A 451,151-nucleotide genomic window follows, 5' to 3' on the forward strand; every position below is an offset into this window, starting at 1 on the left:
TTGCCCGCCGGCACATTCCGCGCCTGCATGCAACTTGCAGTCTCCGTCCGGGGCCGGGAGAATGCAATGCCGCGGCCCCTAAGCCATGGCTTATGCTCCCCTCGTTCCCACAGGCGAGAAGCCCTGTTCTTGACGCCGAACTGTAAGTAAGATCAACCCGAAAGGGACAAGAGGTGTCCTGAGAAATTCAGGTGCAGGGATGCTGGATGCTACTCCCAATGTCCTGATCATCGATGACGATGCGGAGTTTCGCGACTCGGTGGGGCGGCTGTTGCGCACCGTCGGACTGAAGACGCAGCAATTTTCATGTGTATCTGATTTCCTGAGTGCCGATCACATTTCGGACGTCCCGACCTGCCTCCTGGTCGATGTGAGAATGCCGGGGCGAAGCGGCCTCGATCTTCAAAGTGAGCTTGCCGCAGCTCACAGAAATCTCCCGATCATCTTCATCACCGCGCATGGCGACATTCCGATGACGGTGCGCGCGATGAAGGGGGGAGCCATTGAGTTTCTGACAAAGCCGTTTCGTGACCAGGATCTTCTCGATGCTATAGCGGCGGGGCTCGCGCGCGATCGAGCGCGTCGGGAGAGTGAGAAGGCTCTCGAAGAACTTAAACGACGTTTCGAGACGCTCAGTCCACGCGAACGCGAGATCATGATTCAGGCAACGGCCGGGCGCCTCAACAAGCAGATTGCCAACGATGTCGGCATCGCCGAATCGACGGTAAAGGTGCATCGGACCAATCTGATGCGAAAAATGAAAGCGCGCTCCCTTCCCGAGCTCAGCCGAATGGCGGATGCGCTCGGGCTTGCGCCGGGGAAGCCGCAGCACTCCTGACGAACCGTCGAATTACCAGCTTTTGAACCTTGTTTGCCAGCTCGGGCCGCGCCTTCATCCGGCCCAGTGGAAGCTCCCCTCGCCTCCATCTTCCTAAGCGTTGGCTTAGCTCGGCCAACCCACAAGCGAACCTGGCGCCACTTCGGTCCAATGGACCGCCGCGCCAGCCCCCGCGATGCTGGCGGGGTGCACTGCTTGCGCTTGGCACTTGACTGCGAGCAGCTCGAACAATTCACCCTAGAGGAGCCGTCCGACCATGACATTCAGATACAGGTCTGGCTTGTTCTTTGCGGCGGTCGTGCTGGTTTGCAGCACGAGCGTCTTCGCGCAGCAAAATCAGGGTACGGCCGACCAGCAGGGGGCCTGCGCGCCCGATGCCTTTCGACTGTGCAGCAACTACATTCCCGACCCGACTAACGTCGCAAGCTGCCTGCGGCAGCGGCGCTCTGAGCTGAGCGGTGCCTGCGGAGCGGTCTTCGATCAGGCTGACCGCACGGCTGAAACCAGGGTCAGATCAAGACGAAGCAGAGAGTATTGACCGATTGCGATGGGTCGAGCGAGCGCAAACCACGTTGCCATCGGCGGGGAGTTGCGTGCGTGGGAGGCGAACAAGGAAAGCCTGGGTTGGCTCGTCCATCCTTCGTGTGAGGCTGCATATGAGAGTCAAGCTCTGCGCCCGCTGCCCCTATTCGCCGCAAGATTTGGCGGACTTCTACGACGCGAGCTCCAGCTTTCATCTCTGCGTTCGGTGCGACGGTAAAGCAGCGGCAGCAGAGCTCACCATTCTCATGACGTCCAATGGAGAGGCACAATGTGCAACAGCGACGAACGCCCTGAACACCGTGAGCCAAGCAAGGCCTGCGCTCTCTGCGGCGGAAAGTTTGGCCTGATCCGGTATTATTCCTGCCGGACCGCTCTCTGTTCCAAGCAATGCCTCGCGCGCTCGATAGCGCGTCGCGAACGCGACCGGCAGTGGTTGTTTCGCGCATATGCCGCAGCAAGCGTGGACGCATCGAGCATGGGCCCGCAACAATTCTGATGCGGTAGGTTGCGCCTTGAAGCGTCCTTGCAGAGGTCTCTTATCAAATCACCTTTGCGCGCCGCCGCCAGCCCTCTCTCCGGCCGATACAGCCTACTGCTTCGCATTGGGAGGCGCGACATGAGGTTCGTCCTGGTCAATGGCAGAACTCCGCTCCGCACGACGTTCTGCCTGCAATGCTGTGAAAAGATCAGCGGCAGCTATCTGCGTGAGCTGAGGCTGCGCCTGCCCTACTGCGACTATGAATGCTATGCGCGCCATCGCGAACTCGAAGCCCGGACAATGGGCGCGCGCGACGGCAGCTTTGCGGTCGCGGTCACTCACCCCGGCGTTTCTGTCGGCGCACGCGTTGATGACCTAACAAGGAGGTGATAGCCAGCCCGTCGACCGAAACCGCGTGGCGGCCGCGCTCACCGTGGCCTGGAAGCGCAAACCTGCCCCCGAGCCGCTCCCGGGATGCGGGGGGCCGCGGCCGCCACGTCGGCCAGCCTTGTGTCCAGCATCACCATCCGCTCACGCCCCTCTGCCGCGACCTAGCGGTAGCGCGGCTGATTCCAGCGATGGCCGATCAGGGCAAGGATGATGATGACGCCATCGAAGAACTGGACGTAGAAGCCCGAGAGCCCGGCACCGACCACTCCGGTTTGAATGAAAGAGACGATCAGGGCACCGATCGCCCCGCCGGCAACCGTGCCGACCCCGCCCCAGGTCGGGGTGCCGCCGACGAACACCGAGGCAAGCACCGGCAGAAAATAACCTTCGCCTGCGGTCGGCCACCAGGTGAAATTGATGAGGGTTGAGAAAATTCCTGCGAGCGCTGCCCCCAGACCGACGAAGATGAAGGTCTTGACCCTGACCCAATCAACGTCGATCCCCATTTGTCGGGCGCTGTCCGGATTGTCGCCGACGATCTTCACCTGGACGCCGAAGCGGTGCCGGTTGAAGAGCAGCGCAGCGAAGATAACGAAGCCGAGCGCCCAGACCGCCTGCGCCGGTATGCCGAAGACGATGCTGGAAAACATTCTCCTGAGCGAGCTCTCGCTCAGTGACGTCAACGCGATTGGCATGCCCTCGTTGGCAATCTGGACCAAGCCCCGCAGCACGAAATTCATGCCCAGCGTGGCGACGAGCGAGGACAGGTTGAAGTACACCACGATCGACCCCACGATGAGCCCAAGCATCATGCCGGCGGCGATCCCGACTGCGACGCCGAGATAGGGCGTAAATCCGGCGTGGACGACTAGCGCGAATATCCAGGCAGCAAAACCCATCGTCGCTGGAAACGAGAGGTCGATTTCTCCGGCCGTCACGACGAACACGAGCGGCACGACGAGAAACAGCGCGACCGGCAGCGTCGTCAGCACCGAACGGTAGATGTTCCACTCGGAAAAGACCCGCGGGTTCGCAGCAAGGAAGACGGTCATCATCACGACGAAGACTGCAAATGTTCCGAGTGGCGCGCGATTGGCGTCGATGAAGCGCCGTATTGGATGATTGAGGATGGCGGCGGCTGCGCTTGCCTCGCCCGTATGGGGGCCGAGCAGTTCGGTCACCGGTTCGCCCCCGCGTCGGCCACGGACTGAGCCATGGCGGTCGGCGGCCGCGCCACGTCCTCCATGAAGGCGACGAGCGCGTCGGCCGAAGGCAACGTGGCCCGGTCGGCTTCGAGCACGACCGTGCCGCGATCGAGAACAATGAACCTGTCCGCAACATCGTAGACGTGGTGGATGTTGTGTCCGATGAAAAGGACCGAGCGTCCTGAGGCTTTGACCTGATGCACGAAGCGGAGCACCTTGGCGGTCTCAACGAGCGACAGCGCGGCTGTCGGCTCGTCGAGGATGATCAACTCGGCCTGATTGTAGATGGCACGGGCCATGGCAACACCTTGCCGCTCTCCGCCGGAAAGCTGCCCGACGATCGAGCGCGGCGAGAGCAGGCTCGAGGTGAATCCGATCTCCCGCATCAACCACTCGGCCTCGCGGATCTCCTTGCCGAGTTTCAACCACCCGAAACGACCGGTCAGCTCGCGCCCCATGAAGATGTTGCGGACGACCGACTGCTGCATGGCGAGGGCGCGATCCTGGAACACGGTCTCGATGCCGGCTTGACGTGACCGTAACGCGCTCCAGCCGGCCGCCAATCGTCCGCGAAGCAGGATTTCGCCCGAGGTCGGCTCAACGACGCCGGCGAGGATCTTGATCAAGGTGGACTTTCCTGCACCGTTGTCCCCGACGAGGCCAACCACCTCGCCCTTGCCGATGCGGATATTCACGCCGCTCAACGCGCAGATCCGTCCGAAGAACTTGCTGACGTTCCGAAGCTCCACGAGCCGTTCGGTCATATTGCCTTCCTCACCGCACACCTTCGGTGGCGAGCTTGGCTATCTCCTTGTAATTGTCGGGAGTTACGAATCCGGCGCCCGTATCCACGCTGATCGGCGTGAAACGGTAAACGATCTGCTGGCAAAGGCTGAGGATCGGCAAATAGCCCTGCAGGAAGGGCTGCTGATCGGCGGCAAGCTGCACCCAACCGCCCTTAAAGCCTTCCACCACCTGCGGGCTCGTATCGACGCCGAAATTGAACACCTCGCCGGGCTTCTTGCCCGCGGCCTGCATGAAAGCAGGCACATTGCCGAGCATCTGGCCGCCCCCATAGCCGACCGCCTTGACCTCGGGGTACCTGGCGAGGGCAGCGGTGATTACCGGCAGCGCAAGATTCGGATCGGCCGCCCACCCCGGGTACGAATTGATCTTGATGACCTTGACACCCGCCTCCTCCATCGCCGCGATGGTCGCGCGTTCGCGCGCGCCGCGGTTCTCGTTCTCGAACGGACCTTGCATAAACGCGACATCGCCGGCCTTCAGCCCTGCGCGCTTGACCACCTCCGCGCCAAGCGCGCGCCCGAGTTGCGCCACCTGGGCGCCGACATATCCGCCGCCGAACCTGGCGATGACCTTCGGCACGGGCACGTTCTGATACATCATCTTGATGCCAGCGCTCGCGGCCTCCTCGGCAAGAGGCATGATGGCGGCGTCGCCGGGGTGGCCCATCATGGCGATGCCGTCAGGCTTGACCGCGACCGCCTCACGCAACTGCTGGATCATCCGCTCGACATCCCAGCCGGAGAAAATGTAGTCGACCGTCGGCCCAAGGTCACGTTCGGCCTGTTTGGCACCCTTGTAGACGACAGTGCCGAACGAGTCCCCTTCTGCACCGCCGACGAAGAAACGAAGATGCACGCCTTTGCACCATTTGTCGCGCACCTCGGCGCGCGCCGGCGCCGCCGGCCAGACCAGCGTGAATGCGCTCGCCGCGGCAAGGAACACGACGGCGAATGCGGAGACTACTCGACCATTCTGTCCAATTTTCATCCTGTTCATTATAACTCTCCCAATCACTTCAAAGCCGACGGTTCTTGTGTTGCCGACTTGAGGCCAGGGTTCCTGCTATCCGAACCTTCGGCTTCGCGGGCAGCTGGCGTCATCTGGACCGTTTCAAAGCATGTTGAGCTAGGAATCTCTGTGCTTTCATTGACTGCCGGGAGGGTGAACTGAAACACAGCGCCTCGCGGTCGATTAGCCTCCGTCCACAGACGGCCGCCATGGGCATCAACGATGGATCGGCAGATCGAGAGTCCCATACCGATTCCGCCGGATTTGGTCGTGTAGAAGGGTTCGAAAATTTGATCGAGATGTTCGGATTCAATTCCATATCCTGAATCGCGAACCCCTACGAGGATGCCGCCCGTCTGACTTGGCTCGGTGCTAATCGATAACTCTCGCATTCCCTCCTTATCCGAGCTCATCGCCTCCACAGCGTTCAGGATCAAGTTCAGCATGACCTGTTGAAGTTGAACGCGGTCGCCCCGAACGGACGCCATATGGGCCATAAGTCCAGTGTGGACCGACACTTTGTTCCTGTGCAGTGCCGTTCGCACCATCACAATCACCTCATGAATCGCTTCGTTGAGGTCAAATACGTCCCTTTGCGGAGGCGCTTTCCTGATGTGATCGCGAACGCGGCCGACGACGTCCTTGGCCCGGTCGGCGTCCCTGACGACGCAGCCGAGCGCTTCCTTGACTTCGCTCAGATTTGGCGGGCTCATTTCCAGCAAGCGCATCCCCGCGCGCGCGTTGTTGCGCGCGGTGCCGATCGGATGCAGGATCTCGTGCGCCAGCGACGCCGTCAACTCTCCCATGATACTCAAACGATTCATGTGCGCCAGATCCGACTCGAGCTGGAGCAGTCGCTCGGCTTGCGCCTGCGCGCGCCTGCGTTCGGTGACATCGACATGTGTCGTGACGATCTGGTCGATATCGCCATGCGCGGAAAGCAATGGATGGGAGGTCGCTTCGATGTGCTTGACTGTCCCACAACACACGATTCTGAACTCGATCGAATGCTCCCCCTTTTCGCGCAGCGCTTTCCGAATCTCCTTGCGCACTCTGTCGCGATCGTCCGAATGGATCCGTTGCAAAACACTTTCCGCATCAGGCAAGCCTTGCAAAGGGTCAAAGTCCCAAAGGCGGTAGCATTCTTCCGACCAGTAGAGATTCCCTCCGGCGCCATAGACCGACGTGCCGGTGTGGCTAAGCCTCTGCGCTTCAGCCAGATAGGCTTCGCTGCGCTGGAGCGCCTCCTCCGCCCGCTTGCGCGCGGTGACGTCACGTACCAGGCTCAAATACCGGCGGCCGCCTTGCTCGATCAGGCCGCCGCGAACCTCCACCGGGAAGGACGTGCCGTCCTTGCGCTTGTGGCGGGTCTCGAAAGTGACCGTCTCGCCCGAGAGCATTCGCTGTCTCAGGCGCTCGATCGCCTCCTCGTCAAGGGCAAGGTCAAAATCGCGTGGATGTTTCCCGATCAGTTCTTCGCGGCTGTACCCTAAGCTCTCGCAGGCGTGGCGATTAACGTCGAGAACCATGGCATGATCATCGAACAGGAAAAAACCGTCAGCTGCATAGTCCACGAAGGTGCGGAATCGCCGCTCGCTCGCGCGGAGCTCCTGCTCGGTACTTCTCAGCTCCGTGATGTCGTGCAGGACGCCAAACTGCCGTAGCGGCCTCCCCGTCTCGTCCCAAGTGACATCGCCGTGGCTGCGGATGACTCGCCCCGCTCCGTCAGGACGTATGACCCGATATTCCAATTCGTAGCGTGGCCCGCCGGGATGTAGGGCAGCCGAGGCGGCTTCGGCTGCCGTCGCCCGGTCTTCCGGATGGATCAATTCCAGCCATCGCCCATGCCAGTCCGGCAAATCGACCGGCTTAACGCCGAAAATCCGCGAAACCTCATCCGAAAGAGTCACGTGGTTGGTGGTGAAGTCTCGTTCCCACCATCCAAAATGCGCGACCCGCTCCGCCTTCTCCCACTTCGCTTGCACTCCGCGGAGTTCGTCCGCCGCGCGCCCGAGTCTTGTCGTGAGCGCGGTTACGACCAACGACGTCGTCAAGAACACCGCGGTTCTCTCAAGATCATGCGGAAGATCGATGCTGAGCTGAAACAGTGGAGGCGCGAAGAAGTAATTGAGGCAGGCTGCGGCGAGGATCGACAGAACCACGGAGGCGCCGAAGCTGCCGAAAAGCGAAACGAGAGCGAGCAAGATCACATAGGCAAAGCCGGTGCGCGCAAGCCCAAAGCCGAGCTGAACACAGACCAGGGCGATCAATATCAGCCCGACGATGCCAAGCGCGAACTGGGCAGCAACCGCGGGCAGCCGGGCCCTGCGGTTGCGCGCGGTGTTGATGCGAAGCAGATCCTGGACGATGCTCACGACGGCTCCCTCATGGACTACGCCGGGTGAAGGTTACTCATGGGCTGTCCGGCCCGGCGAGCAGAGTGAACTGAAAAATTGCACCCCGGGGTCGATTGGCCTCGGCCCACAAGCGGCCACCATGAGCTGCAATGATGGACTGACAGATCGAGAGCCCCATCCCCATTCCGCTGGGCTTGGTGGTATGGAACGGCTTGAAGACTTGGTCGAGATGCTGCGGATCGATGCCCGGCCCGGAATCGGCAACTGCGACGAGGATGCCGCCGCGGTCGCCTGGCCCGGTGCTGATCGAGAGTTCGCGCGGCCCCTCCCCTGCAGCGCTCATGGCCTCCACGGCGTTCAGGATCAGATTGAGCACGACCTGCTGCAGTTGAACACGATCGCCGTCAACGGACATCAGACCTTCCTTCAGGCGGGTGTGGACTGCAACGCTGTTTCTATCGATTGCATGCCGCACCATCACGATCACCTCATCGATGGCCTCGTTGAGATCGAATGTCTCTTTTCTCGGAGGTGATTTCTTGATGTGATCCCGGATGCGGCCGACAATGTCTTTGGCTCGGTCGGCATCCCGCACCACGCATGCCAGCGCCTCCATGACCTCGCCAAGGTTTGGCCGCTTCATTTCCAGGAAGCGCATGCCGGCACGAGCGTTATTCCGCGCAGTGGCAATCGGATGAAGAATCTCGTGCGCCAGAGAGGCGGTCAGCTCTCCCATGACACCCAGCCGGTTGAGATGCGCGAGGTCCGTTTCGAGCTGCCGTACCCGCTCCCGCTCAGCTTCAGCCCGTTTGCGTTCCGTTATGTCGATTGTCGTACCGACAACTTCAATGAGTTCTCCTGCCGCCGAGTACGAGGGGTGACCGATCGACCGCAGATGCTTGATCGTGCCGTCCGGTAGGACGATCCTGTAGTCGATCGCATATCCGCCGTTCTGGCGCGATCCCCCCTGGTGCTTTTCCAGGAATCTATTGCGATCATCCGGGTGAAGCCGTTGCTGCCAGATTTCGCGGCTTGGAATGCCCTGCAGCGGGTCAAATCCCCAGATCCGATAAAGCTCTTCGGACCAATACAGCGACCCCGTTGCGTTGAAAGAATACGCGCCGGTATTGCTCAGCCTCTGCGCTTCGGCAAGATAAGCTTCGCTGCGCCGAAGCGCCTCTTCCGCTCTTTTGCGCTCGGTGATGTCCCGCCCGACACCCCGGTAACCGATAAAGTGTCCGGTCTCGTCAAATGCCGGCAGCCCGGAGACGGATATGCAACGTTTGACGCCGCCCGGCGTCAGCCGCGCCACCTCGAAGTCTCGGACGGGCAGGCGGGCATCGAGTGCTTCACGGAGCTTGCGCCAGGCCTCGGCGTCAGGCTCGAGGTAAGGCGTTTCCCACGGCATCGTGCCGATCGGCGGCTGCTCGCCAGCGACGCCCTCGGGAAACTCCCGACGGACATAGCGATACTGCGCGTCGATCTCCCAGTAGATGTCGAAAGAGAACCGAACGAGTGTGCGAAAGCGCTCCTCACTGGCCCGCAATTCGTGCTCCTTCCGCTTGCGCTCGGTCAGGTCGACGACGAAGGCGACGCCCTCGGTTCTTGTAGCGTCGAAAGACGCGGCGCCGATCAGCACCGGCACACGGCTTCCGTCCTTGCGGAAGTATTCTTTCTCAAACGGTCGGCAAACGCCGAATTGGCGCAATTCGGCCAGCGTCTGCGTGTCTCTCTCGCGCCACTCAGGCGGGGTCAGCCCGTATCGCCGCATGCGGCCCGACACGAACTCGTCCCGGTCATATCCGAGCATCTGGAGGAATGCGTCATTGGCCTCAAGAAGAAAGTCCTGCGAATCCTGCTGCGGAAGACGCCAGGTGAAGATGCCGATGATGTTCGCGTCGACCAGCCGCCTGATCTTCGCTTCGCGTTGCTCGAGATCGCGATACAGAACGGCATTTTCCAAGGCGATCGCGGCCTGAGATGCCAACAGCTTCAGCACGGCCGTGTGCCTGGGCGAAAAGACACCAGGGCTGAGGTTGTTCTCGAGATAGAGCACACCAGTGAAGCTGGCCCTGTTGAGCAGGGGCACGCACAGGATAGATCGTGCCCGGCGCTCCACGATATAGGGATCGGCAGAAAACGGCGCCTCTCTCTCTGCGTCATCCAGAACGATGAACTCCGAGGTTCGCACCACGTGATTGAGCATCGAGAGCGGCAGCATGGAAGCGCTGACCGGTTCCTCACGTTGCTCAACGATGATCGAATGGCCGATTGTTCTGGCCGATGCCTTTAGCTGCGGTCCATCCTGTTGCGAAAAAATGAGCAGGCCCCGCTCCGCGCCCGCCTGTTCAATAGCGGTCCGCAACAGCGTATCGATGAGCCTTTCCAGATTCATCTCGCCTGAGACGGCCTGCGACACCTTCGTGATAGTCGCAAGATCGAGCTGTTCGACCCGCGTTCCGATCGTGCTTGTCGGCCCCGGTGCCCTCTCCTGCTCGCTGAGCTGCGGGTGCATATCGTCGAGCTGCCTGGCTTTGCCTTCGGCGCCCCAACGCAAATAGCAGGAGCGGGCTTTGCGCAGATACAGATGCGCGATGTCCCCGAAGTCGCGTGCCGCATAGAAGCGCGCGGCCCGTTCGTACGCGAGCGCTTCTTCTTGCACGAGGTCATTGATACGAGCCGAACGTATGGCCTGTTCGAACAAGCGTTCGGCTTCGATTTCCCGGTCCTGCAAATGTGCGATCTCGGCATCGAGCAGTGCGGCGCGGCTCGCAAAATTTTCCGGGCAATGCTCGGCCCAGACCCGGAGCTGGCGCTGGTGAGCAGCCAGCTTCTCCCGATAATGGCTACGTTGGTCGACAGATGCGAAGTCCCACAGCCCGATCAGTGCCAGCGCAGCAAATAAGTGGTAGTCGGCCCGCTCGAAGATCACCGGCGACATCCACAGTAGTCGTTCCGCGCTTGTCGCGGCAGCAAGTGCGATCGCATCATCGTTGGCAAGGACACGTGCCTGCAGCTTGCGGATCCAGTACGTGCAAGCTGCTATCCCGCGACTTGGCTGAGCCTCTAGCTGCGACTCAAACTGCCGCTCGTCGAACCCATTCTCGTTGAAGCAGCCGAACGAGGACGACAGACCGCGTAGAGTCCGGATGAACCGGATCTGTGCCGTAATGAGAGCCTCGACAAGACCGAACCCAGCGCCACGGGCAAATTTGAGCCCGGCCTCGGCCTCACGCTCCACATCAGAGAGGGGAGCGCCGGCAGCGAGAAGCTGGGTCACGAGATTGTTCCGGCTAATCACAGCATAGGTGACGTCGCCGGCCTGCTGCGCGGCCTCGAAGGTATACTGGGCAACGGGGCACCCGTTCCGAAAGTGGCGCGGGGACGGTTTGGCGAGATTGCTGAAGGCCAGGTAGACGCGGGCCCTCAGCCGTTCCATTCCAGGCGACGCCGCCAGCTCCACACCGAGCTCACCGAATCGGAATCCCAGCTCGTAATTGCCGAAATAGAGGCTCACGACGTTGCCGACGGCGGCGTAAACATAGCAGGAGGCGTCGCTATTGCCGTGCGTCAGACAAAGATTTCCCATGCGACAGATGATCCGGCACCGCAGCTTCTCGTCCGTGAACAGGGCTGGAGTTACGAGCGAGGTGAGGACATCGATCGCCGCGCATGCGATCGGATCCGCCATGCTGGGCAAATTGAGCAGTGCTTCGACCGGGCGGCCCCCGAGCTGCCGGCTCAACTCCGAATATTCATCCTCTACGTCCTTTATCGTCGGATGCGCCGACCAGCCGATGCCGAAACGTCGCAGGCACTCGAGCCCGACCGCAATGGCGCGATCGCTTTGGTCAAGCGTCATGAACAGGTCGACGCGCAAACGCGTAACGGTTGCGAGCTCAGGTGGGCTAGCGGCCCGGTCTGCCAGTCCGGCGAGGCGCGCTTCCGCTTCAGCCAGCGCACCCGTGAGAAACTCGCATTCGGCTCGTTGCACCTCCAAAGCGAAGGCGAGATCATGCCGGCGCCGCCATGCATCTGCCGGCAGCAGCGCCGTGCCGGCGACAAGATAAGTCAGGGCGGAAGAATAGGCCGTTGAGAACTTTGCGCGCTGGCCCGCAATCAGGTTCAGCCCGGCGAGCCGCTCGCGCTCATCGTCCGCGTTGATCAAGTTGCTTCCGCGGTTGAGCTGTCCGACAATCTCGAAAATGCCGTCCTCAACCGATGTCGGCAGCCCGTCAGCGAGGAGTCGTCGGCCAATAGCGAGGTGGACGGCCTGGCGCTCGCCGTCGGGGATCAACGCATAGGCCGCTTCCCGAACACGATCATGCAGAAATCGATAGGCGCCGCCTTCCCGAAACAGAATTCTCGCCCGGATCGCCGGCCCGACCGTCGCGTTCACCGCATCCTCGGTATCACCGCGCACCAGCGCGAAGGTCGCAACGGGCGTGGCGCTGCCAAGACAGGCGAGTTGCTGGAGAGCCGTACGGGTCGCGACCGGTAGGCGGCGCAGCTTGCGCAACATGAAGTCCGCGACGTTGTCGGTATAGTCCTTGGCACGTATCTGCTTGAGGTCCCATCGCCAGGACGCAGTGCCGCGATCAAAGGCCAGCAGCCCCTCCTCGGCGAGGGCCGTCAGAAACTGGATGGCGAAGAACGGATTCCCGGCAGTCTTTGCATGTACCAGCCGGGCCAGGGCCTGGATGGGGCGTGAACGTAGCGCGTCGGCAACCATCCGGCTCACGTCCTCGAGCCCGAGCGGCTTCAACGTGATCTCCCGCACGCGTCCGCCGGCTCCGCCGATCGCCGCCAGTCGTCGCATCAGAGGATGCGCAGGCGTGACCTCGTCATCGCGATAAGCGCCAACAACAAGCAGGTGCTGCAGTTCCGGCTGGGTCAAGAGATCCTCAAGAACATCGAGCGTGGCTGCATCAAGCCATTGCAGGTCGTCGAGGAAGAGCGCCAGCGGGTGCTCCGGTCGGGCGAACGCAGCGAGCAGACGACGCAGCGCAAGTTGAAAACGGCGCTGGGCATCTTTCGGCGACAGCTCCGGCGCCGGCGGCTGCGGACCGATGAGGATTTCGAGTTCGGGTACGAGTGTCGCCATCAGTGCGCCGTTAGGACCAAGCGCTGCGACCAGCGCCGCGCGCCACGGGGCGAGATCGGCTTCGCTTTTCCCCAACAGAGGCCGGATCAGGCCCTGAAGCGCTTGCGCCAGACTGGCATAGGGGATGTCACGCTTGAGCTGATCGAATTTGCCGGACGCAAACAGGCCGCGTGAGGGCACCAGCGCGCGGTGCAGTTCGGCCACCAGCACCGACTTGCCCACGCCGCCCTGACCGGCGACCACGACGAGCTCAGGCCCTCCACCCGCGACAACGCGATCGAAGGCGCCAAGCAGGCTTTCGACCTCGTGCTCTCGGCCATACAGCTTCTCGGGGATCAACAGCCGATCCGGCGCGTCACGCTCACCGAGCAAAAAACGCGCGATGTGGCTCTGCCGTATCCATTCGTTGAGGCAATGCCTGAGATCGTGACCGAGACCGGCAGCTGTCTGGTATCGCTCCTCCGCCGTCTTGGCGAGGAGTTTTGCCACGATGTCGGAGACCGGCACCGGAATGCTTGCGCATCGCTCGCTCGCCGCGACCGGCTTTCGCGCGATATGACAGTGGACCCATTCCATCGGGTCGGCAGCGTTGAACGGCAGCACGCCTGTCAACATTCGATAGAACGACACGCCAAGCGCGTAGAGATCGGCGCGGGAATCGATCGACCGGTTCATTCGCCCGGTTTGTTCGGGCGCCATATAGGCGAGTGTGCCCGCGATGATGTCTGGCGGCTCGGGCGTGCGCCGTTCGCGCGGCAGTCTCGATGCCAGCCCAAATCCCGCCAACCGCACCGGCCCGTTCGCGCAGTTCACAAAGATATTGGCGGGCTTGACGTCCTTGTGGATCAGACCGAGCGAATGAGTCTTCGACAGGACCTTGGCGATATCGATTGCGAGGCGCAGGAAAGCCTCGATGTCCATGGGCTCGCCGATCAGCTGCTCGAGCGGCTCGCCACCGGGATCATCCAGAAGGAGCAAGGTCCGGCCGCCTTGGCGCACGAGATCGAGCGGCCGGACAGCCCAGGTCGCATCAAGCTCATCCTTTAGACCGTATTCGTGGACGAGACGGTCGAGGATAGCAGGCGAGGCCTGCTCCGCGGCGGGGACGGCAATCAGAACCGACTCCAGGCTGGTGCCGCCTTGCTTGAGGCGCCGCCCACGGTAGAGGGCATACTGGGAGTCCTCCCACAAGACCTGGAGATCAGCTATCTCACCAGCGTCGTGTTGAAAGCGTAGGTTCAAACGCCGGACTCCTCGCGGCAACGTGAGATTATGCCGTGCAGCAATAGGTGGCGCAACCTAAGCCAAAGTACCGGTCCGGCGGCATGTTTGAAGGCGCTGGGCTGCAAGCCGGTGAGAACCCCAAGGTACCCCCTCCGCCACGCGAGGTATACCTAAATACCGCTACCCGCGAAAAGATGTGTTCGCGGGCCGAGTATGATCACCAGTGAGTACGATCGCCATAAGGGGGCGGTCGTTCGGCTGGCCCGAAAGTTCACATCAGAAAGTTGCCGCGAGAGCCTTTTCATCTCCTGCGCTCCACTGGATGTTCGTGCCGCGGCGTACCGCTCTGGTTGCCCGCAATGAGCTTTCGCTTACTTCTCCGCCACGCGCATTTCAGCTACAGGTCTGCCGTGGTGAAGACCTGGCTCAATCGAGATTGCGCTCGCAGAAGCAGTCGCGACAAGCCCTGTGCAATGCCGTTCGACCCGACGATTTCAGGGAAATCGCGGCCATCCGAAGCGATAATTTGCTGGAACTTCCGAGCGGGACAATTGGCGAACTCGTAGCCATGTCTCGGTCTTGGCGCAGGACGCGTCGTCGCGCTCGAAGCCCAGTGTTCGAAGCGCCAAACAAAGCTTGATGTCTCGGCTTGACAGATCCGACGGTTCACGATTTATATGTACTATACGGTGTAGTTTATTTCGGAGAACGACAATGTCAGCCCTGTTGCTATCGCTCGCGAGGGAAAACCCGTGGCCGGCGCTTGCGCTCGCCTCGCTCAACCTTGTCGTGGCCCTGTCTCTCGTGGGCGTCGGATTGGTGCTCGGCGTCACGGTTTCGCTGCTCGCCTGGCTCCACGCACTCGTCGACAGAGAGGCGGTGCCGGCCGGACCTCGAACCGGCAGGAGCGCCGCCCGATGACCCTGGCTCGCCTCCGATTGCATCACCGACGTCATCGTGCTGAACGCCTGACCAACATGGCAAGAGACCTGACATGCTGAACTTGATCGAAGTATTCGACGCGATGCGCTTGGATCTGCCTACCGGACACGTCGTGTGGACCGGTCTCACGGGCACGCGAACAGCTCTCAAGCGCGACGGGTTCGAGATCGATCCGAAGCGGCCGGCATATTGCCCAGGCGAATGGCTCGACGAGCGCGGCTATCTCGACAGTGAACTCGCGCGCGCGCATCCGCGCCCTTGGGGCATCTGACGATGAGACGAAATGATTTCATTCTCAGGAGCCGGGTGCCGTGAGCAGGAACTCCGCTCTATCAATGCGCGCGAGCAGCTTGGTCGAATCTGCAATTCCCCTGCGCGGCTATTTTGTGTCAGTCGGGGGAGCGTTGCTCTTGCTGCTGTTCGCCGCCGACTGGGTGCTGCCCGCGCCTGCGCCAGTCCGATCTGATGAATCGCACTCTGTGCGCCCGCCGATCCGGATCCTGTCCGAGATGAAGCGGCCGGAAATGGTTATCATCGACACCAACCGGGCCGCCCCGTCCCTGACGCCGGACGAGATCGCCTTGACCACCTCGCAGCTGACCAGCTCCGATGTGGCAAGTGCTGCGCATCAGCCGCGTCCGGTCTCGGAGCAACTCGATGAGAGTGAGAGCAGCCTCGTAACATCGCCTCTGACCCTCTCCCCTGCTCGCGAGAGCTTGGCACAGCTTGAACCGGTCGTTCGCGATCAAACCGGTCCGGCCAAAAGCCGCCGCGTGGCCAAGTCTGAACCGCAGCGCAAGTTCGCTCGGGCCCGGAGCTGGAAGTGGTGCGATTCCTCGCGCCGCCAGCAGAGTTCTTGTCGATACGCGTTTGTGCCGTCCCGGCGAACGAAGCTCCCCTTCAGAGAAGCGCAGGATTAACCCGATGACGAAGAAGATGCGACTATTTGCCATCATGCTTTGCTCCGCCACGCTTGCTGCCGCCGAGGTCGCTGCCGCCACTCCGCCGCCTTTGGACGCCGCAAGTCGAGGCGCAGCCGAACAGCGTGATGCCGAGGATGCCGCGCTTCGGCGCATGCTCGAGCAATTTCGCGCCATACAGATATCGCTGACCGAGGCGATGGCCGCTGCCGAACGTCTACACGACGGTTCTCGCACTGCGGATATCAGCTTCGAGACCTCGGGCCCGCCCGTCTATCGCGTACGGACGGTGAAGAATGAACGAATCTGGGAAAACGTCATCGATGCGAACACCGGGCGCATGATTCAGAAAGAAATGACGTCGTCGCTGAAGGAGCTCGATCGAGAAGACCTGGCCAACATCATCGCCCTGAAATGGATCAAGCAACGATTGTCTGATGCAGTGCGCGTTGCCGAGAAGGCCGCGGCGGGAAGCGCGCTTGCCGGCGGTCTGATGAAGCAGGACGGCAAACTCAATTTCGTGGTCGTTATCGCCAACGGCGACCGCTTGAAAGAGGTCATGTTCGAGCCGCCCAAGCTCGCCACTGAGGAGACGATCCATCACTAGCCGGCCTCACTGTCGCTGGCTCGGGGGCACGATCTTGTGAGTTGCGTGACCATGCGGACTTCCATAGATCAAAACTACACTGATTAGTTTCTTTAATGGACAAGCGATGACTGCCCGTCGATATGGACTCAGACCCGAGCCGCGGATCGCATGCATCACTTTCGTGCTGGCGGCTGCGCTCGCCGGTGTGAGCTTGCTTCCGGGCACGAGCCACGGCCATGGGCTGCACGGCCTCACCGCTCACCGCACGCATCATGGCAATCCTAGTCGCAACTCGGTGGTTCGGCAGCCGCAGCATCACAGCAGAGCAGCGGATAGCGCAGACGGCAAAAAGCAGCCGCAGAGCGCGGCGCCGCACGCGGTGACTCGCACCAATCTGGTCGACGGGCGCCGTCCGCTCTCGCTTCGCTCGACAGGCCATCCACCCTCTACGCGCCGATCAGCCTAGAACATCCGTCTCAAGTCACCGCAATCCAACAGCAGGCCAACTCATGAACTTCCAGCCTCGACCAGACCTCAGCACCGCGCAACGACGGCTACCATTCGATTGCATCGCCTTGCTCCTGCAGGGCGGTGGCGCACTGGGCGCTTACCAGGCCGGCGTCTACCAGGCTCTGGCCGAAGCCGACATTCATCCGGATTGGGTCGCCGGCATCTCGATCGGCGCGATCAACGCGGCCATCATCGCAGGCAATCCGCCTGAGGCGCGGGTCGACCGGCTGCGGGATTTTTGGAGCGAGGTGACCTCGAACGGGCCGTGGCATTGGCCCGGCGCTTCCCTGCTGGATTCGGTTCAAGGCGACGAGACCCGCAATTTCCTCAACCAGCTCAGCGCGGGCTTCGCGCTAGCCTACGGCGCAACCGGATTTTTCTCGGTACGCCCGACGCTGCCCTGGCTGCAAGCTGGCGGCAAGATCGAGGCCACCAGCTTCTACGACACCCGCGCGTTGAAGAGCACGCTGGAGCGTCTGGTCGATTTCGATCGCCTTAACGCCGGCATGACGCGATTCAGCGCGGGTGCGGTCAATGTGAGAACCGGCAATTTCGTCTATTTCGACAATACCACGCACAGGATCCAGCCGGAGCATGTCATGGCGAGCGGCGCGCTGCCGCCGGGCTTTGCCGCCGTGGAGATCGACGGCGAGTACTACTGGGACGGCGGCCTAGTGTCCAATACGCCGCTCCAGTGGGTGCTCGAGGGGGGGACTCCCCAGGACATGCTCGCGTTTCAGGTCGACCTCTGGAATGCGCGCGGTCAGCTTCCGCGCAACATCGCCGAGGTCGCAACGCGCCAAAAGGAGATCCAATTTTCGAGCCGCACGCGCGCAAATACCGATCAGTTCAAGCACGTCCAGCGTCTGCGTCATGCGCTCGCCGCTCTGCTCAACCGTCTCCCCGAAGACCTCAGCCAGCATGAAGATGTGAAGCTCCTGACCACGGCCGCTTCTCACAGCACCTATAATATCGTTCAGCTGATTTATCGCGCTAGCAGCCACGAAGGTCCCTCAAAGGACTACGAATTTTCTCGTCCCTCGATGCAGGACCACTGGCGGGCCGGCTATCACGATGCCCTGCGCACGCTGCGCCACCCCGAGGTGCTCGCTCGCCCCACCACGCCGGACGGCGTCTTCACGTTCGATCTTGAACAGGATGGTCGCGAGTGACCAGGCACATGATTGCGGACCGGATGGAGAAGGCGAATGCGTGAGAGTGACGTCGTCAAGCAGGCGTTTGCAATGCCGCTTACCAGCCCGGCCTATCCGCCGGGACCGTATCGGTTCGTGAACCGCGAGTATCTGATCATCACGTATCGCACCGATCCGGCAAAGCTGCGCGCCGTGGTGCCTGAACCGCTGGAGATCGACGAGCGCGAGGCATTCGTGAAGTACGAATTCATTCGCATGCCGGACTCCAGTGGCTTTGGCGACTACACCGAGAGCGGCCAGGTCATCCCGGTGACCTTCCACGGCCGCCGGGGCGGCTACAACCACTGCATGTTCCTTAACGACGACGGGCCCATTGCCGGCGGCCGCGAGCTCTGGGGCTTCCCGAAAAAGTTCGGTCAGCCGGCATTGCGAACCGAGATCGACACGCTCATCGGCACTCTTGATTACGGTCCGCTGCGGGTTGCAACGGGCACGATGGGCTACAAGCACCGCGAGGCCGACCTCGGAGAGGTCGATGCTGCTCTCAAGGAACCGAACTTCCTGCTCAAGATCATTCCGCACGTCGATGGGAGTCCGCGGATCTGCGAGCTGGTCGAATACCGCCTCGAGGACATCGTGCTGAAGGGCGCGTGGAGCGGACCCGCGGCACTGTCCTTAACCCCCCACGCCTTGGCGCCCGTCGCCGAGCTGCCGGTTCTGGAGATTGTCTCCGCGATCCATATCCGGACAGACCTGACGCTCGGTCTCGGCCGGGTGGTCCACGACTATCTGCAACAGCCGCTCAGACGTTCGCTCAGGGCCACCGAGAGAACCCTGGTGACGTGATCGATCTCGTACGTGAGAAATCAAACAGGTGAACATAATGGGTATTTTGAACGGTAAGACGGCCGTCGTAACCGGCTCGACCAGCGGCATAGGCCTTGCGTGTGCGCGTGCGTTTGCGGGCGCAGGCGCCAACATCGTGCTCAACGGAATGGGTGCGCCGGGGGAAGTCGAAAACGAGCGCGCCTCGATCGAGAGCGACTTCGGCGTGAAGGCCGTCTACTCGCCCGCCGATATGGCCAAGCCGAACGAAATTGCCGAGCTCATCGCACTCGGCGAGAAGACCTTCAGCAGCGTCGACGTCCTCGTCAACAACGCCGGCATCCAGCACGTGTCGCCAATCGAGGAATTCCCGGTCGAGAAATGGGATGCGATCATCGCGATCAACCTCTCCTCCGCCTTCCATGCCATTCGTGCGGCCGCGCCTGGCATGAAGCGACGCGGCTGGGGCCGAATCATCATGACAGCCTCGGCGCATTCCCTGGTCGCCTCCCCGTTCAAATCGGCCTACGTTGCAGCCAAGCACGGCATTGCGGGCCTCACCAAGACGGTGGCGTTGGAATTCGCCAGGTCGAAGATCACCTGCAACTGCATCAGCCCGGGCTACGTCTGGACGCCGCTGGTGGAGAAGCAGATCCCGAATACGATGGCAGCGCGGCACATGAGGCGGGATCAGGTCATCAGCGAGGTCCTGCTCGCGGCCCAGCCCACCAAGGAGTTCGTCACCTCGGAGCAGGTGGCCGCGCTCGCACTGTTCCTGTGCAGTGACGATGCCGCGCAGATCACCGGCGCCAATCTCCCGATCGACGGAGGCTGGACGGCGGCTTAGGCGCGGTCGCTCTCAGGTCTTTCTTGCGCCGGAAGGTGGAATCATCGCAGGGGCTCACAACACGGATTGCATATCATGTCGTTCATCGAAACCTCTTCCGACCGCCGGAGTGCCGGCCTTGGCGAGCACGGTCGTGCGCCGCGCGGGTCTGCGGCAAAGCCGCTCGATCTCGGCGGAGACCAAAACCTAGCCAACGCTCTGCGCCGGTGCGAGGACACGTTCAACGAGGATGTGTTGCCGCGCGACGCCCGCCTGCGTGAGCCGCGCGAGTTCTACTCCGCGCCAGACATGGGCTGCCCGCCGCGCAGTCGAAAGCAGACGCAGTCGAGGCAAGACCCTCCCGTCGCGACGTCAACGTCCCATGCACATGCCGCCGCTTGAGCGGCCGCTACTGCGGAGGCTTGGTATAGGCTCCTTTCCTTGCGGCCTAAGCTCCCCTTTTGTCCTGGCTGCCGAGCACGCAGCGCCAGGCTGCGAGGCGCTCGGCCGGATGTTGCTTCATCCAATCGGCGAGTTGGGGTGCTCCCATCAGGCAGGACTGCATCGAAATATCGGCGAAGTCCGAGGTGGTGACGATCTGCTCGTGGCAGTTCTTCGGAGAGGCGAGATTGCACAGAACGGCAATGATCTTGATCATGACCACAGGCCCTTTGTTTGCGATTCAAGCCTCAGCCTCAAATTGGTTGAAGGTCGCATCGGCAATAAGCAGTTCGCGACCGCCCGGCGACGCAAGTTTCCTCAGCCTCACTCGGATGAGAGGATGAATCGCCGGTCCCGGCTCTGTACTGGACGAGCGTTCATCGGGTACAGCTTCGCGAAGCGTGCAATATCGCGTTGGTCCACCTCGACCGGATCCCTAAGTACGATCCAGTCCACAGTCTCACTGCACGGCGGCGTCGTTAGCGATCCCTTGTAATGATAAAACGCGCGCCTAGCCGGCATTAGGCGTAGGGGATCAATCGCAGGATCAATTGCGATTGGGGAACCTTTTTCCAGCGGCATCGTCGAGACGATTTTCGTGAAAGTATCGTTTGCCTTACCGGGAACTAGGAGCACCCCGATCACGGCGAGCCCGTCGCTACCGGCATGAACGAAATGCGCTTCCATGGCAAACCGCTTGCCGTCGACGAGATGCTCGCTTGGATGATGAAAGTGGAGCTGCTTCAGCGCGTATTCGTCGTCGCCCAGGTGAAGCGTGTCGCCTGCCGTGTAGTTGAGCTGAATGGTGTGGCCGTTATTGACGATCGCGACGGGCCGCTGGCTCCAGCTGATCTTCAATGATTCCTTTCGGCTCATGACCGGAGCGATAATATCAATGGGAGACTGCTGGTCGCCAGCCGAGCACACCGCAGACGCCGGGTCGAGGCCGCCCCATTTCCCGGGGCCTGTTGCTTCTTCGTAGCTCCAACTACTTTCCGCCGCGAACCCGGTGGTGGCACACAGCGGACACAACGCCAGGCCGGTCAACAGCTTGAGTGCCTGACGACGCGGCATGGTCGCACTCGCATCGCGTTCGTGGTCCTCGCTCGTCTGCATCCCGACTGCTCCTGCGGCCTTGAGATCGTGTCGATTGCGCGCATCAGCGCTTGTGAGACTGTAGCGGAGTTGCCGGCGAAACAAATGCCACCGCCGACGCGCCGCACTAAGCCAACGCTTAGAACGCTCTCCCCCGCAGCTATTGCGTCGCACGCTCGCTCAATGGATTCTCGCAGTGAATGATTTGAGGGTGCTGGATGTTTGCTCAGGCGGACGCACGTTTCATCGGGCTTGCCAGTTCATGAGCGCGCACGAATCAATTCCGAGATCGACGTGGATATTTCCCGCGCTTGCTGCCCTGCTCTACGCAGCGATCGTCGCCACGCATTATGAATATGCGGCATCCTCGATCGCCATTCTGTTCGCGCTGGTGCTCCTGGTCATCCTGTTCGGAACCGTGTTCGCCGCCGTGCACCACGCGGAAGTGATCGCGCACCGGATTGGCGAACCCTACGGCACGCTTCTGCTCACGCTGGCGGTGACCATCATCGAGGTGGCACTGATCGCAAACATGATGCTGGGACATCGTGAAGTGCCGACGCTGGCGCGCGATACCGTGTTTGCCGTGGTGATGATCGTTTGCAACGGCTTGGTCGGCCTCTGCATCTTCGTTGGCGGCCTGCACTATAAGGAACAGGACGTCCAGGTCTCCGGCGCCAGTCTCTATCTCAGCGTGCTGTTCACGATCGCGACGATCACGCTCATTCTGCCGAATTACACACTGACCGCGCCGGGTCCAGTCTTTTCAGAGGCTCAGCTCGAATTCGCGAGCGTGGTCACCCTTCTGCTTTATGGCGTCTTCGTCTACACCCAGACCGTCCGGCATCGGGACTACTTCGTGAACAGAGCCGATGGAGGCGTTGACAGTGCATCGCTTTCGAGCGGTATGCTGGCGTTGAGCGGTGCGCTTCTGCTGGTGTCTCTCCTCGCCGTCGTGCTGCTGTCCAAAAAGTTCTCACTCGTGGTCGAGGCGACCAGTGCCGCGATCGGCGCCCCGCCGGCATTCGCCGGCGTGGCCGTCGCGCTGCTGATTCTGCTTCCCGAAAGCGTCGCGGCGATATCGGCAGCCCGCAAGGATAATCTGCAGAAGAGCATTAATCTCGCGCTGGGCTCCTCGCTCGCAACCATCGGATTGACCGTTCCTGCGGTCGCGATCGCGGCCTGCGTACTCGACAAGCAGCTTATCCTCGGACTGCCGCAGCAGAACATCGTGGAGCTGGTTCTGACTTTTGCGCTGAGCGCACTGACCTTCGGTACGGGGCGAACCAACATCCTGTTTGGGCTGGTTCACATGATGGTCTTTGCTGTGTTTCTGTTCCTGGTTTTCGTCCCGTAAGTGGCGACGAACGCCGCTGCGCCTGGGGTTATAGGGGCAACCCGGCCGAGAAGCTATCCGACCGGGATCGTTCAGGGGATCATCCCGCAGTCAAACATCTTGTTGGCGACCGGGGCCGCAACCTTGTTGATGAACTTGACTCGCAGGGAAGGATTGCTCCTCAGGAAGCCGACCGCTGCGGCAACGATCTCCGCCGGCGGCTCGCCCTTTTTTGCCTTCAGGTCATCGCAGCCGGACGATTTGTATTTTTGGATGACCATTCCAGCAACCATCTCCAGCATGGGTCCGTCTGGAGGCATGTCCGGCGGCATTTGAGCCACGGCTGGCGGAATAGACATCAACGACATCATAGCTACCGCAATCAGGCCTTTCATTGTCATCTCACACACCCGAAAATGAGACGAGATTGATGATTGATGCGCGGTCATTCTTGATCCGATGAGCCAGTTCATCACGAAGCATTCGTGCATTTGGCGCGGGTGCACCGGGGATGGAATCCATTACTGCGATCTCCTCTTCAACGATACTACACCGTATAGTATATTTTTATGCACTCTTGCCGACAGCGTGTCAAGCTTGGAGTATAGCGACGCCGGAGTGATCACACGATCGTAGGCGTGTGGATGAAACTAATGTCCTGGGGCAAGGATTCGAGAAGCATCGCGGCGGGACGCCAACGCAGGACCAGATCGGCCGACCACCTCGCACAGGCTCGGTGCAACGCATCGCGGACCTGTGATCTCCGCACGCAATGGTCGGGCGTGCTCGCATGACTGCCTAAACACTAACAAGTTGATGAAGGCGAATGTCCGATGCAGTCGTCGTATGCCGAGATTCAGCCGCTACCGACATTGATGCGAGCAGGCCGACATGGACCTAAAATTCATGGCGATGCCCCTCGAAGAACCATCGCGCACGCTTACCATTGATGGTTTTTTCTTGATCTCTCGGTGCATACGTCGTGCACACGCCGACTTCTAACGCATTGAAAGACTTTAACTCTCGTTCCAATCCATCATGGGGAAGGTTGAGCTAGCATCGAACAACACGATCAACGCCGATCAACTATAGTCCGCTTTGCGCCAAGAGGCAGAGGCGCCTTACCGGCCAAATCGCATTTTTGCTCCTCTAACAGTGATATGGGGCGCTGGTCGAGCCCTTAAAGGGTCGAGCCTCCGTTCGCTTGAACCGAACAACCTATCAAAAGCGTAACTCTCTCGATCGAGTTCATCACGCGGAAACCACTGTCCGGCACACACGGCGGCCGCAGGAACAGGTCTGCTTGCCGACATCGGATTGGACCACCGATGCCTCAGGTCGAACCGCGGCAGATAACGCATCAGTCACGCGCTTGTCAAAAGCGGTGGCATCCACGGGCGTCACTTGTCGCGCTCAGGCGCGCTGTAAACCGTCTGAAGCCGTATCCACGATCGCGAGCCGCAAGGTGAAATGCGCGGAAGCCGGCATCTCTCCAGCAGATGCCCTCCGGCGTCACCAGGCTGCTGCACTGCCCGATCGGATGTCGGGCAGCCTGAGATTGATGCAAAACAGGAGAATGTCGTGAAGAACATCGTGCACTTCAAAGACCTTGAGGGCCGGATCCACCTGTCCGAGCCAGTTCATCGAACGGCCAACGAGCGTGCCGCTCCGATCAACTTTGCTTCCTTCGCGGCGCGAGCGAGGCATGCCGTTCTGCTGACGTCGCTGAGCGCCTGCGCGGGACTCGGTGGATTGCCAACTGCGCGCGCGGAAGAAGCGGTCAAGCCGGCAATCAGCGAGGATGCCGGCGCCGCTATCGCGCAGATGGACAAGTCTCTGTCGGCTCCGGAATCATCGTTCACCGCAAGAACCGAAAGGGTCTACCTGGACGAAACCGGCCAGCCGCTTCACATCTTCCAAACGATGAATGTCGTCATGCATCGCCCTGACCGGCTCAAGATCGAAGTTGCCGGAGATGACGGCTCTCACGACCTCTTCTACGACGGAAAGTCGGTTTCGATCTTCTCGTCCGACAGCAATTCGTACGCGGTGCTTGCCGCACCGGGAGGAATCGCGTCGGCGGCCAACGAGGTCATGGACAAGCTCAACATCGACTTTCCATTGGTCAACTTCTTTGCCGTTTCAACCGACCAATCGCTCCTGCAAGGAGTCGTCGGCGGCTGGCAAGTCGGAACGTCCAGGATTGACGGCGTCGAGTGCCGGCATCTGTTTTTCTACAAGCGCGGCGGCATCGATTTGGAACTGTGGGTCGAGAACAATGGCTCGGCGATCCCCCATCGCTTGATCGTCACCTACCGTCTGCTGCCCGGTCAACCGAATTTCACGGCGGAATTCACCGACTGGGACAGCCGTGCTCATCCGTCCGACTCGGTATTCGCTTTCCAGGCGCCCGCGGCGGCGAAACAGATCGATCTGGCCCCGGCCAGCGCGCCGGCACAGCAAGGGAGGCCGTAATGAAGCGTCTCGCACTAACTTTCGCGACAGTACTTGCCGTAACCGCCGCTGCCTCGGATGCGGCCAACGCATTCGGTCCGCCGCCGATGGGCGGCTTGCCGCATCCGCCGATGGGCGGCATGCCACATCTGCCGATGGGCGGCATGCCGCATCTGCCGATGGGGGGCATGCCGCGGCTGCCGATGGGCCGCTTCGCAGGAGGACCACCGATGGGTGGCCGCCCGCCCGGCTTCCGCGGCGGTGGAATGCGTGCTCCCGCAGGACTGGCAAATGTCTCGACTCGTGGCCCTCTCGGAAACGGGAACGTCATCGGCTCCGGCAACGTCGCCGTTAACCGCGGCGGCAACACCTATGCGGGCGCTTACTACGGCGGCGGGGGTGGCGGGTACGGTGGCTATGGCTCCGGCTACGGCGGCTATGGCTCCGGATACGGCTACTTGGGAGCGTACGCGGCTGGCGCGACGACCGGCGCGGCCGTCGCATCGAGCGGTTCGAATTCGAGTGGTTACTACGACTCCGGCTCCGACTCTGGCTACTCCTATCCCTACAGTCAGGGTTACTCATACTCGAGCGGTGGTGGCAGCGGCCGGCGCTACTCGTACTCGACGAACGGTTGCTCTCAATGACGCGTGAAAGCGATCGTGCATGTTTCGGTCTGCCAGCGACCGACTGAGGCTTGCGACCCTGCACCACCCCGGTTCTCCCATAACCGGGGTGGTGCTTGCACCCAGCCGGATCCCTCCGAAGCCAGCTTGTTTCGACGCAATTCGCGCACCCTCAGTGCTGATCGCAAACGGCAGTGCGGGTGACCACGGACATACCGAAGCGGACAACCATCGATGAAGACAGACTCCTCTCTCCGCAGCTCCATGTTGGCTGCAGCACCGGCCTTGCGTGCATTCGCCCTGTCGCTCTGCGGCAATGCTGATCGAGCGAACGATCTGGTGCAGGAGACGTACGTTCGAGCGCTCGCAAACCTGGATAAATTTCGACCAGGTACCAATATGGCGGCGTGGCTCACCGTCATTCTGCGAAACCGGTACTATAGCGAGTGCCGAAAGCGCGCGAGAGAGGTGGAGGATGTGGACGGAGCTTACGCCAGCGCACTTGCATGTGAGGCAGATCAATCGGTGCGCCTGGAAAACGAAGGGCTGTGGAAGGCCGTGTCGGAGCTCCCGAGCGATATCCGACACGCCGTCATTCTCGTTGGTGCGAGCGGCGCCACTTACGAGGAGGCCGCCGCCGCCTGTCGTTGCGCCGTCGGAACAATCAAGAGTCGCATGCATCGCGCACGGTTGCGGCTCGCCATGCAGCTTGCGCCTTGATCGTGCTTTGTCAAAGACGCAACGGCAGTTCCAAGCGTTCGCATGGACATTGATGTCTTCATCGACTCAGGTGCGGCCTGCCAGCCACAAACAAAATGTCAGCTCTGAGTTATGGCGCCACCCTGACCGAGATTTGCGCGATAGGTCCGAGGGCATACACCGAACTCCTCCTTGAATAGCCGGCTGAAATGGGATGTACTGTTGAAGCCCCAGGAGAGGCAGATTTCTGTAATTCGATGACACGCGTCCTTGTCATCCAGAAGAGCGTCTGCGCAACGCCTGACGCGCCGCTCCCAGATGTATCGTGACACCGAGCCCGCCGGATCCGACGCGAAGGCGCGATGAATGCTGCGCACAGAGACCCCGCAAGCGTCGGCAATCCCTGCGATCGCAAGGCATGGATCACCAAGATGAGCTTCGATGTACGTCTTGACTCGGGAGCACAGCACATCGCGGCTGATCAGAGTGGCAACAGGTCCCGTCAACTGCTCGCGCAAAGCGTCCCAGGCCATTGTCGTGACCGCCGCGCACAAAGCATTTCCGCTTGTTGGCGAGATGCGATTCAGCTGATCAAAGATTTCGAGCAGATTTCTTTGCAATATCCGCGAAACGCCAATCTTCCCGTCGAAGCGAATAGCAGTCCCCTCCCTCAAAAGGCGCTGCAACTCGAGATCAGTGGGACGCGCGAGCGTGACAGACAGGATCTCGATCGATCTGGTCATCGCCCAGGATTCGACCGGCATCATCGTATCCCAGAAGCACCAATCACCGGGATGAAGAATGTCCGACCTGTCGCTGTGACGGACGCGCGCACTGCCGGCCGACTGAAATGCCAGCACGATCGGGGACGGGAGCTTCGCATTCGGGCTGCGAAGCGAACGCGCATAATAGTGCGGCGTAGCTGACGCCTTGAAGAGAATCGCATCGCCCAAAGCGCCATATTCGAGCCTCGCTCGAAAGGTTTGCCCGGCGATCGGAACACATTGCGAGATCTCCTGATCGCGGAGATCCGGCGAAATCCCGCCAATGTACCTGCTCAGCGCGGCATCCCATTGCGGCACAGGACCGCTGGGATCGTCGACCTCAACGGAAACGACATCTCGCGACACTTGAGAACTCCTTTGAATGAGGAATACGGCTTGCTGCTTCATCAGCGTCCGCTCTGAGCGCTACTGCGTAAGCAAGGGCCAGGGTTGCAAATGCAACCCTGGCCAAAGGAAAACGAGCCCAGGCCGCTCAGGGGATCATGCCGCAATCAAACATCTTGTTCGCGACCGAGGGGGCGACCTTGTTGATGAACTTGACCCGCAAGGGAGGGTTGCTCCTCAAGAAACCAACTGCTGCTGCGACGATCTCTGCCGGTGGCTCTCCCTTCTTTGCTTTCAGATCCTCGCAGCTTGACGATTTGTATTTTTGGATGACCATTCCCGTGACCATATCCAGCATGGCTCCGTCCGGAGGAGGCATTTCCGGGGGCATTTGAGCGCTAGCTGGGACGGTAGATATCATTGCTATCATAGCCGCCCCGATCAGACCTTTCATTGTCATCTCACACAGCCAGGAAAGAGACCGGGTGGATGACTGGGGTGAACCCGCTTGCTGATCCGATGACAGACGGGTTCGTTCATTCAGCGCGAGCGGACGGGGGACGGAATGCATCACAGTGATCTCCTGTTCGACTAGACTTTATTTTGCACGCACTTGACGTGATGCCTGGGGATTCGACGATTGGGTTGGTTCTGGTGCCGGTCGTTGCTCATTCCATTAGCAGCTCGACCCGCCAGCTTGCGGCCGAGACCGTTGGTTCGAGGCTGAGACGTCCAACGACCTGTTCGAGAACTGCGTCGCTCTTCGAGTGGGCGTTCAGGTGGGCATCGACCTTGACGCGACCGTTGCCTTCGATATCGGTGCTTTCCAATTGACGAAGACTCAATTGTCCGCTGTTGGTGCCCTGCAACAGTAGAGCTCGGACATGTGCCTCTTCAGGGCTGCGGCAAACGACGCAAACGTGGTAGTGGAAGTCGCTTTCAGTATGGGCGATCGGCTGTTGATTGATCAGCCTTACCAACGGCCGCAGCAGCAGATTGATCAGGATGACAAAGCTGGCTGCCACGACGGCATGCAGCGGATGACCCGAGCCAGCCAGCAACCCCACCGCCGCCGAACACCACAGGGTCGCCGCGGTGTTGAGCCCGCTGACCTGCAGGCCCTCGCGAAAGATGATCCCGGCGCCCAGAAACCCGATCCCCGAGACCACCTGCGCGGCAACGCGGGTTGGGCTCCCCTCCCCCGGAATGAGACTTGCGAAGATCACAAAACTGGCTGCTCCGATCGCCACGAGCGTATTGGTGCGCAAGCCGGCCATTCGCTGACGCCATTGTCGTTCGAAGCCGATGCCCGCTCCCAACAAGGCCGCAAAACTCAAATTGATGGCTGTCTGATCAATCGATGCGATCATTGAAGTTTTCCCTGCTCTTGGAGCCATCCGTTGGCGTCTCATCATTGGCCGGGATTAGCCACCGGCATTCGAGCCGGCTTTCGACCAGGTACCAATGACTGGCGAGCAGCGGCGTCAGACACCGACGCCGGCAGCTTGCGCGAAATCCTTGCAGATTGTCATTGAGAGGGACCGGCGGTGGCGACCCTGGCGCAGCACGCCAAGCGTGACGTAGCAGGTCGATGTGTATCAGACGACCGCCAGGCGCAGCGACCCAAGCCGTAGCATTTGGTTCCGACGTCATGGGGCGTTGCCTTCGGAGCCGGGAGTAACCGACATCTGCTTCAACGAGCCATCGGCGGTGACAAGGACCACCAGGAAGATCAGTCTCCCTTCGTCTTCCTCCAATCCCGCGCTGACCGCCTTGCCTTTTCCGAATCTCTCGGCGATTGACAAGACGTCGTAGAGATTGACTCCTGCCGTTCTAAAGCCGGCAAGTTCGTCCTTGTCCTTGGCGTCCAGCGTTGAAACGGATGTTACGACTTCCTCGCCGAAAATTTTTCCTGTCGACGCATCGATGGTGCCTTGCCATAGCTCATCATTCCGCCAGGTCTTCACTCTGTAAGCCAATCGATCGGCCTGACCATCGAAGCTGACGTCCACGGCCCTGGCGCCGTGCGAGCGGGTTTCCGCGATTTCAATCGCGTCGCGAACAGAAATCTTCGCGTTCGCAAAAACCTTGATCTCCCGGAGGATCGCGGCCCATTCCTGGTCGCTGAAGGTCGGCGCCGAGTTGGGACTGCCGGTGTCGATCGAGGCTCGAGCCGGCGTCGACGCTGGAATGGCCGCGAGCGCCAGCAACAGAAGAAATCCTGCACATCTCGTGGTAAACATTTTTATCTCCTGACTAAATAAACGTTCAATTTCTCCGCGACCCTTCGGAATGAAGGTTCGTGCGACCCACCGAATCAGAACGTGCTCGCGTCATCGCTGAACGCGAGGTCGGCTGTTCCGCCGCGATCCGCGCATCGCTCGGGGGTGCTGTCATGCGCGGGCTCCTTGATCCGGAACCAAGCCACGTAAAGCGCGGGCAAGAACAGAAGCGTGAGCACCGTGCCGACGATGATGCCGCCCATCATCGCGTAGGCCATCGGGCCCCAGAACACCTCGCGCGCGATCGGAATCAGCGCAAGGCTCGCGGCCGCCGCCGTCAACATGATCGGACGCATGCGATGCTCGGTTGCTTCGACGACGGCGTCCCACGCCGGGCGGCCTTCACTCTTCAGCTGTTCGATCTGCACGATCAGAATCACCGAATTGCGGATCAGAATGCCGATCAATGCCAGCACGCCGAGAATGGCGACGAAACCGAGCGGTGCGCCGCTTGGCAGCAGCGCTGCGACGACACCGATCACGGCAAGCGGCGCGACCGCGAATACCAGGAAGAGCCGATGGAAGCTTTGCAACTGGATCATCAGGATCGTCGCCATGATGAACAGCATCAGCGGCACCACGGCAGCGATCGGCGCCTGACCTTTGGCGCTTTCCTCCACACTGCCGCCGATCGCCAGCGAATAGCCCGGGGGCAGCTTTTCCGAAAATTTCCTCACCTCCGGAGCGAGTTGATCCACTACGGTCTTCGGCTGCGTGGCATCCACAATGCCCGCCTGGAGCGTGATGGTGGGGAGCCGCGAGCGGCGCCATATCGTCGGTTGCTCGATTTGGTAGCGCAGCGTGGCGACGGCAGCCAACGGTACCGCCTGGCCGCCAGAACCAGTCAGTTGCAGATCTCTCAATGTCTCGATTGATCCGCGCTCGGCAGCAGTCGCACGTCCAAGCACCTTGATGAGATAGATATCGTCGCGCACCTGGGTTACGTTTGTGCCGTTGAGCACCCCATTCAGGGTAGTCGCAATGTCCTCGGAGGAAACTCCGAGTTCGCGCGCTTTGTCCTGAAGCACATCGACTTTGACGACGCGCGCGGGCTCCATCCAGTTGAAGACGACGCCTCCGAGGTGTGGATTGGCGCGCAGCACGCTGGCAAGCTGCTGCGAAAGGTCCCGGACGTCGGCGATGACGGGGCCGCTCAGGCGATACTGAACCGGCCGTCCGACGGGGGGGCCGACCTCGAGGAGCTTGACGTAGGTGTCTGTGCCCGGAAAGGTCTTTTTAAGATAAGCTTCCAGCTCGGCCTTGACGCGATCGCGCACCCCGATTCCCTTGGTGACGATAACGGTCTGACCGAATGAGGCGTTCGGGGTTTGCACATCGAAGGACAAGATGAAACGGGGAGCCCCGGTCCCGACATAGGTCGACCAGTGATCGATGCCGTCATTCCCCCGCAGCGCCTCCTGCTCGAAGCGCGCCATCTGTGCGTTGGTTTCCGCAATCGAGCCGTTCTGCGGCAAATTCCAGTCGACGACCAATTCGTTGCGATCCGACGATGGAAAGAACTGCTGTTGCACGAACGTCATGCCGAATATCGCAAGCGCGAAAGCAGCCGCCGTCACTCCGATCGTGATCCAGCGCCGGCGCATGCAGATGGCAAGTGCGCGAGAAAAAACCTTCGCCAACCGGCCCTTCTCCCCGTGGTGCGCTTTCATGGTCGCGGGCAGTATGGTCACGCCAAGCAAAGGCGTGAACAACACCGCAACGATCCACGACACCAGCAGGGAGACTGCAATGACGACGAACAATGTATAGGTGTATTCGCCGGCGCTGCTGCTGTTGAGCCCGACCGGAATGAAGCCGGAAACGGTGACCAGCGTTCCCGTCAGCATGGGAAAGGCCGTCGAAGTATAGACGAAGGTTGCCGCCTTATGCAACGCATCTCCCATCTCCAGGCGCGCCACCATCATCTCCACTGCGATCATCGCGTCGTCGACCAGAAGACCGAGAGCGATGATCAGAGCACCGAGTGAAATGCGTTGCAGCGTAACGCCGGTGTAGGCCATCACGACGAAAGTGATCGCCAGCACCAGCGGAATTGCGATCGCAACCACGAGCCCGGCGCGAAGACCGAGGCTGATAAAGCTGATCGCGAGCACAATCACGACCGCCTCGAACAATGCCTCGGTGAAGCCCGACACGGCATGGTCGACGATCGCGGGCTGATCCGATACGAGGTGGACGCCCACGCCGATCGGCAGGTCGTCCGTAATATCGGACATCTTCTGCTTCAAGGCTTCGCCAAATTTCAAAAGGTTGGCCCCGCTTTTCATCCCGATAGCGACCGCAATCGCCGGCTGGCCGTCGACACGGAACAGCGTGGTAGGCGGATCGGTATAGCCGCGCGTGATGGTCGCGACGTCCGTCAGGGGGAAAAAGCGGTTATTGACGCGGAGATTGACCGCCCGCAGGCTGGCCTCGGACGCAAACTGGCCACTCACACGCACGCTGACCTGCTCAGGCCCGGCTTGAAGCTCGCCTGACGGAGTGACCGCGTTTTGCTTCTCCAAGGAATCGATGATCGAATTGGTATCTAGACCGAGCGCGGCAATTTTCCGGGTGGAGAACTCCAGGTAAATTACTTCGTCCTGTGCGCCGAGAATGTCGACCTTGCCGACATCGGGCACGGTCAAGATCCTGGCCCTGGCGGTCTCGACCCGATCGCGCAGCTGGCGCTGACTTAGTCCGTCGCTGGTGAACGCGTAGATATTGCCGAAGACATCCCCGAAGCGATCATTAAAGGCTGGTCCGACCACCCCTTGCGGAAAGTCCTGCTGAATGTCGGCGATCATGTTGCGAACCCGGACCCAGGTGGGGGCCACATCGCGGGCCTTTGTGGTGTCCCGGAGGTTTACAAAGATCGTGGTTTGTCCGTCGACCGTGAGGCTCTTGGTGTAGTCGAGCGACTCGAGCTCTTCGAGCTTCTTCTCGATCCGGTCGGTGACTTGACGTGTGACCTCCTCTGCGGAGGCACCCGGCCATTGCGCCTGGATCACCATCGTCTTGATGGTGAAGGCGGGATCTTCTTCGCGCCCGAGCTGCAGGTAGGAGAACAGGCCCGCTGCCGCAAATGCGATCATGAAGTACCAGACGAGCGAGCGATGCGCCAACGCCCAGTCGGAAAGATTGAAGGACTTCATCGCGTCGTCTCCCGTTCGATACGGACCTGCTGTCCATCCTTGAGACTATGGACACCGGCAGTCACGACCCTGGCTCCGGCGCCGAGGCCACCCGTCACGCGGATGCCCCCCTCGTCGTGGGCAATCTCGATGCGGTGCAGTGAGACCATGCTGGTGGAAGGATCTACGATCCAAACAAACGTTTTGCCGTTCTCGGTGAGGATCGCCGACGCAGGCAGGCGCAGGACTGCGTTCTCGCCGGCGGCAAGCCTTGCCGTCACAGTGCTCCCAAGCCGGAAGGTTTCGGGCGGGTTGTTCAAGGTGATGCGGACGCGACGGCTGCGCGTTGCCGAATCGGCTTCCGGCGCGACCTCACGGATCTGGCCCTCGACGTGGATCGCGGGATTGAGCAGCAGACTGACCGTAAATGGCAGGCCGGTCCGCAGCGGCACCGGGAAATCGGGGCCGAGATCGAGCACCGCCTCCCTGATATCGGGACGCGCGACGGTGACGACACTCTGGCCGGCGGACACCACCTGACCCACTTCAGCGCCCACGGCTGTGACAACGCCCGCGAACTCCGCCTTCAGCTGCGCGTAGCCAAGTTGTTCGTGCGCCTTGGCGAGATCGGCCTGCATGCTGGCCACCGTGGCTTCTGCGGCGGCACGTGTCCCTTCGGCGTTTTCGAGGTTTGCCTTGGTGGTGTCATCGGTCGCGATGAGCGTCCGCTGCCTTTGCTCCGCTGCGCTTGCGTTCGTGAGTTGAGCCTGACTTTTTGAAACGTCGGCGATGGCGGAGTTGAGGTCCAGTTCGAGAGTCGCCGGGTCGATTGCGGCAACCATTTGCCCGGCCGCGACGAGGTCTCCGACCTTGGCCGGGCGCGCCGTGAGACGTCCCAAGACCCTGAAGCCAAGATCCGTCTGGTATCGCGGTTCTATCGTGCCGCTGGCAGTGGTATTGCCCGACTGCGTCGGTTCGAGCACCGTTGACAGGACCGGCCGCAATCGCTTCAGGACCTGCGCTTTTTCCGTGCAGCCGGCGGTCGCAGCGCATGCCGCCACGAGAGCGCCAAGTGTGATCCAGCGGTTCGTCATGACGCACCCCCTTCGTATGAGACGGACTGGCCAACGCTGAGCAGCTTGCCGCCATCGATGACGACGCGTTCGCCAGGCTGCAGCCCGTCATGGACGACGACGACGCCGGTTTCATAGGTGTCGACCGTCACTGGCTTCAACGACACGGTTCTGGTTTGGGGATCGACGACCCAGACCGCGGGCGTCGCACCTGTCGCCATCAAAGCGTTCCATGGCACGACGATCTGGTTCATCGGCTTCCACCGGGCGGTGCCCGCAATGGCGCTGCCGAGCGTCATCGCTGCCGGCGGATTTTCGATCGCAACCTTGACCCGCACCGTCGAGCTCTTCGCGTCGATGGCAGGCGACACCTCGCGCACGCGGCCGACAGCCGTCACGTCGCGATTCGAAAGCAGCGTGATAGTGATCTTGTCTTCCGGCTCTCGAAAGAAGACCGATTCGGACACGTCGAAAACGGCGTCCCGATCTCCGTCTTGCGCCAGGGTAAAGGCCGACTGGGCCGGCTGCATGACCTGGCCGACCTCGACATTGCGCGCGGTGACCACCCCGGCGGCGCTGGCCCGCAATACGGTGTCGGCCAATGCCTCTTTCGATCTGCCAAGCCGCGCTTTTGCGGAGTCGAGCGAACCTTCCGCGGTTCGTAATCCTTCTTCGGCCGTATCGAACGCCACACGCGTCGTGAAGCCGTTGGCTATGAGCGTCTTTTGACGTTGGAATGTCGATGCGGCGACCTGCAGTTGCAGCTCCGCCGCCGCCAAATTGGCCGTCGCGGCATCGAAATCGGCCTGCTGCTGTTTTGGATCAAGCCGCGCCAGCACGTCACCGGCATCAACATGCGCGCCGACATCCGCCAGCCGGACGACCACGCGGCCGCTGACGCGGAACGACAACTCGGTCTGAATCCGAGCCTCGACGTCGCCGGTCAGCGTTGCAGAACTCCCTCGGTCTTGCAGCCGCACGATCTCGGTGCGCACGAACGCCGGCGGCTTGACCGCCTTCGTCGCGCGATCGTCGCAGCCGCCGAGAACCGTGAGCACCAGAAGCATAATCGGCACCGGTGCGCGGGCACGGAGCAGCATGGGTATGTCGAGGCGAATATCCGAAAAATCCCAAATGCGACGCATCGCCAGAGCTTCCTTGAATTGAGCTTTATCTTTGTCTCACCGGCATCTGACCTTCCAATTGGTCAAAACGACGAAAACGTCAATATGAATTTATGATCAATTACGGATGGACGGAACACAGGCACAACAGCGGCGGGTGAATGGCGGTAAAAACTTTTCCGTGCTTTCAAGCGGATGGAGCGAAAGCGCTCGGGAAAGCGGCGGCTGGCGCTACTCGGATCACTCATCGGTGAGCGCGACTTGATCGCATGGGAAAGCCGCTTGATGACAGATCAGCGACCGGCCAAGCGCCGCATTGATGCGATCAAGGATTCTGCCGGTGGGACGGCACCCGACCAACTTCAGTCGCAAGGCGGAAACAAAGGCGATAGATGTCGGCGACGCGATCATCGCATCGTCGCGTAGTTCACTGCCGATGTCGGGATTAGGTGGCGCTGCCGGTCGAAGGATGCCGGCGCGCAGTTTTGGCGCGCGCGAGGGTGCGTGCGCCGTTCTTGGAAGCTGGCAGACGCGCAATGACGGATTTAATCTGCTCTGCAGCGAGGCCGATCGCACGGAGGATGGCCGCGACCGCGTCCTCGCGGTGCCGCCGCGACAGCCGCCCCTCACTGAAAGCGCTCAGTAATTGCAGCATCATTCCAACAACGATCTCCAGGCTGACCTCCAGAGAGACACCTCCCTGCGGCAAGCCCCTCGAAAACCGTCTCATGTCCTCGAGAAAGTGGCCGCGCACAGCTGCGAGGCCGTTTGGGGCCGCCGTCGCCATCCGCGCCACAACCCGGGCCCAGTGCGGGTCATCAAGAGCCTTGTCGAGTAAACGACTGCAGCCCAACGCGATGCGCAGTTCCGGTTCGCTGATGGAGAGCCGTGCCGGCTGCAGCAACTCGTCAAATGACCGCACCAGATCCTGGGCGACGGCGACAGCGAGAGCCTGAAGATCCTGGAAATGGACGTAGAACGTACCTTTCGCGACCCCCGCCTCCTTGACCACGTCGTCAACGGTGACTGACTCCACGGCTTGCCCGGCGAATAGCGAGTTCGCGGCGACAACCAGCTGGGCGCGGGTCCTCGCCCGCTTCTCGCGTCCGATTTCGGCGCGACGAATTGGATCAATCTTGGCCATGAGAACTTTGTAGTCATAAATGACTAAAAAGTCAAGATGAGAGCCATAGATGCGAAATAGATGAATTGTTATCGTAACGATGCAACGTCATATTGACGTTTAAGTCACTTTCATATCGCTCGGGAAGACGGGACGCATCCCGCGGAGCTGCCGAATAGTTATCGGTCTCGCGAGACGACGACATCAGCCCCCTTTGCCGGCCGACGTCCGTCGTCTCGGCTTCGGACTCTTGCCAGGCGCGAGAGCAAGCGCGGCGTCCTTCGATGGCGGCAGACGGCCAAGCACGGATTTAATCTGCTTTGCATCGAGCCCGATCGCACGCAGGATGGCCGCGAGCGCGTCTTCGCGGTGCCGCCGCGACAGCCGCCCCTCGCCAAACGCGGACAGCAGTTGCAGCAGCATTCCACTTACGATTTCCAGGCTGAGCTCGGGAGGGACACCGCCCTGCGGCACGCCCTTGGAAAACCGCCTCATGTCTTCCAGAAAGCGGCTGCGCGCCGCCTCAAGACCGCTCGGGCTCGCCGTGGCCATTCGCGCCACAACACGAGCCCAGGCCGGGTCACTGAGAGCCTTGTCGATAAAGCAGCTGCAACCAAATGCCATGCGCAGCTCCGGTTCGCTGATCGCAAGCCGCCCAGGCTGAAGCAACTCGTCAAAAGACTGGACGAGATCTAAAGCCACGGCGGCACCGAGAGCACGAAGGTCCTCGAAATGGACGTAGAAGGTCCCCTTCGCGACCCCCGCCTCCTTGACGACATCGTCGACGGTGACCGATTCCACCGCCTGCCTGGCGAACAGCGAACCGGCTGCGGCAACGAGCTGGGCGCGGGTTCTCGCTCGCTTCTCGCGTCCGATTTCGGCGCGACGGACTGAATTGACGTTGGCCATGGGTGAGATTCCACAATAACTTACAAAGCATTAAGTCAATTTGACAAAGACGTCTAGGTGGCAATGCCGTGACAAAAGCTCTTGTCGTTGCAGGTCCCCTAGCAGCAAGCCCATCCGCTGCAAGGCAATAGGCGTAAGCTCATCCGATCCGACTTCAATTGACGCCCACGCAGCTCTCGGCTGAGGCCCGGCCAGACAGGCGCCGGCGCTAACCGCCGCCCCCAGGGCTCAATGCTGCATCAAACTCCTGTGATTTATGTTGACCACAAAGTCGTAATGACTATTTGGTCATCATCAGTGCAACGGGCTTCGCCTTGCGCGCTGAGAAACTTGTGGGCGGCCGGAAACCGCACAGTGGATCACACCCTTCCGGCATCACCTGAAGAAACGACCCGCAGTCGTTTCACGCCTGGAAATGGAGCTTGTCATGCTGCGTAAATCAATCCTCGTACTGGCGACCACCACTGCCGTCTGCAGTGGTGCACTTTTGACGTCCGCATTCGCGTTCGGGCCGCCGCTTCCCCACGGCGGTCCGCCAGCTCCCCATGGTGGGCTCCCGCACCTCGGCGGCGGCTTGCCCTCCCCCCATGGCGGCCTGCCTCACTTCGCCGGCGGTCCGCCCATGCCCCACGGCGGCTTGCCCAACTTTGCCGGCGGCGCGCCTTTCCACGGCGCCCCGAACTCGGCCGAGCCCCATCCAGGCAACCTTGCCGCGGTTCACCCGGGCGGTCCTGGGGTCGAGCCGGCCAATCTGGGTGCTGCTCAAGCTACCCCCGGCTCTGCCGGAGCTATAGCCGCCGAGGGCGCGAACGGCGCGGCGGCCAGTGGAGCCGCGGCAACCGCCAACGGCGCAGCGACGAGCTACGCCAATGGCGCCAGTGGCATTGCGGCCGGTGCTTACGGTGGCGGCTCCACGGATGGCGGTTACGGCAACGGTGCCGCGGCCGCCGGCTACGCCTACGGCACCGCGGCTGGTTACGCAGCCGGCGCCAGCAGCTCCGGAAGTAGCGGTTACAGCTCCGGAACGAGTGGATCCTCGGACAGCGGCTACACCTATCAGTATCCGACCGCCAGCTACGGCTCTACGACCAATGACTGCAATAGCAACAACAGCTGCCAGTCTTCTGGTGGCTACAGCTCCGGCTATCAGACCGGAAACGGCGTTGTCGTTCAGGGGAGTGGCGGCGCTGTCGAGGGCGCTGGCGGCACCGTTGGAGCAGTCGGCGCCGTTGGTGGACGTGGCGGAGTCGTAGGAAGCGCAGGCGGCGTAGGTGCTGCGGGCGGACTCCGCGGGGCTGCCTTGGCCGGGCGTGGCTTCGGGGGAGGCCCGCGCGGCGTTGAAGGCGGCCCGCCTCACCTGCGGTAAGTAGCGCCGGGGGGATCGGAGTCTCTCCCGATCCCCCACGCCCTTGCTCGGAGCGCGGAGCAAGCCCCGCAGAAACAGCGCAACGCTGCTACTGGCAGGAGTTCTCGGCGATACGATCGTTGAAGGCCTCAATTTCAGCGTCGAGAACCTCAAGCGTGCGTCGACGCGCGACGCCATCCTGGCAAGACGCCGCATCTTTGCGAGCCGTCACCGCCTCGACGAACTGTTTGATGTAGACGCGGCAAGTGTCGCCGCCTCCCGCAACATCGAGCCTGCTCTGCTGCGGATGACGTGGCTCGCGACCGAAAGAGGAAACGCTTGCCGACGCATAGGCGCATCGCGACTCAGCCATTGCGGCTGTACCGGACAACAGCAAGAGGACAGGGCTTACCGCCAATACAATTCGCCTCACGACTGCACCCTTGTCTGCCATGGCGCCTCGGCGCTTGTTCGCTGGGAACCTGCGGGGCTTCATCTGATTGATGCAAGAAGAGCGGCCGTCCTTTGGGGGAAGGACGGCCGCAACGAGCCTGGCATTGGGGGCTGATCAACACCAGGCGCGACCAGGTTGGCGAATGGGTCTGACGGAGTGCCCAACCTAGCGTTTCGAACCCTCGATATCTTGACGACAGATTTCACCGAAGGGCCGGAGGGGGTCGGCGACACCTGCGGCGACCTCCTCGCGAATTTCTCGAAAGCTCCTGTTCGGAGCCGCATACGCGTCCACCACCGCAACCATGACAACTTCGGCTGCTGAAATCACCTCCGGCGGCGAAATGAGACGCATGCGAGAGACGAGCGCGAATAGCGGGACCACCATCGATGGGTTGTCTTCCTGGCAGGATTGCGCGTGTGCAAATGCCCGCGACGCTTCGTCGATGAACTTGTCGTACAGGGCTTCGCGCTTGGCGATCTCGGTGGCGGAGCGACCACCATTCAAATGAACCCAGTGCGTGGTCCAGTTCGCCGCAAATGACGACAGCGCCCCGGCGGCAGAGCCAATCAGGGCTGCCAGTGCGGGCAAGGTAGTTGCTTCCATGTTTTCTTCTCCATTGACCACGACTTGGACGCAGAGTGGTGGTGAGCGATAGCGGATTGAGCGAACCGTCCGCGCCGGTCGGCTCTAATGCAGACCCGACCACGTCGTCGATTGCGATCAGCACCGTTAGAGTGCTTGCGCTTCCGCCGCGAACTGATGTTGAAACAACAGTGCTGTACTAGCGGGGATACCGCGTCGGTTCGGGATAAGTTCCGGACGTGGCAGAACGCGGCGGACTGAACACGCTCGCACAGGTATCACTGAGCTCTTGCTGCCGCGAGACGAGGCAGGCAGTAATGCGGTCCGGGTCTGGAATGAACTCGCTGCAAAGCCTGAACACATCGGGCGTGCATGCGGCACGCTGTTGTGCCGTTCCCTGCGCCGACGCCGGCGCCGCAAAACCAGGTGCGAGGACCAAAATTGCGATCGCGACACGCTTGCTGAGCTTCATTGTCTTGTCTCCAGCGGTGATCGTCGCGCGGCTTCCAACCAGGCGACAGGTTTTGTGCGCGAAGGGTCTCGCGCCAATTCTGATCACGTAGGTCATTCCGACTATTTGGTCAATATGGTATCACGGGGGTTTGATGGCTGATGCCCGTCAGTGAGTGCGGCCTCGGTTTGCGTCAAAGTGCGCCGGCCTGCATTCTGCCGATCACTGCGGAGCGCGCGATCAGTTCCTCAACTTGCGGCTCGTTGCTCTTAAGTGCTGTCGAATGGCTTTTGATGCCGCCACGATAAAATCACCGAATGGATCTTGACGCTGCACCGAGTGGTGGCGGACAGCTCCCGCACTCGTCTCAATGAACGAGGCGGCCAAGGCCCGGGCGGCCGTGTCCGCTTTACAATTTATTTGCAGACGTTCTACCACCGCCACCAAAAGGCTGGGCTTGCGGCTATGCCGATAATGCATCCTTCTGAATTTCGTAACCGCTCAGGATGTAAACGAATCCAAAGCAGCCTCGCGCACAAGTAAAGTGCAGTAGGCGGAGCTCAGAGACTCGAGCTGACGATTGCATGCGGTAAATCGAGAACGCGAGGGTGTGGGCCGCGACGGCAGAGAAAAAGCGAGACCGCGAAATTGCTCGCCTGTGCCTCTTCAAAATCGGTCGGTACAGCATTTGGTACAGCACGACATATAGCGACCAGGCTTGAGTGCTGATTGCGCTTAGCTTTTTGAGATGCCCCGGTCTAATCCATCATGGGCGCAATCCTGAAACTTTCGCAGAAGCAATTCTCGCGAACGCCAGTGACGCAGGGTAATGCGACCCTTCTGTTCGGGTTCGCAACGACGGCTGGTCTCTCCCTGGGGCCGGCCGTCCCTCTTTTGTCGGCTGCAGATTTTTGACAGGAAGCGATCGCCGGTCGCGACGTTGCATGATCAGCTCGCGCACTGGATCGCAGCAAATCGTAGGTTGGCGGACAAAATCGTACGATTGGTAGCGGGAGACCGCTACATTGCTAAACCCACTATTTCGGAGGCCCTGTTTTCTTATCGGCGCGCAGCGTAACTGGCCTAGCGGCACTTTGATAGGGCCGCCAAATGCCGCCTGTTGTGCGCGATTTAACTACGGCTTCGGGAGCTACCGAGCAGGTCCAAATCCTGGACCTGCAACCATCTCAGATTGCTATTCGAGGCGGCCGCGTAGCGTTGCCCTCCGAAGGCAAAGGTCACACGTTCGAATCGTGTCGGGTGCGCCAAAATTTACTTTTTCAACGCGATATGCGCCCGCGGGCCGAACTCCGGCTCTGTCGGGCAAGAGGCAGTCGGGAGGAAGTCTTTCAGCTCCGCTGGGCGGTCCAGTACCCTGAGCAACGTGCGCCTCCCGAATAGCCGCTCCATGTTCCGCGACCGGAATTGCTCGCGAGTCGACCTGAGCCGGACGCATGTTTGTCCGGAACGGTCACCGAGGCGCGGACGACGCCCGAGCGCGCTACATGGCCCGTGAACTTCACAAGGTTGGGATGCGTGACGATGCCGTTAGTAATGTTGACGGAGAAATTATAGGTCGGATCGCACGCGCCTCTTTGGGTCACGAAGAGCAGCTCCCAAGATCCGTCGTACGGCGAGCGGGCTTGTGCGACCGATGCGCAGGCAGCCAGGCAACTCGCGGCTATGGCACATGTGAGAAGTTTTTTCATTGTGTGCTTCCAAAAGGTTTTGGTCATTCGCTTCGTTGAAAATGTGCCGGCATGCATTGCTGATCACTCTGCCGCGACCGCGTGATGTTGGAGCGGCAATTTGACTCGGCCCCATACATTGACCAGCGCTTCGGCGAGCCCGTCAATCAGTTCGTCATCGTGATAGGGCGTCGGCGTGATGCGCAGCCGCTCGGTGCCGCGCGGGACGGTCGGATAGTTGATCGGCTGGACATAGATGCCGTGCTTGGCGAGCAGGAGATCGCTCGCTTGCTTGCATGTCTCGGGATTACCCACCATCAAGGGCACAATATGGGTCTCACTGGACATGACCGGCAGGCCTGCTGCATTGAGCACGGACTTGACCCGAGCCGCCCGCTCCTGATGGCGGTCGCGCTCCCATTGCGAAGACTTGAGGTGCCGGATCGCCGCGGTAGCGGCGGCGCAGACAGCCGGCGGCAGCGCGGTGGTGAAGATAAATCCCGGCGCGTAAGAGCGCACCGCATCGATGATATCGGCATTCGCCGCGATGTAGCCGCCTAGGCAGCCGAATGCCTTCGCCAGCGTGCCCTCGACGACGTCGATCCGGTGCAACGCACCTTCCCGCGCGGCGATGCCGGCACCGCGCCGACCATACATGCCGGCCGAATGGACCTCGTCGATGTAGGTCATGGCGCCGTAGCGCTCGGCGAGGTCGCAGATGCGGTTCACCGGCGCGACGTCGCCGTCCATCGAGTAGAGCGCCTCGAATACGATCAGTTTCGGCCGCTCGGGAGCCTCCGCCGCCAGCAATTCCTCGAGGTGACCGACGTCGTTATGATGCCAGATCTTCTTTTCCACGCCGGCGCGCCGCACGCCCGAAATCATCGAATTGTGGTTCCAGGCATCGGAGAAGATCACGCAGTTCGGCAGCAGATTCGCGATAGTCGCGATGCCGGCGTCGTTGGACACGTATCCTGAGGTGAACACCAGCGCGGCCTCCTTGCCGTGCAGGTCTGCGAGCTCGCGCTCCAACTCGACCAGCGGATGGTTGGTCCCAGAAATGTTACGGGTGCCTCCCGCGCCAGCGCCCATGCGGGTCGCGGTCTCGACCATGGCGCCGATCACCTTTGGATGCTGGCCCATGCCAAGATAGTCGTTCGAGCACCAGATCACGACCGGCCGTGGGCCGCTTGGGGAATGCCATATTGCGTGCGGGAAACGTCCCGCGATGCGCTCGAGATCCGCAAACATACGGTAGCGCTGTTCGGCGTGCAGGCGAGCAAGCGCCGCGGAAAAGTAGTGATCATAAGTCATCGCAAAAGCTCCACCCGGATTATGCTTAACGATTGGGAGTTCGCCGATCCAAAGAGCCGCCGAGCCCATCCGATTCCGCGCCGTCGCCCGTCGGGCTCCAAAGGGGGCGGCCAGTCCTCGGGGAATGGACCCGCCGCAGGCGATGCACGGCGGAGGGACCGAGCGCCGGGCGCCGAGCACTTGCAAAGGTGTCTGCCTCCGCGAGGCAAACTGGTATTCGACAAGCAATCTCGGGGCGAGTGAAGCAGTCCAAATCCCGGAAAATCGTAGCTAATGCGTATCCCAGCGCATTGAGCGCAGTGGCTATGCGACCTTGCCTGCGAGCAGCCCAGCAGCAGGCGAAGTAGCTGATGTCGACCGACACTCTCATCAATGCGACCTGCCGAGTACGAACGTGAAGGGCACGATGAAGAGTTCATCGCCCCGATCGTCGCTGACGTGCAAGGCCCAGTCACGCCAGTCCTCGAGGCTGCGCTCGTTGGTGAAGGATTGCACGAGGCGGGTCGCATGATCGCGCGCCTCAGCGAGGTCGTTCACCACGGCGCCCCGGTAATCGAGGAACACCTTCTTCGTGTTGGAGCAGTGGAAAAATACCTGGGTCATTTTCAACCTCCTTCAAACGGAACAAGACGCAGCGCGTGATGCTGGCGTGGCAGACGTTCGCGAGGGGACAGTGCGACAGCTGGAAGCGGTGATGCAGTGAGGATTTGGCACCACAACCAGGTTGCCATGAGAGGTAAGAGGATCATCTGCGCGCCTTGTGGATCGTCACTGTCGTCAGGCTCAACCGCCGCACTTTGACGCCAACAGATCGTTGAAGGCGTTGATCTCGGAATCGAGCGTAACCTGAGCCCTTTCGCCGTCGATGCATTTTGCCGCGGCGTGCCGCAATGTCACCGATTCGTAGAACGACGCGGCATAGGCGCGACACATCTTCTCCTTATCGGCTGCTTTGTCAGGTTGGCTGCGCAGCGTCTCCCAACGCGAGCGAGAGGCATCGAGGTTTTTGATCGACGTACACTCGGCGGCGAGCGCAGGAATCGTGGACGCGTTGATCGCAGCAGAAGCGATGAAAACGAGTATTCTCCTCATGATCGAACTCCACAGAGCGAGTTGTTTCGAGGAGAGTTACAGTTTGCGGGTTCTATCTTCTATTGCACGCGAGTTGTTCTGAATGCAGCTGTCGTTGCGGCAACATAAACCTTGTTAGAAGCGACGAGCGACGGTCTCGTATGCTGCATTGGGGCCACACCTCTTACCGCGCGGCGGGTACAAACTCAGTCGACAGGGAAGCTGTGGCCTGCACTTTCAGCGAATAACCGCTTCTCACGAAGGGCTGGGAATGCAGCCTGGCCGGGCCGAAGTTTTGCCGATCAGTCCGAAGAAGCTCGTCTCGAGTTCGGATCGAACGTTTTGCAAAAGCGTTCCGCTCTCGCCGCCCCTGCCGTTCCGGATCGTGACGGTTGCTGTCAAACCCGACACCAGAGGCACGCCGGCTGGTACATCGTCGATCGCAATCCGGACCGGCACTCGCTGCGCTAAACGTACCCAGGTGTAAACCGGATCGACGTTAGGCAACCCTTGCGTGGAAGCCGCTGCGTTGGACACGCTGATACCGCGCGTCACTGTTGCGATATGCCCCGTGATAGGCGCCGAGTAGCCCATCAGTTTTGCCTCGACGCGGTCACCCACGCACAGCCTCGCCAGTTTCGTTTCCTCGAAGTAGCCATCGACCCAATAGCTATCTGTGTCGATGATCGACACGTTGGTGGCACCTTGATGCGCGTAGTCTCCCTCTCGCAGCAAGACGTTGGTAACGATCCCATTCACCGTGCTACGCACCTCGGTGCGCTGCAGGTTGACCTCAGCCTGTGCCACTTGCTCGCGAGCCGCGTCTACGGCGGCTTTCGCCTGCAGCGCATTTCCCTCATAGACTTGCTTCTGTTCGACGGACGTAGATAACTCGGACAAGCGGTTGCGTCGATCGGACTGCAATTCCTTCACATTCAGATCGGCAATCTTTTGTTGCAGAGCCGCCTTATGCGCACGCAGCGCGACGTCGAAATCGAAGGGATCGATCACGTACAAAATGTCGCCCTTGTGGACGAACTGATTGTCGACAATGCGCAGCTCCTTGATTTGACCAGAAATCTGTGGCGCCACACTAGCGACCTGAACTCGCACGCGCCCGTTTCGTGTCCAGGGCCCGGCGTTGTACCGGTCCCAGGTCACGAGAGAGACCAGCACCGCAACGGCTGCAATCCCGGCTGTCGCTACCTTGCGCAGCAGAAACCGCGCCGTTCGCAACGCCCCGCCTCGCCTCCGCGCGATGGACTTTCCGGAGGCCGAGACGGACAGTTTGGTGCCCGGATGAGCTTCCGATAACCTTCGCCCAATGTCGTCGAGCTCACTGGCTTGGCGAGCCGAAGCGTCACCGATGCTCGGCGACGGGCGCGTGACTGACGCCTGCATTTTGTCTTGCTGAATAGCCTCATCATGAACGGCCGCATCCATAACCACCTCCTCTAGAATAACAGCATCAATAAGCCCAGAACAGTCACGTACAGACTGAGCTCGGCAACTGGGGCGTGACTGAACATGTTCGCGAAGCCGATGACATGCAGAAGCGGTCGGAGGATAATGATGACGACGAGAACCATCATCAAATAGGTTACAAACGGCGCCAACAGGACACCCCCGACGACCAGCTCTGGGAAGATGTGTGCCATCAATGTGCCTCCCCGGGGGACCCGACGCCGCTGCCCCGGGCAACGACGTTGCTTGTCATGGTCAGGCACGCAGCAGCATCGCCTTCAATCGAGTCTTGCTGCGGAGTCCGCTCACTCAACCTGTGTGCAATGGCGCGCAGCGTGAACGTATCTCGCTTGGCGATCGCCTCGCGTGCCTCGTCTGCTAATGCTTCAAGAGACCCATCAGTGAATTGCATCAGCTTCGCATCGCAAATCCGAAGTATTGCCGACTGATCGAAGCATGAGAGCATATCAGCGAGAGCACGACTGTCCTGGGCCCCGCCGGCAGCAAGAAATTTCCCGATACGCGATGCGTCCCGGAACATCGCCTCCTCGGGAGCTTCCCGATTCGTCTGGTCCAGTTCCTGCAGCCCGCCACGAGCCTCTGCGAGCAGCCGCATCCTGCGCTTCTCGTCGGAGACTGGCGGAATCAGCGTCTGTGCCGCAAAGAGGAGCGCCGCTGCCGCGATGATGAATAGGCAGGTGAAGAGAAAGGCCTGTGGATTGTAGGTCTGCGGATTACTCGGCGCCAGCATGAGCAGGGGAAAACTCAGATTGACGCGGCCCAGTGACGACCACAGAAGATTTTTGGAGGTCGCGAGGAGTGCTGAGCCGACCACAAAAGGACCAAGGCCGATGGCCAGCAGAGGAAAGGCGTCGGCGCCATTGAGGACGACGAACTCGAGTATGCCGGTCAGGACAGCTGCGATCGGCGCAGCAACAAGGGCGATAGCGGTGAAGGCACGCGGATTCGGAGTTGTGGCTCCCAATGCGGCAATGAGCGCCACGAAAGACAGCGAAATGCTCGCGGCGGGCCACCCCGCCCAAATGTAGAACATCGAGGCGATTGCAAACCATGCGGCGGCACGGACACCACTTTCGGCAGCCGTTTTCCACGATCGGTGCAAGGGCGCCCGCCAACCCCGCAGTGGCCACCTCGCCGACCTCAGGTCCGACAGATCCTGACGAACCTCCTCATCCCGGCGCAGCAACTCTCTGGCTGCCCATGCCGAAGCCCCGCTCGCAGGATCACTTTTGGTCCGCCCAGCCTGCAACTCGCTGACCAGCGCGACCGCAGCGCTGCGAGCGGCAGTGCTCCTGACTGAGCCGCTGCTCGACTCCAAGGCCACGCTTGCGATATCTGGCCGCAGCGCCACGATTTCCTGCAGTAGCGTCAGGAATGTGGTCAGATTGTCCGGTTCGCCGCGGCAGGCTGCGCTTGCATAGTCGCGAACGCGGCGATGGATCGCCGTCAGCTGCGTGAGCAGGCGCGGTTGACGGTCAGGAGCGAACATCAAACTGTTGACCACTAACATCGATAGAATGCCGACGGTGATCGCGGCTCCGCGCGCCATACCGAATTCAAACACGCGCTGTGGGTTGTCGATCTGCTGTGTCGCAATCAATGCGACGGTGTAGCCGGACAGCACCGCTGCATAGGCCCGGTAGCCGTCCAGGAGCTTCGCCGCAAAGACGCAAATACCGAGCCACACCGCGAACGCCGCCAACACGAGATCTCTCGCCTGGGAGAAGAACCCGGTGATTGCGATTGATGCTACCACGCCCACAACAGTGGCGAGCAGTCGAAACCCCGCCTTGTCTAGCGCCTGACCGCGGGTCGATTCGGCAAGAACTCCAATCGTGAGCGCTGCCGTCGTCGGAGATTCCAGCTGCAACCAAAAGCTTATGAACAGCGCAAGGACTGTAGCCAGCCAGATGCGAATGGCGAAGCTCCAGGAAGCGATGGGAATCTTCGCTACGGTGAACGGCTGCTCTGCTGTTGTCGCGAACACGTCGGATCCCTCACCAAATTGTAGATGCCTTGCCACTCGTGTTCAGTTTCCGTGTCGAGAGACATCGACTGAGGCGACGAAGCAGTAGCCCCGTCCGGGGATATTGACGATGAATCGATTCCCGTCGCGTCCGTCACGCAGCGCGCGACGCAATGCAGACATATGGACCGTGAGGTTGGCGGCCCCTACATGGACATTGGGCCAAACCCGAGCCATCAGGTCCTGCTTGCTGACGAGCTCACCGCGCCGCTCAAGCAAAACGGTCAGGATTTCCAGCGCCCGGCTTCCGATCCCTACGGGCTTATCGCCTTCCAGCAGAAGAAACTGCGTCGCAAGCAAGCGAAACGGTCCGAACGAAACGTCGGCTGGAGCGACGCCGGCCGATGCCGTTTGCTTCTCGAAGATAGGTCTGACCACATGTCGACTCTCAACGGCGTGTCCGACATCGAGGCTCGGTTCGGGGTGAAATTGCTCCAGGCGTCCGAAAGCTAAAGTCGATCGCATTGTGACCTCGCGTGCTTTGGCAGGGATTATTCCCCGTAAACATTCCAGTGACACGCAGTCTGAGGATTTGGAGTGCCGCCAGCTATTCCACGCTGGGGGCGCGCAATGACAGATTTGTTTGCGCTCCCTAAACCTAGATTTACAAGCGCCATTCCGGCGTACGATAGAAGCAGCCGCCTCTCCGCGGTAACTTCAGCCCATGCGGATCGCTAAGTGCACAGTGACCTGCTCTTCGTTTGCTCCGGCACGCAGTGCCGAGAAACGCAGCGGAACCGGACCCGCGAGCCGGCAGCTGCAAGACAAGGCCGGCGGCGTAACGCCCGCCGGCCTTTCTCTTGGTCAGCTTGGAATTGCGCAACTGGATACTCGGAGTCGGCGACTAGTTGCGGCTCTGAAATCGCCAGGGCTTTTGATAAGGCCAGCTATCACACACGAGCGGCGTGCAATGACCGCTCCAGCCGCGTCATCGTAACCCAGATTTGGACGTGACGGATTCCCCGGGGGCCAATGCTCGGCGAGTGCAACGACGGAGCAGCCTGACCGATCTGACAGCGCGAATAGAACGTCACGCAAGGTGGGCAGCCTAGGAACGTCGCGGCGGGTCGAGCACCAGCTTGAGCTTGTCGGCTATTCGGCCCAGCTCGGGAAGCGAACCGGCCTGCATCTTTTGCATCGCCCTGCTACGATGCACCTTCACTGTAGCCTCGGCGATCCCGATATCGTGGGCAATCTGTTTGCTCAGGCGGCCGCGAGCGACCTGAATCACAATCTCGCGCTCCCTGGGGCTCAACGACCCGAAGCGCTCCCTGAGAGCGGCTAGATCCTTGTCATTTTCGCGCCTTGCACGATCGCGAGACAGCCCGAGTTGGATGGCGTCGAGGAGATCCTGATCGCGGAACGGCTTGGTCAGGAACTCGATCGCGCCCCTTTTCATGGCCTGAACGGACATCGGTATGTCACCGTGTCCCGTGATAAAGATGATAGGGATCTCGCTGTTGGCCGCAGCGAGCTCATGCTGAAGGTCGAGGCCGCTTTGGCCCGGCATTCTAATATCGAGCACCAGGCAGGTGGGGCAGTCCGGTGGATCGGACTTGAGAAACTCGGAAATGGACGCAAATAGCTGAACATTGATGCCGAGCGATCGCAGCAGACGTCCGACAGATGCGCGGACGTCCGGATCGTCGTCGATGACCAGCACGGTCGGGGTTGCGTCAGACATCGCTGCTACTCGGAAGAAATCGCCAAATTAGCTTGTGTCTCGGCTTGCAGCTCGGCAAGACCATACATTTCTAGGCCGAATTCCGGAACCTGAACAGCCCATTTTCCGGAGGTTGGGGGCGGGTACACCAAAGTTTACGCACGCTGGCACCGCCCGCCCCTCAGTGGGGCTGGTCGACTTTCGGTTGAAGTTCCATCCGCGGACTCGCTCGATCGCCGCCGAATACTACTGGTCAGCTCATGCACTCAACTCGCGTTCAATTTTAGCAACCGATCGAGCAAATGCCTTGGCCGCATCATCGCGCGAAGCCTTCTCGGCTCGCCGTTCGTAGTCGTTGGCAAGGGCTTTGAGTTGACCCGCAACCGCTCGGTCGCTCATGGTTTTGGCGGCAGAGAACAAAGTCTGCGCCGTCTTCAAATATTGCTTGCCTCGTTGCGAGATCTGAAACGTCATGAAACCCTCGCGCGATTCTCTGGCAGCTGGTCGACGGGGATTTGGAACCAATTCAGCCAAATGCGGTCACTTTGGCGGCGAGTCCGGAAGCGATTGACGCACTTCTTAGAACAAAGCGGCGTCCGCCACGAATAGTGCCTGACCAGGCCAAATTTGCCGTCACAGATTGCGCATCGCGTCGTTTTGCCTAGACCGTCAGAGCTGTGGGGCACGGTTGCCTCCTTGTGACTTATCGTAGCTGCTCGTTGGCTCACGTGAGCGTGAGAATTCCGATGCGTGCATCAAAGACGATCGCGATCACCGGCTCAATGGAGCGCAGGTCGACGTCTAGCATCCAAAAGGTGCGTGCAGATGATAAGAAAGTTTATAGCGCCCCGGCACCTAGTGCCTGAGGTCGGCTGGCAATGATCCACTGTCTGCGTTTCGTGGCGGTCAAAGCTGAGGCTCGGAGAGCGGGAAACTGCCGATCGATATAAGCCAAAATTTACGGGGCACAGGTGGCGCAGCGGTGGCATTCTCGTTCAATTGAGCAATTCCAGGCGGTGCGTCGGCATAGGCTGTCCGCACGGGTCCTGCTAATGGCCATAGGCGGGCATGATGAAAAAGTTACTGGTTTCGGTCGTCGATGATGATCGGTTCTTTCGTGAGTCCATGTGCAGGCTCATGAGATCGCTGGGCTACACGGCCGACATTTTCCCGTCTGCAGCCGATTTTCTTGCCTCGCCGCGACTTGCCGAAACCGCCTGCCTGATCACCGATGTCCAAATGCCTGCCATGACCGGATACGAACTTCACCGACGGCTTATCGATACGGACCAGGCGATTCCGACAATCCTTGTGACTGCCTTTCCCAATGACATCGATCGGGCTCGCGCCTTAAACGATGGAGTCGTGTGCTACCTGCGGAAGCCCGTGGATGAGGCGCATCTCACGCAATGTGTGCGCGATGCTCTCAAGTCGGCGGGTTCGCCCGAAGAGGAGTCGTGAACTCTGCTTCGACCGCGGGCAAGGTGAAGTGAAAGACAGCGCCGTGAGGCTCATTGGCTTCCGCCCACAGCTTGCCGCCATGAGCATCGATGATCGAGCGGCAGATCGACAGCCCCATGCCGGTTCCACTGGACTTCGTTGTGTAGAAGGCGTCGAAGACCCGATCGAGCTTCGCCGAATCAATGCCAGGACCAGTATCGCGCACGGTCACGCGCACGCCCGCCTGGTCTTGCTCGGTGCTGATCAACAGATCTCTCGCGCCGTCCTCAACCAAACTCATTGCCTCGGCCGCGTTCAGGATAAGGTTCAGCAAGACTTGTTGCAACTGAACGCGATCTCCCAGAACCGGAGCCAGTCGATCCGACAGCCGGGTCTGGACAGAAACGCCATTCCGGTTGGTCAGGCTTCGCGCCAACACGATGACCTCATGGATTGCCGCGCTAAGGTCGAAATGCTCCTTTCGCGGCGGCGCTTTTTTAATGTGATCACGAATGCGGTCGATGATATCTCGGGCCCGGTCGGTATCGCCGACGACGCAGGCGAGCGCCTCCCTCACCTCGTCCAAATCCGGCGGCTGCATTTGCATGAAGTTCTGGGCCGCCCGAGCGTTGTTGCGCGCGCTGGCGATCGGTTGCGTGATCTCGTGCGACAGCGAGGCGGCCAATTCTCCCATGACGCTCACACGGTTCATGCGGGCGAAATCCGCCTGCATCTGCTGCAATCGTGCCAACGCCTGGTTGCGATCTTCAATGTCCGTCAGCAGCACGTACCAGCGGACGATAAGCCCGGAGTCGTCGCGAACCGGGATGCCGCGGTTGTCGAACCACCGATACTGGCCGTCGAAGCGACGCAGGCGCTGCTCGATCCGGTAAGGAATCCCGGAAACGATCGATTTCGTGAATACTTCGGCGACGTGTGGAAGGTCTTCATGATGGACCGTTCCATTGGTACCCCAGTTCCTCAGCTCTTCCAGCGACTGCCCGCAATACTCGAGAATTTGGCGATTAACGGCCTCGACTTCGCCGTTCGGGGCCAAGACTCCAACGAGACCAGGTATCCCGTCGATGGCCGAGCGCAAACGGAGCTCACTTTCACGCAGCGCGTCCTGCGCGCGAATGATTGCTGTCGCGTCCGTACCGACGCCGCGATAGCCGAGGAATTCGCCGTCGGCGCCAAACACCGGTTTGCCATTGGCCCTCACATACATCGGGGAACCGTCAAAGCCAGCGGCGAGATAAACGAAGTCGCGGAACGGCTCGTGTGAATCCATCGTGGCCTGGATCTTCAGCCACTTCTCCGGTTCGGTTTCAAGATCGAGCGCGCGCTCCCAGGCTGCGGTGCCAAGCCGAGCCGAAGGGCTGGAGCCGAATGCATTCGGGCTCAGCATCGTCAATTTGTGGTCCGGCCCCATCTCCCAAAGCCAGTCGGACGCGGCCTCGGCGAAGTCGCGGAACCGTTCCTCGCTCTGGCGCAATGCGTTCTCGGCGCGCTTGCGCTCGGTGATGTCAATGATGCCGGCAAGGCCCCTGGTCTTGTCTTCGGTTGCATACCGCAGCGTGACCTGCGCATCGAAGAGGGTGCCATCGAGCCTGCGCACGCGTGTCTCGGTCGAGAACTTATCGTTGCGCTCAACGGTAGCTACGACCGCTTCTACATAATCATCGAGGCTTTCGTCCGGCCAGAACACCCCGACGCTCGTGAGCAATTCCTCCTTGTTTCCTCTCCCGAACAACGCGACCGCCTGGTCATTGACATCGACGATACGCGTCGCGCGCTTGATCTCACGGGCCAGATGTGGGTTTTCCTTGAGGTGGGCCCTGAAATCGTGGACTCCCGCATCTCTCAACGCGCGCAATATTTGCCTGCCGTCGGTGTAATCTAGTTCGAAGAACGACACCGCCATCGCTTGGAAAAGATTCTGATAGCGCGTCTCACTTTGCTTGAGCGCTCGTACGGCTTGCGTATTCTCCAGCGAAATCGCCGCCTGCGACGCCAGCACCTTCATCACCGTAACGCGATCAGGCGTAAAGGCGTGCGTTGTCAGGCTATTTTCAAGATAGAGAATGCCGATGAGCCTTCCTTGATTGATCAATGGCAGACACAAGATGGAACGGACGCGGCGCGCCATGATGTAGGGGTCGGCAGAAAACGGGTTCTGGGCCATTGCATCAGCGAGCACCACGGGATCTCGCGTACGTATTGAGTAGCGAATGAGTGAATCAGGCAATGCTACTGCATCGCACGCAGGATGCTGTCGCAGTTGCACGGTTACGTCGTCCCCGAGCACGACTGCCTCCGCGGAAGTTCGCAGCTCCTCACCTTGTACGGTAACCAAGAGGGCTCGCTCGGCGCCGGCCTGCTCGATGGCCGCTCGCATAAATCGGTCGATGAGCTTCTCCACGACGATCTCGCCGGAGAGTGCTTGGGAAACTTCGATGACCGCCGCGAGATCGAGATGTTCGACCGGGGCTTCGATCGTGCCCATTGCAGTAGCCGCACGCTCACCTTGCCTTAGCCACGGGTGGAGTTGTTCCAGCTGCCATACCTTTCCGTCAGCTCCCCATCGTGAATAGCGATCTCTTGCGTTCTCGAGATACAGACCCCCTACTTCGTCGAAGCCGCGCGCGGCGTAAAAACGAGCAGCCAGTTCGTAGGCGAGCGCTTCGTTGTGAATAAAGCCGTTTACCCTTGCCGAGGCGATTGCGCGCTCGTAGAGATCCATAGCTTCGAGCGGGTGTCCCTCGATACGGGCAATCTCGGCGCCGACCAGCGCCGCTCGGTCCTCGAAATTCTGCGGACAATTCGCGACCCTAGCCCGAAGGTATCGCTCGTGACCAGCAAGGGTATCTCGAACCGTGGCGTACGACTGCGAGCCCGAAGGCTCGTACGCCGCGGCGCGAGCCAGTGCGGCATAGAAGTGGTACTCCTCCTCTTCTAACATGAAGAGCGACAGCGACGGGGAGGTCGCGTACCATGTCGCAACCTTGTCGGCGGCGTCGATCGCAGACGTGAAATCGCCCGCGAAGAAGCGGGCCTGAAGCTTTCGGAGCCAGTAATAACATTCAAGGAAGGCTTTAACGGGCTGACCTGTCGCGCGCTCCTCGAAACCGCGCTCGGCGAACTGGCCATCGTCGAGGGAGCCGAACTTCGCGGTCCTTCCTCGCAACATGCGAACAAGCGCAAGCGGCGCAGAGACCCTGTCCAGAAACAAGCCGAAGGGACGCAAGAACTCCAAGGCATCGTCGGCCTCGATCTCGACCTGATCGAGCGGACGACCCGAGGCAAGAAGAATAGAAGTCACTGTTCGGGAAGCGAGTGCGGAAATTGTCGGGTCGCCGTGCCCTTTCGCCATCTCGAAGGCGCGACGGGCCGAATCGATCCCTTCGATGACCGGTCGTGTCCACGGGACTATGGTCGCGAAGCCGAAATACGTGCCGGCCCCGAAGTGAGTCCATCTGCGACGTTCGAGAAGATCGCACGCCATCTCCCCGAATCGATAGCCCTTCTCGTGGTCACCGTAGCGAGCGCTGGCTATTAGGGCCAGTGATTGATAGTTCCCCGGAGCTGTCTCGGTGTTGCCAAGTTGTAGGCTGAGACTGGCGGCCCTGCAGACGCCAAGTGCGGCCAGATTGGTGTCCGTGTACAGGGCTGGTATCATTAGGTCTGCAAGCAAGTCCATAGTCGCCCGCGCCTCTGGATCGTGCATCAACGGCATCTCAACGAGACTCTCGATCGCGCGATCACCGAGCAGCGACCAGATGCGCTCGTACTCGCCGCGCGCCACCACCTCGCTGGGATGCGCTGGCCAATCGATGCCCACGCGTCGCAAGCATTCGAGCGCCACCGCAATCGCGCGCTCGCCCTGCCCGAGCATCGTGTACAGGCCCAACCGCCGACGGGCCACAAAGCATTGCTGGACTGTGCCGATGGTGCGCGCCGCGAGCGCTGCCAACCTCTCCTCAGCGGCCTGCAAAGCACCCGTACACGCTTCACATTCGGCGGTGTGCAGTTCCAGCTCGAAGGCCAGTTCCTGCCGGCGGTCCCACGTGTTTTCCGGCAACAGCGCGGCTCCGGTGGCGAAATAGGTGAGCGCGGAGACATGGGCCGACGACCCTTTCGCACGCGTACCAGCCGCCAGGTTCAGCTCAGCAAGCTGCTCGCGTTCCTCCTGTGACGTGATCAACGGCACGGCGCGGTTGAACTGGTTGACGATTTCGAAGATCGCTTCGTTGCGCGTTTCTAGAGGCGTCTCTGCCACGAGCCGCCGGCCGATCCTCAAATGCGCCTCGGCGCGCGACGCTTCCGTATTCAGCGCGTAAGCCGCTTCCTGCACCTGGTCGTGAACGAACTTGTAGGAGCGCCCGATACGGACGATCAATTGCTGATCCAGGGCATCCACCAATTCGGCGTGCGCCTGATCTTCCCGCATTTCAAGAACTAGCGCGAGGATTGCGACGTCCGTCACACTGCCGAGGCAAGCGAGCTGTCGCAATGCGTTTTGCGTTCCGACCGGTAACCGCGTCAACCTTCCAGCCAGCAGTTCCACGACGTTGTCTGTGTATCGTTTGGCGTGGATACCTGCCATATCCCAGGACCACCGAGCCCGCACATAGTCGAAGATCAGCAGACCTTCTTCGGCGAGCACCCGAAGAAATTGAATCACGAAGAACGGATTGCCGCCCGTCTTCGTGTGCACCAACGCTGCGAGCGGCTCGACCTGCCCTGCGTCGCAGCGGAGCGTGTCCGCTACAAGATTTCCGATGTCAGTGGTCGTCAAGGGCGCCAGCTTGACGTCCTGCACCCTTCCGGTTGAGCGCATCGCCTCCAGCCTGCGCCTGAGGGGATGAGCTGACGTGACCTCGTTGTCGCGGAAGGCACCGATGAGGAGGAGATTGCGGAGTTCGGACCGGTCGAACAGGTCTTCCAAAAAGTCGAGTGTTGCCGCGTCGAGCCATTGCAAGTCATCGAGGAACAGCGCTAGGGGATGTTCCGCGCGAGCAAAGACCCCGATCAACTGCCGAAGCGTCATTTGGAAGCGCCGTTGGGCGTCCTGCGGTGGAACCTCAACGACCGGCGGGGGCTCGCCGATGAGAAGCTTCAGTTCGGGAACGAGCTCCACCATCAGCCCTGCATTTGATGCCAGGGCCTCCTGCAAGGCGCCGCGCCATGGCGCAAGCTCGGCGTCGTTCTTGCCGAGCAGCGGCCGCATTAGGCTGCGAAGCGCCTGCGCGAGCGTCGCGTAGGGAATATCGCGTTTGAGTTGATCGAATTTGCCGGAAGCGAACAGGCCGCGCCCCAGCATCGGCTGCAACTCATCGACAACCGACGATTTTCCAACACCGGAATAGCCGTAAATGAGTACCAGTTCCGGGGCGCCGCCATTCACGACGCGATCGAAGGCGGCGAGCAAGGTCTCAATCTCGCGTTGCCGCCCGTAGAGTTTCTCGGGAATCACGAGCCAGTCGGGCCTGTCGTGTTCACCGAGTGGAAAATCGTCAATCCGGCCTTGCGCCTCCCATTCGATCAAGCAGCTACCAAGGTCGTGTTCGAGGCCACGCGCTGTTTGATAGCGGTCTTCCGCCCTCTTCGCGAGCAGCTTCATGGTGATTGCCGATACCGCGCGGGGAATTTCCGTGAGCCGCTCGCTAGGTGCCACTGGTCGCCTGGCTAGATGGCAGTGCACCCACTCCATCGGCTCCGTGGCCGAGAATGGCAAAGCACCGGTCAGCATTTGGTAGAACGTGACGCCGAGCGCGTAGAGATCGCTTCGGGAATCGATTGACCTATTGATTCGCCCGGTCTGCTCCGGCGCCATGTAGGCTAACGTGCCGGCGATCATTTCGGGAGGATGAGGTGACTGGCGTTCGCGCGACAAACGTGAGGCGATGCCGAACCCGGTCAGACGCACCTCGCCGGTTGTCCCATTGAGCAGGATGTTGGCCGGCTTGATGTCCTTATGGATGATCCCACGCTCGTGAAGGCTTCCAAGAGCGATGGCAACATCGATGGCGATGTGCAGGAATTGTCCCATCTCCATCGGCGCGCCGAGCAGGCCTTCGATCGGCTCGCCGCCCTCATCGTCGAGCACCAGCATCGTCCGACCGGTGTCGCGAACGAGTTCCAGCGGTCGCGCCGCCCAGGCCGCGTCCAGCTCGTCCTTGAGCTCGTATTCGTGAGCAAAGCGATCGAGGCATTCACGGGATGGGTGGTGGTCGGCAGGAGCAACGAGCAGCACGGCGCGTCGCTTGCCTTCATCGTCCACTCGCCAGCCGCGGCGAAAGGTGCGTTCGCCATCCTGCCACAAGGCATGAGATTCGCCGTCCGAGTACGCAACGTTCGGCGAATGCAACACCATTTACGAGCCTCCAGCATTCAAGCTCCAAATTGAGCTCGACTAGCCAAGCCTGACGTGCGCCTTGAGCGCGGCCTCCTTTTGGCCGCCCCAAAACCGTACCCGATCGGCCAAGAAATGCCAGCCGGCTCGCTTCTATTCGCGTCAATTTGGCGCGATTCGCCGGGCTTCACTGGCGTCGGAAATCCATACGGGCCAACTAGAAGCCGATCGCGGGCAAGACATCCCACGATCGCAACTCAACCCGTAGCCGTGCGTCAATCGGCCGGTCAGGCCAGCAGTATTTCCGGAACGCACGAACCGAACAGCATCGAAAGGACAATACAACCATGGCAACCCAAACACTGACACCGCCGAAACAGAACCAGACCGTCGAAGACAAGATCCAGCAGCTACGGCAGCTTTACACCGACGCGCCGCAGTTCGCACAAACGGCCCTCGAGAACACGCTCAAGGACTTGGCCGCGACGGCGTCGCAGCCGCGATCGCGGATGGAAAGCGCCGGCCGGACCGGCGTGCGCCAGGGCACGGTCTCGGAGTTGACCGTGATCGCTCCCTTCGCGAGTGGCGGCGCCGCGCGACTGCGCGCCTTGCTGCAGTTGCGCAACGGCAACTTCGACGACACGGACCGGGTTGGTACCGTCCACGACATGCGTTTCGTGTTTCTGGACAACGACACCAAGCTGCTCTTCGCCACTGCCTACGACGGCGACTGGGACGTCTACATTGAGGACTTCGTGGCGAAGATTCCCAACGAGATGGACGTCCTCTTTTCGTGCTGGGAAGGCTGGCCGGGCATTCACAACCCGAAGGTGAAAGACTTTATCGCCGATCACCAAATCACGGCAGAGGGCTGGTACGTCGCCCATCCCGATCTGACGGTACGGGACGTCCAACGCGTGAAGCGCGTCGGCAAGGCCGCTGAGGAATTCCTCGACAAGATCGGTTGAGGCGAACCGCAACACCAAACCAAACACACGAAAAGGAGAACTGATATGGCTACGCAAACACTGAGCAAACCGCAACAGGACCAGACCGTCGACCAGAAGATTCAAACGCTCCGGCAGCTTTACGCCGACTCTCCGGTGGGGAAAGCCGCGCTGGAGAACTCGATCTCAACGCTGAGGGTGCAGTTAGCGGGGGGATTGCGATATGAGAGCGCCGGCCGGGTCGGCCTTCGTCAGGGTAAGGTCTCGGAGCTCACCCTGATCTTTAAGTTCGTGCCAGGCGGAGCGAAGCGACTTCGCGGCCTGCTGCAGGCGCTGCAAGCCAACTTCAGCGCGGAGAAGGTACCCACCGTCCACGATATGCGTTATGTGTTCCTGGACAATGACACCAAGCTGCTCTTCGCCACCGCCTACGATGGCGATTCGTGGGACGCCTATCTCGACGAGTTCGCAGCCAAGATTCCCGACGAGCTGGATCTGCTGTTCTCCGAACTCGAGGAGTTTCCCGGGTTTCGCGACCCCTCCGTGAAAGACTGGATCGCTAAGTACCAGATTCCCGCAGAGGCCTGGTACGTCGCCCATCCGGATCTGACGGTACGGGACGTCCACCGCGTGAAGCGCGTTGGCAAGGCCGCTGAAGAATTCCTCGACAAGATTGGATAGCCGACGCTCGGCGATTGCTCGGGGGCCGGTCCGGAATGGACCCGGCCCCCCAGATAAGGATGTTCACATGTTGTCCATCGAGAAACCTGTCGGCGACACGGTTTCGACGCCCTCGCCGGCGCTCGAAACGAGCGACATACAGGCAACCGTCCTGCGCCCGCGCCCCAAACCTTACTGCGGAGAATACGTCATTCTCCGCATCGGCGACCCAGAGCAAGGAAGGGAAATGCTGCGCCGCATCCTTCCCCACGTCGCGCCGGCTGACGAATGGTGGGTGCCATCCCTGCCCGGCTGGCTGGGGATTGCGTTCACCTTCGAGGGTATGAAGGCGCTGGGCGTACCGCAGGCGTCGTTAGACAGTTTTCCGATCGAATTCCGACAGGGCATGGCGGCGCGCGCCGAGACCCTGCATGATTTCGGTGTCAACGCGCCGGCCAACTGGGAGCATCCGTTCGGCACACCGGACGCGCACGTCGCCCTGGCGATATATGCCAAAAGCGATCAAGACCTGGAGAAGGTCCTGGATCTCGCGCGCAAGAGCCATCACGACCTCCAGCAAATTTCGGTCGTGTACCGTATGCAGTTCGGCGAACTGCCGGAAGGACGCAATCCGTTCGGCTTCAGGGACGGCCTGCACAATCCTCTCGTCGAAGGAAGCGGTCCAGCGCGAGCCGGCGCGGAAACATCGATCAAGGCCGGCGAGTTCGTCATGGGCTATGCCGACGAGCGGGGGGAAACCGCCGATGTCCCGATTCCCTTGGAGCTGCGCCGCAACGGCACGTTCGTCGCGATCCGCAAATTTCACACGGATGTTGCCGCGTTCCGTCGATACCTGCGGGCCCAGGCGTCGACGCCGGAGGAAGAGGAGCTGATTGCCGCAAAAATGGTGGGCCGATGGCGCAGCGGCGCGCCCCTGGTGCTGGCACCGGACCGCGACGATCCGGCGCTGGGCGCGGACGGAAATCGCAACAATGATTTCGGCTACACAGACGACATGAAGGGGTTGAAATGCCCGTTCAGCGCGCACATCCGTCGCGTCAATCCGCGCGATGCCCTGAAGGACGAGGTTGTCGCTGTCAATCTCCACCACTTCCTGCGCCGGGGCACCAACTACGGACAACCTTTGCCGGAGGGCGTGCTGGACGATGACGGCGCCGAGCGTGGCGGCGTCTTCCTGCTGATCGGCGCGCATCTGCATCGGCAGTTCGAGTTCATCCAGTCGCAGTGGGTGACCGACGGCAATTTTATCAGCCACGGAACCGAGCAGGATCCGATCATCGGCAACAACGATGGCGATGGCGTCTTCACGATTCCGAGAACTCCCGTTCGGCGGCGCCTACACGGATTGCCAAGCTTCGTTTCCGTCCGTGGCGGCGAATACTGCTTCATGCCGGGACTACGTGCGCTGCGATGGATCGCAAACTTGAGCCAGTGAAGGAGGCTAACGATGTCCGATCACGTTGACGGTCCGCGGTCGATCGGCGACCCTGCTGCCGACCTCACCGACCTCTTTGTGTTTACCAGTCCGGAGAATCCGGCGCGCACCGTCCTCGCCGCGAACGTCTTCCCCTCCGCCGGCGAGGACGCAATGTTCTCCAACATCATCACCTACTCGATCGCGGTGCGCCACGTGAGCGTTGCAGGTATTGGCAACAGCGCGAAGTTTCAACCCGCTGACGACGAGATCCGCTTCAGTTTCCGGTTCGACGTCCTGATACCGGATGCCGCAGGGAAAGCGATCCAGCGCGGCGTCTGCACGCTACCCGACGGTCGCGCGCTGTCTCTCACTGTGAACGATGAGACAGGGGCGTCGACACCGGAAGGTGATATCCGCGTGTTCGCCGGGCTGCGCTCCGACCCTTTCTACCTCGCCTGGGATATCGCCATACTCAAGACGCTTCCGAATCTGCTGCAACACACTAACGTGCTCAGCATTGTCGTCGAGTGCGATACGCGCCGCGTCCTCGATCTCGCGAAAGGCTCATTGTTCGGCGCTATCGCCGAGACCGTTCCTCCGCAACAGCGGGGCCTTCTTGGTCCTGCAATCGCCCGCATCGACTGGATCGGACGCCCCGAGCAGACAAACATGCGGCTCAACAACCCGGCGATGTCGGCAATCGACGATTTGCGCGACCTGTGGAATCAGCAGGCGCCCTTTGCGATCTCGAAGCAGTTGCAGCCACTTTTTCTTCAGCGACTGAAGGACAGCATCGCCACCTGGGACATGCTCGACGGCAACGCGGATTGGACACCGGAAGCGATTGCCGCCACCGCCAATGTCTTTCTCGATGATTTTCTATTGTTCGATGCGGCCAAGCCGATCACCGACCAAAGTCATCTCGAAATCGAGAAGAGCACGCTTTCCGGTCGCCCTTACCAGACGGGAGGAGGTCGCACGGTCGACGCGAATTCGATCGATATCCTGCTCACCTGGCTCGTCAATCGCGATCGCGAGTTCCTGCTGGGCGGTGCAACCGGGGCGACGAAGCCTGGCCTGAGCATTTTTCCATACTTCGCGACGCCCAACACGGAACTGCAGACCGTTGCTGAATCCGTTGAGCTCGCCGCGGCGCCCGCCGACGTATGGTCGCTGATCGGACAGTTCGGCGGCACGTGGCATCCCCTGACCGCAAGAGTCAACTTGACCGGCGCGGGCATCGGCCAGCTCCGCACCATCCAGACGCTCGATGGCCAGCAAACTATCGAACGGCTCGAGGCGATCGACGACGCCACGCGGTTGCTCCGCTATACGAACATCGCCGGGATGGCCGTCTCCCACTATACGGGCACACTTGAGGTGAAGCCGAAGGGCAGCGGCAGCATAGTCGATTGGCGCGCGCAATTCGTAGCCGCCAATGCCACCGACAGGGCCATGAAGGTCAAGGTGTCGACCTTGCTCAAGACCGGCCTCGAAAGCCTGAAGTCACGTTTCGGAGCTGCCAAATGACCGCGTTGGAGGAGCTTGACCATCTCGTTCCACCGGCAACCGACGGAGACATCGCCGCGATCAACCTGGAGAGTGCGCGCCGTGGTGCATGGGCACGTTTTGCGCAGGATCCGCGCCTGCCGGGCGTGGCCGAAGCAATTGTCGATACTGAGCGGCTGGCACTGCAAATTTTGGGCGATCCGGATGTGCTCGATCGTCTGGATGCGCTTGCCGTGCAATTCGTCCGTGCGGACGACTCGTCTCGCGCGCCCCTCGTTCAAGCCGAGGTCGCTTCGACAGCGCATCGCTTCGACGATGCTCGCGGCCACCTCGCGCGTGCCGCGCAGATGGGCGCCCCTCGCGGGGCGATCGAACGCCAGGCCCTGGCGATCGATCAGGCCTGTGGCGTGAAGCCTAATGCGGTACTCGCGGCCCGCCGCGGGTTCGCCACGGCGAGCAACCGGCTCGAAGACCTCGTACCTCTCGGCGCCGTGCTTGCCGATCTCGAGCGCTTCACCGAAGCCGACGCCGTCTATCGGCAGGCAATCTCCTCGTATGATGATGTTTCACCATACCCACTGGCGTGGACCTGCTTTCAGCTTGGCATGCTATGGGGGGAGCTCGCGCCCTTACCGGACCCGAAGTTAGCGGCGCTCTGGTATCGACGCGCGATAGCTTACTTGCCGGGCTACGTGAAGGCGCGCGTTCACTTAGCGGAGATCTACGCGAGCGAGGGCCGCGCCGGCGACGCAGAGGCTTTGCTCTTGCCAGCGCTTTCGAGCCGCGATCCGGAGGTCCGTTGGCGTCTTGCTGATGTGCTGATTGCGCAAGGCAGGCGCGAAGAGGCCGAAAGGCAGCTCGATGCCGCTCGCTATGGCTTCGATCAGCTTCTTGGCAAGCACCTACTCGCCTTCGCCGACCATGCCGCGGAGTTCTATGCCGGCAGCGGCAACAATTGCCGGCGAGCGCTCGAACTCGTGCGTATCAATGTAGCCAATCGTCCCACACGCCGTGCTGTCAAGCAGGCGCATGCCATCGCGGCGATGGCCGATGGAGCCGCATCCGCAAGCAGTCTTGACGACGCGTCCGGCGCGGCAATGCCGACCTAACAATTGGTCGCAAGCCATCCCTTGCGTTGGCGCGGGTCCGTGTCGCTTCGCATCGATTTGCTGGTCTTTTGAAGTCTTCACTCACGCAATAGACGCAGCTCGTGTCATCACTCATCCCGCGATGATGCGTCAGTCGCAGGCGAGTTGCACAACCGTGCACCACGACGTTACCGCATCACAATTTGCAGGAGGAAGCATTGATCAAGGTCAGCGTGATGTATTCATACAAACCGAATGTGCGGTTCGACCACGACTATTACCGCACGAAGCACCTGCCGCTCATCAAGAGCAGGATGGGCGCCACCTTGAAGTACTACGCCATCGACAAGGGGCTCGCGGACAGGAATGGGAAATCTCCGGGCGAATATGTCGCCATGTGCCATCTGCTGTGTGACTCGCTCGACGAGTACAAGTCGGCGTTTGCACCGCATGCCCAAGAGATCGACGGGGACATACGCAATTTCACCGACGTGACGCCGATCATCCAGATCAGCGAGGTGGTGGTCGAGAACTCCGCTGGGCGAGCGCCCTGAACGCTGGAAGGCCCTGGGAGGTCGTCGTGCTGAAGAAGCTGCTGATCGCGATCGTTGCACTCGGATGTCTCGGGCTTGCGGGATTTGGCGCGTTGGCGTGGCGGCCGGCCATTGCTCCGGTCGCGCGGCCGGCTGCGAGCAGCTTTGCACCGGAACTGATCGCCAGGGGCGAAGCCCTTGCAGGCGGAGGCTATTGCGCGGCGTGTCACACCGCAAAAGGCGGCGAGAAATTCGCCGGCGGCTATGCGATGGAAACGCCGTTCGGAGCAATCTATTCGACCAACATCACACCCGATCCGGAGACCGGCATCGGCAGCTGGTCGGAAGCGGCCTTCAGACGCGCCATGCATGAAGGCGTCTCGCGCGACGGCTCGCATCTCCTTCCAGTGTTCTCCTACGACCATTTCACAAAACTCACCGACGATGATGTGCATGCTCTCTACGCTTACTTCATGACCCGACCTTTGGTTCATGCCGCGCGGAAGGCGAACGGCATCCCGTTTCCGTTCAACATTCGCTACATGCAGGCCGGATGGAAATTGCTGTTCTTCAGGCCGGGCCGTTTCGAGCCGGATGCCCAGAAGAGCGCAGAGTGGAATCGCGGCGCCTACCTCGCGCTCGGCTTAAGCCACTGCGGCGCCTGCCATACACCGCGCAACCTGCTGGGAGCAGAGATATCCAGCAACGCTTACGGTGGCGCTGTGATCGACAACTGGGTCGCGCCGCCGTTAACGGCGGCCAATCCCGCACCGGCACCCTGGACACACGAAGAACTCTACAACTATCTGCGCACGGGCACGAGCAAACTGCATGGAACCGCCGCCGGACCGATGTTCCCCGTTGTACGGGGGCTCGGGGCGCTGCCGGACTCTGACATCCGCGCGCTCGCCACTTATTTCGCGGATCTCGACAAGGCGACGGATCGACTCCCATACGTCTCCGGCGCGGTGAGCCTTGCGATGTCCAGCGCATTGGTCAAGCAGGGCGCGCGGTTCGATCCCGACGCGCGGCTTTACACCGCGGCTTGCGCGTCCTGTCACTACAACGCATCCAACGCACCGCTCGCCGCGCGGCCCGATCTGGGGCTCAACAGCGCCGCGCATCTTTCCGACCCAAGCAATCTGATCCAGGTGATCCTGCAAGGCATCAGCTCCGAAGCGGGAACTCCAGGTGTCGTCATGCCTGCTTTCGCCGGCGCACTCAGCGATGCCGACATTGCCCGCATCGCCGCCTACCTGCGACGGACGCGCACGAGCTTGCCGCCTTGGCCGGATCTCGCGACGAAAATCGCAGAGATCCGTCGTCACAACAGCGCAGCCAATTAATCCATGGGAGATCGAACATGACCGCATTTCACATCAATGGCCGCGCGGTGACGATCGACGCCGAGGAGGACACGCCCTTGTTGTGGGTGATCCGCGACGACATCGGTCTCACCGGCACGAAGTTCGGCTGCGGAATTGGGATGTGCGGCGCCTGCACGGTCCATGTCGGCGGCCGGCCCACGCGCTCGTGCATCACGCCGCTTGCCAGCGTCGCCGGCGCCGAGGTCACCACCATTGAAGGCCTCGATCCCGAGAGCCGGCATCCAGTGCAAGAGGCGTGGGCCGACCTTCAGGTACCTCAATGCGGTTACTGCCAGTCGGGCCAAATCATGCAGGCGGCGTCGCTCATCAAAGACTTTCCGTCTCCGACCGATCAGGACATCGATGCGGTCATGGCCGGGAACCTGTGCCGGTGCATGACCTATGTCCGCATCCGCGACGCGGTCAAACAGGCCGCCGCTCAATCACGGAAGGTTGCCAGAGATGACTAAGCCAGACAATCAGAGCGCGCTTTCGCGACGCATGTTTTTGATCGGCCTGGCCGGCACGGCCGCCACCTTCGCTTTCGCGTCGCAAAAAGCGACGGCGCTCGAGTCCGCCCCGTTCGAGCCCACCATTTGGTACAGCATCGACCGCGATGGCATCGTGATCGTGAACATCACCCGCGCCGAAATGGGCCAGCATATCGGCACGGCCATCGCGCGCATCCTCGCCGACGAACTCGAGGTCGAATGGAGCAACGTGCGCATCTCGATGGTCGACGCCGATCCGAAGTGGGGCGTCATGGTTACGGGCGGCAGCAACTCGGTGTGGCTCGATTTCCCGGTCTACAGCCGCGCGGGCGCCGCGGGCCGCACTGCTCTTGTTGAAGCCGGCGCAAAGCTGCTTGGAGTGAGCCCACCGCAATGCGTAGCGCGCCAGGGCGTGGTGTTCGCCGCAAATCGATCCATCTCCTACGGCGAGATCATTAGCCGCGGCGAGCCGACGCGCAAATTCACGCCGGAAGAACTCGCGAAGTTGCCGATCAAGCCGGCCTCGAAGCGGGAGCTGATCGGGAAAAAGGCCGATGCGCTGGACATCCCGGCGAAGGTCAATGGCACGGCGCGTTACGGCATTGACGCTGCGGTCGCGGGCATGGTCTATGCCCGGCCGAAAATTCCACCGACGCGGTACGGTTCAGTGGTCCGCGCCGTCGACGACTCAGCGGCGAAGCGAATCAAGGGATATCTGACGAGCCTGGTGCTGGAGGATCCCTCCAACACGGTGCCCGGTTGGGTTGTCGTGTGCGCAACGTCCTATCCGGCGGCGATCCGCGCCGCCGACCTTGTCAAGGTCAACTGGACCGCCGGCGATGCTGGACATGTGTCGGAACAAGACATCCTCGACTACGGCGCAAAGCAGATCGCTGCGCCACAAGGGGGAGCGCTTGTGGTTGACGACCCTGGGGTCGATTCGGCCTTTCGCGCCGCCGCGTCCACGCTCGAGCGGACATACACAACCAGCAGCGTTCTTCATGCCCAGCTCGAACCGGTGAACGCTCTCGCCTTCGAGAAGGACGGCCGATTCGAGATCCACACCGGCAGTCAAGCGCAGAGCACGATACTGCCCGTACTCGCGCAGGCGCTCGACCTGCCACAGGAGCGCATTATCATGCGCACCTATCCGATGGGCGGAGCGTTCGGGCGAAGGCTCAATACCGATTATGCGGTCCCCGCTGCGCTTGCCGCCAAGATACTTGGCAAGCCCGTAAAGCTGGTGCTGACACGTCCGGACGACATGCGCTTCGATTCGTTTCGATCGCCGTCGATCCAGAAATTGCGGCTGGCATTCGATACACAGGGCAAAGTGGCGGCGATGGAGCATCATGCGTCAGCCGGCTGGCCGACCGGCGTCTACATGGCGCCAGCCAACATGCCGAAGACAGCTGACGGAACCCCCTACGATCCATTTGCCATCGACGGCGCCAACCATTGGTATAGCGTAGGCGCGCAACGCGTCCGCGCGCTGTCGAATGATCTCGCCAACAGCGCGTTTCGTCCCGGCTATCTGCGAGCGGTGAGCCCTGGATGGACCAACTGGGCGATCGAGAGCTTCATGGATGAGGCGGCGCGGATGGCTGGCGTCGACGCTGTCGCGTTCCGCATCGGATTATTGGACGGCGCCGGCCGCAATGCCGGGACGGCGCCCAGCGCAACAGGCGGAGCGAAGCGTCAGGCAGCGGTACTCAGGCGGGCGGCTGAAAAGGCCGGATGGGGCGCTGCCATGCCCGTCGGCACCGGGCTTGGCGTCTCCACCACGTTTGGTCAGGCACGTGCGATGCCGACATGGACCGCCTGCGTCGCGCGCGTTCGTGTCGATCGCAGCAACGGCGCTGTTTCGGTCGAGAAGCTCACCATCGTCGTCGATGCGGGCACACTCATTCATCCAGACGGTGCGCTCGCGCAGGTCGAAGGCAGCGCTCTGTGGGGCCTGAGCATGGCGCTTCATGAGGGAACCGAATTCCACAAAGGCCAAGTGAAGGACACGAATTTCCACAGCTACACGCCGCTGCGAATTGGTGACGTGCCGGAGCTCGACATCGAATTCATCGAGAGCACCGAGGCTCCGGTCGGCCTCGGCGAGCCGGGCACGACGGTCGTGGCGCCCGCCATCGGCAATGCCATTTTTGCCGCCGCTGGGATTCGCTTGCGCGATCTTCCAATTCGGCCAGCTGCCGTGCTCGCGGCACTCGCGTCGAAAAAGTGAGTGACGTTGCCAGCCTCATATTGAGGAAGCTCATGACATGAATGCCGCCTACCTTCCTGCGATCGCGGCGTTGGCAGGGTCAGCGATTGGCGGCCTAACGTCGTTCGCATCAGCTTGGCTCACCCAGTACCATCAGGACCGTGCCAATCGGCTATCGGGGGAAAAGGCCAGGCGGCAAGAGTTATACAAGCAATTCATCGACGAGGCATCGAAGCTCTACGCCGACGCGTTGGTCCACGACAAGGCGGAAATCTCCGCACTGGTCAGCGTCTACGCTCTCGTCAGCCGGATGCGTGTCGTATCGAGTCCTGCTGTGATCGAGAAAGCCGAGGCCGTCATCCTTTTGATCCTCGATACCTATTCCATACCCAACAAGACCTTTTCGGATTTACGCGATCTGATGAGCAGCCACGCCGACAATCCACTGCGGGCGTTCGGCGAGGAATGCCGAGTCGAGTTGCATGCCCTGAACGACCGCTGAACGTGTGCTCAACGGAGTCGATTGGCGGCCTTTGAAGAATTTGCCGGGATTTGACAGCGTTTACTGATGGCTCTGACCTGCACGGGCTATCTTCAAAGAAGCCTGCATTAGCTTTGCAGACGGTTTTGAGGGCCCCTTTTGGTTCTCTCTCTACATTATCGAAACACAAGAGGTTCAGCGATGCACTTCGATCCAGTCCTGTTATCACGCATCCAGTTCGCCTGGGTCATCGCCTGGCACATCCTGATGCCTGCGTTCACCGTCGGCGCTGCGTCCTTCATCGCGGTCGTCGAAGGCATGAGCCTCGCGACGGGACGCCGCGTCTATGTCCGCATCTCGACATTCTGGACCAAGATCTTCGCCATCGCATTCGGCATGGGTGTCGTCACGGGTCTAATCATGCCATTCCAGTTAGGCACCAACTGGAGCCGCTACGCGTCCGCAGCCGGTAACGTCCTCTCGCCGCTATTTGCATATGAGGGTCTTACGGCTTTCTTCCTGGAAGCCGGCTTCCTTGGTGTCTTGCTATTCGGTCGCAAGCTGGTGCCGCCATGGGCGCACTTCTTCGCCGCCCTGATGGTAGCAGTTGGAACGCTATTTTCTACGTTCTGGATCTTGTCAGCCAACAGCTGGATGCAGACGCCGGCCGGCTACGAGATCGTCAATGGCCAGTTCATTCCGAAAGACTGGATCGAGGTGATTTTCAATCCGTCCTTTCCCTATCGACTGGCGCACACGACGGTCGCATTTTTTACGACGACCGGCTTCGTGGTTCTCGGTGTTGGCGCTTACCTGTTGCGGCGCAATCGATCTCCGCAAGAAGCGCGCGTGATGATGTCGATGGCCCTATGGCTGCTGACGTTTTTGGTGCCTCTGCAGATGGTGATTGGCGACATGCACGGCCTCAACACCCGCAAATATCAGCCTGCAAAACTGGCAGCCATTGAGTCGCGTTGGGATACCGCCAAGGGTGTGCCGCTAACGGTTTTTGCGATCCCGGATGACAAGGCCGAGCAAAACAAGTTTGCTATCGAAATTCCCTGGCTTGGCAGCTTGATCCTCACGCACAGTCTCCAAGGAGAAGTGAAGGGTCTGAAGGACTTTCCCGCCGATCAGCGTCCGCCGGTCGCAATCCCCTTCTTTGCCTTCCGCGCAATGGTCGGATGCGCGGGGCTGATGCTGGCACTCGTGCTTTTGGGCGGGTGGTTGCGATGGCGTGGCCAGCTCTACAACACGCGGCTCTACCTACTGGCGTGTCAGTGTGCGACTCCCATTGGCTTTATCGCAGTCGTCGCCGGATGGTTCGTGACCGAAGTCGGCCGGCAGCCCTGGACGGTCTACGGACTGTTGCGCACGGCAGCCTCGGTTACGCCGTCTCTGACAAGCCAAGACGTTACACTCTCGCTTCTGGCCTACATGGCTGCCTATCTGCTGATCTATCCCTCGGGCCTTATCCTTCTGTTTCGGCTCGTTCGCAAAGGTCCACTCGAGATCAGCGAATCGGTTGCGACAATCGAAGCTGGCAGATCCGCTGCGCCCATTCTCGCCTCTGCAATCAACGTCGTGGAGAAGTGAAATGACCCAAGTGCTCGATTTGGTTCCGATCTGGACGGTGATCCTGGCACTGGCAGTGTTCTTCTACGTGCTGCTTGATGGCTTCGATCTCGGGGTCGGCATGCTCTACGGGTTTGCACCGGACGCGCGCTCGCGTAATACCATCATGAACTCGATTGCCCCGATTTGGGATGGCAACGAAACCTGGCTGGTACTTGGCAGCCTTGGCCTACTCGCGGCCTTCCCGACCGCCTTCGCCGTGATCATTCCGGCGGTGTATTTCCCTATCATGGTCATGCTGCTTGGGCTGGTGTTCCGGGGCGTTGCCTTCGAATTCCGATTTCGCGACGCTGAAAATAAGTCGTTCTGGGATCATGCGTTCTGTCTCGGATCGGCCATAGCTACGTTCGCGCAAGGCGTCGTGCTTGGCGCATTCGTTCAGGGCTTCCCGGTCCGCGATGGCCAGTTCGCGGGAACGTCCTTTGCGTTCCTCACGCCCTTCTCCGTTCTGACCGGTATCGCATTGATGTTCGGCTACGGCCTTCTTGGGGCCGGCTGGCTCATTCTGAAAACCGATGGTGAGATTCAGACCGCGGCACGTCGCCTGGGCCGCATCTGCCTCATCGGCGTCGTCGCCGCTATCGCGGTCGTGAGCATCTGGACACCGATCATGAGCTCCGCAGTGGCAGCGCGCTGGTTTGCCTGGCCCAACTTCGCGCTGTTCGTGCCCGTACCCGTGCTGTCCGGCGCGATTGCACTGTGGACTTGGCGCTCGCTCGGCAGCAAGGCCGACGCGACGCCCTTCTTTGGTGCCGTTGTACTCTTCGTTCTGACCTACATCGGTATGGCCATTAGCCTGTATCCGATGATCGTGCCTTACCAGCTGACACTGTGGGAGGCCGCCTCGTCACCGCGCACCCAGTCGTTCCTCCTGGTCGGAACATTATTCCTGCTCCCTGTTATCCTGACCTATTCCAGCTGGTCGTATTGGGTGTTCCGCGGCAAGGTCCGTTCAGAAGCGGGATATGAGTGATCGTGTTTAGCGGCGGGGACTGCAAGGCCCCGGCTCTCAGTCTGGAAAGGCAATACTTCGATTAATTCGCGTGTTCAGTTAGACGATCGGGTCCAGCAGTCAAGGAAGGAGCACGTAGTGTCATTCACCGCCGACGTGAAGCAGCAAAGGCGATCCTCGCAAGATGTCGAGAGAGATCGGCTGACGGCACTCGCGGAGCGGCAAGTGTTGACCCGAGCGACGCCTTGCGTCGGCTATTGGGCCGCGTGCTACATCAACCGCGATGGGGGCTGGAGCGTCGCATGCGACGCGCTTGGCCGCATCATCCGGTGTGAGACCGAGAAGCTGGCGCTCTCGGTCGCGCGCTATCGCCGCCGTCGTCTCCAGCCCTTGCGACGGCAAAATCCTAGCCTAGCGCGTAATAAAAAGCGCTACGGCGCTGGTGGTGCCAGTCCCACTCATTTATCCGAGGAAATTCGAGGGCTTCCGTCTTTGCTCCCCGCTTCCGGATTGGCCTACTCGGTCTTCGTTCCAAACACAGCGTCGTGAAAATCTAGGAAGTAGACCCCCGGCATGATGCACAAAATAACCAAAAGCCTGATTCCCTGATGTCCCGGGCCACTCCCCTATTGGACATGCGCGACGCCCTCTCCTCCTATGGTGCAGGCAAGGTCAAATATTGGTTGGCCACCTCTTGTAAAGGCCCGTTTCAAAAATCGGATGCTCAAACGGTGTCCCGCGCCAATTCATTGATATGGTGGGCGCACCAGGGGCTCGAACCTGGGACCCGCTGATTGAGAGTCAGTTGGCCCGACCCAAGACGCCGCGTCGTTGATCGAATAAGTCGCAGGTGGAACCACGCGGATGCGCGCCGAAGAAGTGGCGCTTTCGGCGACCAACCCGCGCTTAAGAAAACTTGCTCACGTCGGCTGTCGCAAGATTTTTCTTGATCTCCGGTGCACACACTGCGCACACCGCCTTCTAACCGCTTGAAACAATGGAACTCTCGCTCCAATCCATCATCGGCGCAATCCTGAAACTCTCGCGGAAGCAATTCTCGCAAAAGCCAGTGACGCAGAACCATCTGTTCGGGTTCGCAACGACGGCTGGTCTCTCCCTGGGGCCGGCCGTCCCTCTTTTTGTCGGCTGCAGATTTTCGACAGGAAGCGATCGCCGGTCGCGACGCTGCATGATCAGCTCGCGCGCTGGATCGCAGCAAATCGTAGGTTGGCGTACAAAATCGTACGATTGGCAGCGGGAGAGCGCTACCAACCCACACCGCAGGAGCTTTTCGTTCTCAGTCGGATCAGCGGTGCTGCGCCCGACAACTGAGACTAGTCGTCAGGTACTCGCCCGTCTTCCCTGCCCTCGAGATTTTGGTGCGCACGTACGCCCGGAGGCAGCTCCATCCCTCTTCAAAAGGCTCGCTCACATTGGCTGTCGCAAGATTATTCTTGATCTCTCGGTGCACACATCGCGCACACGTCGCCTTCTAACGCATTGAAAAACTTGAATTCTCGCTCCAATCCATCACTGGACCAAAAATGCGCCGCCCCCGATCGGGGCGTCGCGGCTCTCCGGCCTCCGCTCGAAGAAGATCTGGTTTGCCGCTTTCGTTCAACGAGGAACCCAACATGCCTCTCAAGCTCAAGCACGCGCTACCGCGCTTGGTCGTTTTTTCTCAGCCGCTGGGTCCGCGCAAACGCGCGCGCGCGACCTCGTCCCCTTGGGGGTGGAGGGCGCCCACTGTGCCCGTTGATGGTTTGGGGAGCGCGCTTAAAACGCCTTGCAAAACAATGATCGAATAATTCCCCAAACTTCGGGGCAACGATCTGATTTTGCTTACTTCTGCCCCTTCGCTAGGGAGCGCCATCAAGACGGCTGCCTGTCATTGCTCGCCCTGGAAGCTGTTGCGCACCTTCGCGCAGGCAATCCCGACCGTGTAGACGTGGATGTCCTCAATCAGGCAATGGTCCGGATTGAGCGCCAGCAATCCGATCGCCTTGTCCTCGTCGAGCTCCCATGGTGCGCGGACGATGATGCAGGGATATGCGGCTGCGAGCCTGGCATAGCTCGAGGGGCGAAAATTGTCCTTCAGGATGTGCGTGTAGGTGTTGTGGTCCAACAGCGGAACCGCGAAGACGCCAGCATAGGCCTGCGAAAACCGTTCCCTCATGGCCTGGTCGCCCCAGAGCTGGAGGGTCATGTCCCAGCCATGGTTCTTGTCGTTCTCCGGCGCGCGCACGAACATGCCGGAGACGTTGGCGCAGGCGGGACCGGCATCGACGACGGCCTTCGACAGCCTGGCCCCGATTGCATTCGAGGCAGACTGCGCCAGTGCGGCACGCCGCGCATCGACCAGCGTTTTCGCGCTCACGACGGCGCACAGGCTGCCTGCAACCAGCGCCAGCGTGGTTGCGGGAATGGAAGGCGCAAGACGTCGTATCTGGATCACGACAAGGACGAGGACGCCGCCGGCAATGACCCACGGCGCCATCATGTAATGAAGCGCGAAATGCTTCGACGTCGCCACGAGGTGGGCCGCGAAAATCGATGCGGCCGCGCCGAGCGTCAGGTTGACCGGATCGCGCCAGCTGCGGTTGCTGATGCACCAGACCAGCGCCGCGCCGGCGGCTGCGACGTAGATCGCCAGCACGAACGGCTCGGCTGCAACGATCTCGCCCATGTTGGACCAGAACGAGCCGAAGTCGATGAACCCGGACTCGCCCTCGCCGTAATGCCCCTTGTGCGTGGCGATACTCACAAGCCATCCAAAGCCGCGCGTGATCGTGCCCGGATTGAAGATCAGATTGAAGGCGGCGAAGGCACCCACGCCGACCGCCAGCGCGGCGACAAAAGCCTGCCTGTTCCTGAGCAGACACACCGCAAACAGAGCCTGCGGCAAATAGAGGTATTTCGTCGAGAACCCGAGCGCGAAGATCAATCCGGAGACGACGCCCAGGCGCGTCGTCGGCGGCTCCTCGCCGAGCGCGGCCTTGATCACGATCGCCATGCCGAACAGGCCGATCGAGGCCATCAGGCTTTCCGGCGCCAGCACCGTCTGAAAGTGAAACGCATCGGGATGAACGAATGCGCCGGCCTGAAACAGCATCGCGGCGATGGCACTGCGCGTGGCCCGGCCGACGATGATCCCGCCGACAGCCAGCGCGCCGGTCAGCACCAGCGCCTCGCAGGTCCGCGCCGCGATCGTGATCGTATCATAATGCCGCAGCCCGAACGCGACGATATCCGCCGGCCGGGCAAACGCGGCCCAGCCCCGGATGATCAGCTCGACAAGGAGCGTCGTCGTCGTTCCCGGATGGTCGAATTTCAGCGACCCATATCCGGCCGCAGCGACCAGTCCGTTCATCGTGTAGGCCGATTCAGGATCGACCTGGAGGCCCCAGACGGCCTGGTGGGCCGAATAGAGCAAAGTCGCCGCCAGATACAGTGAAGGGACGAGAAGGATCAGGAGGCTTCTCACCCTCCCGCTCAGGCGTGCGTCAGGAAAGCAGGAATCGTCTGATCTCATCGTCGTCGAACCGTGGCCGCAACGCCAGAGCAAGGCGCTCGCACCTAGATCGCCTTGATCTTGAGGAAGGCGAAAGCCACCATCTTCAGCAGCATCCAGCCGTGGCGGAAGCGGGAGATCTGCGTCTCGCCATAGGTGCGCGCAGCGTAGCGGATCGGAAGATCCACCGATTTCAGATTGAGCTTCGACGCCCCGAAGATCAGATCGAAATCGCCGAACGGATCGAAATCGCCGAAATAGGCCTTGCCGGCCTTCAGGCGCTGATAGTCACTGCGCCGCAGCACCTTGGTGCCGCACAGCGTGTCGGTGTAGCGCTGATTGAGCAGCCAGGAGAACAGATAGGAGAAGATCTTGTTGGCGATCAGGTTCAGGAAGCGCATGGCGCCGTCGTCCATGGGATAGACGAGACGCGATCCGTTGACGAACTCGCCCTTGCCCGACGAGAGCGCCTCGGCGAATTTCGGAATCTGCTCCGGCGGCATGGTCAGGTCGGCATCCAGGATGATCAGGACATCGCCGCGCGCCGCGTCGAACGCCGTGAACACGGCGTCCGCCTTGCCCTTGCCGGGCTGGCGCATCACCTTGATGTCCTTTTGGGGATGCGCCTGCCTGACCCGCTCCATCTCCTCGAAGGTGCCGTCCCTGCTATGGCCTTCGATGAAGATGATCTCGATGTCGTTGCAGAAGTCGGGAATTCTCAGCACGGCCTGCTCGATATTACCGCGCTCGTTGCGGGCCGGAACGACAACCGTGGCCGAGGAAAACTCTTCGCTCGCCCTGCGGCTGGAACGTGCGACCAGATAGTGCCGGAGCGACAGCTGACGGATTCCGGGCAGCACGCTGACGAAGCGATTGAGAAAACGCCCGAGCCCGAACATCCGGACCGGTGAAAGTACGCGCTGCTCCGATTTCACGGGATCGAAATCCGCAAGCTCGGCAAGGCTGCGAAGGTCGGACGGCGACAGCACGTTCTGATCCGGTTGCGGCATCCGCAGGCCCACGAGCTCGGCCAGCTTCAGCACCGGATACCAGAGATGCGAGAAATAGCCGATCACCACCCGCGTATCCCGCGTGCACAGCGGATGAAGCTGGGCAATGAACTTCTGGCAATCCTCCAGCGAGCCGATCGTATCGAGCACGAGGATGAAATCGAACGGGCCTTGCAGCGCGCCAAGCGTTGCGGGGTCTTCGGCATCGCCCTCGACGAACGCGAGATCGGGGTGGCGTTGCCGCGCGATCGCGATTTGCCTGCTGCAAAAATCGATCCCGACGCCATGGGACGGGGCGAGGCTTGCGAGCGTATCGCCGACGCCGCATCCGATATCGAGGACGCGGCTCCCGGGCGGGATCAAAAACCGGAGATAGCGTTCATCCTCGTGGTGGAAAAAACCGTTCTTCTCGCGCCAGGCCACGCGATCGGCAGCGGCCCGGTCGACGTGATCGAGGATGCCTGCCTTCCGCGGGGACAGGCAACCCGAATTGGCAATCAGGTCCATGACCCGGTACGGGCTCTGCCTTGCCCGCTCGCATGAAAACGTACCGAGATATCAAACGCGACGGCGTGAGGCGCCGCAGACACAAAAACACACATAAAAACAGTCCCCCCAGACCGCAGACTACTCAAGCGCAAGTGACGGGCGAGATCAACAAAAACATCCCTTGGCGAGGGACCAAGCACCGACGTTCAGATTTGGAATGGCGATTTCCTGCATGAACCTGACAGCCCCTCACCTTCGACCAATGTCCGAAGGAAACCGCGACGCGCGTGAAGGACCAAGTCCATGGCCATCGAGCACAGCAAATCGGACGGCCAGCTCGGCATCTCCTCGGCCGCAACGGCACCCCCACCCTGGATACGCCGTACGACGCCGTATGCGCCGGACCGGCGCGCCAGGATGCTGGAGCATATGGCGCGCGCCAGATCCCAGCCGCAGTCCCAGGCCGCGACGTCGCCGTCAGAGCCGGCGGACAAGAGCGTCATGGAATATGTGGTCGACTTCGCCTTCCGCATGATCCTGTTCGGCCTCATCGGCCTCGTCTTCCAGTCACGCTTCCCGCTGTGCCTCGGGCTGTTTTTCTTCTTCACCGACGGCGAATTCATTGAATGGGTGCTGCGGAAAAGCGGTATCCGGTTCGAACCCGACGCAATCGGCCCCGACATCGTCAGATGCTTCGTCTCCTGGTTCGGATGGGGCACCCTGCTCGCGTCCTGGAAATCCTCCGCGCCTCAATGGCTGATGTCGTGGATGCCGCCGGGCACGTCCTGGTCGTTCATCGCCGTCAGCTCTCTCCTGCTCGCCATTGTCGACGCCGTCGCGGCGACGATCATGCGGCGCGCATTGCCCTGGTTCGGGCTCAAGATCGGGCGGGACAGCCTGGCATGGACACCGATCCAGTTCCTCGTTTTCGTGGGCCTCCTCGCTCCCCTGATCCTTTTCGATTATTCGACGTCCACGATCACGCGCTGGCTCGCAGGTCTTTGAACCGAAGCACTGTCAGGTCTCCGCGCTGACTCTTAATGACGCGGTTGTGAATTGCACAGGTGACAATCGGGACTTTTTGCCGCTCACTCCGGCTTACTACCGGCCCCCGCGTTTACCGGAAATTTACCCCTGCTCATGAGCGCCGGTATCATTTGCTTAGAATTTGATTGCTACCGTGGAATTACGGAAATCATCCGAAACCACGATTGGCGCCCATGTCCGTCGCAGAATTCCTCAGGCAACGTGCAGTGGAAGTCACTGTGAACGGCAGCTACTCGCTGCCGCGCTGGTACGATTGCGAGGGCAAGCTCCGGACCTTCGCCTGCCGCACCAAGCGCGTCTCGCCCTTCCGCATGATCGTGGACGTGCCGGTCGTCGGCAAGGTCGGCGAACGCGTGACCTCCTATTTCCAGGATTTCGGCGAATTCCAGTGCACGATCAGCGCGACGTTGAAGTCAGGCTTCCTGATGGAACTCGACATGACCCGGGCGCGGCGCGCCTGGATGTCGGAAAAGCTGACTTGGCTCGAGAAAAAGCAGAGAGACGCCAGCATCCAGGAGCTGCGGCGCGACGCCCGTTTCGTGCCGCAGGCCTCGCATACCTTCCTGACGCTCGCCGACGGCAGCATCCATCCCTGCTTCATTATCGATGTGTCTACGGCAGGTGTCGCGATCTCCTGCGAATACGACCCGCCGGTCGGAACGCCGCTTGCGGTCGGCGCCTGCGTCGGACGCGTCATCCGGAAGTTCGACAACGGCTTTGCGGTGAAATTCGCCGAAAAGCAGCAGCGGGATGACCTCGTCCGGCTGATCGTCCGCTCGCCGTTGCAGCAGTCGGCCTGATCAGGCCGCCCTGCCTCCGCACCCCGCCCTATCTCGGCCCCATTGCGGGATCAGCGTTTGAAGTCTGTGCCTCGTGCCGGACGTCATTTGCAGACTTGCGATCGGGGGACCGAATGGCAGTCGACAAGATCAGGGTTGATAAGATCACTTGGGACCGAGTTGGCCGGGTCACCGAGCCCGGACGCTACATGTACACGTTCGGCTGGCTCACCATCACCGCCGGCGATCTCGCGATCTGGCAACAATATCCGCAGGCCGCATTCACGTTGCTCGGACAGTACGCCGAGCCCCATGAGGCCGTAGGCAAGGAATTCCATCTCGGCGCCTTCGACGTCGCGCCCGACGGACGGCCGCCCTTCACCACCCATTGAGCGCACTCGCCGATTCGAGTCGAGGCAACGCGTGTTTTCCGTAAGGACCGATTGCGCAGGGCGCAGAACCGCGCGGGAACGCATGGCACGGGCGTTGCTTAGTCAACCGCATGACCCATCTCGCTCCTGTCGACCAAGCCTTCCTGCTGCTGGTGATCGTCTTCTGCCTGGGCTCGTGCCTGATCCGCGCCTTCTGGGAGCTGGAACAGGCCCGCGCCCGGCGCCGCGCCCCTTGGCCTGGCCGGCAGACAACGAAGCGTGACTAGGCCGGTCTCGCAGCCCGCGGATTGTCATTGTACCGTCTCTTGCGGCCACTGGACTTGGCCGCAAGAGACGTGCATCGTGAATCGAAGAAACCTTCTTATTCCTTTGATCTAGCTCATCAATCGCGACCTGATATGGGGCACGCGATTGCCTGCCATTGATATCGAACAGGTCCTGTCATGCGATTGACTGCATTCATAGTTCTGGCCTCCGCCATGAACGGGGGCGCGTTGGCCCAACCTCTGGACTGCCGGACGATCGCCGAGCCCGCGGCGCGGCTCGCCTGTTATGATAAGGCCAACCCGCCGCTTGCCGCGGCGACGTCACCGAAGTCGGCCCCCGCGCCGAAGTCGCAGGCCGATTCCGATAAGGACACGAATCCGCTGGGTGCCGAGGATGCCCTGGTGACGGCGCGGATGAACGGAATCTGTCGCGGGTGTTAAGCGAGCCGACGGCCGACGCATGACACATGGTCGCATTGGCGGAAGTGGATAAGCAGGCCCAGGGAACCTATTTTCGACGCCGATGTACCTGATTGAAGCGTTACCCACTGTGATCGGAACGGCCGCAATCGCGCCGGCGCTGCTGATGCTGTGGCTCGTCATTGCGGCCGAGGAGCGTCCTGGCCCCCCGGCCCAGGTCTGGACCGCGTTCCTGCTCGGCGCGGCCAGCATTTCGCTTCTGGGCCTTGCCCGCGCGCCCTTCGCCAAGATGGTTGCGGCACCCGACAATCCCTGGGCGGCGCTTGCCATGCATTCGATCTTCGGGGTCGCGCTGCCCGAGGAAGCCGTGAAGGTGATCGCCATCGTCCTGGTCTCCTCGACCAAGCGGCGGACCTTCGCCAATCCGATGGACACCGTGGTCTATGGTGCCGCGGTCGGCCTCGGCTTCGCGGCTTACGAAAACCTCGCTTATCTGGTCCAGCATGCCGAGATGTGGCGCTCGCTGGCCGCCTTGCGCAGCGTGCTCACCGTGCCATTCCACGGTGCGCTCGGCATCATCGCCGGCGCTTATCTCACAATCGCGCGCGCGGGCACGGCGCTGGGTGCGAACCGCCATCATCGCGACTGGTCCCGCCTGTCCAGCCGCCTGCTGATGCTGGCCGGCCCGCTGGCGCTGCATTCGGCGTTCGACTTCCCGCTGCTTACGCTTCAGCGTATGCCCGATCTCGATCCGACCATTCGGATGTGGCTGGGAGCCGCGAGCCTTCTAATCGGCTTCAGCTCGATTGCCTTCGCGATGCGTCTGGTGCGGCGTGTCGCGCGCCATCATGCACCGCGGACCGATATCGCACGGGAACGGCTCAGCCAGCTGCGCCGGATGTGGGCGCTGTGGCTCGCAGGCGGCGGCGTCGGCTTCCTCGGCCTCGCCTTCGTGCTGACCTCGATCCATCATTGGCTGATCAATCCCGAGCGCAATCTGACGCTGGCGCTGATCCCGATCGGCCTCACCTCGATCCTGCTCGGCATCGCGCTTCTGATCGTCACGACCGCGATCTACGTTCTCGGCCGCAACCGGATCCGCACCAGCGGCGAAGGTTTTTCGTCAGCGCACGGCGGCGGTTGAGCCGCGGGATAGCAACCGCGGCTTGTGCGTATTAGATTAAGCCGCATCAATCTCCGCGACGTGAGAGGCCATCATGACATCGCCCGAAGACTTTTCACGGCTGCAATCCGTCATGGGCCAGGCGGTGAAGGCGCACTGGAAGGCATTTCTGTTCGAAGGCATCCTGCTCGCCGTTCTCGGCATTGCCGCGCTGATCCTGCCGCCGCTGGCGAGCCTTGCGATCGCGATCTTCCTCGGCTGGATGTTCCTGATCAGCGGCATCGGCGGATTGATCGTGACCTATTGGGCGCGCGCCACGCCAGGCTTCTGGTGGTCGCTGATCTCGGCGGCGCTGGCCGTGCTTGCCGGGATGCTGCTGCTGGCGCGGCCAATGCAAGCCGTGCTGACGCTGACCATCGTGCTCGGCGCCTATTTCCTCGCCGAGGGCGTCACCACCATCATGTACGCGCTGGAGCACCGCCGCGAGCTGAGCGGCCGCTGGTCGTGGCTCCTGATCTCCGGCCTTGTCGATATCGCCATCGCGTTCATGGTGATCACGGGGCTGCCGAGCTCGGCCGAGTGGGCCATCGGCGTCCTTGTCGGCATCAACCTCTTGTTCGGCGGCGCCACCTTGATTGGCATGGCGCTGGCGGCACGCAACAGCAACACCTGAGGGGTCTCGTCGCCTGCCAAGCCCGATGGGGGGGGTGACAACGCACCAAGGGCGCGCTATATGGCCCCGATGATCACCGTCGCCACCAGCTATTTTTGGTACTTTAGCTACGACAGCTCGCTGGCGGCAGGAGGATCGCGCTCAATCTGAATATTGAAGCAAACGTCCGAACAGCCGCCAGACCTGGCGGCTTTTTTATTGGCCGGCAGGTTCTGAAACAAACAGGAGCCCGCCGTGCTGAGCACGACCGACGATCTTCGAATCCGCGAACTGAAAGAGCTGAGCACGCCGGAAGAGGTGATGCGGGAAGTCCCGCGCACGCTCACGGCAACCCGTGTGGTCATGGCATCGCGCAACGCCATCCATGCCATCCTCAACGGCCAGGACGACCGCCTGCTGGTCGTGGTCGGCCCCTGCTCGGTGCATGATCCCAAGGCCGCGCTTGACTATGCCGAGCGTCTTGCCGCCTTGCGCGAGGACCTCGCCGACCAGCTTGAGATCGTGATGCGGGTCTATTTCGAGAAACCGCGCACCACGGTGGGCTGGAAGGGCCTGATCAACGATCCCGATCTCGACGGCAGCTTCGACATCAACAAGGGCCTGCGCCTGGCGCGCAACGTGCTCTCCGCCGTGAGCAATCTCGGCTTGCCCGCCGGCGCCGAATTCCTCGACATGACAACGCCGCAATATATCGCCGACCTGGTGTCGTGGGCTGCAATCGGCGCACGCACGACCGAAAGCCAGATCCATCGCGAGCTGGCTTCGGGACTATCGTGCCCGGTCGGCTTCAAGAACGGTACCGACGGCAATGTTCGCATCGCGGCGGACGCCGTGAAGTCGGCCTCGCATCCGCACCATTTCATGGCGGTGACCAAGCGCGGCCGCTCGGCGATCGCGTCCACCGCGGGCAACGACGATTGCCACATCATCCTGCGCGGCGGCAGCAAGCCGAATTACGACGCCGCGAGCGTCGCGGCGGCCTGCAACGAGCTGGCAAAGTCCGGCGTCGCGCCGCTGGTGATGGTCGATGCGAGCCACGCCAATTCGAGCAAGAAGCCGGAAAACCAGCCGCTGGTCACGGCCGACATTGCCGGCCAGATCTCCGGCGGCGAGAACCGCATCATGGGCGTGATGATCGAGAGCAATCTCGTTGCCGGTCGCCAGGACGTGGTGCCGGGCAAGCCGTTGACGTACGGTCAGAGCATCACCGACGGATGCATTGATTGGGCGACCACGGCGACCGTGCTCGAGCAGCTTGCCGATGCGGTCGAAATCCGCCGCAACACCGCGCGCGCCGGACTGCACGAGCGCTCCGCGTAAGCCAGCCAAAGGCGGGCCGGGCGATGCTGTTCGCGCCCTGCCCGCTACCTCGCAGTGGCGCCTAGCAGCCGCGGCAGATGCTCTTGATCTTCTTGTCGAGCAGAGCGTCTTCCTTGTTCACGGGATTGTTCGGATCGTTCAAATTCTTCTCGTTCGGCACGTCGCCGGCGCGCGGCTGGCGATGACCGACCGGCGCCTGCGGCACCGAGCCGGAGGCGCCGCCGCCCGATGTCGATCCCTTGGTTCCGGTCTGCGCGACCGCAGCACCGCCGAGCAAGACCACGAGCGACACGGCCACGATGATCTTCTTCATGTCGTTCCTCCACTCCTCAAGCCGGCGTCTCTTCTGGCCCCACTTCACGTCTCGGGCGGATAGAGATGAACGTCGCCGCAATAATCCACGATACGATAGCGCGTTTCCAATTCCGCATCACCCGCATCCGGTGCGGTATTTTGCGCCGCCAACACATAATTCGGTCCCACCGGCGACTTGCCGGCGCCGCCGGGAATATCGATGACATAGTCAGGCTGACACAATCCTGACACCCGCCCCCGCAGCTCCCGCATCAAGGCCTGGCCGTCCGCCAAGGTCGTGCGCAGATGCGCCGTGCCTGGCGCTAGATCGCCGTGGTGCAGGTAATAAGGCTTGATCCGGCATTCGACGAAAGCTCGCATCAAATCCGACAAAGCGGTGATGTTGTCATTGACGCCGCGCAAAAGCACGGACTGGCTGACCATGGGAATCCCGGCATCGACGAGCCGCGCGCAGGCCGCGCGCGCCGGTCCCGTCAGCTCGCGCGCATGGTTGGCGTGCAGCGCCACCCAGGTGGTTGCGCCCTCGGCCCTCAGCGCGGCGACCATCTCGTCGGTGATGCGCGCAGGGTCCGCTACGGGCACGCGGGTGTGAAGCCGGATGATCTTGACGTGATCAATGCCAGCGAGATCAGCCATGATCTCGCTCATGCGTCGCGGCGACAGCATCAGCGGATCGCCGCCGGTCAGGATCACCTCCCAGATTTCGCTGTGCGAACGGATGTAATCGATCGCCGCGCGATAGCCGCTGTCGGACAGCGCGTTCTCCTTGCCGGGGCCGACCATCTCGCGGCGAAAGCAGAACCGGCAATAGACCGCACAGACGTGAACGAGCTTGAACAGCACGCGATCGGGATAGCGATGCACGATTCCGGGGACCGGCGAATACGGATGATCGCCGATCGGATCGGCGCTCTCGCCCGGCTGCATCTCGAGCTCCGCAGCTGTGGGAACGAACTGGCGCCCGATCGGATCATCGGGATCGGCGGCGTCGATCAGCTCGACCAGCGCCGGCGTGATCGCAACCGCATAGCGGGCGGCGACGCGCTCGAGCGCGGGCAGCGAAGCGGCCGGCGCAAGGCCCTCGGCAACGAGCTCGGCCGGTTCGCGCAATGTGCGTGCAAGGTTGGTCTTCGTCATGTCTCAGTTCATGGTTCACCCGCAGGCGGCGTCCACACCACCTGGTCAATCCGTGTTGCGCCGCTCGCCAGCATCACCAGCCGGTCGAAGCCGAGCGCGACGCCGCTCGCCTCCGGCATTTGAGCGACCGCGGCAAGAAAATCGTCGTCCAGCGGGTAGGCTTCGCCGTAACGGCGCTGCTTTTCCGCCATCGAGTCCGTGAAGCGGCGGCGCTGCTCCTCGGCGTCGGTCAATTCGCCAAAGCCGTTGGCGAGCTCGACGCCGCAGGCATAGACCTCGAAGCGCTCCGCGACCCTGGGGTCGTCCGCCTTCACCCGCGCCAGCGCCGCCTCTGGAGATGGGTACTCGAACAGGATGGTCAAACGCCCCTGACCGAGATGCGGCTCGACATGCTCGACCAGGACCTTGCTGAAGATGTCCGACCAGGTGTCGTCCCCGGCCACACGAACCTTGCCGGCGGCTGCTTCGGCGAGCGCGGCACGATTACCCTCGCCGCCCGCGATTGTCGACAGCAGATCGATGCCGGCGAACCGGTCGAAGGCGCCTGCGACCGTCAGGAGCTCGGGCTCGGCAAAGGGATCGGCAGTGAGGCCGCGGAAGGTGAACGTGCTGATGCCGGTCGCCCGGGCCGCGCTGGCGACGACGACGATGGTGTCGGCCATGATGGCGTCATAGGGCGCACTGGCGCGGTACCATTCCAGCATGGTGAATTCGGGCAGATGCAGGTCGCCACGCTCGCGGTCGCGGAACACCCGGGCAAACTCGAAGATTCGCGTCTCGCCGGCCGCCAAAAGCTTCTTGCAGGCGAATTCGGGGGAGGTCCGTAAGTAGCGGCTGGCCCGGCTGCCGTCGGGCCGCGTGATCTCGGTCCGCGGGGCGTGCAAATGGGTCTCATTGCCCGGCGACACCTGAAGGACGGAGGTTTCGACCTCGACGAAGCCCTGCTCGGCGAAAAAGCCCCGTAAAGCCCCGGTAATGGCCCCCCTGGCCTGGAGGAAAGGCCGCCGGTCGAGGTGCCGTCCCGGCGACCAGAACGGCGAAATCGGCTTGTCCCCAGCCATCAGCCAAACGCCCCGCGGGTCAGCAAAAAGCTGGCATCCAACGGCAAAATCAGTATGTTGCGGCCCGAAACGGGCGCCGAGGTCCGATTTGCGGCCCCCAGTCCCCCATCATTTTGACCACGTCCTGGCCTGAGCCGGGCCAAGCAAGCAGGAAATACAGCTTTGAGAGTCATCGCCAGTTCTATTCGCAAGGGCAACGTGATCGAGCAAGACGGCAAGCTCTATGTCGTCGTGAGCGCCGAGAACATCCATCCCGGCAAGGGCACCCCGGTCAGCCAGATCGAGATGCGCCGAATCTCGGACGGGGTAAAGATCTCCGAGCGCTACAAGACCACTGACCAGGTCGAAAAGGCCACGATCGAAGAGCGCAACTTCACGTTCCTGTATGAAGATGGCGACGGCTTTCACTTCATGAACCCCGAGACCTATGATCAGGTCCAGGTCTCCAAGGACGTCGTCGGCGACGCGGCCGCGTATCTTCAACCGGACATGACTGTCAAACTGTCGACCCACGACGTCAACGTGGTCTCGCTCGCGCTGCCGCAGCGCGTGACGCTGGAAGTGGTCGAGACCGAGCCGGTGACCAAGGGTCAGACCGCCTCTTCCTCCTACAAGCCGGCAGTGCTCTCCAACGGCATCCGCACCACGGTGCCGCCGCACATCTCGGTCGGCACCCGCATCGTGGTGATGACCGAGGACGGCTCTTACTCCGAGCGCGCCAAGGACTAAGCGAGGGATCAGGGACAGGTGCCGCCGGGGGGCGAGACAGTGGCCAGGAAGAGTTTCCGCTTCGTCTCGCTTCTTCTGGCGTCGCTGTCGCTCCCCTTCGCAACGCCGCTGGCCGCCGACGAATTCCGCAGCCCCTCACTCACAGCCCTGCGCATCGATTGGCGCGCAGCGCTCGACCAGCTTCGCACCGAGATCAATAGCCGCCCGCAGGTCGCCGGCGATTTCATCTTCGTGCCGCGCCGCTCGGTGCCGCGCTACGATGCGCGCGCCACGCCGGCGCTGGTACAGCTCAACGCAGTTTCCTCGCAATTCTTCACCGGCATTGCCCGAAGCGCGGTGCCCGTGCTGCTGCCATTCGACGCCGCGGCCTATCTCGACGCGCAGCGGAGCGGCGCACCGTCCAGCCTGTCACTGTCGCGCTACCAGGCCGATTTCAATCCGGTCGACATGTTCGATGCCGGTCCCGCCGGCTACAGCGCGAGCTTTTCGCTTGAGCCCGGCGCCGGCGACGGCATGCCGTCACGTACCTTCGCAAGGCCGGTCGAGGTGCAGATCACAGGCTCGGCGCTGGTCTACGACATCGCCGATCCCGCCGGCGGCAAGGGCGAGCCGGTCAAGCCGCTCGCAGCCATCTATCCGGATCTGCGCAAATTCATTCGCGAAGGCTACGTGCGCTACGCCTTCTCCCGTTTCGGCGTCGCCTATGTCGTCTCCATCCAGTGCCTGGACAGCGTCGCAAAGCCGCGCCGGCTTGCCTGCAAGGAGGCCTATCCTGTCGCCGAGCGCTTCCTGAAGGCGCTACGCATCGCCGGCGGCCATCGCATGCGGCCGTTGATGGAGATCGCCTCCGACGTGATTGATCGTCCCGCCGCACGCTCGGCGGATTTCAGCTACCGGCCGAGCGGTGACATCATCCCGAACACCGGGTACCGCAAGCAGGGCGGCCATCCCGACGTGATGGCCTATGCGCAGATCCGCTTTCCGCTGGAAAAGGTGCCCGCCTTCGTGCGCTCGCAATCCTACGCCAAGCGCGACAATGAACGTCCGACCGCTTATCCCTGGCGCGATAATTTCTGCGAGTCCCGCAGCTTTGAAGTCTGGCAATGCAGCGGCGGCTACGGCCACCAGGGTGAGGACATCCGCGCCGCCGACTGCCCGCCGCCGGGCGAGGCGCGCGAACCCTGCGACCCCAAGCAGCGCAGCGTCGTTGCCGTGCGCGACGCCATAGTGATCCGTGGCTCCAAGGACCAGGCCGCGACGCTCGAGGTCAACAGCCGCACCGAGCACATCCGCTTCCGCTACATGCATATGAACCCGCAAGCCATGAACGCCGACGGTTTGCTCAACGGCCGCCTCGTCGCCGAGGGCGAGAAGATTGGCATGGTCTCCAACTATCTCGACCATCCCGCCGGCACATCCATGCACCTGCATTTCGACGTCCAGGTGTTCACCCGCGACGGGTGGATCTGGGTCAGCCCCTACACCACGCTGGTCTCGGCCTATGAACGCCTGATCCGGGCCCGCGGCCGCGAGACCGGCCCCGAGGTCGCGGGCGCCGCGCAGCCGGTCGCCCACGCGCTGCCTGAGGATGTGGTCAAGCCCGACCTCCGCGAGGGATCGAGCAGCGAGGAGAACTGAGGCTGCTCAGGCCTCACCTGGCGATGCACGTCGATGACAATCCCATGACGGGCTCCCCGCCGCGCGAGGCCCGATCGGGTCGCTCCAGACTTTCCCTACGACCTATCCCTCTCTGGCCCCAGAATTGCTTGGCTCTCGGCAGGCAAACAGGATGAAGGGAAGCATATGCGTTGTCTCACCACGGTAGCCGTTCTGGCCGTTGCGTTCGCCGTGCCGGCTCATGCGGATGAATTGACCGGGACGTTGAAGAAGATCAAGGAGACCGGTGCGATCACGCTCGGGGTGCGCGACAGTTCAGTGCCCTTCAGCTATATCGACGAGAAGCAGAAGACCGTCGGCTACGCCATCGACATCTGCATGAAGATCGTCGAGGAGATCAAGGCCGAGCTCAAGATGGACAAGCTCGAGGTCAATGAGAACCTCGTCACCTCGTCCAACCGCATTCCGCTGATGGCCAACGGCACGGTCGATCTCGAATGCGGCTCGACGACCAACAACGCCGAACGCCAGAAGCAGGTGTGGTTCACCAACACCCATTTCCTCACGGCCAGCCGCTTTGTATCCAAGAAGGCGCTGAAACTTGATCAGGTCGACGACCTCAAGGGCAAGGCCGTCGTCTCGGTCTCGGGCACGACCAACATCACCCAGCTCAACAAGGCCAATGCTGCTCACTCGCTCGGCATCAACGTGATGAATGCCAAGGACGTCCCAGAGGCGTTCCTGATGGTCGAGACCGACCGGGCTGTGGCATTCGTCATGGACGACATCCAGCTTGCCTCGATGATCGCCTCCTCCAAGGATCCGTCGCTCTACGCGATCAGCACTGGCGCATTTTCCGATCCGGAGCCCTATGGCATCATGCTGCGCAAGGACGACGCGCCATTCAAGGCTGTGGTCGATCGGGCGACCGCAAAGCTCTACAAGAGCCCGGAGATCGAGAAGATCTACAACAAATGGTTCATGGAGCCAGTGCCGCCGCGCGGGCTGAACTTCCGCGTGCCGATGCCGGCCGCGCTGAAGAAGTCGTTCGAGCATCCGTCGGACAATCCTGATCCTGCGTCTTACGGGGGCTGAGGACAGCCCGTAGCCCCGGACCAGCAACGCGACATCCGGGATTCCAACGACAACCGTCCCCGGGTGTTCGTTCGCTCACCCGGGCGCGTACTCGAACTGGAGGAAACGCCTGGTGACGGGACTGGACGGCAGGGCCGAAGCCACTATCCGCCGCTGGCTCGCCGACGTTGCGATCGATCTCCAGGACGAGGCCTAGTCGCCTCCTCCGTCGCCGCCATCGCCCCCGTCGCCATCCCCGAAGTCGCCGAAAAAGCCGAAGTCGCCGTCACCCTGGATGCCGCGGCCGAAGTTCTCCGCGATGATCATCATGATCACGACCAGCAGTCCTGCACCGAACGGCCAGGGATTGGCGCTGATAATGTGGAACAGCTCTCGCATGCGCGTAGTCTGCGCTTGGAGGAACGAACCGACCGTAAAGCCGTCGCATCAAATTCAGGATTGTTGCTGTGCAAGCGACGCGCTAGTCGCCCTTCAATACTTTCTTAACCTCGCCGGCAGGCCAGCTCTCCCCCGCTGCAATCACCCGCACGCGGGTTCGGTCTGCGGCGTTGACCAGCACGTGCGAACTCACCCGGTCGCCGCTCGGCTCCAGGTGCAAATCCGTCTCGGGTTTCCAGCTCAGTGTCGCCGCGAGATCGCCTGGAAAAATCTGCCAGTGCGATCCGTCGTCCAGCTCGACGATATGGCTTTCCGCATGTGCGCGTATCTTCATTCCACCCCAAAGTCTTCGAAGCAAGCGGGCCCCGGCGGTTCGGCCGGGGCCCTGTGCCGTCAGTCGTTGTCGTGATGGATCACGGTCTTGCTGCGATTGCCGTATTCATCTTCCTTCTTGATCACCGTGGTGCGGTCGGCGGGCGCACGCTCCTTGATCACCGTGGTACGATCACGATCGCGATCGCGGTCGCGATATTCGTGGGACTCGCCGACCGTCACGCCGGCGCCGACCGGACCGACGTGAACACCAACCTCGTCCGCGAACGCAGGGGCCGCGATGGCCGTGACCATGGCGGCGGCAAACAGAACTTTCCGCATGTTGTCCTCCTCAATTGTGTGCGGAGGGAATGCGGGAGTGCGACACTTAGTTCCTGGGAACGCAGGGGTGATGGACTGTTCCCCTGTTCCAGGAACCGACTCACAGGGGCCGCGTTTCCCGCTACAATGCGTCGATGAAACCAGCTGATTCCTCGGCCCGTTACACCCGCCGCGCCCTGCTCCGGTCGGCGCTTGGCGCAGCGACCCTGCTGGCATATCCAGCGCGCGTTCTCGCCTCGCCTCCGGGCTTCGACGAATGGCGTGAGGGTTTTCGCGCACGCGCCATGGCCAAGGGCATTTCGGCGGCGACCTGGCAGCGCGCGATGGCGCGGGTCGAGCCGGACATGAGCGTATTCAAGGAAATCCGCAACCAGCCGGAATTCCACGAGCAGGTCTGGCAATACATCAACCGCCGGGTCTCCGACTGGCGCATCATCAACGGCAAGATCGCGCTGAAGAACAACGAGGCGCTGTTCGCGCGCATCGAGCGCGATTTCGGCGTCGAGCGCGGCACGCTGCTGGCGCTGTGGGGCGTGGAGTCCGCTTACGGCGATCCCCTGGTGCAGCAGAACCACATGACGCCAGTGTTTCCCTCGCTCGCCGCGCTCGCCTGGAACGAGCCGCGCCGCAAGGCCTATTGGGAAGCCGAGCTGATCAATGCGCTGCGCATCGTCGACAAGGGCTGGAGCACGCCCGAGCAGATGCAGGGATCCTGGGCCGGCGCGATGGGACATTCGCAATGGATGCCGGAGGTCTGGCTCAATGTCGGCATCGACTATGACGGCGACGGCAAGGTCTCGCCGTTCGGCAAGCCCGACGACGCGCTGGGGTCGACCGCAAAATATCTCGTCAATCGCGGCAAATGGCATCGCGGCGAGCATTGGGGCTATGAGGTGCGCAGCCCCGGCGAGATGAGCGGGAGCCGCAGCTACGCCGCCTGGCAATCGGCCGGCGTCACCCGCGCCGACGGCCAGCCGTTTCCGCAACCGAACGCATCCGCGCAGATGTGGACGCCGGTTGCAGGCGGACCAACATTTCTCCTGGGACCGAATTTCTACGCGGTGAAGAGCTACAATCCCTCGATGAATTATGCGCTGGCGATCTGCCATCTCGGCGATCGCTGCCTTGGTGCGCCGCCCTTCATCCAGCCGTTCCCGGGCTCCGAGCGCGCGCTGACACTCGCCGAGGTGCAGGAGATGCAGACGCGTCTGACCAAGGCCGGTTTCGACACCGGCGGCACCGACGGCCGCGTCGGCAACGACACGATGAAGGCGATCAAGGATTTTCAGCAGCGCGCCGGGATCACGCCTGCGGACGGCTATGGCGGCCTGAAGGTGCTGGCAAAGCTGCGGCAGAGGTCGTAGCTCGGGCCGCCCTTCTGCAAAAATTGAAAAACAACCCCATGCACAGTAGAAACGCGACGGCTGGCCGGCACGAGCCCCGCTCCGTCAAACCATTGCCGCGTCGAGCAAATCAGAAGCAAACAGGCAAGCACCGCAGCGTCTGCGGCGCGGGGTGGTCGTCGCGGCCAGACGTGCCGTCAGCCGGGCGCGCTTCAAGGCCTGCACGAATTTCGAATTTTACGAATAGCATTTGATTCGTCGGGCAAAACAGTGGCACTATGGCATGCTGGCTATCCGAAAGCGGCGACAGCCAATCGCGGCGCGCGGAAGCCCTGCTGATATCCAACCTCCGGGCAAGTGCGGTAGGCAACTGCACTGTCACGGGAATTGCCGTGTCTCACTTCAGGGGCGCAGTCCAGTGCATTTAACTGCTGCAACACGTCATCCCCTCTGCATCAATCCGCTAAACCGGCCTTCGCTCTCCGAGCTACGGCGGACAAGTCGCTCCATCCGGGCTACGCGGCCCTCGCTAATGCCTGTACTGCGGCTCTTCGGCATCGAGCTGGCGGCGGATCGCGGCGAGATGGAGTCGGGCGGATTCGGAATCGCCTTCGCGCATCTGCCTGTAGGTTTCGGCCGCGATGGCCGGATCGACCGGCAGGACTTTTCGTCCCGTCGACATCGCCAGCACCTGCACCTCGGCGGCACGCTCGAGGTAATAGAGATCGTCCCAGGCTTCCGCAATCGTCGGCGCCAGCACCATCACGCCGTGATGCTTCATGAAGACGATGTCGGCATCGCCGACGGCCGACGCAATGCGGGCGCCTTCGCGATTGTCCAGCGCAAGGCCGTTGTAGTCGCGGTCGACCACGGTGCGGCCGTAGAATTTCAGCGCGGTCTGGCCGGCCCAGATCAGGGGCTCGCCCTCGGTCATCGACAGCGCTGTGGCGTACGGCATATGGGTGTGGAAGGCGACCTTGGCGCGCGGCAGGCGCTTGTGCATCTCGGCATGGATGTAGAACGCGGTCGCCTCGGGCACGCCCTCGCCGTCGAGCACGTTGCCGTGGAAGTCGCAGATCAGCAGCTTCGAGGCGGTCAATTCGCGGAAGGCGTAGCCATAGGGGTTGACGAGGAAGAGATCGTCATGGCCCGGCACCACGGCGGAGAAATGGTTGCAGATGCCCTCCTCAAAGCCATTGCGCGCGGCCATGCGGAAGCAGGCGGCGAGATCCTCGCGCGCGGTGCGGATCGCGTCGGTGGCGAGGTCCGGCCGGTTCGAGCGGAACGGCGTCGGCGATGAAGACTGAAGGCTGTGCGCCATGGCGACGGAGACCTCTTTCGGGCAGGAGACATCGGCGTTCTACAGGGCCGACGCCGCTGCGTCAGCCCCTGCTGCCGCCACCCTGCCCTGCGCGTCTCACGCCCGCCGCGGCACCCCGCCTGCGTTCATGCCGCCGTCGATGACGAGCTCGCTGCCGGTGACGTAACGCGAGGCATCTGACGCCAGATACAGCACGCCGGAGGCAATCTCCGAGGCCTGGCCGGCGCGGGCGAGCGGGGTCGCGACCCTGGCGCGCTCCTCCGGATCGATCGGCGCGTTGCCCTGATTGCCGGTCGCGCCCGTCGGAATCTTGCCCCAAATCGGCGTATCGATGATGCCGGGATGGACGGAGTTGACGCGGATGCCGTCGCCGGCCGCCGCACATTCCATCGCGATCGATTTCGCAAACAGCCGCACGCCGCCCTTGGTCGCCGAATAGGCCGAGAGCCCAGGCGCGCCGCGCAGGCCCGCCAGCGAGGACATCATGACGATCGAGCCGCCGCCGGTCTTGCGCATCAGCGGCAGACAATGCTTGACCGAGAGAAACACGCCGTCGAGATTGATCGCGTTCTGCTTGCGCCAGTCGCCGAGCGTCATGTCGGTGATCGAGGGCACGGCAATGCCGATGCCGGCATTCGAGACCATGATATCGAGCCGGCCGTAGCGCTTCGCAACGTCGGCCACGACCTCGATCCAGCGCTCCTCGCTGGTGACGTCCTGCTCCAGGAAGATCGCGTTGCCGCCGGCTTTCGTGACTCGCTTGGCGAGCTCGGGTCCGCGCAGCTCGTCGATGTCCGAGATGACGACGGTCGCGCCTTCGCGCGCGAACAGCTCGACGATCGCTTCCCCAATGCCCGACGCGCCGCCCGTCACCAGCGCGACCTTGCCCTCAACCTGCCCTGTCATGTTTACTCCCTTTCTTTTTGTTGTTTGACGTTTGTTGTTCGAAGCCGTCTATTTTTGCGCATGATCTTGTCGGAAAACCGCTTCGCACTTTTCCGGATCATGCGTCACCTAATCACGGATGGCCCCTGGTCCGGTAGCGCCACGTCGATGACGCGAAACTGCACGCGCTCGGCGCCTTGATAGCGATCGACCGACAGCGAACCCGCAACATGCAATTGCTGGCCGCGGTTGGCGACAAGCACGTTGCCGAGCTTTTGGCCGACCGAACGGAATGCGATGGCGTTGACGATCGCGCCGTCGCCAGACTTGAAGCGTAGCCTTAAGTGCGCCTGCCCGACCTCGTCGGCAAAGATGAGCTGATGCGCCGGCAGCGCCAGCACGGCTTCGGGATTGCCGCTGCCGAAGGGGCCGGCGCGGTTGAGCGTGGTCGCGAGCTCAGGCGTCACGGCGCGCGCGGAGACCGCGCCGTCGATATAGAGCTCGTTGACATGGCGCGCCTCGGCGACGTCACGCGCCAGCGCGTTTTCGAGATAGGCGCGGAATTCCGCGAGCTTTTCCTTCCGCAGCGTCACGCCCGCGGCCATGGCGTGGCCGCCGCCTTTCAGCAAAATGCCATCAGTGACCGCCTGCCGCACCGCCTTGCCGAGATCGACGCCGGCGATCGAGCGGCCCGAGCCGGTGCCGATGCCGCCGGGCTCGAGCGCGATGGCAAAGGCCGGCCGCGAGAACTTCTCCTTGAGGCGGGAGGCGACGAGGCCGACCACGCCGGGATGCCAGCCTTCGGAGGCCGTGACGATGACGCCGAGCTTGTCCTCGAGCCCGATCGAGGCCAGCGCCTCGGCTTCAGCCTGCGCTTCGGCGGCCTGCTCGATGACGCGACGCTCGCTGTTGAGGCGGTCGAGCTCGGCGGCGATCCGCGCGGCCTCGACGCTGTCGCCTTCGAGCAGCAGCCGCACGCCGAGATCGGCGCGGCCGATGCGGCCGCCGGCATTGACGCGCGGCCCGAGCATGAAGCCGAGATGCCAGGCCTCCGGCGGGCCGTTGAGCCGCGCCACGTCCATCAGCGCGGTGTGGCCGACATGGTCGCGCCGCCGCATCGCGATCAGCCCCTTGGCAACGAAGGCGCGGTTCAGCCCGATCAACGGCGCGACGTCGGCGACAGTGCCGAGCGCGACATGATGCAGCATGCCGAGCAGATCGGGCTCGGGCATTTCGTTCGTCCAGAAGCCGCGCTGGCGCAGCTCGCGATTGACCGCGACCAGCGTCACCAGCACGAGACCGACGGCGGCGAGATGGCCGAGGCCGGAGAGATCGTCGAGCCGGTTCGGATTGACCAGCGCATCGACTTCCGGAAGCACTTCGCCGGCCTGGTGATGGTCGATCACGACCACGGACATGCCAAGCCGTTTGGCCTCGGCGAGCGGCTCGATGCTGGTGGTGCCGCAATCGACGGTGACGAGCAGGGTGGCGCCCTTGGCGGCCAGAGCCCGGACCGCTTCGGTGTTGGGGCCATAGCCCTCAAAGATCCGGTCGGGAATGTGGATCAGCGGGTCGAGCCCGCAATGGCGCAGATGCCAGGCGAGCAGTGCCGCCGAGGTCGCGCCGTCGACGTCATAGTCGCCGAAAATCGCGACCTGCTCGCCCGTCACGGCGGCATCCGCGATCCGCTTCGATGCCGCCTCCATCTCCGTCACGGTGAAGGGGTCGGGCAGCAATTTTCGGATGGTGGGATCGAGAAAGTCGGGAACCGCGTCGATGTCGATGCCGCGACCGGCCAGCACACGCGCCAGCAGTTCCGGCAATTGGTGGCGCTGCACGATGGCAAGCGCCTTGGCCGCCCCGCGCCCGTCAAGCCGGTCGCGCCAGAGCTTGTCAGTCAGCGAACGCGCGACCCCCAGGAAGGCCTGGGGCGCTTCGACGGGTAACGCGGTGGCGGGCGGCGTCATGATGCGAGGCTGGCTGCTGGGAACACGAGGACCCGTACGATCACGGACACCCGTCACTTGTCTCGAAGGATTGGCCGGCAATCCCGCGGGATTTGCAACGGCCGGACCGCACAAAGCGGTGGATGGCTGCCTAACCGGCGGGAGTGACTATCATTTGGGCATTCCTCCGAACAGCAAATTAAGCAGGCGTTAGGTTGAATCCTAGAAAAAGACTCGTATTCGATCTGTCAGCGATTGTTCCGGGTTCACTACAGATCAGGCCTCATTGCCAAGGGAAGTCCCCGATGTCTGCTGCGCTGGGTCTGAAAGCCAAGCCGATTGCCGCCGAACCCGCCGATGATGATTCCGACATCTCCGCGCTGATCAATCGCCTCACCGCCGAGGTCAACCAGATCGCGGTCGACAAGACCAAGTCGATCCAGCAGATCACCAATCAGATGAAGATGCTGGCGCTGAACGCGCTGATCGAGAGCTCGCGCGCCGGCGCGCAAGGCGCGGGCTTCGCCGTGGTGGCGCAGGAGGTGCGCGGCGTCGGCCAGCAGGTCGAGACCATCGCCCGCGAGCTGGAGACGCAACTGACGAAACGCACCGGCGATCTGGTCGCCTCGATCGATCGCATGAGCCAGCGCTCGCGCGGCGAGCGGATGATGGATCTGTCGCTCAACGCCATCGAGCTGATCGACCGCAACCTCTATGAGCGCACCTGCGACGTACGCTGGTGGGCAACAGACTCCGCCGTGGTCGATTGCGCCGCCTCTCCTGCTCCGGCGGCGGTGACCTACGCCTCGCAGCGCCTTGGCGTCATCCTCGGCGCCTACACCGTCTATCTCGACCTCTGGCTCTGCGATCTCGACGGCAACGTCATCGCCAACGGCCGCGCCGACCGCTTCCGCGCCGTCGGCCAGAACGTCGCCCACACCAAATGGTTCCGCGAGGCACGGACCTTGCGCTCCGGCGACGACTATGTCGCCGGCGACATCGAGAGCCAGCCCCTGCTCGGCAACGCGCAGGTCGCGACCTACTGCGCCAGCGTGCGCGCCGGCGGCCAGGCCAACGGTGCGCCGATCGGCGTGCTCGCCATCCATTTCGACTGGGAGCCGCAGGCCCGTGCCATCGTGCAGGGCGTGCGCGTCGGCGACAGCGACAAGGCCCGCGTGCTGCTGGTCGACTCCAATTTCCGGGTCATCGCCGCCTCCGACGGCCAGGGCATTTTGAGCGAGCGCGTGCCGCTCTCCCACAACGGCCAGCGCTCCGGCTTCTATCAGGACCGCTCGGGCGGAGTCACTGCGTTCCACGCCACGCCCGGCTACGAGACCTATCGCGGCCTCGGCTGGTACGGCGTGATCGTCTGCGGGGCGTAAGCCGGGCTAGCGCCTCCCCGAACAAAAGTCGAGAAAAAACCCCATGCTCAGCAGCGGGGGGATTGAAGGCACGAGCTTTTTTCGTCCGGCCTGATCATTTGACTCGGTCGGGCAAAACACTGGCAATCTGCCATCATCGCGCAGGCTCGCACCGGAGCGCTCCCCCCTCCTCCCGCACATCGAAACTCGAAGCAGAGACCCTGCGGCGAGCAGGCGAATGCTTGAGACACAAGGGAATGATCCCTGACCGATTGTTGTCCTATCGCGACGACACGTCTTGAGCACTTTCCGGCAAGGCAGGCCGGCTTCAGGCAAGAGGCTGCCGCATTGCTCCGGTATAACGCCGCCCACATCGGACGAGCGCGGGCATCATCCTGCTTCAATCATCCCCCGCTCGCAAACATGCGAAGGAGCCATGCCATGAAGATCGTCGTGATCGGCGGGACCGGATTGATCGGATCCAAGCTCGTGACGAAGCTTGGGGAACGCGGCCATAAGGCCGTGGCGGCCTCGCCGAAATCAGGCGTGAACGCCGTGACCGGGGAAGGCCTCACAGCCGTGCTGGCCGGCGCGGATGTCGTCGTCGACGTCGCCAACGCGCCGTCCTGGGAACCGGTCGCCGTGCTCGATTTCTTCCGGCGTTCGAGCACAAATCTTGTCGCAGCGGAGGCCGCCGCCGGCGTGAAGCATCATGTGGCGCTGTCGATCGTGGGGACCGAACGGTCGCCCGACATCTCGTATTTTCGTGCCAAGCTCGCGCAGGAGACCGTCATCAAGTCCTCCTCGGTCCCCTACTCGATCGTCCGCGCCACCCAGTTCTTTGAATTCCTCGGCGCCATTGCCGAGATGGGCGCGACTGAGGGCAAGATCGTCGTTTCGTCGGCGCAGTTCCAGCCGATGGCGGCCGAAGACGTGGCTGATCGCCTCGCGGAGGTCGCAATGGGCCGGCCGCTCAACGGCACGATCGATATCGCAGGACCTGAGAAGGCCCCCTTCAACGAATTCGTCGCGCGACGCGTGAAGGCGTCGGGCGACACCCGTCCAGTGGTCGGAGACCCGAAGGCGCCCTATTACGGCGCGCCCATTGACGACAAATCTCTGGTCCCGCTCGGCGAGGCGCGGCTCGGGACAACGCCGCTCGCAACGTGGCTCGCGAACCTCTGAGCCTTCGCGATGGCGTTGCCGTATTTGGGGCCGCAACATCCCTGCTCCCGCGACCATCACCTGAACTTGACAAGGTCCTGAAAGATCAGCGGCGCCCAAATTCGGCCTCGCGCCTGCACGAGCAAGCCGCCCTCCGCAAGCTTACCCAGCCCGACTGGCGCGAAGCCGAGCGCTTCGGCCAGGGCTGCCACCTGCGTGGTCGCGCTCTCGTCATCGCTCGCCAGGAACACGACACGCCGCCCGCCTTTGGCGTTCGGATCGGCGCCAAGGACTCCCGCGGGCAGATGGTTGAAGGCTTTCACCAAACGCGCTCCGCTCAAGGCGCGGGAAATCACGACCGAGGACGGAAGGTCGCCCAGATCCCCGGGTGAAACACCGAACGCGTTGGTCGCATCAATCACGATCTTGCCCTGCCAGCTCGCCGCTACCTTCGCGACGTCGCGGTGCGCCCAGAACGGGACGGCCAAAATCACGATCTCGGCAGCAAGCGCGTCCTGCAACGATCTCGGGATGATCGAAGGTCCGATCGCCTTCGCAAGCGGTGCGAGCGCTTCGGGCGGCCGTGTCCCTGCAACCGCGACTTCCATACCCTGACGCTCAAAGGCGCGCGCGAGGGCCTGGCCAACGGCCCCGAAACCTACAATTGCGTAACTCATCGATCCCGTCCTTCTCGTTCAGGTGCATCCGGTCGCAGCCGCCGGCTCTGCTCTTGCGGGAGAACTAGGATCGCGCACATGAGGACGGGATTGGCGATTTTTCGACAACGGTTGTGCGCCAGCGCACCGCTCAATCGCCGGACGGAGACAACCCCGCGAGAAGCGATGCGTGAGCGGCGAGCCTGCGCGTGAGTGCAATCCTGCACCGCGGAGGTGCGTTTTCTGAAGTCGCACCCTTACCACCCTGCGGAAATGCGCTCAAACCGGTCATCCGCGCCGAGCTGGCCCCATCCGACATCGGCCGCCAAACCGGATCGTCTGCGCACCAGCGGTGTGCGAACTTTCGCACTGAACAGCCTGTGGGCGCGAACTATTTGACAGTTCCCGAATGAGCGGGAGTGCAAATTGAAGGACGTGTCATGTCGAGATTGAAAGGCAAGGTCGCCGTTGTCAGTGGCGGCAACAGCGGCATCGGGCTGGCGATCGCCCAGCGGTTCGCGCGCGAGGGGGCGCATGTGTTCATCTTCGGCCGACGTCAGGACGCGCTCGACGAGGCGGCGCAATCCATTGGCGCCAACGTCACCACGATCCGGGCGGATGCGTCCAGGCTCGACGACCTCGATCGTGTCGCCGCCGCCGTTCGCAAGGCGGAGGGTAAGGTGGACGTGATCGTGTCCAACGCCGGCTTCACCGAAAAGATGCCGTTGCGCGAGATCACGGAGGAGCACTACGACCGCACGTTCAACCTGATGGCCAAGGGGCCGCTGTTCCTCGTGCAGAAGATGCTGCCGATGATGGGGCGTGGAGGATCAATCATCCTGGTGTCCTCGGCCATGCACACGATGGGCCTTGCGAACCACTCGACCTATGCCGCCACCAAGGCGGCGGTGCGTTCCTACGTCCGGACCTGGGCGGCCGAGTTCGGGGATAGCGGCATCCGCGCGAACCTGCTCAGCCCCGGCCCGGTCGATACGCCGATCATGGACTCCCAGGCGAGCACGCCGGAGGAAGCCACCGCCATTCGCAAGATGTACGCCAACTACGTGCCCATGCTGAGATTAGGCCGTCCGGAAGAGCTGGCGGCGGCCGCCGTCTTCCTTGCCTCGGACGAGAGCTCGTTCATGACGGGCTCCGACATGCTCGTCGACGGCGGCGTCAGCAACGTCTGACGCGGACCCTGCGAAGTGCCGGCGTCGGCCCGACAAAATCGACGCCGGCCTGCAAGCGAACGTCTTCGATCTGCTCAGGCGAGATAACCGGACACACCGTCCCACAACAGCTTCAGCGCGGTGACGACCAGCAGGCCGTAACAGGCCCGGTAGATCTGCTGCTGGTCGAGCTTGCCATGCAGCCGCCAGCCGAGCCAGACGCCTGCGGGAATGGCGAGCAGGCACGCGGCCATCACGATGCAGACATTGCCGGCCGGCCGCACCAGCAATAGCCACGGCACCGCCTTGGTGGCGTTGCCGACGGTGAAGAACAGGCTCGTCGTTCCCGCATAGACCTCCTTGCTGAGACCGAGCGGCAAGAGATACATCGCGAGCGGCGGTCCGCCCGAATGCGCGACCATGGTGGTGACGCCCGAGGCGAGGCCGGCCGCGACCGCCTTCGGCGTCGACCGCGGACGGATGGTGATCTTGGGGTCGCTGAAAAACCACAGGCCGACGAAGACCAGGGTGACGACGGCCATCACGATCGCGACGGCGCGATGGTCGAGCACGCGGAACAGGACATAGCCGAGACCGATACCGACCACGAGCCCGGGCAGCAGCAGCACGAGGTCCGGCTTCGACCAGGTCGAGGGCTTCCAGTAGCGCAGCGCGAACAGGTCCATCGCGATGAACAGCGGCGCGAGCAGGCCGCCGGCCGTGACCGGATCCATCACGAACGACAGCAGCGGAATGCCGACGATGGAGAAGCCGCCGCCGAACGCGCCCTTCATGAAGCAGATCAGGAACACGCCGGCGAAGGCGACGAGGATCGTTGTGGCTGTCAGGTCCATGGCCCGTCTCCGATCAATGTCCTCACATTGCTCCTACATATATCTCGGATCAATCGAAACATTGATCTCGGTGCAATGCGATCGGGCAGACGGCTGGCGCCGATTTCAGTTCGCGATCGCGCTCGTGTTGCGGATGAGCACGGTGTCGCCATTCCGGCTGATCTCGATCGCGTTCGCATGCGTCGGCGTCGAGAGCACCACGCGCTGACCGGGCGCAAGCACCGACACGAAGCGGATCGGGTTGCCCGACGCACCTTGCGCAAGCGTGGTGACGACGCGGAAGCCGCCGGGCTCGACGGTGTAATAGGCGACGCCGGAGACATCGCCGAGGTCGATGCTTTGCGCCGCGATCGGCCGCAGGCCGTTGGCATGGGCCACTCCAAACGAGGCGATGGTGAAGACGGCGGCGAGAAGCGTGTTGCGGATCGACATGTGACCCTCCGTTGACTTGGGCGGCGGGCGGAACGCCCGTCTGCTCCCTTGCCGCAGCACATGGTCAGGCCCACATCATCGATCAAACAGATGGGGTCGATAATGAATATCGATACTGTCAATCTCGCTCGTATCGACCTGAATTTGCTCGTACATCTCGGCGCGCTTCTCACCGAACGAAGCGTGACGCGGGCCGCCGCCCGGGTCGGTATTGGCCAGTCGGCGATGAGTCATAACCTGGCGCGGCTGCGGGAGCTGTTCCGCGACGAGCTCCTGACGCGGGGCCCCGCCGGGATGCGTCTCACGCCACGTGCGGTGACTTTGCTCGAGCCGGTGCAGGCCATGCTGGCGCAGGTCGAGGCGCTGGTCTCGCGGGACCAACCTTTCGATCCGGCAACGGCGGTGCGGACGTTCCGGTTCGGATTGCCGGACAGCATGGAAATCCTGTTCATGCCGGCGCTGCTTGCGCGCATGCGCGAGGTGGCGCCCGGCATTCATCTCAGGCTCTACAATTTCGATGCGTCGCGACTGCTCGAGGATCTCGATTCCGACGAGATGGATATCGCCATCGGCTACGACGCCTTCCAGCAAGGGCAAGTCCATCACAAGCGCCGCAAGCTGTTCGACGAGAGCTATCTCTGCATGTTCAATGCCGAGATGACGGGAATAACGGCGCCGATCTCGCTTGAAGACTATGTTCGGATGCCCCACGTGCTGACCAGCCTGAGGCCCGGGCGCAGCATCCGCGGCATTGTCGACGAAGCGCTCGACAAGCTCGGGCTGACGCGCTCGATCGCGCTCACCACGCCGCGCTTCCTCACCGTTCCGTCGCTGGTCGCGCGCGCCCCGGTGATCGTCACCATACAGTCGCGGCTGGCCCGGCGCTTCGCCGCCGAGCTCGGGCTCAGCCTCAGCCCGTTGCCGATCGAGCTGCGCGAGGTCACGGTGTCATTGCTGTGGCATGCGTCCTACGATCACGATCCGGCACACGCCTGGCTGCGCGAGCAGGTGACGCAGCTTGCTGCCGAATTGTGATGGCGGGCCCGTTCGCCCTCGCCCGCTAGAGCATGATCCGGAAAAGTGCGTAGCGGTTTTCCGAAAAGATCATGCGCAAACAACAACCTAAAGCGCGATGACGATTCATCCCAATCTCATCGCGCTTTAGGCGCGGTTGCCGAACAAAGCGAGCGTGATCGATCGCAGCCAGCGATGAGCGGGGTCGCGGTGGTAACGCTCGTGCCAATATTGCGCGATCTCGATGCGCGGCAGCGCGACCGGCGTCTTGAACACGGTCATACCGAGCGGCTCGGCGACGATGGCGGCGAGATTGGCGGGCAAGGTTGCGACGCCATCGGTCTGCGAGGCCACGATCGCGCCGGCGATGAAGCTCGGCACCTGCAACATGATATTGGCGCGGGCGATCGCGCGGGTCAGCACGCGCTGCGTCTCGAGATGGGCCGCATGCCCGGTCTCGGACGCGGTGATCAGGATGTGCTGCTCGTCGAGAAACCCCCGGCGCGTGCGCGCGTGCGCCGGCCGCGGATGGCCGCGCCGCACCACGCTGGCATAGCCGTCGGAATAGAGCCGCTGCGAGCGAAGATGTCCCGCCGCCCGCGGCAAGGCGCCGAGCGCAAGGTCCGCCTCTCCCGATTCCAGCTTGAGCGCAAAGTGCCGGGAATCGAGCGGCATCGCGCGCACCTGGATGCGCGGCGCGAGCTCGGCGAGCCGCGCGACCAGAGGCGGCAGGAACCGCACCATGCCGACGTCGGTCAGGAGCAGGCTGAAGGTCTTCTCGGATTGGCGCGGATCGAACGGCAGCCGCTCCTGCCACAGTGTGTCGGCCATCTCGAGCAGGGCGCGGACCTGCGAGGCCATCTCGACCGCCCGCGCCGTCGGCTGCACGCCGCTGCCACGTCGCACGAACAGGGGATCGTCGAAGCGCAGGCGCAATCGCGCCAGCAGCTTGCTGATGGCCGGCTGCGTGGTGTCGAGACTTGCGGCCGCTCGCGTGATGCTGCCCTCTCGCAGCAGCGCGTCGAGCACCCGCAGATCGCGGAAATCGATTTCGGAAGATTCCATTCTGGACATATGAAACATTCCCCTGGAGCCATGGACCGAACATCGCCTTTTGCTATCCTGCGGTCAAAGGCAAATCGAACAGCCAAACAGCGGACAGGAGGAAGCCATGACCAAATTCGTGATCGAATCGCATTTTCGCCTGCAGGAATGGGTGGCCGAGGAGAAGAGCTACTTCCGCGACGAAGGGCTCGACTACGAGTTCCGCGAGCTGATCCGCTCGACCGAGGGCCAGCACCACAACAAGGTCAACGAAGGCGCCTTCCAGAGCATCGAGAAGGGACGCCAGGCCGACGTCAGCTGCGCCTGCCACTGGACCGTCAACGTCGCGGCCTCGAACGGCCACGCCAAGCTCTACGCCGACGTCTATTCGGTCGCCCCTTCCGGCATCTTCGTCCCGGCCGATTCCAGGATTCGCACCCCGTCCGACCTCGCCGGCATCCCGATTTCGGTCGGCTTCCAGTCCGGCAGTCACTATTCGACCATCCAGGCACTCGAGCCTTATCTGGCGGCCGATCAGATCAACCTGACCTTCGAGGACGGCATGCTGTTCCGCCGGATGGAGCTGCTGTTCGAGGGCAAGAGCGAGGCGGCCGCGCTGTTCAATGGCCCCTATTATTTCGCCGAGCAGCTCGGCTACCGCAAGATCATCGACACCACCTTCATGATCGCGTCGATGATCAACGGCGATCCGGCGCCCGACGACGTCAAGCACTACTTCCGCGCGCTGAAGAAAGCCCAGCGCGACATCGACCTGCGCCCCGAGCTCTACACCCGCTATTACAAGAACGAGTTTCCCGAGCGCTTCCACGCCGCAATGGATACGCGGCGCTGGGGACCGGGCGAGCGGATCGTGTTCGAGCCCTATTCGCGCGAGGTCTACGAGCAGTCGTTCGACTGGATCGAGAAGCGCGGCATCTTCAAGGACGGCACAATGGGCGACGGCAGCTACGACAGGGCCACGGTCGCATTCGGCAGGATATGAGCTGCGGGCGCCTGCTGGCGCCCGAGCTTCCGTCACATTTTCACTTTCGCCCGATTTTCGTTGCGGCTCTCTGTCGGCAGAATCGACGGCGCGTTAGAGGTGAAGCCCCTCGGGCAGCCTCACGCGCCGCGGGCAAATTCGGTCGCTCTTGCGCAACCAACGGAGATCAACATGACCAAACCCGGCATCGTTTTCGCGCACGGTCTGTGGGCTGACGGATCGTGCTTCGGCAAGCTGATCCCGACGCTCCAGGCCGAGGGTCATGAGGTGATGTCCAGTCAGCATGGCCTCGACTCGCTCGCAACGGACATTGCCGCCGTGAAGGCGTGCCTTGCGCGCGTTCCCGGACCTGTGGTCCTGGTCGGCCACTCCTACGGCGGGACGCTCATCACGCACGCAGGAACCGATCCGCGCGTGGCCGCGCTTGTCTACATCGCGGCGCTCGCGCCGGATTCCGACGAAACCTCTCAAAGCCACCTTGCCAAATTTCCAACCACGCCCGTGTTCGGCCATCTCGATGTGCCGGAGGGCCGCATCTGGCTCAAGCCAAGCGGCGTCAAGCACTTCGCAGGCGATCTGCCCGAAGCTGAGCAAAAACTGGTGTATGCGACGCAGGGGGCACCGGTGGCAGATCTCTTCAACCAAAAAGCCGAGGGCACGGCATGGAAATCCAAGCCGAGCTGGTATGTTCTCGCCACCCAAGACCAGACGGTTCCCCCGGAGCTGCAACACTTCGTCTCGAAGCGCATGAACGCCACCACGACCGAAGTCGCGTCGTCGCATGTCCCCATGCTGTCGAATCCGGCTGTTGTGCTGGACGTCATCCGAAAGGCTGCGAGCGCGGTCTCGGCGCGCTGACATCAGTCGGCGCAGCCTACAAGCGGAGACCGGCGCGACCGGTCTCCACTGGTCAGAGGACGCTGCTGACGTCTTTCAGGTCGTCATTGCGGCGGCCCCACCATGGCGCTTCATGCCGTCGTCACGGTTGCCCCGATCAACGGCAATCGTCGTCGTCGCGATCGCACGCGCCGCCCTCATGGTCGTCCGCGTCACGACCAAGCCCGGTCTCCGGCGTGAACGAAACGCCCCGGAGCGCTTCGGCGAAGCGCGCCGTGCGCACGGTGGTGAACGTCTCGCTCGCCGGCAGCGCAGTCGCGACAAGCTTGTCCTTGATCATGACGAGCTTGTTCGGATCAGCGCCCTGGTCGCCGCCGCCACTCACAGTGGAGGTGATCGCCCAGATCGATGCCGTGCCGTCGGAATTGACGCGTCCGATGATGTTACGGAGTCCGTCGGTCGCGGGCGACCACGGCAGGCCGGTCGCAGCATTGTTGCCGGTCGGGTAGTCCCGCACGGTATAGGGTACGCCGAGACCAAGTCCGGCCTGGAGCGTGTAGCTCAGCTTCCAGGTCTTGGCCGTGTCGTCGAACACCCATTTCTGCAAGCCTGCTCCGGTCTGGGCTGCGGCGGCTGTGTAGGTGTTGGTCGCAGCGCTGAACGTATTGGTGCCGTCGCCCTCGTCGGCCACATAGAGCGTCTTGGCGTCCGCGAACCAAACGCCGAACGGGAACGAGGTCGCTGTCTTGGCGAGATTGATCGGAAACCCCTTGAGCACGCACATGTTGTAGGGCGTGACGCCGAGCGTCTGAAGCTTTGATGCATCATAGAAGATCGGCGTCGTCGGCAGCTTTGCCGATGCGCTGGGCAGACCGACGCCATTGGGGCACGCCAGCGGCTTGCCGTTGGCATCGAAGCCCGAGGTGTCGATGAAGTACACCGTGTTGATGCCGTTGCCGCCGCTGCCCTTCGTCACATAGATCACGTCGTTGAACACGGTCAGGCCGCGGAAGTTGGTGTCCTTGCCAATCTTGTCCGCCTTCAGGCTCAACTGGGTGACATTGAAGCTGCCGACCGGCGTCGGCAGGCCCGGATCAGGTTGGTCGACGAGCGCAGCCTTCGCAGCTGTCATGATCTGCGCGCCGGCGCCAATGATCACGCCATTCGGCTGAGGATTGCTGCCATTACCGGCATTGCCGGTGGCATAGAACACGTTGGCGCCGGGCCGGTCGTTCAGAACAGCGGCGCGCCCGTTGTTGCCGCTATAGGCGTTGGTCTTGGTGAAGCGGAAGCGGCCGTGCTCGTCGACCGTCGCGATCACACGCGAGAACTTGGAAGTGACCGGGTTGGTCGAATCAACGACATCAGGCGTATTGGAGTTGGAGACGTCGACCGCGTCGACCGGAGCGAGGTAGCCCATGAACGATACGCTGTGGCGATCGATCGAAAGGTTCAACCCGATCTCGGACTTTGACGGGAAGCTCGTGACCATCTGGTCCCTGTCCGAGTTGACGCCGCGCTGGCCACTGTTCGGCACCTCCAGCGACTGGACGCGATGGCCGTTCAGCCGCAGCTCGTCGAGCACGATCTTGGACGTGATGCCAAAAGAGCTGTCGACCAGATCGTTGCTGAATACCATCGGATAAGTGCCGTCGGTGGTCGCCGCGGCGCAATTGGGCGCCACACAGTTCGGCGGCAATTGGGTGACGCCGGCCGTGATGTTCGAAGCCTTGTTGTCATAGACCGCCTTGCTCAAGAGCAGGTGGCCCGGGCGGAAATGAAAATCGTCCTGATCGGCCAGCGCCGGCATACTGACGAGCGCGGTAGAGGCGAGCAAGCCAGACACAAACAAGGTCCGCGGAAGCCCCGCGAACGCGCGCGATCCTTTGACAGCCATTGGCGTTTTCCTAATTTTATGATTTTCGCAGGACGGACGGCCGGCCCACAGCGGCTCGGTGCGCACGCAGTCTGCGAGCGGACTGTTACAGGAATGCGAATGAGATGCGACGCGCCTCAGCTTCCGTCAAGGCGCGCGAACGCTCAACGGCAAAGCGCAAAGAGGAGGCTCGTGAAATGCTGCGGTGCCTGACCTAGCGCGATGAGATTGGATGAACCGTCATCGCGCTTCAGGTTATTGTTTGCGCATGATCTTTTCGGAAAACCGCTTCGCACTTTTCCGGATCATGCTTCAGCAGCCGAGCTTGTCGGCGACGCCGCCAAAATCCTTGGCGACAATGTCCCAATTGCCGGTGGCCTCGAAGTCGATCTTCTGATGCGGGCCGTACTCGGTTGGCCGCGCCACGAACGCAGTCTTCAGCCCGTATTTCTGCGCGGCCTTGAGGTCGTAATTGTGGGCGGCCACCATCATCACCTCCTCCGGCTTGAGGCAGAGCAGCCGCGCGGCGCCGAGATAGGTTTCGGGATCGGGCTTGTAGTGCTCGAACAGCTCGGCCGACATGATGAGGTCCCACGGCAGGCCGGCAAACTTCGCCATGTTGGTGAGCAGCGCGACATTGCCGTTCGACAGCGGCGAGATCACGAATTTGGTCTTCAGCCGGGTCAGGCCGGCGACGCTGTCGGGCCAGGGATTGAGGCGGTGCCAGCCCTTGGTGAGATGATCGAGATCCGCGTCGGTGAGGCCCTTGATCGCGAACTGCTCGACCAGCTTTTCAAGCGAGCGGCGGTGCAGATCGTCGAGCATGACATAGCCGCGCTCGGGGTGCTTGCGCACGTCGTCCATCGAGGCCGAGTACACGGCGCGCCAGCCGTCCACCAAGGCGGTCCAGTCGGCGCTGATGCCGCGTTGTTTGCCCCACCACATGAAGTCGGTGATCAGGCTGGTGCGCCAGTCGACGACGGTGCCGAACACGTCGAAGACCAGGGCTTTGACGGCGGAAAGATCGGACATGGGCGCGCTTCCTTCTTGTTGTTCTTGTCGTTGTCATTCCGGGGCGCGCGGAGCGCGAACCCGGAATCCATTCTGCCTCGCTCTCTGCTGCCCGATGGATTCCGGGCTCTCGGGCCGCGCGCTTTGCGCGGTCCCGTCGCCCCGGAATGACGGAGAACATTAGTCGAGGTGGAACTTCGCCAGCTCGCGATGCTCGGCCTTGATGTAGCGCACGGTGCCGGTGACGGAGCGCATCACGACCGTCTCGGTCTCGATCACGCCGTCCTTGCGGAATTTGACGCCCGACAGCAGTGAACCGGTGGTAACGCCGGTGGCGGCAAACAGGCAGTCGCCGCGCGCCATGTCCTCGATGCCGTAGATCATCTTGGGATCGTTGACGCCCATCTTGGCGGCGCGCTCGATCTTCTCGCCGGAATCGAGGATCAGGCGGCACTGCATCTGGCCGCCGATGCAGCGCAGCGCCACGGCCGCGAGCACGCCTTCCGGCGCGCCGCCGGTGCCGAGATACATGTCGACGCCGGTATTGTCAGGGTCGGCGCAATGGATCACGCCGGCAACGTCGCCGTCGGTGATCAGGCGCACGGCCGCGCCGGTCGAGCGCACGCTCTCGATGATGCTGGCATGGCGGGGACGGTCGAGCACGAGCACGGTGATTCCATCCGGCCCAACGCCCTTGGCCTTGGCGAGACGGCGGACGTTGTCGGCCGGCGTTGCGTCGAGCTCGACGACGCCCTTGGCATAGCCGGGACCGATCGCGAGCTTCTGCATGTAGACGTCGGGCGCATGCAGCAGCGTGCCGCCGTCGGCCATCGCCATGGTGGCAATCGAACCCGGCATGTTCTTGGCGCACAGCGTGGTGCCTTCGAGCGGGTCGACTGCGATATCGACTTCCGGACCGGCGTTCATGCCGACCTTCTCGCCAATGAAGAGCATCGGCGCCTCGTCGCGCTCGCCCTCGCCGATCACGATGGTGCCCTGGATCGGCAGCTTGTTGAGCTCGCGGCGCATCGCGTCGACGGCGGCCTGATCGGCCGGCTTTTCCTGCCCGTGCCCGCGCAGACGCGCCGAGGACACCGCCGCCCGTTCCGTCACGCGCACGATCTCCAGCGTGAGAATGCGCTCGAGCAACGCTTGCGGCGGCACTGAAATATGGGTCGACATCGGCTCACTCCTTCAAGCAGTTTAGGACAGAAGCTTCTGCCCACATCAATTCGCAACGCCTACGGTTCGTTCAAACCGCGCTCTCTCTTTTGCGCACGCATTTATCGGAAAACCGCTTCACACTTTTCCGGATCATGCGCTAGTTCTTCTCAATCCGTATGACCTGCGGCCGACCGCTGATCACCTTGTCCTTCTGCACGGCGGCGAGCGCGCGGCGCACCGCGTCCTCGTGCGTGGCGTAGGTGATCAGGATGACGGGCACGGGCACCGCCTTGCCGTTGCTGGGCGCAGCGCCGCCATTGGGATGACGCTGCACGATCGACTCGATTGAAATCTTCTGCTCTGCGAGCCGGGTCGCGATCGCAGCCGCGGTGCCCGGGAAGTCGCGTGCCAACAGGCGGATGTAATAGCCGCCCTCGTGTCGCTCCATCGGCGCCTTCTTGGTGTCGCGCAGCTGCGCAATCGGGCGGCCGAACGGATTGGCGCGGATGCCGCGCGCAACGTCCGCAATATCGGCGACGACGGCGGATGCGGTGGCAGCGCCGCCCGCGCCCGGGCCGACCAGCGTGATCGGCGGAATGCCCTCGCCATCGATCGTGACCGCGTTGGTGACACCCATCACCTGCGCGATCGAGGAGGATTTTGGAACCATGGTCGGATGCACGCGCTGCTCGATGCCCTTGGCAGTGCGAACGGCAACACCGAGCAGCTTGACGCGGTAGCCAAGATCGGCGGCCGCGCGAAGATCTTCCGGCGCGATGGAGGAGATACCTTCGACATACACCGCGCTTTGAGCAACTTTCGTGCCGAAGGCGAGGCTGGCGAGAATGGCAAGCTTTTGCGCGGTATCGTGGCCATCCACATCGAAGGACGGATTGGCCTCGGCATAGCCGAGCCGCTGCGCGTCCTTGAGACATTCAGCGAACGACAGGCCCTCCTGCTCCATCCGCGTCAGGATGTAATTGCAGGTGCCGTTGAGAATGCCGTAGACGCGATTGATGCCGGTTCCCGCAAGACCTTCGCGCAACGTCTTGATGACGGGGATCGCAGCGCCAACCGCTGCCTCGAAATTCAGCGCACCGCCATGCTTTTCGGCGGCCTTTGCCAGCTTGATACCATGCTTGGCGAGCAGTGCCTTGTTGGCCGTGACGACAGATTTTCCCGCAGTCAGGGCCGCCTCGACCGCCGACATCGCGGGATCGCCGGCGCCGCCCATCAGCTCGACGAAACAGTCAATCTCGGGATGCGTGGCGAGCGCCATCGGATCCTTCGCCCATTCGACGTCGCGCAGATCGACGCCGCGCTTCTTCGCCTTCGAGCGCGCGGTGACGGCGACGACCCGAATGCCACGGCCGCTGCGGCCCGCCAGCGCGCGGGCCTGGGATTCGATCAAACGCACAACTTCGGCGCCCACGGTGCCGAGCCCCGCTATGCCCACTTTCAGGGGTGCAACCATGATGCCTAGGAAAACCTGCAGAAGAGAAACTTGAAGAGAACTTAGCGCCGGTTGGCGAGCGGAACGACGTTGTGCAACGTTTCGATGCCGCTTTCAAGGAAGCGGCGCACACCGCGCGCGGCCTGCCTGATCCGTTGCTCGTTTTCCACCATGGCGATGCGAACATAGCCTTCGCCATGCTCGCCGAAGCCGACGCCGGGCGAGACCACCACGCCGGATTTCTCCACCATCAAGGTTGCGAACTGCATGCTGCCGACGCCGCGGAACGCTTCCGGCAGCGGGGCCCAGGCGAACATCGAGGCGTCCGGCGGCGGGATCTCCCAGCCGGCGCGGCCGAACGCCTCCACCAGCGCATCGCGGCGCTTGCGGTAGGTGTCGCGCATCTCCTTGATGCAATCGTCGGGGCCGTTCAGCGCGGCGGTCGCGGCGACCTGCACCGGCGTGAACGCGCCGTAGTCGAGATAGGATTTGACGCGGGCAAGTGCGGCGATGACGCGGTCATTGCCGACCGCAAAGCCCATGCGCCAGCCGGCCATCGAATAGGTCTTCGACATCGAGGTGAATTCGACGGTGACGTCGATCGCGCCGGGCACCTGGAGCACCGAGGGCGGCGGATTGCTGTCGTCGAAATAGACCTCGGCGTAAGCGAGATCGGACAGGATCAGGATCTCGTGCTTCTTCGCGAACGCGACGAGGTCCTTGTAGAAGTCGAGGCTCGCGACATAGGCGGTCGGGTTCGAGGGATAGCAGACGACGAGCGCGAGCGGCTTCGGGATCGAATGCACGATCGCCCGCTCAACCGCCTCGAAGAATTCCGGGGTCGGCTCCGAGGGCACCGAGCGGATCACGCCGCCCGCCATCAAAAAGCCGAAGGCGTGAATCGGGTAGCTCGGGTTCGGGCAGAGGATGACGTCGCCCGGCGCGGTGATCGCCTGGGCCACGTTGGCAAAGCCCTCTTTCGAGCCGAGCGTCGCCACGACCTGGCTGTCGGGGTTGAGCTTCACGCCGAAGCGGCGCTCGTAATAGGCGGCCTGGGCCCGGCGCAGGCCGGGAATGCCGCGGGAGGCGGAGTAGCGGTCGGTGCGAGGCTTGCCCAGAGTCTCCTTGAGCTTCTCCAGCACATGCGGCGGCGCCGGCAGATCCGGGTTGCCCATACCGAGGTCGATGATGTCGGCGCCGGCATTCCGCGCGGCCGCCTTGGCCCGGTTGACCTGCTCGAACACGTAAGGCGGAAGGCGGCGGATGCGGTAAAAATCGTCCATGGCTCTCTGGGCTCCGGGCAACCGGTCAGGACAGAATCGAGGGGCGATAAATACCCTTCGAGGAGATCTCGCCCCGCGCACAAAAATCACTCGAAATCAAATACTTGGAGTGACTTTCAGCGACGAGGACTGAACTCTTTCGCCCTGACTCTCGGCTGAACTGACGTCTTTTTAGCACGGAGTGGCGGGGGCGCCAGCGATTACGTCGCACCGCTTCTATTTGGCGTCCTTTGCAGCAACGGATTGGCGGTCGCGCGCAGCGGCCAGTTCGGCTTCGATCTTGGCGCGCTGGTCCGGCGGGATGATCGCCTGATCACGCTCCGGCGGCAGATCGTGGACCGGGAGGTAGGCGCCGGGCTCCCTGGGATGGGCCTGCGCATCGGTGGGCGTGTAGTCAGCCAACTGGCTCGAGCAGCCGCCCAGGGCGAGCGCCGCAATCAGCAGCGCGCCGCACATTGGCAGCGTCTTTTGCAGGTCCCTCAACGCCAACACTTGGGAAATCCCTTACTCGTCCCAATGCAGGGCTGGCGGAGACTAACCCGACAACCTGCCCAAGCTCAAACCATTGCTGCCCACAAATGGTTCGAGCGAGAAAACATCCAAGGCCCACGCTGCGAGGGGTGCACCCCGATTGTGACAAAAGCAAGAAGCCTTGTCGCAGTGCAGCACATCTTCGCGCGCGTTTGGCGCCAAACCAGCGAGCTTCGCGGTGACGAGGACGGAATGAATCGTTACTGTCATCGTCATGAGTACCGCCACGACCGACACGCCCAAATCCGGGACAAAGTTTGAAACGAAGTTCGATGCGGAGGCCTTCGCGATGAATGTCGCGCGGGCCTTGGAAAGCGGCGGCAAGGCGCTCGCCGCCTATCTCAAGCCGCGCGAAAGCGGCGAGGTGCAGGATCGCCCGCCGGCCGAGCTCGCCGAGGTCGTCAAGACCTTCACGTCGGTCGCCGAATATTGGCTCTCGGACCAATCGCGCGCGTCGGATGTGCAGACCAAGCTCGCCAAGGACTATCTCGACCTCTGGGGCTCGGCGTCGCGGCGCATGGCCGGCCAGGATGCCCCGCCGGCGATTTCGCCCTCGCCGCGCGACAAGCGCTTTGCCGATCCGGAATGGAAGTCGAACCAGTTCTTCGACTTCATGATGCAGCTCTATCTGCTGACCAGCAAATGGGCGCAGGAGCTGGTGCAGGACGCCGACGGGCTCGATCCGTCGACGCGCCGCAAGGCCGAGTTCTACGTGCAGCAGGTCACCAACGCGATCTCGCCGTCGAACTTCGTTCTGACCAATCCGGAGGTGCTGCGCGAGACGGTGGCCTCAAGCGGCGAAAATCTCGCGCGCGGCCTGACGATGCTGGCAGAGGACATCGCCGCCGGCAAAGGCATGCTGAAGATCCGTCAGTCCAACCCGGACAATCTCGTGGTCGGCGTCAACATGGCGACGACGCCGGGCAAGGTGATCTACCAGAACGAGATGATGCAGCTGATCCAGTATTCTCCGACCACGGAGAATGTGCTGCGCACGCCGCTCTTGATCATTCCGCCCTGGATCAACAAGTTCTACATCCTCGATCTCAAGCCGGAGAAATCCTACATCAAGTGGTGCGTCGACCAGGGCATCACCGTGTTCGTGATCTCATGGGTCAATCCGGACAAGCGGCTCGGCACCAAGAGCTGGGAAGATTACATGAAGGAAGGCCCGCTCACGGCGATGGACGTGATCGAGAAGGCCACCGGCGAGATGAAGGTGCACACCGCCGGCTATTGCGTCGGCGGCACCATGCTCGCGACCACGCTGGCCTGGCTCGCCGAGAAGCGGCGCCAGCGCGTGACCTCGGCGACGTTCTTTGCGGCGCAGGTCGACTTCACCCATGCCGGCGATCTGCTGGTGTTCGTCGACGAGGAGCAGATCGCAGCGCTCGAGCAGGACATGAAGGCGTCCGGCGTGCTCGAAGGCTCGAAGATGGCGATGGCCTTCAACATGCTGCGCTCGAACGATTTGATCTGGTCCTACGTCGTCAGCAACTATCTGAAGGGCCAGCAGCCGAGCGCGTTCGACCTGCTGCACTGGAATTCGGACGCGACGCGCATGACCGCGGCGAACCATTCCTATTATTTGCGCAACTGCTATCTTGAGAACCGGCTGTCGGCGGGCTCGATGGTGCTCGACAACACCCTGCTCGACCTCTCCAAGGTCAAGGTGCCCGTCTACAACCTCGCCACGCGCGAGGACCACATCGCGCCGGCGGAATCGGTGCTGTACGGCTCGCAGTTCTTCGGCGGCCCGGTGAAATATGTGCTGTCCGGCTCCGGCCACATCGCCGGCGTCGTCAATCCGCCCGCCTCGAACAAGTACCAATACTGGACCAACGACACCATCAAGGACGTCAACGTCGCCCAATGGCTGAAAGGTGCAGTCGAGCACAAGGGTTCATGGTGGCCGGACTGGCGCGAGTGGCTGGGCGCGCTCGACCCGGAGGAGGTCCCGGCGCGCAGCGTCGGCAGCGAGGCGCTGCCCCCGCTCGAGGACGCGCCCGGTAGCTATGTCAGGGTCCGCGCATAGCGGAAGCTTCCTTGCGCATGGCGCAATCTTGCGCGCTTGTATAAGCTCGCTTTCGCCACCGCGATGAATGAGGGGACCGGGTTATGACGCGTGAATTGTTCTGGCTGACTTGGACGGTGATCCTGACCGGCATTCTCTGGATCCCCTACGTGCTCAACCGCTGCCAGGTGCGCGGCCTCGGCGGCGCGATGGCCAATCCCGCGCGCGGCGACAAGCCGCACGCCGAATGGGCGAACCGGCTGATGTTCGCGCATGACAACGCGGTCGAGAACCTCGTGATCTTCGCGCCGCTGGTCCTGATCCTCAACGCGATCGACTATTCCTCGAAATGGACCGTGCTCGCCTGCGTTGTCTATTTCTGGTCGCGCGTCGCCCATCTGATCGTCTACGCGCTCGGCATCCCGGTATTCCGCACGCTGGCCTTCACCGTCGGCTTCCTGGCCCAGGCGGTGCTGGCGCTGGCGATCTTCAAGGTGTTTTGAGGGGACCACGAGCACGAATGAGGCTGTTCCCCCTTGCGGCCCGAAGGTATCTTCCGGTGCGGGGGCAACCACAATGAGGAGCTGCGATGCGGATCCTTTTGCCAATCGTCGCGACGATCGCCCTCGCCGGCCTTTGCGGCAGCGCCTGCGCGCAGGCCCAATGCCCTGAACTGACCCGCCTGCGCAGCGAGGCGACGGAATCATCCAAGCCAAAGATGCGCGGTTTGATGATCGGCCGCTGCGAAGACCATATTCGCGCATCGCAGGCCTGGAGCGCTGTCCTCGACTACGCAAGGGAGCATCAGGACGTCTGCGATGTTTCAAGCCAGTCGCTCAGCGCACTCGAGGCCTCCCGCCGCGCGGCAGTGACGGTCCGCGACAACGTCTGTGCCGGCCGGCCTGCTCGGCCGTTTCCCGCGGATATCATTCAGCAGTAAAGAACACCGTGCCGCGCGCGACACGACGACGCGCGCAGCAGCGATGGGCTGGCTCTGCGACGCATCACCGAAGACGTGCTGCGCTGCGCCCGGAGCGCGTCCTGCCCCTACTCTTCCGGCAGGCCCAGCATCAGCCGCATGTTCTGCACGGCTGCGCCCGAGGCGCCCTTGCCGAGATTGTCGAGCCGGGCGACCAGCAGCGCCTGGTGATATTTGTCGCTGGCGAAGACATAGAGCTCGAGCCTATTGGTCTCGTTGAGCGCTTCCGGCTCGAGCTTACCGCCCTCTTTCTGAAGCGGCATCACCGAGACGTATTTCGAGCCGGCGTAGCGCTTGGCCATCGCGGCCTGGAGATCGGCGCCGTCAGGTTTGCCCGGCAGCGTGTCGAGTTGGAGCGGGATCGAGACCAGCATGCCCTGCCGGTAGTTGCCGACCGACGGAATGAAGATCGGCCGCCGCGTCAGATTGGAATAGAGCTGCAACTCCGGCAGATGCTTGTGCTCGAAGCCGAGGCCGTAGAGCTCGAAGGACGGCGCGCTGCCGTCCTCAAAACTCGCGATCATCGACTTGCCGCCGCCGGAATAGCCGCTCACCGCGTTGACGGTGACGGGATAGTCCGAAGGCAACAAACCGGCGTCGACGATCGGCCGCAACAGCGCGATGCCGCCGGTCGGATAGCAGCCGGGGTTGGAGACCTTCTTCGCGGCCTTGATCTTGGCGGCCTGGTCCGGCGTCAGCTCGGGAAAGCCATAGGCCCAGTCAGGCGCGACGCGATAGGCGGTCGAGGCGTCCAGTACCTTCGGCGCCGCGGCGCCCATGCTGTCGACCAGTGCGACGGTTTCCTTGGCGGCATCGTCGGGCAGGCAGAGAATGACGAGATCGACCTCCTCCATCAGCGCCTTCTTGGCCGCAGGGTCCTTGCGCTTGTCGTCGGCAATCGTCTTCATCACGACGTCGCTCTGGAGCTTCAACCGCTCGTTGATGCCGAGTCCGGTGGTGCCGGAGCCGCCATCGACGAAGACGGTCGCGGGCTTCTTGGCCGCGCCGGTGGTCGGGGCTTTGGTGGTCTCAGCGAGGCTCATGGAAGGCTCCTTTCGAGCTTGTCGGTTTCGTTCGCGAAGGCTTCGGGCCTCACGTCCTGCATCAAGTGCGCGATCTCCTTTGCGTCAGCGGCGGGCTGCGCGCCGAGCGCATTGGCAATCGCCGTATAGTCGGCGTCGGACTTTTGCTGGTTGAGCTTGAAGCTGCCTTCGACCTCTTCAACCGTCATGACCAGGCCCACGATCCCCTTCTTCATCGCTTCCAGCCGGCCCGCCGTCATCTTGCCCGACGTCCACGGCTTCTTCGGCGAGAGCCAGTTCTCGAACTTGTCGCTGAGCGTATCGACCTGCACCGACAGCTCGTCGTCCGACAGCAGCCGCACCGGCCCGCTCAAATGCACCGACTGGTAGAGCCAGGTCGGCACCTGATCCGGCGAGACGTACCAGTCCGGCGACACATAAGCATCGGGGCCGTTGACCGCGAGCAGCCAGGACGTCGCGTCATCCGCCAACCTTATCAGCGGATTGTGACGGGCAACGTGAAAGGCGGCGCGCGGCGTGCCGTCATCGGCGTAGGTCAGGTAGAACGGCAGCTGCGAGGCGATCGGCCTCTTGCCGTCGAAAGCGCACATGGTGCCGAAGCCGCGCGCGTCGGCGAATTTCAGGCTCGCGGCGCGGTCCTGCTTGAAATGGGGTGGCGTATACATCGTGGTCTCCTGCTGGGCCTCCTCGGGGAGCCGCCGGATCAGATCGCGCTGACAGGAGAGAGAATGCCGCGGATCGGGTCCAGCGGCAAAGACGATGATCTCAAACGCGATCGACCGCCCAAACCGCAAGAGTGCGGCGGCGGCGACGGGCGAACAGAATGGTCGCGGCGTTGATCATGGCGGGGGGCTATAAGGCCAGTTGTGGTTCTCGTCAAGATTCGAGACGTCACACCACCCGCCAGATCCATTCCATGATCTTCGCAATGACGTCGCCGAACAGCAGCAGCGCCGCCGACCAGACCAGGGCCGAGACGAAATTGGCGGCCTGAAAACTCCAATAGGGCATCTCGAAAATGCCGGCAGCAAGCGGCACGGAAGCACGCAGCGGCCCGAAGAAGCGGCCGATGAAGATGCTGGGGACGCCCCAGCTGCGCACGAAAGCCTCGCCCCTTGGCAGGATATCCGGATAGCGCGACAGCGGCCACATCTGCGCGACCTGTTCCTTGTAGCGGTAGCCGAACCAGTAGGAGACCCAGTCTCCGAGCGCTGCCCCAATCGCGCCGGCAATCCAGACGGGATAGAAGCTGATGCCGCTGACCCCGATCAGGGCGCCGATGGCGACCAGGGCACCCCAGGCAGGCAACAGCAGCGAGATGAAGGCGAGCGATTCCCCGAACGCCAGCAGGAACACGATCGGAGCAGCCCAGGCCTGGTGAAGGCGCACGAAATCGGCCAGTGCGTGCGCAAACTGCTCCATTCCAGATTAGCCTTCCCGCCCCGCCTTGAGGTCCTGCTCAATGAAAAGCACTGGTAAGCCAGGGACTTGTGTGACATCAAGTCACAAAGCCGGGCACGGACCGGCGTCAGGCGTCAATTTGCCGGGACTTGGTTAGCTTGCGGCGTAAAATCGCCGGTATTAGCTCCCACCCACGGCGCCCTGCCTGCCCTGCGGTAACCTTTCAAGACTAGCCGTGGCATAGTCAGACCAACCGATTCGCCGCTTGCGCGGCCCTCAAAACGCATCAAGACATATGTCCAAGCAATTGAAAACCAAAGCAAAAGACGACTTGTTCGGCGCCGAAGAGCCGAAGCCCCGCGCGCCCGCCAAGGCGGCGGCGCGTGGCAGCGGCGGCGAAGCCGATTACACGGCTGCCGACATCGAGGTGCTCGAAGGCCTGGAACCGGTCCGGCGCCGGCCCGGCATGTATATCGGCGGCACCGACGAGAAGGCGCTGCATCACCTGTTCGCCGAAGTCATCGACAACTCGATGGACGAGGCGCTGGCGGGGCATGCGACCTTCATCGAGGTCGATCTCAGCGCCGACGGGTTCCTCACCGTCACCGACAACGGCCGCGGCATTCCGATCGATCCGCATCCAAAGTTCCCGAAGAAGTCGGCGCTCGAAGTCATCATGTGCACGCTGCATTCGGGCGGCAAGTTCGACAGCAAGGTGTACGAGACATCGGGCGGCCTGCACGGCGTCGGCATCTCCGTCGTGAACGCGCTGTCCTCGCGTCTCGAGGTCGAGGTCGCGCGCGGCCAGAAGCTGCATCGCATGATCTTCGAGCGCGGCCACCCCAAGGGCAAGCTCGAGGATCTCGGCAAGGTCAACAACCGCCGCGGCACCCGCGTGCGCTTCAAGCCCGACACCGACATCTTCGGCGCCAAGGCCGCGTTCAAGCCGCAGCGCCTGTTCAAGATGACGCGCTCGAAGGCCTACCTGTTCGGCGGTGTCGAAATCCGCTGGAATTGCGCGCCCGAGCTGCTCAAGGGCGTCGAGGACGTGCCGGCCGAGGCGACGTTCCACTTCCCTGGCGGCCTGAAGGATTATCTCGCCGCCGCCATCCATGCCGACACGCTGGTGCATCCGGATATCTTCTCCGGCAAGTCGGGCCGCAATGGCGCCCATGGCGCCTGCGAATGGGCGGTGGCCTGGACCGCGGACGCCGACGGCTTCCTGTCCTCCTACACCAACACCGTGCCGACGCCCGATGGCGGTACGCATGAATCGGGCCTGCGCAGCGCGCTGCTGCGCGGCCTGAAGGACCACGCCGAACGCGTCGGCCAGGGCAAGCGCGCCTCGACCATCACCTCGGAAGACGTGATGGTGGGCGCTGCCGTGATGCTCTCGGTGTTCGTGCGCGAGCCTGAATTTCAGGGCCAGACCAAGGATCGTCTCGCCACCGCCGAAGCGCAGCGCATCGTCGAACAGGCGATGAAGGATCCGTTCGACCATTGGCTGTCCGGCAATCCCAACATGGCCAACCGGCTGCTCGACTTCGTGATCGATCGCGCCGAGGAGCGGCTGCGCCGACGTCAGGAAAAAGAGACCGCGCGGAAAACCGCGGGCAAGAAGCTGCGCCTGCCCGGCAAGCTCGCCGACTGCACCGACGCCGGCACCGACGGCTCCGAGCTCTTCATCGTCGAGGGCGACTCGGCCGGCGGCAGCGCCAAGCAGGCGCGCGATCGCAAGACCCAGGCCGTTCTGCCGCTGCGGGGCAAGATCCTCAACGTCGCCTCCGCCGGCAAGGACAAGCTCACGGCGAACGCACAGCTCTCGGATCTCGTGCAGGCGATCGGCTGCGGCCAGCTCCTGCACTATCGCGAAGAGGATCTGCGCTACCAGCGCATCATCATCATGACCGACGCCGACGTCGACGGCGCGCACATCGCTTCGCTGCTGATCACCTTCTTCTACCGGCAGATGCCGCGACTGATCGACGAAGGCCACCTCTTCCTCGCGGTGCCGCCGCTCTACAAGCTGACCCACGGCCAGAAATCGGTCTACGCGCGCGACGACAAGCACAAGGAAGAGCTGATCAAGAGCGCGTTCAACGCCAACGCCAAGGTCGAGGTCAACCGCTTCAAAGGCCTCGGCGAAATGATGCCGGCGCAGCTCAAGGAAACCACCATGGATCCGAGCAAGCGGACGCTGCTCAAGGTGGTGTTGCTCGCCGACGACCGCGACACCACGGCGGATTCGGTCGAGCGCCTGATGGGCACCAAGGCCGAAGCGCGCTTCGCCTTCATCTCCGACAAGGCCGAGTTCGCCAGCGAAGAGCTGCTCGACGTCTGACGCGGAGATTTCCCGTCAAAAAGCCCCGGCTCAAGGCCGGGGCTTTTTCATTCGTGGCAACGATAGCGCCCTGCTCCAATGATTCCCACGGGGGCGATTCCCCCGCTGCCGCCCCGACTCGGCCAACGAGTCACTGCCGCCATGGCGGAGGCAGGATTGCCTCCATTTCGGACAAAGCCGGTTTCCTAACGAAAACTTACCCGAGACCGAGATTCGAAAATTCGTTCAACTATATGATATTATTTGTCTTTTTAAGTATCAACGGGTTGCGCCTCAAAACCGGTCCGGCGGGCGTTTTCCGGCAACTGTGCCTGTCCGGCAACAGCATTTCGGCGGGAAACGTCTATAGTTCGGGCATCAGATGACACGAACTCCAGTGCGCTCGCGCCTGCTACAGACCAAAGTTGGGGATTTTATCATGAAGAAGATTTTGCTGGCTCTGACCGCGGTTGCGGCGATGACCGGTTCGGCCTCGGCGGCTGACCTTGCGGCTCGTCCCTATGTGAAAGCCCCGATGGTTGCTCCGGTTGCCAACTGGACTGGCTTCTACATCTTCGGTGGCGCCGGCGGCGGCCTCTCGAACTCCGACCAGACCATCCTCGCGACGCCGACTGGCACGCCGCTGACGATCGCGCAGCGCCAGGGCGGTTCGGGCTGGTTCGGCACCGTCGGTCTCGGCTACGACTGGCAGTTCAACAGCACTTGGGTCGCCGGCGTGTTCGCCGACGGTCAGTTCGGCAGCCTGCGCGCCACCGTGCAGGATCCGGTCCTCGGCATCACCGGCAACCAGAAGCTGGAAGACTCCTGGGCCGCTGGTGTGCGCCTCGGCTGGCTGGTTGCCCCGAACGTGCTCTCCTATGTCAACGGCGGTTACTCCGGCGCCCACTTCGGCAGCACCAACTTCCTGACGCTGGCGGGCGCTCCGGCCGGTGTCCACCTCAACGGCTACAACCGCAACGGCTTCTTCATCGGTGGTGGCGTCGAGAACAACCTGAACATCTTCGGCATCAGCGCGCCCGGCTGGTTCATGAAGACCGAATATCGCTCGGCCTTCTACAACGCCAAGACCAAGGATGAAATCTCCAACGTCACCAACCTGCCGACCGGTGTCGACAGCATCCGTGCCAACAGCTGGAACCAGACGATCTCGACCTCGCTGGTCTACCGCTTCAACTGGACCGGTCCGGTCGTCGCCAAGTACTGAGCTGAACTTCACTTCAGACGTCAAAGCCCCGGCATTGCCGGGGCTTTTTCGTTGCGACCTCCGCTGTCGACCGCGCTCGCTTTCGGCCAATCGCCATCTCGCGATGAGCCATCGCCCCGGCCCTCGCGATCTCGCGTACGGACATGTGTCCTCCCCACGGCTCTGCGTCCGCAGCCATTGTGTCCGAACCGAAGCTACGGCTAGTCTGGCGGGAAGTTTTCGTGACCCGCAGCGATCCTTATGCCGGGGGGCGCGACAGAATCAGACCGAGGGGAGGAATGCATGCGCAGATTTCTGCTGATCGCAGGCCTGTTTGCTCTCGCTGTCGGCCTGCTCTGGATCGGACAAGGCACGGGTACCGTCGCCTGGCCGCGATCGAGCTTCATGATCAACCAGCTGCAATGGGCCGGCTATGGCGCCGCCATGGCCGGCTTCGGGCTGGTGCTGATCTGGCAGAGCAACCAATAGAAGAAACGAAGGCAAGAAAAGGTAGTGAAAGCATGACATCCAGCCGGTTCGATCTTCGCGGCAAGGTCGCGATCGTCACGGGAGGCAATGGCGGCATCGGGCTCGGCCTCGCCCACGGTCTTGCCGACGCCGGCGCCGACATCGCCGTGGTCGGACGCAACGAAGCCAAGTCCGCAGCAGCCGTCGCCGATCTCAAGCAGCGCGGCGTGAAGGCAATCGCGGTCACCACCGACGTCACCGACAAGGCAGCCGTCGCTGCGATGATCGAGCGTGTCGTGAAAGATCTCGGCCGCATCGACATCCTCATCAACAATGCCGGCATGAGCATCCGCAAGCCGCCGCACGAGCTCGAGCTCGACGAATGGAACAAGGTGATCGACACCAACCTGACCAGCGCGTTCGTCTGCTCGAAGCTGGCCTATCCGGCGTTGAAGGCATCTGGCAACGGCAAGGTGATCAATATCGGCTCGATGATGTCGATCTTCGGCGCGAGCTTCGCGACCGCTTATGCTGCGAGCAAAGGCGGCATCGTGCAGTACACGCGCGCCTGCGCCAATGCCTGGGCGCCCGACAACATCCAGGTCAACGCCATCCTGCCCGGCTGGATCGACACCGACCTCACCCGTGGCGCGCGGCAACAGGTGTCGGGACTGCACGAGCGCGTGCTGGCGCGCACGCCTGCGGGGCGTTGGGGCGATATCGACGATTTCGCCGGCATCGCGGTGTTCCTCGCCTCACGCGCATCGAACTTCGTCACGGGCACCGCGATCCCCGTTGACGGTGGCTTCTCCGTAATGGCGTGAGACGCCTGCAGCAAACGAAAAGAGCCCCGGCACGCCGGGGCTCTTGAGGTCTGAATGGTGAAGCGATCAGTATTTCGCGACGACCGGCCTCGGCCAGTTGAAACGATAGTTGATGCCGGCGCGCACGATGTTGTCGGTGAGATGCGTCGACTGGAACGTACAACATCCTGTCGTCGTGGTCTGGAAGAAGCCTTTGCTGCCCAAATCCATGTAGAGGTATTCGAACTTTGCCGACCAATTTGGATAAAAGCCCCATTCCACACCCGCGCCTGCGGTCCAGCCTGCGTACGAATGCGTCTCAGTCGCCCCGATAGCAGCCGCCGAACCGGCGGCAGCGGTGGGATCGAACTCATGGATCCGCAAATCCGCGAAAGCGCCGCCAGCGGTGCCGTAGAGCAGCACGGTTGGCACGACAGCGAAGCCGATACGGCCACGGATCGTTGCAATGTAGCTTTGCGACACGTCCTCCTTGAAGGTCGTCACAAACGGCGGCACCAGGTTGGAGCTACCTTTTTCGCCCGACCACGAGCCGTCGCCCTCGATGCCGAACACCCACTGGTTCCACTGATAATTGCAGCCAAGGGTGCCGCCGACCAAGCCTCCGCTAATGTCACCCGCAGTCTTGAGCACCCCGGCCGACCCATTGGCCACGCCGTTGTTCGTGCCGTTGCTGATCGCCCGATCCCGGCCCCACGATCCGCCGCCCTCGATCCCCACGTAGCAGCCGGTCCAGCTATAGGGAACGACCGCGGGCGGAGGCGGAGCCTTGACGGCCATATCCGCCGCGGAAGCTACACCCGAAAATGTCGTCAAGAGCAGCGAAGTGGCGGCGAGCGCCCACCCAAAACGTCTCATCATGACCAATCCCCAATGCACCGAAATATTCAGTAACGAAATCTAGCGAGGTGGTGGAGACCTGACCACGCGCAACCGCTGTCCCCATGGATATCGGCTTACTTTCTCTGCCCGAGTTGCGCGCATGCCACAGAAATGGGCAAAGGGCGCTGACCTATTCGGACCGATAATGGGCGCTAGGATGCGCATTTCGTTCCGAAACTGAAACCGGACGGGTTCCTGTGCCAGCAGCGAATGGAGAAATCGAGAAAGCCTCGGGGGAATCGCTCGGAGCTTCGCTCGCCGATTTGCCGAGGGCCAGGAGCGCAAGATCAGCGGGCGCGTGACTGTCGGGCGCAAAAAGAAGCCCCGGTCGAGACCGGGGCTTTTGAATTTTTGGCAGCGATCGTTTCTTGCTGGTCGTTCGTTGCGTCGAACTTCAGTAGCGCGCGATGACCGGCGCGTCGAACTTGTAGCTCGCGCGCACGACGGCCCACTGGATGTCGCGCGGCTTGGCATCGAAGGTGTAGCTCGTCGTGGTGCCACCGAGCTGATAGGTCTGGCTGCCGAAGGCCGCGTAATTATACTCGAGGCCGACGATCCAGTTGCGGGTGACGCCGTATTCCCAGCCGGCGCCGACGGTCCAGCCGTTGGCCCAGTGGGTCTGACCGCCGGAACCGGTGAACGGGCCGACCGTGTCGGAAACCGAGAGACGGTTGTTCACGCCAGCGTAGCCGCCCTTGATGTAGAAGAGGTTGTTCTGCACGGCGAAGCCGGCGCGACCGACGACGGTCGCAAGCACATTGGCACGCCATGAGAACACGTCGTCACCCGCACCGAACGCGGTGTTCGTGAACGAGCCCTTGTTGTCGAGGCCGGAGATCGTGCCTTCCATGCCGAACACGTAGTTGTTGGCCTGCCAGTTGTAGCCGATCTGAGCGCCGCCCATGACGCCGGCACCGCGCTGGCGATAGCCCTGCCCCGGCACCAGATCGCCGAAGCCGCCGCTGTTGCCATTGTTGATGAACTGCTCGTTGGTCCAGGCGCCACCGATGTGGCCGCCGACATAGAAGCCGGTCCAGTTGAACAGCGGCTCGATATAGGCGGGCGCCTTGGTGTAGGGACGCGCGGCGAGATCGGCGGCGGAAGCAGCGCCGGTCGAAACCAGAGCGGTCGTGCAGGCGAAGGCAGCAATCAATTTGTTACGCATGGTACACCCCGTGTCCTTTGATGGGCGCACGCTCACACGCAGTTCTTACTCAAATTTGAATCAAGAGAGTTAAAGCGCCGGATTGGGGCGTGGCCGACTTTGAATCCGCATGCGCTGTTGCACGCACGCAACGCAAAGCGCGCAATTTAACGCCGCGTTATCCCTACCAAATCCCTGCGCTATGGCGCAGATGCGGCCTTCGACTGCACGTGCTCGGGCCGCACACCGAGCGCGAGAAAGCGCGCCGGAATACCCTGCAGCCACGGCCAGGCGGTGATGAGGCGAACGATCAGCGGCACCTTCAGCGGCCGGTCGCCGCCCTTCAGCGCGCCGCTGATGATGTTGTTCTGCACGACCACCTGCATCGCTTGCGTCATCTTCACCGGGAACACGCGGCGGCGACGCACGGCATCGAGCTCGTCCTCTGATGGACAGCCGGTCTTGAGCCGCTCCGCCAGCAGGTTTGCGGTCGCAACCGCATCCTGCACGGCGAGATTGACGCCGACGCCGCCGACCGGCGACATCGCATGCGCGGCATCGCCGATGAGAAGCAGGCCAGGCCTGGTCCAGCGCGTCAGGCGGTTGATCGCGACGGTGAGGAGCTTGACGTCGTCAAAGCTCTTGACGTCGGCAATCCCGCGCCTGAGCACCGGCGCCATGCGGACGACGTCGTCGAGCAGCGCCTGCAATCCCCTCGCCTTCATCGCATCGTATTGTCCTTTGGCGATGACATAGGCGCATTGCCAATAGTCACCGCGGTCGAAGGTGATCATCATCTTGCCGGGTTCGACGCGAGCGAACAGATTTTCTGTCTCATCCGGCGTCCGGCCGGCACGGAACCACAGCACGTCCATCGGTGCGCCGATCTCCTCGACGGCAAGGCCCGCACGCTCGCGCACGGTCGAGTGACGGCCGTCGCAGGCGATGGTGAGATCGGCTGCGATGTCGACGACGCCGTCCGGCGTCCTGGCGCGCACGCCGGCGATGGTTTCACCGCTGCGGATCAGATCGACCGCCTCCGTGTTCATCATCACCTTGAGCGAGGCGAAGCGCTGGCCTTCCTGACGCAGGAAATTCAGAAAATCCCATTGCGGCATGAAGGCGATGAAGGGATATTTTGTGTCGAGCCGGCTGAGGTCCGCGATCCGCACCCGGGTGCCACCGAACAGACCGTCCATCGTCTGCAAGCGCTGATGCGGCAGCTTCAGGAATCCGTCGATCAGGCCGAGCTCGTCCATCACCTGGAGCGTCGAGGGATGCACGGTGTCGCCGCGAAAATCGCGGAAGAAATCTGCATGCTTCTCCAGAACCACGACATCGATGCCGGCGCGCCCCAGCAGATAGCCGAGCATCATGCCGGCCGGCCCGCCGCCGACGATGCAGCAGCGGACTTTTATCGCGCGCGAAGCGGGCTGTGGGTCCGTAGTCGTCGCATCCATGATCCGGCTCCGCTGATGCTTTGATCGCGTGCGGAGTGTAGCGCGGAGTTGATGACGCCGTCATGCCCCGCGAAGGCAGGGCATCCAGTACGCAGAAGCTCAAGACGAGCTCAATTGTTGCTGCGGTTGGCCGTGCGGAAGGTCTTGATCTCCGAGACGCTGCCGTCGCGATAGGTCAATTCGACCGACATGAACTGCGTCGTCGGCGGAAGCTTCTGGTAGAGCTGCATGCCGGCGGAGATTGCGGAGGGATCCCTGAGATCGCAGGGCGGCAGCTTCAGCACCTTGTCCGGCACCGCCGTGTCGATGCCGATGCGGGCCTCGCGGATCGCGCAGCGATACGACAGGAGGTGCGAATAGTAGACCAGGAGCCCGTTGAACTCGCGGAATGACAGCCAGCTCGTCGCGGTCATGTCGAGGATCTTGCGCTGGTCGCGGATCAGCGCCGCTTCAGGGTCGAACTTGATCGGGAACGGGCCCTGCATGTCGCCGGATTGATCGACATAGCGGACCTCGATCGTTCCGGCGGCCGCGTCCGGCGGCAATTCGATCGACGGGTTCGGCAATCGCTTGCGGGTACGCGGATCGAGCGTGTCGATGAAGCCGGTCTCGCGGAAATCGCCGTTGCCGGCCATCCGCCAGGAAATTCCGAGCGTCGGATCGGCGAAGGAGAAGGTCACGCTCCAGCCACCGTTATGGCGCGAGAAGCTCGCGATCGGCGCGTTGGTGCTCTCCTCCTTCGGCACGCGCGGCACCGACACCGGCGGCAGCGCCGCGACCTTCTGCGGTGGCGGATCGACCGGCCGCGCGGCTGCGGCCGCCGCATCCTTGGCCGCGCCGCTGAGGAAGACATCGTCGACCATCTGGTCGAAATAGACCGGCACCTGCTTGTGCTTGACGGTATCGGCCATCTCGCTGACCAGACGGCGGGTGTGCTGCGCCACCTGCACGAGGTTCTCGCCGGGCTGGAGCAGCTCTCTCGCGAAAGTGCGCGTGAACACCGAATTGGGATTGGCATCGTCGTTGGACAGACGATCGAGCGCGGTCTGGCGGGGACCTGCCGAGAACACCGAGAAAACGCCTTCGGGCAGCTGCGTCATCGGCGCGAGCCCGCCGCCGCCAGCGACTGCGCGCGTGCCGGCACGCTCGAACGGGTTGTTGCGGCAGGCATCGAACACCAGGATCGAGGTCCGCGCCTTCTTGTTCTGGAGACGCTCGACGATGCGGTCGGCGAGAATGGAGGCGTCGCGCACCAGCTCTTCCTGGCCTTCGGTCGCCGCCGGCACGTCGGTCGGCAGCAGATAGTTCTGGCCGGCGATCTCGAAGCCGTGACCGGCGTAGAAGAAGAACGCGGTGTCACCGGGCTCGATCGCCCGGTCGAAGGCGAGCAGCGTCTCTGAAAATTGCTGGCGGTTCTGATTTTCGGCAACCATCACCGAGAAGCCGAGCTGCTTCAGGGTATCGCCCATGGTGCGGGCGTCGTTGACGGCCTTGAGCAGCTTCGGCACGTTCTTGTAGTCATTGTTGCCGACGACGAGCGCGACGCGCTTTTCGGCGTGCGCAGGCATCGCAAAGCCGCACAGGCTCATCGCAAGCCCAAGCACTGCCAGAATTCTGAAAAGCCGAGACGTCATCGAAAGCTTCCCCTGCACGGCGACCGATATCGGTTCCCTTCGAAATGTTCGTTGGGAACCTCGCGCCGCTGATGTCATAGTCGGTCCAGCCGTAACGAGGGTTCAACCGGCCCGGGCTGCCGTCTCAACCCTCTGGCCTATAGCAGGATCAACCGGAATCTGCTTTTTCTTGGGGCAAATTCCGTTCGGGACAAGGGGCTACCGTGTATCGCTGGTGCACCGACGAGGTCGAGCCGCACGACCGCTTCGACTATTGGCGCGAGGTGCGCGCCAAGGGGCTGTTCGGGGTTACGGCGGAGCTCGAGCGCGAACGACGCGCGGACTTCTTCGGCGAATTCTCGCTGAGCCAGGTCGGCAATGGCGCCCTGGTCGAGCTGAAGGCGTCGGCCTACGCGGTCGAACGGAGCCAGACCGACATCGCCGACGCGCCAGGTGACAGCATCTGCGTCTATCAGCAGCTTGGCGGCGGCGGCTGGTTCGGCGGCATGCGTTCAGGCGATTTTGCGATCGCCAATGGCAGCTTCGCCACCAGCCATACCGACCTGCCCTACCGCACCGCCCCGCTGGGCGCGGCCGGCTTTCACCTGCGCATCCTTAAGATCCCCGTCAGCGGTCTTGCACCGCAAGACAAGCGCATGCGCGAGCTGTCGCCCAAGCCGTTCGACGATCCCACCCTGGCGCCGCTGCTGGATGCCTGTTTCGCCGATCTCGGCGAGGCGGCTACCGACAAATGTTCATTGGCGGCCCTGCCGCTGGTGCAGGCGCTGGGCCATCTTGCGCTGATCGAGCGCGGCGTCGTCAGGCCGGGCAGCCGACGCGGACAGGGTGCGCTCCGGACCGCCCGCCTGTCGCTGGCGCGGCGCTTGATCGCGCACCACCTGAAAGACCCGGATCTGGCGCCGACGCGGGTGGCCGACCTGTTGGGCGTCTCCGTGCGCCATTTGCACATGCTGTTCGAGGACGCCGAGCGCAGCTTCTCGCAGACCGTGACGGACGAACGGCTGAAGCAGAGCCGCCGCCTGATGCAGGAAGCCCCGGAGCGGCTGATTGCCGATGTCGCCTCCGCCTGCGGTTTCGAGAGCCTCGCGACCTATTACCGGGTGTTCAACGCGGCCTATGGAATGGCGCCCGGCGACTTCCGGGCCCAGGCGTCGGCGGCGCGCTAGCGCCCGTCGACCGCCAAGGGCGAAAAGCCAAGCCGCGCCCGCTATTTGAGCAAAAACCTTAAGGTTTTTAGGGCCTTCCCGCGCCTGCTCCATTGACTTTGGCCGATTCCGCCCTATGTTCCGGGTCGACGCGGCTCGGTATCGAAGAGCGATTCCTGAGCCTTGCGCTTTGTTCGCGTGAGTCAGCACCCCCAGCTTCTTCGAGAGCGCGCCGTTTCGGGGTGGAACGCGACAGCCTTATTACCCTCGATTCCGAACGGCGGTTTCGACCAGAGGCTCAATGTCCTTTTCCAATCTCGGACTATCCGAAAAAGTCCTCGCCGCAGTGGCGGCCACCGGTTACACCACCCCCACCCCCATCCAGGAACAGGCGATCCCCCACGTCCTCGCACGCAAGGACGTGCTCGGCATCGCCCAGACCGGCACCGGCAAGACCGCAGCGTTCGTGCTGCCGATGCTCACCATCCTCGAAAAGGGTCGCGCCCGCGCGCGCATGCCGCGTACGCTGATCCTCGAGCCGACCCGCGAGCTGGCGGCCCAGGTCAAAGAAAACTTTGATCGCTACGGCGCCGGCCAGAAACTCAACGTCGCGCTGCTGATCGGCGGCGTTTCGTTCGGCGACCAGGATGCCAAGCTGACGCGTGGCGTCGACGTGCTGATCGCGACCCCGGGCCGGCTGCTCGACCACACCGAGCGCGGCGGTCTGCTGCTCACCGGCGTGGAGCTGCTCGTCATCGACGAAGCCGACCGCATGCTGGACATGGGCTTCATTCCCGACATCGAGCGCATCTGCAAGCTCGTCCCCTTCACGCGGCAAACCCTGTTCTTCACCGCGACCATGCCGCCGGAAATCCGGCGCATCACCGAGACCTTCCTGCACAATCCGCAGAAGATCGAGGTTTCCAAGCCCGCCACCACCGCCGTGACCGTCACGCAGTCCCAGGTGCCCGCGGGGCGCGAGGCGCACGAGAAGCGCGAGCTGCTTCGCCGCCTGCTGCGCGAGGCCAAGGACCTCAAGAACGCGATCATCTTCTGCAATCGCAAGCGCGAGGTCGCGATCGTTCACAAATCGCTCCAGAAGCACGGCTTCAGCGTCGGCGCACTGCATGGCGATATGGACCAGCCGGCCCGCATGGCGGCGCTCGAACAGTTCCGCAAGGGTGAGCTGCCGCTGCTGGTGGCCTCCGACGTCGCCGCCCGTGGCCTCGACATTCCCGAGGTCAGCCACGTCTTCAATTTCGATGTCCCCCACCATCCCGACGACTACGTCCATCGCGTCGGCCGCACCGGCCGCGCCGGCCGCACCGGCACCGCGATCTCGATCGTCACGCCGCTCGACCAGAAGTCGATGGTTGCGATCGAGAAGCTGATCGGCCAGAGCATTCCGCGCGCCGAAGGCGATTACGAGGTCCAGGCCGACAGCGGTGAGCAGAGCGAACGTCCGCGCGAGGGGCGCGGCCGGGATCGCGAACGCTCCCGCGGCGGACGCGGCAAGCCGCAACGAGGCCGCGGTCACGACCGGGAGCGCAGCCACGAGCCACGCGGCGAAAGACCCGCAGCCGAAACGCGGCCCGCAGCCGAAGCGAAGCCGGCACGCGAGGCAAGGCCTCCGCGCAACGGCAGGCCGTCGTCTGAACCGCGCCACGGCGCGCGTCAGCAAGCCAACGATTCGCATGTGCCGTCGATCGGCCGCCCCGAGCCGCGCCGCCAGCGCGAGGCCGACACGGAGCCCGGCGATCATTCGCATCTTCCGGCGTTTCTATTGCGGCCAGTGCGCTCGCCCGCCGGCGCCTGAAACGCAATCTCCCCACGCGTTGCGTTTCAACGTTTCCAGATGATGCTCCAGCAACGACCGTTTACCGGTCGTTCACGATCGTCCTTTAGCCTGCGAACATAATTTAAGCATTGCAGCGATCGGCCGCGCACCGTTCGCCGTGGGGAATGTTCCGTGGTCAAGGTGCTCGACGAACACGAACGCACGATGGCGTTCGCCGAGGTTGCGCTCGGTCAGATTCGATCGCTCAAGCAAACTGCAATTCCCCGCAATTACGAGATCTGGTACGTCTACGCCACCGGCTACAACGCGCCGCTCAACAAGATCATCAACGAGACGCTGGCGCGCAACGGCAAGCTGACCGAAGCCGATCTCGAGCAGATCTACGATACCTATCTCTCCCACATCAAGACGACCGACCGAATCGACAAGGTCGGCGCGCGCGTCATCGGCGAAATCGACGACGTGATGACGGTCCTGAGCGATGCGCTCGGCATGACCGGCGCCTACGATGCGAGCCTGTCGGGCGCGACCGAAAAGCTCAACTCGGCCAAGACCCGCGAGCAGATCAAGGCGATCGTCGAGACGCTGCTGCGCTCGACCGGCGAGATGCACGAGACCAACAAGGTGCTGGAGAACCGGCTGACCCTGTCGAAAAACGAGATCAGCAATCTCCAGCAGAGCCTCGAGGCGATCCGCGCAGAAAGCCTGACCGATCCGCTGACGGGCCTGGGCAACCGCAAATATTTCGACCGCATGATCGGCATGGCGGTGCAGAGCGCGCTCGCCTCGGGCGAGCCGCTGTCGCTGCTCTTGTTCGACATCGACCATTTCAAGTCGTTCAACGATTCCTACGGTCACCTCACCGGTGACCAGGTGCTGCGCCTGGTCGGCCTGTCCTTGAAGCAGACCATCAAGGGCCAGGACATCACCGCGCGCTACGGCGGCGAGGAGTTCGCGGTGGTGCTGCCCAACACGGCGCTGCGCCAGGCCCTTACCGTGGCCGATCACATCCGCCGCGCCGTGATGGCGAAGGAATTGAAGAAGAAGTCGACCGGCGAGATCCTCGGCCGGGTCACCATCTCCGTCGGCGTCTCCCTGCTCAAGCCCGGCGACGACACCGACGCGCTAATCGAGCGCGCGGACGCCTGCCTCTACGCTGCCAAGCGCAACGGCCGCAACCGTGTCATCTGCGAAGTCGACCCGGAGTACGCGGTCGAGACCCACAACCGGGTGGCGTGAGACGCAGGCAACGCGGCGGACAGCTGCCGCGCTTGACATTCCAATCTGGCGAACGACATCTTCCTCGCCGCCTCACCGCGCGTATCCGGAGGACTTGTCGTCTTGCCCAATCCTCACGATTTTCACACCCCGCAACCGTCTTACACCAAGGACGAGCTGCTGCGATCGAGCGAAGGCGGCTATTTCGGCCCCGGCAATGCGCAATTGCCGGCGCCGCCCATGCTCATGATGGACCGCATCACCGAGATCAGCGTGGACGGCGGCGAGTTCGGCAAGGGTCATATCGTCGGCGAGTTGGATATCGCGCCGGGCCGCTGGTTCTTCGATTGCCACTTTCGCGGTGATGCGGTCATGCCGCCCTCTCTCGGGTTGGACGCGATGTGGCAGATGATCGGCTACTGGCTCGGCTGGTCGGGATCACCGGGCAAGGGCCGCGCAATTGGTGTCGGCGAGGTGGAGTGCACGGGCGAGATCACCCCGGATGCGCAACGCGTGCGCTACGAGGTCGCCATGCGCATGGTCCGGCGCGGCAAGCTGGTGCTCGGAATTGCCGACGGCCGCGTGCTCGCCGACGGCACTTGCGTCTTCAAGGCCAAGGACATGCGCGTTGGCCTGACCAAGACCGCAGATTGAACTCTTGTCGGGTGGGCAAAGGCGCGCTTGCGCCGTACCTACCATGTCGCAAGACTATTGCCCTAACGGTGGGCACGCTTCGCTTTACCCACCCTACGCAGCGGCTTCTTGGCTGCTTTCTTGGCCGGCCGCTTCCTGGCGACCGCCTTCTTCGCTGCCGCCCTTTTCGCCGCCGCCTTCTTCCCCTTTGGCCGCTTCTTCACCTTGGCGCGCTGGGCGGCGGCGAGTGCTGCCCTCGCCCATTGCGCAAGCTCCGCGGAATCGTCGAACAGGCGCGCGGGCAGCTCCCAATAGGAGTTCACCACCACGGTCTTGGCGCGGGTCGAATACTGGAACGGCTTTGAGCCTTCCGCCTGATAGTCCGGGATCGTCACCTCGTCGGCACGGAAAAACAGGCCGGCGCGCAGCGACAGCGCGAAATTGACGCCGTCGGCGGAGATGCCGTGGCCCGAGAACATCTTCCGGATGGCGACGGGGCCGAAATCGGCGAACAGGTCGATCAGGAATTCGCGGTCCATTGGAGGCTTCCCCGGGCGAGCAGGCCAGCCTTCATACCACCGCCGTCGTTGCGAGCGAAGCGAAGCAATCCAGACCGTCCCCGCGGAGACGGTCTGGATTGCTTCGTCGCTTCGCTCCTCGCAATGACGGAGAAACTACCCGTCGATCTTCGCCGGGCGCAGCTCGACCGACTCGCCGCAACCGCAGGCGGAGATCTGGTTGGGATTGTTGAAGACGAACTGGGCCTGCATCTTGTCGGCCTTGTAGTCCATCTCGGTGCCGAGCAGGAACAGCACGGCCTTGGGATCGACCAGGATCTTGACGCCCTTGTCCTCGACGACCTCGTCGGTCGGGCGGACATCGTGGGCATATTCGACCGTATAGGACTGGCCGGCGCAACCGCCGTTCTTCACGCCGACGCGCAAGCCCACAATCTCGGAATCGGCGCGCTGGGTCAGCTCGCTGATACGCTGGGCGGCGGCATCGGTCAGCCGCATGACCTGCGGGCGAGGCCGCCGGGGCTTTGGTGTCGAAGCTGGAGTTGCCTGGGTCATGTTCTTTATGTGGTCCGTTGCGGAACGAATTCAATGCGAGCTGTGAGCGTCACCACATGTTGAGCACGAGGCGGGCCTCGTCGCTCATGCGTTCCGGCGACCACGGCGGCTCCCAGACGACCTTGACGTCGACGACGCCGACGCCGGGGACGCTGGCGACCGCGTTCTCGACCATGGTCGGCAGCTCGCCGGCGGCCGGGCAGTTCGGTGTCGTCAGCGTCATTTGGACGTCGACCGAGCGGTCGTCCTTGATCTCGACCTTGTAGATCAGGCCGAGCTCGTAGATGTCGGCCGGGATTTCCGGGTCGAACACCGTCTTGAGCCCGGCGATGATCTCGGTGGTGAGACGCTCGGTCTCCTCCGGCGGCAACGCCGAATGCGTCTCCATTGGATTGGCTTTGATTTCGGCCGTGTCACTCATGCGAACAAATCCCGCGCCTTCAACAGCGCCTGTGCCAGATGATCGACTTCTTCCCGCGTATTATACATGCCGAACGAGGCCCGGCACGTGGCGGTCACGTTGAACCGCTCTAAAAGCGGCATCACGCAATGGGTGCCGGCACGCACCGCGATGCCCTGGCGGTCGATCACGGTGGCGACGTCATGGGCATGCGCGCCCTTGAGCTCGAACGAGATCACCGGGCCCTTGCCTCGGGCCGTGCCGATCAGCCGCAGCGAGTTGATCTCGCGCAGCTTCTCCTGGGCGTAAGCCGTGAGATCGTGCTCGTGCGCTGCAATGCGCTCCTTGCCGATCGAATTGACGTAATCGATGGCGGCGCCAAGGCCGACCGCCTCGATGATCGCAGGCGTGCCCGCCTCGAATTTGTGCGGGGGATCGCCGTAGGTGACGACATCGCGCGAGACCTCGCGGATCATCTCGCCGCCACCATTATAGGGGCGCATCGCGACGAGGTGGTCATACTTGGCCCAGAGCACGCCGATGCCGGTCGGCCCATACACCTTGTGGCCGGTGAAGACGTAGAAGTCGCAACCGATGTCCTGGACGTCGACCGGCAGATGCACCGCGCTCTGGCTGCCGTCGACCAGCACCGGGATGCCGCGCGCGTGGGCGATCTTCACGACGTCCTTGACCGGGACGATGGTGCCGAGCGCATTCGACATCTGCGTGATCGCAACCAGCTTGGTCTTGGCCGTCAGCAGCTTCTCGAATTCGTCAATGAGGAAATTGCCCTCGTCGTCGACCGGCGCCCACTTGATCACCGCGCCCTGGCGCTCCCTCAGGAAATGCCACGGCACGATGTTGGAGTGGTGCTCCATGATCGAGATGACGATCTCGTCGCCTTCTTTGATATTCGGCCCACCCCAGGACGAGGCGACGAGGTTAATCGCCTCCGTCGCGTTGCGGGTGAAGATCACTTCCTCAGGTCGCTGCGCGTTGATAAACTGCGCGACCTTGGCGCGGCCGCCCTCATAGGCTTCCGTCGCGGCGTTGGCGAGGTAATGCAGGCCGCGATGCACGTTGGCGTATTCGGATGTATAGGCCTGCGTCATGCGGTCGAGCACGGCACTTGGCTTCTGCGCGGACGCGGCGTTGTCGAGATAGACCAGCGGCTTGCCATAGACCTGCATGGCGAGCGCCGGAAAATCCTGGCGCACGCGTGCGACGTCATAGGTGCCGTTCTTGACTGCGGGATGCGTGCTCATGACCGCCGCTCCAGCCAGCGCTCGGCAATGCCGATCACATGCTCGCGCAAGACATCATCGGCGATCTGCTCGATCGCCTCGCCGACAAAAGCCTGGATCAGCAGCGCCTGCGCCTGCTTCTCGGGCAGGCCGCGGGCCTTCAGGTAGAACAGCAGGCTCTCGTCCAGCGCGCCGGCGGTGGCGCCGTGGCCGCAGGAGACGTCGTCGGCAAAGATTTCCAGCTCGGGCTTGTTGTCGGCTTCGGCTTCGTCCGAGAGCAGCAGCGCGCGGGTCATCATCTTGCCGTCGGTCTTCTGCGCGTCGGGACGGACGATAATGCGGCCCTGGAACACCGAATGGGCGCGGTCGTCAATCACGGCGCGGAAGACTTCGCGGCTGACGCAGTTCGGCACTGCGTGGTCGACCACCAGCGTGGTGTCGCCATGCTCGGTCTTCTTCAACAGGTTGACGCCGTTGATCGAGAGCTCGCTGCCTTCGCCGGCCAGCGTGATGAAGCCTTGCAAGCGGCTGACCGCAGCGCCAGTGGTCATGTTGAAGACATTGAGCTTCACATTCGCGCCGACCGTGACGAACTGCGAGGTGATGTTTGCCGCATCAGGAGCATCGTCCATCAGGCGGATATGCGCAACGTCGGCGTTGTCGCCGATCGTGACGATGACGGCGTCATTGACCTGGTAGGCCTTCGCACCGGCCGCGACGAACGTCTCGATGATCGTCGCATGAGCGCCCTTGCCGACCGCGACTTGCGATCGGGTGAAGGCCGACGCCGACGCGGCGGTCGCCACGTGAATGATCTGGATCGGCGCAGAGAGCTGCGTGCCATCCGCAATCGACAGCACGACACCATCGGTCGCCATCGCAGCGTTCAGCGCGATCACGGCATCGGTGGACGCAGTCTTCAGGAGACCGGCGTCCTTCTCGAGAATCTCCCGCGAGGTCTTGAAGCCGACCTCGGAGCCGAGCGCCTTGACGTCGGACAGATCGGCCGCGAACACGCCATCGACCAGCACCAGCATGCAGGCACCGGCGATTGCCCGCGCCTTCACCGCTTCTGCCGCACGTTTCAGTGCGACCGCATCGGGCGCGGCTGCCAGCGGCAACACCTCGCCGACCAGCGCACGCAGATCAGTGTACTTCCATTCCTCGATCCGGCGGTGCGGCAGGCCGAGACGCTCATAGGTCTCGAACGCCTCCCGGCGCACCGCGATTACCGCCGGCGAACCCGGCAGCCGGCCTTCCGCGTTGGCGAAGAGATCGCTCACCGCGCGGCCGTTTCCGGTCTTTGCCACAGCAACGTTCATCTCCAAAATTCCTTACGCGGCGTCCTCGAACTGGGCATAGCCGGAGGCTTCCAGCTCCAGCGCCAGTTCCTTGCCGCCGCTCTTCACGACACGGCCCTTCGACATCACGTGCACCACGTCGGGCACGATGTAGTTGAGCAGCCGCTGATAGTGGGTGATGACGACCATCGCGCGCTTCGGCGAGCGCAGCGCGTTGACGCCGTCGGCTGCGATCCGCAGCGCGTCGATGTCGAGGCCCGAATCCATCTCGTCGAGGATGCACAGGCTCGGCTCGAACAGCGCCATCTGGAGCACCTCGTTGCGCTTCTTCTCACCGCCGGAGAAGCCGACATTGACGCCGCGCTTGAGCATGTCCTGCGGGATGTTCAGCGACTTCGAAACCTCGCGGACCTTCTTCAGGAACTCCGGCACCATCAGCTCGCTCTCGCCGCGCGCCTTGCGCTGCGCGTTCAGCGCGGTCCGGAGGAAATTCATCGTGGTCACACCGGGAATCTCGACCGGATACTGGAACGCCAGGAACACGCCCTTGGCGGCCCGCTCCTCGGGAGCCATCTCCAGGAGATCCTCGCCCTTGAACAGGATCTGACCGTCGGTGACCTCGTAGCCGGGCTTGCCGGCGATGACGTGGGAGAGCGTCGACTTGCCGGAGCCGTTCGGCCCCATGATGGCGTGCACCTCGCCCTCGTTCACGGTCAGTGTCAGCCCGTGGAGGATCTCACGCTCCTCGACACGAACCTTGAGGTCTTTCACTTCAAGCAAAACCATAATGTTTTTCCATCTATCCCCTCATCCTGAGGAGCGCCGAAGGCGCGTCTCGAAGGATTGAGGCCACCAATCTTTCCGGTATTCATCCTTCGAGACGGCCGCTGACGCGGCCTCCTCGGGATGAGGCCGGAGCTAGCCGACCGACCCTTCAAGCGAGATCGAGATCAGCTTCTGCGCTTCGACCGCGAATTCCATCGGCAGCTGCTGAAGCACGTCCTTGACGAAGCCGTTGACGACGAGGCCGATGGCTTCTTCCTGCGAAAGGCCGCGCTGAATGCAGTAGAACAGCACGTCCTCGGAGATCTTTGAGGTCGTCGCCTCGTGCTCGAACGTCGCCGACGAGTTCTTCGCCTCAATGTACGGCACGGTGTGCGCGCCGCATTTGTCGCCGATCAGCAGGGAATCGCACGCCGTAAAGTTGCGCGCGCCGGTCGCCTTGCGGTGGGCGGTGACGAGGCCGCGATAGGTGTTCTGCGACTTGCCGGCGGCAATGCCCTTGGAGATGATCCGGCTCGACGTGTTCTTGCCGAGGTGGATCATCTTGGTGCCCGAGTCGACCTGCTGGAAGCCGTTCGAGATCGCGATCGAGTAGAACTCGCCGCTGGAATTGTCGCCGCGGAGAATGCAGCTCGGATATTTCCAGGTGATGGCGGAGCCGGTCTCGACCTGGGTCCAGGAAATCTTGGAGTTGTTGCCGCGGCAATCGCCACGCTTGGTGACGAAATTGTAGATGCCGCCCTTGCCTTCCGAATTGCCGGGATACCAGTTCTGCACCGTCGAATATTTGATCTCGGCGTCGTCGAGCGCGACGAGTTCGACCACGGCGGCATGCAGCTGGTTCTCGTCGCGCTGCGGCGCGGTGCAGCCTTCGAGATAGGAGACGTAGGAGCCCTTGTCGGCGATGATCAGGGTGCGCTCGAACTGGCCGGTGTTGCGCTCGTTGATGCGGAAATAGGTCGACAGCTCCATCGGGCAGCGCACGCCGGGCGGCACGTAGACGAACGAGCCGTCGGAGAACACCGCCGAGTTCAGCGTCGCGTAGAAATTGTCCGAGGTCGGCACGACCGAACCCAGATACTTCTGCACCAGCTCAGGGTGCTCGCGGATCGCCTCCGAGATCGGCATGAAGATCACGCCGGCCTTCTTCAGCTCCGCCTTGAAGGTGGTCGCAACCGAGACCGAATCGAAGACTGCATCGACCGCGATCTTGCGGCGCGCGGGATCTTCCTCGCCCACCTTGGGCTCGACGCCTTCGAGCATGGCGACTTCCCGCAAGGGGATGCCAAGCTTTTCGTAGGTCTTCAGGATCTCCGGATCGATCTCGTCGAGCGAGGAGACCGTCTTCTTCGGTTTCGGCGCTGCGTAATAATAGAGATCCTGGAAGTCGATCTTGGGATAGTCGACGCGGGCCCAGGTCGGCTCGGTCATGGTCAGCCAGCGCCGATAGGCCTCAAGCCGCCACTGGAGCATCCAGGCGGGCTCGTTCTTCTTCTCGGAGATGAACTTGACGGTCTCTTCCGACAACCCCTTGGGGGCCTTGTCGGACTCGATCAGGGTCTCAAACCCATAACGATACTGATCGACGTCGATGCGCTTCACGCGCTCGACCGTCTCTTGCACGGCTGGCATTCTATCCTCCGCTCGCGGTTTCAAGGACCGCGGTGGATCAAACTCGGACGAGTATTACGATGTTTCTCTGCGGAAAGCACGGGCTTAGAACCGTTCAAGCCGTGTTTCGTCGCTTAGGCTCTAAGTAGGGTATTACCGAGCTTTCGCCAAGCCTCTAACACCCTATTGATGTCATCTGGTTCCGTGGACCAGCCCAGACTGAGGCGCACCGCTCCCTGGGCCACGGCGGGGTTGAACCCCATGGCCGAGAGCACGTGGGACGGCTGGACCTTGCCGGAGGAACAGGCCGAACCGGAGGATACGGCGATGCCTTCGAGGTCGAATCCGATGACAGCGGTCTCTGCCTTCAGGCCGGGCGCCGTAAACAGAACGGTATTTGGCAACCTCTTCACATCTTCCGAGAAGACCATGGCCCCAGCAGTGGCACGGATGCCATTTTCCAAGCGATCTCTGAGTGTTGTCATCCGCTCCGCATCCTTCGGCAGAGCCTGAAGCGCCACCTTCAGCGCCGCGCCGAAGCCGGCGATGCCCGCGACATTCTCGGTCCCCGCCCGGCGATTAAGCTCCTGCCCGCCGCCTTTCAAAACGGGTTCCAATCCCGCAACCCCCTCCGCCACGACCAGCGCGCCGATACCCTTGGGGCCACCGACCTTGTGCGCAGAAAAGGTCGCAAGGTCCGCGCCTACCGCGTTAATATTGAAAGCAATTTTGCCGAGCGCCTGAATCGCATCGACATGCAGCAGGCCGCCGGCCTCTTGAACGATCTTTGCGGCGTCCGCGATCGGCTGGAGCGCGCCGGTCTCGTTGTTGGCGGCCATGATCGAGACCAGCGCCGGCGGGCCGTCGCTGAGCAGCGCCTTCAGGTGGTGGAGATCAATGATGCCGGACCGGGTGACCCGGATCTGGCTGATGCGATCGGCGGGGAATCGGCCGCCTGCCAGCACCGAGGGATGCTCGATCGCGGAGACCAAGAGCCGCTGCACCGGCCCACTCGACGGGCCGCGCGTGCCGGGCGACAGCGCCAGCGCATTGGCCTCAGTTCCGGCGGAGGTGAAGACGACGTTCCGTGGCAACGCGCCCACGGCCGCCGCAAGCACCCCACGCGCGTCCTCGACCAGCCGCCGCGCCTCGCGCCCCTCGGCATGGACCGAGGATGGATTGCCGACCAGATCATAGGCCGCGACCATCGCCGCCCGCGCCTCGGCGCGCAGCGGCGTGGTCGCATTCCAGTCGAGATAGACGCGGCTTGGCATGACGCCCTCTTAGCACCTTTTGTCCTCGCGCCAATCGGGCGCCGCCGCACATCAGGCCGGCTGCTGCTGCGCGATCCTGGCCGGGGATCGGGGCTCCATCCGGAGGCCAAACAGCGGCCGCAGCCAGGCGATCCGCCGTGCGACCTCGTAGGTGACGAGACAGGTGAGCGCGGTGCCTGAGATCACGATGGCAGCTTCGCTGCCGGCTGACAGACCGCTACCCTGTAACCCGTGGGCGATCATGATGATCGCGGTCTGATGCACGATGTAATAGGGAAAGATCGCATCGGTCAGATAGCGGCGCACGGGGCCATCGGCCGCCGTCAGATGGCGTCGGGCAAAGCCGAGCACCGCGGCCATCGCGAGCCATTGGTAGCAGGCATAGACGGAGTTCGCGAACCATCGCAGCATCGGTGACCGCTCGAACAAGCCGGCATAAACGAGGATGAAGGCGATGAAGCAAGCGGCCGCAACCGCCAGAGCCACCCATCGTTGCCGTTCGATGTCGCGCCAGATGCCATCCTGGCGGGCGAGCAGGAAGCCGAGCAGGAACGTGGTCGCGAAATCCGCGTGGTTGTACCAGTCGCCGAACAGTGCATGCGTCGACGGGAAGACCGGGAACAGAAACAGCCGCCAGGCCGCAAACAGCAGGCACGGCAACACCAGCAGCCACGGGCCGCCGAGCACGGCCGCCAACCTTTCACCGATCCAATCGGCAGCAGCCGGCCACAGCGCCAGCACGCCAACCAGGGCCATCGTGTAGACCCAGAGATAGACCACGAACCAGAGATGGTTCCAGGTCGGCTGCACGATGCAGGGGTTCGGGCAGAACTGCGAGCCGAACGCCAGGTAGTGGTGGACGTAGAAATCAACGAAACCCTGGGGATAGCCGAGCGCCTCGATGATCTGGAGATAGGATTGCGGCGGCACGATCACGAGCATGCCGAAGATCAACGGAATCAGCAGGCGTGCCGACCGCGCGCGGGCGAAGGCGGCGAGGCTGTACTTTCCCAGCATGAAGCGGGTGGCGACGCCGGAGACCAGGAACAACAACGACAGCCGCCAGGGATTGAGCACCAGCATCACCGGCTCGAGCCACGTCAGCCGGTGCACGCTCTTGATGTGAAATCCCCAGGACACGTAGAGCATGCCGACATGGTAGAAGATCAACAGCCCGAAGGCTAAAATCCGCACCCAATCCAGATCGATGCGTCGTTCCGGGTTTGATGCTTGCTGCGGTGCTGACATGGTTTTGTGCTCCTTGAGCGGACGACAGACGCGGTTTTCGGGCCATGGCTGACGGCCAAAATGCGCCGGAAACGGAGCGCGTCGAGACGGTTTGGGATCAAGACCGGACGCGAGGGGACGAGGCGTCGCCGGCTGGGACGAGCGGATGGCGCGGCGGGATCAGTCGCGGCGACTGGACCATGTTCGGCGCGATCGCAGCCGTCTCGCTCGCCATCGGGGTAGTCAATGCACTCTCCGGCGCGCAGGACGCGGCCTGGCGCGGCGACAGTTACGATGTCGGCCGGCGGCTGTTCTGGGAGATGTCGAGCGTCATCGTCATCATGCTGCTGGTACCGATCCTGGTCCTCGCCGTCAGGCGCATACGGCGGACACCAAGCCTGGCGGCGCGGGCCGGAATCGGCGCGGTCGCCTTGATCGGTTTCTCGACCCTGCACATCGCCGGCATGGTGGGAATCCGGAAATTCGCGCTGTGGCTCGCCGGAAGCACCTACGACTTCCATTTCTCGATCGCCACCGTCCTGTACGAGTTCCGCAAGGATGCGGTGGCCGCTTTCCTGATCGGGGCAACGCTGTGGCTGATCGAGAGCAGGCGCGAGCTGAGGAAAGCCGCGCTCGCCGCCGTCTCCCCGCAGGCCGCTCCTCTGGAGCAACCATCCCCCGATCTGATCTGGCTTCGGGACGGCACCAGCCGCATTCGCGTCGCGCCGCGCGACATCCTGTGGGTCGCCTCCGCCGGAAATTACATCGAATACAGTCTCGCCAACGGCGCCCGGCATCTGATCCGGGGCACGCTGGCCGCGACCGAAAGCGAGCTCGCCCGCTTCGCCATCGTGCGCGTCCACCGGACCAGGCTTGCCAATCTCGACCGGGTCAGCGGCGTGGACTTCAAGCCGTCGGGCGATTTCGAGCTCACCTTCGACAATGGACAGACGCTTGGGGGCAGCCGCCGCTATCGGCCGGTGGTCGCTGGGCTCGGAGGCCGCATTGCGCCGGCGTGAATCAGCTCGCGGATCGTCCGACAACCGATAAACAATCGTGATTCCAATTGGTTGCTGCCGCAATGTCGGTCCTGGTCAATCCCAGCTGCTGTTGGCGTGACATCGGGATGACCGGCTAAGCTCTTGAGTGCATTGAGAGATGTCGAAGATGCTTGCTTTTTGCCCCGCAGCCTATGTTAGAACGCGGGCCGTCAAGTCACCGCGCGCCAAATTGCGCATCACCGCGAGGCGCACGCCTTCTCATCCCTCATTCGCGCTTTCGTCGGCATGACTGCCGATGAAGCCACAATCGGTTGATTGCTGAGGATCGTCTCCAGGAAATCAATCAAGAGATCATCCATGCCTGAAGTTATTTTCGCCGGCCCTGCTGGCCGTCTCGAGGGCCGCTATCACCCGGCCAAGCAGAAGAACGCGCCGATCGCGATGATCCTGCATCCGCATCCGCAGTTTCACGGCACGATGAACCATCAGATCGTGTATCAGTGCTACTACGCGTTTGCGCATCGCGGCTTCTCGGTGCTGCGCTTCAACTTCCGCGGCGTCGGCCGAAGCCAGGGCTCGTTCGACCACGGCACCGGCGAATTGTCGGATGCGGCCGCAGCCCTCGACTGGGCACAGACCATCAATCCCGAAGCGCGCGCCTGCTGGGTCGCGGGCTTCTCCTTCGGCGCCTGGATCGGCATGCAGCTGCTGATGCGCCGCCCGGAGGTCGAAGGCTTTATTTCAATCGCGCCGCCCGCGAACCTCTACGACTTCTCGTTCCTCGCGCCCTGCCCGTCCTCCGGGCTGATCGTGCATGGCGAGAAAGACGCGGTGGTGCCGCCGAAGGACGTCAACACGCTGGTCGAGAAGCTGAAGACGCAGAAGGGCATCGTGATCGACCAGCAGGTCATCCCCGGCGCCAACCACTTCTTCGACGCCAAGCTCGAGCCGCTGATGGAGACCATCACGGCCTATCTCGACATGCGTCTTGCCAACGTGCGCTAAGACATTCGGCCTGAGCGCACTGCGCTCAGGCCGCAAGCTTCAAGAGATGCGCGTCGTGCCGCACCAGGAAGGCGCGCAGCAATTGCGGATAGTCCGCGCCGACCGCTGAGCGCACGCTCGGACGCTTTGCAAGCTCATCTCGCCAGGCGCAGACCTTCGGTAGATCACTGAAGATGCCGAGCTCAGTTAGCTCGTCGAACACATCGAAATAGCGGAAGATCGGTGCGAACACCGCATCGACCAAGCCGAACCGCTCGCTGGCGAAATAAGGCCCCGCTCCGAGTGCAGCCTCGACACGCGAAAATTTCGCCGCAAGCGCCTGACGCTTGCTTTCGAACGTCGCCGGATCCGTCGTCGTCTCCAGTCCCCAGAGATCGCCTAGGATCGCCGAGCCGAACTCCATCCAGGCGCGGTGCTCGGCGCGCTTCAGGGCATCGGCTGGATGCAGCTTCGCGCCCGCTTGCGTCTCCTCAATGTATTCGCAGATCACGTTGCTCTCGAACAGCGCGACCTCGCCCTCCTCGGTCGTCACCACCAGCACCGGCACCTTGCCGAGCGGCGACAGTTTCAGGAACCAGTCGGGCTTGTTGGCGAGATCGATGTCGATCCGTTCGAACGGTACGCCCTTCTCCTTGAGCGCGATCACCGCGCGCTGCACGTAGGGGCAAAGCTTGTGGCTGATCAGTTTGAGCGAAACGGCCATGGCGACGATCCCGGCAGTTAGATGCAACTGCATCCAATATAGATGCATCCGCATACATCCGTCAAGATCGATGCATCTGCCTCCACCATCACCAACCTCAAGGCCTGGCGATCACCCCGCCCGTCATCGGCATCGGCACACCCGTGGTGGCCGGGTAGGACAGCGGCAGGCCCTTGAGCCCGCGCGCGGCGAGGAAGCCGAAGGCCTGCGCCTCGATTGCGTCGGAGGCCCAGCCCAGCGTCTCGGCGGCCTCGACAGTCGCCGAGCCCACCCGCTCCCGCAGCATGCGCAGCATGGTGAGGTTGCGCGCGCCGCCGCCACAGACGATCCAGCTGCGCGGCCGCCGCGGCAGCAAGGGAATGATGCGCGCGATCGCGGCGGCCGTGAAAGCGGTGAGCGTCGCAGCGCCGTCGGCCGGCGGCACATCGCCCAGCCTCAGCGCAGCAAAATCGTTGCGGTCGAGCGATTTCGGTGGCGGCGATGCAAAGAACGGCAGCTCCAGCGCCTGCGCGATCCACGCCTCATCGACCTTGCCGAGGGCTGCGAACTTGCCCTCCGCATCGAAGGCCTGGTTCATGGTGCGGTACATGAAATCATCAAGCAGCGCGTTGCCGGGCCCGGTGTCGCAGGCGATCAGGGTGTCGTTGCCGTCGACATAGGTGATGTTGGAGACACCGCCGATATTGACCACGCAGATCGGCCCTTCGCGCTCCAGCGCTTGCGTCAGCGCGCGGTGGTAGACCGGAACGAACGGCGCGCCCTGGCCGCCGGCGGCGACGTCAGCGGCGCGAAAATCGTGCATCACGGGAATATGGATCGCCCTGGCGAGTGCCGGCGCATCGCCGATCTGGACCGTCAGCCGCCGCTCGGGGCGATGCAGCACGGTCTGGCCATGGAAACCGACGATGTCGATCTCTTCTGGCTTCATGCGGTTCTGGGCGACGAAGGCGGCCACCGCCTCGGCATGGGCCAGCGTCACCGCGCGCTCGGCCTCGGCCAAAATGCCCGGCCGTGCATCGCGTTGCGGCAGGTGCACGGCTTCGCTCAGCGCCTGGCGCAGCAGACTGCGCTCGGCCGGGCTATAGGGCCGGTAGCCGGACGGGCCGAACGCCTTCACCTGCTTTCCGTCGGTTTCGATCAGCGCGACATCGACCCCGTCAAGCGAGGTGCCGCTCATCAAACCGAGTGCCGTCAACATCATCTCAAGCTGGCCCCGACGCCCGACTTGTATCAAACAAGTACATCTTATAATGCCACAGCGCGCTTTTTTGCGGCAGCCCGGCAGGCGCCGGTTCCGCAACTTGCCGCAATGAACGTAAAATAAGAATGGTCAGGCCCGCCTACAGATGACTGCATTTAAATCGGATTTCCTCAATACCTTGCAGGAACGTGGTTTCGTCCACCAGTGCTCCGATTTCGAGGGGCTGGACGCGCTTGCCGCCAAGGGCGAGGCAACCGCCTATGTCGGCTACGATTGCACCGCGCCCTCGCTGCACATCGGCAACTACCTGACCATGATGATGCTGCACTGGCTCCAAGAGTCCGGCAACAAGCCGATCACGCTGATGGGCGGCGGCACCACCATGGTCGGCGATCCCTCCGGCAAGGACGAGACGCGCGCGATCCGCACTGTCGCCGAGATCGAGGCCAACAAGGAATCGATCCGCGGCGTGTTTTCGAAAGTGCTGCGCTATGGCGACGGCAAGAGCGACGCCATCATGCTCGACAACGCGGAGTGGCTGACCAGGCTCAACTGGATCGAGATGCTGCGCGACGTCGGCCGGCATTTCTCGGTCAACCGCATGCTGACCATGGACTCCGTGCGGCTGCGTCTCGAGCGCGAACAGGAGATGAGCTTCATCGAGTTCAACTACATGGTCTGCCAGGCCTACGACTTCGTCGAGCTCGCCAAGCGCGCCGGCTGCAAATTGCAGATGGGCGGCTCGGACCAGTGGGGCAACATCATCATGGGCGTCGATCTCGGCCGCCGCATGGGCACGCATCAGCTGTACGCGCTGACGACGCCGCTGCTGACCACCGCCTCGGGCGCCAAGATGGGCAAGACCGCGCAAGGCGCGGTCTGGCTCAACGCGGACCAGTTCAGCGCTTACGATTTCTGGCAGTACTGGCGCAACACCGAGGATGCCGACGTCGGCAAATTCCTGAAGCTGTTCACGACGCTGCCGATGAGCGAGATCCGGAAGCTCGAGGCGCTCGCAGGCTCAGAGATCAACGAGGCCAAGAAGGTGCTCGCCACCGAGGCGACAGCGCTGCTTCACGGCCGCGATGCCGCGGACGCGGCGGCGGAAACCGCACGACGCACGTTCGAGGAAGGCGCGCTCGCCGAGAGCCTGCCGACCGTGGAAATTCCGCGTGGCGAACTCGATGCCGGCATCGGCGTGCTCAACGCCTTCGTCAAGGCGGGCCTCGTCGCCTCCAATGGCGAGGCGCGGCGCCAGATCAAGGGCGGCGGCCTGCGCGTCAATGACGAGCCCGTCACCGACGAGAAGATGACGCTCTCGGCGGCCAATCTGACGCCGGAAGGCGTGATCAAGCTGTCCTTCGGCAAGAAGAAGCACGTCCTCATCAAGCCTGCATAGGCGTATGAGCTTTTGATGCTTGTCAGGGCGCGCTGGTGCGCGCTCCCTGACGGGCAATGGATCAGAACACGCCCAGGGAACAGATCGGCAGCACGCAGCAAGGTGCCGTACGCACCGCGCTCGTCGTGCTCGCGCTGTGTTTCACGCTGGCTGTGCTCGGGCGCGGCCTGAGCGAAAGTTTTACGGTTTTCCTCAAACCGATCTCGGAAAATTTCGGCTGGGATCGTGCGCAGGTCGTCTCGATCTACTCGCTGACCTGGCTCATCAGCGGACTGACCGCACCTTTGGTCGGGCGCCTGTTCGATCATTCCGGACCGCGCATCGTCTACGCGCTCGGGCTGCTCCTGCTCGGCTCGGCCTTCCTGATTGCTGCGCATGCGCAATCGCTCTGGCAATTCCAGCTCTCGATCGGCATCTGCGTCGGCATCGGCGTTGCCTTCATCGGCAATGTGCCGAACTCGATCCTGCTCGGCCGCTGGTTCGGGCCGCGGCTGCCGACCGCAATGGCTGTGGTCTATTCGGCAATGGGCGGCGGCGTGCTGGCGCTGCTGCCGGCCTCGCAACTGCTGATCGATCATCTCGGCTGGCGCGAGACCTATCAGCTGTTCGGGTTCGCCGCATTGGGCCTGCTGGTGCCGCTGATGCTGTTGCCATGGCGGCGGTTCGCGGCGGGCTCGCCGCACGTCGCCAAGAAGACCGATCCGGATTTCATCGACGACGGCTGGACGCTTGTGAGCGCGATCCGCCACCACGCGTTCTGGGCGCTGTTCTCGACCTTCTTCTTCACCGCCGTCGGCATGTATGCGATCGCCGCGCAAATCGTTGCCTACCTGATCGACGCGGGCTTCCCGCCGCTCCAGGCCGCGACGGCCTGGGGCTTTTCCGGCGTCGTACTGGTGTTCGGCATGTTGGGGGTGTCCGCGCTCGACGGGCTGATCGGGCGGAGGCCTTCGGTGCTGCTGAGCTACGCGATCTCGATCCTGGGCATCTTCCTGCTCTGGCTGTTGCAGTATGATCCGAACGTCATCCTGCTAATCGGCTTCGTCGTCTGTTTCGGCAGCATGATGGGCTCGCGCGGACCGCTGATCACCGCAACCGCAATGAAGATTTTTCGGGGCAAGCGGGTCGGCACCATCTACGGCACCATCTCGATCGGCAGCGGGTTCGGCTCGGCATTCGGTTCCTGGAGCGGCGGCCTGATCCACGATACGACGCACGGCTACAACGCGTTGCTTGTCTTCGCACTTGCGAGCGTGGTGCTCGGGATGATCCCGTTTCTGATCGTGCCCGCCTTGCGGCGCTAGGCGCTCCTACAGGTAACCTTCGTGTAACCGGGGAACTACGGGCGCGCGTGACCCGACCAGGTGTAAAAAAATGCGGACGACGCACGGCTCAAACCCCGGCCTGCGGTGTTTTGTCGACATGACAAAAATGTCAGCGCGAATTGATCCGGCGCGACTTGCGGGCTGGAACCGGATGCGATCCAAGTCGCAGCATTGGATGGAGGGCATAAACCAATGGACTTTCCCTATCTCTCTCGCTTTCAACCGGTTCTCTTGAGCCTGTTCCGCTTCATCACCGGACTGCTGCTGTTCCAGTATGGCGTCGCAAAACTTTTCAAGTTTCCGGTGCTTCCCTACTTCGCCGACATTCCGCCGCTGATCTACGCAGCCGGCACGCTCGAGCTGGTGCTCGGCGCGACGTTGATGCTCGGCCTGTTCACCCGGCTCTCGGCCTTCATCCTCGCAGGTGAAATGGCCTTCGCCTACTTCATGGGCCACATGTTGAAGACCGGCACGCCGGTGTTCCTGCCGCTGCTCAATGGCGGCACCGCAGCGATCCTGTTCTGCTTCGCCTGCCTCTATCTCTCGGCCGCGGGCGGCGGCTTGGTCAGCGTCGACGCGCTGATGGGCAAGGAGAGCGCCGCGCCGGGCGGCGCCTTCGCGCGGCGCTGATCGCGCGGCATTGACGAGACAAGGCGGCGCCCGCGGCATCGCGGGCGCCGCTTTCCTTTATCGCGGGCCCAGCACGTTCCAGATCACGGCCAGCACCGCCATGAGCAATCCGAACATGACAATGCGGTGGACTAGTCTGCTCACTACCGCCGCACCAGGCTGCAGCCGCTCGACAGCGGCCTTGCCGATCCCGTCTGGCTGTCGCCTGACTGCGCCGACGGCAGCTCGTCGATCGGCGTGTTCTGCTTGCCGGTATTGAATTCGAAGATCTTGCGAAACAGGCCCGGCGCCATCGCCGAGATCGGATTGACGCGCATCACCGGTGCGGCCGGCGTGCCGACGACCTCATAGGTGACGCCGATCAATCCCTCGTTGTTGCCGCCGCCGAGGAAGATGCCGAACAACGGGATCTGACCAAAGATGTTGTTCACGCCGTACATCGGCACGAAGGTGCCGCTCATGCAAACCTGGTTGCCGGGATAGTCGATCGAGCCTTCGATGGTGGCGCCGATCATTGGTCCCTTGACGACGCCATCGCGGATCGTGAGCGCGCCGTTCTGGCGGGTGAACTCTGCGCGCAGCGCGTTGAAGGTGACGCCCCCGGGGGTGCCGTTCGGAGCGCCCGCGGCGACGCGCTCGAGCTGCGCCTCGCCCTTCACCGTGAAGTCGCGCACGTTGATGAGACCCTCGCGGGACGTGTTCGGCTCGGATGTCGGCGGCTCCATCGCCACCACCATCTGGCCGCCCTGGGCCTTGGTGTAGGTGTCGGTGAAGCGCAGCAATGCGCCCGCATCGTTGGTCTGGAGGTAGATCACCTCGCGGCTGCCCTGCGCGCGTCCGCCGCGCAAATCCGCCGCCACCGGCGTGTCTTTGCCGATCCTGCCGCTCAGCGAGAAGGCCCTGATGGCGCCACTACGCTTCGACATCTTGGCATCGACGCTGCGCATCGCCTCGCCGTTGAAGCCAGCGACCGCGCCGAGCTTCACGTCGACGTCGAAATCGACATTCTTCAGCTTGCTCTTGGAATCGTCCTTGGAATTGCCTGAGATCGCCGACTTCAGGAAGCCGCGACCGTCGAACACGTCGCCACGCATGGTACCCCTCACCACGCCATCCTGGCCACGTTCCACCTTCAACGACGCCTTGTCGCCATCGGACGGCGAGTAGGTCGGGAAGTTCGCATTCATGAGGTCGCCGTTCGGGTCGACTTCCAGCGAGCCCCTGATCGAGGCGCCGCCGCCTTCGACGACGATGTCCTCGAGCCGCGTCGATTGTGCCGTCGGCACCACCTTGAACGTGGCCTTGCTGGACTTGCCGGGCAGCTTGACCCAGCCGGGAAGGATGTTGTCGAGCTTGACCGAGGTGAGGTCGGCCTCGATGCCGAGTTTCGTGGTCTGGTCAGGACCGCCGGCAATCTTGCCCGACACCTTGACCGGTACCGAGCCGCTGACCGCCGGGCTCAGGTCGAAGCCCAGGCGCGCACGGCTGGCATCGTCCAGCGTCGTCTGCAATTTGACGTCGGCATCGCCCTCGGTCGGCTTGCGATAGTCGAGCGAGGCCGCCTGCCCGTTGATCTTGACGTCGCCCTTGACCTGATAACCCTGGTTGCTGGCGACGATCTTGAGATTGTTGGCCTCGAGCTTCTGGTTCATCACCAGCTTGTCGGCCGCAAAGCCGTTGAGGTCCGCGGTCACGGCGTAAGTGGTGTCGGCCTTGGTCAGCTCGCCCTTGACCGGCAGGCCAAGCTGGATGTTGGCCGAGAACGTGCCTTTGCTGGTGTTGGGATCGACCACGGTCGCCGACAGATCGCTCAGGCGATCATTGGCGAGCATTTCTGCCGCCGCCGGCACGGGCCCGTCGACTCGGAATCTGGTCCGCGACGGCGATGGTTTCGGTGCCATGTCCGGCACCTCGAAGATGAAATCGGAGATCGTGACCTTGCGGCCCGCGGGCGTGTCGGCAATGCCTTGCCCGATATTCACGGTCGCCGTGCGCCCGGTCACGTGCGCCTTGAGGTCGGCATCGTGCACCACGGGCATGCCGTCGACGGGACGGACCGCGACACCGCTCGCGACGATGTTGACGGACAGACCGTCGTCGGGAATCGGCGGCCCCTTGCGGGGAAGGTTACGCGTCGGCGAATTGACGCCGACCTCGATGCGCTGAAGCGTGCCGCGCTCGATCCGCTCGATCACCCATTGGCGAAGCTCCGGCACGATCAGCGTCGGCCACATCCGCTTCAGCGCGGACGCCGACATCGGCGTTCCCGCAAAGCCGAGCGTCAGGCGCGGCTCGCCCGAATAGTCGATCGCGCCGGTGCCGGCGACACCGATCTCGCCGTTGGAGATGTCGGCTTGCGTCAGCAGCAGCCGCTTGTGGTCGGTGTCGAAGCGGAATCCGATCGCGATGCGGTTGAAGACGAGCGGCGGCTCGTTGTCGATGCCGCCGAGCAGGATCGAGCCGCCGCTGAAGCCGAGCTGCCAGTCGTTGGTGGTGCCGTTCGGCGGCTCGAGATGGGCCAGCAGCGTCAGGCGGTTGGCGCCGGAAAGGATCTTGAACGGCGCCACCAAGACGCGACGGCTTGCGTCCCACTCGACATTGATCTCGGCCGAGTCGATCGCCATCGGATAGTCGGGCGTATCGGTGTCGGTGATGTTGCCCGCACCGATCGTGACCTTGCCGCGGAAAAATGTCGGCACGCCGTCGCGTCCGAGCTCGCCCTTGAGCTCGCCGGTCAGCGGCAGATCGGCAGTGTAAGTCAGATCCTTCACCCGCAGTGCCAGCAGGATGTTGGACGTCGAGACCTTGTCGGCACGGATATCGACGGAACGCACGCCATACTCGGCTGGTCCGATCGTGGCGCGCAGCGACCACGGATGCGCGCCTTCTTCGCCGACGCTGAGCGCGACACCGCCATGGCTTGGCCGGCGCAGGCTGAGCGTGATGTTCTCAAACGCCCATTTGCTGCCGCGCTGCTGATCGTCGACGATCAGATTGCCGTTCTTGAGACCGATCTCGTTGAGGTTCTGGCCGTCGAGACCGGTCATGCTCAGGCTGTCGAGCCAGTCGAGGCCCTGAAGAATACCGTTCTGCGCGATGGCTTGAGGTGCAGCCTGGGACGCGTCGGGGCTCGCAGGCGCTGTCGCGACAGGAGGCGGCGCAACTCCGTTGCGCGGGAAAGTCGGCGGCAAGCCCGCTTCCCTCTTGGAGGCGACGCCGGTTGCTAGCGGTTTCGCGGTGTCGCCCGCCGACACCGTGACGGTCCCGTCGGGGGCGATCCGGATCGCAAGCTCCGCATCGACGAGATTGAGGCTTTCGGCGCGCAGCTGCCCCGTCAGCAGCGCCGCACCCGACAGCCTCACCTCGGCCTTTGGCGCGCTGGCAACGATGGCACGGTCGTGATCGCGCACGATGATGTCGCGGATACGCACGGCAATGCGAATCCGCCCGGCCCGCTCGATCTGGGTGCCGCCGACCTCGACCGTGTTGCCGTGGCCGATGTTGTCCTCAATGGCGGCGGCGAGCCACGGCGTCGCCATATCGAGGTTGATGGGGCCGGCGCCAAGACGCCACCACAGCGCACCAAAACAGCCGACGAAGATGACGATGAGCGTGCCGAGCACGACGGCGAGCCGGCGAAGCCAGCGTCCGCTCGGCAGCAACCGCCAAAACCACGAGAAACTGTCACCGACACGGAAGCGCGAACTGGAACGCGACAATAGGCGGCGCGCGCGATGGCCCGCCTCCTCCTCCTGATCGGGATCCCAGTCGGCTTCGTCCCATTCCGGCGGCTCCTGGTGGCCGCCGCGCCGATCGAAATCGCGAGTGTGATCCTGGGGCGACGTATTCCTTGCCATTGCCTCTCGATACAGGCGCCCGTCGTAGGATTGAGCGCCGCCGGGTCCGCCGCCATCGACGGGGATCGAAGCTCCCCGCCCCGGCATTGCCGCCATATCTCGGATGTTCCTGCTGTTCGTCATTTCGCCCCGGGAGCGCGTTCAACGAGCAGTGGGGTGGTGCGTGGAATTCCTTGTAACCATACTCCTGCGCCGCCAAACTTGCCCAGCCGAGGGCGCGAATCCGGCATGCCGGACGAGAGCTGCAATACCGCTTTGGTTGACCCGCCGAAAGCGACGAAAGGAAGGCGTATGTCCAAGAAATCCCGAAAGAAATCGTCCAAAACGTCCTCCGGCAGTCCGACAGCTAAAAAGAAGGCCGCGAAAACGCGGGCATCTGCTCAAACACGTCCCGCGAAGACAAAGCGGGCGACAACCAGCAAATCAACCAAGCCAACAGCAAAAGCAGCATCGCATAAGGCCGCATCGAAACGGTTAAAATCCTCTGAAAAGCCCTCTAAGCCCGCCGCCTCCAAACCTGTCTCTTCCACGCCCGCCCTGGCCGAAGGTCAGAAGGCCCCCACCTTCCATCTGCCCCGCGATGGCGGCAGCGTGGTGACGCTCGCCGATTATGCCGGCCAAAAGCTTGTCCTGTTCTTCTATCCCCGCGCCGACACGCCGGGCTGTACCCGCGAGGCGATCGACTTCACGCGGCTCAAGGACGCCTTCGCCAAGGCGGGCACGTCCGTGCTCGGCATCTCCGCCGATCCGTTAAAGGCCCAGGAGAAGTTCCGCGACAAGCACAGCCTCGACATTCCCCTGATCTCGGACGAGCAGCACGAGATGCTGGAGGCCTATGGCGCCTGGGGCGAAAAATCCATGTATGGCAAGAGCTTCCTCGGGATTCTTCGCACCACGGTGCTGATCGGATCCGACGGCAATGTGGCCAGGGTCTGGCGCAACGTCCGCGTCGATGGCCATGCGGACGAGGTGCTGGCGGCGGCAACAAGTCTTTAACCAGCCCGTTAAATTCGAGCGCTCCCGTTTCCGGAAAATTAACCATGACCGGCCCAGATTGCTGCGGCAATTGAGCCGCAAGGAACCGTTCCGACCGGCGCGGGAGTGCCGATGTCGAAAAGTTCTGCCCAATATTCGCAGTACCCCCAGCATCATCCCCACGACCACGGACGGGCCTTCAATCGTCGTCCGGCCGCCGCAGTTGCCGCCGCCATTCCCCTGCCCGCGACCGACGATGCCTACACTATCGTGCATCACGGCAAGCAGGTTCGCCTGGGGCCCGTGGTGTTCTGGATCGTGGTCGGCACCGTCGTTCTGCTCGGAGTATGGTCGGCAGCGACGGCTACCTATTTCGCGTTCCGCGACGATGTCCTGACCCGACTGATCGCCCGCCAGGCCGAGATGCAATATGCCTATGAGGACCGCATCGCCGAGCTGCGTGCCAAGGTCGACCGCACGACCAGCCGTCAGCTGCTCGACCAGGAGCAGTTCGACCAGAAGCTCGACCAGATCATGAAGCGCCAGACGGCGCTGGAGTCCCGGGCCACGGCGCTCGGCGCCATGCCTGACGTCACCGGATCGATCCCCCGCTCGACGCCGCAGCGTGGCGATGCGCCCCAGACGACGACGCAAGGCACGCCAAAACCGTCGCCAATCAGCGACACCGTGATTTTCGTGGCGCCGCCCGATCGCGAAGCCCGACTCGAATCGCGCGCGCCAACCGTGGTCGCGCCAACAGTCAGTCAATTCGCCAACAACCAGGGGTTTGACAACGTCCTGGTCCGACTGACGAGCTCGCTTGACCAGGTCGAGCGCCGCCAGATCGCGGCGCTCAGCGCTGTCGAGGAAGGCATGGATGCCCGCATGCGGCGGATGCGCGGCGTGGTCAGCGACCTCGGTTTGAACATGGCCAGCCTCGAGGCCGCCGTGCCACGGACCGCGATGGGCGGACCTTTTGTCCCCGTCAAACTCAATGCCAATGCGGGGCCGTTCGAGAAGCAGCTCTATCGTATCAACCTCACCCGCGCCGACATGGACCGGCTCAACCGCACACTGGCGCTCGTGCCCTATCGCAAACCCGTCATCGGCGAGGTCGAGTTCACCTCCGGTTTCGGCGTGCGCAGCGATCCCTTCCTCGGCCGCCCCGCGATGCACACCGGTCTCGACTTCCGCGCCTCGACCGGCGATCCCGTACGCGTCACTGCGAACGGCAAGGTGGTCTCGGCCGGCTGGTCCGGCGGCTATGGCCGTATGGTCGAGGTCGACCACGGCAACGGGCTCTCGACCCGCTATGGCCATCTCTCCGAGATCAGCGTCAAGGTCGGCGAGGTCGTGAAGATCGGCCAAGTTGTCGGCCTCGTCGGCTCGACCGGCCGTTCGACCGGCCCGCATCTGCATTACGAAACCCGCATCGACGGCGAAGCGGTCGATCCGCAGAAATTTTTGCGCGCCGGTGTGCGCCTGAGCGCGGGCTAGGCCCGCGTCGCTCTGTTGCGGCGGACACGGCCTTTAGCGCCGGCCGCCGCCCATCCCGCCTCCGGGACCACCAAAGCCGCCACCACCCATTCCACCGCCGGGGCCCATCGGCCCGCCGCCGGGCGTGCCAAATCCGCCGGGGCCTGACGGGCCACTCGGGCCCGGCGGCGCGGAGCCGGGATTTGCACCCGGGCCCGATCCCGGCGCAGGTGCGCCAGTCGGACCGGGCTGAGTGCCGCTCGGCGCGGGCGTGGTGCGGTTCGGATGCAGGATGGAGCCGCCGCCGGGCGACCGGTTGGGATTGCTGCCGCCGCCCGGCGCCTGCGATCCCGGCACCTGGCTGATGGCCTGCGCCGAATCGATCTGAAGGCCGCGCGAACGATCGAACATGCCATTGACCACCATGCGTGCTTCGCCCGCCGCCGGCCCGAATCGCGAGCTGTCATGAGCGATCAGTCCGGAACCGAGCTGAAGGCTCGAGCCCGCACGCTGCACATAGGCCTCGATCGAGAGCCGGCTGGCGCCGACGAGATCCGAGAAATCGTCGATGCGCGTGCGCGCGGCCTGCATCGCGCCCTGGCTTGCGCTGCCTTCGATCTGGACGCGCTGGCCCGCGAGCAAGGGATCCACGCCGTTCAATTTCAGCCCGCCGATATGCAGGCCGTTCGGCCCGCGCTCGACGAGACCCGTGACGCGTTCGGCGGCGTTCTGGCGTTGCTCGACCAGGCTTGCGACGATGACGCCATCGGTGCGGCGCAGGCCAAAGACCGCAACTTGCGTGCCCGCGCGCAGCTTGCTCTCCTTGCCGCTCGCAACGACCTTCTGGCCGAGCACCGTGAGCTCGTTGCCCTTCACCGATTCGATCGGCCCCGAGACCTCGCTCGCGATCGCGATGTTGCGGGTGACGAGCGTGCCGTCGGCCTGCCGCATCGCGACCACGCGCGCGAGCTGGCCGATGCGCAGGGCCTTGGGCGTTGCCGCCTCGCCGTCGATTCGGACCGGCACGTCGCTCGCATAGGTCACGCGCTCGCCGTTGACGTAGATGCTGCCGAACCGCTGGATCACGCCGACGATGCCGGTGCCGCCGATGCCGTGATCATCGCCGCGCGTGATCCCGGTGCCGCCGATGCCCTGGTCGGTGCCGCGCTTGACCTGCGCCCGCGCAATGGCGGTTCCGGCGAGCCAGAATCCAGTTAGCAGCAGACGGCGCGAGATCAGCGGCGGCCGGCTCATGCGGAACCGCCCTCTTTGCCGCCGTCCTTCCTGCCCTCCTTGGCTCCTTCCTTGCCGTCACCGTCCTCGTCGGCATCTTCGCTGTAGATGTAGATACCGAAATTCCAGCGGGCGTCTCCGCCCTTGTCCTTGGCGAGCGCGCGATTCGCCTCGCGGTTGGCGGTCTTGAGCGCGTCCATCGCGAGCTCGCGCGAGCGCGCCTCGAGGCGCTTGGCAAGCTTCGGCGAGATGTTGTTGTAATGCACCGCGCGTTCGAGGAAACGCGGTGCCGGCCCCGAGACATTCTCGGCGGCCGCGGCGATGTGGTCGTGCAGATTGCGGCCGAGATAGTGCCATTTGCTGTCGTCCGCACCGCTTGGAACGAAGGCCGCCTCCACCAGCTCGATTTCGTCGGCCGCGTTGATGGTGACGAGCTTGCGGTCGACCCATTCGTCGAGCACCGCGCGCGGGCGCACGTCCTTGGTCACAGAGGCGACGAGCTGCTCGAACGACGGCGCATCGCCCTCGGCGGTGCGCGGGAGCGCCAGCGGCTCGCCCTTCGAATCGGTGAATTCGGGTGCCGCGAGCCAGCGCGCGATCACGGCGCTCGTCAGCGAGACCGCCGCAGGCGCCTCGTGCACGGGCGCGCCGGCACCGCGCAGCCGCGCCACCTCCTTGCGATGGATGCCGGTGAGCAGGCTGACCCGGCTGTCGGTCTGCTCCTTGTCTTCGAGCGCGAAATCATGCTCGGCGACGTTGACGAAGAGCTCGCGGAGCAATTGCGCCAGCGCCGGGAACGTCATGCCGCTGCGGATGCACAGCCGGACCAACGGGCGCAGCAGCCGCGCCAGCGGCGCGTGCAGCTTTGCGGCGGCATTCGGCTCTGGCGCCGCCGCTTTGGGCCCGGACTTGGCATTCATGTCTGAATTGTAGCGATGCATCGCGTGGGACACAATCCCACTTTTTCCCATTTGGCGATTGACGTGGTAAATTTTCCCACATATACGGGACGGCACTGAGGGCGCGATTTGAAGGGACATTGACCATGGCCAACCGCTTGGCCCGCATCTCCAGTTCGCCGCGTGCGATGCCAATGCGCGACCGGAGCCGTCACGGCCTGGTCGAGCCGATGCTGCCGGCGCTCGTGCGCGGCGTGATCTTCATCTCGGTGCTGGCCGCGCCGTTCGTCGCCGCTCTTCTCGCAGGTTGATCGCCACCATGAATACTGCCAGCGATTCCCCGCGCCGCCCGTCGGTGCTGCACGTCTTCAAGATCTACTATCCCGACCTGTTCGGCGGCACGCTGACGGTGATCCGCAACATCTGCGCCAGTCTGAAAGAGAGCTTCGCATCTGCGGTGCTGGTCTGCTCGGACAAGGGCGAGAGCCGCGGGGCCGTTGACGAGGCCGAGGTCGAACGCGTCCGCTCGTTCGGCAATGTGCTGTCGCTGCCGGCCGCTCCCGCCTATCCCTTGCGGCTGTGGCAGAGGATCGCCGAGCACGACCTGATCGCGCTGCACGCGCCCTTCCCGCTCGCCGACCTCGTGTTCGCCCTCGGGTTCGGCCGCAAGCGGCCGCTGGTCGTGCACTGGCACGCCGATATCGTCACCCATGCCGGCCTGCGCTGGTTCATCCAACCGCTGATGCGGCGAACGCTGCGGCTTGCCAAAGCGATCATCGTCTCCGACGGCGTGCTCATCGAAGAGACGCCGCTGCTGCGGGAATTCGAAGAGAAATGCCACGTCGTGCCGTTCGGCATCGACACCACGGTTTACGACTGGCCGAAGATCGAGCCGCATCATGTCAACGATCGCGGCCGGCTCGTGCTCGCCTGCGGCCGGCTCGTGCCCTACAAAGGCTTCGACGTGCTGATCCGCGCCGCCGTCAACCGTGCGTTCGAGGTCTGGATCATCGGCGAAGGCGCCGAGCGGCCCCGGCTCGAGCAGCTGATCCGTGAGCTCGGCCTTGGCGACCGCGTCCGCCTGCTCGGCTCCGTCAACGATTGCGAGCGCATCAAGCTGATGTGTCTCGCCGACGTCTTCGTGATGCCGTCCGTTACCAACGCCGAGACGTTTGGCCTTGTTCAGCTCGAGGCCATGGCCGCCGGTCGCCCCGTCGTAAACACTGCGCTCGACACCGCAGTGCCGCGCGTCGCGCGTCATGGGATGGAAGCGATCACCGTGCCGCCGGGCGATGCCGAGAAGCTCGGCGAGGCCATCGAGACGTTGATCCGCGATCCCGAGCGCCGCCGCCGCATGGGGCTCTCGGCCCGGACCCGCGCCGTGACCCGCTATTCCGCCACGGCCTTCAGGGAGGGCATGGAGAGCATCTATCGCGCAGCCGTCGCCGCTCCTTCCGACCAGAGGGCCGTCGTCGGCGAGCCGCCGCAAGCGACCGGCTGGTTCGACAGCGTCCGGATCGCCGCCACGCTGGCGTGGTCGGACATGCGCCACCGCTATGTGCGCTCGCTGCTCGGTCCGTTCTGGATGTCGCTCCAGATGGCGATCGTGGTCGCCGTGCTCGGCTCGGTGATCGGCCAGTTGTCGAATGCCGACATGCTGGCGCGCCTGCCCATGCTCGCGCTGTCGATGACGGCCTGGACCTTCCTCAACAGCGTCGTGCTCGATGCCACAACCGCGCTCCAGAACTCCGCAAGCCTGATCCGCGATCGCGCGCTGCCGCCCGTGATCTTCCTCCTGCAATGCACGTTCCGCCAGGGATTGTTCGCGCTGCATAATGCCTGCGTGCCGCTGCTGCTCTGGCTCGTGCTCACGCCGCACGACCTCTCTGGCGCGCTTGCCGCCCTGCCCGGTCTGCTGCTGTTCGTGACCTGCACTTTCGCCCTCAGCCTCGTCCTCGGCGCGCTCGCGACGCGTTATCGCGACCTCAAGCCGATCATCGAATCGACGCTGATGCTCGCCTTCCTCGCCTCGCCCGTGATCTGGTCTGCCGAGATGATCAATCACCGCTCGACCGTGATGCGGCTCAATCCGCTGACCCATCTGTTCGCGGTGTGGCGCGAGCCGCTCGCTGGCGGCCATGTCGATACGACCAGCATCGTCTACGTCCTGGTGGCGCTGGCGCTCCTGATCGGCGCGAGCGTGCTGACGCTGGTCCATCTGCGCAAAGCGGCGTTCTGGATCTGACCAATGGCCTCGATCAGCCTGCGCAACGTCTGCCTCGACTATCCCCTCTATGGCGCCTACGACTTCTCACTGAAGCGGCGGCTGCTCGGCCATCTCATCCGCGAGCAGGGCGAGATGCGGATCATCCGCGCCGTCGATCATGTCACGATCGAGGCCGAGGCCGGTGCCCGCATTGGCCTCGCCGGCCCCAACGGCTCCGGCAAGTCGACCCTGCTGCGGCTGATTGCCGGGGTCTATCCGCCGAGCAGCGGCCGCGTCGCGATCAGGGGCAATGTCGTTCCCCTGCTCGGCCTGAACGCCGGGGTGAACCTCGACTTCATCGCCGAGGACAATATTGCGCTATTGCTGCGGATCGGCGGACGCAAGCCGACACAGGCCGTGATCGACGAGATCTGGGCCTTCACCGAGCTCGAGACGCGCATGCAGCGGCTGCCCTTGCGGATGTTCTCCTCTGGCATGCTGATGCGCGTGCTGTTCGCGACCGCCACCGCCTTTCCGGCCGACATCCTGCTGCTCGACGAATGGCTGAGCGTGGTCGACGAGCACTTCGCCGAGAAGGCCGAGCAGCGGCTGCAAAACCTGGTCTCGCAGGCCGCGATCGTGATCATCGCCTCGCACGACCAGCCGCTGCTCCGCCGCACCTGCACCAGCATCATCAATCTCGATCACGGCCGCATCGCCTCGACCGTCACGGTCGATCAGCCGTCGACACTCCCTTTCGAGCTCCGTGAGAAACGCGCATGAAACAGAACATTCTCGTCGTATCGGAGGCGCTGGGCGAGCCCAACCACAAGCGCGGCATCTTCCACTTCACGCGCGAATTGATGCGCTCGCTCGCGGCCGAAGGCCACGAGCTCACGCTGCTGGTCGAGACCTCGCGGCGCTATCGCAAGCTGCGCGGGCACGAACGGCGCACAAAGCTGTTCCCGACGGAGTCGCGAAACATCGAGCTGCTGGCGCTCTACCGCTTCCTCGACGAGATCAACATGAGCGAGCCGGTGACGCGCAACGGCCTGCGGCGCACGCTCGACTGGCTCCGCCACAAGGCCGCCATGTCGGTGTCGTGGGACTATATCGCCTGCTTCCTGCGCGCGATCCGCCTGCGCGGCCTGTCCGCGCGACTGATCGAGAACAGCACCGCGGCGCTGGAATACATTCCGCCGGATCTGCGCCACCTCAAGCTGTTTCGCGACTTCCAGCTCGAGCCGGGGTTCTACAGCTATCAGGATTCATCGGCCTTCTTCCTGCTGCCGCCGCCGCGGATCGACGCGCGCGATTATGACGTCATCGTCGTGGACACGCCGACGCGGGTCGCGGTCAAGCGCAGGCCGAACGCCAAGGTGATCTGCGTCGTGCACGATCTCTTGCCGCTCACCGACCTCAAGCTCAGCGACGTCGCCACGCGGCTGTTCCTGTCGCGGCTCCTGACCAGCCTGCGTCAGGCCGACGAGCTCGCCTTTGTTTCAAACTATAGCATGATGCGGTTCAGGGAACTGTTGCCGCAATTTGCGCACCTGCCGGCACGGGTCGTGTACCCCCGCGCCCGGTTCGACGCCCCGGATGTCCTGCACCTCCCAGCCCCGTCGGGGCGTCCGGGGCGGCCGAGCTTCGTGGTCATCGTGTCGAACGAGCCGCGCAAGAACGTCGCCGCCGTCATTCGCGCTTTTCGCAACGTCCCCCAGGCCGATCTCGTGGTGATCGGCTATGCCGGCAAAATCAGCCGGATGCGCAATCCGCCACCGAACGTCCGCTTTGTCGGTTATGTCGACGAGCACGAGAAGGCGGCGCTGATCGCGGACGCGCACGGCCTGATCATGCCGAGTTTCGCCGAGGGCTTTGGCATCCCGATCATCGAGGCGCTGGCGGCGAACACGCCGGTGCTTTGCTCGGATATCGCCGTGTTCCGCGAGGTCGCAGGCGAGCTCGCCGACTATTTCGATCCGTTCGCGATCGAGTCGATCGTGGCGTCCATCACCCGGGTGCTGGCGCGGCAGGAAGAGTGCCGCGGCAGGATCCGAGCGCGACGGCACGAGCTTGCCGAGCGGTTCGGCTACCAGACCCAGGCCCGCGACTTCCTCGGGCAGCATGTGCCAGCAGAATGCCTGGTCGCCGCGCAACAGGCATCATGACATGACCGCAGAGCCGGTCGCTTTGGCCGGTCCCACCGCTGCACAGGGCCGATGGGAGGCTTGGCGGAGTTCGGCCGCGCTGTTCCGGACCGCCGACGTGCTCGCCGCATTGATCGCGGCGTCGCTGCCCTGGTCGACCACGGCGCCGTCGATCTTCGTGGGGTTCTGGCTGCTCGCGGTGACGCCGACCATCGACTGGCGCGACTATGCGCGTCGCATTGCCGAGCCTGCGCTCGCCCTGCCCTTTGCCTTCCTGTTGCTCGCGCTCCTGGGCATGCTGTGGTCGGACGGCGCGTGGACGGACCGGCTGCATGCCATCAAGCCCGGCGCCAAGCTCGTGCTGATTCCCCCGCTGCTCTATCATTTCAGCCGTTCCGAGCGCGGCTTCCAGGTGTGCCTTGCCTTCCTCGCCTCCTGTGCGCTGCTCGCGGTGTACTCCTGGATCGTGCTGCTCGACCCTGACTGGAAGCTGACGGCGACCGCATCGGCCGGCGTTCCCGTCAAGAACTACATCGACCAGAGCCAGGAATTCACGCTGTGCGCCCTCGCGTTGGCGCTCCCGGCACTCTCCTTCTGGCGCGGCCGAAGCGTGATTGCGACGACCGCCTGCGTGGCGCTGATCCTGCTGTTCGTGACAAACATGGTGTTCGTCGCCTCAGCCCGCACTGCGCTGCTCTGCATCGCGGTGCTGCTAGGGCTGTTCGCCTGGCGGCACCTGAGCCGTCGCGCGGCCCTGCTGCTGCTGGCGGGCGCCATTGCCGCCAGCGCGTTGGCGTGGGCGACATCGCCCTATTTGCGCCAACGCATCACCGACGTCGCCGTCGAATACCAGCACGGTCGTGAGGACATCAGCCGCGCCTCGGCAGCCCAGCGCCTGACCTATTGGCGCAAGGCGCTGCACGCCTTTGCCGAGGCGCCGCTGGTCGGCCACGGCACCGGCTCGATCAAGCGCCAGTTCGAGCGTGCGGCGACCAACGAGAGCGGCCTCGATGCGGAGATCGTCGCCAATCCGCACAACCAGACCCTCCACGCCGCCGTCCAGTGGGGCCTGCTCGGCGTCGTCCTGCTCTACGCGATGTGGATCGCCCATCTCCGCTTGTTCACCGGCGACGGCCTTGCTGCATGGATCGGCCTCGTCGTCGTCGCGCAGAACATCGCGAGCTCGCTCCTGAACTCGCACCTGATTGATTTCCACGAAGGCTGGATCTATGTGCTGGGCGTCGGCGTTGCCGGCGGCATGGTCATGAAGGCGAAGGCCGGCCGCCTACGCTGTCTACTGGCTCCGCTCGTGGCCGACTTCGCCGGTGATGACGTCGCCGAACAGCTCCCAGGCCTGCCCGTTGAAGCGCATCAGCTGCATCTGCTCGATCGGAAAATAATCGTCCGGTGAGGTATTGACCATGATGCCGGGCAACATCAGCTCGGTGTGGAAATTCTTCAGGTTCGCCGCCTGCTTCATGACGTTGTCGCGGGTGAGATTGTCGCCGCACTGCTTCAACACCTGCACCATCGCCTCAGCCTGCACATAGCCGTAGACGTTATTGGAATTGGTCTTGTCGCCATCAGGATAATATTTGTCCATGAATTCGCGCCATTTGATCACCGCCGGGTCCTTGTCCCAGGTCGGATCGGTCGGGTCCTTCAGATAGATGGTCGAAATGATGTCTTTCGAATACTCGAGCCCGGCGGGCTTCAGCACTGAGGCGACCGAGGTCGCGGTGTTGGCTAAAAAGAACTTCGGCTTCCAGCCGAGCTCGCCGACCTTGCGGATTGCCTGCGCCGAACCTTTCGGCGCCGCCCAAGAGAAGAAGATGTCGGCGCCGGAGTCATGCAGCGCGACGATCTGCGAGTCGATCGAGGGATCGCTGACCTCATAGGATTTGTCGGCGATGATCATGTTGACCTTGTCGCCCAGCCCGTCCTTCAAACCCTTGAACTGGTCCTTGCCGGCATCGTCGTTCTGCCAGAACACCGCGATCTTGCCGTTCGGGAAATTGTCGCGGATGTATTTTGCGTAGATCCGCCCCTCGCTCTGGTAGTTCGGCTGGAAGCCCATGGTCCACGGAAAGTTCTTGGGGTCGCCGAATTTTGTGCCACCGGAAGCGACGAACAGCTGCGGCACCTTCTTGGCGTTCATGTATTTCATGATCGCGGAATTCGAGGGCGTGCCGAGCGCCTGGAAGATCAACAGCACCTCGTCGCTTTCGACCAGCTTGCGCGCCTGCTCGATCGCCTTTGGCGGCGAATAGGCGTCGTCATAGCTGATGAAATTGATCTTGCGCCCGTTGATGCCGCCCTGATCGTTGATCATCCGGAAGAAGGCGACCTCGGTCTTGCCGATCACACCATAGGACGACGCCGGCCCGCTATAGGGCATGATGTTGCCGATCTTGATTTCAGTGTCGCTGGCGCCGGGATCGTATTTTTTCTGCGCCAGGGTCGGCGTCGTGGCCAGCACGCCGGCAGCAAGCATGGCGAGGGCAGCAAGGTTGTTGCGACGACCCGGCATTGGTCTCTCCCCTATATAGTCTTGTTTTGAGAAGAGTGTCGCAAGCAGGCCCGCTGCTGGCAAGCGGCAGGATTTTCCGCAGCACGAAACGCAGGACAGGAACCTATGCGGTGCGCCGCAGCAACAAACTCAGCACGCGACCGTCAATGACGAGCAGCGCGCTGCCGATCACCAGCGCGCCCGCGATCTCGCGCCGAGATATCGCCTCACCAAGCACCAGCCACCCCAGAAGAATCGCGGTGACAGGAATGAGCAACGTCACAAGCATGACGTTGGTCGCGCCGGAGCGCCGCACGATCTGGAAAAAGACGATATAGGCCAGCGCCGTCGAGAGCGCGGCGAGACCGATCACGGCAAGCCAGGTTGCCATCCCCGGCATCGGCAGAGTCCAAGGCTGTTCCATGACGCCCGCGACGATCGCCATCATCAGTGTGGACGCCATGAGCTGGAACGTCGCTGTCCCGAGCGGCGGCGAATCTTTCAGCAGCCGCCGCGCCGCCAGCGCCGCAAGGCCGTAGCTGAAGGCGCCAGCCAGGCAGAGCAGAATGCCGACACCCTGCCCCGTCCGCGACTCCACGCCCCATCCCTTCAGGATGATCACGCCGGCGAGCCCCAGCGCCACGCCGGCCACGCGCCGCACCTGCAACCTCTCCTCGCCGGCCGCCGCCATCACGAGCACGGTAAACAGTGGCGTGGTGGCGTTCAGGATGGAAGCCAGGCCACTCGGAATGAAGGTCTGGCCGATCACAATCAGCGAGAACGGAATGACGTTGTTGAGCAGCCCGATTGCGAAGAATTTTTTCCAGCCCGCGACGTCCGTCGGGAAAGGAATTTTCTGAGCACGGAGGAGCGGCAGAAGAATAGCAGCGCCTAGGCCAACGCGAAGCAGCACCAACGTCAACGGAGGCAATTCCCGCAGCGCCGCCCCGTTGAAGAAGAACGAGCCGCCCCAGAGGACCGAGAGCACGGCAAGCAGCGACCAGTCGCGTGCGTCGATCCGGCTATCGTTCGGAGACATGGTCTCTCACACATCGGCGGTGGGACCTGCCGCGTAGTACGGCTCGCCCAGGATTGCCACCCGATTTCCGACAAGAAGTGCGCGCATCAAGATCTCTCGCGCTTCCGCGCATCCCCGGTAATGTCGGCAACGACGGCGCCGATTACCAGAGCCCCGCCAATGAGCGCATGAACCGCCGGCACTTCGCGGAAAGCCACCCAGATCCAAAATGCCATCAACGGCGTTTCCAGCGTCGCGATCAGGGAGGCCTGCCCCGAGGGCAGCAGGCGCGAGCCGAGCATGTAGAAGGTCAGGCCGAGCGCGACCTGGAGGCAGCCGAACATTGCGAGGATCGCGAGATTGTGGCCGCCGACATGGGTGATGTCATGAGCTAGCGGCAGGCTGACGAGGCTGCCGATGAAATTCGAGAGCGCAGCCGCAGCCACCATCGAGGTCTCGCGATGGCGCCGCACCACGACCGTCATCGCCGAGATCGCGAGCACCATCAGGCAGCTCAGGGCCACGCCGCCGATATCGGCACCGGCTCGGATGCCACCGACGGTGACGACCATGCCGGCAAACGCGACGAGGCTTGCGATCAGCGTGCGCCATCTCACGGCTTCGCCGAGCCAGAGCCACGCCAGCGCCGCCGCGACGAACGGTTGCGTCGCGATCAGCACGGCGACGTTCATCACCTTGGTCATCTGAAGCGCGGGGATGAACGACACCATGCCGAGCGTGGACAACGAGGCGACGAGCAAGCCGCCGCGCCCCGGCGCCACCAATTGCCGCAGCGCGCCGCGCCCTTCCATCAGGACAAGAAATACGGTGATCAGGCCGCCGCCGAACAGGCCGCGCCAAAACAGGATGGTCCAGGGATCGAACGGCAACAGCCGCGTGAAGAACGGCGCCGTGCTCCAGGCAGTCGCAGCTGCGATAATGAGGGCTATGCCGAGACCGCGTTCCGAACGAGGCTGCCCCATGTGATCTTGCCCGGCTTAAGATGGCTTCTTCGGCTGCGAGACCAGTTCAATCATCTTGCCTTCGTCGTCATCAGGCATCGCGGCCTTCGCCTGCGCGTAGGCCTCGACTGCAGCGCGCGAAACCAGCGGCTTGTTGGCCAGCAGGCTCTCGGCGAGCTTCACCGCGTAGGCGGCATCCTTGTGCCGCAGCGCTGCCGTGAAGGTCGCGCCGCTGAAGTCGCGAGCGACCATGCGCTTCGAATGACGCTGCACCTGCGGGCTGGCGGCGACGCCGGCCTGGATCGAATCCAGCACCAGCTTCATGTCGAGCCCGGCCTGCTCCGCGATCGCAAGGCCCTCGGCCAGGCCGGCTATCTGGATTGCGCCCATCAGGTTGTTGATCAGCTTGTAGACCGTGCCGGAGCCGACCGCGCCGAAATGGCGGATCGTCGAGCCGATCGGCGTGAGATAAGGCCGCGCGCGCTCGAGATCGGCCGCGTCGGCGCCGACGAGCAAGGTCAGCTTTCCGGCCGCAGCCGCATCGGGCAATCCCGTCACGGGGCAATCGATGTAGATGAGTCCGCGTGCTTTGAGCTCGCGGCCCATCTCGCGCGCATGATCATAGGAGACGGTGGAGCACTCGATCGCGATCGTGCCGGCCTTCGCCGTCTTGGCCGCGCCCTTCGGCCCGAGCCAGACCGCGCGCGAGGCTTCGTCATCGGCCACCATGGTCACCACGGCGTCCGCGTCGATCCCGGCATCCTCCGGCGAAGTCGCCCACAACGCGCCGCGCGCGATCAGGTCTTCAGCCTTGGCCTTGCTGCGATTCCACAGCGTCACCGTAAAACCGGCATCGAGATAGCGGCCGGCCATACCGTGACCCATTCGCCCCAATCCGATGAAGGCGACGCGGGTCATGATCAGTCCACGTCCTCGATGTCAGCGCCGGTGGTGCCGAAGGCGCGCTGCGCCAGCGTTGCCGCCATGAAGTCGTCGAGCTCGCCGTTGAGCACGCCCGACGTATCGGAGGTCTGCACGCCCGTGCGCAGATCCTTCACCATCTGGTAGGGCTGGAGCACGTAGGAGCGGATCTGGTGGCCCCAGCCGATATCGGTCTTGGCGGCCTGGTCGGCAGCAGCCTTCTCCTCGCGCTTCTTCAGCTCGATCTCGTAAAGACGCGCGCGCAGCATGTCCCAGGCCTGCGCCCGGTTCTTGTGCTGGGAGCGACCGGCCTGGCAGACCACCGCGACCCCGGTCGGAATGTGCGTCAGGCGCACCGCGGATTCGGTCTTGTTGACGTGCTGACCACCGGCGCCACCCGACCGCATGGTGTCGGTGCGGACGTCGGATTCCTTGATGTCGATCTTGATGCTGTCGTCGATGACCGGAAACACCTGCACGCTCGAGAACGACGTATGCCGCCGCGCGTTGGAATCGAACGGCGAGATACGCACTAGCCGGTGCACGCCGGCTTCCGTCTTCAGCCAGCCATAGGCGTTGTGACCGGAGACCTGGATGGTCGCGGACTTGATGCCGGCCTCTTCGCCCTCGGACTCTTCGAGGAACTCGACCTTGAAGCCGTGCGTTTCGGCCCAGCGCGTATACATGCGCAAGAGCATCTGCGCCCAGTCCTGGCTCTCGGTGCCACCGGCGCCGGCATGAACTTCGAGATAGGAATCGAAGCGGTCGGCCTCGCCCGAGAGCAGCGCCTCGAGCTCGCGCCGCGCCACTTCCTTCTTGAGGTTCTTGAGCGCAGTTTCGGCCTCAGCCACGACACCCGCATCGCCCTCGGCCTCGCCGAGCTCGATCATGCCGATGTCGTCCTCGAGCTCCTGCTCGACCTTGCCGATGCCAGACAGCGAGTCCTCAAGCGAGGTTCGCTCCTGCATCAGCTTCTGGGCTTTCTGGGGATCGTTCCAGAGATTGGGATCTTCTGCGAGCTTGTTCAGCTCAGCGAGGCGCGCCGTCGATTTCTCGACGTCAAAGATGCCTCCTCAGCAGCCCGACTGACTGCTTGATCTCTTCTACCAACCGTTCGATTTCGGCGCGCATGTCGTTCTCTGGTCAGGCGCATGATCCGGGAAAGTGTGCAGCGGTTTCCCGAAAAGATCATGCGCAAAACAAATTCTACAACGCGATGACTCATCATCGCGCTGTGGGGATGTAGCGGCGGCGGCTGCAAAGCGCAACCGCCAGCCCCCTCAATCGTCGACGTTATCCGCTAGTACAGCCCGCCGGTGCCTGGCCGCATGAAGAAGCCGGAATCCGGCTGCTGCTGTTGCGACGCCGGCACGCCGCCGCGGCCGTCAGCATCAGCAACGCCGATAACCGAATAATTGTCCGGCGGTGCGGTGCCCGGCTTGAAGGCTTCTAAAATGGTTCCACCGGTCTCGCCGGGGCCGGCACGCATGCCGGTTTTGGCGACGACGCGGATCAGCTTGATGCCGGCCGGCACCTTGAAGGGAACCGCGGGCTTGTCGGCGAGCGCGAGCTTGAGGAAATCGCGCGCGATGGGGGCAGCCAGATGGCCACCGGTCGCGGCGTTGCCTTTACCGAGCGGACGCGGCTTGTCGTAGCCCATGTAGATCGCCACCGCGACATCAGGCGAGAAGCCGACGAACCAGGCGTCCTTGGCTTCGTTGGTCGTACCGGTCTTGCCGGCGATCGGCTTGCCGACTTCCCTGACGACGGTTGCAGTGCCAGCCTGGACCACGCCTTCCAGCAGCTCGGTGATCTGATAGGCGGTCATGGAGTCCAGCACCTGCTCGCGGCGGTCGATCAGCTGCGGCTCGTTCTGGTTCTTCCAGCCGCCCGGCGCGTCGCAGCCGCGGCATTCGCGCTGGTCGTGCTTGAAGATGGTGTGGCCGTAGCGATCCTGGATACGGTCGATCAAGGTCGGCTTCACCCGGCGGCCGCCGTTGGCGAGCATCGAATAGGCCGTGACCATGCGCATCGCCGTGGTCTCGCCGGCACCGAGCGCATAGGACAGGTAGTTCGGCAGCTCGTCATAGACACCGAAGCGGCGCGCATATTCGCCGATCAAGGGCATGCCGATGTCCTGTGCGAGACGCACCGTCACGGTGTTGAGCGATTGCCGCAGCGCGTTCCGCAGCGTCACCGGCCCCTGATATTTGTTCGCCGAGAAGTTTTCAGGCCGCCAGACGCCGGCGCCCTGGCCCTGGTCGATTTCGATCGGCGCATCGAGCACGACCGTCGAGGGCGTATAGCCGTTGTCGAGTGCGGCCGAATAGACGATCGGCTTGAACGACGAGCCGGGCTGGCGATAGGCCTGCGTGGCGCGGTTGAACTGGCTCTGGTCGAACGAGAAGCCGCCGACCATCGCGAGCACGCGGCCGGTCCAGGGATCCATCACCACCATCGCGCCCGACACTTCGGGGATCTGGCGCAGCCTGTACTGGCCCTCGACGGGCTGCCCGTCCTTGTAGAGCGGATCGGCATAGATCACGTCGCCGGGCTGGAGCACCTGCGACACACCCGTGGCAGCCCTGCCCTTCGCGGCTCCCGAAGCCGCCTTCGCCCATTTGACGCCATCGATCGTGATGAGCCCGGTCTCGCGCTGCTTGCTGACGGCGCCACCGAGCTCGCGGTTCGGCTGGAAGCCAATGCGCGCCGACTGATCGCTGGTTTCGAGCACCACCGCCATGCGCCACGGCGAAATGTCGGAGAGCGACTTGATCTCGGCGAGCTTCACGCCCCAGTCACCCGAAATATCGAGCTTGCTCATCGCACCGCGATAGCCCTGCTGCTCGTCATAGTTCACGAGGCCGGCGACCATGGTCTTGCGCGCCATGACCTGGATCTTCGGATCGAGCGTGGTGCGGACCGAGAGACCGCCCTCATACAGCTTCTTCTCGCCATAACGCTCGAAGATGTCGCGGCGGACTTCCTCGGCGAAATATTCGCCGGCAAACGTGTGGGCACCGTTGGAACGGTTGGTGACGGCCAAGGGCTCCTTGCGCGCCTTGTCGGCGTCGGCCTGCTTGATCCAGCCGTTCTCCTGGAGGCGGTCGATCACGTAGTTGCGGCGCTCGATGGCGCGATCGCGGTTACGCACCGGGTGCAGCGTCGCCGGCATCTTCGGCAGCGCCGCGAGATAGGCCGCTTCCGCCACGGTGAGCTCGTTCACCGACTTGTCGAAATAGACCAGCGAGGCGGCCGCGATGCCGTAGGCGCCGAGGCCGAGATAGATTTCGTTGAGATAGAGCTCGAGGATCTTGTCCTTCGAATAGGTCTTCTCGATCCGCATCGCCAGCAAGGCTTCCTTGATCTTGCGGGCGAACGAGACCTCGTTGGTCAGCAGGAAGTTCTTGGCGACCTGCTGGGTGATCGTGGAGGCACCCTGCGGACGGCGGTTGGAGCCGTAGTTCTGAAGATAAAGCAGGCCCGCGCGCGCCATGCCGGTGTAGTCGATGCCGCCATGCTCGTAGAAATTCTTGTCTTCGGCGGCGAGGAACGCGTTGATCACGAGCTTCGGCACCGCCTGGATCGGCAGGTACAGCCGCCGCTCCTTGGCGTATTCGCCCAGCAGTGAGCCGTCGACCGCGTGCACGCGGGTCATTACCGGCGGCTCGTAATCCTGAAGCTGAGAGTAATCGGGCAAGTCCTTGGAGAAATGCCAGATCAGGCCTGCCACGGCGCCGACACCGACAAGGAACATCACCGTTCCCGCAGCGAACAGGAAGCCCATGAACCGCACAAGCAAGCGCATTATGTGTTTATCCGTTCAAACCTTGGACCAGCCCTAGGCGCCAATAATGGGCGCCATCCTCACGTCGCGAATTCACCGGCCTAACCCAATTACATCAATGCCGGCTCGAAAGACGCTTGCCGAACGGGATTCTCTCCGATTCCGGAACCCGCTGCACCGTTTTTATAAAGGGTCCGCTGTGGCCAAACTAGGGCTTAACAGCGGAACCGGTATTCCCTCATCAATTACTCGATCCGGCTGTCGCCAACCGCTTGGCCAGGAAGGCGTCGATTGCCTGGGCCATTGAGCCGACGGCGCGCGACCGCCAGCCCTCGGATACGAGGTGTCCGAGGTCGTCCTTGTTGGAGACATAGCCGATCTCGACCAGCACCGAGGGCACGTCGGGCGCCTTCAGCACGCGGAACCCGGCCGACTTCAGGGGATGCTTGTGCATCCGCACTGTCGATTTCATCTCACCCATCAATACATGCGCAAAACGATTTGAAAATGTGCGGGTTTCCCGCTGCGTGAGGTCGATCAGGATGTCGGCGACGTCGGTCGGCTCCTCGGCGAGATTGAAGCCCGCGATCGCGTCCGCCCGGTTTTCGGCGTCGGCCAGCCGCTGGGCCTCGGCGTCGGAGGCCTTGTCGGACAGCGTGTAGATGGTGGCGCCTTGCGCATCCCCCTCCGCGCGCGGCAGCGCGTCGGCATGGATCGAGACGAACAGCGCTGCCTTGAGGTTCCGGGCGATTTTGGTGCGGTCATTGAGCGGAATGAAGGTATCGTCGTCCCGCGTCATCACCACACGGTATTTGCCGGCCTTTTCCAGCCGGTCGCGCAGCGCGAGCCCGAAGGCGAGCACGAGGTTCTTCTCGCTCTCGCCGCTCGACTGCGTGCCATTGTCGATGCCGCCATGGCCGGGGTCGATCACGACGATCGGTCGCCCGTCCGCGGGCGCCCCCGGCTTTTGTTGCGCGGGCTCGGGCGACGCTGAGGGAACAGCGGCCGGCGGCGCAGCGGCAATCGTCGGCCGCAACTCGGGCCGGCTCTCCGGGGCCGGCGATTGCACGTAAGCTGTGCGATCAACCTCCTCCAGCTCAAGCACGAGCCGGGCCGGCTGACCATTGGCCGCCTCCAGCACATAGGAATTGGCGATCTTGGCGGGTCCGGTCAGGTCGAACACGATTCGGGAGCCGCCGGGCATCACGAGCCCGTAGCGGAAGGCCTTGACCAGCCCCCGCCCCGCAGTCCCGGTGCCCGGAGCCAGCTGAAAATTGACCTGGGGAACGTCGACCACCACCCGATAGGGATCGGGAAGCGTGGTGGCGCGAAAGCTGATGGTCTGATCGAGGTCTAGAATGAAGCGGGTCTGCTTACCGTCACCGGCCAGCCGGGCAGCCGAGGCGATTGGAAAATTCGCTACTGCAACAGAGGGTTGCGGCTGACTCTCCGCCGCGCTCAGACGCGAGGAATCGGCACATGGCAATGCTGCGGCGCAAAGCAGCGCAAGGCCCAGCAAAACCCGTTGATTTGTGCGGCTCGCCACCGATTCCGTGCCTCCGAGCAGCCCTTTTAACGCAATAGAACCACAGGGTTAATCAGTCCTTAATGACAGGGGAGCGAAACTCGGTGACTGTGACCGTCGTGCGACGCTCCCTTGCACCGATGGCCCATTCCTCGTATGTACGAGGGGCTGAAGGCCAATAATTTCCGGTTGTGTCGCATTCAGCCTCCCGGTGCAGCGCCGGAACTCTCAAGATTTGGGAATTCCTGCGTTTTCCGTTCCCCTCTAAGACCAGCGCGGTGCGCGGCAGCGAGGTGGAGCGGGGCAAGCCCCGGCGGCAGACGGTCCCCGGTTACCTCTCGGGACAGTTTGACAGCGACGTAGCCCGTTACCCGGTCCCTTAATCCTAGGGGAGCGGTTCGCGATCCCAGGGCGAGCGCGCTCGCGCCATGCCTGGCCAGCAGCAACTGATTAAGGGGCGGCCCCGCCGCCCAATGTTTCATACGGGCCGACGCTTGATGCGCCAGACTGTGCCGACGAATTCTGAAGGACCATTCGCGACGCTGCGGAATGACATTCCCGCGCGCCGTCTTGGTCCTGAAGCTTCCGGTTCGGCATGGCGCGAGAGACGGCGTTTCGGCCTTTCCCTCACCCCCGAATCAGGTGGACCGTCGCGTCACCCGGCAGCGCACATCGCGCCCACGGTGAGTCGCGCCCGCCGCCGCCAAGAGTTAAGACATGCCCAACAAGATGTTGATCGATGCCACCCACCCGGAAGAGACCCGGGTTGTCGTGGTCCGCGGCAATCGCGTCGAAGAGTTTGATTTCGAGACCGCGCAACGCAAGCAACTGCGCGGGAATATCTACCTCGCCAAGGTCACAAGGGTCGAACCCTCGCTCCAGGCCGCCTTCGTCGAATATGGCGGTAACCGCCACGGCTTCCTCGCCTTCAGCGAAATCCATCCCGACTACTATCAGATACCGGTCGCCGACCGGCAGGCGCTGATCGAGGCCGAGGAGCAGGCGCATCGCGAAGCCGAGGAAGAGAGCGAGAACCGCTCTCACGGCCGCCGCCGCTCGCGCCACCGCAACGCCCGCCGCCGCGGTCATGGCGAACGCGTCCGCAGCGACATCGTCGAGAGCCTCGACGCCGGTGCCGATCCCGCCACCCAGCCGGTCGAAGGCCAGGCTCTGCCCGAGCACGCCGAGGGCGCTCTGCATGAGGGCGAGCACTTGCAAGCCGACGCGGACCATCACGGCGAGCACGACGGCCACGATCATCACGACCACGATCATCATGACCATGATCATGACGAACATGGCCATGACGATCATCATCACGCCCATGATGACGAGCATGCTCACGATCATGACGACCATGGTCATGACGGCGAGCACGACCATTACGACCATGATCATGCCGACGCGACACCCGCGCCTGTGGCGGCCTTTGGTGCCGAACCCGCAGTCGCAAGCGAGGTTGTTGCCGAGCCTCACGAAGTCTCCGCGACGGAAGCCCATGCCGAGGCTCTCGCCGAAGCCGTGACGTCCGTTACCGAACCGGCCGATGCCGTCTACGCCGCTGGCGAGACCGCCGAGGCGCCGCATCAGGAGGCCGAAGCGGCGACTGACGAGGACGACGACGAGGAGGACGAAGACGGCGAGGAAGCCGAAGAAGAACACGTCGAATCCGTCGGCGGTGACGACGTGCTCGAGGAAGTGCCGGAGCGCACCTTCCGTCCGCGCCGCCAGTACAAGATCCAGGAAGTCATCAAGCGCCGCCAGGTCATGCTGGTGCAGGTGGTCAAGGAAGAGCGCGGCAACAAGGGCGCGGCGCTGACGACCTATCTGTCGCTTGCCGGCCGCTATGCCGTGTTGATGCCGAACACCGCCCGCGGCGGCGGCATCAGCCGCAAGATCACCTCGGCCCAGGACCGTTCGCGCCTGAAGGAAGTGGTGCAGGATCTCGACGTGCCCGAGGGCATGGGCATCATCCTGCGCACCGCAGGCGCGGCCCGCACCAAGCCCGAAATCAAACGCGATTTCGAATACCTGATCCGGATGTGGGAGACGGTGCGCGATCTGACGCTGAAGTCGCAGGCCCCGACGCTGGTCTATGAGGAAGGCTCGCTGATCAAGCGCTCGCTGCGCGACCTCTACAACAAGGAGATCGACGAGATTCAGGTGGCCGGTGAAGCCGGCTACCGCGAAGCGCGCGACTTCATGAAGATGCTGATGCCCGCCAATGTCAGCGCGGTGAAGCAGTATCGCGACGGCCAGCCGCTGTTCTCGCGGATGGGTGTCGAAAGCCAGTTGGACGCGATGTTCTCGCCGACCGTGCAACTGCGTTCCGGCGGCTATGTCGTGATCAACCAGACCGAAGCGCTGGTCTCGATCGACGTCAACTCCGGCCGTTCGACGCGCGAGCACCATATCGAGGACACCGCGCTCAAGACCAATCTGGAAGCGGCCGAAGAGGTCGCCCGCCAGCTTCGCCTGCGCGACCTCGCCGGCCTGATCGTCATCGACTTCATCGACATGGACGAGAAGCGCAACAACCGCGCGGTCGAGCGCAAGCTGTCCGATTGCCTCAGGCAGGATCGCGCGCGCATCCAGGTCGGCCGCATCTCGCATTTCGGCCTCTTGGAGATGTCGCGCCAGCGCATCCGCGCCAGCGTGCTCGAGAGCTCCACCGATCCCTGCCCGCATTGCGGCGGCACCGGCCACGTCCGTTCGGTTTCCTCGGTCGCGCTCCAGCTCTTGCGCGGGCTCGAAGAGATCCTGATGAAGGGCGCGACCCACAATCTCGTGGTCCGCACCCGCACCGACGTTGCGCTCTATGTGCTGAACCACAAGCGCGGCCATCTGCGCGATCTCGAAAACGGCTTCAAGGTCACGCTGTCGGTCATCGCCGACCCCAGCGTCAGCGGACCGCAGGCTTATCTGATCGACCGCGGCGAGCAGGTGCATACGCTCGAGGCCGCCAAGGCGCTGCTTGCAGCGCAGGCCGCTACAACCCCACCGCCCATGGCCGAAGAGACCTATGACGACGAGGAGTTCGATCCGGAACTGGAATCCGAGATCGAGACCGAAGAGACCGAAGGTCTTGCCGAGGAGCAGGCCGCAGGCGATGCCGCGCCCGAAGGGGATGGCCAGCGCCGCAGGCGCCGTCGCCGCCGCCGCGGCCGGGGTGGTCAGCGCGATGGCGAGCTTCGCGAGGATAGCGCGCCCACACTTCCCGAGGCGGCGGCCGTGCCTGCTGGTGAAGGTGACGAGGATGCCGACACCGAGCAGGATGGCGAGGAAGCCGAGGAACAGGCCGCCCGCGGCGAGCAGCAGGGCGGCAGCGAACGTCGTCGCCGGCGCGGTCGTCGCGGTGGACGTCGTCGGCGCGGTGGCGGCGAGGACGGTCTCGCCGGATCGATCGGCGACGAGCTCGGCGGCAATCAGCCGTCGGAAGCAACCGATGCTGTCGCCGATTTCGACAGCTCCGGAGGCGAGACTGCGCCCTCGATTGCGCAGTCCGAACACATCGCCCCGGTCGAACCACAAGTCTCCGAGCCGGAGCCCCGCGCCGAGGTCCAGGCTGAAGCGCCAGCCCGGCCCGCACCGGTCTCCGCTGTCGCCGAGGAAGAGCCCGCGGTCGACGAAAAGGCTGCCCGCCGCCGCTCGACCGTTCGCGAGAAGGTGAGCTTCCTGTCGAGCTCGCCGAGCGAGCCCGCAGCGCCAATTGCTTCTGCGCCCGAACCCGTTGCTGCGCCGGCGACGGCGCCAGAGGCGGCACCGGAAGCGGCAACCGAAACGCCGGCCGCTCCGCGTCGCGCCGGCTGGTGGTCACGCCGCTTCGGCGGTGGCGAATAGAACGAACACAAAAACGCCCGGCCTGGCCGGGCGTTTTTCGTTTCAGGACTCGCCAAAAACGCTACGGCGGCAGCTCGTCATCACCGAGTGGCGCCACGTCGCGCGATGCGATCTGGCGAAGCTGGTCGTAGAGATCGGGCGCCTCGCTGGTGCAGAGACAAACGCCTGTTGCGGACGGTGCTTGGCCGGCGTTGAGGTAGGCATGGCCCATGGTGCTGTCGAGATAGATGCCGTCGCCCTCGCCGAGGATCTCCGGCGCGTAGAACTCGGTGTGAACGGCGACGCGTCCGCTCGTCACCACAAAATACTCTTCGCCGGCGTGGCGCAGCAGCGGGCCGAACTCGTCCAGCGAGCGCGCGCGCACCTCGGCCACGATCGGCACCATGCGTTTGCCGATCAGGTCGGTGCATTGATAGGTGTAGGTGTAGAATTTCGTGGTGATCAGCTGACCCTGCCCGGCCCGGCTGATGCTCCGACGTGCCGTGACCGGCCGGCCCTGCGCAGGCGCTGCGATCGCCGGATTGAACAGCTCCGCAATCTCCATTTTCAGGCCTGAGGTGAGCTGGAGCAGCTTGTCGTAGGTGAGCGACATCAGCCCGTTCTCGACCTTGGACAGCGTCGACAGCGCCATGCCGGTCCGCTCCGCCACCTGCTTGAGCGTCAGGCCGCGTACCTGGCGGGCGGCCTTGAGGCATTGGCCGAGCTGGGAATTGGCACCTTCGGGCGTCGTGATCTCGCTCATGCAGCAATCCTACCACGCCGTCTGAAAAATTGTTGGTCGATCCGACTAATCTTTTCGACGCATTCCGTCTCATAATACCTTCTATGGTGGCTTCTGAGCACCGGATCCAGGATTTGCGCACGAAATGGCTGGTTTTGATGAATATTGATGCATGGAACACACTTTCCGATATGCTAAATCGTTTTCACAATCTGAAAGGCATCGGCATTGTCAGAACCGTGCGACACGAGCGCTGTTGAGCTGCGCCGCCTGCTGGCGGCGCGGGAGATCTCGCCGGTCGAGCTGCTCGACTCCTGCCTGTCGCGCATTGCCAGCACCAATGCGGCCGTCAACGCCGTCGTCACGCTCGACGAGCCGCGCGCACGCATCGCCGCCAAGAACGCCGAGGCCGCGATCCTGCGCGGCGAGGATGGTGGTGCGCTGCACGGGCTCCCGGTCCTGATCAAGGATACGCAGGACACCGCCGGGATGCGCTCCACCTATGGCAGCCCGCTATTGCGCGACAATGTGCCGGTCGCCGACCAAGGCTCGGTTGCGCGTCTGCGCGCGGCCGGGGCCATCATCTTCGGCAAGACCAACACGCCGGAATGGGCGGCGGGCGGCAACACCCGCAATCCCGTGTTCGGCGCGACCGGCAATCCCTTCGATCCCATGCGCTCGGCGGCCGGCTCCTCCGGCGGCTCTGCGGTTGCGCTCGCCTGCGGCATGGCGCCGCTCGCCTCGGGCTCCGACACCGGCGGATCCCTGCGCAATCCGGCAGGTTTCTCCGGCATCGTCGGCATGCGTCCCTCCTATGGCCTCGTGGCGAGCGAAAAGCGCGCCTTCGGCTGGTCCAATCTGTCGACCGACGGATCGATGGCGCGCGACGTCGCCGACACCGCGCTGATGCTGTCGGTGATGGCAAGCGATGATGCGCGCGATCCGCTCGCCTATACGCTGCCCGGCGAGCCCTTGCGCGGACGCGCCGACCGAGCAGGCCATCCGCCGCGTATTCCGCGATCGCGTGAAGAAACTCGCGCCGCTGTTCGCCGAATGCCGCGAGGCCACGCCCGACTGCACCGGCGCCGACGAGGCCTTTGCCGTGCTGCGCGCCGGCCTGTTCCTGGCGATGCACGGCAAGAACTACAAAGAGCGCCCCGAGATGCTCGGCCCCAATGTCCGCGCCAATGTCAGGGAAGGCCTGAGCTACACACTCGAAGACCACGGGCGCGCCGCCACGACGCAGACGCGGATCTATCGCGCCTACCAGACCTTCTTTGCAAGCTGCGACGTGCTGATCAGCCCGACTATCACGCTCAGTCCGCGGCCGTGGTCGGAGCTCTATCCCGCCGAGATCGACGGCGTGCCGACGAAATCCTATTTCCACTGGCTCGCGCTCGCCTATGCCGTGACGCTTCCCGGTCACCCCGCAATCAGCATTCCCCTCGGCCTCGACGAAGCCGGTCTGCCCTTCGGCCTCCAGATCGTCGGCCCGCGTGGCGGCGACGCCATTGTGCTCGCGGTCGCAGCAGCCATCGAGGCGGCGTTCGCGGGCGATCCGCAATTGTGCCGGCCGGTCCCCGACCTGGCGCGACTTGCGGCTGCGCCGCCGTTGTCGTCCGCGCCGGGCTTCCTCACCTGGGAATAGGCCAAGCCGGCAGGACCGCCGGGTTGCCGGCAAATCGGAGATCAGCGTGACCGAATTGTCGACCCGCAAGACCAGCATTGTCGCCTTCGTCCTGCTCTATGTCGCCTACTGCATCTCCTACGTCGACCGCGCGGCGATTTCGCTCGCGCTGGCGCAGATCGGCAAGGACTTCAATCTCCAGGCCTCCGATCTCGGCATCGTCATCAGCGCGTTCTTCCTTGGTTATGCCGCGATGCAGGTGCCGGGCGGATGGCTCTCGGACCGCTTCGGCTCGAAATATGTGGTGATCGTCACCATCGTGATGTGGTCGCTGTTCACGGCGTTCACGAGTGTCGCCTGGTCACTGACCTCGCTGATCGCGATCCGCTTCATCTTCGGCATCGCCGAGGGCGGCTTTCCGCCGGCGAGCATCCGCGCCATCGCCGAAGTGTTCAAGAAGGACAGCCGGCCGAAGATGTCGGCGCTGCTGTTGTCGTCGAACTATGCCGGCAGCATGATGGCGCCGCTGATCATGGCGCCGCTGATCGTCTGGCTCGGCTGGCGCCACGCCTTCAACACGATCGGCATCGCCGGCATCGTGTTTGCGGTGATCTATTTCGTCTTCGTCCCGTATCTCGGACGCACCGACGCAGCCGCGACGGCGGCGAAGGCGGAAAGCCGCACGCCGATGCGCGAGCTCATGAGAAATCCGCTGCTGTGGCAGCTGATGCTGGTGTGGTTCGGCCTCAGCTGCGTCAACAAGGGCCTGGATTCCTGGATGCCTCTCTATCTGCTCCAGCAGCGCGGGCTCGACCTCAAGACCGTCGGCGTCGTGGCGCCGATCCCGTTCGTGATGGCGACATTCGCGACCGCGATCGGCGGTTGGGTCATGACGACATACTTTGCCGAGCGCGAAAAATATCTACTGATCGGCAGCTCTGCGTTGACCGGCATCTTCCTCTACGCCATGTACAAGGCGGAGACGATCCCGGTTCTGATCGTCTACCAGTCGCTGGTCTACTTCTTCAAATCCTTCGTGCTGGCCTCGGTGATTGCGCTTCCGACCAAACTGCTCCGCGACGACCAGATCGGGTCGGGTGTCGGCATGGTCAATCTCGGTGGTCAGAGCGCGGGCTTCGTCGCACCGGCCATCATGGGCTTCATCGTGACCGGAACCGGATCGTTCGACACAGCCTTCGGCTTCCTGGTGGCCATGACCGCGCTGTCCGTCGTCGTCGCCGCGACCATCAACACGGCGCAGCCAAGGCTCGCGCCGAAGCCGGCCTGACAGGAGAGTTCTGCCAATGCAAAGCGTAATCGTTCTCGGCGGCGGCATGGTGGGCGTGGGCGCCGCGCTGCACCTCCAGAAGCGCGGCTGGACGGTCACACTGGTCGACCGCAGGGAGCCCGGCCGCGAGACCAGCTACGGCAATGCCGGGATGATCCAGGCCGAAGCGGTGCGGCCCTATCCGATGCCGCGCGACGTTGCCTCGCTCGTGAAGATCGCAACCGGCCGTACCAACGACGTGCGCTACAACCTCTCGTCGCTTCATCGTCATGTGGAGCCCCTGCTCCGTTACTGGTGGCATTCGGCGCCGAAGCGGCATCGTGAAGCCAGCGAGGCCTGGGCGCGCCTGATCGCCTACGCGACGCCCGAGCACGACATCCTGATCCGCGAAGCCCATGCCGACAATCTGATCCGCCGCGCCGGCTATCGCGCGCTATATCGCCATCCCGCCGCATTGGACCTCTCGGTCAAGGCAGCGGAGGAAGACCACCGCGAATTCGGCGTGAATTTTCGCGTGCTCTCGGGCAGCGAGCTCACCAAGGCCGAGCCGATCCTGCGCAACGATCTGCCCGGCGCGATTCATTGGCTCGATACCTGGACCGTGTCCGATCCTGGCGGACTGGTGACGGCCTATGCCGAGCTGTTTCAGCGCCTCGGCGGCACGATCGTGCTCGGCGATGCCCAGACCTTGCAGGAAACTGCCAGTGGCTGGTCTGTCGACACGGACCAGGGGCGCATCGACGCCGCTGCGGCCGTCGTGACGCTCGGGCCGTGGTCGCCCGATCTCTTGCACAAATTCGGCTATCGCATTCCGCTGGTGCGCAAGCGCGGCTACCACATGCATTACACCGGCGGGGCGACGCTCGACCTGCCGCTGGTCGACAAGGGCAGCGGCTACGCGATGGGGCCGATGGCCAAGGGCATCCGCATCACCACCGGCGCAGAATTGACGGGACCGGACGCGCTGGCGACGCCGGTGCAGCTCGCAAGCGCCGAAGCCTCGGCCCGCGAGCTGATCGATCTCGGCAAGCGCGCCGAGCCGGAGCCGTGGTTCGGCACCCGCCCCTGCACACCCGACATGGTGCCGGTGCTCGGCCCTGCCCCGCGTCATCGCGGCCTCTGGATGAATTTCGGCCATGGCCACCAAGGCTTTACGCTCGGCCCCGCAACCGGACGCCTGCTCGCGGAGATGATGAGCGGCGAGACGCCGTCGATTGACCCCGCGCCATACCGACCTGAGCGGTTCTAGCCCTCGTCTTTCGCGGCGAGGATCGCAAGCGCGGCCGACAGCCGCATCAGCGGATCGTCCCATTGGCGCGGCTTAAGCTGACGGAACAGCCGCATGGTCGGATACCACGGGCTGTCCTCGCGATCGCGCAGCCAGCGCCAGTCGAGCGCGTATGGCGTGAGCATCCACACCGGACGGCCGAGCGCGCCGGCCAGATGCGCGACCGACGTATCGACGGCGATGACGAGATCGAGCGCCGCGACCGCAGCCGCCGTATCGGCAAAACTGCCGAGCGCCGGCGCAAGATCAATGACGTCGTCGCCCAATGCTGCGAGCACGTCGCCGTCCTCCGGGCGCGGCTCCTTTTGCAGGCTGTACAGCTGCACGCCCGGCATCACCAAACGCGGCAGCACGGCCGCAGCCGACAGCGACCGCTGGCGATCACCCTTGTGCCTGGGATTGCCGGCCCAGACCACGCCGACCTTGAGCCGTGTCTCGCGACCGAGCGCGGCACGCCAGCGCGAGAGTTTCTCCCGATCCGGATGCAGATACGGAACGTCCGCGGGCAGATTGTCGAGCGTGGTGCCAAAAATGCGCGGCAGGCTCATCAGCGGCACTTGCAGGTCGAACGCCGGCAAGACCTCACCGCGCGCGATCACGGTCACATCGGTCAGCTGTCGCAGCAGTTCCTCAAGCGCGGGCTGCACTTGCAGGATGATCCTCCCGCCCAACGCTGTTACCATCGGCAGATAGCGAACGAAATGCAGGGCATCGCCGAGGCCGTATTCGGCGAACACCAGCAATGTGCGGCCCTCGAGCGGCTCGCCCTGCCATTCCGGCCCGCTGAAGGTCGGATCGCCATCCGACAGAATCTTGCATTTGCGACGCCATCGATAGGCTTCGAACCCGTTGGCAAAATCGCCGTTCATCAGCAGGAAATGCGCATGGTTGTATTGCGCAAGCGGCTGCTCCGGATCGAGCGCGACCGCGCGATGCGATACTTCGAGCGCCTCGTCGATCTCGCCGGCATTGCGCAGCGCGACCGCGAGATTGGCGTGGCCCTTGGCATAGGACGGGTCGACTGCGACCGCGCAGCGATGCGCGGCCACCGCCTCCGTGACGTGTTCCTGCTTCTCGAAGATGATGCCGAGATTGGTCCAGGCCGGCGCGTGATCGGGCTTGAGAAGCAGCGCGTGCTCGCAGGCCGCAACGGCGTCGTCGAGTTGGCCGAGATCGGAGAGAGAGGCGCCGAGATTGGTGGCGATCATGTGATCGGCCGGATCGAGCGCGAAGGTTCGCCGGTAGATCGCGGCGGCCTCATGCAGATGGCGGGCTTCGTGCAGGACCAGGCCAAGCAGACGGAGCGCCGCGATATTGTCGGGCGCAAGCGCGATGGCGCGGCGGTAATGGACGATGGCGTCTTCGAGCAATCCTTGCCGATAGAGCACGCCACCGAGATTGCACAGCAATCCGTGGTCATCCGGATCGATACCGAGGCCGCGACGATAGGCAGAAACGGCCTCGCCGAGCCTGTCTTGGTCCGCCAGGACATTGCCGAGATTGAGCCAGACGCCGCGATAGATCGGTTCACGCGCGATCACGGCGCGATAGGCGTCCTCCGCTTCGGCCAACCGTCCCTGCTCTGCGAGCACTATAGCGAGATTGAAACATGCCCGCGTCAGCTGTGCATCGAGCGCGATGGCGCGGCGGTAGGCATTCTCGGCTTCGTCGAAGCGCGAGAGCTCGCCCAGTGCCACACCGAGCTTGTTGTGCACGCCGGCATCGTCCGGCCGTCGGCGCAGTGCGCGCTGGAATGCCGCTGCCGCGCCCTCGTGCTCGCCCTTCACCGCGAGTGCGTCGCCGAGCGTCACCAGCGCCGGCGGATGGCCGGGATCTATGTCGAAGACACGGTTGAGCAGCGCGGCGCCGTCGGCCGCGCGGTCGGTGACGAAGGCGGCCACCGCAGCCAGATGCAGCGCCGGCACATGATGCGGCTCGGCTTTCAGCACCTCTGCACAGAGCGCGTCCGCCTGGTCCGGCCGTCCTGCCGCAAAATGCTCCGCCGCCTCCTGCACAATCCGATTGAGAGCCGCATTGCCCACGATATCGCCCGCCCCTTCGACGTCAGAGATGCGGGTTAAACGGGCGAGGCCGTCAATTCCGTCAGTCGTTATGCTTGGCCAGCACGTCCCTGATGCGCGCGGCATCCACAGGCGTGGCCGGATTGTAGACGACCATGCCGAGATCGGGCCGACCATCGACGGCAAAGGCCGAATATTCGAACGCGATCGGGCCCAGCACGGGATGGCGCAGATGCTTGACGCCTTCACCGTAACTGCGGACGTCATTGTCGGCCCAGAGCCGCGCGAAGTCGGGACTGAGCCGGCACATCTCGTCGACGAAATCGGCGACATGCGAGACCGCCCCTGCCCGGGCCGCATCCGCCCGGAAAGCAGCGACCACGAAGCGGGCCACGCTCTCCCAATCATATTGCGCGGCGCGTACCCGCGGCTCCGAGAAGATCAGGCGGAGGATGTTGCGCTGCACGGGCGCCAGCTTTGAATAGTCGGTCAGCACGATCGTCGCCGCACGATTCCAGGCGACGACATCCCAGGTCATCGTCCTGATGATGGAGGGACTCGTTTCCAACGCGTCGAGCACGCGCTGAAGTCGCGGCGAGACGCCTTCGCTTGCCTGGTAGCGCACCTCGGGCGGACGGCCGAGGCCGATCAGGAACAGGTGCTCGCGCTCGACATCGGTCAGCATCAGCGCGCGGGCGATGCGGTCGAGCACGTCGGCCGAAGGTGCGCCGCCGCGGCCCTGCTCCAGCCACGTGTACCAGGTCGGGCTGATATTGGCGCGCTGCGCCACCTCCTCGCGCCGCAGCCCCGGGGTGCGCCGGCGGCTGCCGCCAAAGCCGAACGCCGCCGCATCGAGCCGGATGCGGCGATCCCTGAGATAGGTCCCGAGCAGGTTCTCGTTGGCGGTCTCGCTCATCCTGTTAGCTATTATCCCCTGATAATATCACTACTTTACCCGGATAATCCTAGCGCAGATGCTCGTCTCCACCAACTCTGGAGATTGCTCATGCGTGTATTCGTCACTGGCGCCACCGGCTTCGTCGGCTCCGCCGTCGTTGCCGACCTGATCGCTGCCGGCCACAGCGTGCTCGGCCTCGCCCGCTCCGATGCAGGCGCCGCATCGCTTGCTGCGATGGGCGCCGAGGTCCATCGCGGCTCGCTGGAGGACCATGCCTCCTTGCGCAGCGGCGCGGCCGGCTCCGACGGCGTGCTGCATCTCGGCTTCAACCACGACTTCTCGAAATTCTTGGACAATTGCGAGCTCGACCGCCGCGCGATCCTCGCGCTCGGCGAGGAGCTGAAGGGCACCGAGCGCCCTCTCATCGTCACCTCGGGCGTCGCATTGCTCGCGCCCGGCCGCCTCGCGACCGAGGACGATGCGTCGGCGCACCGCTTTCCGCGCGTCTCGGAATCAACCGCGCTGTCGCTGGAGGGCGTCCGCTCCGCCGTGGTTCGTCTGCCCCCGACGACCCATGGTGAAGGTGACCACGGTTTTGTACCGATCCTAATCAACCTCGCGCGCCAGAAAGGCGTGGCAGCCTATATCGGCGACGGGATGAACCGTTGGCCAGCCGGGCATCGCTTCGACGCGGCGCGGGTCTATCGGCTCGCTCTGGAGCAAGGCGCAACCGCCAAGCGCTATCACGCGATCGCCGAGGAAGGCATTCCGTTCAAGGCGATTGCGGAGGTGATCGGCAAGAGGCTCGGCGTGCCCGTGGTCTCGAAGTCGGCCGAGGAAGCGGCCGAGCATTTCGGCTGGTTCGCGCAATTCGCCGGCATCGACGTCCCGACCTCGAGCGCGAAGACGCGCGCTTTGCTCGGCTGGGCGCCGAAAGAGAAGGGGCTGATCGAGGATCTCGACCAGCCCTATTACTTCAAGGCCTGACGGCGCGTTGCGCCGCTGAACACAGCTAGCAGATCAGTCCGTCGTGACGGCGGTTTCCATGTCGGTCGGATCGATCCGCTGGCTCAGCCGCGCGGTGAGCTTATCGCGATCAAGCTCGCCCTCCCACCAAGCGACGATCACGCAGGCCACGCCGTTGCCGCACAGATTGGTCAGCGCGCGGCACTCGCTCATGAACTTGTCGATGCCGAGCACGATCGCCATGCCCGGCACGAGGCGCGGATCGACCACGGCGAGCGTTGCCGCGAGCGTGATGAAGCCCGCACCGGTGATGCCGGAGGCGCCCTTCGAGGTCAGCATCGCCACGACCAGGATCGTGAGCTGCTGGCCGAAGGTGAGATCGAACCCGAGCGCCTGGGCGATGAACAACGTCGCCAGCGTCATGTAGATGTTGGTGCCGTCGAGATTGAACGAATAGCCCGTGGGCACCACGAGGCCGACCACCGACTTCGAGCAGCCGAGCCGTTCCAGCTTCTCCATCAAGGACGGCAGCGCGCTTTCGGACGACGAGGTGCCGAGCACGATCAGCAGTTCGTCCTTGATGTAGGCCAGGAACTTGAAGATCGAGAAGCCTGCGAACCGCGCGATGATACCGAGCACGATGAACACGAACAGCGCGGCGGTCAGGTAGAACGTGGCAATCAGGCCCATCAGATTGAGGATCGCGCCTGTGCCGAACTTGCCGATGGTGAAGGCCATCGCGCCGAACGCACCGAGCGGCGCGGCGCGCATCACGATGGAGATGACGCCGAACACGGCGTGCGCGGCATCGTCGATGAAGCCGCGGATCACATGGCCGCGTTCGCCGAGGCCCATGATGGCGAAGCCGAACAGCACCGAGAACAGCAGCACCTGGAGGATCTCGCCCTGCGCGAAGGCGCCGACCACGGTGTCGGGAATGATGTGCAGGATGAAGTCGACCGACTTCTGCGCTTCCGCCTGCTTGGCGAAATTGGCAACCGCATTCGCGTTCGCGGCCGCACTGCCGAAGCCTGCGCCCGGCTTGATGACGTTGCCGACGATCAGACCGATGATGAGTGCGAAAGTGGAGACGATCTCGAAATAGACCAGCGCCTTGACGCCGATGCGCCCGACCTTCTTTGCGTCCTGGATATGGGCGATGCCGGAAACCACGGTGCAGAAGATGATCGGCGCGATCACCATCTTGATCAGCTTGATGAAGCCGTCGCCGAGTGCCTTGATCCAGTCGTTTGTCGCAAGCGACGGCCAGAGCCAGCCGACGATGGCGCCGAGCACGATGGCGATCAGAACCTGAACATAGAGAATCTTGTACCACGGCTTGGCCGCGCTCGGTGCGGCCGGCGCGCCGGCCATCGTTGTCGTTGTCATTGTTTTACTCCCCCCTCAAAACTCAGAGCCAGCCAAGATCAACTTGGCCGGCTCTGTCAATTGGAACATTCCGTATGGTGAAATCTAGCCGCGGCGGTCGACGATCCGGCGCGCCGCCGGCATCAGCGCAGCACCCAGCGCGTTCTTGACCAGCGATGCCGCAATGAACGGCGCGACGCCGACCTGCCAGGCCTTGGCGGCGCCAAGGCCGAGCGCCAGCCAGCCGAACCCGCCCACGAAAATGACGACATGGCCGACCGCCATTGCGGCGAACAGCAGGACCACGCTGCGATCCCAGCCGCGCTCGGCGAGCCAGCCGGTGACGAAGGCGGCTGCGACGAAGCCGTAGAGATAGCCGGCAGTCGGGCCGACCAGCGGCGCAAGTCCGCCGACCGGACCAGCAAACACCGGAAGCCCCATCGCGCCCTCGGCGAGATAGGCGATCATGGTTGCGCTGCCAAGGCGCCAGCCATAGGCCGCGCCGATCATCAGGACGACCAGGCTCTGCAACGTCATGGGCACGTAAGGCAGCGGCAGGTTCACCTTGGCCGACAGCGCCATCAGCGCACTGCCGAGCGCAACCAGGACGACGGCGCGCAAGTGCCCTACGGCTTCACCCGGCCGGGTCGGCCACATCACTGCGGCAAGAGGAGAATGCGTGGCTGCGGACTGGACGGTTCGGTCAGACAAAGTTGAACTCCGGAAGGCTGTTCGAAAACTGGCGGCTATTTAAGCCAGTGAGCGATCCGGTCAACTGCTTCGCGCATCTCCGCGGCCGAGCGCGCATAGGACAATCGTATGAACGAGCGGCCATGGATGGGATCGAAATCGAGGCCTGGCGTAGCCGCAACGTGGGCCTGTTCCAGCATCCGCTTGGCGAAGTCGAAACTGTCGGAGGTAAAATCCGAGACGTCGGCATAGAGGTAGAAGGCGCCGTCCGCGGGCAGGAAGCGCGTCAGGCCGGCCTTGGGCAAACCCTCGATCAGAATTCGGCGATTTTCCTGATAGCCGTGCTTGATCTCCTCCATCTCGGCCGCGCCGTCGAAGGCAGCTTCGGCCGCGATCTGCGACAGCGCAGGCACCGAGATCGAGAGGTTCTGCTGGAGCCGTTCGATTGGCCGCACCAGGATGTCGGGCACGACCATCCAGCCGACGCGCCAGCCCGTCATGCAAAAATACTTCGAGAACGAGTTGATCACGAGTGCGTGCTCGGACAGCGCTGCTGCCGTCACCGCCGGAAACGCATAGTCCAGCCCGTGATAGATCTCGTCCGAGATGAAGCGGATGCCGGCATCTTCCGCAGCAGCAATCAGACCCGACAACGCCTCTTTCGACATCATCGTCCCGGTCGGATTGGCGGGGCTGCCGACCAGCACGCCCTTGAGCGGCGCCTTGCGATGGGCGGCGAGCAGCGCCTCGCCGGTGAGCGCATGGCGCGTCTCGTTGGTGGTCTCGATCAGCACCGGCTCGCAACCCAGTGCAGTGAGGATGTGGCGGTACGGCGGATAACCCGGCACAGTCACCGCGACGCGATCGCCGGGCTCGAACATCGACAAAAACGCCAGGATGAAGCCGCCGGAGGAGCCCGTGGTCACGACGATTCGCTCGGGGCTGACAGTGCAGCCATAGGCGTCCCTGTAATGCCGCGCGATGCGCTCGCGGAGCGAGGGGATGCCGAGCGCCGCAGTATAGTCGATCCGCCCCGCTTCGAGCGCCGCATGCGCGGCGGCAATGGCGGTCCTCGGCGCGGACGCCGCGGGCTGGCCGACCTCCATGTGGATGACATGGCCGCCCGCTGCCTCGATCCGGGCCGCCGCGGCCATCACGTCCATCACCATGAACGGGGGAACGTCGCTGCGGCGGGACGGCTCGAGCCACTGCCCCATCCGGTTCCTCAATGTCGCATCGTGCATCGATTTCTGCTATTTCGCTGGCGGACCGGTCCGTTCGGTCCGAAAAACAGGGCGCTTGCGCCCCAGACTGGCCGCATTATACGGCTCATAAGGGCATATCGCGTATCCGGTCCGCCGCCAATCGCCAAAACCAATCACGAAACTGCTTTAGACCGCTCGATGTTGCTTCAAATCCTATTGCGCAAGAAGGCCGCCGCGCTGACCGCCCTCGTGACCGCGGCGGCAATCGTTTTGTCGCCATTTGCAGCACTTGCGCAGGAAGGCCGCGGGCCGCCGCCGGTCCTGCGCGACACCGAGACCGAGCAGCTGCTGCGCGAATATACGCGCCCGATCCTGCGCGTCGCCGGTCTGGAGAAGCAGAACATCCAGATGGTCATCCTCAACGACGCCTCGTTCAACGCGTTCGTCGCCGATGGCCGCCGCATCTTCGTCAATTACGGCGCGATCCTCCAGTCGGAGACGCCGAACCAGCTGATCGGCGTGCTCGCGCACGAGACCGGCCATCTGGCCGGCGGCCATCTGTCCAAGCTGCGCGAGCAGCTCGCCAACGCGCAGACCCAGATGATCATCGCCATGCTGCTTGGCGCCGGCGCTCTCGTCGCAGGCGCAAGCCGCGGCTCCAACAGCGCCGGCAATAACGGACTTGCCAACGCGGGCGCGGCCGCGATCGCCGGACCGGGCGAGATGATCCGTCGCTCGCTGCTGTCCTACCAGCGCCAGCAGGAGGAGAATGCCGACCGCGCCGGGGTAAAATTCCTGACCGCGACCCAGCAGTCGCCGAAGGGCATGTACGAGACCTTCAAGCGCTTCACCAGCGAAAGCCTGTTCGCCGCGCGCGGCGCCGATCCCTACCTCCAGTCGCATCCGATGCCGACCGAGCGCGTCGCGGCACTCCAGGAGTTCGCCAGCACCAGCCCCTATTGGGACAAGAAGGACGATCCCGCGCTCCAGCTCCGCCATGACATGGTGCGCGCCAAGATCTCCGCCTTCATGGAGCGGCCCGAGACGGTGTACCGCCGCTATCCCCAGACCAACGACAGCCTGCCGGCGCGCTATGCCCGCGCCATCAGCACCTATCTGCACGGCGATTTGCGTAGCGCGCTTGCCCAGATCGACGCGCTGATCCAGGTCCAGCCGAGCAACCCGTATTTCTACGAGGTGCGCGGCCAGGCCCTTTTGGAGAGCGGCAAGCCCGCCGACGCCATCGCCCCCCTGCGCAAGGCGGTACAGCTGTCGAACAACGCGCCCCTCATCGAGATGTTACTTGGGCAGGCTCTGGTTGGAACCGATAATAAGGCCTACACGGACGACGCCGTTCGGATTCTCCGCGCCGCAGTGGCTCGGGAGCCTGAAGCACCGCTCGGCTACATGCAGCTCGCGATGGCCTATGGCCGGAAGGGCGACTATGCCGAGGCGGATCTCGCATCGGCCCAGGCCGCCTATTTGCGCGGCGACAACAAGACCGCCCGCGAGCTTGCCACGCGCGCGAAAACCCGTTTCGCCGTCGGGACGCCCGGTTGGGTCAAGGCCGACGACATCGTGGCGTCGAAACCGCCGCGCAACTAGAACGACGCCTGATCACGACATCTGCCGCTTTAGACCTGCCACCTTGACGTCACGACACTGCGTTTAAGTCCGCCGGGACGTTTTTCGAAACCTGCTCTGGATAAGAGGATTTGCCAATGCCTTCGCTGCGCCTGCTCGCCCCCGCGCTGTTTGCGCTCGCCATCTTCGGCGCAACGGGACCGGCTTCGGCCGATGGCTTCTCCGATGCCCAGCGCACCGACATCGAGGCCATCATCAAGAACTACCTCGTCACCCATCCCGAGGTGCTCGAGGAGGCCATGACCGAGCTCAGCAAGCGCCAGGCGGCTGCCGAGACCGAGAAGCACGAAGCCTCGATCGCCCAGAACTCCGATGCGATCTTCAACTCGCCGCGCCAGGTCGTGCTCGGCAACAAGGACGGCGACGTCACCTTCGTCGAGTTCTTCGACTACAATTGCGGCTACTGCAAGCGCGCGATGAGCGACATGCTCGATCTCATGAAGAGCGATCCGAAGCTCAAGGTCGTGCTGAAGGAGTTTCCGGTGCTGAGCCAGGGCTCGGTCGAAGCCGCACAAGTCGCGGTCGCCGTGCGCATGCAGGATCCCTCCGGCAAGAAATATCTCGACTTCCACCAGAAGCTGCTCGGCGGCCGCGGCGCCGCCGACAAGGCGCGCGCGATGCAGGCGGCCAAGGAAGCCGGCCTCGACACCGCTAGAATCGAGAAGGACATCGCGAGCCCCGAGGTGCGCACCACCATTGAGGAGAACTTCAAGCTCGCCGAAGCGATGGGCATGAACGGCACGCCGAGCTACGTGATCGGCAAGCAGATCGTGGTCGGCGCCGTCGGCCTCGACGGCCTCAAGGAAAAGATCGGCGTCGCCCGCTGCGGCAAGGCGACCTGCTAGGACGGCGACCCTGCTGATCGCGTCTTTCACAGCATCACGCATGCGGCGAGGCCGGCTGAAAAGCCGGCCTTTTTGCTGCGTCGAATTTGGCGAGATCGGGCGCAGCCATTCATCAGGCGTTCAACAAACAAATGCCGCGGAACCGCAGATGTTCCGGAACAAGTGACATCTCCTCCCGTTGTCGGCGCGGGCAATGCGCAAATAAACACGTGAGGAGAAATTCAATGTCGAACCGCTTTATGATCTCGGTTGCCGCGCTCGCACTGATTGCCGGCGCCGGTCTGGCGAACGCACAAGGGACGATGAAGAACGAGAGCGGCGCCGGCGCGCAGCCGATGCAGCACTCGCAGCCCGCCGGCGGCGCCGCCGAGCGCGGTGGCGCGACGGGCAAGGAAGCGGCTCCCGAGAAGGGCACTGTCGGTCAGGCTGGCGGCTCCAGCACCATGAAGTCCGGCGGCGCGGCCGAAGAGAAGTCCTCTGGTGCGACCAAGGACGAGCACTCTGGCCGTGAGATGAACAAGAACGCGGCCGAGGATAAGTCCGGCGCCACCAAGAGCCAGCGCACTGACGAGCACGCGCAGGGTCAGCAGGACAAGTCCAAGAGCATGAGCCAGGACACCAGCAAGTCCGGCGCCACCAGCAAGTCCGGCGCCAAGGATCAGAAGGACATGAAGGCCGAGGACAGCAAGTCTGGCGCGGCGAGCAAGAGCAACGCCGAGAACCGTCCGGCCTCCGGCACCTCGACCGACATGAAGGCCGAGGGCAAGAGCTCGACCTCGTCCTCGACGACCGTCGGTCAGGCCGGCGCCGGTGCCAAGCTTTCGACCGAGCAGCGGACCCAGATCACGTCTGTGATCCGCGAGGAGCGCGTGGCGCCTGTGACCAACGTGAACTTCTCGATCTCGGTCGGCACCCGCGTACCGCGCGAGGGCATCGAACTGCACGCCCTGCCCTCCCGGGTCGTGACAATCTATCCGGAGTGGCGCAACTACCGCTACGTCTTGGTCCGCGAGCAGATCGTGATCATCGATCCCAACACCTACGAGATCGTCGCCATTCTCGACGTGTAAGGCTTCAGGCTCTGGGGGCGGGCAGCGATGCCCGCCCCCTTTTTGCGTTCGGCCGGTCACCATGCTTTGGACTGGTTAACAAGTAATTTCCGTAGCTTCCGCACAGGTTTTTGCACACTGGATGAGGCGGTTAAGACGGCCTCCGAGCCCCTTCAAGGCTTCCCCTCACGCGCTTTGTTACCTATAACCCCCGCCACGCCGAAACACCTCTGCCAGGACCGGAATGGCCGAACCAGCAACCGACACGATCCTCGTTCTCAACGGGCCGAACCTCAACATGTTGGGGACGCGCGAGCCCGAGAAGTATGGCCATGCCACGCTGGCCGACGTCGAGACCTTGTGCCGGGAGACCGCGGCCGCATTCGGCCTCAAGGCCGACTGCCGGCAGTCCAACCGCGAAGGCGAGCTGATCGACTTCATCCACGAAGCGCATGCGGGCAGGATGAAAGGCATCATCATCAATGCCGGCGGCTATTCGCACACCTCGATCGCGCTGCACGACGCGCTGCTCGCGGTGCAGATTCCGACGGTCGAAGTCCACGTGACCAACATCCACGCCCGCGAGAGTTTCCGTCACCACTCCTACACCGCGCGCGCGGCTTTCGCATCGCTCTGCGGTTTCGGCATCGAGGGCTACCGCCTCGCCATCCAGGGCCTTGCCGCCAAGCTCGGCATCAAGCCCAAAGCCTGACGCTCCCTCCTCACACAGAACATTCGGATCAAAGAAACATGGCGCGCCAGCCAGACGACAAAGCAGCCGCAAAGTTTTCCAGCGAGGATTCCGCGCTCGTCCGCGAGCTCGCGCTTCTGCTCGACGAGACCAGCCTCACCGAGATCGAGATCGAACGTGCCGGTCTGCGCCTGCGTGTCGCCCGTAACATCAGCGTTGCCGCGACCATGCCGATGCCGGTTGCGGCCGCGGCCCCCGCCCTCGTCGCAGCTCCTGCCGCCGCAGCACTCGCTCCTGCCGCGGCCGACATGTCGAAGCATCCGGGTGCGGTGACCTCGCCGATGGTCGGCACCGCCTATTGGGCGCCGGAGCCCGGCGCCAAGCCGTTCATCGAAGTCGGCAGCAAGGTCTCGGTCGGCCAGAACCTGCTGATCATCGAAGCCATGAAGACCATGAACCAGATCCCGTCGCCGCGGGCCGGCACGGTGACGCAGATCCTGGTCGAGGACGGCCAGCCGGTCGAGTTCGGCGAAGCGCTGGTCATCATTGAGTGAGGGAGTGGCGAATAGCGAGTAGCGAATAGTTGCTCTCCCTATTCGCCATTCGCTATTCCCCCTTCGCCCCCTGAGGCACCATGTTCGACAAGATCCTCATAGCCAATCGCGGCGAGATCGCCCTTCGCATCCTGCGGGCCTGCAAGGAGCTCGGCATCGCGACCGTCGCCGTGCACTCCACCGCCGATGCCGACGCCATGCATGTGCGCCTGTCGGACGAGAGCGTCTGCATCGGACCGCCGCCGTCGAAGGACAGCTATCTGAACGTGCCCGCACTGCTCGCGGCCTGTGAGATCACGGGTGCGGACGCCGTCCATCCCGGCTACGGCTTCCTCTCGGAGAACGCGCGCTTCGCGGAGATCCTCTCCGACCACAATCTGCATTTCATCGGCCCCAAAGCCGAGCACATCCGCCTGATGGGCGACAAGATCGAGGCCAAGAAGACCGCCAAGCGCCTCGGCATCCCCGTGGTGCCGGGCTCCGACGGCGCGGTCGGCCCCAACGACGACGCGATGGCGATCGCCAAGAAGATCGGTTTCCCGTTGCTGGTCAAGGCGGCGGCCGGCGGCGGCGGCCGCGGCATGAAGGTCGCCCAGAGCGAGGCCGATCTGCAATTGGCGCTGTCGACGGCGGCCAACGAGGCCAAATCCGCCTTCGGCGACGCGTCCGTTTATCTCGAGAAATACCTCCAGAAGCCGCGCCACATCGAAATCCAGATCCTCGGCGACGGCCGCGGCGGCGCGATCCATCTCGGAGAACGCGACTGCTCGCTCCAGCGCCGCCACCAGAAGGTCTGGGAGGAAGGCCCCTCGCCCGTGTTGGCTGCAGCCGCGCGCGCCAAGATCGGCGAGACGTGTGCCAAAGCGATGCGCGAGATGAAATATCTCGGAGTCGGCACCATCGAGTTCCTCTACGAGGACGGCGAGTTCTACTTCATCGAGATGAACACCCGCATCCAGGTCGAGCATCCCGTCACCGAGAGCATCACCGACATCGATCTCGTGCTGGAGCAGATCCGCATCGCCGCCGGCGGCGAGCTGCCGGCCAAGCAGAGCGAGGTCCAGATCATCGGCCACGCCATCGAGTGCCGCATCAATGCGGAGAACCCGCAGACCTTCCGTCCCTCACCGGGCCGGATCTCGCAATACCACCCGCCGGGCGGGCTCGGCGTCCGCATCGATTCTGCGGTCTATCAGGGCTACACCATCCCGCCCTATTACGATTCCCTCGTCGGCAAGCTGATCGTGCACGGCAAGACCCGCGCCGAATGCCTGATGCGCCTGCGCCGGGCGCTGGACGAGATGGTGGTCGACGGGATCGAGACCACGCTGCCGCTGTTCCGCGACCTGGTGCGCCAGCCCGCCATCATCGACGGCGACTACCACATCCATTGGCTCGAACAGTATCTGGCCGGCCAGACGGAGCCCGCCGCGAAATAATCCTGGGCCCCCGGGAACCCTTTGCCCTCACGATCGTTTTGAGCGGTTGGGACCGCTCGAAGGGGGCTCTTTGAACTCCATTGTCTTGTGTCAAGCGAGACCGTCGTGACGGCTGAGGCAGAGCGACGGCGTGCATTTTGGCAAATCCTGTTGTTCGCGGCAGGGCTCCTCGTGCTGACCGCGATCAGTGCAGGCTCCGTCCACCTCGTCAACAAGGCGCGCGACGACAACAAATGGGTGGTGCACACCATCGAGGTGGAAAACCAGGTCAACGCGCTGCTGCTCGAGGTCCGGCGCGCCGAGAGCGGCGCGCGCGGCTATATCCTGACACAAGGACCCGACTTCCTCGCCGACCATGAGCAGGCCGTCGTAGCGATCATTCCCGCACTCGACAGGCTCACGCGCCTGATCGGCGACAATCCTGCGCAACGCGACAGCATCGAGAAGCTCAGCGCCGCGATCGAGACCCGGCTCGGCCAGTTCACGCGCGAGATCGATTTCGTCAGGCAGGGCCAGCCGGAGAAGGCGACGGCGCTGACCCGCGAAGCCGCCGCCGGCGGCACCACGACCACGATCGGCAGCGTCGCTGGCACGATGATCGCCGAGGAGGAGCGCCTGTTTCGGCTCCGCTCGGCGAACGCCGACCGCAGCCAGACACTGGCTGCGTCGCTTACCGGCATCGGCTCCGGCCTCGTCGTCGTGCTCGCTTTGATCGCGATCTGGCTGGTGCGGCGTTCGGCGCGCGCCCGCGACGAGGCCGAGGCGCGCCTGCGCGATGCCAATCTCAACCTCGAGGCGACCGTGGACGAGCGCACGGCGGACCTGAGCGAAGCCAACAACGAGATCCAGCGCTTTGCCTATATCGTCAGCCACGATTTGCGCTCGCCGCTGGTCAACATCATGGGCTTCACCAGCGAGCTCGAAGAACTGGGCAAGGACATCTTTCGACGGATCGGCGGGCTCACCGGGGCGCCGGCGGGCGGCCCGCCGGTCGATGTCGGCGACATCCCGCTCGACGGCTCCGACAAGCAGCTTTCCACGGACTTTTCCGAAGCGCTCGGTTTCATCAAGTCCTCGATCGCGCGGATGGACCGGCTGATCTCGGCGATCCTCAACCTCACCCGGGAGGGCCGGCGCGAATTCCAGCCGGAGAAGATCAATACGCGCGAGCTCGTCGAGGCGATCGTGTCGACGCTGGCGCATCAAGCGGTCGAAGCACAGGCCGAGATCCACGTCGAACCGCTGCCAAATCTCGTCAGCGACCGTCTTGCACTGGAGCAGATCTTCTCCAATCTGATCGACAATGCGATCAAGTATCTCAAACAAGGGGTTCCCGGCGAGATCAGAATCCGCGGGCGGACCAAGCTCGGCTACGCTATCTACGAAATCAGCGATAACGGCCGCGGCATCGATCCGAAGGATCATCAGCGGATTTTCGACCTGTTCCGCCGTGCGGGAACCCAGGACAAGCCCGGCCAGGGCATAGGTCTTGCACATGTGCGTGCACTTGTGCGTCGCCTCGGCGGCACGATGTCGGTATCGTCTGAACTGAACGGGGGCAGTACCTTCACGATCACCCTGCCCATCACCTGGAATGCGAGCAACCGGAACGCCGACAAATGACCCAACCTGTGACCATCATCATGATCGAGGACGACGAGGGACACGCGCGGCTGATCGAGCGCAACATCCGCCGCTCCGGGGTCAACAACGAGATCGTGTCGTTTGCCAATGGCACCGACGCCGTGAAGCATCTGTTCGGCGCCGACGGCAGCGGGCTTGCCCAGAAGGGCAACGCACTTCTGATCCTGCTCGACCTCAACCTGCCTGACATGAGCGGGATCGACATCCTGAAGCGGATCAAGGAAAACAAATATCTCAAGGCCTCGCCCGTGGTGGTGCTGACCACCACCGACGACAGCCAGGAGATCAAGCGCTGCTACGAGTTCGGCTGCAACGTCTACATCACCAAGCCCGTCAACTACGAGAATTTCGCCAACGCCATCCGGCAGCTCGGTCTGTTCTTCTCGGTCATCCAGGTCCCGCCCGCCGCCCCATGACCCAGCGCACGCCAACACTGCTCTATATCGATGACGACGCAGCGCTGGCGCGGCTGGTCGATCGCGGCCTCACGCGGCGCGGCTACGATGTCATTCATGCCGCAAGCGGCGAGGAAGGCCTGGAGCTCATCCGCCGCGCAAGCAGCGACGGCGGCATCGACGTGGTGGCGCTCGACCAGTACATGCCGGGCCTTGATGGGCTGGAGACGCTCGAGCAGATCATGGCGATCCCGGATGCTCCACCCGTGGTGTTCGTGACGGCGTCGCAGGATTCCAGCATCGCGGTGACCGCGCTGAAAGCGGGTGCGGCCGATTACTTGGTCAAGGACGTCAAGGGCGACTTCATCCCGCTGCTGCATGTCGCGGCCGAGGGCGCGCTGCGGCAGGCCGAATTGCAGCGGGCGCGCGAGGAAGCCGAAGCCGAGATCCATGCCTCGCGCGACCGCTACGCGGCGCTTGCCGCCGAGCGCGAGATGCTGCTGCGCGAGGTCAACCACCGCGTCGGCAATTCACTCCAGATCATCGCCTCGCTGCTGCACTTGCAGGCGAACTCGGCTACGCAGGACGAGGTCAAGGCAGCGCTGACCAACGCGATGGGCCGCGTCGCCGCGGTCGCGCAGGTGCACCGACGCCTCTACACCTCGCAGGATCTGAAGAGCGTGGTGCTGAACCAGTATCTGGACTCGCTGCTCGAGGATCTCCGCCGCTCGGCCGAAGGCAACCGGATGTCGCGCCTGACGGTGAAGGCCGAGCCGGTCGAGATCGATCCGGACCGCGCGGTCGCCGTCGGAATCATCGTCAACGAGCTGGTGATGAATGCAGTGAAATACGCCTATCCCGACGGCGCCGGCCCGATCCATGTCGAGCTGACCTCGGATGGCGACGAGCTCCTGCTATCGATCACCGACGACGGCGTCGGCGACAAGGTCAAGGCCGACCCGCGCTCGACCGGCATGGGCCAGCGCATCGTCACGGCGATGGCCGCCAAGCTCGACGCCACCGTCGAGCGCGATCCGGCGCATTCCGGGACCCGCGTCATCCTGCGGTTCCGCCGCGAGCCCATCGCCCCCAGCAAGGCGAACAGCGCCGCGGCGAGTTGATCCCTGCTCTGGGGGCCCCCCATCGCACCCGCCGCGCGATCCTGCTATTATTCCTTCCCATGACTTCGCGCGACTCCGCCTCGTCTGAAATCACGCCGGCCGTGCTGCTGCGCGCCTATGCCTGCGGCATCTTTCCGATGGCCGAAAGCGCCGACGATCCGACCTTGTTCTGGGTCGAGCCGGAGATGCGCGGCGTGATCCCGCTCGACGGTTTTCGCGTCGCCTCACGGCTGGCCCGCACCGTGCGCTCGGATGCGTTTCGCGTCACCGTCAACACCGCGTTCAAAGCGACGATCGCCGGCTGCGCCGCGCCGAAGGCCGGCCGCGAGGACACCTGGATCAACAAGCGCATCCGCGACCTCTATGGCGGTCTCTACGAGCTCGGCCATTGCCACAGCGTCGAGGCCTGGCAGGGCGACGATCTCGTCGGCGGCCTCTATGGCGTGAGCCTGGGGCGTGCCTTCTTCGGCGAGAGCATGTTTCACACCACGCGCGACGCCTCGAAGGTCGCGCTGGTGCATCTCGTCGCGCGGCTGATCCATGGCGGGTTCGAGCTGCTCGACACGCAATATGTCACCGAGCATCTGAAGAGCTTTGGCGCGGCCGAGATTTCGCGGCGGCGCTACACCGGCCTGCTCGACAAGGCGCTCGCCGGCGAGCCCGGCGATTTCCTGAGGCTGACGACCGAACAGCCGGTCCCGGGCGTGCGGGCGCTCGATATCATCGCTTCACGGCAATAAAAGCTAGCGGCCGAAGCCGGGGAAATTGAACAGACCCGGCTGCTGCCGTGGTGGCGGAGGCGGCGGGTCCGGTTGCTGCTGCGGTTGCGGCAAGGGCTGCGGCGGACGCTGCTGCACCGCCTGCTTGGGCGCGGCCTTCTTCTGCGCCGGAGGCGGCGGGGGCGGCGCGGGCTTGGTCGCGGGATCGGGTGCGGCGGTTGCGATGGTCTGCTGCGGCTCTTTGCAGTCGGTCAGCCAGATGTCGTAGATCGGGTGCTCGACGCCGTGCAGGCCGGGGCTCGCGGCATACATCCAGCCGGAGAAGATCCGCTTCACCTCACCCTGCAAGGTGATCTCGTCGACCTCGACGAACGCATCGGTATTGGCGGCTTCGGTCGCGGGCCGCGTGTAGCAGGCGTCGGTCTTCACCCGCAGCGCGCCGAACTGCACGGTCTCGCCGATATCCTCGTCGAAATTGATGATGCGCCCGGTGATCTTGTCCAGGCCGGAGAAGGTCGCCTTCTTGTTGACGATCTTCTGCGCCGGCGGCTCGGTGACGACCTCGTCGCCCGGCTGGAGGCTGGCGGGGGCCTGCGGCACGGCACCCTGCTGCGTCCCACCCTTCTGCTGAGGCTGGCGCTGACCAGGAGCTGCGCCCGGCTGGGGAGGCGCGCCTGGCGGTGCCACCGCGACCGCCGGCGGCTGGTTCTGCGGGGCGACGGTCGTGCCCGGCGGCGGCGCCAGCGGCTGGCTCTCGACCGGCCCGGGCATGACATTACCCTGACGGCTCGACGGCGGCAGCGGGCGCGACGGCAGCACGCGGCCCTGCGGCGGCAGCTCCGGCACCTCTTCGTCGTCGTCGGGGGTCGGCATTGGTTGCGGCTGCCCACCACGGGGAATGCTGCCCGGCGGCCGCAGCGGCGGCGGATCGGAAAAGATCGTGCCGATCTGCGCCTGGGCGGGCGTCGCCACCGTCAGCACGGTGGTCGCCAGCAGCGCCGCAAGGCCTGTCAGGGTAAAGGTTTTGAACATCTCGCGCGGCTTCAACAGCGAATCGGGCTTGTCGGACATTCTACAGGGGTACCGCCGCTCGCAGGTCATCCGGTTAACACGGCGAATACGGCGGGGAAAGGGCGGCATTCCTACCCTGCCCGCCACCTGCTGGCCAGGCCGGCCGGGGGATGGGATAGTCGGACGGCCTCTCCCCGGGGGGCCGAGGCGGGCATTGCCGTCCGGAAACGACGTCCAACGATAACCAGAACCCCCAAGGACCCTTCCCCATGCCCGTCGTGCTCGATCCCGATGCCGCCGCCGTCTACAAGGCCTTCCAGGACGCGGCCCGTCCTCCCTACGAAACCCTGACCGTGCCGGAGGCGCGCGCATCTTTTTCGCAAGCGCGTTTCGCCACCGATCCGGAACCGCCGCAGCTTGAGCGCGTCGCGCAGCTGTCGATCCCGGCCCAGCACGGCACGATCCCGGCGCGCATCTACGTCCCGCGGAAACTGCGCGGGCCTGCCGGATCTGCGCCGGCGCTGATGTTCTTCCATGGCGGCGGCTGGGTGGTCGGCGATCTCGACTCCCACGACGTCGTCTGCCGCAAGCTCGCCGACGAGGGCGAGCTCGTCGTGGTCTCCGTCGACTACCGACTCGCGCCCGAGCACAAGTTTCCGGCCGCCGTCGATGACGCTATCGCTGCCACCACGTGGGTCGCGGCGAACGCCAACGCACTCGGCATCGATGCGTCACACCTCAGTGTCGGCGGCGACAGTGCCGGCGGCAATCTCGCAGCCGTCGTCGCGCTCGCCGCGCGCGACGGCAATGGCCCTGCGATCGCAGGCCAGGTGCTGATCTATCCGGCCGTCGACTTCGCGACGACGCACGGCTCGCACAGCGAGCCTGAAACCAGCGTGCTGTTGACGCATTCCATAGTCCGCTGGTTTCGCAACCATTATCTCAATGGCCCAGCCGACGCGGACGACTGGCGTGCCTCGCCGGCGCGCGCGACGACGCTTGCCGGCCTGCCGCCGGCCTATGTGCTGACGGCCGGCGCCGATCCGCTACGCGACGAAGGCGACGAATATGCCGCGCGGATGAAGCAGGCCGGCGTTCCCGTCGCCACCAAGCACCTCCCCGGCCAGTTCCACGGCTTCTTCACCATGGGCAAGCTGCTGCGAGAGGCCAATGTCGCCGCGAGCGAGATCGGCGCATGGCTGAAGGGGTTGGGCTGACGTACGGTGCCTATGCCTTCCGGTCTTCGAACTCTCTTCGCCATCCCCGTCCGCGGCCTCACCTGGCTCGGCAGCCAGGGCACGCGCGCAGTGGCAGCCGTCGTGTTCATCGCACTGGCGGTGCCGCCGCTCGGTGCGCTGTTGCGGCCCTACGTCACCGAGGCGATCCTCGGCCTGCTCTGCATCTCCTTCATGCGGGTCGATCTTGCCGCGCTCTACAGCCATCTGCGCCGTCCGGCGCTGGTGGCGACTGCCACGGCCTGGACCACGATCGGCGTGCCGCTGATCGTCGGGCTGATCGCGCATGTGACCGGGCTTACTGACCGCGCGCCCGGCCTGTCGCTCGCGCTGATGCTCCAGAGCATGGCCTCGCCGATGATGGCAGCACCTGCGCTCGCGGCGCTGATGGGCCTCGACGCCACGCTCGTGCTGGTCACGCTGGTGACGGCAACCGCGGTCGTGCCCTTCACCGCGTCGCTGTTCGCGAGCCTCTTCCTTAACGGCATGCTCAGCATCTCGCCGCTGACGCTCGGACTAAAACTGCTCGGCATCCTGGCAGTATCGCTGCTTGCGGCAACCACCATCCGCTGGCTGTTCGGGGCCGACGCAATCCAGCGCCACAAGCCGCCGATCGACGGCTTCAACATCATCATCCTCTTCATCTTCGCGTCCGCTATCATGGGCGACGTCGCGCACGATTTCGTCGCCGATCCCGGCTTCGCGATCGGCATCGCGGCGCTCGCCTTTGCGGTCTATTTCACGCTGCTTGCGGTGACGACGCTGCTGTTCCGCCGCATCGGCTATGAGCGCGCGCTGGCGCTCGGGCTGATGGTGTCACAGCGCAATCTCGGCCTGATGCTGGCCGCAACCGCCGGCGCGCTGCCCCCGACCACCTGGCTCTATTTCGCGCTGACGCAGTTTCCGATCCACCTTGCGCCCTACATGCTGACGCCGATCGCGCGGCGGCTGACGGCGCGGGCGGATGCGACCAGCGCGGTGGCTACACCTGGGACGGGTTGACGAACGATATCGGCGTTGACGGAATTATGAGGTATTTCTGTCGTGCGCAAAGCGCTCGACAAGCTCAGACCAGAACGGAATGTATTTGATCTGCGCGGGCCAAGGCCTGCTGTTCCCGCCGGTGAACTCTCTTTCGAAATAATCGTTTAGATTGGCACCGTAGTAGATTGTATCGATGCCATAGATGGAAAAGACGGGATTGCCTGCCTCGTGCGGCTGCTCCGGCAAATAGCGGTGAGCAATCAACGGAATTAGTTTCGGCGCCCGGGAAATTATCTCTCGAAGCTTCTCTTCCCGGGCTCGTGCAGTGGAAGGCCACTGTCCCCATTCCGACCACCACAGCCGTCCGTCCTCCATAGAGTGACGAAGACCTTCAAAGGGCCAGTCCAGGGCTCGTCTTATCGCGCGCTCGTCTGTCCAATCGTGTCCTTGCACCGGCCGCTTTCGCCTCAGGAGCGCAACTAAGTCGGGAGGAAACACCAAGCCAAATCGACGTTGCGCCTTGTCCAGCTCAGACTGCGAATAGCCCTTGGTCCAACGAACCGTGTCGTTGCCTGACACTCCTACTCCCCCTATCTCTCCCGCTCACAAATGAGGCCACGTCTTCAAACGTCAAATGCAGTGCTCAGAAGACATGATTTCGGGCTTCAACCCGATTTCATAATGCAGCACCTTCTGATCTCGAGTCTGGAATATGATCGCACGCTTGTGGTCGGGATTCTCCACCACGATCCAATACTGTGGAGGGGGTTCCGGTTCAGTGACGCCCCGCTTGGCACGCTCTTTTGCCATTTCCGCTAGTTCCTCTTTGCTGAAGCGGAAATCAGGCGCCAGCTCCTTGCGGACCCTCCCGTAGGCGCGGCGGATATCGGCCTCTGTTGAGCCAACTCCGATTCCGCTACTGTCGACAATGTTTGGATCGGGCCGCTGCTCCTTCGGAAGAAACACTGTCATGACGGTAATCTTTCCGTCGATGACAACATAAGACAGCGCCTCTTCCTTGCCGTCGGCCCGCCCCGTCACGTAGCAGTCCTTCGAGAAAGGCGCGTCCGCAGACCGCAGCTTTGCGTTCAACGCGCGCTCGGCTTGCTGAACGGTCATTCCCAATTCGACCGGTCCCACGCCTCGCCACGACAGACCCTGAGCGTTGGCAGAGATTGGCGTCAATGCAATCATGCTCAGCCCAAGGATCCAACGTCGCATCGCTCGCCCCTTCATTCTGTCTGCTCGGATCGATGAGTGCACGCTACCCCGCCCGCGCCGCGCGGCGCAGCGCTTGCGGGGGCTGGCCGAAGGCGCGGATGAAGGCGCGACGCATGCGTTCGGGATCGCGGAAGCCGGTCGCTTCTGCAACGAGCTCGATCGCCTCGCGCGAGGACTGCACGCGCTCGCGCGCCACCTCGATGCGCAACCGCTCGATCGCCTTTGACGGCGTCGTGCCGGTCTCAGCAGTAAAGGCGCGGGCGAAATGCCGCGCGCTCATGCCGGCGCGGTCGGCGAGATCTTCCACCGTCAGCGGCGCGTCGAGATTTTCCCGCGCCCAGGACAACAGCGCGCCGAACCGCCCGTTCGACGCCTTCAATTCCAGCAGCGATGAGAACTGCGACTGGCCGCCGCTGCGGCGATGGTAGAGCACGAGCTGGCGCGCGGTCTGCTGCGCGATGTCCTCGCCATGATCCTCGGTGACCATCGCAAGCGCGAGGTCGATGCCGGCGCTGATGCCGGCCGAGGTCCAGATCTGGCCGTCGCGGGTGAAAATCTGGTCGGGCTCGAACTTCACCTTCGGATAGCGCGCCACGAATTCGCGCGTGCGGCCCCAATGCGTGGTGGCGCGGCGGCCGTCGAGCAGCCCCGCCTCGGCGAGCACAAAGGCGCCCGAGCAGACGCTGGCGACGCGCACGCCGCGCTTGGCCAGCCGCTGCACGAAGGCGCGCGTCACCTCGCATCGCGCAGCATGCGCCACGCCCGCCCCGCCCGCGATGACCAGCGTCGTGATCGCATTCGCCGCCTTGAAATCGCGCGCCACCATCTCGACGCCGGACGAGCTGCGCACCGCGCCCGCCTTCAATGCCAGCACGCGAAGCGCGAGCGGCTTGCCGCTGGCGCGCGCTGCGATCTCGAACACCGAGATTGGACCGGCCGCATCGAGCAGCTGGAAGTCCGGGAAGATCAGGATGCCGATCATGGTTATGTCCGAAAGTGAGGGAATTATGCCATTTAGGACGGAAGGGCATCATGCCATTCTACGCCCGTCAAGCCCTTCCTTGGAGGTTCCCGTGTCGACACCGCTCCAGATCGGTCTTTTGGTGTTTCCCCGCGTCACCCAGCTCGACTTCACCGGGCCCTTGCAGGTGTTCGCCGCCGTGCCCGGCGCGACGCTGCATCTGATCTGGAAGCGGATCGAGCCGGTGCCGAGCGATTCCGTGCTGACGCTGACGCCGACCATGACGTTCGCCGATTGCCCGCAACTCGACGTGATCTGCGTGCCCGGCGGCCGCGGCACCGATGACCTGCTCAATGACGAAGAGGTGCTCGATTTTCTGCGCACGCAGGCCGAGGGCGCAAAGTACGTCACCTCGGTCTGTACGGGATCGCTGGCGCTCGGCGCCGCCGGCCTATTGAAGGGCTACCGCGCCGCGACCCATTGGAGCGCCATGGAGATGCTCGGCCAATTCGGTGCGACGCCGACCAAGACGCGCGTCTGCGTCGACCGCAACCGCGTCACCGGCGGCGGTGTCACCGCTGGGATCGATTTCGCACTGACATTGGTGTCGATCCTAATCGACCGCGCCACGGCGGAGGCGATCCAGCTCGGAATTGAATACAATCCGGCGCCGCCGTTCAATTCCGGCTCGCCCGACACCGCGCCGGCCGAGGTCCTTGCTTCGGTCAGGGCGCGCATCGCGCCCTTGCAGCCCTACCGCCTCGATGCCGTCAAGCGCGCGGCTGAACGCGTGACATAGAGAGCCCCAACAGAAAAAGGCCGCCCGGTTTCCCGAGCGGCCTTTCCTGTCTCACGGCGGCGCACATTCTCATCGGGCGATTTCGGAGCTTCCAGACCGGGGGCCTATCTCCCGATCGAGTCCTTCCTCGGCGGCCGCTGCATTTCGGGACAGTCGCGAACTGTTGCCCGAACCGAACGCGATGGTTTCCCATCTCCGTAAGATGGGATCATTGAGCCGCATCGCTCGCGCAGGCGCAACGGCGGCACGCGCGGCGTCCCCACTGTTCCCGTTGTCCACAGCGGCATCAAGCGGATGCGGATGCATCCAACCGGAGTGACGGAAGTTCGCGGCGCTTAGCCAGGCGTCCAGGGCTGGTAGTCGCCGGTCGCCTTGGGGCGCTTGCCGCTGCCGAGCGTCGAGCCGGGCGGCCGGTAGGCGTTGGGCGTGCCGGTCGGGTTCGGCTGGTGCGGCTTCTCCCACTCGCGCGGCTGGTATCTCGCTTCGGTCGGCGCCACGTCGACGACGTGATGCATCCAGCCGTGCCAACCCGTCGGGATCCGGCTGGCTTCGGCGTAACCGTTATAGATCACCCAGCGCCGCTCGAAGCCGAGCGCCGGATCGATCTTGCCGCCGCGGGTGCGATAATAGCGGTTGCCCTTCTCGTCCTCGCCGACCAGCTCTCCGAACCGCGAGGTCCAGAGTTGCGTGCCAAAGGTCTGGCCGTTCCACCAGGTGAAGAGCTTGAGGAAGAATTGTTTCATGCGGCAAGGGCCCTGCTTCGTGAGGTCCTGATGCCATCCGGCCGGCCAAATGTCCAGTTCGCCCGGCGCGGCCGTGCCTCACGCCAAACGGGGGCACGGAGGCGCTAGGCCGCCGTAAATCGGGCGCGATCCGTTCATGCCGCGTACAGCAGCAAAGTGGAATTCTGCTCCTTACACGCACAGCAGCGTGATCCCCGGAACCCCTGCCGTTTCAACGGGTTTGCTTCCGGGAAAGGAGTTTTGACATGAACACTCTGAAAGTCTTGAGCGCCGCAGCAGCGTTGGCACTGGCTCTGCCGATGGCGACACCGAGCTTCGCACAGGGCCATGGCGGTCACGGCGGTGGTGGCGGCGGCCACTTCGGCGGTGGTGGCGGAGCTCACTTCAGTGGCGGCGGCGCGCATATCGGCGGCTTTGCCGGCGGCGCCCGGATCGGTGGCGGCAATTTCGCGGCCGCGCGTCCGAGCGGTGGAGCCGTCTTTAACGGTGGCGGCGGCGGTCGCAGCTTCGCTGCCGCCGGCAACAATTGGAATGGCGGTGGCGGCAATTGGCACGGCGGCGGCTGGCACCGCCGCGGCGGCGGCTTCTGGCCGGGCGTCGCAGCCGGTGCCGCGATCGGCGCGCTGGGCTCGTCCTACGCCTATTATGGTGGCCCGTATTACGGCGATCCCGACTACTATGCTGACGACAGCTACTATGACACGGGCCCGTCGGTTGCCGTGGTGCCCGACAGCGGTGGCGATTCGGCGGCCTATTGCGCGCAGCAATACCGGTCCTATGACCCCGCCTCCGGCACCTATCTCGGCTATGACGGCCTGCGGCATCCCTGCCCGTAAGGTCGCCTGATAATCTTGATCAGGGGTGGCGCCGGCGACTACCGGCGCCGCCCTCGCGTTCTGACCACGCCGCCGCAATTCTCTAGCTTGCAATACAGCTCGAGCCAGCGCCGCTCGCGCGCCGTCAGCGGCTCGCCTTCGAACGACCAGGCCGGCATCCCCTCCGCATCGAGCGGCGCCATCGCGTCGAGCCGTTCGAACTCGGCCAGCTCATCCGCCGTCGGACGCATGGCGTCGGGCACATCCACGCATCTGAGATGACTTGCGAGATGGCTTGGCTCGGCTGACGGGCTTTGGCATCACCGTCCCGAATCCATATCGCCGATCCGCACGCTGCCGATCGCCGCGATCAGCCCGGCGAGCTCGGCCTGACGTCCGGTCCCGGTCTTGGCAAAGACACGACGCAGATGCGTCTTGATGGTGTTCGGCGACAGGCCGAGCGACTGCGCGGTCTCGTGGATCGCATGGCCCGATGACGCTGCGAGCGCGACGCGCGCCTCGGCATGGGTCAGACCGTAGGCATCCATGATCTGTCCGAGCGGAATCGAGCGCCGATTGGCCGGGTCGATCGCAAACAGCAGCACCGCCGCGTCCTTCACGCCCGCATCCGACAGCCGTCCGAGATCCTTGCTGCGGATCGCGGAGACGAGAATTGTGAAGAGCCTGCCATCGAGGATGCGCGGAAGGCTCATGGTGCCGCCGGCCCCGCCCTGGAGCGCCGCGCGGATCAGCTCGTTGAGCCGCTGCGAATGCGCCGGCGAATAGGTGCCGATCGACTGATGCAGCCGAAGCGATCCCTCTTCCGTCATGCTTCGCGCGGTCGCATTGGCAAACAGCACGCGCGCCTTGCGGTCGAGCATGATGACGCCATCGGCGAGCCGGTCGAGGACATTGAATGCCGCTTGCTGCATGGCCAAATAGCCGTCAATCCGAAATCCAAGCGTCACCGACCGGCACAGGTGCGGCGACAACCATTCCAGGAGCCGCTGTTCGTCGGGATCGAACGGCCCCCGCTGGACGCTGCGACACATGTTGAAGGCAGCGCGAAAATCGTCACGCGCCGCCAGCGCCATCATTCCGTTGTGTCCGATCGCCTGCGGCCGCAGCACCTCGTCGTAGAACGCCGATTGCTGGAGTTCCGACAGCGAGACCGCTTCGTCGGACAGCACCAGCCGTCCGGTCGGCTGGGTCTCCATGTGGAGCGACCACGGATTCCGCATGTGCCGCTCCTGATAGGCGCGGTTGCACTCCTCGTTCAGACGTCCGTTGAAATCGAAATAAATGCGCTGGGCGGCGTAGGATTGACCGAACAGGATGCCGCCCTCGCTGTGCGTCAGATCGGCGATCGACGTCAGCGCATGCGGCCACAGATCATTGTCGGCCGCCGCGTCATAGATCAGGTCGAGAACCGTCTCGATCTTGTCGCTGGCGAAATTCATCACGCTTCCCCGCTCGAGCCGGCCAACCACTGATTGTTGGCACAATCTAAGGAGGCATTATGATGATACCGCGACTTTCGCTATGGCGCCTCACCCGATCGGGTGAGGGCTCGCTTGCGACTCCTCACAAATTCATTTCCGGCCTCCTTTCGTCTTCGCGATCACGTAGCCCGTAACACGGGCTGCAATGCCTTTTGTCTGTGCACATTTGTCTGTGCAATCGATCAATCAGAAAACACTGCGCTTGGACTTCCCGCCCGGCATTGAAGACGTCGGCAAATCGCCCGCCGCATCGATGCCGGCCGGTTGCTGTTGTGCCACCGTCGTCATGCTTCGGTCGTGAACCCAGAAGCCGGCGAACAGCGTCGCGAGAACGATCGCGTAAAGCGCGAAGGAACGGCGCGCCCATCGCCGGTACGTCGAGCGATCTTCCTTACTCAGCTCCTGCACATCCTTCAACGAACGCAGTCCATGAAGCGCGAGTTTCGTCATTCTCGAACCTCCTATACGAGCCGATGCGCCAGCACGCATCCGCCTGCGAGCGACGGTTCGGCAATACGTCAGCTTGAGATTGCGCGTCATCATCCGCCTGGGTGAGGCGCGCGTAGCTCGCTGCAATTTTCCCTGAGTCCGCGCGCCCCATCGGGAGCGCAGCATGCGCGGAGACGTCATAGTCCCTGTGTCGTCTCGCGTCGCTCGAGCCGACTGTGTCGCGCGCGCCACGGTTGCGGCGGAAGTGGTTCGCCCTCACCCGGGTGGGCGACGCGGTGTCTGCAACCGTTCGGTATTCACATGCCGAAACGTCTGCGAACGAGTCGAAATAGTTCGCGGCGAATTGCAAGACACTGGAATGAGCGATGCCACAGTCGTGCCGTGACGCTACAACGGGCCGCAGGCGCGGCGAATTCACCCGCTGGTTCGCAGGCTCGCTGATGCTGACAGCCATGCTGCTGGGGGGATCGTCGGCCTGGGCCGACTGCACGCCCGCATCGGCCAACAACGTCACCGCCACTTGTACCGGCGCTACCGTCAATCAGGGCGCCGGAGCGCCCGGCACCAGCGCTGGCGTCAGCGGCTATGGCGCCGGAGAAACCGGCATCACGGTCGATGTGAGCAACGGCGCGAGCGTCACCGGCAACGCGAATGCCAACTCCGACGGGATCGTCTTCAACAGCGGCACCATCAACAACGGCGCGGGCGCAAGCATCACCGGCACGAAATACGGATTGGATTTCGACACCGCGCATGTCACCAACTCGGGAACGATCACGGGCTCGACCCTGGGTGGCATGACGGTCGGCACCAGCGCGACGATCACGAACACCTCGGGCGGAACGATCACGGGCAGTGCCTACGGCATCGGTGCCTCTTCCGCAACGATCGGCGTGACCAACGACGGAACCATCAGCGGCACCACGAATTTCGGCATCATCGCCGGGACCGCGACCGTCACGAACAACGCAGGCGCGAGCATCACGGGTCCCATCTTCGGCATTGAAGCGGTGAACACCGCGACCGTGACCAATTCGGGCACGATTGCCGCCAGCGCACCAGGTGGCGGCGTCGGCGTCGGCGCCAACAGCGTGAGCGTTACCAACAACGCCAGCGGAACCATCACAGGCGGACTCTACGCGATTAATTCCAACGCTGGCGGGTCGGTGGTTAACACCGGCACCATCAGTGGGACGAGCGCTGCAATCAACCTCCTCGGCGGCAATTCATCCGTCTTCAACGCCGGGACCATCACAGTGACCGGCGGTCTGTTCGCGATCGTGTTCAGCGGCAGCGGCAACACGCTGACCCTGGCGCCGGGCTCGGTCATCACGGGCAGCGTGATCGGCGGCGGCAATGACACATTCCAGCTGGGCGGCACTGGAGCAGCTAATTTCGACGCTTCGCTGCTTGGCCCGGCGCAATATGGCGGCTTCAGCACGTTCAACAAGGTCGGCGATTCAACATGGACCCTGACGGGCTCCAGCGTGTTCGCCGGAGCGATGAACATCAATGCCGGCACGCTGCTCGTCAACGGTGACATCACCGGCGCAAGCACGACCACCGTGAACGCCGGCGGCACGCTCGGCGGCACCGGCACGGTCAACAACGTGGTCGTCAATGGCGGCGTGCTCGCGCCAGGCAACGGCATTGGCACGCTGACGGTCTGGCACGGGCTCTCCTTTACCGCCGCCTCGACTTATATGGTTCAGGTCTCGCCCTCCAGCGCGGACCGTACCAATGTCTCCGGCTCCGCAACGCTCGGCGGTGCGACCGTGCAGGCGGTGTTCGCACCCGGAAGCTACGTTGCAAGGCAATACACGATCCTGAACGCCAGCGCCGGTGTCAGCGGCACGTTCGGCGCGCTCGTCAACGCCGCACTGCCGCTCAACTTCAGCTCGAGCCTGAGCTATGACGCCAACAACGTCTACCTCAACCTGACCCTGAACTATGCTCTCGACAGTCTGAGCACGAACCAGCGAAACGTTGCCAACACGCTTACGAATTTCTTCAATGCGAATGGCAGCATTTCCGCCGTTTACGGCACCTTGACGGCCTCAGGCCTCACCCAGGCCTCCGGCGAAGCCGCGACCGGCAGCCAGCAGGCGACATTCAATGCCATGAACCAGTTCATGGGTGTCCTCACCGATCCGTTCGTCGCAGGACGCGGCGATCCCACAACGTCCGCCGGCACCTCATCCTTCGCGGCCGGGAATGGCGGAAGCACAGCAACCCGGGCCGAGCGCGACGCCTACGCCGCGATCTTCACCAAGGCCCCCGTCGCGCAGGTCTACGATCCTCGCTGGAGCGTGTGGGCCGCAGGCTTCGGCGGTGCGCAGACGACGGACGGAAATGCAGCACTCGGCAGCAACACCGCGACGAGCAGCCTCGCCGGCGTCGCCGTCGGCGCAGACTATCGCTTCACCCCCGATACGGTCGCCGGCTTCGCGCTCGCCGGCGGCGGGACCAGCTTCTCCGTGGATAATAGCGGCTATGGGCGATCCGACCTGTTCCAGGCCGGCGCGTTCGTGCGCCACAAATCCGGGCCGGCTTATGTCTCCGCCGCACTCGCCTACGGCTTTCAGGACATTACCACCGATCGCATCGTGACCATCGCCGGGGTCGACCGGCTGCATGCCGCGTTCAATGCGAATGCCTATTCGGGCCGCATCGAGGGCGGCTATCGGTTCGTGACACAATGGCTCGGTGGCGTCGGCCTCGCGCCCTACGGCGCGGCTCAATTCACCACCTTCGACCTGCCCGCCTACGCAGAGCAGGCGCTGGTGGGAACGCCCGCCTTTGCACTTGCCTACACTGCAAAGAGTGTCACCGACAGCCGCAGCGAGCTCGGCGCGCGCGGCGACAAGTCGTACGCCCTGGCCAACGCGATGCTGACGTTGCGCGGCCGCCTCGCCTGGGCCCACGACTTCAATGCCGACCGCTCGATCGGCGCGACGTTCCAGGCGCTGCCGGGCGCAAGCTTCGTCGTCAACGGCGCGGCGCAGCCGCACGACTCCGCGCTGACGACTGCGTCCGCCGAGCTGCGATGGATGAATGGCTGGTCCGCCGCCGCCACGTTCGAAGGCGAATTCGCCGACACGCTGCGCAGCTATGCCGGCAAGGGCGTCGTGCGTTATTCCTGGTGAATACCCGAGGGATCGGCGACCGGACGTGTCCGCGTCGCGGAACCCGTATCGTTGCGTGACGTAGGGCGGAAATTTTGAGCAACGAACTGTCACCCGCCTGGGTTATACTTTGGGTTGAGCGCGCACTCTTGCGGAGCATCAGTCCTTGGAAGCCGAATTGCTCGATCTGATCTACGGCGCGGTCGCTGATCCGGATCGGTGGCCGGATGTCCTGATCGGCGTGTCCGATCATCTCGGCGCGCTCGGCGGCATGATGGTTCACGTCCCAGCACCGTCGAGCAGGAAACCGCCGATCCAGATCCTGGGGCGGCTGCCCGAAGAGCCTAACGTCCTGTTTCGCGAACGCCATCTATGGAATCCGTGGACGGTGGCCGTCGCGAAGGTTCCATTCGGCAAGGCGGTCAGCGCCAATTCGCTCATCGAGCCCGGCACGATCGAGAAGACCGAATTCTATGCCGATGTCGTTGCACCCTGGGATTACGCTGACATCCTGAACCTTCCGCACAGATCGCTCGCGGGAGACGGCGGCACCGGCGGCGTCGGCTTCTGTCTGTCGACCCGTGGCACCGAACGCGTCGCCGCGCGGGTGCGGGAATTGCAGCGGCTTGCGCCCCATCTCTGCCGCGCACTGGATGCTTCGCTTCTGCTGGCGAGCCACGGTGATGGCCGGCGGCAATTGTCTGTCATGCTCGACCTCATGCCGAACGCGGCCTTGTTGCTCGACGGGCGCGGCACCATCACGCAGACCAACGCGGCCGCGGACACGCTGCTGCGGCAGTCCGACGGCATCGCCGTCGATGCCGGATTGCAACTTGTTTCTACCTTGCCGGTCGATCGCCAGCCGCTTGCGCGCGCGCTGAGGGATGCGCTCGCGGTCGCGGCGGGATCCGCTATCGGCCTCTCGGCACCGGTGCGTATCAGTCGCCGGTCCGGCGCGGCCCCCCTGCTGGTGCTGCCGGTGCCGCTGCCGCGACCGTCCTTTGCATTCTGGGAGCTGGCGGCACCCGCCCGCGTGCTCGTCGTCATCGTCGATCCCGCAGCGAAGTCACGCGCCACTGCCTCGGCGATCCAGACTGCTTTTGGTCTCACCGACGCGGAAGCCCGCGTCGCGCGTCTGCTCACGAGCGGCGTTGCCGGCGCGCAGATGCCGGCGATGCTCGGCGTCAGCCGAGCGACGATCAAGACCCATCTGCGCCGCTGCTTCGAGAAGACGGGAACCCATTCGCAGGTCGAGCTGGTGCGTCTGTTCGCGATGTTTCCGCCAGCCACCGCTCGCGATCACTAGCTGGGTCGACGCATGATCGTGTGGGAGGTTCGTCCTTGGAAGCCGAACTGCTCGATCTGATCTATGGCGCGGTCGCTGCGCCCGAACGTTGGGCGGACGTGCTGGTCGGCGTGTCCGACCATCTGGGCGCGCTTGGCGGCATGCTCGCCTATGTCCCGCCGCGCGGAAGCAAGCTGCCGGCGACGCAAATCCTCGGCCGGCTGCCGGAGGAGCCCTCCGCGATCTTCCGCGCGCATTACCCCTGGAATCCCTGGACCGAGGCCGTCACAAAAGTGCCGTTCGGCAAGGCCGTCAGCGCCAATTCCCTGGTCGAGCCCGGTTCCATCCATAAGACCGCATTCTATGCCGACGTGCTGGCTCCCTGGGGGCATGAGGATATCCTGGATATCAACTACAGGGGCTTCGCTGTCGACGGCAGTGTCGGCGGCTTCGGCTTTTGCATCTCGGGGCGCGGCACCGATCAGGTGGCGCAACGTGTTCGCCTGCTCGATCGCCTTAGTCCGCATCTCTGCCGCGCCCTCGACGCCTCGCTCCTGCTCGGCAGCCGCACGGACGGGCAACGGCAATTGTCCGCCATCCTCGATCTGATGCCGAACGCCGCCCTGCTGCTCGACCGCCATGGCCGCATCATGCAAACCAACACCGCCGCCGAGGAATTGCTGCGCGGATCGGACGGCATCGCCTTCGATGCCGATGGCAGCCTCCAGCTCACCTCCGCGCTGCCTGGCGAGCGGCAGGCGCTGTCGCGCGCGCTGAAGGACGCGCTTGTCGTGGCCTCCGGCCTCGGCACGGCTCTCGCCGAGCCCGTGCGCGTCAGCCGTCCCTCCGGTGCAGCGCCGTTGCTGGTTGTGGCCGTGCCGCTGCCGCTTCCGTCCTCTCCATTCTTGGAGCTCGCGGCGCAGGCGCGTGTCGTGGTGGTGATCGTCGATCCCGCCGCGAAATCGCGTGCCATGGTCTCGGCCATTCAGGCGGCCTATGGCCTCACCGCGGCGGAGGCACGCGTGGCCCTGCTGCTCGCGAGCGGCGTTGCCGGCGCGCAAATTCCGGCGACGCTCGGCGTGAGCCCGGCGACGATCAAGACTCACTTGCGCCATTGCTTCGAGAAGACCGGGACCCATTCGCAGCTCGAGCTGTCGCGCCTGTTCGCGATGTTTCCGCCGACCGATGTCGCCGGGCGATGAGCAAGCGACCTTGACGTGAGCAGTCTTGATACGAGCAGCCTTGACGTGAGCAGCTTTGGCTCGTCCGCGCGATTTGCCTCAACCTTTCATTGAAAACCGATGAAATTCACCTGCCCGATCGCGTGCCGCGACCGGCAAATCGGCAACGCGCCTGCCAACAAGTGGGAACTTGAGTCCCGGCATATGCATGGCTCCGTGCATATCTACCTTGATCCATTCCAAAATTGACCCGACACACGATTCGCGGATATCACCAATCGCTGTGGGGACTTCGATCTACTGGGAAATGTCATGCCGCGTATCCTCGTGGTGGACGACGATCCGATGGTCGGCGCGACCATCGAGGTTCTCCTGCAACGTCAGGGCTTCGACGTCACGCTGGCCGACGGCGGCGAAGCCGGGCTCGCTGCGCTGGAGGCGCAGGCCTATGACGTGATGCTGGTCGACATCTTCATGCCGCACATGCGCGGCTTTGAATCCATTCGCATCTTTCACGAGCGTGCGCCGGCTGTTCCGCTGATTGCGATGTCCGGCTACGCCTTCGCCTCGTCCGCCTCGCCCTCCCCGGATTTCCTGCGCATGGCGCTGGAGCTCGGCGCGGCGCGCTGCCTGCGCAAGCCGTTCACACCGGATGCGCTGCTGACCACGATCAGAGAATGTCTCGCTGGCCTGGATGGGAACGTCCCGGATAAGGACAAGAAAGAGGCCCCTTGATCCCATCGCAGCGTATCCTTCTCGGTGCCGGACTTGCCATCCTCCTGCTCATCACCGCCGCCTCGATCGGCCTGGACGTCAAGTCGCGGTCCGACGCCGCCTCTGTCAATCACACCGTCGAGGTGCTGAAGAAGATCTCTGACGTGCTCCTTCTGGCTCGCCGCGCAGAGAGCGCGGTGCGCGGCTACGATATTTACGGCACCGCGGGCTTCGTCGACGAATTCCAGGCGGCGCGCAGCCGGATCGCACCGGCGCTGGCCGATCTCAAGCTCGCAGTCCGCGACAATGCCGAGCAGACGGCGCTGATGGAGGCCACGGCGCCGCTCGTCGTCCGCCGCATCGAGGTCGCGGCCGAAGCGATTCGACTGCGCTCGAGCGGCGATACCGACGCCTTCAACGCGCTGCGAGACCGCGCCGAGGGGCGCGGCCTGATGGAGGCGCTGACCGCCAATCTGGAACGGCTGGCGGCGGGCGAGGAGAAACTGCTGGCCAGCCGCGAAGCGGACTCGCGCCGCACCGGCATCGTGCTGCTCGGCATCGACCTGATCGGCGCGCTGGTGATCCTGCTGCTCGTCGCCATGCTGTTGCGCGAGAGCCGGCGCGCGACCGTGCAGCTCCAGAGCTCGCTGGACGAGACGCAGGCCGCCAAGGAGGTGCTGGAGGCCGCCGTCGCCGAGCGCACGGAGCACCTCGTTGCCGCCCATGACGAGCTGCGCCTGTCGATCAACGTGCTCCAGAGCACCTTCCGCAGCATGGCGGAGGCCGTGCTGGTCATCGACAACGAGTCGAACGTGCTGTTGTCCAATCCGGCCGCCGAGCGCATGCTGCTGCATCGCGCCGGGACCAACCTGCGCAATTTGCGCGCGATGTCCGACGTCTTTCACGGCGACGGCGTCACGCCGCTCAAGCCCGAGGAGCTGCCCTCGGCGCGCGTGCTGCGCGGCGACGGCTTCGAGGAGCTCGAGATGATCGTCCGCCCGCATGACGGCGGTCAGGCGCGGCATCTCATGATCAGCGGCCGGCCGATGCGCGATGCGCACGGCGCGATCTCCGGCGCCGCGCTGGTCTATCATGACGCCACCACCTCGCGCGAGATCGAGCGGCAATTGTACCAGTCGCAGAAGCTCGATTCCATCGGCAAGCTGACCGGCGGCGTCGCGCACGACTTCAACAACATGCTGACGGTGATCTCGGGCAACACCGAGACGCTGGTCGCGCAGCTGAAGGGGCAGCCCGAGCTCCAGCGCGTGGCGCGACTGATCGACGATGCCGCAGAGCGCTGCGCCGAGCTGATCCAGCATCTGCTCGCCTTTGCGCGCAAGCAGCCGCTGCAGCCGCGCGACGTCGAGATCAACGCCGCCATCGCCGACATCGCAAAACTGCTGCGTCCCACCCTCGGCGAGCAGATCCAGATCGAAACGGTGCTCGAGGCGGGTCCGATGTCCTCGCATATCGACCCGTCCAGGCTCACCAACGCCGTGCTGAACATGGCGATCAATGCCCGCGACGCCATGCCGAACGGCGGCAAGCTCTTGCTCGAGACCCGTCGGGTCGAGCTGGACGAAGCCTATGCGCAGGCCAATGCGGATGTGCGGCCGGGCCCCTACGTCATGCTCGCGGTCAGCGACACCGGCATCGGCATGCCGCCCGATGTCCAGGAGAAGGCGTTCGAGCCGTTCTTCACCACAAAGGAAATCGGCAAAGGCTCGGGCCTCGGCCTGTCCATGGTTTACGGCTTCGTCAAGCAATCCGGCGGCCACATCAAGATCTACAGCGAGGCAGGCCACGGCACCACGATCAAGCTCTATCTGCCGCCGGGCGCCGGCATGGTCGAGGTGGCGACTGCCGCCGCGCCGCAGGCCGAAGGCGGCGCCGAGACCATCTTCGTGGTCGAGGACGATCCGCTGGTGCGCAACTTCGTCACCGCGCAGCTCCAGAGCCTCGGCTACAAAACGATCGCCGCCGCCGACAGCAAGACTGCGCTGCAATTGATCGAGGGCGGCCAGGCCTTCGATCTGCTGTTCACCGACGTCGTCATCCCCGGCGGCATGAGCGGGCGCGAGCTCGCCGAGAAGGTCGCAAAGATGCGCCCCGGCGCGAAGGTGCTCTACACGTCGGGCTATACCGACAACGCCATCGTCCACCACGGCAAGCTCGACGACGGCGTGATGTTGCTGACCAAGCCCTATCGCCGCAACCAGCTCGCCGAGATGATCCGGAAGGCGCTGAACGGCAGGACAAGCTAACGCGTCGCCAGCAGCACCGCGGCGAGCGTAAAGATCAGCGCGGCGATCTGGCCTGCCCCGAGCGGCTCGTGCAGCGCGATTGCGGACGCGACGACGCCGATCACCGGCACCGCCATGGTGCCGATCGCCGCGACCGAGGCCGGCAGGCGCGAGAGTGCGGCGAACCAGCTGACATAGGCGATGCAGAACTGCACAACGGTCGAATAGACCAGCAGCGCCCAGCCGATCGGCGTCACCAGATCCAGATGCGAGGTCTCGAGCGCGAGGCCGGCAATCGCGACCGGCAGGCAGCCGAGGCCGATCTGCCAGGCGGCCGCCGTGATCGGCGGCAGCTTGATCGGGTATTTCTTCAACAGCACGGTGCCGAGCGCGAAGCCGGCGGCGCCTGCGAGCGCCATGATGATGCCCGGCAGCTTTTCCTCGCTGGCGGCAAAGCCGTTGCCGCCCATGATGGAGGCGAGCCCGGCAAAGGCCATCACCAGCGCGATGGTGCGCAGCACCGTCGGCCGCTCGCCGAGCACGGGCCAGGCGATCAGCGCAGCCCAGACCGGCATGGTGTAGGCGATCAGCGCCGCCTCGCTCGCCGGCAGCCAGAGCAGCGCCAGTCCCATCAGCACCATCCAGCCGGTGACGTTGAGGATGGCAGCGACCACGAGCCGTGGCCAGATTTCGGACGCGACCTTGAGGCTGTCGCCGCGGACCAGCGCCAGCGCGGCCAGCAGCGCGGCGCCGAGCACGCCGGTGACCCCGCGCAAGGTTAAAGGCGGCAGCTCGGCGAGCAGGAATTTCGTCACCGGCCAATTAAAGCCCCAGCCGATCGAGGTGATGGCGAGGAACATCAGCCCGGCCGGGGCGATGCGCGGCCGCAGGCCCGGTTTGGTCGAATCAAGCATGGGGGTCGTCCGGCGAAATCAGGCGTCAGCTTGGCGCGGATTCGCTGGCTCCACCACCACCTCGGCGGGCATGCCTGCCCTCACGGTCCGTACCACTACGTGAGTCCTCGTGAGGCAACCCCGGCGCCCAAAAATATAACGGCCCTGTGAACAGCGGGATGAAGGGTCCGTATCGTCACGGGATGCAAATTTTTTCGGTTGGGAATCCCTGAGGACTCACTGATACTTGCCTCCACAACAGGCGCGGGCTGGCCCCCTGTTATCCCCCGCAATCCACCATATTTAGTATTTGATTCAGGAACTCGCACTAGTTCTTGACGGGCGCAACGGAGAGTCCTAGCTTTCGGTCCGTTCGGCGCGAGTGTGTTTGCGTCCCGCCGGCACTCCCCCAAAGGGTCCGCAGAACGACACTCCGCCAGGCCAGACAAAGGCAGCGGGATGAGGGCTTGTCTGCCCTCGAGAAGCGGATTTTTCGGGCGCCAGAACGGGCCGGCAACAGGCTCGAATGGCATCGGTAGACGTTGTGACGTTGCGGGGCGTTTGAACGCATGTCGGGCTCATCCCCTTGGGGGCGGATGGACCTGGACATGCCGGCGGGATGAGAGGTGCACGCACCGACCATCGCGCCGGGAGAAACTGGGCCGGAAACCACCGGCTGAACTGCGAAGCCTTAAGGCCGAAGGCCCGGGAGGAGTCGCGTGAGAACAATGATACCCGGCACGCTTCCAACGAGGGGCGGGTCCGGTCAAAATAAGGACGGGGCAAGACAATGCGGATTGAGCGGCGCCATACCACCACTGGACAGTCACCCTATGCGGGAATCGAATTCCGGCTGACCACGTCGGAGATCAGGAATCCCGACGGCTCGGTCGTGTTTAAAATGGACGGCGTCGAGGTCCCGATCGAATGGTCGCAGGTCGCCTCCGACGTGCTGGCCCAGAAATATTTCCGCAAGGCCGGCGTCGCCGCGCGCCTGAAGAAGGTCGAGGAGGAGTCCGTCCCCTCGTTCCTGTGGCGCTCCGTGCCCGACACCGAGGCGCTTAGCCAGCTGCCCGAGAAAGAGCGCTATGTCAGCGAGCTCAGCGCAAAACAGGTGTTCGACCGCCTCGCCGGCTGCTGGACCTATTGGGGCTGGAAGGGCAAGTACTTCTCCTCCGACGAGGACGCGCAGACGTTCTACGACGAGCTCCGCTACATGCTCGCCATGCAGATGGTCGCGCCGAACTCGCCGCAATGGTTCAACACCGGCCTGCACTGGGCCTATGGCATCGACGGCCCCGGCCAGGGCCATTATTACGTCGACCCCTTCACGGCCAAGCTGACCAAGTCCAAATCGGCCTATGAGCATCCGCAGCCGCACGCCTGCTTCATCCAGGGCGTCGGTGACGACCTCGTCAACGAAGGCGGCATCATGGACCTCTGGGTCCGCGAAGCCCGCCTGTTCAAGTACGGCTCCGGCACCGGCTCGAACTTCTCCCGCCTGCGCGGCGAAGGCGAAAAGCTCTCCGGCGGCGGCCGCTCGTCCGGCCTGATGAGCTTCCTCAAGATCGGCGACCGCGCGGCCGGCGCCATCAAGAGTGGCGGCACCACGCGCCGCGCCGCCAAGATGGTCGTGGTCGACGTCGATCACCCCGACATCGAGACCTATATCGACTGGAAGGTGAAGGAGGAGCAGAAGGTCGCAGCTCTCGTCACGGGATCCAAGATCAACCAGAAGCATCTCAAGGCGGTGCTGAAGGCCTGCGTCAACTGCGAAGGCTCGGGCGACGACTGCTTCGACCCCGAGAAGAACCCGGCGCTCCGCCGCGAGATCAAGCTCGCGCGCCGCAGCCTCGTGCCTGACAACTACATCAAGCGGGTGATCCAGTTCGCAAAACAGGGCTACAAGGACATCCAGTTCGACGTCTACGACACCGACTGGGATTCGGAAGCCTATCTCACGGTGTCCGGCCAGAACTCCAACAACTCGGTGTCGCTGAAGGACGATTTCCTGCGCGCCGTCGAAACCGACGGCGACTGGAACCTGAACGCCCGCACCTCCAAGAAGGTGACGAAGACGCTTCGTGCGCGCGACCTCTGGGAAAAAATCGGCTACGCCGCCTGGGCGTCGGCCGACCCGGGCCTGCACTTCAACACCACGATGAACGACTGGCACACCTGCAAGGCGTCCGGCGACATCCGCGCCTCCAATCCGTGCTCGGAATACATGTTCCTGGACGACACGGCGTGCAACCTCGCCTCGGCGAACCTGCTCACGTTCTACAATACGTCGACAAAACAGTTCGACGTCGCCGGCTACGAGCACCTCTGCCAGCTCTGGACCATCGTGCTCGAAATCTCCGTCATGATGGCGCAGTTCCCGTCGCGCGCGATCGCCGAGCTCTCCTACGAGTTCCGCACGCTCGGCCTGGGCTATGCCAATATCGGCGGCCTCTTGATGACCATGGGTCTCTCTTATGACAGCAAGGAGGGCCGTGCGCTCTGCGGCGCGCTGACCGCTGTGATGACCGGCATCACCTACAAGACCTCGGCCGAGATCGCGGCCGAGCTCGGCACCTTCCCCGGCTACAAGAAGAACGCCGCGCACATGCTACGCGTGATCCGCAACCACCGCCGCGCCGCGCATGGCGAGACCAGCGGTTACGAGGCGCTCAGCGTCAACCCGGTGCCGCTCGACCACGCCTCCTGCCCGCAACAGGACATCGTCGCCCATGCCAAGGCGGCCTGGGATGCGGCGCTCGAGCTCGGCGAGAAGCACGGCTATCGCAACGCCCAGACCACGGTGATCGCGCCGACCGGCACGATCGGCCTGGTCATGGATTGCGACACCACCGGCATCGAACCCGACTTCGCACTTGTAAAATTCAAGAAGCTCGCGGGCGGCGGCTACTTCAAGATCATCAACCGCGCGGTGCCCGCGGCGCTGCGCGCGCTCGGCTATCGCGAAGCTGATATCGCGGAGATCGAGGCCTATGCCGTCGGCCACGGCTCGCTCTCCAACGCCCCCGGCATCAACGCCTCGACGCTGAAGGCCAAGGGCTTTACCGACGACGCCATCGCCAAGGTCGAAAAGGCGCTGCCGACGGCCTTCGACATCAAGTTCGCCTTCAACAAGTGGACCTTTGGCGAGGACTTCATTCGCGATCAGCTCGGCATCGGCGCCGAGGCGATCGCGGCTCCCGGCTTCGACCTGCTCCAGGCCGTGGGCTTCACCAAGCGCGAGATCGAGGCGGCCAACGTCCACATCTGCGGCGCGATGACGGTGGAAGGCGCTCCGCACCTCAAGGCCGAGCACTACGCGGTGTTCGACTGCGCCAATCCCTGCGGCAAGATCGGCAAGCGTTACCTGTCGGTCGAGAGCCACATCCGCATGATGGCGGCAGCGCAACCCTTCATCTCGGGTGCGATCTCTAAGACCATCAACATGCCGAACGACGCGACTGTAGAGGACTGCAAGTCCGCTTATATGCTGTCGTGGAAACTGGCCTTGAAAGCCAACGCGCTCTATCGCGACGGCTCCAAGCTCAGCCAGCCGCTCAACTCGCAGCTCATCAGCGATGATGAGGACGAGGACGATGCGGTCGAGAGCCTCTACGAGAAGCCGATGGCCGCACGCGCGACCCAGGTCTCGGAGAAGATCGTCGAGAAGCTGGTCGAGCGCATCGTCGTGATGCGCGAGCGCGAGAAGATGCCGGATCGCCGCAAGGGCTACACCCAGAAGGCGGTCGTCGGCGGCCACAAGGTCTATCTGAGAACCGGCGAATATGACGACGGCCGCATCGGCGAGATCTTCATCGACATGCACAAGGAGGGTGCGGCGCTGCGCTCCTTCATCAACAACTTCGCCATCGCGGTGTCGCTCGGCCTGCAATACGGCGTGCCGCTCGACGAATATGTCGACGCCTTCACCTTCACCCGCTTCGAGCCGGCGGGCCCCGTGCAGGGCAACGACAGCATCAAGTACGCGACCTCGATCCTCGACTACGTCTTCCGCGAGCTGGCGGTGAGCTACCTCTCGCGCTTCGACCTCGCCCATGTCGATCCCAGCGAGACCGGCTTTGACGCGCTCGGCAAGGGCGTCGAGGAAGGCAAGGAGCCGGACGACGAGCACGGCGGCCACCACGCGACCAAGCTGGTCTCGCGCGGCCTCACCCGCTCCCGCACCGACAACCTCGTCGTGATGCGCGGCGGCTCGGCCGCGATCGCGCAAGGCAACGACAGCGCGCCTGCCGGCGGCAGCCGCGTCACCTCGCTCGCCGCCCACGGTGCCTCGGCCCGTGTCGGCGACGCCCTCGAAGGCGCAGTTGCCTTGAAGCAGGAAGCCAACCACGATCTCTCGCCCACCGAGAAGCTCGAGGCGCTCCAGTGGAGCAAGGCCGGCGCCGCGCAGCAAGCAGCCCCCAGCAAGGCCGAGCGCCGCGCGGAAGCGAAAGCAAAGGGCTACGAAGGCGAGATGTGCGGCGAGTGCGGCAACTTCACGCTGGTGCGGAACGGGACGTGCATGAAGTGCGACACGTGTGGTTCAACGACTGGTTGCTCTTAGAGTGGAAATGCCCGGGGTTCGCCCCGGGCATTTTCTAAAGGCGCAAGGAGTTAAGATGAAAGACAAACGCATCTACGTCGAGCGGCGCGATGAAGGCGATTACGCTGTTCGTCGAGCCAATTCTGAGCGCGCGAGCGACGTGCTACCCACACAGCGCGAGGCAATAGAACGCGCAAAGGAGCTTAGTCCAGGCTCTCGGCCTCATGTCGAGCGAGTGCGCAACACCAATATCGGCTCGCCAGACAAGTGGCGTAAGGCCTGACGCACTCACATATTGATCGCGGGAGAACAAGCAGGCGGGGGAATTAAAACGGGGCAAGATCATGTCAAGCGACGATTATTTTGTGGACCCGCTTAGCGATTCTGAGGTGCAGGCTTATGCCAAACGGGCTCGCATCTTCTTAGGACTGGGCGATGCCAGACGCGTCGACCCGCTGATCTTGGAGGGCGTCGACAAAATTTGGACTGTCCAAGGAGTGAAGTCATTTCGCCTCGAGGTAGTTGCTGACGAAGCGCTTCCACATGATGTTGGCCTCACAACTTACGATGGAACTAAAATCCTAGTCCAAATACCGCGTCGCATACGGCACGACGCCTATCTAGGCGATGGCTTCGCTCGATACACCGTTACCCACGAACTCGGACACGCCACTCTCCACCTAAATAAGCTCATGTCCGGAGCAGCCATGCCGCGCCGCGGATCAGGCAACAAAAGATCCGACTGGATTCCGAAATTTAAATCTGCCGAACGCCAAGCGATGACTTTTGGAGGAGCGTTCCTCATCAACGACAAAATTGGCCGCGGCCTCACTTCGCCTGAAGCGATATCTATTGAGTTCGGTCTCAGCCTTCAGGCGGCGCATATTTATTTCGAACAGGTACAGGAGGAGATTGCTCGTCCTGAAGCTTCTGGTCGCATACGCCAAATGGCCGATCAGGTTCGTGCCGCCCTTGTACCGACATCATCGTCTGTCGCTACCCCATCATTTCTCAACGAAATCTGTTCGTGTTGTGGCCAACAAAAGCTCTTCCCGGTCGGCAACAAATATATGTGCCAAGGCTGCGACGCAATCTACGATCGTTTTCAGGACGGCGATCAGGTACAATAGGCCCAGCAAATTGAACCGACTAGGACCTTGAGGGAGAAATGCCAGTTGTCCTACGTCGTGACGGCCTCAAGTATTTTTTCTATTCAAACGAAGGTCAGCCCCCCGAACTGCCACACGTTCACGTTAGGGGCGGCGGGAAGGATGCAAAGGTTTGGCTTGAGCCCGAGGTGCTCGTAGAAGACAGTTACGGCTTCAATCCCCGCGAACTTTCTAATATTCTCAGAACCGTCTTGGACAACCGAGAACTCCTCCTAAGAGCATGGAATGACCGTTTCGGCAACTAAAGTGTCCTTTGATCAACATACGATGACCGTCGATCTGAGTGACGGTCGAACGTTGCGCGTACCGCTAGCATGGTTTCCGCGTCTACTTCGTGCGAAGCCCGCTCAACGTGCACAAGTCGAGCTGAGCCGTCTTGGCTTACACTGGGAGCACCTGGACGAAGACATCTCCATATCCGGTCTGCTAGCGGGCCGAGGCGACATCACGAAACGAACGGATGAGAGCACAAGCAAGCCGCAGACCGAGAGAAAAGCGAAGCAGGTATCAAGCAACAAGCATGTCTACATCGAACGGCGACCGGAAGGTGATTATGCGGTAAGACGTGCCAATTCGGAACGGGCTAGCGATGTGTTGCCTACTCAACGTCAGGCTATTGAGCGAGCCCGAGAACTAAGTCCGGATGGAAGATTGCACGTTGAACGCGTACGTAAGACCTCCGAGGGCACCCCTGATAGGTGGCGCAAGCTTAAGTGAAATTCGGGTGCACTTAACTCTCTGGCCGAGCCTCACCCTCGGAAATTACGGTGCCAACACACTAACTTCCCTCGCTATCGCCGGATCGGCTACTTCGGCTAACTTTCGCATGCGCCCCCTGATCAAGTGCACACCGCCTTCCTCCGAATTACCTTTGCGGTCGAGCCCTTCCCTCCTAAACTCCCGACCTCACCGGCATGGGTTCCGACGGGCCCGGTAGAAGCGGAGTTAAAGTTATGCCCAAACCGGAAAGCTTCCCGATCGAGAAGATCTTCGTTCCCACGAAGCAGAAGAAAGCTATCAAGCCCGAGATCGTCGGGGAGATCGCGGAAAGCATTCTGGACATCGGACAACAGGCCCCCATTTCCGTTCGGCTCGACGGAGACCGGCTCGTTCTGGTCGAGGGATTGCACCGGCTCGAAGCCTGCAAGGCGCTCGGCGAGACAACCATTACCGGCGTCCTGGTCCGGGCCGAGTTTGCTCAACACAAGCCGCAGCTCGCCGACCGACCCGAAGTCGAGGCAGAGCGCATCAAGATGGCGAGATTGAAACAGTTGCGCCTGGAGAAGGAAGCCGCGGAGGCATCGACTTCTGCCTTGAAGAGCGTCAACGCAACGGAAGCGCTGCGCGCCCGTCCGGCGAAAGGCGCCCGCGACAATCCGAAGGCATCACCGGGCCAGACTGCGAGATCGGCGCCGAAAACATTGTCGGCCTGGATCACGCAGCAAAAGGGCAGCGGCGGCCGCTATTGATGGCCGGAATTACGGATTACGGAGACAATGCAGTTAAATGGCTGCGTTCCGCGGCACCGCGCCAAGCTTTATTCAGCGATCGGCAAAGTCTCTATTGGATGTGAAGATGGTCTTTGCCGCCTTGACCAGAACCCACTGCCCCACCTCCATCTGCTCGAACATCGAGCTTCGCGTCTCGCCGCGCCTGGGCACGTTGTAGCGGAAACTACCGGAGTGCCTGAACGACAGCTCCGGAGAGAGTTCCTTGCGCACGCGATACTGGACATCGGGCGTGACGACGGCAAACAGGATGCAGAGATGCAGCTTCATCTCGAAGTCAGCCGGCGTGCTCATGGTCTGCAACGACAGTTCCACCCCGTCATCGGGATCGGGTGAGGCATCCGGCGTCACCAGATGAACCGATTTGACGATCGTCTCTCGGGGGGCGATGGTGAACGGCTTGATGTCGTAGGCCGCCGAGCTTGCTGTGCCACCGTGCTCGCAGCTGACCTTCTCATCGGGGGCCGCCCCGGGAAAATTGCGGTTGATATACAGGCTTATCGCCGTAATCGCCGCACTGCGATTGCCCGCATTCGAGAAGGTCATGTCGTGCTTGGCCAGCAGCTTGACCTTATCCGCCAGCGGTTCGTGCCACATCATCGGATGGTGCGCGACCACGACGCGAACGTCGTCGAGTTCGCGGAACGAGCTCAGGTAGGTTGTCGTCGCCGACATCAGGAAGGCGGCCGTCGAGGTGGATACGACCAAAACGTCCTTGAGCGGAAAGCCGCCCTTGCCGCCGCTTCGACGCGCTTCGTCGCGCCGCTTGTTCTCCTCGAAAACCTGCCATGGTTCCCGCGCCACTCCGCCACCCCCACCTATTTGCTCGCAGCGTGATCCGCGCTCCAGCCGAGTGTCAAGGGATGAAAGAGCTAGCCTTGCCGCGGCGCCAACGCGAATGAAGCGGCAGTTTCGGCGCCTTGCGACGCATCACGACAATCAAATGACGTCGGTACGTTCACTCTATTCCGAGCAACGCAGCCAACCGTTCGCGGACCTCGGTGAGCAGCGCGTCGGGCGCCCGTCCGGCGGGCATGATCGGTCGTTTCTCCCAGGAAATGCTCCGGGGCTGGTCTGCAAGCACGACGCCACGAACGCTTGCGCCCTCGGGCAGGACGGCTTCGAATGGATAGCCGCGGACGCGACTGGTGATCGGGCAGATCACGCACAGGCCGGCGACCGCATTGTAGCTCCGCGGCGACACGACGATGGCGGGTCGCCGGCCGCTCTGTTCGTGTCCGAGCGTCGGATCCAGATCGATCCAGATGACGTCCCCGGCCTCGGGACAATAGTCACCAGGCTTCGCTGCCAACGGCCGGCCCCCAATCGGTCTCGTCATGACGGTTGGCCGGCGTGATCCCCGCGACCAGATCGTCCAGCGCATAGCGACGCTTGCGCCGCTGCGGCCGCGCGATCTCGATGACCAGCTTGCCGTCGCTCACGGTCATCTCCGCGGCCTTGCCGTCGCGGGCCCCGATCTCGTCGGCGAACGCTTTCGGCACGCGCAGCGCAAGGCTGTTGCCCCATTTCTGAAATGCGACCTTCATCCGCGACCTCCGCCATTGATGATACAATGTAGATACATCGCTGGCACGCGTCAATGGATGGAATCACGACGACAGTCTACGGCAGGTTCCCGAGATCGCCTGCGCGCCCCGAACGCGATGAAGCGGCAGTTTCAGCGGCTAGCGGCGGATGACGGAAGCGAGCTCTTAGCCCGGATGGAGCGAAGCGAAATCCGGGACCCCTGCATTCTGGTAACATCCCGGATTGCGCTTTGCTCCATCCGGGCTGCAGGCAGCCGTCAGACCGTAGCTTCCGTTTCTGGCGCCGAAGCTTTTGCGCCGTCCCCGGAGCTTTGGGTCCGGCTTCGGGCCGAAAAAATGTCGTGCACGAGCCCCAGCTTGCCGAGCCCGAGAATGATCAGGCCGTTGACATCGATCTCGTACCAGGCGTGCGAAATGTAGGCGTCGCGCGGAAACCGGTGATGGTTGTTGTGCAGGCCCTCGCCGAAGGTGAGGATCGTGGTCACGAGCTCGTTGGTCGTGCCGTCATTGCTGTCGAAGCGGCGGTAGCCCCAGCGACCGTCGCTGTGGCAGACCGAGTTCACCAGCGAGGTCGCCATGGTCATGATGTAGCTGCGGAACAGGCCGGAGAACAGGATGCAGCCGATCATCGTGTGCACGCCGCCAAAGGCGTAGCCGATCGCGCCCGGAATGATCACCGCCGAGAGCGCGTACCAGTACCAGCGCGTCCGGGTGAAGTACATGGAGATCGGGTCGGCCAGAATATCCCGGGCGTAGTATTCGCCATCGGTGGTCGCCTGGTCCCACACCCAGCCGCCCTGCGCATGCATCATTCCCTTGGCGAAGCTGGCAAAGCGGTTGCCGGCGCCGTCATAATAAGGGCTGTGGACGTCGCCGGGCTTGTCGGAGTGAAGATGGTGGCGGCGATGGTTGCTCACCCACTTCAAAATCGAGCCCTGCACCGCCAGCGTGGCGATCGCGGCGAAGATCGTCCGCATCACCGGACCGCAGCGGAAGCTGCGATGCACGAAATAGCGATGCATGAAGCCGATCCCGACCGTGGTCAGCAAAAACATGCCGACGAAGACCGCAACCTCGACCCGGCCGATGCCTTGCCAGAAGGCCCAGATCAGCGCCGCGATCGAGCCGCCGATCATGAAGCCGAACGCGATATAGGAATCGAGAAATTTGGCGTCGACCACCGGGCCTTCAAGCAGCACGCCCGGCGGCATTTTCCGGTCCGCACCTTCGTCCGACGCCACGCCCTGCACTACGGTCATTCCAACTGGTCCATTTACGCAAAATTAACCCTTCTGCAGCGCAACGTACAGATGTGGGCGATTTTGAGCAAGGACCGGGAGGCACTGCGGCGATCACCTCGTCGCAAGCAACATTTCAGGGTTAACGCGATGAAGCGGCGATTTCAGTGCGTAGCCCGGATGGAGCGAAGCGAAATCCGGGACCGCTGTGTCTCGTGGCAACATTCCCGGATTGCGCTTCGCTCCATCCGGGCTACAGGCCCCAATCAGTTCCGGCGGCCTTCACCACCAATACGGCCAGCGCCACCCCTCATAGCGGACCCACGACGACACCAGCGGCGGGCCATAGGGATCGACCCGGTCGTCCTCGGGGCGGTAACGATAGCGTGGGACGACATTATAGTCCCACGGCGTCGGCCTGATCACGGGGACATCCACCCTCAGCCGGGATTCAGGAACGATATGCGCCTTCCGCGTCCGGGCTTCAGCGCTGCACGTCCCGAGGTTGCCCAGCACCAGGGCGGTTCCGAGCGCGCACGCGACGGTTATGATCTTCATGCGTTGGTCTCCTTGCCAAGAGAGTGCAAAAGGACTCTCACCAAGGCAAGCGAATTCGCGCTCTCGTTTTCCGCTGATCTTGTAGGGTGGGCAAAGCGAAATGTGCCCACCATCAGTGTCGCAATCGTCGAGAAATGGTGGGCACGGCGCAAGTGCGCCTTTGCCCACCCTACGCAGCTGATCCGTTTTCGTCACGCCGCGTGCGGCTGGCCGGCATCCTGCGGTGCGCTGATCTCCTTCCAGCCCGCATCGCTCTGATGGACGGCGAGGACGTTGATGCCGAGCACCATGGACTGATAGCCATGGTCCTCGAGCCAATGCGCAAGCTTCCTGTCATCGGTCTTGATCTTTTCGATCAACAGGATCGGGCGGTGTTTCTTGATCGTCTTTCGCGCGCCGCTGAGGGCCTCGAGCTCCATGCCCTCGATGTCGATCTTGATGAAATCGACGCGCGGCAGATTGAGCTCGTCCAGGGTCATTTTCCGGATCTGGACGGTGTTTTCCGTGTAGCTGATCGATTGGCCGATGAATTCGTTGCCCGGGCGCGGCCGCAGTTCCAGGCTGCCGAAGCTCGACGGCGCAAAATAATTCGGATTTGGAATTTGCATGGTGCCGGATTCGGAGGACACCGCCGCATGCACCGCCATCGCATTGAAGCAGTTGTTGATGGCGATGTTGCCGGCGAGCGCATAGTAGATCCGTTCCTGGGCCTCGATCGCGATCACCGAACCCCAGCCCGTCATCACTGATGCCCATTCGATCGTGTGCACACCGATATTGGCGCCACAGTCGATCGCGATCACGCCGTCGCCGTGGTGCCGCCGCCGCAACTCCAGCAGTTCGAGCGCGATCTTGACTTCGGTCGGATCGAACGCGGCCTTTTCGAGGATCTGAAACCCGACGCCATAGCCGCGGTCAGGACCGACCATGCAATAGTCGAAGCGATTGACGATCATCGTTCCGTGGTTGGACGCGGCCAGGACAAAGGCCAGCTTTTGCCCCGCGATCGGCATGGTGGAATCTCCTCTCAGCCAGAGTGAGATGCCACTATCGCAATGTGCGCTTATGCGAAGCTTGTCCCGGCATCAGCCTCCAACCGCCGCCTCTGCCGACGATGCCATCATGCTCCTGTTTTGCCCGACGGAGCAACCATTATTCGATATTCCCGAACCGGCAAGAATCCGCAGCGATTTCTACTGTGCATGGGGTTGTTTTCGACTTTTTTATCGGACCAGTGCGTCATACCCCTCCCGGCTGAATGCCAGCAGACAAAACCCGTGCCCGAACGGATCGGCCAGCATCGCGATCCGGCCATAAGGCGCATCGCGCGCCGGCGCTTCCAGCACCGCGCCGGCGCGAAGCGCGCGTTCGACGGCGGCATCGACATCGTCGACGACGACGTCGAGATGCAGCGGCGTCCAGTGGCGGTCGTAGCGGCGGGGATCGTTGCCGGCACCTAATGTGCCGGCCTGCTTGGTCAGGAGATAGACCGGCGCCGGCCAACCCAGCAGCTCGACGACGTCGGTGCCGAAGCGGCGGCCGACCGTGAGCCCGAAGGCTGCGCCATAGAAGCGCGTGGCCGCCTCCACGTCGGGGACATCGACGTTGAGCAGGACTGTCATGAATGCTTCTCGTCGCGGAACCGCAGCAAGTCTAGCATTCGTGTGCTAAGCTGTCCGCCAATCACCGGTCAGCCCAAGGGGCCATCGGCATGAAGGAGCAAGCGCATGATCCGGCACCTTACACGTCTCCTCCTCGCCCTCACTGTTCCTGCGCTTCTGCTCGGGGCCGGCAGCGCCAACGCCGACGGCTTCTGCGGCACCGGCTGCCACGCCACCATTTTCGGCGCCTGCGTGGCCGACGGCTGGGGCACGGGCGCACGCGTCTGGAATGAATGCCCGGCGACGTCGCGCGCACGCCCGCCTTGCGGCGGCCGGGACTATGTCTGGAGCGCGCGCAAGAAAGCGTGCTTCCCGAGAGCGAGCGACTGGAGCTGACGGCCCGGCTGCGCGGCTGGGGTCGAAAAGGCCGCCCAAGGCATCGCCGAGCGATTGCGACGCGCGTGTGAACGCGAGGGCGCCGGACCGGGCTGGCGGCCGCTGTGAAATTCGTCCTAAGCTGGCCGAGTGAGGAAGACGTTACCGGGCAACGAGGGGGGTCCCATGTCGAAGAAGCCGTCAGTCGATCACGACTACCATCCGAAAAAAGATCGCCTCGAGATCACGATCAAGCATTACGCCCTGAAGAAAAAGTCGGATCGGGAATCCCTGATCAAGCACATCCTTGGCAGGCTCGAGAAGGCGCCGGCACTGGCGAAGGCGACCGTGAAGAAAGCAAAGAAGGCGAAGCGCGGCAGCTTACCGAAATCCCCGATCAAGGCATCGAAGCTGGTCGAGGTCGGCGACTGACTGTAGCAACCACCGGGACGCGGGCGATCTAGCGCTGCCGCTGCGCCAGATAGAACCCGCACAGCACCGTCACGAGGCCCGCGGCCTGCAATCCCGTCGGCTGCTCGCCGAGCAGCAGCCAGGCAGTAAGCAGCGTCAGCGCCGGCACGATCGCGGGGAATACGGCCGCGCGCGCAACGCCGAGGCGCTGCACCGAGACAGCGAAGAGATAGAGCGCGGCGGGGCCCGCGAGCACGCCCTGCGCCAGTGCCTGGATCGCGTTCTCGCTAAGGCCGATCGCCGCGATGCGCGCCAGGCCGCCGGTTGCGAAATAGATCGGCATCAGCAGCAGCGACAGCACGTTGATGACGAGCGCGGCCGACACGGCGGAGACGCGCCAGTGGCGCAGCAGCGCGCCGAAGCCTGCGAACATGAAGCCGGTGAGGACGAAGATCAGGTCGCCCTGCACACCGTCGGCCCCGATATGGCCAATTGATTCCACGCCGATGACGCAAAGCCCGCCGACGATGACGAGCGCGCCGGCGAACCGCGAGAGCGAGATGTGCTCTTTGAGGAACACCGCCGCAAGCAGCAGGCCGCCGAGCGTCGCAGAGGACGGCTGGATCACGCTGCCGTGGCCGAGCGGCACGAACAGGAAACCGGTGTAGGAGATCAGCGACATCACGGGGCCGCCGAGCACCATCAGCGCAAGGCCCCTGCCCCAGCCGATGCCGCAGAGATCCGAGACACCGGCGCGCAGCACCAGCGGCAGGAAGGCGATGCCGGACCAGACATAGCGATGCACGAGCAGATCGACCGGCGTGAAGCCGACCTTCAGCCCGTGCCGCGTGCCGGCAAAGCCCAGCGCCCAGAACAGCGCAGCCGACAGGCCGCAGACGACGCCAAGGAGCGCCGGCGCAGCATCGTGCTTTTGAGTGAGAGCGTCAGCGCCGCTCGTTCGCTGATCCATGGGCAAGCGTTACGCCCGCGCGCGCTGCGGCTCAACCCTTGCGGCTGCAAGGCTGGCACGCGGCAACGGATGCGGATGACGCGAGACCGCTCAGAAAAACCCCGGGCTCAGATCGAGTCCATAGGTCAGGCTCAGCACGAACACGAACAATGCGGCTGCGGCGAACAACGCCATATGCCTGAGGATGAACGCGCGCGGCGATGTGGTCGCAATGACGGCTTTCTGCGCAACAGGCATGACGCCTCCAGTATGAAAATCAATTCTTGGCCGCCCAATATGCGGCGGCCGCATCAAGCACCGGGATCCGCAAAGCAACTATTAAGAAGATCACACTCGTTTTGAACGGCCGTACATGATCGGCCCGTCGCGGCGAAATTTTTGCCGCGAGCGTCTCAATCAGCGCATTGATTCACGCGCGGAGCTGACAACTCCGATCGTAAACCAGCCCCTTCGGTATTTCGGATTTATGGTATCGACAACGGCAAGAAACCCGGCGTGCACGGCCGGGGCGGATCCTTGCCTGTGTTTCCCGCCTGCCGGCTACCGGGAACCCGCGTTGCATTCGGGCAACACTCCCCTGAAAAGCCCCTTTTTAGACATTTACGCCATTGCACCGCCACATCCTCCTCCGAACAATTGACGCGCCGCGTGCTTGGCTGTGCAAACTTGGTTCGCCCACGAACCCTTGGAGGCAGGGATCATGAATGATCGGCGGTCTCTTCTTGTGGCGGTCTCATGCCCCTCGGCCGTGATGGTCGGCTGGCTGGCGCTCTCTTTGTCGGCCTATGCGCCGGCCCTGATCGAGAACAGCGGCGCCAATGCGGCCGCTGTCTCGCGCGCGAAAGATCTCACCCGGCTTGAGCTTGCCGATATCCCGCGTGCCGCGACCATCGATGATGGCATCGCGCTGACCGCCGAGATCGCGGCTGCTGCTGCGGCGACACCGAGCGTGGCGAGCGTTGAGCCGGCCGCGACCGAACCACCCGCTCCCGTCATCCAGCTCGCCTCGGCCGATCCGACGGATATGCTGCCGCCGGCTGCGCCCGCGCCTCAGATCTCGCCCGTGCCCGCTCCCATCGCCAGCGAACCCGCTCCTGTCACGAGCGAAGCTGCGCCCGCAGCCGGGCCCACGATAAAACTCGCATCTGCCGATCCCGGCGACGTCGTGCCGGAGGAAACGCTCTCGCCCGCGACGATCGCGACCGGCCCCGTTGCCGAGAGCAAGGCGTCGCCGTCCGCCGACACCGTCGCCGTGCTCGACGAATGCTACGTCATGGATGCCTGCATCGACCGCTATCTCTGGGCGCTCTATCAGCGCACACCGAAGGAAGACTCGATCAAGGTCGAGGACCGTCGCGCCGTCACCGTCAAGCGCAAGGGCAAGATGGTCACGGTGATGCGCAGCTTCACCAAGCTCGTCGATGAGGATTTCGCCTGGAAGGATCCCAAGGCCGCCGAGCACGCCAACATGGCGCTGATGGACTACGTCATCGGTGGCATGGACAAGAGTTTTAAGCAGAAGCTGTTCCGGACGCTGCTCGCCGCCGAAGCCGCCGGCCTCTCGCCCGGCATCACCAGCGCGTTCCGTGACGACTATCGCCAGGAGATTGCGAGCGGCCTGAAGGCGGCCTCCAACCGCTCCTATCACGGCGGCAGTCTTCGCGGCGGCTACGGCCACGGGCTTGCGGCCGACATCGTCAGCACCAAGGGCGACAACCGCGTGCAGCGCTGGGCCTCGACGGAAGTGCTGTGGAAGTGGGTCGATGCCAACGGCAAGGCGCTCGGCATCGGCCGGCCCTATCTCGGCCACGATCCGCCGCATGTCGGCCCGGTCGACGGACCGGAATACATCTCGAAGCGTGGCGTCGCGACGGATCGCAAGGTCGCCGCCAACGTAAAGCCGAGGAAGCAGGCGGCTGCGAGCGCAAAGCCGCCAAAGGCCCAGGCCGCGCGTGAGCAGAAGAGCCCGGCAAAGCCGCAGAAATCGGCGCAGTCCGCCGCCAAGCGGGCGACCTGAGGCGTTAGGAGTTAGGCGTCGGCAGCGGCACAAGCCGCATCTCGCTCGCCGCCGCCTCCTGCGTGCGAACCAGCACGGCAAAGATGGTCTCGACCGCAAGGCGCACGGCCGCTTCGGTCGCCGTTCCCTTGGCCAGATGCGCCGCGATCAGGCCGGCCAGGAGATCGCCGGTGCCATAGGGACGGATCGGGAGAAGCGGCGTCGCAAAGCGCGACAATCGCCCGTCGGCGCACAAGACCGTCTCCACCTGTCCCTCCGGCGTGTCCGCAAGGGTGCAGCCGGTCGCAACGATATCGATACGGCGCTGCCCCGCAATCGCAGCGGCGGCGGAGCGCAAGGCGTCGGGATCCACGACAGTCACGCCGGAGAGCAGCTCGAGCTCGAACTGGTTCGGCGTGATCATGCTCGCGGCCGGCAGCAGGCGATGCCGCACCACGTCCAGAATGCCGTCAGCGACATAGACCCGGCCGTCGTCCCCGATCACGGGATCGCAGAGATAGACGAGCTTCGCGTTCCGCGAGCGCGCCCGCTCGACGAAATCGGCGACGACGCCGGCGTTGCCGGGCGAACCGAGATAGCCAGTGACGAGGACTGTGGCCTCATCGATGAGACCGCGCTCCTCGACGCCCGTCAAGAGATCGGCGACGAGTTCGGCATCGAGCACGCGTCCGCGCATGCTGGGATAGCGCGGATGGTTGGACAGCAGCGTTGTCGGCACTGCGGCGACGTTCACGCCCGCCGCCTGGATGGCAGGAACGGCCGCGCTGTTGCCGACATGGCCGTGGACCACCTGGCTTTGAATGGAGATGACGAGCATGCAGACGTCCGTAGGATTAATCGTCGGACGACGCAAGGGTAGCCCGGACCTCATACCCGAGCCCGGGCCGTAGCGCCCGCATCCTCCGCGCCAGCCGCCGGTGTCCGCTCTCCTCCGATCGCGCCAGCTGGTCGGCGATTGCGACATGGTCGGCGTCGCTCTTGTGCTGGTTCAGCTTGGCCTGCCCCTCGACGGCATCGACCACCAGGTCGATGACGCGGATCGCGGCCAGCATGCTCTCGCGCTTGCCGGGCTCCATCTGCGCGAGATCCCAGGGCTGCTTCCGCAGCCTCGCTTCGGAAACCGCGAGGAGCGCATCGCCATGGCCGCGGTTCTCACCCGATCCGCGCAGATGCGCCACGCCGGACAGGTGCACGGCCTCGTAGAGCCAGGTCGAGACGTTGTCAGACGAGGCGTACCAGTCGTTGGAGATGTAGGCATCGTCGCCCGGGACGATCAGCAGAAAACGCCTGTTCCCGTCGGCAAGCTCGACCAGCGGATTCTTGGCCGTGAAATGGATCTGCACGATCGTTGTGCCATCGCGCTGATCAAGCACGAATGGCACGTGCGAGGCGCGCGGGCCATTCGCATCGGCCGCCACGATCATGCCGAAGCCTCGCCGGCCTGCGAATTCCAGCGCGCGCTGCTGCTCGATGTGGAACTGGGGACGAAGAACATGCATGGCACGGTGCTCGATTTGCCGGACGGGGACAGGACGAGGCTAACGAGTTGTCGCGGCTTCGTCACGCCCGAGTGATATGCCCCGAAGACATGGCAAGCGCACCGAAAAGCCATGATTCGCTCGTCTAACATACCTACCGCGCGGTATCTTTCCAGCACACGATCCGAGCCGACCCATGACGCCCGCCTTCAATGCCTATGCAGCGCTCGCCCTCGCCATCGTGTTCGAGGTGACGGCGTCCGCCTTCCTCCAGCAGTCGGCGCAGTTCACGCGGCCCTGGCCGACGCTGGCGATGGTGCTGTTCTATGTCGCCTCGTTCTACGCGCTGTCGGTGGCGATTCGGGTCATTCCCCTGAGCATTGCCTATGCGATCTGGGGCGGGGTCGGCATCATCCTGACCGTCACCGTCTCCTTCGTGCTGTTCCGCCAGATGCTGGATGCCGCGGCCTTCGTCGGCATCGCGCTGATCGTGTCCGGGGTCGTCGTGATCAACCTGTTCTCGGAGACCACGGTGCATTGATGCCGGCGAGCGCCTATACCCGCACCAAGCAACCGGAGCAGGTGCGGCGCGCCCTGCTCGACTGCACGGCTGCCATCGCGATGGACCATGGTGTGTCCGGCGTCACGGTGCAGGCGGTAGCGGCGGCGGCCGGCGTCACCAAGGGCGGGCTGTTTCATCATTTCGGCAGCAAGCAGGCCCTGATCGAGGGCCTATTCGCCGACCTGCTCGCGCGCGTCGATGCCGAGATCGACGCCGCCATCGCAGCCGATCCCAAACCGCGCGGTAGTTTTACGCGCGCTTACGTCAACGCGGTGTTCACCGGCAAGGCTTTTGGCTTTGCCTCACCCTGGGCGGCGCTGAGCATGGTCGTCGTCACCGATCCGCCGTTACGCCGGCTCTGGAACGACTGGATGAAGGCGCGCCAGAAGCGCCACCGCGCAACTGACGGAACGCCCGATCTGCAAGTCGTGCGCCTTGCCGCCGATGGCGCCTGGCTGTCCTACGTCACGACGGGACAGACCCGGATGAGCGCCGACCTGCGCGCCGTGCACGATCGCCTGATTGCGCAGACCCATCGGCGCGCATAGCCGAGATCTGCACTACTGACTTTGCACGGGCTTGGGTGGACGCGGCTTGGATTTCGCCGACTTAGGACCAGGCTTCGTCGCAGCGCCCGGCGGCGGCGTATCGACCGACACCAGATAGGCCGCGAGGGCCTTGGCGGTGTCGGAGCCGGTCGAATAATGGTCCTGGAGGAACCAGGACAGCGTGAGGATGTAGCGCCCCTTCGCGAGCCCCCGCGGGCTGCGATGGCAGGCCGAGCACCCGTCGGCGAACAGCTTTTCGGGCGGTTTACCGGCGTCGAGATTTTGCGCGGACGCGACCGTCGCCGTCAGCGCGGCACCAGCAGCAAGAATCATCAGAGGCGCGATGACCTCGCGCCCCGGCCGGAATAGCGATGTCAATGTCGTCCCCCAAACCCCGTATTGCGGCTCACGCCGCCAGCAACTGATCGAACTCCGGCGGCGCGTAGGCCTTGCCGTCCTGATCGGTGATGACGACCTGCCACCCCTCGCTCGCCCAGACCTTTGCTTTCGCTACGATGAGCAACCGGCTCTCGCGGGCGAAACTGTACTTCTCATTGTCGCGTTCTGCGATCATTTTGTAGGCCAAATGCGCATCCCCTGGCGTTGCCCTGCACCCGTTCTCGTGGTGGCAGCGGGCTTTGGCGGCAATTCGCCGGGAGCGTGGCAATTTGGTGCCGTCCACGTCATCATTGTGCGCCGATACCGGTTCCAGCCGAGCGATGGAGGTTGATCATGCGCAGCATCATGAATGCGATTCTGCTTGTCGGGAGCTTGTTCGCCGCCGCGCCCGTGGCCGCGCAGACCTACGATCCGCGCTATCCCGTCTGCATCGAGGTCTACACCATCGACGGCAACACCATCGATTGCGGCTTCACCTCGATGGCGCAGTGCGCTGCGACCGCTTCCGGGCAATCGGCACAATGCTACGCCAACCCCTATGTCATGCAAAGCCGCCAGCCGGGCCCCGGCCCATCGCCGCCGCGACGGAACCGATAGCGCCCGCGATCCGCTCAGTGGATGCGGATGACGTGCGGGCGGCCGAGATCAATCAGACCCTGGACCGCAGAGAGGCGGTCGTCGAGAGCCGAAATGGTCAGTAATAAATTATTGCGCCGTTCGTCGAGCAAACCCATCTCGGCGCCGGACAGTTTCGTGTTGGCCCGTTCCTTGTGAATGCCATCGAGGGATTTGCGCAACCCGGCGATCAAGCCGGTCAGTTGCTTGGCCTCTTTGGTCATCGAGCGCTTCGCGACATTTTGGCGGCGCGTGTCCGCCTGGCTCTGTCTCATCTTTCATCCTCCCGTGCCCCGCCTGCCCCGAGTGGATGCAGATAGATTTCCCGACAGATGTTACAATCGATGAAATCGGCCCGTAACGAACTATCTCAAATTGTAAACGCATTGCACACAGCTTAACAAAAAGCCCGGCTCGATGGCCGGGCTTTTCGCGGAGAGCTAGCGCTTTTGATGATCGCCAGGACCGCCGGCAGGTGCGCCTCCGCCGTGCGGGGCGGCGTTGATGTGCGGCGCACCGCCACCTCCGCCCGGATGCGGCATTGCGGGCGCAGCCGCGCGCGGCGCCGGCATCTGCGCATGCGCATTCATTGGCGAACCATGGCTGACATTCGGCTGGGCTAGATGCGGCATCGTGGGCCGGGTCCCAGGTGCGGCCGATACACGCGGCGCCTCATGCACACGCGCCATGGGCTGCACGTGCGCGGCGGTGCGGCTCGCCGCACGATCGTGCATCATCCGCGCCTGAGCGTCGCGCGGGCTATGATTCTGCACATTGGCCCGTTCGTTGACGACGCGATCGTTGCGCCCGACCCGGCTCCGATCGGCGGCAACTGCGGCATCGCGCTTGGCGATCGCGGCATCGTGCCGTGCCGTCGCAGCATCGCGTCCGGAGATCGCAGCACCGCCCTTGGCGTTCGCGCCGTTGCGCTCCAATGCGATCGAAGCGTCGCGCGTCGCTGCGCGACCGATGCGGGCTGCATGCGGATCGATCGTCATCCGCGTGGCAAGGCGCTCGTGCGAGCTCCAGTAGTTATTCCAGTAAGCGTGACGCCGATACCAGGGACGCGCTTCATAGTAGCTTGACCAGTACGAGCTCAGCACGAAGGGCACGACGGGCACATCGACCTCATCGACATAGTCGGGGAGATAGACATAATGATTGCGGTAGAGATATTCGAGATATTGCGACGACACCCAGCCGCGATCATCGGAGAAGCTCACGTCGCACCAGGCATTGCCGCGCAGGCAACCATGGATGTTGACGCGGGCGCCCTCGGGGATGCGATCGACCAGGGGAAAGCCCGAACCCGGACCGGCGCGCAGGCCGGTCGAGACGGTGACGATGCCCGGCGCGGCCAGTGCGGCCGTCGGCACAAGCAGCAATGCGGCAACTAAAGCTGTTCTCAATCTCATGGCGTAGTCCTCCTCTAAGAGGAGGAACGCGCGAGCGGAATAAAGCGTTCCGCGCGCAAGGGTCGCATCAGCCAAAAGATCGAGAAACACACTGCGCGCGCAGTTCAATATTCATCCGCCATTCATCCGCGCAGCGAGCCTCGGTTCACCTGCAACATGAATCCGTCGAAATACCCGGCGAGCGCCGCAAAATCGGTGAGCGGCACCACCTGCGCGACATATTGATCCGGCCGCACCACGACCATGCAGCCAGCCTTTCGATCGATTCCGCGCATCGTGAAAACGTCGTGGCCGCTCTTGAGGTCCGGACAGAACATCTTTTCGTAGTCGTACAAGCCGTAACGGCCTTTACTCGGAAGCAACATCGGCGGCATCGCCTCGATGGCGAGTTCGCGATGATCCTGCTGGAAAACCGCGCGCAAGTCGATCACGGCGTCAATGTCGGCACCTTCCGGCGTATATCGCCTGACCGGCGATTCCCTGGACTCAGTGAGAAAATCGCACAAGGCGCGAATGGCTGAGCCCGTTGCTGCTGGATTCTCATCGGGCGAGAACGCGTAGATGCGGAAGCGGCCGTCGGCTTGCGCCGCATGGCCAAGATGCACCGGCTTGGCATCTCCGAGCCGAATGACCGGTGCGGAGTGAAAACGCTTACCGATGACGAGACCTTGCGCGAGGTGCTGATGAGATGAGTCACCCGTGAGGATCGACGGGCGGTAATGCGTCGCCGTACCCGCGGTGTAACGGCCGTGTCTGACGAAATAGTCCTGGGTTTTGGCGGCATCTGCGCCGCCGGCCTTGGCGGCGGAAGCCAGGATGCCGGCCCATTCGCGATCGAAGTCGATCAGCTCATTCGCAACCGCTTGTCGCTCGGCCGAATAGGAATGCAGCAGGCTCGGGGCGCACTGCTTGCGGATGACAGATGCGAGCTTCCAACCGAGATTGAAGGCGTCCTGCATCGAGACGTTCATGCCCTGCCCCGCCTTGGGGCTGTGGGTATGGCAGGCGTCACCCGCGATGAAGATGCGCGGCAAGCGAGCCGCGATCTCGGCTTCCGGGACGTCGTCGAATTTGTCGGTCAGGCGCTGGCCAATCTCGTAGACCGACCACCAGGCGATCTCCTTCACCTCGAGCGTATGCGGCTTCAGGATCCGCTGCGCCTTTGCGATCACGTCATCGGCGGTGATATTTCGGTTGGCGACGCGCTCGCCGGCATCGAGTTTTGCCAGCTCGACATAGAGGCGGACCATGTAGCCGCCTTCGCGTGGAATGATGAGAAGGCTGCCGTCCCTGGCTGACTGGATCAGCGCCTTGAAGCGGATGTCCGGAAAATCCGTCACCGCCAGCACGTCCATCACACCCCAGGCGTGGTTGGCGGAATCGCCATGCAGCTCGCGGCCGATCGACTTGCGCACGGTGCTGCGCGCACCGTCACAGCCGACGACATAGCGCGCCCTGATCGTTTCGACCCTGCCCTCATTCGCAGCATCGATTCGTTCGAGGCGAACGGTCACCGCGTGATCGGCGGGATTTGCGGCCGGATCGACCTGGAGGTCGAGCAGACGCCGGCTGTAGTAGGGCTCGAGTTTTGCCGGGGCCTTGCGCATGACGTCGAGAAAGCCGTCATGGATGCGAGCCTGGTTGAGGATGACATGCGGGAATTCCGACAGCCCGTCCTCGACGTCCTGCACCCTTCCGCTGCGAACGATCCCTGCGCTCGCCCGCTCGTCCGGTTTCCAGAACGTCGTCTCGTTAACCCAATAGGATTCCTTCAGCACGCGCTCGCTGAAGCCGTAAGCGTGGAACATCTCCATGGTGCGGCAGGCGATGCCGTCGGCCTGCCCGACCGCGAGCCGGCCCGGCTTCTGCTCGACAATGCAGGTCTTGATATCGCCGAACTGCGCAAGCTGGGCGGCGAGCGTCAGGCCCGCGGGACCGCAACCGACGATGAGGACGTCGACCTCTTCGGGCACGGCACCCGCTGCGCCCGCGGCCGGGATACGCTCGGCGGGATCCGCGATCTCGGGGTCACCGGGCTGAAATCCATTCAAATGGAATTGCATGAGCACCTCTCCCGCCAATGTTCTGTTTGGATATTGCTCAGTATGCTGACTATCAGTATACTTGTCAATATTCCCGCACCCTCCTTTGGCTCACGGAGAATTCGGTGAAAGACAACAACGACATGCCCGGGCATCTGGCGCGCCGGTTCCAGCAGATCGCGGTGGCCGTGTTCCTGGCCGAAGTCGGGGAAGCCGGCTTCGATCTTACTCCGGTGCAATACGCGGCGCTCGCGACCATCAAGGCCAATCCGGGCCTCGACCAGGTGACGTTGGCCGGCCTGATCGCCTACGACCGCACCACCATCACCGGCGTGGTCGATCGCCTCGTGCAGAAGGGGCTCGCGGAGCGGCGCGCCTCAAGCCGCGATCGCCGCGCCCGCGAGCTCGAGATCACGGAGCAAGGCCGCCGCACCCTGCGCAAGATCACGCCGGCCGTGGATTCCGCCCAGCGCATGATGCTGCGCGGGCTCAGCGCGAAGGAAAGCGAGGACCTGATGCGGCTGCTCCGCAAGGCCATTGCCGCCGGCAACGAGCTCAGCCGCGCGCCACTGCGTGATTTGCAGGCATAATCGCCCACTTACATACGTAATTGTCGCAGGGCCGCGAAACCTGGAACTAACCTTCGGCTGCTACCATCGGCTGCAATTCGGCGCTTAACGCGCGATTAACTTTGCCGGTTTGGAGTTTCGGATGTTCAGGTTCGTCATTGCGGCCGCCGCTATCGCGCTGTCGACCGTTCCAGTGCTGGCAAATGGGCATGGCGGCGGCGATGCCCCTCCTCCGCCGAAGCCCGAGGCCACCACTACGCCGGCACGCGCGGTTCTGACCAAGCAGGGTTCCAAGCTCGTCGACCTCAAGGGCATGACGCTCTATTTCTACGAGCGCGATACCAGCGGAAAGACATCCAGCTGCAACGGCAAATGCGCCGAGAGCTGGATTCCGCTGGCTGCACCTGAAGATGCCAAGCCGATCGGCGATTTCACGCCGATCACTCGCAATGACGGCAGCAAGATGTGGGCGTTCCGCTACCGCCCGCTCTACACGTCGGTCGCCGACAAGGCGCCGGGTGAAGCCAATGGCAACGCCACGACACTGCAATGGCGTGTCGCCCGGCCCGAAGATTAGGGCTGGAACGGCGAGCGCCTGTCACCCACCGGCGCGCCTGCCAGCTTGGCGTGGGCGGCGGATTCGGCCGAGGCATAATTCACATCCGGATTCCAATGCAGCGCCGCGTACACCATCATTCCAGCCAGGATCGACCCGTAGAAGCCGACGGTCACCAACCGCCATTTCCGGACAATTCGGCGGTCCGTCTCGTTCAATTGATAAAGAAACTTTTGCATGGTGCCTCCAATGGCAACGAGCCATTGAGATATAGCGCAACCGCAGCAATTTGCCTGTGAAGCAATTCACCTTTGGCGGTTCAAAAATTCGGCCGACCGATCTATTCCTTGCAAGGGCGACGGCACTGGCTTGAACGTCGGCAAATCGGGGTTCACCCGAAGCGGCCTGACTTCCGTCGTCACCACCACGGGACCGGTCGTGAACCAGAGTGCGGCCGCCGTCGCAATGAGCATTCCGGCGCCAACCGCTGCCAGTGCCTTCATCGTTGCCCCCCGTCAGTTGCTGAGGATGACGCCGTGCTGGCGCCGCGACGGATGATCGGCGCCGACCAGCGCATTGGGATCGGTGGCGATCACCACCTCCGGCAACGGCATCGGCTCGATACCGGCGAAACGGCGATAGAGCGCGCCCATGACCGCGCCGCAGAACGCCGCCGGCACCAGCAACACGGCGAACAGCGGCACCACCAGCACAAGCAGCAGCATGCAGGCGAACGCCGCGACGCCGGCGATCCCCGCATATTCCCACGCGCGATTCCTGCCCATCGCCCGCGCAACGTGATGAACGCAGAGCATGAAGATGGTCGACGGAACGACCGAGATCACCAGCATGACCAGAAACGTCTGCGCCGGGATCACACTTGCAAAGATATGGGCGGTGCTCTTGTCCGCGAACCCGTTCATCAAGATCGGCAGCAACGTGTAAGGCAGCAGCGTCGCAAGCACCGTCGGCATGAGCGCCGCGATCACAATTCCCGCAACCGACGTGCGGACCCGGACCGGCCCGTCGAAGACCGGCTGGACGGCCGGCGCATCGGGTGCATTGGCCGTGGCGGCTGCGCCGGTCCCGCGCGCGACCTGGCTCAGGCCGGCAAATTGGCCATAGAGGAATCCGCCGATCATCCCCGCAATCGTCGGCAGCAGGCCGACCGTCACCACCGTGCCGTCGCCGGGAGACGCGAGTTGGATGTGATTGCGGATCGCGATGGCATAACTTGCGGCGGCCATGATGCCGCCCATGAGGCCGTAAGCGAGCCGGCTCGAGATCGCCCATTGCCGCAACACGATGTGCCCGGCAAACAACAGGCCCGCATTCAGGGCCATGCGCCCGGCATAGAACACGAGGATCTGATCGGGGGCCGGCACGCCCGCGGGATCGGTCACCTGTCCGCCCGCGACGGCGAATGCCATCAGCACCGCTTCCACGACAGCCAACGGAATCAGCGCGGCCAACAGCGCGCGCGGCGAAGTCTTGACGAGATACATGCGAGCAACCCCTTGCTGGTTGCACGCTAGACGCGAGGCCTTACGGACCGCGCAAGACAATGTTTAAAATTGTCTACAAGTGACGCGCTACGTCACCCGCGCCAACCCGTCCCCGTCTCGATCTGCGCGCTCTGCCCGGGCGGCAGCACCACGACGGTCGCGTTCAGTTTCACCCGGTCGAACAGGTCGATCACGTCCTCGTTGCGCATCCGGATACAACCCGACGAGATCGCCTGGCCGATATATTCCGGCTGGTTGGTGCCGTGGATGCGGTAAAGCGTGTCCTTGTTGCCGGAATAGAGATAGATCCCGCGCGCCCCCAGCGGATTGGCGGGACCACCGGCAACGCGCGCCGGATACGGCCCGAGCCGCGCCTGGATTTCCGCCGTCGGAACCCAGTCCGGCCACTCTGCGAGACGACCGACGCGCGCGACGCCGGAGAACGCCATCGCTTCCTCGCCGACCGCGACGCCGTAGCGGATCGCCTTACCATCGGGCAGCACGTAATAGAGGTAGCGCGCATCGGTATCGACCAGGATCGTGCCCGGCTGCTCCTTGCGCGGATAGTCGACGATGTGGCGGAGATATTGCTCGGGCACGTTGGCCTGGGCGTAAGGCGTATGCGCCAGCAGCTGCCGGTCGCGCGACGTCATGCTCGCGTCGGTCGACGGCGACAGCGTTGCCTGCATGCATCCGCCGAGCGGAAGCACGGCAACGACGAGAATTGCGAAAAACGATCTTGGCACCGCCGGCCCCCGATAGCGGATAGCAGCGCCCCCAGCCTTGCCAGATGCGGCCCAAATCGTGCTGAAAACAAGGCAGTGTGGAACACGTCGCTGTGTTCGCGAGACCGGGTTCCCTCACCACAAACGGCGGAACAGCGTCGCGATGTCTCCGCTCCAGCGCCTTGCTTTGGTCAAACCCGGCTGGACTCGTGCGACATCGGGCTCGGAATGAGCTGTCGTCAACCAATCGGCTCGCGCCAATGCGGACGATCGATGCTTCACAGGAGCTGCGATGCTCGCGACGTTGAACAGCAGGCAAATCGTCGATGAGATCGTCAAGGACACGATGAAAGACAACGACCCGCACGACGCCGTCCAGATTTCTCCCGACGTGGTGCGAGCCTCGCGCGCGAGCAGCGACGCGCCCTCCCTGGCTCCCGAGATTGCGCCGCGTGCAGACTCCAAGCTCCACGTCGCTCCCGAAGTGCCGGCTGCGGCACCTTCCGTCGATACAGCCGTTCGCGCGGTCGCCAGTGATATGCCCGGCCGGGAGAAACGATCTGCCGTCAGCAAATGGCTTCGTGGCGCGTTCGTCACGATGTTGTTTGCGGGGGGCAGTGCGGCTGCGACCATCGCATGGGAGAGACATGGCGACACCGCGCTGCAAATGCTGGCCGAGTGGACACCGTCATTGACGTCGCTCATGCCGCAGACCTCGCCGGCAACGCCAGCCGTGACCGCGGAAGCCGCCCCGCAGGTCGCACCTGATCAGACCACCGCCCCATCCGCAGCATCGCCCGCGGCGCAGGATGCCGCAGCCGCGCCTCCTGCAACACCATCAGATACAGCGCCATCCCTGCAATCGATGTCGCGCGATCTCGCCGCGATGTCTCAGCAGATCGAGCAGCTCAAGGCCAACATCGCAGAGTTGAAGGCCGCGCAGGAGCAGATAGCGCGGGAGACGGTGAAGACGCCCGCGCCCAAGCCGGTGGCGGCCGTCGCGCCGGTCGATCCGCGTGCGCGGGTGTCTGCGCTGCCGCCGCGGCCAGTGGTGGCGCCGGTTCGCAAGCCAAAGCCGGTGACCACGCCCGCCTATCCGCAGACATATGCTGCACCGATGCCGATCGCGCCGCTTCCACCGCCGTCGCAGGCCGTCGCCGTTCCGCCGCCGCCATCGGTCGCGACGCAAGCCGTCGCTGATGACGACGGACCCGTCGTGCGTCCGCCGATGCCGGTGCATTAGAGAATCATTTCGCGACCGAACCATCGCGCGGTGCACGCTGTCCGAGTCGCGATGATGCGTTGAGCCCGTGCGACTACGGTGATGCGTCGCTACGCACAAAGAGAAAAGGCCGTCGGGATCTATGCCGCCGGCCTTCTCTTGCAGCTGCCGGTTCCCGGAGCCCGGTTCTGCTGCAATTCCATGCCTAAGGATCGCGCCGACATATTTAATAAAATCTTAAAGCCCTCAAATGCTGCACATGATTTTTGCGTCATACGCACAGAGATTGCGCGGCCGCTTCATTCAGTAATATTCGACTCAGTGGTACCATCCGACATGTGTTGTTGAGACTTGTGCGGAAGACTTGTGTCGTCACACACCGGGGAATTCGGATGCCTTACTACTCCTTCGATCTTGTGGTTGGTGAAGAGTTCAAGAACCAGGGCGGAATCATCCTCGAAGACATCGAGGTCGCCTCCGATCGCGCAGACCAATTGGCCACCGAGCTGTCGCAGGTGAAGCCGGAGCTGCAACAGAAGGGTTGCGCGGTGCGCGTCACCGATCGCGATCACAACGAGGTTTATCGCACGCCGCTCGACCCCGTGCCGGCCTGGCAGCGCTAGCTGGCTCCCGCGCCGGCCGGGGCCGATCGCACAATTGCATCCCAGCACCATTGCGGCGCCGCTCGCCGGGCGCTAGCCTCTCCAAAAAATGGGGAGGACCTAAGGATGCGCACCGGTTTTCTGATGGCGGGCTTGTTGCTGATGGCCGCACCGGCCCAAGCGGCCGACGACCATCCACGCTCGACCTATGTCACGATGGTGTTGCAGGCTTTCGCCGCCAAGGTCGAATGCCCGAATACCGACGTGGTCTATCAGGATCTGGTGCAGAAGGCGCAGCAGATGCAGCTGCCCGACGGCACCACCGAGCAGGTGCGCAAGGCGATCGCCTGGTTGCACACCGGCGGCAAGATGGGCGAGAAGCAGGCCGACGACATCATGGCGGAAGTCGCTGTGGCGACCCAGATGACCGATCTCGATCAGCGCCGGCTCGGCATGAGCAATTGGTGCGAAAAGCAAAAGACCAACCTCGCCGGCCTGATCCGCAGCAAGGGCGGCTAACCGACCCACAATCGTCACATTCCTCGCCAGCATGCGGTCTCTTCAAACTGGAGAACCCCATGCGAATAGCCGATCTCGTTTTCGCTGGCGCGCTCGCGGCCAGCGCGGTGCTGGCGCTGCCGGCACTGGCGAACAATTCCAATGCCCAGACGGGCGAGGACAAATCGACCGCGTCATCTTGTAGCGCCTACCAGCAGGCGCCGGACGGATCGTGGGAGCAGCTCCCCTGCAAGGAGACCGGCCAGCGCGCGCAGCCGCAAACGCAGCATCGCACTCCCACGCAGGGAACCGACCACGAGGAGCGCTGAGCGCTCCCGTTTCCCAGTGATCAGCCCTGAAGCGGACCGCGCATGATCTTCATGGCGTCGGCGATATGACGCCACTCCTTCGCCTCGTCCGCTTCCCCACGGCCCTCGCAGGCCTGGGCCTGTTCGGCCGCCTTCGCGATCGCAGCAAAACCATGCTTTTCCAGCATTTGCCGGGCGACGGTGTGGACCTGGACCTCGGACATCATGGGCGCTCTCCCGATTGACCAAGCCGCGGTGCAGCGCGCGTGGACGCGCACCCGCGGGTTTCCGACAACGATCGAGCCGCGCGTCTCGTTCCGATTGTGCGCGTAAACGAAAAGGCAGCCCGCCGATGCCCCGGCGGACTGCCTGTCACCCACCCCAAATTTTCAGCCACAGGTTCGAAAGGTCAGGTCCCCTACCCGACCGCGACCTTCCTGTGCTCGAAATCGTTGGGCACCTCGATGTCGACCTCGAGCGTCGACACCTCGTCACCGCGCTCGAGCCGCACGATGACCTTGGTCGGATCCAGCGTCACGTGCTTGGAGACGACGGCGAGAATTTCCTCACGCAGCACGCCGAGCAGATCGGGCTGGCCGCGCAGTCCGCGTTCATGCGCAAGCAGGATCTGCAGCCGTTCGCGAGCGACCGGTGCAGAGGCCTTGTTGCCGCGGAGAAGCCGGAGCAGACCCATGCTCATGCAGCCCTCCGTCGCAGCAGGCGATCCATAAAACCCTTGCGCTCGGCCGGCACCTGCATCGGCACCGTGTCGCCGCAGAGACGCCGCGCCGCATCGATATAGGCCCGCGCAGGCGCGCCCTCGGCGTTCGACAGCGTGACCGGCGTGCCGACATTGGAGGCGCGCAGCACGTCCTGGCTCTCGGGGATGATGCCGAGCAAAGGCGTTGCGAGGATCTCGAGGATGTCGTCGATGGTCAGCATCTCGCCGCGCGCGGCGCGCGAGGGATCGTAGCGGGTGATGAGAATGTGCTTCTCGACCCGCTCGCCCTTCTCGGCTCGCACGGTCTTGGAATCGAGCATGCCGATGATGCGGTCGGAATCGCGCACCGAGGACACTTCCGGATTGGTGACGATCACGGCTTCATCGGCAAAGCGCATCGCCATCGAAGCGCCGCGCTCGATGCCGGCCGGGCTGTCGCAGATCACCCAGTCGAAACGGCTGCGCAAATCGGCGATGACCTTGCCGACGCCTTCCTCCGTCAGCGCGTCCTTGTCGCGGGTTTGCGAAGCCGGCAGCAGCCAGAGGTTCTCCAGCCGCTTGTCCTTGATCAGCGCCTGCGGCAGCTTGGCCACACCCTGTACCACGTTGATGAGGTCGAACACGACGCGGCGCTCGGCGCCCATCACGAGGTCGAGGTTGCGCAAGCCCACGTCGAAATCGACGACGACGACCTTGTCGCCGCGTTGTGCGAGCGCAGCTCCCAGCGCGGCGGTCGTCGTGGTCTTGCCGACGCCGCCCTTGCCTGATGTCACGACCAGAACCTTGGCCATTGAAATATCCTCCTTGACTGGTCAGTTCAGCGCTGTAATTCGCATGGTGTTGCCTTGCAGCCAGGCCTGGGCAGGCCGTCCGCGCAAGGCTTCGTCGATATCGTCCGCCGTCTGGTAAAACCCATCGATTGCAAGCAGTTCAGCCTCGATCTTCTGGCAATAGATCCGCGCGCTCGCGTGACCGTTCACGCCCGCCATGGCGCGGCCGCGCAGCGCGCCGTAGATGTGGATGGAGCCGCCGGCGACGACCTCGGCACCGGATCCGACCGAGCCGAGAATGGTGACATCGCCTTCCGGGAAGATGATGGTTTGGCCGGAGCGCACCGGCACCTCGAGCAGCAGCGAGGTCGGCGGCTTCTCGGGCTTCACTTCGGGCTTCTTGGGCGCCGTCGGCTCGATCACGCAGCTGCGTCCGCCCGAGAGCAAAGGCGGCATTACCGGCGTCAGCCGCGCCTCCTCCACACCCTCGATGCCGAGCACGCGGATGTTGCGGTCCTGGAGGCTTGCGAGCAGATGGCTGATTCCGGCCTGGCTGAGATCGACCGAGGCGAGATCGACCACCACGGGCCGGCCGGCAAAGAAGCCCGGCGAACGCGCGATGGTGGCGTCGATCTCCTGGAGCCAGTCCTGGATCGGAACCGTCGGCACGAACACGAAAGCCACATAAGAGCGCCCGCGCAGGCGCACCATCTGGCGTTGAGGTTTTGCTAGGGCCTCCATGGCGGCCGACTCGTTCCCTGTTATTGAATGGTTAACGATGCGACCGGGATGGTTAATGGCTGGTTAATTTTCCCGTGGAGTTACGTGGGTGGGATGGGCGAACACCGGTGCGTAGCCCGGATGGAGCGCAGCGCAATCCGGGACCCCTCTCGCCGCAGACGCACCGCCCCGGATTTCGCTTCGCTCCATCCGGGCTACGGGGGCCCTACCTCTTCACCTTGCTCGCATCCATCTTGATGCTGGGATCCAGCATCCTGGTCGTGAACGCCGTCGTCACGTCGAACGGCTTCTCCATGCCGAGATAGGTCTGGACCAGCTCATAGTCCTTCTTCATCCGCTCGCCGTCGATCCAGCCGAGCGACTTGGTGGTGGTGAACTCGTCGGTCATCAGGAACTTGATGCGCTCCCACTGGCGCTCCTGGTTCTCCTTGTCGAGACCGGAGACCTGGTCGAGCAGCGCCTTCAGGCACGGCGTCGCGTCGGCGACGCAGGCCGCAAAGGCCCTCTGCGTGATGCGCACGAAGTCCTCGACGACCTTCGGGTTCTTCTGGAGATAGGCGCCGTTGACGATCAGCGAGTTGCCGTAAGGATTGAGCCCGATCTCCTTCCAGTTGACATAGCCGAGGTCGGGCCCGAATTCGATCACCTTGAGATCATGCTCGTTGTAGAAATCGCTGATGATGTCGACGGTGTGGCTCTTCAGCGCGGCGATCTTCGCAGTCGGCCCGATATTGACGAAGCTGACGGAGTCGGGTGCCAGCCCCGCGGCCTTGGCAAAGGCCGGCCACATCACACGCGAGGCATCGCCGGGCGGATTGCCGATCTTGTGGCCGGCAAAGTCCTTCGCGCTGTTCACGCCATAGCTCTTCAGCCAGTAGAAAGTTTGCCCGGTGTTGGCGTAGACGCTCATCACGGCGACGGTGTCGGCGCCCTTGCTCTTCGCCACCAGCATGGTGGCGAGATCGGCGACGCCGAACGGCGAGCCGCCGGAGCCGACCTTGGCGGCAGAGACACCGGAGCCCTTGCCGGTCTCGATGGTGAGGTCGATGCCGGCCTTCTCGTACCAGCCTTGCGCCTTGGCGTAATAATAGGGCGAGTGGTCGGCGGTCGGCGTCCAGTTCAGGATCAGATTGACCGCCTCGCCGGCGTTCGCAGGGACCGCCGGCAAGCCGAGCGCCAGAGCCACAAAAGCCGTCCGCAAAAGCTTCATCGCATCTCTCCCTCATTCCGGCGACCCGGCTTGTCGCTCTCCGCATGTGAGGCTACCAATGCAACAAGCCCGCCCTCCACTTGTCAACTGTCTGGTTGGAAATGCCCGCAAAACGATCAGGCGACACCGTGCCGCAGCGGCGCGATCCCGTCGCCACCCGCAAGAAGCTGCTCAGCGCGGCGCGCCTGGAATTCGCCAAGCACGGCTTTGCCGGCGCCCGCGTCGACGAAATCGCGGAGCGCGCCGGCGTCAACAAGCAGCTGGTCTACCACTATTTTGGCGACAAGGACGCGCTCTACCTCGCCGTGCTCGAATGGGTCTATGAGGACATCCGCGAGCAGGAGCGCAGGCTCAATCTCGAAGGCCTGCCGCCGGACAAGGCGATCCGCAGGCTGATCGAGGCATCGTTCGATCATCTGGCGGAAAACCCCGATTTCATCGTGCTTTTGAACGACGAGAACCGCGGCGGTGCGCGCCATGTCCGTGGGTCCACCCGGCTGGAGGCGATGCATTCGCCGCTGGTCAAGAGCCTCTCCCACATCCTCCACGAAGGCGTGCGCGCCGGCATGTTCCGGGGCGGGATCGACCCCGTGCAGCTCTATATCTCGATTGCCGGGATCAGCTATTTCTTCTTCTCGAATACGCCGACGCTGTCGGCGATCTTCGGCAAGGACCTGTCGAGCCGGGCCCAGCGGCGCGCCCGCCGCAGGCACGTCGTCGACCTCGTGCTGCATTCGCTCCGGCCCTAATCAACCAACTGGTTGAAACTTGGCGCGGAGCCGGTTAGGCTTGCCGCCGCGGGCCACGAGGCCGCGGCAACAGGGAGCAAGACGTGGCAGGTGGCGGAGCAAGTCCCGCGCGCAGCTTTGCGATCATCCTGATCGTGCATCTCGCCGTGCTCGTGCTTTGGCAACTCGCGGTCGATAGCTTCCACGTGCCGAAATTCATCCTGCCCTCGCCGCTCGCGACCGTGAAGACGCTGGGAACGGCGAGCTACGCCTGGGGCGCCAACACGCTGGTGACGGCGATCGAGATCCTCGGCGGCTTCGCGCTCGGCGCCTTCGTCGGCGTCGCGCTCGCGGTGATCTTCAGCTGGGCGCCGCTGGTCAGCCTCGTGCTGCTGCCGCTGTTCGTGACGCTGAACATGATCCCGAAGGTCGCGCTCGGTCCTCTCTTCATCGTCTGGTTCTCCTACGGCATCCTGCCGAACATCCTGATCGCCTTCAGCATCTGCTTCTTTCCGATCCTGCTCACCACAGCGCGGGGCCTGCGCGAGGTCGAGCCGGATCTGCTCGATCTCGTCAAATCGCTGCGCGGCTCGCGCTGGACGCTGTTTCGGAAGATCCAGCTGCCGGGATCGCTGCCTTACGTGTTCTCCGGCATGAAGGTCGGCGCCATCCTGGCAGTCGCCGGCGCCATCGTCGGCGAGTTCATCGCCTCCGAGCGCGGGCTCGGCTACCTCATGATCCAGGTGCAGTCCTCGCTCGACACGCCCGCGATGGTAATGGCCGTCGTCCTGCTGACGCTGCTCGGCGTCGCCCTCTATGGCCTGGTCCTCGCCCTCGAACGCATGTTCGTGGTCGGCGATATCAGGCAGACTTGAAGACAAGGACCAGACGATGCTGCTCACCCGCCAGACGCTGCCGAAGACGATCCCGGATATCGCAGCCCTCGACGATCTCCTCTGCCGTCCGACCCAGGCGCTGATCGACGACCTCAGCAGGGTCGAGGGCGACATCATGATCCTCGGCGTCGCCGGCAAGATGGGGCCGACGCTGGCGGGGCTTGCGAAGGCCGCCGCGCCCGATCGCCGCGTCATCGGCGTGGCGCGCTTCAGCGAGGCCGGTGTCAAGGACTGGCTGCACGCGCGCGGCGTCGAGACCATCAATTGCGACCTGCTCGATGAGGCCGCGATCAAGTCGCTGCCGCAGGCGCCGAACATCGTCTTCATGGCCGGGCGCAAGTTCGGCGCCGAGGGCGATCTGTCGCTGACCTGGGCAATGAACGCCCATGTTCCCGCGCTGGTGGCGCAAGCCTTTCCGTCATCGCGGATCGTGGCATTCTCGACCGGCTGCGTCTATCCGTTCGTCCCCGTCGATGGCAAAGGCTCGGCCGAGGAGATGGCGCCGAATCCGCCCGGCGAATACGCCCAGTCCTGCGTCGGCCGCGAGCGGATGTTCGAGTACTTTTCCCGCAGGTTCGAAACGCCGGGACGGCTGTTCCGGCTCAATTACGCGATCGACATGCGCTATGGCGTGCTGCACGACATCGCCACAAAGGTGCTGGCGGGTGCGCCGATCGACGTCAGCCTGGGCCACGTCAATTTCATCTGGCAGGGCGACGCGTCCGCGCAGGCGCTGCGTTGCCTCGCCCATTGCACCGCGCCGACCTCGCCGATCAATGTCAGCGGCCATGAGATTTTGGCGGTGCGCGATCTCGCCGCAAAATTCGGCGCCCGCTTCGGGCGCGCGCCCGTGCTGGTCGGCAAGGAGGAGCCGACGGCGTGGCTGACCGATACCTCACAGGCCGTTGGGCTGTTCGGCCAACCGGTGGTCGACACCGAGCAGCTGATCGCCTGGACGGCGGACTGGGTCTCGCGCGCCATGCCGAGCCTCGGCAAGCCCACCAAATACGAGGTGCGAGATGGCCGCTACTGACGGTCCGTCCGTCATCAAGCTCGGCGTCGAGGATGCGATCGCAGGCCTCGTGCTCTCGACGGAAGCGAACTGGAACCAGACCGAAGAGGACTGGCGCGTCTTCCTGCGCGAGGGCGTCGTGTTCGGAATCCGCAACGGCGCGTTGGTGGTCGCGACCGCCGCGCTGCTGCCTTACGGCGGCAACAACGCCTGGATCAGCATGGTGCTGGTGACGGCAAGCCATCGCCGCCGCGGCCTTGCAACGCGGCTTGTCGACGCCTGCCTGGCAACAGCAACGAAGAACGGCCTGACCAGCTGGCTCGACGCGACGCCCGACGGCGCCATGGTCTACGGGCCGCTCGGCTTCACGCCGACGCTGCAATTGCGGCGGCTGAAGCTGGTGAAGCCCGGTGCGGCGGCCGCGCGACCACCTGCGGCCGCGACGCTCGACGCGCTGCGCGCCCGCGACTTGCGCGCGACCGGTTTTGACCGCTCCCCGCTCCTGACCGCCTTCGCACAGCGCTCCGGCTCCCGCATCGTGTCCGCGAATGGAGCCATTGCGCTGGTCCGGGACGGCCGGACCGCGCGCCACATCGGTCCGCTGTGTGCCGACGATGCCGCCGAAGCGCTCGCCCTGGTTCATGCGATCGCACGCTCCGAGAGCGGACCGTTGCTGATCGACGCCGTCGCGTCGCAGAGCGCGTTCCTGGAGGGATTGACCGCCTCGGGCTGGATCATCGAGCGCCCCTTCCAGCGCATGCGATTTGGTTCAGCCGCCGCCACAGCTGAGGAAACGCCATTCGCCGTCGCCGGCCCCGAATTCGGATAGGACATCATGCACCACAGCCAGATCAACAGCGAGGTCCGCAAGCTGATTGCCGAGGGCACCGTGCTGCCGGCACACCCGCTGGCGCTCACCGCCGAGCGCCGGCTCGACGAGCGGCATCAGCGCGCGCTGACGCGCTATTACATCGACGCCGGCTCCGGCGGCCTCGCGGTCGGCGTGCACACAACGCAATTCGCGATCCGCGATGTCGGCCTCTATCGCCCGGTGTTGGAGCTTGCTGCCGAGACCGCCACGAGCTGGACCAGGCGTCCGCTGGCGATGGTCGCGGGCCTCGCCGGTCCGACCCAGCAGGCCATCGCTGAAGCCCGCACCGCACGCGACATCGGTTATCATGCGGGATTGCTCAGCCTTGCCGCGATGAAGAGCGCCTCCGAGGACGAGATCATCGCGCACTGCACGGCCGTGGCCGCCGAGATCCCGCTGGTTGGCTTCTATCTTCAGCCGGCCGTCGGCGGCGTGATTCTGTCCAGCCGGTTCTGGCAACGCTTTGCCGCGATCGACAACGTCATCGCAATCAAGATCGCGCCGTTCAACCGTTATCGCACGCTCGACGTGCTGCGCGGCGTCGCAGCCGCCGGCGCGCTCGACCGCGTCGCGCTCTACACCGGCAATGACGATCACATCCTGCTCGACCTGATGCTGCCGTTCGATCTGCGCGACAACGGCGTCACCACGCGGACCTATTTCAAGGGCGGTCTGCTCGGCCACTGGTCGGTGTGGACGGCGAGCGCGATAAAACAGTTCGAGCGCTGCAAGCAGGCGCGGCACAAGGACAGCGTGCCTGCCGATCTGCTCGCGCTCGATGCCCGCGTCACCGACTGCAACAGCGCCTTCTTCGACGTCGCCAACAATTTCCACGGCTGCATCGCCGGCTGCCACGAGGTGCTGCGGCGCCAGGGCCTGATGCAGGGCCTGTGGTGCCTCGATCCGAACGAAGGACTGAGCCCCGGTCAGAAGGACGAGATCGACCGCGTCTGCCGCGAGCATGCCGACCTCAGCGACGATGCGTTCGTCTCGGCCAATCTCGGTAAATGGCTGGCATGACGGACGAGCCCTTCATCAGCCTGCGCGGCGTCCGAAAGGTCTATCGCTCCGGCGGCGCCGAATTCCTGGCGGTCTCCGACGTGACGATGGACGTGCAGGAAGGTGAGCTGGTGTCGCTAGTCGGCCCGTCCGGCTGCGGCAAGACCACGGTGATGAAGATTTTGGCCGGCCTGCACGGTGCCGACGGCGGCACGGTGAAGATCGGCCATGCGAAAAGCCCGTTCGATCCGACCCGCGACATCGGCATGGTGTTCCAGCAGGCGCTGCTGTTGAAATGGCGGACGATCCTCGACAACGTGCTGCTGCCGGCCGAGATCGTCGGCCTGCCGATCAAGGCCGCGCGCGAGCGGGCGCGCGACCTGCTCAACCTCGTGGGCCTCGCCGGCGACGAGCAGAAATATCCGCGAGAGCTCTCCGGCGGCATGCAGCAGCGCACCGCGATCGCGCGCGCCTTCATCCACGATCCCAAGCTGATCCTGATGGACGAGCCGTTCGGCGCGCTGGATGCGCTGACGCGCGAGCAGATGAATCTGGAGATGTTGCGGATCTGGCGCGAGAGCGGCAAGACCATCATCTTCGTCACCCACTCGATCCAGGAAGCCGTGTTCCTGTCCTCGCACTGCGCCGTGCTGACCGCGGGCCCCGCGAGGATGGCCGATTACTTCCCGATCGACCTGCCCTTCCCGCGCGCGCTGCCGCTGAAGACGACGGATGCGTTCGGCGCCTATGCGCGGCGCATCTATGCGAAGCTGGGGCTAGGTGCGGCGTGAGATCGCGAGCCTGGCGCGACCGAGAGGTCGCGCTCAGGCTAACGACGCGCCACCGTCAAGATCGGGCCAGATGAATCCGTCCGCTCCTGCGCACATACTGCTTCGCTACGCTCCTGCGCGCCCTTACCCCGGCGAGGCCTCCGTCGCGATTGGCGGTATCCGCGTAGATGGCAACGTCCTGGCTCGGCTGCGCCACCAAGAGACCGGTGCTTGTAAAGGCACGGCGACCGCTCCCGCCGATACTGGCGACAAGCGGGGCTTGCTGGTCCGGCTCCTCTTGATATCTCATGTCACCGCAAGCGCCTCTGCCCACCGGCGGCAGTTTCGGCTTCAACGGGACGGCGGCTGGATCTGCGTCCCTGTACGACAAATCAACCAGCCTGGACGCAAACGGGCCTATTTCGTGCCGCTCGAAAGCAGATAGCAACGGCACGCCCGAACCGCCAGCGCTTGCGTTGAACTCCACGCCTCTGATCAATGGATCGCACACAGTGGCACGTGTCTGTCGACGCGACTTGAAAAAGTTGAACGACAAGGCTTCGCCTTGCTGATTCACCCGATCGATGGTGAGGCCGGTCGCATTGGCGTTCAACAGCTCCTTGTCGGTGATGAGGTTTACGCCACTGATGGGCGAGGTATTGAAGGTGACGACTTTGGCGACCGGGCGCCCCCGAGGCGCTGACAATGCAGCAAACTGGCCCAATCCTCCTCCCAGCGAATGCCCGACCGTGACAATTTGCCTGCAGCGCAGCTTTTGAACGTTGTTGAGGACCACACTAAATTCGCGCTGAAACTGATTGTACTCGGAATCGAAGGCCGCGACATAAGTCTCGAAGTTCGAAAGCCAGCTATTGAGGCCCGAAACGCTGCCCCGAAATGCGATGCTGGCCTCGCGGCACGTGCCGCGGGCGTCGGTCCGGGACCAGATGTGATACGATAGCCCTCTTGGATCGGGCTGATATTCCGCACCACACTGTCCTTGCGTCAAGCAGCGGTCGGGGGCCTGGAATCGCCATCCCCGGTGAGCCAGCAAACTCTGAACGCGATCAGATCGAGCAGGGAACGAACTCTGAATCGCAGTCGTCAATGATGCAACGTTGTCCGTTATGGTTTGGTACGACAACGCCGCCTGAATGGCGTATGGCGCATAATAGGCTGCGATTCCGCGTACGTCCTGCTCGTTGGTGTAGCAAGAGTAGTCGCTGGCCGGTAGCGAGCCGCGGGTCAACCGTAACGGGTTGACAGAATAAAAGCGGGACCGAGGACATCCCGGCGGCACTGCCGTTTCGCCCGCAGCATCGGTGATCGTAAACGCGACGGTGTCGTTGAACTGCGCGGCGACTGGCTGCACGTGACCGATAAAGGCAAGTGCGGCAGCCGCACCCGCGATGCGAAAACCGAATTTGCGAACATCGCCCATGATGGAGGCTCCAAAATTGATTGAATATGCATCTGGCTTAAAATCAAACAACCCAAAATAGCTCATAACTTTAGCTTGTGCAATCATGCTTGCGCAACCGCGATGCGGAACGGCGACAATCAGCGGGATTGTGCTGATCGCTTGATGGCTCGCACGCGCCGGGCCCTGACGACGGCCATGACAATCGCGCAAGCGAGAGCGGTGCCGGCTGCTATCGGGACACCGGCGAAGATCAACCATGGCAAGATGACCGTGTGATGCGCGCTGTTGACGTTGCCGCCGAATATCAGGCAGGCCCCGACCCCGCCTTCGTTCGGCTGACAGTTGGCGTTGACGAACGGAGCAATCGCAAAACCGGGAGCGAGATAAGGCAGCAACGCGAAAACCACCGTGACCAACAGCGCGAGGGCGAGGCGGGCGATCCGCCCGGTCCAGCCTCGAACGATAACCAGATAGCACATCACGAGCCAAACCGCCGCGAGCGCCAACCAGGCGAATGCGCTGCCGATCAGGACCGAAGCGGTGACCAGACCGGAAACGGCGTCGCTGACGTTGACGCCCGCGACAAGGCACGCCTCCTTCTGATCAACAACGCAGCCACTGATTTTGGCGAGCCCGCCGACCGCAGAGATCGCGAGGTCCGGAAGAAAGGGAAGAACCACGAGCAAAAGCAGAGCGAGGCGCCACCAGCGCCGGCGTGGTTCTGTGACAGGTTCGATGCTCATCCCGGGCCAGGTGCTGCAATGGGCAATTCAACGCGTACGTGATACAAATGACAGGACGCAAGGAGTGGCTCGAAACGAGCCAAAGTGCGGCATTCCAGCTTCAATATCGCTCGATGATACAGCCGGAGATTGTGCTGCGCAATCGGTAAAATGCCAGCTCCGAGCGACCTCGTCCGCGCTCGCAAATCGTGAGGATTGCGATCGCGGCCAAACGCGCGTAGCGATCGGCCGCAGCCCGTTCCCGACACGAAGTTCAAGCCGTGACGGACGCTCAAGCGTCTTCGACAAAGGTCGACAGCGCCCGCTGCAAGTTCTTGTAGGCGCGCGGTCCGATCTTGGCCGCGAGCGCCTTGTCGCTTGCCCCGACCGCGGGCCTTAGCCGTTCCAGCAGCGCCATGCCGGCGCCGGTCAGATAGAGCACGTAATAGCGGCGGTTGATCGCCGACGCCGTGCGCCGCACCAGGCCACGGCCTTCCAGATGATCCACCAACCTGCCGAGCCCGGCCCGTTCGATCGACAACAGCTGAGCGACGGCAAGCTGGTTGACGCCGGGATTGGCGTCGATCACGCAGAGCACGGAGAACTGGGCGGGACTGATCTCGAACGCCGCCAATTGCCGGCTGAACTCCCTGAAGATCCAGAGCTGCGCCCGGCGGATGCTGTAGCCCAGCAGTCGCGAGAGGTCGCCGAGCGCGAGCGGTTTCGCCCGCGCCGGCTTTGCACCCGACGCCGTTCGCGGCGGCGATCGCGCCGGCTTGGTCGCGCGCGGCGCTCGCCGCGGTCCTTTGGAGGCGGTCCGTTTTCTCGCCCCTGCCTTGCCTGGCTGCATCGACGCGCTCTTTCGCAAGGCCGGTGCAGGTGCATCCGGCCGGGGTTTGAGGATTCGGACAGCAAGTCTAACGCAACGCGCAGGGATCGAGAAGCCGAGGGGAACCTGCGCCCGGGCATACAGCTTCTACGACAGGTTGCACGGCAATATCGCGCGATGCGCCATGTTGACACGACAACATGGCTCGCCTAAGGATCGTGAAAACCTGCCTCACGAGCGGGTTCCAAGGGGAGCGAACGTCGGTGCCGTCATCAGCGGTGGACGCCGATCCGCGTGCCATCGTGCATCGCGGCGGGATGATCGCGCGCGAAAGCCGCGTTGCCGCTCAGTGCGGGCGCGAGCGCGTTTCCCCAACAGCAATGTCGCAAATCACTCTGACCACCGGCAGGCGTCACGCCTGGCGCTTTCGTTCGATCATCAAAAGTGAAACTGGGAGGACACGACGTGAAACGACTTTTTCTCGCCTCGACCATCGTCGCCACCTGGGCGTCTCTCGGCGCGCAGGTCTCGGCACGCGGGCTGCCGCCGAGCGGCGTGGCCCCGCGCGCGTCCTGCACCGCGCTGACCGGCCTCACTTTGCCGAACACGCAAATCCTGAGCGCGACCCAGAAGTCTGGCTATTGCAACGTGGTCGGCATCATCAACAAGCGCGTCTCGACGCAGGATCCCGATCATTTCACCTATGGCATCGGCTTCGCGCTCAATTTGCCCAACACCTGGCACGGCCGCTTCGAGATGATGGGCGGTGGCGGCACTGACGGCAGCCTCAATGCAGATCCGCAAGGTGCAGCCGGCGTCGAGCTCGGCGAGGGTTGGGCCGTCGCAGCCGATGACGGCGGCCACGAGGACAATGCGACCAATGCGGTCGGCGGCTATCAGGACGACGATGCCAATGCCGGCGGCTCGGCCCATTTCGCGATCGACGCGCAGGCCCGCAGCGACTACGGCTACAACGGCATCGAGAAGACCGCGACCACGGCCAAGCAGATCATTTCCTATTTCTACGGCCTCGACACCGTCTATTCCTACATCATGGGATGCTCGAACGGCGGCCGCGACGCGATGGTGGCGTCGCAGCGATCGCCCTGGCTGTTCGACGGCGTGATCTCGCAAAATCCCGGCTTCAACCTACCGCAGGCGGGCCTTGCCGAAGCCTGGAACGAGCAGGTGCTCGGCACGCTTTCGACCAGCAAGGACGTCAACGGCCAGCCCTTCATTCCCGACACTTTCCCCGTGCAGGACCTCCAGGTCGCATCGGCTGCGATCCTGAGCGCCTGCGACGCGCTCGACGGCCTGGTCGACGGGATCATCGACAACTACCATGCCTGCACCGCGAAGAAGGTTACCCCGGCGCTCGCCAGCTATACCTGCGGCACCGGCTCGCACGGCAGCACGCCGCATGGCGGCACCTGCCTCACCAAGCCCCAGATCGACGCACTGAAGAAGATCTATGCCGGGCCCGTCAACTCGAGGGGCGAGCGGCTCTACTCGAACTGGTTCTGGGATGCCGGCATCTGGACGCCGCCGACCGCACCCGGCGCAGGCTGGCAATTGTGGAACGTCGTCACCGCGCCGGTGCCCAGCGTCAACACCGCGATCAACCTGACGCTCGGCGCCGGCGCGCTCCCGATGATCTTCCAGACGCCCCCCGTGGTCACGCCGGTCAACGGGCCGAACGGCCAGGAAGCCTTCGTGTTCCACTTCAACTTCGACGCCGACGCGCCAAAAATCTTCACCAGGGCCAAGGCCTACCCGGAGAGTTCGATGGACTTCATGGCGGCGATCGCAACCGATCTGCGTCCGTTCAGGGCGCGTGGCGGCAAGCTGATCATCTCGTCCTCGGTCAATGACGGCATCTTCTCAGGCGCCGCGATTGCCCGCTGGTACCGCAAGATGAACCAGCGCATGGACAACCGCGCGACCGATTTCGCCAGGCTGTTCATGGTGCCGAACATGGCGCATTGCGGCGGCGGCGCGGCCACCACGAGCTTTGCGACAAACGAGCTCAAGGCCATCACCGACTGGGTCGAGAACGGCATCGCGCCGGAACGCATCGTGGCGGCCAATACCAACACGACATCGCCCTACCCGGCCGGAGGTCTGTTCGATCCGAGGGTTGCCATGAACTTCCCGACCGGAGGCACGAGGCCGCTCTGCGTCTATCCGAAGATTCCGTCCTACAAGGGCAGCGGCCTGACCAGCGACGCCGCGAATTTCGCGTGCGTCGATCCCGGCTTCAAGCCCGGTGGCGATCATGATTTCCACGACGACGACGACGGCCGCGGCGACGACAGGCATTGAGCCTTCGTTTGCGCCTGTATCCCGGACGCTAGCGCGTCCGGGATATCGATCGGGCCCGCTCCAATCTCGTCATCGCGAGCGAACTGTTCAGCCCGGGGACATAGCTTACACCTGTTCGGGGACATGGTTGACACATCAAAATCGGCTGGATTCGTCGAACAAGGGGGCGAGCCATGCCGTGGCGAGAGGTGTCTGTCATGGACCAGCGGCGCGAGTTTGTGATGCTTGCTAAGCAGGAAGGAGTGAACCGGCGGAAGCTGTGCCGGCAGTTCGGGATTAGTGCCCAGACTGGTTACAAGTGGATCGAGCGCTATGATGCAGGGGATACGACGCTGGCCGATCGCTCGCGCCGGCCGCATCGCAGCCCGGATCGTACTGAGGCTGCGATCGAGCAGCAGATTGTGGCCTTGCGCGATGTCCACCCGGCCTGGGGGGCGCGCAAGATTTTGCATCGTCTAAAGCGCGACCGGCAAGCCGTGCCGGCGATATCGACGACGCACGAGATCCTGCGTCGCTACGATCGCGTGAGCGAGCCTGCGGGGAGACCTGGACAGCCCTACATCCGCTTCGAGAAGGAGGCACCCAATCAGCTCTGGCAGATGGACTTCAAGGGACACAGCCCACTCGAGGACGGCGTATCCTGCCACCCGCTGACGATGCTGGACGATCACTCGCGGTTCTCGTTGTGCCTGGCTGCTTGTGACAACGAGCGAGGTTCGACCGTGCAAGGGCATCTGAGGGAGACATTCCGCCGGTACGGCCTCCCCGATGCGATGTTCGTCGACAATGGCGGCCCCTGGGGCTTCACCCTTGAAGACCCCTGGACCGGGCTGACGGTCTGGCTTTTGAAGCTTGGCGTCCGGGTGATCCACAGCCGGCCGTATCATCCGCAGAGCCGAGGAAAGAACGAACGCTTCCATCGCACGCTGAAGGCCGAGGTATTTGCCTTCAGGCGCTACCGCGACCTTGCCGAGGTGCAGCGCGCATTCGACCAATGGCGAGCCGTCTACAATCTCGATCGGCCGCATGAGGCTTTGAACTACAACGTTCCGGCAAGCCGGTACCAACCCAGTTCGCGGGAAATGCCGGACAGATTGCCCGCGGTGGAATACGACGAGCACGAGGTCGTCCGTTCCGTCTCCACCACCAAGGCCTATGTCAGCTTCAAAGGCAAATTGTGGAAGGTTCCGCAGGCCTTCCGCGGCGAACGGCTTGCGATCCGTCCACTCAATACCGACGGCAGGTTCGGCATCTTCTTCGCTGCGCACCAGATCGCGGCGATCGATTTAGGATGATCCAAAAGTGTCAACCATGTCCCCGAACAGGTGTAAGCTATGTCCCCGGGCTGAACAGAACCGAAGCAATCCAGACATCTGCGGAGGGACTCTGGATTGCTTCGGTTCGCTCGCAATGACGAAGAATAAATCTCACGCCGCCTCGGCTTCCTCATACAGGCCGGCGAGGAAATCACCGAACGTCGGCGCAAGCTCCAGCACGTAGCCCCATTTGTCCGACATCGCTTCAGCGAGCGTCCACGGCTTGTCGTATTCGGCAACCTCGTGATCGATGAACCAGATCTTGCCGAAATGTGCTTTGTCGATCGTCATGCAGATCGGATTGCCGCCGTGATCGCTCATGATCCATAGCAGCTCGTCCACGGTCGGCCATTGTGGCTCCTGACGCACCAGGACCAGCGAGCAATCGGGCTCGTCCGGCCGCAAGCCGAACACCATCTGGACGGCCCCGGCCCAGTGCCCTTGCGGCCAGTTGAATTCGGCCGCACCACGGCAATAGCCGCCGGCGCAGGCCAGCAGGAAACGGCGATAATCATCCGGCAAGCGGCAGCCGATCGACGTCTCGAACGCCACGAGCGCTGCTTCGCTCGGCGCCTCCTCATCAGGGCAATCAATGCCTGAAATGAATTTTGCAAGATCCACGTGCTCTCTCCTCCGCGCGACTGCGCGCCAAGCCTTCGTCGCGCCCGCGTCTATGCCGGTTCGACGGAGGAAGAGAAGAACGTCTGCTCAGAGCAGCTTCGCGCTCACGAACAACGCGCGCACGGCGTTGGTCGCCTGCACCGCGAGCATCGCATTGCCGGCCGCGCCCTCCAGCGCGTGGACGGCTTCATCGTGCAGCGAGCGGAATTCCATCCACTCGACCGATTTGAAGTTGGTGAGGAATTGATAGGCCTGGCCGACGGTCGCAATCGCCAGCGTGTCGCCGTTCAGCTTGATCTTGAACGTTGTGCGCAGCGGGGTCTCGGAGCTTGCTGGATCACTCATGGGCTGCTTCTGGACGACAACGGCTTAACGAAGGGAAAACGGCAGCCCCGCCGCGGCAGGCAAATGTCAGGAGTCGGTGCTGGCGCGTTGCGAGGCGGTTGTCGATCCGCCCAGGCTCGGCACCACGACAATGCGATTGAACTCGCCATTGTCATAGGCCTTCAAAAAACGATCATAGTCCTTGATCGAGACGCAGCCATTGGAATCGCCGCGCGGCCCAAGCATGTAATTGTGGGTGAGCAGGCCGACGCGCCCGAGCGCGCTGGTGCCTTCGGCAGGCGTCATGCGCAGCGCCCGCACGCCGTGGAACAGTTTTTCACGCGGCTTCAGGTCATAGGTTGCGGGCGGCGTCGCGCCGACCATGCGCTGGTCGACATGCTCGGGGTCGTCCATCAGCGCGCCCATGCCCGAATGGGCTTCCAGCGCAGCGCCGTTCGGCAGGTAGAGCGCCTTGGCCGAGATGTCATAGACCGCCGTCTTCGAATCGTAGCCGAGGGCGGCGAGATCCGGCGCCTTGCCGAACAGGCCGCTGTCGGGCGTCAGCGAGGCCAGCTTGATCTTGTCGGTGAACTTCTCGAGGAAATTACGGTTGTCGACCCTGGGATTGGAGTCGGCATAGGCTTGGCTGGAGGCGACTTGGGAGGCGAAATCCGCCTGGACCGGGCGCGAGCGCGGCATCGGGATGCCGTCGGCCCGCTGCGAGGGCCGCGTCTCGTCGATCGCGGGCCGACTGTCATCGGTCAGCGTCGAGCGCCAGTCGTCGGCCTGAAGCTTCTGGGCCAGCATCGCCTTGGCGTCGCGCAATTTGAGCTGCACCGCATTCAAGGCGGAGCGCTCCAGCGTCCGGAGGCCGAGCTCGCGCGCAGGCGGGCTTGCCGACAGCGAGGCGAAACGATCGTCAAACGAGGGGGAATTGGCCGGCGGCAGCGCGGCGGTGACGAGAGGGGTCGAATCACCCGAGCCCGCGACCCAAGCGGCGCCGCCCAGCGCCAACGCAAAGGCGGCCAAAGACAGCAAAATTGTCTCGGCGCGCCCAACACGGCGGCGCGACAACAGCCTCTCGGCGCGTGCGCGGTCGGAAACCATCAGATCCCCAAATCGACCCCCGGGGGGCCCAACCCCCACCCGGAGACTCTATACCAGCTACCACATTGGGAGCCAAAAGTTAGGCATAATCGCGGCCGGCGGGGCACCCCAAAGGTATGAAATGACCGATGCGTTCGACCTCGACCGGTTCGTTCAGGCCCAAAACCCGGTTTATCGCGACGTCCAGGGGGAGCTGGCCCGCGGGCGGAAGCAGAGCCACTGGATGTGGTTCATTTTCCCGCAGGTCGCAGGCCTCGGTCTCAGCGCCATGTCGCAGCGCTATGCCATAGGCTCACGCGCGGAGGCCAAGGCCTATCTCGCCCACCCCACCCTCGGCCCACGCCTCGTCCAATGCACGAATCTCGTGCTCGCCGTCGAGGGGCGAACCATCAACGCGATCCTCGGCGCGCCGGACGACGCCAAATTCCGATCGTCGATGACGTTGTTCAGCGCCGTGTCCGAAGAGCCCATTTTCGCTCAGGCAATCGACCAATATTTCGCGGGCGCGCAGGACAACGCGACGCTTCAGATCCTCTCAGCCCTTGATCGAGAGGCGTAGTCGCGCAGAACCGCGCGCCATCAACGTAAACCCGCGGTTAATCCGGCCCACCTATCGTTGGCTCAGAATAATTTTCTCCCTGCGCCAATTGCCGGACAGATCATGAAAATCGGTACGCTGCTGACCACCGCCATCGTCTCGCTCTCGACCGTCGGCGGCGGCCTCGCCGTCTACGTCGCGGTCACGAAATACCAGACGATGGACAGGATCGCCGAGGCGCAGGGCCGGCTCGCGATCGTCCGCGCGGTCAGCGACATTCCGCGTTACCTCAACCCCGAGCGCGGCTTTGCCACCAACATCCTCTATGGACCTGCGACCGTCGACCCGGCGCAGCTTGCCGAGCATGACAAGCTGCGCAAGCAGACCGACGGTGCGCGCGACAAGATGAACGCGCTGCGCAAGGAGCTGCCCGGCTCGCTGGATGACGGCAACACCATCGGCGGCAACATCGACGGCATCAATGCGAAATTCACCGCGCTGCGCGAGGCGGTCGACAAGGCGATCGCGGGCCCTGCGGATGCGCGCAAGGACGCAGCCAGGAAGATCGTCGCCGACAACGGCGTGCTCAACAGCGGCGTCACCGCGCTTCTCAACGAGCAGGTCCGCCGCATGGCGATCCTCAATGGCGACGCCTACCGGCAGGCGAGCTACGCCAATATCGCGATGACGCTGCGCGACATCGGCGGCCTCAACGCCAGCCTGCACAAGAATCTCGTCGGCTCGAAAAAGGTCGCGACCGACGCCGAGAAGGCCGACATCGCCCGGTCGCAGGGACGCAACGACCAGATCGTGATATCGCTCCAGGAGCTGCGCGGCAATCCGGCGACGCCCGCCAACGTCGCCGCCGCGCTCGAGACCATGAATTCGGTCTATGTCGAGGCCTTCGGCCGCGAGCAGAAGCTCGTCAAGGAGGGCGCGGCCACCGGCAAGTACGAGCACGACGTCGACACCTATTACGCGGAATCGCAGCGCGGCCTCGGCGCCATCATTGGTGTCCGCGACGCCTTCTACGACAATGCCGAGCAGGTTCTCGCCAACGCCTCGTCGTCCGCGCGCACGAGCTTCACGATCGCGCTTGCAGGCCTCGTCGCCGTGCTGATCGCCAGCATCGGCCTCGTGGTGACGGTGCGACGCCGCGTCTGCGCGCCAATCGTCAGCCTGACGTCGCGGATGTCCCAGCTTGCCGACGGCGATGTTGCGGACAACATCCCCGGCGCCGAGCGCTCCGACGAAATCGGGGCGATGGCCGCAGCCGTCCAGGTGTTCAAGGACAACATGATCCGGGCCGACCTCCTCGCGGCCGAGAAACAGGCCGAGAACGACGGCAAGATGCGCCGCGCGCAGGCGCTCGACGAGCTCACCCGCTCATTCGAAGCCAAGGTCACCGAGCTTGTCGGGGGCCTGTCCCGGGCGTCCTCCACGATGGAGAGCACCGCGCAATCGATGACCTCGACGGCGGCCCAGACCAACAGCCAGGCCGCGGTCGTGGCGGCCGCCTCCGAGCAGACCTCGACCAACGTGCAAACGGTCGCGAGCGCCACCGAAGAGCTCACCTCCTCGATCGCCGAGATCGGCCGCCAGGTTGCACAAAGCACGGAGATCGCGGCCCGCGCCGTCGACAACGCCCGCCGCACCGGCGACACCGCGCGTGCGCTCGCCGACGGCGCGCAGAAGATCGGCGACGTCGTCACGCTGATCCAGAGCATCGCCGAGCAGACCAATCTGCTCGCGCTCAACGCCACCATCGAGGCCGCGCGCGCCGGCGACGCCGGCCGCGGCTTTGCCGTGGTCGCCTCCGAGGTGAAATCGCTGGCCGGGCAGACCGCCAAGGCCACCACCGAAATCTCCGAGCAGATCTCGGCGATCCAGGCCGCGAGCGACGAGACCGTCACTGCGATCCGCAACGTCGCCGACGTCATCGCCGAAATCGACCAGATCGGCACCGCGATTGCTGCCGCGATCGAGCAACAGGGCTCGGCGACCAAGGAGATCTCACGCAGCGTCCAGGAGGCCGCCCGCGGCACCCAGGAGGTCAACACCAACATATCAGGCGTGCAGCGCGCCGCCGACGACACCGGTGCGGCCGCTTCGGAAGTGCTGGGCGCAGCCGAACAGCTCTCGACCCAGTCGCGCGACCTCGCCGGACAGTTCGACCGCTTCCTGAGCGAGGTCCGGGCGGCGTAAGAGGCTCAGTAAGGCGGCGCCTTGCGCGCCCGCTGCGCTTTCGCCGCCTCGATCCACCAGGTGAGATCCTCGGCAAAACGCGGAAAGGCGTGCTCCAGCGCCTTGCCGCCCTCGCCGATCGGCTCGCCCTCCGCCGACAGCGTCTGCCCGATCGGGCCGACGCCGATGGTGCTCGACACCACGACCATGCCCATCTCCGACAGCGTGCCGTGCCAGGCGGTCGAGGCCCGCGCGCCGGACAGGCGGCCGGCGGAATAGCTCACGATCGCGGCCGGACGCCAGAACCACTCCTCCAGGAAGTGGTCGGTGAGATTCTTCAATCCGGGCTGAATGCCCCAATTGTATTCGCCGGTGACGAAGACGAAACCGTCGGCGCCGCGGATCTGCCCCGCCAGCGTCTGCAGCGCCTCCGGCGCCGTGCCTTTGGGATATTCCTTGTACATGCGGTCGAGCATGGGCAGCCCGATCGCCTTGGCGTCGATGAAGGCGACGTCGTCGCCGCGTTGGCGCAGGCGATCGATGACAAAGTTCGCAAGGCGGATGCCCATGCGGTCGGATCGGTAGGAGCCGTAGAGGACGAGGATGCGATTGCTCATGACTGGCAGGCTAGCACGGAACGATGCCGCGGACCCAGTCGATTTGTCGCGTTTAGCGCGTGCGCCCGCGCTCCAGCGTTTCCGACGGCGCCTCCCCGAACTGGTCGCGATAGCTTCTGGAGAAATCGCTGAGATGCCAGAAACCGAAGGCCAGTGCGACGGCCTTCACGCTTTCGGCGCCCGCGAGCAGCTGCTGGCGGACCAGCCACAGCCGCCGCAGACGCAGGTAACGATGCAGGCTCATGCCGCGATAGCGGCGAACGACGTCGTGCATGGTGCGGACGGAGATGCCGAGCTTGCGCGCCATCTCCTCGCTGTAGATCGGCTGGGCGAGATCGTCGGACAGAAGTGCGCGGATATCCTGGAACAGCTTGAACTGCCGCTCGTCGTTCGGCCGCAGCGTCCATCGCGCGGGAACCAGATTGGCGAAGGCGGCATCGACCGCGGCGAACAGCGACTCCCTCATCGCGGCGGCCTTCAGTGGCACTTCAGCCGGGTCGATCGGCTCGGATGCGGCGGCCAGCACCTCCCGGACCACCTTCCGCAGCCAATGCAGCGCCAGCGTGCTGGTCTCGAAAATCTTGAAACTGGAATTCGTCACCGGCCAGCCGCGGTCTTTCACCTCCGGCCGAAACACGACCGAGGCGATTTGCCGCTGCACCTCCTCGATGGTGTTGTAGGCCGCGCCGCTGCTGCCGATGACGATGACCGCGCGATCGCGCTGCGCGCCGTTGAAGCGAATGGGAACTTCGAGATCGTCCATCGCAAACCCGACCGCGGTGCAATCCGCGACGAGCTGCGCATCCACGATGCGCGGAAACGCGCGCGTGACATTCACGTCGCAGCCGGGCAATCGCAAAATGATTTGCTCAGTCGCAATCCTTCGCACGAACGGCGTGAACTCGATGTTCAAGCCGCGGATGGAACTGCGAAACGCGTCGACGTCTGAAAAGCGAAATATCTGTGGCGCCAGCTGCGGCGCATCATCATCACTGGTCATGGCAATATGAAAACAGCGTCGAGAAACGACGCGCGTCCGGTGACAGCACCGGCCTGATTTCCCCCCTTTCGGTTATCCCGTTACACCGAAGGAATCATCCAAATGTCTCTCGATCAGTTGGCGAGGATCGCATTCAAAGGACAAGGCGGCGGATAAAGTCCTGCCAAATTTCGATAACGTTTCAGATGACACAGACGGTGCACTGATACCCGCCCGCTCAAAGTCTATAATCCAAATTAACAACTTTGGAGCGAAATGAAGCCCGTTCATTAGTCGTAGTATTTTTGAGTTCAGGCCCTGCCATGATGGCAAATTCGCCTGCCGATATTCTGGTCGAGTTGGAAGACGCGGTCGCAGCCTGCCCGCCGGATCGTTGTGCCCGTATCCTCTCAGACATCGTGCATCTGCTCGCAACCGGCCGCGAGCGGCCTCAGGAATTGCTTGTCAACGTGGTCGACGGCGTGTTGCTGCGCCTGATGGTCCGGGTCGCGCCGAGTGCGATGGTGCAGCTCAGCGAGACGCTTGCCGAACTGAATGTTGCGCCGCAAGACACGTTACGGCATCTGGCATCCCACGAAGATCCGGACGTGGCGTGTCCGGTCCTGCGGAAATCACAGGCCCTGTCCATCGCCCATCTCGCGACAATCGCGACATCGTGCGACGAGACGCAACAGCTGGCGATCGCCGCCCGAGACAGGGTCGAGGCGGCCGTGGCCGAGGCCCTGCTCAAGCGCGGCAACCGCACGCTCACTCTTGCTTTGATCAAGAACCCGGGAACCAGGTTCTCCGATGCGGCCTATGCGTTGCTGCTCGAGACCGGCGCAGCGGATGACGAGATCACCAAGGCGCTGGCGCTCAGGCCCGGCACACCTGACATCGTCCTGCGCAAGCTTCTCTCCGCCTCGCCCGCGGAAAAGCCCCTTTCCAAGCCCCCCGCCAAGCCCAGCGCCTCTGCCGCGCCCCCGGCGCCGATTGCGCCAAAGCGGCCGGGCCCGGACGACTATGCGAGCGCAAGGCCGGAGATCGTTGCGCTCAACCGTGTCGGCAAGCTCAACGATTCCACGGTGAACCGCTTCGCGATCCGCGGCGAGACCGCCAATCTCTTCACGGCGCTGTCGGTGCTTTCAGGCGCACCGATCGAGATCGTCGAGCACGTGATGAATGACGACGACTGCGAGGGCCTGGTGATGGCCTGCCGGGCTTCGCGACTGAACTGGACCACCACGCTTGCGATCCTGAGCAATCGCTGCGGCACACGACTTTCCTTCACTGAGCGCGAACGCGCGCAACACATCTTCGAGACACTTCTTCTGTCGACCAGCCAATGGACAGTGCGCTGGGGGGAGATCGCAGCAGGCGCCAGCACAAGCGATACGGGAAATCGCGGCGCGAAAATGGGGGTTAGCCGATGAAGTTCGACGGTCGCAAAGCATCGCGCGTGAAGATGGATCACAAGCAGCCCGTCAATCTGATGGGCTCGGATGGCACCTGGCGACGCAGCTGCGTCCTGCTGGACGTCTCGCAAAGCGGCGCCAAGATCGAGGTCGAGGGCACGCTCGACGTGCTCCAGGCCAAGGAATTCTTCCTGTTGCTGTCCTCGACCGGTCTCGCCTACCGGCGCTGCGAGCTCGTGTGGATCGACGGCACCATGGCTGGCGTCCACTTCATCACCGCGGACGCCAAGAAGAAACCGGCAAGCGCGCCGGCGGCTGCGCTGACTTCCACCCAGGGCAAATAGGCTCGACGCTCATCAATCTCATTCAACTCCGGTAAAGTTCAGAACCGTCGGTGCAGAACGCGCGCCCCATATCCAGCCCTGTCAAAGGCGACAGCGGCACACGAGCGGCGGAAGCGGCACGCCCTTTCGTGCATGTGCTGGCCGATTCCTCCGACAAATTGTCCGGCATCTGCTCGATCCTCGAACAGCAATTTACCGTCGCAGGCGAACGGCTCGACGCGGAAGCCAAGCTGTCGCAAGTGCCGTTCGCCGTCGTCATCCGGGCGGAGCTGCGTGACACCGGCAACATCGCTGCGATCAAGCGGAGGGCCGGCAAGCTCGCAAAGGCCACCAAGCGCATCTTCCTGGTCGAGCACTCCTCTCACGTCTGTATCTCGCAGGCCCACGCGCTCGGGGCGACGCTCGTCCTTCCCGGCACCATGAACAAGATCAAGCTGCTCGCGGCGCTGGCTGATCCGGCCGAGCAGGAAACGACTTCGCCAAATGGTTCGCCGCAGCCGGACAACGCGGTCGAGGCCGCCGCAACCGCCATCGCATCGATGTTCACGGCCGTCACGCTTGGCGGCCCCCTCGACGTCGATGGCACCAAGGAAGCCGGCCGGCAGATCGCCGATCGCATCACCGAGCACGGTCTGACCGAATGGCTCACGACGGTGCGCCGCCATCACGAGGGAACTTACCAGCACTGCCTGCTCGTGACCGGCGTCGCGATCGACTTCGGCCTGAGCCTTGGCGTCGGACGGACCGATCTGGAGCGGCTCTATACGGCGGCCATGTTCCACGACATCGGGAAGGCCCAGATCCCGCTTGCGATCCTGGACAAGCCCGGCCGACTCGATCCCGACGAACGCGCCATGATCGAGACGCACCCGGCGGCAGGTTACGAGTTCCTGAAGGACCAAGACAAGATCACGCCCGAGATTCTCGATGCCGTCCGGCATCACCACGAATATCTCGACGGCAGCGGCTATCCGGACGCGCTGTGCGGGGAGACCATCAATGACATCGTGCGCATTCTGACGATCTCGGACATCTTCGCCGCGCTGATCGAGCACCGTCACTACAAGCCGACGATGCCGCGCATCGAGGCCTACAACATTCTCTGCGGGATGAACGGAAAGCTGGAAAAGGCGCTGGTCGACACGTTCAAGCAGGTCGCGCTCTCCAGGTGAGCGCGCCGGCGAACAACAAACGCGCCGCGCCTGAATTCAGTGCGTCGCACGGTATTTGATGCGGCGCGGAATTGACCGGCACGCCAAGCCTTCCGCAAGCGTCTTCATGTCCTCGCGTCTGCCGCTGCGGACAAGCCTGCTGAACTCTTCAGGACTGAAGGGAAGACTCGGATCGTCATCAATCGGGCGCCGCACCCGCGGGCCGAACAACCGTCGAACCAGGCTAGCCAGCCGCCGCATATCGATTCCCTCGCGCCAGCAACAAACCTTTCAGTCCGCATATTGTTCCTCCTGCACGGCGAAGATTGCAAGAGGCTGCAAGGAGTGCGCACGAAAAATTTCGTGAGGGAATAATCTCCTCCGCGTCACCTCAATCGGCAAAGCCGACGAAGCGGACGAACTCCTCATTATGTTCGCGATCGGAACGAACGGCATTCGCGGCAAAATTGTCGTCGGGATAGCCGAGCGCAACGCAGGTCATGATGACCTCGTCTTCGGGAATCCTGGCGACCTCGCGCACGATGTCGGAGCGCATGATGCCCTGCCCGTTGATCACCGAGCCGAGGCCGCGGTCCCAGGCCGCGAGCACGATGCCGTAGCAGAGCGCGCCGAGATCGAAATGACAGACCGCGCCGGGATCGAGCACGCGGTCATAGGTCAGGACCAGCGAGACCGGCGCGTCGAACTGGCGGAAGCCACGCAAGACCCAGTCCTGCCGCATCGGCTTGTCGTCGCGCGCGATCCCCATCGCCCCGAACAGCTTCTTGGCGATGTCGACCTGACGCGTGCGGTGGATGCCCTGATATTCGCCATGGCTGACGATGTCGCGCTTGACCTTGGCGCCGGCCGCCATCTCGTCCATGTTGCGGCGACGCACCTCTTCGAGCGGGTGGCCGGTGAGCACATGGATGTGCCAGGGCTGCGTGTTCATCGACGATGGCGCACGCTTGGCGCTGTCGATGATCGCCGCGATCACCGCGCGCGGCACCGGCTCGTTCTTGAACCCGCGCACACTGCGGCGCGACTGGACCAGCGTTTCGAATTCCACCTTCCGACCTCCCTGCGCATACCCGTCCGGCGGTTGCCGATGCGGCGCGCGAAATCTATGCTAAGGCGCAAGCAAGACCAAGACCGTGTGAGGACCTGAAAAATGCCTGCACCGCTCGATCCCGTCATCGCCCAGATCATTCCGCTGCTGCCGCTGCGCGATCCCGCGACGATGACGCCACAGAGCGCCCGCGATTCCCTGCGCGCACTGGCCGCGGCGCGGGCGGCGGTGCCGCCCCCGCCGGTCGATGCCGCGCAGGACATCAAGGTGAAAGGCGGCGCCGGCTCGCTCAACGCGCGCGTCTACAGGATCGGAGCCGCGCCCGCGCCGACTGTGGTGTTCTTCCACGGCGGCGGCTGGGTCGCGGGCGACCTCGACACCCACGACCGGCAGGCGCGGTGGCTTGCGATCGAGACCGGCGCCGTCGTCGTCTCCGTCGACTACCGGCGGCCGCCGGAGACGCGCTTTCCGGGCGCTTTCGAGGATGCCTTCGCAGCTAGCAGCGACATCTTCAACCGCGTCGCGGAATTCGGCGGCGACACTCAGCGCCTCGGCGTGGCCGGCGACAGCGCCGGCGGCAATCTGGCGGCGGCGACCGCGATTGCCTGCCGCGACGCCGGCATCAAGCTCGCCGCGCAATTGCTGGTCTATCCCGTGACCGACGTCGTCGGCCGCTATGCCGACCCGCGGGAGAACGCACGCTATCCGTCACGCACCGACAACGCCGACGGCTACTTCCTGTCCCGCGCCGTGATGGAATGGTTTGCCGGACATTATCTCGCCGATCCCGGCCAGGCAGCCGACTGGCGGGTCTCGCCGCTGCGTGCGGCATCGCTGTCCGGCCTCGCGCCCGCGATCGTGACCACCGCCTGGTTTGATCCGTTGCGCGACGAAGGCGCGGCCTATGCGCGGGCGCTGGAGGCGGCTGGCGTGCGGGTCAAGCACCATGAGGGCGCCGGCCTGATCCACGGCTATTTCGGCCTCGGCGAAGCTTCCGAGGTCGCCCGTGCCGAGGCGCAGCGGGCCCGCACCGATTTCAAGGCGCTGCTTGTGCGTGGGATCTGATCAAATTGCTGATCCGCATCCTCGTCGCATTGATCCCGATGCTGCTGATGGCCGCAGGCGCCTCGGCCACACCACGGACCGTCACGTTTGGCAGCGCCGACGGCCGCACGATGGTGGTCGGCTATCTCTTTCAGCCCGCCACGCCCGGCCCTTGGCCGGCCGTCGTCATGCTGCACGGCCGCGGCGGACCGTATTCCAGCAACGACAACGCCGATTGCACCTTTGTCGGCGCCGGCACGACGTCAGCCTGCAACGCCACCACCCTGTCGAAACGCCATATGATGTGGGGCGAATATTGGTCGGCGCGCGGCTACCTCGCGCTGCTGCCGGACAGCTTTGGCCCGCGCGGCAAGGCGCATGGCTTCGGCCGCTTCACCCATGACGACCCCGATCGTGCCGACGTCAACGAGATGACCGTGCGCCCGCTCGATGCCGAAGGCGCCCTCCTTTATCTGCGCGGCCGAGGCGACATCATCCTCTGGCAGATCTTTCTCCAGGGCTGGTCCAATGGCGGCAGCACCGCGCTGAACGTGATGATCCGGCAAGGCAACGCGGCGGGCTATCGCGGCGCACTCGTGTTCTATCCCGGATGCGGACAGATGGCGTTGCTCGCGCCGACCATCTCCACTGTCGCTCCGATTGCCCTGTTCCTCGGCTCCGACGACGAAGAGGTGTCGCCGCTGATCTGCCAGCACGTGGCCGAGCGGTCGCAGCAGGCGGGGACCCGGATCGACGTCATCCTCTATTCCGGCGCGACCCATGATTTCGACGAGCCTTCGTCCCGGCGGCAGTCGACGCCAGGGAATCAGGCCGCCATGGACGACGCGCTGGTCAAGGCTGCTGGCATCCTCGACAGCTGGAAAAATTGAAACGCGGACCGGACGCAGCGCGCCGATCCTGCTTGATTGCGCCATGATTCCGGGCTCCAATTCGAAAGCCATCTTTTGGTTTAGGGAGACACCCATGATGAAGCGGATTTTTCTGGCTGCGATCGTTGCCACCTTTGCAGCAGGCTCGGCCCTTGCAGACGACACCTGCGAGAGCAAGGCCGTCGGCAAGGACGGCAAGGCCTTGGCCGGCGCCGCCAAGACCTCGTTCATGAAGAAGTGCAAGGAAGACGCCTGCACGCCGAAGGCCGTCGGCTCCGATGGCAAGCCGCTCGCCGGCGCCGCCAAGAACAGCTTTATGAAGAAGTGCGAAGTCAGCGCGTAAGGCGCGCAAATTCGCTACTTTCTTTCATGAGCGATCAACATACGAACGTCGTCATGGCCGGGCTTGTCCCGGCCATCCACGTTCTGTGCGCTCGCGCCCAAACAAGATCATGCGAAAGCGTTGTCACCCTAGACAGAAGCCGTCGGCTGACGGATCATGCAGTGCTGAGCGAACTGGGGGCACGTCGACGAGGCTTTCTAGCAAAGGGTGGTCAAGATGTTGCAGTTTCGAGTGCGTGATCAGATCGTGGCGACAATGAGCTTGCTTGTCGCGCTGATCATCAGTTTTGACGTCGCGCATGCAAGGGGCCCTGGTCTGCCCAACGTCATGGTGCTGGCGACCGGTGGCACCATCGCCGGCTCCGGAGCGAGCAGCACCACCGTGGTCGGTTACACCGCAGCCACGGTGGGCATCGAGACCCTGCTCAACGCCGTCCCCGAACTGAAAACGGTGGCCAACGTCAAGGGCGAGCAGGTTTTCCAGATCGCCAGCGAGAACATGAACAATGACTACTGGCTCAAGCTTGCGAAGCGCGTCAACACGCTGCTCGCGCAGGACGACGTCGATGGGATCGTCATCACCCACGGGACCGATACGATCGAGGAAACCAGCTATTTCCTGGACCTGGTGGTCAAGAGCAAAAAGCCTGTCGTCGTCGTGGGCGCGATGCGGCCGTCGACGGCGATCAGCGCGGATGGGCCGATCAACCTCTTCAACGCGGTGATCCTCGCAGGCAGCGACGAGGCGATCGGCAAGGGTGTGCTCGTTGCGCTCAACGATCAGATCAACGCCGCGCGCGACGTCACCAAGAACAACACCTCGACGGCGGACACCTTCCGCACGCCGGAACTCGGCTTTCTCGGTTACATGCAGGGCAACAAGCCGTACTTCTATCGCCAATCGACCCGCCGGCACACGGCGGACTCCGAATTCGACGTCTCCAGCCTCGATGTCCTGCCGCGAGTCGATATCGTCTACGGCTACGCCAACATGGACCGGGTCCCGATCGATGCGTTTGTCGCTGCCGGCGCCAAGGGGATCGTGCATGCCGGCACGGGCGACGGCAGCCTGGCCCGGCCTGCGGTCGAGCCGGCGCTCGACGAGGCGCACAAGAAGGGTGTCGTGATCGTTCGCAGCAGCCGGGTCGGCAACGGCATCGTCGCGCGCAACGGGGAGGCCAAGGACGACGAGCACGACTTCGTCGTCTCGGATACGCTCAATCCCCAGAAGGCGCGCATCTTGCTGATGCTGGCGCTGACCAAGACGACCGACACCAAGGAGATCCAGCGGATGTTCTACACTTATTAGGTCGCGCTACTCCCGCTTGAAGCGGTAATCGAAGGCGGCGCCGAACGGCTTGATCAATCCAACCGTCGGCGCCGGAAAGTGGATCGGCAGGATCAGCGTGTCGGTGTCGGCGACGGAAGCGAAGAACTTTCGCCGCGACACCGCCGATTGCTTCGCATCCCAATCCGGCTTCGCCGACCAGTCCGGCTCGCGGCACTGGATCTGGTGATGCATGAGGTCGCCGGCAACGACTGCGCGTTGCCCCTTCGAGAAAATGTTGACGCAACAATGGCAGGGCGAATGCCCCGGCGTCGGCGTCAACGTGACGGTGTCGTCGAGCGCGTAATCATCATCGACCAATAGCGCCTGCCCCGCCTCGACGATCGGGAGGCAATTGTCGCGAAACACCGTTCCGGGCGGATTGTTGCCCTTGGCATTCTCCGCCTCCCACGCCGCGTACTCGCCCTTGTGGAAGACATATTTCGCGTTCGGGAATGTCGGCACCCAGCGGCCATCGCGCAAGGTGGTGTTCCAGCCGGTGTGGTCGATATGCAGATGCGTGCAGAACACGTAGTCGATCTGCTCGAAGCCGAAGCCGAGCGCAAATAATTCCTTGCGCCAGCGCTCCTTGCCGGGAAAATCGAACGGCGGCGGATGGCCCTTGTCCTCACCGGTGCAGGTATCGACCAGGATGGTGTAGCGCGGCGTCCGCACCACGAAGGTCTGGTAGGTGATGACCATCATGCCGCGCGCGGCGTCGAACACCTCCGGCTCCATCGTCGGCAGATGTTGCCTGAACACGCCCTCATCATAGGCCGGGAAGAAATCCTGCGGCCGCCGCCACGGTCCGTCCCGCTCGATCACCGCATCGATGGTGATGTCGCCGATCCGAAGCTGCTTCATGGTCGTTCGCTCCCGTTTTGAAACGGAGCGTAACGGGACTGACCAACACGTTCAAGCGAGCGAATACATTGCAAATCTCTCGATCTGGTTGTAGCCCGGATGGAGCGGAAGCGTAATCCGGGGCCGGACCAACCACATCGCTCGACGGTCCGTGTTGCGCGAAACTTGGATTGCGCTTCGCTCCATCCAGGCTACGAAATTGACACCCTGTAGCGCGGATGTAGCGCAGCGTAATCCGGGGCCGGACCATCCTCACCGCCAAACTGCCCCGTATGGAACGAAACCCGGATTGCGCTTCGCTCCATCCGGGCTACGACCTCAACCCCGGAGCCTCCTGCCCGGTCCGCGCGACATATTCCGTGTAGCCGCCGCCATATTGGTGGATGCCCTCGGGCGTCAGCTCCAGCACGCGGTTCGACAGCGTCGCCAAAAAGTGCCGGTCGTGCGAGACGAACAGCATGGTGCCTTCGAAATCCGACAGCGCATTGATCAGCATTTCCTTGGTGGCGAGGTCGAGATGGTTGGTCGGCTCGTCCAGCACCAGAAAGTTCGGGGGGTCGAACAGCATCTTGGCCATCACCAGCCGCGCCTTCTCGCCGCCCGAGAGCACGCGGCAGCGCTTCTCGACGTCGTCGCCGGAGAAGCCGAAGCAGCCGGCGAGCGCGCGCAAGCTACCCTGCCCCGCGGTCGGAAACTGGTCTTCCAGCGACTGGAACACGGTGCGCTCGCCGTCGAGCAGATCCATCGCGTGCTGGGCGAAATAGCCCATCTTGACACTGCCACCGAGGGCCACGGTGCCCTCGTCCGGCTCGCTCGCGCCGGCGACAAGCTTGAGCAGCGTCGACTTGCCGGCGCCGTTGACGCCCATCACGCACCAGCGCTCCCGGCGGCGGATCATGAAATCGAGCCCGTCATAGATGCGCTTGCTGCCATAGCCCTTGAAGACCTTCTTCAAGGCGACGACGTCCTCGCCCGAGCGCGGTGCCGGCAGAAAATCGAACGCGACGGTCTGGCGGCGGCGCGGCGGTTCGACCCGCTCGATCTTGTCGAGCTTCTTCACCCGGCTCTGCACTTGCGCCGCATGAGATGCGCGCGCCTTGAAGCGCTCGATGAACTTGATCTCCTTGGCGAGCATCGCCTGCTGGCGCTCGAACTGCGCCTGCTGCTGCTTCTCGTTCAGCGCGCGCTGCTGCTCGTAGAACTCGTAATTGCCGGTGTAGGTCGTCAGCGAGCCGGAATCGATCTCGACCACCTTGGAGATGACGCGGTTGATGAACTCACGGTCATGCGAGGTCATCAACAGCGTGCCTTCATAATCGTGCAAGAATTTTTCCAGCCAGATCAGGCTTTCGAGATCGAGATGGTTGCTCGGCTCGTCCAGCAGCATGACGTCGGGGCGCATCAAAAGAATCCGCGCCAGCGCCACGCGCATCTTCCAGCCGCCGGAGAGCTTGCCGACGTCGCCGTCCATCATCTCCTGGCTGAAGCCGAGGCCCGACAGCGCTTCGCGCGCACGACCATCCAACGCATAGCCGTCGAGCTCCTCGAAGGCGTGCTGCACCTCGCCATAGCGCGCGATGATCTCGTCCATCTGGTCGGCTTTATCAGGGTCGGCCATCGCGGCCTCGAGCTCACGCAGCTCGGCCGCGACCTCGCTGACGGGACCGGCGCCATTCATCACCTCGGCCACGGCGCTGTGGCCTGACATCTCGCCGACGTCCTGGTTGAAATAGCCGATCGTGATGCCGCGATCGGTCGACACCTGCCCCTCGTCGGGCAGCTCCTCGCCGGCGATCATCCGGAACAGGGTGGTTTTTCCGGCGCCGTTCGGGCCGACCAGCCCGATCTTCTCGCCCTTGTTGAGGGCGGCGGAGGCTTCGATGAACAGGATCTGGTGGCCGGCTTGCTTGCTGACGTTGTCGAGGCGGATCATGGGGTCTTTTGGGGGGATTTTTGCGTTGCAGCGTAATAAGCCATGCGGGCCGCCAAAGGAAGCCCGGCGCGGTACGGGTTTCGCGCCCTCCTGACAAATCCTTAGCAATTTTCGGCCAGAAACGTGGGTGGCGCGTCCAACAATCTCTCAAGCCTCTTTGGATTCGGCCGGGCCGGCCCACCACCATCGGGGCCACGTTGATGGCCTGCTCAGAAGGTGAAGAGCACGGACGCATACCAGGAGTAGCGGCCGGTATCGTCCGTGTTTTCGATGCTCCGCCTGATGTAGCCAAGCAGATGGTAGTTGTCGGTTACGTCGTAGCGCCACCCCAAACCAAGGCTCGTCGTGGCAGGCGTTCCCTGGGAATCCGCGGTTTGATGGAAGAGCTCGCCCCCGATCTGAAGCTTAGGGAGCACCTGATAGGTCAGCACGGCGCCGGCTTGACAGAAATTCGCAGCGCGGATTTCGTTGAAGGTGCAGCCGCCTCCGCCGAAAGCGGACCACTGCTTGCCGAAATCCTTCTGCACCCATATCGGCAGCAGCAATGATGCGTGATTGTCTCCGATGGCCCCCGACCCGCTGGGCAGGAATACGCGCGGAAACACGCTGACGTCGAGGCCGAACGTATCCTGATGTAAGAAGCGATACTTGGCTGCAAGCTCGACGTTGCCGAGCCCAACGCGCGTCCCCCCGCCGCCAGTGTCGTTGTAACCTGCCGGCAATGTTGCAGTGAGTTGAAGATCCCGAGCCGCGCCGTAATTGAAGTCTATTCCGGTCTCGCCCGCCGTACCCGCGCGCGTATTGGTGCCGTTATTGAACGTGTAGATCTCGAAATGGCCGGTGTCGGTCGGTTCGGGGTCGTCGGATACGAAAGGCGGGCCCGCCGCAGCCGGTCGAGCGAGCAGCGCCAGCAGCGCACCGGCTGAAATCAACCAAGCTGGCCAATGCGCGCGCTGTTTCACCATTTGCTACACGACCTTTTGGCTTGCGTCTCCGCCTTGCGGCTCCGTAGTGTATGCTACATCAGTCCACGCCAAGTGCAATTTACTACAGCCGGAAGCATGATCGACAGGGCCGGAACCGGCGCACAACCCAGTGAACTTGATCGCAGGCTTGCCGAAGCAAGGCAGCAGCTTGCCGCCACAGGATTGCGCGTCGCCAACTTCATCGACGAGAATAGGCAAGTCGTTCTAGCGAGTTCCGCAGCCGCGCTGGGCGCAAGAATCGGCACCTCGGACGCGACGGTGCTTCGCACGATTCAGAGGCTGGGCTTTCCGAGTCTGGCCGATCTCAAATCTGAGATCCTGAAGTCGGGAGCGAGTTCGACGCCGGCGGACGACATGCGGCGCAGCTTGATCGACCTCGGGAAGACAACGGGCGAGGCGCTGGACGACATCCTCGATGCTCATACCGACGGCCTTGCCGTCCTGCGCTCGGCGAAATGTCGGGCTCAAATCGCCGCCGCAGTTCCAATACTCGATGCCGCCGCGCGCATCTGCGTGTTCGGCATCGGTCCATCGTCCGCACTTGCTGCTTATGTCTCGATTTTGCTTGCCCGCAGTGGCCGTCGTACACGCACGATCAACGCGACCGGTTCCATGCTCGCCGATCAGCTGCTGGATCTTCGCTCGGGCGATGCTCTCCTGATCCTCGCTTATGGCCGGCTCTATCGCGAGGTGAAAGCAGTATTCGCCGAAGCAAGAGCGCTCGATCTCCGGACCGTATTGATCACGGAAGCGGCCGACGCGCCGCTTTCGAAACTGGCGGACGCCTGCGTGGCGATCCCGCGCGGCCGCCCTGGCCGGATCGCACTGCACGGCGCGACTCTCGTCGGGCTCGAAGCACTGGTGTTCTCGCTCGTCGCTGCAAATCCGGACGCGGCACTCGCCTCCCTCGACAAGCTCAATCGACTGAGGCGCGCGACCGAAGCACGGGGCAGAGTTGAAAAGCCCAAGGGCAAGGAAGAAGGCAAGAGAAGGAGCCCCGGATGGATGACGGCGTCGAAACGAGCAAGGTTCCGGAAGTAACCCTGATCTTCTGGATCATCAAGATTTTGGCAACGACGCTGGGCGAAACGGGCGGCGACGCCGTGTCGATGTCCATGAATCTCGGATATGCAGTGAGTAGCGCGATCTTCATCGGCCTCTTTTTGATCGCGGTGGCCGCCCAGATCCTGGCGCGGAAATTCCATCCCTTCCTCTATTGGTTCGTCGTTGTTGCCACGACGACGGCCGGCACGACCATGGCCGATCTCGCGGACCGTTCGCTCGGCATCGGCTATCCGGGCGGATCGTCGCTGCTCTTCGCGCTGCTGATGGCCTCCCTTTTCGTCTGGTACCGCTCGGAAGGATCGATCTCGGTCAACACCGTTTCGAATCCCCGTGTGGAGTCCTTCTACTGGGTCTCGATCCTGTTCTCGCAGACGCTCGGCACCGCGCTCGGCGACTGGATGGCGGACACCAATGGTCTCGGTTACGAAGGTGGTGCCCTCGTGTTCGGCGTCGGGCTCGCCGTAATCGCAGCGGCCTACTATTTCACCTCCGCCTCGCGAACCGCGTTGTTCTGGGCCGCCTTCATTCTGACCCGACCGCTGGGCGCGACCCTCGGCGATCTGCTCGACAAGCCGTTGGCCAACGGCGGACTTGCGTTCAGCCGGTACTATGCCTCGGCGATCCTCGCGGCGCTCATCATTGCCTGCGTGGCCTTGCTCCCACAGCGCGCCGGCACCCATCCGGCTCAGCCCGAACGGAGCCGGATCTGACCGACCACTGACAGGACAAATTGATGAAACCGAACCACCTCCCCACATTGGGGCCCCGCTATTGGACTGCGCTCTGCGTCGCCAGCGTCTTCGGGGCCAACATGGGCGACTTCTTCGCTCATAACCTCGGCCTCGGGCACGTCGGCGGGCTGCCGCACCTTGCCGCCGCGCTCGCCGTCATCATGGTGGCCGAACGCTTCGATGAAATCCGGCACCAAGCCTATTATTGGACAGCCATCATTATCGTCCGGACGGCCGCGACCAATTTCGCCGACTTCACCGCGGGCGATCTGAAATTGCCGCGTGTTTGGGTCATGGTAACACTGGCAATCTTTCTGGCCGCCGCGGTCTGGTCAAGTTGGCGGTTCGCCTGGCGGCACCTGACCGGCAAGACAGACGAGGTGCTCCGCGCGGACATCGGCTACTGGGTATGCATGTTCCTCGCTGGGACGCTCGGCACCGAGATCGGGGACTACTGCTCGCACAATCTGAAACTGGACGACGGCGGCGCGGCAATATTGCTGTCTCCAATGGTCGTTCTGCTGTTCGTCGTTGGTAGAGGGGGACGGCTCCTGCTGCTGCCGGTATATTGGACCATGGTGGTCATGATCAGGGCTGCAGGGACAGCAGTAGGAGACTATTTGAGCAGTCGTCACATGCTTGGGCTGCCGCTGAGCACCACTGCCACCGGGATCGCGTTCGTTGCTGTGCTAATGGTCTTGAAGGATGGGTCGAGGTCGGACACATCGTCGAGCGCCGGCGAAACCGTGAGCGAGCGAGCCTGACCATGGCGCAACGTCACTAAACCTCGCGCTCGTCCACGGTGCGCCGATGAACTTGAAGACGCGGGTCACGCCGCGAGGTTCGGAAACGCCGGGACGCGGCGTCGAAATATTGGGGTTACGCGGTCCAATACATTAAATTACTGGCCGTCGCCATCCTGCGGGCTGCAGCGTCGGTCAACGCTCGGCGAACACCGCCAGTTGAGTGCACTGTCACCGTAATCCCGGCTGGCGGTCCCGGTCGTCGACGGCCCGGCCCTCGCCTCGTCATCCAACGCCTCCGGCGTCCTGATCCGCGGTATCCGGGCCGCCGATCTCACTCAGCTTCCCGCGATCTCCGGCCGCATCAAGTACGGGTCGCTTGATTATTCGGATTCTGATGCTCGTGCCACACTCTTGAAAGCCCTAAGCTCCATAGTCGGCGGGGTCTTTCGATGCCTTGTCGCTCGCACCGGACCTCTAACGGTCTCTGGCCCGACGTCAGCTTTATGATGCAAATTGGAAGCCGCACTTCCAATCAAGGCTATTCTGGCGCGATACCAGTTAGCCGGAATTCGATGGCTTAAGCGTCATTTGATGGCTTCGGCGTCGTCGCATAGTGATCGAAACCCATCGTGAAAGTTGCACGCCCTCGGCTCATAGAGCGCAGGCTATCCGCGTAGCCGAACATGTTCTTGAGCGGCACCATCGCGGTGATGACGTTGGCGCTGCCGCGCTTGTCTTGGCCCCGAATCTGGCCGTGCCGCGAATTCAGGTCACCGATAACCGAGCCCGTGCAGTCTTCCGGGGTCACCACTTCGATCTTCATGATCGGTTCAACGCTCAAAATTCACTCCGCGTTTGAACTGGGCCAGCTTGAATTCAACCCAAGGTTAACACTGTTACCCCGAACGGTCTAGCGTGGTCCGCTTCCGGCCCAAAGCCAACGCTCAAACGTATCGGCTTTAAGTCGCCTTCCGACAGCAAGCCGACCCAACGAACTTGTAAGCGACTCCCTAAGCCAGCCGCATGAGCTTCAACGATGCCGCCGGTCGCAGACTGCGCATTACGGCATTACGGTGCCAGTGCACTAAATTATTTGCCCGTGCAGGATCGTTTCTGCAACTACAGCTTGAACTGAGCCGTCGGTGTGGAGCGGGATATCTTGAGCTCTTCCTCGTTCATGTCGGCGGAGACATCGGCGAAGAGTGGCGTGCTGAGATAGCGCTCGCCGGTGTCCGGCAGCATGCAAAGAATATTTGCGCCCTTCTCTGCCTGGGCTGCGATCTTGAGCGCGCCTGCCATGGTTGCGCCTGACGTGATGCCGACAAATATGCCCTCCTTGATCGCAAGCTCCTTGCTGCATCGGAGAGCATCGGCGCCGGCGATCGGCAAAATCCGGTCGATGACCTTCATCATCACGGCGTCTCCCGTCAGCTTCGGAATGAAATCAGGTGTCCAGCCCTGCATTGGATGGGGCTTGAATTCCGGATGTGGCGCAGCCGGCGTGCCATTCGGATTACGCTGCTGCTCGACGCCGCTGCCCAGGAGCTGCGCGTCCTCGGGTTCGCAGACGATGATCTTGGTTTCGGGACGCTGCTTGGCGAGCACTTGGGCAACGCCCTTCAGCGTGCCGCCGGTTCCGTAACCCGTGACCCAATAGTCCAGTCGTTCTCCGGCGAAATCGTCCAGGATCTCGAGCGCCGTGGTCCTGGAGTGGAAGTCGGGATTGGCCTCGTTCTCGAATTGCCGCGTCATGAACCAGCCGTGTGTCCTGGCAAGCTCGATCGTCTTGTTGATCATTCCGACGGCCCGATCGGCAGCGGGCGTCACGACAACCTTCGCGCCCAGGAAACGCATGAGCTTGCGGCGTTCGACACTGAAGGGCTCGGCCATTGTGACCACCAGCGGGTACCCCTTGGCGGCGCAAACCATCGCAAGACCAATTCCCGTGTTACCGCTGGTGGCCTCTATCACGGTTTGGCCACGTTTCAGCTCCCCCGATTTCTCCGCGGCTTCGATCACACCAAGTGCCAGCCGATCCTTCACCGAGCCGAGCGGATTGAAGGCCTCGATTTTGACGAACAAATTGACGTCCGGGGGAGCGAGACGATTGATCCGCACGACGGGTGTATGGCCGACCGTTTCAAGAATGCTTTGATATCTGTGGCCCATGGGAGTGCCTCCGGTGTCGTATTCATTTTGGGAAAAGAAATATAAAATGGGCGTTGGCTAGCCGGCGAAGCATACCCGAATTGAACCTTCCGGCAATCGGGCAGAACTGGCATATGGCCGATGTCGGGGACATCCGATCCGGGGGCAGGCATTGATGGATCGGCCGCGACGACACGGCCAGACCAAGTCTCACTGATCACGCACTAGATTTCGGAAATTGGAATAATCAACCTGAACCTTTGGATCTTGGCTGGCGCGGCCGGCAGAGTGCACCGTCGCCGTCATCCCCGAACGCCAATTTCGAGCCCGGCCGCGTGCCCGGTCATCCCGCGTGGCACCTCGCCCCGCGCGAGATGGCGTGGGAAGGCAAGACGATCGGCGAGATCTGCGAGCAGATCAGGGATCCCGCCCGCAATGGCGGGCGCAAGGTGGAAGCGCTGATCGACCATATCGGCAAGGACACCCTCCTCGGCTGGGCCTGGAAGCCCCCGGCTTCGGCCGCTCGCCCGCGCCAGGCACGCAGGAGCGCAGGCCGGCGCGCTGGTCGAGGCCTGGGTGAAGACGGGAGCAGCGTGCCCGGCGCCGTGATAGGGCGAGGGGGCGAGCACGCGCAAACGTCGGTTTCCAATGTTGAAGCCGAACCCGCATGGCGCGGGTTTCATCGACGGTCTATGACCGAATGCGGAAGTCAGTGACGACGGTGTCCTGACAAGTATCGTGGTCTTTGAGCTTCCTCATCGAGGTCGGTCATTGCTATGAACGGCCACGCAGCGAAGTCCCCCGCTTGCTCAAATTCCTGGCGACGAACCTTCTTACGGCGCTCCCACCAGCCAAGGGTCAACAAGTCAAGGGGCCAATTGATGATTTGAATGAAAGAATAGTCGGGCCATAGATATTCCTTGTCGCTCTGCAGAAACACGATCCACTTTACGACAATCCGCCTGCCATCGCTATTTATCGCATGTCTGCCTCTTGCATAGTGGTGCTTGGTGTCGTCGTAGAGTCTCCATACCATCTGTTGGACCGCAACAGCGCCGCGATCCCGCCAATCAACTTTGATGCCGTCCAAATCGTCATTGCTGATACGTCCGGCCACATAGCGCCGAAGCGCCAGCGCCAACCGATCACGAGACTGTTCACAAATCATTTTTCTGGCCTCGCCTGGAGTTTAGGCGGCATCTTAGCACGAATAGTCAGGACTTGGGCTTTAACGGACCTCGCGGTGCCCCCGGTTGTTGATTGACCCAACCAGACGTCGTGCATCTTGGCTTATCGATCGGAATATGGGTTGAGCTTCGGAACGCCCTGTTTCCAGTTCACCCATTCTTCAGCGTCAAGACGTGACACAAATTCGGCGATAGGAATGTCCGCAAGATCGGCGCGGCGTTGGGTCACGCGCCAACCTCCGTCAGCCAGACGTTCGATGATGAAAGACTCGACGGGCAATCCAACGTTGGTCATTCGTCACCATCCCTCGGCTTCAGCGGGAGCGTCCCAAGAAACTGGCGATGTTGGTCAAGCCAGGCGGGATTTTGAGTGCCAATGATACCGACACATAACTGGACGCACTCATTGCAGATGAAGGGGCCAGCGCTGGCAATCAGTTGAAGTACGTCGGCCTGGGTCTTTCCGCAAAACGAGCAAGATGGTTCCGCGCCAGATGTCGATGCGATGTCCTCCTCGATCCGGACACCCTTGGCGCTTAGTGCCTCCATCAAGCGCTCGACATCTTCGGCCGCCACGTCTTGCGGTATCAGCCCGTTGAGCTGATCGAACGTGATGTATCCTTGTTTCTCTGCAACAAGTACTGCCTTTCGGATCACTTCCGACCAATCCATATCCCCGTCCTGAGTTTTTCAAAGTCCAATCTCAATCGCTTATTCCGCTAGCGAAAGGCGTTCACTGACCCAGCTTTTGATGCAAATCGGTTGGCCGTTGGGGACAGGGGTGCAATCCCAATCCGGACCGAAGCCGTTACTCGGCTTTGAGTTTGGAGACCAATAGAAACCGAAAGCCAGAAGGCAAAGCACAACGGCGATGAATAAAATGCCCATGACATCACCGCGTGTCGGGTACGGCCGAGGCCATCTCATGGCAGCATCTTTACCAGAGTTTCGGCCACGGCAGACGGATCGACATGCAGACGATCGGCGAAAATCGTTCGGCTTGAAAGCGGACGCGGCGAATTCATGAGCACACGTCCCAGGCTAGCCTCATCAGCTTGAGCGAAGCCGCGAGTCGCGCACCACGACCTCGGGATCGCTCGCGGAACCGCCCATCGCCATGATGACATTATGCCCCTGTTTTGCCCGACGGAGCAAGCAGATTTCGCCGAATCAGAATTCGGGCGCCCATCTCAACAACTTGGCTACTGTGCATGGGGTTGTTTTCGAAATTTTTGTTACGCCGCTCCGGATGGCCCTGAGCTCGCGTCAGTGACGCTTGAAATACTGCACGTCGCGCTCGTGCTTCTCGGCCGCCGCGCGGCTCTTGAAGGTGCCGAGGTTGCGGCGCTTGCCGGTCTTGGGATTCACCTTGCGCGAATAGAGCCGGTATTCGCCGGACGCGAGCTTGCGGATCATGGTTGCGCCTCCTGCTTGCCGTGATGTCAACGGCGCCTCCCTGCGCAAGTTCCTGTTCGAACCCGCAAGTCCGGCGGGCGACCCGCTCGATTTACCTCTCCCCGCTGGGAAGAGGAAAATCAGAAGCACAGCGTGGTGACGAGCTTGCCCTGCTTGTCCTTGATCGCATAGGGACAGCGCAGCCGCTCCAGCGCCTTCTTGGCGTCCTCGTCGCCGAGGGCTGCGGCACGCTCGTAATAGGCCTTGGCGGCGTCCTTGTCCTTTGGACCGCCGCGGCCCTCCTGGGCGAAGGCGCCCATCCGCTCCAGCGCGCCGGGATGGTTTTGCGCGGCCGCCTTCTCGAACAGCGCGCGGGCCGCGACGTCGTCCTTCTCGCCGCCATTGCCGTTCGCAAGCATCAGGCCGAGCTGGTACTGCGCCTCCGCATTGGTCTCCGCCGCCTTGCCGAGCAGCGTGCGCGCCTGCGCAGGATCAGCCGGCGCGCCACCGCCGGCGCTGCCGAGTGCGGCGAGGTTGGAGACGCCGCGCGGATTGCCGGCCTGCGCCGCCTTCTCGAACAGCTTTCGCGCCTGCGCCTCGTCCTTGGCGACGCCCGAACCCGTGCCGTAGATCACGCCGAGCTCGACCATCGCAGCGCTGGAACCCTTGTCGGCCGCCTTGCGCCAGGCAGCGATCGCGTCGGCCGTCTGCCGGTTCGCGGCATAGGCGCGTCCAAGCGCGAACATCGCGCGACGCGAGGCTGGCGCGGCCTGCTTGCAGAACTTGATGGCGGTCGCAACGTCCGAGGCTGCGATCTCCGCCACGCCCTTCACGTCGGCCGGCTTGTCGGGGTCGCTGGGATCGGCAGCGACGCGGTCGCACAGCACGAGATCGGCCGATTGCGCATGCGCCGCCAGCGGCGCTGCGAGCAGGAAGAGGATGGCTAGGAGATAGGGTCGCATAGGCGTCACGTTGCGTCGGCGTCCCGGCAAATTCAAGGCTCGAGTCCCGATTGGCGCAGCGCGGGCACGACCTCCGGCGATGCCAGATAGCGCAGCAGCCGATCCGCCGCATCCGCGTGTTTCGCGTTCGCCATGCGGCCGGCCGAAAACACCGCCGGCGTTTGCAGCTCGAGCGGGATCGGGCCGATCACCTCGATGCCGTCGACCTGCTTCAGCTCGCTGATCTGTTGCACGGCGAGGTCCGCCTCGCCGCTGACGAGCCGCTCCGCGGTAAAGCCCTGCTGCACGATCGTCGCCTTGGCGTTGATCTCCGCCGCAATCCCCATCCGCTCGATCAGCTGCGCAAAATAGATTCCGCTCGCGCCGAGCCTTGAATAGGCGACGGATCGCGCCGCCAGCACCGTCTTGCGCAACGCGGCTTCGCTTTCGATGTCGGGATGCGCGTGTCCCGCTTTGACCGCCAGGCCGACATAGGAGCGCGCCAGGTCGGCCGCGCTGTCTCTGACCACGCGGCCCTCGCCGACCATCTCGTCGAGCCCTTCCCGCGTGAGGATGACGAGGTCGGCCGCCTCGCCCTCGCGCAAGCGCTTCAGCAGCGCCACGGTCGGTGCGAAGTCGGCATCGACATGGATGCCGGCTGCCCTTTCATAGGTCGACGAGAGACTGCGCATCGCGCCCATCAGGCCGAGCGTCGAGAGCATGCGAACGACATTGTCCATATGGATTCCCTTGGGCGTCAGGCGGCGTGCATCAGCTTGAGCGCCGCGGTCAAGCGCAGGCTGCGCTTACCGGCCAGCGCAGTCGCTTCCAGCACCGCGCCCTCGCCGTCATAGCTGCCGGAGAAGCCGATGCCGACCTCGTGGCCGCCGAAGACCGGATCGTCCTTGGCCGGCGTGTGCTCCTGGTTGAGGATCTGGCCCTTCCAGCGGCCGTTCGCCGCGGTGTAGCTGCCGAGATAATAGAACGCCGCATCGCCGCCGAGGATGCGCCCCCGGTTGAGCAGCATCACGCCGGTGAGGCCGCCATCGACGCCATCCAGCATCCGCAGGTGGACGGAGTAGAGGCCATCGGCGATGCCGCCCTCGCCGACACCACCGGCGATCGGCACCTCGTCCTCGGTGATCGGCGTCATCAGCGACTGGAAGGGCACGCCGGGCAGCTCCTTCAGCTCACCCTTGAAGCGATAGAGATCGCCGTCCGCCCAGCCCCTCGCGATCAGCGTCGCATCGTCGGTGCCAGCCATGGCGCGATAGTTCGGGTCGGGGTTGTGGCGAACGGTCTTGATCACGACGCTGACCCCATCGTCGCTCTTCTCGTAGGTGCCGATATGGGCAAAGGCCGAATTGCCGCCGAGCATCTTGCCGTTGCCGGCATGCATCACGCTCCGGCCGACCGCATCGCCGAGCTGAAACCGCACCTTGTAGAAGCCCTCAAACACCAGCCGTCCCCGGCCCTGCGCGCATCCAGGCGCAGTCTATCCCGGTTTGGCCGGCGATGGACAGGCTTCAGGCCGGCATGGCCGGCAGACCCACAACAACGAATGTCATCCAAATGCAAAAATCCGCCGGAGCCTATCTGCTCCGGCGGATTGAAAGCCAACCCGGGCCAGCCCCCCAGCCCGGGCCGGGAGGATCTTAGGCGACGGCCTTCTTCTCGGCCGGCACAGACGCGATCGTCTTCAGGATCTGAGAAGCGATCTGGTATGGGTCGCCCTGCGAGTTCGGACGGCGGTCTTCCAGATAGCCCTTGTAGCCGTTGTTGACGAAGGAGTGCGGAACGCGGATCGAAGCACCGCGGTCGGCCACGCCGTAGCTGAACTTGTTCCAGGGCGCAGTCTCGTGCTTGCCGGTCAGACGCTTGTCGTTGTCCGGGCCGTAGACGGCGATGTGGTCCATCAGGTTCTTGTCGAAGGCCGCCATCAGCGCCTCGAAATATTCCTTGCCGCCGACCGTGCGCATATACTCGGTCGAGAAGTTGGCGTGCATGCCGGAGCCGTTCCAGTCGGTGTCGCCGAGCGGCTTGCAGTGGAACTCGATATCGACGCCGTACTTCTCGGTCAGGCGCAGCATGAGGTAGCGGGCCATCCACATTTCGTCAGCGGCTTTCTTGGAGCCCTTGCCGAAGATCTGGAATTCCCACTGGCCCTTCGCGACTTCCGCGTTGATGCCTTCGTGGTTGATGCCGGCCGCGAGGCAGAGGTCGAGATGCTCTTCGACCATCTTGCGGGCGATGTCGCCGACGTTGGAATAGCCGACGCCGGTGTAATACGGGCCCTGCGGCGCCGGATAACCGGAAGCCGGGAAGCCGAGCGGACGGCCGTCCTTGTAGAAGAAGTATTCCTGCTCGAAGCCGAACCACGCGCCCTCGTCGTCGAGGATGGTGGCGCGCTTGTTGGTCGAGTGCGGGGTCTTGCCATCGGGCATCATGACTTCGCACATCACCAGCACGCCATTGGTGCGGGCGCCGTCCGGGAACACCGCGACCGGCTTCAGCACGCAATCGGAGCTGTGGCCTTCGGCCTGCTGGGTGGAGGAGCCATCGAAGCCCCAGAGCGGAAGCTGCTCGAGCGTCGGGAACGACGCGAATTCCTTGATCTGAGTTTTGCCGCGCAAATTCGGAGTCGGCGTATATCCGTCGAGCCAGATGTACTCGAGCTTGTACTTGGTCATTGAGCCTCTCTGTAGATGATGCGAAAGGTGGGAACTGGCTGGTCCCCGCACGTTTGTACCCGGCCACCATCGGCCGACTGTTTCCAAGCATTTAACGTGCCAAAAGGCCGCAGAGCGGGGCGCTTATCCACCACCGCCCGCCCCCTGTGGACAGGGGCCGCGGCCCTGCCATCCGTCCACAACCGCGTGCGTCATAGCAGCGCACCTTTCCGTGAAGCTGCACCGCAAAAATCCTGCGGAAAACGCTCGATTCCGGTGCAGAGGGCGGCCCGCCCGAGGCTGCCGACTAAACGCGCATCAACGTCAAGCAATATTCGCCAAGTCTGCGGCCGGTCGCTCGCAACCTTCGCAATGGCCCAAGCGTTAGTCACCCGACCGCTGCTTCTGAGGATGCAGAATGAAGACTGCCTATGAATTAGGCCAGAACTGATCTCCTTTTCAGCACTTTGCATTTGGGAGTGCGGGGCCGATATGGGGAGTCCAGTAACCACAAGCGAACGAGTCGGGCGCACCATGGAGGCTAAGCGCTTCGGCGAAAGGAGATACCGCAATGATGAACAATGGTTTGAGTGAGGGATCGGCAACGATCTATCAATTCCCTGTCGGGGGCCGCGCGGCTCTCGGAGGACGACGCTACGGTGAGACCCGCGTTTCCGCCGACCGTCTCTCGTTTCCCGTCAACGAGACGATCTGCAGCGGCAGCTGGTATCATCAAGAAGCCGTCGACGAAGCCAAGCCGAAATGGGATCGCTGATGCCTGGGTTTGGGTCGGATACGCCACGCTCTTCCGAGCGGCGGGCGGAAGTTTGAAAAAGGGTCGAAACAACGAGGTTTCGACCCTTTTTGATTCTCATTGCAGCCTCGGCGCAAGTTCGGGCCTTTCCATCACCGCACAGGCCGTGACCGGCCGCTTGAGATGCCTGACGGTGGTTGCCCCGGTCTTATCGATCCTCAGCGTGATCCCCGCTCCTGAATAGCGTGCGCCCGACAGCGTCAGCCGCTTGGCGAGCGTGACAGGCTCTCCGTCGATCTGGAGAAAGGCGCGGTTGTCCTCGTCATAAAACCCCACGATGAACTGCGTACCATCGACACAGCGATAGGTCCGAAACGTCTGCGCCTCGGCCTGCCGCGCGCCAGAAATTCCGCCCGCCAGCATGGCGATAGCCAAAACAATGGCCTTGTGCCGGTTCATGATCCCCCCCTGTAATGGCCCGCCGGCAACATAACAAAAGCTGATCACATGTCAGAGACCCCTGCCCGTCATCTCAGCCTCCAAGGCGCCAGCAATTTTCGCGACCTCGGCGGCTATCCGACAGCCGACGGGCGCACCACGCGCTGGCGGCACATCTTCCGCTCCAACCATCTCGGCCAGCTCACCGCTGCCGACGTCGAGATCGTCCGCGCGCTCGGCGTCAGGAGCGCATTCGACTTTCGTGGCGTCGAGGAGCGCACGGCCGGGGTCTGCGTCATGAACGAGATCACCGTGCATTCACTACCGATCGAGCCGACGGTCGTCGCTTCACTGCGCGCCGAGCTCGCCAGGGGGACGCTGACAGGGACAATTGCGCTGGAGATCATGCGCGAGTCCTATCGCAACTACGTCCGCCACAACACGCACAGCTTTCGCGCTCTGTTCGGCCATCTCCTCGATGACCGCGCCCCGCTCGTCATCCACTGCACCGCAGGCAAGGACCGCACCGGCTTTGCCAGTGCGCTGATTCTCCATGCGCTTGGAGTGACTGATGACGTCATTGCGGAGGACTATCTCCTGACCAATCGTCACTACAAACGCGACGTCTCGAGTGCCGCCGATCTGCCCCCGGACGTCCTCGACGCAATCGGCTCTGTCGAGGCCTCTTATCTCGATGCCGCTTTCGATGCCGTCGGCCGCGAATATGGCGACATCGACACCTATCTGCGCGACGGGCTCAAGCTCGGCCCGGCCGAGCGGACGGCGCTGAAGGCGCGCTATCTGCAAGCGTAGGCCGCCGCGCCGGGAGAGCCCTGATGCAAGGCAAAGTTCTGATTGTCACCGGCGCGCTCGGCGCACTTGGTAAGGTGGTGGCGGAGACAGCGCTGGCGCGCGGCGCGCGGGTCGCGGGCATCGATCACGCCCCCTCGCAGATGCCTGCGACGCTCGAGCGCATCGAGATTGGCAGCGTCGACCTGTCTGACGCGGCGCAGGCGAAGACGGCGATCGAAACCGTGGCCAGGCACTTCGGCAGGCTCGACGCGCTGGTCAACATCGCCGGCGGCTTTGCCTTCGAGACTGTCGGCGACGGCGACCTCACGACGTGGCAGCGCATGTATGCACTGAACGTCTTGACCGCGCTCAACACGGCGCGCGCGGCGCTGCCGCATCTCGCCGCCTCAAAGGCCGGCCGCATCGTCAATGTCGGCGCCATGGGCGCGCTTCAGGCCGGCGGCGGCATGGGTCCTTACGCGGCCTCCAAGGCCGGCGTGCACCGCCTCACCGAGGCGCTGGCCAGCGAATGGAAGGGCAAGGTCACCGTGAATGCGGTACTGCCGTCGATCATCGACACCAAGGCCAACCGCAACGACATGCCGAACGCGGATGTCTCCAAATGGGTGACGCCGCAGGAGCTCGCCGAGGTGATCCTGTTCCTCGCAAGCGATGCCGCAAGCGGCGTCACCGGCGCGCTGATCCCGGTCAGCGGGCGGGTGTGATCAATCCGGCACCAAGAGCCGCAGATTGCCCTTGAAGCGAATGCTCTGCTTGCCGGCGAGCGCGATGCCTTCGCCATAGGCGGTCTCATCGGTGTAAGTGCCGCTGAAGCCGATGGTCACGACCTTGCGGCCCCACACCGGGCGCTCGTCGAACGAGGGTGAATGCTCCTCATTGGTCAGCTCGCCCTTCCATTTACCGTCGGCGGAGGTGTAGGTGCCGTAGGCGAAGAAGAAAGAATCGCCGCCGCGCATGGTGCCGTCGCGCAGCACCATGACGCCCTGATTGCCGCCCTGGACGCCATCCAGCATCTGGATCCGGATGTGATAAAGCCCGTTCCTGATCGTCATATCGCGAACCGCCCGCCTGTCACCATCGGCAGGATAATCGCACCATCTGTTCCCGATCAAATGACGCGGAGCCCAAATCCGATCCGGGCTAAACTGCCACAACTGATTCTCCGACCGGACGTCCTGTGGAAACCGCGCTTTATCTTCCCGTCAAACGCTTTCTCGAACAGCTCGGCTTCACCGTGAAAGGGGAGATCGGGGGCTGCGATCTTGTGGGCTTGAGCGCAGGCGATCCGCCGGTCGTGGTGATCGGCGAGCTCAAGCTCGCCTTCAATCTCGAGCTGATTTTGCAAGCGGTCGACCGCGCACCGGCAGGTGACGAGATCTGGATCGCGGCGAAAATGTCGGCGCGCGGCAAGGGACGCGAGAGCGATGCGCGCTATCGCAATCTCTGCCGCCGGCTCGGCTTCGGCATGCTTGGCGTCACCGAGCGCGGCCAGGTCGAGGTGCTGGTGAAGCCGCCGACGGCCGCTCCCCGCCGCGAGCCGAAGACGCGCTCGCGGCTTGTCGCCGAACATCAGCGCCGTCAGGGCGATCCCGTGCTTGGCGGCAGCACGCGCGCGCCGATCATGACCGCCTATCGCCAGCAGGCGCTGGCCTGTGCCTCGGCGCTCGCCGCAGGGCCGCGCGCCGTCCGCGAGCTGCGCGAGCGCTGTCCCGATGCCGGCAAGATTCTGCTGCACAATGTCTATGGCTGGTTCGAACGCGCCGAGCGCGGAATCTATGGCCTCACCGCGGCCGGACACGCCGCGTTGAAACGTTGGCCACAGGCGCCGATCGGCGACGCAGCGCACGAGGCGTCCCTGCCCTAGCGGCCGTCACATCGGGGGACTCGGATCGGGAGGATTGGCATGATCGTGGTAACTGGCAGCGTGACGGCCCGACCGGAGACGTTCGAGGAGGTGCGCCGGCTCAGCCTCGAGCACGTCGATCGATCGCGACAGGAGCCCGGGTGCATCTCGCATGCGGTGCATGTCGACTGCGAGAACCCGCTGAGGCTGGTGTTTGTCGAGCAATGGGCCGACCGCGCCGCGCTCGCGGTGCATTTTGCGGTACCTGCGTCCGGCGCCTTCGTGCGCGCCTTGCGCTCATTGGCGGAGGGGCCGACGACCCTCGATCTCTATGACGCCAGCAAGATCGAGAAGCTGTGAGTGCATAGCTGAGATGCCACACCAAATTCATATTGCAATGCAACATGGGCGGCACTAGGTATCCCGGCATCGAAACGAGGCCCTTATGAGCGCAGACTGGAATACCAAGTACGGCACGCGGCGCGTCCGCCACGATCCGCCCACCCTGGACGAGGCGATTTTCGCCGCCGTCGGCATCACCGACGATCAGGAGCAACAGGCCGAGATCGCCGCGGCTCTGATGGGGATGCCGCTCGATGTCGTTCAGGCCGAGGTCAAGAAGCAGGCCCGCACCAATAGCCGTATCACCGCAACCCGCGTGATCGCCGGCGAACAGGGCGCACAGCGCTCGGTGGTCGTGGAACGTCGCGTCGTCCGCCGCTTCGGCAACGACAAGCGCACCGGCACCTGAGCGCTATTCACGCCCTTCATACAAAAGCGGACCGGTGTGACCGGTCCGCTTTTTGATTCATGCCGCTTTCAGTTCAGGCGGCGCGATTGCCGTACATGCTGGAGATCAGCTTCCAGCACGTCGAGTTGAACGTCAGCAAGGCGCGGCCGGCCTTGAACGGCGCCGCCGCGAGATCGGCCAATTCGGCCTCGGGCGACTTGGTGAGATCGATCGTGCCGGTCGACTCGCCATGGCGGAATTGCAGGTTTGCGCCGAACTTTCGCGCGAGCGCGCGCATGGCGTGGTTCTCGGCGCCGGTGGTGATGCGCAGGCGCTTAAAACCCTTCCAACGCGCCTCCGCGATCAGGCGGCTGAACAGGATGGTGCCGACATTCTGGCGGCGCGCCGATGCTTCGACGCTGAAGGCGACCTCAGGCAGCGAATCACCCTCCGACGGATGCAGCTCGGCCGCACCGCGGACCACACCGTCGACGATGTAGGCGACGATCACGGTTCCGTCCTCGGCGCAGCGGGCGGCGTAACGCTCGATAAAGCTGTCGTCGAGAAAACCGTTGAAACGGTCGTGCCGGCTCTCGGCATCGAGTCTGAGCAGGTGATCGCGCAAAAGCGGCAATTCTTCCTGCTGGCTCAAGGTCCGCACATAGCCCGGAACGGACGTCGGGCGGATGGTGTCTTCAAGTACCACGTCAAAACTCCTCTTGGTGTCCCTCGAGGAGGCGTTCGAATCCCTAGGCCTCCAATATTGTGCGTCGCAACAAATTTTTCAAGACGGGAACCTGCTCAAGTTAGAGGCATCGCAAGCGACTAATTCGTTAACAAAATCAAAGTCCCGTAGTCTTACAGGACCAGCTGCGTCTGGGTCACCACGGCGACCAGCTTGCCGTCCTCGGTTTCGAGCCGGGTGGTCCAGACCTGGGTCCGGCGGCCGCGGTGGACTGGGGTGGCGGTGGCGATCACCGTGGTTCCCTCCTTCGCGCCGCCGATGAAGTTCGTCTTGCTCTCCAGCGTGGTCGTACCCTTCGCATCCTCTGGCAGGTTGATCACGGTCGCGGCCGCGCCGACGGAATCGGCGAACGCCATCACCGCGCCGCCGTGAATGGTGTGGTAGAGCGTGCAGAGGTCGGGCCTGACCGTCATCCGCGCCACCACACGATCCTTCTCGGCCTCGACGAACTCGATGCCCTTGAGCTCGGCAAACGGCATCTTCATCGCTTTAACTTTCTCGAGCGGCGTCATCGGATCTCCTCCCAATTGGTTCTGATCTCAGCGTGAATTGCTTCAGGCCGCAACGCAATGACGTCTGAGATAATGACGCCTGCGCCGCTTACGTCACGGCATTCACGACCTGATACTCCGGCCGTCGCCACACTTCGCCCGTGATCACCTTCCCGATGATCTCGGCAGCCTTCATCACCTCGCTCTCGCCGATATAGAGCGGCGTGATCCCGAACCTCATGATGTCAGGTGCCCGGAAATCGCCGATGACACCACGGGCGATCAGGGCCTGCATGGCGGCGTAGCCGCCATCGAAGGCGAAGGAGATTTGCGAGCCGCGGCGCTCATGCGCACGCGGCGTGACCAGCTTCAAGGAAGGGCAACGGCGTTCGACTTCGCTGATGAGGAGATCGCCAAGCACCAGCGAACGCGCGCGCACGTCTGCGATATCAACGCGATCCCAGATATCGAGCGAGGCTTCCAGCGCCGCCATCGCCAGCACCGGAGGCGTGCCCACGCGCATGCGTTCGACGCCGCCGGCAGCGGCATAGCCAAGCTCGAACGCAAACGGCTTTGCGTGACCCATCCACCCCGACAGCGCGGCGCGCGCGGTGCCGGCGTGGCGTGGCGCAACGTAGAGGAAGGCCGGCGCGCCGGGGCCGGCGTTGATGTATTTGTAAGTACACCCAGCGGCGAAATCAGCACCACAACCGGTGAGATCGACCGGCAGCGCGCCAGCGGAATGGGCGAGATCCCAGACCGTGACAATGCCAAGCGCATGCGCCTTTGCCGTGAGCCTTGCCATGTCGTGACGGCGGCCGGTGCGGTAATCGACCTCGGTGATGTAAAGGACGGCGATATCCTCGGACAGCGCGGCCTCGATCTCCTCCGGCGACACCAGGCGCAATTGATGGCCGCGCCCGAGCGTCGCGATCAGCCCTTCGGCCATGTAAAGGTCGGTCGGGAAATTACCGGTGTCGGACAGGATCACCTTGCGCGACGCATTCATGTCGAGCGCGGCGGCGAGCGCCTGATAGACCTTCAGCGACAGCGTGTCCCCGACCATCACCGAGCCGGCTTCCGCGCCGATCAGGCGCGCGATGCGATCGCCGACATGGCGCGGCTGGGCATACCAGCCCGCGGTGTTCCAGGCGCGGATCAGCTCGTTGCCCCACTCGGACGTGATGACCCGACCGACGCGCTCGGCGACGCCGAGCGGCAGCGCGCCGAGCGAGTTGCCGTCGAGATAGATCACGCCGTCGGGCAGATGGAACAGCGCCTTGGTGTCGCCGTAGACGCTCAGCTTCGTCATGGTGATCTCTAAAGAATGGTACGCACGCGCCAGAGTTCAGGGAACAGCTCGACCTCCAGCATCCGCTTGAGATAGCTGACGCCGCCGGTGCCACCGGTGCCGCGCTTGAAGCCGATCACGCGCTCGACCGTCGTGACATGGTTGAAACGCCAGCGCCGGAAATAGTCCTCGAAATCGACCAGCTTCTCGGCGAGCTCGTAGAGCATCCAGTGCGTCTCCGGCGCCTCGTAGACCTGTCGCCAGGCCTGAAGCACGCCCTCGCTGAAGCTGTGGGTCTCGCGGACGTCACGCGCCAGCACCGCCGCCGGCATCTTGAGCCCGTTGCGGTCGGCGAGCCGCAGCACTTCGTCGTAGAGGCTTGGCGTCGCAAGCTCGGCCTCCAGCAGCTTGGTCGTCTCGGCATCGTGCGCGTGCGGCTTCAGCATGGCGTGGTTGCGATTGCCGAGCAGATATTCGATCAGCCGGTACTGGCGCGACTGGAAGCCCGAGGATTGGCCGAGCTGGGAGCGGAAGCGGGTATATTCGCTCGGCGTCATCGTGCGGAGCACGTCCCAGGCGCCGTTGAGCTGCTCGAAGATGCGCGACATCCGCGCCAGCATCTTCATGGCGGGCTGCACCTCATCCTTTGCAATCGCGCGGCGCGCGGCAGCAAGCTCGTGGAGCGCAAGCCGCATCCACAGCTCCGTGGTCTGATGCTGGATGATGAACAGCATCTCGTCATGGGCTTCCGAAAGCGGATGCTGCGCGCCGAGGATCTTGTCCAGCGCCAGATAATCGCCATAGGACATGCGCCGGGCGAAATCGGTTTCGGCGCCTTCGCTTGCAGGATCGTAATCGCTGGACGTCATGGCAGGCCCTTTCGATCGTCCCTTTCGCGCATTCAGTCGAGACCGATCAGTCGCGCGGTGATCTGCGACGACGGATCGTTCAGCGCGTCGATCACGGTGAAATGGTTCAGCCCGGGATCGACGACGAGGCGCGTCGGCACGTCAAAACCGGTCCAGACATTCGCCATCAGATCGGACTGGCGGATAAACTCGGGCCGCTCGTTGCCGCCGACCCAGGCGGTCACCGGCGCATGCCCGCGCGGAAGGTGCAGCGCCGCGCTTTCGAGCGTCGCCTCCTCCATGGTCATGCGCAGCGTCTCGTTCATCCTCGTCTTGAGCAGCGGGCGCAGATCGTGCAGGCCGCTGATCGAGAGCGTGGCGGCGATGCGGTTGAAGACTGAAGGCTCGAGCCGGCCGTCGTCGCACAGCATGCGCGTGACCAGATGGCCGCCGGCCGAATGCCCGGCGAGCCGGATCGGGCCGGCGACGAGCGCGGCCGCCTTGGCGATGGCGGCGGTGATCTCTGCGGTGATGTCGGAGATGCGCGCGGCCGGCGTCAGCGTGTAGCTCGGCAAAGCCACCGTCCAGCCGTGATGGCGCGCGCCTTCGGCGAGATCGGTCCAGGTCGATTTGTCGAAGCGCATCCAGTAGCCGCCGTGAACGAACACGACGAGGCCCTTGCTGTCGCCATCGGGCAGGATCAGGTCGAGGCGCTGGCGCTCGCCCGAGCCATAGGCGATGTCGGCGCGAAAATCCTTCAGTCCGGCACGGTAAGCCGTCGCCCGCTCCGCCCATAGCGCCGGCAGCTTGTCCGAGCCCGGGATATGGGCCGAGTTGGCATAAGCATCGTCCCAATCGCGCATCGTTGCTCCCGAGGACTCGGCCGCGAACCGAGCGCCAGTCTGCCACCGGCGGGGCCGGCATCCTAGTCTTTATTTTAAGCTTAAAGTATCTAGCAAAGCTATTGTTTCGGGCAGCAGTCGCCGCAATCCCGGCTATCCGTGTCGACGCGAATTGGTGGGCACGGCGCGAGGGCGCCTTTGCCCACCCGACAGACCATCCTCTCGTCATTGCGAGCGCAGGAAGCAATCCAGTCTACTTCCGCGGCGACGTCTGGATTGCTTCGTCGCAAGAGCTCCTCGCAATGACGGCGGGGAGAGCGAGAGCGCCTACGCCTTCTCCACCCCGCACCATTCGGCGATGAACAGCGCCATCGCCTTGGTCGTCTTCTTCAACGACTCCAGCTCAACATATTCGTTGAAGCCGTGCATCTCGCCGCCGCTGGCCCCGAAGCAGAGGCTCGGGATGCCGTGATTGAGGCCGTAGAAACGGGTGTCGGTGAGCGCGGTGAAGACGAGATCCTCGACCGCGCCGCCATAGACCTTGTTGAAGGCCTTGCCGAAAGCTGCTTCCGGCGCGGCCGAGTCAGTCAGTTCATAGCCTTCCGACAGGAAGCCGGACCATTCGACCTCCGGCGGGTTGTTGGCAAGGAAGCGGTGGTTGCGCGAGGCAGCAGCAACGCAGGCCAAAATCTCCTTCTGGTGATCGGCCACCGACCAGCCCGGCAACACGGCAATGCGGCAATCGACATCGCACCAGGCCGGCACGCTCGAGGCCCAGTCACCGCCCTTGATGATGCCGGGATTGAGGTTGATGGGATGGTTGATCGTCCCAAAGTGACGATCGGCCTTGGCGCGCTCGTTCCACTCGAGCTCGAGCTTTTGCAGCGCCTGGATCAGGTGATAGGCCGCCATGATTGCGTTCGCGCCCGATCCGGCATGCGCGACGTGGACGGGATGGCCCTTCACGCGCAGGCGAAACCAGATCACGCCGACCTGCGAGCGCACCATCTTGCCGGCGGTCGGCTCCGGGATGAAGCAGGCATCCGCACGATAGCCGCGCTGAAGCGTTGAGAGCGCGCCGACGCCGGTGCTCTCCTCCTCGATTACGGACTGGAAGTGAATCCGCGCCGTCGGCTTGAGGCCCGCGGCCTTGATCGCATCGAGCGCATAGAGCGCGCCGATCGTGCCCGACTTCATGTCGCAGGCGCCGCGGCCGAACATCTTGCCGTCCTTGATGACGGGCGAGAACGGCGGCGTGTCCCACAATTCCAGCGGCCCTGCCGGCACCACGTCGCAGTGGCCCTGGAGGATCAGCGACTTGCCCGCCTCGGTCATCGGACGATAGGTCCCGACCACGCTGCGCGCCTTGGAGAAATCATGCTCGATCGGACCGAAGCCGCGCAGATCCCTGAGATCGTCGACCTTGATGTGCCAATCGTCGACCTCATAGCCGCGCTGGCGCAGCAGGTCGCCGATCATGTCCTGGCATGGTCCCTCCGCTCCGCGGGTCGAGGGGATCGCGACGAAATCGCTTGTGGTCGCAAGCTGGGCTTCGAAGCCGGCATCGACGGCGTCAAGAATCCTCTGCTGCGTGTCGGCATTCATCAGGCAAACTCCGGGCATCCAATTGGTCAAGGGTGCGCGCAAGCTAGCCGATTTCAGCCGTTCGGGTACTCCACAAAATAAGCATCCCGCAATGCATCTTCGAGCAGTCGGCCTTCGGAATAGCCATGCAGCGTCGCGGGACGGGTCACGCCGTCGAGCAGCCGCGGGCACGGCTCCGGCGCGCCGAGCACGGTGCGCACCGGGATGCGCTCGGCATAGATCGGCAATGCGTAGTCCTCATCATCGTCGGCGACACCCTTGGCGCGGATTTTCGCGGAGGCCTCCTCGATCTCCATGGCGATGAACGAGGTTGCCTTGATCTCCTGCGTGTTGCTCGCCCGCAGGCTCGCGGTGCGGTCCGGGAAGAAGCGGTCGACCATCGCGATCACCGCGCGCTCTTTCTCCTCGGGGTCGGTGACGAGATAGGCGGTGCCGAACGCCATCACCGCGCGGTAGTCGGCCGAGTGGTTGAAGCCGCAACGCGCCAGCACGAGACTGTCGAGATGGGCGACCGTCAGGCACACCCGTTCGCCTCTGGTCTGGTTGCGCAGCATGCGGCTCGCGCTCGAACCATGCCAATAGAGCTTGGTCCCCTCGCGCCAGAAGAAGGTCGGCGTGCAGTAGGGCTGGCCGTCGATGACATAGGAGACGTGGCACAGCATCGAGGAATCCAGGATGCGGTGAACCGTGTCGTGATCGTAGAAGCCGCGGTCGTGACGGCGCTTGACCTGGTTGCGTGCCGAGGTCGGATAGGAATTTTCGGTCTCAGTCGGGCTCACGGCCGCTCCTCATCGGAACTGGAACAAATTCCACAGCAGTTGTAGCGGCGGATTTGGTCTGCGATAGTGCCAATTCCATGCAAAAAATTCCGACCAATTCTCTCTCGCCGGCCAAGGCGGAGCTGCCACTCGACCTTACGGGCCCGCACATCACGGCCGGCGCCTCGGCGGCGCACCGGCTGTACCAGGCGCTCTGCGAGATGATCGTCTCCGGCCTGGTCAAGCCCGGCGAGCCGTTGCCGCCGTCGCGGACGCTGGCGAAACAGACCGGATTTCGACGCAACGCCGTCGTCACCGCCTATGAGCGGCTGATCGCAGACGGTTTTGCGGATGCCACCGTCGGCTCCGGTACGTTCGTCGCGGCCCGTATCCCCGAACGCGCGGCCGCGCCGAAGAGGCCGAAGGCCGTGGTCGAGGCGCCCAGGCAAGGCGCGCTCTCGCTCGGCTGCACCCATATCGACGAGCGCGCGGTGCAGCGCTTTCGTGCTTTCGTCGGTCGCCGCATGCGCGCCTTCGGCGCCGAGCACCTGCATTACGGCGACCCCCGCGGCAGCCGCGAGCTGCGCGTCGCGATCGCCGATCATCTGTTGTCCGCGCGCGGGCTGCGCTGCGACGCCGACCAGATCATGCTGACATCAGGCACGTTGCATACGCTGCGCATCGTGCTCGGCACGATCCTGAAGGCCAACGATCAGGTCTGGTGCGAAGACCCCGGCTATCCCATTGCGCGCCGGACCATCGCGCAGTGCGGTTATCGCACCGTGCCGATTCCCGTCGACGCGAACGGCTTGCAAATCGCCAAGGGCCGGACGGCCGCGCCGGCCGCGCGCGCGGCCTATGTGACGCCGTCGCATCAGTTTCCGCTGGGCGTGCAGATGTCGATGCCGCGGCGGCTCGAGCTGCTGGACTGGGCCAAGCAGGCCGGCGCCTTCGTGTTCGAGGACGATTACGACAGCGAGTTCCGTTACGTCGGCGCGCCGTTGATGTCGCTTGCGGGCATCGATCATCTCCAGCGCGTGATCTACATGGGCACCTTCGCCAAGACGCTGTTTCCGGGCCTGCGCATCGGCTATTGCGCCCTGCCCGAGCGGCTGATCGCCGACGTGACGGCCGCGCGCGCCGCGCTCGACCGCTTTCCCGGGACGCTGATGGAAGGCGCGGTCGCCGACATGCTCAATTCCGGTGCCTTCGCCGCCAACCTGAAGCGTGTGCGCAAGCTTTATCGCGAGGCCCGCGATGCGCTGGCCGAAACGCTCGAAGCCAAGTCCGACGGCGCGCTCTCCGTGCCCGTGCCGTCGCAGGGCCTGCACCTGGTGGCGCGGTTCGACCCGTCGGTCGCCCCTTTGGTCGCAGCAGACGCGAAACAGGCGGCCGGCGCGGAAGGCTGGCTGCTGGCCGACACTTATGCGCGGGCGCGTCCTCTGCCCGGCTTTGTGCTGGGATTTTCCGGGCACGCGGTTCCGCAACTTGTCGCGTCAGCCGAACGGCTCGCGCGAGAGGCACGCACCGCTTTGCGCGCGAAGGCCAAATCACCTCGGCGGGTGTGACGAAGGTTCACTATGAGAATCGCACGCCGCTCCCTACATTGCGGCGTCGATGCCGGAACCGCTCATCATGTCACTTCGCCATGCAGCCTGCCTTTCGCTCCTGCTTGCTGCCGCATTCGCAACGTCAACACACGCAGCCACGGTCGGCCGCGAGCAGGACATCGTGGATCTCAAGCTTGGTCAGCGCGTGATGGTGGATGACGGAACCTGCCCGGCCGGACAGGTCAAGGAAGTGCGCGGCGCAAAGATGAGCGACAAGGGGATCGTGCGGATCAGCTCTTGCGTGGCACGGTACGGTCCGAAATCGAAGTAACGGCTTACGACTTCGCCGGATCGAACATGCACTGCAAGGTCGGCTTGGCGATCTTGGTGAAGGTCGGGCCGATCTCGCCCTGCTTGGCGGCCGGCACCCAATCGGTCTCGATCGTGGGGACGCCGGTCTCGCTGATGCCGCGTAACAGCGCCTCGCGCAGGTCGCGGTCCTCGACGACGGCTGCGGCATGATCGTGCAGACAGCCGCAGACCTCTTCCGGATGTTCCCAACGGCCTTGCATGCGCGGAGCGCATTGGCGCACGAACTCGCTGCGCGGATCCGGCAGCCGGCTCGGCGCACGCACCTGCGCCTGAGCGGCGCCGATCGTCAGGAGGGAGATGAACGCTGCGGCACAGATACGAAGAAGCATGATGGCCTTTGCCGGCTGATTTTCTTGTTCGCGATCAGAAGCGTGCCGCCACAACGATTGGCTGCGGCGCCGTGGTGGTGACCGGCGAGCCGCTGTACTGGAAGGTGCCGACACCGGGAAGATTGCCGTCGGGCGCGCCTGCAATAGACGATCCGGCGAGCACAAAACCGAAAGCAAGGATGAAGCTGAGCGCGCGCATGGACTTGTCTCCGGATTGCGTGGCCGGCGGTTCGCCGTGGTCGTTGTGACGCTGATAACCATGCGCCGTTTCTCCCGTGATGCGCCAAAAGCTGAAAATGGTTTCATCCCAGGTGAGATTTGTTTCGTCGCACCCACGGCGACGACACATTGAGCGGAAAACCTCAATCATTTCAGATAGGGGCGTGGCCGCGCGAACCGGCCCGGGAGCAACCGCCAGGGCCAGTGGCCGCACCGCGCGCCGCTCGTGGTCATGACCGCGACGTCAGCGCTTCACATGCATTTTACGTTTCTCTGCTGAGAGTGCGCGAAACGAAGGCCGGTCCGCCGATGAACCTGGGGCGCGTCGGCCGCGACCGAGCCTTCGAAAAACCGACAGGCCCGCCGATCGGGCTGACACGTGAGGGATGGCCATCATGATAGCGCGAGATCGCGCAACGGCGCGCGACGCTATTCAGGGGACGGATCGCGCGGATCAAGACTCCATGCGCAACCACGCCGGTTCGCCCGGCCCAATGGCGCTGCAATCAAGTCGCGGCTATGAGGCCGCACCGCAGGCGTTCGTGCGGCTGACCGGCTCGCACCTCGCGAAACCGCGCGTCAGCCGCGCTGCCGTCACTGATTGAAGAAGTCCGCGCACTTCTGGACGTTCGCGTCGGCCGGCCCCCACGGCATGACCGGTTTGGCCTCGTTGCGGCGGTTAGTCGCAAACCAGGACGCGCCCGCGGCGCCTGTAGACATAGTAACAGTTGCTATCGGCGTCATATCCATAGCGCGAGCTACCATAGCCATAGGCCGCAGCGGCATAGGCCCCGGCAACATAGGCCGCACGATAACCGTAACGCGACCCGCCATAGCGGTAGCCGCGGCCTCCGAAGCGGCCGTAGCTGACAGATGCAACGCGCGCCGGGTTCGCAACCGCCGTGCCGCCACGGACGCCCCCAACAGCCCGAAGATCGCCGCGTGGACCGCCTAGGCGAGGCGCTGGACCACCAAGTCCGGCTCGGGGTCCGCCGCCGGGGCCCGGAGCTGGGGCACCTGCGAATGCGGGAGGGCTCCCTGCTGCGACGGGACCCAGCCACTGACGATGGTTGAGATCGCGCCAAAGGCCGAGCCTCCGAATGCGGCCAAAGCGGGAACATACATGGTGCTCATACGATCGTCTTTTCTTGTGAGCACGGGGATCGGAAGCGCTCAGTTGAGTATTGCGACTGCTCACGCACTACTTGGCGCGAACCGCTGCCGCGGACGTGCCCTGGTCGAACACCAATCGGCACGCCTCACTCAGATCCAATTTTCTGTGCCTCAGGCAACTCTCGACCCGCGCGGGATCGGGAATATCGCTTGCACACAGCCGGAACGCGTCGGACGTGCATGCCGCCCTTTGCTCGGGCGTGCCGCGGTCTTCCTGTGCAAGGGCAGCGGCGCTGTTGCCCAGCGACGCCACCAACAAGGCTGCTAACGCGATCTTGAACTTGAACATATCGGATCCTCTCTCCGGTTAAGGCATCTGTTTCGTGCGCGGGAAGCGCGATCTTTATTCCCCGAGCAACCCCCGGCACGCGCTTGTGAGTTCGCACTCTTGACACGACCCGTCGCGTCCGGTTTATGTGAAATATACGGTGTAGTATATTTAGGAGCTGGAAGATGTCAACCCTTCTGCTGGCGCTCGCACGAGAAAACCCCTGGCCGGGCCTTGCGATCGCCTCCCTCAATCTGGTGGTGGCCTTGTTTCTCGTGGGCGTGGGCCTGTTGTTGGGGATCACGATTTCACTGGTTGCGTGGCTGCATGCGCTCGTCGAGCGCGAGCCGGTGCCGGCGCATCACCGAGCCATTCGGTCCTGACATGCTGGACATGGTCGAAGTGTTCGATGTTCTCCAGGCAGATCAAAGCGGAAAGGCGGTATGGACCGGGCTTACGGGCACGCGAACGGCCCTTCTACGCGACGGATACGTGGTCGACCCGACCGCAATGGCCTATTGCCCGAGGGAATGGGTGGACGAGCGCGGCTATCTCGACGCCGATCTCGCGCGCAAGCATCCGCGTCCCTGGAGCATCTGACAATGCCGCGGGGTCATGTTGTTGTCGGGAGCCGGACGCCGTGAGCAGGAGATCCGTTCTGTCGGTGCAAGCGAGCGGCAGGGTTGAGGCGGAACGAACGAAACAACGCATAGGCCGGTTCTTTAGCCGCGCCTGCAGGACTTGCCTGATGTCGAATAAACGCTTGTTTGCCTTGACCGTCTGCGCGAAACCGCGCTGCCGTCACTGATTGAAGAAGTCCGCGCACTTCTGGACGTTCGCGTCGGCCGGCCCCCACGGCATGATCGGCACCGTCGAGGTCGAGTTCTTCGGCGAACCCTCGATCAGCTTGTCCGAGTAGACCATGTAGACCAGCACGTTGCGCTTGGCGTCGCAGCCGCGCACGATCTGCATCTTCTTGAAGAACAGCGACCGGCGCTTGCGGAACATGTCGTCGCCCTGATCGAGCTTGTCCTTGAACTTGATCGGGCCGATCTGGCGGCAGGCCAGCGAGACGTCCGAGACCTCCTCGGCCAGACCCAGCCAGCCCTTGAAGCCACCCTTCTCCGGCACCGTGAAATGACAGGCCACGCCCTCGACCTCGGGGTCGTCCAGGCCATAGGTCGCGAGCTTGTCATTGGGGCTCACCCATTTGAACACGGTGGAGCGGCGGAAAATCAGATCCGGCTCGTCGGCGGCCTGAGCCGACGGCACCGGCACGACCAGGGCCAAGAGCAATAAAGCGAGACTTTTCAAACGGATGTTGGAAAGAGCGGGGAAACGAGATGACATGAAGTTCTCCGGTCACAAGTCCCTGCAATGTAGGCATGCGCCCGCCGGTCAGGAAGGCGACGGCCACCCCTAGCGGCCCGCCGTTTACCGCTCTGTGAGGCTTTTTTGCTACGGATTGGACAAAAGTAGCGGACGGCAGAACCGCTGTGCTGGTGAACGCGTATCCCCTCTGCGAAACTAATGTCTGATTTGGATTGTGGATTCGAGGAATGAATAGCGTGAACGGGTCCCGTTTTTCGGCCGCACCGGTACGGCTGTGGCAGTTCGCCATTTTGACGGCCGCAGGTGCGATTGGCGCGACCGGCCAGGCGGAAGCAGCATTCTATTACTCGGCGGACTATTCGGACGGATCATACTACTACCGGCAAGACCGGCATCCCGACCTGTCCCGCGTGAAGCCGCAGAAGCGCGGCACCGCTGCCGCCAGGAAAGACAAGGACGCCGTCGCCGAGAAGGAAACCGGCGCGAAGCCGCAAGGTCCGCTCGTCATCGTCGTCTCGATCGAGCGACAGAAGGTGACGATCTACGACTCCAACGGCGTGTTCGCGGAGGCTCCGGTGTCGACCGGCATGAAGGGCCATTCGACGCCGATGGGCGTGTTCAGCGTCATCCAGAAGCACAAATTCCACCATTCCAACATCTATAGCGGCGCGCCGATGCCGTACATGCAGCGGATCACCTGGTCCGGCGTCGCCATGCATGCCGGCGTGCTGCCGGGCTATCCGGCCTCGCACGGCTGCATCCGCATGCCGATGGCGTTCGCAGTGAAGATGTGGAACTGGACCAAGATGGGTGCGCGCGTCCTCGTCACGCCCGGCGAGATAACGCCACACAGCTTCTCGCATCCAATGCTCGCCTCGCTGCGCGTGCCGCCGCAGCCGGCAGCCAGCCTCGAGCCGACGACGACTGTCGGCGACAAGGCGGACAAGGGCGCGCCGGACACCACCAAGGTCACCGAAGCGAAGCCGGTTGAAACCAAATCCTTCGAGAACAAGACCGCCAGCGCGGATGGCGTGCTCGAGCTGCGCTCGACGGTCGGCCACACCGTGATGTCGGATGTGACCACGGGCAACGCGCCGGTCCGCGACGAAGCGGCTGCTGATCCGGCCACCAAGAACGAGAGCAAGACCGCCGAAGCCTCCGAGCCGGCGAAGGACGAGGCCGCGAGCACCGAGGCAAAACCCTCCGAGGCCGCGGAAGCGCCGAAGGCGACCACGGACGAGAAGCCGGCTGACAAGGTCGAGGCCGCCAAATCTGAGCCTGAGAAGACTGAGCCCGCGAAGGCGGAGCCGACCAAGGCGGAGGCTGCCGAGAGCGCGAAGAAGCCCGAGGCGCCGGTCACGGCGGCAGCGCCCACAGCCCCCGTGGACGCGAAGAAGGACCAGACCCGTGTCGCCGATCCCGCTCCCGCCGCCAAGCCTGACCTGCCGAAGCGCACTGGTCAGATCGCGGTGTTCATTAGCCGCAAGGATTCCAAGCTCTACGTGCGGCAGAACTTTTCGCCGCTGTTCGAGGTGCCCGTGACGATCGCCGCGAGCGACCGCCCGCTCGGCACGCATGTCTTCACCGCCGAGGTCGACAAGACTGATTCCAATGCGCTGCATTGGTCAGTGATATCGCTGCCGGTCACGGCCCGCGCCGCGGCACGCGAGGACGACAACCGCGTGACGCGCCGGCAGCGCGGCGCTGCGGTGATTGCTGTGGCCGCAAAGCCTGTCGTCATGCCGGACTCGCCGGCCGAGGCGCTCGACCGTATCTCTATCCCCGCCGACACCATGGCGAAGATCAACGAGATGCTGACCACCGGCGGCTCAGTGATCGTGTCCGACCAGGGCATCAACCAGGGCGAGACCGGCGAAGGCACCGACTTCATCGTCCGCCTGTACTGAACGGCCACACCCGTCCGATAACGCGGTGTTGAGCGGGCCGCTTCGCCCAGCGGAGTAGACTGCAACCCGGATCATGTCGGGGGACTCGCCATGCTGAACCGCAGGACCGTGCTCACCGCAGCGCTTGCCGCTGCGGCCAATTCGGCAACACATGCGCTGGCCGATGGCGGCATGAGCCGGATCCCGGCCTATGCCTTCACATTCCCGGCCTTGTCCGGCGACGATATCCGCCTGGCCGCCTTCACCGGCAAGCCACTGCTGGTCGTGAACACCGCCTCACTTTGCGGCTACACGCCGCAATATGCCGGCCTGCAGGAGCTCTGGAGCGAGTTTCGCGAACGCGGCCTCACCGTCATCGGCGTGCCCTCCAACGATTTCGGCGGACAGGAGCCCGGTGGCACCAGCGAGATTTCGGAGACCGCGCACCACCAATACGGCGTTACCTTCCCGATCGCGGCCAAGGCCGTCGTGATCGGGCAGAAAGCGCATCCGTTCTACAAATGGGCCGCCGAGGCGCGGCCGCGGGAAGTTCCGAAGTGGAACTTCCACAAATATCTGATCGGCCGCGACGGCTTCATTGCCGAGGTCTTTCCGTCCGCCGTGGAGCCTGCCGACACGCGGGTCAAGACGGCGGTCGCCAAGGCGCTGGCCGACAGCTGACGGTACGCGCCCGAACACGCTTCGGAAGCACAGGCTTCGGAGGCACAGGCTGGGCACAATTGTGGCGAAGCGCCAAACAGCCGTTGCAATGGCGATGGAGCACCATCTAGGCTAGGATGGTTTGGGCAGGACGGTTTCGCCGGAGGTGAAAAGCCACGGCGGAACAACGGGATCAATCTCGAGGACAACACCATGCGTGTGGCGGCAGGACTGATTTTGGCAAGCGCGATGTCTGTTGCGCTGACGAGCGCGGCGTGGTCGCAAACTCCGGCCGCGAAACCGGCGGCTGCGACACAAGCGGCACCGGCCGCAGCCCCGGCTCCCGCGGCACCGGCGCCGGCTGCCTTCGTCAACCCGCCGCCACCGCAACAGGCCCCGCAGCCGGCGCGCGCCGCCTGCAACAATCCGAACGCACTTGGCGTCACCCGCACCGTCGAGATCGACACCACCGGCGGTCCCGGCTTCGGCTTCGAGCACTTCAAGGAGCTCGACTTCCTGCGCGACCACGAGGTGGTGCTGACCTTCGACGACGGCCCCTGGCCGCGCAACACGCCGGCGGTGTTGAAGGCGCTCGCCGATCAGTGCACCACCGGGATCTTCTTCCCGATTGGTTTGCACTCGACCTACGAGCCTGAAATCCTCAAGCAGGTCTACGCCGCCGGCCACACCATCGGCGCGCATACCTGGTCGCACGCCAATCTCAACAACAAGAAGCTGACCGAACAGCAGAAGAAGGACGAGATCGAGAAAGGCTTCTCGGCGGTGAAATGGGCGCTCGGCGGCATCTCGCCCTCGCCGTTCTTCCGCTTCCCGGCGCTCCAGCATCCGCCGGAGATGGTCACCTATCTCGGCAACCGCAACGTCGCGATCTTCTCCTGCGATCTCGACTCCTTCGACTTCAAGGCGTCCAAGCCCGAGAAGGTGATCGACACCGTGATGAAGAAGCTCGACAAGCTCGGCAAGGGCATCATCCTGATGCACGACTTCCAGAAGCACACGGCCGAAGCCCTGCCCGAGCTGTTGAACCGCCTCAAGGCCGGCGGCTTCAAGGTGGTGGCGATGCGTGCCAAGACCCCGGTCGCGACGCTGCCCGAATACGACCAGGAGCTTCTCAAGGACGTCAAGCTGCCGACGGTGAGCCAGCGACCGGTCAATTCCGTGGTGACGACGGTCTCTGAGTAGCCGTCACCCTTGTCTTTCCATTTCGAAGGCTACGTCATCGTCTCGGCGGACGGCATGCTTGCCGACGCGCATCGTGTCATGCCCGACAGCCTGAAGTTCGAGGGCGACAAGCGCTTCTTCGAACAGGCACTCGATCATGCCACGCTGATCGTGCACGGCCGTCACTCGCATGAGCAGCAAGCCAACTCGCCGAAGCGCAAGCGGCTCATCACGACCCGCAAGATCAAGGCGCCCACCGTCGACCCGGAGATGCCGAACGCGACGTTGTGGAATCCCGCTCACGCGAGCTTCGCGGAGGCCTGCGCTTTTGCCGACGTCGCCACCGGCACGGTCGCGATCATCGGCGGTCCCGTCATGTTCGACATGTTCATGGATCGCTACGACACGTTCTGGCTGTCGGAGGCTCCGCATGTTCGCCTGCCCGACGGCGAAGCCTGCTTTGTCGGCGTGCCGGAACGGACGCCGCACGAGGTGCTGGCTTCACACGGGATGAAGCCCGGCGCGCCGTATCTGCTCGATGCCGCGCATGACGTCACCGTCACGCCATGGCGCAGGGTGGGTTAGCCTCTCAGACGTCACCATATGCGGCCTCGACCGGGCGTGTGGCGCGGCCGTAGCCCATGATCATGAAGAGCGCGCCGATGATCGAGAGATTCTTCAGCGCATCGACCAGCATCTTGCCATTGTCGGGCGCCGCCTGATTCCAGAAATCATAGAAGAAGAAGGTCGCGACTGCGACATAGATGATCAGCAGCATCGCAAAGAAACGCGCGCCGAAGTTCAAGGCGATCATCAGCCCCGCGATGATCTCGAGCCCACCGACCGCGATCGCCAGCAGCTGCGGCGTGGTCATGGCGGTCGCTGTCTCGATCTGCTTGGCGTAGGGCGCGATCACGTCAGGCACCACGACCTTGGCGGCGATGAAATCGGCGGTCGCCTGGATGGCAAAGAGCTTGGTCGCGCCCGTGTAGATGAACAGCACGGCGAACAGGATCCGCCCGAAAGTCACGAACGCTGGCATGATCGGCCTCTTGGCAAAGCGCTAAAGCACGGGATGCGCGTGGTGATTATGATGAGTCCGTTTGCGGTTTTCAAACGGGGAAATGGAGAACTACGACTAATTCAAGGTTGGCTGCGCGGGTGGTGCTCCTTCTCCCCTTGTGGGAGAAGGTGGCGCGAAGCGCCGGATGAGGGGTCTCTATCCGCGAGTTCAATTTTGAGAGGTGACTCGCGGATAGATACCCCTCACCCGTCTCGCCGCTAACGCGGGGGAGAGGGTGAGGATCGCCCCTACGTGAACAAAGTCGGCTGCTGCCGCGCCGCACGCTCCTGCGCTTCGACCACCGCAACCGCCGTCATGTTGAGGATGCCGCGCGCGGTGACCGAGGGGGTCAGGATATGCGCCGGGCGCGCCGGGCCGATCAGGATCGGGCCGACGGGGAGCGCGTCGGCGAGCGACTTGATCATCTGGTAGGCGACGTTGGCGGTGTCGAGGCTCGGCATGATCATGATGTTCGCCTCGCCCTCGAGCTTGGAGTGCGGCAGCACCATTTTTCGCGCCGCAGCCGAGAGTGCGGTATCGCCCTGCATCTCGCCGTCGGCCTCGATCTCGGGATGCTTCTCCTTCAAGAGCTGGGTCGCGCGCCGCATCTTGCGCGAGGAGTCGGTGTCATAGCTGCCGAAATCGGAGTGCGAGACGAACGCGATCTTGGGCTTGAGCGCGAAGCGCTGGACATGGACCGCCGCGAGCGAGGCGATCTCGGCGAGCTCTTCCGCGGTCGGATTGGGACGCACCTGGGTGTCGGCGACGAAGAAGGCACCCTTGCTGGTGATCAGCAGCGCCAGCGCCGCGTAGTCGCTGATCCCGGGCGAGAAGCCGACGATCTCGCGGACATGCCGCAGATGGTGCATGTAGCGGCCCTCGACGCCGCAGAGCATGGCGTCCGCCTCCCCGCGCGTCACCGCCAGCGCCGCGATCACCGTGTTGTTGGTGCGCACCACCGTCCGCGCCGCGTCCGGCGTCACGCCGCGGCGGCCGGCGACCTCGACATAGGACTGGACGTAGGAGCGGTAGCGCGGATCGTCCTCGGGATTGATGAGATCAAAATCCTTGCCCGCCCGGATCTGAAGGCCGAAGCGCTTGATGCGCGCCTCCACCACCGAGGGACGGCCGACCAAGATCGGCCGCGCCAGATTCTCCTCCAGCACCACTTGCGTCGCGCGCAACACGCGCTCGTCCTCGCCTTCGGCGTAAATCACGCGCACCGGCTGGGTCTTGGCCTTGGCGAACATCGGCTTCATGACGATGCCGGAGCGGAAGGCGAAGCGCTCGAGCAGCGCGGTGTATTCGTCGAAATTGGTGATGGGGCGCGTCGCCACGCCCGATTCCATCGCGGCTTTCGCAACCGCCGGCGAAATGCGCAGAATCAACCGAGGATCAAACGGGCTCGGGATCAGCGAGCCCGGACCAAAGCCTTGGGTTTCGCCGGTATCAAAACCCTGCGCCACTGCATCCGACGGCGCCTCGCGCGCGAGCTGCGCGATGGCTTCGACGGCGGCGTGCTTCATCTCCTCGTTGATCGCGGTGGCGCCGACATCGAGCGCGCCGCGGAAGATGAAGGGGAAGCAGAGGACGTTGTTGACCTGGTTCGGATAGTCCGAGCGCCCGGTGCAGATCATGGCGTCGGGGCGCGCCGCGCGCGCCTCCTCCGGCATGATCTCCGGCGTTGGGTTCGCAAGCGCCATGATCAGCGGCTTGTCGCCCATCGCCTTGGCCATCTCCGGCTTGAGCACGCCGGGAGCCGAGAGCCCGATGAAGATGTCGGCGCCGCCGATGACGTCGCCGAGCGTGCGCTTGTCGGTCTTCTGCGCATAAACCGCCTTCCAGCGGTCCATCTGGGTGTTGCGTCCGTCATAGACCAGGCCGTCGATGTCGCAGACCCAGATGTTCTTGCGCTGCGCGCCCATCGACACCAGGAGATTGAGGGTCGCGATCGCGGCTGCGCCAGCCCCCGAGGCCACGATCTTGACGTCGGACAGCTTCTTGCCGTTCAGCCTGAGACCATTGGTGATGGCGGCGGCGACGATGATCGCGGTGCCGTGCTGGTCGTCATGGAAGACCGGGATCTTCATGCGCTCCTTCAGCTGCGCCTCGATCTCGAAACATTCCGGTCCGCGGATGTCCTCAAGGTTGATGCCGCCGAAGGTCGGCTCGAGCGCGGCCACGGTCTCGACCACGCGGCTGATGGTGTCGGCGGCGATCTCGATGTCGAACACGTCGATGCCGGCGAATTTCTTGAACAGGACCGCCTTGCCTTCCATCACCGGCTTGGAAGCAAGCGGACCGATATTGCCGAGACCCAGCACCGCGGTGCCGTTCGAGACCACGGCGACCAGATTGGCGCGGGTCGTGAGCGAAGCGGCTTCCGCCGGGTTCTTGGCGATCTCGGTACAGGCCGCGGCGACGCCCGGAGAATAGGCAAGCGCGAGGTCGCGCTGGTTGGCGAGCGGCTTGCTCGCCTGAATCTCGAGCTTTCCCGGGCGCGGCAGACGGTGATAGGCCAGCGCCGCCTGGTGGAGATCATCAGAATAGGACGACATGCGGTATCTTGCCTCGCGTTACCGGCCTCAGAATGTCCCGGCTTGCCCCGCGGGTCGCGGTATTCCGGGTCATGGAAACGGGATCAAGCACGGCCGGCGCCCCGGTGGCAACATCGGATTGCTGATCCATTAACAGATCGCACGTTCAAATATCTGAAAGCGCTAGCTTTCTCTAGACGGTACAGCGCTTTGCGAATATGGCAGGTTGCGCAGTGCAAAATGGGCAACTGGAGCTGAGGACATGAAGCGAATCCTGATCGGCCTGATCGCAGTGGCCGTGCTGGCCGCGGGCGGATGGTTCGGCTTCAATCTCTATGTCCAGCATCGCGTCACCACCGCGGTCGAAGCGACCTTCGATCGGCTTCGCGCCGGCGGCGGCAAGGCCAGTCATGGCAAGGTGGCGTTCGACCTGACAAACCGCACGCTGACGATCGAGGATATTGCAATCGAGCCTGCCGAGCAGCCGCAGGCGCATGTCAAGATCGCCGCCATCAAGGGCGCAGGCATCCGCCAGGTCGACGACAGTCGCTTTACCGCCGACAGCATCGATATCAGGGGTTTCGAAGTTGCCCTGGACGAGGTCGGCCCCGGCAAGCTGAAGGCCTCCTACAAGGTCCCGCAACTGACCATGCGGGATTACGCCGGCCCGATTCACACGCCGAACCCGCCGTCGACGGGCTCCCTGATCGACATGTATCGATTTGTCCTCGATCAGTACGCGAATGTGACCGCATCTTCCGTCACGGCCCCGACCATCACCATCGCCTTCGATGCCGGCAAAGGCGCCGGCGGCAACGGCGAGGTCGTCTATTCCGGTCTGGCGGTCCAGAAGCTCGCCCAGGGCAAGATGGACGCGATGAAGGCGGACCGTGCCACCTTCACGATCGACGTGCCGCAGCCGGGCAAAGCGGACAAGCTGACCGGCGAGATGTCCGACATCATCATCAATGATTTCGACTCGACCGCGATTGCTGCCGCGCTCGATCCGCAGAAGGCCAACGACGACAGCTATCATCGCGTGTACGGGCAGATCTCGACCGGCTCTTATGTGGCGACGTCGACGCTCGGCATGAAGATGCAGGTCGACGGAGTCTCCGCCACCGACATCGCGGTCAAGCCGTCAAAATTCCGGCCGGCCGAGATCCTGGAGCTGCTCCCGGCGGACCGCTCGGTTCTGCCGACGCCGGCGCAATCGCGCGAGATGATGGAGAAGGTCGCCAATTTCTATGAGGGCCTTCGCGTCGGCAAGATCGAGATCGGCACCATGTCGATGACGACCCCGCAAGGGACGCCGCGGCTGAGGGCGATCAAATATCAGGAGGGCGAGCTTGCGGTCGAAGGCCTCGACGCGCCGACGCCGCAAGGGCAAATCAAGATGGAGCGCTTCGCGCTCAAATCGTTCAGCGTGGCGAACCTGCTGCGCTGGGCGGCGGGCTTCTCCAATCCCGGCCAGCCGCCATCGCCCGACAAGATGCTGGGCCTGTTCAGGGTGCTGGACGGCGCCGAGATCAAGGGCGTGGTCTCGCCCTACAAGAACACGCGACAGCTCATCACCATCGATACGATCGACCTGAACTGGGGCCAGCTGGTCGGATCGATCCCGAGCAAGGCCAATCTGGTCGTGAAAATGGTGACGCCCACCGACCCGACCAATCCGGCGCAGCGGGCGCTGACCATGGCCGGCCTCGACAAGCTCGCGATCGACCTCGATCTCGGCGCCGTCTGGACCGAGTCTTCCGGCGCCTTCACGCTGACGCCCGCCACGATTGAACTCGGAAATCTTGCCAAGGCGCAAGGCCGCCTCGCGCTTGCCAACGTGCCGCGCGACATCTTCTCGCCCGATCCGGCGCAGGTCATGGGGCAGGCGCGGCAGATCGAGGCCGGCGCGATCGAGCTCTCCTTGCGCGACAGTGGCGTGGTCGATCTCGTGGTCGCGACGTTCGCGCGCGCCCAGAATGTCGGCCGCGACGCCGCGCGCAGCGCCATCGTCGACATGATCCGCGCCCAGGGCGAGAAGATCGCGGCCTCCAATCTCGATGCCAAGGCGGCGGTCGATGCGGTCGCGAGCTTCGTCGCGACCTCGGGCCAGACGCTCACGATCAAGCTGACGCCGCTCGGCAAGGTGCCGCTGGTCCAGCTGATGGATGCCCTGAACAGCGAGCCGGTCGTCGCACTCGCGCAATTCCGGATCGAGGCCTCGACGGGGCTGTAGTTGATCCCGTGTCCCGGACGCGGCGCGGCATGAAATGACGCGACGCAGAGCCGGGACCCAGAGAGGCCGCAGTTCGCGTCGACATGGGCCCCGGCTCAGCAGCGCACCGCTGAAGAAGCGCTGCGCTGCGTCCGGGGCACGAAATCACTTCTGCGGCAGGTTCACCCGTACGTGCAGCTCGCGGAGCTGTTTTGTCGTCGCTTCCGACGGCGCGCCCATCAGCAGGTCCATGGCCTGCTGGTTCATCGGGAACAGCGAGATCTCGCGCAAATTCGTGGCGCCGCAGAGCAGCATCACGATGCGGTCGACGCCCGCGGCCATGCCGCCATGCGGCGGCGCGCCGTACTGGAAGGCACGGTACATGCCGCCGAAGCGGTCGACCACTTCCTGCTCGCCGTAACCTGCGATCTCGAACGCCTTCACCATCGCTTCAGGCACGTGGTTGCGGATGCCGCCCGAGGCGATCTCGTAGCCGTTGCAGGTGATGTCGTACTGGAACGCCTTGATGGTCAGCGGGTCCTGGCCCCTGAGCGCATCGAGGCCGCCCTGCGGCATCGAAAACGGGTTGTGCGAGAAGTCGACTTTCTTGTCGTCCTCGTTGTACTCGTACATCGGGAAATCGACGATCCAGGCGAGCTCGAACCGCTCCTTGTCGGTGAGGTTCAGCTCCTCGCCGACCTTGTTGCGGGCCAACCCAGAAAACTTCCAGAACTTGTCGGGATCGCCGGCGACGAAGAAGGCGGCATCGCCGTCCTTGACGCCGATCTGTGCGCGGATCGCTTCAGTGCGCTCCCGGCCTATATTGTTGGCTAGGGGTCCTCTGCCTCGCGGGGCCAACAGGCTCTCCGATGGCAGAGAGCCCGGGTCAACCTTCTCAAAGGCCTTCTCTACTGCCTCGCGTACCGAGCCTTCTTCAGCTCCCTTTGCCCACATGATGTAGCCCAGCCCAGGCTGGCCCTCACCCTGCGCCCACGAGTTCATGCGGTCGCAGAAGGCGCGCGAACCCCCGCCCGTGGCCGGGATCGCCCAGACCTGGTTCTTGGGGTCTTCGAGCATGCGCGCAAAGACCTTGAAGCCGGAGCCACGAAAATGCTCGGAGACGTCCTGCATCTCGATGGGGTTGCGCAGGTCCGGCTTGTCGCTGCCGTATTTGCGCAGCGCTTCGGCGAACGGAATGCGGCGCCAGTTCTTGGTCACCGGCTTGCCCTTGGCGAACTCCTCAAACACGCCGGTGATGACCGGCTCCATCGCCGCGAACACGTCGTCCTGCGTGACAAAGCTCATCTCGACGTCGAGCTGGTAGAATTCACCCGGTAGACGATCGGCGCGCGGGTCCTCGTCGCGGAAGCAGGGCGCGATCTGGAAGTAGCGGTCGAAGCCCGACATCATCAAGAGTTGCTTGTACTGCTGCGGCGCCTGCGGCAGCGCGTAGAACTTGCCGGGATGGATGCGCGAGGGCACCAGGAAGTCGCGCGCGCCTTCCGGCGAGGACGCGGTCAGGATCGGGGTGTTGAACTCGAAGAAACCCTGCCCCTCCATGCGCCGGCGCATCGACTTGATGATCTCGACGCGCGTCATGATGTTCTGATGCAACTTCTCACGACGCAAATCGAGGAAGCGGTACTTCAGGCGGATGTCCTCGGGATATTCCTGGTCGCCGAACACCGGCAGCGGCAAATCGCCGGCCGGGCCCAGCACCTCGATCTCGCTGACATAGATCTCGATCTTGCCGGTCGGCAGATCGTCATTGTCGGTGCCTTCGGGGCGACGGCGGACCTTGCCGTCCATCTTGACCACGAATTCCGAGCGCAGCTTTTCGGCCTGCGCAAACGCCGGCGAGTCCGGATCGACCACGCACTGGGTCAGGCCGTAATGGTCGCGCAGGTCGATGAACAGCACGCCGCCATGGTCGCGCACGCGATGGACCCAGCCCGAGAGGCGGATGGCCTCGCCGATGTTGCTCTCGCGGAGCGCGCCGCATGTGTGTGACCGGTAGCGATGCATGGTCGTCCCAAAATCAATGTCGGAGGAAGCGAATCGGACGGCCTGTCACGGTCGGTCCGAAGTTGCGGCAGGGTTTACCCGACGAGGCCGGAGGCGGCAACCAAGGGAACGGCCTGATTTGGGGCCGAACCGTCCATTTTTGGACAATCAAGGCTCAAGCCTTTGCCATCAGGCGTTCCAGCCCTATCTTGGGGCTATGACCGTCCATTTCCCCTTCCAAAACTCCTATTCCGCGCTGCCGGACAGCTTCTTTGCCCGCGTCGCGCCGACCCCTGTCGCCGCCCCTCGGCTGATCAAGCTGAACCGGCCGCTGGCGATCCAGCTCGGGCTCGATCCGGACCTCTTGGAAACCCCCGAGGGCGCCGAGATCCTGGCCGGCAAGACGGTTCCCGCCGGGGCCGATCCCATCGCCATGGCCTATGCCGGCCATCAGTTCGGGCATTTCGTACCCCAGCTCGGAGACGGCCGTGCCATCCTGCTCGGCGAGGTCATCGACAGGGACGGCGTCCGCCGCGACATCCAGCTCAAGGGAAGCGGCCCCACCCCGTTCTCCCGCCGCGGCGACGGCCGCGCCGCGCTCGGCCCTGTGCTGCGCGAATACATCGTCAGCGAAGCGATGTTCGCGCTCGGCATCCCGACCACACGCTCGCTTGCCGCCGTCATCACCGGCGAGCCCGTGATCCGCGAGACCGTGCTGCCCGGCGCCGTGCTGACGCGCGTGGCAGCGAGCCATATCCGCGTCGGCACCTTTCAGTTCTTCGCCGCCCGTCGTGATACCGGCGCGATCCGCCGGCTCGCTGACCACGTCATCACGCGCCACTACCCGGAGCTGTTGACCGCGGAGCGCCCGTATCATGCGCTGCTCGCCGGCGTCGTCGCGCGCCAGGCCGAGCTCGTCGCGCGCTGGTTGCTGGTCGGCTTTATCCATGGCGTGATGAACACCGACAACTCATCGATATCAGGCGAAACCATCGACTACGGCCCCTGCGCCTTCATGGATGCCTACAATCCCGGACAGGTGTTCTCCTCGATCGACGAGATGGGCCGCTACGCCTACGCCAACCAGCCGCGCATCGCGCTATGGAATCTGACGCGGCTCGCCGAATGCCTGCTGCCGCTGTTCTCCGACGACCAGGAGAAGGCGGTCGAGCAGGCGCAGGAGATTCTTGGCGCGTTCCCCGAGATCTTCAGCAAGGCCTATCAGGCCGGTCTGCGCAAGAAGGTCGGCCTGTTCACGGAGCGTGACGGCGATGAGGCGCTGATCCAGGACCTGCTCGACGCCATGGCCAAGAACCAGGCCGACTTCACCCTCACTTTCCGCAAGCTCGGTGACGCGGCAGGCGATGAGGCCGGCGCCGCCGACGTCCGCGCGCAGTTCATGGATCCCGCGGCCTTTGATGAGTGGGCCAAGCGCTGGCGCGAGCGCACGGCGCTGGAGCCGCACACCGCGACCGAACGGCAAGCTGCGATGAACGCCGTCAATCCGCTGTTCATCCCGCGCAACCACCGCGTCGAAGCCGTGATCCAGGCCGCGGTGAACAACGACGACTACGCGCCGTTCGAGGAATTGGTGAAGGTGCTGGCCAAGCCATACCAGGAGCAACCGGACTACGCCGCCTACGCCGATCCGCCGCTGCCGGACCAGCTTGTGTTGCAGACGTTTTGCGGGACGTGAGGCGCGCCGGGCTTCGCACGCGCCCTTCCGTCGAGCCGACTGCTGCGCGCTGCTGCGGATTTTCCGATGGTGGCATCATGCCCCTGTTTTGCCCGACGAGTCAAATTATGTCGAAAGACGCGTAAGCCGTTGTCCCGACAACCTTCGGCTACTGTGCATGGGGTTGTTTTCGATATTTGTGTGATGCGGCTCGGCGCCCTCGCCGGAACGTCCTGTGGAATTCGGGACGGGCGGAACCGCTGTCATCAAACTGAAACACTCGCACTCTAACGGCCTGTCAGGGCCGTCTTGCCGGAGGCGCCCACCCTCCAACAGTCCCTGACAAGCGCGCCATGCCCTTCAAGTTCATCCACATCACCGACACGCATCTCGCCAATCCGGGGCTCAAGCTCTACGGCCTCGACCCGCGCGCCCGGCTGGATGCGGCGATTGCCGACATCAACAGGCATCAATCCGATGCCGCGTTTGCGGTCGTGACCGGCGACCTTACCCATTGGGGCGAGCCGGAATCCTACGCCAATTTTGCTGACGCAATGGCCGCGCTGAAAATGCCCTACATCGCCATGGTCGGCAATCACGACAAGCGCGTGGCCTGCCTCGACGGCCTGAAGGCCGCGCCGCGCGATCCCAACAGCTTCGTACAGGGCACGCGGACCACCGAGCACGGTCTGTTCGTTTTCCTGGACACGCTGGACGAGACCAGCCACGCCGGCGAAATGTGCGCCAAGCGCTTCGACTGGCTTGCGAGCACGCTGGCGGCGGCACCTGCCGACATGCCGTTCGTCGTGTTCATGCATCATCCGCCCTTCCCGGTCGGCGTCCACGCGATGGACGAGATCGCGCTGAAGCAGAGCGCCGAATTTGCCGAGGTGATCGCGCCCTATCGCGCGCGCATCCGCCACCTGTTCTTTGGCCATGTGCACCGTCCCATCTTCGGCAGCTACGGCAAGATCCCGTTCTCGACGCTGCGCGGCACCAACCACCAGGTCTGGTTCGAGCTCGATGCTGCCGCCACCGACCATCTCGCCAGCCATGAGCCGCCGGCTTATGGTGTGGTGCTGATCGACGGGGAGAACCTGGTCGTGCACAGCCACGACTTCCTCGACACCAGTCTGCGCTTCCCCTTCGCCGCACCAGCGGGAATGGACGACCGCGACTATGCCCTCAACTTCCCGGCGCGGTGAGATGAGCCTCGCTGAACCCGCGGCTCTCCCGGTCGCGGCATCGGTGCCGCCGCGCCTGCATCTATTGCAGCGGTTCACAGGTCGCTTCAAGGTGTCGCTACCCGCCTATCTGCTGCTGCTGCCCTCTCTCGTCTTCCTCGCGCTGTTCACCTATGGCGCGATGGGGCGCGTGCTCATCGACGCGCTCTATCAGCGCGCCACGCCGAAGGCGCCGCTCCGCTTTGTCGGCCTCGACAATATCAGCGCTGTGCTTGCGGATCCTTATTTCACCGGCGCGGTCGTCAACAACCTCGTCTACGCCGTCGGCACCGCGATCCCGAGCATCGGCCTTGCGCTGCTGTTCGCGCTGGCGCTGGCGCGGACCAATGTGGTGACCAGCGCGCTGAGGGCTGCGCTGTTCCTGCCGGTGTTGATCCCGATGGTCGCAGCGTCCGCGCTGTTTCTCTTTATCTTCCTGCCCAATGTCGGACTGCTCGATTACTACATCGGCGGGCTCCTTCCGGTGGTTCCGAACTGGCTGGGCGACCCCGACATCGCGCTCTACGCGATCATGATCATCACGATCTGGAAGAACGCCGGCTATTACATGCTGTTCTTCCTCGCCGGGCTCCAGTCGGTGCCCGAGGACGTGATGGAAGCCGCCCATCTCGACGGCGCGGGTCCCTTCATGCGGCTGCGCTACATCATCCTGCCGGAGCTGAAGCCGACCTTCCTGTTCGTCATCGTGATCGCCACGCTGAACGCGGTGACGCAGGTCGACCACGTCTTCGTCATGACCAAGGGCGGCCCGTCGAATTCGACCAATCTCGTGCTGTTCTACATCTACCAGCAGGCGGTCGAGCATTACGACATCGGCAAGGCCTCGGCCGCGACGATGCTGACGCTTGCAGCCCTGATGGGCCTCACCGCGCTATCGTTCCGTACCATGGCGAACCGCGAGGGCGGGCCATGAAGCTCATTGACCGGCTCACCAAGGACGTCCCGCTCGCCACCCGCCGCGAGATCACGCCCAAGCTCGGCTTCCTGCTGACCGTGCTGCTCGCGCTGGTCTGGCTGATCCCGTTCCTGTGGATGGGCGTGGCGACGCTGCGCCCCCCGTCCGACGGCATCAATTTGATGGCCGAGCTGATGCCGAGCCTCAAGCCCACCCTCGACAACATCAGGGATGCCTGGGAGATCGGCGACTTCCCGCGCTACTTCCTCAACACCACCATCATCTGCACCGGCATCCTGCTGGTGCAATTCGTCACGATCACGCTGGCGGGCTTTGCCTTTGCGCGGCTCGACTTCGCCGGCAAGACGCTGATCTTCTATCTGTTCCTGATGCAGCTGATGCTGGTGCCGGTGCTGCTGATCGTGCCCAACTTGCGGATCATCGCGCAATTCGGCCTCTATGACACGCTGGCCGGCGTGATGATGCCCTTCTTCGCCTCGGCCTTCGGCACCTTCCTGATGAGGCAGGCGTTTGAAGCCATTCCGACCGAGCTGGAAGACGCCGCGCTGATTGACGGCGCGAGCCTATTCCAGCGCATCCGCCACATCTATGTGCCGCTGTCGATCCCGAGCTTTTCGGCGTTCGCCATCATCTCCGTGACCAGCCACTGGAACGACTTCCTGTGGCCGCTGATGGTGATCAATTCGCCGGACAAGCGGCCGCTCACCGTTGGGCTCTCCGTCTTCACCGCGACCGCGGAGGGCACGCAGGCCTGGGGCACCATCGCCGCCGGCACGCTGATGGTGATCGCGCCGCTGCTCATCACCTTCCTGATCTTCCAGAAACGTTTCATCAGCTCTTTCGTCACCTCAGGCATCAAATAGGAGATTTTCCGATGCTGTTTTCCCGCAGGCTCATGCTTGGCCTCGCCATAGCAGGCACTTTTGCCAGCGCCCTCGCCTTGCCGGCGCTGGCCGAAGGTCCGACCGAGATCGACCTGTTCTTCCCCGTGCCCGTCGACGGCAAGCTCGCCCGCGACATGGGCACCTTGATCAAGGAGTTCAACGACGGTCATCCCGACATCAAGGCAACCGCGGTCTACACCGGCTCCTATGACGACACGCTGATCAAGACGCGTGCCTCGATCAAGGCCGGCAAGCCGCCGGCCGCCGTGATCATGTCGGCGAACTTCCTGCTCGACATGCAGATCGAGAACGAGCTCACCAATCTCGACTCTCTGATCGCCGCCGACGGCACCACCAAGGATCAGTTCCTCGGCCAGTTCTTCCCGGCGCTCCAGGGCAACGCGGTGATCAACCGCTCGGTCTACGGCGTGCCCTTCCACAATTCGACGCCGCTGCTCTACATCAACGCCGACAAGGCCAAGGAGGCCGGCCTCGATCCGAGCAAGCCGCCGCAGACCTGGGCCGAGCTGACCGACTGGGCCAAGAAGCTCACCAAGCGCGAAGGCGACAAGGTCACCCAATGGGGCATCGCGATCCCCTGCGCCTATGACTATTGCGGCTGGATGATGGAAACGCTCACCATGACCAATGGCGGGCGCTACTACAACGAGGAGTTCGGCGGCGAAGTCTATTACGACACGCCCTCGATGCTCGGCGCGCTGACCTGGTGGAACGACCTCATCAACAAGTACAAGGTGCACGCGCCCGGCGCGACGCCCGGCCCGGCCGTCAGCACCTCCTTCATCTCCGGCAACGCCGCGATGATGATGCTCTCGACCGGCTCGCTGACCTATGTGCGCGACAATGCCAAGTTCGCCTACAAGGTCGCCTTCATCCCGCGCAACGTCCGCAACGCCGTGCCGATCGGCGGCGCCTCGCTGATCATTCCGGCGGGCCTCGAAGCCGACAAGCAGAAGGCGGCCTGGACACTGATCAAGTGGATGACCTCGCCCGAGAAGAGCGCCTGGTGGAGCCGTGCGACGGGTTACTTCGCGCCCAACATGGCTGCCTACAAGACGCCCGACATGGTCGACTTCCTCAACAAGAATCCGGACGCCAAGACCGCCGTCGAGCAGCTCGACGTCGCAAAGCCCTGGTTTGCGACCTACAAGACCGTGCCGGTCCGCAAGAACCTCGAGGACGAGGTGATGCTGGTCCTCAACGGCAAGAAGCAGCCGAAGGACGCCCTCGTCGCCGCCCAGAAGGCCGCCGACGAGACGCTCAAGCCGTACAATGCGGAGACGTCGCTGAAGCTGCCGTAAGGCGCGGCGACATCAGCAACTGAGCTTCGGCGCTCCGTCATGCGGGGCGCCGAATGCGTTCTTGAGGGGACGCAACCCGTTAACCCCCCGTCCACCATCCGGCTGCCCATACCGCCGGTAACCATTGGAATTAACAGACCCTCAATTCAGCCCAGACAAGTTTCACGATGTTTCTGGGGGATTTTTGCCGTGGATCTGTTGGTTTTCGAGTTCCTGGGGCTGGCGCTGGTTGCCATGTGCGTGGTCGTGGTGGCGCTGCCCTGCGCCCGCAAATCCTCGAACCGGATCCGTTACGAGTAGGTTTTCCGGCCGGAGGATGCGATTCCGGCCCAATGCAAGGCTCGAATTCGCTACGAGCCCCTTGACATCACAGCGCTTTCGGCAGAACGGCTGATATCAAGTGTTATGGGCCGTTCATGGATTTGATTACCACCACCGCTGACCTCGCGGCTGCTTGCAGCCGGCTGGCCAAGCACCCCGTCATTACCGTCGATACCGAGTTCCTGCGCGAGACCACCTATTACCCGCTGTTGTGCGTGGTGCAGATGGCCAGCGCCGAGGAAGCCATCGTCATTGACGCGCTCGCCGAGGGCATCGACCTCAAGCCGTTCTTCGAGCTGATGGCCAATGAGAGCGTGCTGAAGGTGTTCCACGCCGCCCGCCAGGACATCGAGATCATCTGGCACCAGGCCAACATCATCCCGCATCCAGTGTTCGACACCCAGGTCGCCGCCATGGTGCTCGGCTATGGCGACAGCATCGCCTATGACGCGCTGGTCGAGAAGGTCACCGGCCACCGCCCGGACAAGACCCACCGCTTCACCGACTGGTCGCGCCGGCCGCTGTCCAAGGAGCAGATGCATTACGCGGTCTCCGACGTCACCCATCTGCGCGACGTCTTCGCAGCGCTGGACGCCGATTTGAAGAAGCGCCGCCGCAGCGAATGGGTCTCCATCGAGATGGAGATTTTGACCTCGCCCAAGACCTACGACTTCCACCCCGAGCGCGCCTGGGAGCGGCTGAAGACGCGGGTCCGCAAGCCCAAGGACCTCGCGGTGCTGATGGAGGTCGCGGCCTGGCGCGAGCAGGAGGCGCAGAGCCGCGACGTGCCGCGCGGCCGCGTGCTGCGCGACGAAGCGATCAGCGACATCGCCACCCATGCGCCGAATACGCTGGAGAAGCTCGCCAATTTGCGCTCGGTGCCGAAGGGGTTTGAGAAATCCAAATGGGGCGCCGACATCGTCGCCGCGGTCGAGCGCGGCCTGGCGCGGGATCATTCCACGCTGCCGAAGCTGGAGAAGCCGCGCAACAATAACAATGGCGCAGCGATCGTCGAGCTGTTGAAGGTGCTGCTGCGGATGACCGCAGAGCGACATGCGGTGGCGAGCAAGGTGATCGCAACCGTCGACGATCTCGAGGAGATCGCGGCGAGCGACGAGGCCGACGTGCCGGCGCTCCGCGGCTGGCGTCGCGAGCTGTTCGGAGATGCCGCGCTGAAGCTCAAGCATGGCGAGCTGGCGCTCGCGATCGAGAAGGGCCGCGTCATCGGGGTCAAGCGGGCGTAGACGGTCGGCACAGCAGCCGCCGCCGTCATTGCGAGGAAGCTCTTGCGACGAAGCAATCCAGATTGTTTCCGAGGAGGGATTCTGGATTGCTTCGCTACTGTTCAGCCCGGGGACATAGCTTACACCTGTTCGGGGACATGGTTGACACATCAAAATCGGCTGGATTCGTCGAACAAGGGGGCGAGCCATGCCGTGGCGAGAGGTGTCTGTCATGGACCAGCGGCGCGAGTTTGTGATGCTTGCTAAGCAGGAAGGAGTGAACCGGCGGAAGCTGTGCCGGCAGTTCGGGATTAGTGCCCAGACTGGTTACAAGTGGATCGAGCGCTATGATGCAGGGGATACGACGCTGGCCGATCGCTCGCGCCGGCCGCATCACAGCCCGGATCGTACTGAGGCTGCGATCGAGCAGCAGATTGTGGCCTTGCGCGATGTCCACCCGGCCTGGGGGGCGCGCAAGATTTTGCATCGTCTAAAGCGCGACCGGCAAGCCGTGCCGGCGATATCGACGACGCACGAGATCCTGCGTCGCTACGATCGCGTGAGCGAACCTGCGGGGAGACCTGGACAGCCCTACATCCGCTTCGAGAAGGAGGCACCCAATCAGCTCTGGCAGATGGACTTCAAGGGACACAGCCCCCTCGAGGACGGCGTATCCTGCCACCCGCTGACGATGCTGGACGATCACTCGCGGTTCTCGTTGTGCCTGGCTGCTTGTGACAACGAGCGAGGTTCGACCGTGCAAGGGCATCTGAGGGAGACATTCCGCCGGTACGGCCTCCCCGATGCGATGTTCGTCGACAATGGCGGCCCCTGGGGCTTCACCCTTGAAGACCCTTGGACCGGGCTGACGGTCTGGCTTTTGAAGCTTGGCGTCCGGGTGATCCACAGCCGGCCGTATCATCCGCAGAGCCGAGGAAAGAACGAACGCTTCCATCGCACGCTGAAGGCCGAGGTATTTGCCTTCAGGCGCTACCGCGACCTTGCCGAGGTGCAGCGCGCATTCGACCAATGGCGAGCCGTCTACAATCTCGATCGGCCGCATGAGGCTTTGAACTACAACGTTCCGGCAAGCCGGTACCAACCCAGTTCGCGGGAAATGCCGGACAGATTGCCCGCGGTGGAATACGACGAGCACGAGGTCGTCCGTTCCGTCTCCACCACCAAGGCCTATGTCAGCTTCAAAGGCAAATTGTGGAAGGTTCCGCAGGCCTTCCGCGGCGAACGGCTTGCGATCCGTCCACTCAATACCGACGGCAGGTTCGGCATCTTCTTCGCCGCGCACCAGATCGCGGCGATCGATTTAGGATGATCCAAAAGTGTCAACCATGTCCCCGAACAGGTGTAAGCTATGTCCCCGGGCTGAACACTACGCTCGCAATGACGGAATTTGGCGCAACAGCGTGCCTTAGGCCGGCGTCAGCTTCGCCACTTCCGGCTTCATGTCATCCAGCACGCCCTTGATCGCGGCGACCAGCTCGTCGATCTGGCCCTTGGTGGTGATCAGCGGCGGGCAGATCGCGATGGCGTCGAGCATGTTTCGCGAGATCACGCCACGTTCCTGGAGCATGCGGCTCGCCATGCCGCCGACCGCGCCGGGCGTCGCCGCGGCCGTCTTGCGTCCCTTGTCGAGGACGAGCTCTAGCGCCGCGATCATGCCGACGCCGCGGACCTCGCCGACCAGCGGATGGCTCAAAAGCTCGCGCAGCTTGCCCTGCATGTAGGCACCGAGCTCAGCCGCGTGCGCGACCAGGCCGCGCTCCTCGATGATCTTGAGGTTCTCCAGCGCAATCGCCGAGCCGACCGGATGGCCGCCCGCGGTAAAGCCGTGGCCAAGCACGCCGATCTTGTTGCTCTCGTCAGCGATCGGCTCGAACATGCGGTCATTCATGATGATCGCTGAGAGCGGGAAATAGCTCGAGGTGATCTGCTTGGAGACCACGATAGCATCGGGCTTGATGCCATAGGTCTCGCAACCGAACATCTTGCCGGTACGGCCGAAGCCGCAGATCACCTCGTCGGCGACCAGCAGGATATCGTATTTGTTCAGGACCTTCTGGATCTTGTCCCAATAGGTCGCCGGCGGCACGATGACGCCGCCCGCTCCCATCACCGGCTCGCCGAAGAAGGCCGCGATCGTGTCCGGGCCCTCCTTCTGGATCAGCGCGTCGAGCTCCTCGGCCCGCCGCGTCGCGAAGGCTTCCTCGCTCTCGCCGGGCGCACCTTCCTTGTAGAAATGCGGCGAGCCCGTGTGCAGGATGTTCGGCAGCGGCAGGTCGAACGAGCGGTGATTGTTCGGCAGGCCGGTCAAGCTTGCGGACGCAATGGTGACGCCGTGATAGGCGCGCATGCGGCTGATGATCTTCTTGCGCTGCGGCTGGCCAAGCGCATTCGAGCGATAGGCGATCAGCTTCAGGACGGTGTCGTTCGCTTCCGAGCCGGAATTGGTGAAGAACACCTTGCTCATCGGCACCGGCGCGAGTGCCACCAGCTTCTCGGCGAGATCGATCGAGGGGCCGTGCGATTTCGCGGAGAAGGTGTGGTAGAACGGCAGCGCCAGCATCTGCTTGTGCGCGGCCTCGACCAATCGCTTCTCGTTGAAGCCGAGCCCGACGCTCCACAGGCCCGCCATCGCCTCGAAATAGCGCTTGCCCGACGCGTCGAACACGTACGGTCCCTCGCCGCGCTCGATCACCAGGGGACCGGCCTGCTGATGGGTGCGCGCGTTGGTGTAGGGATGGAGCTGGTAGGCCACATCCCGGGCTTCTTGCGAATTGGGCAGCATGGACATTTGCGGAGATCCTTAAAGTCGTCGCGTCGCCGGCGCGGCTCACGTCCTCACTTGGCTATTGCCATGGGACCGAACTTGCAACGCCAATTCGTCGGCAGCAAACGCCCAGCAGCGTTGCACAAAGCGGCATAGGGTTGCAGCGGCGCCGGTCAAGCTACGCCGTCGTCATCCTCGCCGTCGGCGGCCCGGGCCGCCTCCCTCACCTCGACCAGCGCCATCGACAGAAGATAGACGGTCGTGGACAGACCGACCCGGCGCGCCGCCTCGACGGCACGCGACAGGTCGCCCGCCAGCTCCTTCAGCTCGTCCCCCCGCGACAATGTCCAACCCCATCCATCAGCCGATCGCGTCAGCCTACACCGCGACGGCGCCGCCGTTTCTGATCAGTTCGGCGCTGGACTGGATTGTAGCAAAGTTGGCGATGACATTCACCACCGACGCCTTGTACGCGGCCGCTTCGCTCATGCCCGCCTGCCGGCAGGCCACGGCGTCGCCGATGACCTGATAGCGGTGACTGCGGTGAAACCCTTCGACGACGGTGGCGAGGATGGTCTCGTCGAGCGAAAAGCCCGTCAGCACGCAGCGGACATTGCGAATGTTGGTCATGTAGTCCGTAAACCGCGACGAGCTGTAGGCCGAAGGCAATGGGTGCTCGAAAATCATCTCGCCCGGCCGCGGCTTCGCCTCCGCAATCCAATCGGTCAGCCTGGATGACGGATTGAACCACGCTGCCTGCGCGATGCGCTTCAAATGCATCACTGGCCAAAGGTTGCTCCGCCACAGCGTCAACAGCTCGAGGCAGCGCGAGGTCGCCACCTCGCCGTCGAGGATGACGTGCCGTCGCCCCGGGGTCAGATATTCGACCTGGAGGTCTGCACAGACCAGGATCGGCGGATCGTCGTGGACGGAGACCAGCATTGTCTTGCGTGGATCTGCACCGGTTTCAGCGATCGGCGACTGCGAGCTCCCGCAGCGGTGAGGTCACTGCCCGCCCCGCCGAGGCGTCAAGCACGCCCGGCCGGTCCCAGTCGCCTTCCGGGCGAATGATCACATAGGGATCGCTGTCCAGCGTGATGGCGTCCGGCCCCGGCTCGATCTCCAGCAGCATTTCCGTGTAGGAAAAATCGGAGAAGGTGATCTTGCGATTGTGGCCGAGTGGCTTGGCCCCGAAATGGGCCCAGAAATCGACCAGCCGGTCCTGCGCCTGGCCGTAGATCTTGCGGAACCCCTTGCGCTTCACATAGTCGACGCTCGCCTGCACCAGCTTGAACGAGACGCGCGAGCGCCGGTATTGATGGCGGACTGCAAGGCGCTCGACCTTGGCGAAGTCGCCAAAGAAGCGTACCCGCAGGCAGCCCGCAGGCTCGTTACCGACATAGCCAATGAAGTGAGCCGCCACCATGTCATTGCCGTCGAACTCCTCCTCGAACGGGCAATCCTGCTCGGCGAGATAGACCGCGGAGCGAATGGCGGTGACGAGCATGAGATCGCTCGGATCGCGTGCAAGGCGGATGGTGATCGCGCGGGAGTCGGGCTTGGCGAGAGGAATCCTAGTGCCGTGCATCTGCAAAACTCCTTGATTGGACGATCGCGCCCGGCATGCGCATCGGCTGCCGATTCCACGGGCGCGTGTAACACCAGAGGTCGGGTTGGAAACTTGCGACAGGCTCGAAGCCGGTCGCCTTCATGATCTCGCATCCGGCCACGGTTGACGGGTGCGCATAGCAGTCCGCGTTGCGAAATCTTATCTGCCGCAGATGAGCCGCGGCCTTGCCGAGACCGGCGATGCCGCGCCCCGTCGCCGCGATCGCCCAGATGTAGATGGCGGAGACTTCCTCGTTCGCCGAGGCAAGATGACACATGTCGGGCGCAGTCAGGCAGATATCGTCGAGCAGCAGCGCATCGTGACCGCGGCCGTTGAGAAACAGGAAGGCCATGCCGCCGAGCAGACTGCCCTTGCGGCTGAAAGTCAGGATGCTCTGCGGATCGAATGCGACATACTGGGCGAGCTCCGCCGTCCCGATCCGCACGCCCGGCACCAGCTGATGCGCCATTTGGGAAAGAGCTGCAATTTCGGAAAATTGCGCACAGCAGACGTCGACCTCCGGACTCAATGGCAGCGCGTCGAAATCATGTCTTGCGGCAAACGAGCCCCTTTCCATACTCTGGTCGCCCCTCTATCGTTTGAGAGTTTCGTGCCCCGCTACCGCAACGAGCTTAGCGGCTGGAGATCAGGAGTATGCAGCAAGTATTGCACCGGGGTGCTGCAATGACGCAGCACCATGAAGAAGCGCTAAACGCGTCCTGGGACGATTTGAAGCTGTTTTTAGCCTGCGCGAAGTTTAAAAGTTTTCGTAACGCAGCCGAAGAGCTCGGGCTCACCTCGACGACGCTGATGCGCAGGATCGACCGGCTCGAAGAGAGCATCGGCTGCAAGCTGTTCCTGCGCGACCAGAGCGGTCTCACGCTCAGCGACGAAGGTACCGCGATGATTGCCGACGTCGCACTGATGGAACGTCACGCCTTCAACGTCTTCCGACGCGCCTCGCGCGCGTCGAACGATACGTCGGGCACCGTGCGCGTCGCGGTGACGGAAGGCCCCGGCAATTTCTGGATCCTGCCGCGACTGATCGATTTCCAGAAGACCTATCGCAAGATCACGGTCGATCTACGCTGCGCCATGGAACAGGCCGACGTCGCGCGGCTGGAGTCCGACATCGCAATCCAGCTCGAGCCGCCGACCAATCCCGATCTCATCGTCGCCAAGCTCGGCCGGCTGCACATCTATCCCTTCGTGTCCCGGAACTACCAGAACCTCTACGGCGTGCCGGCGACACTCGCCGAGCTCAAGAACCACCGCATCATCAAGCAGAGCGCGCCGCAGGTCGACGACAGCGCCTACGCCCGCGTGCTCGGATTGACGTCGCTGGAGGGTATCGTCGGCATCAAGACCAATTCATCGGTCGGCGCGCTCTATGCGGTCGAACGCGGTGCCGGCATCGGCTTCCTGCCGACGGTGTCGATCGCGCTCGGCGCACCGCTCGTTGCTGTCGACCTCGGCGTCAGCCACCACGCCGATCTCTGGCTCACCTATCACAAGGAATTCCGCGCGTCCGAGCGCCACAAGATCGTGGTCGACTGGCTGAAGAAGATTTTCGATCCGAAGATCTATCCCTGCTTCCGCGACGAGTTCATCCATCCGAACGCGCTGGTGCCGATGATGACGGCCGCGCGGGAGGGCTTTGGGCTTACGGGTTTTGTTGCGGCGACGCCGACGTAGTGGCGCCTCACCACCTGTATTCGAAACCGACAGTGCCCTGGTGCGACGTCAGCTCGTTGCGGAACTTGCCGTCGTAGTTGATGTAGAGCCGCGCGGTGTTGGTCAGGCTGAGCGAGGCCGAGGCGCCGGCGTCCATGCCGTAGCGACTCTCGCCGATGCCAGGCACGATGATGCTCTGTGTCCCGAGGCTGACCTGGACCGATCCGAGATTCTGGTAAAAATTGTCGACGAACTTGCCGTAGGCGGACAGGTCGAGAATCTTCTGGCCGAAGATGAAGTAGTGCCCGATCTCGGCGCCGATCATGACGCGCGCGCGCGAGATCGCGGTTGAGCCGACATTGAGGGGATCAAGCCCACCGGCTTCCTGGAACGAAGCACTGGTGGCGCGCACATATTCGAGCGCCCCCTTGGGCACGACGCGCATCTGATCCTTGGTCCAGTAATAGCTGATCTCGGTCAGCGCGCCGTCGACCATGGCATGATAGCCGGCCGTCGCCAGACCAAAGCCGGTGTCGCGGCTGGAATTGACCTTGCCAAAGCCGTGCACCACCGCGAAGGCCCAGGTCCAGGGGCCCTTGTCGACGGAGCCGTTGAAGCCGATCTGGGTCAGGTCGAGTGTGGCCGACTGGAGCGCGAGCGGCACATCGATATCGGTATGGCTCTGGTCGACGGAAAAGCCGAGATTGACGCCCGGCGCGAGCCGCGCGCCGAAGCCCGCGACGCCGCCAAATGTCGTGCGCTTGTCGCCGACGAAGTCGCCCTGCGCATCGGTCCGGACCGAAATTCCGTAGCCTTCGAACCAGGTTCGGTAGCGCGGATCCTCCGTGCTCTCCGACGCGCCTCCGCCGCCGGGATTGCTACGCGACGCCCGGTTGACGCCGCCAGAGGCCTGGTTACCGAGCCGCTCCAGGAATCCCGAACCGAGGTCCAGCGTGCTGTTGCCGGCAGACTGGTCGAAATTGGTCGACGTCGGGTCCGGGGTCGGTGACGGCGTGGGCGTCCGACGTGCTGCCGGCGTCGATGTCTGCGCGGAGCCTGGCGTCGCCGACATCACAATGACGCATGAAAAGACCAGGGCAATCGTCATCGCCATCGGGCGGACACGGTCCAACCCGATCGTCTGCCGTGTTCCAGAGAGCTGCAAGGTGCAGCACATGACGACTAAATCCCAAAGCGAATGACGGCGCGCAAAAAAGCAACACGAACTGGTGGCGCCTACGGCGATTTGTGCTGAACTGCCACGGAGGGTCAACCGGTTGGCGCGTGACAGCCGCCGCGATTACCCCCGATTGTGGTTCTGCCGCCACAGGTCGTAAATTGCAGAGGCACAGGCTCGTTCCGGTCTTGAAATTCGCACGCGGCTTGCTAACGCGCGATTTTCATGTTGCAATACCAGACACAATCGGATTTGGCCGCTCGGCTGTGCGTTTCGCGACATTAAGACTCGAACAGACTTCCGGAAGCCCGTTTGTGGCGTGGCGCGCGAAAAGCGGCCGCGTCTTTTTTGTATCGACTGGAGGAGACTAGCGATGCCGCAAAAGGGCACCGTCAAATGGTTCAACCCGACCAAGGGCTATGGGTTCATCAAGCCGAACGGCAGCGACAAGGACGTTTTCGTCCACATCTCCGCCGTCGAGCGCGCCGGACTATCGACCCTCAATGAAAACCAGGTGGTTGAGTACGACCTCGTGGAGAACCGCGGCAAAGCATCCGCGGAGAACCTCAAGGTCTCCTGAATTCTCTCAAGCCCAGGCAAGGGAGATCATGACGTTGCCCCCGGCTCTGCCGGGGGATTTTGTTTGCGTGGTCAAAAGCTGTGCCCGAGGTCCCATCAACGCGCCACCGGCGCAATCAGGAAATTCTCCGACGCCGCGCTGCCCGCCGTCTTGCAGACATCGCCCTCGATCCGCACCTTGCCGGTCGCAAGCAGCCGCAGCGCTGCTGGATAGATGCGGTGCTCGACCTCCAGAATGCGCTCCGACAGCGTCTCCGCGGTGTCGTGATCGCTGACGGGGACCGCGCCCTGCATCACGATTGGGCCGGCATCGGTCTCTGGGATGACGAAGTGAACCGTCGCGCCAGACAGTTTCACCCCGGCACGCAAAGCCTGGCCATGCGGGTCGAGGCCGGGGAACGACGGCAGGAGCGAGGGGTGGATGTTCAGCATCCGCCCGTACCAGCTTTTGGTGAATTCGGCCGTGAACAGGCGCATGAAGCCGCCGAGGCAAATCAGCTCGATGCCGTGCTGGTCGAGGGCCGCTTGCAGCACCGCCTCGAACCCGGCGCGGTCCTTGCCGAACGGCTTACTCTCGATCACCAATGTGTTCACGCCGCTCGCCTTGGCACGTTCCAGGCCGAGCGCATCGGCCTTGTTCGAGATCACGAGCGAAATCTCCGCCGGGAAGTCCGGCGCGGCCGCAGCCTTGATCAGTGCAGCCATGTTGGAGCCGCGACCGGAAATCAGGATGGCGACACGGCGCTTCATCACAGCGCCAGGTCGAGGTGGCCGTTATAGACCACGCGATGCTCGCCCTCGGCCGCGATCACGGTGCCGAGCTGCGCCACGGTCTCGCCGTCCTCAGTGAAGACCCGCACAACGTCATCGACCTTGTCCGGCTCGATGATCGCAATCATGCCGATGCCGCAGTTGAAGGTGCGCAGCATTTCGAGCTCGGCGATGCCGGCTTGGGCAGCCAGCCATTTGAACACCGGCAGCACCGGCAGGCGCGCCAGATCGATACCCACGCCAAGGTGCTTGGGTAGCACGCGCGGAATGTTGTCGGTGAAGCCGCCGCCGGTGATGTGGGCGAGCCCCTTCACCGCGCCGGTCTCGCGGATCGCGCGCAGGCAGGATTTGACGTAGAGCCGCGTCGGCGTCAGCAGCGCACCGCCGAGCGTCATGACCGGGGCAAACGGCGCCTGCGCCTCGAAGCCGAGGCCGGACTGCTCGACGATCTTGCGCACCAGCGAGAAGCCGTTGGAGTGCACGCCCGACGACGCAAGGCCGATCACGGCATCGCCTGCGGCGATATCCTTGCGCGGCAGCAACGTGCCGCGCTCGGCGGCACCGACGGCAAAGCCGCCGAGGTCGTAGTCGCCGTCCTTGTAGAGGCCGGGCATTTCGGCGGTCTCCCCGCCGATCAGGGCGCATCCGGATTCACGGCAGCCTTCGGCGACGCCGGCGACGATCGAGGCGGTCGCTTCGGGATCGAGCTTGCCGCAGGCGAAATAGTCCAGGAAGAACAGCGGCTCAGCACCCTGCACCACGAGGTCGTTGACGCTCATGGCGACGAGGTCGATGCCGATCCCGCCATGCAGGCCGGTCTCGATCGCGATCTTGACCTTGGTACCGACGCCGTCAGTGGCCGCGACCAGGACGGGGTCCGTGAAGCCGGCTGCCTTGAGGTCGAACAGGCCGCCAAAGCCGCCGATCTCGGCGTCGGCGCCGGGCCGCGCGGTGGCGCGCACCATCGGCTTGATCAGGTCGACCAGGCGGTTGCCCGCGTCGATATCGACGCCTGAATCGGCGTAAGTGAGGCCGTTTTTGCGGAGGGTCATGCCCGATTTCCAGTGGGTTTGCGGCTGGTTACGTCGAATTCCGGGGACGCGCAATGGCTCGCATGGCGCGCCTGCCTATACTATGTAGATATCAACCGGTTCAGCCTTCAAACGGGCCGGATTTGAGGTCAGGCCGGGTGCCGGGAAGCGCCGCGTGAGTATTCCGAACATCATCACTTTGGGCCGGATCATCCTGGTCCCGATCATTGTCTGGGCCATCGTGTCGAGCCAAATGGAGGTGGCATTTGTCGTCTTCCTGGTCGCCGGCATCAGCGACGCCGTCGACGGCTTCCTGGCCAGGCGCTTCAACATGAGGAGCGAGCTCGGCGCCCTGCTCGATCCGCTCGCCGACAAGGCGCTGCTGGTGTCGATCTACCTCGCGCTCGGCATCTGGGGCGACATCCCGCGCTGGATCGTGATCCTGGTGGTCTCGCGCGACATCATGATCGTCACTGCTGTGATCGTGTCCTGGCTGTTCGACAAGCCGGTCGAGATGAAACCGTCGATGGTCTCGAAGCTCAACACCGCGGCCCAGGTCGCCTATGCGGCGCTGGTGCTGGCCTCGCTCGCCTTCGGCTTCAGGCCGGCGCCTTATGATATAATCCTGATGGGCCTGGTCACGGTCTTCACGCTCTCCTCGGTGTCGCTCTATCTCGTCGAGTGGCTGCGGCACATGAGCACGATCGAGGCCAAATGAGTTGGATGCGGCCCTGCAAAAGGCCAACTCCGGCTCGATGAAGTCGAATCTCTTCAAGTGAAGCCGGCGCGCCGGCACGGAGCACAGCAAGCGTGGCAGGCCGCGGTCATCCCCGACAATTGGCGTTTTCGCTTCCGCACGCGGAGAGCCTCAGCCGGGACAATTTTCTCGAGGGCCCCGCCAACGCTGCCGGCCTCGCCTTGATCGACGGCTGGCCGGAATGGCCGAACCGGATCATGTGGCTGGCTGGCCCCGAAGGCAGCGGCAAGAGCCATCTCGCCGCGATCTGGGCCGAGGAGGCCGGCGCCCGTTCCACAATGGCTAATACACTGACCGCCGCGACCGTCCCCGGCGCGCTCGCCACCGGCGCGCTGGTGGTCGAGGATCTCAGAGCGAAGGATTTTGACGAGCGCGCGCTGTTCCACCTGATGAACCTCGCACGCGAGGACGGCGCCTACATTCTTTTCACCGGGCGCGAGGCGCCCGCCACCCTCGATGTCGAGCTGCGCGACCTGCGCTCGCGGCTGCGCGCCGTGCCGGTGGTCTCACTGCTGCCGCCCGACGACCAGCTGTTCCGCGGACTGATCGTCAAGTTCTGCGCCGACCGGCAGCTGTCCGTCGACGAGAGCGTCGTGAGCTACCTTGCCACCCGCCTGGAGCGGTCCTCGGCGGCCGCCCGCCAGGCGGTGGAACTGCTCGACGGCGAGGCCCTCCGCCTCGGCCGGCCGGTCACCCGGGCGCTCGCCGCCGAGCTGCTCCGGGACGCCTGATCGCCGGCATCCCCGAGGCTCCCGCTTGACGCGGCGGGGCAGCGGAACATCAATGTCATCGAAACGTCATCGCACTCAAACATGCTCTCGCCGGTTTTGCGCTTAGGTCGCAAGGTGGGGCGAACTGGATGGACCGACTTCTCATGGAATCCGCGCAAGCCACTGAAATTAAAGACAAAGAGACGGAATCCGAGAGCCTGCCGGCGATCGCCTCGAGCCCGGAGCGGTTCATCAATCGCGAGCTCTCCTGGCTGCATTTCAACCGGCGCGTCCTCGAGGAATCGGTCAACCCCAGCCACCCCGTGCTGGAGCGGGTGCGATTCCTGTCGATATCGGCGAATAACCTCGACGAGTTCTTCATGGTCCGCGTCGCCGGCATCAAGGCCCAGGTCCGCGAGGGCATTGCCGAGCGCGCGCCCGACGGCCTGACGCCCTCCGAGCAGCTCACCCTGATCAATCGCACCGTCTCCCAACTCGCCTCCGACCAGCAGGCGATCTGGGCCGATTTGCGCGGCACGCTCGCCGACGTCGGCATTGTGCTGGTCGACGGCAAGGAGGTCACCAAGGCGGAGCGGACCTGGCTCGAGGACTATTTCCTCAACAACGTGTTCCCGCTGCTGACGCCGCTGGCGATCGACCCGGCCCACCCCTTCCCGTTCATCCCGAGCCTCGGCTTCACCATCGCGCTCCAGCTCACGCGCGCCGTCGACGGCAAGCCGATGAACGCGCTGATCCGCATGCCCGGCAAGATCGACCGCTTCATTCGCCTACCGGCCGACGGCAAGGCGGTGCGCCTGATCTCGCTGGAGCAGGCAACCGGCCTGTTCATCAACCGGCTGTTCCCCGGCTACAGTCTCCACGGCCAGGGCGCCTTCCGCATCATCCGCGACTCCGAGCTCGAAATCGAGGAAGAGGCCGAGGATCTCGTCCGCCTGTTCGAGACCGCGCTGAAGCGGCGCCGCCGCGGATCGGTGATCCGGCTCGAGATCGACGCCAAGATGCCGGAGGAGCTTCGCAGCTTCGTGCAGCACGCGCTGTCGGCGGCCGACGACGAGGTCTTCCTGGTCGATGGCGTGCTCGCCATGAACGAGCTGTCGCAGCTGACCCGGCTCGACCGCCCCGATCTCGAATTCACCCCTTACGTTCCGCGCCATCCCGAACGCGTGCGCGAGCACGGCGGCGACATCTTTGCCGCGATCCGGCAGAAGGATCTGATCGTCCATCACCCCTATGAATCCTTCGACGTGGTGGTGCAGTTCCTCCAGCAGGCCGCGCGCGATCCCGACGTCGTCGCGATCAAGCAGACGCTCTACCGCACCTCCAACAATTCGCCGATCGTGCGCGCACTCGCGGAAGCGGCCGAGGCCGGCAAATCCGTCACCGCGCTGATCGAGCTGAAGGCGCGCTTCGACGAAGAAGCCAACATCCGCTGGGCGCGCGACCTCGAACGCGCCGGCGTGCAGGTCGTCTACGGCTTCCTCGAATTGAAGACGCATGCAAAGCTCTCGATGGTGGTGCGCCGCGAGGGCGGCAGCCTCACCACTTACGTCCATACCGGCACCGGCAACTACCATCCGGTGACCGCGCGTATTTATACGGACCTCTCCTACTTCACCTCGGAGCCGACCATCGGACGTGACGCCGCGCGCGTGTTCAATTTCATCACCGGCTACGCCGCGCCAAGCGATCTGGAGAAGATGGCAGTGTCGCCGCTGACCTTGCGCAAGCGCATCATCGAGCACATCCAGGGCGAGACCGAGCACGCACGCCACGGCAAGCCCGGCGCGGTCTGGATGAAGATGAATGCGCTGGTCGACCCCGACATCATCGACGCGCTTTACGAGGCCTCACAGGCGGGCGTGCAGGTCGAGCTCGTGGTGCGCGGCATCTGCTGCCTGCGCCCCGGCATTCCCGGCCTGTCGGAGAACATCCGCGTCAAGTCGATCATCGGACGCTTCCTGGAACACGGCCGAATCTACTGCTTCGGCATGGGCCAGGGCCTGCCGAGCGCGAAAGCGGCTGTGTATATCTCCTCCGCCGACATGATGCCGCGCAACCTCGACCGCCGCGTCGAGGTGCTCTGTCCGCTGCAAAATCCCACGGTGCATCAGCAGGTTCTCGAACAGATCATGGTCGCGAATCTCAAGGACAATGAGCAGAGCTGGCAATTGTTGCCGGACGGGTCCTCAACGCGTATGAAGGCCGCGAAGGGCGAGGAGCCTTTCAACGTGCACAATTACTTCATGACAAATCCGAGTCTGTCTGGCCGTGGAAAGTCGCTCAAGGAATCCTCGCCGCGCCGTCTCACGCGCCGGAACGAACGCCATCAGCCCTGACCGGAGATTGTCGCCGTGAAACGGCCGCGCAAGCGTGGCGCTAGCGTCGCGGTCATCGACATCGGCTCCAATTCGGTTCGTCTCGTCGTCTACGAGGCGCTGGCGCGAAGCCTGATTCCGATCTTCAATGAGAAGACACTGTGCGGCTTGGGCCGCGAGGTGCAGAGCACGGGCCTGCTCGCGCCCGACGCCGTCGACAAGGCGCTGACCTCGCTCAAGCGCTTCCGCGCGCTGTGCCGGGTGATGCAGGTCGGCCGCGTGTTCGCGATCGCGACCGCTGCCTGCCGCGATGCCTCCAACGGCCCCGACTTCATTGCGAAAGCCGAGCGCATCTGCGCCGTGACGATCGAGATCCTGTCGGGCCCGCGCGAAGCAAAGTTGTCCGCGCTCGGCGTGATCTCCGGTATCCATCAGCCCGACGGCATCGTCGGCGATCTCGGCGGCGGCTCGCTGGAACTGATCGACGTGCGTAAGAACAGCGTGCGCAGCGGCGTGACGCTGCCGCTCGGCGGCCTTGCGTTGCAGGACCTCGCCCACAAATCGCTCAAGCGCGCGGACCGCATCGTCCGTGAGGCCATCGACGAGGTCCCGCAACTCGCAGCCGGCCGCGGCCGCACCTTCTACGCCGTCGGCGGCACCTGGCGTGCGCTTGCGCGTATCCACATCATCCAGAGCGGCTATCCGCTCCAGGTGATGCACGGCTATTCCATTCCGGCGGCCGAGGCGCTCGATTTCGCACGACGGCTGCGGCGCCTCGCAGCCGTCGACATGCTCGCCGACATCGAGGTCGTCGCCGACGCGCGGCGCCCTCTCCTCACCTATGCCGCCCTCGTGCTCGAGCACGTCATCCGCGTCGCGAACCCCAAGACCATCGTGTTCTCGACCTTCGGCGTCCGCGAAGGCCTGCTGCACGAGAAGCTGCCGGAGGCCGAGCGCAACAAGGATGGACTGATCTGCGCGGCCGAGGAGCTGAACCAGCTGTTGTCGCGCTCGGCGCGCCATGCCCGCGAGCTGATCGCCTGGACCGACCGCCTCGCCCGCGTGGTCAGGCTGCGCGAGACCGCGGAGGACCGCCGCCTACGCCACACCGCATGCCTGCTCTCCGACATCGGCTGGCGCGTGCATCCCGATCATCGCGGCGAGCAGACGCTGAGCCTCGTGGTCAACGCCAATTTCGGCGCGATCGACCACCGCGAACGCGCCTTTGTCGGCTTGTCGGTGTTTTACCGCTATGCGGGCTTGAGCGAGGAAAACCAGCCGCCGCTGACCATGCAGGAACTGCTGACGCCGGCGCAGCTGGAGCGTGCGCGTCTGCTGGGTGCGGCGTTCCGCGTCGCGCATCTGATCTCAGCGGCGCGCCCGGGCGTGCTGCCCGCCACGCATTTTCGCAGCCAGGGTCGCAAATTGATGCTGGTGTTCGAGCATCGGCTCGGCGATATCGTCGCCGACCGCGTCGGCAGCCGCTTCAAGCAGCTCGCCCGCCTGATCGGGCGCAGCGGCTCGATCGTGAGGCGCTAAAAAAATTACTCGGCCGAGACTTTTGCGTGCTCGAGCGCAACCGCATGCAGGCTGCGCCGGCGCCAGATCGAGCCGACCACCAGCACGACGACGACACCGAGCGCCGCGCAGAGATATTCGCCGCCCGCGCCGCCATGGCCGAATTGCACCGGCAAGTGCAGACCCGCGAGCATCTTGTCGATTGAAGCGCCGAGCGGGCCGTCGAACAGCATGTGCAGCTTCGGCGCGATGCCGGGATCGGTCGCGATCACCTCGCCGGCGATCCAGCCGAGCAGCGCCGCACCGGCCCAGACCAGGACCGGCAGCTTCGCAAGCAGTGCCATGATCAGCGCCGCACCGGCAACGATCAGGGGCACGCTGATGGCGAGGCCGAGGACCAGCAGCGGCACGCTGCCATTGGCCGCAGCCGCGACCGCGATGACGTTGTCGAGGCTCATGACGATGTCGGCGACGACGACGATCTGCACGGCCTGCCACAGATGCGAGGCGGACTCGACGCCCTCCTCATCCTCGTTCTCGGGAACAAGGAGCTTTGCCGCGATCACGATCAGCGCAAGGCCGCCAATGAACTTGAGATACGGCAGCGCCATCAGGCTCGCAACGATGCCGGTGAAGATGATCCGCAGCAGCACCGCGGCGCCGGCGCCGAGCACCATGCCCCACAACCGGTGCCGCGGCTTGAGGCCGCGGCAGGCGAGCGCAATCACCAGCGCGTTGTCGCCGGAGAGCAGGACGTTGATCCAGATGATCTTGCCGACCGCAATCCAGAAGGTCGGCTCGGCCATTTCATTGCGGAACTGGGTGAAGAATGCCCCGATCGTGGCGGGATCGAAGATCTGCCAGAGCCAGTTCACAATGAGTCCTTTCGCCCCGTCGAATTAACTCATCGGCTGAAAGATCAGCCGACGATCTCGTTGCCCGAGAAGAACTGCGCGATCTCGATCGCGGCGGTCTCCGGCGCATCCGAGCCGTGGGCGGAGTTCTCGCCGATCGACTTCGCATAGAGCTTGCGGATGGTGCCGTCGGCGGCCTTGGACGGATCGGTCGCGCCCATCGCATCGCGGTACTTGGCGATGGCGCCTTCGGCTTCCAGCACCTGGACGACGACCGGGCCCGAGGTCATGAATTCGACCAGCTCGCCGAAGAACGGGCGCGCCTTGTGGACGGCGTAGAAGGTCTCGGCCTGCTCCTTGGTCATGCGGATGCGCTTCTGCGCAACGATGCGCAGGCCCGCCTTCTCGATCACGGCGTTCACGGCGCCGGTCAGGTTACGCGCGGTCGCGTCGGGCTTGATGATCGAGAAAGTGCGTTCGATGGCCATGATCTTGTCCTTGAAGAGAAAAAGGGTGGTTCGGAGTTGCGGGGCTTATATCGGCGCCGTCGCGATCCGGCAAGCGAGGCCCGGAACAGCCCACGGGCGCTTCGCCGCGGGGCCAGGTTCACAGGGAGGCTGCCGAATTCCAACATGGATTACAACGATTTCACCCAGATGAACCCAATCTGAAGGCGGCGTCAGGGTTTGGTTCAGCCTCGCTGGCGTAACGTCGGGTCCATCGAAGCCAAAGCCTCCTCCCGAGGCGGACCGCTTCGGCGGCCTTTCCATCGACGCGATAGCCCCGCGCCGGCAGTATTGAGGAGATCACCATGTTGAGGAAACTTTCGCTCGCGGCCGTTGCCGCGGTCGCGCTGGGTGCCGCGCTGGCGCCGACCTCCGCCTCCGCTCACTGGCATGGCGGCTGGGGCTGGCACGGCGGCGGTGGCTGGCACCGCGGCTACGGCTGGGGTGGCCCGCGCTTCTATGCGGCCCCCGTCTCTTACGGTTATGGCGGCTGCTATGTGCGCCGGCTGGTCCCGACCCCCTGGGGACCCCGCTGGCGGCTGATCAACCGCTGCTACTGAGCCCGACAGCACCTTGCACCTTCGAAGAGGTGCCGGCCCCCACGGCACCTTCCAAGAGAGGCCCCGGTGTTCCCCCCGCCGGGGCCTCATATTTGGGCAGGCACGATAAATTCATACAATCTTTACTAGAATGCCGGGCATTCCCGATGGCCGGCGAAACCATTTCGGGGGCCAATGACTTGGTACCGTGTCGTTACTTAGAGAAAACACGGAACCTCGCAATGACTGGCCCTTTCGCCAATGACAGCGAACAGATCGACCGGCGAACCAGTCGCGCGATTCGCGATGCAGTGGGCGAACGGCTTCAGCAGAGCCTTCGTCCCGAACCCCGGCTGCCGACGCATCTCGAGCAGCTCCTGAACGAGCTGAAGAAGCGCGACCGCGACTCGCACTAGCAAAAACGGGTTGCGTTTGATCCCGCCTGCGGTGACAAGGCCGCATGCTCTCTATCACCGACCTCTCCATCCGCCTCGCCGGGCGCCTTTTGATCGATAGTAGCTCCGTGCAGATCACGCCCGGGTCGCGCGTTGGCATGGTCGGGCGCAACGGCACCGGCAAATCGACGCTGTTCAAGGTGATCCGCGGCGAGCTTGCGGCCGAGCACGGCTCGGTGACCTTGCCGCCGCGCTGGCGTGTCGGCAGCCTTGCTCAGGAGGCCCCGAACGGACCCGAGAGCCTGATCTCCGTCGTGCTCAAGGCCGACCTTGAGCGCGACGCGCTGCTTCACGAAGCCGAGAGCGCGACCGACCCGCACCGGATCGCCGAGATCCAGACCCGGCTGGTCGACATCGATGCGCATTCGGCCCCAAGCCGCGCCGCCGCGATCCTCTCCGGCCTCGGCTTCTCCGCCGCCGATCAGGAGCGCCCCTGCGCGGAATTTTCGGGCGGCTGGCGCATGCGTGTTGCCCTTGCCGCAACCCTGTTCGCAACGCCCGACCTGTTGCTGCTCGACGAGCCGACCAACTATCTCGATCTTGAAGGCACGTTGTGGCTCGAGGATCATCTCGCGCATTATCCGCGCACGGTGATCGTGATCAGCCACGACCGCGATCTGCTGGAAAGCTCCGTCGATCAGATCCTGCATCTGGAGCGCGGCAAGCTCACGCTCTACAAAGGCACCTATTCTTCCTTCGAGGAGCAGCGCGCCGCGCGCGAATTGCTCGATGCCAAGGCGGTCAAGCGCCAGGAGGCCGAGCGTGCCCGCCTGCAAGCCTTCGTCGACCGCTTCAAGGCCAAGGCGTCCAAGGCCCGTCAGGCGCAATCCCGCGTGAAAATGCTGGAGCGGCTGAAGCCGATCACGGCGCTGGTGACCGAGGACGTGCGCGAGATCACCTTCCCGGCACCGGACAAACTGTTGTCCCCGCCGATCATCGCCGTCGACAATGCCTCGGTCGGCTACGATCCGGCCACGCCCGTGCTGAGCCGCGTCACCTTGCGCATCGACAATGACGACCGCATCGCGCTTTTAGGCGCCAACGGCAACGGCAAGTCGACACTCGTCAAGCTGCTCGCCGGCCGGCTGCCGCAATTCTCAGGAAAAGTGACACGCGCGGACAAGCTGTCGATCGCCTATTTCGCGCAGCATCAGCTCGACGAGCTGAACGAGGACGCCTCCGCCTATGATCATGTCCGCAAGCTGATGGGCGATGCGCCCGAAGCCAAGGTGCGGGCGCGCGCCGGTGCGATCGGCTTCTCCGGCAAGGCCGCCGACACCAAGGCCGGCAAGCTGTCGGGCGGCGAGAAGGCGCGGCTGTTGCTGGGCCTTGCCACTTTCTTCGGCCCCAACATGATCATCCTGGACGAGCCGACCAACCATCTCGACATCGACAGCCGCGCAGCTCTTGCCGAAGCGATCAACGAATTCCCCGGCGCAATCATCATGGTCTCGCACGACCGCTATCTGATCGAGGCCTGCGCCGACCAGCTCTGGATCGTCGCCGACCGCACCGTGACCAATTACGACGGCGACCTCGACGAATACCGCCGCCTGGTGCTGTCCTCGCGCAATGCCGAGCCAGCGCCCCGCGAGCGCAGCGCCGCGAGCGAGAAGCCGCAGCGCCCGAAATCGGACAATCGCGGCTCGCTGAGGAAGCGCATCGCGGAAGCCGAGGCGGAAATCGCCCGCGTCGGCGAGATCATCGCCAAGATCGACACTGCTCTTGCCCTGCCCGACATTTTCACCCGCGACCCCAAGCAGGCTGCGCAACTGTCGAAGGCGCGCGCCAATGCGGCCGACGCGCTCGCGCGCGCGGAAGAGCAATGGCTCGAGGCGAGCACACAGTTCGACGAGGCGGCGAGTTAGCTACTCAATCACGCGATCGGCGCGGGCGAGCAGCACCGGCGGCACATCGACACCAAGCGCCTTGGCCGTCTTGAGGTTGACGACCATCTCGTAGCGGCGCGGCGCCTGGATCGGCAGATCGCGTGGCGAGGCACCTTTTAGAATGCGATCGATATAGTCGACCGGCGCACTGACCAGCTCGTCCCAGACGAATGTGTAAGACATCAGCGCCCCGTCATCGACGGCGCCCAGCACGGAATTCAGCGCCGGCACGCGGAAACGGGCGCACTGGGCGACGATGTGGTCGCGATGCCCATTGGTGAATGGCTCGGGAATGACGAGCAGGCCGGTGTTCCGCTCGCGACCGAGCGCCTCGATCTGGGCCTCGGTCTCGCCGTCGTTATGAGCCTGCAGCTCGATCACCTCTACTCCGGATGCAGCGTCCCTGGCCGCAGCGACGAGACCGGGTGCATAGGGCGCGGTATCCGGATTGAAGAGGATGCCGACCTTGGCAAGCTTCGGGTCGAGCTCGCGCAGCAGCTGCATCCATTTGCCGCCGATCTCGAAATCCCAGACGACGAAGCCGGTGACGTTGCCGCCGGGATGTCCGAGACTGTCGGCAAGCTTGAAGCCGACCGGGTCGATCACCTGTGTGAACACGATCGGAATTGTCGCGGTCTGCTGACGAAGCGCCAGCGTCGCCGGCAGGCCCTGGGCATAGATCACCTCGGGCGCGAGCGCGACCAGCTCCGCGGCGGACGCTCTGGTATTGGCAAGGTCAGACAGCGCACCGCCAAAACGATAGTCGATGTGAACATTGCCGTCCTCGACCCAACCGGCCTTGCCCATGGCCTCACGGAACGGCTTGAGGAAGGCGCGGGCGACCGGCATGTCGATATTTGCCGCCAGGCCGACAAGCACGCCGACGCGGCGCGCCTGTTTGGACTGCTGCCCAAAAGCTCCCGACTGTGCCGTCGCCGCAGCCGTCAATCCCGCAATGAACTCACGCCGCCTCATGCCCCGCCCTGCCAATCCGAACATCGGAAATGTAGCTGCCCCGGCGCGGCATTTGGTAGATGCGCGGCGCGATATCACGGCGAAATTTTCGACGGCTCTCCAGAACGCGCTTGTGCAACGGCCCGGCGCCTCCTAGGCTTGCCTTATATTGAATTTTGATGTTGCGCGGCCCGTGGTTGCAGACCACCGGGCTGGTTTTATTTCGATTGGAAGGTTGGCGAAGGGGGTGTCATGCCGATCACCGAAAGCCACGTCCGCGGGACAACTGACACGCCACTCATCGAGAGCACGATTGGAGCCCTGTTCGACGAGACCTGCGCGCGGCTCGCGGAGCGCGAGGCATTGGTCGTACGGCATCAGGGCATCCGATGGAGCTTCAAGGAGCTGCGCCAGCAGGTCGATGCGCTGGCCGCCGGCTTTCTGGCGCTCGGATTGAAGCCCGGTGACCGAGTCGGGATCTGGTCGCCGAACAATGCGGAGTGGATTCTCACGCAATTCGCCACCGCCAAGGCCGGTCTGATCCTGGTGAACATCAACCCGGCCTATCGCGTGGGCGAGCTGGAATACGCGCTCAACAAGGTCGGCTGCGCGGCGCTGGTCACGGCCGCGGCCTTCAAGACCAGCAACTACATCGACATGTTGCATGAACTCGCTCCGGAGATCGCGAATGCACCGCCCGGCCATCTGACCGCAGCCAGGCTGCCGTCGCTGAAAATCCTGATTAGCATCGGCACCGATGAGCCGGGCTTCATTCGCTTCGACGCAGTACCGAAGCTCGCGACCGATCGCTCGCGCGAGCAGTTGAAGGCGCTCGGCACGGAGCTGAAAAACACCGACGCGGTGAATATCCAGTTCACCAGCGGTACGACCGGCTCGCCGAAGGGTGCGACGCTGAGCCATCGCAACATCCTCAACAACGCATTCTTTGTTGGCAGGACCATGGGCCTGACCGGCAATGACCGGTACTGCATCCAGGTGCCGCTCTATCATTGCGGCGGGATGGTCGTGGGAACGCTGATGTGCATCGTCCACGGCGCCACCATGGTGTTGCCGTCGGAATGGTTCGATCCGCTCGCCTCGCTCGAAACGATGGAGGCCGAACGCTGCACCGGCGTCGGCGGCGTTCCGACGATGTTTTTGGGGATGCTGAACCACCCGGAGTTTTCGCGCTTCGACTTGCGCTCGTTGCGCACCGGATGGGCCGGCGGCGCACCCTGCCCCATCGAGATGATGAAGCGCTGTCTGTCCGACATGCACTTGCGCGATTTCACCAACATCTTCGGCATGACGGAGACCAGCCCGGTCTGCCTGCAGACCGCGACCGACGATCCGATCGAACGCAAGGTCGGCAGCGTCGGCCGCATCCATCCGCATGTCGAGGTCAAGATCGTCGGTTCCGACGGCAACACCGTGCCTGTCGGCACGCCCGGCGAGTTCTGCACCCGCGGTTATTCCGTGATGCTGGGCTATTGGAACGATCCGCAGAAGACCAGCGAGGCGATCGATGCCGACGGCTGGATGCACACCGGCGATCTCGGCACCTTCGATCAGGACGGCTACGGCAACGTCGTCGGCCGCAGCAAGGACATGGCGATCCGCGGCGGCGAAAACATCTACCCTGTCGAGATCGAGAACGTGCTCTACCAGCATCCGGCCGTCGCGGACGCGCAGGTATTCGGCATCCCGGACGAGCGCTTCGGCGAAGAGCTGTGTGCCTGGATCAGGCTCAAGCAGGGCAGCACGATGACCGAGACGGATGCCAGGTCCTTTTGCAGGGACCGCGTCGCGCATTTCAAGATCCCGCGCTACATCCGCTTTGTCGGGGAATTCCCGACGACCGTGACGGGCAAGATTCAGAAATTCGTGATGCGCCAGCGCATGATCGACGAGCTGGGTTTGAAGGTACAGAAGACCGCATAGGGGCGCGTCGAAAGGGAGGTCTCAATTGTCGTCACTGGGACCGATCAAATTCACCGACGGCGCAGCTTCCGAGCGCTTCCGCGATATTGAAACCCGCGAGTTGGTGGTCGAACGCACCTTCGCAAATTTCGACGACTATTGGCTGTCCATGGTCGTCAGCAGCCCAAGCGGAATCGCGGGAAAGATGTCGGACGCCGAGAGCGCAGAACTGAAGCGCCGGCTACGGGACAGACTGCCGGCAAGCGCGACGGGAGAGATAACGGTTCACGCCTGGTCCACGGCGATCAAGGGACGAAAAACCGCTTGATGACCGAGACAAGCTGCGACGGCTGTCAACTTTTGGCAGCCGCAAATTTGACAGCCGCAAACGCAGCGGCCCTTACGTCGCCGCCTTCTTCTTCGCTTTCGGCTTCACCGGCTTCGGAGCAGGCGGCGGCTCCGGCGTGCCCTCGATCGAGGACAGGCGGCCGGACCTGAAGGTGTAGATGCCGGCGCGCGGGCCGGTGCTCCAGGTGACCACGGCGACGCGACGGCCGGCGGCATCGCTGGAGAGATTGACGTTCGAGGGCGCACCGATGCCGCGCACCACGTCGCATTCGGTGTGGCCGAGCGCGACCGTCCCGCCTACCGGCGCCGGCGCGGTCGTCGATGCGTTCGCGTCGGCAGGTCCCGGCGGCGGTGCCATGCCGGGACAGCCACCGTCGGCGCTGACGAGATCCTCGGCTCCCACCGGCTTGTCCGGCGTGAGCGGCGGCGATTCGATCGAGATGTTCTTGATGAACAGGCGGCTCGGCTTGTTGAACCATTCGGCGTCTTTAGCCGACGACAGCAGATCGCTCGCGCCCCCGCAGCCCGCGAGCAGCGGCGCGAGCGCGGCCAGTGCAATTATGAGCGACTTTGGAAGCGTTTGGTGTCGCACGATAAACTAAATTCCCCGCATCAAGGACCAGTCCTAAGCAATTGTCCCAACATCACTTTGCGGCACGAAGGTGGCCGAAACCAGTCTGCCCCCGAAAGCACAAATTATCATTAATTGCAAACGGCCGCTAATTCCGCCGCTGCCACCGGCCCCGTTCGTCGGCCTGCCAGTAAGTGACCTCAAATCCGCGCGTCTTGCAATCCGTCCAGGTGCTGCGGGCCGACGCGAGCGCGTCCGGGTCGTCGCCGTTGAACAATAGCACCATGCGCGCGTAGCTCTCGGAGTCCTTGGGCAGCGCGGCATTGTCGATCAGGAAGCGGACATTGGCGCCGTTCGGATTGCCCTCCTCGATCGCCAGCACGATCGGCTGGTCGGCGGCATCGTTCACGCGCCATGTCGCATGCGGCAGGAACGAATCGTCGCGATAGGTCCATAAGTGAGCGTCCAGCGCATCGGCGCGTTCCGGCGAGGTCGATTGCACCACGACGCGCCAGCCGCGCTCGAGCGATTTCTCGAGCAGCGGTGGCAAGACGTTCTCCACCGTTATGTTTTGCAGATGGTAGAACAATACTTCTGTCATTTGCGCTCGTAGTGATCTGCAACCAGCCGATCAAGCAGCCGGACGCCATAGCCGGAACCCCAGCTCTGGTTGATGTCGGTCTTCGGCGCGCCCATCGCGGTGCCGGCGATGTCCAGATGTGCCCAGGGTGTGCCGTCGACGAAGCGCTGGAGGAACTGCGCCGCGGTGATCGAGCCGCCATGGCGGCCGCCGGTGTTCTTCATGTCGGCGAACTGGGAATCGATCAGCTTGTCGTATTCGGGCCCGAGCGGCATGCGCCAGACCTTTTCGCCGCTCTCGACGCCGGCCGTGAGCAGACGCTCGGCGAGCTCGTCGTTGTTGGAGAACATGCCGGCATGCTCGGTGCCGAGCGCGACCATGATGGCGCCCGTCAGCGTCGCGAGATCCACCATGAATTTCGGCTTCACGCGCTTGGCGACGTACCAGAGCACGTCGGCGAGCACGAGGCGGCCTTCCGCGTCGGTGTTGATGATCTCGATGGTTTGGCCCGACATCGAGGTGACGATGTCGCCCGGCCGCTGCGCGTTGCCGTCGGGCATGTTCTCGACGAGGCCGATGGCGCCGACCGCGTTGACCTTGGCCTTGCGTGCCGCGAGCGCGTGCATCAGGCCGACGACGCAGGCGGCTCCGCCCATGTCGCCCTTCATGTCCTCCATGCTGCCGGCCGGCTTGATCGAGATGCCGCCGGTGTCGAAGCAGACGCCCTTGCCGACAAAGGCGACGGGCGCCTCGCCCTTCTTGCCGCCGTCCCAGCGCATGATCACGGTGCGGCTCGGCCGCGCCGAGCCCTGGCCGACGCCGAGCAGCGCGCCCATGCCGAGCTTCTGCATCGCCTTGACGTCGAGCACCTCGATCTTGACGCCGAGCTTCTTGAGCTGGCCGGCACGCCGCGCGAACTCCTCGGGATAGAGCACGTTCGGCGGCTCGTTGACGAGGTCGCGCGCGATGATGACGCCGTCGACGATCGCACCCGCCGAGGCAAAGGCCTTCTTCGCCGCAGCCGCATCGCCAACCGCAAGCGAGATGTCGGCACGCAAGGTGCCCTCCTCGCCGTCCTTCTTCTTGGTCTTGTAGCGGTCGAACTTGTAGGCGCGCAGCCTCAGGCCGGAGGCGATCCCGACCGCCTGCTCGCTCGACATGGCGCCCTCAGGCAGCTCCGCCACGATGGTCATCGCGCTGGAACCGGCTTTAAGCTTGCTCGCAGCCATGCCGCCGAACTTGAGGAAATCGTTCGCCTTCAGGCCGCCAGCCTTGCCGGTCCCGATCACGATCAGACGCTCCACCTTCAGGCCTTCGGGGGCCAGGATGTCCAGCGCCGAAGCACTTTTACCTTTGAATGAGGCGGCGGCCGCCGCCCGCTTCACAAGCTCGCCGGCGCCGCCAAGCGTCTTGGCCGTCGCCGGGCCGATCTTCAGACCGTCGTCACAGAATACGACCAGGATGCCACGGGCGGCGCTAGACAACGGGACGAAGCCGACCTTGATGGCATCGGACATGAGTAACTCCTCAAAAACATGGGGCTTTTTGCCTATCGGCGACCCGGCCCGGAGCCGGCGCTGAACGGCGATTCACTGGACTTCCCATACTATGGGCCAGAGACTCGGCCGATGCCAAGCACCGCCCGTGGCAGGCCGGCCACAACGAGGGAAATATTAACCATATATTGAGGGTGCCACGGGGCAGCCATTTTGTTGACGGATCAAAGGGATGGTAGTGAGAATGTGAACGGCGGACGAGATGGCTGCAAAGACCCTGGGGCTCCCTTTTAGGGATGGGTCGGGCAGACAGAAATTCCGGGGACTGCTTCGGGGCTTTGGTTGGGGATTCGTGCGGTAGCGCATGGGGTCGATCGATAGGTATATCTTCCGCACGACGCTGGCGTCGTTTGCGCTCGTCCTGGTCAGCCTCACCGGCGTGATCTGGATTACGCAGGCGTTGCGCGGCATCGACCTGATGACGAGCCAGGGTCAGACCATTCTCACCTTCCTCGGCATCACCAGCCTCGTCATTCCGGCGCTGGTCCTGATCATCTCGCCGATCGCGCTGATGATCGCGATCTCGCACACGCTGAACAAGCTCGCGACCGATTCCGAGATCATCGTGATGAATGCCGCCGGCTTCTCGCCGTTCCGGCTGTTCTATCCGTTCTTCTACGCCACCTGCGTCGTGGCGGCGCTCGTCGCCTTCATCTCGGCTTATCTCGCCCCCGACGGCATGCGGCGGATCAAGCAATGGGACGCCGAGATCACCGCCGACGTGCTTACCAACATCCTCCAGCCCGGCCGCTTCGCCCAGCTCGACAAGAACCTGACGATCCGGATCCGCGAACGGCAGCCCGGCGGCATCCTCGCCGGCATCTTCATCGACGACCGCCGCGATCCGAACGAGCGCGTCTCGATCGTCGCCGAGCACGGCGAGGTCGTGAAGAACGACAACGGCTCGTTCCTGGTGCTCAAGGACGGCAATCTCCAGCGTTTCGAGGCCGGCAAGCGCGACCCCGCGCTGGTGGCGTTCGCCCGCTACGGCTTCGACATGTCGAAGTTCTCCAACCAGGGCCACGACGTCACCCTCGGCATTCGCGAGCGTTATCTCTGGGAATTGTTCTCGCCGTCCGAGGACGATCCCGTCTACAAGGCGGTGCCCGGCCAGTTCTGGTCCGAGCTGCATGATCGCCTGATGGCGCCGCTCTACCCGTTTGCATTTGCGGCGCTGACCTTCGCCTTCCTCGGCGCGCCGCGCACCACGCGTCAGAGCCGCAACTTCTCGATCGGCGGCTCGGTGCTCGCGGTGTTCGGCCTGCGCATGGCGGGATTTGCCTGCTCGGTGATGGCGGTGAAGTCGCCGGCCGCGGCTGCCGTACAATATGCGATGCTGGCTGCCGCGATCGGCGCCGGCATGTGGATGATCGTCGGCGGGGTCGTGGTCGAGCCGCCCCCCGGCCTGACGGAGGCCATCAACAGATCGAACGCCCGCATTGCGCGGCTGTTCGGACGGCCGGCCACCGCATGAGCATGCTCACCAACACGCTCGGGCGCTATTTCGCCGGCCGCTTCGTGGTCGCCGCACTCGGCGTGTTCGCGAGCATTTTCCTGCTGCTGGTGCTGGTCGATTACATCGAGATGGTGCGCAAGACCTCAGGGCTCGCGTCCGCCTCCGCGATCATGGTGGCCGAGACTTCGCTGTTCCGGGTGCCGCAGTTGCTGGAGAAGCTGACGCCGTTCTGCATGCTGATCGGCGCCATGACCTGCTATCTCGCCCTCTCCCGCCGGCTCGAGCTCGTGGTCGCGCGCGCCGCCGGCGTCTCGGCCTGGCAGTTCATCTCGCCGGCGCTCGGCAGCGCGCTCCTGATCGGGGTGATCGCCACCGTCGCCTACAATCCGATGTCGGCCAATTTGCGCGAGCTCTCCAAGCGCATGGAGGCGGAGCTGTTCGGCTCGGCGCCCGGCGGCGGCATCCAGGACGCCTCGGGTTTCTGGCTCAATCAGGTGACGAGCGACGGTCAGACCATCATCAACGCGGCGCGCAGCGAGCAACAAGGCGTGCGCCTCACCGGGCTGACGCTGTTCCGGTTTGACACGGAGCAGCACTTCAAGGAACGGATCGAGGCGCGCGAGGCCACGCTCGAATCCGGCCATTGGCTGTTCAAGGGCGTGCGCCGCTTCTCGCTCGACGGCCCGCCGGTGGACCAGGCGAGCCTGGAGATTCCGACGACACTGACCGAAGCGCAGGTCCGCAACAGCTTTTCCACACCCGAGACTGTGTCCTTTTGGCAACTACCGAGCTACATCCGCTCCTCCGAGAGCTCGGGCTTCGCGACAGCCGGATATCGACTCCAGTATCACAAGCTGCTGGCACAGCCGTTTTTGCTCGCCGCCATGGTGATGCTCGCGGCTTCCGTGTCGCTGCGCTTCTTCCGGATGGGCGGCGTACAGAAGATGGTTTTGAGTGGCGTGGGCGCAGGCTTTCTGCTCTACGTTTTGTCGAAAGTGACTGAAGACTTGAGCAAGGCTGAGTTGATGCATCCGATCGCTGCGGCGTGGTTGCCGGTGGTGGTGGGCGGCCTCACCGGCTTTTTGGCCTTGCTGTATCAGGAGGACGGATAGTGACGGCCGTCCGCCGAGGACCCGTGTCTCGCTTGACGCAGCGCATCCCCGTGCGCGCGAACGGGAGCGGCTGGTCTGTTCGCAAGCTCTTGCTGGCCGTCGTCGCCGCCGCATCGCTCGCCGGCATGATTGATCTTGCCACGGTCACGCCGTCCGCCGCCCAGAGCTTCACCTATAATCCGCGACCGCCGCGTCCGACGCCGCCGAAGGCCGCCAATGACGGGCAGATGCTCGTGCAGGCGACCGAGGTCGATTACGACTACAACAATTCGCGCGTCTCCGCGGTCGGCAACGTGCAGCTGTTCTACAACGGCACCAGCGTCGAGGCCGACCGGGTCATCTACGACCAGAAGACCAAGCGGCTCCATGCCGAAGGCAACATCCGCATGACGGATGCCGAAGGCAAGATCACCTATGCCGAGATCCTGGACCTCTCCGACGATTACCGCGACGGCTTCGTCGATTCGCTGCGCGTCGACACCGCCGATCAGACCCGCATGGCCGCGACCCGCGCCGACCGCTCAAGCGGCAACTACACCGTGTTCGAGAACGGCGTCTACACGGCGTGCGCGCCGTGCAAGGACGATCCGAAGAAGCCGCCGCTCTGGCAGGTCAAGGGTGCCCGCATCATCCACGACCAGCAGGAGAAGATGCTGTATTTCGAGACGGCGCAGCTCGAGTTCTTCGGCGTGCCGCTCGCCTACATGCCGTATTTCTCGACGCCCGACCCGACCGTGAAGCGCAAGACCGGCTTCCTGATGCCGGGCTTCACCTCCTACACCGCGTTCGGCTACGGCGTCGAAGTCCCGTTCTACTGGGCGATCGCGCCGGACATGGACGCAACCTTCAACCCGCGCATCACCTCCAAGCAGGGCGTGCTGTTCCAGGCCGAATTCCGCCAGCGCCTGATGGACGGCGCCTATCAGATCCGCGTCTACGGCATCGACCAGCTCAACCCCGGCAATTTCGCCGGCCTGCCGGGCGACCGCCAGTTCCGCGGCGGCGTCGAGACCAAGGGTCAGTTCGCGCTGAATGACAAATGGGTCTGGGGCTGGGACGGCGTCATCCTCTCCGACTACTACTTCATGTCGGATTACCGCCTGTCGGCCTACCGCGATCCGCTCGGCTCGTTCCTGAACCTGCCGACCGACGCGCTGTCGCAGCTCTATCTGACCGGCGTCGGCAACCGCAGCTTCTTCGACGCGCGCACGATGTACTGGCTGAGCTTCTCGGGCAACCAGCAGCAGGTCCCGGTCGTCTATCCCGTGATCGACTACTCGAACGTGCTGAACTACCCGATCTTCGGCGGCGAGGTCTCCTACAAGACGAACTTCGTCAACCTGACCCGCAACGACGCGGTGTTCGACCCGATCACCACGCTCGCCAACACCAACAGCCTGTGCACGACGACGTCGGCTGATCCGCTCGCGCGCACGCCCTCGCAGTGCCTGTTGCGCGGCTTCCCCGGCACCTACACCCGCCTGACCGCGGAAGCGCAGTGGCGCAAGTCCTTCACCGATCCGTTCGGCGAGATCTGGACGCCGTTCGCGATCCTGCGCGCCGACGCCATCAATTCCGACGTCTCCAACCAGCCGGGCGTGTCGAACTATCTGCCCGTCGGCGACACCCAGGCGTTCCGCCTGATGCCGACCGTCGGCCTCGAATACCGCTATCCCTTCATCAACGTTCAGCCCTGGGGCTCGACCACCGTCGAGCCGATCGCGCAGATCATCATCCGGCCGAACGAGACCTATGCCGGCAAGCTTCCGAACGAGGATGCGCAGAGCATGGTGTTCGACGCCTCGAACCTGTTCAGCGTCGACAAGTTCTCCGGCTACGATCGCGTCGAGGGCGGTGGCCGGGCCAATGTCGGCGTGCAGGCGACCACGCAATTCGACCGGGGCGGCGCGGTCAAGGTGCTGTTCGGGCAGTCCTACCAGCTGTTCGGCATGAACTCCTATGCGGTGCAGGATTCCATCAATACCGGCATCAATTCCGGCCTCGACAAACCGCGTTCGGACTACGTGGCAAGCGCCGCCTATTCGCCGAACAGCACCTATACGTTCAGCGTCCGCTCCCGCATGGACGAGCAGACCTGGAACATCCAGCGCTTCGAGGCCGAAGGCCGCGCCAATTTCAATCGCTGGTCGGTCAGCGTCATGTACGGCAATTACGCGCCGCAGCCTGAGCTCGGCTATCTGACGCGCCGCGAAGGCATCCTGACGTCGGGCTCGATCAAGGTCGCGACCAACTGGGTGGTGACGGGCTCGGCGCGCTGGGACCTCGAGGCCAACAAGATCAACCAATATGTGCTCGGCGCCGGCTATGTCGACGATTGCTTCGTGCTGGCGGCGAACTATGTAACTTCGTATAGCTATTCCGCGGGCACGACGCCGCCCACGCTGAGCCACGCGTTCATGTTCCAGATCGGGCTTCGCACGATCGCGACCTCGACGGGGGTCACCGGCTCCTCTGGCTACCAGTGACCCCGTTTGAAGTGCCGGCCGCGTGCTCCCTATCGCAGGATCATTTCGGCTGACATACGAGCGACAACCATGACGACCCGATTGCCTCTCTTCCGCTGCCTCCTTCTTGCCCTCGGCGCAGTGCTGATTCTCGCCAGCGCGCCGGCGCGCGCGCAGAACATCGTCGTCATGGTCAACGGCGACCCCATCACCGATTTCGACATCGAGCAGCGCTCAAAGCTCGATCAGCTGACGACGCAGAAGACCCCGGCCCGGCAGGACGTCATCAACGAGCTGATCGACGACAAGATCAAGATGAAGGAAGGCAAGAAATACGGCGTCGATCCCGGCGTCTCCGACATCAACCAGTCCTACGAGGGCATGGCGCAGCGCATGCGCATCACGCCGGACCAGCTCACCAAGTCGCTCGAGACCAAGGGCGTGCGCCCCGAGACCCTCAAGGGCCGCATGAAGGCCGAGATGGTCTGGACCAGTCTCGTGCGCGGCCGCTACAAGGAGAAGCTGATGGTCGGCGAGAAGGATGTCGCCGACAAGGTCCGCGAGGGCGGCAACGAGAAGCTCCAGATCGAGGGCACCGAGTACAAGATGCAGCCGATCGTGCTGATCGTGCCGCGCGGCTCGTCGCCGGCGTTCCAGGAGACGCGGATGAAGGAGGCCGAGACCTATCGCTCGCGCGTCGCAAGCTGCGAGGAGGCCAATTCGCTGTTCCGCTCGACGCCGAACGCCACCATCCGCGAGAGCGTCACCAAGACCACCGCGGACCTGCCCGAGGCGCTGCGCAAGGTGCTCGACGACACCCCGATCGGCCATCTCACCGCCCCCGAGGTGACCAAGGCGGGTATCGAAATGGTGGTGCTGTGCGCGCGCAAGCCGACCACGATCGACACGCCGAAGAAGCGCGAGATCCGCGAGCAGATGTACCAGCAGAAATACGAGAAGACCCAGAAGGCCTATCTCGACGAGATCCGCAAGGCGGCGATGATCGAATATCGCAACCGCTGATGGCCCCCTCTCCCGCAAAGCCCCTCGCCCTCACGCTGGGAGAGCCCGCCGGCATCGGACCCGACATCACCATCGCCGCCTGGCTCAAGCGCCGCGAGCTGAACCTGCCAGCCTTCTACCTGCTCGGCGACGAGGCGCTGATCGCGCGGCGCGCCGAGGCATTGGGCTTGGCGCTCGGCGCCGACTTGAGGATCGCTGCGGTGAGTGCAAGCGAGGCCGCGGTCGCCTTCGCAGATGCGTTGCCCGTGGTCGCGACCGGCGAACATGCGACGGCCGAGCCCGGCAAACCTGACGCCGCGAGTGCACCTGCAGCGCTTGCCTCGATCCGTCAGGCCGTCGCTGACGTGCGCGAGGGACGCGCCGGTGCCGTCGTCACCAATCCGATCGCCAAGAGCGTGCTTTACCGGGCCGGCTTCCGCCACCCCGGTCATACCGAATTCCTCGCCGAGCTTGCGAGCGTCGACGGCCGCGTGCCGCAGCCGGTGATGATGCTGTGGTCGCCGCGGCTCGCCGTGGTGCCGGTGACGATCCACGTCTCGCTGCGTGAGGCGCTCGCCCAGCTCACGACTGAACTCATCATCTCGACCGTGCGCATCGTCGCAACCGAGCTGAAATCCCGCTTCGGCATCGCGCGTCCGCGGATTGCGATCTCCGGCCTCAACCCGCATGCCGGCGAAGACGGCTCGCTCGGCCATGAGGAGCAGACGGTGATTGCACCGGCGCTGAAGGCGCTGCGCAACGACGGCATCGACGCCAAAGGCCCCTTGCCCGCCGACACCATGTTCCATGAGGCGGCGCGCGACAGCTACGATTGCGCGGTCTGCATGTATCACGACCAGGCGCTGATCCCGATCAAGACAGTCGCCTTCGACGACGCCGTGAACGTCACGCTCGGCCTGCCCTTCATCCGCACCTCGCCCGATCACGGCACCGCCTTCGACATCGCGGGCACCGGCAAGGCCAATCCGGCGAGCCTGATCGCGGCGCTCAAGCTGGCGAGCCGCATGGCGGCAACAAACAGCTGATGAGCGCGATCGACGACCTCCCACCGCTTCGCGAGGTCATTCGCCAGCACGCTCTGTCGGCCCGCAAATCGCTCGGCCAGAATTTCCTGCTCGACCTCAATCTGACCGCACGCATCGCGCGCGCAGCGGCGCCGCTCGAAGAGTCCATCATCGTCGAGATCGGCCCGGGCCCGGGCGGGCTGACGCGGGCGCTGCTCGCGCTCGGCGCCAAACGCGTCATCGCCATCGAGCATGACGAGCGCGCGATCCCGGCGTTACAGGATATTTCCGCGCGCTATCCCGGCCGGCTCGAGATCGTGCATGGCGACGCCATGACCTTCGACCCGCGCCCGCTGCTTGGCGGCGAGCGCGCAAAGATCGTGGCCAACCTGCCCTACAACATCGCGACGCAACTCCTGATCAACTGGCTCACCATCGAGCCCTGGCCGCCCTGGTACGACATGCTGGTCCTGATGTTCCAGCGCGAGGTCGGCGAGCGCATCGTTGCGCGCGCGGACGAGGAAGCCTATGGCCGGCTCGGCGTGCTCGCCAACTGGCGTGCGGAGACGAAAATCCTGTTCGACATCTCACCGTCCGCCTTCGTGCCGCCGCCGAAGGTCACGTCCTCCGTCGTCCGCCTGGTGCCGCGCGCGGCGCCGCTCCCCTGCGACCGCAAGCTGCTCGAGCAGGTCGCGGCCGCGGCCTTCGGCCAGCGCCGCAAGATGTTGCGTCAGAGCCTGAAATCGCTGGGCGTCGATCCCGCACGGCTTGCGGCAGCCGCCGGCGTCGATGCGACGCGGCGCGCCGAGACCATTCCCATCTCCGGCTTTGTTGCCATGGCGCGTGAATTGGCGGATATACGCAGCGAAACATGACGATTTAAATTTCGGAGGAAGGAATATGGCGTTGATGCGTCGGCAGTCGCTGGTCAAGTTCGATGCGCCCCTGTGCGAGACGATCGTGGACACGCCCAAGCCGCAAGGACGCGAGGTGCTGGTGCGCATCGAGCGCTGCGGCCTCTGTCACTCCGATCTGCACATCCAGGACGGCTATGCCGATCTCGGCGGCGGCAAGAAGCTCGACACCACGCGCGGCATGACGCTGCCCTTCACGCTCGGCCACGAGATCGCCGGCGTCGTCGACGAAGTCGGCCCCGACGTGCCGGCCGGCCTCGCAGGCCACAAGAAGGCGGTGTTTCCCTGGATCGGCTGCGGCCAGTGCCGCGACTGCGCCAATGGCGACGAGAATCTCTGCGTGAAGCAGCGCTTCCTCGGCGTCTCCATCGACGGCGGTTTTGCAACTCACGTGCTGGTGCCTGACGCAAAGTATCTGCTCGACTACGATCCCCTGCCCGTCAACCAGGCCGCGACGTTGATGTGCTCGGGCGTCACCGCCTACGGCGCGCTCAAACGCCTGGTCGACCGCCCGCGCCAGCGCAACCTCTTGCTGATCGGCCTCGGCGGCGTCGGCATGATGGGCCTGTCGTTCGCGCAGGCCATGTTCAAGCAGCCGATCACGGTCGCCGACCTCTCGCCGGCCGCGCGCGAGACCGCGCTGAAGAACGGCGCGGCTAGCGCCTACGATCCGGCCGAACCCGAAATCATCCGCCGCATCCTGAAGGAAACCGAAGGCGGCTTCGACGAGGTTGTCGATTTCGCCGGCAACGAGAAGTCGATGGCGTTTGCGGTTGCGGTCGCCGCGCGCGGCGGCAAGGTCGTCGTCTCCGGCCTGATGGGCGGCCAGTTCACGCTGCCGATGGTGCAATGGGTCTACAAGCGCCTCACCGTCGAAGGTTTTATGGTCGGCACGCTTGCGGAAGCCCACGAGCTGATGGCGCTCGCCCGCGCCGGCAAGATCAAGCCGACGCCGATGCGCGAGGAACCGATGGCCGACGTGCAGAAATGGATCGACGAGTTGCGCGCCGGCCACGTGGTCGGCCGCATCGTGCTGAAGAACTGAAGACTGAAGATTCGAGATCGCACTTCACCGCCCTTGACATAGATCAACGCGCGCCATCGCCTTGCGCGGCCCTGACACGGACAAGACCCTCACAAGGTCGTTCGGGAGGAGACCGTCATGGCCATGCTGGGCGAGATCACGCACGTCACGACGTACCGATATGCGCGGCCGGTGTCGTTCGGCACGCACCGGGCAATGTTCCTGCCGCGGCGCGGCGCATGCGCCCGGCTGCTGGACTGGTCCGCAAAAACCGACCCTGCTTCGAAGATTCACTGGGTCACCGACGCCCGCTCCAACGTCGTCACGGTGATGGAGTTCGGCGAGCCGAGCAGCGCGCTGACATTCACCTTTCAGGTGCGCGGCGTATTCTTCGGCATCAAGGGCATCGAGTCGTTTCCGCTGGATGCGCGGGCGGACCAGGTCCCCGTGCAATATTCGCCCGACGAATGGACCGACCTCGCGGGCTATCTGCGTCCTCATGCCGACGACCCCGACGGCAACCTCGCGGCCTGGACCAAGAGCTTCGTCTCCGGCGACCAGGACGAGACCACCGACGTGCTGCGCCGGATCCTGCGCACCTTTCGCGAAAGCTTCAGCTACCAGTCGCGCGAGACGGAAGGCACCCAGCCTCCGGGCGAAACGCTCCTCACCAGAGCCGGCACCTGCCGCGACTATGCCTGGCTCATGATCGAGGTGTTGCGCCGCCTCGGCTTCGCCGCGCGCTTCGTCAGCGGCTACCTCTACGACCAGGCGCTGGATGGCGGCGCCGTCGGCATGACCGGCTCAGGCGCCACACACGCCTGGGTTCAGGTGTTCCTCCCCGGCGCCGGATGGCTGGACTACGATCCGACCAACCAGATCAATGCCGGGTTCGATCTCATTCCGGTGGCCGTCGCCCGGCATCCCGGCCAGGCCGTTCCGCTGGCGGGTTCGTGGTTTGGCGACGCGAAAGACTATCAGGGCATGTCCATCAAGGTTGCCGTTCACAAGATCGGCGACATCAGCGATCCGTCCGAGGCCTGAGGTCGCCTCCGCAAGCCCCCGCGGAACGTCCGCGGTGCCACCGCGTTGGCAGCCCATGTCCATTCGCTGCATCGTCGAAAGCGCGTTCTTCATCGCGTGGAATTTTCTCGAGAAGGGCGGCGAGCTCGGCCCTCCCGATGTCTCGGCCAACATCATTCTCGATGCGATCGAGGCGCAGCTCAAGACCGGCGAGCGCCGGCCGCTGAGGCTCGCCAACCGGGCGATCGACGCCTACCGCGACCATCTCGCACTGAACCCGCTGTCGGCCGCGCGCAAAGCGCGCCTCGGATAGCGAGCGGCGCGCCGCCCTCGGACCCGCCGGCCTGGCGGCGTGACATGGGGAAGGCCGGCGGGCCCACCGGACCGAGCGCACGGGGCGCGCACTCGGCGATCGCAACGCTAGTGCAATCCGCAACCGCCTTATGTGCACTCCGGCACAGAGCAGCGTCGTTCAGGTCCAGGCCGATTTCGAATTTCCGTAGTTCTCCGGACGTGAACAGAGTTCGCGGCGTGGCGCGCTTGCAACGCGGCGGGCCCGGAGGCCCGCAGACTGCAACTTTTCGATTTCCCAAAAGCTCTTGTGTGCACTTTGGAACGGTCGGTTCCTGCGCGGAAACGTAGGGTTCTCCCCGATGCCGATTCCCGGCCAAGTCAGAAGCCAGGCAAGAGAACGAGACGCGTGACCGGCCGGCCCCAGAACGAGCTCCTTCAAAAGCTCAGCGCCCATGATTTCGAGCTGCTCGCGCCTCATCTGCAATCGGTGGAGCTCGCCGCCAATCATATCCTGCACCACGCCGGCGACGGCATCAGCGTCGTCCACTTCCCTTGCGGGCCGGCTTTCGTGTCGTTCGCCGTTCCGGTCGAGGACGATCGCGAGGTCGAAAGCCTCCTGGTCGGCCGAGAGGGCGCGGTCGGCGCGCCCTTGGGGCGTGGCGCGGCGCTGGCCTATTCGCGCATCGTCGTGAAGGTGGGCGGCGCGGTGCTGCGCCTGCCGCTGCGCGCGCTCGAACAGGCGCAGCAGCGTTCGACAAGCCTCCAGGACCTGTTCGCGCGCTACGCGGCCTGTCAGCTCGCGCAGCTGCTCCAGACTGCGGCCTGCAACGCCGCGCATTCGATCGAGCAGCGCGCGGCCAAGTGGATCCTGGCAGCGCAGGAGCATATCGGCGGCGACGAGATCGCCCTCACCCACGAGCAGCTCGCCGGCATGCTCGGCGTCTCCCGCAGCTATGCCAGCCGCGTCATCCAGATCTTCAAGGCGAAGCGGATTCTCGCCACCCGCCGCGGCTCCATCCTGATCCTCGACGCGCCGGCACTCGAGGCGAGCGCCTGCGCCTGCAACAGCTGGGTAAAGCGGCATTTTCGCGAGGTGCTCGGCGGCGCGCCGCACGGATAGCGCGGTCCTGCGACACCGGAACATTCCCGCACCTGCGGCATTGCCGGGACATGCCGCGGTACTTCTTTCATTTCGAGGGCCAGCAGCCCTACACCGACACGACCGGCGAAACGCTCCTCGATGACGAGGCCGCCTGGCGCGAAGCGGCCCGCCTCTCCCGTGACGTCGAGCATGCGCTGCGCCCCGGCGACAGCTGGACGCTCAGCGTGTTCGACGGCACAGAGCCGGTGTTCGTGCTGGCCATGGTGACGCGGCGGTTTCGCTAAGGCACGCGAATGATCGCAAAGGCACGCGGGCGCGCGTGCAAATCATCCCTTGATTTGGAACGCCGCGAGCCTCCCACGCGTTTGTCTCTCGTCACGGCAACAACAGAAGCTCACGGCAACGACAGAAGCCTGACGCCAATGACGGAGGCGGCGCACCGCGCCGGCTTGCAGCATTGCGCCTGCGCGGGAGTCGCTCACTTGATTCATCTTGGCAAATGGTACGATCCGATATCCGAGCGCTGGATCGTCCCGCGCGAACCTCGCCTGCAGACGGCGTCTTCCCGTACAGGCACGAACCACGTCCTTGAGCTTCAGAGGACTATCGAGATTCAGCGCATCTGGCGAGCACTGACCGACTGTTGCGCGCGAGACTGACAGCTTTCAACGGCACGTTCGGTCAATGCGCTGATCCGGCGGCGTCCCTGAGCTCGGCGAGCGCGCGGGCCGTCGCCAGGATCATGTCGATCCGCTGCTGCAATCGTTGCTGGAGATCGGGGATGTTGACCTTGTCGGTGACGCGGTAAGCGTTGCCGATGCGCTCGACATAGCCCTGCTTGATCATGTCCTCCAGCCGTCGCAGCACGGTGGCGCGCGGCAGTTTCAGCGCCTGGGCAACCGTGCTCGCCCGCACCGGCGAGCACATCGCGGTGCGCAGGAACAGGTAGATGCCGATGGTGCGGAAGGTGGCGCTATCGTTCTGCTTGACGAACTCCGCGCCGTAGTCGTCGTTAATGCTCCGGATCAGGCCGAGATAGAGCCGGCTCAGCAACATGCGCTCGCGCGCCAGCTCGATGCGCGCGGGCGGCTGAACCGCGTCAAGCAGAACGAACTCGTCGCCTGCCGCCGTCCAGGTTGAGGCGTCGGTGGGGCTGCTCTTGCCGGCATTTTGAAGTGACATGGCCATGCTCCGTCAAACGACATCGCAGGCCGCCAGTTTACCGCGCACTCACGCTATCCGCATAGGCTTAATCTGTGTGACATGAGGCGTCAGCCGGTTCCGTCGATCACGAACCGGGTACTTCGTAGGATGGGTAGAGCCCTTGCGAAACCCATCGCTTCCCCCGCCCATCCTACGAGCTGCACTCGCCAACCAGAAGATCATGAGATTCACCTCGAGGCTTTCATATCAGGCGGCGCGCGCATGGTCCTCTAGCTGTTTGAGTGGGTTTTGAGTCAGTAGTGTCCGAGGTCGCAGCGTATCGCATCGGCGCCTCCTCTCGTCATTGCGAGGGCAGCGATTTGTCCGCCGAAGCCTCGGAGAAGGCGGAGGCAATCCAGACTGCCGCCGAGGAACGACTCTCGATTGCTTCGCTGCGCTCGCAATGACGGCGTGGCGAAGGAGCCAACCATCTCGCCGCGCGTGGCCCCTCGCGACCCGTCGGGCAAAACACCCCGTCAACCCCCGCCCACAAAAATATTTCACTTTTCCGAATTTCGGATTTGTGGCATACATCCCTCATCCCGGCCCTGCCAAAGGGGCGTTCGCGATCGTCACGAGATGCGGGCCGGGTTGCGGTGGACGCGGCAGCGCCGGCGCGCAACGGGTGTGGCAGGGCGGGCAACCGTGAGTCTCACGCGACGCGGCACGACACGGCGCAGGTAACGCGGTCTCATCGATCGTCTTGGGTGAGCACACGCAAGCCCAGGGCGATCCGGCGAGGCCGTCCGCGGACGGAGAAGTCGTGTGGTCCTGACGCCCGGGGTCTGTGCGTCAAGCCTCAGCGGTGATGTGGCGGCCCAACCGGGCGCGCGCGTCAGCCATCCGCGAGGCAACGGGGGCAATAGTGCATCGCTCCCCGGGGAGAGCACGAAGGACATCGTTAAAACCATCCGCGCAGGGAAGGCCGGGCGACCGGCATCACCTGTGATCCACCCCGTGTGCATTTCTGTTGCGCACGGATCTCGGGTGCCAGCCGGCGCCCGGCCTTCCCTGCGCCCTTTGGTCTTTTGGGCGCCGAACGTATTGGCAAAGCTCGGGCCGTCGGGGTCGCGAGAGTGCGGAGTCATGGTCCCTCACCTGTCGATGCCGACCTGTGTTCCCCGACAGAGAATGTCGCAGCGCTTTTCGCCTGCGCGCCCCGCTGATAGATTGCCGGCATTGCTTTGGGGGTTTTGATGCACGCGAATATTTTCAATCGCGTCCTGGTGCTCGCGGCGCTGGCCGTCGCCATGGCATCTCCGGCAGCGGCCGAGAAGCGCGTTGCGCTCGTGGTCGGCAATTCCGCCTACAAGAACATCACGCCGCTCGACAACCCGTCCAAGGATGCGGGCCTGATGGCCGACACGCTGGCAACGCTCGGCTTCACGCTGGTCGGCGGCCGCGCCCAGCTCGATCTCGACAAGCCTGCGATGGACATCGCGGTACAGAGCTTTGGCAAGCAGGTGCAGGGCGCCGATGTCGCGCTGTTCTATTATGCCGGCCACGGCGTGCAGGTCGCAGGCTCGAACTACCTAGTGCCGGTCAACGCCAATCCGACGCGCGAGGCGGACGTCGATTTCCAGATGACCGACGTCAATCTCGTGTTGCGCCAGATGCAGGGATCCGGCACACGGCTCAACCTCGTGATCCTCGATGCCTGCCGCAACAACCCGTTTGGCTCACGCGGCCTGCGTTCCTCCGACGGCGGGCTGGCGCAGATGCGCGCGCCGGAGGGCACGCTGATCTCCTACGCCACGCAACCCGGCAACGTTGCCCAGGACGGCAGCGACGGCCACAGCCCCTACACCAAGGCACTCGCCGCGACGGTCCGGACCGCAGGCCTCGACGTGTTCCAGACCTTCAACCAGGTCGGCCTCGCCGTAAAGCGCGCCACATCCGGCGCGCAGCAGCCCTGGGTGTCGTCCTCGCCGATCGACGGCACCTTCTATTTCGTACCGCCGACGCAAAGCGCGCCGCCACAGGTCGCCGCGATGCAGCCCGATCCGCTGCCGGCGGAACGCCTGCGCGCCGATCCCGACCGCGTGCCCTTGCGCGATGCCGGCCTGCTGAGCGAACTGAACGAGCGGCTCTACGAGCTTAATTTCGATCCGGATACCGCCGACGGGCTCACCCGCGCGATCACGAAGCTTCAGGAGCGGATCGCGATGGCGCCGACCGGCGAGCCGACCGAAGGCCTGCTGTTGCGGATGCGCAAGATGGAGGATCTCAAGCCCTGGGGCTCGATCGTCTACGGACCCGACGGCAACAAATGGGGCATGTCGTGGAACCACGCCTCGCGGCGCGCGGCGGTGGCGGACGCACGCGGCAATTGCGCCGGCGCCAAATGCCCGATCGAGCTGTCCTTCTACGGCAAAAGCTGCGGCGCGTTTGCGATCTCCGACAAGTCCTGGTCGCTGGTCCAGCGCGACAACGTGTTGCGCGCCAGGGACGCTGCGCTTGACGAATGCGGCAAGGCTGGCAAAGCTTGCCGCATTATTGGAGCTGTTTGTGCCGACGGCTCCGGCCGCTGAATTTTACCGCTGATTTTTCTTGATTTGGGATTGATCGCTCATGCCGCACGCCGTCGCCCGCACGTTCGCTCTCGTCTCCCTTCTCGCCCTCGCCCCACCGTGCGCCTTCGCGCAGTCCGGCAGCGCCGGCGGCTCGATCGGCAATGACGAGAAGTCGCTGTCCGGCTCGCGCCAGGATTCGTCTCCGGGCCGCTCGGCGGAACCCGCGCCATCCGCACGGAGCAAGCCCGCGCCCGAGGAACGCTCATCGCCGCGGCGAAGCGGTGCCGGTGGAGGCGGTGGCGCCAGCTTCGACGGCGCCTGGGCGGTCACAAGCGTCGGCTGCGGCGGCAGCTCCAGCGGCGCAACCGTCGTGAGCTCGGGCCGCGTCATGGGCGATGGCGTCAGCGGTACGGTCAGCCCGAACGGCGCGGTGCGCACCTTCGGCCATGGTGAAAACGGCATCACCTATACCGGTGCCGGACGCCTCTCGGGACGCAGCGGTTCAGGCACTTTCCACCGCTCCGACGGCTGCTCGGGAACCTGGACCGCGAGCAAGCAATAGCGCGCGCGGAAATATCTGATTCCGCCCTCGGAACGACCTCCGAGGCGGCCCAATTCAGGCCACATCCTCTCCGGATTTGCGGCTCATTGCCACCCAACTCTTTGTTGAGAAAGGCACGGTACAAAGTTGCGTCATGCGTAACCGGGAGACCAGGATGGGCAACCGAACCGCCAAGTTCATATCCGCGCTGATCGGCAGCATGATCGCCGGCGCACCATTGGCAGCCGTGTCGCAGAACGCCCCAAGCGCACCCGCCACAGCAAGCCAAGCCAACGCCGCCGGCGACTGCCTCGCCTCGCCGAAGGGCACCGCGCCGCAAGGCCAGCATTGGTTCTATCGGCTGGAGCGGTCGACCAAGCGGCAATGCTGGTACCTGCGTGCCGAGGGCGGCAAAGCCGCGACAAGCACGCAGACGGCCAACAGCGCGCCGCAGCCGGATTCACCGCCTCCGCAGTCGGTTCAGAACGCGCGCGCCGAATACATCGCGCCGCAGATTGCCGCGCAAGATGCGCCGCCTGCGGCCGCACCGCAGCCTGCGAGCCCCACCGCTGACAACAATGCGCAGGCCCCCGCCGTCGCCGCGCGCTGGCCCGATGGATCGACGGCCACAGCGCCTCCGCCGCAGGCCGTGAAGGTCGCCGCAGATGCGCAGCCAAGCGCACCGCCGGCCGCATCCCCTGCCCTGGTGGCATCAGCCGCAGCCGATGCGCCCGCCGACAAGCCGACCGGATCGCTCCAGACGCTGATGCTCGTCATCGGCGGCGCGCTGGCGCTCGCCGGCCTCATTGCCAGCGTGATCTACCGCTTCGCGGGCTCCCGCGTGCGCGTCCAGGCCGGCGACCATCGCCGCTCTCACTGGGATAATTGGGACCCGCAGGATTACGACGCCAGCCGCGCGCCGTGGCTCGACGCAACGCCCGCACCGGCGCTCGCGGAACGGCCGCGTCCGGTGGACTTCGACGCTGTTCGTCCCGATGCCGTGTGCCCTCAAGCCAACCAACTCGCCGCATTCACTGGCGAGATCGCCAGGGTCGCAGCGCAAGTCCGCCCCGCGCCCGTCAAGGCGGCCGAACCCGAGCCGGCTCAGATCGAACTGTTCGAAGACGAATACGAAGTCGAGGAGACGGCGCCGCAGCTCGCGGCCGATGACAACCAGGCCGGGCAGCCGTCCGTGCATGAGCAAGATTCGCACGATGACAATGCGCGCGACGAGGATGCCGTCGACATCGACGTCATCACCGCCATGCTGGAACGGCTTGCGCAGGAGGGGCCGCGGCTGGCGCAGCCTAGCCTTGAAGCTGACCTTGCAGACCTCGCACGAAGCCGACGAGGCCAATCCGCCGCTCGCGCTTGAGGCGCTCGGCCTTCAGGATCGACTGCACCTCGGCGAAGGCATCGTCGACATCATGGTTGATGACGATGTAGTCGTATTCGGCCCAGTGGCTCATCTCGTGGCTGGCGCGGCTCATCCGCTTGCGGATCACCTCGTCGGAATCCTGCGCGCGCGAATGCAGCCGCTTCTCGAGGTCGGCGGCCGAAGGCGGCAGGATGAAGACGCTGACGACGTCGGCGCGCGCCTTCTCGCGCAGCTGCTGCGTGCCCTGCCAGTCGATGTCGAACAGCACGTCCTGCCCCGCCGTCAATGCAGCCTCGACCGGCGCGCGCGGCGTGCCATAGCGGTTGTCGAACACGGTCGCCCATTCCAGAAGCTCGTCGCCCTTCACCATGGCCTCGAACCTCAGCTTGTCGACGAACAGATAGTCGCGGCCATCGACCTCGCCGGGCCGCATCGCGCGCGTCGTCGCCGAGACCGACATGCGCAGGCCCGGCATGCGATCGATCAAGAGACGCGACAGCGTCGTTTTGCCTGCGCCCGATGGCGAGGACAGCACGAACATCAGCCCGCGCCGCTCGACACCGTCAGTTCCGTGACCGCCAATCGTCATCGATCACTCCAGATTCTGGACCTGCTCGCGGAATTGCTCGACCACGTTCTTCATGGCGAGCCCGGTATTGGTCAGCTCGATGTCGTTCGACTTCGAGCAGCAGGTGTTGACCTCGCGGTGAAACTCCTGCGCCAGGAAGTCCAGCTTGCGCCCGATCGGACCGCCCTTGCCGATCAGCTCGCGCGCCTGCGCGACATGCGAGGCGATGCGATCGAGCTCCTCGCGGATGTCGGCCCGGGTTGCGATCAAAATCGCCTCCTGCATCAGCCGGTCGGAATCGAGACGATCGGAGGTGTCCAGCAGCGTTGCGATCTGCTCGGCGAGCCTGGCCTTGATCGCCTCCGGCTTGCGGCCCGGCGCGGCTTCGGCCTTCTTCGCCAGCTGCTCGACCTCGTCGACCCGCTGGGTCAGGATCTGACCCAGCGAGGTGCCCTCGCGCTTGCGCATCGCCACGAGCTCATCGAGCGCCTTGTCGAAGGCGTCGGCTGCGGCGGCACGCGCGGCGTTGTCCTCCTCCTCGTCGCCGTCGGGCTCGGCGACCTCGACGACGCCCTTGATGGCGAGCAGGCCGTCGATGCTCGGCGCGACCGCATCGACCTTGCCGGCGATGACGGCGGCGGCCTTCAGGACGGCGTTGAGCACGTCCTCGTTGACGCGGACGGTCGCGGACGCGTTGGTGCGCTTGACGTTGAGATTGGCGTAGACGGTGCCGCGTGACAAAAGCTCGCCGGCGCGCTTCTTGGCATGGGCCTCGAGCTCGTCGAACCCCTGCGGCAGCCGCACCCTGAGGTCAAAGCCCTTGGCGTTGACCGACTTCAATTCCCATTCGAACGTGTACGGCCCGCTTGCGCCGTGGCTTCGGGCAAAACCGGTCATGGACGACAGCGCCATCAGGTCAGTTTCTCCGGACAAATGAGATTCGCGGTGCCATCAAGGCACGCGAATCTTAAGACTATTTTGCAGGAAAGTGTAATCCGCAAAGTCCCGTAGGCAGGCCTGCGCTAGCGCGGGATCACCGGCGGCGTCGGCTGCGCCGCGCCCTGGCGGGCCGGAGCAGGAGCCGCGGGCCGGGCCGGCGGCTTTTTCTGCTGGGTCGGCTTCGGGGTGGTCGCGGTCGGCGCGCTATCTGCCGCCGCGGGTGCGGCAGCGGCTGGCGCCTGCGCGTCGTCGGCCGGCTCGACCGTGTCGTTCTGGATCTGCTTCTCCATCGCGCGGAGCTTGGCGACGTTCTTCTGGTGCGCGTCGTAGGTCTCGGTGAAGGCATGCCCGCCCGAGCCGTCGGCGACGAAAAAGAGGTCGCGGGTGCGGGCCGGGTTGGCTGCGGCTTCCAGCGAGGCGCGGCCCGGGTTGGCGATCGGGCCCGGCGGCAGGCCTTCGATCACATAGGTGTTGTAGGGCGACGGCTGCGTGATCTCGCTGCGCTTGATCGGGCGGCCGAGCGTGCCCTTGCCGCCGACGAGGCCATAGATGATGGTCGGATCGGACTGGAGCTTGATCTTCTGCTTCAGCCGATTGACGAACACGGCCGCGACGCGGCTGCGCTCGTCCGGCTTGCCGGTTTCCTTCTCCACGATCGAGGCGAGCGTCACCAGCTGCTCCGGAGTCTTGACCGGGAGGTCCTGGCTGCGGCGCTCCCAGATCTCGGCAAGCACGCGCTTGTGCGCCTGCTGCATGCGCTGGACCACCTGGTCACGCGGGGTGCCGCGCGGGAACTTGTAGGTCTCAGGCAACAGCGTGCCCTCGCGCGGCAGCTCGCGGACGCTGCCGGTGAAGATGTCGTTGTCGGTGAGCCGCGCCACGATCTGCTCGGAGGTCAGGCCTTCCGGGATCGTGACGGCATGCTGCACCACCTTGCCCTCGACGATGGTGGCGATGACGTCGCGCAGCGAGGCGTTCTTCTGGAACGCATATTCACCGGGCTTCAGGTCCGAGCTCGCCTTCAGCGCGGCGACGCTCGCGATGAACACCCACGGATTGACGTCGGTCACGCCTTCCCGGTTCAGGGTCTCGGCGATGTCGCGCTTGCCAGCGCGCTGGGGAATGTTGACGATCTTGTCGTCCTTCAGCGGTCCCGGCGCTTCCAGCACTTGCCGGCCATAATAGTAGACACCACCGGCGCCAATCATGGAGATGATCAACAGGGTGATGATGGCATTGCCGACCACGACAAAGGGATTGCGCGCCCGCTCCGATCGCTTCGGCGGCGGCGGGACCTGCTCGGGCTCGAGCGCTGCCCGCGGACTCCGGGGCGAAATGGGCGGCCTTTCACTCATCGAAGCAACCTGAATCCTGCCGGTTCAATTGCGGCCTGACAATCGCTTGCCCGGCCAAATGTGCGCGCCCACGGGGTATGACTATCGCCGAATACGGCAAAACGGTGGATTCGTCGCAAACGCAAACTAATGGACCAGGCGCCGGACGATCACCGACGCATTGGTACCGCCAAACCCAAAAGAATTCGACAATGCGACGTTGATCTCGCGCTTCTTCGCCGTATGCGGCACGAGATCGATCGCAGTCTCGACCGACGGGTTGTCCAGATTGATGGTCGGCGGCACGACATTATCGCGAATCGCGAGAATCGCGAAGATCGCCTCGATCGCGCCGGCTGCGCCGAGAAGATGGCCGGTCGACGATTTGGTCGAGGACATCGCGACCTTGGAAGCGGCATTGCCGAGCAGGCGCTCCACCGCGCCGAGCTCGATCTCGTCGCCGAGCGGCGTCGAGGTACCGTGCGCGTTGATATAATCGAGATCGGACGCCGACAGCCCGGCGCGCTTCAACGCCGCCGACATGCTGCGGAAGCCGCCATCCCCATCCGGCGATGGCGAGGTAATGTGATAGGCATCACCCGAGAGGCCGTAGCCGATCACCTCGGCGTAAATCCTGGCGCCGCGGCGCTGGGCATGCTCGAGCTCCTCGAGGACCAGGACGCCGGCGCCCTCGCCCATCACAAAACCGTCGCGGTCCTTGTCATAGGGACGTGACGCCTTCTCCGGCGTCTCGTTGAAGCCGGTCGACAGCGCGCGCGCCGCGTTGAAGCCGGCAATGCCGATGCGGCTGATCGGCGATTCGGCGCCGCCGGCGACCATGACGTCGGCATCGCCGAGCGCAATCAGGCGGGCGGCGTCGCCGACCGCATGCGCGCCGGTCGAGCAGGCCGTGACCACCGAATGGTTCGGTCCTTTCAGCCCGTGCGCGATCGAGACATAGCCGGAGGCGAGATTGATCAGGCGGCCCGGAATAAAGAACGGCGACACCCGGCGCGGTCCACGCTCCTTGAGCAGGATCGCGGTCTCGGCAATGCCGCTGAGGCCGCCGATGCCCGATCCGATCATGGTCCCGGTGGCGCATTTGTCCTCTTCGGACTCTGGGTGCCAGTCGGCATCGTCGAGCGCCTGGCCCGCCGCCGCCATGCCGAAGATGATGAAGTCGTCGACCTTGCGCTGGTCCTTCGGCTCCATCCATTTGTCGGGATTGAACGTGTCGTTCGACCCGTCGCCGCGCACGACGGTGCAGGCGTATTTGGTCTGGAGATCGGAGACATCGAAGCTCTCGATCCTGCGCGCGCCGCTTTCGCCGTTGAGGATGCGTTTCCAGGTCGCATCGACGCCACAGGCGAGTGGCGACACCATGCCGAGACCCGTGACGACGACCCGCCTCATATCCGAAAAACTCCGCTTCGAAAGATTCACGGCCGATAACAAGAAACCGGCTGACCGCCGCAAAGCGGTCCGTCCGGTTTCAATGTTGTCCCCGCGAAAATGAAGAGCTTAGCTCTTCGCGTTCTTCTCGAGAAACTTCGTGGCGTCGCCGACGGTGAGAATCGTCTCCGCGGCGTCGTCCGGAATCTCGCAACCGAATTCTTCTTCGAACGCCATCACCAGCTCGACGGTGTCCAGACTGTCGGCGCCGAGGTCGTCGATGAAGCTCGCAGCGTCGACAACCTTCTCGGGCTCAACACCAAGGTGTTCGACCACGATCTTCTTAACCCGCTCGCCAATGTCACTCATTGCTTAACCTCGTGTTGTTCCCTGTAGACCCGACCCCCCGGGACGATACGAGCCGTCGTGGTCGTGTCACTTGCCTTCGCTTACGAACTTTGATTTGGCCCCATCCAAACCGACGCAGGGCCCGGCGAACGACGGCCAAGGCTCAGCATCGCCAATATACAGGGTTTCAAAAACCTGCAATGGCGTTCTTTGCCCATCCGCGGTCCGGTTATCATACTTCAACTGCCTTGACTACAAGCCTCATTTCGCTCTGGAAACGGCTGTTTGCCGCATCCCGCACTGCCGATATGGGCGTGCGGAAGGCGGCGTCAGATCATGGCCATGCCGCCATTGACATGGATGGTCTGGCCGGTGACGTAGGCCGCTTCGTTCGAACTCAGGTAGACGGCGGCCGCAGCAATGTCCTCGGGCGTTCCCAGACGGGCGGCTGGAACCTTGGTGAGAATCGTTTCGCGCTGCTTGTCGTTGAGCGCATCCGTCATCGGCGTCTTGATGAAGCCGGGCGCGATGCAGTTCGCAGTGACGCCACGCTTGGCATATTCGGCACCCAGTGTCTTGATCATGCCGATCAGGCCCGCCTTCGACGCCGTGTAATTGCCCTGCCCGGGATTGCCGGTGACGCCGACCACGGACGTAATGGCGATGATGCGGCCGAAGCGCTTGCGCATCATCAATTTGGTGGCGGCACGCGCCAGGCGGAAAGTTGCCGTCAGATTGACGTTGATGACCTCGTCCCAGTCTTCGTCGCGAAGCTGAACGAAGAGGTTGTCGCGGGTGATGCCGGCATTGGCGACGAGAATGTCGACCTGGCCCATCGCCGCTTCTGCGGCCGGCACCAGCGCCTCGACCTCGTCGGCCTTAGAGAGATTGCAGGGCAGCACGAGCGCGCGCTCGCCGAGCTTGCCGGCCAGCTCGTCCAGCACCTCCTTCCGCGTTCCCGAAATCGCAACCGTGGCGCCCTGCGCGTGCAGGGCCTGCGCAATCGCGCCGCCAATGCCGCCGGTCGCACCGGTGACGAGCGCTTTCTTGCCAGTCAGATCGAACATTGAAAAACTCCTCTAGGCCTGCTTCGCAGCGGCCAATGCATCCTTGGCAGCGGCGATGTCGTTGGGTCCGCCCACAGCGACGCCGACGGCACCATCCGTAATGCGCTTGACGAGACCGGTCAGAACCTTGCCGGCGCCGATCTCGAAGAAGCGAGTGACGCCCTGCCCTGCCATATAGGAAACCGACTCGCGCCAGCGAACCGTTCCCGTAACCTGTTCGACCAATCGGCGACGAATCTCGTCGGGATCGGCGATGGCGCTTGCCAGCACATTCGACACCAGCGGCGCCGCCGGCGCCTTGATCATGACCTTGGAGAGCGCTTCCGCCATGGCATCCGCGGCCGGCTGCATCAATTTGCAATGGAACGGCGCGGACACCGGCAGCAGCATTGCGCGCTTGGCGCCCTTGGTCTTGGCGATCTCGACGGCGCGATCGACCGCAGCCTTGTCGCCGGAAACGACCACCTGCCCGCCGCCATTGTCATTGGCGGCCTGGCAGACCTGCCCCTGTGCCGCCTCGTTGGCGACAGCCATAGCGGCCTCGTAATCGAGTCCGAGCAACGCGGCCATGGCCCCGACGCCGACGGGAACGGCCTTTTGCATTGCGAGACCGCGGGTGCGAAGCAGCCGGGCCGTGTCTGAAATCGTCAGGCTGCCGGCTGCGGCCAGCGCCGAATATTCACCGAGCGAGTGGCCGGCAACGAAGGCCGCGTCCCGTCCTACGGAAAAACCTGCCTCAGCCTCCAGCACGCGCAGGGTGGCCACAGAGACGGCCATCAGCGCCGGCTGTGCGTTCTCGGTGAGCTGGAGTGTCTCCGCGGGGCCATCCCAGATAGTAGCCGTCAGCTTCTCGCCGAGCGCGGCATCGACCTCGTCGAACACGGCGCGCGCCACCGGGAAAGCGTCGGCCAGGGCCTTGCCCATACCGACCGCCTGAGACCCCTGCCCCGGAAATGTGAATGCTGCCGTCATCGGCGCTCCCTGGATCGCTCGAATTGTCGTCTACGAGAACCGGCAGCCGACGACGTCCGGCCCGCGCCCTTGTTCCCGATCATGCTCCAAAGGGGGCCGTAGACAACGTCCGGGGCCGCGCTGTCAAGCCGCGATGGGCTCCCTGTCACAAGCATCGGGGCCAAAACCGTCCATTGCTGTGCACCAATCGGGCCTGCCGCGCCCTCGCCCTCAGATAAAGCGTTTACGCTGTCCGGAACTTGGTTCCACGACTTAAGCCGCCTTAAATAGCGCTGACCTAGGTTGCCGCCATGGCAAATGTGGTCCCACAGACATCGACGGTTTCCGCTTCTCGTGGGCAACCGCGCCGGCGTCCTTTGCAGGCCTGCGTCGACTGGCTGCTGGCCGGCCCGCGTCCGCAGCCCGACGACATCCACAATGAATTGCTCCAGCAACGCACCAACAAGACCAGAACAATGCTGGTGGCGGTGGCGGCATCGCTGCTGATCGCCTCGCTCTCCGCCGCTTTGACCGGCGCCGCCTGGGCCTATGCCTGGGTGCTCGCGGAGATCGTTCTCGGCAGCACGCGCGTTACGCTGATGATGCGAGCCCTGGCAAAGGCGAAGCGGGACCGGCGCGCGCCGGTCAACGTCTCGCCGATCTGGGCGGGCCTCGCATCGGTCATCCTGATTTCCGCCGGTTGCTATCAATGTGTGGCGTCCGGCATCATGCCGCTGATCCTGATGGCCGGCATTGGTCTTGCCAACCTCGTCGGCGGCATCGCCTCGCGCAACGCGGGGACACCGCGCTACGGCATTCTCCTGATCTGCATCCTGACGCTGCCCTTCGCGGTCGCCACGATCCTGTCGCCGGTGCCGTTCCTGTTCATCATCGGACTGCAAACGCCGGTCTACACGGCGGGGATGATTTTCCTGCTGCTCGAGAACCACAAGATCCTGCTCGATCTGCACCATTCCGAGCGCAACAATCGCCTGATGGCGCATCACGACCTGCTGACAGGCCTGCCCAACCGCGCCCTCAACCAGAAACTTTTCGCCGAAATGCTCGACGGCCCATGGCCCGATGCAGCGTCGGCTGTCTCGAAGCTCACAGTGTTCTGCGTCGACCTCGACGGCTTCAAGGGCGTCAATGACAGGTTTGGGCACGCCGCGGGCGACGCTGTTCTCGTCGCAGTGGCGAAGCGTCTGTGCGCCAGCGTGCGCGATGCCGATGTCGTGTGCCGCATTGGCGGCGACGAGTTCGTGATCCTGCTGCCTGACACCACCGACGACGAAGCTGTCGCAATCGCCCAGCTGATCATCGCGCGAGTGGCGGAGCCGTTCGACTTTACGCCAGCGGCGCGTGTAGGGGCCAGCATCGGCCTTGCGTCGGCACCGCGCGACGGTGTGACCGCTGACGAACTGCTCAGCGCCGCCGACCGCGCGATGTACGAAGCCAAGCGTCGCGGCAAGGGCGCATTCGTGATCCACGGCGCCGCGGTCGTCGAGCCCGTCACGCTTGTGCCCGAGGCAACATTCCTTCCTGCGCCAAGAGCTGCGGCGCCGGCCCGCTAGAAACCGCCCGCCTTCTGATCCGCACCGACCTCGGCACCGGCCCGCGCGCGGCGCGTGCTGCTGGCCAATTGTCCCGGTCGGTCGTCGCGGTTCGGCTTGGCGGTGGCGAGCCGCAGCACCGCGGCGTAATTCGGCTGCACCTCCATCCGCTCGGCATGCCGGCTTTCGCCGAGCAGGCGATGGACTTTCGGCAAATTGTAGCAGGGCACGTAGAACAGAAGATGATGCTCGAGGTGGTAGTTCACGTAGTACGGCGCGATGAACAGACGCTCGAGAAAATTGGCATGCGTGGTGCGGGTATTGCGCAAGGGATCGCTGCTGTCAGGCACAACGGCATGCTCGGCGATGTTGCGGATGCGGGTGATGACCATCATCCAGGTCACGAGCGGCACCAGCCATAGCAGCGGATAGGCCCACCAGACGCCCGCCGCAGCAAGCGCTGCCAACATCACGGCATTGACGATGCATTGCGGGCCGAGCTTGTCCCAGAAATGCGTCAGCCGCTGCCGCCATGGCCAGTCCTTTGGCCCCAGCGCATTGAGCAGTTGCGCCTTGCGCTGCTGGTAGCCGGTCTGCCCGGTGATATCGCGGATGAACTTGCGGCGGTAGCTCAGCTTGGTGATTGGAAACGGCGCCGACAGCACGAGGTCCGGATCGTCCTCCTGCTGGGTGCGCGCATGATGCTGCAAATGATAGCGCCGGTAAGCGCGCGTCTCCGCAAAGAGTGGATAGGCGCAGAACCACTGGCTCAGCGTCAGGTTGGTGGTCTCGTCGGCGGAGAGACAGCCATGCGCGCCGTCATGCATGAGGATCGCAAGGCCTAGCTGGCGCGAGCCGATGATCGCGACGGCGAAGACATAGGTGAGCGGATTGGGCCACCACGCGACCAGCGCGATCGCGCCAATGATCAGCGCCCAGGCATGCGCGATCAGGGCCACGCCCTTCCAGGTCACGCGCCGGCGCACGTCGACGAGCTGATCCTCGGTCAGGAAATCGCGGGCACGCATGCGAAGCGCGGTCATGGCCTAACTCTCCCCATCCAACGTGGTGGAAGCATCGTGGTCATCGACGAGGCGCAAGCGCGCAGCCTCGCCGGTTGATTTCGCCTGCTCGCCAAGCACGCGCAGCATCTCGGCGCAGAGCTCATCGGGCGAGCGACCCATGGCGTAGCCTTCGAGGATTACGCCGATGGCGACGGCCCAAAACCGCCGCGAGCTCTCGTCGGGTGCGCGCAGGGAGCGCCAGCCGTGGCGCGCGACCTGGCTCGTATAGGCGCGTGCACCCTCGCCGTGCAGGCGTTCGATGGTGCGCTCGACCAGCGGCGCAAGATCCTGGCGCCGCCGCGTCAGCGTCAGCGCTTCGGCGAAGAAGGCAACCGAATCGCTCGCCGTCACCGTCCCGGCCAGCGCGTGTGTGTACTCCCGCGGCGAGCGCGCCTTCAGCGCCGCCTGCTCGGTCGCACGCGCCAGGTACAGGAGTTCGCGGCAGGCACATTCGACGAACAGCGCCTCCTTGGTGCGGAAGTAATAGGTGATCTGGCTCGGGAATGCGTCCGCAGCGGCCGCAATGTCGGTGATCGAGGTGCCGGACAGCCCCCGCTCACGAAACAGCGGGCTCGCCGCGTCCAGCAGCAGCGAACGCATTTTGCGGCCAGCGGAGCGCGTCGCCCGCGCGGCGTGCTTGGGATCGCCTGCTGGCGCCTCAAACGGTTCCTGGACCGCCTTATCCGTCATGGGCTTTCTCTCTCGATTTATTTGTATGCCATACAAACAAATAAATCAAGCGGCTTTGGCCGCCTCGGCTGGGCTTGACCGGAACCGTCCGGGCCAAAACCTTGGCCCTGCAACCTTGCCAAGCCGGCCAAAATCCGTATAAGGCGCGCATCCGCAGACCCTGGCCGGGAGCTGAACGGACGGTCTCAACAAATCATTCGTGATTTTGGTGTGGCAGGGCCAGTCGGCCCGTCGTCCCGTGTTTCCGCCTTCTGAGCTTAATCCCAGAGTCCTTTCCGAAGGCCTCTTAAGGGCTTGACGCCGGGCAATGCGCCAACACGAGGAAAGGACGACTATGGCTCTCTATGAGCATGTTTTTCTCGCGCGCCAAGACGCGAGCACGCAGCAGGTCGAAGAGCTGACTGCGCAGATGACCGGTATCGTCGAGGGTCTCGGCGGCAAGGTCACCAAGACCGAGAATTGGGGCGTTCGCTCCCTCACCTACCGCATGAACAAGAACCGCAAGGCGCACTTCGTGCTGCTCAACATCGACGCGCCGTCCGCGGCGATCGCCGAGATCGAGCGCCAGGAGCGCATCAGCGAAGACGTGATCCGCTATCTCAGCGTCCGCGTCGAGGAGCTCGAGGAAGGCCCGTCCGCGATGATGCGCAAGGCCGATCGCGATCGCGAGCGTGACGATCGTGGCGGCGGCTTCCGCGGCGAGCGTGAAGGCGGCTTCCGTGGCGACCGCGAAGGCGGTTTCCGTGGTGGCGATCGTGATGGCGGCGGCTTCCGCGGTGATCGCGGCCCGCGTCGTCCGCGCGACGAAGCTGAAACGACGGATGGGGAGTAAGACCAATGGCTGAAGCTGGTGCACGCCGTCCGTTTTTCCGTCGTCGCAAGAGCTGCCCGTTCACGGGCGCCAATGCGCCGAAGATCGACTACAAGGACTCCAAGCTCCTGATGCGTTACGTCTCCGAGCGCGGCAAGATCGTGCCGAGCCGCATCACCGCGGTGTCCGCGAAGAAGCAGCGTGAGCTCGCCCGCGCCATCAAGCGCGCGCGGTTCCTGGGCCTGTTGCCCTACGTCATTCGCTAAGACGAATTCGACCAGCGGCGGTTCACGCCGCCGGTCGCGACTTTTTCGAACTCATAAGGCTTCCGGGTCGTCCGGTCGCCGATGGTTGGGGCAAGGCGCCTCTAACCGCTCGAAGGGAGCGGGACAGCTGATGATGGTATTTGGACTGATAGCCCTGATCGCCGGCGCTGCGTCGGCATTGATGTTCGCCTCGATTTCGTCGGGCGTATTGATCTCGCTTGTCCTGTATTTCCTCGCACCACTGCCCCTGATGGTCGCCGCGATCGTCTGGGGACCGCTCTGCGCGGCCCTCGGCGGCATCATTGCCGCGATCGGCCTCGGCTCGCTCCTGCGCCTTTCCGATGCAGCTGGCTTCATGGTGATGGTTGCCCTGCCCTCTTGCTGGCTGGGACATCTTGCGCTGCTCGGACGCCCCGTTGACGGAGATGCTACGGGCACGCCGTCGACGGAATGGTATCCACTCGGCCGCATCCTGCTCTGGATTGCCGGGCTTGCGATATTCATCGTCATGGGATTGCTCCTGACGCTGGGAACCGATGCCGACACCATCAATCAGGCCATGCGCGGTGAATTGCTCCGGGTCATGACGCAGATCGACCCGGCCGCGGCGAGCGAGCTTCCGGTGGTGATCGACGCGATCATTGTTCTTGGCACGATCAGCGCGGCGATGATGATGGTGATCACCCTTGCGCTGAACCTTTGGCTGGCGGCGAAGGTGGCGGCGGCTTCAGGCCTGCTCCGCCGCCCGTGGCAGGACCTCAAGACCGTGACGCTGCCCGCCGCAACACTCGTCGGCCTGTGTGTTGCGATGGCCTTCTGCTTCACGGGTGGGCTTGCCGGGATCTTCGCCCGGATCGTCGCGGCCGCGCTGATGATGGCCTATGGGCTGACCGGATTCGCGGTTCTGCATACGCTCACCCTCTCTCTCAAGAGCCGCCCCTTCTGGCTCGCCTCCGCCTACACGTTGGCGTTCATCCCGGCCTTGCTGGTGATTGCGATGGTGGCCCTCGGCCTTGCGGACGCCGTGTTCGGCTTCCGCGAGCGCTTCCTGCGCAGCCGGCAACCGCCGCCATTGCCGACCTCTTAAGTCCAACCCGAAACCTGAAAACCCAGAGCACTTCAAAGGAGAACGAATATGGAAGTCATTTTGCTGGAACGCGTGAGCAAGCTCGGCCAGATGGGCGAAGTCGTGAAGGTTCGCGACGGCTATGCCCGCAATTTCCTACTCAAGCGCGGCAAGGCGCTGCGCGCCACCGCCGACAACCGCGCCAAGTACGACGGCATGAAGGCCGACCTCGAAGCTCGCAACCTTGCGTCGAAGGGCGAGGCGTCCAAGGTCGCCGAGAAGATCGAGGGCAAGAACATCATCGTGATCCGTCAGGCCTCTGAGGCCGGCCAGCTGTTCGGCTCGGTCACGGTGCGTGATGTGGTTACTGCCTTCGAGGCCGACGGCGTTTCGCTGTCCCGCCCGCAGGTGCAGCTCGACGCGCCGATCAAGTCCATCGGCAGGCACTCGATCACGGTCGCCGTTCACCCCGAGGTCGAGGTCGAGGTCACCGTCACGGTCGCCCGCAGCCAGGACGAGGCCGAGCGCATCAACCGCGGCGAAGACATCTCGACCCGCAACGAGGACCGCGATGCGGCCGCCGAGGCGATCGCCGCCGCCGGCGAGTTCTTCGATCCGGAAGCCCAGCACGACGACGTCGCGCCGGCCCCGGCTGCGGACGAGACCGAGAAGTAGGGCTCGCGTTCACGCGGGTATTGAGCCCGGCCGCCTCAGGCGGCCGGGCTTTTTGTTTTAGCGGACACGTCCTCGCTCAGCATCGCAATCGAGGCCAGTGCCGTTGCGGTGTGTTTCTCGACGCCATCGCTCACACAGAACACATCGGCGGCGACCACCGAAACCTGTCGGCCCGGCTTGATCACCCGCGCCCTGCAGATCAGCCTGTCGCCGACGGCCGGCGACAACAGATTGAGCTTGTACTCTGCCGTGAGCGCTGCCTGGCCACGCGAGGTGGCGGCAGCGATCGTCGTGGCGTTGTCGACCAGGAAAGCGGTGACGCCACCGTGGAAGAAGCCGTGCTGCTGCAACAGCTCCGGCCTGCGTTCGACCGCAATGGTGCAGGTGCCGCGCGAGAGCTCAGCAAGCTCGGCACCGACCAGATTCATAAAGCCCTGCCGGCCGACATTGGCGTGGATACGCTCGGCCACAGTTGCGAACTCGGGATCAGCCTCGTTGCTCATGACGCCACTCCTTGCCTGTTGTTGATGCGCCCGGGCGGCAGCAGCGCGCGGATGGCGCAAGCGATCAGCGTGTCGGCCTCTGCGCGCGGATCGGTGCGGTCGCGCCCGGAGAGAAAGGCGCGGCAGAAGATCTGCGCCGGCCCGATCAGCTGGCTGACGAACATCACCGGCGTCATCGGCAGCAGCACGCCGCTGGCAACCAATGGCGCGCGCCAACGCTCGACGCCTTCGGCGAGCCGCGCGTTCTGCGCACGCTGGGCGTCACGAATGTCCTCGCTCCATTCGCTGCGCGAGATCTCGAAGAGGTAGCGCGCCTCGCGGCGGCTCAAGACGACCCAGTCGAGATGGGCCCGGATCAGGCGATCGATGCCTTGCTCCGCATCGGGCGCGGGATCGAGCGCGGCGAGCATCGCGGCGTGATAGTGCCGCAACACCTCCAGGAACAGCGCACCGGCGAGCTCCTTCTTGGATCCGAAAGCATGAAAGAAGCTGCCGTTGGAGGCGCGCGCCTTGGCGCGGATCGCGGCCACCGTCGCGCCCTCGAAGCCCGACCGGTCGAACACCGCAAGCCCCGCCGCCAGCAGATCGCCACGCGTCCCGGATGTCATCAGGAACTCCTAGAGTAATACTCTAGAGTGTTACTCCGATGAACGTCAAGACGATGCGGAGGCCGCGATTGGCGCGACCTCCGTGGATCCATCGGAAAGTTAGCTTATCGCGAGATCGGCGGGGCCGGCGGACCTGACGATTCAGTTGGCGCCGGCGCCGGAGCTGCCGCGGTCACGGGCGGCGCGGCCTCCTGCGGCTTGGCCGCCGGTTCGGAGCTGCCGCTGGTGGCGGGCTCGGCCGGCTTGGAAGCCGCCGCTTCAGCCGGCTTCGGCGCAGCCGGTTCAACCGGCTTCGCAGCAGCCGCCGGCGGGGCCGGAGTCACGGCAGGCACTGGATCGGAACGCAACGTCGGCGCATCGCTGCTGCTCGGCTCGGCCTTTGCACTCTCAGGCTTGGCACTCTCAGGCTTGGCACTCTCAGGCTTGGCCTCGGCCGGCTTCTCGGAGGACTTGCCGCTGTCGGGCTTGGGCTCGGAATCGACCTTGGCGCTTTCGCTCTTCGGCTCTGCTTTGGGCTCGACCTTTGGCGCAGCCGCATCGTCGGTCTCGGGCTTGCCGCGCTTGCTCAGCCGCTTGGCCCTGCGGCCCTCAGGCGATGGCTCGGTGGTGGCTTGGCCCTCGGGCTTGGTGCCTTCCTCGCTGCTCGGGCGTGCCGCGCGCTTCTGGCGCCCCTCGGGCACCGGGCTTGCGCCCTCGCCCTCCGGCTTGGCGGCCTCTTGCGAGCGCTGGCGGCGGCCCTGATGTTCCTGCGACTGCGCGGGATTGGTGTTGGCTTCCTTTTCCTTGGCGCCGTCCTTCTTGTCCTTACCGTCCTTGCCGCCATCCTTGGATTGGTAGCGGGCGTCGGTGGCGCCGTTGGAAACGAGATAGGAGGCCAGCACGCCGGCCATGTCGGAGCTGGTGGTGTAGTGCTGGCGCAGGAAACCCGGCAGCGAACCCGGCGATACCGTTTTTAACAGACCTCTCGGGCTCTTGTGGCAGGCGTTGCAGGTCTGCGCGAAGATCTGGGAGGGGGCCTTGCCGGCCTCGAGGTTCGTCGCCTGCGCGAGAGCGGTATCGGTGGCGCCAAAGCCAACCAGAAGCAGCACCGTCGCGAGGCTGAGCGCTCGGCTCGACATTCCCATTATCTCCATTGAATCCGGCAGGTGCAGCCGGCCTCGGGGGCGGCGGCGGTCACCTTTTAGCCGATTGCGCCGCGAATGGAAGCGCACTGATCACGCAAGCCCGTGATTACGCGTTTTTCGAATATCGGGTTTGAACACAATGCAATAGCGCGGCGGAAACAGGCTGCTTAGATTTACATGCGAACGCATGGGAACCGGTATAGTCTCCCAGGCGCGAAGGTGTGCCGGCCGCGTTAGTCGCTTCTTTTCGGGTTCGCTCGAGAGGTGTGTGTCGATGGACCGCTTGTTGCGTACGTTTTTATCTCAATTCATCCGCCGCGGGTCGATGACGGTGACCACGGCAGGCGGCATGAAGTTCAGTGTCGGCGACGGCTCCGGTGAGCCGGTCGAGGTTCGCTTCGTCACGGCCGACGCACAAAGGAGAGTCCTCATCAATCCCGAGCTCGGGCTTGGCGAGGCCTTTATGGATGGCGAATTCGTCGTCGAGCGCGGCACCATAGCTGACGCGCTTGCGATCCTGCTCGATCAATCCGACCTATTGCCGCACTGGGCAAAACCCTGGTGGCATCTGCGCTATTTGACTCGACATCTGAAACAGTTCAATCCGCGCGCACGCTCGCGTCGCAATGTCGCGCATCACTACGATCTCGACGCAAGGCTTTATTCGCTTTTCCTCGACGCCGACAAGCAATATAGCTGCGCCTATTTCGAGACGCCCGAGACCACGCTCGACGACGCGCAGCTCGCCAAGAAGCGGCACATCGCCGCAAAGCTGCTGGTCACGGGCGGCCAGCGCGTGCTCGACATCGGCTCGGGCTGGGGCGGGCTCGGCCTCTATCTCGCGGAGATCGCAGGCTGTGACGTCACCGGCGTCACGCTGTCGACCGAACAATTGCAGGTCGCGAACAGCCGCGCTGCCGAGAAGGGCCTGACGCGACAGGCGCGGTTCCTGCTCCAGGACTATCGCGACATCGACGGGCCGTTCGACCGCATCGTTTCGGTCGGCATGTTCGAGCATGTCGGGGTCAAGTTCTACGACACTTATTTCAAGCGCTGTGCCGAACTCCTGAGCGAGGACGGCGTCATGCTGCTGCATTCGATCGGCCGTTCTCAGGTCCCCGACTCGACCAACCCGTGGATTGCCAAATACATCTTCCCCGGCGGCTACATCCCGTCGCTGTCCGAGGTCGTGCCTGCGATCGAGCGCGCGGGCCTGCTGGTCTGCGACATCGAGATCCTGCGCCTGCACTACGCCGAGACGCTGAAGGCCTGGCGGGAGCGTTTCATGGCACGGCGCGAGGAGGCTGTGCAGCTCTACGACGAACGCTTCGCGCTGATGTGGGAGTTCTATCTGGCGGCCTGCGAGATGACGTTCCGCAAGCAGGACATGATGAACTTCCAGCTTCAGCTCACCAGACGCCAGGGCGTGGTGCCGATGACCCGCGACTACATTGCACGCGAGGAGATGCGGCTGCGCGCCGTGGAGGGCGGCGCCAGGCCGAGGCTGAAGCTCGCTGGTGAATAAGATCCTAGTGACGCAGGGTCGAAATCGGGGAGAGCCGGAAAGACGCCGGTAACGCCAGCTGGGCCCGCAATCCCGCCAGCGTCTCGGGCGCTATCGGCAGCCGCCGCTGCTCCGGCTGGGAGGCATGCTCCATGGCAGCGATCAGCCCGGACAGCCAAAGCCGGCTGGCTGTCTGGTTTCGCCACATCTGGGGCTGCCGTTCTGGCCGCATGGCTTGCCTCGTCTCCCTGGGTACGGGGTCCTTGGGACAATCGCCCGCCCGCCTGCCTGTTCCGGACATACCCCCGAAAGAATCCGGGGAGATGTGATCTGTTTCACATAAGTCTGGTCGGCCCTGGCTTAGACCGTCGCCATGAGCAAAGAGACCCAAACCTCATTCCACGCGCAGGACGACCTCCGTACCGATTACGCCCTGATCGCCACCGGCGTCGGCGCGGCCTTGGTTGCGCTGGTTTATCTCCTGCTGGTCTGATCCCGAGCGGAAACCGGCCGGCGCGGCATGCCGCGCGCTTCTCGATACGTCTGTGCCCCAATCGATAAGGTTCACGGCACCCGGATTTTTCCGTGGTGCGGTCGCTGCCGGCTGCTGCGGTTCCGTGAAAATCCGTCAAGCGCGGCGCGTACTGCGGCTGCTAATCATCCACCGCTTTAACTGAGCGGTTGATAGCGGCGAGCTTTTGCTTCCGCTTTGGACCGAGGCGGCGCTTTATCCCGGCCCCGCATCTGCCAAGAAAAATTGCTAAGCACGCTCGACCATGGCCCTGACTGATTCGAACGTCCTCAAACTCGCGCCCGAGCCCGGAACTCCCGCTTATCGGAGCGCACCGCACAATATCGAGGCGGAGCAGAGCCTTCTGGGCGCGATCCTGGTCAACAACGATGCGTTTTACCGCGTCTCCGACTTCCTTGAGCCGAAACATTATTTCGAGCCGCTGCACCAGACCATCTTCGAGACCGCCGGCAGCCTGATCCGGATGGGCAAGATCGCCACGCCCGTCACGTTGAAGACGTTCCTGCCCGCCGACACCGATGTCGGCGGCATGACCATCGGGCAATATCTGGCGCGGCTCGCGGCCGAAGCGACCACCATCATCAATGCCCAGGACTACGGTCGCACCATCTACGACCTCGCATTGCGACGCGACCTGATCGGCATCGGCGAGGACATGGTCAATGTCGCTTATGACGCACCGGTCGACTTCGCGCCGCGCGCGCAGATCGAAGACGCCGAGCGTCGCCTCTACGAGCTCGCCGAGTCCGGCCGTTACGATGGCGGCTTCCAGAAATTCTCGCAGGCGCTGACGGTCGCTGTCGACCTCGCGGCCAAAGCGTTCCAACGCGACGGAAAGCTGTCGGGCATCTCGACGGGCCTGCGCGACCTCGACACCAAGATGGGCGGCTTGCAGCATTCCGACCTCATCATCGTCGCTGGCCGCCCCGGCATGGGCAAGACGTCGCTGGCGACCAACATCGCCTACAACGTTGCGCAGGCCTACGTTCCGGAACTCCAGGCCGACGGCACCATGAAGGCCGCCAATGGCGGCGTCATCGGCTTCTTCTCCTGCGAAATGTCGGCCGACCAGCTCGCCACGCGTATTGTCGCGGAGCGCACCGGCATCCCCTCCTCCCACATCCGCCGCGGCGGCATCTCCGAAGCCGATTTCGAGAAGATACGCCAAGTCTCGATCGAGCTGCAATCGCTGCCCTTCTATGTCGACGAGACCGGTGGCCTCTCGATCGCGCAGTTGATGGCCCGCGCGCGCCGGCTGAAGCGGCAGAAGGGCCTCGATCTCATCGTGATCGACTACATCCAGCTGCTGTCCGGCTCGAGCAAGCGCTCCAACGACAGCCGCGTGCAGGAAATCACGGAGATCACGACCAGCCTGAAAGCGCTGGCTAAGGAGCTCAGCGTTCCCATCATCGCGCTGTCGCAGCTCTCGCGTCAGGTCGAATCCCGCGAGGACAAGCGGCCGCAGCTCTCCGACTTGCGTGAATCCGGCTCGATCGAGCAGGACGCCGACGTCGTGCTGTTCGTGTTCCGCGAGGAATATTACCTTGCCATGAAGGAGCCGCGCCCCGGCACCGAGGAACACGCCAAATGGCAGGCCGACATGGAACGCACGGTCGGCCGGGCCGAAGTCATCATCGGCAAGCAGCGCCATGGTCCGACCGGTACGGTCGAACTGCACTTCGATGCCTCCGTCACGCGCTTCGGCGACCTCGCGCATGACGGCCAGTTGCCGGATCGCAGCGACTACTAAGTTTCTTGGAAGGTTCCTTGGGTTGAACCGGGCGGGGCTCTTGCGTAAAACGACGCCATGACAATGGCGTCCGACCCGAAAATGATCCCGCAATCCGGCCTTCTCTCTGCGGAGGCCAACCAGGCTGCCGCGCTCGCAGCCTATGGCGGTGTGCTCACCGTCGATCTCGACGCCATCATCGCCAACTGGCGCAAGCTCGAGAAAACGGCGGTGCCGGCGGAATGCTCGGCGGTGATCAAAGCCGACGCCTATGGCTGCGGCGCTACGCAGGTCGCGCATGCCCTGAACAAGGCCGGCTGCAAGACCTTCTTCGTCGCCACCATCGAGGAAGCGCGCACCGTGCGCGCGGCGGTGCCGGAGGCCACGATCTACGTGCTCGGCGGCTATTTCCAGAACACCGGCGAGCACTACGCGAAAATCAACTGCCGCCCCGTGATCGGAGATCTCAACGAGCTTGCCGAATGGGACGTGTTCTGCCGCCGCACCGGCTGGTCGGGAGGTGCTGCGATCCACATCGACACCGGCATGAACCGACTCGGGCTGACGCTATCGGAAGCGCAGGCCATCATCCCCCGCATCAATGCCGGCGATCACGGCATCACGCTGGTGATGAGCCATTTGGTCTCGGCCGAGCAGCTCAACAGCCCCGTCAACGCCAAACAGCTCGCTTCCTTCCGCGGCATTGCCAGCGAATTTTCCGGCGTGCCGGCGGCACTCGCCAATTCCTCCGGTATTTTCCTCGGTGCGCCGTTCCAGTTCGACCTGGTGCGGCCGGGCGCTGCCCTCTACGGCGTCAACCCGACGCCGGAGGCCGACAACCCGATGCAGCCGGTGGTGGACCTGAAAGCGCGCATCGTGCAGGTCCGCAATGCCGAGCGCGGCGAGAGCGTCGGCTATGGCGGCACCTGGACCGCGCGGCGGCCGACCAAGCTCGCGATCATCGCGGTCGGCTATGCCGACGGCTATTTCCGTGCCGCCAGCTCCAATGACGGCACCCGCGGCGCCGAAGTGATCGTCGCCGGCAAGCGCTGCCCGGTGGCGGGCCGCATCTCCATGGACCTGATCGCGATCGACATCACCGATCTGCCGCCGAACGCGGCGCGGCGCGGCCACATGGTGACGCTGCTCGGCGACGGCATCACCGTCGACGAGCTTGCGCATCATTTCGGCACCATTGGCTACGAGGTTCTGACCAGCCTCGGCCGCCGCTACGCGCGGGTCTACAAGGGCGGCAATGACGTGGAGCCGCTGGCAAAGCCGGCTCCCGCGCCAGCGGCCGAGCAGCCGCCCGCGCCCCCTCCGGTCGAGCAGCTGGCGAGCCCGCCGCCGCTGCCGAGCTAAGCGGTCGAAGCTTACTTCTTCCTGCTGTCGAGCACCGTCTTGCAGGTGGCGCTGAGCTGATCGCGCTTGGCGTTGAGGCAGGCGATGATCTTGCCGCCACCCGGCGCGATGCCGGCGCAGAATTTGTCATAGTCCGCCTTGCACGCACCGCGCGGATCGGCCGATTGTGCGGAAGCGGCCCCGGAGAACGCGACGGCGAATGCGATAGCAACAAAGCTCAACTTGGACATTTTATCTCCGGTGGTCGGAACGTAAGAAGCGATCAGCTCTACATGAAGATTGCGACATTCAACATCAACAACATCAACCGCCGCCTGCCCAATCTGCTGGTCTGGATGCGCGCGGCGAAGCCTGATGTCGTCGCGCTTCAGGAATTGAAGGCAAGTGATGGCGAATTTCCGGCGGCAGCGATCGAAAAGGCCGGCTACGGTGCAGTCTGGCGTGGCCAGAAAACCTGGAACGGCGTTGCCATCCTCGCCCGCAACGCGGAGCCCGTGCTGACCCGCGACCGCTTGCCCGGAAAGCCCGATGATCACGAGGCGCGCTACATCGAGGCTGCGGTACGCGGCATCATCGTCACGAGCATCTATCTGCCGAACGGCAATCCGCAGCCTGGCCCGAAATTCGACTACAAGCTCGATTGGTTCGCGCGGCTGAAGCGCCACGCCAAAACCTTCATCAAGCAGGATCTGCCGGTGGTGCTTGCCGGCGACTACAACGTCGCGCCGACCGAGATCGACATCTATCCGACCCGCTCATGGGACAAGGACGCGCTGATCCAGCCGAAGAGCCGCGCGGCGTTCGCCTCTCTCGTCGAACAAGGCTGGTGCGACGCGATCCGCGAGCTGCATCCCGACAAGCGCCTCTACACGTTCTGGGACTACAAGCGGAACCGCTGGCCGCGCGATGCGGGCCTGCGGCTCGATCATCTCCTGCTCAGCCCTGCCCTGGTCTCACGGCTGGCGAAGGCCGGTGTCGACAAGAGCATCCGCGGCGAGGACGGCGCGAGTGATCACGCACCCGCGTGGGTGGTGCTCAAGCCGCTTTGATGTCGTACGGGCATGCTCACCACAAATTCTTCCCGTCGATCACGTTCACCTCAATCGCATCGAGATCGAAATCGTCGAACAGGCGGGCGTTCACCGCGACCTTGGGATTATCGAAATCGGGCTTGCCGGTCGACCAATCCGGCGACTCCGAATAGGTGCCGCAACCGCAGCTCGCGCAATAATGATGTTTGACGGTGCGGCTGCCCCAGAGATAGGTCGAAACATTGTCGGTGGGCGACAGCAGGCGAAACTGCGCCGGCTTGTAATAGGCCCACAGCGCGCCGCGCTTGGCACAGAGCGAGCAGGTGCAGCGCGTCACGTTCGCTGGCACCTCCGTCACCTCGAACACCGTCTCCCCGCAATGACAGCTTGCCTCGACCGGCATGACCCGCTCTCCGTTTTGTCAGGAGACGGTCGTAGCCCGGCCCTGCTGCCAACATGCTGTCAGCAGCCTAACTCGCCGCTGAATCCAGACCGTGGACTCGTAGAGGCACCGATGTCGGCTTTCGGGGTCACTGCGGCATCGCTTGATCGCGAGTAAAGGTACCTCCAGAATACCGGGTTGTGGATCAATAAACCCGCAGAGGAGCCAGCATGCAGTCAAAGATGACGCCGTGGGCTTTCGTGCTCGCTGTTCCCGACATCAACCGAAGCTCTCAGTATTTTCACGACGTGCTTGGCTTCCAAATCGGTTGGGAGGATGCAACGGATTGGCGATTGGTCGAGAGGGACGGCGTGCGGATTATGCTTGGCCAGTGCCCGGCCGACATCCATCCGAGCGCGCTTGGTTCTCACAATTGGTTCGGCTATCTGGAGGTCGACGATGTCGACAGCTTGCACGCAGAATTTGCGGCGCGAGGGGCGATCTGCTCTGCCCCCAAAGACACTCACTACGGAATGCGTGAGATCATCATAACCACAACCGACGGGCACAGGCTTGTGTGCGGCCAACCGTCGCAACGGAGCTAATCGCGAAGGTCCGGTGGCCCCTTAGCCGACGTAGATCAATGTCCGCTGTTCGGCCGCTATTGGCGGACGCGCCTAGTTCGCGGACAGGCGCCTGGCGTTCGCGGCTACGTGCTCGCGATAGCGCCGAATGACCGCTGCCGGCGTTGCGCCGGAGAGCAGGTTCGCAAATGTTTCGAAAGCGGCAGCGATCTTCTCGCTGACCATCAGCACGGCCTCCTGGCCTGCGGCCTCGTCGCCTTGGCTGAGCTTCTCGCAGCGGAGGCGAACCACTTCGCTGGCTTCGATCGCGAGCATCGCGCCGGCGTACCAGGGAAAGCCGTTATCGGATCCGCCGAGCACCGCATGATGGTCGAGCGCGGAAAAGGAATGGTGATCGGGCATCACGCACCTCAAATTCTTTGAGCGAACGCTCCAATCAATACGCTTCAAATTCTAAGGATCGGGCCGGGAAACCGGTCGGATTGGCGGTGGGCGCGACACCGGCGGTTAACCAACGCGCCACGAAACCTTGTGTCGCCCGACGGGCAAAACACCCAAAGCATGGGTCAAGCCGGCGACCCAAAAATATTCTTCTTTACCGAAATTCGGAAACGGCGTATGTGTCGCCTCACTCCGGCCCATGGAAGAGGGGCGTATCGCGATCGTCACGACGCGGGCCGGACGGCGGTGGACGTGGGTCACATCGGCGCGATGAGGTTTTGCAGGGCGGGCAACCGTGAGCGAGGCCGTCGCGCAAACGACCGGTGTGGCTTGCGTACGGCAAAATCGTGTGGTCCTGACGCCCGGGGTCTGTGCGTCAAGTCTTGCGGTGATGGGGGTGGCCCAACCGGGCCCGCGCATCAGCCATCCGCAAGGCGACGGGGGCAATAGTGCAACGCTCCCCGGGGAGATCACGACATAAGCCGTTCCAACCATCGCGCAGGGAAGGCTGGGATGATCCGGTTGCCCTGTTACCCGCTATGCCCTGTAGCGCAATCTACTTCTTGCATAGCGGTCAATGGGAGCCAGCCGGCTCCCGGTCTTCCCTGCGCCCTCTTTCATTTGAGGGTGACGCGATCAAGCAAAGCTCGGGCGAAACGCGCCGCGAGGATGCGAAGCTGCGTCCAAGAGAGATCGAATGATGCTGCGGCGAGCGCATACCCATCGCCGTCACCCTGAGGCGCTCGCCTCTTCGGCGAGCCTCGAAGGGCGACGGCCCGGCTGCATCTCGGCCGTTCATCCTTCGAGGCTCGGCATGCGATGCTTTCGCATCACATGCCTCGCACCTCAGGATGACGGAATGGACGTGCCCGCCGCCATTCACGCCTCCCCCCGTCACCGGCTACACTGCCCCGATTCAGGGAGACCCACCCTTGGCCTTACTCTTCGTCCTCAGCATCGGCCTGCTCGCCGGCACCATCTCCGGCATCGTCGGCACCGGGTCGTCGATCATGCTGATGCCGGTGCTGGTCTATGCCTATGGGCCGAAAGAGGCCGTGCCGATCATGGCGGTGGCTTCCGTGATGGCGAATTTTTCGCGCATTCTGGCGTGGTGGCGCCAGATCGACTGGCGGGCCTGCGCGGCCTATTCGGTCACGGGGATTCCGGCCGCGGTGCTGGGCGCGCGGACGCTGCTCGCCCTGCCCTCGCACGCTGTAGATCTTGCCATCGGCATCTTCCTGATCGCGATGGTGCCGGTGCGGCACTGGCTGGCGCGGCACGACCTGAAGGCCGGTCTCTGGCATCTTACGATCGGCGGCGCGATGATCGGCTATCTCACCGGCATCGTGGTCTCGACCGGCCCGCTCAGCGTGCCGCTGTTCCTGTTCTACGGCCTGAGCAAGGGCGCCTTCCTCGCCACCGAGGCGGCCTCCTCGCTCGGTCTGTATTTCGCGAAATCAGTGACGTTCGAGCGCTTCGGCGCGCTGACCGGCGATGTGTTCATCAAAGGCCTGATCGCAGGCTCCTCGCTGATGGCCGGCGCCTTCATCGCAAAACGATTCGTGCTGCATCTGAAACCGGACGTGTTCCGCCTGGTGATGGACGCGATCATGGTCGCAGCCGGGCTCTCCATGCTATGGAACGCCACGCAATCCTCCTGAGACCGATTCACTTTCGATGGCCAAGAACACGCTGTCCTTCGTCTGCCAGAATTGCGGCGCGGCCTATAACCGCTGGCAGGGCAAGTGCGAGTCCTGCGGCGAGTGGAATACGCTCGCCGAGGAGGACGCGACCGGCAGCGTGCCGGTGTCGATCCGCTCCAAGCGCAAGGGGCGGACGTTCGCGCTGGAAAGCCTCGCCGGGAAGAGCCCGGATGCGCCGCGCCTGTCCTCTGGCATGAGCGAGCTCGACCGCGTCACCGGCGGCGGCTTTGTCCGCGGCTCGGTGCTGCTGGTCGGCGGCGACCCCGGCATCGGTAAATCGACGCTGCTGACACAGGCGACCAGCCTGCTCGCGCGCGCCGGACACCGTATCGTCTACATCTCCGGCGAAGAGGCGGTGGCGCAGGTGCGGCTGCGCGCCGAACGGCTCGGGCTGTCCGATGCACCGGTGCAGCTCGCCGCCGAAACCTCGGTCGAGGACATCGTCTCGACGCTGTCGGAAGGCGCGGTCCCGCGGCTGATCGTGATCGATTCGATCCAGACCATGTGGACAGATACGGTGGAATCCGCGCCCGGCACGGTGACGCAGGTGCGCGCCTCGGCGCAGGCGCTGATCCGGTTTGCCAAGAAGACGGGGGCTGCCATCATCCTGGTCGGCCACGTCACCAAGGACGGCCAGATCGCCGGGCCCCGCGTGGTCGAGCACATGGTCGATGCGGTGCTGTCCTTCGAGGGCGAAGGCTCGCAGCAATTCCGCATCCTGCGCGCCGTCAAGAACCGCTTCGGCCCGACCGACGAGATCGGCGTGTTCGAGATGACCGGGCTTGGCCTGCGCGAGGTCACCAACCCGTCAGAGCTGTTCCTGTCCGAGCGCGATCTCGGCACCCCCGGCACGGCGGTGTTCGCGGGAATCGAAGGCACGAGGCCGGTCCTTGTGGAATTGCAGGCGCTGGTGGCGCCGACCTCGCTCGGCACGCCGCGCCGGGCCGTAGTCGGTTGGGACCCGAGTCGCCTATCCATGGTTCTGGCGGTGCTGGAGGCCCATTGCGGGGTCAAGCTGTCGGGACACGACGTCTATCTGAACGTCGCCGGCGGCCTTCGCATCCACGAGCCGGCTGCCGACCTCGCCGCCGCGGCAGCGCTCGTATCCTCCCTGGTCAATGCGCAGTTACCCACCGATGCGGTCTATTTCGGCGAGATTTCGTTGTCGGGCGTGGTCCGCCCGGTGGCGCAGACCCCGGCCCGGCTCAAGGAAGCGGCAAAGCTCGGCTTCCAGCGTGCCGTGCTGCCCGAATCGGCGCGCGGCGAGCCTGGCGGCGACGCCGGGCTTGCCCTGAACGCGGTCGGCAGCCTCACGACCCTGGTGGCCGAGATCGCCGCCCGCGGCTCCCGCCGGGGCGAACAGGACGGGCCGGCAGAGAAAAATGCCACACCGGCAAGATTCCGCCGTGGAGAGGGTTAGGTGGAGGTGACGTCCCGCGCCCCCGCCGCTATACAGCCGTCACAAAAGCAGCACGGGATTGCGTGGTTGCGGCCTTGCCGGGAGCACCGTCTGCCCCTCTTTTAGGGCGGCGGCCAAACACCGATTCGCTGAGCACCCTTTGAGAGTACGAGCGGACCAGACCAGCCGATGCCAGTAACACTCCTCGACCTGATTCTGCTCGGTGTGATGCTGATCTCGGGCCTGCTCGCCATGGTCCGCGGCTTCATGCGCGAAATCCTGTCGATCGCGGCGTGGGGCACGGCGGCGATCGTGACGCTGTACTCGTTCTCCAAGCTGCTGCCGACCGCAAAGACCTATTTCAACAACGACACCGTCGCGAGCGTGGTGGTCGTCGCCGGCGTGTTCGTCGGTACCCTGATCGTGGTCTCCGTGATCACGGTCCGGATCTCCGACATGATCCTGGATTCGCGGATCGGCGCGCTGGACCGTACCCTCGGCTTCCTGTTCGGGCTGGCGCGCGGGCTTTTGATCGTCGTGGTCGCCTTCCTGTTCTTCACCTGGCTGGTCCCGGACAAGCAGCGCCCGGACTGGGTCACCGGAGCCAAATCCCGCGTGGTGCTCCAGGGAACCGGGGATTGGCTGATGTCCCTCTTGCCGGATGACCCCGAGAACACCATCTTGAAGAGATTCAAGAAAAACAAACCAGATGATGATCAAGCTGACTCCGACCAGCAGCCGGCGGGCAGTGGCGACGGATACAGTAAACCGGCTCGTGACAGCCTTAAGAAGCTGATCGAGAAACCTGCGGCGCGTTGATTTGGCCCCAAAAGAGAGGCGCGGACGAGATGCGAAACCCTGACCAGGACGCCCAGCTTGATCTCGACTTGAACAGGCCCTCGGGCCCGGCCGCGATCGAGCTACAGGACGACCTGGAGGGAGACACGCTGCGCGAGGAATGCGGCGTCTTCGGCATCTATGGACACCCGGACGCCGCCGCCATCACCGCCCTCGGTCTTCACGCCCTTCAGCACCGCGGCCAGGAAGCCGCAGGCATCGTCTCCTACGACGGCAGCCGCTTTCACTCCGAACGCCGCCTCGGCCTCGTCGGCGATACCTTCTCCCGCCGCGAGGTGATCGATCGCCTGCCCGGCAACATGTCGGTCGGCCATGTCCGCTACTCCACCACCGGCGCAACCATCCTGCGCAACGTGCAGCCGCTGTTTGCCGAGCTCAATGCCGGCGGCCTCGCGGTCGCCCACAACGGCAACCTCACCAACGGCCTGACGCTGCGCCGCGAGCTCGTGAAGAGCGGCGCGATGATGCAGTCGACCACCGACACCGAGGTGATCCTGCATCTGGTCGCGCGCTCCAAGCGCGCCCGCTTCATCGAGCGCTACATCGACGCGTTGCGCGAGATCGAAGGCGCCTATGCGCTGGTCTCGCTGACCAACAAGAAGCTGGTCGGCGCGCGCGATCCGCGCGGCATCCGTCCCTTGGTGCTCGGCGAGCTCGACGGCTGCCCGATCCTGACCTCGGAGACCTGCGCGCTCGACATCATCGGCGCGCGCTTCGTCCGCGACATCGAGCCCGGCGAGGTCATCGTGTTCGATGAGAACGGCCAGGACATCCACAAGCCGTTCCCGCCGATCGCGCCGCGGCCCTGCATCTTTGAATACATCTACTTCTCCCGTCCGGATTCCATCGTCCACGGCCGCTCGGTCTACGAGGTGCGCAAGGCCTTCGGCGCGCAGCTCGCACGCGAGAGCCACGTACCCGTTGACGTCGTCGTGCCGGTGCCGGATTCCGGCGTGCCTGCGGCGGTCGGCTACAGCCAGCATTCCGGCGTGCCGTTCGAGCTCGGCATCATCCGCAACCACTATGTCGGCCGCACCTTCATCCAGCCGACGCAGGCGATCCGCGAATCCGGCGTGCGCATGAAGCATTCGGCCAACCGCGCCGCGATCGAAGGCAAGCGCATCATCCTGATCGACGACTCGCTGGTGCGCGGCACCACCTCGAAGAAGATCGTGCGCATGATGCGCGATGCCGGCGCGAAGGAAGTGCACTTCCGTCTCGCGTCGCCCCCGATCCTCTATCCCGACTATTACGGCATCGACCTGCCCGATCGTGGCGGCCTTCTTGCGGCGACGCATTCGCTGGAAGAGATGCGCGAGCTCATCGGCGCCGACTCGCTCGCGTTCCTGTCGATCGACGGCATGTACCGCGCCATGGGCGAGCCCGGCCGCGACCCGGCCAATCCGAAGTTCTCGGACCACTGCTTCACCGGGGCCTATCCGACCCACCTCACCGACCAGACCCAGACCGAGCCGCAGCCGCGGCAATTGTCGCTGCTGGCGGAGGCGAGTTAAACTCGTCGCCCCGGCGAAGGCCGGGGCCCATAACCACAGCTCTTTGTGGTGTGAAGAAAGTTGCAACGACCATCTTCGTGAATCATGACGGTCACGGCGTATGGGTCCCGGCCCCCGTGCGCAATTGCGCACTAGGCCGGGACGACGCTGGATAGAACCTCTCGATGACCAAACCCCTCGCCGACCGCATCGCTCTCGTCACCGGCGCCTCGCGCGGCATCGGTTTCGCCACCGCGCTCGCGCTGGCCAAGGCTGGCGCGCATATCGTGGCGACCGCACGCACGCAGGGCGGGCTGGAAGAGCTCGACGACGAGATCCGGAAAGACGGCGGCAGCGCCACGCTGGTGCCGCTCAACCTCACCGATTCCGACGGCATCGCGCGGCTCGGTGCCGGGCTGCATGAGCGCTACGGCAAGCTCGACATCCTGGTCGGCAATGCCGGCGTGCTCGGCCCCTCCTCGCCGGTCGGCCATATCGAGCTGAAGACCTTCAACGATGTCATGGCCGTCAACGTCTCCGCGAACTTCCAGCTGATCCGCTGCATGGAGCCGCTGCTGAAGCAGTCCGACGCCGGACGTGCCGTGTTCATCACCTCGGGCGCCGCCAACAAGGCGACCGCCTATGTCAGCCCCTACGCCGCCTCCAAGGCCGCGCTGGAGACGCTGGCCCGCGCCTGGGCGCAGGAAACCGCGAACACGAAGCTGCGCGTCAATTTGTTCAATCCCGGCCCGGTCCGCACCCGCATGCGCGCGACCCTGATGCCGGGCGAGGATCCCGCGACACTCGACACGCCCGAGCAGATCGCCGAATTCATCGTCCCGATGTGCGCGCCGGACTGGACCGAGACCGGTAAGTTCTACGATTACAAGACGCGCTCGCTGATGAGCTTCCGCTCGCCGGCTTGATTGACGCGCTAAAGTCCCCGCAGCGCCGAAATGGCGCCTCAACGCATTTTGCCCAATAGTTAACCGGCGGATGACGCTACGACGCAGCGTCATCCGGCTTTAGGCGCATTGCCGCAAGCCGCGGGACAGGCTACGGAGTTGGCCGGATCAAGGCTTCGTCCAAGAAAGCCATCCGCATATTTGACAAGGGAGGAGACCTTTTATGACGACGATGTTCGCGCGCCGCGCCGCGGCCCTGCTGGCCTGTGCCGCCGCTTTCGGTTTTTCATCATCCGCCCACGCCCAGGACAAGACCGTCACGATCGGCGTGCTCAACGACATGTCGAGCCTCTACGCCGACATCGGCGGCCCCGGCTCCGTGGTGGCGGTCAAGATGGCGGTCGAGGATTCCGGCCTCGCCGCGAAGGGCTGGAAGATCGAGGTCGTCAGCGGCGATCACCAGAACAAGCCGGACATCGGCGTCAATATCGCGCGGCAATGGATCGACACCCAGAAGGTCGACATGATCACCGACACGCCGAACTCCGGCGTGGCGCTGGCGGTCAGCAACGTCGCCAAGGAAAAGAACGTCGTCCTGCTCAACAATGGCGGCGCCAGTGCCGACCTCACCGGCAAGGCCTGCAACGCCAACACGATCTCGTATACCTACGACACCTACATGCTCGCCAACGGCACCGGCAAGGCACTGACCAAGGCCGGTGGCGATACCTGGTTCTTCCTGACCGCCGACTATGCCTTCGGCGCCGCGCTCGAGCGCGACACCAGCGCCGTTGTCACCGCGAACGGCGGCAAGGTGCTCGGCGGCGTCAAGCATCCGCTCAACACGTCGGACTTCTCGTCGTTCCTGCTCCAGGCCCAGAACTCCAAGGCCAAGATCGTCGGGCTTGCCAATGCCGGCGGCGACACCACCAACTCGATCAAGCAGGCGGCCGAATTCGGCATCGTTGAGGGCGGCCAGAAGCTCGCCGCGCTCCTGCTGTTCATCAACGACGTCCACTCGCTCGGCCTGAAAACCGCGCACGGCCTGACCTTCACCGAGTCCTTCTACTGGGACCTCAACGAGGGGACACGCGCCTGGTCGAAGCGCTTCCAGGAAAAGACCGCCAACAAGGCGATGCCGTCGATGACGCAGGCGGGCAACTATGCCGGCACGCTGCATTACCTCAAGGCGCTGGAAGCGCTCGGCGGCAATCCGCATGACGGCGCCAAGGTCGTCGCCAAGATGAAGGAAATCCCGACCGACGATCCGCTGTTCGGCAAGGGCCCGCTGCGCGAGGACGGCCGCCGCATCATCCCGGCCTATCTGTTCGAGGTGAAGAAGCCGGAGGAGTCGAAGGGGCCGTGGGACTATTACAAACTGGTCGCGAACATCCCGGCGGAAGATGCCGCCAGGCCGCTCAAGGACAGCGAGTGCCCGCTGGTGAAGAAGTAAGAAGTCGTAGGGTGGGTTAGCCTCGCGGCTACGCGACGCGCAGTCCGCTAGGCGTAACCCACCACTTCTGTTTCTGCAGAGATCAAAGAGGTGGGTTACGCTGCGCTAACCCACCCTACGAAGCCACGAGACTGCCTTCGCCACGCACACCCCCAGCAACAACGTCACGATGGCCGCTTGCGCTTGTGCGCGAAGGGGTTGGCCTTTTCACGAAGCGTGATGCGCACCGGCGTGCCCGGCAGCTCGAACGTCTCGCGCATGGAATTGGTCAAATAGCGCAGATAGGACTGGGGCACCGCGTCGGCGCGCGAGCAGAACAGCACGAAACTCGGCGGACGCGCCTTGTTCTGGGTGATGTAGTTCAGCTTCAGCCGGCGGCCGGACACCGCCGGCGGCGGATTGGCCTGGATGGCCTGCTCGAACCAGCGATTGAGCGCAGATGTCGGAACGCGCCTGTTCCAGACCGCGTAGGCATCCTCGATCGCCTGCATCAGACGATCGATGCCCTCGCCCATCAGGCCGGAGACGGCGACGATCGGCACGCCCTTGACCTGCGGCAGCCAATGGTCGGCATCGCGGCGCAAGCCCGAGATCGCGCCGCCGCCCTTGGTCTCCATCAGATCCCATTTGTTGACGGCGAGCACGACCGCCCGGCCCTCGCGCTCGATCAGATCCGCAATCCGGAGGTCCTGCTCCTCAAAACGGTTCTGCGTGTCCATCATCAGCACGACGACTTCGGCAAAGCGCACCGCGCGCAACGCGTCCGCAACCGACAGCTTTTCCAGCTTCTCCTCGATGCGCGAACGCCGGCGCAGACCCGCGGTGTCGAACACGCGAAAATCGCGGCCCTTCCAGTTGATCTCGACCGCGATGGAGTCGCGCGTCGTACCGGCCTCGGGGCTCGTCAGCAGGCGCTCCTCGCCGAGCAGATGATTGATCAGCGTCGACTTGCCGGCATTGGGCCGGCCGACGATGGCGACCCGGATCGGCCGCGTCGCAGCCTCTTCCTCGGAGAGCGGCGCGTCATCGTCCTCGGCTTCATCCTCGTGGATGGGCTCCGGCATCAGCTTGGCGAGCGCGTCATAGAGTTCGCCCATGCCCTCGCCGTGCTCGGCCGAGATCTGGATGGGATCGCCGAGACCGAGCGCAAAGGCCTCCATCGCGCCGGCGTCGCCATGCTTGCCCTCGCTCTTGTTGGCGACCAGCAGCACGGGCTTGTCGGCGCGGCGGGCGAAATCGGCGAAGGCGCGATCGGTGGGCGTCAGGCCGATGCGGGCATCGATCACGAAGAACAGCGCATCGGCCTGCGCGATCGCGGTCTCGGTCTGCTCCTGCATCCGCGCGGTCAGCGAGCCCTTGGCGCCCTCGTCGAGGCCGGCGGTATCGATGATGGTGAATTCGAGATCGCCGAGCCTGGCCTCGCCCTCGCGGCGGTCGCGGGTGACGCCGGGCAGATCATCGACGAGCGCGAGCTTCTGTCCGACCAGGCGGTTGAACAGCGTCGACTTGCCGACATTGGGGCGGCCGATAATGGCGATCGTAAAGGACATTGGTCATTCGTGCGCCGCGGAGGCTGCGCCTGTCAATTCAGAGAAAAATGTCAGCGCGAGAAGCTGCCGCTCGGCAGCGGCGCCGGGAAAGCGCCTTGCGTCTGCTGTTGCTGGGTGGTCGTGGTCTGGGCCGATTGTGCCGGCTGCTGCGCGGGCTGATCCGGAGGCGGCGCGGTGGTACGCTTGCGGACGATCTTCTGCTTCGGCGGCGGTGCGGCCGGCGCGGGTGCAGCTTCCGGCTGAGCCTCGCCATCGACTTCGCCGGCCGGCGCTTCGGCAGGTGCTGCCGGCTGCCTGGTCTTCTTCGCCTTGGCGGATTTCGACGGCTTTGCAGCCTCAGCAGGCGGCGGCTCGACCGGCAGAGCAGCGACGGCAGGCGCGTTCGGATCCTGCTGCTGCGCGCCCTTGTACATGTCCTTCGGCACGCCCTGCTCGAGGCCCGGCACGCCTTCGGGGAACACCGGCTTGCGGTCGCCAGGCAGCTTCTTCTTGGTGTCGAGCCAATCCATCAGGTCGCTCGGATCGAATCCGCCGCTGGAGCAGCCGCCCAGGAGGCCCGTAAAGGCGATCAGGACGGCGGCTGCGATCAAACGTGGCGTACGGCGCATATCGATATCTCGTCTTAGCTCTTACTTGGCCGTCAGCTTTTGGCGACGGGCGGCAGCAGGGCCTGAAGCGCCTCGGCGCGCGAGCGCAGGCCCGGCGGCGTTTCACCGTCATCGGCGATCGCGTCGAGCCATTTGCGCGCCGCGGTCGTGTCGTTATTGCGCCAGGCCGACAGCGCGAGCATCTCGCGGGCGCTGTGGCGGAAGGTCGATTTGGGTTCAGCGGAAGCTTCAAGCCGCTGCTGCATGTCGGCATAGCTCGCGCTGTCGAGCAGCAAGCCCGCGGCGCGGATCTTCGCCAGATCCTGCCACTCGGAGCCGATGCCGCGATCGGCGGCGATGTCGTCATACATCTTCGCGCCGGCCTTGGGATCACGTGCCGCCGCCTCGGCGGCAGCCCGCAGCCGCGCCAGGGTGCGGTAACCCGATGGCGCCTTGGCGGCAATATCGGCGAAGGCCGCCTCGGCCTCGGTGTGCTTGTTCTGCTCGGACAGCTCGACGGCCTTCTCGAAGAGTGCGCCGGCCTCGGCGGCCTTCTTCGCCTCCAGGTACTGATAGCCGCGCCAGCCGCCCACGGCGGCCACGATCAGCACCATCAGGCCGATGAAGTAGATCGAATAATTGTCCCACAGCTTCTTGAGCTGCTCGCGACGGACTTCCTCGTCGACTTCGTCAAATAATTCAGACACTTAAGCTAATCCCATGCCCGGCCGGGCGCACGCGCCAGATGGTTCGCGTCAAAGTCCCGTCCCCACGTCGCGGCGGCGATACCCTATCGATATGGCGGTGGCAAGGCAAAGCGAGCCCGATCAAGGCGTTAACACGGGGACCGGGATAACCCGGAGGCCGCCCCAGGCTCCTACCACAGCTCCCGCAACTGCCGCTTCAGCACCTTGCCATTGGCGTTGCGCGGCAGCGGATCGGCGGTGATCGCCATTGTCTCCGGCACCTTGTAGTCGGACAGCCGCTCGGCGCACCAGGATCGCAAATCGTCGCTGGCAACGGGCGCACGCGTCACCACCACCGCATGGACGCGCTCGCCCAGCACCGGGCACGGCTTTGCGATGATTGCGCTCTCGACCACGGCGGGATGGCCGGCCAGCACCGATTCGACCTCGGCCGAATAGATCTTCAGGCCGCCGCGGTTGATCATGTCCTTCTGCCGGTCGAACACGCGGACGAAGCCTCCCGCGTCGACCGAGCCGAGATCGCCGGAATGCCAGAAGCCGGCGGTAAAGCTTTCCGCCGTGGCCTTCGGGTTATTCCAATAGCCCTTGATGACGGAAGCACTCTGGATCCAGAGTTCGCCGATCTCGCCGGGCGGCAGCTCGCGCCCGGCGGCATCCATCGCGATGATCCGCGCGCCCGGACAGGGCAGGCCGACGCTGTCGATGTGGCTCGCGGTCAGCTCGCCCGGCATGAGGGTGGACGGCGACGTCGTCTCGGTCGCGCCGTAGCAGTTCGCAAGCTTCAGACCCGGAATCGTCGCCTCGAGCTTCTCGATGGTCGCAACCGGCATCGGAGCGCCGCCAAAGCCGCCGATGCGCCAGCTCGACAGATCGTAGCTGTCGAAATCCGGCTGGAGCAGACAGAGATTGTACATCGCCGGCACCATCACCGTGTAGGTGACGCGTTCGCGCGCGGCGAGCTTGAGATATTCGGCGGCCTTGAACTCCGGCATGATGATCAGCGCGCCGCCGCAGCCGATCATGGTCGTGATGTTGGCGACGACGCCGGTGACGTGCCCGAGCGGCACCGCCGCGATCGATCGATCCGCGTCGGTCAATTCTAGGCAGGACACAAACACCATCGAGGAATGGACGATGTTGCAATGCGCGAGCATCGCGCCCTTCGGCTTGCCGGTCGTGCCAGATGTGTAGAGGATCATCGCGGTATCCTCCTCGCTTGTCTCGACCGGCGTCGGGGCCGGCGCATTGTCCGCGAGCACGGAGAAGCGCGACAAAGCCGGATTGTCGTCGACGGCGATTCGGTGGACCACCTCGGGAACATCCCGCGCATCGGGCAACCGGTCGACAAGCGCCGCCTCGTGGATCAGGATCCTGGCGTCGCAATCGGCGAGCACATAGGCAATCTCCGGCTTCTGTTGTCGCGTGCTGAGCAGCACGGTGACGAGCCCTTCATGCGCGGCGGCAAACAGCAGCAGCGGAAATTCAACGCGATTGCCGAGCAGGATCGCAACGCGATCGCCACGCCGCAAACCGAGCTTGCGGAAGCCCGATGCGATCCGCGTCGCCTGGTCCACGGCCTGCCGCCAGCTCAGCCGGGCATTGCCGCAAATCAGCGCTTCGCCATCGCCGTTGCGCGCGCAGGTTTTCGCGATCATGGCCCAGAGGCTCGCCGGCCGGTCAGAGAAGGCCAGCACCATCCGATCGCCAAAGCGCGCCTCTAACCGCATCGGCGGGATCAGAGATTGCGACCAGTCCATTGGGTGTCCTCGTCTTGTTGCTTTTGTCACCTTCGGCGCATGGGCAGGCGGGTCTCGTCTTGCGCTGATCGGCTAGCCTCCCATCACGGGAACGCCGATCACGACGGGATGGAACGCAAACGCCAGCGCCAGATAGGCGACGATTCCGACGGCGACCGCGATCAAATCGTTGGTGACGCCACCCACCGGAATCGGCGGGCCTCCGGCATCGGTGCGATGCTTCAGCGAAATGCGATCATACACCGCCCAGCCCAGGAACGAGCCGAACAGGATGATGGAGCCGAGGTCGCCATTGGCGAGCAGATGCGCGGCCGCCCACAGTTTGATGCCGGCCAGCATGGGATGCTTCAGCGTCGCATAAATGCGACCACGGAGATACGAGGCGACCACCAGGATGACGGCCGGCAGCATCAGCGCGATCGTAATGTGTTTCATCGCCGTCGGCGGATACCAGACGTCGATCCATCCGGTGGCGCGATAATGGCCAAAGCCCCAGACAATCAGCGCGAGCCCCGCGAGCGACACCAGCGAATAGAGGATCTTGTAGGTCCCCTCGCCCAGCCTCGCGATCGCCTCCGCGCGCGCGTCACGTTTCGTTGTGAAAATATGGGCCGCGAAAAACAGCACGAGCCCCAGGATCATGACCAGCAGACCCACGACATCCTCCCCTCAACCAGCGCCCCCGCTTATGGCGTATCATCGATTGGCGGAGGATCGCAACTGATGCGCTACTTGCCGATCTCGCGATTGTCGACATAGCGGATCGCGATCGGCCGCCCCGCCAGGGCGCCGCCGAGGCCGCTGGTGAACTTCAGCGGCAGGCAGGCGTTCAATGACGAATTGATCGCATTCAGATAGGTCGTGCGGGTATCGGCCGGAACGCCTACAGTCGCAAAGGTCAGGCGCGGCGGGCCGATCAGGCCGCCCGTCTTGTTGAAGCTGAAGCGCACCGACATCTGCATCCCCGCCCGCGCGTTATCTGATGGCGGCGACCAGCAGGTGCGCAGCTCGGCGAATAGGTCGCCGATCGTGTCGAGATCGTGATCCGGCTTCTGGTACTTGGCGCGATCGGCGTCGGCCGGCACGCTCTCGATGGTGAGCTGGAGATTCTCACCATAGGGGTAATCGATCTCGGGAATGCAGGGGCCGTGATCCAGCGGGCTGCAATAGGACGGCGTGCAGGGTCGATTGTCGAGCACGCTGCACGGCTCATGCGCAAACGGGATGGGATTGATCTGCCGACGCTGCGCGTCGGAGGCAACCGTCGAGACGGCCAGCAGGGCGAGAACAAGGATGTAGCGCCACATGGTGTGAGCCCATAATGCCACACTGCAAACGTGGCATTATGGGCGAACGCGTCAAGACCACGGCCGTTCACATGCTCGCGCTCAATTCGCGGAGATGGGCACCCTACCCCTTCTTCTTCACGTCCTTGACGTTGGCGAACTCGATGCCCTCGGCACGTTCCCTGGTATAGCCGAGATAGAACTCATTCCTGGCGAGGTACACGGGATCGCCGTCGACATCGTCGGCGATGCTCGAGGTGTTGGCGGCGACGAAGGTGTCGAGCTTCTTGCGATCCTCCGAGGAGATCCAGCGGGCGAGCTGGAACTCGCTGACCTCGAACTCCACCGGAAGCGAATATTCCGCGTCCAGCCGCGCCTTCAGCACGTCGAGCTGAAGCGCGCCGACGACGCCGACCAGCGCCGGCGCACCATCGCGCGGCCGGAACACCTGCACGACGCCCTCTTCCGACATCTGCTGAAGCGCTTCCTTCAGCTTCTTCGCCTTCATCGCGTCAGTCAGACGCACGCGACGGACGATTTCCGGCGCAAAGCTCGGCACGCCGACGAAGTTGAAATCCTCGCCCTCCGTCAGCGTGTCGCCGATCCGCAGCGTTCCGTGGTTGGGAATACCGACGACGTCGCCGGCGAAGGCCTCGTCCGCAACCGAACGGTCCTGCGCAAAGAAGAATTGCGGGCTCGACAGCGGCATGCTCTTGCCGGTGCGCACCAGCTTGGCCTTCATGCCGCGGCTGAGTTTTCCCGAGCACAGCCGCGCAAACGCAATGCGGTCGCGGTGGTTCGGATCCATGTTGGCCTGGATCTTGAACACGAAGGCGCTCATGCGCGGATCGGTGGCTTCGACCTTGCGCTGGTCGCTCTCCTGCGCGCGCGGCTCGGGCGCGAACTTGCCGAGGCCTTCCAGGAGGTCGCCGACGCCGAAATTGCGGAGCGCACTGCCGAAATAGACCGGTGTCAGATGGCCCTCACGAAACGCATCGAGCTCGAACGGCTTTGAGGCCTCGGTGACGAGCTCGAGCTCGTCCTTCACCGCGGAGACGTCAAGATTGGCATTGAGCTTGGCAAGCTCGGCGATCTCGATCTGCTGCGCCGCGCCGGTCTTGGCGCCGCCGCCTTCGAGCAGGCGCACGCCGCCATCGACGACGTCATAGGTGCCGAGGAAGTCGCGGCCGCGGCCGACCGGCCAGGTCATCGGCGTGGTGTCGAGCGCCAGCGTCTTCTCGATCTCGTCCAAAAGCTCGAAAACGTCCCGGCTCTCACGGTCCATCTTGTTGATGAAGGTGATGATCGGAATGTCACGCAAGCGGCAGACCTCGAACAGCTTTCGCGTCCGCGCCTCGATGCCCTTGGCGGCGTCGATCACCATGACGGCGGAATCGACCGCCGTGAGCGTGCGATAGGTGTCTTCCGAAAAGTCCTCGTGACCCGGCGTGTCCAGCAGGTTGAAGACGAGGCCCTCGAACTCGAAGGTCATGACCGAGGTCACGACCGAGATGCCGCGCTCGCGCTCGATTTTCATCCAGTCCGAGCGGGTGTTGCGCCGCTCGCCCTTGGCCTTGACCTGGCCGGCGAGATTGATGGCGCCGCCGAACAGCAAGAGCTTCTCGGTCAGCGTGGTCTTACCGGCGTCCGGGTGCGAGATGATCGCAAAGGTGCGCCTGCGCGATACTTCGGCGGCAAGCGGGGAACGGGCCGGCGATTCGGCTGTGGTGGCGATGTCGGACATGGCGGGAGCGTTTGGCAGGGAAAATGGGCCTGATCAAGCCTCATTTGGTGATTGCAGAGCCCTTCAGCTAGCCCCATATCGCCCTTTGGGAGGGACGGCCCTCCCCCTCTGATCGTCGCCGGGATTGCCGGGCTGACACTCGTTTTCCGATCGGAGATGAGCTTCAAAACGGCCAACCTGTCAGGAGCTTAGAGCGACCGCCGGAAGTAATGCGCGATCTCACCGACGACGCCACGACGGAAGGTGAGCACGCAGATCACGAAGATCGAGCCCTGGATCACCGTCACCCACTGACCAAAACCCGCCAGATATTGCTGCATGGCGATGATCGCGAAGGCACCGACGACGGGCCCGAAGATGGTGCCGAGGCCGCCAACCAGCGTCATCAGCACGACTTCGCCCGACATCGACCAGTGCACGTCGGTGAGCGAGGCATTCTGCGCCACGAACACCTTCAGCGAACCGGCGAAACCGGCCACCGTGCCCGAGAGCACGAACGCCAGAAACTTGTACTGATCGGTCCGGTAGCCCAGCGAGATCGCGCGCTGCTCGTTCTCGCGGATCGACTTCAGCACCTCGCCGAACGGCGAGTTGATGATGCGATAGATCAGTAGGAAGCCGGCGAGGAAGCCGACGAGAACGACATAGTAGAGCACGGTCGGCTTGGTGAGATCGAAGACGCCGAACATGTGCCCCTGCGGAATGCCCTGGATGCCGTCCTCACCATGAGTGAACGGCGCTTGCAGATAGATGAAATACAACAGCTGCGACAGCGCCAGCGTGATCATCGAGAAATAGATGCCCTGCCGACGGATCGAGATGTAACCGGTGATGATCGAGAGGACGAAAGCGCCGGCGACACCGACGAGGATGCCGAGTTCCGGCGGCAGCCCCCACACTTTCAGCGCATGCGCGCTGCAATAGCCGGCCGTTCCCAAGAACATCGCGTGGCCGAACGACAGCAGACCGCCATAGCCGATCAGAAGATTGAAGGCACAGGCGAGCAGCGCGAAGCACAGCGCCTGCATCACGAAGAATGGATAGATGCCGGTGAACGGCACCGAAGCGAGCAGCAACGCCATCGCCACGAATACGATCATCTCATCGCGCATCGCGCGCGGGGTCATCGGCAGCGTGTCGTCCGTCAAGGCTGTCATATCAGGCCGCCCTTCCCGTCAATCCCGTTGGCTTCACCAAGAGCACCAGCACCATCAGCACGAACACGACGGTGTTCGAGGCCTCGGGATAAAAATACTTGGTCAGGCCCTCGATCACGCCGAGTGCAAAACCCGTGATGATCGATCCCATGATCGATCCCATACCGCCGATCACCACCACGGCGAACACAACGATGATGAGGTCGGCGCCCATCAGCGGTCGGACCTGGTTGATCGGCGCCGACAGCACGCCGGCGAGCGCGGCAAGGCCGACACCCAGGCCATAAGTCAGCGTGATCATCCGCGGCACGTTGATGCCGAAGGCGCGCACCAGCGTCGGATTTTCGGTGGCGGCACGCAGGTAGGCGCCGAGCCGGGTCTTCTCGATCAGGAACCAGGTGGCCAGACACACGACCAGCGAGAAGATGACGACCCAGGCGCGATAGATGGGCAGGAACATGAAGCCGAGATTCATGCCGCCCCTGAGCTGGTCCGGAATGGAGTAAGGCAGGCCCGACGATCCGAAATAGTTCTGGAACACGCCCTGCACGATCAGCGCGATGCCGAACGTCAGAAGCAGGCCGTAGAGATGGTCGAGCCCGGTCAGCCATTGCAGCATGGTCCGTTCCAGGATCATGCCGAAGATGCCGACCACGATCGGTGCGATGATCAACGCTGGCCAGTAGCCGATACTGAGGTAATCATTGTTGAGCAGGAAATACGCCACGAACGCGCCCATCATGTAGAGCGCGCCATGCGCGAAATTGATGATGTTGAGCATGCCGAAGATCACGGCAAGCCCGAGACTGAGCAGCGCGTAGAACGAGCCGTTGATCAGTCCCACCAGTAGCTGTGCATAGAGAGCCTGCATCGATCCCGCACCCAGTCCCTTCGGCGTTCCCCAGATAACGCCCGCCGGCTCATCGCCGGCGGGCAGTTGCTCTTACTTCTTCAAAAGCGCGCACTTGCTTTCGGACAGCGGCGTGAAGGCCTGATCGCCCGGCACCGTGCCGACGAGCTTGTAGAAGTCCCACGGTCCCTTGGACTCGGAGGGCTTCTTCACCTCGAACAGATAAGCATTGTGGATGGTGCGGCCGTTGGGCTGGATCTCGCCCTTGCCGAACAGCTCGTCCTCGGTCGGCATCGACTTCATCTTCTCGACCACCTTGACGCCGTCATGCGGATTGCCACCCATCGCTTCCAGCGCCTTCAGATAGTGGCGCACGCCCGCATAGACGCCCGCCTGCACCATGGTCGGCATCGCGCCGTTCTTCATCTTCTCGGAGAACTTCTTGGAGAAGGCCCGGGTCTGGTCGTTCATGTCCCAGTAGAAGGTCTCGGTGAAGTTGAGGCCCTGAGCGGTCTCGAGACCGATCGCCTTGACGTCAGTGAGGAACAACAGCAGCGCCGCCAGCTTCTGGCCGCCCTTGACGATACCGAACTCCGCCGCCTGCTTGATGGTGTTGGTGGTATCACCGCCGGCATTGGCAAGGCCGATGATCTTGGCCTTGGAGGCCTGCGCCTGGAGCAGAAACGACGAGAAGTCCGGCGTGTTGAGCGGGTGCTTGACCCCGCCCACCACCTTGCCGCCATTGGCCGTGATGACGGCGGTGGTGTCGCGCTCGAGCGCGGCGCCGAAGGCATAGTCGGCGGTCAGGAAGAACCAGGTGTCGCCGCCGGCCTTCACCAGCGCCTGGCCCGTTGTGTGGGCCAGCATGTAGGTGTCGTACGTCCAGTGCACGGTGTTGGGCGAGCACTGCGCGTTGGTGAGGTCCGAGGTCGCCGCCCCCGAATTGATGTAGACGCCGTTCTTTTCCTTGACGACGTTGTTGACCGCGAGCGCCACGCCGGAGTTTGGCACGTCGACGATGATGTCGACCTTGTCGACGTCGAACCACTGCCGCGCGATCGCGGTGCCGATGTCGGGCTTGTTCTGGTGATCGCCCGAGATGATGTCGATCTTCCAGCCCTTCGCAGCGAGGCCGGAATCCTCGACGGCCATTTGCGCGGCCAGAGTCGAGCCGGGCCCGCCGAGGTCGGCGTAGAGGCCCGACTGATCTGACAGCGCGCCGATCTTGACGCTCTTGTCCTGCGCGGATGCAACACCGGCTGCGGCAAATGTCAGTGCGGTGGTCAGCAGAAACGACGCAATCGACTTTGTCTTCATGCTACTTCCCTTGTGAATTGTCTCTTGGCCTTACTACCTTGGGCCGTACTAGACGCCGAGATAGGTGTGGAGCTTGTCCATGTTGGCGGCAAGCTCGGAGTTGGAAAATCCGTCAATGATCTTGCCATGTTCGACGACGTAATAGCGGTCGGCGACGGTGGAGGCGAAGCGGAAGTTCTGCTCGACCAGGAGGATGGTAAAGCCCTCCTTCTTGAGCCGCGCGATGGTGTGGCCGATCTGCTGGATGATGACCGGGGCGAGACCCTCGGTCGGCTCGTCCAGCATCAGGAAGCTCGCGCCGGTGCGCAGGATGCGCGCGATCGCGAGCATCTGCTGCTCGCCGCCGGACAGCTTGGTGCCCTGGCTGTTGAGCCGCTCCTTCAGGTTCGGAAACAGGTCGAAGATCTGCTCGAGCGGCAACCCGCCCTGCCGCACCACCGGCGGCAGCAGCAAATTCTCGCGCACGTCGAGACTGGAGAAGATTCCCCGCTCCTCCGGGCAGAACGCGATGCCCATGCGCGCGATCTTGTCGGAGGTCGCGCGGATGATTTCCTGGTTGTTGAATTTGATCGAGCCGGCGCGCTTGCCGATGATGCCCATGATCGACTTCAGCGTGGTGGTCTTGCCGGCGCCATTGCGTCCCAGCAGCGTGACGACCTCGCCCGCATTCACGTCGAAATTGATCCCGTGCAGGATGTGGGATTCGCCGTACCAGGCTTCCAGGTTGCGCACCTGGAGGATGTTGCCGCCGGTCGCAGCCTTTGCCGGAGCCTCGGCCATCGCAGTGTCAGGCATGACCGGCTCCCAGATAGGCTTCCTTGACGCGCTCGTCCTTGGTGAGCTCGGTGTAATGGCCCTGCGCGAGCACCTGCCCGCGTGTCAGCACGGTGATGATGTCGGACAGATTGGCCACGACGCTCAGATTATGCTCGACCATCAGGATGGTGTATTTCGCCGAAATGCGCTTGATCAGCGCCGCGATCTTGTCGATGTCCTCGTGGCCCATGCCCGCCATCGGTTCGTCCAGAAGCATCATTTCCGGATCGAGCGCCAGCGTGGTCGCGATCTCGAGCGCGCGCTTGCGTCCATAGGGCATCTCGACCGCCGGCGTATTGGCGAACTCGCTGAGGCCGACGTCGTTCAACAGTTCGCGGGCGCGGTCGTTAAAGCGATTGAGCACCGATTTCGAACGCCAGAAATCAAACGAGCTGCCGTGCTGGCGCTGGAGCGCGACACGAACGTTTTCCAGCGCGGTCATGTGCGGAAACACCGCCGAGATCTGGAACGAACGCACCAGCCCCAAGCGCGCGACGTCGGCCGGCGCCATCGCGGTGATGTCCTGCCCCTTGTACAGGATTTTGCCGGCAGACGGCCTGAGGAACTTGGTCAGAAGATTGAAGCACGTCGTCTTGCCGGCCCCGTTCGGACCGATCAACGCGTGAATACTCCCACGGCGAACCTTGAGCGCGACGTCGCGGACGGCGAAGAAGCCCGCGAACTCCTTGGTCAAGCCTTCCGTTTCGAGAATGAACTCATCGGCCAAACAGATTTCCCCCCGCCCGCGCGGCGCGCGTGGCTTCCTTGTTGCTTCGGCTTTCCGGGGGGCCTTGGAGCCTTCCCGGAATGTCGCCTCCGGGCGCGGAATATGCCGGAGGTGACGGGGGTTAGGCAAGGCGGAAAGCTGAGCAGGTCAGGCCTCCGGCCGGGAGACTTATGCTCCCTTAGTCGGAGGTGTTTTGACGTCGCGCCTGCCCGGCCCTCCGGTTCGCAAAGCGCCGGTCATCAAGCCGTCGTTAACGGTCTTTGGCCGCGCGCGCCAGCCTTCATCAAAAATTTTCCCGCAAGCCCCATCATGCCCGGGTTTCTATCTGCCTGGGAATATTGTTTTGGATTTCACAAGCGCCGCTCCCTCCATCGTCAAGTCGATCAAGCAACGTGATCTCCTCAACACGTGGCTGCGACTCTATGCGCGCCAGCAGATTGCGCCGGCGATCTGGGAGTATCAGCCCGCGCGGCTCGAGGAAGAGCTGTCCGATCTCATCTATTATACGGTCGACCATTCGACGCCGACGCCGCGCCTGACCATTCAGAGCGAAGGCTCGCGCATCTCGCGCGCCTACGGGCATACCGGCAAGGGTATCCTGCTGAACGACTATGTCGGGCCGCGGCTCGCGCCCTTCGTGATGCCGGTCTATCACGAATGCGTCGCGCGCGGCCTTCCGGTCTACAGTGTTGCCGATGTCGACGACATCTACGGCCGCGTCGTCGCCTATGAACGGCTGCTGCTGCCGTTCCTGACCTACGACAAGGTCAGCCACGTCATTGCTTCGCTCAAAACGTTCTGCGAGGACGGCGGCTTCGAGATCAAGAATCTGATGCGCGGAAATGACGCTCCGCCGCGCCCCAAGCTGCGCGTCGTGATCGAGCACGACCTTTTCCACCGCGCGCCCGGCCGCATCGCGCCAGCTGAATTGATCGAATTCGCCGATCAGCCCGGCGCGAGCGTCACCTCCGAGATCATAGAGCTGAATTAGCCCTTGCGCGATTTGGCGCCGACTTCCTTCTCATAGATATCCGGCTTGAAGCCAACCAGCAGCTTGCCGCCGATTTCGAGCACCGGTCGCTTGATCATCGATGGTTGCGCTAGCATCAGCGCCAGCGCCTTCTTCTCGGTCAAGCCGTCCTTGTCGGCCTCGGGCAGCTTCTTGAAGGTCGTGCCGGCGCGATTGAGCAATGTCTCCCAGCCGAGCTTGTCGCTCCACTGCCTGAGCTTGTCCTTCTCCACGCCCGCCGCCTTGTAGTCGTGGAACTCGTAGGCGACGCCGTGGGTGTCGAGCCAGGTGCGCGCTTTCTTCATGGTGTCGCAGTTCTTGATGCCGTAGATGATGTTGGGCAAGACGTCCCTCACGCATGCGTCGTGTAATGCCGCGACGTTGTACGAAACTCCGGTTCACGCGACAATATCGCGAACGAACCTGTGGAATTCCTGGACAGATATATCATGCACGTCACCCACGATCCCGCCGCAGCCGCGTCGTCGATCATCGACTTCAACACCTTCCTCGCGGTCGATATCCGCGTCGGCACGATCGTCGATGCCAAACCGTTTCCGGAGGCGCGCAAGCCCGCCTGGCGGCTGTGGATCGATTTCGGTCCCGCGATCGGCGTGCGCAAGAGCTCGGCGCAGATCACCGAAAATCACCCGATCGAGACGCTCGTGGGACAACAGGTCGCGGCCGTCGTCAACTTCCCGCCGCGCCAGATCGGACCGGTCGTCTCGGAGGTGCTGACACTCGGTTTCCCCGACGCCGACGGCAAGGTCGTGCTGATGCAGCCGAGCAAGCCGGTGCCGAACGGCGGGCGGCTGTTCTAGCGGCGGACATCGCCTTCGCAGCCCGGCCAGTCATCGCCTCATCCGTGTGTTTCGTCCGCCAAGCCTGTCCGGGCTTGACCAAAATCCTATGCTCCAATATAAATGACTGACTGATTGTTTTTTATATATTAAGCTTTGTTCAGGCTGATTTCGGCGAATCTGAAAAACGATCGATCTGTCATTTATTTATGGACAGGACGGATGCCCAAGATCAGCGACAAGAAGCGCGAAGACCGGCGCCAGCAGATCCTCGAAGCTGCTCTCGCCTGCTTCTCCGATGACGGCTTTCACCAGACCGGCATGGCCGACATCGTGAAACGGTCGGGCCTGAGCCACGGCGCGGTCTATCTCTACTTCCAGAGCAAGGACGACCTGATCGAGGCGCTGGCCGACGACCGGCATCGGCGCGAGGCCGTGCTCAACTCGGTCGCGCAAGGGTCCGGCGATCCGATCGAAGGACTTCACGCGCTGGTCCGCGTCTACGCGCAATGGCTGACCGATCCCGCCGGCGAAGCGCGGCGCCGCGTCGGCATCCACGGCTGGGCCGAGGCGCTGCGCAACCGCCGCGTCCGCACCAGCGTCATCGAGGGCACCGACATGCCGCGCGCCCTGATCGTGGCGCTGGTCGAGCGTGGCCAGCATGACGGGCTCATGAAGCGCGACCTCGCTGCGGACGCCATCGCGCGCGTGCTGATGGCGATCTTCCATGGCCTTGTGCTGCAAAAATGCTGGGGCGAGAACTTGGACGTAGAGGCCTGCACGACGGCGGTCGGCCGCGTCATCGATGGATTTCGCATGACCAAGCCGGACGTCAGGCGACGAACCAGGGCTTGAGCGATGTTTGTGACCCACGACCTGCTCGCAGGAATCGGCGTCGGCCTCATCAGCGGGCTGGCATCGGGCTTCACAGGCACGAGCCCGGGCGGCGGCCTTGTCATTTTCTCCGTGCTGCTGCTCGGCGCGGAGCAGCACATGGCCCAGGGCACATCGCTGATCGCGCAGGTGCCGCCGACGGGCCTCGCCGGTGTACGCCGTTACTGGCAGAGCGGCAATCGCAGCCCGCTGCAATGGATCGTCTGGATCGGCATCGGATTCCTCGTTGGCGGCGCGGGCGGCGGCTACGCCGCAGCCGCCGTATCCGACGCGATCCTGCAATGGACCTACGTCGTCTACCTCGTCGCGCTGATCGCTGCGCTGGTGCTCCGCCGTGACCGCAAGGACGGCAGCCACGAGGCTGACAATCCCAAGGAATTGCCCTGGCTCCCGCTCTTCCTCATCGGCATGCTGGCGGGCTTTTCCTCCGGCTTCATGGGCATCGGCGGCGGCCTCGCGATCACGGTCGGCCTCGCCGCCGGGCTCCGTGTGCCGCAGCATCAGGCGCAACTCGTCAGCCTGATCTTCTCGATTATCCCGACCAATATTCCGGCGGCCTGGATCTACTGGAGCAAGGGGGTCATGGTCGGCTGGCCGGCCATCATCGGCATTCTTGCCGGCCTCTGGATCGGCACCGATTCCGGTGCGCGCATGGCCAATGGCGTCAGCAAATCGGTGCTGCGCCGGACCATGATCGCCCTCGTCGCGCTGATGGCAATCTACATGACCTACAAGGCGCTGAACTGATCTCAAGGCCGCTTCGGAATGTTCAGCCCGCGCTGCACGGCGGGGCGCGCCAGCCCGCGTTCAAGCCAGGCACCGACCGACTTGAACTGGCTGAACTCGACGAGGTCGCCCGCGCCGTAGAAGCCGACGAGATTGCGCACCCAGCCGAGCATGGAGATGTCGGCGATGGTATACTCGTCATCCATGAACCATTGCCGGCCGGCAAGATGCGTCTCCATCACGCCGAGCAGGCGCTTGGCCTCGCTTACGTAGCGGTCCCGCGGCCGCTTGTCCTCGAAATCCTTGCCGGCGAATTTGTGGAAGAAGCCGACCTGGCCGAACATCGGCCCGATGCCGCCCATCTGGAAATGCACCCACTGGATGGTCTGGTAGCGGCGCGCGGCATCGAGCGGCAGCAGCATGCCGGTCTTCTCCGCGAGGTATTGCAGCATCGCCCCGGACTCGAACAGCGGCAGCGGCTTGCCGCCGGGACCGTTGGGGTCGAGCATCGCCGGGATCTTGCCGTTCGGATTGAGTGAAAGGAATTCCGGCGTCTTCTGGTCGTCCTTGCCGAAATCGACGAGGTGGACCTCGTAAGGCAGTCCGGTCTCTTCCAGCATGATCGAGACCTTGACGCCGTTCGGCGTCGGCAAGGAATAGAGCTGGAGCAACTCGGGATGCTTGGCCGGCCAGCGCTTGGTGATGGGAAAGGCGGAGAGATCGGACATCGGAACCTTCGATCCAAAGTTGAGGCGCATCTAATCTAGGCGAGGCGTCGCATGACGCAAGCGTCAGTAGTTGATTTCCATCCGCAATCCGCGTGGATCCTCTTCCCCGCCGATACGCTCCTTGCTGTCGCGAGCGGCGACTGCGCAAGCACAGGCGTCGATGAGATCATCGCGGCCGATGCCGGTGCGGTGACGCCACGTCAGCCATTTCGGCAACCGCGTGAACCCGCGTTGCGCCAGCACGGCGATGCGTTGCTCGCGCCCTTGCGCCGATGTCTTCTTGGCAAGCCGGACCCGACCTGCCAGATTCCAGAAGATCAATTCCGGATGCGCTTCGCCGATCGTCGCTTGCCGTTCCGGTGTCATGAACTCGTCGACCTCCCTCAGCTTGTCCCTGATATTCCAGAGTTGCGCCGACACACCCTTGTCGTCACGCTGCCAGTAGTCCTCATTCGCCGTTGCCATGTCTGAAAACAGCCAGAGACCCCGGCGCGCGCCCAGGAAGACGGCGGGACCGACCAATTTGCGCGCCTCCTCGTCGCAGCGACGGTAGCCACTCGCTTCTAATCCGATCGGCATGTCGATCATCGCGCGCGCATGCGGCATCACGAGCAGTCGCGTGAGACCCGGCGAATAATCAAACCCGTGATCGCCGCGATCGTCGATCCAGGCTGCGACCCAGCCGAAGCGAAATCCATCGAGGCCGAGATAGCTTGGCACGCTCTCCATCCACATCCTGTCGTCAGTGTCTTGAAATTTTCACACGCGTCTCGCTTGACATCCGCAAGTTGCAGGCGTATTTCCCGCGGCCTCGCGAGCACTTCCGTTCGTGAAATCGATGAACCCGATGATGAAGCACAGCTACGAAAGATTTGCGCGACTGTCGAACGGCCTACGGCCGATCGATTGCGCATGCCCGGCTCATGGGAGCGATCTTGCCTGACCGCAAGATCGACAGTCCGCTTCTCACGGACCCTCCCGAGCCTGCCGCTCCGGAGGGTTTTTTCTTGCCCACCGTGCGGCCCGTTCGAACATCCCGGCATTGGCCGGAACGGGAGACCCGGATCCCGGGGGCTCGCGCTCGAGAAGCGCGTGCCCAAATGCGCGGGGCCTGCCGGAGGGAACAAGGCGATGAGCCGGACACCGATGGCAGAGCGAACCCGAATGGTTCGCAACATGCGGCGCGTCGACAGCGCCGCGATCGAATTTTTGTAAATCGGTTTGCCGCGAGGCTCGCGGCTCAACCGACGCTGGTGGTGAAGATTTCGGATACTTCCTCCACGGTAAAGCGGGTTCGAACCCCGCCTTTGACACACGCACCGGGATGCGACCTCGGGAGAGGCTTGCACGCGGCCCGGCGCAGGATCCGTCCGCAAGGACGGCGCCTGTGTTGTCGTCACTGAGAGCCGAGATCGCCTGTTCCCCAGCGTACCCATCAACGGCCGGCGCGAAAGCATCGGCCTGGCGGTGGTGAAGATGTCTGTTACTTCGTCTGTGAAACGACCGCCCCTTCGGGGCAGCGACAGCATCGCCCGTTCCCCGCCAACCCCATCACGGTCCGTGGTGAAGATTTCTGTTACTTCGCCTATCACGCGAGAGGTCGCGGGTTCGAATCCCGCCCGGTGTACCATGCACCGGTAGCTCAGTGGCCAGAGCGCTTTCCGGCAAGCTTTCGCTTGCCGGGTCTCAGCAATCGCCCGTTCCCGGATCGTGACCCTTTCGTCGCCACCGCCGGTGGTGAAGAGCGCTGTTACTTCGCTGTCGGAGGTTCGAGCCCTCCCGGACACTTGTCCGTAGCTCAGTTGGTAGAGCACGATCAGCCTCGCTTGTTCCCCGGCACCTGTTTTCATTCCATCATCAACCCAGAGGAGGCCGTCATGGTCAGGCTCAACAAGATCGTTCGTGCCTTCACGCGTGAGGGCGCGCGCGCCGTTCGCTTCACGCCCGAGATAGAGCTGAAGCGCGCGCTGATGAACTGCCTCCTGTGGGAGAACCAGTTCTACGAGGACGGCATCGCCATCGCCGACCGCATCAAGGCACTCGTGCCCAAGGTCGCTCCTGCCCGCGTCGCGCAGCTTGCGATCGAGGCGCGCGAGGTGATGAAGCTGCGGCATGCGCCGCTGCTCGTCGTTCGCGAGATGGCGCGCAGCGAAAAGCACCGCGCGCTCGTCGCCGACACATTGGCTCAGGTGATCCAGCGTCCCGACGAGATGACGGAGCTGCTTGCGATCTACTGGGCGGATGCGCTCGGCCCGCAGCAGCAGCGCAAGCGTCAGCCGGTTTCGGCGCAGGTGAAGAAGGGTCTCGCTCGCGCGCTGACCAAGTTCGACGCCTATCAGCTCGCCAAGTACGACCGCGACGGCGCGGTGCGCATCAGGGACGTGCTGTTCCTGGTGCACGCCAAGCCGAAGGACGCCGATCAGGAGAAGCTGTGGAAGCAGCTCGTCGATGGCGAGCTCGCCTCCCCCGACACCTGGGAGGTTTCGCTCTCGGCCGGCAAGAGCAAGCGCGAGACCTTCGAACGGCTGATCGCCGAGCGGAAGCTCGGCGGCCTGGCGCTGCTGCGCAACCTGCGGCTGATGCAGAACGCAGAAGTGCCGCGCGAGACCATCGCGGCCGCGATCGAGGCGATGCGGACGGATCGTATCCTGCCCTATCGCTTCATCACGGCGGCGCGCTATGCGCCGGATTTCGAGCCCGAGCTCGAGACCGCGATGCTCAAGTCGGTCAAGGACCATGTGCGGCTTCCCGGTCGCACCCGGCTCCTGATCGACGTGTCGGGCTCGATGTTCGCAACCCTCTCCGCGCAGTCGGAAATGACGCGCGCGGAGGCGGCGTGTGGTCTGGCCATCCTCGCCCGCGAGATCTGCGACGAGGTCGAGATCTTCACCTTCTCCGACAGGGTGGTGAAGGTCCCTCCGCGCCGCGGTTTCGCGCTCAGGGATGCGATCATCAACTCGCAGCCTCACAGCGGCACTTGGCTCGGCAAGGCCGTGACGGAGATCGACCGCAAGGGCGATCGCCTGATCGTCTTCACCGACGAGCAGAGCCACGACCGGGTGCCCGAGCCCAAGGCGCGCGGCACCATCGTGAACGTGGCCTCGTATCAGCACGGTGTCGGATACGGCGACTGGACCCGCGTCAACGGCTTCTCTGAGGCCGTGGTCGCGTGGATCGCGGCGTCGGAGACAGCGCTGAACTGATGCGCAACGACGACGGCTCCGGACGCGAGATGCGCCCGGGGCCTCCAAAATCCCTGAAATGATCCGCGCGCACCGTCTATGCTGCGCGTGGAATGCGAAGGACCCAGGACCATGCGACGATCCGATCCCTACATGGAGCGCGCCCGAGAGCTCTGCCTCGCCGCCGGCGTCGATCCCGACTCGCGCGTCGGCGAAGGACGCGGTCAGCCGGCCTGGTGCTCGTACCGGGACGCTGCACGCCAGGAGCATCTTGCCCGCGAAGCCAGTGCTGCCGCGAGCGAGATCGCGAATCTGCGCCCGCAGGAGGCACGCTTCCAGAATGCGCCGCTGAAAATCTTCGGCCCGCATGAGGAGGCGACCATCGCGCAGATGCGCAACTGCATGGCGGTCGGCAATGTCGTGTCCGGCGTCATCTGCGCCGACGGCCATCTCGGCTACGCCCAGCCGGTCGGCGGGGTCATCGCCTATGAGAAGCAGATCAGCATCTCCGGCGTCGGCTTCGACATCGGCTGCGGCAACATGGCGGCACGGCTCGATACCCGCTTCGACGACATTGCGGAGATCGTCCCTACGATCATCCGCGACGTTGCGAAAGTGATCTCGTTCGGCGTCGGCCGTGCCAACGCGGAACGCGCCGAGCACGCGCTGTTCGACGACGGCGATGCCTGGCGCGAGAGCGACATGGAGGCCTACCGCCAGAAGGCGGTGAGCCAGCTCGGCACGGTCGGCTCGGGCAACCACTATGTCGACCTCATGCGCGACGAGGAAGGCTTTGTCTGGATCGGCGTCCACTTCGGTAGCCGCGGTCTCGGGCACACCTCTGCGACGCGCTACCTCAAGGCCGCCGGCGGCAAGGACGGCATGAACGTCCCGCCCGCCGTGGTCGACGAGGACTCCGAGCTCGGCCGCCGCTACATCGCGGCGATGCAACTCGCCGGACGTTACGCTTATGCGGGCCGTGAGTGGGTGGTCGAGCGCGTCCGCCAGATCATCGGCGGCCGCGTGACCGAGAGCGTGCACAACCACCACAATTATGCCTGGCGTGAGACCCACGACGGGCGCGATCTGTGGGTGGTGCGCAAGGGCGCGACGCCTGCGTTTCCCGGCCAGAAGGGATTCGTCGGCGGCTCGATGGGCGACGACGCCGTCATTCTCGAAGGCGTCGACAGCCCCGAGGCCAAGGCTTCGCTTTATTCGACCGTGCACGGCGCCGGCCGCCTGTTCGGGCGCAAGGAAGCGAAGCGGCGCTTCTCGCGCGCGGAAATGGATCACTGGCTCAACGAGCGTGGCGTCACCCTGATCGGTGCCGACCTCGACGAGAGTCCGATGGCCTATCGCCGCCTGCCGGACGTGCTCGCGCAGCACGCCGGCACCGTGAAGGTGCTGCACACGCTGCGGCCGTTCGCTGTCGCCATGGCCGGCGACGGCGAGTTCGATCCGTGGAAGGACTAACGCGAACCGCAGGCGGGAGGCATTGCCTCCCGCCTGCATCATTTATGTTGCTCCCTTCTTCGATTTTGCTCGAACAACCGCTGCGCCAGCAGCGCATGGCGAGCGAACGCCAGGAAGGCGTTAGCCTCGACTGGCGCCAGCGCCACGAAAACGGGAATGCCTCCCTCCCTGAATGGGTTGAAATGGATATAACGACGACTCGGCCGCGGGAAGCGCAACTCCGGCGAGGCCTCGACCGTACCGATCACGTCCCCATTTTTGTTTCGCGTCGTGTTCGTCGCGGCGTGAGCAACACAACGAAAACCGCTGCAATCCTCGCGGCAAGATCTCGTTAAGGGCGCGACCTTTAGCCTCACACCCATGTTCAGCGTATCTTCAATCTCATCATGGGTGACCGGTAATGACCTCGATCTCTTCAACCTCCACCAGTACTTATTCTTCCCCACTCGACCTCCTTAAGAGCGAGCTCACCAAGGAGGTCTCGGCGGGCACCATCAGCTCAAGCGACGAATCCGCGCTGTCGTCCGCGCTCGACGACATCGATTCGTCGCTCAAGAGCAGCGCATCAAGCTCGAGCTCCTCGTCGCCGCCCTCGCCCGACGAGATGCAATCCAAGGTGGACGACCTCATCCAGAGCGAGGTGTCGAGCGGCAAGCTGACCAGCGACCAGGCGAGCGAACTGAAGAACGTGTTCGCCAACACCTTCTCCAGCGCAAATGGCGCCGGCGGCCCGCCTCCGCCGCCGGACGGAAGCAGCGACTCGTCAAGCACGAGCAGCACGGACTCCACCTCCTCGTCCAGTTCCTCCTCAAGCTCCTCCTCCGCGACCACCGAGGATCTGATGAAAGAGCTAATCTCGCTGCTTCAGAACGCGACCAGCCAGTCGACCTCCTACAGCTCCAGCGGCAACAGCAACTCGTCCTCGGCGAGTTCGCTGCTGGTCGACTACAAGACCTGATGTCAACGGCCAGGCGCGCGCCGCCGGGCGATCATCCCTGCTTCATCAACGCCGTGACGTGAAGCCGGCGGCGGATCCGCATCCCCTGCCGCTGGTACAGCGCGATCGCCGAGGCGTTGTTCGAAAATACGTGCAGGAACGGGATCTCGCCGCGCGCCTCGATCTGGCGCGCGATCGCCGCAAGCAGCGCCTGCGCGTAGCCGCGGCCGCGATGCTCGGGATGGACGCAGACAGCGGTCATCTCGGTGAAACTGCCCGGCTTCATGCGCTCGCCGGCCATCGCGGCCAGCTCGCCGCCGGCTCGGATGCCAAGGAACGTGCCGAGCTCATGCGTTCTTGCGGCGAACGGACCTGGCTTGGTCAGTGCGGTCAGCGCCATCATGGCGGGAACGTCGGCTACGCCGAGCGTGACGATCTCGGCGTCGCGCAACGGGCTGTCGGCGGGCGAGCCGATCATCTGCTCGCCGGTCTCGGCCAGCACAATCTTGAAGCCGGCAGGAACATCGACCGGTTCCGGCGTGAATAGCGCCGCCACCTGCGCGCCAGACATGAGCTCGCCGAGCGCCGCGAAACTCGCCGCTGACATGTCGACCATGTCGGCAAACGGCGTCATGTCCACGGGATAGCGCAGTGCCCCCGGGCCACCTTCCGCCAGATGCGTCTGGCGCGTCGTCAGCGCGCCCCAGATCGGCCGATCCAGTAGCCGCACATTGCTGTCGGACACCGGCCTAGTCCTTGTCGAAGCTGACGATGACAGCGGCGTTGGCGATGAGGATGGGATCATTCGCCTGTTCCGTGGCCGACGGAATTTCAAGCCCGCCCTTGACCGCATTGACGGTGACGGTGCCATAAGGCAATTCCTTGGCCACCGCGTCCCTGTCCACACTTTCCGGATTGGGCACCGCGATCGTGACGTCGACGAACATGTCGTTCGCGGTCTTGCCGATCATCCGGAAGAAGCCGAGGCTCGAATGCCGGATCGCATCCGAGACCGCACGCTTCGCGGCCTTGGTGGCGTCCCGGCCGTGAACGTCGACGCCCATACCCATCTCGGTGACACAACGAACGCGAGTCATTTCAGATTCCTGTGGCTGGTTGATTGCTGGTGCTAGTTCCGTCATTGCGAGCGCAGCGAAGCAATCCAGCCTGCCGCCGCTGAAAGACTCTGGATTGCTTCGCCATGCTCGCAATGACGATGAGGGAATAGCTTCGCCCCATCACGTCACGCCTTCGCCTTTTCATGCGCCCGCAGCTCGTCGACCAGCACCCGCACGTTCTCCGAATAGTCGATCGGGATGCAAACGAGATGCAAGCCGCCTTCCTTGAAGGCGGCATCGAGCGTCGGAGCAAAGCTGTCGATACTCGCGATGCGATGACCCTTGGCGCCATAAGACTTGGCATAGAGGACGAAATCGGGATTGCCAAAGGTCATGCCGAAATCGGCGAAATGATCGACGGCCTGCTTCCAGCGGATCATGCCATAGGCATGGTCCTCGAGCACCAGCACGACCAGGTTGAGCTTGAGACGGACCGCGGTCTCCATTTCCTGGCTGTTCATCATGAAGCCGCCGTCGCCGGCGACCGCAAGCACGCGGCGATCCGGATAGAGCATCGCGGCCATCATCGCCGACGGCAGACCCGCCCCCATCGTCGCCAACGCGTTGTCGAGCAGCAACGTGTTGGCGACGCGGGTGCGGTAATTGCGCGCGAACCAGATCTTGTACATGCCGTTGTCGAGCGCGACGATGCCGTTCTCCGGAATCACCTGCCTGATATCGTGCACGATGCGCTGTGGCGTCGGCGGCCAGCGCGCCTCGGTGGCGCGATCGGCGATTTGCGCGAGAATTTTCTCGCGCAACGGCAACAACGCTCCCGCTTGCGGCAGCTTGCCCTCTAGACGGTCGGCCAGCAACTCCAGGCTCGGGCCGACATCGCCGACGACCTCGGCATCGGGGAAATAGACCAGCTCGACGCTGGCCGGGGTGTAGCTGACGTGAATGACCTTCGGACCCGACGGCCCCATGATGAAGGGCGGCTTCTCGATCGGGTCGTGGCCGATTGCCACGATCAAATCGGCGGCCTCGATCGCATCGTGAACATAGTCGCGCTCGGTTAGCGCCGCGGTGCCCATATAGAGATTGGTGCCGCCGGGCACGGTGCCCTTGCCCATCTGCGTCGTGAAGAAAGGAATGCCGGTCCGCCGCACGAAGCTCGCGATGCCGTGGGTCGACCGCGGCCGGCTGGTCGCAGCCCCCATCATCACCAGCGGATGCTTTGCGGCCAAAATCATCTCGGCGGCGCGGTCGAGCGCGGCACGATGGGCGACGGGGATCTCGATCGGATGGATATGGATGACGGGAGTAGCAGGCACCTCGTCGCCCGCGATGTCCTCGGGCAGTTCGAGATGCACCGGCCCCGGCCGCTCCTCCATCGCCACGCGGAAGGCGTCGCGGACCACGGTCGGAATGCTGGAGGCGCTGATGATCTGCCGTGACAGTTTCGTCAGCGGCTTCATGGTCGCGACCACGTCGACGATCTGGAAGCGCGCCTGGCGGCTGCTCATGATCGGCTTCTGGCCGGTGATCAAAATCATCGGCATCGCGCCGAGATGCGCATAGGCCGCACCCGTGGACAGGTTGAGCGCGCCAGGGCCGAGCGTCGAGAGACAAACGCCGGGCTTGCCGGTCAGCCGGCCATGGGTCGCAGCCATGAAGGCGGCGGCCTGCTCGTGGCGGGTCAGGATCAGCTGGATTTTCGAGGTGCGCAGCGATTCGACGAGATCGAGGTTTTCCTCGCCGGGAACGCCGAAAATGCGATCGACGCCCTCGTTCTCCAGCGCCGCGACGAACAGATCCGATCCCTTGACCTTGCGTTCCTGTCCGCTCATGTCGTCTCCGCTTGCTACGCTCCCGAGTTCCGGGGAGCGGCAACATGGTAGCGGTTGGCGAGGCGAGCACAACTCACAAAGAGGCGCACCACTGCATCGGCGCCGTCATCGCGAGCGCGGTGCTTTTTCAAATTCGCACGATCATCGCAGACACGCCTTCGCATCCTCGCGGCGCGTTTCGCCCGAGCTTTGCTTGATCGCGTCACCCTCAAATGAAAGAGGGCGCAGGGAAGACCGGGAGCCGGCTGGCTCCCATTGACCGCTATGCAAGAAGTAGATTGCGCTACAGGGCATAGCGGGTAACAGGGCAACCGGATCATCCCAGCCTTCCCTGCGCGATGGTTGGAACGGCTTATGTCGTGATCTCCCCGGGGAGCGTTGCACTATTGCCCCCGTCGCCTTGCGGATGGCTGATGCGCGGGCCCGGTTGGGCCACCCCCATCACCGCAAGACTTGACGCACAGACCCCGGGCGTCAGGACCACACGATTTTGCCGTACGCAAGCCACACCGGTCGTTTGCGCGACGGCCTCGCTCACGGTTGCCCGCCCTGCAAAACCTCATCGCGCCGATGTGACCCACGTCCACCGCCGCCCGGCCCGCGTTCGTGACGATCGCGATACGCCCCTCTTCCTTGGGCCGGAGTGAGGCGACACATACGCCGTTTCCGAATTTCGGTAAAGTGGAATATTTTTGTGAGCGTGGATTGACCGAGCCTTGGCGTGTTTTGCCTGACGGGCAGCACAAGGTCTCGTAGCCCGGATGGAGCGCAGCGCAATCCGGGATCGCATCCACACGGGCAAAAGACCCCGGATTGCGCTGCGCTCCATCCGGGCTACGGGAAACACCTCACCTCACCTTCAGGCTGAGCTCCGTCCCGCCCTTCAGTGGCAGTGTCATCGACACAAAACCGTTGTTGGGATCGCGGATGAAGGCGAGGTAATCCGGCTCGGCGTTGTCGTTCATGACATAGCCGCCGACGAGCAGCTGCGGTGCGACGATCTCGATCACTTCGCGCGCGAGCGAGGGGCCTTTGTCGCCCGGCCAGCCGTCGATCAGGACGAAATCGACGGGGCCGCCGAGATCGCGCAGCGTCTGTCGCGCGTCGCCTTCACGGATCTCGGCGTAGTCGGCGAGACCCGCTTCAGTGAGGTTGCGTTTGGCGGCTTCGACCTTGGCCGGCACGATCTCCGAGCCGATCACGGTGCCGCCGCCATTGTCGCGGATCGCCGCGGCAAAATACAGCGTCGACATGCCGACCGAGGTCGCGAACTCCGCGACGCGCGTGGCACGCAGGCCGCGGCACAAGAGATAGATCAGCTCGCCCTGCTCGGGATGGATCGAAAAACCCTGCTCGGCATAGGCCTGCGGATCGCGGCTCGCAAAGGCATTGCCGCGCGGGCCGCCGCCGGACGGGCGTTGACGCGCGGCCTGCAAGCGCGCGATCACGGCGTTGACGCGCGGATCGGCAATCGGACTGTGTTCACTCACCATATTCTGCGCTCCGCTTCACTTGCCCAGGATTTCCGCAGCCGCGCGATCCAGGATCGCGGCGATGCGGCGCGCCTCGGCGGTATCGCTGCCGTGCTTCGCACGCAGTGCGCGTTTGAGATTGTGGCGAGCGCGGTGCAGCTCGTCAGAGGCATCCGCATCGAGATCGCTGATGCCCGCAAAGGCCTCGCGCACCTCGTCCATGCGGCGGCCGATCCGCGACAGCGCCTGAAGGATTCCGTCGGCGGTGGCGCGATGCTCGGCGAGAAACGCCTCGCCCTGCGGCGTGATGCTGTAGAGTTTTCTGCCGCCATCCTGCGCGACACGGGCGTGGCCGACCTCTTCGAGATAGGTCAGCGCCGGATAGATCACGCCGGGGCTCGGCGTGTAAAATCCCTCGGAGCGCTCCTCGATGATCTTGATCAGCTCGTAGCCATGCGCCGGCTTCTCAGCGAGCAGCGCGAGGATCACGAGCTGGAGGTCCTGCGAGGACAGCCGGCGCGCGCCCGGAAAGTCGTCGCCGCCGCGCCCGAAAAAGCCGTGTCCGCCGCGGCCGAAGCGATGCCGCCCGCCATGCCGGCCCATGGCGAAGTGGGCGAAGTGCCCAAAGTGGAAGTTTCTGTGGTCTCTGTGCTTACCAAACATGTCTTACGTCTCCTTCTCAAAACATATCTTACGATATAGTTTGCGATAGCGGAGGCGCAAATCACGGGTCCGTGATCGACCGGTCAGGGCCGCAGAGGCCGGGTGGCGCTACTCGGCGGCCTCACTGTGAGGCACGCCCTGCTCGACCTCGAGCTGAAGGATGTCGTTGAAGCGGTTGAAGGCGCCGCACAGCGCGATGCGCCAGGTCAGCTCGACGATCTCTGCTTCCGAGAAATGGGCGCGAAGGCGGGCAAAAATCTCGTCGCGCGTCTTGTTCCAGTTGTTGGTGACGGCGATGGAATATTCGACGACGAGCTTGTCGCGCTCATCGAGCTCGGGGTGATCCTTGTAGTCGACCAGGCGCGCGGCGCCCTCCTCCGACACGCCTTGCACCGCCAGCTTCGGCGCGTGGTGCGAGACGCAATAATCGCATTTGTTGAGCAGCGACACCGTCACCAGCGCGAGCTCGAGATGGCGTTTCGACACCAGGCCCTCGCTCGCGAGATCGACCAGCAACGACCACATGTGCTTGAAGATCGGCAGACGATGCGCCATCACACCGGCCTGGTTCTCGAACGCGCCGTAGGTCGTCATCTTGTCCCACAGCGGTCGCAATGCTTCCGGCAGATCGTCCCTGGTCTTGATCGAAACGCGCGACATGGCATTCCATCCTCGGCTGGAACATGCATGCTGCCATAAAGGTGCGCCGATGTCCGCCATTGCAATCGCATGACTCCCAAGACCTTTGAAGCGCGCTGCCTTTGCCTTCCCGCCGCCACCAAGGTGGTGCAGTGGGAAGGCACCTCCGTGTTCAAGGTCGGCGGCAAGATGTTCGCGCTGAGCGGCGGCTTGACCGCAAGCTACATGTTCAAGACCTCGGATATGGCCTATGCGATGCTGATCGAGCAAGGCGCGGCGCGGCCGGCGCCGTATCTGGCACGGGCCAAATGGGTGCAGCTCGTCAGCAACACAGCGCTGCCCGATGCCGCGCTCACCGCCTATCTCGCGCAAGCCCATGCGCTGATCGTGGCAAGGCTGACGCGGAAGGCCCGCAAGGAGCTCGGGCTGGGCTAAAGCTTCGCCTCGGCAAAGATGCGGCCGATCCAGTCGAGGAAGATACGCAGGCGCAGCGTGAGCTGGCGATTTTGCGGGTACAGCGCCGAGAGTGGCGTCGGCGACGGCGGAAAGTTCGGCAGCACCTCGACCAGCGCGCCGCTGGCGAGATCTTGCTCGAAACGGTAGCGCGGCGCCTGGACCATGCCAAAGCCGAGCCGCGCCAGATCCGACATCGTGTCGGAATTGTTCACCCGGATCCGGCTTGGCAGCATGATCTCGCGCAAGGTGCCGCCGACCGAAAATTCCAGCGGCAGCACGTCGCCCGTTCGCGACGAAATGAAGCCGACCATCTGGTGCCCGTCGAGCGCGTCCGGCGCTGTGGGCGTGCCGTGCTGTGCGAGATAGGCCGGACTTGCCACTGTAATCTCCGCGACCGTGCCGAGGCGGCGCTGGATCATGCCGCTGTCATCGGGCTGGCCAGCGCGAATGACGCAATCGACGCCCTCGCGCACGAGATCGACCAGGCGGTCGCCCTGCCCGATCTGCAACTCCAAGAGCGGATGACGCGCCAGGAATTCCGGCAGTTTTGGCAGGATGAAGGTGCGCGTCAAAAGCGGATGCGCATCGACGCGCAGCAGGCCGCGCGGCTCGGCGTCGCGCATCGCGCTTTCCGCCTCCTCCACCTCCGACAGGATCGCGACACAGCGGCGGTAATAGTCCTCGCCGTCGAGGGTCGGCGTGACATGGCGCGTGGTGCGCTCGAGCAGGCGCACGCCGAGACGCGCCTCGAGGCCGCGGATCACCTCGCTCGCCGTCGAGCGCGGCAGGCCGAGATCGGCAGCGGCGGCGGTAAAGCTGCGCCTTTCGACGAGGCGGACGAACAGGCGCATGGAGTCGAAACGGTCCATGCCGGATTGTTCAACACAGCCGACAGGTGATGGCAAGAGCTGCCGGATTATCCGCCTCGCACGATCGGCTATTCCCTGCGGAGGAGACGCGGGACGAACCTGCCGTCGCTGCCACGGAGCTTCACCATGCCCTTTGCCAACATCAAGGTCCCGCAGGCTGCGCTGTCGACAGCGCAGAAGCAGGAGATCGTGCATCGCGTGACCGCGATGTTCGTCGATTACTTCAGCGAAGCGGCACGTCCCCACACGATGGTGCTGATCGAGGAAGTGCCCGACGGCGGCTATGGCCGCGCCGATGAAGTGTTCGTGATCCCCGCGCCGTACCGGGCCAAGGAGTGAGGTGGGCGCTCTCCACAACGTGATGGGATGATCGTCATCCTCCCATTGGCCCGGTGCTGCACCGCAACTAGCTCACGGGAAATTCCATTTCTGATGGAGAATTTCGATGAGCAAGCCCAACACCACATCCGCCAAGAACCATCGCTACGAGCTCGTGCACGGCGAAGGCGCCGACTTCGTCGCCTATCAACGCCGCAGCGACAACGGCCGTTGGCAAACCCTCGCGACCTGGATGATCCCGCAGTCGATCTGCGCGTAGAAAAAAGCGTCGTCATGCCCGGGCTTGTCCCGGGCATGCACGTTCCTTGTGACGCGCGGCGAGGCTCGCATGCGCTGCGCGTATCGCTCAGCGCTTCTTCTCGCTGTCCACCTGTGTCGCCCGCAAGAGATTGTCGCGCAGCCGGCTCACCGTCTTCTGCACCACCGGAAATTCATCGCCGAGACCGGTCGCCTCGATCACGGATTTGCCGAGATCCTGCTCGATCAGCTTGCGGCCGGCCGGCATCAGGCCGATCCGCACCTGCCGCTCGTCGGTGGGATCGCGGTGGCGGCTGATGAATCCCATCTGCTCGAGCTTCTTCAGGATCGGCGTCAGCGTGTTGGATTCCAGGAACAGCTTTTCGCCCAGCGCGCTGACGGTCAGCTCGTCCTCGTCCGACAGCGCCACCATGGCGATGTACTGGGTGTAGGTCAGGCCGACCTTGTCCAGCAGCGGCTTGTAAGCGCGGCCGAAGGCCAGATTGGCCGAATAGACGGCAAAGCACAGGAAATTCGACAGTTTTCGGCCTTTATCGGTGGATTTGGAAAGACGGGCCACGGGAACCTCCGCAATTTGTGATCCGCCAGGGAATATAAATCGCATCCGATTAAATCGGAAGAGATTGACTGGCTCGGTCGCCAGGTTTATTTCAATACGCATCCGATTAGATCGGATACGATATAACTCAAACCCCGAAAGGAATTCCGCCATGACCACCGCTGCAAAAGTTCTCTTCACAGGCCAGGCCCACGTTACCGCCGGCCATGACGGCGCCGCACGCTCGCAGGACGGCCAGCTCGACATCAAGCTGCCGCAGCCGCACCCGGCCGCCGAAAACCTGTTCGCCGCCGCCTGGTCGGCTTGCTACCTCGGCGCCATCGGGCTCGCCGCCGCCCAGCGCAAGGTCAAGCTGCCGCAAGAGCCGTCGGTCGATACCGCGATCGACCTGAACAATGCGGCCAGCGGCTTTTTCCTGCGCGCCCGCCTCGACGTCAGCGTGCCCGGTGTCGATCGCGCAGTTGCGCAGGAGCTGATCGAGGCCGCGCACGGCATCTGCCCTTACTCCAAGGCCGTCCACGGCAACATCGAAGTGACAACAACCCTCGTCTGACACACTCCGACGCGGCCCGGCCGAGGAACGGCCGGGCGCGGCGCGGAGCAACAATCCGGGAGCCGACCATGAGCAACAATTTCCTGCGAACCGTGCGCGTGCTGGCGAGCGTTGCCTTGCTCGCCACCAACATCGTCACGCGGCCAGCCGCCGCAGCGCAGCCGGCCGGCGTCACCCGCACCGACCTCCAGCGCCACGACCTCAGCGCGCCCGGACGCGAAGCGGTGCAGGTCCGCGTCGACCTCGCACCGGGCATAGCCTTCGGCCGCCACACCCATCCGGGCGAAGAGATCATCTACGTGCTGGCCGGCCGCATGGAATACGACGTCGACGGCAAGCCGCCGGTGACGCTGAAGGCCGGCGACGTGCTGTTCATCCCGGCCGGAACCGTTCATGCCGCGAAGAACGTCGGCGACGTGACCGCGAGCGAGCTTGCGACCTATATCGTCGAGAAGGACAAGCCGCTGCTGACGCTGGTGAAGTGAGCCGGATTGACCCATTCGCAATATCTGACTAAAGTCAGATATCATGCTCGATCCTGTTTCCCGCGTCCGCCGCTTCAACCGTGCCGTGACTTCTGCCGTCGGCGCGCTCGACACCTCGTTCCTCGGGCGCGGACGGCCGCTTGGTGCGGCGCGCGTGCTCAATGCAATCGGGCAAGGGCGTTCGGATGTGGCTGACATCCGCGACTATCTCGGCCTGGATTCCGGGCTGATGAGCCGCCTGCTGCGCAGCCTCGAGGACGAAGGGCTGATCGAGACCGAAACGCATGAAGACGACGCACGACGTCGCGTTGCCAGCCTGACGCGCGCGGGCCGGCGCGAATTCGCGGCCTATGAGGCATTGTCGAACACGCAGGCCGAAGGTTTCCTCGCGCGGCATGCGCAGCGCGAAGCGCTGCTGGCGGCGATGGATCTGATCGCGTCGGCGCTGACGCGCGAGCGCATTGCACTCACCGAGATGGATCCGCGCAGCGACGAGGCCCGCTATTGCCTCGGCGAGTATTACGCCGAGCTCGGCCGCCGCTTCAAACAGGGTTTTGACGTCTCGCTGTCGCGCGATCCCGATGCCAAGGACATGCGCCGCCCGCGCGGCAGCTTCATCGTGGCGATGTCCGACACGCTGCCGATCGGTTGCATCGGCCTGAAGGGAACGGATCACGGTTATGCCGAGATCAAGCGCCTCTGGGTCGCGCCCTCCGCGCGTGGATTGGGGCTCGGCAAGCGCCTGATGGACGCCGCCGAGGATGCCGCACGCACGCTCGGCATCGCCCTCTTGCGGCTCGACACCAACAGCGCGCTGCCGGAAGCCGGCCGGCTCTACCGCACCACCGGCTGGCGTGAGATCCCGCGCTTCAATGACGACCCCTACCCGGATCTGTTTTTCGAAAAGCGCCTGTGAGCGGTGCACCGATTCCCGTGCTCCCGCGTTAGGCTCGGAGCCGCAGGAGCATCGCCATGACGCCAGCCGAACTCGCTCACATCTATCGCGGCTATATTGCTTGCCTGAACCGGCAGGATTGGACAGCACTCGGCCAATTTGTGCATGACGAGGTCGTGCACAATGCGCGGCCACTTGGGCTGACAGGCTATCGCGCGATGCTGGAGCAGGATTTTCGCGAGATCCCGGACTTGCGTTTCAACATCGACCTGCTGATCTCCGAGCCACCGCGCATCGCCAGCCGGCTGAAATTCGATTGCATGCCGGCCGGCACGTTCCTCGGGCTGGCCGTGAACGGCAGGCGTGTGTCATTCTGCGAAAACGTGTTCTACGAATTCCGCGACGGAAAGATCCGGCAGGTATGGTCGATCGTCGACAAGGCGGCGATCGAAGCGCAGCTCTGAGGCTGCGCCTCATTTTCATCATGCTGCCACTGGCGCCGGCGCCGGCTCGCCTTGCGGCTTCGGGAACGGGCGGAAATTCATCGCCATCAGGAACGCGCCGAGGCCCATCGCCCAGGAGCCGATATAGAGCCAGGCGTAGCTAGAGAACGCGTCATAGATCAGGCCGCCGGCGAGCGGGCCGGTCGCCATGCCGAGGCTGCCCGCCATCGCGGTGCCGCCGATCATCGTCCCCATCATGCGCAGCGGAAAGTTTTCGCGGATCAGCACCGAATAGAGCGGCATGGTGCCGGCATAGATGAAGCCGAACACGGCAGCGACCGTATAGAACGTCGCGAGCTGGTGCGCGAACACATAGGCGAGCGCGCCGAACGCCTGCAACAGCAGGCCTGAGACCAGTACGCGCTTGGCGCCGAACCGGTCCCCCATCACGCCAAAGGCGATGCGGCCGCCAAGGCCGGCGAGGCCTTCGACGCTGTAGATCGTCACCGCCGCGATCAGCGGAATGCCGCAGCTCACGGCATAGCTGACGGTGTGGATGATCGGGCCGGAATGGGTGGCGCAGCAGAAGAAATTGGTCGCGACGAGGATCAGGAATTGCGGCGAGCGCAGCGCTTCGCCCCGCGACATCTCGGCCTGTGGCACGCCTCCGCCCGACGGCGCGGCGGTTGGATGCGCGAGCGCCGGGGGACGACGCACCAGCAGCGATACCGGGATCATGATGGCACCAACCACCAGCGCCACGATCTGCATCGCGGTGCGCCAGTCATGGTTCGAGACGAGCCAGGCCGCGAGCGGCGCCATCGTCATCGGCGCCACGCCCATGCCGGCCGACACCAGCGAGACGGCCAGGCTGCGATGGGTGTCGAACCAGCCGGTGACGGTCGCCATCATCGGCGCGAAGATCGCGGCGCAGGAGGCGCCGACCAAAAGGCCGAACACGAACTGGAACACGATCAGCGAGGTCGCATGGCTCGCGGCGAACAGGCTCAACGCCAGCACCGTCGATCCCGTCAGCACCACCGGCAGCGGACCAAACTTGTCCGTCAGAGTCCCCCAGATCATGCTGCTGAACGCCATCGCCAGGAAGCCGATCGTCATCGCGCTGGAGATGCCGGTCACCGACCACCCGGTGTCCTTCGCGATCGGCTGGAGGAACACCGGCAGCGAAAACATGCCGCCGATGGCGACGCAGCCGAGCAAGCCGCCGGCGGCGACAATCACCCAGCGATAAGAGGTACCAGTCATGTTTGTCTCCCGTCAGGTCTGTCTGGGTGGAAGACGAATTGGAATGGCGCAAGCAGACAGGTCGACGCTACTTTATTTCGCGAGCCCCCGCGACCGCCGCGAGCGCATGGTTCCGCCGCCGGCGTCTCTGGTGCGCCCTGCCGGCGCAGCATATCTGATGGCAGCAGATGTCAGGAAGAACCCGCATGCCAAAAGTCGACGTCGCCGCTGTCCCCGCCCGCAAGGGCTCCGGCTATCCCGCCCCCTTCGACGCGCCTTGCGCCGAGCGCCTCCGGCAACGGCTCGGCAATGCCGGAGGCCTCTCCGATTTCGGTATCAATCTGATGCGCCTGCCGCCGGGCAACTGGTCGAGCCAGCGGCATTGGCACTCGCACGAGGACGAGTTCGTCTATGTGCTCGAAGGCGAGTTGACGCTGATCGAGGACGGCGGCGAAACCGTGCTGCGCGCCGGCGATTGCGCCGCCTTTCCGAAAGGCAGCGGCAACGGCCACCACATGATCAACCGCTCGGATGCAATGGCCGTGTATCTCGAAGTCGGCTCCCGCTCGCCCGACGACCTCATCACCTGCTCCGACATCGACATGATGAGCCCGGCGTCCGATGGCCGCTTCCTGCACAAGGACGGCACGCCGTATCCGGACGGATAAGCGATATCGCCGAGACCTCGCCAAGGGACGTGCTCTCTGCACAAGGTTGCAATTCGATTTGAGACGCTGCGCAGCTGCGATAGGATGTTGGCCGACCGCCCTATAGCCGGCAGCACCAAGGACAGCGGCATGTCGAAGCAAACCCATGAGCCCGAGATCGGACTTATCGAGATCGATCGCGATATCACGCTGCGCAGGATGCTGGTCCGCAGCACCGCGCCGACGCGGACCGTGCTTCTGCTGCATGGATTTCCCGAAACGATTTTGGGATGGAAGGACATTTCGCTCGCGCTGGCCGTCGACCACGACGTCCACAGTTTCGACTGGCCCGGCTACGGCCTCTCGTCGCGTCCGCCGGTCGATCGCTTTGCCTATGCGCCGGCAGACTATGCCCGCGTGCTGAAGGGCTATATCGAGGCCGCAGGCATCGATCGTACCAAGCTCACGATCTATGCGACCGACATCGGCGCGCTGCCGGCGCTGCTGCTGGCGCTCGATGAGCCCGATATCGCGAGATCGCTGATCGTCGGCGATTTCGCGCCCTTCAACCGGCCCGCGCTGATGTGGCAGAACCTGCAGGCCCTGAAGTCGAAGCCGTCATCGGACCATGTCCGCGCCGCGATGAACGCCGGCCGCGACGAAATCCTGCAAAACACCTTCTTTCGCGGCCTGCCGAAGCAGGCCCACTACGACGTCCCGCAGGCGTTTCGCGACGACATGGCAAAGGCATGGAGCCACGACGGGATGACCGTCGTGGATGCCTTCTATCACTACTATGCCTCGTTCACCCGCGACCAGGACCATTTCGAGGCCAACCTCGCCCGGCTCAAGACGCCGGTGAAAGTGGTGTGGGGCTCGGACGACCTCTACATCACGAAGGACATGGGCGCCGAGCTTGCGGAGCGCATCCGCGCGGAGCTCAACGTGCTCCAGGGCATCGGCCACTACCCTCACCTCCAGGCGCCCGAACAGACCGTCGTGGAAATTCGCGCTGCATCGCGCTGAGTGCAAGCGACGCGCTCACCGGGCGGCGCGGCGCCACTTGCTGACCGTGAGCCATATTGCGGAGACCAGAAAATAGATCGCGCCGACTGCGGCATAGCCTGCGACGTCAGCGATCGACGGAGACATCGGCGTCGTGGCTTGAAAGATGAAGAAGCCGCCGGCCAAAGCCGACTGGCCACCGCTGAGCACCATCGCCCACTGCGCGCCAAAGCTTTTCCAACGCCGGATGGCTGTTCCCAGCTGAAGCAACCCGGACAGGATCGCCCAACCGCCGAAAACGCCGAGCAGCCAATTCATGCTCATGTGCAAGGCGACGATGACAGCGATGGTCGTCACCACGCTAACCAGAACGTTCAGCGCCTGCGTACGATTCTGATCAAGGCCGCCGCTGCGCAGCGCGTCCACGGCATTGGCCGCGGCGTCCCATGCCGGATAGAGCACGAGCAAGGATCCGGCGATCGCCGCGGAAGACGGAGCAACGGCGAACGCGGCCATGACCCAGGCAACCGAGAACGCCGCCCGGATGAAGTAGTAGGATTTCAGCCATTGCTCGCGATCGGCAACAACCAGGTCCACTTGGTGATACGTCACTTTAGCTCTCCTTTACCTACTAGTTGGTAGTTTTCGTGCGGCGAGATCCCTCACCCACGCCTGTGAGTGTTGTCGTCTCGCCGAAATCTCTCAGTGCTTGTTGGACAGCCGATCCAGCAGCGGGGCGGTGATCACACCGAACATTTTTGGATCGCCATAGGCGCGCGCCGACAGCATCGCGCCGTGAACCGTTGCCATGAATCCTTCAGCCTCGACCCGGGCCGTACCGGAGAGCTTGAGTTGCCCCTTCCGCTTGCCGCGCTCCAACATTGACGTCAGCCACGCGGCAAGCGCGCGGAAATGCGCACGAACTTCAAGCGCCACGTCCTCCGGCAGAATCGGAAGCTCGCTTGCCAGCAGCGCACAGACACAGAAGGACGCCGTCGCATCGTTGATGCACGCCTCCCAATACCCGACGTAACTCTTGAGCTGGTCGCGCGGGTCCGTGATGTTCCGCTCGAGTGCCGCCAGTCCCGCCTCCGCTTCTTCGCGGTAGCGCAACACGAGGGTGCGGACCAGATCGACCTTGCTGGCGAAATGGTGGTGAATGCTCGGCTTGCGGATGCCGACGATTTCGGCGACATCAGCATAGCTGAAGCCGTTGTAGCCACCCGCGATGATCAGACTGCGTGCGCAGGCCAGGATATCGTCGGCGGTTGAGGATCCATTGGTCATGATTTTGACTACCTTCCAGTAGGTAGAGAGTCAAGAACGGGATGCTTCAACCATCCGTGAGTGGTAGGAGGCTGCATGACCATCCGTCCCATCGTCCGTTACCCCGACCGCCGCCTTGCGATCCCGGCGCGGACCGTGACGGCATTCGACGATACACTGCGCGAGTTGGCAGCCGATCTGCTCGACACGATGCGCGCTGCGCCCGGGATCGGCATCACTGCGCCGCATATCGGCGTGCCCCTGCGGGTCGTGGCGCTCGAGCTCGACGCCAGGGACGGCGCGCGCACCTATGTCAATCCGCAGATTGAATGGGCGTCGCCCGAGATGATCATGCACCGCGAGGGCAGCGTCTCGATGCCTGGCGTCAACGACGAGGTGCAGCGGCATGCGCGCGTCCGGATCAGCTATCAGGATCTCGACGGTGCCACGCACACCGAGGAGTCCGAGGCCTTGCGCGCCGTCTGTCACCAGCACGAGATCGACCAGCTCGACGGCCTGTTCTGGATCCAGCGGCTGTCGCGGCTGAAACGGGATCGGCTGGTAAAGAAATTCGAGAAGATGTCGCGGGAGTAGAAAATGACAAGCTTACCCATCAGCACCGCATCATGCGCCTGCGGCCGCGTTCAACTCAAGGCGTTCGGCGCGCCGATCGTCAGTGCCGTCTGTTATTGCGGAGATTGCCGGAAGGGAGCCGACCAGATCGAAGCTTTGCCCAACGCCGGCGCCGTGCGCGATGCTGATAGCGGGACCTCCTACAGCCTCTATCGGAAAGACCGCTTCGAATGCGCAGAGGGCGCCGAGCTGCTTAAGCCCTACAAGCTCAAGGACAGTTCGCCGACAAACCGGGTTGTCGCGACGTGCTGCAACTCGGCGATGTTTGTGAACTTCGACCGAGGCCCGCACTGGGTCTCGGCCTATCGCGCGCGCCTTCACGGCGAGCTCCCGCCGCTTCAGTACCGGATTTGCACCAAATCCAAGCCGGAGGGCGTCGTCCTCCCGAACGACGTTCCGAGCTCAGGGAGTTTTCCTCCAGGACTCATTTTCAAGATTCTCGCGGCGCGGATCGCGATGGCATTTGGTCGATGAACGCGTAGGATGGGTAGAGCGAAGCGAAACCCATCACCGCGCCTGCTCGAAGAAGTCGATGGGTTTCGCTTCGCTCTACCCATCCTACAAACACGCCTACACGCTGCGAAGGAAATCGATCATGGCGGCGCTGACCTCGCCCGCGCGTTCCTGCTGGGTCCAGTGGCCGCAGTCGCGCAGCATGACCGTCGGCCGGAGTTTCGGCACGAAGGCGGCCTGCTTCTTGATGTCCTGCGCAAAGGCGGCCGCGACGAAATCGCGGTCGCCGACCAGATAGAGCGCGGGCACGGTGACCACCGCGCCGTTGAAGGCGGCCATCAGCTCCCAGCCGCGATCGACATTGCGCCACCATGCAAGCGGTCCGTGGAAGCCACTCCGTGCATAAGCCTCGACATAGACGTTGATGTCAGCCTCCGTGATCCAGGGCGGCAGGGACGGCGGATCGGCCAGCACGTTGCCCTTGCGCGGCACCATTCCGGCGGCAAATCCGCCGGCGGCTGATGCCGGCCTGTCGGCCGATTGCAGATAGAACTGGGAGCGGAAGGTGCGGCGCAGATCGCGCCCCATCCCGGCTTCGGCCTCGGGCGTCTGAAGGAAGAGCTGGTAGAACAGCGCATCCGCGTTGCGCGGCATCAGCGTTGTCGGCGGTGCCGCGCTGTCGCCGAATGCCCGCGGCCGGAACGGCGGGCTCATGGCAATGACACCGCTGAAGCGGTCGGGCCGCAGCAACGCGGCCTGCCATGCGATCGCAGCGCCGATGTCGTGGCCGGCGATCACGGCCTGCTTCGCGCCGAGCGCATCGACGAGACCCACGATGTCCCCGATGTCGTGGAGGATCGTGTATTTTTCCACGTCCTCCGGACGGTCGCTGCGCCCATAGCCGCGCAGGTCCGGCGCGACCGCACGGTATCCGGCCTTCGCCAGCGCACCGAGCTGATGCCGCCACGAATACCAGCACTCGGGAAAGCCGTGGCAGAGAATGACGAGCGGCCCCTCACCCTGCTCGGCCATGTGCAAACGGATGCCGTTGGTCTCGATCATGCGATGCGTCACCCCCGGCATTGCCGGATCGACCCAGGAGGCCGGCTCGGTGCTTGCCGCGGCCGGTTCGGCGGCGGCCGCACGTGGCGGCTGCGCGAATGCGGCACCCACGCTGAGCGCGCCCGCCGCCCAGAGCATATCTCGCCGGGACAGTGTCGACTTTCTCGGCATCACTGCGCCCCCTTCATCGCGGCGGGGTTGGCCATCAGCAGGCCGAGCGGCTGGAGCGGACCGACCGGGATATAGTCGTGATCCATCAGATGCTCCTTGCCGAGCGGCAACCCATCCATGATCGCCTGCGCCTCTGCGACGTCCTTGGTATCCAGCAACATGACGACTCCGCGACCGTCGCCGCGCGAATACCATTCGCGGATCTTTCCACCGAGATAGAGCTGCACGGTCGCGCGGATTTCGGCCGGCATCACCGCCATCACCTGGTCACGGGTGACGCCGGCTTTCACGGTGATCATGACGAGGACGCCAGTGACGGCTGGCGACGAGACTTGAGCCTGGGCGGCGGTGGGATTGGTCACGAGCGAACCTCCTGTGAGAGCGAGTGTGAGTGCGACGACGACGCTGCGCAGTGCGCCCGTCGGTCCCGTTTTGGCGATCATGGCGGGCGTCTCCTTGTTCGAAACGTCGGATGGGGCCGCTTTGGCGGTGCCAGGTTCACATAGACGCTGGGAGCGCGGCTTGTATGGTCGATTTGTTCACATATGTTGTTCGGAAATGAACAGGGGCCGCGCATGGACTGGCAATGGGACGACGTCCGCTTCTTCCTCGCTGTGGCGCGCGCCGGCAGCCTGTCGGCGGCGGCGCGTACGCTCGGCGTCGGTCATGTCACGGTGGGGCGGCGGATCGCGCTGCTCGAGAAGCAGCTCGGCGTGACGTTACTCAACCGCAACCCGGACGGCTTCGTGACGACGTCGGCCGGCGAAGCGATCCTGCGCCAATGCGCGGCGATGGAGAGCGCCGCCACCGATCTCGAGCGCATCGTCGCCGGCCACGATTCGCTGCTCAAGGGCACGGTCCGCGTCACCTGCACCGAGGCGCTCGCCTATCAGCTGGTCGCGCCCGCGATTGCGGCGCTGCGCAAGACCCATCCGGAGCTGCGGGTCGATCTCATCATCGGCGTTCGCTCGCTCGACATTGCGCGCCGCGAGGCCGATCTCGCCGTCAGGTTCGCGCGTCCCTCAGCCTCGGACCTGATCTGCCGCAAGCTCGGCGACGTCGCCTTCGCGCTCTACGCCTCCAAGCGCTATCTGGCGAGCAAGGGCGTTCCGAAGCAGGGCCACGGATTGGCGGATCACGACCTCATCACCTTCACCGGCGCGCCGGCTGCGATGAGCCCGTTCTTCATGGGCGAGCCGCTCGAAGGCGTGCGGATCGCGCTACGCTGCGACAGCCCGTTCGTCCAGCTTCGCTCCGCCGCGAACCACGGCGGCATCGCCGAGGCCGTCTGCTTTCTCGGCGATGCCACGCCGGAATTGGTGCGCGTCTGGCCCGAGAGGCCGCCGGCGCGACGCCCGGTGTGGCTGATCATGCATCAGGACATGCGCCGCGCCGCGCGCATCCGCGCCGTCTCGACCGCCATCACCGAGGCCTTCCGCCGCGAGCGGCGCGTTTTGGAGCAAGGGGGAGCGGCGGGATGAGCGACACGCGGCCTGTCCGTTTGTTGCGATCGGAAACGCCTCCCCGCCAAATGGCGCTATTTCAGCGGCAGAAAAAGCTCCGCGACCGTCTCATGCTCCGGCACCTCAGGGAAGAAGCTCAGCCGCTGGCAATAGAGCGGGAAGTCGCGCGCCTCCTCGCCGCTGGCTGGAAACCAGTCGCGATAGAGATAGAGCGCGGCGGGCTCCAGATTGTCGGTGTAGCCGACGACACGCAGCACCGCGCAGCGCCCGCCGGGGATCTCGCCGGCCTTGATCGCTTCGCCGTTCGCCACGATCGGCTGGTCGGTGCCGACGCAAAGGTCGATGCTGTAATCGTCGGGCGAGGCAGGACGCCGCTCGGACCGCCAGACGTTGAAGGTCGGGCTTGTGCTGGGGTGCAGGCTCGCCGCCCTGCGCCACGCGATGAAGCGCTGAATGGTCGCACCAAGCGTCTCAGGGCTCCCCCGATGCTCCATGATCGCGACCTTTGTGGTGGGCACGTCGCGGATCGTCACGTCGCCAGGCGTAAAAATCGTCTGCATGAGCTTGCTCCTCGCATTGTCGAGAGGCCAGAAGGCCGCAAGCCACGGCTCCCAATCGGGAGATTTCCGGAACGACGACGGCGATTGCCCGAACCGTTGCCGAAAGGCGCGGGCGAAGGCATCCGGTGCGTCGTAACCGGCATCCATCGCTATCTCCGTGACGCTTTGGGCGTCACTGTAGGCAAGCCAGTAGGAAGCGCGCTTCATGCGGGCGAGCTGGACATAGCGATGCACGGACAACCCGAAGGTCGCCGAAAACTGCCGGTGGAAATGAAATTTCGAGAAGGCCGCAACAGCACTTAAGCTTTCCAGGTCCAGATCGTTGTCGAGATGCCGGTCGATATGGTCCAGCACCCGCCGCATCCGGTCCTGGTAGTTTTGCAGCGCCGCCGTCATCGTCCCTCCTCCGTGGCGGCTTGAGTTAAGCGATGGCGGCGATGGCCTGCTCGACCGATCTTGCGGTTTGGCAGGGAGCGGCTCCAAGTCTCCAACGACAACTTTCAGTTCGCAAGGCGGGTACGTAGGGTAGAGCGAAGCCGTCAGTCTCCCTCGTCGGCGCTGCGAACAGCACATCGTAGGCGCCGATCGAAGTTCCCTGGCTGTTCACGCTCGCGCGCAATTGCGCGGCCATGCGGGCATCCTCGCGCTCGAATGGCAGGACGGAGATCGTTTTCAGGAGCATCTTCATCACGTCCCTGACGGCAAGCGTCGCCGGCGACCCGCCGCGCGTCAGTCGCGAGATACGGACAGTCCGGCGAGAAGCGGCGCGTACGCGGCGAGCCTGCGGGATACGAACTCAGTGAAGAGCCGCACGCGCTTCGTCTGGCGTGTCTCCCCCTGTGTGAGAAGCCAGAGCGTTCCGTACATGTGCAGGTCGGTGCCCGGCACCCTCACCAGGAGGGGGTCGGCGTCTCCGACGAAGCACGGCAGTGTCGTGATCCCGAGCCCTTGCCGTACCGCAGCGATCTGCGCCTCGGCGTCCGAGGTCCTGAATGGAACCCCGGTGGTGCGAACCTCACCCTCGCTGGCCCAATCCGGAATTCCATGAATGCTTATGACGATCCACCGGACAGGATCAGGCGCGCCCGCGCGCCACGCGGCCAGTCGATCACGGGACATGTAGACGCCGCCGAACAGCCCCGGTCCCTTCAGGCCGTGAAGATTGAGCGGCAGGGTTTTGCGGTCGTAGACGACGCGGATTGCGACGTCGGCCTCTCGGTTGGTCAAATTTGCCAGCTCGCCGGACGACAAGATGTCCATCTCGATGTCCGGGTGCAGACGCGCGAAATCGGCGAAATCCGGCATGAGCAGGTGTGTCGCGACGGGCGGTGCCAGCGTCACCCGCAGAAGCCCGCGCACGCTCTGGTCGCGTCCGAAGACGCGCGTCTCCAGCAGGTGCGACGACGCTTCCATCTGGTCCGCGAACTCCAGGACCTCCTCGCCCGCAGCCGTCAGGCGGTAGCCCGAAGGCAGCTTCTCGAACATGTGGGCCCCGAGCCGTTCCTCCAGTTGGGCGATGCGTCGCAGCACGGTCGCGTGGTTCACCCCGAGACGCTCGGCGGCGGCCCGCACCGAGCCTCCGCGCGCGACGGCAAGAAAATAACGAACGTCATCCCAGTCGATCATGGTGCAATCCGGCACCGCGGGGTGCGCCTTCCAGAGCCCGTAGCGAGCACATCGAACAGCAATATGGCGGTCATAGTGGCACATGTCGATGAGCGCGGCCCCATTCAGAACGGCAGCCGGATCGATTTCGCACCACCGATGTGCGCGCTTCCGCACTGAACGCCTGACGCCGGCAGACCCATCTGCAAGTTTCTCGGGGGCCTCCCCGAGCGACCAAAAGCAGAGCCTGAAGGAGAGATTATGGGAAAGTTGGACGGTAAGGTTGCAGTCATCACGGGTGGATCGAGCGGCATGGCGCTGGCGAGCGCCAGGCGGTTCGTCGGAGAAGGCGCCTACGTTTTCATCACGGGCCGGAGGCAGGAGGCGCTCGACGAGGCCGTCAAGCTGATTGGCCGGAACGTGACCGGCGTGCGCGGCGACGCGGCCAATCTCGACGACCTCGACCGTCTGTTCGACGCGGTCAAGCGCGAAAAGGGCAGGATCGACGTGCTGTACGCGAGCGCCGGCACGGGCGACGCCGTTCCGCTGGGCGAGGTTACCGAGCAGCATTTCGATGCGACCTTCGGCCTGAATACGCGCGGCACCCTGTTCACGGTGCAAAAGGCGTTGCCGCTGTTTGGCGATGGCGGATCGATCTTCATGACCGGGTCGGTTGCTTCGGTGAAGGGATTTCCCGGCTACGGCGTGTATGCGGCGAGCAAGGCGGCGTTGCGCTCATTCGCACGCACCTGGCTCAACGAACTGAAGGGCAGGAATATCCGGGTGAACGTGCTGAGCCCGGGGCCGATCGCCACGCCGATGCAGGACCAGGTTCTCACCGAGGAGGCAAAGCGGATGTTCGAATCCCTGATCCCGCGGGGAAAGATGGGTCGTCCTGAGGAAATTGCGGCGGTCGCGCTGTTTCTCGCTTCAGACGATTCGAGCTTCGTGAACGGCGTGGAGCTGTCCGTCGACGGTGGCTTCTCGGCCATCTGAAGCGCCGCGAAAAATCAACATCAATAGCGATCGGAGAACATCATGAGCTACGCAATTGCAGGATTCGGAAAGATAGGCCAGGCCCTCGCCCACGCCTTCGCCCGCAAGAACATCGAGGTGACAGTCGCAAGCAGCCGGCCGCCCAGTTGCGGTGACAGTGCACTAAACTAATTAGTGCACTGTCACCGTAACCCTAATTAGTGCACTGTCACCGTAATCCCCGTAACCCCGTCCAGCAGGTGGAGCTTCGACCGACAATTACAGGATACGCCAATCCTCAAGCCCCAGGCCGCCGACGCGACCGAACTCCCGCGCGTTGTGCGTTACGATCTTCAGCCCACGCCGCAAGGCGGAGGCTGCGAGCAACACATCGTAGGCGCCGATCGGAGTTCCCTGGCTGTTCAGGCTCGCCCGCAATTGCGCCGCCACGCGAGCATCCTCGCGCTCGAGCGGCACGACGGAGATCGTGTTCAGGAGCATCCTCATCACATCCCGCACCCGTGGCGCCAGATTGGGATTACGAGCGAGCCCATACTCGACCTCCATCTCGGTGATCGCCGAGACGGCCAATTGAGATGGCGCTTCCTGACGGAGCCGCGCCGTGACGGCCTGTTCGCCGCGCGCGAAGTCGCTCAGCACATTGGTGTCGAGAAGATACTTCACGACAACGCATCATCTCGCGGTGGCAGCAATTCATCGCGATGCGATTCGAACGGCGGCATGTCGGCTGCGCCCTGCCATTCCAATATCTGAGATGGCCAGCCGGGACTGCCGAGCGTTTTCTTGTCCAGCCATTCGCGCAGCGCCTTGCGGATCAATCCGCTGCGGCTTTCGCCAAGCGTCTTTGCCGTCTGGTCCAGTTCCTCGGCGGTCTTGTCGTCAAGATACAGGTTGAAGTTCATCAGGACGCGCCCTCCCGAATATAACCTGCTGCAGGTTATATCCAGGGAGCGGTCCTCAGCAAGCAAAAATCCGTCAAAATCTGCATGGCGGGCGCTTGCTGCCCCTCACTCCCACTCAATCGTCCCAGGCGGCTTGCTCGTCACATCGTACACGACCCGGTTCACGCCCTTCACCTCGTTGATGATGCGTGTGGCGGTCTCGCCGAGGAACTTCATGTCGAACTGATAAAAGTCCGCGGTCATGCCGTCGGTCGAAGTGACGGCGCGGAGGCCCACGACGTAGTCGTAGGTGCGGCCATCGCCCATGACGCCTACGGTCTTGACGGGCAGCAGCACCGCAAAAGCCTGCCAGATGTCGTCGTAGAGGCCGTGCTTGCGGATCTGGTCGATATAGACGGCATCGGCTTGGCGCAGGATGTCGAGTTTTGCGCGCGTGATGTCGCCGGGACAGCGGATGGCGAGGCCGGGGCCCGGGAACGGGTGGCGGCCGACGAAGATTTCGGGCAGGCCGAGCTCGCGGCCGAGCTTGCGCACCTCGTCCTTGAACAGCTCGCGCAGGGGCTCGACGAGCTTCATGTTCATGCGCTCAGGCAGACCGCCGACATTGTGGTGCGACTTGATGGTGACCGAAGGTCCGCCGGTGAAGGAGACGCTCTCGATCACGTCTGGATAGAGCGTGCCCTGCGCGAGGAAGTCGGCGCCGCCGATCTTCTTGGCCTCCTGCTCGAACACCTCGATGAAGAGACGGCCGATGGTCTTGCGCTTCACTTCCGGGTCGGTGACGCCTTCAAGCTCGCCGAGGAATTGCTTCGAGGCATCCACGTGCACGAGCGGGATGTTGTAGTGGTGGCGGAAGAGGTCGACGACCTGCTCGGCCTCGTTGAGGCGCATCAGGCCGTGATCGACGAACACACACGTCAGCTGGTCGCCGATGGCCTCGTGGATCAGCACGGCCGCGACCGCTGAATCGACGCCGCCGGAGAGGCCGCAGATCACCTTGCCTTTGCCCACCTGGGCGCGGATCTTGGCGATCTCCTCCTCGCGGAAGGCGCGCATGGTCCAGTCGCCGGTGAGGCCCGCGATCTTGCGCACGAAATTGCGGATCAGCTTGGCACCGTCGGGCGTGTGCACCACTTCGGGGTGGAACATCAGGCCGTAATATTTGCGCGTCTCGTCCTGGATGATCGCAAACGGCGCGTTCGGCGAGGTGCCGGCCACCGTGAAGCCCGGCGGCATTTTTGTGATGCGGTCGCCGTGGCTCATCCAGACCTGGTTCTTGCTGCCCGATGACCAGACGTCCTCGAACAGCTTGCTCTCGGCCTTGACCTCGACATCGGCGCGGCCGAATTCGCGGTGATGGCCGCCCTCGACGGTGCCGCCGAGCTGCTCCGCCATGGTCATCTGGCCGTAGCAGATGCCCATCACGGGCACGCCGGAGGCGAAGATCGCTTGCGGCGCGCGGGGCGAGCCGGCCTCATGCACCGACTCAGGGCCACCGGAGAGAATCACCGCTTTCGGCTTCATCTCCTTGAAGGCTTCTTCGGCCTTGTTGAACGGGACGATCTCGCAATAGACGCCGTCCTCGCGGACGCGACGCGCAATCAGCTGCGTCACCTGGCTGCCGAAATCGACGATGAGAATCTTGTCGTGCGCCGAGGCCAATGAGGGCGTCGACGCGGAGCGGTCGTTCTGTGCTGCTGTCATGGCAAGCAGATACGCGACTAGCCCCCTGCCCGCAACCGCACGGCTGCGTGCGCCCACATGCTTCTTTGGGCATGGACATATAGGTAAGCATCATTGACCTAAATTGCGAAGGCACTCGGGCTTTTGCCGAACCTGCATTTTCTCGCTCATCGCATTGGGCGCCTCTCAGTCGCAATGACGGAGACTGGAGTGCGCGCGTAGGCTAACAGTGCGCCCGCCGGCACTGAGACAGGACTCCCAAGCATGAAACTCCCCACTTCCCCCTTCACCGTCACCGACTGGAGCAAGGTCGAACCGACGACGCATCCCGGCGAGACCGGCGAGGCCAAATGGCGGACGCTGAACATCGGCGACCTCCGCGTGCGGATGGTCGAATATTCGCCGGGCTATCTCGCCGATCATTGGTGCGACCGCGGCCACGTGATCTACATCGTGAAGGGTGAGCTCGACAGCGAGCTGCGCGACGGGCGCAAGTTCAAGCTGACGCCGGGCATGAGCTACCAGGTCTCGGATTTCGGCGATGCCGCGCATCGTTCGTCCACGGCCGTGGGCGCGACGCTCTTCATCGTCGACTGACGGAACCTCAGCACGGTGTGCAGCGCAAAATAGAAAAACCCGCGCCGCTCGCTGCCAGCGCGTGGCGCCTTGAACTCGCCCCAATAAATCGGTATATTATCAAGCATCGATCCTTGGCCGAACGACTGGGCCGCTCCGTCTCATTTCAATGGACGAGCACGTTTCAGGTATTTCTCCAAAATCGACCAACCGGGACGATGGGCGCGAAGCATTCGCGCATTTGTCCCCCTGAGTGCATCGTCAATTGAAAGGAAATGACTATGGCAATGGGCACCGTGAAGTGGTTCAACAACCAAAAGGGCTTTGGCTTCATCCAGCCGGATGACGGCGCCAAGGACGTCTTCGTTCACATCAGCGCTGTCGAGCGCGCTGGTCTGTCGACCCTCAACGAGGGTCAGAAGGTCTCCTTCGACATCGTCGCGGACCGCCGCAGCGGCAAGTCCTCGGCCGACAACCTCCGCGCCGGCTAGTTGACCGCGCAATTCGCGATCTGACCACGGACGTACCGGCAGATCGTAGGATTACAGAAGCCCCGCCACCGAGACCTCGGTGGCGGGGTTTTCGTTTGCCAATCGCGCAGCTTTCGTAGGGTGGGCAAAGCGAAAGCGTGCCCACCACTTCGATCGCACCCGCCGAACGATGGTGGGCACGGCGCGTTCCGCGCCTTCGCCCACCCTACGAAGCTTTCTTCAAAACCGAGACGAAAAACCCATCCGTCCCCGTACGGCGCGGGGTCATCAGCCAGCCTTCGTCCGATTGCAGCGCGGCTGCCGCAAACTCTTCGGCCTTGTCCCAGAGCACGCTCGCGGTCTGTTCCGGCGGCACCACCGAAAACTCGGGATTGCGGCGGACAAAGGCGCTGACCTGCTCGCCATTCTCCTCCGACAGCACCGAGCAGGTGATGTAGGTGACGCGGCCGCCTGGCTTCACCAGCGGAACCGCGCGCTCCAGCACCTCGGCCTGGTCGCGCAGGCGGATCTCGAGCGCGCCCGGCCGCATGCGCCATTTGGCGTCGGGATTGCGGCGCCAGGTTCCGGTTCCCGTGCAGGGCGCGTCGATCACGACGAGATCGGCGGAGCCGCGGATGTCGGCCAGCGGATCGACCTCGCCCTTGGGCGTGCGGACATCGGCATTGTGCACGCCGGCGCGCGACAGCCGTTCGTGGATCGGCGCAAGCTGGCGCTTGTCGCTGTCGGTCGCGATCAGCCGGCCCTTGCCCTGCATCAGGGCGGCGAGCGCGAGCGTCTTGCCGCCCGCGCCGGCGCAGAGATCGATCACCTGCTCGCCGGGTTTTGCCGCGGTGAACTGGGCCGCAAGCTGCGATCCTTCATCCTGAACTTCAACGGCGCCCTTGATGAAATCCTCTTCGGCCTGGATGCCGGGATTGCGGGCATCGGCGGAGAGCTCGATGCGCAAGCCGGTTGCGGACCAATGCGTCGGTTTCGCATGAAGATGAGCAAGTGCCTTCAGCACCTTGTCGCGATTGGATTTTAGCGTGTTGACGCGCAGATCCAGCGGCGCCCGGCTCGCCATCGCGACCGCCTCCGCCGCACGGTCCTCGCCGAACACCTTTGCCAGATGGGAATCGAGCCATTCCGGATAGTCACCGGCGACGGCAGCGGGCGCATCCTTCAGGGAACGCGAGGCGAGCGCGGCCTGCTCGGCGTCCGTCAACGGCGCCGGCGCAAAGCGGCCGCCGTCGAACAAGGCGGTCATGGTGGCGGTGTCCATGTCGCGCTCGAGACGCAGCATGCCGATCAGCCGTGCGCGGGCCGTATCGGCGTCCATCAGGAAGGCGCTGGAGGCGAAGCGGCGCAGCACGTCCCAGACCAGGCCGGCAATGGCGGCGCGGTCGCCGGAGCCGGCGAAGCGGTGCGCGGTGCCCCACTCCTTCAGCGCCTTCGCCGCGGGCACGCGGTCGCGCTCGATGGTGTCGATCAGCTCGATGGCTGCGGACAGCCGGGCAGCAGGAGTCATTTGAGTCTTTCAGATCAGCAACAAAATCTTGAGGGCGAAGTAGATCCACATCGCCAGCAGCACGAGCACGCCAGCGAGCCAGATCGTGGAACGACGGCCGAAATCGTTCGAGCTGACGAAGACGCCGGCGTGTACAAGGCGGCACACCACGAACACCCAGGACATCAGCACGATGAAGAGATCGGCGTGCCGCAGCGGGAGAGCAAGCGCGATCAGGGCGTAGAACAGCACCGGCAGCTCGAACTGGTTGCGGTAGCAATTGGCGATTTGTGTGGCGCCCTTCGGCCAGTTCGGCTCGCCGAGCGCAATGTCGCGGATCTTGGTGTCGCCGGAGACCAGCGCGCGCCGGCGCCCGAACACCATGCCGAGCAGGAGCGCGAAGGTGAGAGCGATCTGCACGAAGACGGGCAGCAAGACCATTTGGACAGACATCGGAACTTTCCCGTAAGGCGGAACGCCGCGGACCGTCATTAGCCGCGACCGTTGGCCCTGACAATCAGCGAGTTGAACCGGCGTTCCAGATGGGGCGACCAACTGTCGATCATTAAAGCGATTTTGGCTCTCACGGGCCCCGGCGAGACAGCGCCATGAACCTGATGTCGTCCCTGACCGGACTGTTCGGCGATACCCAAGACGCCTCGCTCGGCATCCTGATGTCGGCGCTGGCGGGCGTCGCCGCGGCGCTGGCGGTCGCGCTGACGCTGACGGTTTATTTCCGGATGGCGTACCGGAGCTGGCGGGACGTGCTGCGGCACGGTTTAGCCGCGCTCGCCGCGGCCGCCCTGTTCGCCTTCGTCGCCTATGACATGCACCACGCCGCGGCTGCCTATCTCGGGCTCAATCCGTCCAAGCCGGCGGTCGAGTTCGAGATCCGGATGCCGAGCGAGACCCTGGCGGCGGTGTCCGACACCCAGATCGAATTGCACACCGATCGCAACCAGACCCTCGCGCTGGTCGACGGCGTCAGCGACCTCGCCGACGGACAGGCGTTGCTGCGCGGCGTCGCCGCGCTCAACTATCGCACCGCCGACCGGGTGCTGGTCGTGAACCTGCCCGGCAAGGGCACGTACGAATTCCGCCTGCGCCTGCCCGCCGAGCCGCATCGCACCGAGCAGTTCGGCCCCTGGCATCTCGCCGATCGCATCACCTCGCCGCTTGCAGGCAGAGTCGCGCCGCAGGATTCCTACGCGATCCGTTATCGCGTGTTTTAAACTTTGTTCGTTGCGATGCATGCCCGCACCGTCATCGTTCCGACGCGCAACGGCTCGTATGATGAGCCATGTCCGAATTTCGCCTCACGCAGATTTCCGACACGCATCTCGGCCGGCGCTTCGCCGGCCTGATCGCCAACTTCCATCGCGTCAGCGAGCACATCGACGCCGACAGGCCCGATCTCGTCATCAACACTGGCGACGTCTCCTTCGACGGACCGACCAGCCGGGACGACGTCGAATTCGCGAAAGGACTGCACGCGGCCCTGCCCGTCGATTGCCGCTACCTGCCGGGCAATCACGACATCGGCGACAATCCGACCGCGCTTGGGCCCGCGCCGAAGCCGCCAATCGCAGAAGTGCATCGCCAGCAGTTTCGCGACATCATCGGCGAAGATCATTGGTCGTTCGAGGCCGCCGGCTGGCGCTTCATCGGGCTCAATTCGCTGGTGATGAATTCGGGGCTCGCTTTCGAGGCCGCGCAATTCGACTGGCTGGCCTCGGACATTTCGCGCGTGAACGGCAAGCCGGTCGCGCTGTTCCTGCACAAGCCGGTGTTTCTCAACCTGCCCGACGATCCCGAGCTGCCGGAAACGTCGATCCGCTACGTGCCGCAGCCGGCGCGCGCTCGGCTGATCGAGATGTTTGCGACGGCCGATCTGCGTCTGATCGCCAGCGGCCATGTGCACCAGCGGCGTGATTTCACTTTTGGCCACACGCGGCACATCTGGGCACCATCGGCCGGCTTCAAGATCCACGACGGCCGCCAGGACCGGATCGCGATCAAGGAGACGGGTCTCGTCGAATATCGCTTCAGGCCCGACAGTTTCGAGGTCCGCCACGTCCGCGCCGCCGGCCAGGTCGATATCGATATCGAAGAGATCCTGCCCCTGATGGATCCGCACTAGCGCAGCGCTTGAGCGTGCGGCTTACGCGACGCTCTTCAGATCCTGCTGGATCGCGGCGAGCAAGGATTGCAGCGCTTCGCTGTTGACCGGCTTGCTTTCAGCTTTTGCGGACTGAACACTCACGGGCTGAGCATGAGTGGGCCGCGCAGCTTTGACCGGGCGCTTCGGGAATGGCGGCGCCGGCAACGCGGGTTGGGTCAGAGCACCCTCGTCTTCGGTGTGAACGAATTTTCCATGGATGACGTCGTCGCGGCGGCCCATGACGAACATCGTCGCCCAATAGCCGGCGGCCAGAAGGATTACGCAGAAAACACCAATCTCTAACATCGCAGCACCTAAAATATGCGCGATGATTCAATGCCTTCGCCCAGACGTCAATGAACAGGCGGTCACACCTGCCCGCTTTTGCGGGCAAGTGTTGCCGATCGGCGACTCTTTGTTAACCATCGATGTCCGGCGTGTGACGCCGGTGTAACCAGAAGGCGCTCCAGACCTTGAGAAGACGCTCCAGGCCTTGCAACTAAGCCTTGTCTTGCCCGACCCGGACCAGCTGCTTGCCGAAATTGGCGCCCTTCAGAAGGCCCATGAAGGCGCCGGGAGCGCTCTCCAGGCCCTCGGTGACGAACTCCTTGTATTTGACCCTGCCCTCACGGACCCATCCGGACATGTCGCGCAGGAAGTCGCCGTGACGGGACGCAAAATCCGAAACGATGAAGCCGCGGAAGGTCAGCCGCTTGGAAAGGATCGCGCGCATCATCGACGCGGCCCATTTCGGCGGCTTGGCTTCGGTGTCGTTGTAATGAGCGATCAGGCCACAGACCGGCACGCGGGCGAACGGATTGAGCAGCGGGAACACCGCCTCGAACACCGCGCCGCCGACATTCTCGAAATAGACATCGATGCCCTTCGGGCAGGCGTCCTTCAGCTTCGCGGCCAAATCGGGATCGCGGTGATCAATGCAGGCATCGAAGCCGAGCTCGTTGACGACGTAGTCGCACTTGTCCTTGCCGCCGGCAATTCCAACGGCGCGCGCGCCCTTGATCTTCGCGATCTGGCCCACGGCCGAGCCGACCGCGCCTGACGCGCCGGCGACAACGACGGTCTCGCCCGCTTGCGGCTTGCCGATGTCGAGCAGGCCCGTGTAGGCGGTCATGCCAGGCATGCCGAGCACGCCGATGGAGGTCGAGATCGGGCCGAGCTTGGGATCGACCTTGATCAGGCCCTTGCCGTTCGAGATCGCATGCGTCTGCCAGCCCGAGCGGATGCGAACGATGTCGCCGACCGCGAAATCCGGATTGTTGGAGGCCGCGACCTCGCTGACCGCCTCGCCCTCCATCACGCCGCCGATCGGCACCGGTGCAGCGTAGGACGGACCCTCACTCATGCGCCCGCGCATATAGGGATCGAGCGAGAGCCAGATCGTGCGCAGCAGGACTTCGCCCGCGCCCGGTGTCGGGACTGCGAATTCCTCCAAGCGGAAATCGGACGGCTTCGGTTCGCCTGTGGGACGCGCGGCGAGAACGATGCGTTTTGCTTCGGCCATGGGGCTTCCTCCTGATGAGTTGTCGCCATGATTTAGGAGAAGCGTCGCGGCGAAGCAAACCCTCGGCCAATTAAGGCTTTGGTGGCGATTTGCGAACTAAAATTGCAAAGCCCTCCCATGATCGAAGAGCCCATTCGGTGCCAGAGCTTTCCCTGTCGTCTGAACGTTCCTCCAAGACCGCCGCAAAGACCGGCGCCAAGGGTGGCATCAGCCTGCGCTGGCGCATCCTGGCAGGCAATCTGATCACAAGCCTCCTGGCCCTGGCTTTCGCCGGGGCTGTCGCCTGGGGCGGATGGGGTGACCTGCGCAAGCGGGAGGCGGCCGCGCGCTCGCTGACCGCCTTCGAACTGGTGATGAAGGCGAACAGCCTCATTCCGGCCGAACGCACAGTCTGGTTCGCGGTCGCAACCCCGGCCGACCCGGCCTCGCCCGAGAAGCTGTCGGCCCTCGACAAGACCATCGCCAACACGGATGCGGCCATCGGCGCGGCCAAGGCGGCCATTCGGGCGGCGGACCTGCCGGCCAGATCGATCGAAGCCGCCGAACAGGCCTTGCAGCAAACGCGCAGCGCCGCACGCCAGGTCGTGGTCCTGCCCAAGCCGCAACGCCCCGCCGACAGCCAGACGGCGATCGTGGACGGACTTGCGCGCGCCGTCGACGCCCTCACCGCGGCGACCAGCGAAGCCTTGATCAGCCTGTCGCACACCGGCAGCGATATCGAGAATCTCCTGCCTTCGGCCGAGCTGGCGCAAAGCGCACAAGGGATGCGTGCCATCAACGGCGCGCGCGCCGCCGTGCTCGGCCTGTTCGCCCGCAATCAGCCGCTGTCGCCGGCCCAGCGCGTCGACGTGACCGAGTTGACCGGTCAGGTCGCGCTGATCTGGAAGCAGATCGAGCAGGGAGTCCACAATACCGGCGACGCGCCGGCGCTGGTGAGCGTCTTCAACCAGGTGCGCACGACGCTGATCACCGAAGCGGAGCCGCGGTTCCGGGAGGTTGTCGCAGCAGCACGCGAGGGCCGCCCCTGCCCGGTCAGCGAGGCCGAGTGGCCCGGCTGGATCGGTCGCGTCCTCAACAGCGTGCTCGGTTTGCGCGACGCCGCCCTGACCTTTGCCCACGAGGCCAACGACGCCGCGATTGCACAGGCGCAGATGCGGCTGACCTGGGCGCTCGCGGCCCTGCTGATCGTGCTGATCGCCTCGGTCGCCGTCGTCATCGCCGTGATGCGCCAGGTGATCGGCCCGCTGGTGCGGCTGACCGGAGCGACGCTGCGGCTTGCCGACGGCGAACTCGACGTTGCAATCCCCGACGGGCATCGCAAGGACGAGATCGGCACCATGGCCAACACGCTCCAGATCTTCAAGGACGCGCTGATCGCGAAAAAGCTTGCCGACGAGGATGCCGCCCGTAACTCCGAAGCGCAGATCGAGCGCGGCCGCCGCGTCAGCGTCATCACGCGGGATTTCGAGGCCGTGATCGGCCAGATCGTGAGCACGGTGTCGGCGGCGGCGACCGAGCTTGAAGGCTCGGCCGGCACCTTGAACACGACCGCCGATCGCTCGCAGACGCTGACGACGGCCGTCGCAGCGGCGTCCGAGGAGGCATCCGCCAATGTGCAGTCGGTCGCCTCCGCGACCGAAGAGCTCACATCGTCGGTCAACGAGATCAGCCGGCAGGTGCAGGAATCCGCGCGCGTGGCCGGCGACGCTGTCGAGCAGGCTCGCCGCACCAACGACCGCGTCGGAGAATTGTCGCAAGCGGC

General features: G+C 63.8%; 445 protein-coding genes and 5 pseudogenes (2 of these 450 cut by a window edge). 223 read left to right on the plus strand and 227 right to left on the minus strand.

The window, feature by feature from the left end; translation table 11 throughout:
* Positions 1-29, minus strand: partial view of a response regulator transcription factor gene (locus tag IC761_RS19045; RefSeq protein ID WP_246791272.1) — the 5' end (the start) only. 415 nt of this gene lie to the left of the window's left edge; the window shows 29 of its 444 coding nt (coding positions 1-29); the start codon lies at positions 27-29; the stop codon falls past the left edge of the window.
* A gap of 170 nt (positions 30-199) precedes the next feature.
* Here IC761_RS19045 and IC761_RS19050 point away from each other — a divergent pair, with 170 nt between their 5' ends.
* Both IC761_RS19050 and IC761_RS19055 read left to right on the plus strand, forming a co-directional pair.
* Positions 200-838, plus strand: a complete 639-nt coding sequence (locus IC761_RS19050; protein ID WP_195798189.1) for a response regulator transcription factor — start codon at positions 200-202, stop codon at positions 836-838.
* Between the two features lie 1,159 nt (positions 839-1,997).
* Positions 1,998-2,249: a hypothetical protein gene (locus IC761_RS19055; RefSeq protein WP_195804890.1), complete on the plus strand. Its 252-nt coding sequence runs from the start codon at positions 1,998-2,000 to the stop codon at positions 2,247-2,249.
* Positions 2,250-2,410: 161 nt separating this feature from the next.
* Here the strand turns inward: IC761_RS19055 and IC761_RS19060 are convergent, their stop codons facing one another.
* Genes IC761_RS19060 through IC761_RS19080 form a run of 5 tightly spaced genes read right to left on the minus strand, consistent with a single transcriptional unit; the run spans position 2,411 to position 13,972 of the window.
* Positions 2,411-3,430 (minus strand): ABC transporter permease, encoded by a 1,020-nt coding sequence (locus tag IC761_RS19060; protein ID WP_246791273.1) that lies wholly within the window; start codon positions 3,428-3,430, stop codon positions 2,411-2,413.
* Positions 3,427-4,218 (minus strand): ATP-binding cassette domain-containing protein, encoded by a 792-nt coding sequence (locus IC761_RS19065; RefSeq protein WP_195798190.1) that lies wholly within the window; start codon positions 4,216-4,218, stop codon positions 3,427-3,429. The genes IC761_RS19060 and IC761_RS19065 overlap by 4 nt, the downstream gene beginning before the upstream one ends.
* Positions 4,219-4,228: 10 nt before the next feature.
* Entirely contained in the window at positions 4,229-5,248 is a 1,020-nt protein-coding gene (locus tag IC761_RS19070; protein ID WP_195804705.1) for a substrate-binding domain-containing protein, read from the minus strand.
* A 23-nt stretch (positions 5,249-5,271) separates the two neighbouring features.
* A complete protein-coding gene (locus tag IC761_RS19075) occupies positions 5,272-7,644 on the minus strand; it encodes a PAS domain S-box protein (protein ID WP_195798191.1) in 2,373 nt (790 codons plus the stop codon).
* Positions 7,645-7,681: 37 nt separating this feature from the next.
* The gene (locus tag IC761_RS19080) at positions 7,682-13,972 is read right to left on the minus strand and encodes an AAA family ATPase (protein ID WP_195798192.1); all 6,291 of its coding nucleotides are present in this window, start codon (positions 13,970-13,972) and stop codon (positions 7,682-7,684) included.
* A gap of 696 nt (positions 13,973-14,668) precedes the next feature.
* Here IC761_RS19080 and IC761_RS19085 point away from each other — a divergent pair.
* From IC761_RS19085 to IC761_RS19120, 8 genes are all read left to right on the plus strand, one after another.
* A complete protein-coding gene (locus IC761_RS19085; protein WP_195798193.1) occupies positions 14,669-14,875 on the plus strand; it encodes a hypothetical protein in 207 nt (68 codons plus the stop codon).
* 73 nt (positions 14,876-14,948) lie between these two features.
* A complete protein-coding gene (locus IC761_RS19090) occupies positions 14,949-15,167 on the plus strand; it encodes a hypothetical protein (protein ID WP_195798194.1) in 219 nt (72 codons plus the stop codon).
* Positions 15,168-15,306: 139 nt separating this feature from the next.
* Positions 15,307-15,816, plus strand: a complete 510-nt coding sequence (locus tag IC761_RS19095) for a hypothetical protein (RefSeq protein ID WP_195798195.1) — start codon at positions 15,307-15,309, stop codon at positions 15,814-15,816.
* Positions 15,817-15,820: 4 nt separating this feature from the next.
* Positions 15,821-16,423, plus strand: a complete 603-nt coding sequence (locus IC761_RS19100; protein ID WP_195798196.1) for a PepSY domain-containing protein — start codon at positions 15,821-15,823, stop codon at positions 16,421-16,423.
* Positions 16,424-16,914: 491 nt separating this feature from the next.
* Positions 16,915-18,087 carry a DUF3734 domain-containing protein gene (locus tag IC761_RS19105; RefSeq protein WP_195798197.1) on the plus strand — a complete coding sequence of 391 codons (1,173 nt, stop codon included), beginning with the start codon at positions 16,915-16,917 and terminating at the stop codon, positions 18,085-18,087.
* 36 nt (positions 18,088-18,123) lie between these two features.
* A complete protein-coding gene (locus IC761_RS19110) occupies positions 18,124-18,915 on the plus strand; it encodes an acetoacetate decarboxylase (protein WP_195798198.1) in 792 nt (263 codons plus the stop codon).
* 37 nt (positions 18,916-18,952) lie between these two features.
* Positions 18,953-19,741 (plus strand): 3-hydroxybutyrate dehydrogenase, encoded by a 789-nt coding sequence (locus IC761_RS19115; RefSeq protein ID WP_195798199.1) that lies wholly within the window; start codon positions 18,953-18,955, stop codon positions 19,739-19,741.
* A 75-nt stretch (positions 19,742-19,816) separates the two neighbouring features.
* Positions 19,817-20,122 carry a hypothetical protein gene (locus IC761_RS19120; protein WP_195798200.1) on the plus strand — a complete coding sequence of 102 codons (306 nt, stop codon included), beginning with the start codon at positions 19,817-19,819 and terminating at the stop codon, positions 20,120-20,122.
* 46 nt (positions 20,123-20,168) lie between these two features.
* On the opposite strand, the gene IC761_RS19125 is transcribed toward IC761_RS19120, so the two are convergent.
* Together IC761_RS19125 and IC761_RS19130 are read right to left on the minus strand one after the other, a co-directional pair.
* A complete protein-coding gene (locus IC761_RS19125; protein WP_195798201.1) occupies positions 20,169-20,378 on the minus strand; it encodes a hypothetical protein in 210 nt (69 codons plus the stop codon).
* Positions 20,379-20,485: 107 nt separating this feature from the next.
* A complete protein-coding gene (locus IC761_RS19130) occupies positions 20,486-21,235 on the minus strand; it encodes a carbonic anhydrase (protein WP_195804706.1) in 750 nt (249 codons plus the stop codon).
* A 283-nt stretch (positions 21,236-21,518) separates the two neighbouring features.
* Here IC761_RS19130 and IC761_RS19135 point away from each other — a divergent pair, with 283 nt between their 5' ends.
* Complete coding sequence (locus tag IC761_RS19135) at positions 21,519-22,613, plus strand: calcium:cation antiporter (RefSeq protein WP_195804707.1); 1,095 nt, start codon at positions 21,519-21,521, stop codon at positions 22,611-22,613.
* 71 nt (positions 22,614-22,684) lie between these two features.
* Here IC761_RS19135 and IC761_RS19140 read toward each other — a convergent pair whose 3' ends face one another.
* Positions 22,685-23,065 carry a hypothetical protein gene (locus tag IC761_RS19140; RefSeq protein WP_195798202.1) on the minus strand — a complete coding sequence of 127 codons (381 nt, stop codon included), beginning with the start codon at positions 23,063-23,065 and terminating at the stop codon, positions 22,685-22,687.
* Between the two features lie 1,108 nt (positions 23,066-24,173).
* On the opposite strand from IC761_RS19140, the gene IC761_RS19145 reads away from it, so the two are divergent.
* The 3 genes from IC761_RS19145 to IC761_RS19155 all read left to right on the plus strand — a co-directional run bounded on the left by IC761_RS19145 (position 24,174) and on the right by IC761_RS19155 (position 26,392).
* Positions 24,174-25,067: a DUF2092 domain-containing protein gene (locus IC761_RS19145; protein ID WP_195798203.1), complete on the plus strand. Its 894-nt coding sequence runs from the start codon at positions 24,174-24,176 to the stop codon at positions 25,065-25,067.
* Positions 25,067-25,693 carry a hypothetical protein gene (locus IC761_RS19150; RefSeq protein WP_195798204.1) on the plus strand — a complete coding sequence of 209 codons (627 nt, stop codon included), beginning with the start codon at positions 25,067-25,069 and terminating at the stop codon, positions 25,691-25,693. The genes IC761_RS19145 and IC761_RS19150 overlap by 1 nt, the downstream gene beginning before the upstream one ends.
* A gap of 213 nt (positions 25,694-25,906) precedes the next feature.
* Positions 25,907-26,392 (plus strand): sigma-70 family RNA polymerase sigma factor, encoded by a 486-nt coding sequence (locus tag IC761_RS19155; protein WP_195798205.1) that lies wholly within the window; start codon positions 25,907-25,909, stop codon positions 26,390-26,392.
* Positions 26,393-26,490: 98 nt separating this feature from the next.
* On the opposite strand, the gene IC761_RS19160 is transcribed toward IC761_RS19155, so the two are convergent.
* From IC761_RS19160 to IC761_RS36160, 19 genes are all read right to left on the minus strand, one after another.
* Complete coding sequence (locus IC761_RS19160) at positions 26,491-27,543, minus strand: helix-turn-helix domain-containing protein (protein ID WP_195798206.1); 1,053 nt, start codon at positions 27,541-27,543, stop codon at positions 26,491-26,493.
* Positions 27,544-27,628: 85 nt separating this feature from the next.
* A complete protein-coding gene (locus tag IC761_RS19165) occupies positions 27,629-27,838 on the minus strand; it encodes a hypothetical protein (RefSeq protein ID WP_195798207.1) in 210 nt (69 codons plus the stop codon).
* A 310-nt stretch (positions 27,839-28,148) separates the two neighbouring features.
* A complete protein-coding gene (locus tag IC761_RS19170) occupies positions 28,149-28,850 on the minus strand; it encodes an MgtC/SapB family protein (protein WP_195798208.1) in 702 nt (233 codons plus the stop codon).
* Between the two features lie 279 nt (positions 28,851-29,129).
* Complete coding sequence (locus IC761_RS19175; RefSeq protein ID WP_195798209.1) at positions 29,130-29,723, minus strand: PepSY domain-containing protein; 594 nt, start codon at positions 29,721-29,723, stop codon at positions 29,130-29,132.
* Positions 29,724-29,797: 74 nt separating this feature from the next.
* On the minus strand, positions 29,798-32,917 hold the full coding sequence (locus IC761_RS19180; RefSeq protein ID WP_195798210.1) for an efflux RND transporter permease subunit: 3,120 nt from the start codon (positions 32,915-32,917) through the stop codon (positions 29,798-29,800).
* On the minus strand, positions 32,914-33,990 hold the full coding sequence (locus tag IC761_RS19185; RefSeq protein ID WP_195798211.1) for an efflux RND transporter periplasmic adaptor subunit: 1,077 nt from the start codon (positions 33,988-33,990) through the stop codon (positions 32,914-32,916). The genes IC761_RS19180 and IC761_RS19185 overlap by 4 nt, the downstream gene beginning before the upstream one ends.
* A complete protein-coding gene (locus IC761_RS19190; protein ID WP_246791275.1) occupies positions 33,987-35,114 on the minus strand; it encodes an efflux RND transporter periplasmic adaptor subunit in 1,128 nt (375 codons plus the stop codon). The genes IC761_RS19185 and IC761_RS19190 overlap by 4 nt, the downstream gene beginning before the upstream one ends.
* A gap of 424 nt (positions 35,115-35,538) precedes the next feature.
* Positions 35,539-36,237, minus strand: coding sequence for a TetR/AcrR family transcriptional regulator (locus tag IC761_RS19195; protein WP_195798212.1), 699 nt, complete (start codon positions 36,235-36,237; stop codon positions 35,539-35,541).
* A 183-nt stretch (positions 36,238-36,420) separates the two neighbouring features.
* Positions 36,421-37,125 carry a TetR/AcrR family transcriptional regulator gene (locus IC761_RS19200; protein ID WP_195798213.1) on the minus strand — a complete coding sequence of 235 codons (705 nt, stop codon included), beginning with the start codon at positions 37,123-37,125 and terminating at the stop codon, positions 36,421-36,423.
* A 1,454-nt stretch (positions 37,126-38,579) separates the two neighbouring features.
* Complete coding sequence (locus IC761_RS19205) at positions 38,580-38,924, minus strand: hypothetical protein (protein ID WP_195798214.1); 345 nt, start codon at positions 38,922-38,924, stop codon at positions 38,580-38,582.
* Positions 38,925-39,089: 165 nt separating this feature from the next.
* Positions 39,090-39,530, minus strand: coding sequence for a hypothetical protein (locus tag IC761_RS19210; protein WP_195798215.1), 441 nt, complete (start codon positions 39,528-39,530; stop codon positions 39,090-39,092).
* 178 nt (positions 39,531-39,708) lie between these two features.
* On the minus strand, positions 39,709-39,981 hold the full coding sequence (locus IC761_RS19215; protein WP_195798216.1) for a hypothetical protein: 273 nt from the start codon (positions 39,979-39,981) through the stop codon (positions 39,709-39,711).
* 1,751 nt (positions 39,982-41,732) lie between these two features.
* The gene (hemA, locus tag IC761_RS19220; RefSeq protein ID WP_195798217.1) at positions 41,733-42,962 is read right to left on the minus strand and encodes a 5-aminolevulinate synthase; all 1,230 of its coding nucleotides are present in this window, start codon (positions 42,960-42,962) and stop codon (positions 41,733-41,735) included.
* Positions 42,963-43,331: 369 nt separating this feature from the next.
* The gene (locus tag IC761_RS19225) at positions 43,332-43,565 is read right to left on the minus strand and encodes a DUF6894 family protein (RefSeq protein ID WP_195798218.1); all 234 of its coding nucleotides are present in this window, start codon (positions 43,563-43,565) and stop codon (positions 43,332-43,334) included.
* A gap of 180 nt (positions 43,566-43,745) precedes the next feature.
* Positions 43,746-44,054 (minus strand): hypothetical protein, encoded by a 309-nt coding sequence (locus IC761_RS19230; protein ID WP_195798219.1) that lies wholly within the window; start codon positions 44,052-44,054, stop codon positions 43,746-43,748.
* Positions 44,055-44,288: 234 nt separating this feature from the next.
* Positions 44,289-45,476 (minus strand): HlyD family secretion protein, encoded by a 1,188-nt coding sequence (locus IC761_RS19235; protein WP_246791276.1) that lies wholly within the window; start codon positions 45,474-45,476, stop codon positions 44,289-44,291.
* An 11-nt stretch (positions 45,477-45,487) separates the two neighbouring features.
* Positions 45,488-45,691, minus strand: coding sequence for a DUF1656 domain-containing protein (locus IC761_RS19240; RefSeq protein ID WP_195798220.1), 204 nt, complete (start codon positions 45,689-45,691; stop codon positions 45,488-45,490).
* Positions 45,691-47,505 (minus strand): FUSC family protein, encoded by a 1,815-nt coding sequence (locus IC761_RS19245; RefSeq protein ID WP_195798221.1) that lies wholly within the window; start codon positions 47,503-47,505, stop codon positions 45,691-45,693. The genes IC761_RS19240 and IC761_RS19245 overlap by 1 nt, the downstream gene beginning before the upstream one ends.
* 42 nt (positions 47,506-47,547) lie before the next feature.
* Positions 47,548-47,763, minus strand: coding sequence for a winged helix-turn-helix domain-containing protein (locus IC761_RS36160; protein ID WP_368367111.1), 216 nt, complete (start codon positions 47,761-47,763; stop codon positions 47,548-47,550).
* Here IC761_RS36160 and IC761_RS35900 point away from each other — a divergent pair.
* On the plus strand, positions 47,695-47,997 hold the full coding sequence (locus tag IC761_RS35900; RefSeq protein WP_246791277.1) for a hypothetical protein: 303 nt from the start codon (positions 47,695-47,697) through the stop codon (positions 47,995-47,997). The genes IC761_RS36160 and IC761_RS35900 overlap by 69 nt on opposite strands.
* A 595-nt stretch (positions 47,998-48,592) precedes the next feature.
* Here the strand turns inward: IC761_RS35900 and IC761_RS19255 are convergent.
* Together IC761_RS19255 and IC761_RS19260 are read right to left on the minus strand one after the other, a co-directional pair.
* Positions 48,593-49,228, minus strand: a complete 636-nt coding sequence (locus IC761_RS19255; protein ID WP_195798223.1) for a response regulator transcription factor — start codon at positions 49,226-49,228, stop codon at positions 48,593-48,595.
* Positions 49,229-49,465: 237 nt separating this feature from the next.
* Positions 49,466-49,681: a hypothetical protein gene (locus IC761_RS19260; RefSeq protein WP_195798224.1), complete on the minus strand. Its 216-nt coding sequence runs from the start codon at positions 49,679-49,681 to the stop codon at positions 49,466-49,468.
* 597 nt (positions 49,682-50,278) lie between these two features.
* Between IC761_RS19260 and IC761_RS19265 the strand changes: the two genes are divergently transcribed.
* Positions 50,279-50,668: a response regulator transcription factor gene (locus tag IC761_RS19265; protein WP_246791278.1), complete on the plus strand. Its 390-nt coding sequence runs from the start codon at positions 50,279-50,281 to the stop codon at positions 50,666-50,668.
* Here IC761_RS19265 and IC761_RS19270 read toward each other — a convergent pair.
* Entirely contained in the window at positions 50,634-57,023 is a 6,390-nt protein-coding gene (locus IC761_RS19270) for an AAA family ATPase (RefSeq protein ID WP_195798226.1), read from the minus strand. The genes IC761_RS19265 and IC761_RS19270 overlap by 35 nt on opposite strands.
* A gap of 326 nt (positions 57,024-57,349) precedes the next feature.
* Here IC761_RS19270 and IC761_RS19275 point away from each other — a divergent pair, with 326 nt between their 5' ends.
* The 12 genes from IC761_RS19275 to cydB all read left to right on the plus strand — a co-directional run bounded on the left by IC761_RS19275 (position 57,350) and on the right by cydB (position 70,336).
* Positions 57,350-57,970: a hypothetical protein gene (locus IC761_RS19275; protein ID WP_195798227.1), complete on the plus strand. Its 621-nt coding sequence runs from the start codon at positions 57,350-57,352 to the stop codon at positions 57,968-57,970.
* A 45-nt stretch (positions 57,971-58,015) separates the two neighbouring features.
* A complete protein-coding gene (locus IC761_RS19280; protein ID WP_195798228.1) occupies positions 58,016-58,630 on the plus strand; it encodes a hypothetical protein in 615 nt (204 codons plus the stop codon).
* A gap of 67 nt (positions 58,631-58,697) precedes the next feature.
* The gene (locus tag IC761_RS19285) at positions 58,698-60,065 is read left to right on the plus strand and encodes a Dyp-type peroxidase (RefSeq protein WP_195798229.1); all 1,368 of its coding nucleotides are present in this window, start codon (positions 58,698-58,700) and stop codon (positions 60,063-60,065) included.
* Positions 60,066-60,077: 12 nt separating this feature from the next.
* Positions 60,078-61,577 carry a DUF4331 family protein gene (locus tag IC761_RS19290; RefSeq protein WP_195798230.1) on the plus strand — a complete coding sequence of 500 codons (1,500 nt, stop codon included), beginning with the start codon at positions 60,078-60,080 and terminating at the stop codon, positions 61,575-61,577.
* Positions 61,574-62,665, plus strand: a complete 1,092-nt coding sequence (locus IC761_RS19295; protein ID WP_195798231.1) for a hypothetical protein — start codon at positions 61,574-61,576, stop codon at positions 62,663-62,665. The genes IC761_RS19290 and IC761_RS19295 overlap by 4 nt, the downstream gene beginning before the upstream one ends.
* A gap of 197 nt (positions 62,666-62,862) precedes the next feature.
* Positions 62,863-63,198, plus strand: a complete 336-nt coding sequence (locus IC761_RS19300) for an EthD family reductase (RefSeq protein ID WP_195798232.1) — start codon at positions 62,863-62,865, stop codon at positions 63,196-63,198.
* A gap of 26 nt (positions 63,199-63,224) precedes the next feature.
* The gene (locus tag IC761_RS19305) at positions 63,225-64,523 is read left to right on the plus strand and encodes a cytochrome c (RefSeq protein ID WP_195798233.1); all 1,299 of its coding nucleotides are present in this window, start codon (positions 63,225-63,227) and stop codon (positions 64,521-64,523) included.
* Between the two features lie 17 nt (positions 64,524-64,540).
* On the plus strand, positions 64,541-65,014 hold the full coding sequence (locus IC761_RS19310) for a (2Fe-2S)-binding protein (RefSeq protein WP_195798234.1): 474 nt from the start codon (positions 64,541-64,543) through the stop codon (positions 65,012-65,014).
* Positions 65,007-67,268, plus strand: coding sequence for a xanthine dehydrogenase family protein molybdopterin-binding subunit (locus IC761_RS19315; protein ID WP_195798235.1), 2,262 nt, complete (start codon positions 65,007-65,009; stop codon positions 67,266-67,268). Before IC761_RS19310 ends, IC761_RS19315 begins: the two co-directional genes overlap by 8 nt.
* A 37-nt stretch (positions 67,269-67,305) precedes the next feature.
* Positions 67,306-67,749, plus strand: coding sequence for a hypothetical protein (locus IC761_RS19320; RefSeq protein ID WP_195798236.1), 444 nt, complete (start codon positions 67,306-67,308; stop codon positions 67,747-67,749).
* A gap of 180 nt (positions 67,750-67,929) precedes the next feature.
* On the plus strand, positions 67,930-69,324 hold the full coding sequence (locus IC761_RS19325; protein WP_195798237.1) for a cytochrome ubiquinol oxidase subunit I: 1,395 nt from the start codon (positions 67,930-67,932) through the stop codon (positions 69,322-69,324).
* A 1-nt stretch (position 69,325) separates the two neighbouring features.
* Positions 69,326-70,336, plus strand: a complete 1,011-nt coding sequence (gene cydB / locus IC761_RS19330) for a cytochrome d ubiquinol oxidase subunit II (RefSeq protein ID WP_195798238.1) — start codon at positions 69,326-69,328, stop codon at positions 70,334-70,336.
* Positions 70,337-72,203: 1,867 nt separating this feature from the next.
* Here cydB and IC761_RS19335 read toward each other — a convergent pair.
* Together IC761_RS19335 and IC761_RS19340 are read right to left on the minus strand one after the other, a co-directional pair.
* Complete coding sequence (locus IC761_RS19335; RefSeq protein ID WP_195798239.1) at positions 72,204-73,799, minus strand: hypothetical protein; 1,596 nt, start codon at positions 73,797-73,799, stop codon at positions 72,204-72,206.
* Between the two features lie 92 nt (positions 73,800-73,891).
* On the minus strand, positions 73,892-75,343 hold the full coding sequence (locus tag IC761_RS19340) for a bifunctional class I SAM-dependent methyltransferase/glycosyltransferase family 2 protein (protein WP_195798240.1): 1,452 nt from the start codon (positions 75,341-75,343) through the stop codon (positions 73,892-73,894).
* A gap of 285 nt (positions 75,344-75,628) precedes the next feature.
* On the opposite strand from IC761_RS19340, the gene IC761_RS19345 reads away from it, so the two are divergent.
* The 7 genes from IC761_RS19345 to IC761_RS19375 all read left to right on the plus strand — a co-directional run bounded on the left by IC761_RS19345 (position 75,629) and on the right by IC761_RS19375 (position 81,345).
* Positions 75,629-76,330 (plus strand): hypothetical protein, encoded by a 702-nt coding sequence (locus IC761_RS19345; RefSeq protein WP_195798241.1) that lies wholly within the window; start codon positions 75,629-75,631, stop codon positions 76,328-76,330.
* Positions 76,331-76,545: 215 nt separating this feature from the next.
* Positions 76,546-77,172 carry a PilZ domain-containing protein gene (locus tag IC761_RS19350; RefSeq protein ID WP_195798242.1) on the plus strand — a complete coding sequence of 209 codons (627 nt, stop codon included), beginning with the start codon at positions 76,546-76,548 and terminating at the stop codon, positions 77,170-77,172.
* Between the two features lie 113 nt (positions 77,173-77,285).
* Positions 77,286-77,543, plus strand: coding sequence for a hypothetical protein (locus tag IC761_RS19355; RefSeq protein WP_195798243.1), 258 nt, complete (start codon positions 77,286-77,288; stop codon positions 77,541-77,543).
* A gap of 110 nt (positions 77,544-77,653) precedes the next feature.
* Positions 77,654-77,809, plus strand: a complete 156-nt coding sequence (locus tag IC761_RS19360) for a hypothetical protein (protein ID WP_195798244.1) — start codon at positions 77,654-77,656, stop codon at positions 77,807-77,809.
* A gap of 523 nt (positions 77,810-78,332) precedes the next feature.
* Positions 78,333-79,373, plus strand: a complete 1,041-nt coding sequence (locus IC761_RS19365) for a PrsW family glutamic-type intramembrane protease (protein WP_195798245.1) — start codon at positions 78,333-78,335, stop codon at positions 79,371-79,373.
* Between the two features lie 73 nt (positions 79,374-79,446).
* Positions 79,447-80,025, plus strand: coding sequence for an HdeD family acid-resistance protein (locus IC761_RS19370; RefSeq protein ID WP_195798246.1), 579 nt, complete (start codon positions 79,447-79,449; stop codon positions 80,023-80,025).
* Between the two features lie 234 nt (positions 80,026-80,259).
* Positions 80,260-81,345, plus strand: a complete 1,086-nt coding sequence (locus tag IC761_RS19375; RefSeq protein ID WP_195798247.1) for a 3-deoxy-7-phosphoheptulonate synthase — start codon at positions 80,260-80,262, stop codon at positions 81,343-81,345.
* 61 nt (positions 81,346-81,406) lie between these two features.
* On the opposite strand, the gene IC761_RS19380 is transcribed toward IC761_RS19375, so the two are convergent.
* From IC761_RS19380 to epmA, 3 genes are read right to left on the minus strand one after another with little or no spacing between them, the layout of a single operon-like run.
* Complete coding sequence (locus IC761_RS19380; protein WP_195798248.1) at positions 81,407-81,658, minus strand: hypothetical protein; 252 nt, start codon at positions 81,656-81,658, stop codon at positions 81,407-81,409.
* 44 nt (positions 81,659-81,702) lie between these two features.
* Complete coding sequence (locus tag IC761_RS19385; protein WP_195798249.1) at positions 81,703-82,797, minus strand: lysine-2,3-aminomutase-like protein; 1,095 nt, start codon at positions 82,795-82,797, stop codon at positions 81,703-81,705.
* A gap of 8 nt (positions 82,798-82,805) precedes the next feature.
* Complete coding sequence (gene epmA / locus IC761_RS19390; RefSeq protein ID WP_195798250.1) at positions 82,806-83,858, minus strand: EF-P lysine aminoacylase EpmA; 1,053 nt, start codon at positions 83,856-83,858, stop codon at positions 82,806-82,808.
* Positions 83,859-84,020: 162 nt separating this feature from the next.
* On the opposite strand from epmA, the gene efp reads away from it, so the two are divergent.
* The 3 genes from efp to IC761_RS19405 all read left to right on the plus strand — a co-directional run bounded on the left by efp (position 84,021) and on the right by IC761_RS19405 (position 87,299).
* A complete protein-coding gene (gene efp / locus IC761_RS19395; protein WP_195798251.1) occupies positions 84,021-84,587 on the plus strand; it encodes an elongation factor P in 567 nt (188 codons plus the stop codon).
* Between the two features lie 18 nt (positions 84,588-84,605).
* Positions 84,606-86,225, plus strand: coding sequence for a M23 family peptidase (locus IC761_RS19400; protein ID WP_195798252.1), 1,620 nt, complete (start codon positions 84,606-84,608; stop codon positions 86,223-86,225).
* A gap of 165 nt (positions 86,226-86,390) precedes the next feature.
* Positions 86,391-87,299 (plus strand): amino acid ABC transporter substrate-binding protein, encoded by a 909-nt coding sequence (locus tag IC761_RS19405; protein ID WP_195798253.1) that lies wholly within the window; start codon positions 86,391-86,393, stop codon positions 87,297-87,299.
* A 192-nt stretch (positions 87,300-87,491) separates the two neighbouring features.
* On the opposite strand, the gene IC761_RS19410 is transcribed toward IC761_RS19405, so the two are convergent.
* From IC761_RS19410 to IC761_RS19420, 3 genes are all read right to left on the minus strand, one after another.
* Positions 87,492-87,677 (minus strand): hypothetical protein, encoded by a 186-nt coding sequence (locus IC761_RS19410; RefSeq protein WP_195798254.1) that lies wholly within the window; start codon positions 87,675-87,677, stop codon positions 87,492-87,494.
* 82 nt (positions 87,678-87,759) lie between these two features.
* A complete protein-coding gene (locus IC761_RS19415) occupies positions 87,760-88,011 on the minus strand; it encodes a hypothetical protein (RefSeq protein WP_195798255.1) in 252 nt (83 codons plus the stop codon).
* Between the two features lie 59 nt (positions 88,012-88,070).
* Positions 88,071-88,331: a hypothetical protein gene (locus tag IC761_RS19420; protein WP_195798256.1), complete on the minus strand. Its 261-nt coding sequence runs from the start codon at positions 88,329-88,331 to the stop codon at positions 88,071-88,073.
* A 134-nt stretch (positions 88,332-88,465) separates the two neighbouring features.
* Between IC761_RS19420 and IC761_RS19425 the strand changes: the two genes are divergently transcribed.
* Positions 88,466-89,695: a lytic murein transglycosylase gene (locus IC761_RS19425; protein WP_195798257.1), complete on the plus strand. Its 1,230-nt coding sequence runs from the start codon at positions 88,466-88,468 to the stop codon at positions 89,693-89,695.
* Positions 89,696-90,203: 508 nt separating this feature from the next.
* Here IC761_RS19425 and IC761_RS19430 read toward each other — a convergent pair.
* The 3 genes from IC761_RS19430 to recJ all read right to left on the minus strand — a co-directional run bounded on the left by IC761_RS19430 (position 90,204) and on the right by recJ (position 93,847).
* Positions 90,204-90,995 carry an aldolase gene (locus tag IC761_RS19430; RefSeq protein WP_195798258.1) on the minus strand — a complete coding sequence of 264 codons (792 nt, stop codon included), beginning with the start codon at positions 90,993-90,995 and terminating at the stop codon, positions 90,204-90,206.
* A 96-nt stretch (positions 90,996-91,091) separates the two neighbouring features.
* Positions 91,092-91,901: an SDR family NAD(P)-dependent oxidoreductase gene (locus tag IC761_RS19435; protein ID WP_195798259.1), complete on the minus strand. Its 810-nt coding sequence runs from the start codon at positions 91,899-91,901 to the stop codon at positions 91,092-91,094.
* A gap of 104 nt (positions 91,902-92,005) precedes the next feature.
* Positions 92,006-93,847: a single-stranded-DNA-specific exonuclease RecJ gene (gene recJ, locus IC761_RS19440; RefSeq protein WP_195798260.1), complete on the minus strand. Its 1,842-nt coding sequence runs from the start codon at positions 93,845-93,847 to the stop codon at positions 92,006-92,008.
* A 284-nt stretch (positions 93,848-94,131) separates the two neighbouring features.
* Between recJ and IC761_RS19445 the strand changes: the two genes are divergently transcribed.
* On the plus strand, positions 94,132-95,208 hold the full coding sequence (locus tag IC761_RS19445) for a methyl-accepting chemotaxis protein (protein ID WP_195798261.1): 1,077 nt from the start codon (positions 94,132-94,134) through the stop codon (positions 95,206-95,208).
* 420 nt (positions 95,209-95,628) lie between these two features.
* Positions 95,629-96,372 carry an SDR family oxidoreductase gene (locus IC761_RS19450; RefSeq protein ID WP_195798262.1) on the plus strand — a complete coding sequence of 248 codons (744 nt, stop codon included), beginning with the start codon at positions 95,629-95,631 and terminating at the stop codon, positions 96,370-96,372.
* 56 nt (positions 96,373-96,428) lie between these two features.
* Here IC761_RS19450 and IC761_RS19455 read toward each other — a convergent pair whose 3' ends face one another.
* Positions 96,429-97,028 (minus strand): NADPH-dependent F420 reductase, encoded by a 600-nt coding sequence (locus IC761_RS19455; protein ID WP_195798263.1) that lies wholly within the window; start codon positions 97,026-97,028, stop codon positions 96,429-96,431.
* A gap of 419 nt (positions 97,029-97,447) precedes the next feature.
* On the opposite strand from IC761_RS19455, the gene IC761_RS19460 reads away from it, so the two are divergent.
* Positions 97,448-98,197 carry an SDR family NAD(P)-dependent oxidoreductase gene (locus tag IC761_RS19460; RefSeq protein WP_195798264.1) on the plus strand — a complete coding sequence of 250 codons (750 nt, stop codon included), beginning with the start codon at positions 97,448-97,450 and terminating at the stop codon, positions 98,195-98,197.
* A gap of 74 nt (positions 98,198-98,271) precedes the next feature.
* Here the strand turns inward: IC761_RS19460 and IC761_RS19465 are convergent, their stop codons facing one another.
* A complete protein-coding gene (locus IC761_RS19465) occupies positions 98,272-99,030 on the minus strand; it encodes a sulfite exporter TauE/SafE family protein (RefSeq protein ID WP_195798265.1) in 759 nt (252 codons plus the stop codon).
* A 105-nt stretch (positions 99,031-99,135) separates the two neighbouring features.
* Entirely contained in the window at positions 99,136-99,462 is a 327-nt protein-coding gene (locus IC761_RS19470; protein WP_195798266.1) for a hypothetical protein, read from the minus strand.
* Positions 99,463-99,564: 102 nt separating this feature from the next.
* Between IC761_RS19470 and IC761_RS19475 the strand changes: the two genes are divergently transcribed.
* Positions 99,565-100,497, plus strand: a complete 933-nt coding sequence (locus IC761_RS19475; protein ID WP_195798267.1) for a LysR family transcriptional regulator — start codon at positions 99,565-99,567, stop codon at positions 100,495-100,497.
* A gap of 126 nt (positions 100,498-100,623) precedes the next feature.
* Here IC761_RS19475 and IC761_RS19480 read toward each other — a convergent pair whose 3' ends face one another.
* Complete coding sequence (locus IC761_RS19480; protein WP_195798268.1) at positions 100,624-101,541, minus strand: LysR family transcriptional regulator; 918 nt, start codon at positions 101,539-101,541, stop codon at positions 100,624-100,626.
* A 106-nt stretch (positions 101,542-101,647) separates the two neighbouring features.
* Here IC761_RS19480 and IC761_RS19485 point away from each other — a divergent pair, with 106 nt between their 5' ends.
* Positions 101,648-102,523 (plus strand): ABC transporter substrate-binding protein, encoded by an 876-nt coding sequence (locus IC761_RS19485; protein ID WP_195798269.1) that lies wholly within the window; start codon positions 101,648-101,650, stop codon positions 102,521-102,523.
* 171 nt (positions 102,524-102,694) lie between these two features.
* Positions 102,695-103,381 carry an alpha/beta hydrolase gene (locus IC761_RS19490; protein WP_195798270.1) on the plus strand — a complete coding sequence of 229 codons (687 nt, stop codon included), beginning with the start codon at positions 102,695-102,697 and terminating at the stop codon, positions 103,379-103,381.
* 136 nt (positions 103,382-103,517) lie between these two features.
* Here IC761_RS19490 and IC761_RS19495 read toward each other — a convergent pair whose 3' ends face one another.
* The 6 genes from IC761_RS19495 to IC761_RS19520 form a co-directional block, all read right to left on the minus strand.
* Entirely contained in the window at positions 103,518-105,257 is a 1,740-nt protein-coding gene (locus IC761_RS19495; protein WP_195798271.1) for a hypothetical protein, read from the minus strand.
* A 291-nt stretch (positions 105,258-105,548) separates the two neighbouring features.
* Complete coding sequence (locus tag IC761_RS19500; RefSeq protein WP_195798272.1) at positions 105,549-106,268, minus strand: haloacid dehalogenase type II; 720 nt, start codon at positions 106,266-106,268, stop codon at positions 105,549-105,551.
* A gap of 159 nt (positions 106,269-106,427) precedes the next feature.
* The gene (glpX, locus tag IC761_RS19505; RefSeq protein ID WP_195798273.1) at positions 106,428-107,429 is read right to left on the minus strand and encodes a class II fructose-bisphosphatase; all 1,002 of its coding nucleotides are present in this window, start codon (positions 107,427-107,429) and stop codon (positions 106,428-106,430) included.
* Positions 107,430-107,568: 139 nt separating this feature from the next.
* Positions 107,569-108,885 carry a homoserine dehydrogenase gene (locus IC761_RS19510; protein WP_195798274.1) on the minus strand — a complete coding sequence of 439 codons (1,317 nt, stop codon included), beginning with the start codon at positions 108,883-108,885 and terminating at the stop codon, positions 107,569-107,571.
* Positions 108,886-108,926: 41 nt separating this feature from the next.
* Positions 108,927-110,147 (minus strand): LL-diaminopimelate aminotransferase, encoded by a 1,221-nt coding sequence (locus tag IC761_RS19515; RefSeq protein ID WP_195798275.1) that lies wholly within the window; start codon positions 110,145-110,147, stop codon positions 108,927-108,929.
* Positions 110,148-110,363: 216 nt separating this feature from the next.
* The gene (locus IC761_RS19520; protein ID WP_195798276.1) at positions 110,364-110,639 is read right to left on the minus strand and encodes a hypothetical protein; all 276 of its coding nucleotides are present in this window, start codon (positions 110,637-110,639) and stop codon (positions 110,364-110,366) included.
* A gap of 253 nt (positions 110,640-110,892) precedes the next feature.
* Between IC761_RS19520 and IC761_RS19525 the strand changes: the two genes are divergently transcribed.
* The 3 genes from IC761_RS19525 to IC761_RS19535 all read left to right on the plus strand — a co-directional run bounded on the left by IC761_RS19525 (position 110,893) and on the right by IC761_RS19535 (position 113,632).
* Positions 110,893-112,713 (plus strand): PHA/PHB synthase family protein, encoded by a 1,821-nt coding sequence (locus IC761_RS19525; RefSeq protein WP_195798277.1) that lies wholly within the window; start codon positions 110,893-110,895, stop codon positions 112,711-112,713.
* A gap of 83 nt (positions 112,714-112,796) precedes the next feature.
* Entirely contained in the window at positions 112,797-113,195 is a 399-nt protein-coding gene (locus IC761_RS19530; RefSeq protein ID WP_195798278.1) for an MAPEG family protein, read from the plus strand.
* 86 nt (positions 113,196-113,281) lie between these two features.
* A complete protein-coding gene (locus IC761_RS19535) occupies positions 113,282-113,632 on the plus strand; it encodes a hypothetical protein (protein ID WP_195798279.1) in 351 nt (116 codons plus the stop codon).
* A gap of 107 nt (positions 113,633-113,739) precedes the next feature.
* Here IC761_RS19535 and argC read toward each other — a convergent pair whose 3' ends face one another.
* The 3 genes from argC to IC761_RS19550 form a co-directional block, all read right to left on the minus strand.
* The gene (argC, locus tag IC761_RS19540) at positions 113,740-114,714 is read right to left on the minus strand and encodes an N-acetyl-gamma-glutamyl-phosphate reductase (protein WP_195798280.1); all 975 of its coding nucleotides are present in this window, start codon (positions 114,712-114,714) and stop codon (positions 113,740-113,742) included.
* The gene (locus IC761_RS19545; RefSeq protein ID WP_195798281.1) at positions 114,711-115,379 is read right to left on the minus strand and encodes an FMN-binding negative transcriptional regulator; all 669 of its coding nucleotides are present in this window, start codon (positions 115,377-115,379) and stop codon (positions 114,711-114,713) included. Before IC761_RS19545 ends, argC begins: the two co-directional genes overlap by 4 nt.
* A gap of 226 nt (positions 115,380-115,605) precedes the next feature.
* Positions 115,606-116,136, minus strand: coding sequence for a DedA family protein (locus IC761_RS19550; protein ID WP_195798282.1), 531 nt, complete (start codon positions 116,134-116,136; stop codon positions 115,606-115,608).
* Positions 116,137-116,410: 274 nt separating this feature from the next.
* Between IC761_RS19550 and parE the strand changes: the two genes are divergently transcribed.
* From parE to IC761_RS19570, 4 genes are all read left to right on the plus strand, one after another.
* The gene (parE, locus tag IC761_RS19555) at positions 116,411-118,456 is read left to right on the plus strand and encodes a DNA topoisomerase IV subunit B (protein ID WP_195798283.1); all 2,046 of its coding nucleotides are present in this window, start codon (positions 116,411-116,413) and stop codon (positions 118,454-118,456) included.
* A 418-nt stretch (positions 118,457-118,874) separates the two neighbouring features.
* Entirely contained in the window at positions 118,875-119,660 is a 786-nt protein-coding gene (locus IC761_RS19560) for an outer membrane protein (RefSeq protein WP_195798284.1), read from the plus strand.
* 282 nt (positions 119,661-119,942) lie between these two features.
* Positions 119,943-120,128, plus strand: a complete 186-nt coding sequence (locus IC761_RS19565; protein ID WP_195798285.1) for a hypothetical protein — start codon at positions 119,943-119,945, stop codon at positions 120,126-120,128.
* Positions 120,129-120,160: 32 nt separating this feature from the next.
* Entirely contained in the window at positions 120,161-120,931 is a 771-nt protein-coding gene (locus IC761_RS19570) for an SDR family NAD(P)-dependent oxidoreductase (RefSeq protein ID WP_195798286.1), read from the plus strand.
* Between the two features lie 66 nt (positions 120,932-120,997).
* Here the strand turns inward: IC761_RS19570 and IC761_RS19575 are convergent, their stop codons facing one another.
* The 4 genes from IC761_RS19575 to IC761_RS19590 form a co-directional block, all read right to left on the minus strand.
* On the minus strand, positions 120,998-121,789 hold the full coding sequence (locus IC761_RS19575; protein ID WP_195798287.1) for an outer membrane protein: 792 nt from the start codon (positions 121,787-121,789) through the stop codon (positions 120,998-121,000).
* Positions 121,790-122,204: 415 nt separating this feature from the next.
* Positions 122,205-122,975 carry an outer membrane protein gene (locus IC761_RS19580; protein WP_195798288.1) on the minus strand — a complete coding sequence of 257 codons (771 nt, stop codon included), beginning with the start codon at positions 122,973-122,975 and terminating at the stop codon, positions 122,205-122,207.
* 179 nt (positions 122,976-123,154) lie between these two features.
* Positions 123,155-124,414: an FAD-dependent oxidoreductase gene (locus IC761_RS19585; RefSeq protein ID WP_195798289.1), complete on the minus strand. Its 1,260-nt coding sequence runs from the start codon at positions 124,412-124,414 to the stop codon at positions 123,155-123,157.
* Between the two features lie 110 nt (positions 124,415-124,524).
* Positions 124,525-126,048: a caspase family protein gene (locus tag IC761_RS19590; protein WP_195798290.1), complete on the minus strand. Its 1,524-nt coding sequence runs from the start codon at positions 126,046-126,048 to the stop codon at positions 124,525-124,527.
* A 203-nt stretch (positions 126,049-126,251) separates the two neighbouring features.
* Here IC761_RS19590 and IC761_RS19595 point away from each other — a divergent pair, with 203 nt between their 5' ends.
* From IC761_RS19595 to fabA, 4 genes are all read left to right on the plus strand, one after another.
* Positions 126,252-127,214: a helix-turn-helix transcriptional regulator gene (locus IC761_RS19595; RefSeq protein WP_195798291.1), complete on the plus strand. Its 963-nt coding sequence runs from the start codon at positions 126,252-126,254 to the stop codon at positions 127,212-127,214.
* 280 nt (positions 127,215-127,494) lie between these two features.
* Positions 127,495-129,009, plus strand: a complete 1,515-nt coding sequence (locus IC761_RS19600) for a DEAD/DEAH box helicase (RefSeq protein ID WP_195798292.1) — start codon at positions 127,495-127,497, stop codon at positions 129,007-129,009.
* 153 nt (positions 129,010-129,162) lie between these two features.
* On the plus strand, positions 129,163-130,230 hold the full coding sequence (locus tag IC761_RS19605) for a GGDEF domain-containing protein (RefSeq protein ID WP_195798293.1): 1,068 nt from the start codon (positions 129,163-129,165) through the stop codon (positions 130,228-130,230).
* 102 nt (positions 130,231-130,332) lie between these two features.
* Entirely contained in the window at positions 130,333-130,863 is a 531-nt protein-coding gene (fabA, locus tag IC761_RS19610; protein WP_195798294.1) for a bifunctional 3-hydroxydecanoyl-ACP dehydratase/trans-2-decenoyl-ACP isomerase, read from the plus strand.
* Positions 130,864-130,925: 62 nt separating this feature from the next.
* Here fabA and IC761_RS19615 read toward each other — a convergent pair whose 3' ends face one another.
* From IC761_RS19615 to IC761_RS19655, 9 genes are all read right to left on the minus strand, one after another.
* A complete protein-coding gene (locus IC761_RS19615) occupies positions 130,926-131,381 on the minus strand; it encodes a TfoX/Sxy family protein (protein ID WP_195798295.1) in 456 nt (151 codons plus the stop codon).
* A 135-nt stretch (positions 131,382-131,516) separates the two neighbouring features.
* Complete coding sequence (locus IC761_RS19620) at positions 131,517-131,915, minus strand: HesB/IscA family protein (protein ID WP_195798296.1); 399 nt, start codon at positions 131,913-131,915, stop codon at positions 131,517-131,519.
* Positions 131,916-131,964: 49 nt separating this feature from the next.
* Positions 131,965-132,336 (minus strand): SUF system Fe-S cluster assembly protein, encoded by a 372-nt coding sequence (locus tag IC761_RS19625; protein WP_063683732.1) that lies wholly within the window; start codon positions 132,334-132,336, stop codon positions 131,965-131,967.
* Positions 132,333-133,580, minus strand: coding sequence for a cysteine desulfurase (locus IC761_RS19630; RefSeq protein WP_195798297.1), 1,248 nt, complete (start codon positions 133,578-133,580; stop codon positions 132,333-132,335). Before IC761_RS19630 ends, IC761_RS19625 begins: the two co-directional genes overlap by 4 nt.
* Positions 133,577-134,881, minus strand: a complete 1,305-nt coding sequence (gene sufD, locus IC761_RS19635) for a Fe-S cluster assembly protein SufD (RefSeq protein ID WP_195798298.1) — start codon at positions 134,879-134,881, stop codon at positions 133,577-133,579. Before sufD ends, IC761_RS19630 begins: the two co-directional genes overlap by 4 nt.
* Positions 134,882-134,893: 12 nt before the next feature.
* Positions 134,894-135,646, minus strand: coding sequence for a Fe-S cluster assembly ATPase SufC (sufC, locus tag IC761_RS19640; RefSeq protein ID WP_195798299.1), 753 nt, complete (start codon positions 135,644-135,646; stop codon positions 134,894-134,896).
* 132 nt (positions 135,647-135,778) lie between these two features.
* A complete protein-coding gene (gene sufB / locus IC761_RS19645) occupies positions 135,779-137,275 on the minus strand; it encodes a Fe-S cluster assembly protein SufB (protein ID WP_195798300.1) in 1,497 nt (498 codons plus the stop codon).
* 113 nt (positions 137,276-137,388) lie between these two features.
* The gene (locus IC761_RS19650; RefSeq protein ID WP_195798301.1) at positions 137,389-138,528 is read right to left on the minus strand and encodes a cysteine desulfurase family protein; all 1,140 of its coding nucleotides are present in this window, start codon (positions 138,526-138,528) and stop codon (positions 137,389-137,391) included.
* A gap of 51 nt (positions 138,529-138,579) precedes the next feature.
* A complete protein-coding gene (locus IC761_RS19655) occupies positions 138,580-139,776 on the minus strand; it encodes an acyltransferase family protein (protein ID WP_195798302.1) in 1,197 nt (398 codons plus the stop codon).
* A 44-nt stretch (positions 139,777-139,820) separates the two neighbouring features.
* Between IC761_RS19655 and IC761_RS19660 the strand changes: the two genes are divergently transcribed.
* A complete protein-coding gene (locus tag IC761_RS19660) occupies positions 139,821-140,774 on the plus strand; it encodes a LytTR family DNA-binding domain-containing protein (protein ID WP_195798303.1) in 954 nt (317 codons plus the stop codon).
* Positions 140,775-141,113: 339 nt separating this feature from the next.
* Positions 141,114-141,761 carry an alpha/beta hydrolase gene (locus tag IC761_RS19665; protein WP_008143006.1) on the plus strand — a complete coding sequence of 216 codons (648 nt, stop codon included), beginning with the start codon at positions 141,114-141,116 and terminating at the stop codon, positions 141,759-141,761.
* 25 nt (positions 141,762-141,786) lie between these two features.
* Here the strand turns inward: IC761_RS19665 and IC761_RS19670 are convergent, their stop codons facing one another.
* Entirely contained in the window at positions 141,787-142,464 is a 678-nt protein-coding gene (locus IC761_RS19670; RefSeq protein WP_195798304.1) for a glutathione S-transferase family protein, read from the minus strand.
* Between the two features lie 97 nt (positions 142,465-142,561).
* On the minus strand, positions 142,562-143,665 hold the full coding sequence (locus tag IC761_RS19675; RefSeq protein ID WP_195798305.1) for an anhydro-N-acetylmuramic acid kinase: 1,104 nt from the start codon (positions 143,663-143,665) through the stop codon (positions 142,562-142,564).
* Positions 143,666-143,810: 145 nt separating this feature from the next.
* On the opposite strand from IC761_RS19675, the gene tyrS reads away from it, so the two are divergent.
* The 3 genes from tyrS to IC761_RS19690 all read left to right on the plus strand — a co-directional run bounded on the left by tyrS (position 143,811) and on the right by IC761_RS19690 (position 147,019).
* Positions 143,811-145,064 (plus strand): tyrosine--tRNA ligase, encoded by a 1,254-nt coding sequence (gene tyrS / locus IC761_RS19680; protein WP_195798306.1) that lies wholly within the window; start codon positions 143,811-143,813, stop codon positions 145,062-145,064.
* Positions 145,065-145,120: 56 nt separating this feature from the next.
* Positions 145,121-146,368: an MFS transporter gene (locus IC761_RS19685; RefSeq protein ID WP_195798307.1), complete on the plus strand. Its 1,248-nt coding sequence runs from the start codon at positions 145,121-145,123 to the stop codon at positions 146,366-146,368.
* A 213-nt stretch (positions 146,369-146,581) separates the two neighbouring features.
* Positions 146,582-147,019: a DoxX family protein gene (locus tag IC761_RS19690; protein ID WP_195798308.1), complete on the plus strand. Its 438-nt coding sequence runs from the start codon at positions 146,582-146,584 to the stop codon at positions 147,017-147,019.
* A 143-nt stretch (positions 147,020-147,162) separates the two neighbouring features.
* Here IC761_RS19690 and IC761_RS19695 read toward each other — a convergent pair whose 3' ends face one another.
* A complete protein-coding gene (locus tag IC761_RS19695) occupies positions 147,163-150,963 on the minus strand; it encodes a YhdP family protein (RefSeq protein ID WP_195804710.1) in 3,801 nt (1,266 codons plus the stop codon).
* A 204-nt stretch (positions 150,964-151,167) separates the two neighbouring features.
* On the opposite strand from IC761_RS19695, the gene IC761_RS19700 reads away from it, so the two are divergent.
* Together IC761_RS19700 and IC761_RS19705 are read left to right on the plus strand one after the other, a co-directional pair.
* Positions 151,168-151,872 carry a peroxiredoxin gene (locus tag IC761_RS19700; RefSeq protein WP_195798309.1) on the plus strand — a complete coding sequence of 235 codons (705 nt, stop codon included), beginning with the start codon at positions 151,168-151,170 and terminating at the stop codon, positions 151,870-151,872.
* A gap of 111 nt (positions 151,873-151,983) precedes the next feature.
* Positions 151,984-153,348: a M23 family metallopeptidase gene (locus IC761_RS19705; protein ID WP_195798310.1), complete on the plus strand. Its 1,365-nt coding sequence runs from the start codon at positions 151,984-151,986 to the stop codon at positions 153,346-153,348.
* A 33-nt stretch (positions 153,349-153,381) separates the two neighbouring features.
* Here IC761_RS19705 and IC761_RS19710 read toward each other — a convergent pair whose 3' ends face one another.
* Together IC761_RS19710 and IC761_RS19715 are read right to left on the minus strand one after the other, a co-directional pair.
* Complete coding sequence (locus IC761_RS19710) at positions 153,382-154,581, minus strand: DUF5666 domain-containing protein (protein WP_195798311.1); 1,200 nt, start codon at positions 154,579-154,581, stop codon at positions 153,382-153,384.
* Positions 154,578-155,480 (minus strand): DUF6502 family protein, encoded by a 903-nt coding sequence (locus tag IC761_RS19715; RefSeq protein ID WP_195798312.1) that lies wholly within the window; start codon positions 155,478-155,480, stop codon positions 154,578-154,580. The genes IC761_RS19710 and IC761_RS19715 overlap by 4 nt, the downstream gene beginning before the upstream one ends.
* A 125-nt stretch (positions 155,481-155,605) precedes the next feature.
* On the opposite strand from IC761_RS19715, the gene IC761_RS19720 reads away from it, so the two are divergent.
* From IC761_RS19720 to IC761_RS19740, 5 genes are read left to right on the plus strand one after another with little or no spacing between them, the layout of a single operon-like run.
* Positions 155,606-155,770 (plus strand): hypothetical protein, encoded by a 165-nt coding sequence (locus tag IC761_RS19720; protein WP_195798313.1) that lies wholly within the window; start codon positions 155,606-155,608, stop codon positions 155,768-155,770.
* 8 nt (positions 155,771-155,778) lie between these two features.
* Entirely contained in the window at positions 155,779-157,704 is a 1,926-nt protein-coding gene (locus IC761_RS19725; protein WP_195798314.1) for a glycosyltransferase, read from the plus strand.
* Between the two features lie 3 nt (positions 157,705-157,707).
* Entirely contained in the window at positions 157,708-158,448 is a 741-nt protein-coding gene (locus IC761_RS19730) for an ABC transporter ATP-binding protein (RefSeq protein WP_195798315.1), read from the plus strand.
* On the plus strand, positions 158,445-159,833 hold the full coding sequence (locus tag IC761_RS19735; RefSeq protein ID WP_195798316.1) for a glycosyltransferase family 4 protein: 1,389 nt from the start codon (positions 158,445-158,447) through the stop codon (positions 159,831-159,833). The genes IC761_RS19730 and IC761_RS19735 overlap by 4 nt, the downstream gene beginning before the upstream one ends.
* Before the next feature lies 1 nt (position 159,834).
* Positions 159,835-161,223: an O-antigen ligase family protein gene (locus IC761_RS19740; RefSeq protein ID WP_195798317.1), complete on the plus strand. Its 1,389-nt coding sequence runs from the start codon at positions 159,835-159,837 to the stop codon at positions 161,221-161,223.
* Here IC761_RS19740 and IC761_RS19745 read toward each other — a convergent pair.
* From IC761_RS19745 to IC761_RS36090, 8 genes are all read right to left on the minus strand, one after another.
* Positions 161,107-162,342: an ABC transporter substrate-binding protein gene (locus IC761_RS19745; RefSeq protein ID WP_195798318.1), complete on the minus strand. Its 1,236-nt coding sequence runs from the start codon at positions 162,340-162,342 to the stop codon at positions 161,107-161,109. The genes IC761_RS19740 and IC761_RS19745 overlap by 117 nt on opposite strands.
* Positions 162,343-162,445: 103 nt before the next feature.
* Positions 162,446-163,360 carry a DMT family transporter gene (locus IC761_RS19750; RefSeq protein ID WP_195798319.1) on the minus strand — a complete coding sequence of 305 codons (915 nt, stop codon included), beginning with the start codon at positions 163,358-163,360 and terminating at the stop codon, positions 162,446-162,448.
* A gap of 86 nt (positions 163,361-163,446) precedes the next feature.
* Positions 163,447-164,322, minus strand: coding sequence for a DMT family transporter (locus IC761_RS19755; protein ID WP_195798320.1), 876 nt, complete (start codon positions 164,320-164,322; stop codon positions 163,447-163,449).
* A gap of 15 nt (positions 164,323-164,337) precedes the next feature.
* Positions 164,338-165,219 carry an NAD(P)-dependent oxidoreductase gene (locus IC761_RS19760; RefSeq protein ID WP_195798321.1) on the minus strand — a complete coding sequence of 294 codons (882 nt, stop codon included), beginning with the start codon at positions 165,217-165,219 and terminating at the stop codon, positions 164,338-164,340.
* A gap of 2 nt (positions 165,220-165,221) precedes the next feature.
* Positions 165,222-166,353, minus strand: a protein-coding gene (gene prfB / locus IC761_RS19765; protein ID WP_195798322.1) for a peptide chain release factor 2 whose coding sequence is annotated in 2 segments (ribosomal slippage) — positions 165,222-166,283 and positions 166,285-166,353 — 1,131 coding nt in all. Because the reading frame shifts where the segments join, the coding sequence is not laid out codon by codon here.
* A gap of 169 nt (positions 166,354-166,522) precedes the next feature.
* Positions 166,523-169,030 (minus strand): penicillin-binding protein 1A, encoded by a 2,508-nt coding sequence (locus IC761_RS19770; protein WP_195798323.1) that lies wholly within the window; start codon positions 169,028-169,030, stop codon positions 166,523-166,525.
* Between the two features lie 220 nt (positions 169,031-169,250).
* Entirely contained in the window at positions 169,251-170,555 is a 1,305-nt protein-coding gene (locus IC761_RS19775) for an N-acetylmuramoyl-L-alanine amidase (RefSeq protein WP_195798324.1), read from the minus strand.
* A gap of 606 nt (positions 170,556-171,161) precedes the next feature.
* The gene (locus IC761_RS36090; RefSeq protein ID WP_283814442.1) at positions 171,162-171,932 is read right to left on the minus strand and encodes a hypothetical protein; all 771 of its coding nucleotides are present in this window, start codon (positions 171,930-171,932) and stop codon (positions 171,162-171,164) included.
* 21 nt (positions 171,933-171,953) lie between these two features.
* On the opposite strand from IC761_RS36090, the gene IC761_RS19780 reads away from it, so the two are divergent.
* Positions 171,954-174,374 carry a ribonuclease E/G gene (locus IC761_RS19780; RefSeq protein ID WP_283814443.1) on the plus strand — a complete coding sequence of 807 codons (2,421 nt, stop codon included), beginning with the start codon at positions 171,954-171,956 and terminating at the stop codon, positions 174,372-174,374.
* A gap of 61 nt (positions 174,375-174,435) precedes the next feature.
* Here the strand turns inward: IC761_RS19780 and IC761_RS19785 are convergent, their stop codons facing one another.
* Positions 174,436-175,116 carry a helix-turn-helix domain-containing protein gene (locus IC761_RS19785; RefSeq protein WP_195798326.1) on the minus strand — a complete coding sequence of 227 codons (681 nt, stop codon included), beginning with the start codon at positions 175,114-175,116 and terminating at the stop codon, positions 174,436-174,438.
* A 207-nt stretch (positions 175,117-175,323) separates the two neighbouring features.
* Here IC761_RS19785 and IC761_RS19790 point away from each other — a divergent pair.
* From IC761_RS19790 to IC761_RS19800, 3 genes and pseudogenes are all read left to right on the plus strand, one after another.
* A pseudogene (locus IC761_RS19790) lies at positions 175,324-176,743 on the plus strand (amidase).
* Between the two features lie 46 nt (positions 176,744-176,789).
* Positions 176,790-178,010 (plus strand): MFS transporter, encoded by a 1,221-nt coding sequence (locus IC761_RS19795; protein ID WP_195798327.1) that lies wholly within the window; start codon positions 176,790-176,792, stop codon positions 178,008-178,010.
* A 16-nt stretch (positions 178,011-178,026) separates the two neighbouring features.
* The gene (locus IC761_RS19800) at positions 178,027-179,259 is read left to right on the plus strand and encodes an NAD(P)/FAD-dependent oxidoreductase (RefSeq protein ID WP_195798328.1); all 1,233 of its coding nucleotides are present in this window, start codon (positions 178,027-178,029) and stop codon (positions 179,257-179,259) included.
* Here IC761_RS19800 and IC761_RS19805 read toward each other — a convergent pair.
* Entirely contained in the window at positions 179,256-181,340 is a 2,085-nt protein-coding gene (locus IC761_RS19805; RefSeq protein WP_246791279.1) for a tetratricopeptide repeat protein, read from the minus strand. The genes IC761_RS19800 and IC761_RS19805 overlap by 4 nt on opposite strands.
* 61 nt (positions 181,341-181,401) lie before the next feature.
* Positions 181,402-182,235 carry a helix-turn-helix transcriptional regulator gene (locus IC761_RS19810; RefSeq protein WP_195798330.1) on the minus strand — a complete coding sequence of 278 codons (834 nt, stop codon included), beginning with the start codon at positions 182,233-182,235 and terminating at the stop codon, positions 181,402-181,404.
* 90 nt (positions 182,236-182,325) lie between these two features.
* Between IC761_RS19810 and IC761_RS19815 the strand changes: the two genes are divergently transcribed.
* Positions 182,326-183,204, plus strand: a complete 879-nt coding sequence (locus IC761_RS19815; RefSeq protein ID WP_195798331.1) for an SDR family oxidoreductase — start codon at positions 182,326-182,328, stop codon at positions 183,202-183,204.
* A gap of 33 nt (positions 183,205-183,237) precedes the next feature.
* On the opposite strand, the gene IC761_RS19820 is transcribed toward IC761_RS19815, so the two are convergent.
* The 3 genes from IC761_RS19820 to IC761_RS19830 form a co-directional block, all read right to left on the minus strand.
* On the minus strand, positions 183,238-184,572 hold the full coding sequence (locus IC761_RS19820) for a dicarboxylate/amino acid:cation symporter (protein ID WP_195798332.1): 1,335 nt from the start codon (positions 184,570-184,572) through the stop codon (positions 183,238-183,240).
* 84 nt (positions 184,573-184,656) lie between these two features.
* Positions 184,657-185,208, minus strand: a complete 552-nt coding sequence (locus IC761_RS19825; RefSeq protein ID WP_195804711.1) for a biotin transporter BioY — start codon at positions 185,206-185,208, stop codon at positions 184,657-184,659.
* Positions 185,209-185,297: 89 nt separating this feature from the next.
* On the minus strand, positions 185,298-186,485 hold the full coding sequence (locus IC761_RS19830; protein WP_195798333.1) for a pyridoxal phosphate-dependent aminotransferase: 1,188 nt from the start codon (positions 186,483-186,485) through the stop codon (positions 185,298-185,300).
* A 159-nt stretch (positions 186,486-186,644) separates the two neighbouring features.
* Here IC761_RS19830 and IC761_RS19835 point away from each other — a divergent pair, with 159 nt between their 5' ends.
* The 10 genes from IC761_RS19835 to aat all read left to right on the plus strand — a co-directional run bounded on the left by IC761_RS19835 (position 186,645) and on the right by aat (position 196,568).
* Complete coding sequence (locus IC761_RS19835; RefSeq protein WP_195798334.1) at positions 186,645-188,051, plus strand: M48 family metalloprotease; 1,407 nt, start codon at positions 186,645-186,647, stop codon at positions 188,049-188,051.
* A 116-nt stretch (positions 188,052-188,167) separates the two neighbouring features.
* Positions 188,168-188,935 (plus strand): DsbA family protein, encoded by a 768-nt coding sequence (locus IC761_RS19840; RefSeq protein ID WP_195798335.1) that lies wholly within the window; start codon positions 188,168-188,170, stop codon positions 188,933-188,935.
* Positions 188,936-189,159: 224 nt separating this feature from the next.
* Entirely contained in the window at positions 189,160-190,005 is an 846-nt protein-coding gene (locus tag IC761_RS19845; protein ID WP_195798336.1) for a DUF1236 domain-containing protein, read from the plus strand.
* A 223-nt stretch (positions 190,006-190,228) separates the two neighbouring features.
* Positions 190,229-190,696 (plus strand): type II 3-dehydroquinate dehydratase, encoded by a 468-nt coding sequence (aroQ, locus tag IC761_RS19850; RefSeq protein WP_195798337.1) that lies wholly within the window; start codon positions 190,229-190,231, stop codon positions 190,694-190,696.
* Positions 190,697-190,734: 38 nt separating this feature from the next.
* Positions 190,735-191,229, plus strand: a complete 495-nt coding sequence (accB, locus tag IC761_RS19855; RefSeq protein ID WP_195798338.1) for an acetyl-CoA carboxylase biotin carboxyl carrier protein — start codon at positions 190,735-190,737, stop codon at positions 191,227-191,229.
* An 80-nt stretch (positions 191,230-191,309) separates the two neighbouring features.
* Positions 191,310-192,668 carry an acetyl-CoA carboxylase biotin carboxylase subunit gene (gene accC / locus IC761_RS19860; RefSeq protein WP_195798339.1) on the plus strand — a complete coding sequence of 453 codons (1,359 nt, stop codon included), beginning with the start codon at positions 191,310-191,312 and terminating at the stop codon, positions 192,666-192,668.
* A 105-nt stretch (positions 192,669-192,773) separates the two neighbouring features.
* Positions 192,774-194,291, plus strand: coding sequence for a sensor histidine kinase (locus tag IC761_RS19865; protein ID WP_195798340.1), 1,518 nt, complete (start codon positions 192,774-192,776; stop codon positions 194,289-194,291).
* Complete coding sequence (locus IC761_RS19870) at positions 194,288-194,728, plus strand: response regulator (RefSeq protein WP_195798341.1); 441 nt, start codon at positions 194,288-194,290, stop codon at positions 194,726-194,728. Before IC761_RS19865 ends, IC761_RS19870 begins: the two co-directional genes overlap by 4 nt.
* Positions 194,725-195,828 (plus strand): sensor histidine kinase, encoded by a 1,104-nt coding sequence (locus IC761_RS19875; RefSeq protein ID WP_195798342.1) that lies wholly within the window; start codon positions 194,725-194,727, stop codon positions 195,826-195,828. The genes IC761_RS19870 and IC761_RS19875 overlap by 4 nt, the downstream gene beginning before the upstream one ends.
* A gap of 59 nt (positions 195,829-195,887) precedes the next feature.
* Positions 195,888-196,568 carry a leucyl/phenylalanyl-tRNA--protein transferase gene (gene aat, locus IC761_RS19880; RefSeq protein WP_195798343.1) on the plus strand — a complete coding sequence of 227 codons (681 nt, stop codon included), beginning with the start codon at positions 195,888-195,890 and terminating at the stop codon, positions 196,566-196,568.
* 3 nt (positions 196,569-196,571) lie between these two features.
* Here the strand turns inward: aat and IC761_RS19885 are convergent, their stop codons facing one another.
* Positions 196,572-197,618 carry a DUF2155 domain-containing protein gene (locus IC761_RS19885; protein WP_195798344.1) on the minus strand — a complete coding sequence of 349 codons (1,047 nt, stop codon included), beginning with the start codon at positions 197,616-197,618 and terminating at the stop codon, positions 196,572-196,574.
* 209 nt (positions 197,619-197,827) lie between these two features.
* Here IC761_RS19885 and lipP1 point away from each other — a divergent pair, with 209 nt between their 5' ends.
* Both lipP1 and IC761_RS19895 read left to right on the plus strand, forming a co-directional pair.
* Positions 197,828-198,775 carry a LipP1 family hormone-sensitive lipase gene (lipP1, locus tag IC761_RS19890; protein ID WP_195798345.1) on the plus strand — a complete coding sequence of 316 codons (948 nt, stop codon included), beginning with the start codon at positions 197,828-197,830 and terminating at the stop codon, positions 198,773-198,775.
* A gap of 12 nt (positions 198,776-198,787) precedes the next feature.
* Positions 198,788-199,795 carry a Na+-dependent transporter gene (locus IC761_RS19895; RefSeq protein ID WP_195804712.1) on the plus strand — a complete coding sequence of 336 codons (1,008 nt, stop codon included), beginning with the start codon at positions 198,788-198,790 and terminating at the stop codon, positions 199,793-199,795.
* Between the two features lie 24 nt (positions 199,796-199,819).
* Here the strand turns inward: IC761_RS19895 and IC761_RS19900 are convergent, their stop codons facing one another.
* The 3 genes from IC761_RS19900 to IC761_RS19910 form a co-directional block, all read right to left on the minus strand.
* Positions 199,820-200,356 (minus strand): hypothetical protein, encoded by a 537-nt coding sequence (locus IC761_RS19900; RefSeq protein WP_246791280.1) that lies wholly within the window; start codon positions 200,354-200,356, stop codon positions 199,820-199,822.
* A 51-nt stretch (positions 200,357-200,407) separates the two neighbouring features.
* The gene (locus IC761_RS19905; RefSeq protein WP_195798346.1) at positions 200,408-200,896 is read right to left on the minus strand and encodes a hypothetical protein; all 489 of its coding nucleotides are present in this window, start codon (positions 200,894-200,896) and stop codon (positions 200,408-200,410) included.
* 145 nt (positions 200,897-201,041) lie between these two features.
* On the minus strand, positions 201,042-201,980 hold the full coding sequence (locus IC761_RS19910) for a GlxA family transcriptional regulator (RefSeq protein WP_195798347.1): 939 nt from the start codon (positions 201,978-201,980) through the stop codon (positions 201,042-201,044).
* A 91-nt stretch (positions 201,981-202,071) separates the two neighbouring features.
* Here IC761_RS19910 and IC761_RS19915 point away from each other — a divergent pair, with 91 nt between their 5' ends.
* On the plus strand, positions 202,072-202,758 hold the full coding sequence (locus IC761_RS19915) for a DJ-1/PfpI family protein (protein ID WP_195798348.1): 687 nt from the start codon (positions 202,072-202,074) through the stop codon (positions 202,756-202,758).
* 335 nt (positions 202,759-203,093) lie between these two features.
* On the opposite strand, the gene IC761_RS19920 is transcribed toward IC761_RS19915, so the two are convergent.
* A complete protein-coding gene (locus IC761_RS19920) occupies positions 203,094-203,501 on the minus strand; it encodes an NADH:ubiquinone oxidoreductase subunit NDUFA12 (protein WP_195798349.1) in 408 nt (135 codons plus the stop codon).
* Between the two features lie 245 nt (positions 203,502-203,746).
* Here IC761_RS19920 and IC761_RS19925 point away from each other — a divergent pair, with 245 nt between their 5' ends.
* Positions 203,747-204,337, plus strand: a complete 591-nt coding sequence (locus IC761_RS19925) for a BA14K family protein (protein ID WP_195798350.1) — start codon at positions 203,747-203,749, stop codon at positions 204,335-204,337.
* Positions 204,338-204,375: 38 nt separating this feature from the next.
* Here the strand turns inward: IC761_RS19925 and IC761_RS19930 are convergent, their stop codons facing one another.
* The 3 genes from IC761_RS19930 to IC761_RS19940 form a co-directional block, all read right to left on the minus strand.
* Positions 204,376-204,579, minus strand: a complete 204-nt coding sequence (locus IC761_RS19930) for a hypothetical protein (RefSeq protein WP_195798351.1) — start codon at positions 204,577-204,579, stop codon at positions 204,376-204,378.
* Positions 204,580-204,636: 57 nt separating this feature from the next.
* On the minus strand, positions 204,637-205,776 hold the full coding sequence (locus tag IC761_RS19935; RefSeq protein WP_195798352.1) for a helix-turn-helix transcriptional regulator: 1,140 nt from the start codon (positions 205,774-205,776) through the stop codon (positions 204,637-204,639).
* Between the two features lie 228 nt (positions 205,777-206,004).
* Positions 206,005-206,268 (minus strand): hypothetical protein, encoded by a 264-nt coding sequence (locus IC761_RS19940; RefSeq protein ID WP_195798353.1) that lies wholly within the window; start codon positions 206,266-206,268, stop codon positions 206,005-206,007.
* Between the two features lie 365 nt (positions 206,269-206,633).
* Here IC761_RS19940 and IC761_RS19945 point away from each other — a divergent pair, with 365 nt between their 5' ends.
* The 5 genes from IC761_RS19945 to IC761_RS19965 all read left to right on the plus strand — a co-directional run bounded on the left by IC761_RS19945 (position 206,634) and on the right by IC761_RS19965 (position 214,840).
* Positions 206,634-209,414 carry an autotransporter outer membrane beta-barrel domain-containing protein gene (locus tag IC761_RS19945; protein ID WP_246791281.1) on the plus strand — a complete coding sequence of 927 codons (2,781 nt, stop codon included), beginning with the start codon at positions 206,634-206,636 and terminating at the stop codon, positions 209,412-209,414.
* Between the two features lie 145 nt (positions 209,415-209,559).
* Positions 209,560-210,699, plus strand: coding sequence for a helix-turn-helix transcriptional regulator (locus IC761_RS19950; protein ID WP_195798354.1), 1,140 nt, complete (start codon positions 209,560-209,562; stop codon positions 210,697-210,699).
* A gap of 35 nt (positions 210,700-210,734) precedes the next feature.
* Positions 210,735-211,880 carry a helix-turn-helix transcriptional regulator gene (locus IC761_RS19955; protein ID WP_195798355.1) on the plus strand — a complete coding sequence of 382 codons (1,146 nt, stop codon included), beginning with the start codon at positions 210,735-210,737 and terminating at the stop codon, positions 211,878-211,880.
* A gap of 291 nt (positions 211,881-212,171) precedes the next feature.
* Positions 212,172-212,594 carry a response regulator gene (locus IC761_RS19960; protein ID WP_195798356.1) on the plus strand — a complete coding sequence of 141 codons (423 nt, stop codon included), beginning with the start codon at positions 212,172-212,174 and terminating at the stop codon, positions 212,592-212,594.
* Positions 212,591-214,840 (plus strand): CHASE3 domain-containing protein, encoded by a 2,250-nt coding sequence (locus IC761_RS19965; RefSeq protein WP_195798357.1) that lies wholly within the window; start codon positions 212,591-212,593, stop codon positions 214,838-214,840. The genes IC761_RS19960 and IC761_RS19965 overlap by 4 nt, the downstream gene beginning before the upstream one ends.
* On the opposite strand, the gene IC761_RS19970 is transcribed toward IC761_RS19965, so the two are convergent.
* Positions 214,837-215,733, minus strand: a complete 897-nt coding sequence (locus tag IC761_RS19970; protein ID WP_195798358.1) for a DMT family transporter — start codon at positions 215,731-215,733, stop codon at positions 214,837-214,839. The two genes, IC761_RS19965 and IC761_RS19970, sit on opposite strands and share 4 nt — an antisense overlap.
* A gap of 769 nt (positions 215,734-216,502) precedes the next feature.
* Here IC761_RS19970 and IC761_RS19975 point away from each other — a divergent pair.
* The 7 genes and pseudogenes from IC761_RS19975 (at position 216,503) to IC761_RS20005 (ending at position 222,893) form a co-directional block, all read left to right on the plus strand.
* Entirely contained in the window at positions 216,503-220,276 is a 3,774-nt protein-coding gene (locus tag IC761_RS19975; protein WP_195798359.1) for a vitamin B12-dependent ribonucleotide reductase, read from the plus strand.
* 55 nt (positions 220,277-220,331) lie between these two features.
* Positions 220,332-220,538 (plus strand): DUF2188 domain-containing protein, encoded by a 207-nt coding sequence (locus IC761_RS19980; RefSeq protein WP_195798360.1) that lies wholly within the window; start codon positions 220,332-220,334, stop codon positions 220,536-220,538.
* Between the two features lie 61 nt (positions 220,539-220,599).
* On the plus strand, positions 220,600-221,385 hold the full coding sequence (locus tag IC761_RS19985; RefSeq protein WP_195798361.1) for an ImmA/IrrE family metallo-endopeptidase: 786 nt from the start codon (positions 220,600-220,602) through the stop codon (positions 221,383-221,385).
* A 38-nt stretch (positions 221,386-221,423) separates the two neighbouring features.
* Positions 221,424-221,669, plus strand: coding sequence for a DUF4160 domain-containing protein (locus IC761_RS19990; protein WP_195798362.1), 246 nt, complete (start codon positions 221,424-221,426; stop codon positions 221,667-221,669).
* Positions 221,650-221,892, plus strand: a pseudogene (locus tag IC761_RS19995) (DUF2442 domain-containing protein); the annotation flags it as partial. The gene IC761_RS19990 and the pseudogene IC761_RS19995, both read left to right, overlap by 20 nt.
* A gap of 60 nt (positions 221,893-221,952) precedes the next feature.
* A complete protein-coding gene (locus tag IC761_RS20000; RefSeq protein WP_246791572.1) occupies positions 221,953-222,141 on the plus strand; it encodes a DUF2188 domain-containing protein in 189 nt (62 codons plus the stop codon).
* 236 nt (positions 222,142-222,377) lie between these two features.
* On the plus strand, positions 222,378-222,893 hold the full coding sequence (locus tag IC761_RS20005; protein ID WP_195804716.1) for a ParB N-terminal domain-containing protein: 516 nt from the start codon (positions 222,378-222,380) through the stop codon (positions 222,891-222,893).
* Positions 222,894-222,965: 72 nt separating this feature from the next.
* On the opposite strand, the gene IC761_RS20010 is transcribed toward IC761_RS20005, so the two are convergent.
* From IC761_RS20010 to IC761_RS20040, 7 genes are all read right to left on the minus strand, one after another.
* Positions 222,966-223,736, minus strand: a complete 771-nt coding sequence (locus tag IC761_RS20010; RefSeq protein ID WP_195798363.1) for a hypothetical protein — start codon at positions 223,734-223,736, stop codon at positions 222,966-222,968.
* A gap of 154 nt (positions 223,737-223,890) precedes the next feature.
* The gene (gene mazF, locus IC761_RS20015; protein ID WP_246791282.1) at positions 223,891-224,244 is read right to left on the minus strand and encodes an endoribonuclease MazF; all 354 of its coding nucleotides are present in this window, start codon (positions 224,242-224,244) and stop codon (positions 223,891-223,893) included.
* Positions 224,225-224,479, minus strand: a complete 255-nt coding sequence (locus IC761_RS20020; protein WP_195798365.1) for an AbrB/MazE/SpoVT family DNA-binding domain-containing protein — start codon at positions 224,477-224,479, stop codon at positions 224,225-224,227. Before IC761_RS20020 ends, mazF begins: the two co-directional genes overlap by 20 nt.
* A 257-nt stretch (positions 224,480-224,736) precedes the next feature.
* Entirely contained in the window at positions 224,737-225,738 is a 1,002-nt protein-coding gene (locus tag IC761_RS20025) for an acyl-CoA desaturase (RefSeq protein WP_195798366.1), read from the minus strand.
* A gap of 261 nt (positions 225,739-225,999) precedes the next feature.
* The gene (locus IC761_RS20030; RefSeq protein ID WP_195798367.1) at positions 226,000-226,275 is read right to left on the minus strand and encodes a hypothetical protein; all 276 of its coding nucleotides are present in this window, start codon (positions 226,273-226,275) and stop codon (positions 226,000-226,002) included.
* 191 nt (positions 226,276-226,466) lie between these two features.
* Positions 226,467-227,288, minus strand: coding sequence for an FkbM family methyltransferase (locus IC761_RS20035; protein WP_195798368.1), 822 nt, complete (start codon positions 227,286-227,288; stop codon positions 226,467-226,469).
* Between the two features lie 210 nt (positions 227,289-227,498).
* The gene (locus IC761_RS20040) at positions 227,499-227,897 is read right to left on the minus strand and encodes a VOC family protein (protein ID WP_195798369.1); all 399 of its coding nucleotides are present in this window, start codon (positions 227,895-227,897) and stop codon (positions 227,499-227,501) included.
* 105 nt (positions 227,898-228,002) lie between these two features.
* On the opposite strand from IC761_RS20040, the gene IC761_RS20045 reads away from it, so the two are divergent.
* Positions 228,003-228,272, plus strand: coding sequence for a hypothetical protein (locus IC761_RS20045; protein ID WP_195798370.1), 270 nt, complete (start codon positions 228,003-228,005; stop codon positions 228,270-228,272).
* A 165-nt stretch (positions 228,273-228,437) separates the two neighbouring features.
* A complete protein-coding gene (locus IC761_RS20050; RefSeq protein WP_195798371.1) occupies positions 228,438-228,683 on the plus strand; it encodes a hypothetical protein in 246 nt (81 codons plus the stop codon).
* Positions 228,684-228,711: 28 nt separating this feature from the next.
* Here IC761_RS20050 and IC761_RS20055 read toward each other — a convergent pair whose 3' ends face one another.
* Both IC761_RS20055 and IC761_RS20060 read right to left on the minus strand, forming a co-directional pair.
* Positions 228,712-229,632 carry a DMT family transporter gene (locus IC761_RS20055; protein WP_195798372.1) on the minus strand — a complete coding sequence of 307 codons (921 nt, stop codon included), beginning with the start codon at positions 229,630-229,632 and terminating at the stop codon, positions 228,712-228,714.
* Positions 229,633-229,722: 90 nt separating this feature from the next.
* Positions 229,723-229,869, minus strand: coding sequence for a hypothetical protein (locus IC761_RS20060; protein WP_195798373.1), 147 nt, complete (start codon positions 229,867-229,869; stop codon positions 229,723-229,725).
* A gap of 463 nt (positions 229,870-230,332) precedes the next feature.
* Here IC761_RS20060 and IC761_RS20065 point away from each other — a divergent pair, with 463 nt between their 5' ends.
* A complete protein-coding gene (locus IC761_RS20065; protein ID WP_195798374.1) occupies positions 230,333-231,649 on the plus strand; it encodes a hypothetical protein in 1,317 nt (438 codons plus the stop codon).
* Positions 231,650-231,653: 4 nt separating this feature from the next.
* On the opposite strand, the gene pdxY is transcribed toward IC761_RS20065, so the two are convergent.
* Both pdxY and IC761_RS20075 read right to left on the minus strand, forming a co-directional pair.
* On the minus strand, positions 231,654-232,466 hold the full coding sequence (gene pdxY, locus IC761_RS20070) for a pyridoxal kinase (RefSeq protein ID WP_195798375.1): 813 nt from the start codon (positions 232,464-232,466) through the stop codon (positions 231,654-231,656).
* Between the two features lie 16 nt (positions 232,467-232,482).
* The gene (locus IC761_RS20075) at positions 232,483-233,148 is read right to left on the minus strand and encodes an FMN-binding negative transcriptional regulator (RefSeq protein WP_195798376.1); all 666 of its coding nucleotides are present in this window, start codon (positions 233,146-233,148) and stop codon (positions 232,483-232,485) included.
* Positions 233,149-233,323: 175 nt separating this feature from the next.
* Here IC761_RS20075 and IC761_RS20080 point away from each other — a divergent pair, with 175 nt between their 5' ends.
* On the plus strand, positions 233,324-233,668 hold the full coding sequence (locus tag IC761_RS20080; protein ID WP_195798377.1) for a DMT family transporter: 345 nt from the start codon (positions 233,324-233,326) through the stop codon (positions 233,666-233,668).
* Entirely contained in the window at positions 233,668-234,237 is a 570-nt protein-coding gene (locus tag IC761_RS20085; protein ID WP_195798378.1) for a TetR family transcriptional regulator, read from the plus strand. Before IC761_RS20080 ends, IC761_RS20085 begins: the two co-directional genes overlap by 1 nt.
* 12 nt (positions 234,238-234,249) lie before the next feature.
* Here IC761_RS20085 and IC761_RS20090 read toward each other — a convergent pair whose 3' ends face one another.
* Together IC761_RS20090 and IC761_RS20095 are read right to left on the minus strand one after the other, a co-directional pair.
* Positions 234,250-234,570 (minus strand): hypothetical protein, encoded by a 321-nt coding sequence (locus IC761_RS20090; protein WP_195804717.1) that lies wholly within the window; start codon positions 234,568-234,570, stop codon positions 234,250-234,252.
* 73 nt (positions 234,571-234,643) lie between these two features.
* Entirely contained in the window at positions 234,644-234,823 is a 180-nt protein-coding gene (locus IC761_RS20095; RefSeq protein ID WP_195798379.1) for a hypothetical protein, read from the minus strand.
* Positions 234,824-234,969: 146 nt separating this feature from the next.
* Between IC761_RS20095 and IC761_RS20100 the strand changes: the two genes are divergently transcribed.
* A complete protein-coding gene (locus IC761_RS20100; RefSeq protein ID WP_195798380.1) occupies positions 234,970-235,233 on the plus strand; it encodes a DUF3551 domain-containing protein in 264 nt (87 codons plus the stop codon).
* Positions 235,234-235,247: 14 nt separating this feature from the next.
* Here the strand turns inward: IC761_RS20100 and IC761_RS20105 are convergent, their stop codons facing one another.
* The 3 genes from IC761_RS20105 to IC761_RS20115 form a co-directional block, all read right to left on the minus strand.
* Positions 235,248-235,526, minus strand: a complete 279-nt coding sequence (locus tag IC761_RS20105) for a hypothetical protein (protein WP_195798381.1) — start codon at positions 235,524-235,526, stop codon at positions 235,248-235,250.
* Between the two features lie 165 nt (positions 235,527-235,691).
* The gene (locus IC761_RS20110) at positions 235,692-236,666 is read right to left on the minus strand and encodes an SH3 domain-containing protein (RefSeq protein WP_195798382.1); all 975 of its coding nucleotides are present in this window, start codon (positions 236,664-236,666) and stop codon (positions 235,692-235,694) included.
* A 122-nt stretch (positions 236,667-236,788) separates the two neighbouring features.
* Complete coding sequence (locus tag IC761_RS20115; protein WP_195798383.1) at positions 236,789-238,729, minus strand: FAD-binding monooxygenase; 1,941 nt, start codon at positions 238,727-238,729, stop codon at positions 236,789-236,791.
* A 104-nt stretch (positions 238,730-238,833) separates the two neighbouring features.
* On the opposite strand from IC761_RS20115, the gene IC761_RS20120 reads away from it, so the two are divergent.
* Both IC761_RS20120 and IC761_RS20125 read left to right on the plus strand, forming a co-directional pair.
* Positions 238,834-239,298 carry a MarR family winged helix-turn-helix transcriptional regulator gene (locus tag IC761_RS20120; protein WP_195798384.1) on the plus strand — a complete coding sequence of 155 codons (465 nt, stop codon included), beginning with the start codon at positions 238,834-238,836 and terminating at the stop codon, positions 239,296-239,298.
* A gap of 121 nt (positions 239,299-239,419) precedes the next feature.
* Positions 239,420-239,854 (plus strand): COG4315 family predicted lipoprotein, encoded by a 435-nt coding sequence (locus tag IC761_RS20125; protein WP_195798385.1) that lies wholly within the window; start codon positions 239,420-239,422, stop codon positions 239,852-239,854.
* Here IC761_RS20125 and IC761_RS20130 read toward each other — a convergent pair.
* From IC761_RS20130 to IC761_RS20140, 3 genes are all read right to left on the minus strand, one after another.
* The gene (locus tag IC761_RS20130; protein WP_195798386.1) at positions 239,851-240,072 is read right to left on the minus strand and encodes a hypothetical protein; all 222 of its coding nucleotides are present in this window, start codon (positions 240,070-240,072) and stop codon (positions 239,851-239,853) included. The genes IC761_RS20125 and IC761_RS20130 overlap by 4 nt on opposite strands.
* A gap of 276 nt (positions 240,073-240,348) precedes the next feature.
* Entirely contained in the window at positions 240,349-241,338 is a 990-nt protein-coding gene (locus IC761_RS20135) for a hypothetical protein (protein WP_195798387.1), read from the minus strand.
* A 92-nt stretch (positions 241,339-241,430) separates the two neighbouring features.
* On the minus strand, positions 241,431-242,027 hold the full coding sequence (locus IC761_RS20140) for a L,D-transpeptidase (protein ID WP_195804718.1): 597 nt from the start codon (positions 242,025-242,027) through the stop codon (positions 241,431-241,433).
* 328 nt (positions 242,028-242,355) lie between these two features.
* Between IC761_RS20140 and IC761_RS20145 the strand changes: the two genes are divergently transcribed.
* The 4 genes from IC761_RS20145 (at position 242,356) to IC761_RS20160 (ending at position 244,714) form a co-directional block, all read left to right on the plus strand.
* The gene (locus tag IC761_RS20145) at positions 242,356-243,306 is read left to right on the plus strand and encodes a hypothetical protein (protein ID WP_195798388.1); all 951 of its coding nucleotides are present in this window, start codon (positions 242,356-242,358) and stop codon (positions 243,304-243,306) included.
* Positions 243,307-243,677: 371 nt separating this feature from the next.
* On the plus strand, positions 243,678-243,908 hold the full coding sequence (locus IC761_RS20150; protein WP_195798389.1) for a DUF6894 family protein: 231 nt from the start codon (positions 243,678-243,680) through the stop codon (positions 243,906-243,908).
* A gap of 105 nt (positions 243,909-244,013) precedes the next feature.
* A complete protein-coding gene (locus IC761_RS20155; protein WP_195798390.1) occupies positions 244,014-244,406 on the plus strand; it encodes a hypothetical protein in 393 nt (130 codons plus the stop codon).
* Between the two features lie 59 nt (positions 244,407-244,465).
* Complete coding sequence (locus tag IC761_RS20160; RefSeq protein WP_195798391.1) at positions 244,466-244,714, plus strand: hypothetical protein; 249 nt, start codon at positions 244,466-244,468, stop codon at positions 244,712-244,714.
* Positions 244,715-244,734: 20 nt separating this feature from the next.
* Here IC761_RS20160 and IC761_RS20165 read toward each other — a convergent pair whose 3' ends face one another.
* The 5 genes from IC761_RS20165 to IC761_RS20185 all read right to left on the minus strand — a co-directional run bounded on the left by IC761_RS20165 (position 244,735) and on the right by IC761_RS20185 (position 248,135).
* Positions 244,735-244,920, minus strand: coding sequence for a hypothetical protein (locus IC761_RS20165; protein WP_195798392.1), 186 nt, complete (start codon positions 244,918-244,920; stop codon positions 244,735-244,737).
* A 191-nt stretch (positions 244,921-245,111) separates the two neighbouring features.
* A complete protein-coding gene (gene minE, locus IC761_RS20170; RefSeq protein ID WP_195798393.1) occupies positions 245,112-245,393 on the minus strand; it encodes a cell division topological specificity factor MinE in 282 nt (93 codons plus the stop codon).
* Positions 245,390-246,205, minus strand: coding sequence for a septum site-determining protein MinD (gene minD / locus IC761_RS20175; protein ID WP_195798394.1), 816 nt, complete (start codon positions 246,203-246,205; stop codon positions 245,390-245,392). The genes minE and minD overlap by 4 nt, the downstream gene beginning before the upstream one ends.
* A gap of 21 nt (positions 246,206-246,226) precedes the next feature.
* Positions 246,227-246,925 (minus strand): septum site-determining protein MinC, encoded by a 699-nt coding sequence (minC, locus tag IC761_RS20180; protein WP_195798395.1) that lies wholly within the window; start codon positions 246,923-246,925, stop codon positions 246,227-246,229.
* A gap of 205 nt (positions 246,926-247,130) precedes the next feature.
* A complete protein-coding gene (locus IC761_RS20185) occupies positions 247,131-248,135 on the minus strand; it encodes an ABC transporter substrate-binding protein (protein WP_195798396.1) in 1,005 nt (334 codons plus the stop codon).
* Positions 248,136-248,236: 101 nt separating this feature from the next.
* Here IC761_RS20185 and IC761_RS20190 point away from each other — a divergent pair, with 101 nt between their 5' ends.
* The 6 genes from IC761_RS20190 to IC761_RS20215 all read left to right on the plus strand — a co-directional run bounded on the left by IC761_RS20190 (position 248,237) and on the right by IC761_RS20215 (position 253,432).
* Entirely contained in the window at positions 248,237-248,884 is a 648-nt protein-coding gene (locus IC761_RS20190; RefSeq protein ID WP_195798397.1) for a TetR/AcrR family transcriptional regulator, read from the plus strand.
* An 83-nt stretch (positions 248,885-248,967) separates the two neighbouring features.
* Entirely contained in the window at positions 248,968-249,738 is a 771-nt protein-coding gene (locus tag IC761_RS20195; protein ID WP_195798398.1) for an ABC transporter permease, read from the plus strand.
* A gap of 16 nt (positions 249,739-249,754) precedes the next feature.
* Positions 249,755-250,792, plus strand: coding sequence for an NAD-dependent epimerase/dehydratase family protein (locus IC761_RS20200; protein ID WP_195798399.1), 1,038 nt, complete (start codon positions 249,755-249,757; stop codon positions 250,790-250,792).
* Positions 250,779-251,600 (plus strand): GNAT family N-acetyltransferase, encoded by an 822-nt coding sequence (locus IC761_RS20205; RefSeq protein ID WP_195798400.1) that lies wholly within the window; start codon positions 250,779-250,781, stop codon positions 251,598-251,600. The genes IC761_RS20200 and IC761_RS20205 overlap by 14 nt, the downstream gene beginning before the upstream one ends.
* 6 nt (positions 251,601-251,606) lie before the next feature.
* Positions 251,607-252,662: a dihydrodipicolinate synthase family protein gene (locus IC761_RS20210; protein ID WP_195798401.1), complete on the plus strand. Its 1,056-nt coding sequence runs from the start codon at positions 251,607-251,609 to the stop codon at positions 252,660-252,662.
* Complete coding sequence (locus tag IC761_RS20215; protein WP_195798402.1) at positions 252,650-253,432, plus strand: ABC transporter ATP-binding protein; 783 nt, start codon at positions 252,650-252,652, stop codon at positions 253,430-253,432. The genes IC761_RS20210 and IC761_RS20215 overlap by 13 nt, the downstream gene beginning before the upstream one ends.
* Before the next feature lie 55 nt (positions 253,433-253,487).
* Here IC761_RS20215 and IC761_RS20220 read toward each other — a convergent pair whose 3' ends face one another.
* The 3 genes from IC761_RS20220 to IC761_RS20230 all read right to left on the minus strand — a co-directional run bounded on the left by IC761_RS20220 (position 253,488) and on the right by IC761_RS20230 (position 256,406).
* Positions 253,488-254,939, minus strand: a complete 1,452-nt coding sequence (locus IC761_RS20220; RefSeq protein WP_195798403.1) for an alpha/beta hydrolase family protein — start codon at positions 254,937-254,939, stop codon at positions 253,488-253,490.
* A 32-nt stretch (positions 254,940-254,971) separates the two neighbouring features.
* Entirely contained in the window at positions 254,972-255,577 is a 606-nt protein-coding gene (locus IC761_RS20225) for a hypothetical protein (protein WP_195798404.1), read from the minus strand.
* Positions 255,578-255,848: 271 nt separating this feature from the next.
* The gene (locus IC761_RS20230) at positions 255,849-256,406 is read right to left on the minus strand and encodes a MarR family winged helix-turn-helix transcriptional regulator (RefSeq protein WP_195798405.1); all 558 of its coding nucleotides are present in this window, start codon (positions 256,404-256,406) and stop codon (positions 255,849-255,851) included.
* A gap of 444 nt (positions 256,407-256,850) precedes the next feature.
* On the opposite strand from IC761_RS20230, the gene IC761_RS20235 reads away from it, so the two are divergent.
* Positions 256,851-258,707 (plus strand): tannase/feruloyl esterase family alpha/beta hydrolase, encoded by a 1,857-nt coding sequence (locus IC761_RS20235; protein WP_195798406.1) that lies wholly within the window; start codon positions 256,851-256,853, stop codon positions 258,705-258,707.
* Between the two features lie 173 nt (positions 258,708-258,880).
* Complete coding sequence (locus tag IC761_RS20240) at positions 258,881-260,002, plus strand: IS481 family transposase (protein WP_195798407.1); 1,122 nt, start codon at positions 258,881-258,883, stop codon at positions 260,000-260,002.
* A gap of 132 nt (positions 260,003-260,134) precedes the next feature.
* Here IC761_RS20240 and IC761_RS20245 read toward each other — a convergent pair whose 3' ends face one another.
* From IC761_RS20245 to IC761_RS20255, 3 genes are all read right to left on the minus strand, one after another.
* Positions 260,135-260,644, minus strand: coding sequence for an SMI1/KNR4 family protein (locus IC761_RS20245; protein ID WP_195798408.1), 510 nt, complete (start codon positions 260,642-260,644; stop codon positions 260,135-260,137).
* Between the two features lie 87 nt (positions 260,645-260,731).
* Positions 260,732-260,989, minus strand: a complete 258-nt coding sequence (locus tag IC761_RS20250) for a hypothetical protein (RefSeq protein WP_194462433.1) — start codon at positions 260,987-260,989, stop codon at positions 260,732-260,734.
* 66 nt (positions 260,990-261,055) lie between these two features.
* Positions 261,056-262,006, minus strand: coding sequence for a DUF2778 domain-containing protein (locus IC761_RS20255; RefSeq protein WP_438265142.1), 951 nt, complete (start codon positions 262,004-262,006; stop codon positions 261,056-261,058).
* Between the two features lie 190 nt (positions 262,007-262,196).
* Here IC761_RS20255 and IC761_RS20260 point away from each other — a divergent pair, with 190 nt between their 5' ends.
* Positions 262,197-262,634, plus strand: a complete 438-nt coding sequence (locus tag IC761_RS20260) for a DUF1810 domain-containing protein (RefSeq protein WP_195798410.1) — start codon at positions 262,197-262,199, stop codon at positions 262,632-262,634.
* Between the two features lie 102 nt (positions 262,635-262,736).
* Positions 262,737-264,818 carry a methyl-accepting chemotaxis protein gene (locus tag IC761_RS20265; protein WP_195798411.1) on the plus strand — a complete coding sequence of 694 codons (2,082 nt, stop codon included), beginning with the start codon at positions 262,737-262,739 and terminating at the stop codon, positions 264,816-264,818.
* A 5-nt stretch (positions 264,819-264,823) separates the two neighbouring features.
* Here IC761_RS20265 and IC761_RS20270 read toward each other — a convergent pair whose 3' ends face one another.
* Both IC761_RS20270 and IC761_RS20275 read right to left on the minus strand, forming a co-directional pair.
* Positions 264,824-265,414 carry an NADPH-dependent FMN reductase gene (locus IC761_RS20270; protein ID WP_195798412.1) on the minus strand — a complete coding sequence of 197 codons (591 nt, stop codon included), beginning with the start codon at positions 265,412-265,414 and terminating at the stop codon, positions 264,824-264,826.
* A gap of 52 nt (positions 265,415-265,466) precedes the next feature.
* A complete protein-coding gene (locus tag IC761_RS20275; RefSeq protein ID WP_195798413.1) occupies positions 265,467-266,414 on the minus strand; it encodes an AraC family transcriptional regulator in 948 nt (315 codons plus the stop codon).
* Between the two features lie 302 nt (positions 266,415-266,716).
* Between IC761_RS20275 and IC761_RS20280 the strand changes: the two genes are divergently transcribed.
* Genes IC761_RS20280 through IC761_RS20290 form a run of 3 tightly spaced genes read left to right on the plus strand, consistent with a single transcriptional unit; the run spans position 266,717 to position 269,324 of the window.
* Positions 266,717-267,826, plus strand: a complete 1,110-nt coding sequence (locus IC761_RS20280; RefSeq protein WP_195804719.1) for a DUF2336 domain-containing protein — start codon at positions 266,717-266,719, stop codon at positions 267,824-267,826.
* Positions 267,823-268,152 (plus strand): PilZ domain-containing protein, encoded by a 330-nt coding sequence (locus tag IC761_RS20285; protein WP_195798414.1) that lies wholly within the window; start codon positions 267,823-267,825, stop codon positions 268,150-268,152. The genes IC761_RS20280 and IC761_RS20285 overlap by 4 nt, the downstream gene beginning before the upstream one ends.
* A gap of 50 nt (positions 268,153-268,202) precedes the next feature.
* A complete protein-coding gene (locus IC761_RS20290; protein WP_195798415.1) occupies positions 268,203-269,324 on the plus strand; it encodes an HD-GYP domain-containing protein in 1,122 nt (373 codons plus the stop codon).
* Positions 269,325-269,694: 370 nt separating this feature from the next.
* Here the strand turns inward: IC761_RS20290 and IC761_RS20295 are convergent, their stop codons facing one another.
* The gene (locus tag IC761_RS20295; RefSeq protein WP_195798416.1) at positions 269,695-270,372 is read right to left on the minus strand and encodes a nitroreductase; all 678 of its coding nucleotides are present in this window, start codon (positions 270,370-270,372) and stop codon (positions 269,695-269,697) included.
* A gap of 102 nt (positions 270,373-270,474) precedes the next feature.
* Here IC761_RS20295 and IC761_RS20300 point away from each other — a divergent pair, with 102 nt between their 5' ends.
* The 4 genes from IC761_RS20300 (at position 270,475) to IC761_RS20315 (ending at position 273,957) form a co-directional block, all read left to right on the plus strand.
* Entirely contained in the window at positions 270,475-271,437 is a 963-nt protein-coding gene (locus IC761_RS20300) for an alpha/beta hydrolase (protein WP_195798417.1), read from the plus strand.
* Between the two features lie 5 nt (positions 271,438-271,442).
* Positions 271,443-272,306 carry a dienelactone hydrolase family protein gene (locus tag IC761_RS20305; RefSeq protein WP_246791284.1) on the plus strand — a complete coding sequence of 288 codons (864 nt, stop codon included), beginning with the start codon at positions 271,443-271,445 and terminating at the stop codon, positions 272,304-272,306.
* Positions 272,307-272,400: 94 nt separating this feature from the next.
* A complete protein-coding gene (locus tag IC761_RS20310) occupies positions 272,401-272,649 on the plus strand; it encodes a hypothetical protein (protein WP_195798418.1) in 249 nt (82 codons plus the stop codon).
* A gap of 255 nt (positions 272,650-272,904) precedes the next feature.
* Positions 272,905-273,957: a type II asparaginase gene (locus tag IC761_RS20315; RefSeq protein ID WP_246791285.1), complete on the plus strand. Its 1,053-nt coding sequence runs from the start codon at positions 272,905-272,907 to the stop codon at positions 273,955-273,957.
* A 6-nt stretch (positions 273,958-273,963) separates the two neighbouring features.
* On the opposite strand, the gene IC761_RS20320 is transcribed toward IC761_RS20315, so the two are convergent.
* The 3 genes from IC761_RS20320 to IC761_RS20330 all read right to left on the minus strand — a co-directional run bounded on the left by IC761_RS20320 (position 273,964) and on the right by IC761_RS20330 (position 277,737).
* Positions 273,964-274,839, minus strand: a complete 876-nt coding sequence (locus IC761_RS20320) for an MBL fold metallo-hydrolase (protein ID WP_195798420.1) — start codon at positions 274,837-274,839, stop codon at positions 273,964-273,966.
* A 310-nt stretch (positions 274,840-275,149) separates the two neighbouring features.
* Positions 275,150-276,772, minus strand: coding sequence for an ABC-F family ATP-binding cassette domain-containing protein (locus IC761_RS20325; RefSeq protein WP_195798421.1), 1,623 nt, complete (start codon positions 276,770-276,772; stop codon positions 275,150-275,152).
* 209 nt (positions 276,773-276,981) lie between these two features.
* A complete protein-coding gene (locus tag IC761_RS20330) occupies positions 276,982-277,737 on the minus strand; it encodes a transporter (protein WP_246791286.1) in 756 nt (251 codons plus the stop codon).
* A gap of 96 nt (positions 277,738-277,833) precedes the next feature.
* Here IC761_RS20330 and IC761_RS20335 point away from each other — a divergent pair, with 96 nt between their 5' ends.
* From IC761_RS20335 to IC761_RS20345, 3 genes are read left to right on the plus strand one after another with little or no spacing between them, the layout of a single operon-like run.
* Positions 277,834-278,799, plus strand: a complete 966-nt coding sequence (locus IC761_RS20335) for a MurR/RpiR family transcriptional regulator (protein ID WP_195798422.1) — start codon at positions 277,834-277,836, stop codon at positions 278,797-278,799.
* Positions 278,760-279,533 (plus strand): COG4705 family protein, encoded by a 774-nt coding sequence (locus tag IC761_RS20340; RefSeq protein ID WP_195798423.1) that lies wholly within the window; start codon positions 278,760-278,762, stop codon positions 279,531-279,533. Before IC761_RS20335 ends, IC761_RS20340 begins: the two co-directional genes overlap by 40 nt.
* A 23-nt stretch (positions 279,534-279,556) precedes the next feature.
* Complete coding sequence (locus IC761_RS20345) at positions 279,557-280,318, plus strand: COG4705 family protein (RefSeq protein ID WP_195798424.1); 762 nt, start codon at positions 279,557-279,559, stop codon at positions 280,316-280,318.
* A 559-nt stretch (positions 280,319-280,877) separates the two neighbouring features.
* Here IC761_RS20345 and fusA read toward each other — a convergent pair.
* Positions 280,878-281,135, minus strand: a pseudogene (gene fusA / locus IC761_RS20350) (elongation factor G); the annotation flags it as partial.
* Between the two features lie 284 nt (positions 281,136-281,419).
* Positions 281,420-282,469 carry a cysteine synthase A gene (gene cysK, locus IC761_RS20355; RefSeq protein ID WP_195798425.1) on the minus strand — a complete coding sequence of 350 codons (1,050 nt, stop codon included), beginning with the start codon at positions 282,467-282,469 and terminating at the stop codon, positions 281,420-281,422.
* A 293-nt stretch (positions 282,470-282,762) separates the two neighbouring features.
* Here cysK and IC761_RS20360 point away from each other — a divergent pair.
* Positions 282,763-283,057: pseudogene (locus IC761_RS20360) on the plus strand (Isoquinoline 1-oxidoreductase subunit); the annotation flags it as partial.
* Between the two features lie 100 nt (positions 283,058-283,157).
* Here IC761_RS20360 and IC761_RS20365 read toward each other — a convergent pair.
* From IC761_RS20365 to IC761_RS20400, 8 genes are all read right to left on the minus strand, one after another.
* The gene (locus IC761_RS20365; protein WP_195798426.1) at positions 283,158-283,616 is read right to left on the minus strand and encodes a hypothetical protein; all 459 of its coding nucleotides are present in this window, start codon (positions 283,614-283,616) and stop codon (positions 283,158-283,160) included.
* A 122-nt stretch (positions 283,617-283,738) separates the two neighbouring features.
* Positions 283,739-283,930 carry a hypothetical protein gene (locus IC761_RS20370; RefSeq protein ID WP_195798427.1) on the minus strand — a complete coding sequence of 64 codons (192 nt, stop codon included), beginning with the start codon at positions 283,928-283,930 and terminating at the stop codon, positions 283,739-283,741.
* Positions 283,927-284,307 (minus strand): ClpX C4-type zinc finger protein, encoded by a 381-nt coding sequence (locus IC761_RS20375; protein WP_210338479.1) that lies wholly within the window; start codon positions 284,305-284,307, stop codon positions 283,927-283,929. The genes IC761_RS20370 and IC761_RS20375 overlap by 4 nt, the downstream gene beginning before the upstream one ends.
* Before the next feature lie 594 nt (positions 284,308-284,901).
* Positions 284,902-285,051, minus strand: coding sequence for a hypothetical protein (locus tag IC761_RS20380; protein ID WP_084292415.1), 150 nt, complete (start codon positions 285,049-285,051; stop codon positions 284,902-284,904).
* Between the two features lie 119 nt (positions 285,052-285,170).
* Positions 285,171-285,992 (minus strand): tetratricopeptide repeat protein, encoded by an 822-nt coding sequence (locus IC761_RS20385; RefSeq protein ID WP_195798428.1) that lies wholly within the window; start codon positions 285,990-285,992, stop codon positions 285,171-285,173.
* Positions 285,993-286,024: 32 nt separating this feature from the next.
* Positions 286,025-286,711 (minus strand): substrate-binding domain-containing protein, encoded by a 687-nt coding sequence (locus IC761_RS20390; RefSeq protein ID WP_195798429.1) that lies wholly within the window; start codon positions 286,709-286,711, stop codon positions 286,025-286,027.
* Positions 286,712-286,728: 17 nt separating this feature from the next.
* Positions 286,729-287,430, minus strand: a complete 702-nt coding sequence (locus IC761_RS20395; RefSeq protein WP_195798430.1) for a GrlR family regulatory protein — start codon at positions 287,428-287,430, stop codon at positions 286,729-286,731.
* 196 nt (positions 287,431-287,626) lie between these two features.
* Positions 287,627-288,661, minus strand: coding sequence for a glutamine synthetase beta-grasp domain-containing protein (locus IC761_RS20400; RefSeq protein ID WP_195798431.1), 1,035 nt, complete (start codon positions 288,659-288,661; stop codon positions 287,627-287,629).
* A 550-nt stretch (positions 288,662-289,211) separates the two neighbouring features.
* Between IC761_RS20400 and IC761_RS20405 the strand changes: the two genes are divergently transcribed.
* Positions 289,212-289,415: a DUF2735 domain-containing protein gene (locus IC761_RS20405; RefSeq protein WP_195798432.1), complete on the plus strand. Its 204-nt coding sequence runs from the start codon at positions 289,212-289,214 to the stop codon at positions 289,413-289,415.
* 96 nt (positions 289,416-289,511) lie between these two features.
* On the opposite strand, the gene IC761_RS20410 is transcribed toward IC761_RS20405, so the two are convergent.
* A complete protein-coding gene (locus tag IC761_RS20410; RefSeq protein WP_195798433.1) occupies positions 289,512-289,853 on the minus strand; it encodes an MliC family protein in 342 nt (113 codons plus the stop codon).
* Between the two features lie 48 nt (positions 289,854-289,901).
* Here IC761_RS20410 and IC761_RS20415 point away from each other — a divergent pair, with 48 nt between their 5' ends.
* Both IC761_RS20415 and IC761_RS20420 read left to right on the plus strand, forming a co-directional pair.
* A complete protein-coding gene (locus IC761_RS20415; protein WP_195798434.1) occupies positions 289,902-290,645 on the plus strand; it encodes a tyrosine-protein phosphatase in 744 nt (247 codons plus the stop codon).
* A gap of 23 nt (positions 290,646-290,668) precedes the next feature.
* The gene (locus tag IC761_RS20420; RefSeq protein WP_195798435.1) at positions 290,669-291,349 is read left to right on the plus strand and encodes an SDR family oxidoreductase; all 681 of its coding nucleotides are present in this window, start codon (positions 290,669-290,671) and stop codon (positions 291,347-291,349) included.
* Here IC761_RS20420 and IC761_RS20425 read toward each other — a convergent pair whose 3' ends face one another.
* The gene (locus IC761_RS20425; RefSeq protein ID WP_195798436.1) at positions 291,350-291,697 is read right to left on the minus strand and encodes a GrlR family regulatory protein; all 348 of its coding nucleotides are present in this window, start codon (positions 291,695-291,697) and stop codon (positions 291,350-291,352) included.
* A 125-nt stretch (positions 291,698-291,822) separates the two neighbouring features.
* Between IC761_RS20425 and IC761_RS20430 the strand changes: the two genes are divergently transcribed.
* The 3 genes from IC761_RS20430 (at position 291,823) to IC761_RS20440 (ending at position 293,239) form a co-directional block, all read left to right on the plus strand.
* Positions 291,823-292,509 carry a DUF2161 domain-containing phosphodiesterase gene (locus IC761_RS20430; protein WP_195798437.1) on the plus strand — a complete coding sequence of 229 codons (687 nt, stop codon included), beginning with the start codon at positions 291,823-291,825 and terminating at the stop codon, positions 292,507-292,509.
* Positions 292,510-292,548: 39 nt separating this feature from the next.
* A complete protein-coding gene (locus IC761_RS20435; protein ID WP_195798438.1) occupies positions 292,549-292,848 on the plus strand; it encodes a putative quinol monooxygenase in 300 nt (99 codons plus the stop codon).
* Between the two features lie 85 nt (positions 292,849-292,933).
* Entirely contained in the window at positions 292,934-293,239 is a 306-nt protein-coding gene (locus IC761_RS20440) for a hypothetical protein (protein WP_015686575.1), read from the plus strand.
* 73 nt (positions 293,240-293,312) lie between these two features.
* Here IC761_RS20440 and IC761_RS20445 read toward each other — a convergent pair whose 3' ends face one another.
* The 7 genes from IC761_RS20445 to IC761_RS20475 form a co-directional block, all read right to left on the minus strand.
* Entirely contained in the window at positions 293,313-293,924 is a 612-nt protein-coding gene (locus IC761_RS20445) for a GNAT family N-acetyltransferase (RefSeq protein WP_195798439.1), read from the minus strand.
* Positions 293,925-294,076: 152 nt separating this feature from the next.
* Positions 294,077-294,475 carry a PaaI family thioesterase gene (locus IC761_RS20450; RefSeq protein WP_195798440.1) on the minus strand — a complete coding sequence of 133 codons (399 nt, stop codon included), beginning with the start codon at positions 294,473-294,475 and terminating at the stop codon, positions 294,077-294,079.
* Between the two features lie 88 nt (positions 294,476-294,563).
* Positions 294,564-295,766: a kynureninase gene (gene kynU, locus IC761_RS20455; RefSeq protein ID WP_195798441.1), complete on the minus strand. Its 1,203-nt coding sequence runs from the start codon at positions 295,764-295,766 to the stop codon at positions 294,564-294,566.
* 8 nt (positions 295,767-295,774) lie between these two features.
* Positions 295,775-296,614, minus strand: a complete 840-nt coding sequence (kynA, locus tag IC761_RS20460) for a tryptophan 2,3-dioxygenase (RefSeq protein WP_195798442.1) — start codon at positions 296,612-296,614, stop codon at positions 295,775-295,777.
* Between the two features lie 32 nt (positions 296,615-296,646).
* A complete protein-coding gene (locus IC761_RS20465; RefSeq protein ID WP_195798443.1) occupies positions 296,647-297,456 on the minus strand; it encodes a hormone-sensitive lipase in 810 nt (269 codons plus the stop codon).
* Between the two features lie 306 nt (positions 297,457-297,762).
* Positions 297,763-299,040: an ArgE/DapE family deacylase gene (locus IC761_RS20470; RefSeq protein ID WP_195798444.1), complete on the minus strand. Its 1,278-nt coding sequence runs from the start codon at positions 299,038-299,040 to the stop codon at positions 297,763-297,765.
* Between the two features lie 53 nt (positions 299,041-299,093).
* On the minus strand, positions 299,094-299,819 hold the full coding sequence (locus IC761_RS20475; RefSeq protein ID WP_195798445.1) for a pyridoxamine 5'-phosphate oxidase family protein: 726 nt from the start codon (positions 299,817-299,819) through the stop codon (positions 299,094-299,096).
* 77 nt (positions 299,820-299,896) lie between these two features.
* Between IC761_RS20475 and pdxR the strand changes: the two genes are divergently transcribed.
* Both pdxR and IC761_RS20485 read left to right on the plus strand, forming a co-directional pair.
* Entirely contained in the window at positions 299,897-301,366 is a 1,470-nt protein-coding gene (gene pdxR, locus IC761_RS20480) for a MocR-like pyridoxine biosynthesis transcription factor PdxR (RefSeq protein ID WP_195798446.1), read from the plus strand.
* Positions 301,367-301,433: 67 nt separating this feature from the next.
* Entirely contained in the window at positions 301,434-301,679 is a 246-nt protein-coding gene (locus IC761_RS20485; protein ID WP_195804723.1) for a DUF6719 family protein, read from the plus strand.
* Positions 301,680-301,683: 4 nt separating this feature from the next.
* On the opposite strand, the gene IC761_RS20490 is transcribed toward IC761_RS20485, so the two are convergent.
* Entirely contained in the window at positions 301,684-302,049 is a 366-nt protein-coding gene (locus IC761_RS20490; protein ID WP_195798447.1) for a hypothetical protein, read from the minus strand.
* 34 nt (positions 302,050-302,083) lie between these two features.
* Complete coding sequence (locus IC761_RS20495) at positions 302,084-302,482, minus strand: hypothetical protein (protein WP_195804891.1); 399 nt, start codon at positions 302,480-302,482, stop codon at positions 302,084-302,086.
* A 250-nt stretch (positions 302,483-302,732) separates the two neighbouring features.
* On the opposite strand from IC761_RS20495, the gene IC761_RS20500 reads away from it, so the two are divergent.
* Positions 302,733-302,873: a hypothetical protein gene (locus tag IC761_RS20500; protein WP_246791287.1), complete on the plus strand. Its 141-nt coding sequence runs from the start codon at positions 302,733-302,735 to the stop codon at positions 302,871-302,873.
* A 596-nt stretch (positions 302,874-303,469) separates the two neighbouring features.
* Here IC761_RS20500 and IC761_RS20505 read toward each other — a convergent pair.
* Complete coding sequence (locus IC761_RS20505; protein WP_195798449.1) at positions 303,470-303,730, minus strand: hypothetical protein; 261 nt, start codon at positions 303,728-303,730, stop codon at positions 303,470-303,472.
* Positions 303,731-303,894: 164 nt separating this feature from the next.
* On the opposite strand from IC761_RS20505, the gene IC761_RS20510 reads away from it, so the two are divergent.
* The gene (locus IC761_RS20510; protein WP_195798450.1) at positions 303,895-304,092 is read left to right on the plus strand and encodes a hypothetical protein; all 198 of its coding nucleotides are present in this window, start codon (positions 303,895-303,897) and stop codon (positions 304,090-304,092) included.
* 1 nt (position 304,093) lies between these two features.
* Entirely contained in the window at positions 304,094-304,309 is a 216-nt protein-coding gene (locus IC761_RS20515) for a hypothetical protein (protein ID WP_195798451.1), read from the plus strand.
* Between the two features lie 201 nt (positions 304,310-304,510).
* Here the strand turns inward: IC761_RS20515 and IC761_RS20520 are convergent, their stop codons facing one another.
* Entirely contained in the window at positions 304,511-305,059 is a 549-nt protein-coding gene (locus IC761_RS20520) for a CreA family protein (protein WP_195798452.1), read from the minus strand.
* Between the two features lie 209 nt (positions 305,060-305,268).
* Between IC761_RS20520 and IC761_RS20525 the strand changes: the two genes are divergently transcribed.
* The 4 genes from IC761_RS20525 to IC761_RS20540 all read left to right on the plus strand — a co-directional run bounded on the left by IC761_RS20525 (position 305,269) and on the right by IC761_RS20540 (position 309,354).
* Positions 305,269-306,948, plus strand: a complete 1,680-nt coding sequence (locus IC761_RS20525; RefSeq protein WP_195798453.1) for a L,D-transpeptidase — start codon at positions 305,269-305,271, stop codon at positions 306,946-306,948.
* 90 nt (positions 306,949-307,038) lie between these two features.
* On the plus strand, positions 307,039-307,608 hold the full coding sequence (locus IC761_RS20530; RefSeq protein WP_195798454.1) for a glutathione peroxidase: 570 nt from the start codon (positions 307,039-307,041) through the stop codon (positions 307,606-307,608).
* A gap of 192 nt (positions 307,609-307,800) precedes the next feature.
* Positions 307,801-308,790, plus strand: a complete 990-nt coding sequence (locus IC761_RS20535) for a polysaccharide deacetylase family protein (protein ID WP_195798455.1) — start codon at positions 307,801-307,803, stop codon at positions 308,788-308,790.
* Between the two features lie 9 nt (positions 308,791-308,799).
* Positions 308,800-309,354, plus strand: coding sequence for a dihydrofolate reductase family protein (locus IC761_RS20540; protein WP_195798456.1), 555 nt, complete (start codon positions 308,800-308,802; stop codon positions 309,352-309,354).
* Positions 309,355-309,358: 4 nt separating this feature from the next.
* Here the strand turns inward: IC761_RS20540 and IC761_RS20545 are convergent, their stop codons facing one another.
* Positions 309,359-309,811, minus strand: coding sequence for a DoxX family protein (locus IC761_RS20545; protein WP_195798457.1), 453 nt, complete (start codon positions 309,809-309,811; stop codon positions 309,359-309,361).
* A gap of 269 nt (positions 309,812-310,080) precedes the next feature.
* Positions 310,081-312,390 carry an NADP-dependent malic enzyme gene (locus IC761_RS20550; RefSeq protein ID WP_195798458.1) on the minus strand — a complete coding sequence of 770 codons (2,310 nt, stop codon included), beginning with the start codon at positions 312,388-312,390 and terminating at the stop codon, positions 310,081-310,083.
* A gap of 241 nt (positions 312,391-312,631) precedes the next feature.
* On the opposite strand from IC761_RS20550, the gene IC761_RS20555 reads away from it, so the two are divergent.
* Positions 312,632-314,602: an aq_1923 C-terminal domain gene (locus IC761_RS20555; protein ID WP_195798459.1), complete on the plus strand. Its 1,971-nt coding sequence runs from the start codon at positions 312,632-312,634 to the stop codon at positions 314,600-314,602.
* A gap of 144 nt (positions 314,603-314,746) precedes the next feature.
* On the opposite strand, the gene aspS is transcribed toward IC761_RS20555, so the two are convergent.
* Positions 314,747-316,606 carry an aspartate--tRNA ligase gene (aspS, locus tag IC761_RS20560; RefSeq protein WP_195798460.1) on the minus strand — a complete coding sequence of 620 codons (1,860 nt, stop codon included), beginning with the start codon at positions 316,604-316,606 and terminating at the stop codon, positions 314,747-314,749.
* 196 nt (positions 316,607-316,802) lie between these two features.
* Here aspS and IC761_RS20565 point away from each other — a divergent pair, with 196 nt between their 5' ends.
* From IC761_RS20565 to IC761_RS20595, 7 genes are all read left to right on the plus strand, one after another.
* Positions 316,803-318,281 carry a protein adenylyltransferase SelO gene (locus IC761_RS20565; RefSeq protein ID WP_195798461.1) on the plus strand — a complete coding sequence of 493 codons (1,479 nt, stop codon included), beginning with the start codon at positions 316,803-316,805 and terminating at the stop codon, positions 318,279-318,281.
* A gap of 332 nt (positions 318,282-318,613) precedes the next feature.
* Positions 318,614-319,465 (plus strand): phosphodiesterase, encoded by an 852-nt coding sequence (locus IC761_RS20570; RefSeq protein ID WP_195798462.1) that lies wholly within the window; start codon positions 318,614-318,616, stop codon positions 319,463-319,465.
* 1 nt (position 319,466) lies between these two features.
* Positions 319,467-320,417, plus strand: coding sequence for a carbohydrate ABC transporter permease (locus tag IC761_RS20575; protein ID WP_195798463.1), 951 nt, complete (start codon positions 319,467-319,469; stop codon positions 320,415-320,417).
* Positions 320,414-321,283, plus strand: coding sequence for a carbohydrate ABC transporter permease (locus tag IC761_RS20580; protein WP_195798464.1), 870 nt, complete (start codon positions 320,414-320,416; stop codon positions 321,281-321,283). Before IC761_RS20575 ends, IC761_RS20580 begins: the two co-directional genes overlap by 4 nt.
* An 11-nt stretch (positions 321,284-321,294) precedes the next feature.
* The gene (locus IC761_RS20585; protein ID WP_195798465.1) at positions 321,295-322,626 is read left to right on the plus strand and encodes an ABC transporter substrate-binding protein; all 1,332 of its coding nucleotides are present in this window, start codon (positions 321,295-321,297) and stop codon (positions 322,624-322,626) included.
* 416 nt (positions 322,627-323,042) lie between these two features.
* Complete coding sequence (gene rnd, locus IC761_RS20590) at positions 323,043-324,191, plus strand: ribonuclease D (protein WP_195798466.1); 1,149 nt, start codon at positions 323,043-323,045, stop codon at positions 324,189-324,191.
* Between the two features lie 187 nt (positions 324,192-324,378).
* A complete protein-coding gene (locus tag IC761_RS20595; RefSeq protein WP_195798467.1) occupies positions 324,379-325,500 on the plus strand; it encodes an IS481 family transposase in 1,122 nt (373 codons plus the stop codon).
* A 96-nt stretch (positions 325,501-325,596) separates the two neighbouring features.
* Here the strand turns inward: IC761_RS20595 and IC761_RS20600 are convergent, their stop codons facing one another.
* From IC761_RS20600 to IC761_RS20620, 5 genes are all read right to left on the minus strand, one after another.
* Positions 325,597-326,979 (minus strand): aspartate aminotransferase family protein, encoded by a 1,383-nt coding sequence (locus IC761_RS20600; RefSeq protein ID WP_195798468.1) that lies wholly within the window; start codon positions 326,977-326,979, stop codon positions 325,597-325,599.
* Positions 326,980-327,128: 149 nt separating this feature from the next.
* Positions 327,129-327,299 carry a hypothetical protein gene (locus IC761_RS20605; RefSeq protein WP_195798469.1) on the minus strand — a complete coding sequence of 57 codons (171 nt, stop codon included), beginning with the start codon at positions 327,297-327,299 and terminating at the stop codon, positions 327,129-327,131.
* Positions 327,300-327,333: 34 nt separating this feature from the next.
* A complete protein-coding gene (locus IC761_RS20610; RefSeq protein WP_195798470.1) occupies positions 327,334-327,897 on the minus strand; it encodes an isochorismatase family protein in 564 nt (187 codons plus the stop codon).
* A gap of 25 nt (positions 327,898-327,922) precedes the next feature.
* A complete protein-coding gene (locus tag IC761_RS20615) occupies positions 327,923-328,543 on the minus strand; it encodes a GNAT family N-acetyltransferase (RefSeq protein WP_195798471.1) in 621 nt (206 codons plus the stop codon).
* Positions 328,530-329,141, minus strand: coding sequence for a hypothetical protein (locus tag IC761_RS20620; RefSeq protein ID WP_195798472.1), 612 nt, complete (start codon positions 329,139-329,141; stop codon positions 328,530-328,532). Before IC761_RS20620 ends, IC761_RS20615 begins: the two co-directional genes overlap by 14 nt.
* 77 nt (positions 329,142-329,218) lie before the next feature.
* On the opposite strand from IC761_RS20620, the gene IC761_RS20625 reads away from it, so the two are divergent.
* The gene (locus IC761_RS20625) at positions 329,219-330,259 is read left to right on the plus strand and encodes a LysR family transcriptional regulator (RefSeq protein ID WP_195798473.1); all 1,041 of its coding nucleotides are present in this window, start codon (positions 329,219-329,221) and stop codon (positions 330,257-330,259) included.
* A gap of 7 nt (positions 330,260-330,266) precedes the next feature.
* On the opposite strand, the gene IC761_RS20630 is transcribed toward IC761_RS20625, so the two are convergent.
* A complete protein-coding gene (locus IC761_RS20630; RefSeq protein WP_195798474.1) occupies positions 330,267-331,415 on the minus strand; it encodes an autotransporter outer membrane beta-barrel domain-containing protein in 1,149 nt (382 codons plus the stop codon).
* 373 nt (positions 331,416-331,788) lie between these two features.
* Between IC761_RS20630 and IC761_RS20635 the strand changes: the two genes are divergently transcribed.
* Positions 331,789-331,995, plus strand: coding sequence for a cold-shock protein (locus IC761_RS20635; RefSeq protein ID WP_007591938.1), 207 nt, complete (start codon positions 331,789-331,791; stop codon positions 331,993-331,995).
* Positions 331,996-332,090: 95 nt separating this feature from the next.
* Here the strand turns inward: IC761_RS20635 and purN are convergent, their stop codons facing one another.
* Positions 332,091-332,744: a phosphoribosylglycinamide formyltransferase gene (purN, locus tag IC761_RS20640; RefSeq protein WP_195798475.1), complete on the minus strand. Its 654-nt coding sequence runs from the start codon at positions 332,742-332,744 to the stop codon at positions 332,091-332,093.
* Complete coding sequence (gene purM, locus IC761_RS20645; protein WP_195798476.1) at positions 332,744-333,817, minus strand: phosphoribosylformylglycinamidine cyclo-ligase; 1,074 nt, start codon at positions 333,815-333,817, stop codon at positions 332,744-332,746. The genes purN and purM overlap by 1 nt, the downstream gene beginning before the upstream one ends.
* A gap of 154 nt (positions 333,818-333,971) precedes the next feature.
* Between purM and IC761_RS20650 the strand changes: the two genes are divergently transcribed.
* The 4 genes from IC761_RS20650 (at position 333,972) to ppx (ending at position 339,138) form a co-directional block, all read left to right on the plus strand.
* Positions 333,972-334,514, plus strand: a complete 543-nt coding sequence (locus tag IC761_RS20650) for a CDP-alcohol phosphatidyltransferase family protein (RefSeq protein WP_195798477.1) — start codon at positions 333,972-333,974, stop codon at positions 334,512-334,514.
* 92 nt (positions 334,515-334,606) lie between these two features.
* Positions 334,607-335,284 (plus strand): P-loop NTPase family protein, encoded by a 678-nt coding sequence (locus IC761_RS20655; protein ID WP_195798478.1) that lies wholly within the window; start codon positions 334,607-334,609, stop codon positions 335,282-335,284.
* Between the two features lie 143 nt (positions 335,285-335,427).
* On the plus strand, positions 335,428-337,620 hold the full coding sequence (locus IC761_RS20660; RefSeq protein WP_195804724.1) for an RNA degradosome polyphosphate kinase: 2,193 nt from the start codon (positions 335,428-335,430) through the stop codon (positions 337,618-337,620).
* Between the two features lie 15 nt (positions 337,621-337,635).
* On the plus strand, positions 337,636-339,138 hold the full coding sequence (ppx, locus tag IC761_RS20665) for an exopolyphosphatase (protein WP_195798479.1): 1,503 nt from the start codon (positions 337,636-337,638) through the stop codon (positions 339,136-339,138).
* A 5-nt stretch (positions 339,139-339,143) separates the two neighbouring features.
* On the opposite strand, the gene IC761_RS20670 is transcribed toward ppx, so the two are convergent.
* Both IC761_RS20670 and ndk read right to left on the minus strand, forming a co-directional pair.
* Entirely contained in the window at positions 339,144-339,992 is an 849-nt protein-coding gene (locus IC761_RS20670) for a TerC family protein (protein WP_195798480.1), read from the minus strand.
* 44 nt (positions 339,993-340,036) lie between these two features.
* Positions 340,037-340,459, minus strand: a complete 423-nt coding sequence (ndk, locus tag IC761_RS20675; RefSeq protein WP_027535388.1) for a nucleoside-diphosphate kinase — start codon at positions 340,457-340,459, stop codon at positions 340,037-340,039.
* A gap of 323 nt (positions 340,460-340,782) precedes the next feature.
* On the opposite strand from ndk, the gene IC761_RS20680 reads away from it, so the two are divergent.
* From IC761_RS20680 to IC761_RS20690, 3 genes are all read left to right on the plus strand, one after another.
* Positions 340,783-341,037 carry a sulfur globule protein precursor gene (locus tag IC761_RS20680; protein ID WP_195798481.1) on the plus strand — a complete coding sequence of 85 codons (255 nt, stop codon included), beginning with the start codon at positions 340,783-340,785 and terminating at the stop codon, positions 341,035-341,037.
* A gap of 221 nt (positions 341,038-341,258) precedes the next feature.
* Complete coding sequence (locus IC761_RS20685) at positions 341,259-341,432, plus strand: hypothetical protein (RefSeq protein ID WP_195798482.1); 174 nt, start codon at positions 341,259-341,261, stop codon at positions 341,430-341,432.
* A 44-nt stretch (positions 341,433-341,476) separates the two neighbouring features.
* Positions 341,477-343,339 carry an ABC-F family ATP-binding cassette domain-containing protein gene (locus IC761_RS20690; protein ID WP_195798483.1) on the plus strand — a complete coding sequence of 621 codons (1,863 nt, stop codon included), beginning with the start codon at positions 341,477-341,479 and terminating at the stop codon, positions 343,337-343,339.
* Here IC761_RS20690 and IC761_RS20695 read toward each other — a convergent pair whose 3' ends face one another.
* Positions 343,340-344,335, minus strand: a complete 996-nt coding sequence (locus IC761_RS20695; RefSeq protein ID WP_195798484.1) for an ABC transporter substrate-binding protein — start codon at positions 344,333-344,335, stop codon at positions 343,340-343,342.
* Positions 344,336-344,566: 231 nt separating this feature from the next.
* Here IC761_RS20695 and IC761_RS20700 point away from each other — a divergent pair, with 231 nt between their 5' ends.
* Both IC761_RS20700 and IC761_RS20705 read left to right on the plus strand, forming a co-directional pair.
* Positions 344,567-346,255, plus strand: a complete 1,689-nt coding sequence (locus IC761_RS20700; RefSeq protein ID WP_195798485.1) for an AMP-binding protein — start codon at positions 344,567-344,569, stop codon at positions 346,253-346,255.
* A gap of 25 nt (positions 346,256-346,280) precedes the next feature.
* Positions 346,281-346,562 carry a hypothetical protein gene (locus tag IC761_RS20705; RefSeq protein WP_246791288.1) on the plus strand — a complete coding sequence of 94 codons (282 nt, stop codon included), beginning with the start codon at positions 346,281-346,283 and terminating at the stop codon, positions 346,560-346,562.
* A gap of 72 nt (positions 346,563-346,634) precedes the next feature.
* Here IC761_RS20705 and IC761_RS20710 read toward each other — a convergent pair whose 3' ends face one another.
* The 3 genes from IC761_RS20710 to IC761_RS20720 form a co-directional block, all read right to left on the minus strand.
* Positions 346,635-347,135: a hypothetical protein gene (locus tag IC761_RS20710; protein ID WP_195804725.1), complete on the minus strand. Its 501-nt coding sequence runs from the start codon at positions 347,133-347,135 to the stop codon at positions 346,635-346,637.
* 166 nt (positions 347,136-347,301) lie between these two features.
* Positions 347,302-347,754 carry a DNA polymerase III subunit chi gene (locus IC761_RS20715; RefSeq protein WP_195798486.1) on the minus strand — a complete coding sequence of 151 codons (453 nt, stop codon included), beginning with the start codon at positions 347,752-347,754 and terminating at the stop codon, positions 347,302-347,304.
* On the minus strand, positions 347,751-349,250 hold the full coding sequence (locus IC761_RS20720; RefSeq protein WP_195798487.1) for a leucyl aminopeptidase: 1,500 nt from the start codon (positions 349,248-349,250) through the stop codon (positions 347,751-347,753). The genes IC761_RS20715 and IC761_RS20720 overlap by 4 nt, the downstream gene beginning before the upstream one ends.
* Before the next feature lie 343 nt (positions 349,251-349,593).
* Between IC761_RS20720 and lptF the strand changes: the two genes are divergently transcribed.
* From lptF to IC761_RS20775, 11 genes are all read left to right on the plus strand, one after another.
* Positions 349,594-350,763, plus strand: coding sequence for an LPS export ABC transporter permease LptF (gene lptF / locus IC761_RS20725; RefSeq protein WP_195798488.1), 1,170 nt, complete (start codon positions 349,594-349,596; stop codon positions 350,761-350,763).
* Positions 350,760-351,857, plus strand: coding sequence for an LPS export ABC transporter permease LptG (lptG, locus tag IC761_RS20730; RefSeq protein ID WP_195798489.1), 1,098 nt, complete (start codon positions 350,760-350,762; stop codon positions 351,855-351,857). Before lptF ends, lptG begins: the two co-directional genes overlap by 4 nt.
* On the plus strand, positions 351,857-354,343 hold the full coding sequence (locus IC761_RS20735; RefSeq protein WP_195798490.1) for an LPS-assembly protein LptD: 2,487 nt from the start codon (positions 351,857-351,859) through the stop codon (positions 354,341-354,343). The genes lptG and IC761_RS20735 overlap by 1 nt, the downstream gene beginning before the upstream one ends.
* Positions 354,344-354,412: 69 nt before the next feature.
* Positions 354,413-355,345: a SurA N-terminal domain-containing protein gene (locus IC761_RS20740; RefSeq protein WP_195798491.1), complete on the plus strand. Its 933-nt coding sequence runs from the start codon at positions 354,413-354,415 to the stop codon at positions 355,343-355,345.
* Complete coding sequence (gene pdxA / locus IC761_RS20745; protein ID WP_195798492.1) at positions 355,345-356,370, plus strand: 4-hydroxythreonine-4-phosphate dehydrogenase PdxA; 1,026 nt, start codon at positions 355,345-355,347, stop codon at positions 356,368-356,370. The genes IC761_RS20740 and pdxA overlap by 1 nt, the downstream gene beginning before the upstream one ends.
* A complete protein-coding gene (gene rsmA, locus IC761_RS20750) occupies positions 356,370-357,224 on the plus strand; it encodes a 16S rRNA (adenine(1518)-N(6)/adenine(1519)-N(6))-dimethyltransferase RsmA (RefSeq protein WP_195798493.1) in 855 nt (284 codons plus the stop codon). The genes pdxA and rsmA overlap by 1 nt, the downstream gene beginning before the upstream one ends.
* A 25-nt stretch (positions 357,225-357,249) precedes the next feature.
* Complete coding sequence (locus tag IC761_RS20755; RefSeq protein WP_195798494.1) at positions 357,250-358,308, plus strand: alcohol dehydrogenase; 1,059 nt, start codon at positions 357,250-357,252, stop codon at positions 358,306-358,308.
* 117 nt (positions 358,309-358,425) lie between these two features.
* Positions 358,426-359,331, plus strand: a complete 906-nt coding sequence (locus tag IC761_RS20760) for a transglutaminase family protein (protein WP_195798495.1) — start codon at positions 358,426-358,428, stop codon at positions 359,329-359,331.
* Positions 359,332-359,386: 55 nt separating this feature from the next.
* Positions 359,387-359,623, plus strand: coding sequence for a hypothetical protein (locus IC761_RS20765; protein WP_195798496.1), 237 nt, complete (start codon positions 359,387-359,389; stop codon positions 359,621-359,623).
* Positions 359,624-360,010: 387 nt separating this feature from the next.
* A complete protein-coding gene (locus IC761_RS20770) occupies positions 360,011-360,724 on the plus strand; it encodes a Crp/Fnr family transcriptional regulator (RefSeq protein WP_195798497.1) in 714 nt (237 codons plus the stop codon).
* Positions 360,725-360,774: 50 nt separating this feature from the next.
* Positions 360,775-360,990 (plus strand): DUF6894 family protein, encoded by a 216-nt coding sequence (locus tag IC761_RS20775; protein ID WP_195798498.1) that lies wholly within the window; start codon positions 360,775-360,777, stop codon positions 360,988-360,990.
* Between the two features lie 397 nt (positions 360,991-361,387).
* Here the strand turns inward: IC761_RS20775 and IC761_RS20780 are convergent, their stop codons facing one another.
* Entirely contained in the window at positions 361,388-361,888 is a 501-nt protein-coding gene (locus IC761_RS20780; RefSeq protein ID WP_195798499.1) for a helix-turn-helix domain-containing protein, read from the minus strand.
* Positions 361,889-363,105: 1,217 nt separating this feature from the next.
* Between IC761_RS20780 and IC761_RS20785 the strand changes: the two genes are divergently transcribed.
* The 3 genes from IC761_RS20785 to IC761_RS20795 all read left to right on the plus strand — a co-directional run bounded on the left by IC761_RS20785 (position 363,106) and on the right by IC761_RS20795 (position 366,338).
* Complete coding sequence (locus IC761_RS20785) at positions 363,106-364,440, plus strand: caspase family protein (RefSeq protein WP_195798500.1); 1,335 nt, start codon at positions 363,106-363,108, stop codon at positions 364,438-364,440.
* 40 nt (positions 364,441-364,480) lie between these two features.
* Positions 364,481-364,984 carry a hypothetical protein gene (locus IC761_RS20790; protein WP_195798501.1) on the plus strand — a complete coding sequence of 168 codons (504 nt, stop codon included), beginning with the start codon at positions 364,481-364,483 and terminating at the stop codon, positions 364,982-364,984.
* A 154-nt stretch (positions 364,985-365,138) separates the two neighbouring features.
* The gene (locus IC761_RS20795) at positions 365,139-366,338 is read left to right on the plus strand and encodes a hypothetical protein (RefSeq protein WP_195804726.1); all 1,200 of its coding nucleotides are present in this window, start codon (positions 365,139-365,141) and stop codon (positions 366,336-366,338) included.
* Here IC761_RS20795 and gmk read toward each other — a convergent pair.
* From gmk to fabD, 7 genes are all read right to left on the minus strand, one after another.
* Positions 366,271-366,930 carry a guanylate kinase gene (gmk, locus tag IC761_RS20800; RefSeq protein ID WP_195798502.1) on the minus strand — a complete coding sequence of 220 codons (660 nt, stop codon included), beginning with the start codon at positions 366,928-366,930 and terminating at the stop codon, positions 366,271-366,273. The two genes, IC761_RS20795 and gmk, sit on opposite strands and share 68 nt — an antisense overlap.
* 3 nt (positions 366,931-366,933) lie before the next feature.
* The gene (locus tag IC761_RS20805) at positions 366,934-367,821 is read right to left on the minus strand and encodes a YicC/YloC family endoribonuclease (protein ID WP_195798503.1); all 888 of its coding nucleotides are present in this window, start codon (positions 367,819-367,821) and stop codon (positions 366,934-366,936) included.
* Positions 367,822-367,931: 110 nt separating this feature from the next.
* On the minus strand, positions 367,932-369,203 hold the full coding sequence (mltG, locus tag IC761_RS20810) for an endolytic transglycosylase MltG (RefSeq protein WP_195798504.1): 1,272 nt from the start codon (positions 369,201-369,203) through the stop codon (positions 367,932-367,934).
* Positions 369,204-369,329: 126 nt separating this feature from the next.
* Positions 369,330-370,595: a beta-ketoacyl-ACP synthase II gene (gene fabF / locus IC761_RS20815; protein ID WP_195798505.1), complete on the minus strand. Its 1,266-nt coding sequence runs from the start codon at positions 370,593-370,595 to the stop codon at positions 369,330-369,332.
* Positions 370,596-370,703: 108 nt separating this feature from the next.
* Positions 370,704-370,943 (minus strand): acyl carrier protein, encoded by a 240-nt coding sequence (locus tag IC761_RS20820; RefSeq protein WP_008130699.1) that lies wholly within the window; start codon positions 370,941-370,943, stop codon positions 370,704-370,706.
* A 308-nt stretch (positions 370,944-371,251) separates the two neighbouring features.
* Entirely contained in the window at positions 371,252-371,989 is a 738-nt protein-coding gene (gene fabG / locus IC761_RS20825) for a 3-oxoacyl-[acyl-carrier-protein] reductase (protein WP_195798506.1), read from the minus strand.
* Positions 371,990-372,001: 12 nt separating this feature from the next.
* Positions 372,002-372,961 (minus strand): ACP S-malonyltransferase, encoded by a 960-nt coding sequence (fabD, locus tag IC761_RS20830; protein ID WP_195798507.1) that lies wholly within the window; start codon positions 372,959-372,961, stop codon positions 372,002-372,004.
* 290 nt (positions 372,962-373,251) lie between these two features.
* Here fabD and IC761_RS20835 point away from each other — a divergent pair, with 290 nt between their 5' ends.
* Entirely contained in the window at positions 373,252-374,514 is a 1,263-nt protein-coding gene (locus tag IC761_RS20835) for a GGDEF domain-containing protein (RefSeq protein WP_195798508.1), read from the plus strand.
* On the opposite strand, the gene IC761_RS20840 is transcribed toward IC761_RS20835, so the two are convergent.
* Positions 374,511-375,536, minus strand: coding sequence for a fatty acid desaturase family protein (locus IC761_RS20840; RefSeq protein ID WP_195798509.1), 1,026 nt, complete (start codon positions 375,534-375,536; stop codon positions 374,511-374,513). The genes IC761_RS20835 and IC761_RS20840 overlap by 4 nt on opposite strands.
* A gap of 3 nt (positions 375,537-375,539) precedes the next feature.
* A complete protein-coding gene (locus IC761_RS20845; protein WP_195798510.1) occupies positions 375,540-376,247 on the minus strand; it encodes a TetR/AcrR family transcriptional regulator C-terminal domain-containing protein in 708 nt (235 codons plus the stop codon).
* 334 nt (positions 376,248-376,581) lie between these two features.
* Between IC761_RS20845 and rpsF the strand changes: the two genes are divergently transcribed.
* From rpsF to rplI, 4 genes are all read left to right on the plus strand, one after another.
* Positions 376,582-377,079 (plus strand): 30S ribosomal protein S6, encoded by a 498-nt coding sequence (rpsF, locus tag IC761_RS20850; protein WP_128952215.1) that lies wholly within the window; start codon positions 376,582-376,584, stop codon positions 377,077-377,079.
* Between the two features lie 5 nt (positions 377,080-377,084).
* On the plus strand, positions 377,085-377,324 hold the full coding sequence (rpsR, locus tag IC761_RS20855; RefSeq protein WP_007592020.1) for a 30S ribosomal protein S18: 240 nt from the start codon (positions 377,085-377,087) through the stop codon (positions 377,322-377,324).
* A gap of 130 nt (positions 377,325-377,454) precedes the next feature.
* Positions 377,455-378,411, plus strand: coding sequence for a YybS family protein (locus tag IC761_RS20860; protein ID WP_195804727.1), 957 nt, complete (start codon positions 377,455-377,457; stop codon positions 378,409-378,411).
* Between the two features lie 48 nt (positions 378,412-378,459).
* On the plus strand, positions 378,460-379,065 hold the full coding sequence (rplI, locus tag IC761_RS20865; protein ID WP_195798511.1) for a 50S ribosomal protein L9: 606 nt from the start codon (positions 378,460-378,462) through the stop codon (positions 379,063-379,065).
* A gap of 35 nt (positions 379,066-379,100) precedes the next feature.
* On the opposite strand, the gene IC761_RS20870 is transcribed toward rplI, so the two are convergent.
* From IC761_RS20870 to IC761_RS20880, 3 genes are all read right to left on the minus strand, one after another.
* Positions 379,101-379,568 (minus strand): PaaI family thioesterase, encoded by a 468-nt coding sequence (locus IC761_RS20870; protein ID WP_195798512.1) that lies wholly within the window; start codon positions 379,566-379,568, stop codon positions 379,101-379,103.
* The gene (locus IC761_RS20875; RefSeq protein ID WP_195798513.1) at positions 379,565-380,176 is read right to left on the minus strand and encodes a TetR/AcrR family transcriptional regulator; all 612 of its coding nucleotides are present in this window, start codon (positions 380,174-380,176) and stop codon (positions 379,565-379,567) included. The genes IC761_RS20870 and IC761_RS20875 overlap by 4 nt, the downstream gene beginning before the upstream one ends.
* Positions 380,177-380,280: 104 nt before the next feature.
* Positions 380,281-381,294 (minus strand): hypothetical protein, encoded by a 1,014-nt coding sequence (locus IC761_RS20880; protein WP_195798514.1) that lies wholly within the window; start codon positions 381,292-381,294, stop codon positions 380,281-380,283.
* A 280-nt stretch (positions 381,295-381,574) separates the two neighbouring features.
* Here IC761_RS20880 and IC761_RS20885 point away from each other — a divergent pair, with 280 nt between their 5' ends.
* The 3 genes from IC761_RS20885 to alr all read left to right on the plus strand — a co-directional run bounded on the left by IC761_RS20885 (position 381,575) and on the right by alr (position 386,427).
* Positions 381,575-382,825: a cyclopropane fatty acid synthase gene (locus tag IC761_RS20885; protein WP_195798515.1), complete on the plus strand. Its 1,251-nt coding sequence runs from the start codon at positions 381,575-381,577 to the stop codon at positions 382,823-382,825.
* A gap of 755 nt (positions 382,826-383,580) precedes the next feature.
* Positions 383,581-385,086, plus strand: a complete 1,506-nt coding sequence (locus IC761_RS20890) for a replicative DNA helicase (protein ID WP_195798516.1) — start codon at positions 383,581-383,583, stop codon at positions 385,084-385,086.
* 63 nt (positions 385,087-385,149) lie between these two features.
* Complete coding sequence (gene alr, locus IC761_RS20895; RefSeq protein WP_195804728.1) at positions 385,150-386,427, plus strand: alanine racemase; 1,278 nt, start codon at positions 385,150-385,152, stop codon at positions 386,425-386,427.
* An 11-nt stretch (positions 386,428-386,438) separates the two neighbouring features.
* On the opposite strand, the gene IC761_RS20900 is transcribed toward alr, so the two are convergent.
* Positions 386,439-386,657 (minus strand): cysteine rich repeat-containing protein, encoded by a 219-nt coding sequence (locus IC761_RS20900; protein ID WP_195798517.1) that lies wholly within the window; start codon positions 386,655-386,657, stop codon positions 386,439-386,441.
* 42 nt (positions 386,658-386,699) lie between these two features.
* On the opposite strand from IC761_RS20900, the gene IC761_RS20905 reads away from it, so the two are divergent.
* A complete protein-coding gene (locus tag IC761_RS20905; RefSeq protein WP_195798518.1) occupies positions 386,700-387,476 on the plus strand; it encodes an exodeoxyribonuclease III in 777 nt (258 codons plus the stop codon).
* 16 nt (positions 387,477-387,492) lie between these two features.
* Here IC761_RS20905 and IC761_RS20910 read toward each other — a convergent pair whose 3' ends face one another.
* Positions 387,493-387,861 (minus strand): GFA family protein, encoded by a 369-nt coding sequence (locus IC761_RS20910; RefSeq protein ID WP_195798519.1) that lies wholly within the window; start codon positions 387,859-387,861, stop codon positions 387,493-387,495.
* A 209-nt stretch (positions 387,862-388,070) separates the two neighbouring features.
* On the opposite strand from IC761_RS20910, the gene IC761_RS20915 reads away from it, so the two are divergent.
* Positions 388,071-388,445, plus strand: coding sequence for a VOC family protein (locus IC761_RS20915; protein WP_195798520.1), 375 nt, complete (start codon positions 388,071-388,073; stop codon positions 388,443-388,445).
* A 72-nt stretch (positions 388,446-388,517) separates the two neighbouring features.
* Here the strand turns inward: IC761_RS20915 and IC761_RS20920 are convergent, their stop codons facing one another.
* Entirely contained in the window at positions 388,518-388,826 is a 309-nt protein-coding gene (locus IC761_RS20920; RefSeq protein WP_195798521.1) for a hypothetical protein, read from the minus strand.
* A gap of 971 nt (positions 388,827-389,797) precedes the next feature.
* Between IC761_RS20920 and IC761_RS20925 the strand changes: the two genes are divergently transcribed.
* The 6 genes from IC761_RS20925 to IC761_RS20950 all read left to right on the plus strand — a co-directional run bounded on the left by IC761_RS20925 (position 389,798) and on the right by IC761_RS20950 (position 396,676).
* Positions 389,798-390,526, plus strand: a complete 729-nt coding sequence (locus tag IC761_RS20925; protein ID WP_195798522.1) for a sulfite exporter TauE/SafE family protein — start codon at positions 389,798-389,800, stop codon at positions 390,524-390,526.
* Between the two features lie 16 nt (positions 390,527-390,542).
* On the plus strand, positions 390,543-391,988 hold the full coding sequence (gene radA / locus IC761_RS20930) for a DNA repair protein RadA (RefSeq protein WP_195798523.1): 1,446 nt from the start codon (positions 390,543-390,545) through the stop codon (positions 391,986-391,988).
* 168 nt (positions 391,989-392,156) lie between these two features.
* The gene (locus IC761_RS20935) at positions 392,157-392,786 is read left to right on the plus strand and encodes a CvpA family protein (RefSeq protein ID WP_195798524.1); all 630 of its coding nucleotides are present in this window, start codon (positions 392,157-392,159) and stop codon (positions 392,784-392,786) included.
* 29 nt (positions 392,787-392,815) lie between these two features.
* Positions 392,816-394,339: an amidophosphoribosyltransferase gene (gene purF / locus IC761_RS20940; protein WP_195798525.1), complete on the plus strand. Its 1,524-nt coding sequence runs from the start codon at positions 392,816-392,818 to the stop codon at positions 394,337-394,339.
* A gap of 164 nt (positions 394,340-394,503) precedes the next feature.
* Complete coding sequence (locus IC761_RS20945; RefSeq protein ID WP_195798526.1) at positions 394,504-395,244, plus strand: SDR family NAD(P)-dependent oxidoreductase; 741 nt, start codon at positions 394,504-394,506, stop codon at positions 395,242-395,244.
* A gap of 202 nt (positions 395,245-395,446) precedes the next feature.
* The gene (locus IC761_RS20950) at positions 395,447-396,676 is read left to right on the plus strand and encodes an ABC transporter substrate-binding protein (protein ID WP_195798527.1); all 1,230 of its coding nucleotides are present in this window, start codon (positions 395,447-395,449) and stop codon (positions 396,674-396,676) included.
* 164 nt (positions 396,677-396,840) lie between these two features.
* Here IC761_RS20950 and der read toward each other — a convergent pair whose 3' ends face one another.
* The 12 genes from der to IC761_RS21010 all read right to left on the minus strand — a co-directional run bounded on the left by der (position 396,841) and on the right by IC761_RS21010 (position 409,174).
* On the minus strand, positions 396,841-398,226 hold the full coding sequence (der, locus tag IC761_RS20955) for a ribosome biogenesis GTPase Der (protein WP_195798528.1): 1,386 nt from the start codon (positions 398,224-398,226) through the stop codon (positions 396,841-396,843).
* Between the two features lie 50 nt (positions 398,227-398,276).
* A complete protein-coding gene (locus tag IC761_RS20960; protein WP_195798529.1) occupies positions 398,277-398,834 on the minus strand; it encodes a hypothetical protein in 558 nt (185 codons plus the stop codon).
* A 32-nt stretch (positions 398,835-398,866) separates the two neighbouring features.
* Positions 398,867-399,520, minus strand: coding sequence for a tetratricopeptide repeat protein (locus IC761_RS20965; RefSeq protein ID WP_195798530.1), 654 nt, complete (start codon positions 399,518-399,520; stop codon positions 398,867-398,869).
* Positions 399,521-399,690: 170 nt separating this feature from the next.
* Complete coding sequence (locus IC761_RS20970; protein WP_195798531.1) at positions 399,691-401,277, minus strand: class I adenylate-forming enzyme family protein; 1,587 nt, start codon at positions 401,275-401,277, stop codon at positions 399,691-399,693.
* Positions 401,278-401,349: 72 nt separating this feature from the next.
* On the minus strand, positions 401,350-401,934 hold the full coding sequence (locus tag IC761_RS20975) for an NnrU family protein (RefSeq protein ID WP_195798532.1): 585 nt from the start codon (positions 401,932-401,934) through the stop codon (positions 401,350-401,352).
* A 71-nt stretch (positions 401,935-402,005) separates the two neighbouring features.
* Complete coding sequence (locus IC761_RS20980; RefSeq protein ID WP_195798533.1) at positions 402,006-402,584, minus strand: UCP034077 family protein; 579 nt, start codon at positions 402,582-402,584, stop codon at positions 402,006-402,008.
* 103 nt (positions 402,585-402,687) lie between these two features.
* Positions 402,688-404,307: a peptide chain release factor 3 gene (locus IC761_RS20985; protein ID WP_195798534.1), complete on the minus strand. Its 1,620-nt coding sequence runs from the start codon at positions 404,305-404,307 to the stop codon at positions 402,688-402,690.
* Positions 404,308-404,495: 188 nt separating this feature from the next.
* A complete protein-coding gene (locus IC761_RS20990) occupies positions 404,496-405,464 on the minus strand; it encodes a branched-chain amino acid ABC transporter permease (RefSeq protein ID WP_195798535.1) in 969 nt (322 codons plus the stop codon).
* Between the two features lies 1 nt (position 405,465).
* The gene (locus IC761_RS20995) at positions 405,466-406,335 is read right to left on the minus strand and encodes a branched-chain amino acid ABC transporter permease (RefSeq protein WP_195798536.1); all 870 of its coding nucleotides are present in this window, start codon (positions 406,333-406,335) and stop codon (positions 405,466-405,468) included.
* Positions 406,336-406,407: 72 nt separating this feature from the next.
* Positions 406,408-407,631, minus strand: coding sequence for an ABC transporter substrate-binding protein (locus IC761_RS21000; RefSeq protein WP_195798537.1), 1,224 nt, complete (start codon positions 407,629-407,631; stop codon positions 406,408-406,410).
* Between the two features lie 48 nt (positions 407,632-407,679).
* The gene (locus tag IC761_RS21005; protein WP_195798538.1) at positions 407,680-408,426 is read right to left on the minus strand and encodes an ABC transporter ATP-binding protein; all 747 of its coding nucleotides are present in this window, start codon (positions 408,424-408,426) and stop codon (positions 407,680-407,682) included.
* Positions 408,419-409,174: an ABC transporter ATP-binding protein gene (locus IC761_RS21010; RefSeq protein WP_195798539.1), complete on the minus strand. Its 756-nt coding sequence runs from the start codon at positions 409,172-409,174 to the stop codon at positions 408,419-408,421. Before IC761_RS21010 ends, IC761_RS21005 begins: the two co-directional genes overlap by 8 nt.
* Before the next feature lie 343 nt (positions 409,175-409,517).
* Between IC761_RS21010 and IC761_RS21015 the strand changes: the two genes are divergently transcribed.
* Complete coding sequence (locus IC761_RS21015; protein WP_195798540.1) at positions 409,518-410,165, plus strand: hypothetical protein; 648 nt, start codon at positions 409,518-409,520, stop codon at positions 410,163-410,165.
* On the opposite strand, the gene IC761_RS21020 is transcribed toward IC761_RS21015, so the two are convergent.
* On the minus strand, positions 410,162-410,527 hold the full coding sequence (locus IC761_RS21020; RefSeq protein WP_195804729.1) for an ArsC family reductase: 366 nt from the start codon (positions 410,525-410,527) through the stop codon (positions 410,162-410,164). The genes IC761_RS21015 and IC761_RS21020 overlap by 4 nt on opposite strands.
* Positions 410,528-410,632: 105 nt before the next feature.
* Between IC761_RS21020 and IC761_RS21025 the strand changes: the two genes are divergently transcribed.
* The 3 genes from IC761_RS21025 to IC761_RS21035 all read left to right on the plus strand — a co-directional run bounded on the left by IC761_RS21025 (position 410,633) and on the right by IC761_RS21035 (position 412,624).
* Positions 410,633-411,004, plus strand: a complete 372-nt coding sequence (locus tag IC761_RS21025) for a tRNA-binding protein (RefSeq protein WP_195798541.1) — start codon at positions 410,633-410,635, stop codon at positions 411,002-411,004.
* Between the two features lie 201 nt (positions 411,005-411,205).
* A complete protein-coding gene (locus tag IC761_RS21030) occupies positions 411,206-411,838 on the plus strand; it encodes a TetR/AcrR family transcriptional regulator (protein WP_195798542.1) in 633 nt (210 codons plus the stop codon).
* Between the two features lie 3 nt (positions 411,839-411,841).
* Positions 411,842-412,624, plus strand: a complete 783-nt coding sequence (locus tag IC761_RS21035) for a sulfite exporter TauE/SafE family protein (protein WP_195798543.1) — start codon at positions 411,842-411,844, stop codon at positions 412,622-412,624.
* Positions 412,625-412,626: 2 nt separating this feature from the next.
* Here IC761_RS21035 and IC761_RS21040 read toward each other — a convergent pair whose 3' ends face one another.
* A complete protein-coding gene (locus tag IC761_RS21040; RefSeq protein ID WP_195798544.1) occupies positions 412,627-413,331 on the minus strand; it encodes a glutathione S-transferase family protein in 705 nt (234 codons plus the stop codon).
* 63 nt (positions 413,332-413,394) lie between these two features.
* Entirely contained in the window at positions 413,395-414,051 is a 657-nt protein-coding gene (locus tag IC761_RS21045; protein ID WP_195798545.1) for a DUF429 domain-containing protein, read from the minus strand.
* Positions 414,052-415,208: 1,157 nt separating this feature from the next.
* On the opposite strand from IC761_RS21045, the gene IC761_RS21050 reads away from it, so the two are divergent.
* On the plus strand, positions 415,209-416,534 hold the full coding sequence (locus tag IC761_RS21050) for a TROVE domain-containing protein (RefSeq protein WP_195798546.1): 1,326 nt from the start codon (positions 415,209-415,211) through the stop codon (positions 416,532-416,534).
* Between the two features lie 111 nt (positions 416,535-416,645).
* The gene (locus IC761_RS21055) at positions 416,646-417,986 is read left to right on the plus strand and encodes an RtcB family protein (protein WP_195798547.1); all 1,341 of its coding nucleotides are present in this window, start codon (positions 416,646-416,648) and stop codon (positions 417,984-417,986) included.
* A 38-nt stretch (positions 417,987-418,024) separates the two neighbouring features.
* Here the strand turns inward: IC761_RS21055 and IC761_RS21060 are convergent, their stop codons facing one another.
* Positions 418,025-418,234 (minus strand): hypothetical protein, encoded by a 210-nt coding sequence (locus IC761_RS21060; protein WP_195798548.1) that lies wholly within the window; start codon positions 418,232-418,234, stop codon positions 418,025-418,027.
* A 152-nt stretch (positions 418,235-418,386) separates the two neighbouring features.
* Between IC761_RS21060 and IC761_RS21065 the strand changes: the two genes are divergently transcribed.
* Positions 418,387-418,944: a hypothetical protein gene (locus IC761_RS21065; RefSeq protein WP_195798549.1), complete on the plus strand. Its 558-nt coding sequence runs from the start codon at positions 418,387-418,389 to the stop codon at positions 418,942-418,944.
* A gap of 31 nt (positions 418,945-418,975) precedes the next feature.
* Here IC761_RS21065 and IC761_RS21070 read toward each other — a convergent pair whose 3' ends face one another.
* The 3 genes from IC761_RS21070 to IC761_RS21080 all read right to left on the minus strand — a co-directional run bounded on the left by IC761_RS21070 (position 418,976) and on the right by IC761_RS21080 (position 421,831).
* Complete coding sequence (locus tag IC761_RS21070) at positions 418,976-419,668, minus strand: GNAT family N-acetyltransferase (protein ID WP_195798550.1); 693 nt, start codon at positions 419,666-419,668, stop codon at positions 418,976-418,978.
* A gap of 4 nt (positions 419,669-419,672) precedes the next feature.
* On the minus strand, positions 419,673-420,020 hold the full coding sequence (locus IC761_RS21075; protein WP_195798551.1) for a Lin0512 family protein: 348 nt from the start codon (positions 420,018-420,020) through the stop codon (positions 419,673-419,675).
* Positions 420,021-420,166: 146 nt separating this feature from the next.
* The gene (locus IC761_RS21080) at positions 420,167-421,831 is read right to left on the minus strand and encodes an acetolactate synthase large subunit (protein ID WP_195798552.1); all 1,665 of its coding nucleotides are present in this window, start codon (positions 421,829-421,831) and stop codon (positions 420,167-420,169) included.
* Positions 421,832-421,875: 44 nt separating this feature from the next.
* Here IC761_RS21080 and IC761_RS21085 point away from each other — a divergent pair, with 44 nt between their 5' ends.
* Entirely contained in the window at positions 421,876-422,028 is a 153-nt protein-coding gene (locus tag IC761_RS21085) for a hypothetical protein (protein WP_195798553.1), read from the plus strand.
* Positions 422,029-422,679: 651 nt separating this feature from the next.
* Here the strand turns inward: IC761_RS21085 and IC761_RS21090 are convergent.
* The 3 genes from IC761_RS21090 to IC761_RS21100 all read right to left on the minus strand — a co-directional run bounded on the left by IC761_RS21090 (position 422,680) and on the right by IC761_RS21100 (position 424,626).
* On the minus strand, positions 422,680-423,324 hold the full coding sequence (locus tag IC761_RS21090) for an O-methyltransferase (RefSeq protein WP_195798554.1): 645 nt from the start codon (positions 423,322-423,324) through the stop codon (positions 422,680-422,682).
* 15 nt (positions 423,325-423,339) lie between these two features.
* On the minus strand, positions 423,340-423,966 hold the full coding sequence (locus tag IC761_RS21095; protein ID WP_195798555.1) for a PadR family transcriptional regulator: 627 nt from the start codon (positions 423,964-423,966) through the stop codon (positions 423,340-423,342).
* A gap of 108 nt (positions 423,967-424,074) precedes the next feature.
* Positions 424,075-424,626, minus strand: coding sequence for a carboxymuconolactone decarboxylase family protein (locus IC761_RS21100; RefSeq protein WP_195798556.1), 552 nt, complete (start codon positions 424,624-424,626; stop codon positions 424,075-424,077).
* Between the two features lie 69 nt (positions 424,627-424,695).
* Here IC761_RS21100 and IC761_RS21105 point away from each other — a divergent pair, with 69 nt between their 5' ends.
* Complete coding sequence (locus IC761_RS21105; protein WP_195798557.1) at positions 424,696-425,040, plus strand: MmcQ/YjbR family DNA-binding protein; 345 nt, start codon at positions 424,696-424,698, stop codon at positions 425,038-425,040.
* On the opposite strand, the gene IC761_RS21110 is transcribed toward IC761_RS21105, so the two are convergent.
* On the minus strand, positions 425,037-425,930 hold the full coding sequence (locus IC761_RS21110) for a LysR family transcriptional regulator (RefSeq protein ID WP_195798558.1): 894 nt from the start codon (positions 425,928-425,930) through the stop codon (positions 425,037-425,039). The genes IC761_RS21105 and IC761_RS21110 overlap by 4 nt on opposite strands.
* 126 nt (positions 425,931-426,056) lie before the next feature.
* Here IC761_RS21110 and IC761_RS21115 point away from each other — a divergent pair, with 126 nt between their 5' ends.
* Together IC761_RS21115 and IC761_RS21120 are read left to right on the plus strand one after the other, a co-directional pair.
* Entirely contained in the window at positions 426,057-426,269 is a 213-nt protein-coding gene (locus IC761_RS21115; RefSeq protein ID WP_195798559.1) for a tautomerase family protein, read from the plus strand.
* 106 nt (positions 426,270-426,375) lie between these two features.
* Positions 426,376-426,528 carry a hypothetical protein gene (locus IC761_RS21120; protein WP_195798560.1) on the plus strand — a complete coding sequence of 51 codons (153 nt, stop codon included), beginning with the start codon at positions 426,376-426,378 and terminating at the stop codon, positions 426,526-426,528.
* Between the two features lie 87 nt (positions 426,529-426,615).
* On the opposite strand, the gene IC761_RS21125 is transcribed toward IC761_RS21120, so the two are convergent.
* Entirely contained in the window at positions 426,616-427,086 is a 471-nt protein-coding gene (locus IC761_RS21125) for a MarR family winged helix-turn-helix transcriptional regulator (RefSeq protein ID WP_246791289.1), read from the minus strand.
* Positions 427,087-427,237: 151 nt separating this feature from the next.
* Here IC761_RS21125 and IC761_RS21130 point away from each other — a divergent pair, with 151 nt between their 5' ends.
* The 4 genes from IC761_RS21130 (at position 427,238) to IC761_RS21145 (ending at position 429,483) form a co-directional block, all read left to right on the plus strand.
* Positions 427,238-427,639, plus strand: coding sequence for an Ohr family peroxiredoxin (locus IC761_RS21130; protein WP_195798562.1), 402 nt, complete (start codon positions 427,238-427,240; stop codon positions 427,637-427,639).
* A gap of 68 nt (positions 427,640-427,707) precedes the next feature.
* Positions 427,708-428,124: a cupin domain-containing protein gene (locus IC761_RS21135; RefSeq protein WP_195798563.1), complete on the plus strand. Its 417-nt coding sequence runs from the start codon at positions 427,708-427,710 to the stop codon at positions 428,122-428,124.
* A 43-nt stretch (positions 428,125-428,167) separates the two neighbouring features.
* Positions 428,168-429,040, plus strand: coding sequence for a helix-turn-helix domain-containing GNAT family N-acetyltransferase (locus IC761_RS21140; protein ID WP_195798564.1), 873 nt, complete (start codon positions 428,168-428,170; stop codon positions 429,038-429,040).
* A gap of 56 nt (positions 429,041-429,096) precedes the next feature.
* A complete protein-coding gene (locus IC761_RS21145) occupies positions 429,097-429,483 on the plus strand; it encodes an ester cyclase (RefSeq protein ID WP_195798565.1) in 387 nt (128 codons plus the stop codon).
* 18 nt (positions 429,484-429,501) lie between these two features.
* Here IC761_RS21145 and IC761_RS21150 read toward each other — a convergent pair whose 3' ends face one another.
* Positions 429,502-430,728 (minus strand): MFS transporter, encoded by a 1,227-nt coding sequence (locus tag IC761_RS21150; protein WP_195798566.1) that lies wholly within the window; start codon positions 430,726-430,728, stop codon positions 429,502-429,504.
* A gap of 185 nt (positions 430,729-430,913) precedes the next feature.
* On the opposite strand from IC761_RS21150, the gene IC761_RS21155 reads away from it, so the two are divergent.
* Together IC761_RS21155 and IC761_RS21160 are read left to right on the plus strand one after the other, a co-directional pair.
* Positions 430,914-431,375 (plus strand): cupin domain-containing protein, encoded by a 462-nt coding sequence (locus tag IC761_RS21155; protein WP_195798567.1) that lies wholly within the window; start codon positions 430,914-430,916, stop codon positions 431,373-431,375.
* 129 nt (positions 431,376-431,504) lie between these two features.
* Positions 431,505-432,380, plus strand: a complete 876-nt coding sequence (locus IC761_RS21160) for an alpha/beta fold hydrolase (protein ID WP_195798568.1) — start codon at positions 431,505-431,507, stop codon at positions 432,378-432,380.
* A 15-nt stretch (positions 432,381-432,395) separates the two neighbouring features.
* Here IC761_RS21160 and IC761_RS21165 read toward each other — a convergent pair whose 3' ends face one another.
* Both IC761_RS21165 and IC761_RS21170 read right to left on the minus strand, forming a co-directional pair.
* The gene (locus IC761_RS21165) at positions 432,396-432,971 is read right to left on the minus strand and encodes a DUF308 domain-containing protein (RefSeq protein WP_195798569.1); all 576 of its coding nucleotides are present in this window, start codon (positions 432,969-432,971) and stop codon (positions 432,396-432,398) included.
* Between the two features lie 90 nt (positions 432,972-433,061).
* On the minus strand, positions 433,062-433,646 hold the full coding sequence (locus IC761_RS21170) for a TetR/AcrR family transcriptional regulator (RefSeq protein ID WP_195798570.1): 585 nt from the start codon (positions 433,644-433,646) through the stop codon (positions 433,062-433,064).
* Positions 433,647-433,721: 75 nt separating this feature from the next.
* On the opposite strand from IC761_RS21170, the gene IC761_RS21175 reads away from it, so the two are divergent.
* Positions 433,722-434,219 carry a peptide deformylase gene (locus tag IC761_RS21175; protein WP_195798571.1) on the plus strand — a complete coding sequence of 166 codons (498 nt, stop codon included), beginning with the start codon at positions 433,722-433,724 and terminating at the stop codon, positions 434,217-434,219.
* 3 nt (positions 434,220-434,222) lie between these two features.
* On the plus strand, positions 434,223-434,732 hold the full coding sequence (locus tag IC761_RS21180; protein ID WP_195798572.1) for a GFA family protein: 510 nt from the start codon (positions 434,223-434,225) through the stop codon (positions 434,730-434,732).
* Between the two features lie 96 nt (positions 434,733-434,828).
* Here the strand turns inward: IC761_RS21180 and IC761_RS21185 are convergent, their stop codons facing one another.
* Both IC761_RS21185 and IC761_RS21190 read right to left on the minus strand, forming a co-directional pair.
* On the minus strand, positions 434,829-435,884 hold the full coding sequence (locus tag IC761_RS21185; protein ID WP_246791291.1) for an alpha/beta fold hydrolase: 1,056 nt from the start codon (positions 435,882-435,884) through the stop codon (positions 434,829-434,831).
* A gap of 59 nt (positions 435,885-435,943) precedes the next feature.
* The gene (locus tag IC761_RS21190) at positions 435,944-436,387 is read right to left on the minus strand and encodes a hypothetical protein (RefSeq protein WP_246791292.1); all 444 of its coding nucleotides are present in this window, start codon (positions 436,385-436,387) and stop codon (positions 435,944-435,946) included.
* A 132-nt stretch (positions 436,388-436,519) separates the two neighbouring features.
* Between IC761_RS21190 and IC761_RS21195 the strand changes: the two genes are divergently transcribed.
* Entirely contained in the window at positions 436,520-437,425 is a 906-nt protein-coding gene (locus IC761_RS21195) for a LysR family transcriptional regulator (RefSeq protein ID WP_195798573.1), read from the plus strand.
* Between the two features lie 56 nt (positions 437,426-437,481).
* Here IC761_RS21195 and IC761_RS21200 read toward each other — a convergent pair whose 3' ends face one another.
* The 3 genes from IC761_RS21200 to IC761_RS21210 are packed head-to-tail and all read right to left on the minus strand — an operon-like array spanning position 437,482 to position 439,593.
* Complete coding sequence (locus IC761_RS21200) at positions 437,482-438,363, minus strand: AraC family transcriptional regulator (RefSeq protein WP_195798574.1); 882 nt, start codon at positions 438,361-438,363, stop codon at positions 437,482-437,484.
* A 25-nt stretch (positions 438,364-438,388) separates the two neighbouring features.
* Positions 438,389-438,655, minus strand: coding sequence for a PIN domain-containing protein (locus tag IC761_RS21205; protein WP_195798575.1), 267 nt, complete (start codon positions 438,653-438,655; stop codon positions 438,389-438,391).
* A gap of 41 nt (positions 438,656-438,696) precedes the next feature.
* Positions 438,697-439,593 (minus strand): LysR family transcriptional regulator, encoded by an 897-nt coding sequence (locus IC761_RS21210; protein ID WP_195798576.1) that lies wholly within the window; start codon positions 439,591-439,593, stop codon positions 438,697-438,699.
* 240 nt (positions 439,594-439,833) lie between these two features.
* Between IC761_RS21210 and IC761_RS21215 the strand changes: the two genes are divergently transcribed.
* Positions 439,834-440,568: an SDR family NAD(P)-dependent oxidoreductase gene (locus IC761_RS21215; RefSeq protein WP_195798577.1), complete on the plus strand. Its 735-nt coding sequence runs from the start codon at positions 439,834-439,836 to the stop codon at positions 440,566-440,568.
* Between the two features lie 42 nt (positions 440,569-440,610).
* A pseudogene (locus IC761_RS21220) lies at positions 440,611-440,712 on the plus strand (NAD(P)-binding domain-containing protein); the annotation flags it as partial.
* Between the two features lie 114 nt (positions 440,713-440,826).
* On the opposite strand, the gene IC761_RS21225 reads toward IC761_RS21220, so the two are convergent.
* The 3 genes from IC761_RS21225 to guaA form a co-directional block, all read right to left on the minus strand.
* On the minus strand, positions 440,827-441,231 hold the full coding sequence (locus IC761_RS21225; RefSeq protein ID WP_195798578.1) for a type II toxin-antitoxin system VapC family toxin: 405 nt from the start codon (positions 441,229-441,231) through the stop codon (positions 440,827-440,829).
* Complete coding sequence (locus IC761_RS21230) at positions 441,228-441,470, minus strand: ribbon-helix-helix domain-containing protein (protein ID WP_195798579.1); 243 nt, start codon at positions 441,468-441,470, stop codon at positions 441,228-441,230. Before IC761_RS21230 ends, IC761_RS21225 begins: the two co-directional genes overlap by 4 nt.
* A gap of 105 nt (positions 441,471-441,575) precedes the next feature.
* Positions 441,576-443,174, minus strand: a complete 1,599-nt coding sequence (gene guaA / locus IC761_RS21235) for a glutamine-hydrolyzing GMP synthase (protein ID WP_195798580.1) — start codon at positions 443,172-443,174, stop codon at positions 441,576-441,578.
* Between the two features lie 243 nt (positions 443,175-443,417).
* Here guaA and IC761_RS21240 point away from each other — a divergent pair, with 243 nt between their 5' ends.
* On the plus strand, positions 443,418-443,750 hold the full coding sequence (locus IC761_RS21240) for a DHCW motif cupin fold protein (RefSeq protein ID WP_195798581.1): 333 nt from the start codon (positions 443,418-443,420) through the stop codon (positions 443,748-443,750).
* Positions 443,751-444,010: 260 nt separating this feature from the next.
* Positions 444,011-444,220 (plus strand): cold-shock protein, encoded by a 210-nt coding sequence (locus tag IC761_RS21245; protein WP_027532363.1) that lies wholly within the window; start codon positions 444,011-444,013, stop codon positions 444,218-444,220.
* A 205-nt stretch (positions 444,221-444,425) separates the two neighbouring features.
* On the opposite strand, the gene IC761_RS21250 is transcribed toward IC761_RS21245, so the two are convergent.
* Together IC761_RS21250 and IC761_RS21255 are read right to left on the minus strand one after the other, a co-directional pair.
* Positions 444,426-445,727 (minus strand): RsmB/NOP family class I SAM-dependent RNA methyltransferase, encoded by a 1,302-nt coding sequence (locus IC761_RS21250; protein WP_195798582.1) that lies wholly within the window; start codon positions 445,725-445,727, stop codon positions 444,426-444,428.
* A gap of 9 nt (positions 445,728-445,736) precedes the next feature.
* Complete coding sequence (locus IC761_RS21255; protein WP_195798583.1) at positions 445,737-446,159, minus strand: MAPEG family protein; 423 nt, start codon at positions 446,157-446,159, stop codon at positions 445,737-445,739.
* Between the two features lie 164 nt (positions 446,160-446,323).
* On the opposite strand from IC761_RS21255, the gene IC761_RS21260 reads away from it, so the two are divergent.
* Together IC761_RS21260 and IC761_RS21265 are read left to right on the plus strand one after the other, a co-directional pair.
* The gene (locus IC761_RS21260; RefSeq protein ID WP_195804732.1) at positions 446,324-446,938 is read left to right on the plus strand and encodes an acriflavin resistance protein; all 615 of its coding nucleotides are present in this window, start codon (positions 446,324-446,326) and stop codon (positions 446,936-446,938) included.
* A gap of 68 nt (positions 446,939-447,006) precedes the next feature.
* Positions 447,007-447,846, plus strand: a complete 840-nt coding sequence (locus IC761_RS21265; RefSeq protein ID WP_195798584.1) for a metallophosphoesterase family protein — start codon at positions 447,007-447,009, stop codon at positions 447,844-447,846.
* Between the two features lie 21 nt (positions 447,847-447,867).
* On the opposite strand, the gene IC761_RS21270 is transcribed toward IC761_RS21265, so the two are convergent.
* Together IC761_RS21270 and curA are read right to left on the minus strand one after the other, a co-directional pair.
* Positions 447,868-448,173 (minus strand): hypothetical protein, encoded by a 306-nt coding sequence (locus IC761_RS21270; protein ID WP_195798585.1) that lies wholly within the window; start codon positions 448,171-448,173, stop codon positions 447,868-447,870.
* Between the two features lie 193 nt (positions 448,174-448,366).
* On the minus strand, positions 448,367-449,389 hold the full coding sequence (curA, locus tag IC761_RS21275; RefSeq protein ID WP_195798586.1) for an NADPH-dependent curcumin/dihydrocurcumin reductase: 1,023 nt from the start codon (positions 449,387-449,389) through the stop codon (positions 448,367-448,369).
* Between the two features lie 137 nt (positions 449,390-449,526).
* On the opposite strand from curA, the gene IC761_RS21280 reads away from it, so the two are divergent.
* Positions 449,527-451,151: the 5' portion of a methyl-accepting chemotaxis protein gene (locus tag IC761_RS21280; protein WP_283814444.1), read on the plus strand. The gene runs 517 nt beyond the window's last position; only the first 1,625 of its 2,142 coding nucleotides appear in the window; it begins with the start codon at positions 449,527-449,529; its stop codon lies off the right edge, out of view.

The sequence above is a fragment of the Bradyrhizobium commune genome, assembly GCF_015624505.1.
Lineage (GTDB): Bacteria > Pseudomonadota > Alphaproteobacteria > Rhizobiales > Xanthobacteraceae > Bradyrhizobium > Bradyrhizobium commune.

Excerpts from the sequence above, each read along its gene's own strand:
- IC761_RS19125 (WP_195798201.1), bottom strand. The coding sequence starts at position 20,378 with ATGATCAAGATCATTGCCGTTCTGTGCAATCTCGCCTCTCCGAAGAAC.
- IC761_RS20125 (WP_195798385.1), top strand. The coding sequence starts at position 239,420 with ATGTTCAGGTTCGTCATTGCGGCCGCCGCTATCGCGCTGTCGACCGTT.
- IC761_RS19100 (WP_195798196.1), top strand. The coding sequence starts at position 15,821 with ATGACGAAGAAGATGCGACTATTTGCCATCATGCTTTGCTCCGCCACG.
- IC761_RS20220 (WP_195798403.1), bottom strand. The coding sequence starts at position 254,939 with ATGATTGCACAAGCTAAAGTTATGAGCTATTTTGGGTTGTTTGATTTT.
- recJ (WP_195798260.1), bottom strand. The coding sequence starts at position 93,847 with ATGACGCCGCCCGCCACCGCGTTACCCGTCGAAGCGCCCCAGGCCTTC.
- IC761_RS19785 (WP_195798326.1), bottom strand. The coding sequence starts at position 175,116 with ATGAGCGAGATCACGACGCCCGAAGGTGCCAATTCCCAGCTCGGCCAA.
- IC761_RS19235 (WP_246791276.1), bottom strand. The coding sequence starts at position 45,476 with ATGGATGCGGCCGTTCATGATGAGGCTATTCAGCAAGACAAAATGCAG.
- IC761_RS20425 (WP_195798436.1), bottom strand. The coding sequence starts at position 291,697 with ATGACGATCAGGAACGGGCTTTATCACATCCGGATCCAGATGCTGGAT.
- IC761_RS19160 (WP_195798206.1), bottom strand. The coding sequence starts at position 27,543 with ATGAAGCAGCAAGCCGTATTCCTCATTCAAAGGAGTTCTCAAGTGTCG.
- IC761_RS19535 (WP_195798279.1), top strand. The coding sequence starts at position 113,282 with ATGCGGATCCTTTTGCCAATCGTCGCGACGATCGCCCTCGCCGGCCTT.
- IC761_RS19190 (WP_246791275.1), bottom strand. The coding sequence starts at position 35,114 with ATGCGTCGCATTTGGGATTTTTCGGATATTCGCCTCGACATACCCATG.
- IC761_RS19240 (WP_195798220.1), bottom strand. The coding sequence starts at position 45,691 with ATGGCACACATCTTCCCAGAGCTGGTCGTCGGGGGTGTCCTGTTGGCG.
- IC761_RS20140 (WP_195804718.1), bottom strand. The coding sequence starts at position 242,027 with ATGCAGGCAACGCTGTCGCCGTCGACCGACGCGAGCATGACGTCGCGC.
- IC761_RS20060 (WP_195798373.1), bottom strand. The coding sequence starts at position 229,869 with ATGCCTGTTGCGCAGAAAGCCGTCATTGCGACCACATCGCCGCGCGCG.
- IC761_RS19155 (WP_195798205.1), top strand. The coding sequence starts at position 25,907 with ATGAAGACAGACTCCTCTCTCCGCAGCTCCATGTTGGCTGCAGCACCG.
- IC761_RS19730 (WP_195798315.1), top strand. The coding sequence starts at position 157,708 with ATGGCCTCGATCAGCCTGCGCAACGTCTGCCTCGACTATCCCCTCTAT.
- IC761_RS20225 (WP_195798404.1), bottom strand. The coding sequence starts at position 255,577 with ATGAGCATCGAACCTGTCACAGAACCACGCCGGCGCTGGTGGCGCCTC.
- IC761_RS20250 (WP_194462433.1), bottom strand. The coding sequence starts at position 260,989 with ATGAGTGATCCAGCAAGCTCCGAGACCCCGCTGCGCACAACGTTCAAG.
- der (WP_195798528.1), bottom strand. The coding sequence starts at position 398,226 with ATGTCCTTTACGATCGCCATTATCGGCCGCCCCAATGTCGGCAAGTCG.
- IC761_RS19970 (WP_195798358.1), bottom strand. The coding sequence starts at position 215,733 with ATGCTTGATTCGACCAAACCGGGCCTGCGGCCGCGCATCGCCCCGGCC.
- argC (WP_195798280.1), bottom strand. The coding sequence starts at position 114,714 with ATGAGCCTCGCTGAGACCACCAAAGCCCCGACCACCGGCGCGGCCAAG.
- IC761_RS20515 (WP_195798451.1), top strand. The coding sequence starts at position 304,094 with ATGCTGGACATGGTCGAAGTGTTCGATGTTCTCCAGGCAGATCAAAGC.
- IC761_RS19130 (WP_195804706.1), bottom strand. The coding sequence starts at position 21,235 with ATGCCGCGTCGTCAGGCACTCAAGCTGTTGACCGGCCTGGCGTTGTGT.
- IC761_RS20375 (WP_210338479.1), bottom strand. The coding sequence starts at position 284,307 with ATGGATTGGTCGGAAGTGATCCGAAAGGCAGTACTTGTTGCAGAGAAA.
- kynU (WP_195798441.1), bottom strand. The coding sequence starts at position 295,766 with ATGACGAAGCTGAGCGTCTACGGCGACACCAAGGCGCTGTTCCATCTG.
- fabD (WP_195798507.1), bottom strand. The coding sequence starts at position 372,961 with ATGACGGCAGCATTCACATTTCCGGGGCAGGGGTCTCAGGCGGTCGGT.
- IC761_RS19070 (WP_195804705.1), bottom strand. The coding sequence starts at position 5,248 with ATGAAAATTGGACAGAATGGTCGAGTAGTCTCCGCATTCGCCGTCGTG.
- IC761_RS20635 (WP_007591938.1), top strand. The coding sequence starts at position 331,789 with ATGCCGCAAAAGGGCACCGTCAAATGGTTCAACCCGACCAAGGGCTAT.
- IC761_RS19090 (WP_195798194.1), top strand. The coding sequence starts at position 14,949 with ATGCTGAACTTGATCGAAGTATTCGACGCGATGCGCTTGGATCTGCCT.
- IC761_RS21190 (WP_246791292.1), bottom strand. The coding sequence starts at position 436,387 with ATGATCGCCAAAACGGGACCGACGGGCGCACTGCGCAGCGTCGTCGTC.
- IC761_RS20380 (WP_084292415.1), bottom strand. The coding sequence starts at position 285,051 with ATGATCCGCAAGCTCGCGTCCGGCGAATACCGGCTCTATTCGCGCAAG.
- IC761_RS20505 (WP_195798449.1), bottom strand. The coding sequence starts at position 303,730 with ATGTTCAAGTTCAAGATCGCGTTAGCAGCCTTGTTGGTGGCGTCGCTG.
- IC761_RS19550 (WP_195798282.1), bottom strand. The coding sequence starts at position 116,136 with ATGGAGCAGTTTGCGCACGCACTGGCCGATTTCGTGCGCCTTCACCAG.
- purM (WP_195798476.1), bottom strand. The coding sequence starts at position 333,817 with ATGACCCTCCGCAAAAACGGCCTCACTTACGCCGATTCAGGCGTCGAT.
- mltG (WP_195798504.1), bottom strand. The coding sequence starts at position 369,203 with ATGAGTGAAAGGCCGCCCATTTCGCCCCGGAGTCCGCGGGCAGCGCTC.
- IC761_RS19620 (WP_195798296.1), bottom strand. The coding sequence starts at position 131,915 with ATGACCCAGGCAACTCCAGCTTCGACACCAAAGCCCCGGCGGCCTCGC.
- IC761_RS20875 (WP_195798513.1), bottom strand. The coding sequence starts at position 380,176 with ATGACATCCGGGACGCGTGGCGATCTGCTGGCGGCGGGGCTTGCGGTG.
- IC761_RS21265 (WP_195798584.1), top strand. The coding sequence starts at position 447,007 with ATGTCCGAATTTCGCCTCACGCAGATTTCCGACACGCATCTCGGCCGG.
- IC761_RS19175 (WP_195798209.1), bottom strand. The coding sequence starts at position 29,723 with ATGTTTACCACGAGATGTGCAGGATTTCTTCTGTTGCTGGCGCTCGCG.
- IC761_RS20885 (WP_195798515.1), top strand. The coding sequence starts at position 381,575 with ATGGACCGCTTGTTGCGTACGTTTTTATCTCAATTCATCCGCCGCGGG.
- IC761_RS20260 (WP_195798410.1), top strand. The coding sequence starts at position 262,197 with ATGACCGATGCGTTCGACCTCGACCGGTTCGTTCAGGCCCAAAACCCG.
- IC761_RS19625 (WP_063683732.1), bottom strand. The coding sequence starts at position 132,336 with ATGAGTGACACGGCCGAAATCAAAGCCAATCCAATGGAGACGCATTCG.
- IC761_RS21195 (WP_195798573.1), top strand. The coding sequence starts at position 436,520 with ATGGACTGGCAATGGGACGACGTCCGCTTCTTCCTCGCTGTGGCGCGC.
- IC761_RS19700 (WP_195798309.1), top strand. The coding sequence starts at position 151,168 with ATGTCCAAGAAATCCCGAAAGAAATCGTCCAAAACGTCCTCCGGCAGT.
- glpX (WP_195798273.1), bottom strand. The coding sequence starts at position 107,429 with ATGTCGACCCATATTTCAGTGCCGCCGCAAGCGTTGCTCGAGCGCATT.
- IC761_RS20985 (WP_195798534.1), bottom strand. The coding sequence starts at position 404,307 with ATGTCCGACATCGCCACCACAGCCGAATCGCCGGCCCGTTCCCCGCTT.
- IC761_RS20370 (WP_195798427.1), bottom strand. The coding sequence starts at position 283,930 with ATGACCAACGTTGGATTGCCCGTCGAGTCTTTCATCATCGAACGTCTG.
- IC761_RS19750 (WP_195798319.1), bottom strand. The coding sequence starts at position 163,360 with ATGTCTCCGAACGATAGCCGGATCGACGCACGCGACTGGTCGCTGCTT.
- gmk (WP_195798502.1), bottom strand. The coding sequence starts at position 366,930 with ATGACGATTGGCGGTCACGGAACTGACGGTGTCGAGCGGCGCGGGCTG.
- IC761_RS19360 (WP_195798244.1), top strand. The coding sequence starts at position 77,654 with ATGACCCATCTCGCTCCTGTCGACCAAGCCTTCCTGCTGCTGGTGATC.
- IC761_RS19140 (WP_195798202.1), bottom strand. The coding sequence starts at position 23,065 with ATGAACTGGCTCATCGGATCAAGAATGACCGCGCATCAATCATCAATC.
- IC761_RS19105 (WP_195798197.1), top strand. The coding sequence starts at position 16,915 with ATGAACTTCCAGCCTCGACCAGACCTCAGCACCGCGCAACGACGGCTA.
- IC761_RS19265 (WP_246791278.1), top strand. The coding sequence starts at position 50,279 with ATGAAAAAGTTACTGGTTTCGGTCGTCGATGATGATCGGTTCTTTCGT.
- IC761_RS19720 (WP_195798313.1), top strand. The coding sequence starts at position 155,606 with ATGGCCAACCGCTTGGCCCGCATCTCCAGTTCGCCGCGTGCGATGCCA.
- IC761_RS20005 (WP_195804716.1), top strand. The coding sequence starts at position 222,378 with ATGCCCAAACCGGAAAGCTTCCCGATCGAGAAGATCTTCGTTCCCACG.
- IC761_RS21085 (WP_195798553.1), top strand. The coding sequence starts at position 421,876 with ATGGTAGCGGTTGGCGAGGCGAGCACAACTCACAAAGAGGCGCACCAC.
- hemA (WP_195798217.1), bottom strand. The coding sequence starts at position 42,962 with ATGACTTATGATCACTACTTTTCCGCGGCGCTTGCTCGCCTGCACGCC.
- IC761_RS19600 (WP_195798292.1), top strand. The coding sequence starts at position 127,495 with ATGTCCTTTTCCAATCTCGGACTATCCGAAAAAGTCCTCGCCGCAGTG.
- IC761_RS19910 (WP_195798347.1), bottom strand. The coding sequence starts at position 201,980 with ATGATCGGCATCCTGATCTTCCCGGACTTCCAGCTGCTCGATGCGGCC.
- IC761_RS20740 (WP_195798491.1), top strand. The coding sequence starts at position 354,413 with ATGACGACCCGATTGCCTCTCTTCCGCTGCCTCCTTCTTGCCCTCGGC.
- IC761_RS19705 (WP_195798310.1), top strand. The coding sequence starts at position 151,984 with ATGTCGAAAAGTTCTGCCCAATATTCGCAGTACCCCCAGCATCATCCC.
- IC761_RS19660 (WP_195798303.1), top strand. The coding sequence starts at position 139,821 with ATGGCTGACGGCCAAAATGCGCCGGAAACGGAGCGCGTCGAGACGGTT.
- IC761_RS19115 (WP_195798199.1), top strand. The coding sequence starts at position 18,953 with ATGGGTATTTTGAACGGTAAGACGGCCGTCGTAACCGGCTCGACCAGC.
- IC761_RS20400 (WP_195798431.1), bottom strand. The coding sequence starts at position 288,661 with ATGACCAAGTACAAGCTCGAGTACATCTGGCTCGACGGATATACGCCG.
- IC761_RS20265 (WP_195798411.1), top strand. The coding sequence starts at position 262,737 with ATGAAAATCGGTACGCTGCTGACCACCGCCATCGTCTCGCTCTCGACC.
- IC761_RS19840 (WP_195798335.1), top strand. The coding sequence starts at position 188,168 with ATGCCTTCGCTGCGCCTGCTCGCCCCCGCGCTGTTTGCGCTCGCCATC.
- IC761_RS20575 (WP_195798463.1), top strand. The coding sequence starts at position 319,467 with ATGAGCCTCGCTGAACCCGCGGCTCTCCCGGTCGCGGCATCGGTGCCG.
- IC761_RS19195 (WP_195798212.1), bottom strand. The coding sequence starts at position 36,237 with ATGGCCAAGATTGATCCAATTCGTCGCGCCGAAATCGGACGCGAGAAG.
- IC761_RS19135 (WP_195804707.1), top strand. The coding sequence starts at position 21,519 with ATGAGCGCGCACGAATCAATTCCGAGATCGACGTGGATATTTCCCGCG.
- epmA (WP_195798250.1), bottom strand. The coding sequence starts at position 83,858 with ATGGCTGGGGACAAGCCGATTTCGCCGTTCTGGTCGCCGGGACGGCAC.
- IC761_RS19320 (WP_195798236.1), top strand. The coding sequence starts at position 67,306 with ATGAATGCCGCCTACCTTCCTGCGATCGCGGCGTTGGCAGGGTCAGCG.
- IC761_RS20525 (WP_195798453.1), top strand. The coding sequence starts at position 305,269 with ATGAATAGCGTGAACGGGTCCCGTTTTTCGGCCGCACCGGTACGGCTG.
- IC761_RS20715 (WP_195798486.1), bottom strand. The coding sequence starts at position 347,754 with ATGACAGAAGTATTGTTCTACCATCTGCAAAACATAACGGTGGAGAAC.
- curA (WP_195798586.1), bottom strand. The coding sequence starts at position 449,389 with ATGGCCGAAGCAAAACGCATCGTTCTCGCCGCGCGTCCCACAGGCGAA.
- IC761_RS20500 (WP_246791287.1), top strand. The coding sequence starts at position 302,733 with ATGCGCAACCACGCCGGTTCGCCCGGCCCAATGGCGCTGCAATCAAGT.
- IC761_RS19845 (WP_195798336.1), top strand. The coding sequence starts at position 189,160 with ATGTCGAACCGCTTTATGATCTCGGTTGCCGCGCTCGCACTGATTGCC.
- IC761_RS19055 (WP_195804890.1), top strand. The coding sequence starts at position 1,998 with ATGAGGTTCGTCCTGGTCAATGGCAGAACTCCGCTCCGCACGACGTTC.
- IC761_RS20270 (WP_195798412.1), bottom strand. The coding sequence starts at position 265,414 with ATGAGCAATCGCATCCTCGTCCTCTACGGCTCCTACCGATCCGACCGC.
- IC761_RS19810 (WP_195798330.1), bottom strand. The coding sequence starts at position 182,235 with ATGAGCGAGACCGCCAACGAGAACCTGCTCGGGACCTATCTCAGGGAT.
- rnd (WP_195798466.1), top strand. The coding sequence starts at position 323,043 with ATGGATTTGATTACCACCACCGCTGACCTCGCGGCTGCTTGCAGCCGG.
- IC761_RS20100 (WP_195798380.1), top strand. The coding sequence starts at position 234,970 with ATGCGCAGCATCATGAATGCGATTCTGCTTGTCGGGAGCTTGTTCGCC.
- IC761_RS21230 (WP_195798579.1), bottom strand. The coding sequence starts at position 441,470 with ATGAACTTCAACCTGTATCTTGACGACAAGACCGCCGAGGAACTGGAC.
- IC761_RS21215 (WP_195798577.1), top strand. The coding sequence starts at position 439,834 with ATGGGAAAGTTGGACGGTAAGGTTGCAGTCATCACGGGTGGATCGAGC.
- IC761_RS20785 (WP_195798500.1), top strand. The coding sequence starts at position 363,106 with ATGCACGCGAATATTTTCAATCGCGTCCTGGTGCTCGCGGCGCTGGCC.
- aat (WP_195798343.1), top strand. The coding sequence starts at position 195,888 with ATGACTTCGCGCGACTCCGCCTCGTCTGAAATCACGCCGGCCGTGCTG.
- accB (WP_195798338.1), top strand. The coding sequence starts at position 190,735 with ATGGCGCGCCAGCCAGACGACAAAGCAGCCGCAAAGTTTTCCAGCGAG.
- rpsR (WP_007592020.1), top strand. The coding sequence starts at position 377,085 with ATGGCTGAAGCTGGTGCACGCCGTCCGTTTTTCCGTCGTCGCAAGAGC.
- IC761_RS19490 (WP_195798270.1), top strand. The coding sequence starts at position 102,695 with ATGACCAAACCCGGCATCGTTTTCGCGCACGGTCTGTGGGCTGACGGA.
- IC761_RS20700 (WP_195798485.1), top strand. The coding sequence starts at position 344,567 with ATGCCGATCACCGAAAGCCACGTCCGCGGGACAACTGACACGCCACTC.
- IC761_RS19165 (WP_195798207.1), bottom strand. The coding sequence starts at position 27,838 with ATGCTGGATATGGTCACGGGAATGGTCATCCAAAAATACAAATCGTCA.
- lipP1 (WP_195798345.1), top strand. The coding sequence starts at position 197,828 with ATGCCCGTCGTGCTCGATCCCGATGCCGCCGCCGTCTACAAGGCCTTC.
- IC761_RS20765 (WP_195798496.1), top strand. The coding sequence starts at position 359,387 with ATGTCCATTCGCTGCATCGTCGAAAGCGCGTTCTTCATCGCGTGGAAT.
- IC761_RS21130 (WP_195798562.1), top strand. The coding sequence starts at position 427,238 with ATGACCACCGCTGCAAAAGTTCTCTTCACAGGCCAGGCCCACGTTACC.
- IC761_RS21200 (WP_195798574.1), bottom strand. The coding sequence starts at position 438,363 with ATGACGGCGGCGCTGCAAAACTACCAGGACCGGATGCGGCGGGTGCTG.
- IC761_RS20135 (WP_195798387.1), bottom strand. The coding sequence starts at position 241,338 with ATGTATCTCGTCAAGACTTCGCCGCGCGCGCTGTTGGCCGCGCTGATT.
- IC761_RS21080 (WP_195798552.1), bottom strand. The coding sequence starts at position 421,831 with ATGAGCGGACAGGAACGCAAGGTCAAGGGATCGGATCTGTTCGTCGCG.
- IC761_RS20215 (WP_195798402.1), top strand. The coding sequence starts at position 252,650 with ATGGCTGGCATGACGGACGAGCCCTTCATCAGCCTGCGCGGCGTCCGA.
- IC761_RS20915 (WP_195798520.1), top strand. The coding sequence starts at position 388,071 with ATGCAGTCAAAGATGACGCCGTGGGCTTTCGTGCTCGCTGTTCCCGAC.
- IC761_RS20990 (WP_195798535.1), bottom strand. The coding sequence starts at position 405,464 with ATGACAGCCTTGACGGACGACACGCTGCCGATGACCCCGCGCGCGATG.
- IC761_RS20185 (WP_195798396.1), bottom strand. The coding sequence starts at position 248,135 with ATGAAGCTTTTGCGGACGGCTTTTGTGGCTCTGGCGCTCGGCTTGCCG.
- IC761_RS20310 (WP_195798418.1), top strand. The coding sequence starts at position 272,401 with ATGATGAAGCGGATTTTTCTGGCTGCGATCGTTGCCACCTTTGCAGCA.
- IC761_RS21090 (WP_195798554.1), bottom strand. The coding sequence starts at position 423,324 with ATGGTGAGTGAACACAGTCCGATTGCCGATCCGCGCGTCAACGCCGTG.
- IC761_RS20300 (WP_195798417.1), top strand. The coding sequence starts at position 270,475 with ATGCCTGCACCGCTCGATCCCGTCATCGCCCAGATCATTCCGCTGCTG.
- IC761_RS20690 (WP_195798483.1), top strand. The coding sequence starts at position 341,477 with ATGCTCTCTATCACCGACCTCTCCATCCGCCTCGCCGGGCGCCTTTTG.
- IC761_RS20415 (WP_195798434.1), top strand. The coding sequence starts at position 289,902 with ATGTCAGAGACCCCTGCCCGTCATCTCAGCCTCCAAGGCGCCAGCAAT.
- IC761_RS19670 (WP_195798304.1), bottom strand. The coding sequence starts at position 142,464 with ATGGCCGTTTCGCTCAAACTGATCAGCCACAAGCTTTGCCCCTACGTG.
- IC761_RS35900 (WP_246791277.1), top strand. The coding sequence starts at position 47,695 with ATGGACATTGGGCCAAACCCGAGCCATCAGGTCCTGCTTGCTGACGAG.
- IC761_RS19410 (WP_195798254.1), bottom strand. The coding sequence starts at position 87,677 with ATGCGAGAGCTGTTCCACATTATCAGCGCCAATCCCTGGCCGTTCGGT.
- IC761_RS19940 (WP_195798353.1), bottom strand. The coding sequence starts at position 206,268 with ATGACGAAACTCGCGCTTCATGGACTGCGTTCGTTGAAGGATGTGCAG.
- IC761_RS20530 (WP_195798454.1), top strand. The coding sequence starts at position 307,039 with ATGCTGAACCGCAGGACCGTGCTCACCGCAGCGCTTGCCGCTGCGGCC.
- IC761_RS21240 (WP_195798581.1), top strand. The coding sequence starts at position 443,418 with ATGAAACTCCCCACTTCCCCCTTCACCGTCACCGACTGGAGCAAGGTC.
- IC761_RS19460 (WP_195798264.1), top strand. The coding sequence starts at position 97,448 with ATGTCGAGATTGAAAGGCAAGGTCGCCGTTGTCAGTGGCGGCAACAGC.
- IC761_RS19650 (WP_195798301.1), bottom strand. The coding sequence starts at position 138,528 with ATGCCAAGCCGCGTCTATCTCGACTGGAATGCGACCACGCCGCTGCGC.
- IC761_RS20030 (WP_195798367.1), bottom strand. The coding sequence starts at position 226,275 with ATGAAGATCATAACCGTCGCGTGCGCGCTCGGAACCGCCCTGGTGCTG.
- IC761_RS19815 (WP_195798331.1), top strand. The coding sequence starts at position 182,326 with ATGCGTGTATTCGTCACTGGCGCCACCGGCTTCGTCGGCTCCGCCGTC.
- IC761_RS19430 (WP_195798258.1), bottom strand. The coding sequence starts at position 90,995 with ATGGCGCACAGCCTTCAGTCTTCATCGCCGACGCCGTTCCGCTCGAAC.
- IC761_RS19920 (WP_195798349.1), bottom strand. The coding sequence starts at position 203,501 with ATGAAACAATTCTTCCTCAAGCTCTTCACCTGGTGGAACGGCCAGACC.
- IC761_RS19495 (WP_195798271.1), bottom strand. The coding sequence starts at position 105,257 with ATGGCTGTCAAAGGATCGCGCGCGTTCGCGGGGCTTCCGCGGACCTTG.
- IC761_RS20880 (WP_195798514.1), bottom strand. The coding sequence starts at position 381,294 with ATGTCGAGCCGAGCGCTCAGCCTCGCGACGGTGCTGCTTCTGGTTGGC.
- IC761_RS20385 (WP_195798428.1), bottom strand. The coding sequence starts at position 285,992 with ATGCGACCCTATCTCCTAGCCATCCTCTTCCTGCTCGCAGCGCCGCTG.
- IC761_RS19830 (WP_195798333.1), bottom strand. The coding sequence starts at position 186,485 with ATGCACGATGCGACATTGAGGAACCGGATGGGGCAGTGGCTCGAGCCG.
- IC761_RS19415 (WP_195798255.1), bottom strand. The coding sequence starts at position 88,011 with ATGAAGATACGCGCACATGCGGAAAGCCATATCGTCGAGCTGGACGAC.
- IC761_RS20485 (WP_195804723.1), top strand. The coding sequence starts at position 301,434 with ATGTCACTTCGCCATGCAGCCTGCCTTTCGCTCCTGCTTGCTGCCGCA.
- IC761_RS19590 (WP_195798290.1), bottom strand. The coding sequence starts at position 126,048 with ATGACGTCTCGGCTTTTCAGAATTCTGGCAGTGCTTGGGCTTGCGATG.
- IC761_RS21040 (WP_195798544.1), bottom strand. The coding sequence starts at position 413,331 with ATGTCCGATCTCTCCGCCTTTCCCATCACCAAGCGCTGGCCGGCCAAG.
- IC761_RS19770 (WP_195798323.1), bottom strand. The coding sequence starts at position 169,030 with ATGCGCTTGCTTGTGCGGTTCATGGGCTTCCTGTTCGCTGCGGGAACG.
- IC761_RS20115 (WP_195798383.1), bottom strand. The coding sequence starts at position 238,729 with ATGCAATTCCATTTGAATGGATTTCAGCCCGGTGACCCCGAGATCGCG.
- IC761_RS20900 (WP_195798517.1), bottom strand. The coding sequence starts at position 386,657 with ATGTCCAAGTTGAGCTTTGTTGCTATCGCATTCGCCGTCGCGTTCTCC.
- IC761_RS19225 (WP_195798218.1), bottom strand. The coding sequence starts at position 43,565 with ATGACCCAGGTATTTTTCCACTGCTCCAACACGAAGAAGGTGTTCCTC.
- IC761_RS19525 (WP_195798277.1), top strand. The coding sequence starts at position 110,893 with ATGAGTACCGCCACGACCGACACGCCCAAATCCGGGACAAAGTTTGAA.
- sufB (WP_195798300.1), bottom strand. The coding sequence starts at position 137,275 with ATGCCAGCCGTGCAAGAGACGGTCGAGCGCGTGAAGCGCATCGACGTC.
- IC761_RS20845 (WP_195798510.1), bottom strand. The coding sequence starts at position 376,247 with ATGACGGATAAGGCGGTCCAGGAACCGTTTGAGGCGCCAGCAGGCGAT.
- IC761_RS19980 (WP_195798360.1), top strand. The coding sequence starts at position 220,332 with ATGAAAGACAAACGCATCTACGTCGAGCGGCGCGATGAAGGCGATTAC.
- IC761_RS19585 (WP_195798289.1), bottom strand. The coding sequence starts at position 124,414 with ATGGATGCGACGACTACGGACCCACAGCCCGCTTCGCGCGCGATAAAA.
- IC761_RS36090 (WP_283814442.1), bottom strand. The coding sequence starts at position 171,932 with ATGATCATGGTCGTAATGGTCGTGCTCGCCGTCATGACCATGGTCGTC.
- IC761_RS20105 (WP_195798381.1), bottom strand. The coding sequence starts at position 235,526 with ATGAGACAGAGCCAGGCGGACACGCGCCGCCAAAATGTCGCGAAGCGC.
- IC761_RS19435 (WP_195798259.1), bottom strand. The coding sequence starts at position 91,901 with ATGACAGGGCAGGTTGAGGGCAAGGTCGCGCTGGTGACGGGCGGCGCG.
- IC761_RS19710 (WP_195798311.1), bottom strand. The coding sequence starts at position 154,581 with ATGAGCCGGCCGCCGCTGATCTCGCGCCGTCTGCTGCTAACTGGATTC.
- IC761_RS19820 (WP_195798332.1), bottom strand. The coding sequence starts at position 184,572 with ATGACAACGACAACGATGGCCGGCGCGCCGGCCGCACCGAGCGCGGCC.
- IC761_RS21205 (WP_195798575.1), bottom strand. The coding sequence starts at position 438,655 with ATGAAGATGCTCCTGAAAACGATCTCCGTCCTGCCATTCGAGCGCGAG.
- IC761_RS20165 (WP_195798392.1), bottom strand. The coding sequence starts at position 244,920 with ATGATGTCCGAGGTCCAGGTCCACACCGTCGCCCGGCAAATGCTGGAA.
- IC761_RS20145 (WP_195798388.1), top strand. The coding sequence starts at position 242,356 with ATGCTCGCGACGTTGAACAGCAGGCAAATCGTCGATGAGATCGTCAAG.
- ndk (WP_027535388.1), bottom strand. The coding sequence starts at position 340,459 with ATGGCCATCGAACGCACTTTCTCGATCATCAAGCCCGACGCGACCGCG.
- IC761_RS20950 (WP_195798527.1), top strand. The coding sequence starts at position 395,447 with ATGACGACGATGTTCGCGCGCCGCGCCGCGGCCCTGCTGGCCTGTGCC.
- IC761_RS19695 (WP_195804710.1), bottom strand. The coding sequence starts at position 150,963 with ATGCCGGGGCGGGGAGCTTCGATCCCCGTCGATGGCGGCGGACCCGGC.
- IC761_RS20490 (WP_195798447.1), bottom strand. The coding sequence starts at position 302,049 with ATGCTTCTTCGTATCTGTGCCGCAGCGTTCATCTCCCTCCTGACGATC.
- rpsF (WP_128952215.1), top strand. The coding sequence starts at position 376,582 with ATGGCTCTCTATGAGCATGTTTTTCTCGCGCGCCAAGACGCGAGCACG.
- IC761_RS19355 (WP_195798243.1), top strand. The coding sequence starts at position 77,286 with ATGGCAGTCGACAAGATCAGGGTTGATAAGATCACTTGGGACCGAGTT.
- IC761_RS20315 (WP_246791285.1), top strand. The coding sequence starts at position 272,905 with ATGAGCTTGCTTGTCGCGCTGATCATCAGTTTTGACGTCGCGCATGCA.
- IC761_RS20040 (WP_195798369.1), bottom strand. The coding sequence starts at position 227,897 with ATGACAGTCCTGCTCAACGTCGATGTCCCCGACGTGGAGGCGGCCACG.
- IC761_RS20510 (WP_195798450.1), top strand. The coding sequence starts at position 303,895 with ATGTCAACCCTTCTGCTGGCGCTCGCACGAGAAAACCCCTGGCCGGGC.
- IC761_RS21270 (WP_195798585.1), bottom strand. The coding sequence starts at position 448,173 with ATGTTAGAGATTGGTGTTTTCTGCGTAATCCTTCTGGCCGCCGGCTAT.
- IC761_RS19960 (WP_195798356.1), top strand. The coding sequence starts at position 212,172 with ATGCCGCGTATCCTCGTGGTGGACGACGATCCGATGGTCGGCGCGACC.
- IC761_RS20945 (WP_195798526.1), top strand. The coding sequence starts at position 394,504 with ATGACCAAACCCCTCGCCGACCGCATCGCTCTCGTCACCGGCGCCTCG.
- rsmA (WP_195798493.1), top strand. The coding sequence starts at position 356,370 with ATGAGCGCGATCGACGACCTCCCACCGCTTCGCGAGGTCATTCGCCAG.
- IC761_RS19690 (WP_195798308.1), top strand. The coding sequence starts at position 146,582 with ATGGACTTTCCCTATCTCTCTCGCTTTCAACCGGTTCTCTTGAGCCTG.
- IC761_RS20545 (WP_195798457.1), bottom strand. The coding sequence starts at position 309,811 with ATGCCAGCGTTCGTGACTTTCGGGCGGATCCTGTTCGCCGTGCTGTTC.
- aroQ (WP_195798337.1), top strand. The coding sequence starts at position 190,229 with ATGGCCGAACCAGCAACCGACACGATCCTCGTTCTCAACGGGCCGAAC.
- IC761_RS19210 (WP_195798215.1), bottom strand. The coding sequence starts at position 39,530 with ATGGAAGCAACTACCTTGCCCGCACTGGCAGCCCTGATTGGCTCTGCC.
- IC761_RS21120 (WP_195798560.1), top strand. The coding sequence starts at position 426,376 with ATGAGCAAGCCCAACACCACATCCGCCAAGAACCATCGCTACGAGCTC.
- IC761_RS21245 (WP_027532363.1), top strand. The coding sequence starts at position 444,011 with ATGGCAATGGGCACCGTGAAGTGGTTCAACAACCAAAAGGGCTTTGGC.
- IC761_RS19340 (WP_195798240.1), bottom strand. The coding sequence starts at position 75,343 with ATGGACCTGATTGCCAATTCGGGTTGCCTGTCCCCGCGGAAGGCAGGC.
- IC761_RS21115 (WP_195798559.1), top strand. The coding sequence starts at position 426,057 with ATGCCCTTTGCCAACATCAAGGTCCCGCAGGCTGCGCTGTCGACAGCG.
- IC761_RS20890 (WP_195798516.1), top strand. The coding sequence starts at position 383,581 with ATGGCCCTGACTGATTCGAACGTCCTCAAACTCGCGCCCGAGCCCGGA.
- IC761_RS20465 (WP_195798443.1), bottom strand. The coding sequence starts at position 297,456 with ATGCGCGATTGGGACGATGCTTATGCCAACTCGGCCCATATCCCGGGC.
- IC761_RS21170 (WP_195798570.1), bottom strand. The coding sequence starts at position 433,646 with ATGACCAATGGATCCTCAACCGCCGACGATATCCTGGCCTGCGCACGC.
- IC761_RS19180 (WP_195798210.1), bottom strand. The coding sequence starts at position 32,917 with ATGAAGTCCTTCAATCTTTCCGACTGGGCGTTGGCGCATCGCTCGCTC.
- IC761_RS21135 (WP_195798563.1), top strand. The coding sequence starts at position 427,708 with ATGAGCAACAATTTCCTGCGAACCGTGCGCGTGCTGGCGAGCGTTGCC.
- IC761_RS19275 (WP_195798227.1), top strand. The coding sequence starts at position 57,350 with ATGGCAACCCAAACACTGACACCGCCGAAACAGAACCAGACCGTCGAA.
- rplI (WP_195798511.1), top strand. The coding sequence starts at position 378,460 with ATGGAAGTCATTTTGCTGGAACGCGTGAGCAAGCTCGGCCAGATGGGC.
- IC761_RS19875 (WP_195798342.1), top strand. The coding sequence starts at position 194,725 with ATGACCCAGCGCACGCCAACACTGCTCTATATCGATGACGACGCAGCG.
- cysK (WP_195798425.1), bottom strand. The coding sequence starts at position 282,469 with ATGGGCCACAGATATCAAAGCATTCTTGAAACGGTCGGCCATACACCC.
- IC761_RS21000 (WP_195798537.1), bottom strand. The coding sequence starts at position 407,631 with ATGAAGACAAAGTCGATTGCGTCGTTTCTGCTGACCACCGCACTGACA.
- IC761_RS20470 (WP_195798444.1), bottom strand. The coding sequence starts at position 299,040 with ATGAATGCCGACACGCAGCAGAGGATTCTTGACGCCGTCGATGCCGGC.
- lptF (WP_195798488.1), top strand. The coding sequence starts at position 349,594 with ATGGGGTCGATCGATAGGTATATCTTCCGCACGACGCTGGCGTCGTTT.
- IC761_RS21155 (WP_195798567.1), top strand. The coding sequence starts at position 430,914 with ATGCCAAAAGTCGACGTCGCCGCTGTCCCCGCCCGCAAGGGCTCCGGC.
- IC761_RS20755 (WP_195798494.1), top strand. The coding sequence starts at position 357,250 with ATGGCGTTGATGCGTCGGCAGTCGCTGGTCAAGTTCGATGCGCCCCTG.
- minD (WP_195798394.1), bottom strand. The coding sequence starts at position 246,205 with ATGGCCAAGGTTCTGGTCGTGACATCAGGCAAGGGCGGCGTCGGCAAG.
- IC761_RS19935 (WP_195798352.1), bottom strand. The coding sequence starts at position 205,776 with ATGAATTTCGCCAGCGACAAGATCGAGACGGTTCTCGACCTGATCTAT.
- IC761_RS19325 (WP_195798237.1), top strand. The coding sequence starts at position 67,930 with ATGCACTTCGATCCAGTCCTGTTATCACGCATCCAGTTCGCCTGGGTC.
- IC761_RS20450 (WP_195798440.1), bottom strand. The coding sequence starts at position 294,475 with ATGACGCCGCTCGAGAAAGTTAAAGCGATGAAGATGCCGTTTGCCGAG.
- IC761_RS19110 (WP_195798198.1), top strand. The coding sequence starts at position 18,124 with ATGCGTGAGAGTGACGTCGTCAAGCAGGCGTTTGCAATGCCGCTTACC.
- IC761_RS20960 (WP_195798529.1), bottom strand. The coding sequence starts at position 398,834 with ATGCGCCGTACGCCACGTTTGATCGCAGCCGCCGTCCTGATCGCCTTT.
- IC761_RS20550 (WP_195798458.1), bottom strand. The coding sequence starts at position 312,390 with ATGTCGTCCTATTCTGATGATCTCCACCAGGCGGCGCTGGCCTATCAC.
- IC761_RS20200 (WP_195798399.1), top strand. The coding sequence starts at position 249,755 with ATGCTGCTCACCCGCCAGACGCTGCCGAAGACGATCCCGGATATCGCA.
- IC761_RS20860 (WP_195804727.1), top strand. The coding sequence starts at position 377,455 with ATGATGGTATTTGGACTGATAGCCCTGATCGCCGGCGCTGCGTCGGCA.
- IC761_RS19050 (WP_195798189.1), top strand. The coding sequence starts at position 200 with ATGCTGGATGCTACTCCCAATGTCCTGATCATCGATGACGATGCGGAG.
- IC761_RS20595 (WP_195798467.1), top strand. The coding sequence starts at position 324,379 with ATGCCGTGGCGAGAGGTGTCTGTCATGGACCAGCGGCGCGAGTTTGTG.
- IC761_RS19085 (WP_195798193.1), top strand. The coding sequence starts at position 14,669 with ATGTCAGCCCTGTTGCTATCGCTCGCGAGGGAAAACCCGTGGCCGGCG.
- IC761_RS19745 (WP_195798318.1), bottom strand. The coding sequence starts at position 162,342 with ATGCCGGGTCGTCGCAACAACCTTGCTGCCCTCGCCATGCTTGCTGCC.
- IC761_RS20970 (WP_195798531.1), bottom strand. The coding sequence starts at position 401,277 with ATGGACTGGTCGCAATCTCTGATCCCGCCGATGCGGTTAGAGGCGCGC.
- purN (WP_195798475.1), bottom strand. The coding sequence starts at position 332,744 with ATGAAGCGCCGTGTCGCCATCCTGATTTCCGGTCGCGGCTCCAACATG.
- IC761_RS19990 (WP_195798362.1), top strand. The coding sequence starts at position 221,424 with ATGCCAGTTGTCCTACGTCGTGACGGCCTCAAGTATTTTTTCTATTCA.
- IC761_RS20045 (WP_195798370.1), top strand. The coding sequence starts at position 228,003 with ATGATCCGGCACCTTACACGTCTCCTCCTCGCCCTCACTGTTCCTGCG.
- aspS (WP_195798460.1), bottom strand. The coding sequence starts at position 316,606 with ATGCATCGCTACCGGTCACACACATGCGGCGCGCTCCGCGAGAGCAAC.
- IC761_RS20580 (WP_195798464.1), top strand. The coding sequence starts at position 320,414 with ATGAAGCTCATTGACCGGCTCACCAAGGACGTCCCGCTCGCCACCCGC.
- IC761_RS19170 (WP_195798208.1), bottom strand. The coding sequence starts at position 28,850 with ATGATCGCATCGATTGATCAGACAGCCATCAATTTGAGTTTTGCGGCC.
- IC761_RS19285 (WP_195798229.1), top strand. The coding sequence starts at position 58,698 with ATGTTGTCCATCGAGAAACCTGTCGGCGACACGGTTTCGACGCCCTCG.
- IC761_RS21260 (WP_195804732.1), top strand. The coding sequence starts at position 446,324 with ATGTCGTCCCTGACCGGACTGTTCGGCGATACCCAAGACGCCTCGCTC.
- IC761_RS19755 (WP_195798320.1), bottom strand. The coding sequence starts at position 164,322 with ATGGGGCAGCCTCGTTCGGAACGCGGTCTCGGCATAGCCCTCATTATC.
- IC761_RS20555 (WP_195798459.1), top strand. The coding sequence starts at position 312,632 with ATGAAGCGAATCCTGATCGGCCTGATCGCAGTGGCCGTGCTGGCCGCG.
- pdxR (WP_195798446.1), top strand. The coding sequence starts at position 299,897 with ATGCAAAAAATTCCGACCAATTCTCTCTCGCCGGCCAAGGCGGAGCTG.
- IC761_RS19885 (WP_195798344.1), bottom strand. The coding sequence starts at position 197,618 with ATGTCCGACAAGCCCGATTCGCTGTTGAAGCCGCGCGAGATGTTCAAA.
- IC761_RS20055 (WP_195798372.1), bottom strand. The coding sequence starts at position 229,632 with ATGGATCAGCGAACGAGCGGCGCTGACGCTCTCACTCAAAAGCACGAT.
- minE (WP_195798393.1), bottom strand. The coding sequence starts at position 245,393 with ATGAGCATGGGTCTGCTCCGGCTTCTCCGCGGCAACAAGGCCTCTGCA.
- IC761_RS19280 (WP_195798228.1), top strand. The coding sequence starts at position 58,016 with ATGGCTACGCAAACACTGAGCAAACCGCAACAGGACCAGACCGTCGAC.
- IC761_RS19735 (WP_195798316.1), top strand. The coding sequence starts at position 158,445 with ATGAAACAGAACATTCTCGTCGTATCGGAGGCGCTGGGCGAGCCCAAC.
- parE (WP_195798283.1), top strand. The coding sequence starts at position 116,411 with ATGTCCAAGCAATTGAAAACCAAAGCAAAAGACGACTTGTTCGGCGCC.
- IC761_RS19455 (WP_195798263.1), bottom strand. The coding sequence starts at position 97,028 with ATGAGTTACGCAATTGTAGGTTTCGGGGCCGTTGGCCAGGCCCTCGCG.
- IC761_RS20440 (WP_015686575.1), top strand. The coding sequence starts at position 292,934 with ATGAGCGCAGACTGGAATACCAAGTACGGCACGCGGCGCGTCCGCCAC.
- IC761_RS19465 (WP_195798265.1), bottom strand. The coding sequence starts at position 99,030 with ATGGACCTGACAGCCACAACGATCCTCGTCGCCTTCGCCGGCGTGTTC.
- IC761_RS19515 (WP_195798275.1), bottom strand. The coding sequence starts at position 110,147 with ATGGACGATTTTTACCGCATCCGCCGCCTTCCGCCTTACGTGTTCGAG.
- IC761_RS21110 (WP_195798558.1), bottom strand. The coding sequence starts at position 425,930 with ATGGACCGTTTCGACTCCATGCGCCTGTTCGTCCGCCTCGTCGAAAGG.
- IC761_RS20600 (WP_195798468.1), bottom strand. The coding sequence starts at position 326,979 with ATGTCCATGCTGCCCAATTCGCAAGAAGCCCGGGATGTGGCCTACCAG.
- radA (WP_195798523.1), top strand. The coding sequence starts at position 390,543 with ATGGCCAAGAACACGCTGTCCTTCGTCTGCCAGAATTGCGGCGCGGCC.
- IC761_RS19200 (WP_195798213.1), bottom strand. The coding sequence starts at position 37,125 with ATGGCCAACGTCAATTCAGTCCGTCGCGCCGAAATCGGACGCGAGAAG.
- IC761_RS19580 (WP_195798288.1), bottom strand. The coding sequence starts at position 122,975 with ATGCGTAACAAATTGATTGCTGCCTTCGCCTGCACGACCGCTCTGGTT.
- IC761_RS20760 (WP_195798495.1), top strand. The coding sequence starts at position 358,426 with ATGGCCATGCTGGGCGAGATCACGCACGTCACGACGTACCGATATGCG.
- IC761_RS19760 (WP_195798321.1), bottom strand. The coding sequence starts at position 165,219 with ATGACCCGCGTCGCCTTCATCGGATTGGGGCGAATGGGTCACGGTATG.
- IC761_RS20775 (WP_195798498.1), top strand. The coding sequence starts at position 360,775 with ATGCCGCGGTACTTCTTTCATTTCGAGGGCCAGCAGCCCTACACCGAC.
- IC761_RS20870 (WP_195798512.1), bottom strand. The coding sequence starts at position 379,568 with ATGAGCAACGAGGCTGATCCCGAGTTCGCAACTGTGGCCGAGCGTATC.
- IC761_RS19500 (WP_195798272.1), bottom strand. The coding sequence starts at position 106,268 with ATGTCCGATCTTTCCGCCGTCAAAGCCCTGGTCTTCGACGTGTTCGGC.
- IC761_RS19800 (WP_195798328.1), top strand. The coding sequence starts at position 178,027 with ATGCAAAGCGTAATCGTTCTCGGCGGCGGCATGGTGGGCGTGGGCGCC.
- purF (WP_195798525.1), top strand. The coding sequence starts at position 392,816 with ATGCGAAACCCTGACCAGGACGCCCAGCTTGATCTCGACTTGAACAGG.
- IC761_RS20805 (WP_195798503.1), bottom strand. The coding sequence starts at position 367,821 with ATGGCGCTGTCGTCCATGACCGGTTTTGCCCGAAGCCACGGCGCAAGC.
- IC761_RS19685 (WP_195798307.1), top strand. The coding sequence starts at position 145,121 with ATGGATCAGAACACGCCCAGGGAACAGATCGGCAGCACGCAGCAAGGT.
- IC761_RS20660 (WP_195804724.1), top strand. The coding sequence starts at position 335,428 with ATGGAATCCGCGCAAGCCACTGAAATTAAAGACAAAGAGACGGAATCC.
- IC761_RS19510 (WP_195798274.1), bottom strand. The coding sequence starts at position 108,885 with ATGGTTGCACCCCTGAAAGTGGGCATAGCGGGGCTCGGCACCGTGGGC.
- minC (WP_195798395.1), bottom strand. The coding sequence starts at position 246,925 with ATGGAGGCCCTAGCAAAACCTCAACGCCAGATGGTGCGCCTGCGCGGG.
- IC761_RS20240 (WP_195798407.1), top strand. The coding sequence starts at position 258,881 with ATGCCGTGGCGAGAGGTGTCTGTCATGGACCAGCGGCGCGAGTTTGTG.
- IC761_RS21050 (WP_195798546.1), top strand. The coding sequence starts at position 415,209 with ATGGTCAGGCTCAACAAGATCGTTCGTGCCTTCACGCGTGAGGGCGCG.
- IC761_RS19420 (WP_195798256.1), bottom strand. The coding sequence starts at position 88,331 with ATGCGGAAAGTTCTGTTTGCCGCCGCCATGGTCACGGCCATCGCGGCC.
- IC761_RS20020 (WP_195798365.1), bottom strand. The coding sequence starts at position 224,479 with ATGAAGGTCGCATTTCAGAAATGGGGCAACAGCCTTGCGCTGCGCGTG.
- IC761_RS20330 (WP_246791286.1), bottom strand. The coding sequence starts at position 277,737 with ATGGTGAAACAGCGCGCGCATTGGCCAGCTTGGTTGATTTCAGCCGGT.
- IC761_RS20130 (WP_195798386.1), bottom strand. The coding sequence starts at position 240,072 with ATGCAAAAGTTTCTTTATCAATTGAACGAGACGGACCGCCGAATTGTC.
- IC761_RS19985 (WP_195798361.1), top strand. The coding sequence starts at position 220,600 with ATGTCAAGCGACGATTATTTTGTGGACCCGCTTAGCGATTCTGAGGTG.
- IC761_RS19205 (WP_195798214.1), bottom strand. The coding sequence starts at position 38,924 with ATGGCAGACAAGGGTGCAGTCGTGAGGCGAATTGTATTGGCGGTAAGC.
- IC761_RS20680 (WP_195798481.1), top strand. The coding sequence starts at position 340,783 with ATGTTGAGGAAACTTTCGCTCGCGGCCGTTGCCGCGGTCGCGCTGGGT.
- IC761_RS19385 (WP_195798249.1), bottom strand. The coding sequence starts at position 82,797 with ATGACGAAGACCAACCTTGCACGCACATTGCGCGAACCGGCCGAGCTC.
- IC761_RS20535 (WP_195798455.1), top strand. The coding sequence starts at position 307,801 with ATGCGTGTGGCGGCAGGACTGATTTTGGCAAGCGCGATGTCTGTTGCG.
- IC761_RS20150 (WP_195798389.1), top strand. The coding sequence starts at position 243,678 with ATGCCTTACTACTCCTTCGATCTTGTGGTTGGTGAAGAGTTCAAGAAC.
- IC761_RS19315 (WP_195798235.1), top strand. The coding sequence starts at position 65,007 with ATGACTAAGCCAGACAATCAGAGCGCGCTTTCGCGACGCATGTTTTTG.
- IC761_RS21065 (WP_195798549.1), top strand. The coding sequence starts at position 418,387 with ATGACCTCGATCTCTTCAACCTCCACCAGTACTTATTCTTCCCCACTC.
- alr (WP_195804728.1), top strand. The coding sequence starts at position 385,150 with ATGGCGTCCGACCCGAAAATGATCCCGCAATCCGGCCTTCTCTCTGCG.
- IC761_RS21210 (WP_195798576.1), bottom strand. The coding sequence starts at position 439,593 with ATGATCGACTGGGATGACGTTCGTTATTTTCTTGCCGTCGCGCGCGGA.
- IC761_RS20090 (WP_195804717.1), bottom strand. The coding sequence starts at position 234,570 with ATGATTCTTGCTGCTGGTGCCGCGCTGACGGCGACGGTCGCGTCCGCG.
- IC761_RS19925 (WP_195798350.1), top strand. The coding sequence starts at position 203,747 with ATGAACACTCTGAAAGTCTTGAGCGCCGCAGCAGCGTTGGCACTGGCT.
- accC (WP_195798339.1), top strand. The coding sequence starts at position 191,310 with ATGTTCGACAAGATCCTCATAGCCAATCGCGGCGAGATCGCCCTTCGC.
- IC761_RS19270 (WP_195798226.1), bottom strand. The coding sequence starts at position 57,023 with ATGGTGTTGCATTCGCCGAACGTTGCGTACTCGGACGGCGAATCTCAT.
- IC761_RS20210 (WP_195798401.1), top strand. The coding sequence starts at position 251,607 with ATGCACCACAGCCAGATCAACAGCGAGGTCCGCAAGCTGATTGCCGAG.
- sufC (WP_195798299.1), bottom strand. The coding sequence starts at position 135,646 with ATGGTTTTGCTTGAAGTGAAAGACCTCAAGGTTCGTGTCGAGGAGCGT.
- IC761_RS20840 (WP_195798509.1), bottom strand. The coding sequence starts at position 375,536 with ATGACCGCGCTTCGCATGCGTGCCCGCGATTTCCTGACCGAGGATCAG.
- IC761_RS19485 (WP_195798269.1), top strand. The coding sequence starts at position 101,648 with ATGACCAAATTCGTGATCGAATCGCATTTTCGCCTGCAGGAATGGGTG.
- IC761_RS19290 (WP_195798230.1), top strand. The coding sequence starts at position 60,078 with ATGTCCGATCACGTTGACGGTCCGCGGTCGATCGGCGACCCTGCTGCC.
- IC761_RS20625 (WP_195798473.1), top strand. The coding sequence starts at position 329,219 with ATGCAGCAAGTATTGCACCGGGGTGCTGCAATGACGCAGCACCATGAA.
- IC761_RS20905 (WP_195798518.1), top strand. The coding sequence starts at position 386,700 with ATGAAGATTGCGACATTCAACATCAACAACATCAACCGCCGCCTGCCC.
- IC761_RS19350 (WP_195798242.1), top strand. The coding sequence starts at position 76,546 with ATGTCCGTCGCAGAATTCCTCAGGCAACGTGCAGTGGAAGTCACTGTG.
- IC761_RS21100 (WP_195798556.1), bottom strand. The coding sequence starts at position 424,626 with ATGTCGCGCGTTTCGATCAAGACCAGGGACGATCTGCCGGAAGCATTG.
- IC761_RS20410 (WP_195798433.1), bottom strand. The coding sequence starts at position 289,853 with ATGAACCGGCACAAGGCCATTGTTTTGGCTATCGCCATGCTGGCGGGC.
- IC761_RS21150 (WP_195798566.1), bottom strand. The coding sequence starts at position 430,728 with ATGACTGGTACCTCTTATCGCTGGGTGATTGTCGCCGCCGGCGGCTTG.
- IC761_RS21175 (WP_195798571.1), top strand. The coding sequence starts at position 433,722 with ATGACCATCCGTCCCATCGTCCGTTACCCCGACCGCCGCCTTGCGATC.
- IC761_RS19370 (WP_195798246.1), top strand. The coding sequence starts at position 79,447 with ATGACATCGCCCGAAGACTTTTCACGGCTGCAATCCGTCATGGGCCAG.
- IC761_RS19630 (WP_195798297.1), bottom strand. The coding sequence starts at position 133,580 with ATGAGCACGCATCCCGCAGTCAAGAACGGCACCTATGACGTCGCACGC.
- IC761_RS19450 (WP_195798262.1), top strand. The coding sequence starts at position 95,629 with ATGAAGATCGTCGTGATCGGCGGGACCGGATTGATCGGATCCAAGCTC.
- pdxA (WP_195798492.1), top strand. The coding sequence starts at position 355,345 with ATGGCCCCCTCTCCCGCAAAGCCCCTCGCCCTCACGCTGGGAGAGCCC.
- IC761_RS20345 (WP_195798424.1), top strand. The coding sequence starts at position 279,557 with ATGAAACCGAACCACCTCCCCACATTGGGGCCCCGCTATTGGACTGCG.
- fabG (WP_195798506.1), bottom strand. The coding sequence starts at position 371,989 with ATGTTCGATCTGACTGGCAAGAAAGCGCTCGTCACCGGTGCGACCGGC.
- IC761_RS19675 (WP_195798305.1), bottom strand. The coding sequence starts at position 143,665 with ATGATGTTGACGGCACTCGGTTTGATGAGCGGCACCTCGCTTGACGGG.
- IC761_RS19365 (WP_195798245.1), top strand. The coding sequence starts at position 78,333 with ATGTACCTGATTGAAGCGTTACCCACTGTGATCGGAACGGCCGCAATC.
- IC761_RS20340 (WP_195798423.1), top strand. The coding sequence starts at position 278,760 with ATGGATGACGGCGTCGAAACGAGCAAGGTTCCGGAAGTAACCCTGATC.
- IC761_RS19945 (WP_246791281.1), top strand. The coding sequence starts at position 206,634 with ATGCCACAGTCGTGCCGTGACGCTACAACGGGCCGCAGGCGCGGCGAA.
- IC761_RS20685 (WP_195798482.1), top strand. The coding sequence starts at position 341,259 with ATGACTGGCCCTTTCGCCAATGACAGCGAACAGATCGACCGGCGAACC.
- IC761_RS19230 (WP_195798219.1), bottom strand. The coding sequence starts at position 44,054 with ATGAGGAGAATACTCGTTTTCATCGCTTCTGCTGCGATCAACGCGTCC.
- IC761_RS20920 (WP_195798521.1), bottom strand. The coding sequence starts at position 388,826 with ATGCCCGATCACCATTCCTTTTCCGCGCTCGACCATCATGCGGTGCTC.
- IC761_RS21145 (WP_195798565.1), top strand. The coding sequence starts at position 429,097 with ATGACGCCAGCCGAACTCGCTCACATCTATCGCGGCTATATTGCTTGC.
- IC761_RS21095 (WP_195798555.1), bottom strand. The coding sequence starts at position 423,966 with ATGTTTGGTAAGCACAGAGACCACAGAAACTTCCACTTTGGGCACTTC.
- IC761_RS19120 (WP_195798200.1), top strand. The coding sequence starts at position 19,817 with ATGTCGTTCATCGAAACCTCTTCCGACCGCCGGAGTGCCGGCCTTGGC.
- IC761_RS20110 (WP_195798382.1), bottom strand. The coding sequence starts at position 236,666 with ATGAGATTGAGAACAGCTTTAGTTGCCGCATTGCTGCTTGTGCCGACG.
- IC761_RS20570 (WP_195798462.1), top strand. The coding sequence starts at position 318,614 with ATGCCCTTCAAGTTCATCCACATCACCGACACGCATCTCGCCAATCCG.
- IC761_RS19475 (WP_195798267.1), top strand. The coding sequence starts at position 99,565 with ATGAATATCGATACTGTCAATCTCGCTCGTATCGACCTGAATTTGCTC.
- IC761_RS21055 (WP_195798547.1), top strand. The coding sequence starts at position 416,646 with ATGCGACGATCCGATCCCTACATGGAGCGCGCCCGAGAGCTCTGCCTC.
- IC761_RS20620 (WP_195798472.1), bottom strand. The coding sequence starts at position 329,141 with ATGGAAAGGGGCTCGTTTGCCGCAAGACATGATTTCGACGCGCTGCCA.
- IC761_RS20795 (WP_195804726.1), top strand. The coding sequence starts at position 365,139 with ATGGGCAACCGAACCGCCAAGTTCATATCCGCGCTGATCGGCAGCATG.
- IC761_RS19425 (WP_195798257.1), top strand. The coding sequence starts at position 88,466 with ATGAAACCAGCTGATTCCTCGGCCCGTTACACCCGCCGCGCCCTGCTC.
- IC761_RS19065 (WP_195798190.1), bottom strand. The coding sequence starts at position 4,218 with ATGACCGAACGGCTCGTGGAGCTTCGGAACGTCAGCAAGTTCTTCGGA.
- IC761_RS20435 (WP_195798438.1), top strand. The coding sequence starts at position 292,549 with ATGATCGTGGTAACTGGCAGCGTGACGGCCCGACCGGAGACGTTCGAG.
- IC761_RS21030 (WP_195798542.1), top strand. The coding sequence starts at position 411,206 with ATGCCCAAGATCAGCGACAAGAAGCGCGAAGACCGGCGCCAGCAGATC.
- IC761_RS19345 (WP_195798241.1), top strand. The coding sequence starts at position 75,629 with ATGGCCATCGAGCACAGCAAATCGGACGGCCAGCTCGGCATCTCCTCG.
- IC761_RS19575 (WP_195798287.1), bottom strand. The coding sequence starts at position 121,789 with ATGATGAGACGTTTTGGGTGGGCGCTCGCCGCCACTTCGCTGCTCTTG.
- IC761_RS20205 (WP_195798400.1), top strand. The coding sequence starts at position 250,779 with ATGGCCGCTACTGACGGTCCGTCCGTCATCAAGCTCGGCGTCGAGGAT.
- IC761_RS20280 (WP_195804719.1), top strand. The coding sequence starts at position 266,717 with ATGATGGCAAATTCGCCTGCCGATATTCTGGTCGAGTTGGAAGACGCG.
- guaA (WP_195798580.1), bottom strand. The coding sequence starts at position 443,174 with ATGACAGCAGCACAGAACGACCGCTCCGCGTCGACGCCCTCATTGGCC.
- IC761_RS20365 (WP_195798426.1), bottom strand. The coding sequence starts at position 283,616 with ATGATTTGTGAACAGTCTCGTGATCGGTTGGCGCTGGCGCTTCGGCGC.
- IC761_RS20520 (WP_195798452.1), bottom strand. The coding sequence starts at position 305,059 with ATGTCATCTCGTTTCCCCGCTCTTTCCAACATCCGTTTGAAAAGTCTC.
- IC761_RS20160 (WP_195798391.1), top strand. The coding sequence starts at position 244,466 with ATGCGAATAGCCGATCTCGTTTTCGCTGGCGCGCTCGCGGCCAGCGCG.
- IC761_RS20910 (WP_195798519.1), bottom strand. The coding sequence starts at position 387,861 with ATGCCGGTCGAGGCAAGCTGTCATTGCGGGGAGACGGTGTTCGAGGTG.
- IC761_RS21160 (WP_195798568.1), top strand. The coding sequence starts at position 431,505 with ATGTCGAAGCAAACCCATGAGCCCGAGATCGGACTTATCGAGATCGAT.
- IC761_RS20935 (WP_195798524.1), top strand. The coding sequence starts at position 392,157 with ATGCCAGTAACACTCCTCGACCTGATTCTGCTCGGTGTGATGCTGATC.
- IC761_RS19870 (WP_195798341.1), top strand. The coding sequence starts at position 194,288 with ATGACCCAACCTGTGACCATCATCATGATCGAGGACGACGAGGGACAC.
- IC761_RS19530 (WP_195798278.1), top strand. The coding sequence starts at position 112,797 with ATGACGCGTGAATTGTTCTGGCTGACTTGGACGGTGATCCTGACCGGC.
- IC761_RS21250 (WP_195798582.1), bottom strand. The coding sequence starts at position 445,727 with ATGACTCCTGCTGCCCGGCTGTCCGCAGCCATCGAGCTGATCGACACC.
- IC761_RS21180 (WP_195798572.1), top strand. The coding sequence starts at position 434,223 with ATGACAAGCTTACCCATCAGCACCGCATCATGCGCCTGCGGCCGCGTT.
- IC761_RS20790 (WP_195798501.1), top strand. The coding sequence starts at position 364,481 with ATGCCGCACGCCGTCGCCCGCACGTTCGCTCTCGTCTCCCTTCTCGCC.
- IC761_RS19560 (WP_195798284.1), top strand. The coding sequence starts at position 118,875 with ATGAAGAAGATTTTGCTGGCTCTGACCGCGGTTGCGGCGATGACCGGT.
- IC761_RS20780 (WP_195798499.1), bottom strand. The coding sequence starts at position 361,888 with ATGTCACTTCAAAATGCCGGCAAGAGCAGCCCCACCGACGCCTCAACC.
- IC761_RS21255 (WP_195798583.1), bottom strand. The coding sequence starts at position 446,159 with ATGTCTGTCCAAATGGTCTTGCTGCCCGTCTTCGTGCAGATCGCTCTC.
- IC761_RS20230 (WP_195798405.1), bottom strand. The coding sequence starts at position 256,406 with ATGCAGCCAGGCAAGGCAGGGGCGAGAAAACGGACCGCCTCCAAAGGA.
- IC761_RS19405 (WP_195798253.1), top strand. The coding sequence starts at position 86,391 with ATGCGTTGTCTCACCACGGTAGCCGTTCTGGCCGTTGCGTTCGCCGTG.
- IC761_RS20615 (WP_195798471.1), bottom strand. The coding sequence starts at position 328,543 with ATGCACGGCACTAGGATTCCTCTCGCCAAGCCCGACTCCCGCGCGATC.
- IC761_RS19260 (WP_195798224.1), bottom strand. The coding sequence starts at position 49,681 with ATGACGTTTCAGATCTCGCAACGAGGCAAGCAATATTTGAAGACGGCG.
- IC761_RS19740 (WP_195798317.1), top strand. The coding sequence starts at position 159,835 with ATGACCGCAGAGCCGGTCGCTTTGGCCGGTCCCACCGCTGCACAGGGC.
- IC761_RS19380 (WP_195798248.1), bottom strand. The coding sequence starts at position 81,658 with ATGAAGAAGATCATCGTGGCCGTGTCGCTCGTGGTCTTGCTCGGCGGT.
- IC761_RS21075 (WP_195798551.1), bottom strand. The coding sequence starts at position 420,020 with ATGACTCGCGTTCGTTGTGTCACCGAGATGGGTATGGGCGTCGACGTT.
- IC761_RS19310 (WP_195798234.1), top strand. The coding sequence starts at position 64,541 with ATGACCGCATTTCACATCAATGGCCGCGCGGTGACGATCGACGCCGAG.
- tyrS (WP_195798306.1), top strand. The coding sequence starts at position 143,811 with ATGACTGCATTTAAATCGGATTTCCTCAATACCTTGCAGGAACGTGGT.
- IC761_RS20035 (WP_195798368.1), bottom strand. The coding sequence starts at position 227,288 with ATGCCGATCGCGGGGCAAAAGCTGGCCTTTGTCCTGGCCGCGTCCAAC.
- IC761_RS20630 (WP_195798474.1), bottom strand. The coding sequence starts at position 331,415 with ATGTGCTGCACCTTGCAGCTCTCTGGAACACGGCAGACGATCGGGTTG.
- IC761_RS19255 (WP_195798223.1), bottom strand. The coding sequence starts at position 49,228 with ATGTCTGACGCAACCCCGACCGTGCTGGTCATCGACGACGATCCGGAC.
- IC761_RS19895 (WP_195804712.1), top strand. The coding sequence starts at position 198,788 with ATGCCTTCCGGTCTTCGAACTCTCTTCGCCATCCCCGTCCGCGGCCTC.
- IC761_RS19185 (WP_195798211.1), bottom strand. The coding sequence starts at position 33,990 with ATGACGAACCGCTGGATCACACTTGGCGCTCTCGTGGCGGCATGCGCT.
- IC761_RS19725 (WP_195798314.1), top strand. The coding sequence starts at position 155,779 with ATGAATACTGCCAGCGATTCCCCGCGCCGCCCGTCGGTGCTGCACGTC.
- IC761_RS19905 (WP_195798346.1), bottom strand. The coding sequence starts at position 200,896 with ATGACCGTTCAGCAAGCCGAGCGCGCGTTGAACGCAAAGCTGCGGTCT.
- kynA (WP_195798442.1), bottom strand. The coding sequence starts at position 296,614 with ATGACGTCCAGCGATTACGATCCTGCAAGCGAAGGCGCCGAAACCGAT.
- IC761_RS21105 (WP_195798557.1), top strand. The coding sequence starts at position 424,696 with ATGACTCCCAAGACCTTTGAAGCGCGCTGCCTTTGCCTTCCCGCCGCC.
- IC761_RS19295 (WP_195798231.1), top strand. The coding sequence starts at position 61,574 with ATGACCGCGTTGGAGGAGCTTGACCATCTCGTTCCACCGGCAACCGAC.
- IC761_RS20325 (WP_195798421.1), bottom strand. The coding sequence starts at position 276,772 with ATGATCCGCCTCGACAACGTCAGCAAGCAAGCCGGCCACCAGATCCTG.
- IC761_RS19665 (WP_008143006.1), top strand. The coding sequence starts at position 141,114 with ATGCCTGAAGTTATTTTCGCCGGCCCTGCTGGCCGTCTCGAGGGCCGC.
- IC761_RS20610 (WP_195798470.1), bottom strand. The coding sequence starts at position 327,897 with ATGCTGGTCTCCGTCCACGACGATCCGCCGATCCTGGTCTGTGCAGAC.
- IC761_RS21005 (WP_195798538.1), bottom strand. The coding sequence starts at position 408,426 with ATGCCTGACACTGCGATGGCCGAGGCTCCGGCAAAGGCTGCGACCGGC.
- fabF (WP_195798505.1), bottom strand. The coding sequence starts at position 370,595 with ATGAGGCGGGTCGTCGTCACGGGTCTCGGCATGGTGTCGCCACTCGCC.
- IC761_RS20025 (WP_195798366.1), bottom strand. The coding sequence starts at position 225,738 with ATGACCGTAGTGCAGGGCGTGGCGTCGGACGAAGGTGCGGACCGGAAA.
- IC761_RS19825 (WP_195804711.1), bottom strand. The coding sequence starts at position 185,208 with ATGTGGCCGACCCGGCCGGGTGAAGCCGTAGGGCACTTGCGCGCCGTC.
- IC761_RS20835 (WP_195798508.1), top strand. The coding sequence starts at position 373,252 with ATGGCAAATGTGGTCCCACAGACATCGACGGTTTCCGCTTCTCGTGGG.
- IC761_RS19615 (WP_195798295.1), bottom strand. The coding sequence starts at position 131,381 with ATGGACCGCGAATTCCTGATCGACCTGTTCGCCGATTTCGGCCCCGTC.
- IC761_RS20075 (WP_195798376.1), bottom strand. The coding sequence starts at position 233,148 with ATGCATGTTCTTCGTCCCCAGTTCCACATCGAGCAGCAGCGCGCGCTG.
- IC761_RS20320 (WP_195798420.1), bottom strand. The coding sequence starts at position 274,839 with ATGAAGCAGCTTCGGATCGGCGACATCACCATCGATGCGGTGATCGAG.
- sufD (WP_195798298.1), bottom strand. The coding sequence starts at position 134,881 with ATGAACGTTGCTGTGGCAAAGACCGGAAACGGCCGCGCGGTGAGCGAT.
- IC761_RS20720 (WP_195798487.1), bottom strand. The coding sequence starts at position 349,250 with ATGTCCGATGCCATCAAGGTCGGCTTCGTCCCGTTGTCTAGCGCCGCC.
- IC761_RS20080 (WP_195798377.1), top strand. The coding sequence starts at position 233,324 with ATGACGCCCGCCTTCAATGCCTATGCAGCGCTCGCCCTCGCCATCGTG.
- IC761_RS20275 (WP_195798413.1), bottom strand. The coding sequence starts at position 266,414 with ATGACCAGTGATGATGATGCGCCGCAGCTGGCGCCACAGATATTTCGC.
- IC761_RS19545 (WP_195798281.1), bottom strand. The coding sequence starts at position 115,379 with ATGTATACGCCACCCCATTTCAAGCAGGACCGCGCCGCGAGCCTGAAA.
- IC761_RS21035 (WP_195798543.1), top strand. The coding sequence starts at position 411,842 with ATGTTTGTGACCCACGACCTGCTCGCAGGAATCGGCGTCGGCCTCATC.
- IC761_RS20695 (WP_195798484.1), bottom strand. The coding sequence starts at position 344,335 with ATGAGGCGGCGTGAGTTCATTGCGGGATTGACGGCTGCGGCGACGGCA.
- IC761_RS20420 (WP_195798435.1), top strand. The coding sequence starts at position 290,669 with ATGCAAGGCAAAGTTCTGATTGTCACCGGCGCGCTCGGCGCACTTGGT.
- IC761_RS19715 (WP_195798312.1), bottom strand. The coding sequence starts at position 155,480 with ATGAATGCCAAGTCCGGGCCCAAAGCGGCGGCGCCAGAGCCGAATGCC.
- IC761_RS19835 (WP_195798334.1), top strand. The coding sequence starts at position 186,645 with ATGTTGCTTCAAATCCTATTGCGCAAGAAGGCCGCCGCGCTGACCGCC.
- IC761_RS19470 (WP_195798266.1), bottom strand. The coding sequence starts at position 99,462 with ATGTCGATCCGCAACACGCTTCTCGCCGCCGTCTTCACCATCGCCTCG.
- IC761_RS20585 (WP_195798465.1), top strand. The coding sequence starts at position 321,295 with ATGCTGTTTTCCCGCAGGCTCATGCTTGGCCTCGCCATAGCAGGCACT.
- IC761_RS20390 (WP_195798429.1), bottom strand. The coding sequence starts at position 286,711 with ATGGACAATGTCGTTCGCATGCTCTCGACGCTCGGCCTGATGGGCGCG.
- IC761_RS20405 (WP_195798432.1), top strand. The coding sequence starts at position 289,212 with ATGATGAACAATGGTTTGAGTGAGGGATCGGCAACGATCTATCAATTC.
- IC761_RS20285 (WP_195798414.1), top strand. The coding sequence starts at position 267,823 with ATGAAGTTCGACGGTCGCAAAGCATCGCGCGTGAAGATGGATCACAAG.
- IC761_RS19445 (WP_195798261.1), top strand. The coding sequence starts at position 94,132 with ATGTCTGCTGCGCTGGGTCTGAAAGCCAAGCCGATTGCCGCCGAACCC.
- IC761_RS21140 (WP_195798564.1), top strand. The coding sequence starts at position 428,168 with ATGCTCGATCCTGTTTCCCGCGTCCGCCGCTTCAACCGTGCCGTGACT.
- IC761_RS20050 (WP_195798371.1), top strand. The coding sequence starts at position 228,438 with ATGTCGAAGAAGCCGTCAGTCGATCACGACTACCATCCGAAAAAAGAT.
- IC761_RS19480 (WP_195798268.1), bottom strand. The coding sequence starts at position 101,541 with ATGGAATCTTCCGAAATCGATTTCCGCGATCTGCGGGTGCTCGACGCG.
- IC761_RS20085 (WP_195798378.1), top strand. The coding sequence starts at position 233,668 with ATGCCGGCGAGCGCCTATACCCGCACCAAGCAACCGGAGCAGGTGCGG.
- IC761_RS20565 (WP_195798461.1), top strand. The coding sequence starts at position 316,803 with ATGACCGTCCATTTCCCCTTCCAAAACTCCTATTCCGCGCTGCCGGAC.
- lptG (WP_195798489.1), top strand. The coding sequence starts at position 350,760 with ATGAGCATGCTCACCAACACGCTCGGGCGCTATTTCGCCGGCCGCTTC.
- IC761_RS19570 (WP_195798286.1), top strand. The coding sequence starts at position 120,161 with ATGACATCCAGCCGGTTCGATCTTCGCGGCAAGGTCGCGATCGTCACG.
- IC761_RS20155 (WP_195798390.1), top strand. The coding sequence starts at position 244,014 with ATGCGCACCGGTTTTCTGATGGCGGGCTTGTTGCTGATGGCCGCACCG.
- IC761_RS19565 (WP_195798285.1), top strand. The coding sequence starts at position 119,943 with ATGCGCAGATTTCTGCTGATCGCAGGCCTGTTTGCTCTCGCTGTCGGC.
- IC761_RS20980 (WP_195798533.1), bottom strand. The coding sequence starts at position 402,584 with ATGTGGCGCTACATCCTTGTTCTCGCCCTGCTGGCCGTCTCGACGGTT.
- cydB (WP_195798238.1), top strand. The coding sequence starts at position 69,326 with ATGACCCAAGTGCTCGATTTGGTTCCGATCTGGACGGTGATCCTGGCA.
- IC761_RS19150 (WP_195798204.1), top strand. The coding sequence starts at position 25,067 with ATGAAGCGTCTCGCACTAACTTTCGCGACAGTACTTGCCGTAACCGCC.
- IC761_RS21025 (WP_195798541.1), top strand. The coding sequence starts at position 410,633 with ATGCACGTCACCCACGATCCCGCCGCAGCCGCGTCGTCGATCATCGAC.
- IC761_RS20820 (WP_008130699.1), bottom strand. The coding sequence starts at position 370,943 with ATGAGTGACATTGGCGAGCGGGTTAAGAAGATCGTGGTCGAACACCTT.
- pdxY (WP_195798375.1), bottom strand. The coding sequence starts at position 232,466 with ATGCTCGTCATCTCCATTCAAAGCCAGGTGGTCCACGGCCATGTCGGC.
- IC761_RS20065 (WP_195798374.1), top strand. The coding sequence starts at position 230,333 with ATGAATGATCGGCGGTCTCTTCTTGTGGCGGTCTCATGCCCCTCGGCC.
- IC761_RS20335 (WP_195798422.1), top strand. The coding sequence starts at position 277,834 with ATGATCGACAGGGCCGGAACCGGCGCACAACCCAGTGAACTTGATCGC.
- IC761_RS19655 (WP_195798302.1), bottom strand. The coding sequence starts at position 139,776 with ATGTCAGCACCGCAGCAAGCATCAAACCCGGAACGACGCATCGATCTG.
- IC761_RS20190 (WP_195798397.1), top strand. The coding sequence starts at position 248,237 with ATGCCCGCAAAACGATCAGGCGACACCGTGCCGCAGCGGCGCGATCCC.
- IC761_RS19975 (WP_195798359.1), top strand. The coding sequence starts at position 216,503 with ATGCGGATTGAGCGGCGCCATACCACCACTGGACAGTCACCCTATGCG.
- IC761_RS20995 (WP_195798536.1), bottom strand. The coding sequence starts at position 406,335 with ATGCAGGCTCTCTATGCACAGCTACTGGTGGGACTGATCAACGGCTCG.
- IC761_RS19215 (WP_195798216.1), bottom strand. The coding sequence starts at position 39,981 with ATGAAGCTCAGCAAGCGTGTCGCGATCGCAATTTTGGTCCTCGCACCT.